Genomic DNA, 456402 nt, shown 5'->3' on the forward strand with positions numbered 1-456402 from the left:
GGCGTCCGGTCGCGTGATGCGACAGATATCGAAGCCCTTGTCCGCCGCCTCGCTCTTCAAAAACGCGGTCAGCGTGCTGCGCTTCCTGCCCTGGTTCTCCGCTCTTACGGCGTCGCCAGGCATTGCATTGTCCTCAGAAGTCGAGGTCCGCATAGTGCGAGACCGGTGTGACGCCGCGCACGCGCTCGCCGAGCAGCGGCCGGAAAGACGGACGGGATTTCAATCGCTGGTACCACTCTTTCGCCGTCGGCGCTTCGGACCAGTCGATCTCGCCGAGATAGTCGAGCACTGAGATTGCGGCGGCCGCGGCGAGATCGGCGTAGGAGATGCGGTCGCCCGCAAGCCACGGGCGCGAGCCGGCGAGCCAGGAGAGATATTTCATGTGCTGGCGGATATTGGCGCGCGACGTACGCAGGATTTTCGAATCCGGCGCGCCACCGCCCTGGTCGGGGGTCATCTGCAGCTTGAAGATGCGCTCGCGCACCAGCGGGCGCGTCACATCGGCTTCCATCTTCTGCAGGAACCATTCGGTGAGCCGGCGAATCTCCGCCCGCTGGAACGGATCCTCGGCAAGCAACCGGCGATCGCGCTTCAGAATGCCGTTCGTTTCGTCCAGATATTCCGAAATGATCGTCGCGCCGCAGAGCGCCCGCATGCTGTCGTCGACATAGACGGGCAGCGTGCCCGCCGGATTGAGGGCCAGAAAGTCCCGCCGGTTCTCCCACGGCTGCTCCTCGCTGAGCTCGGTCTGGTAGCCGTATTCCGAAAGAATGAGGCGTACGAACCGGGAAGCGGAGGACATGGGGTGATGATAGAGTGTCGGCATCGAGGGTCGGCTTCGTGGGTCTGTTTTTCCGGGAGCACTACGGCGCCGCGCGTCCTATCAGACGCGCAAAGGACGCTGTGGCACTTTGAATGGCTGCATGTTTCCTTAAATCGGCTACGATTTCAGGAAACATGCATCAGCATCGCGGCACATGTGGCCACGGCTTGTCATAACGAGCTATAGGTAGTTCAGGTGGCAAACACAAGCGAATCGACCTTCTCCTCCCAAATCCCCAACATGTCAGGAACATCTTATTTATGGCGGATCAATCGATCATCAGCGCGCTCGTCCTCGGGCTTGTCGAGGGACTGACCGAGTTCATCCCTGTGTCGTCGACGGCGCATGTCCTTCTTGCCGGCCACTTCCTCGGCTTCAGGTCACCCGGAAATACCTTCGCCGTTCTCATACAGCTCGGCGCGATCCTGGCGATCCTGCTGGTCTATTTCCAGCGGCTGCTCAAGATCGCGCTCGCCTTGCCGTCGAGCGCCCTCGCACGTCGCTTCGTACTCTCGGTGCTCATCGCCTTTCTTCCGGCGGCCGTCATTGGTGCGGCGGCCCATGGCTTCATCAAGTCGGTGCTTTTTGAAACCCCGATGCTGATCTGTATCGTCTTGATCGTCGGCGGCGTCATCCTCTACGCGATCGACCATCTGCCGCTTAAACCCCGCTACACCGATGTGATGGACTATCCGCCGTCGCTCGCCTTCAAGATCGGCCTCTTTCAGTGCCTTGCGATGATACCAGGCACGTCGCGTTCGGGCGCCACGATTGCCGGTGCTTTGCTGATGGGAACCGACAAGCGTTCTGCAGCGGAGTTTTCCTTCTTTCTCGCCATGCCGACCATGGTCGGGGCCTTCGCCCTCGACCTCTACAAGAACCGCGATGCGCTGTCCTTCGATGACATGACGCTGATTGCGATCGGGTTCATCGCCGCGTTTGTGGCCGCGGTGTTTGTCGTGCGCTCGCTGCTCGATTTCGTCTCGTACCGCGGCTTCACGCCCTTCGCGATCTGGCGGATCCTCATCGGGGTCGCGGGACTCATCGGTCTGTGGCTACTTGGCTAGAGCAATTCCAGCAAAAGTGTGTAACGGCTTTCCGTCAGGAATTGTGCCAAATCAAGAAGCTTGATCGTTTCACCGATTCAATGAAACGGTGAAACGATCAAGCCAAAAAAATAAAGCCGCATGCGCTCTTTCGAAACGCATGCGGCTCCCTGGCCCCCGCCAAAACTGAAATATCACTGCCGCAGTGCCGTCCGAGAGGACTGGTGCACTTCTGCGACAGGTGCCGGCTTACTCGCCGGAAAACTCGATCGACGCCGTCGTGCAGGGATCGACGCCATAGGCGGGCGCGCATCCCTTGCTGCTGCTTGCCACGGTGCTCGGAGCCATGAATGAGCCAGCCAGAATGATCAGTGCCGCAGACGCAAAAAAGATTGCGATCGACTTGCCCATGGGACGTTATGCCTTTCGAGTGTGATGTTGGCACCGACTGCGCTCGCCGAGCGATGTGGCGCGAGGGGGTGTTTATTCGCTGGACATGTCATGATCAATATCAGGGCATGCTGAATCCGCGGTAAACGCTATTCGTGTTTGGCAGCTGCGGCAGAACTGCAACGGTGTTGCATCGTTGCCACAAACAAGAACCGCCGGCGGAACCGGCGGTCACAATGCGAAGATCAAACGGAATGAGGCGTCAGGCCGCCCGTCCGCCGCGCTGATACTGCCCATGCGGGCGATAGCGCACCAGGTAGCTCGGCAGGACCGATTCGAGCATCGTCGCTTCGATGCCCATTCCGGCGAGCGTCCGCCCCTCGGTTTCGGCCTGTGCGGAGACGATATTGTCGGATTTGAGCAACACTACCTGGTCCGCGGTGAGCGGCGGCGTGATGAACGGCACCATCGAAGCGACGCCGCCGATGAGGGAAGCGACGCCGAACGGCAGCGGCACGAGACGGCGCTTGCGGTCGATCGTCTTCAGCATGAGCTCGAGACATTCGCGGAACGACAGGACCTGTGGCCCGCCGAGCTCGTAGATCTTGCCTTTCTCGACCTTGCCGTCGACCGCGCGGGCGACCGCTTCGGCAACGTCGGTCACATAGACCGGCTGGAATTTCGTGCGACCGCCGCCTACGAGCGGCAGGAATGGCGAAAACCGGGACATTTCGGCGAACTTGTTGAAGAAGCCGTCCTCGGGTCCGAAAATGATCGAAGGCCGCAGGATGATCGCTTCGGGAAGCGTTTCGAGGATCGCTGCCTCGGCGCGGCCCTTGGTGCGTGCATAGCTCGACTCGGACTTGGTGTCGGCGCCGATCGCCGAGATATGGGTCAGTGTCGCCCCGGCGGCGCGCGCCGCTTCGGCGACTGCCCGCGCTCCGAAGTCCTGAACCGCGTCGAAGGTGTTGCGGCCGCTCTGGAACAGGATGCCGACGCAGTTGATCACATGGTCAGCGCCTTCGACCGCGCGGTCGATCGATTTGCGATAGCGCAGATTCGCCTGGACGAAGGAAATCTGACCGACATTCCCGAGCGGCTGGAGATGGCCGGCGAGGTCCGGACGACGGACCGCGACACGAATGCGATAGCCGCGCTTGGCGAGCGCGCGCACCACATGACGGCCGACAAATCCGGATCCGCCGAAAATCGTCACCAGCGGCGGAAGGTTGGACAAGGTCATGGGAAACGCACTCCTGATATCATTGGGAAGAATTGCTTGCTACATAGCCCAAGCGGCGGGCGAGGTGAAGGCCAATCCACCATCGCCGCATGAGCACTTCGCGCCGCTCTCTGCGGGCTTCAGACGCCTTCCACCACCACCATTTCGGCGTCGGCCACTTCCTGCCGGATCGCCGCGGCAATCTGGTATTCGGGCGAGTTGTAACAGTCGACCGCGGCCTGAAGGGAGGGAAACTCGATGACGACGTTGCGGGCGCGAACCGCGCCTTCCAGCCGGTGGAAATTGCCGCCGCGGGCGAGGAAATTGGCGCCGTATTTCTCGAAGGCCGGCTTTGCCGCCGCCACATAGTCCTTGTAGCGTTCAGGGTCCCGTATATCGACCCGAGCGATCCAATATCCCTTGGCCATGATAAGCTCCTCGTCTTTCGGTAGAATACACAGACGGGATCGTTACTTCCGGCAATTTGGCGCCAACGTCAAGCGTAGCTTCTTGCCAACGGGGGGAAGCCTGCAAAATAGCCGGAGGGCCCTTCGGCGCCAGCGGGTCAACCGGAAAGCGCGCTCTCCATTTCGGCCAGTATCGCACGGGCAGCAGTCAACGGCTCTGCAGCCTGGACGACCGGCCGCGCGACCACGAGATGGCTCGATCCCGCGCGAAGCGCGTCAGCCGGCGTCATCACACGCTTCTGGTCACCCTTGTCGGCGCCGGCAGGCCGGATGCCGGGCGTGACGAGCGCCATGTCCGTTCCGATGATCTTGCGCACGGCAGCAGCCTCTTCGGCGGAGCAGACGATGCCGCCCATTCCCGCAGCACGCGCCTGTTCCGCGCGGCGCAGCACCAGCGTGTGCGGATCGTATTCGTAACCGGCATCGATGACGTCCTGCTCGTCCATCGAGGTGAGGACCGTGACGCCGAGCAGGCAGAGGCCGGACCCGCGCGCCGCCTCGACGGCCGCCTTCATCGCCTTGGGATAGGCGTGCAGCGTCAGCATCGACACGCCCATCTTCGCTATGTTCTCGACGCCCTTCGCCACCGTGTTGTCGATGTCGAGCAGCTTCATGTCGAGGAACACCTTCCTGCCGCTGGCGGCAAGGTCGCGTGCGAATTCGAGCCCGCCGGCGAAAGCCAGCTGGTAGCCGATCTTGTAGAAGTCGACGCTGTCACCAAGCGTCGAGACGATCTTTTCCGCCTCGGCGACCGTCGGAAGATCAAGACCGACGATCAGCCGGTCGCGCGCGCTCATGGTCATGTCGAGATCACCCCTGCCAGAATTCCATCGGCGTCCAGTCGCACGTGACGGCGCGATCCGCAAGGCGAAAAGCAAAGAGGTTGCCGCCCCCCGCCGGCTGGTCCGCGTCGCGCGCGATTGCCGCGCCGGTCATGCGACATTTGAGCAGCGTCCCGACGCCGCCATGACCGATGAAGGCGATCGGAACCGCGGGGTCATGGCGATCGAGAATATAGGAAACGGCGTTCCAGATGCGCGTCTGGGCGTCGATCGCCCGCTCCCAGCCTTTGAAGCTTTCGTTCGGATGGGCGAAAAACCAGTCGGCGGCCTCCTCGAACGCCGGTGGCGGCAGGAACCCTGTCGCGGAGCGGTCGTTCTCGCCCATCTCTTCGTCGGTCTCGACCGGGATGCCTGCCGCACGCGCCAGCATGGCCGCGGTCTCCAGGGCTTTCGTCTCATGGCTGGATATGATGCGGCCGAGGGACCGGACCCATGGGTTCGAAGCCGCTGCGCGGGCGCGGTCCCTGCCGAGCTCGGACAATCCCCATTTCGGCACGGCGATTGCCGGGTCGATCGTAACCTGCGGATGGGTCAGATAGACGCCGAACACGCGACGCCTCAGTGCGCCTTGCGATAGACCCAGAGCTGAGCGGGCGGAATGTTGCGCACGACGAAGTCGAGATGCTGGATGCTGTAACGATCGGGCATGGCGACGACCGGCGAGAGCGCCCCATAGGAAATCTGCACGACGGGCCGTCCGACCGGGATGCGCGAAAGCAGGTCTTCGATGAGTTCTACCCGGCGGTGCATTGGAAAATTCAACAGCGGCACCGCGGACACGACACTGTCGAACTGCCGGTCCTTCAGCGATCCGAGGGTGTGTTCGAGGTCGAACGCGTCGCCGTTGATGAACTGCACGCCGGCGAACCGGGCCTTCAGTTGGTTGAAGAAATCGGTCGAATATTCGACGGAGACCAGTTTTGCCGGCGCGATGCCGCGCTCCAGGATCGCCTTGGTGATCACGCCGGTCCCGGGGCCGAGTTCGAGCACCGGAAGGCCCGAGTGCGGATTGACCACGCTCGCCATCCGTCGCGCCGTGATCGAGGACGTTGGCAGGATCGCTCCAACGGCACGGGTGTTGTTCATCCAACCCTTGAAGAAGCGGATCTCCTCGTCGAACTTCCGACCGAACCTTTCCTTCACCTTCAAGCGCAAACTCATCGAACCCCCTCGAAAAATCTTTCTCATTTCGGTTGCGCGCGGCCCCGGCCGCGTTCTGATTCGGCCGGACCGCGCAAACACACGGAGCATAATGTGCTCCCATCTGCGGCAAAAACAAGTCTGTCCGCGTCTAAAAGCGACAGCTTATCAACAAGACGCGACCGCAGGTTTCATGAAAAACCCGCCGTCCAGTGGCGGCGGGTCAGCTTGTTCATGCCACTGTCGAAGCGAACCCTTACACGCGCATCGGCATGAGGACATAGAGCGCGTCCTCGGCGGCAAGGTCACGCACCAGCGTCGGCGAGCCGGGATCGGCAAGCATGAAGACCGCATCGTTCCCGGTGAGCTGGGATGTGATATCGAGCAGGTATTTGGCATTGAAGCCGATTTCCAGAGGATCGTTTTCATAGCCGACCGGCAGCTCTTCCGTAGCGCTGCCTGAATCCGGATTGTTGACGGTCAGCGTCATCTGTCCTTCGGTGAGCGCGAGTTTCACCGCGCGGCCGCGCTCGGAGGAAATGGTCGAGACGCGATCGACGGCCTGGGCAAAGGACTGGCAATCGACGCGCAGTTCCTTCTCGTTATTGGCCGGGATCACCCGCTGGTAGTCAGGGAAGGTGCCATCGATCAGTTTCGAGGTCATGATGATCGAGCCGATCGTCAAGCGGATCTTGGCGTCCGAGACCTCGACCGTGACGACGATGTCGGGATTGTCGAGCAGCTTCTGCAACTCGCTGACGGTCTTGCGCGGAATGATGATGCCCGGCATGCCTTCGGAACCCGCCGGAGCCTCGACATCGGCGCGGGCAAGGCGATGGCCGTCGGTCGCAACTGCGCGCAGCTTCAGCTGTCCCTTGTTCTCGACCGTGTGCATGAAAATGCCGTTGAGATAGTAGCGGGTCTCCTCCGTCGAGATCGCGAACTGCGTCCGGTCGATCAGCATCTTGAGGTCCGTCGCCTTCAGCCGGAAGGAATGCGAGAAGCTTCCGGCCGTCAGATCCGGGAAATCCGATTGCGGCAGGCACTGCAGCGAAAACTTCGAGCGGCCGGAGGCAACCGTCATCGCCGTGCCCTCGGCATTGGTCGCAAGCAGCACTTCCGCCCCGTCCGGGAGCTTGCGGACGATATCGTAGAGGAGATGCGCCGGAACGGTGGTGGCGCCCGCCTGTTCCACCTGCGCCGGCGTCGCCTCGGTGATCTCGAGATCGAGGTCGGTTGCCTTCATCTCGAGGCTCGCTCCATCGGAGCGCAGCAGCACGTTCGAGAGGATCGGGATCGTGTTTCGCCGTTCGACCACGCGGTGAACATGGTTCAGCGATTTCAGGAGATTGGACCGCTCGAGAGTAATGCGCATGGGATGCTACCGCTTTCAACCATTGCCCGGCGGGCGAACCCGCCGCGGCGTCAACTGCGAGTGTCCCGGCCGATCGGCCGGAAGGATGTGGACGGGCAAAATGGCAGAAAGAGAGCCGCAAAAGCAAGGGGTTTCGCCGGGAGTTTCCCCAATTGCACAAGGGGACGGCCGCGACCCGTCCTTGCCTCACGCCATCAGCTCGCTCATAAAGGCTGAAGCCGGCATGACGGATATAGGCGGCGGGAAGATAAGCAATTGGAAAAGCACGAAATGGCCGCAGCGGCGGATAGGGAGAAACAGCGCGGCTACCGGCTGCACAATGCGACCATACCGGCCCGCCCGCTGGAGCCGGCGCTCTATCTCGTCGCAACGCCGATCGGCAATCTCGCCGATATCACTCTCAGGGCCCTGGAGACGCTCGCAGGCGCCGACGTTCTCGCCTGCGAGGACACGCGTGTCACCCGCGTGCTGCTCGATCGCTACGGCATCGTCAATCGTCCCTTCGCCTATCACGAACACAATGCCGACGAGGCCGGCCCGCGGCTGCTTTCGGCGCTCGCCGAGGGCAAGTCGGTGGCGCTCGTTTCCGATGCCGGCACGCCGCTTGTCTCCGATCCCGGCTATCGCCTGGCGCAGCACGCGATTGAGGCCGGCCACCGCGTCGTGCCGATCCCCGGTCCTTCCGCGCCGCTTGCGGCCCTTGTCGGCTCGGGGCTTCCGAGCGATGCTTTCCTTTTTGCCGGCTTCCTGCCGGTGAAGGACAAGGCGAAGCGTGATCGCATCAGCGAGCTTGCCGCCGTGCCCGCGACGCTGCTCTTCTTCGAGTCGCCGCACCGGATCGCGGCAACGGTTGCCGCTGCTGCCGACGTGCTCGGCTCGGAAAGAAAAGCGGCCGTCTGCCGCGAGCTGACTAAGACCTTCGAGGAGTTCCGCCGCGGCACCCTCGGCGAACTCCGCGCCTTCTACGCCGATGGCGCGAACGTCAAGGGCGAAATCGTTCTTGTCGTCGGTCCGCCGGATGCGAAGCCGGTTCCAAAGGAGACGGATGTGGACGCTCTCTTGAGCGCGCTTGCGCAGGACATGCCGATGGGCAAGGCGGCGACCGAAGCTGCCCGGCGCACCGGCCTGCCCCGCAAGGCACTCTATGACCGGCTTCTCGCTCGCAAGGAACGCGATGAAGGTTGAGCCGCCGGACCGTCGCAGGCTGAAGGCGTTGAAGCGCGGTCACGTCGCCGAATACCGCGCGGCGCTCTGCCTGATCCTCAAAGGCTATCGCATTGTGGCAATGCGTTACCGCACCAGGCTCGGCGAGATCGACATCATCGCCCGTCGAGGTGATCTCGTCGCCTGCGTCGAGGTGAAGGCTCGCCGCGGCTTTGACGAGGCGGTCTTCGCCGTCTCCGATACGGCGCAACGGCGGATCAGGGCCGCGAGCGATATCTGGCTGGCGCGCCAGGCGGATTTCCACCGTCTCTCCGTTCGCTACGATATTGTTGCCGTTACCCCTTGGCATTGGCCGCGACATCTGCCGGATGCATTTTGACTGCCGCGCATTTTGACCAAACGGGCAAATTTGTAATCGTTCCGACACAAAAGCGTTACCTGCCTGTCATCGAAGCTCACTAGTCCACTGCCATTCCTAACGAAGGTGGAGAGGGCAATCGACCATGATCAGGAACTTCATCACTGCCGGTTTCATGCTGGCGCTTTCGGCATCCTCCTCGCTCGCAGCGACCGAAATCACTTGGTGGCATGCCATGGGCGCCGAGCTCGGGCAGAAGCTCGAGTCGATCGCTACGAAGTTCAATGAAAGCCAGACCGACTATGTTGTGAAGCCGGTCTACAAAGGGACTTATCCCGAGACGCTGACGGCGACGATCGCCGCCTTCCGCGCCGGCCAGCAACCGGCCATCGTGCAGGTCTTCGAAGTCGGCACGGGAACGATGATGGCTGCCAATGGTGCGGTCTATCCGGTCTACAAGCTGATGGCCGATCAGGGCGAGACCTTCGATCCCAAATCCTTCATCGCACCGGTCGTCGGTTATTATACCGATACCGAGGGCAACATCCTTTCGATGCCGTTCAACTCCTCGACGCCGATCCTTTACTACAACAAGGACGTGTTCAAGAAGGCCGGTCTCGACCCCGAAGTCGCCCCGAAGACCTGGGCCGAAGTCGAGGATTTCTCCCGCAAGATCGTCACCTCCGGCGCGGCGAAATGCGGCTTCACCAGCGCCTGGATCACCTGGATCCAGACAGAAAACCTCTCCGCCATCCACGACCAGCCGTTCGGCACGCTGGAAAACGGGTTCGGCGGCACCGGGACGGAATTCACCTTCAACGGCCCGGTCCAGGTCAAGCATTGGGGCAACCTGAAGAAATGGGCGGACGAAGGCCTCTTCCAGTACGGCGGCCCGGGCGGCGGTGATGATGCCGCCACGAAGTTCTACGCGCAGGAATGCGCCATGACGATGAATTCCTCGGCCGGCCGCGCCGGCGTCATCAAGAACGCCAAGGACTTCACGCCCGGTTTCGCGCCGCTTCCCTACTACGACGACGTGACGAAGGAGCCGAAGAATTCAATCATCGGCGGCGCGACGCTCTGGGTTCTGAACGGTCAGAGCGACGACGTCTACAAGGGGGTCGCGAAGTTCTTCACCTATCTGTCGCAGCCGGAGCTCCAGGCCGATTGGCATCAGTTCACGGGCTATCTGCCGATCACCAATGCAGCTTACGAGCTCGGCGAGAAGCAGGGCTACTACGAGAAGAACCCGGGGTCGGACATCGCGATCCAGCAGATCACCCGCGGCACGCCGTCGGTAAACTCGAAGGGCGTACGCTTCGGTAACCTCACGCAGGCACGCGCCATCCTCGACGAGGAGTTCCAGGCGCTGCTCGCCGGCACCAAGACCGCCCAGCAGGCGCTCGATTCCGCCGTCCAGCGCGGCAACGAACTTCTGCGCGAGTTCGAAGCGGCCAACTAAGGTTGCGCTTGCCAAGGGAAAGCCGACGATACCGCCGGCTTTTCGCCTTTTGGCGGGACGAAGCGAAAGACTACGATGGACACGAAACGCACGATCTTTCCAAACCCGGTGCTGCCCTATCTGCTTCTGGCGCCTCAGCTCGTCATTACGCTCTTGTTCTTCATCTGGCCTGCGGGGCAGGCGGTGAAATCCTCGTTCGAGCGGGAGGATCCCTTCGGGTTATCGGCGAGCTTCGTCGGCTTTCAGCATTATGTGCGGCTTCTCAACGATCCACTCTATCTCGACTCGCTCGCGCGGACGGCCGTCTTCGCCGTCGCCGTGACCGCGCTTTCGATGGCCTTCGGTCTCGCCCTCGCGGTGGCAGTCAATCGCCTGGTGAGAAGTGGACGCGTCTATACGACGCTTCTCGTCTGGCCCTATGCGGTGGCGCCGGTGATTGCCGGCCTGCTATGGTGGTTCCTGTTCAATTCGACGACCGGCGTGCTTGCCTATTTCCTCGGCCAGCTCGGCATCCGGTGGGATCACAATCTGAACGGCACGCATGCGATGATCCTGATCATCATCGCCGCCGCCTGGAAGCAGGTTTCCTACAATTTCCTCTTCTTCCTCGCCGGTCTTCAATCCGTGCCGCATTCGCTGATCGAGGCTGCCGCGATCGATGGCTCCGGCCCGGTCAAGCGGTTCTTCACCATCGTCCTGCCGCTCCTGTCGCCGACCACCTTTTTTCTCTTCATCGTCAACGTCAACTACACGATGTTCGATACGTTCGGCATCGTCGACGCCACGACGGCGGGCGGCCCGGCCCAGGCGACCAATATCCTCGTCTACAAGGTCTATAACGACGGATATCTCGGCCTCAATCTCGGCTCGTCCTCGGCGCAGTCGGTGCTTCTGATGTTGATCGTCGTGGTGCTCACCGTCATCCAGTTCCGCTATGTCGAGCGGCGCGTGCAATATTGAGGCGATGGCGATGGTCGAAAACCGCCCGTTTCTCACCTTCCTGACGCATCTGGTCCTGATCGCCGGCGTCGTGATCGTTGCCTTTCCTGTCTATGTCGCCTTCATCGCGTCCACCCGCACACGCGAGGTGCTGGTAGGCGGCATGATTCCGCTCCTGCCGGGTGGCCACCTGATCGAAAACTACACGGAAGTGCTGAGCGCAAGCTCGGCCGCCAACGGCCTGCCGTCCTACACGCTGATGGCGCTGAATTCGCTTTGCATGGCGCTGATCATCACCTGTGGCAAGATCGCGATTTCAATCCTCTCGGCCTTTGCCATCGTCTATTTCCGCTTCCGTTTCCGGCTGCTCGCCTTCTGGATCATCTTCATCACGTTGATGCTTCCAGTCGAGGTACGCATCATCCCGACCTACAAGGTGGTTGCAGACCTCGGCATGCTGAATTCCTATCCCGGCCTCACGGTGCCGCTGATCGCTTCGGCGACCGCCACCTTCCTGTTCCGGCAATTCTTCATGACGGTGCCGGACGAACTCATGGAGGCCGCGCGCGTCGATGGGTCGGGCCCGCTCAAGTTCTTCCGCGATATCCTGCTGCCCCTGAGCCGGACCAATATCGCCGCCCTCTGCGTCATCCTCTTCATCTACGGCTGGATCCAGTATCTCTGGCCGCTGCTGGTCACCACCGATCCCGGCTACTACACGCTGATGATGGGGCTGAAGCGCATGGTCGCCGTCCAGGACGGCGAGGTCCAGTGGCACCTGGTCATGGCCGGCGCCATCCTTGCGATGCTGCCGCCCGTTCTCGTCGTCATCCTCATGCAGCGCCTCTTCATCCGGGGCCTCACCGAAACGGAGAAGTGACATGGCCGCTATCGAAATCAGCGACGTCCGCAAGATCTATGCTGGCGGCGTCGAGGCGGTGAAATCCGTCTCGATCAATATCGCCGACGGCGAGTTCATCGTGCTGGTCGGCCCGTCTGGCTGCGGCAAGTCCACGCTGTTGCGCATGGTCGCGGGACTGGAGACGATCAGCGCCGGCACCGTGTCGATCGGCGGCCGCGTCGTGAATGCAATAGAGCCGGCCGAGCGCGATATCGCCATGGTCTTCCAGAACTACGCGCTCTATCCGCACATGACGGTCTACGAAAACCTCGCCTATGGCCTGAAGAACCGCAAGACGCCGAAGGCCGAGATCGAGGCGCGTGTCGCCGAGGCGGCGCGCATGCTTGAGATCGAGCCTTATCTCGACCGCAAGCCGCGGGCGCTTTCCGGCGGTCAACGCCAGCGCGTCGCCATGGGACGGGCGATCGTCCGCAAGCCCGCCGCCTTCCTCTTTGACGAACCGCTGTCGAACCTCGATGCAAAGCTCCGGGTGTCCATGCGCGGCGAGATCAAGCGGCTGCAGAAGCGCCTCGGGACCACCTCGCTCTATGTTACGCACGACCAGCTCGAGGCGATGACGCTTGCCGATCGCCTCGTCGTCTTGAACGGTGGCCGGATCGAACAGATCGGCCGCCCGCTCGATGTCTATCACACACCGGCCTCGACCTTCGTCGCGAGCTTCATCGGCTCGCCGGCGATGAACCTCGTCAAGGGCGTTCTCGACGGCGGCCGGCTCCAGATCGGCGCGCAGTCGATCGACCTCGGTGATCGGGCGCCGTCGAGCGGATCGGTAACCGTTGGCTTGCGCGCGGAGGACCTGCGTCTCGCAAGCGTCGGCGAGCAGGCTCTTCTCTTCCGGGTCGACTACGTCGAGGAACTGGGAGCGCAACGCCTCGTTCACGGCGCAATCGACGATCATATTGTCACCGTCGCGCTTGCGCCGGAGACACCACTTTCGGCCAGTCTCGCCATTACCATCGCGCCCGAGCGCTTGCATTTCTTCGCGCCGGACGACGGCAGGAGGCTCGGCGAACCGAAATCGGCAACGGGCAACGCGTCGACCACGGCGCGAACCATAAGCCTGGAACCAGTACTGTGATTGAATCGACCGCGGCAAGGCTTGCCGTACCTTCGCAGGAGGCGCGGACGGGTTTTGCCCGGACCGAGCGCACAGTTGCCGCCCACGACGCCATCATGGGTAGGCTCGAGACAATGAATACGATCGAGATCGGCGGCGCGCCGCCCGTGCGAGGGCCGCTTGCCTTTCCGCTCTGCGTCGCGGCATGGAATCTTGAACGCTGTCTGTTCGCCAGGGAGAGCGCCGCCCGTCTTCGCGCCACCGGCGCCTCGCTTGTTCTGCTTTCGGAGATGGACAACGGCATGGCGCGCACCGGCCAGCGGCATCCGACCGCTGAGATCGCCGCCGCGCTCTCCATGCAATATGCTTACGGGGTCGAATTCATCGAACTCGGACTGGGCTCCGACGAGGAGCGCGAATTCTGCAAGGACGACTTCAACGAGAAGGGCTTCCACGGCAATGCGTTGTTGTCGGCGACGTTGCTTGCCCGCCCGTTCATGCTACGGCTCTGGGGCGAGAGGCCGTGGTTCACGAACGGCGGCGACCAGCCGCGTATTGGCGAGCGCCTTGCCATCGGTGCCATGATCGAGACCCCAGCGGGCCCTTTCGTCGCGGTTTCGACCCATCTCGAAAGCGCCGCTAAGCCCGCCTACCGCGAGCGGCAGGCCAAGGAACTGATCGAGGCGCTGGATGTGGCATTTCCGGGGCTCCCGATCCTGATCGGCGGCGATCTCAATACCGGCAATCACGCCGGCGGCGACTTCGAGGCCGAGGGGCTGTTTGCGATGAGCGCCGCGCGCGGCTTTACGCGGCACGGCGGTCCGATCGGTGGCATGACGACGCGCCCGAGCCTCATCACCCGCCGGCCGAAGCGGGCCATGAAATACGACTGGTTTCTCTCGCGCGGCTTGAGGATCGGTGAGAGCCGGATCATTCATTCCCTCGATCCTTCGGGCCGGCCGCTGTCCGACCACGACCTCATCACCTGTGTCGTTGAGGGCTTCGAATAGCGTCCAGAACGCGTGTGACGATGACGCATCGAGGTGGAGCGTGTCTCGCGCTTTCTTGGAGGCCCCGCCACGCATTTGTTCTATTATTGTTCTTGTTTTTGAGCGCAGTCCGTGCAAGATTTGATGCTGCAACCGGCGGCGGTTGTGGCGGCGCAAATGCGGCCGCCGTGACTAGGGGGCGTTATGGTCGCGCGTGTCAGCACGGTTGCATTCCAGGGGATTGAAGGTGTTCCGGTCGATGTGCAGGTGATGGTTGCACCCGGCAAGGTCGGCATGCAGATCGTCGGCCTGCCGGACAAGGCGGTCGCTGAAAGCCGCGAGCGCGTCCAGGCGGCGCTGCACGCCTCGGGACTGGCGCTGCCGGCCAAGCGGGTCACAGTCAATCTGGCGCCGGCCGACCTGCCAAAGGAAGGTAGCCATTTCGACCTCGCCATCGCCCTCGGGCTGATGGCGGCGCTCGGTGCCGTTCCGGCGGATGCGCTCACCGGCTACGTCGTCATCGGTGAACTCAATCTGGACGGCACCATTGCCGCCGTCGCTGGCGCGTTGCCTGCTGCCATCGGCGCCAACGCGCTCGGCAAGGGCCTGATCTGCCCGGCGGAAAGCGGCCCAGAAGCCGCCTGGGCCGGATCGGAAATCGACATCCTCGCGCCGCGCAGTCTGATCGCCATCGCCAACCATTTTCGCGGCACGCAGGTGCTCTCCCGCCCCGAGCCCGCCATACGGGCTGCCGCTGCCAACCTGCCCGATCTCGCCGACATCAAGGGCCAGGAGAGTGCCAAGCGGGCGCTGGAGGTGGCCGCTGCTGGCAACCATAATCTATTGATGGTCGGTCCTCCCGGCTCCGGCAAGTCGATGCTTGCCGCACGCCTGCCGTCGATCCTGCCACCGCTTTCGCCGGCGGAATTGCTCGAAGTCTCGATGGTCCATTCGATCGCGGGTCAGTTGCCGGGCGGCAAGCTTTCCGACCGGAGGCCGTTTCGCGCGCCGCACCATTCGGCCACCATGGCCGCCCTGATCGGGGGCGGGCTCAGGGCGAAGCCCGGTGAGGCATCGCTCGCCCACCACGGCGTGCTCTTTCTCGACGAGTTTCCGGAGTTTTCGCCGCAGGTCCTCGACGCGCTGCGCCAACCGCTCGAAACCGCCGAATGCATCATCGCGCGTGCCAATCACCGTGTCAGCTATCCGGCGGCGATCCAGCTCGTCGCGGCGATGAACCCCTGCCGTTGCGGCATGGCGGGTGAGCCCGGGCGCACATGCGCCCGCGGTCCGCGCTGCATGACCGATTATCAGGCGCGGATTTCCGGACCGCTGATGGACCGCATCGATATCCGCATCGACGTCCCGGCCGTCAGTGCTGCGGACCTCCTCCGCCCGATGGCGGCCGAACCGAGTGCAGCCGTCGCCAAGCGCGTCGCCCGCGCCCGCGCGCTGCAGGCGGACCGCTTCGCCGCGCTCGGCCATCCGGAGCTCACGAACAATGCCCGCGCATCTACGACGATGATCGAGAAGATCGCCGAGCCAGACGCCACCGGCCTGCAGCTCCTACGCGACGCTGCGGAGAAGATGAAGTTCTCGGCGCGCGGCTACCACCGGGTGCTGAAGGTGGCCCGCACGCTTGCCGACCTCGACGAGGCGCCGACCGTTGGCCGCATCCATCTTGCCGAAGCGATTTCCTACCGTGTTGCCGGTGAGCGATTGCCGGTGGCGGCGTAGCGTCATCAAGTGCGAAACAAAACGGAGCGCGCCGGGGCAAACCGAAGCGCAGGCCTGATCGCGTAGCCGGGACCGCTTACCGCACACCCAAGCGTCGATTCGTTCGACGACTCGCCCTATACCGGTCACAAGCTCTCCTGGATCAGCGTTTTCGCCGCCCTGATTCGCGCCTCGTCACGTTTGTAGAAGACCCATTGCTTGATCCGCTTCGCGCGCACAAGCCCGGCCTGAGACAGAACACGCATGTGCTCGCTCAGCGTCGCCGGGGAAATGGCGAGCTTGTCCGCTATCAACACGGCGCAGACGCCGTCCTCGATGAGATCTCCGTCCACCTGCGGCGGGAAATGGGCCAGCGGCTCTTTGAGCCAGGCGAGAATCTGAAGCCGCCGTTCGTTGGCGAGCGCTTTCATGATATCAATCTCTTGCATTTCGTTAGTTTGCTAAGTTACGAATTAAAGTCAATGGTGAAGCGGGATTGGATAAAGTTTGCGCGATGCTCCGCCCGCATGGTCGGTTTGACACAGAAATATCGCGTTGGGAGCTTTCCATGATGATTGATACCTCCGTTTCACAGACACGCATCCGGGAGGCGGAAGCTCTGATCCGTCCCTACATTCGGCGCACGCCCATTCTCCGCGTCGACATGGCGGATTTCGGCCGAGCGCCCCTGTCTGTCGGACTCAAGCTCGAATGTTTACAGCATTCCGGATCGTTCAAGGCGCGGGGCGCCTTCACCAATCTGGTCGGACGAGCCGTGCCGCCGGCCGGTGTTGTCGCCGCGTCGGGTGGCAATCATGGTGCCGCGGTCGCCTATGCGGCAAGCCGCTTGGGCGTTCCCGCGACAATTTTCGTGCCAGATGTGACGTCACCCGCCAAAGCGGCCCGGATCCGAAGCTATGGTGCAAAGCTGGTTGTCGGGGGCGAGCGCTATGCGGATGCCCTTTCGGCAAGCGAAATGTTCGTGAAAGAGGCAGGCGTGCGTGCTATCCACGCCTACGACCAGACTGAGACTTTGATCGGCCAGGGAACCATCGGCCTGGAGATAGAACAGGACCTGCCGGACATTGACACTTTGCTGGTTGCCGTCGGCGGAGGCGGATTGATTGGCGGCATAGCAGCCTGGTTTGCCGGACGGACGCGAGTCATCGCGGTGGAGCCCGAAGGCTCGCCGACGCTGCACATGGCGCTCGACGCCGGCCGGCCGGTTGATGCTCCCGCCGAGGGAATTGCCGCCGATTCCCTAGCGCCGAAGCGGGTCGGCGCACTGATGTTCCCCATCGCCCAAGCTTACGTCGAGCGCTCGATCCTTGTCGGTGACGACGAAATCAAACAGGCGCAGGCAGCACTGTGGGACACGATACGGATCGTCGCGGAACCGGGCGGTGCAGCGGCCTTTGCCGCCCTATTGAGCGGAAAATATACGCCGGAGCCAGGCGAGAAAGTCTGCGTCCTTATATGCGGCGCAAATACAACAGCGGTCCATTTCGACTGATATTTGCAGGGATTCAAAGGGCCACGGACCATTGCCGTCCAAAAGAGGGGGCAAGAAGCGGCCCTTTGAATCCAGCGTGAGATTACGCCCCCAGGCCCTCGAACAGTGCTGTCGATAGATAGCGCTCCGCAAACGAGGGAATGATCACGACAATGTTCTTGCCTGCGTTCTCTTCGCGCTGACCCACCTCGATTGCGGCCTGGAGCGCAGCGCCTGCTGAAATGCCGACCGGCACGCCCTCGAGTCTCGCGACGAGGCGGGCGGCTTCCACCGCTTCGCCCGCATTCACGGTGATCACCTCGTCGTAGATGCTCGTATCGAGGATCGCCGGCGCGAAGCCGGCGCCGATCCCCTGGATCTTGTGCGGACCGGGTTCGCCGCCGGAAAGTACGGGAGACTCTTCAGGCTCCACCGCAATGACCTTGACCGAAGGCTTGCGCGCCTTCAGGACCTGGCCGGCGCCGGTGATCGTGCCGCCTGTGCCTATGCCCGAGACCAGAATATCGACGCCGCCTTCGGTGTCGTTCCAGATTTCCTCGGCCGTCGTCTTGCGGTGGATTTCCGGATTGGCCGGATTTTCGAACTGCTGCGGAATGATGGCGTCGGGAAGCGTCTCGGTGAGCTCCTGCGCCTTGGCGATCGCGCCCTTCATGCCCTTGGCGCCTTCCGTCAGAACGAGCTCCGCGCCAAGCAGGTAAAGCATCTTGCGCCTTTCGACCGACATTGTCTCCGGCATGGTGAGGATCAGTTTATAGCCTTTGGCGGCTGCAACGAAGGCGAGCGCGATGCCCGTATTGCCCGATGTCGGCTCGATGAGGGTCGTGCGGCCGGGCCCGATCTTGCCCTGAGCCTCGAGCGACTCGATCATGGAGACGCCGATGCGGTCCTTCACCGAGGCGATCGGATTGAAGAATTCAAGCTTGGCGAGGAGATTCGCCTTTACGCCCTTCTCTTTTGCGAGCTTGTCCAGCCGCACGATGGGAGTGTCGCCGATCGTCTCGGTGATCGAGGAAAAGACGCGGCCGCGGCCGGGCTTGCGCGTTTCGGACATGTGTTTCTCCCTTAATTGAAATCGTTGCGGCGAGAATACGGGGAATAACAAGCCCGTTCCAGGGTGAGACGGGCCTCGGAGCGTGCCAGCCGGAGGAAAAAAGCGTCTACACGACAGCCCGCGGCGAAATCTTTTTTCAGCTCGCGCGAGTGGCGATGTAGGCCGCCGTTCCGGCAAGAATGCCGGCGGCTGCGCGGTTCAATGCCTTGAGCGCCTTCGGCTGCTTCAGGAGCGAACGGGCGCGGGCCGCGAGCAGCATGTAAGGCACCAGCACCGTAAGAAGGACGAGGAAGGTTGCCGCCAATAGCAGGCTGTAATCCTCGGGGCCGATCGCTGCGAGATCGATGAGCGTCGGCACGAGCGCAACATAGAACAGCATCGTCTTGGGGTTGCCGAGCGTCACCATGAGCCCCGACAGGAAAGACATCGCCGCGCTCGCCGATTTTTTCGCCTGTATGTCCTGCGACAACAGGCCGGCGGTCCAAAGCTTCCAGGCGATGTAACCGAGATAGAGCGCACCGGCGATCTTCACGATCAGAAAGGCCGCGGTGAAGGTCTGGGCGACGAAGGCGAGTCCGAGCACCACGGCCGTCAGATAGGTCATGTCGCCAAGAATCAGTCCGAGGCCCATGAAAAAGGTTTCACGAAAGCCGGAGCCGAGTGCCCGCGCAACCAGCGCCGTTATCCCGGGGCCGGGAATGGCTGCGGCGATGAAGAGGGCGCCGCTATAGGCGAGAAGGGCCGCGAGTGTCACGATGTGTTTCCTCCTGGACGATGATCTGTTTAGCGCAAAGCGTGGCGAAGGAGAACCTGCGTTGACCCTATCGCGACGCTTCTCGTGAGAAAATTGATCGGGTGACAAGAACGCCGTTGCTCGGCTCCGAAGAGCCGTTCACCTTCCGGAAAAATTGCGGAGGGTCATGCTTCATGCCCGAAATCCAGAACCTTGTCGGCTTTGCCCTGATTGCGCTCGGCATGGTGCTGACGCCCGGCCCGAACATGATCTACCTGATCTCGCGTTCCATCTGCCAGGGACCGGCGGCGGGCCTCATCTCACTCGGAGGCGTGGCGTTCGGTTTCGTCTTCTACATGGTCTTTGCCGCGCTTGGCATCACCGCATTGCTGCTGGCGGTTCCTTTCGCCTACGACGCCTTGCGTTTTGCCGGAGCGGTTTACCTGCTTTATCTCGCCTGGCAGGCAGTCCGGCCCGGCGGCCGCTCGCCCTTCCAGGTGCGCGACCTGCCGAAGGACGGGCCGCGCAAGCTCTTTCTGATGGGGCTTGTCACCAACCTGCTCAACCCGAAGGTGGCAGTCCTCTACCTTTCGCTGCTGCCGCAATTTATCCGCCCCGAACAGGGCGACATCCTTCTCCAGTCGCTCGTCTTTGGCGGCCTGCAGATCATGATCAGCGTCACCGTTAACGCCTTGATCGCGGTGACGGCGGGCTCGATCGCCGCCTTCCTTGCCGGCCGCCCGCTCTTCATGCTGGTGCAGCGGTGGTTGATGAGCACCGTGCTTGCGAGCCTTGCCGTCAGCATGGCGGCGGAGGCGCGCAGATAAAGCGGGACGTGCGGGGCCAACAACCTGCTTCCGGGTGGCTGGTGCGCGATCCTTCCACGGCGCCGCGCGTCTTTCAGAGGCACAAAATCGCTGTAGCGCTTTGAATCGCTGCGTGTTTTTATCCTTCAATCGGGGTACGATTTGAGAAAGCGTGCGTGGCGGAGATGATGACGACACCCGGCAAACCAAGACCGCTCAGCTTGACCCCGGCCCACGTCGCAAAGGTTGACCGGGCGATTGCCGACGGCGGCCCGGGGCCGGGCGCTGTACTCCACAGCGATGCGGACTACGACGAATGGGTGGCGCGGATGATAAGGAGCCATCCGGCTCCGGGGTCGCCAACGATGCTCTTCGCCTATGGATCGTTGATCTGGAGGCCGGAGATCGAACATGTCGGCGAAACGGTCGGTGTTGCCCGGGGCTGGCATCGCTCCTTCTGTTTCCGCATGATCCGCTTCCGGGGAACGCCCGAACAGCCGGGCCTCATGATGGCGCTCGATCGCGGGGGACAATGCCGAGGCGTGCTCTACGAATTGCCGGACGATGACCTCGAGGGGCAATTCGGAAAACTCTTCCGGCGCGAATTCACCTATAAGCCGCCCAACAGCATGCCGCGCTGGATCAAGGTCGAGACGGCCTCCGGGCCGGTGCCGGCCCTGGCCTTCGTCATGAACCGCGCTTCGCCGCTCTATGCCGGACGTCTCTCTCTCGAAGCCGTTGCCGAGGTCTTGGCTTGCGCCTGCGGTCATGTCGGCTCGGGGGCGGAGTATCTGCTCAACACCGTGGCGCATCTCGAGGCCAGGGGCATCCGGGACCGCAATCTATGGCGCCTGCAAGCGCTCGTCGCAGAGTGCATCGAGCGCAACAATGGAACGGCGCATGCGAACGAGACCGCCGAGCGCCTGATGATCAGGCGCCCGGTCTGATTGCGCGCTTGAAAAGCGGGACCGACCGAAGGCTCCAGCCGAGATTCATGCCGGCCGCGGCCAAGAGGATCGCCACCGAGCCGGCGATCTGTACCGCCTGCAATTCGTGACCGAAAGCCACCCGATCGACGAGGATCGCGGCGATCGGATAGATGAAGGAGAGCGCGCCGGTCATATGGGTCGGCAGCCGCTGGATCGCTCCGTAGAGCAGGATATACATGATGCCGGTATGGACGACGCCGACAGCGACGAGCAAGGTCCATTGCCACGCGCCCTCCGGCAGCGGCGCGGAGAGAGTGAAGGGCGCCAGCATGATCGCCCCGGTGAAGACCTGGATGAGCGCGATCAGATGCGGCGGCGTGCCGGTGAGAAGCTTGGTGACGAGCGCGGCGACGGCGTAGAAGAAGGCCGCGCCGATCGCAAGCGCGATGCCGGACAGATAATGGTCGGGATCGAAGCCGCCGCCGGGTTTGGCGGAGACGATCGCCATCATTCCCGCGAATGAGACCGAAAGCCAGAAAAGCTTGGTAACGGTGATCCGTTCGCCCAGAAACAGGGCGCCGAGACCGAGCAGCATGAAGGGCTGCGTGTTGTAGACCATCGTGGCGATCGAGATCGATGCGCGCGAGTAGGCGGCAAAAAGCAGGAGCCAGTTGACGACGATGGCCACGCCGCCAAGCGTGGAAAGGAAGACGACGCGCGGCTTTAGCTGGCGGAAGTCGATGAGCCCGAGCATTGCCGCGAGCGCGATCAGCGTCAGCGCACCGAAGACGCAGCGCCAGAATACCACACCTGTGACCGGCTGGCCGGACATCAGCACGAACCAGCCGATGGTCCCCGAAATCAGCATTGCCGTCGTCATCTCAACACTTCCGCGCTTCAGTTCGCTATCCATCGCTGGTCTCCTTTTCCGATTGCATAACAATAATCGGCCGTTGGGCGATTTTACATGGATTCAGGAAGGCAGGTGGATTATGATGCCTAATTATGAGAGGCGAAGTGGCTGGTTTATCTTATCGCGGGTGACTTGATGCTGGATGATGTCGATTGCCGCATTCTCGAGATTCTCGCGGCCAACGCCCGCGTGTCGCTGAAGGAGCTTGCGCAGGAGGCAGGCCTTTCCTCGCCGAGCGCGGCCGAAAGGCTGCGCAAGCTTGAGGAACGCGGCGTCATCAACGGCTTCACCGTCTCCATCGATCCGGCGCGACTCGGCTATCCGTTGCAGGCGGTCGTGCGCGTCAAGCCGATGCCCGGCATGCTGCACATCGTCGAAAAGCTCATTCACGAAACGCCGGAGATTGTCGAATGTGACAAGATCACCGGCGACGACTGCTTCATCGCCAAGATGCTGGTGCGGGATATGGAGGAATTGGACACGATCCTCGACCGGATCGCCGAACGGGCACAGACCAACACTTCGATCGTCAAGTCGACGCCGGTCAAGCGTCGGCTGCCGCCGCTTTAGATTCTCGTTTTATGCTGCGGTTAGCCCAAAACCTCTTCACGCTTTTGGACCACATTCATTACTTGGATCCGGTAGAACCGAAGCCGCCGGCGCCGCGTGCAGTCGTGCTCGCCCCGTCGGCCTCGCGGATCGCCACCTGCGTCACGGGTGCGATCACCATTTGGGCGATGCGCATGCCGCGCTCGATGACGAAATCGTCCTCGCCGAGATTGATGAGCAGCACCTTAACCTCGCCGCGATAGTCGCTGTCGATCGTTCCCGGCGTGTTAAGGCAGGTGATGCCGTGCTTGAAGGCAAGGCCCGAGCGCGGCCTGACCTGGCCTTCGTAGCCGAGAGGAATCTCGAAGATGAAACCGGTCGGCACCAAGGCGCGTCCCCCCGGCTTGATCGCCATCGGCCCGCCAGCGGGAACGGCTGCGCGCAAGTCCATGCCTGCGGCCCCGGCCGTCTCATATGCGGGCAGGTCGAGATCCTGCCCATGCGGGAGGCGGACGAGCGAGAGGGCAGGGCGGTTTTCAAGCGGATGCATGGTCATTCCGTCATAAGCGCCAGCGGTCTTGTCGCAGTCAATTGCATATTGGTCTGCGAGCCTGTAAAGACCGCGCAACTCACAGGATACTCAGACTATGGCCGAAAGCATTGCCGAGGCGGTTTCCCGCCGCCGCACATTTGCGATCATTTCGCACCCGGACGCCGGTAAAACGACGCTCACCGAAAAGCTCCTCCTCTTCGGCGGTGCGATCCAGCTCGCCGGTGAGGTCAAGGCCAAGAAGGACCGCATCCAGACCCGCTCGGACTGGATGAAGATCGAGCGCGAGCGCGGCATTTCGGTCGTCACCTCGGTGATGACCTTCGAATATAGCGACACCGTCTTCAACCTGCTCGACACGCCCGGCCACGAGGACTTCGCCGACGATACCTATCGCACGCTGACGGCGGTGGACGCGGCCGTCATGGTGATCGACGCCGCCAAGGGCATCGAGCCGCGCACGCTGAAGCTCTTTGAAGTTTGCCGCCTGCGCGACATTCCGATCATCACCTTCGTCAACAAGATGGACCGCGAGAGCCGCGATCCCTTCGAGATCCTCGATGAGGTCGAACACAAGCTGGCGCTCGACTGCGCGCCGGTCACCTGGCCGATCGGCCGCTCGAAGACCTTCTGCGGCACCTATCACCTCGCCACCAACGAGGTGCGCGGCGCCGACACGCAGGAACGCCTGACCAAGGTCAACGATCCGGAAATGGCTTCGCACCGCCTGCCGGAAAACGAGCGTGACGCCTTCATCGAGGAAACGACGCTGGCGATCGAGGCCTGCAAGCCGTTCGATCACAAGGCCTTCCTTGAAGGCCATCTGACGCCGGTCTTCTTCGGCTCGGCGCTCAGGAATTTTGGCGTGCGTGACCTCATCAATGCGTTGAGCGAGTTCGCGCCGGCGCCGCGCGCGCAGGTCGCCGATATTCGCACCGTCGAGGCGACGGACGAGAAGATGACGGCATTCGTCTTCAAGATTCAGGCGAATATGGATCCGAACCATCGTGACCGCATCGCCTTCGTCCGTGTCTGCTCCGGCAAGCTCGAGCGCGGCATGAAGGCGCGGCTCTCGCGCACCGGCAAGCAGATGGGCCTGTCGGCACCGCAGTTCTTCTTCGCCTCGCAGCGCCAGCTCGCCGACACCGCCTTTGCCGGCGACGTCGTCGGCATCCCCAATCATGGCACGCTCCGCATCGGCGATACGCTCACCGAAGGTGAGCCGCTCGTCTTCCAGGGCGTTCCGAACTTCGCCCCGGAAATTCTCCGCCGCGTCCGGCTTGAGGACGCGATGAAGGCAAAGAAGCTCAAGGAAGCGCTGCAGCAGATGGCGGAAGAGGGCGTCGTGCAGCTCTTTTCGCCGGAGGACGGCTCGCCGGCAATCGTCGGCGTCGTCGGCGCGCTGCAACTCGACGTTCTGAAGGAGCGGCTGCAGGCGGAATATGGCCTGCCAGTCTCCTTCGAGATGTCGCGCTTCTCTGTCTGCCGCTGGATTTCCGCCGATCATCCGGGTGAGCTCGACAAGTTCATCACGGCCCGCCGCGGCGACATCGCGCGCGATCTCGACGGCGATCCGGTGTTCATGGCGCAGGACAGCTTCTCGTTGCGCTACGAGGCGGAACGCTATCCGGCGATCAGGATGGTGGCGATCAAGGAATATCACGTCGCCAAGGCGGCGTGACGAATTTGCCCCTCACCCTAGCCCTCTCCCCGCTTGCGGGGAGAGGGGACAGGCGGGTGGGCGCGGCGTGCGTCCTTCTCCCTGTCGTAACGGGGAGAAGGTGCCGGCAGGCGGATGAGGGCTATTGCACGACAGCCGGTAAGAGGCGTCCGCGAGATCAAAAATCGAAGCGTGGGAACGAGCCGTTCAGGATCGCGCTCCTGGGATCGACGGACCAGATCGCGCGGATAGCCGTTTCGAGTTGTTCAACCAGCCGCCTTACACCGACCTCGCCGCCTGGATGCAGCGCTTCGGCGACGATCAGCACGGCCGTCGTCTCACTGCCGACCGCCGAATAGCCGCTTTGCCGGTTGGTCCAGCGCCGCGCATGCGCTCGCCCTTCTTCGTCCGCGAAGATCACTTCATGCTGCTCGGGATGTTCGGTTTCGCCGGAAAACGTCGTGTAGATCTCGCTGCCGGAGGCGTAACGAACCTGGAGATGATCGGCCACTTTGGAGAGATCGAAAACGGCGATCGGAATGGCGAAGGCAAGCGATGCGGCATTGCAAAGGTCGATCACCGGATGGATCCGTGGCAGAGATCCATCGTTGCGGAACCGCCGGAGCAGCGCTTCGGAGGCCGAACGGTATTGCGTCGGCTTCAATCCCAGGCGCGAGAAGGCGCGTCGCCAGGCCTGGATTTCCGGAAATTCGGCCTCCGAGCTTGCCGCGAGCCGTGCCTTCGCCGCGGCCTCGAAAGCAGCGACATGCGCATCGACAGACACGTCTCGGTGAATGCCTTCGGCGTGAAGAATACCCGCGGAAAGTGCGGGAAAATCCCTCCAGATGTCGCTTGCATGGCGGAAATGCATTGTTACTGCCTCTCTGGTGTGAACAGCGATTGCCGTGGCAATTGCGCTCGGGAATACAGGATGCCTCATCCGGCCTCCGAACGCCTTCGCTGAGCGCTCGGCAACCGTAAACCCAGGCTGAGGAGGGCGGCGAGCACGCAAGCAATGCCGATCAGCTGATTGGCGGAAATCGGCTCTCCAAGCATGGCAAAGGCAAGGAGAACGGCTGAGACAGGGGCGATCGCCGTGAACACCGAGGCCTCCGTGCCGCTCACTCTTGCCAGTCCTGCGTACCAGAGCAGGAAGCCACCGACTGTCGGGACAAGAGCGTAGTAGGCGACCGCGATGATCGATTGCGTGGTTACCGCAGCTGCCTGCGGAAATTCGAGGAGGGCAATCGGTGCCGAGACAGCGACGCCCAGGCCGGCCATCAGCGTCGACAGGGCGAGGGGCGAAGTAGCGGTTGTCAGGCGCTTGTTGATGAGGATGAAGAGACCTTCGCAGATGACGGCGCCGAAGACCAGGGTGTTGCCGAGGAGCGAATGCGCGCCGCCGGCGCTTGCCCGGAAGACGATCGAAAGGACGCCCCCAGCGGCGAGGGTGATCGCCAGCAGGATGGAACGATCCGGCCGTTCGCCGAGAACGACGATGGCAATCGCCGCCGAAACGATGGGGAGGGTGCCGATGATGACCCCTGCGTCGGCGGCTGACGTCAGCCGCAGACCGGAAATCAGGAGCGTCGTATATCCGACGCTGCCGGCGCCCGCCTGGATGAACAGGATGAGCCAGTCGCGTCGTTGCAGCTTCGGCCATGCCGTCCGGGTCGCGCGCATCAGCACGAGGAAGAGCGGAAAGGCAAGCGCGAAGCGCAAGGCCGTGGCAGTGAACGGCGGCAGTCCGGACGCGATGACCTTGCTCGCGATAACCGTGCTGCCGACCAGTGCCATCGCGAGCGACAGATAGATATAACCCTGAAATTGCCTCGACATGACCGCCAATCCTCTTGTGAGGGCTGCAGAAAACCCGATCGACGATTGGCGGTCTTGAACGGAATTGCAGGTATCAGATCGCGAGAGCGGAATGCTCTAGCCCAAGGCTGCGACATAGGCGCCCGGTGAAACGCCGAAAGTGCGCACGAAGACGCGCGTCATATGACTCTGGTCGGCGAAGCCACCGGCGATCGCCGCTTCAGCGAGTGGGGTGCCTTCGGCAATCAGGCGTCGGACGATGTCGATCCGCCGCTGAACCAGATAAGCGTGGGGCGTGAGGCCGGTTGCCTTCGCAAATCCCCGCACCAGCTGGAATCGACTGAGGCTGCTTTCGCGCGCCAGATCAGCCAGAGTGATGGCAGCCAGCGGATCGTCATCGATCAGGCCGCGCGCCGTGGCGATCGATTTCGGCACCTTGCGTGCGTCGCGTGGGATGACCTGCATTGCCTCGGCAAAAAGCATCAGTACGAGTTCGTCCCAGCGAACGGTCGCGTCGCTGCCCTCCGAGGTCGTCGCGATTGCGAAAAGTTCGCGGAAGCGTGCAGCAAGTGCGGCATTCCGGATGACCGGGTCGGCGAACTCGCAGATTCGTCGTCCGCCCTCGCTGATATCGCTGATGGCGGTTTGGACGATAGCCGGATCGAGATAGAGCATACGCCAGGAGCGACCGGCATCGCCGATCGGCGTGCCGTCGTGGACCTCGCCGGGGTTGACGGTGATCACGTCGCCGCGCTCTGCCTCCACCAGCCCGCGCCCGCTCAGGGACTTTTGCGCCCCTTGGTGGACAAGGCCGATTCCGAACTGGTCATGCGTGTGGCGTGGAAAGCTGTGACGCGTGGCCGCTTCGACCGCATCGACGCCGGCGATCCGGCGAGGCAGCATTCTGAACTGGCGCTTCGCCATGCCTCTAGTCCCGCGGCTTGCCAGGCAGCTTGCCAACGTCCCCGATCCAGGGCAGGGCGGACGAGCACCAGATCTGCGACCGTGGCGCAAGCGCGCGCCGCTGGTTGATCGTGCCGAGGCGGATGCCGACCTCCTCGGCGTCTTCGTCCGTACCCGTCGTGTAGATCGGCGAGCCGCATTCCGGACAAAAGAACTGCAGGCGCTTTCGCCCGTTCTCGGCGATCTTGACGTAAAGTTTTGGCTCCGCACCCGTCAGACGGAAGGACGCCCGCGGCGTGCTCGCGGTGACCCGATAGGCAGAGCCGGTCAGTTGCTGGCAATCCGTGCAATGGCAGATCGACACGTCGTCCGGATCGATCTCCGCCTCGTAGGTGACATGGCCGCAGTGGCATTGACCATCGATCCGCATTGGCCGCTCCTCGCACGTTTTTCGCTACTGCATGGTTCCTTGGACCGTCGTCGATTGAAAAAGAACATGCAGCATTCAAAGCGCGACAGCGTCCTTTGCGTCTGATAAGGCGAGCGTCGCTGTAGACGGCTACGATAGACCAGCCGGGGCAAACGTCCAGAGAGTCTCGTCAGATGCCGGTGAACAGCCACTCATGTTCCTTGGCGTTGTGGAACTTCCAGATCCGCTTGGGGCCCGCCATGACGTTCAAATAATAAACGTCGTAGCCGTGGACGGCGGCAACCGGGTGGTAGCCCTTCGGAACGAGGGTCACATCGCCGTCCTCCACCGCCATGGTTTCGTCGAGCGAGCGATCATCCGTGTAAACGCGCTGCATCGCAAAGCCCTGCGGCGGGTTGAGGCGGTGGTAATAGGTTTCCTCGAGATAGCTTTCGGCCGGCAGGTCGTCCTGATCGTGCTTGTGCGGCGGGTAGGACGAGGTGTGCCCGCCCGGGGTGATCACCTCGACGACGAGCAGCGACTGTGCCGATCCGTCGTCCTCCGGCATGATGTTGGTGACGTAACGGGTGTTGGTGCCCTTGCCGCGCGTCATCTGCGGGTGCGTGCCGGGGCGGATGACCTTGGCCTTGAAGCCTTCGCCACCGGGTGCCGAGCAGACGGCAAGGTCGAGATCGGTCGTCGCTTCAGCCTGCCACTGGCTCCCCTTCGGCACATAGACGGCATAGGGCTGGCCCTCGAAGGGCGTCATGCGTTCGCCGAGCTCGCCGAGGTCTTCGCCGTCGACGGAAATCTTCGCCTTCCCGCTGACGAGAACGAGGCAGAGCTCCTTGTCACCGGCTTCGCCCGCCGTCCTTTCGCCGGGCTTCAATCGGTTGAGCGCGAAACCGACATAGGTCCAGCCGGCGCTCTCGGGCGTGATCTCCTGCATCAGCCCGGATCGTGCCTTCGGTTTGACGAGCAGTTTGGACATTTCGACGGTCTCCTGAAATCGATGAGTAGAGGCTGCCCCTCACCCTAACCCTCTCCCCGCTCGCGGGGAGAGGGGATTCTGGAACTTGCCGTTGCACCTTCTCGCCTTCGCTCAGGGAGGCGGATCTGGGGCCGGCATATCCCTTCTCCCCGTCCTTACGGGGAGAAGGTGGCGGCAGCCGGATGAGGGGCGAGCTATACCCGGTCCAGCCCCGCTTCCTTCGCGAAAACCTTCAGCGACTTCAGCCCCAGCGACTGGTATTCGAACGGATTGCGTACAGCTGAATCCTGTTCCGCCTCGATCACCAACCAACCATCATACCCGTGTTGGGCGGCGATTTTCAGGACGGGCAGGAAGTCGACGCCTCCTTCCTTGTCGCCCGGAACGGTGAAGACGCCGCGCCGCACGCCCTCGAGGAAGGAGAGGCCCTGGCTTTCCACTTCCTTGCGGATCGTGGGACGGACGTTCTTGCAATGGATATGGCGGACGCGGTGCATGTATTTCTTCGCGACCTCCGCCGGATCGGAGCCGCCGAACCAGGCGTGACCGGTGTCGAGCAAGAGCTTCGTCGCCGGGCCTGTGTTCTGCATCAGCAGATCGATCTCCTCACCGGTCTGGACGATCGTGCCCATGTGATGATGATAGACGACATCGATGCCCTGGTCGGCGCAATACTGAGCGATCGCTTCGAGATCGGCGCCGAATTTCTTCCATCGATCTGCCGGCAGCACCGGCTTGTCGTTGGCGACGGATTTCGAATCGTCGCCGTGAATGGCATTCGAGGTCTCGCAGACGATCGCCACCTTGCAGCCATTGTGCTTCAGGAGGTCGAGATGCGGCTGAATTGCCTTCTTCTCGGCTTCGACGTCATGCGTCAGCAGATTGGTGGAATGCCATCCGGAAACGAAGACGAGGTCGTAAGACGCGAGCTTCTGCTTCAGCGCCTCCGGATCGGACGGCATCTTGTGGCCCTTCTCGATGCCGTCGAAGCCGATCTTCTGGCAATCGGAAAGGCAGTCCTCGAGCGTCAGATGCGCGCCGATCGAATGATCGTCGTCATTGCTCCAGGCAATCGGGTTGGTTCCGTAGCGGATCATGTCTTTCACTTTCTGTTCGTCGTCTGCTTGAAGCGGATGCTTCGTTATCGGTTTGGCACGCACGCCCCTCATCCGGCTGCCGCCACCTTCTCCCGTGAGGACGGGAGAAGGGACTCGCGGCGCCGACTTCGTCCCCTCTCCCCGCCAGCGGAGAGAGGGCTAGGGTGAGGGGTCATTAGATGAACCTGCGCCAGTGGTCGTTGACTTCACCCCAAACGCTGCGACTGGAGCGCCTTCTCGTAGCCTTCGCGGGCCGTTTTCACCTGCGCGCGTTCCGATACTTCCGGAACTGCGACATCCCACCAGTGTCCGCCGGCTTCCGTGGTGATCAGCGGGTCCGTGTCGATGACGATGACGGTCGTGCGCTGTTCTTCCGCCGTTTCGGCGAGCGCTGCCTCAAGCTCCGGGATCGAGGCGACCTTGCGCGTGACCGCACCCATGGCGCCGGCATGGGCGGCAAAATCGATGCCCGGCAAGGTCACGTGATGCGTGTCCTTCAGGAGGTTGTTGAAGTTGGCGCCGCCCGTTCCCATCTGCAGCCGGTTGATGCAGCCGTAGCCGGCATTGTCGAGAAGGACGACCGTGATCTTGGCGCCGAGCATGATCGAAGAGGCGATCTCCGAATTCAGCATCATGTAGCTGCCGTCGCCGACCATGACGACCACGTCGCAGTCGGGCTTGGCGAGCTTGACCCCGAGGCCGCCGGCCACTTCATAGCCCATGGTCGAGAAGCCATATTCCATGTGGTAGCCGCCGGGCTCTTCCGCCTGCCACAGCTTGTGCAATTCGCCCGGAAGACCTCCGGCGGCGCAGACGAGCGTCGTCTTCTTGCCGCCGCGGGCGCGCTGGACCGCGCCGATCACCTGGGCATCGGAGGGAAGCGCCGCATTGGTCGTGGCGGTCGCCTTGTCGGCCGCGGCCAGCCACTCGGCCTTGCCCACCTTCGCCTTCTCGGTCCAGGCGCTGTCGGCCTTGTGGCCGCCGAGCCCGCCGGAGATCCGGTTGAGACCGGCCCGCGCATCGGAAATCAGCGGCAGGCCATCGTGCTTGCCGGCATCGAAGGGCTGAACGTTGAGGCCGATGATCTTCAACGCATCGTTCTTGAAGAGTGCCCAGGAGCCGGTGGTGAAATCCTGGAGCCGCGAGCCGACGGCGAGGACAACATCGGCCTCCTCCGCAAGCGCGTTGGAAGCGGAGGTGCCCGTCACGCCGACCGAGCCCATGTTGAGCGGGTGCGAATGCGGCAGCGCGGACTTGCCGGCCTGCGTCTCGACGACCGGAATGCCGTGCTTTTCGGCAAAGTCCGCGAGCTCCACGCTTGCTTCCGAATAAAGCACGCCGCCGCCGGCGATAATGATCGGCTTCTTCGCCGACTTGAGCAACGCGATCGCCGTCGCCAATTCATCGAGATCGGGTTCGACGCGGCGCGGCACCCACACCTTTTCTTCGAAGAAGCATTCCGGATAGTCGTAGGCTTCCGCCTGCACGTCCTGGCAAAGCGAGAGCGTCACCGGGCCGCAATCGGCCGGATCGGTCAGAACCTGCATGGCGCGACGCAGCGCCGGGATGATCTGCTCCGGCCGGGTGATGCGGTCGAAGTAGCGCGAGACCGGGCGGAAGCAGTCGTTTGCCGAGATCGTGCCGTCGCCGAAACCTTCCACCTGCTGCAGCACCGGATCGGGCCGGCGGTTGGCGAAGACGTCGCCGGGCAAGAGCAGGACCGGCAGGCGGTTGACATGGGCGAGCGCCGCCGAGGTGACCATGTTGAGTGCGCCGGGGCCGATCGAGGTCGTGCAGGCCATGAAGCGGCGGCGGAAGCTCGCCTTGGCGAAGGCGATCGCGGCATTCGCCATGCCCTGTTCGTTCTGCCCGCGGTAGGTCGGCAGTGTTTCCCGCACGGCGTAAAGCGCCTCGCCGACGCCGGCGACGTTGCCGTGACCGAAAATGGCGAAGACGCCGCCGAAGATCGGCACGCGCTCGCCGTCGATGATCGTCATCTGCTTGGTCAGGAACCGCGCCACGGCCTGGGCCATGGTGAGGCGCACGGTCTTCTGGCTCATTTTCTGTTTCCTCCTCGCGAGCGAAGTCCTTGCTTCGCCCTTTCCGCTGCATCCTCGCCCGCGCGATTTATGCAGCCTTTGTTTCACCCAGTTGCAGCCAGAGATCCACCAGCGCCTTGAACCTTGCCGCCATGTCGGCGATCGCCTGCTCGTCGGTGATGGTGCCGGCGAGCCAGGCCTTGCTGGCGTCGGCGAAGATCGTCCGGCCGACGGCAAAACCCTTGACCGTCTTCGACGTCCGGGCGGCGGCAAAGCCCTCCTTCAACACCTCGTAGGGCGCCTCGAGGCCAAGCAGGACGACGCCGCGGCAGAGCGGGTCGCGCGTTGCGATCACGGCGTCGATCGCCGCCCAGGCACCGCGGCTCGCCTGTGGCTCCAGTTTCCACCAATCGGGCTTCAAACCGGCATCGTAAAGTTCGGTAAGCGCCCGCGGAACGGTCAGATCGTCAAGCGTGCCGTGTTTGCCGGCAATGACCTCGATCAGGATCTCGCGGCCGACCTTGCGCGCCGCTTCGAAGGCGGCGCGAAGCTTCGCGATCTGCGCGGCCTTGAGCTCGGCCGGATCGTCGGGATGGAAGAAGGAAAGCACCTTGATGCAGTGATCGACCGGCCAGTCGATGAGGCGGCTGCCGAGGTCCTGGCTGAACTCGAGCTGCAACGGACGCGAGCCCGGAAGTTCGATCGGTTTGCCGATCCAGAAATCGCGATAGGCGCCGGCGGCATAAAGCGCGTCGCGGCCATATTTGTCGTCGATCAGCATGCCGAAGCCCGGTCTGCCGGCGGCGACCTGGGCGGCCGCCTTGACCGCAAGCACCTTGAAAGCGGGGATGCGGGCCAGGAGTTCCGCCTTGCCGTCCGCAATATCTTCCAGCTGGCTGCGGTGATCGATGGCAAGCGCCATCAGGAGCGGAATATCGCGGCGGCGGGTCGTCGCCCAGTGAACGTGGTTGATCGCCTCGTCCTTGCGGAGCGCCTTTTCCTTGCTGCCGTTTTCGAGGAAGAAATTGAGTTCGGTCCAGGTGGGGATTTCCGGCGCGCAGAGCAGGCGCGACACCGCGAAGGCGCCGCAGGCATTGGCCCAGGTGGCAGACGTCGCATGCGGTTCGCCGGTAAGCCAGCCGCGCAGGAAACCGGACATGAAGGCATCGCCCGCACCGAGCACGTTGTAGACCTCGATCGGAAAACCCTTGCCGACGATGCCGTCCTCGAGATTTTCGGAGATCGTGCCGTCATAAACGATGCAGCCCATCGGCCCGCGCTTCAAGACGATCGTGGCTTTGGACAGCGAGCGGATGGTCTTCAGTGCCTTCAGCAGATCGCTCTCGCCGGACGCGATCAGAACCTCTTCCTCCGTGCCGACGATGAGATCGCAGTCGCCGAGAACGGTCTTCAGGTGGGCGGATACGCGGTCGGAGGCGATGTAGCGGCTTTCGCCGGCGTCGTGGCCGGCAAGGCCCCAGAGATTGGGGCGATAATCGATGTCGAAGACGACCTTCGCGCCCGCTTCCTTGGCGATGCGTATCGCCTTGCGCTGTGCAGCATCGGTATTCGGCTTGGAAAAATGCGTCCCCGAAACGAGGACTGCGCGCGCGGACCGGATGAAGTCTTCCGCGACATCGTCCTCGCAAAGCGCGTTGTCGGCGCAATTGTCGCGATAGAAGAGCAGCGGGAAGGACTTGTCGTTTTCGACGGAAAGGATCGCGAGCGCCGTCAGCCGCTCCGGATCGGTGGCGATGCCGCGGGTTTCGACACCCTCGCGTTGAAGCTGTTCGCGGATGAAGCGGCCCATCTGCTCGTCGCCGACGCGTGTCAGCAGTGCCGATTTCAGCCCGAGGCGCGCGGTGCCGACGGAGATGTTGCAGGGGCAGCCGCCGACGGATTTGGCAAAGCTTGCCACGTCTTCAAGCCGTGTGCCGATCTGCTGGCCGTAGAGATCGACCGAGGCCCGGCCGATCGTGATGAGGTCGAGGGGCTTGGCTCCCATTGCCGACGGGCTTTGGGCCGACGTGCTTTGGGCCGATGGACTCTGGCTCACTGCTTCCTCCCCGCGGACGCCGCGCCGGCGCCGACAATCATGATTATGTCATGGGCGATGAGGTTATGAAACATAAATTCCGTCGTTTCGTCAATATGGAATTTTCATTCTATTGTCCGTCCGCCAGGCGCTGCCGCTTCTCGGCGATCGCCACCGTCAGCGCCATCGCAAAGGCCATGCTTGCGGAAAGGGAACGAAAACCGGCGTGGTCGGCCTCGACCAGTTCGAACCAGACCTTCGATGACTCGGCTAGCGGCGAGAAAGCCGAATCGGTAAGCGACACGACCGGCACCTTGCGGCTGGCGAGCAGGCGCGCCTGGCTGGCGCTTTCCGAGGCGTAGGGCGAAAAGCTGACGGCGAAGGCCGCATCCTGCTTCGTCGCCATCGCCAGCATGTCGTCGTCGATCCCTGCTGCCGTCCCGACATGCTGATACTTCACTTTCAGCTTGCCGAAGGCGTAGGCCATGTAACTGGAAATAGGGTAGGAGCGGCGCTTGGCGATGAGATAGATCGTGTCGGCCTTGGCGAGGATGTCGACGGCACGCTCGAAGGCCTCCGGCTCGACGGATGTGGCGACGTTGTCCAGCGATCGATGGGCTGCGGCGACGAAGCCGTTGAAGATCGAGCCGCTCTCGAGTTTGCTGTGTTCGTTCTGGCTCAGGGCTTTCAGCCGCTCTTCGTATCCGGGCGTGCGTTCCCTGAGCCGCGCTCGAAAAATCTGCTGCAGGCTCGAAAAACCCTCGAAACCGAAATGTTGCGCGAAGCGCACGAGCGTCGACGGCTGGACGTCGGCGGATGTCGCAATGCTCGCCGCCGTACCGAAGGCGATCTCGTCCGGATTGTCGAGCGAGTAGGCCGCGACCTGTTTCAGCCGCTTCGGCAGTTGCGCCTTGCGCTCGAGGATGACGGCCTTCAGCGCCTCGAAATCCTGAGGGACGTCCATGGTCGTCTCCGGCGTTGGCATCGTTCAGAATCTCCGGCCTCTTGTTTCACTGCCTCATTCTAATCGATTGATGACGGTCAGGGTAGAATGGATGTTCCATTTTCCGTCATGTCCGCCCCTCATCCGGCCTGCCGGCCACCTTCTCCCCGCAAGCGGGGAGAAGGACACCCGCGGCGCTCGCTTCAGTCCCCTCTCCCGGCTTGCGGGAGAGGGTTAGGGTGAGGGGCAAAAAATGTACAGACCGGATACCCGGCCGAATGCGGTCAGCCGATTTCGACCCATTCGTTCGTCCGGGCCGACTGGTAGGTCGCCGACAGCACCTTCTGGACCTCGTAGCCCTCGCGGAAATCGGTTGAGGGCTTGCCGCCCTTGGCGATCGCGTCGAGAAATTCGTGGACCTCGATCGCCTTCAGATCGTTGAAGCCGATCTGGTGGCCCGGCGCCACGCAGAAGGCGCCGTAGGGCGGGTGCTCCGGTCCGGCCCAGATCGTGCGGAAGCCACGACTGCGGACGTCGTCGCCGGCATAATAGATCCTGATTTCGTTCAGCCGTTCCTGGGTGAAGACAATGCTGCCCTTCGACCCGTAGATTTCGAAGTCATGCTGCATCTTGCGGCCGGTGGAGATCCAGCTTGCCTCAAAGCTGCCGGTCGCGCCGTTCTCGAAGCGTACAAAAGCACGGGTGATGTCGTCGACTTCGACGGTCCGCGTCTCGGCGGCGCCGCGCGAGACCGGGCGCTCCGCGATTTGGATGACCGTTTCCGCGAGTACCGACCTGATCGGACCGACGAGGTGGCGCATGGAGGCGATGATGTGGCTGCCGATGTCGGCAAGCGCGCCGCCGCCGCTCCGCGGATCGAGCCGCCAGCCCCAGGGAACGTTGGCATCGGCCATGAAGTCCTCGGCGTGAATCCCGCGCATCGAGCGAATTTCGCCGATCTCGCCGCTTTCTATGATGTCCTTGGCGAGGAAGATCAGCGGATTCTTGAGATAGTTGAAGCCGACCTGGGTGACGATGCCGGCCTTCTCGGCCGCGGCGACCATTTCCGCGCAGTCGGCGACGGTCGGCGCCAAGGGCTTCTCGCAATAGACGTGCTTGCCGTGGGCGATGGCCGCAAGCGCCATCTCCTTGTGCAGAAGGTTCGGCGTGGTGATATCGATGATCTCGATGTCGGGATCGGTCAAGAGATCCCGCCAGTCCGCCGTTGCCTTGCGGAACCCAAGACGCTGGCGCGCGCCTTCGGCGCTTCCTTCGCTTACGTCAGCGACGGAAACCAGGTCCAACTCGAAGGGAAGATCGAATACCCGCGCAGCAGTCGTAAAGCCAAGAGCGTGGGCCTTGCCCATGAAACCCGTGCCGATCAGGCCGACGCCCAGTTTGCGTTTGCCGCTCATGTCATTCCTCCCGGGCACAGCCCCTTACGCTTCGGGGAAAGTGAAATGAAAGGTGCGAATGTTGTCAATATGGAATATTTGTTCGAAATGTCCCTGGCGGCAATGTGCCGCGAGAAACAGCGCCGGAACGGCAAATCCGCTAGGAGTGACGGGCAGGGGGTGAATTTGTTAACGCATTTTTACCATGTTTCATGGAACATCGCCGGTAACGATGGTTAACGAATCGCCTCGAGAAGCCGGAGTGAAGAAAGCATGTGCCGTTGGGCAGCCTATCGCGGAGAGCCGCTTTATCTCGAGGAACTCGTAACTTCTCCGGCGCACTCGCTGATCGAACAGTCCCATTGTGCAACGCGCGCGAAAACCGCGACGAACGGCGACGGCTTCGGTATTGCCTGGTACGGCGATCGTCCGGAGCCTGGCCGCTACCGCGACATCCTTCCCGCCTGGTCCGATTGCAATCTCAGGAGCATCGCCCGGCAGATCCGTTCACCGTTGTTCCTTGCCCACGTCCGCGCAGCGACCGGCGGCGGTACGCGCCGCGACAATTGCCACCCCTTCGTCTTCGGGCGCTGGTCCTTCATGCATAACGGCCAGATCAGTGATTTCGAGCATCTGCGCCGGCCAATGGAGAGCATGCTCGACAATGATCTCTACGCGGCGCGCACCGGGACGACGGACTCGGAGTTGCTCTTTCTCCTGGCCCTGCAGTTCGGCCTCGATCGCGATCCGCTCGGCGCGATTGCCGAGACGCTTGCGTTCGTCGAGCGCCTTGCCGATCGTCTCGGTGGCCAGCCGCTCGTCCGCTTCACGGCCGCCTTGTCCGATGGCCGCAATCTCTATGCGATACGTTATGCCACCGACTGGAAGGCGCCGACGCTCTATGCGGCGCCGATGGGGCAGAGCGGCGGCTACTGTCTGGTCTCCGAACCGCTCAACGACGACGACAATGCCTGGGTCGAGATCCCGGACGGTGCAGCGGTCATCGTCGGCGAGAACGGCGTCGACGTGCGCCTTTTCGGTACCGCCGAGGTCGAGGCACGGGAATGCCCGTTGGCGGACACGCCACGCGCCGAACTGAGCGCGTGAGCGCGGCAGGACATTTGATCTCTCGAGTGGCTAGAGCAATTCCAGGAAAAGTGTGTAACGGTTTTCCGTCCGGAATTGCGTAGTTTCAAAGAGTTAGAACATTTCAGTGTTTCAATGAAACACTGAAATGTTCTAAAGCGTGTCGCGGCTTTTGAGATTCAGGATTCTCAAATCAGTGGAGATGTGATTCCCTTTGATTGACAGAGGGAGGAGCGCCGTGGGCAAATCACATCCGATCGCGTTGCGTGTGCGTGTTGTTGCGTTTGTCGAGGAAGGCCATAGCCATCGAGAGGCGGCTCGGCACTTCCGCGTGTCGCCGCGTTTTGTGAACAATCTGATGATCCTGAAACGCGCGACCGGATCGCTTGCGCCCCGGCGGCAAGGTCATCTGGGTGGCGGCAAGTTGAATGCCCATGATGCATGGATGCGCGAGCGCCTGGCGGAGAATGGCGAGTTGACGCTGGACGAGCTGTGCGTGGAACTGGCTGGCCGCGGCGTCCTCGTGCACCGCTCCAATGTCGGCCGTTTTCTCCATCGGCTCGGGCTGAGCCACAAAAAAAAGCCTGCGGGCAAGCGAGCATCGACGCCCGGAGATCGCGCGAGCCCGTGAGTTGTGGATCAGGCGGCGCCGGCGTTTCTTCAACAAGGCACTGGCGCGGCTGATTTTTATCGATGAAACATCGACCAACACAAAGCTGACCAAGCGCTCAGGATGGTCACCGAGAGGGCGGCGCTACCGCAGTCACGCGCCATTCGGTTCGTGGAAAACACAGACCTTCATCGCCGGCCTGCGCTCGCATGGAATGGTTGCGCCCTGGATCGTCAATGCGCCGATGAACCGGCGCATCTTCGACACCTGGGTCGAAACGCAACTCGCCCCGACCCTGTCACCGGGTGACGTCGTCATTCTCGACAATGTCGGCTTCCATAGGAGCGAACGGGCCGAGGACCTGGTCAAAGCGCGCGGCGCTTGGCTGTTGTTCCTGCCGCCCTATTCGCCCGATCTCAACCCGATCGAGATGGCCTTCTCCAAACTCAAGACACTCTTGCGAAAACGCGCCGCCCGCAGCTTTGACGCCATCGCACAGGCGCTCGGCGACATCTGCAACCTCTTCTCCGTCACAGAATGCCGCAACTACTTCAAGGCTGCCGGATATGAGGCCGATTAAACGCGATACGCTTTAGTGGGAAAGTGCGTCGGCAATGCGCGCGGCGAGTTTTGCCGCCACGTCTTCCTTGTCCATGTCCGGCCAGTCTTCGACGCCGTTGCGGCCGATCAGCTTCACCCGGTTGCGATCGCCGCCCATGATACCGGTCGCGGGCGAGACGTCGTTCGCGAGAATGTAATCGGCGCCTTTTCGTTCCAGCTTGGCGCGGCCGTTTTCGGCGACGTTTTCCGTCTCGGCGGCAAAGCCGATCACCAGCTTTGGCCGCGAGGGGTGGTGGCCGATCGTCTTCAGAATATCGGGGTTTTCCGCAAGCTGGAGCGGAGGAGGGGCCTCCCCCGGTTTCTTCTTGATCTTGCTGCCGGCAGCGGAGGCGACGCGCCAGTCCGCGACCGCGGCCACCATGACGGCCACGTCCGCCGGAAGCGCCGCAAGCACCGCATCGCGCATTTCCTCGGCGCGCTCGACATGGACGATGCGAACGCCCGCGGGATCGGGAATCGTCACCGGACCGGAAACAAGCGTGACCTTCGCGCCAAGTTTCGCGAGCGCCGCGGCGATCGCGTGGCCCTGCTTGCCGGAGGAACGATTGGCGATATAGCGCACCGGGTCGATCGGCTCGTGCGTCGGTCCCGAGGTGACGATCGCCTTTCGCCCCGCCAAGGGTTTCTGTCCACCATTCAAGAGTTCCTCGACGGCGGCGACGATCTCGAGCGGCTCGGCCATCCTGCCTTCGCCGGCTTCACCGCTTTCGGCCATTTCGCCCGCGGTCGGCCCGACGAAACGAACGCCGTCGCCGGTTAGCGTTTTGCGGTTTCGGCGTGTCGACGGATGCGCCCACATTTTCGGGTTCATCGCCGGAGCGAGCAACACGGGCCGGTCGGTCGCAAGCAGGATGGTCGAGGCGAGGTCGCTGGCATGGCCGTTCGCCATCTTGGCCATCAGGTCGGCGGTTGCCGGCGCCACGACGACGAGATCGCATTCGCGCGCCAGCCGGATATGGCCGACATCCTGCTCGTCCTCGCGCGAGAAAAGGTCGGTGAAGACATGGGAGGCGGAAAGGGCGCCGACGGCAAGCGGCGTTACGAATTCCTGCGCAGCCGCCGTCATCACCGGCCGGACTTCGGCGCCGCGCTCGCGCAGGCGGCGAATGAGGTCGAGGCTCTTGTAGGCGGCGATTCCGCCCGAAATGATGAGAAGTATGCGCTTGCCGGAGAGTGTCATTCCGCTTCGGCTCTTGGCCGCTCCTGGTTCTTTGACGGGGACCCTACCCGACGGGCCTGCCGCACGCAATTGGAGCCGGTGCAGCGGCTAACTTGTCCTTTGCAGCTTCTCCCACGCGGCGTAAAGCGGCGCCTCCTCTTGCGCATCCACAGCGCCGCGCGTCCTATCGGACGCGCCAAGGTCGCTGTAGGAATCGTGCAGTAGCGGCACATGGCGAAACCGCATGGCCTGTTCCGTGATCGGCTTGGCCAGTTCCGCGTAGATCGCCGACCTCGAAAGTCCGTAAGGCTCCGCTTGCGCATTTGAATGTGCATAGGCGATCTCGTTGATGCCGGCCATGCGCATCGCGGCAAGGCACATCGGGCATGGCTGACCGCTGGCGTAGACGGCGCAGCCCTCGAGCCGCAGCGACCGAAGAGTCTTGGCCGCGTCACGCAGCGCGTTGAGTTCGGCATGCGAGGTCGGATCCCCCGTCCGGGCCATCTCGTTGACGCCAGTCGCGACCACCACGCCATCCTTGACCACGACGGCGCCGAAGGGGCGACCGCCGTTTTCCATATTGCCGCGCGCGAGCGACACGGCCTCGCACAGAAAGCGTTGTTCCTCATCCATATTGCTGCTCCTACCACAGTGCTCACTGCGCGGCCGCGAGAGCGCTCACAGCATCGACCGGCTGAGACCGCCGTCCACCGGCAGCGCGATACCCGTGACATAGGCCGCCTGGCGGCTCGCAAGGAAAGCGGCTGCCGCGCCGAATTCCGCGGGCGTGCCGTAGCGGCCGATCGGAATTTCGGACTGGCTGCGTGCCGCGACGGTTTCGATGCTGACGCCTTCGCTTTCCGCATCCATGCGGTCGAAGGAAAGCGTGCGATCGGTCGCCAGCCGCCCCGGCAGCAGCATGTTGACCGTGACGCCGTCAGGCGCGACCTCGCCCGCGAGCGTCTTCATCCAGCCGGCAAGCGCGCTGCGCAAGGCGTTGGAGGCGCTGAGGCCCGGTATCGGCTCGCGGATGCTGGTCGAGGCAACCGCGATGATGCGGCCGAAGCGACGCTCGCGCATGGCCGGCAGCAGGCGATGGGTGATGCGCATGCCTGCCAGCACCATCGCCTCGAACTGTGTCCGCCAGAACTCGGGATCGATGTCGGCCGCACGCGTCGGCGGCGGTCCGCCGCCATTCAGCACCAGAATATCGACCAAGCCGAATTCGGCGGTCAGTCGATCCAGAAAAGCGTCGATCGTTTCGGGTTTCGCAAGGTCGAGCGAAAGTCCCATAGCGGCGGGACCGATCTCGGCGGCGATCTTGCCGGCTGCCTGCGCGTTCCGGCCGGTCAGCGCAACCGCAACACCTTCGGCGGCAAGCGCTTCCGCGATACCGCGCCCAAGTCCCTTGCTCCCGCCGAGTACGAGCGCCCGTTTTCCTTCGATTCCGAGATCCATGATCCAGTCCTCTTATCCATTGCTCGTGCTGTTGGAGCGCGCCTGAGCGATGTGGTCAATAGGGCGAATGTTGCGTCGGCTTGGCGGGCATTTCCACCATTAAATCGAGAACAAGAGCCCAGGCGCATCCACCGCAGCCGCTACGCGCGAAGGCGCGCCATGGCCAGCACATCGGCAAGCGCGCCGTCCCGTAGCGCGTAGGACTTCAGCACGCCTTCGGTGACGAACCCGGCCTGGCGGTAGAGACCGATTGCCGCTTCGTTGTCGGTGAAGACTGTCAGTTCGACTCGGGAGATGCCGAGCCAGCGGTCGGCGGCATCGATCAGCGCGTTCAGCAGCGCCCTGCCGATGCCGCGCCGCCGGTAATCGTCATGCACGCTCATGCCGAGATCCGCCGCATGCTGCCGCCGACCCTTGTGACGATGCAGTCCGGCCAGCCCGACGATCAGCCCTTCGAGTTCGGCGACGATGACCATGTCGGTTTCGGTGATGCTTTCGAGCCACTTCCGCGTCTGTTCCGGCGGTGCGAATGGCAGCCGCAAGGTGCCGGCGCGAACGCCGGGCAAGTCTCTAAGGGCGGCGAGCGCCTCCCAGTCGGTGGCGGACGCGGCGCGGATTTGGAGTTCGGGTGAAGCGGCGGTCATCGTTTCCTCTCTCGTTGGGGAACCGAGGAAACAGAGCCGAACCCTGCTCGCCTCGGCAGGGTTTGCTGGAAGACGGTCCGCTTAGCGCAACGGGTCCCCCGCACACCCTGAGGTCTGCGTGGTCATCACCATCACGAGCGTAAAACGGCTGTCCATGCGCGGATGCTATTCCAGGATGCGCAGAATCGGAAGAGGCTTTTGGCGGAGGTCATAGTAGCCCCTCATCCGCCTCGCAGGCTGCCACTCAGCTAAGCTGCCAGGCGATGTAGACGAGCGTCGCGGCGATGATCCAAAGCGCAACGCGGCCTGAGCGCGTGTGGCGCGCCTCGGCCTTTCCGATCGCCTGCGCCGTCTCCGGATCGAAGCGCAGACCGTTTTCGCTCATCGCCATGATTTCCGCCGAGAAGCGCTCGGTTCGGGCCGCGATCTCCGGGACCGCCTCGGCAACCCTCAGCGCTGCATGCAGGCCGTCGCGCAGATCGGCGACAATGCGTTTCGGTCCGAGATTGTCGCGGATCCACTTGCCGACGACCGGCTCCGAGGCTTTCCACATGTTGAAACGCGGGTTGAGAGTACGGGCAACGCCTTCGACGACGACCATGGTCTTCTGCAGCATGACGAGTTCCGGCCGCGTCTGCATGTCGAAAAGCTCGGTGACCTCGAACAAGAGTGTCAGCAGTTTTGCCATCGAGATGGTCTCGGCCGGCTGACCATGGATCGGCTCGCCGATCGCCCGGATCGCCTGGGCAAAGCTCGCGGCATCGTGATGCGAGGGCACGTAGCCAGCCTCGAAATGGACGTCCGCCACGCGCTGGTAGTCGCGGGTGATGAAGCCGAAAAGGATCTCGGCGAGGAAGCGGCGTTCCTTCTTGCCGAGCCGCCCGACGATGCCCATGTCGACGGCGACGATGTGGCCGGCGTCATCGACGAACAGATTGCCCTGGTGCATGTCGGCGTGGAAGAAACCGTCACGCAGCGTATGGCGCAGGAAGGACTGGATCAGCGTTTCTGCGAGCCGGTTGAGATCGTGGCCGGCCCGCTTCAGTCCTTCGATGTCCGACATCTTCACGCCGTCGATCCATTCCATGGTGACGACGTCACGGCCGGTGCGCTCCCAGTCGACCTTGGGCACGCGGAAACCGGAATCTTCCTTGGTGTTCTCGCCGAGTTCGGAAAGCGCTGCCGCTTCGAGCCTCAGGTCCATTTCGACCTTGGTCGTCTGCTCCAGCGTCTTTGTCACCTCGACCGGCCTCAACCGCCGCGTATAGGGTAGAAACCGCTCCTGCATGCGCGAAACCAGGTACATGGCTTCGATGTCGGCGGCAAAGCGCTGGCGCACGCCCGGGCGGATGACCTTGACGGCCACCCTTTCGCGCTTGCCGTCGCGCAGGACGATGGCGGGGTGGACCTGGGCGATCGAGGCGGCCGCCATCGGCTCGGAAAATTCGGCAAAAAGCGCGTCGACCGGCCGTCCGAGCGAGCCTTCGATCGCGGCCCTGGCGTCGCTTTCCGGGAACGTCGCCATCCGGTCCTGCAAGAGCGACAGATCGGCAGCGAGTTCGGCTCCCACGACATCCGGGCGCGTTGCCAGAAATTGGCCGATCTTGACATAGGAGGGACCAAGCCGTTCGACGGCGCGGGCAAGCCGGCCGCTGCGCGCTTCAAGTCGGGCCCGGCGGCGGGCGAGCAAGCCGGCGAGCCTCTGCACGAAACGCGCAAGCGGAGGAAGGTGCTCCGACGGGACGGCAGAAAAGGCGTCCTCGCGCGCGAGGACCCAGCCGATCCGCACGAGGCGGAAGTATGCTCCAGGCGTGCTCATTGTGGTCAGATTTTCCAGCCGGAATGAAGTGCCGCGATACCGCCGGTGTAATTGGTGAAGCTTACGCGTGAAAAGCCGGCATCCTTGATCATCGCGGCGAAATCCCGCTGGTTCGGGAACTTCCGGATCGATTCGACCAGATACTGGTAGGGCGCATCGTCACCCGTGATCAGTTTGCCGAACTTCGGAATCGCATTGAACGACCAGGCATCGTAGAAACGATCGAGCAGCGGCATCTCCACCTCGGAAAACTCGAGCACCAGCAGCCGTCCGCCGCGCTTCAACACGCGATAGGCTTCCTTGAGTGCCACGTCGATGCGCGGCACGTTGCGGATGCCGAAGGCAATCGTATAGGCATCGAAGGAATTCGGAGCGAAAGGCAGGTCCTCGGCATTGGCCTCGACGAAGTCGAGATTGGCCGAAAGCTTCCTCTTGCTTGCCCGTTCGGCTCCGACGGCGAGCATCGAGCCGTTGATATCGAGCACCGTCGCATGTGCCTTGCGATCGGAGGCCTCGACGATGCGAAACGCGATGTCGCCGGTACCTCCGGCCACATCGAGCACCCGATAATCCTCCCGCCGCGGCGGATTGAGCGCGGCGATCATCGCATCCTTCCAGACACGGTGAAGCCCGGCCGACATCACGTCGTTCATGATGTCGTAGCGCTTGGCGACCTTGTGGAAGACATCGTTGACGAGCGGTTGCTTTTCGGCCGCGCCGACCTCGCGGAAACCGAAGGAGGTCTCCATGCCGCCATTGGCCGATACGCGCTCATCCGTCATTACGAAAACTCCACTTCAACCAATTTTGCCGGCACCATAGCGAAATCGCCCCGTCCGCGCTATCTCAGCGGTGAGGATGGGTTGCGGCCTACAGCGCCGTGCGTCTGTCGGACGCATGAGGGTCGCTGTAACACCTTGGAATCGCCGCATCCCTATAGGACATCAACGCCGTGAAGGGAATGCCGCGCACGACCGCTGCGCGAGCGCAAGAAGGAAAACGAACAATGCCGGAATTGCCCGAGGTCGAGACGGTGAGGCGGGGACTGGCGCCGACCATGGAGGGGGCGCTTCTCGTGCGGGCCGAGTTGCGCAGACCGGACCTGCGTTTTCCCTTCCCCGACAATTTTTCTGCGTCCGTCTCCGGGCGTCGCATCGTTTCCCTGTCGCGCCGTGCCAAATATCTGATGATCGATCTCGAAGGCGGCGATGTGATCATCGCCCATCTCGGCATGTCCGGTTCTTTCCGGATCGAGGCTGGCGATCCCGCCGCACCGGGCAAGTTCCATCATCCGCGAGGCAAGGACGAGAAGCACGATCACGTGATCTTTCACCTCAACGGCCAGGCCGGACCCGCGCGCGTGATCTACAACGACCCGCGCCGCTTCGGCTTCATGGATCTCGCCCGGCGCGACGCGATCGGCGATCACATGTTCTTCCGCGACCTGGGCCAGGAGCCGACGGGCAACGCGCTCGATGCCGCCTATCTTGCTCGGCGCTTTGCCGGCAAGGCGCAGCCGCTCAAGGCGGCGCTTCTGGATCAGAAGATCGTTGCCGGCCTTGGTAATATCTACGTTTGCGAAGCGCTGTGGCGGTCGGACCTGTCGCCCTCCCGTCCGGCCGGCTCGCTGGTGGACAAGCGCGGGCACGCGAAACAAGGCCTGGTGACGTTGACGGATGCGATCCGCGCGGTGATCGCGGACGCGATCGCCGCCGGCGGGTCGTCCTTGAAGGACTACATCCAGGCGGACGGCTCGCTCGGCTACTTCCAGCATTCCTTCTCGGTCTACGATCGTGAAGGCGAGGCTTGCCGCAAGCCGGGCTGCGGCGGTACCGTCGCCCGCATCGTTCATGCCGGGCGTTCGACCTTCTACTGCCCGCGCTGCCAGAAATAGCGCGCTCGATCGGGCGCATCCGAATGGAGGAGATCAAGAATGAGTTACGAGACGTTGCTGGTCGAGACACGTGGACGCGTGGGCCTGATCACGCTCAATCGCCCCCAGGCGCTGAACGCGCTGAATTCGACCGTGATGCGGGAGCTCGATGCAGCGTTTAAGGCATACGACGCCGACAAGGAGATCGGCGCGATCGTGCTGACCGGTTCGGAGCGCGCGTTCGCGGCCGGCGCCGACATCAAGGAGATGCAGGCGCTCGATTTTGTCGATTCCTATCTTGGCGATTTTCTCGGCGGCTGGGAGCGGGTGGCCGGCGCCCGCAAGCCGGTGATTGCCGCCGTTTCCGGCTTTGCGCTCGGCGGCGGCTGCGAGCTCGCGATGATGTGCGACATCATCATTGCGTCGGAGACGGCGAAGTTCGGCCAGCCGGAGATTACCCTCGGCGTCATTCCGGGCATGGGCGGATCGCAGCGCCTCACCCGCGCCGTCGGCAAGGCGAAGGCCATGGATCTGGTGCTGACCGGCCGGATGATGGATGCGGCGGAAGCCGAGCGGTCGGGACTCGTTTCGCGTGTGGTGGCACCTGAAAAGCTGATGGACGAGGCGCTCGCTGCCGCCGAAAAGATCGCCTCCTTCTCGCTGCCGGCGGTGATGATGGCCAAGGAGGCGGTCAACCGCTCGCTGGAGGTTACCCTGGCCGAAGGTTTGCGCTTCGAGCGGCGGCTTTTCCAGTCGCTCTTTGCGACCGAGGATCAGAAGGAGGGGATGGCCGCCTTCGTCGGAAAGCGCAAAGCTGAATTCAGGCATAAGTGACGCGCAAAGCGCGCAGTTTTCTCAAATTTGCGCGTTGACGAGAGGGCGGTTTCCAGCTATACGCCGCCCTCAGTTTGGAACGCCGCTTTCTGAGGCTTTCCGATAATGCTCCCGAATTGCTTTGATGACAGGTCGCAGTGACCCGGCACGGCGAAGGCGGAGTTCATGTCAGTTTTCGAAGAGAGGCATCCATGGCCAATACAACTTCGGCGAAAAAGGCGACCCGCAAGATCGCACGCCGCACCGCAGTGAACAAGGCCCGTCGTTCGCGCGTCCGCAACTTCATCCGTAAGGTCGAAGAAGCCATCGCTTCCGGCGATCAGGCAGTCGCCGCCGCGGCCCTCAAGGCAGCGCAGCCGGAACTGATGCGCGCCGCCACCAAGGGCGTGCTGCATGCCAATACGGCATCGCGCAAGGTTTCCCGCCTTGCACAGCGCGTGAAGGGCCTTTCGGCCTAATCCGGCTAAGTAAAAAATTTGTTGATGAAAGGCCCGGCCCTTGCGCCGGGCTTTTCGGATTCATACTTCTGTCATGGCGGCGGACAAATAGCCGGCTTCGACGTGTGTCACTGCGATGACAATTTTTTCTAAGTAATTTCAACGGGTTACGCGAGGTCTTTGCGCGAGTGTCATCGAGCGTCGGGGACGAGCGGGGTCCGAAGCGAGTCAAGCGAATTTTTATTTTTTTTCTTTTTCGCCAGCTAAGCAAGCGCCAGGAAATCAAAACCCTTGATTCAAAAGCGATTCTTGATGGACTCAGAATGCGGCAAGCAAAAGGCGCCGAGAGAGTCAACCGGCGGCGTTTAACGGTCGGTAAAATTCGCGATTGATCTTGCAGAACGATCCTGCCTAAATGCCTCGCACAGGGGACACGGATCATATCTGTAAAGGGAAGAACAGGGCCATTTCGCTGAAGTGGCTTCGGGCTTTCTGTTCCCTGTGGCGGGGTCATTCCACGTCGTTCAATCAAACAAGTCGCGATAGAGAAACCGGACCGAAGCTTCGTTCCGGAACGAGGATCTTTCGTCTTGTGGTTGCGCGGGGTGAGTGGGTGGCTGGGCAATGGGAGGACGCCGGGAGGCGCTCCGGGAAAGAAGGAGGAAGGCGGCTGTCCGCTTCGTACGAGGGTGCGGCGCAGCCGGTGAGAAATTTGACCTCACGTGGCTTGAAAGCAGCCGGGTGGAGTCGGTAAAGGCGAGGCGCGAGGGGACATTCGCTCGCGAAAGCGAGCGGATGAGCGCAGCGCGCACCGGGAACGGGATATGAGGAGCCCGGTTTCGGTGCGACAGGAGCGTCCGTCGGACGCGGCATGGCTTTGAAGGCGGCCGTGGCAGACGGGCATAAGAGATGACGCCGGCAGCAATGACGGCATCGGAGCATGAATTTGGAAGGCGGCAACATGCAGATGAATTTGGCGACGGCACCTGACGCGCGTCAGGCCGGAAGCAATCAGTCTCAGGCGGCGGGGGAAAAACAGGACATGCGGCATGACGCACTTTTTGAGCGGGTAAGTGCGCGTTTGAAAGCTCAAGTCGGTCCGGATGTCTTCGCAAGCTGGTTTGGACGTCTCAAGCTCCATTCGATTTCCAAGAGCGTTGTACGTCTTTCGGTGCCCACGACGTTTCTGAAGTCCTGGATCAACAACCGGTATCTCGATCTCATCACCAGCCTGTTCCAGCAGGAAGACGGCGAAATCCTGAAGGTGGAAATCCTCGTCCGCACCGCGACGCGCGGTGCACGACCGGTTGCCCACGAAGAAGCGATGCCGGTGGCGGCAGAAACGGCTCCGGCGGCCCCGGCGCGCCGTCCGGCCGCGGCCCAGCCGATTGCCTCGGTCGCCGCGTCGGCGGTGGCAGCGGTCCAGAAGCCGGCCCAGGCACCGCTTTTCGGTTCGCCGCTTGACCAGCGCTACAACTTCGACAGTTTTGTCGAAGGTTCGTCGAACCGGGTGGCGCTCGCCGCCGCCCGCACGATCGCCGAGGCCGGTGCCGGCGCGGTGCGTTTCAATCCGCTCTTCATCCATTCGAGCGTCGGGCTCGGCAAGACGCATCTCCTGCAGGCGATCGCGATTGCAGCGCTCCAGAGCGCGCGGGCGCCACGCGTCGTCTACCTGACGGCCGAATACTTCATGTGGCGCTTCGCGACAGCGATCCGCGACAATGATGCCCTGTCTCTCAAGGAATCGCTGCGCAACATCGACCTTCTGGTGATCGATGACATGCAGTTCCTGCAGGGCAAGTCGATCCAGCACGAGTTCTGCCATCTACTGAACATGCTGCTCGACTCGGCCAAGCAAGTCGTCGTCGCTGCTGACCGCGCACCGTGGGAGCTGGAGTCCCTCGACAGCCGCGTTCGCTCGCGGCTGCAGGGCGGCGTCGCGATCGAGATGGAAGGTCCGGACTACGAGATGCGTCTGGAAATGCTGAAGCGGCGGCTCGAAGCCGCGCGCCAGGATGACGCATCGCTCGATATTCCGACCGATATCCTGTGTCATGTCGCGCGTAACGTCACGGCCAGCGGCCGCGAACTGGAGGGCGCCTTCAACCAGCTGCTCTTCCGCCGCTCCTTCGAGCCTCAGCTCTCGATCGAGCGCGTCGACGAACTGCTCGGTCACCTGGTCAACGCCGGTGAACCGCGGCGCGTGCGCATCGAAGACATCCAGCGCGTCGTCGCCAAGCACTACAACGTCTCGCGCCAGGAACTGGTTTCGAACCGCCGCACGCGCGTCATCGTCAAGCCGCGCCAGATCGCCATGTATCTGTCGAAGACCCTGACGCCGCGCTCCTTCCCGGAGATCGGCCGACGCTTCGGCGGTCGCGATCACACGACTGTCCTGCACGCGGTGCGCAAGATCGAGGAGATGATCGCGGCGGATACGAAGCTCAGCCATGAGATCGAACTCTTGAAGCGGCTGATCAACGAATAGCCATCCATGGATGGATAGGCTGTAGCTTACGAATTGGCCCGGTTTCGCCGGGCCTTTTTGTTGCGCGCATGCGGAGCGTAGGCTTTCTTGTCGCGCTGAAGCCGGATGCGGGCGCAAGGCCACGCGCATTTCCTCATTCGCCGGCGGGCCTATTTCGCAAACGACGGGACTTTTTTTCCGCCTCGCTTGTCGGCTATCACTTACTCCATCCGTCTTCAGATCAGCCGAGGAGTTTTCAATGCTTTATGCGGTGCTTTGCTACAATGATGAAAGTGTCACGAGTGCCTGGAGCAAGGAGGAGGACGACAAGGTCATGCGCGATCTTACCGCCGTCCAGCGCAAGTATGTCGAAGCCGGCAAGCTCGGGCCGGTCGCGCGCCTCTTGCCGACGACGGCGGCGACCACGCTGCGCCACGCCACGGGCGAGACAATCGTCATTGACGGCCCCTTCGCCGAAACCAAGGAGCAGCTGCTCGGTTTCTACCTGATCGATTGCGGATCGCTCGACGAGGTCCTCGACTTCGCTCGCGAGCTGAGTTCCGCCAATCCGAGCTCGGGCTCCTACGAGATCCGCCCCCTCGCTCTCTTTAAGCCCGGTGAGCTTCCCTCATGACAGACACTGCCTGGATCGACCTCGCTCTCGTTTCCGCCCGGCCACAGGCGATGGGCGCGCTTCTGCGCTATTTTCGCAATCTCGACCTGGCCGAGGAAGCCTTCCAGGAGGCCTGCCTCCGGGCACTGAAAACCTGGCCGAAGAGCGGCCCGCCGCGGGATCCCGCGGCCTGGCTGATATTCGTCGGCCGCAACAGCGGCATCGACAAGGTGCGGCGCCAAGCGCGCGAGACGGCGCTACCGCCCGAGGAAATACTTTCCGACCTCGAAGACCGGGAGAGCGAGCTCGCCGACCGCCTCGACGGCTCGCATTACCGCGACGACATTCTGCGGCTGCTGTTCGTCTGCAGCAATCCGACCCTGCCGGCGACGCAGCAGATCGCATTGGCGCTCCGGATCGTCTCCGGCCTCTCCGTCAGGCAGATCGCGCGCGCCTTTCTTGTCAGCGAAGCGGCGATGGAGCAGCGCATTACCCGGGCCAAGGCGCGCGTCGCGGCGGCGGGCATTCCCTTCGAAACGCCCGATGCCGCCGATCGCGCCGAACGGCTCGCGGCCGTCGCGACGATGATCTACCTCGTCTTCAACGAAGGCTATTCGGCGATGAATGGCCCCGAGGGCGTATCGGCAGATCTCTGCGACGAAGCGATCCGGCTCTCCCGGCTGCTTCTCAGGTTGTTTCCGGCCGAACCCGAAATCATGGGACTGGCCGCGCTGCTGTTGCTTCAGCATTCGCGTGCCAGGGCGCGCTTCGATGCTCACGGCGCCATCGTTCTGCTCGAAGATCAGGACCGGCGGCTATGGAACAAGGGAATGATCACCGAGGCGCTCGCGATGATCGACAAGGCCATGCGCCACCGCCGCCCCGGCCCCTATCAGGTCCAGGCGGCCATTGCGGCGCTTCATGCCCGCGCCGAGCGTCCCGAGTTGACGGACTGGGAGGAAATCGACCTGCTCTATCAGGCGCTCGAACGCCTGCAACCGTCGCCCGTCGTCACTCTCAATCGCGCCGTCGCAGTGTCGAAGCGCGAGGGACCGGAAGCGGCCTTGGCATTGGTCGAGCCGCTTGGCGAAAGGCTCTCGGGCTATTTCTACTATCACGGCCTGCGCGGGGCCCTGCTCAAGCAGACGGGACGCGTCGGCGAGGCGCGCATCGCGTTCGACCGCGCCATTGCACTTGCGACCAACGCGGCGGAGGCCGCCTATATCCGCATGCAGCTCGATCATCTTGCGGCAGAACCCGGTCGCCCCGACCTCGTCGCCGAAAAACAATAAAATTATCGGCTGTCGCTGTAGGAATGCGATTTTCCCGTTCGTCCTTGGACTGACACCACCACGGAGGAATAGCAAATGACTGCAGCGACCGACATCAAGCCCGCCGACGAGCGCGAACTGGTACTCACCCGTCTCATCGATGCGCCACGCGCAAAGGTTTACCGCGCCTTCACGGAGGCGGAACTCCTGAAGCAATGGTTTGCGCCCTTGCCGTGGACGATCACGGAAGCGGAGCTCGATGTGAGGTCAGGCGGTACCAACCGCTTCGTCATGCGCTCCCCGGAGGGCGAGCTCTATCCCAACCAGGGCGTCTATCTGGAGGTTGTTCCGAACGAGAAGCTGGTTCTGACCGATGCATATACCGAAGCCTGGAAGCCTTCGGAGAAACCCTTCATGACCGCGATCCTGACTTTCGAGGACGAGGGCGGCAAGACCCGCTACACGGCCCGCGCCCGCCACTGGAGCACGGCGGACCGGGAGGCCCACGAAAAGATGGGCTTTCATGAGGGCTGGGGCCAATGCGCCGACCAACTCGCCGCGCTTGTCGCAAAGCTCTGACACAAGCGGCGGTGGCCTACAGCGCCGTGCGTCTTTCAGACGCATAAAGGTCGCTGTAGAACTTTGAATTTACTGCATGTTTTGTCCTTGAATCGGCTCCGATTCAAGGAAACATGCCGCCGCCTTCCGCCCCGACATTGATCAAGGAGGTGAACCATGTCCGACATCGAGAAGAGAACCGACTCCATCGCGCAGATACGCGCAGTGATCGACGATTGGGTTGGGGCGATGCGCGAGAAGGATGCCCCTCGCGTGCTTGCCCACGGCACGGAAAATTGTCTCGTCTATTCACTGGCGCCGCCTCTCAAGGAGACAGCGGCGGGTGCTGAGGGCCTCGAGCAGTGGTTCTCGACCTGGAAGGGCTCGCTGGGCTATAGGCTTCAGGAGCTGGAAATCGCCGCAGACGGCGACGTCGCCTTCGCGACGGCGCTCACCCATCTCTCCGGCGAAAAGCTCGACGGCGAAAAGCCGGCGCTCTGGTTCCGCCAGACGCTGGGTTTGAGGCACACGGAGGAGGGGTGGAAGATCGCCCATCAGCACGAATCCGTGCCCTTCTACATGGACGGCAGCTTCAAGGCGGCGATCGATCTCGATCCAAGGTCAGAGATCGATTGGCAGGCGGCCTCGCGCCCGCCGATGGCCGGCGTCATCGCTTATCTCAACGTCCGGGATGCGAATGCCACGGCGGAATTCTACAGCCTTGCCTTCGGCGCCAAGGAAGTGGAGCGCAGATATGCCGAGGACGGCAAACGCCTCATCCACTGTCACCTGACGATCAATGGCGGTGCGCTGATGTTGAACGATCCGTTCCCGGAATTTGGTTACGCTTGGAAGCCGCAGGAGGGCGTCGTTCTGCATCTCGTCGTCGATGACGCGGATCTCTGGTGGAAGCGCGCCGTCGCCGCGGGTGCGGAGGTGACGATGCCGTTGGAAGTCGCCTTCTGGGGCGATTATTACGGGCAGCTTCGCGATCCCTTCGGCATCAGTTGGGCCATCGTCGCGCCGGTGAAAAAGGATTGAACTTACCGGGCTTGATGATTCCGGCCGACCAGTAGGCAACGTGCGAGACAGGGATCACCTTGTCCCGCACGAAACAAACTTGCAAAGCGAGCGCCGCAAGAGAGCGCAATTTTCGCCACTTATACACTACTCTCGCGGGCAACTTTACGATCCCTGCCGTGCGAGGCAATATGATCCTTTATTACCAAACCCATTCGCCCTTTGCCCGCAAGGCACTCGTTTTCGCCCACGAAGCCGGGCTTGCGAGCTGCCTTGAGGTCGTTCATCACGAAACGAGCCCGACACAACGTAACGAGCGGGTCTATGCCGAAAACCCACTTGGGAAGGTTCCTGTTTTGCTTCGCGCGGACGGGCCGGCAATCTTCGATTCCGATGTGATATGCGCCTACCTCGACACGCTTCACGACGGCAGGAAACTCATTCCTGAAAGCGGCGACGCGCGCTGGCACGCCTTGGTTCTGCAATCCGTCGCGCAAGGGCTGGCGCAAACGGGCATCAATCTCCGTTGGGAGACCGCGCGACGGCCGGAACGGCTGCGCTACGCTCCACTTCGCGACGGTTTCATCGAAAAAATCGAAGCCACCTATGACTGGCTGGAGGTCACGCTGGACCTGACGGCGCCGCTTCATGTTGGCCATATCGCTCTCGCGACGACCCTCTCCTGGATAGAGTTCCGCGACTTGCCGTCGTTTCGCGCTCGACCGACGCTAACGCGATGGTTCAATGAATTCGACCAAAGGCCTTCGATGCTGGCGACGCCGCTCTTCGGCGAGACACATGATTGACCTGTTGCATCCCGTCTCGTGTCAGCAGGCGAGGTCTGCCACGACCGCATCCAGGATCAGCATGCCGGCCGGCGTGCAGCGCAGCCGTGAATTGCCGAGCCGCTCGATGAAGCCGTGATCGATCAGGAACTGTTCGCGGTCCGGATCGGGGTCGCGGCCGGAAAGGCTTTGCCAGCGGGCCAGATCGACACCTTCCTTGAGCCGAAGACCCATCAGCAGGAGTTCGTCGGCCTGGGCTTCAGCGTCCAGCAGTTCGCGCTCGATCATGCCATGGCCATGTTCTTCGACGAGGCGCAACCATTCTTCGGGCTTGCGTTCCGTCGCTGTCGCCACTTTGGCGCCGCCGATCGTCAGCCGCCCATGGGCGCCGGGGCCGATGCCTGCATAGTCGCCATAGCGCCAATAGGTGAGATTGTGCCGGCTTTCCGCACCCGGCCGCGCATGATTGGACACTTCATAGGCCGGCATGCCGATCGCCGCGGTGATCTCCTGCGTCGCCTCATAGAGCGTCGCCGACTGTTCGCCATCCGGGACGACGAGCTTGCCGGCCTTGTGCAGCCCGTAGAAGGGCGTGCCTTCCTCGATCGTCAGTTGATAGAGCGAGAGATGGTCGACCGCATAGGAGACCGCCTCCTTCAGTTCTCGCTCCCAGTCCTCGACGGTCTGGTTCGGGCGGGCATAGATCAGGTCGAACGACATGCGCGGAAAAATTTCCCGCGCCAGCCGGACGGCCTTCAGCGCGTCCTCGACATTGTGCAGACGCCCCAGGAATTTCAGGTCGCGATCGTTCAGCGCCTGGACGCCGAGCGAGACGCGGTTGACGCCGGCGGCGCGGTAACCGCGGAAGCGCGTCGCCTCGACGCTCGACGGGTTGGCCTCCATGGTGATCTCGATGCCGTCAGGCACGTGCCAGTGAGCGGCGATGCCGTTAAGGATCGCATCGACGGTCGCCGGATCCATCAGCGAAGGCGTGCCGCCGCCCATGAAAATGCTGGTGACCGTCCGCGGACCGGAGAGTTCGCGGGCTTCCGCCATTTCCCGCAGGAAGGCCGTGACGAAGCGCGGCTGGTCGACAGGCTGATGGCGGACATGGCTGTTGAAATCGCAATAGGGGCACTTCGCCGCGCAAAACGGCCAGTGCACATAGACCCCGAAGCCGGGGTCCATGCCGTCACCGATCACCGAGAACGCGGTCACATGCATCGTCTTTATCTTTCAGGCGCCGAGGCAGGTTTCGGCGAACAGCTTGAAGGCGCGGGCGCGGTGCGAAAGGGCTTGGCTGTCGCCCGGCTTCCAGCCGTGCTTCTCTTCCGCGGTCATCTCGCCAAAGGTGGTGTCGTAGCCTTTCGGTTGAAAGACGGGGTCATAGCCGAAACCGCTCGTTCCGCGCGGCGGCCAGACGACCTGGCCTTCGACCTCGCCGCGGAAGAGCTCGACATGGCCATCCGGCCACGCGAGGCAGAGCACGGAGACGAAGCGTGCGGTTCGGCTCTCGGGCGTCATCGCGCCCTTCTCGTTGAGCGCCCTTTCCACCTTTTCCATCGCCATGGCAAAGTCGCGGCTACCGTCTTCGCGCTCGGCCCAGTTGGCCGTGTAGACGCCCGGCGCGCCATCGAGGGCATCGATCGCGAGACCGGAATCGTCCGAAAGCGCCGGCAGACCGGAGGCCCTTGCGGAGGCGAGCGCCTTGATTGTCGCGTTTGCCTCGAACGTCGTGCCGGTTTCCTCCGGCTCGACGAAATTGAGATCGGCGGCCGATTTCGCCTCGAAGCCGAGCGGACCGATCAGGTCGCGGATTTCGCGGATCTTGCCGGCATTGTGGCTCGCGACGACGAGCGCCTTGTCATCCAGTTTGCGCATTCTTTCTGTTCCATTCCGGCGGCTGCAGCCGCATTCAATCAATCGCCCAAAGGCCCGGCTCCGCGCATTCCAGGCTGTTGCCGGCCGGATCGCGGAAGTAGAAGGAGCGGGCACCGTTGGGCCAGCGGATATCCGCTTCGATCGCAACCCCGGCGGCTTCGAGCTTCTCCTTCCACGCGTCGAGCGCCTGTGCTGCGACCCGGAAGCACATGTGTCCCTTGCCCGTCGTCCCGTGCGGCGGCACCGGGAGCCCTCCCGCCGCAGGCGGCTTGACCGTCTCGGCGGGATTGAAGATCAGGAGTATGCCTGCGCCGCAGCGGAAGAACACGTGCCGATTGCCGGCGCGGGTGACCCGCTGCAAGCCGAGCACGGTGCCATAGAAGGCCTCGGCGCGGTCGAGATCCTCCGCGTAGAGCGCAGTTTCGAGAATACCTTCCAGCGCCGGGGTCAAATCTCGTCCTTTCGATCAGCCAGCGATTGCCTGCTTCTGCAGCGCAATGAGCTCGGCGATGCCGTTCTTGGCGAGTGACATCAGGCTTGCGAATTCCTCTTCGCTGAAAGGCTTGCCCTCGGCCGTTCCCTGGATCTCGACGAGGCCACCGCTGCCGGTCATGACGAAATTGGCATCCGTCTCGGCGGCGGAGTCTTCGAGATAGTCGAGGTCGATCACCGCCTGGTTGGCGAAGATGCCGCAGGAAATGGCAGCGACGTGGTCCTTGAGCACCCGCTCGACCTTGACCATGTTGCGCGCCTCCATCCACTTCAGACAGTCGTGGAGCGCGATCCAGGCCCCGGTAATCGAGGCCGTGCGCGTGCCGCCATCCGCCTGGATGACATCGCAATCGACCGAAATCTGGCGTTCGCCGAGCGCCGGCAGATCGACGACGGCTCTCAGCGACCGTCCGATCAGCCGCTGGATCTCCTGCGTGCGGCCGCTCTGCTTTCCGCTTGCCGCCTCGCGTTTCATCCGCTCGCCGGTCGCACGCGGCAGCATGCCGTATTCGGCCGTGACCCATCCCTTGCCGCCGTTGCGCAGCCATGCGGGGACCTTCTCCTCGAGGCTCGCGGTGCACAGCACATGCGTGTCGCCGAAGCGCACGAGGCAGGAACCTTCCGCATGCTTGGAAAAATTGCGCTCGAAGGAAACCTTGCGCATTTGGTCGGTTTTTCTGCCGGATGGCCGCATCGTCAACTCCTATTTTCTCTGCTGAGCCTTCTAGAGCATGGCGAACGCAAAGGGAACCGGCAGATATCGGCTGGGGGGATCGATTTTTCCCTTTTGCCATTGCCTGCGCGGGCCACTATATTTCCGCTGGATAGGAAAGACTGCTGCACGGAGTGACATGGTACTGCGCAATTCTGAAGCGAAGGAGATCGCGGCGGCGCTGGATGAGCGTTCCGGTGAAATCTTTCGCCGCATTGTGGAGACCTACCTGGAGAGCGGCGAGCCGCTCGGGTCTCGCAACCTTTCGAGGCTGCTGCCGATGTCGCTTTCGCCGGCTTCCGTGCGCAACGTGATGAGCGACCTCGAGCATCTCGGTCTCATCTATTCGCCCCATGTCAGCGCCGGCCGCCTTCCGACTCAAACGGGTCTGCGTTTCTTCGTCGACGCTTTCATGCAGGTCGGCAATCTTTCCGCGGAGGAGCGCGCCTCGATCGAACGCCAGGTCCGCCGGGGCGACCGGGACCAGCCGGTCGAGAGTCTGCTCACGGAGGCGAGCCAGATGCTTTCGGGCATGTCGCGCGGCGCTGGCCTCGTCATCACCACCAAGAGCGATCCGGTGCTGAAGCACGTCGAATTCATCCGGCTGGCGCCGACCAAGGCGTTGGCCGTTCTCGTCGGCGAACATGACCAGGTCGAAAACCGCATCATCGAGCTGCCGGCGGGCGTCACAAGCGCGCAACTGACCGAGGCCGCCAATTTCTTGAATGCCCATCTTGGCGGGCAAACCATCGCCGAGGTGCGCGCGCAACTGCAAAAGGTCAAGGCGACCGTACGCGGCGAACTCGATCTCCTGTCGCAGGACCTCGTCGAGCGAGGGCTTGCGATCTGGTCCGGCAGCGAGGGCGACGAAAAGCCGACGCGCCTTATCGTTCGCGGCCGTGCCAACCTGCTCGAGGGGCTGGAAGGGGCCGAGGATATCGACCGCGTTCGGATGCTTTTCGACGACCTCGAAAAGAAGGACAGCCTGATCGAACTGCTCGACCTCGCCGAGAGCGGCCCAGGGGTGCGCATCTTCATCGGATCGGAAAACAAGCTCTTTTCGCTCTCCGGCTCGTCGTTGATCGTCGCGCCTTATCGCGACAGCGATGACCGCATCGTCGGTGCCGTCGGCGTCATCGGCCCGACCCGGCTCAACTATTCGCGCATCGTCCCCATGGTCGATTACACCGCGCAGCTCATGTCGCGCCTGTCACGCTGAAGCGGCAATTACCGAGTAGCGGCATTCCGCCCTTGATTTTTCGCCCCCAAACCTCGATATCGGCTTCAAATCCAGACACCACCAGATCGAGCAACGCGACTTGCGCTTGCTTGGCGATGTCGAAGACAAAGTGAGATATTGCGGAGAACGTCATGACCGACGACACGAACAAACACGGACCTGAGGCGACTGCGGCAGAAGAACCTACAAACACCGCTGCGCCGGAGGCTGGGGAAGCGGTTGAGACTCCCGCGCACGCACCGGATCCGCTGGAGCTCGCCAAGGCGGAGAATGCGGACCTGCGCGACAAGTACCTGCGCCTGGCCGCCGAGATGGACAATCTGCGCCGTCGCACCGAGCGTGACGTCAAGGATGCCAAGGCCTATTCCGTCGCCGGTTTCGCGCGCGACATGCTGGCCGTGTCCGACAACCTGCGCCGCGCCCTCGATGCCATCCCGGCCGAAGCGAAGGAAGCCGGTGAAGCGGGTCTCAATGCCCTGATCGAAGGCGTGGAAATGACCGAGCGCTCGATGCTCGCGGCACTGGAGCGTCATGGTGTGAAGAAGCTCGAGCCGGTCGGTCAGAAATTCGACCCGAATTTCCATCAGGCAATGTTTGAAGTTCCGAACGCTGAGGTTCCGAACAACACGGTCGTCCAGGTCATCCAGGCGGGCTACGTCATCGGCGAGCGCGTGCTGCGCCCGGCCATGGTCGGCGTTTCCAAGGGTGGCCCGAAGGCTGCCGCGACTGAAAACGGGACGCCGTCGGCCTGACGCTGCCAACACGGCAAAGGGAAATTGAAACGCCACGCCTCTCTTCGGAGGCGTGGCGTTTCCTCATTTGGCCGACCCGCCAGAGCGGGATGAGGTAAAGTGTGGGCGGTTTTCCGCCCGCATCCCGCTCGACCTTATCAGAATCGACAAGCTCTAGGCAAAGAGCTGCCGGAGATGATCGTTGAGGAAGCGGCCTTCGGGATCGACCCGGGCGCGCAGCGCGCGAAAATCGCCGGCGCGCGGATAGAGCGCCGTTACGTCCTCGGCACCAAGGAAGTGCATTTTGCCCCAATGCGGTCGGGAGCCGTACTGGCGCAGGTTCGTGTCGACGTCCTTCAGGTACTCCCAGTAGTCGGTGCCGGGCTCGCCCGAGACCGACAGCGTGATCGAATCCTGCTGATAGAACGGGCTGATCCAGCCGGAATCGCCTGCCGTGAAGCGATATTCGATCGGATAGATGCAGGTCGGATGCTTTTCGAGCATTAGCTTTCGCACCGCCCGGACGGCATCCTTGCCGTGGGCGACCGGGACCGCGTATTCGAGTTCGTGGAAGTTGGGTATGTATTCGATCGGGTAGATTTCGGAGGAATAGGCGATTTTTTCGAACGTCTGCTCCATTGGCGGCCGGTCGGTGATGTCGATCACCTTCATCTCGCAGACATCGGAAGTCTTGCTGGTGGTCGAGACCGATGACGTGTCCGGCAGGCAATAGCAATGCCGGCTTTCGGGCACCGGGCACCAGAAGAAGCCGAAATGGCGGTGCTTGGCGGCAAGCTCGTCGTGCTGCTCCATGCACTCGTCGAAGTCGCAGCGCCAGAGTTTTTCATGCAGGTTGTAGGCGTCCATCGTCTGGAGGGTGATTTCGGAGATCACCCCGAGCATGCCGACGGAGACACGCGCGGCTTCCAGCAGGTCGGGCGTCGTCTCGTCGACGACGAGAACGCTGCCGTCGGGCTGGACGAGCCGCATGCCGACGATCTGCGATGCCATGTTGCCGAGTTTGGCGCCGGTGCCGTGCGTGCCTGTCGTCAGCGCGCCGGCAAGGGCCTGGCTGTCGATGTCGCCCTGGTTGATGAGTGAAAGCCCGCTCGATTTCAACACTTTGCCAAGCTGGTTGATCGTCGTCCCCGCCCTGACGGAGACCCGCTTGCCTGCCTGGTCGATGTTGACCACGCCTTGCATGCCGGAAAGGGTGAGCAGGAGCCCGCTCGTTGCGACCACAGGGGTGAACGAGTGGCCGGAACCGGCGCAGCGCACATTGAGCCCCTGGGCGGTTGCCTCCCGGACCATTTCAGCGAGCGCTGCTTCGCTCTCCGGCGCGCCCTTGTGGCGCACGATGCATGATTGGTTTCCGACCCAGTTGCGCCAGTGGCCGCCCGCCTGCAGCATTCCCGTCTCTCCCTCTTTCAGACTGCCGTGAAGCAATTGTCGACGAACAGATGCGTACCATTAACGAAGCTCGCCTCGTCGCTCGCGAGGAACAGCGCGGCGTTTGCAACCTCCATCGGGTCGCACATCCGCCCCTGTTGGGCGGCGATCGCCGCCTCGGACACGTCGACGCCGTATTTGCTCAGGCCCGCAATCTCGCGCTTGCCGTGGTCGGTCGCGATGAAGCCGGGGCAGACGGCATTGCAGCGGATGCCCCGGTCGCGGAATTCGACGGCGATCGCACGGGCGAACATGTGGCACGCGCCCTTGGTGGTGTCATAGAGCACCTCCATCGGCGTGGCCGCGACGGCGGAGATCGACGAGGTGCAGACGATGCTGCCGCCGCCCGCCTTGAGCATGCCGGGGAGAACCGCCTTGGTCATCAGGAACATGCTCTTGACGTTCACCGCCATCAACCGGTCCCACTCCTCCTCTTCCGTTTCGAGAAACGGGCCGACCGCAAGAATGCCGGCATGGTTGAAGAGCACGGTGATCGGACCAAAGGCGCTCTCGACGGCATCGACCGCGGCGGTGACCTCCGCGGACACGGATACATCGGCGGCGGCGAAGACGGCTTCGCCGCCCTCGGCACGAATGGCTGCCGCCACTTCTTGGCCCTTGCTCTTCGGCAGGTCGACGATGCCGACCTTGGCGCCTTCGCGGGCAAAGAGTTGTGACGCGGCCAGCCCGCATCCGCCGGCGCCACCGCTGATAAGGGCAATCTTGCCAGAAAGCCTGCCTGTCATCACGCCTCCCCTTTTCCGCCCGCCCGAGCCCGGCGCTGCAGGCGGGCCCATCATCGCATGTTTCGGGAATTATTGTTGACGAAGCGGGGGCTGTCGATATCCCATGGGGGATACGGGCGAGGGGGAACGCTTAGAGCGATGCTGGCAAGGGAATCGGCTGACATCTCCGCAATGATCAGGTTTATCGGAACGCCCGATTTCGGCGTGGCGCTTGACACCATGCTGCGCGCGGTCGCCGCTTTCGACCTGTCGGTCGTTTTCGCCTTTCCCTACGACGCGCGCCCAATCCTGCTGCACGACGGCTACACGCATGGGGTCTCGCCGCAAGCGTTACAGGCCTATCTTGGCGGCGCCTATCTGCTCGATCCGTTCTACGTCGCCTGCAACAACGGCCAGCCGGCAGGTCTGTGGCGGATGCGAGAGCTTGCGCCCGACCGGTTCTTCCGGTCGAACTTTTCGTCGTCGAGCGAGGTGCATCCCTGCGTGTCCATGGAGTCCGGATCATTGATCGAGGAGGTGGGCTTCGTCGTCCCGCTCGAAGACGGGATGCAGGCGACCTATTCGCTGATGCGCTGCCGCGATGGAGCGCCATTCAGTGATCAGGAACTGGAGCGGCTGAGGCTCTACGAGCCGATCGTGCGAGAAGCGATCCGGTCGAACTGGCGTCAAAGGGGCATGGCGATCGCAAGCGCGACAGGAGCCGGCTCCGACGCCATGGAGGGGGCCTTCGAGAGTCTTTGCGCCGACCGGCTCACCAGGCAGCAGCGTACGATCGTCCGGCTGATCCTGCGTGGCCACAGCAATGTCTCGATCGGGAAGACGATGAACATCGCCGAAGGCACGGTGCGGATCCACCGCAAGAACATCTATCGCCGCCTCGGCATTTCCGGCCAAGGCGCTTTGTTCCGGATTTTCATCGATCATTTGAACCGCCGTCAGCTGTATTGACGGCGGCCGTTCATGCCGCGTGCGAGGTCGTGTCGTCGTTGAGCAGCGTGTAGATCGCGCTGGCGGAATCACTCGCCCTGATCTTCGCGACCATGTCGTGATCGCGAAGCACGCGGGCAATGCGCGACAACGCCTTCAGGTGGTCGGCGCCGGCGCCCTCGGGCGCGAGCAGCAGAAAGACGAGGTCGACCGGCTGGTCGTCCAGCGCCTCGAAGTCGACGGGCGCGTCGAGCCGCGCGAAGATGCCGACGATCGAGGGAAGGTTGTTGAGCTTTCCGTGCGGAATGGCGATGCCGTTGCCGACGCCGGTGGAACCGAGCCGTTCCCGCTGCAGAATGACGTCGAAGATGTCACGCTCCGGAAGTCCGGTAAGTTTGGATGCTTTTGCCGCCAATTCCTGTAGGAGTTGTTTTTTCGAGTTGGCCCTCATGGCCGGGATAATTGCATTTTGATGCAGCAAACCTGCCAATGCCATTCTTTTGTCCTCGTTCGCCGGTTAGAGCCTGACAACATCATCACAAATGTGTCTTGGTGGCTCCAACCATCTTTATATCGGCGGTCACCATGCACAGAAAAGTCGGGCTTTTCCGGCTGTCCGCGTATCTGAGCGGCGGGGAATGCCGGCTTCCCCGACATTCCCCTGTCCTACTCATGCCTTGATATTGGCGGCGTCAATCCAGCCAATGTTTCCATCGTTACGCCGATAGACGATGTTGAGGTCGTCCTTGCCCGGGCTGCGGAACATCAGCACCGGTTCGTCCGTCATGTCGAGTGCCATGACGGCGCTCGCGACAGTCATTGTCCTCAACTGTTTCGTGCTTTCGGCAACGATGGTTGGTGCATAATCCTCCGGGACCTCTTCGTCCTCGTAGGGCACCGAGTCCATCACCGTGTAGGCCACTTCGGCGGCATTCGTCCCGTTGCCGTTGTGGTGGTCCTTGAGCTTACGCTTGTAGCGCCGGAGCCGCTTCTCGATCCGGTCCGAGGCCGCATCAAAGGCCGCCTGCGGCTCATTCGCCTGGCCATTCGCCTGCAAGACCACGCCCGTGTCGAGATGAAGTTTGCAGTCGGCGCTGAAACGCGATCCAGACTTTTCCACAGTGACCTGGCTTGAATATCCTCCATCGAAATATTTGGTAACCGCTTGGTCGATCTGCTCCCCGATGCGGGCGCGGAACGAATCGCCGATTTCCATCTGTTTGCCGGATACACGCACACTCATGGAGTTTCCTCTCTCGTTCGTGATTTGCGCGTCCAGTCTATTCCAAGCGCCTTCGTCATCCAAGCTTTTCACGCAACAGCGACGCATCCGCGCCGCGGTTCGGCCGCTCGGGAACCGCCGAAGTGGAGTAGGTCCTCGGCAATTGCGGCGCGCTCATATCGCTTGTGTCGCAGGGAGTCAATTGCGGGTCGCAAAAAATCCGCATTTGCGGTCAGAACGCGCGCCTGGGGCATCCCGCTTTCAAGTGGATCACCGAAAGCCGATGAGATGCTTTAGCATCAGGGTGCTAGAGCGTCCTTTGTGCGCTCATTTGAACGCACCGCGCTCTAGCTCTAGAAGCCGCCCGCCTTGGCAAGCGCTCGCTTTTCGCGGCGCCGCTGGACCGAGGAGGGGATATTCATCGCCTCGCGATATTTGGCCACGGTGCGTCGGGCTATGTCGACGCCTGCCTGCTTGAGAAGATCGACGATGTCGTCGTCGGAGAGCACCGCAGCTGCGCTTTCCTGCTGGATCATGGTGCGGATGCGGTGACGGACGGATTCCGCCGAGTGGGCGTCGCCGTTCTCGGCCGAGCCGATCGAGACGGTGAAGAAGTATTTCAGTTCGAAAAGCCCGCGCGGTGTCAGCATGTACTTGTTCGAGGTGACGCGGCTGACCGTCGATTCATGCATCTTGATCGCGTCAGCCACCATTCTGAGATTGAGCGGGCGGAGATGATCGACGCCGTTGACGAGGAAGCCATCCTGCTGGCGGACGATCTCGCTCGCCACCTTCATGATCGTGCGGGCCCGCTGGTCGAGACTGCGCGTCAGCCAGTTGGCGTTTTGCAGGCAATCACTGAGGAAGGCCTGGTCGGCGCTGTTCTTCCGGGTCCCGCGCGAAATCTCGGCAAAATAATCGTGGTTGACGAGAACCCGGGGCAGGGCGTCGGGATTGAGCTCGACCAGCCAGCTGCCATCGGATCCGGCACGCACGATAACGTCCGGAACGATCGCCTCCGTGACGCTCGTTTCGAAGCTGGTGCCGGGCTTCGGATCGAGCTTGCGGATTTCGGCGAGCATGTCGACGAGATCTTCCTCGTCGACACCGCAAATCTTCTTGAGGCTTGCGAAGTCGCGGCGTGCCAGGAGTTCGAGATTGTCGATCAACGCCTCCATCGCCGGATCGAGACGATCGCGTGCGCGCAACTGGATGGCAAGGCATTCGCTGAGCGTGCGTGCAAAGACGCCCGGGGGGTCGAATTGCTGCAGGCTGAGAAGCACGCGCATCACATCTTCGCCGGTCGCGCCGAGCCTGGCCGCCGTATCGGCGAGGTCTGCGTGCAGGTACCCCGCCTCGTCGAGCTGGTCGATGAGGTGCTGTGCGATAAGCCGGTCACCGGGGGCGGTCAATGCGAACGGGAGTTGTTCCAGGAGCGCGTCCCGCAAGGTTTTGCGGCTGGCGACGAAATCGTCGAGGTCGTATTCCTCGCTGCCGCCACCTTCGCCGCCGCCGGGCATCGACTTCCATTGACCAAGCAGCTCCGGTGCATCGGGGCGTTGCGGTGGCGTGTCGTCCGGGAAGACATTGGCGAAATCGGCGTCGAGCTGTTCACTGAGCCTCTCGCCCGGGCTTGATGTCGCACTGTCGTAAAGGTCACCCGGGCCGACAACCTCATCCGCCGCGCCAGAAGTGGGCGCCGGATCCTCTTGCGTGGAGCGGTCCTGGGTCGTGATCGCCTCGTCGCCTGTTTGAAATTCGAGCAGCGGGTTTTTTTCGACTTCCTGGGCTATGAACTGATTGAGTTCCAGATGCGTCATCTGAAGCAGCTGGATCGACTGCATCAGCTGCGGCGTCATCACCAGCGACTGAGACTGGCGCAGATATAGGCTGGCGGACAAAGCCATGCTGACGCGTAACCCCCGTCACGATCTCCGAAGGCCGTGTCCGCAGGTGGTCCTCGACAGGCCTTTCATTGCTGCATGGTTGCTTAAATCCTAGCCGATTTAAGGACAAAACCATGCAGCACCTCAAAGTGCGACAGCGTCGTTTGCGCGTCTGATAAGACGCGCGGCGCTGTAGTTGGCCCAAAAATTGCTTATCAAGGAGTTTTGGTCAAGCGCAGTTGCGGGCGGAAGCAGCGGATTCGCCCGCAATGTTGCCTACAGGCTGAAATTATCGCCGAGATAGAGGCGGCGGACATCCGGATTGGTGACGATGTCGTTGGCGCGGCCGTGCGTCAGAACCTCTCCGGCATGGATGATATAGGCCCGGTCAATGAGACCGAGGGTTTCGCGGACATTGTGGTCGGTAATGAGCACGCCAATGCCGCGCGAGGTCAGGTGTCGCACGAGTGCCTGGATGTCGGCGACCGAGATCGGATCGACGCCTGCGAAGGGCTCGTCGAGCAGCATGAAGGTCGGATCGGTGGCAAGCGCCCGTGCGATTTCCAGGCGTCGACGCTCGCCGCCCGACAGCGCGATGGCTGGCGATTTGCGTAGGTGCGTGATCGAAAATTCGCCGAGCAGATCGTTGAGCTTGCTTTCGCGTCGGTCGAAGTTCTTGTCGTGGATCTCCAGCACTGCGCGGATGTTCTCCTCGACGGTCAGGCCGCGGAAGATCGAGGCTTCCTGCGGCAGATAGCCGACGCCGAGACGGGCTCGGCGGTACATCGGCATCGTCGTGACGTCGTTGCCGTTGATCTCGATCGAGCCCTCGTCGACCGGCACCAGGCCGGTAATCATGTAGAAGCAGGTGGTCTTGCCGGCGCCGTTCGGACCGAGCAGTCCGACGGCCTCGCCGCGGCGCACGACGAGCGAGACCCCGTTGACGACGCAGCGCGACCGATAGGATTTCGTCAAGCCGCGGGCGATCAGCGTGCCGTCGTAGCGTGCCTTGTCGACCGCATGAACGGCGCTGAGGCCCGCCGACGGCTTTTTGACCCGTTTGCGTTTGTGAAGAAAAGGAATCTGCACGAGCGGTCTACGTCAGTTCTGCTTGCGGGACTGCGGGTCAAGTTGAATCTGCACGCGGCCGCCGCAGGCCTCGAGCTGGGCTTGCCCGGTGTCCATCTGGACGTTGAGCTGGCAGCCGACGAAAACGTTCTTGCCTTCGGAAAGCACGACCTTATCGCCCTTGAGGACGAGCGTCTGCTCAGTAAGGTTGAACGAGCCGCTGTCGGCGGTCGCCTGCTGGGTTCCGGAATTGAGGAACACGCGGTTGCTGACTTCGATCCGGTCGATATCGGCGTTGCCGCTCGACACCGTGGCGCCCTCGGTCGTCTTGTAAAAGACGGTCATGCTGCCCGCTTGCAGCGTGGTCGTGCCTTGGACGACCTTCACGTTGCCGGTGAAGATCGCCTTGCTCTCGGGATCCTTGATCTCAAGCTTGTCGCTCTCGATCTGGATCGGTTTGTCGTTCGAAAGCTGAAGGCCTCTCATCCGGCTGGAGGTGGCCTGTGCCGAAGCGCTGGTAACAATCATCAACGCACCGAGCCCGACAACCGCGAGACTGGTTGAAATTCTAAAAAAAACAGCAGGTTTGACCGACATGGGTGCACCAGGTCCTATTTTGCGTTCTTGCGGATGGCGCTCGGGTCGACATTGACCTTCACCATGCCCTCAAATGTTACAATACGTCCCTTATCTGTCATTCGCAGCGTCTGCGCAATGATCGAACCGCCGTTCATACTGATCGCGATCGGGCGCTTCGTTTCCATCTCGCCGGCATTGATGTCCAGATAGGCCGACTGAAAATCGGCGTTGACGCCATTATTCATGGAAATGGTGAACGGTGCGTTCATATCGAGCGTGTTGGCGCCGCGATCGTAAATGCCGCTTGCCGCATCCACCGTGGCGATCAACGTGTCGTTCACCGGCATCTCGGCGTGAATGGTTTCGAGCGTGATGAGGTCCGGGTTGGCGATGTCCTGCAACGCACGCTGCGCTTTCATGGAATAGCTGATGTCCTGCTTGTTGCGACCGGAAATCGCAGGATTCTGCATGACGATCTTGCCGTTCTCGATCGTTGCCGTCTCGAGTTGCAGCTCTTCCGGCAGGAAGGCGCGCACGAAGGAGACGGCCACGAAGATCATGGCGATCACGCTGGCGACAAGCGGTAATATGACCTTGAGGCGTCTCACCCGCGCGGAGTGCCGCGCCGCCGAAGCGTAGGCATCGGAGGAACTCGCGCCAGAATCGGCAAAGATTCCGGGGAAGCGTGCTTCGTTCAGCATGGAGAGGCCTGTCAGTTCCCTTGAGTCTCGGCGGATCAGGAGCATCCGCATTTACATACAACGGTGTAAGTCACGGCGAATATGGTTATTTTCTTGCCGTCCGACAATGGAGCGACAAAAACTTTGAAAGGCTGCGAAAAAAACGGTTGCGGCTTTTAACGGCCATCAACCGCCGCTATCTAATTTGCCGCGGCTCGCGCAGATAGCATGTTCCGTCGGAAACTGACAGAACCTCGAGCCAGGAAAACTCGAGCCAAGAAAACGGGAGAGACCCATGGACGAACTTGCCATAGCCGATCGTCGCAGCCTGCGTCGCAAGCTGAGCTTCTGGCGTTGGGCCGCTGCCGTAATCCTCGTGGGCGTGGGCCTCGTGCTGTATGCCTTCTCGGGCTGGAGCGAGGTGACCGGGCGCGCGCGCCACCACGTTGCGCGCGTTGCCGTCTCTGGCCTGATCCAGGACGACCGGGAGCTGGTCGAGCGGCTGGAACGCATCGCCGACAACGATTCAGTCAAGGCGCTCATCGTGACCATCTCGTCGCCGGGCGGCACGACCTATGGCGGCGAGGTCATCTACAAGGCGATCCGCAAGGTCGCCGCGAAGAAACCGGTCGTCTCGGATGTCCGCACGCTCGCCGCTTCGGCCGGATACATGATCGCGCTTGCCGGTGACCACATCGTCGCCGGAGAGACGTCCATCACCGGCTCGATCGGTGTGATCTTCCAGTACCCGCAGGTCAAGGCCCTGATGGACAAGCTCGGTGTGTCGCTCGAGTCGATAAAATCGCGACCTCTCAAGGCCGAACCTTCTCCCTTCCACCCGCCGAGCGACGAGGCGAGGGCGATGATCCAGGCGATGATCGACGACAGCTACGGCTGGTTCGTCGACCTGGTGGCCGAGCGACGCAAGATCCCGCGGCCGGACGCGCTCGCCCTTGCCGATGGCCGCATCTTCACCGGGCGGCAGGCGCTGAAGGACAGGCTCGTCGACACACTCGGCGGCGACGACGAGATCAGGGCCTTCCTCGCCAGCCGCAACGTCCCGAAGGGCCTACCGGTGGTGGACTGGGAGGGGCCGCGCGGAACATTGCCTTTCGGCCTCGGCGGCGCCGTCTCCGAGTGGATCAAGGCTTTGGGATATGACGCTTTTCCGGCGATGAAGGGACTCGAAAAAATCGGCGGCGAGAAGTTGTTTCTTGACGGTCTTCTTTCGGTTTGGCAGGTTGAGGGACAATAGGGAGACGGCGCCATATGTTGTCCTGAGCCGGAGGCTCGTTTGGCTCAGAGCGAGCGTTGTGGCGCCTGTTGAAGCCACGAAACAGACAGAAAAAGCAAAAAACCAAGGGGGCGACAGTGATCAAATCAGAACTGGTGCAGATTGTGGCCGCACGCAATCCGCATCTCTACCACCGCGACGTCGAAAATATCGTCAATGCGGTTCTTGATGAGATCACGGATGCACTGGCGGCAGGAAATCGTGTCGAGTTGCGCGGCTTCGGCGCATTCTCGGTCAAGAACAGGCCGTCGCGCTCGGGTCGCAATCCGCGCACGGGCGACTCCGTCTTCGTCGAGGAGAAATGGGTGCCCTTCTTCAAGACCGGCAAGGAACTGCGCGAGCGGCTCAATCCCGGCATGAACGGCAACGACGACGACTAGATCGTCTCGCTTTCAAATGAAAGCGCTGGAGTGTTCTTTGCGTTCACAGAACGCACCGTGCTCTAGAGCGATCCGCTTTCAAGTGGACTCACTGAAAGCGGATAAGATGCTCTAGAATCAAAGTGCTAGAGCGTCCTGTGCGTTCACTTGAACGCACGGCGCTCTAGATCGCGATAATTTCGGATCGATGGAGCGGGTGTAGTCTTTCCGGCGCACGAGAAAGGCTCCAAATCCTTGAACGTGGGCGTCGTGCCTTGCGAAAATCATCGCGGGTTTCGGGCCGATGCAACAGCCGGAGCGAATGCATGCTCAAGAAACTGATCAATATCGTTGTGCTCGTGCCCCTGGGGATCATCCTTATCGTACTGAGCGTTGCCAATCGTCAGGCGGTGACCCTGGCGTTCAATCCTTTCAATCCGGCCGACAGCGTGCTTTCCGTTTCGGCTCCATTTTTTGTGTTCCTGTTTCTCGCCGTCATCGTCGGGCTGATTCTCGGAGCCGGGGTGACCTGGCTCAGCCAGGGAAAATACCGTCGCCGTGCCCGCAACGAGGCGAGCGAGGCACTGAAGTGGCATCGTGAGGCGGAAAAGCACCGCAGCCAGGCCGAAAAGCTGGCATCGCAGACAACACTGCCTGCGCCGCAGAACTGATCCATCGTGTTTCGTATTGCGCGTGGCCGGCTTGTCTAGCTTGCCGCTTCCGCCGACCCGCTGACTGCCAGGTTGAAATCCGCAAAGAATTGTTGCGCCAGCTTCTTCGATGTCGAATCGATCAGGCGCGACCCGAGCTGGGCGATTTTGCCGCCGACCTCGGCCTTGACGTCATAGCGCAGCACCGTCTCATCGCCCTCCTCGACAAGCGTGACATCTGCGCCACCCTTGGCAAAACCGGCGATGCCGCCCTTGCCTTCGCCCGATATCGTATAGCTCTGAGGCGGATTGAGGTTGGAAAGCACGACGGTGCCATTGAAGGTCGCAGAAACGGGTCCGATCTTCACCTTGACCACGGCCGTCAGCTCCGTTGGCGATTTCATTTCGAGCGACTGGCAGCCCGGAATGCATCGCTTCAGGATTTCCGGATCATTCAAGTATTGCCAAACGGCGTCGCGCCGCGCCGCGATGCGTTCTTCGCCCGTCATGTCCATGCCTGTTCCTCCCGTCCTGCTCCAGCCTTCGATCTTGGCAAATCGGAAACGGCTTTGCCAAGAGCATCGGCAGTGCTATTTGCACGGTTTAAACGTGTCGTCCTCCCGAAGGAGGGTGTGAAGGGCCGGCTGGCTGCGGCCTCGGTTCACGAGTGGATACGCCGAATGGTTTGATTGAAGTCCAAGGATCAGCGCGTGAAAGAAAAAGATCGGCGGTCGAAGAACGCCTCGGTCACGGCGGCGAAAGGCCGGGGCGCTGAGGCGCGGGGCGGCCGCCACGAGCAAAAGCATCCGCCCCTGAAGGGGGCCGGCTTCAAGGGCAGGAGCGGTGGACCGCCCGCAAAAGCTGCGCCGGAGAAAGGCGAGCGGCAGCGATCCGCCCAGGAGGCGCTCCCGACCCATCCCGTCCGGCAAAGAACTGGCGACAAGCCGGGCGAGACCGTGCCGCTCATCCTCGAGACGGCGGCGACCGCAGGCTACCATCTGATCGACAGCGGCGACGGCGAGAAGCTCGAACAATACGGCCCCTATCGCATCGTCCGCCCTGAAGCGCAGGCGCTTTGGCCGAAGGCACTGCCGGCCACGATCTGGGAGAAGGCCGATGCCGTGTTTACGGGCGATACCGACGAAGACGGTATGGGGCGCTGGCGTTTCCCGCGGGAGGTGCTGGGCGAAACCTGGCCGATGCAGCTCCTCGATACGGATTTTCTCGGCCGCTTTACCTCGTTTCGCCATGTCGGCGTTTTCCCGGAGCAGCTTGCGCATTGGTCCTGGGTGAAGGACCAGGTTGCGACGGCCGGGCGGCCGCTCAAGGTTCTCAATCTCTTCGGTTACACCGGCGTCGCCTCTCTGATTGCCGCCAAGGCGGGCGCCGAGGTGACGCATGTCGACGCATCCAAGAAGGCGATCGGCTGGGCGCGCGAAAACCAGACGCTGGCGCGCGCCGAAAAACTGCCGATCCGCTGGATCTGCGACGATGCGATGAAATTCATCCAGCGCGAAGAACGGCGCGGCAGCCGCTATGACATCATCCTGACCGATCCGCCCAAGTTCGGCCGTGGCCCGAACGGCCAGGTTTGGCAGCTCTTCGACCATCTGGCGGCAATGCTGGACATCTGCCGCGAAATCCTGTCGCCCGAGGCGCGCGGGCTCGTCCTGACGGCCTATTCCATCCGCGCGAGCTTCTATTCGATCCACGAGCTGATGCGCGAAACGATGCGCGGACGGGGCGGTCGGGTCGAATCCGGAGAGCTCATCATCCGCGAGGGCGGTCTCGACGGCAAGGAGCCGGGGCGGGCGCTTTCCACTTCCCTCTTCAGCCGCTGGGTACCCAAATGAACACTGACAGAAGCGATCACGGCACGCCGCGCGTCGGCCATGTGAAGGAGATCACCAGCCTCACCAATCCGATCATCAAGGACATCCGCTCGCTTGCGCAGAAGAAGCATCGCGACGAGACGCGTTCCTTCATGGCGGAGGGTCTGAAGCTGGTGATCGATGCGCTCGATCTCGGCTGGAGGATCAAGACCCTCGTCTATGCCAAGGCGGCAAAGGGCAAGCCGCAGGTCGAACAGGTGGCGGCCAAGACGGTCGCCAAGGGAGGTCTGGTGCTTGAGGTCAGCGAGAAGGTGCTCTCGACGATCACCCGGCGCGATAATCCGCAGATGGTGGTCGGCATCTTCGAACAGCGTTATCGCGCGCTGAAGGACATTCGACCCGAGGAGGGCGAGACCTATGTGGCGCTCGACCGCGTTCGCGATCCCGGCAATCTCGGCACGATCATCCGGACGGCTGATGCGGCCGGCGCCTCCGGCATCATCCTTGTCGGCGAGACCACCGATCCCTTCTCGCTCGAGACGGTCAGGGCAACGATGGGCTCCGTCTTTGCCATGCCCGTCGCGCGTGCCAGCGCGGAAGAATTCGTCAAGTGGCAAAAGGCGGCCGGCGTCCGGGTCGTGGCAACGCATCTGGCAGGCGCGGTCGACTACCGGACCATCGACTACAAGTCGAAGCCGGTCGTGCTCCTGATGGGCAACGAACAGGCGGGCCTGCCCGAGGAGCTTGCCCGCGAAGCGGGGGCGCTTGCCCGCATCCCGCAGACGGGCCGGGCGGATTCGCTCAATCTCGCGATCGCCACCGGGATCATGCTATTCGAAGCGCGCCGCCACCTTTTGTCGCTGGATGCCGGCGCATGAGCGAGCGGCAGGTTCTGTTTTCGAGGCCGCTGCCGATCACGGTCTTCATTCTGCTGGCGCTCGTCGCCGACCAGATCATCAAATATCTGGTCGAGGCATTCCTGCCCTTTCAGCAGGCGGTCGCCGTCATCCCCATGCTCGCCCTCTACCGGACCTACAACTACGGCGTGGCCTTCTCCATGCTTTCGGGGATGGAAGACTGGTTCATCGTCGGCATGCGTCTGGCCGTCGTCGGCTTCGTGCTCTGGCTCTGGCGCCGCACGCCGAAAGACCGGTTCTTCGCTCACTTCGGCTATGCGATGATCATCGCCGGTGCGCTCGGCAACCTCGTCGACCGGCTGCTCTTCGGCTACGTCATCGACTATATCCTGTTTCACACGGCCAATTGGTCCTTCGCGGTTTTCAACCTCGCGGACAGCTTCATCACGGTCGGCGCAGGTGCGATCATCCTCGACGAACTGCTGCTGGCGAAAAGGCGCGATCGCTAAAACTTTAAAAACCGCCTGAAGGCATTCGGAAGGCTTCTCATGCTACGTCGGTGGCATGAGCGAAGCGTCACGACTGCAGCGGCGGATCGAGCCCGGTTTCGGCACGGGAGCCCGTGCCGGCCGGGCCGCACCGTTGGCGGCTGCCGCCGGAGGCTATTGGCCGGCGCGTGCCGCCTTAGCCGTCGCAGGCATCGCCGCCGCAGTGATCCTCTTTGCGGCGGGCGCGGCGAACGGCCTTCCCCTGATTTCCGCAATTATCGCTGCGGGCGGCCTTGCCGGGGCCTTCCTGCTTCTCGCCGACGGCATCGAGACGGGCGGCGGGCGAAGGGGAACGCTACGTGAAACCGCCTCTGACGAAGACTGGCAGTGGTTTGAAACCTCGGCCCTGCTTTCGACCATTCATGACGGACTTGGCGATCTTGCCGTCGTGCGCACCATGGACGGTCAGATCGTCTACGCCAACACCGTTCTTCACGAAGTCTGTGCCCGCGTCGACGTGTGCGGACTGACCTGCGCCGCGATAGGCCTGAGCTTCGAACCGAAGCCCGAGCCAAACCACTATCTCGCGCGGATCTCAACGCCGAGGGGAATCCGCCTTTACGACTGGCATGACGTGATCGCCCGCGAGCCGGCGACCGGCAGGCTGATGCGTCACAGCATCGCCCGCGACGTGACCGAGGAGGCGCGGGCCGCGCGCGAACGGGAGGAAGCCCGCCGCCGCGCCGAGGAGGCAAGCCGAGCGAAGTCGCGCCTTCTTGCTACCGTCAGCCATGAGGTCCGCACGCCACTCTCCGGTATTCTCGGCATGAGTCACCTGCTCGGCCAGACCCGGCTGTCGGCCGAGCAGAAAAACTACCTCGCCGGCATGCAGCAGTCCGGCCACGCATTGGTTCAACTGGTCGAAGACTTGATCGACTTTTCCTCGCTTTCGGCCGGGCGGTTTCAGTTGCGTCCCTCGCAGCAGGACCTGCGCCTCGTCATCGAGAGCGTGGTGGAGATGCTCGCGCACCGCGCGCACGAGAAAGGCATCGAGATAGCCGCCACCGTTGCAGCCGACGTGCCGGCGGGGATGGTGTTCGATGCTGCACGTCTCAGGCAGGTGCTCTTCAACGTGATTGGCAATGCCGTGAAATTCACGGAGACCGGTGGCGTCCTCGTTGCCGCCGACATTGCCGATGGCGGCGTCAGAATCCGGATCGACGACACCGGCCCCGGTATGTCGGGCGATGAACTCGGACGCGTCTTCGAGGAATTCGAGCAGGCCGGGGACGATAGTCAGCGCGCCAAGGGTACCGGCCTGGGCCTGGCGATTTCACGCAGGATCATGGAGGCCTTCGGCGGCAACCTGACCGCTTCAAGCGCCTCCGGTCATGGAAGCCGGTTCGAGGTCCGCTTTCCGTTGATCGGGAGCCCTTCGGCCTCGGCACGAGATGGCGTGCTATCTGGCGCACATGTGCTGGCGTTGGGTCCCGATGGGCCGGTCTCGAACGCGCTCGCCGCGACCATTACGTCCCTTGGCGGCGTCTGTCATCGCGCACCGACGCTCGCCGCCGCCGACGCGATCATCGCCGCCGTTCTTTCGAACGACTTGCCGCTGACCGACGTCATCGTCGATCATCGCCATTCGGAGCAGTTCCGCCGCCTCCTTGCGCTACGACCGGAAATCGCCAGCCTCAAACTGCGCCGGACCTACCTTATCAACCCGGAGGAGCGCACCGCTCATCCGGTGAACCAGATCGACGGCTATGAGGCATGGCTTATCCGCCCCTTGCGCGAAAGGTCGCTGGTGGCGGTTCTGCTCGGGCGGCTGAAGGGCATCGAGAAGCGGGACGCGTTCAACGACAACCGCCCGATCCTCCGGGAGGCGTTGCCGCCGGGTGAGGCGGGCGAACAGGACGATCACGATATTCTCCTTGCCGAGGACGATCCGGTCAATGCGCTGATCTTGCGGACGATTCTTCGGCGGGCAGGCTTTCGGGTCCGCCACGTTGGCGATTTCACCAGCCTGGATCGCGCGTTGCACGATCCTGACGAAGCCTTGCGCAAGAGGCCACGCCTGATCCTCACCGATCTCAACATGCCAGGTGGCGATGGCCTGGCGATGCTGAAGCGCCTGCGCGAGCAGGAAGCGACCGGAAACCGCCGCCGCTTGCCCGTTATTGTCTTGACGTCGGATACTCGCGGCGACCTGCATGAGCTGCTGCGCGCAGCAGGCGCGGACTCGGTGTTGGCGAAGCCGCCGGAACCCGGGCGCCTCACGGCAGAAATTGCACGCCTTCTCGAAGCCTGAAGAGCGACTGCATGTGTCGTTAAATCGCAGCCGATTTAGGGATCAAAACATGTCGCAATTCAAAATGCTACAGTCCCCTTTGCGCAGCTGATAAGGTGCGTGGTGCTGTAGGATCCGGCGCGCCGACTATCCCCGCGATGGTTGGGGTTGTAAGCGGCCTTGGTGTCACTATGTTGTAGCACAAACGTGGTTTAAGCCCGGCAGGCACACAGGCGATTCGGGATAACACGGATGACGATCGAACTTCTGGATTCGACGAACGTGATTGACACCTCACATGCGATCCGCAAGACGATTGCGACCCCGGCAACCGAGGTTCTCGGGCGGATCGCCAATCTCGAGACGCGGCTTGCCCGCTCCGCCGCCGAGGTCGATGCTGCACAGGCGGTACGCTACAAGGTCTTCGTCGAGGAGATGAAGGCGCAGGTGGGGCCGGATGCCGAGCGGCGCAAGCGCGACGTCGACAGCTGGGATTCGATTTGCGATCATCTGCTGGTTCTCGACACGTCGATTGAAGGCGACCCGGAAGACCAGATCGTCGGCACATATAGGCTGTTGCGGCAGGATGTGGCAGAGCGGGCCGGCGGCTTCTACTCGGCTTCGGAATTTGCGATCGCCGAACTGCTTGCCCGCCATCCGGGCAAGCGCTTCATGGAACTCGGCCGCTCCTGCGTGCTGCCGGACTATCGGACGAAGCGAACCGTCGAACTGCTCTGGCAGGGAAATTGGGCCTACGCGCTGAAACATGGCGTCGACGCGATGTTCGGATGCGGCTCGTTCCCGGGCGTCGTGCCGGAAGAGCACGCATTGGCCCTCTCCTTCCTGCACCACAATGTTCTTGCCCAGGGTGAGTGGGCGGTTTCCGCCCGGCCGGAGCTTCATCGGACCATGGACCTGATGCCCTCGGAAGCGATCAACCCCAAGAAGGCGCTTTCTGCTCTTCCGCCGCTGATCAAGGGCTACATGCGGCTCGGCGCGATGGTCGGCGATGGCGCTGTCGTCGATCATGTTTTCTGCACGACCGACGTGCTGATCGTATTGCCGATCAGCAATATTTCCGGTCGCTACCTCAACTACTACGGCGCGGACGCCGGACGGTTTTCTTCGGCCGTCTCCTGATCGGCAGGCTGCAGTATTAACCAGTTGTTAAGGATGTGTTTGACTTTCATTATTGGAAGATCAAAGTGTATTTCCATGGTCGATCTGGATTTCATGACGAAGGAATGTAAAAAATAAAGGGAAAGATTTGCAGTGCGTCTGGGGGCGCGTATATTGCAGTCAATTTCCTCTCATTTTTATAACCTAAGAGATGGATCTGCCATAACGTATTGAGCCCACTTCCTTTGCCGGAGAAGTGGGCTCTTGTTTTATTAGGACTCTGTGTGCCATTGCTGCACGGTCCGCCAAGCAATGTTTGCGGGTGAAACAGCAACTGTCTCGAAATGATGCACTGTCTATCGCGCGTCAGGTCCCGGCATTGTAGGCGGCGATTGCAGCCATGTTGACGATATCCGAATCCTTTGCCGACATGGATGCGATCTGCACCGACTTGTCGAGGCCGACGAGCAGCGGGCCGATGACGGTCGAACCGCCGAGTTCCTGGAGCATCTTGGTCGAGATCGAGGCGGAGTGGAACGCCGGCATGACCAAGACGTTGGCGGTGCCGGAAAGCCGGCAGAACGGATACTGCTCCATGACCCGGGCATTGAGCGCCACGTCGGCCGCCATTTCGCCGTCGTATTCGAAATCGACGCGGCGCTTGTCGAGGATCTTTACCGCCTCGCGCACCCGCTCGGAGCGTTCGCCCGAGGGATGGCCGAAGGTCGAATAGGCGAGCATCGCGACGCGCGGCACATAGCCAAGGCGCTTGGCAAGACCGGCGGCCTCCTCGGCGATGTCGGCCAGTTCCTCGGCCGTCGGCATGTCATGGACCGCGGTGTCGGCGACGAGGACCGTGCGGCCGCGGCAGAGCGCGATCGACACGCCGATGACCCGGTGGCCGGGCTTGGCGTCGATGCAGCGGCGCACGTCGTCGAGCGCCGTCGAATAATTGCGCGTCAGGCCCGTCACCATGCCGTCGGCGTCGCCGAGCGCCACCATGCAGGCGGCGAAGTGGTTGCGGTCGTTGTTGATCAGCCGCTGCACGTCGCGGAAAAGGTAACCCTTGCGCTGGAGCCGGGCGTAGAGGAAATCGGTATACGCGCCGACGCGCTTGGACAGGCGTGCGTTGACGATCTGGATGCCGGCGCGGTTGAGGTCGATGCCTTCTCGCTCGGCGGTTTCGCGCATCTGCTCCTCGCGCCCGAGCAGGATGGCCGTGCCGAGCGCCTGGTTGGCATAGGCGATCGCGGAGCGCATCATCTGCACTTCCTCGCCTTCGGCAAAGACGATGCGCTTCGGCTGGCGGCGGACGCGCTCGAAGATGCGCTGCAGCGTCGAGGCGATCGGGTCGCGCCGCGCCGAGAGCTGCTGCCCATAGGCGCTAAGATCCTCGATCGGCTTGCGCGCGACGCCCGTTTCCATCGCGGCCTTGGCGACCGCAATCGGGATCGCCGAGATGAGGCGCGGATCGAAGGGAACCGGGATGATGTATTGCGGTCCGAAGCGCGGCCGGTTGCCCTGATAGGCGGCGGCGACGTCGTCCGGCACGTCCTCCTTCGCAAGGCTCGCAAGGGCTTCCGCAGCGGCTATCTTCATGGCGTCGTTGATTGTCGAGGCGCGCACGTCGAGGGCGCCGCGGAAGATATAGGGAAAGCCGAGAACGTTGTTGACCTGGTTCGGGTAGTCGGAGCGGCCGGTCGCGACGATCGCATCGTCGCGGATGCGGGCGACTTCCTCGGGCGTGATTTCGGGATCCGGATTGGCCATGGCGAAGATGATCGGTTTCGGCGCCATGGAGAGCACCATTTCCGTCGAAAGCGCGCCCTTCGCCGACAGTCCGAAGAACACGTCAGCGCCCTCCAGCGCCTCGGCGAGCGTCCGGCGGTCGGTATCGACCGCGTGGGCCGATTTCCACTGGTTCATCCCGTCCGTGCGGCCCGTGTGGATCACGCCCTTGGTATCGCAGAGAATGACGTTTTCCCCGTTGAAACCCATCGCCTTGATGAGCTCGATGCAGGCGATGGCCGCGGCGCCCGCGCCGTTGCAGACGAGCCTGGTCGTCTTGAAGTCACGCCCGGTGAGCGCCAGTGCGTTGATGAGCCCGGCAGCGGCGATGATCGCGGTGCCATGCTGGTCGTCATGGAATACGGGAATGTCCATGACCTCGCGCAGCCGCTGCTCGATGATGAAACAGTCCGGCGCCTTGATGTCCTCGAGGTTGATGCCCCCGAAAGACGGGCCGAGAAAGCGCACGCAGTTGACGAATTCGTCGACATTCTCGGTGTCGACTTCGAGGTCGATCGAATCGACATCGGCAAACCGCTTGAACAGGACGGATTTGCCCTCCATGACCGGCTTCGAGGCAAGCGCACCGAGATTGCCGAGGCCGAGGATCGCCGTGCCATTGGAAATCACTGCAACCATGTTGCCGCGCGTCGTGTAGTCATAGGCGGTTGCCGGGTCTTCGGCGATAGCCTTCACGGGCACGGCGACGCCGGGCGAGTAGGCGAGCGACAGGTCGCGCTGGGTCGCCATCGCCTTTGTCGGGGCAATTTCCAGCTTTCCGGGTCGACCCTGTGAGTGAAAATCGAGCGCTTCCTGGGCGGTGACGCTCGTCATCGTACGGTCGGTCTTGTCGATGCCCGGCATATTCCCTCAACCTCCTGTGGGCGACCGTCGAGGTCAGCCTCTTTGTTATTGTCGTCTATAAATGCTTGCGGATAGTGTGACATCTCTTTTTTTGGAACAATCATGAATTTCGTGACCGACCCATCGAGCCGCACGGGCGATGTCCTTTCCGTGTCCGATCTGGCAAGCGAGGAGAGCCGCTCGACCGCGACTCCGATGATGGAGCAGTACATCGAGATCAAGGCGAACAATCCGGATTCGCTGTTGTTCTACCGGATGGGCGACTTCTATGAGCTGTTCTTCCAGGATGCGGTCGAAGCCTCGCGCGCGCTCGGGATCACGCTGACGAAGCGCGGCCAGCACCTGGGCCAGGAGATCCCGATGTGCGGCGTGCCGGTTCACGCGGCAGACGACTATCTGCAGAAGCTGATCGCCCTCGGTTTCCGGGTCGCCGTCTGCGAGCAGGTTGAGGATCCGGCCGAAGCGAAGAAGCGCGGCAGCAAGTCGGTCGTGCGCCGGGACGTTGTCCGGCTGGTGACGCCGGGAACGATCACCGAGGACAAGCTGCTTTCGCCGGCAGAATCGAACTACCTGATGGCGCTTGCTCGTATCCGCAGCGGCTCGGAACCGGCCTATGCGCTCGCCTGGATCGACATATCGACGGGCATCTTCCGCCTTGCCGAAACGGCCGAGGGCCGCTTGCTTGCCGATATTCTGCGCATCGAGCCGCGGGAGCTGATCCTGCCGGATACCGTCTTTCACGATCCGGAACTCCGGCCGGTTTTCGACGTGCTCGGCCGGGTCGCTGTGCCGCAGCCGGCGGTGCTCTTCGACAGTGCGACGGCCGAAGGCCGTATATCGCGCTATTACGGCGTGAAGACGCTCGACGGCTTCGGCAGCTTTTCGCGCGCCGAGCTCGCGGCGGCCTCGGCGGCGATCTCCTATGTGGAGAAGACCCAGCTTGCCGAGCGCCCGGCGCTGGGGATTCCGGAGCGGGAAAGCGTCGCTTCGACGCTCTTCATCGATCCGGCGACCCGCGCCAACCTCGAACTGGTCAAGACGCTCTCCGGTGCCCGCGAGGGAACGTTGCTGAGAGCCCTCGACCGAACGGTGACGAGCGGCGGCGCACGGCTTCTCGCGGAGCGGCTGATGTCGCCGCTGACCGATCCCGATCGGATCAACGCCCGGCTCGATTCGATCGAGGTTCTTGCCGACCAGCCGAGTTTTGCGACGGACCTGCGCGACGCCTTGCGACGAGCGCCGGACATGCCGCGCGCGTTGTCTCGGTTGGCGCTCGGCCGCGGCGGCCCACGTGATCTCGGTGCAATCCAGGCCGGGCTTCGGGCGGCAGCAGCGATATCGGCGCTGTTGTCGCGCGGCAGCCTGTCGACGGAACTGACCGAGGCGCATGCCGCGATCAAGGCGTTGCCGGAGGCCTTGCTGGCGAGACTCGAGTCGATGCTCGCCGAAGAACTCCCGCTGTTGAAGCGCGACGGCGGCTTCGTGCGCGAGGGAGCGCATGGCGAACTTGACGAGATGCGAGCACTGCGTGACCAGTCGCGTCGGGTGATCGCCGGCCTGCAACTGCAATATTGCGAAGAGACCGGGATCAAATCGCTGAAGATCAAGCACAACAATGTGCTTGGTTATTTCATCGAGGTGACGGCGGGAAATGCCGGCGCGATGACCGACACGGACGCCGGGCGCGCGCGCTTCATTCACCGCCAGACGATGGCGAATGCCATGCGGTTCACGACGACCGAACTCGCCGACCTCGAAACCAAGATAGCCAATGCGGCCGACCGCGCCCTTGCGATCGAACTCGAAGCGTTCGAGGCGATGGCGGGCGAGGTCGTTGCCGATGCCGATGCGATCAAGGCGGCGGCGCTGGCGCTCGCGACGCTCGATGTGTCGACTGGCCTGGCCGTCCTTGCCGAAGAGCAGAACTATGCACGCCCAGCGGTCGATCGCTCGCGGATGTTTACGATCGACGGCGGGCGCCATCCTGTCGTCGAGCAGGCGCTCCGACGTCAGGCAGCCAACGCCTTCGTTGCCAACGGCTGCGACCTGTCGCCACCGGACGGTCACGACGGCGGGGCGATCTGGCTGCTGACGGGCCCCAATATGGGCGGTAAATCGACCTTCCTGCGGCAGAACGCGCTGATCGCGATCATGGCGCAGATGGGGTCGTTCGTGCCGGCGGCGGCAGCGCATATCGGCATCGTCGACCGGCTCTTTTCCCGCGTCGGCGCGTCCGACGATCTTGCGCGCGGCCGTTCGACTTTCATGGTCGAGATGGTCGAAACCGCAGCGATCCTCAACCAGGCGACGGACCGCTCGCTGGTGATCCTCGACGAGATCGGCCGCGGCACCGCGACCTTCGACGGCCTGTCGATTGCCTGGGCTGCGGTCGAGCACCTGCACGAGGTCAATCGATGCCGCGGGCTATTCGCCACCCATTTCCACGAGCTGACGGTGCTTTCCGAAAAGCTCGGCCGTCTCTCGAACGCGACGATGCGGGTCAAGGAATGGGACGGTGACGTGATCTTTCTGCACGAGGTCGGTCCCGGTGCCGCCGACCGCTCCTACGGGATCCAGGTCGCACGGCTTGCCGGCCTGCCGGCGTCGGTCGTCGCGCGGGCGAAGGACGTGCTTGCCAAGCTCGAGGACGCCGATCGCAAAAACCCGGCGAGCCAGCTGATCGACGACCTGCCGCTTTTCCAGGTGGCGATACGGCGCGAGGAAGCGGCAACGAGGGTCGGCCCTTCGAAGGTCGAGGAGGCGCTGAAGGCGCTCAATCCTGACGACATGACGCCGCGCGACGCCCTCGACGCACTCTATTCGCTGAAGAAACAGCTGGGCGCCCGCTGACCTTCCCTTGAAGCGGCATCGATCGGCTCTTGCATGCCAAGCGGATTTTTCCTGTCATTTGCCAGATAGAAAGGCTATACAGCGCCGCGTGTCTTTCGAGGCGCACAGGCACAAAGGACGTGGCATTTTGAAATGCTGCATGTTTCCGGCCGGTCCACGGCGACATGCAGGAGCGCTGGCAGATGCAGCGGAATACCCAACCAGTCGGACAGGACGCCCCTCGGCACTTCATGGCCAGACACGAACCTTCCTTTCCCGAGATTCTAGATGTTGCGGCGCTGCGCGCGAAATTGAGCTTCATAGCCTCTGCTCATGCGGAGCAGCGAGAGCCGATGCGCCAGGCGCTGCTCGCAGCGTTCAAGCAGGCCAATCTTGCGGGTCGCGCCAAGGCGCGCGAGTTGCTGGCCGTCGACGGGGCCGGGATCAAATGCGCCGAACGCATCTCCTGGCTCCAGGACCAGCTGATCACCCTTCTGCATGATTTCGTGCTGAACGAGGTTTTCGACGCGGCGAAGGCGCCGGAGGCGTCTCGCATAGCGGTGACGGCCGTCGGCGGCTACGGCCGCGGAACGCTTGCGCCGGGGTCGGACATCGACCTCCTGTTCCTGTTGCCAGCGAAGAAAGCGGTCTGGGCCGAGCCGGCGATCGAGTTCATGCTCTATATCCTCTGGGACTTGGGCTTCAAGGTCGGTCATGCGACGCGCACGATCGAGGAATGCATCCGGCTGTCACGTGCCGACATGACAATTCGCACGGCGATCCTCGAATGCCGCTACATCTGCGGCTCCGAGGTGCTGGCGAACGAACTCGAAACGCGGTTCGACCACGAGATCGTCCGCAATACCGGCCCCGATTTCATCGCCGCCAAGCTTGCCGAGCGCGATCAGCGCCATCGCAAGGCGGGCGACACACGCTATCTTGTCGAGCCGAATATCAAGGAGGGCAAGGGCGGGCTTCGCGATCTGCACACGCTGTTCTGGATCGCCAAGTATTTCTACCGGGTCAAGGACTCGGCCGATCTCGTCAAGCACGGCGTTCTGTCGCGACAGGAATACAAGCTTTTCCAGAAATCGGCGGATTTCCTTTGGGCCGTGCGTTGCCACATGCATTTCCTGACGGGCAAGGCAGAAGAACGGCTGTCCTTCGACATACAGCGCGAAATCGCCGAGGCGCTTGGCTATCACGATCATCCCGGCCTCTCGGCGGTCGAGCGCTTCATGAAGCACTATTTCCTCGTCGCCAAGGACGTGGGTGATCTGACGCGCATCTTCTGCGCCGCGCTCGAGGACCAGCAGGCGAAGGACGCACCGGGGATTTCCGGGGTGATCAGTCGCTTCAAGCATCGCACCCGCAAGATCGCCGGCACGCTTGATTTCGTCGACGACGGCGGACGCATCACGCTGTCGAGCCCCGATGTCTTCAAGCGCGATCCGGTAAACCTTCTGCGGCTCTTTCACGTCGCCGACATCAACGACCTCGAGTTCCATCCGGCCGCGCTGAAGCAGGTAACCCGCTCGCTGAGCCTGATCACGCCGCAACTGCGTGAAGACGAAGAAGCCAACAGGCTGTTCCTGTCGATCCTGACATCGCGGCGCAATCCGGAACTGATCCTGAGGCGCATGAACGAGTCCGGCGTCCTCGGGCGCTTCATCCCGGATTTCGGCAAGATCGTGTCGATGATGCAGTTCAACATGTATCATCACTATACGGTGGATGAGCATCTGCTGCGCACGGTCGATATTCTCTCGCGAGTCGAGCGCGGCATCGAGGAGGAGGCGCATCCGCTCTCGGCCACGCTGATGCCAGGCATCGAGGATCGCGAGGCCCTCTATGTCGCCGTGCTGCTGCACGACATTGCCAAGGGCCGACCGGAGGACCACTCGGTCGCCGGCGCCAAGGTGGCCCGCAAGCTCTGCCCGCGTTTAGGGCTTTCGCCGAAACAGACCGAAACGGTTGTCTGGCTGGTCGAGGAGCATCTCACCATGTCGCTGGTGGCACAAACCCGCGACCTCAACGATCGCAAGACCATCGTCGATTTCGCCGAACGCGTGCAGTCGCTCGATCGCCTGAAAATGCTGCTCATCCTGACTGTCTGTGACATCCGCGCGGTGGGGCCGGGTGTGTGGAACGGCTGGAAGGGGCAATTGCTGCGCACGCTCTACTACGAGACCGAGCTTCTGCTCTCCGGCGGCTTCTCGGAATTGTCGCGAAAGGAGCGGGCAAAACATGCGGCCCACATGCTGGGGGAGGCGCTGACCGATTGGTCCGAAGCGGACCGCGAGGCCTATGTGCGGCTGCATTATCAGCCCTATCTTCTTTCGGTGGCGCTCGAGGATCAGGTTCGGCACGCGGAGTTCATTCGCGATGCGGACCGGGCCGGCAAGACACTTGCGACCATGGTGCGCACGCACCAGTTCCATGCCATCACCGAAATCACCGTGCTTTCCCCGGACCATCCGCGCCTGCTGACGGTCATTGCGGGGGCCTGCGCTGCGGCGGGCGCCAACATCGTCGACGCCCAGATCTTCACGACGTCCGATGGACGGGCGCTGGACACGATTCTCGTCAATCGGGAATTTCCGGTCGACGAGGACGAGATGCGCCGGGCGGCGAGCATCGGCAAGCTGATCGAGGATGTGCTGTCCGGCCGCAAGCGGCTGCCCGAAGTTATCGCCAGCCGCACGCGGGTGAAGAAGCGCAGCAAGGCCTTCACGGTCACGCCGGAAGTGACGATCAGCAACACGCTGTCGAACAAGTTCACCGTGATCGAGGTCGAGGGCCTCGACCGGCCCGGCCTCCTCTCCGAGGTGACGGCGGTGCTTTCCGACCTCTCGCTCGATATCGCCTCGGCCCATATCACCACGTTCGGCGAGAAGGTGATCGACACCTTCTACGTGACCGATCTGGTCGGGTCGAAGATCACCAGCGAGAACCGGCAGACACACATCGCGGCGCGCCTCAAGGCTGTGCTGGCGGGCGAGGTCGACGAAGTCCGTGACCGCATGCCCTCCGGCATCATCGCGCCGGCCCCCGCGCCGCGTGCCTCGCACGCCTCCAAAACGACAAAAGCCGAAACATGAGTCTGGTCAAGAAATTTGCAACCGTCGGCGGCGCGACGCTCGGAAGCCGCATCTTCGGCTTCATCCGCGAAACCTTCATGGCGGCGGCGCTCGGCACCGGGCCGGTCGCCGACGCCTTCAACACCGCCTTCCGCCTGCCCAATACCTTCCGCCGGCTTTTTGCCGAGGGCGCTTTCAACTCCGCCTTCGTGCCACTCTTTGCCAGGGAGATCGAAGCCCGCGGCATGGACGGCGCGCGTCGCTTTTCGGAAGAGGTTTTCGGTGTGCTCTTCACCGTCCTCCTGTTTCTGACGATCGCCATGGAACTGGCGATGCCGTTCATCGTGCGGGAGCTGATAGCCCCGGGCTTTGCCAATGATCCGGCGAAGTTCGCAAGCACTGTCACCTTCGCGACGATCATGTTCCCCTATCTCGCCTGCATGTCACTGGCGGCGATGATGGCCGGCATGCTGAACTCGCTGCACCGCTACTTCGCCGCGGCGATCGCGCCGGTGTTTCTGAACGTCATCCTGATCGGCGTTCTTGCCTATGCCTGGTATGACCGCCAGGACGCGATTGCGGTCGGCTACGGCCTTTCCTGGGGCGTCCTGGCTGCCGGGCTCGTACAGCTCGCGATCGTCTGGTTCGCCGTGCGCAGTGCTGGAATCCGGATAGGGCTTCGCCGCCCGCGGCTGACGGCGAATGTCAGGCGGCTCCTGGTGCTGGCGTTGCCGGCGGCGATCACCGGCGGCATCACCCAGATCAACCTCCTTATCAACACCAATATCGCCTCGGCAAAGTCGGGTGCCGTGTCGTCGCTCGTCTATGCCGACCGTATCTACCAACTTCCGCTCGGTGTCGTCGGTATCGCGGTTGCGACCGTGCTGCTGCCTGAACTGGCACGGGCGTTGCGCGCCGGAAATCTCAACGAAGCGTCGAACCTGCAGAACCGCTCCGTCGAATTCACGCTGTTCCTGACGCTGCCGGCCGCCGCCGCGCTGCTGGTCATGTCGGAACCGATCGTCCGGCTGCTCTTCGAGCGCGGCAAGTTTTCACCGGAATCGACCGTCGTGGTCGGCCATATCCTGGCGATCTACGGCCTTGGCCTGCCGGCTTTCGTGCTGATCAAGGCCTTCATTCCGGGGTTCTTCGCACGGGAGGACACGCGCACGCCGATGATCTTCGCCGCCATTTCCGTGGTGGTGAACGTGTCGCTGGCCTTGACGCTGTTTCCGACGCTTGCCGCGAGCGGCATTGCAACGGCGGAGATCGTCGCCGGTTGGGTGAATGCCATACTGCTGTTCGCAACCCTCGTCTGGCGTGGCCATTGGGGCCGCGACATCCCGCTGTTGACCCGTATTCCACGCCTGATCGCTGCGGCGGCGATTATGGCGGCCGTGCTGCATTTTGCGATCCAGTGGCTGGCGTTCCCGCTCTCCTCCGCCGCGCCGCTCTTGACCCGGGCAGTAACGCTATGCGGGTTGGTGGCGGCAGCGATGGTGATCTATTTCGCCTTCGCCTTCGGCCTCGGCGGCGCGAGCCTCGGCATGATCCGCCGCAACCTGAAGCGCAAGGCCGCGGGCGCTCCGGCCGAAGCCGCAGCCAGCCAGGAGCCTGACGCGTCATGAAGCAGACGGTCGCGCGCGTCACCATCGTCGTGCCGAATTACGACGACGGCATCGCCTTCTATTGCGGCAAGCTCGGTTTCGATCTGATCGAGGACACGGACCTCGGCAGCGGCAAGCGCTGGGTGCTCGTTCGGCCGAAAGGTGCCACGGAGACGGCCTTGCTTGTCGCCAAGGCCGAGGGTGAACGGCAGCGGGACGCGATCGGCAACCAGACCGGCGGCCGGGTCGGTTTCTTCCTGTTCACCGACGACTTTGCCCGTGATCACGCCGCGATGCTGGCCGCCGGCGTCGAGTTCCGTGAGGCGCCCCGTCACGAGGCCTACGGTTCCGTTGCGGTGTTTGCTGACCCGTTCGGCAACCTTTGGGATCTGTTGCAACCGGCGTCGTGATCCATTGCATGCCCGCACCCCCTTGATTGCACTTTGCCTGCCGTGCATAAGCGCGGCGGATATCAACTGGAGACGGGCCCTCCACAAGCCCGATTGAGGACGACATGAACGAATTCAAGCCGCTCGTATTTTCCGGCGTACAACCGACCGGCAACCTGCATCTCGGCAACTACCTCGGCGCGATCCGCAAGTTCGTCGCCCTGCAGGAAAACAACGACTGTATATATTGCGTGGTCGACCTGCACTCGATCACCGCGCAGCTGGTGCACGAAGATCTGCCGGGCCAGATCCGTTCGATCGCGGCCGCCTTCATCGCTTCCGGCATCGATCCCGAAAAGCATATCGTCTTCAACCAGTCGGCCGTGCCGCAGCACGCTGAGCTTGCCTGGATCTTCAACTGCGTCGCCCGCATCGGCTGGATGAACCGGATGACCCAGTTCAAGGACAAGGCCGGCAAGGATCGCGAAAACGCTTCGCTCGGCCTGCTCGCCTATCCGAGCCTGATGGCGGCTGACATCCTCGTCTACCGCGCCACGCATGTCCCGGTCGGCGACGACCAGAAGCAGCACCTGGAATTGACGCGCGACATTGCCCAGAAGTTCAACATCGACTTCATGGAGCATATCCGGGCGCGCGGCTACGGCGTCGACATCGTCGTCGGCGAAGAGCCGATCCATGCCTACTTCCCGCCGGTGGAACCGTTGATCGGCGGACCTGCGCCGCGCGTCATGTCGCTGCGTGACGGCACGAAGAAAATGTCCAAGTCCGATCCTTCCGATCTGTCGCGCATCAACTTGATGGATGATGCCGAGACGATCTCGAAGAAGATCCGCAAGGCCAAGACCGACCCCGACGCGCTTCCGAGCGAAGTCGACGGCCTCGCCGGCCGTCCGGAGGCGGAAAACCTCGTCGGCATCTATGCGGCGCTTTCCGACAAGACGAAGGATGAGGTTCTCGCCGAGTTCGGCGGCCAGCAGTTCTCGGTCTTCAAGCCGGCTCTGGTCGACCTCGCCGTCAATGTGCTGTCGCCGATCACCGGCGAGATGCGTCGCCTGATGGATGATACCGCGCACATCGACGCAATCCTGAGGCGTGGTGGCGAGCGGGCGCGGGCCCGGGCCGAAAAGACGATGCGCGAGGTTCGCGAAATCATCGGGTTTTTGCAGTAGCGCGCAAAAATGAGGCCTTGCGGGCAGCCAACGGCGATGTAATGTTCGCGTCATGGTATCAACCCGACTCTCACGACTGGAAGGTCACCGCCGCAAGTTCATGGCGGTGATCGACGATACGCCCGAATGTGGCCGCGCCGTGCATTATGCCGGGATGCGCGCGAAGAACTCGAATGGCGGCCTGGTGCTGCTCTACGTGATCGCCGATGGCGACTTCCAGCAATGGCTGGGGGTCGAGGAGATCATGCGGGCGGAGGCACGCGAAGAGGCCGAAGCGACGCTGGCGAAGGTGGCCCAGACGGTGCGCGAAAGCATCGGCATCGAACCGGAAATCGTCATTCGCGAAGGGATCGCCACGGAGCAGATCCACGCCGTGATCGAGGACGACCGCGACATCGCCATTCTTGTGCTTGCAGCGGGATCGGCAAAGGAAGGGCCGGGGCCCTTGGTGTCGTCCATCGCCGGAAAGGCCGCCGCCTTTCCGATCCCCGTGACCGTCATTCCCGATATGCTGACGGACGAGGAAATAGACGCACTGAGTTAAAGCAATTCCATGCAGGGCGCGACGGATTCCATCCGCAATTGCGCCGTTTCCAAGCCGGGAAGAAGCGGTCTTGTGCACGCTTCCCGGGTCCCGATCATCACGGTTGAGGTGCGACGGCATGCGCCCTTGCGAGGGCGGCGCGAAGCACCTATATTTTTGAACAATTCTAAAGAGCCGGTCGGGAAGCGCTTCCGGCGAAACGGAGAGAGAGATGTTCATCCAGACGGAAGCCACGCCAAATCCGGCCACGCTCAAGTTCCTGCCGGGCAAGGTGGTGATGGAGAACGGTACAGCCGAATTCCGGAGCGAAGAAGAAGCCCGTGCAGAGTCGCCCTTGGCAGCCCGGCTCTTCTCGATCCCGGGCGTTACCGGTGTCTATTTCGGTTACGACTTCATCACGGTCAGCAAGGAAGGGCAGGACTGGCAACACCTGAAACCCGCCATCCTGGGCTCGATCATGGAACATTTCATGTCCGGCCAGCCGGTCATGTCGGGCGCCGGCCGTGCCGAGGAGACGGACCAGGAAGGCGAGTTCTTCGACGAGGGCGACGAAGCGATCGTTGCCACGATCAAGGAATTGCTTGAAACGCGCGTTCGTCCGGCTGTTGCCCAGGATGGTGGCGACATCACGTTCCGCGGCTTCAAGGATGGCACCGTGTTCCTGAACATGAAGGGCGCATGCTCTGGCTGCCCGTCCTCGACCGCGACGTTGAGGCACGGTGTGCAGAACCTGCTGCGCCACTTCGTTCCGGAAGTCGAAGCAGTCGAATCCGTCTGATCCGGGGCGCCCTGTCCCGTCGTCGTTCGTCACGCGCAAGAGCGGGTGCCAGAACGGCGGGAAGGGCACTTCGCGCCGGATCTGCGCGCGAAGCAATGGAGGGAGGCCATTGCGGCTGACATGTTAGTGCTTGCCATCGATACATCCGGCAGCGGTTGCTCCGCTGCGGTTTATGACAGCGCGTCCGCCAAGGTTCTGGCACGCGCGGGCGCAAACATTGGACGCGGCCACGCCGAGCGCCTGATGAAGTTCGTCGACGAGGCGCTGCTCGCGGCCGACAGGAAGCTTGCAGATATTGACCGTATCGCAGTCACAATCGGCCCCGGCTCCTTTACCGGAATTCGTGTCGGCGTCGCGGCCGCGCGTGGCCTTGCACTCGCCCTTGGCAAGCCGGCGGTGGGCATCACCACGCTTGAGGTCGCCGCAGAAAGCGCCAGGCTGGCGACGTCCGGCAAGGCGGTTCTCGTCGTCATCGACGCGAAACGGGACGAAGTCTATGCCCAGGTTTTCGACGCCTCGGGTGGAGCAAGGGGCGAGCCTGAAATTCTATCGGTCACGGCGGCGCGCGAGCGGTTTTCCGGCTTCGAAGGCATCGTTTGCGGCTCTGGCGCTTCCCTCGTTGACCATGTGCAGCCAGGTGGAATGCCGGACGATATCGACATTGCCGTCGTTGGCCGGCTGGGTGCCGGCGCCGATCCAGCTTCAGCCAAGCCGAAACCTTTATACTTGCGTGGACCGGATGCGAAGCCACAGGCAGGTTTCGCCGTAACCCGAGCCTAGACCACGATGAGTTTGACCGATTATTTCACCCGTCGGACGGAGTTCGATATTTTCCCGCTCGAGGAGGGCGACCTCGTTGCCGCCGCGGCGCTGCATAGCCAGCGCTTCGCATCTCCCTGGAGCGACGGTGAAATTCACGCATTGCTGTCGCAGGATACCGTTTTTGGCTTCGTGGCGCGCCAGACGAAGGGCGCCTTTCGTCCTGCGGTCGGCGGTTTCGTGCTCTCGCGCGCCGTGGCCGGTGAAGCCGAAATCCTGACGATCGGGGTCGACCCGCGTTTCACCCGGTCTGGCCTCGGCTGGCGTCTGATGCAGGCGGCGATGCGTGAGGCGCTCGTCAAAGGGTCCGAGGCGCTCTTCCTCGAAGTCGATGAAACGAACCAGGCCGCACTCGGTCTCTATCAGAAGCTCGGCTTCCTTAAGGTTGGCGAACGCCGGGCCTACTACCAGGGATCGACCGGAGCGCGCACGGCGGCGCTTGTCATGCGACTCGATCTTCGCTAGTCCGATTCACCATATGGTCCGGCTTTCGAAAGTGGCGGGGGCGCTGCCATGCGGGGGCCGACGGTGAAGGAAAGATGAGCGGCTTGGAAAGCCTTCGCGGATGATCAATTGGATCCGGGTTGCCCTGTGCGGCGCGCTGCTGGTGCTGGTCTCGCTGGTGCTGATGCCCGTGCAGATCTTTTGCCTGTGGCTGGATTTGAAGCCCCGGCGGTGGCTGCCGCGGTTCTGGCACCGGGTGGCTTGCCTGTTGCTCGGCCTTCATGTTCGCGTTCATGGCGAGCCGGAACGCCGGCGTCCATTGCTGCTCAGCGCCAATCACGTGTCCTGGAAGGATATTCTGGTGCTGTCCTCCGTGACCGACGTCGTCTTCGTCGCCAAATCCGAGGTGAAGACCTGGCCTGTCTTTGGGCTCCTCGCCCGACTGCAGGCTTCCGTTTTCATCGAGCGCGACCAGAAGCGCACGACCGGCCATCAGGTGAGCGAGATCGGACGAAGGCTCGCTGATGGAGAGATCGTCGTGCTCTTCCCGGAAGGCACCACCTCCGACGGCAACCGGTTGCTGGACATCAAGACCTCGCTGTTCGGCGCCGCTGCCTCTGCCGTTCCGCACTCGCCCACGGGCGTGGTCCATGTCCAGCCGCTCGCCATTTCCTATACCGGCATCCATGGCATGCCCATGGGGCGCTACAACAGGCCGATCGCCGCGTGGCCGGGCGACATCGGGCTGCTGCCGCACCTTCTTGGCGTGCTGCGCGAAGGTGCGCTTGAGGTGGATGTCGATTTCGGCGAGGCGGTGGACTATGACCGCCATGCCAACCGGAAAGACGTAAGCCGCACGATCGAGCAGCGCATTCGCAGCATGCTGTCGGATCGCCTGAGGGGGCGACCGCGGCTGGATCGGGGCGTCGCGCGCGCCGAACGATAGCAGCCTGCCAAAAATGCTTCAACTTTGGGCCGCCATGCACTAAAGAACGCCGCATGACCCAGGAAACAGCTCTTCTGTCGAAAACGCCGGTGCCGGGCGAGGAACACGCATCCTCGCGCAAGGTCTTCGTGAAGACCTATGGCTGCCAGATGAACGTCTATGATTCCGACCGCATGTCGGATGCGCTTTCGCGCGACGGCTACGTTTCGACCGACGTTCTGGAGGAAGCCGACTTCGTTCTGCTCAACACCTGCCATATCCGCGAGAAGGCGGCTGAAAAGGTCTATTCCGAGCTTGGCCGGTTGCGCGAGCTGAAGAAGGAGAAGGCGCGCGAAGGCCGCGAAATGGTCATCGGCGTCGCCGGCTGTGTCGCGCAGGCCGAGGGCGACGAAATCCTTCGCCGCGCGCCGGCAGTCGACCTCGTCATCGGCCCGCAGACCTATCACCGCCTTCCCGAGGCGCTGAAGCGTGCGCGGGGTGGCGAGCGTGTCGTCGAAACCGATTATGCGATCGAGGACAAGTTTGAGCACCTGCCTGCGCCGGACAGGGCGAAGACACGCGCCCGCGGCGTGACCGCCTTTCTGACGGTGCAGGAGGGATGCGACAAGTTCTGCACTTTCTGTGTCGTGCCCTATACCCGCGGCTCGGAAGTGTCGCGACCAGTGGCCCAGATTGTCGCCGAGGCCGAAAAGCTGGTCGAAGGCGGGGTGCGCGAAATCACCCTGCTCGGGCAGAACGTCAATGCCTGGCATGGCACCGGCCCGGATGGCCGCGATTGGGGCTTGGGCGATCTTCTCGTCCGCCTTGCCGAAATCGAGGGCCTCAAGCGTCTGCGTTATACGACCAGCCATCCGCGCGACATGGATGACAGCCTGATCGAGGCGCATCGGTCGATGGCGAAGCTGATGCCCTATCTGCATCTGCCGGTCCAATCAGGATCCGACCGCATCCTGAAGGCGATGAACCGGCGTCATACGGCGGCCGAGTACCTCGCGCTGATAGATCGCATTCGCGCGGCTCAGCCCGACCTTGCCCTATCCGGCGATTTCATCGTAGGCTTTCCGGGTGAAACCGACGAGGACTTCGAAGATACAATGCGTCTCGTCGAGGCGGTGGGTTATGCACAGGCATTTTCCTTCAAGTATTCGACCCGTCCCGGCACGCCGGGGGCCGAACTCAAGGATCAGGTTCCCGAGGACGTGAAAGCCAAGCGTTTGGAAAGATTGCAGACTTTGCTCATCAAGCAGCAGCGGGACTTCGCAGAGGCTTGTGTCGGGCGCGAGATCGATCTGCTTCTGGAGAAACCCGGCCGCATGCCCGGCCAGCTTGTCGGTCGTTCACCATGGCTGCAGCCGGTGAATGTTGATGCAAAAACATCGCAAATCGGTGACATTATCAAAGTACGAATCATCAAGGCGGGCTCCAACAGCCTCTTTGCCGAGATGATCGGATAGCGCTGTAAAGCGAGAGCGAGGAGCCTAACCGCTTGGACGGACACGAATTGATTTCTTCATCACCGCGCCAGTCAAAAACATCTGCGACAGACGTCAATCACTTCGTGCTCACTTTCGAGAACAACCGCTTTGCCAGCGAACTTTTCGGCCAATTCGACCAGAATCTGAAGTTGCTCGAAGAGCGCCTGCGCATCGATGCGAGACCACGCGGAAATTCCGTTGCCATCTCGGGCGATGTGGTGGCGACAAACCAAGCGCGGCGCGCTCTCGACTATCTCTACGGAAGATTGCAGAGTGGCGGATCGATCGATACGTCCGATGTCGAGGGAGCGATCCGTATGGCGGTCGCTGCCGACGACCAGCTGCAGTTGCCGACCATGGAACGCAAAGCCAAATTGACGATGGCGCAGATCTCGACGCGCAAGAAGACCATCGCTGCGCGCACGCCCATGCAGGATGCTTATATCCGCGCGATGGAGCGGGCGGAACTCGTGTTCGGCATCGGTCCGGCCGGTACCGGCAAGACCTATCTTGCCGTTGCTCATGCCGCTCAGCTTCTCGAGCGCGGCGCGGTCGACCGCATCGTCTTGTCGCGGCCGGCGGTCGAAGCCGGTGAGCGCCTGGGCTTCCTGCCTGGCGACATGAAGGAAAAGGTCGATCCCTATCTGAGGCCGCTCTACGACGCGCTCTACGACATGATGCCCGGCGACAAGGTCGAGCGGGCGATCACCGCGGGCGTGATCGAGATCGCGCCGCTGGCTTTCATGCGTGGGCGCACGCTCGCCAATGCCGCCGTAATCCTCGACGAGGCGCAGAACACGACATCGATGCAGATGAAGATGTTCCTGACTCGTCTTGGCGAAAACGGACGGATGATCGTCACCGGCGATCCCAGCCAGATCGACCTGCCGCGTGGCGTCAAGTCGGGCCTCGTGGAGGCGCTGCAGATCCTCAATGGCGTGGAGGGCGTTTCGGTAATCCGCTTCAAGGATGTCGATGTCGTCCGCCATCCAATGGTGGCGAGGATCGTCAGGGCCTATGAAGCCCACACTGCGGTTCACGACGAGAGCGAGCAGAGCGATCGCTAGTCCTTATCTATCGCGTGATTTGCCCGAAAACCGGTTTCCACTTTTCGGATCACGCTCCAGCGGCGGTTCGTTGCGAACATGACGGTTTTGGATATTCAGATCAGCGTCGAAGAAGGCGATTGGCCATCGGAAGATGAGCTGCAATCCTTCTCGGCACGCATTCTCGAGGCGGCGGCCGATTTCCTCCTTCGCGAGGAAAAGCAGCCTTTTCCGCCGGACGTGTCGGAAGTCTCTCTGGTCTTCACCGACGATGCGTCGATGCGGGCGATCAACGCGGAATGGCGAAACCAGGACAAGCCAACCAATGTGCTGTCTTTTCCGGCCTTTCCTGTGACGCCGGGCAAGATGCCGGGGCCGATGCTCGGCGATATCATCGTTGCTTACGAAACCCTGAACCGCGAGGCGGCCGAGATGGCGAAGCCGTTTGAAGCGCATTTGACGCATCTTCTCGTGCATGGATTCCTCCATCTTTTCGGGTATGATCACCTGCAAGACGACGAGGCGGAAAGAATGGAAGGCCTGGAGACTCGCATTTTGGCGCGTCTTGGCCTATCTGATCCCTACGGGGACCGGTCCCCGGATTAACAGTTTGGAACGATGAGCGACACCAACACACAGCCGGCTGCCGTTGCGGCCGAGGAAGCAGAAGCTTCCGGAGAGGCCGAGGCGGGCAGTAGTAGCACCGCCACTCCCCGACAGGAGGGCAGCAAATCCACAACCTCGTTCTGGAGCCGTGCGGCGCGTCTGCTGCGGGGGGCAAGTCCGTCGAGCCTGCGTGAAGATCTCGCCGACGCTCTGATGACGGATGCGGACAGCAACGCCGCGTTCTCGCCCGAAGAGCGGGCAATGCTCAATAACATCCTGCGTTTTCGCGAGGTTCGCGTCGAGGACGTGATGGTGCCGCGCGCCGATATCGAGGCCGTGGACCAGAGCATCACGATCGGTGAGCTCATGGTCATTTTCGAGGAGTCGGGACGCTCGCGCATGCCGGTCTACAACGAGGGCCTGGATGACCCCCGCGGCATGATCCATATCCGCGACCTGCTCGCCTATGTCACAAAACAGGCCCGCAACCGGCGCCGCAACGGCAAGGCACAGCCGACGCCCCTCACCGGCGCGGAAAAGACACCTCGACAGCAAAGGGCGGGCTTTGACCTCTCGCGCGTCGATCTCGGCAAGACGGTCGAAGAGGCCGGCATCGTCCGCCAGGTCCTGTTCGTGCCGCCGTCGATGCTGGCCTCGGATCTCATGCAGCGCATGCAGGCCGCGCGTATCCAGATGGCCCTCGTCATCGATGAATATGGCGGCACCGACGGTCTCGTATCGCTCGAGGACATCGTTGAGATGGTCGTCGGCGACATCGAGGACGAGCACGACGACGAGGAGGTGATGTTCGCCCGCTCGTCGGACGACGTTTTCGTCGCCGATGCCCGCGTCGAACTCGAGGAGATCGCCGAAGCGATCGGTCCGGATTTCGATGTGCGCGAGCAGCTCGAGGATGTCGACACGCTCGGCGGACTGGTTTTCGCCTCGCTCGGACGCATTCCGGTTCGCGGCGAGGTGGTTCAGGCGATTCCCGGTTTTGAGTTTCAGATCCTTGATGCCGATCCGCGGCGCGTCAAACGGGTGCGCATCATGCGCAAGCGCCCGCTGGCCCGTCGTCGCGTGGTGAAGACGGAGCGGGAGACGTCGTCTGAAACGCCGCCCGCCGGTCGCGACACCGAGGCCGGTGCCGGATCACAGCCGGCGTCGGAACAATAGCCGGTCCATCGGCGCCGCCTTCCCAATTTTAAGAGTTAGATCGTTTCACGGTTTAGGCGAAACCGTGAGACGATGAAAATTCTCATAAGACGCGCGGCGCCATAGGTGTCTCTTCCGATTTCCGGCGCGACGCCGGGCTGTGCAACGTATGGGATCGGGACAAGCAGCCGCTTTTTTGGAAGACTGCCGCTGAATGATTCGGTCGTTTTCCTGCGCGGGTCGACATGTGATGCCGCGTCTATTTGGAGGCTGTATGGCAGGGCTGGCAGGCAGGATTATGCTCCTCTCCGGGGCGTCGCGGGTATTTATCGCCTTCCTCGCGGGGCTCTTGACGGTTCTCGCCCAACCGCCGTTCGGCATCTTTGCGGCAGCCTTCGTCTCGTGTCCCGTCCTTGTCTGGCTGATCGATGGCGCACCGGGCGATCCTGAAAAAGGCCGGCTCGCAAGGCTTTGGCCGGCCTTGTCGGTCGGCTGGAGCTTCGGTTTCGGCTATTTCCTTGGCGGCCTCTGGTGGCTTGGCAATGCCTTGCTGATCGAGGCGGATCTTTTTGCCTGGGCGCTGCCGCTAGCCGTTGTCGGCCTGCCTGCCTTTCTCGCGCTCTTTTACGCCCTCGCAGTCGCGCTGGCGCGCTGTCTCTGGTCCGATGGCCTGGGCAGGATCGCCGCCCTTGCATTCGGGTTCGGCATCGCGGAGTGGCTCCGCGGGTTTTTGTTCACGGGCTTTCCCTGGAATGCCATCGGCTATGCCTTGATGCCGATGCCCCTGATGATGCAGTCGGCGAGCGTCTTGAACCTTGCGACGATCAACATGCTCGCGGTCTTCGTGTTTGCGGCACCCGCGCTCATCGCCACCGGGAAGGGCGCGCGTACGGGCCTCGCGATCGCCGTCGTGCTCTTTGGCGCGCATCTGGCCTTCGGCTTCTATCGCCTTGCTCAGCCGGCGCCCCAACCGTTGTCGCCCCCGTTGACCGTGCGCCTGGTTCAGCCGGTGGTCGACCAGGCGAAAAAGCTCGATGACCGCGAACGCTCATCGGTCTTCGAGGAACATCTCGCTCTGACGACCGCGCCGGTGGAGAACGGTGGCAAACGGCCGGACATCATTGTTTGGCCGGAAACGTCGATCCCGTTCATACTCACCGACAACCCGGACGCGCTGGCCCGCATCGCAGAGGTGTTGGACGACGGGCAGGTCCTCGTTGCCGGTGCCGTGCGCGTCGAGGATGCGGGAACCGGCCTGCCGCGGCGCTTTTACAACTCGATCTATGTTATCGACGATCGCGGCCAGATCGTCGGGGCCGCGGACAAGGTTCACCTTGTCCCCTTCGGCGAATATCTGCCGTTCGAGGATGTTCTTGCCTCCTGGGGGCTGAGCGCTGTCGCCGCCTCGATGCCTGGCGGCTTTTCGCCTGCCCAAAGCCGCGCGCTTCTCACTCTGCCGGGCGGCAGGACGGCTTACCCGCTTATCTGCTACGAAGCGATCTTCCCCGACGAGATCGATGATAACGCGCCTCTTGCCGATTTCCTGCTGAACATCACCAACGACGCCTGGTTCGGCGACACGCCGGGTCCGCGCCAGCATTTTCACCAGGCGCAGTTGCGCGCAGTCGAGACCGGACGGCCAATGATCCGGGCAGCCAATAATGGTATATCAGCAATTGTTGATGCACGTGGCGTTTTAGTGGTAGGATTGGGATACAATTACAAGGGGGTTACAGACACAATTCTGCCGGGAAAAATGCTTAGCGTAACCGATACCGCCACGCGCGGCCGAATCTTCTGGTCGATAGCCGGAATAATCTTTTTAGTTGCAGTATTTTCGCGCGTTGGTTTTAATATTAGGAAGAATTGACCTAAAACCCCTAAAATTGCATAGTGACCGAATCCATCAACCTTCACCTGAGGGTGGAGCCCTTGTTTGTCGGTAAGGTTGCGACATAGCGCTCTACTCGATGCCAGGTTGCGGGTAACCGAAACAGCGTGTTTAGGAACGCGGACATGATTGAAAACAAGAAAAAGCCGAACCCGATTGACATCCATGTCGGGAGCCGGATTCGCCTCCGCCGGACGATGCTGGGCATGAGCCAGGAAAAGCTCGGTGAGGCCCTGGGGATCACCTTCCAGCAGATCCAGAAATACGAGAAGGGAACGAACCGCGTCGGCGCCAGCCGGTTGCAGAACATTTCTGCAATTCTCAACGTCCCGGTGTCGTTCTTCTTCGAGGATGCTCCGGGGGAAGGTCCTGGCGGCGCATCCGGTATGGCCGAAGCCTCGAGCTCCAACTATGTGGTTGATTTCCTGTCGTCCTCCGAAGGGCTTCAGCTCAACCGTGCCTTCGTCAAGATTTCCGACCCGAAGGTACGCCGGAAACTGGTGGATCTGGTAAAGGCATTGGCCGCCGAGGCGGAAAGCGAATAAGGGCGGTCCACCGACCACAAAAACAAAGCGGCCTGAGTGCCGCTTTTTTTGCGCGCCTCCCCGGAGCGCCGCGCGTCTTGCCAGGCGCGCTAAGGGCGCTGCCGCGCCTTGCATCGCCGCAGGAGGAATCCAGCTAGCAATATCGATATAAAGATATATTTATGTCGTTGTTCGCTTGTTTTTCGGTGGCAAAACCACTAACACGTTCGCACCGCTTCTTTCATTGAGGGGACTTCCCGCATGCGCGCAAACTACCTGTTCACGAGTGAATCCGTAGCCGAAGGTCATCCGGACAAAGTGTGTGACCGTATTTCCGACGAGATCGTCGATCTGGTCTACCGCGAAGCGGCGAAGACGGGTGTTGACCCTTGGGGTGTGCGCATTGCCTGTGAGACGCTGGCAACGACGAACCGCGTCGTGATCGCCGGTGAAGTCCGTCTGCCACCGAGCCTTCTGAAGAAGGACAAGAATGGCAACGAAGTCATCAACCCGTCGAAGTTCAAGTCGGCTGCCCGCAAGGCGATCCGCGACATCGGCTACGAGCAGGACGGTTTCCACTGGAAGACGGCGAAGATCGACGTGCTGCTGCACTTCCAGTCCGCTCACATCGCACAGGGCGTCGACAGCGCTTCGGACAAGCAGGGCGAGGAAGGTGCCGGCGACCAGGGCATCATGTTCGGCTATGCCTGCCGCGAAACGTCCGAACTGATGCCGGCGCCGCTCTACTACTCGCACCGCATCCTGCAGACGCTCGCTGCTGCCCGCAAGAAGGGCGAAGGCGAAGTCGCCAAGCTCGGCCCCGACGCCAAGAGCCAGGTGACCGTGCGCTATGTCGATGGCAAGCCGTCCGAAGTCACCTCGATCGTGCTTTCGACGCAGCACCTCGATGACACCTGGGACTCCGCGAAGGTCCGCTCCGTCGTCGAACCCTATATCCGTGAAGCACTCGCCGATCTGAAGATTTCCGACGATTGCACCTGGTATATCAACCCGACCGGCAAGTTCGTCATCGGCGGACCGGACGGCGACGCCGGCCTGACCGGCCGCAAGATCATCGTCGACACCTATGGTGGCGCGGCCCCGCATGGCGGCGGCGCCTTCTCGGGCAAGGACACGACCAAGGTCGACCGCTCGGCTGCCTACGCCGCGCGCTATCTGGCGAAGAACGTCGTTGCCGCCGGCCTTTCCGACCGCTGCACGATCCAGCTCTCCTATGCGATCGGTGTCGCCCAGCCGCTGTCGATCTACGTCGATCTGCACGGCACCGGCAAGGTCACGGAAGATCAGGTCGAAAACGCCATCCGCAAGACGATGGATCTTTCGCCGACAGGCATCCGCCGTCACCTCGACCTCAACAAGCCGATCTATGCCAAGACTGCCGCCTACGGCCATTTCGGTCGCAAGGCCGGCCGCGATGGTTCGTTCTCCTGGGAGAAGCTCGATCTCGTCAAGCCGCTGAAGGAAGCGATCGAGCTTGACGCGGCTGCCTACTCCGAACCGAGAGCATCCGGCCGCGCTGCCTGACGCCGCTGTAGCACGTTGAATTGCTGCCTGTTTTATCCTTAACTCGGCTACGATTTAAGGAAACATGCAGCAGCGCAGCCACGAGCGTTGAAAAATATTGCAATGGCCCGGTGCGCTGCTATTCAGGCGCACCACATTGCGGGATCAAGAGCGGATGCTCCCGGTGGAGCGTCCGCTTTGTTGTTTGAAGGAAGATCGTGATGACTGAACCGCGCCGCGCCAGAGCCACGGAGGCCTTCTTTGGCCGCCGCAAGGGCAAGCCCTTGCGCGAACGCCAGGCTGCCCATCTCGAGCATTTGCTGCCCGCGCTCCGGCTCGATCTTGCCGAGCCGGCGCCGGCCGACCTGACGACGCTTTTCCCGCAGCCGGTGAGCCGCATTCGCCTGGAAATCGGGTTCGGTGGCGGGGAGCATCTGGTTCATCGCGCCGCGGGGGATCCGGCAACCGGCTTCGTCGGCGTCGAGCCCTTCGTCAACTCGATGGCGAAGTTGCTCGGACAGATCGAGGCGCGAAAGCTCGCCAATGTCCGGCTCTATGACGACGACGCGACGCAGGTGCTGGACTGGCTGCCGGAGGCGTCCGTCGACCAGATCGATCTGCTCTATCCCGATCCCTGGCCGAAGCGGAAACACTGGAAGCGGCGTTTCGTTTCCAGGGTCAACCTGGATCGGTTTGCGCGCATCCTGAAGCCCGGTGGGCTCTTCTGCTTCGCCTCGGATATCGACACCTATGTCAATTGGACGCTGCTTCACTGCCGCGACCACGCGGCCTTCGAATGGACCGCGGAGAAATCAGCCGACTGGCTTACCCCATTCGCAGGGTGGCCGAGCACGCGCTACGAAGCCAAGGCGCGCCGGGAAGGGCGGAGCTCCGCCTACCTCACCTTTCGCCGTGCTTGAGATAGCTGCGGCCCCAACGCCGTGAGCGGACGCCAAAAGTGGCATTGCCCTGCCGGGCGTTGAGGAAATAACCGTAGGCGCTGCCGTTCGGCGGCGATGTCATGATGCGGGCGCAGCGAGGCGCCCGCATGCGTCCCTTGCCTTCAATGAAGGCTGACGGTGCGAAGATCGTCCTCGGCCGCCTTGAAGAAGGTGCTGGACCGATTGTCGGTCAAGAGGATCGGCGTGCCGTCGGCGCCGAACAGGGCCCACAGGTCGATTCCGGGGCCCATTTCAGGCGCTTCCGGGAAACAACGGGAGACCTCCTCCGAACGCATCTTGCGGATATAGCCGACTTCGCCCTCGCCGAGATGCGCGAGGTCGTTCTTCGACAGCGATGTGTTGATGGCTTTCAGTCCCATGGTGACACTCCGTGGTCGCCGGACAGGGGTGAATCCCGCCGGTTATCCTACTCTGGGACGGAAATGTTAATTTTCTTTACCATGCGGACCGGTTCGGGCCGCACGAGGTCGACGGAAAGGAGACCGTTGCGCAGCTCGGCACCGAGAACCTTCATGCCGTCGGCGAGAACAAAGGTGCGCTGGAACTGCCGGGCGGCAATGCCGCGGTGCAGGTACTCCCGCTCGCCCATATCGACCTGGCGGCCACGAATGACCAACTGGTTTTCTTCGGTCGTGACGTCCAGGTCCTCCTCGGAGAAGCCGGCGACCGCGAGTGTTATCCGCAGCCGCTCCGGCGCGTCCGAAGATGCGTCGCCGCGAATGCGCTCGATATTGTAGGGTGGATATCCGTCATTGCCCTTGGCGATGCGCTCAAGGGTCTTTTCCATCGTGTCAAAGCCCAGCAGAAGCGGGCTGGTAAAGGGCGTGATCCTGCTCATGTCCCAAGTCCTTGCAGCTCAAGCGACCATGTCTTGCGGACCTGCCAAGCAGCATCCACGCCGCAATATGGTAGCTGTGAGCAACGAGTGCAAGCCGCTTGCCTCGGCGGCGCACGCAAATCATAGTTCGCTGCGATAAAATCGGAGCAGGGTGAGGAAAGAGGGAACCGCGAAGCGGTTTCCAGCCGAATGCTGCGTCAATATCTCAGGATCGGTCACGGTCGTGTTCGGATCGAGAGCCGCGACCCTGGTGACCAAGGAGGATCGAGAAAGTGTCAAACGCGAGAAAGATAATCATCGACACCGATCCCGGGCAGGACGACGCAGCCGCCATCATGCTTGCCTTCGGTAGTCCGGAGGAGATCGACCTTTTGGGCATCACCACCGTCGCCGGCAACGTCCCGCTTTCGCTGACAGCCCGCAACGCCCGCATCATTTGCGAGCTTTGCAACAGGACGGATGTGAAGGTCTTCGCGGGGGCGGAGCGGCCGGTCGCGCGCCCGCTGGTCACGGCCGAGCATGTCCATGGCAAGACGGGACTCGACGGGCCGGCACTGGCGGAGCCGACGATGCCGCTGCAGGAGCAGGGCGCCGTCGATTTCATCATCGAGACGCTGCTCGCCGAAAAAGAGGGGACTGTTACGCTCTGCACGCTCGGCCCCCTGACCAATATCGCGCTTGCCCTGACGAAGGCGCCGGAAATCGCACCGCGGGTACGCGAGCTCGTGATGATGGGCGGCGGGTTCTTCGAGGGCGGCAACATCACACCGGCGGCGGAATTCAATGTTTACGTCGATCCGGAAGCCGCCGAAATCGTTTTCCGCTCCGGCATCCCGATCGTGATGATGCCGCTCGACGTGACGCATCGCGTCCTGACCCACAAGGCCCGCGTCCAGAAGATCCGCGAGATCGGCAGCCCCGCGGCAATAGCCATGGCCGAAATGCTGGAGTTCTTCGAGCGCTTCGACATCGAAAAATACGGCACGGACGGCGGGCCGCTGCATGACCCGACGGTGATCGCCTACCTGCTGCGGCCGGAACTGTTCACCGGGCGCGACTGCAACGTCGAGATCGAGACGACGTCCGCCTTGACGGCGGGCATGACCGTCGTCGACTGGTGGCAGGTGACCGGCCGCAAGCACAATGCCAAGGTTATGCGCCACATCGACGACGAGGGCTTCTTCGATCTCCTGACGGAGCGTCTGGCGCGCATCTGACCGGCGCCGTCACGAACAGCTAAATCCTTGAAATGAAGACGGCGCCTCTTGGGGCGCCGTCTCGCTGTTCGTTTCTATCGCAGGCTCAGAACTCTTCCCAATTGTCCTGAGCGAGCGCATTGGCACCGGATGTCTGGCCAAGTACGCGCTGCGTCGATGCCGAATAGCCGCCGCTGCGTGCCGTTGCCGGGCGGCTGTCCTTGGCGGCAGGCGGAGCAGAGGCGGGACGTTCCGCCGCGCGCATCCGCTCGGCTGCACCGCGCAGCATCTCGGACGACGACTGGGCCGGCGTCTGCTGCGCGACACGGAAACGGGAAACCAGCGTGCTCAATGCGCCGGCTTCGTCATTCAGCGCCATGCTGGCGGCCGTCGTTTCTTCGACCATCGCCGCGTTCTGCTGCGTCACCTGATCCATCTGGTTGACAGCGGAGTTGATCTCCTTGAGGCCGACCGCCTGTTCCGACGCGGAACTTGAGATCTGGCGGATCAGGCTGTTGATCTGGACCACCTGCTCGGCGATCTTCTCGAGTGCGCTACCCGCCTTGCCGACGAGATCCACGCCCTCCCGGACCTGGCCCGCGGAGGTGTTGATCAGCGTCTTGATCTCTTTCGCAGCGTTTGCCGAGCGCTGTGCAAGCTCGCGTACCTCCTGCGCGACGACGGCGAAGCCCTTGCCGGCGTCTCCGGCGCGTGCCGCCTCGACGCCCGCGTTGAGCGCCAGCAGGTTCGTCTGGAAGGCGATCTCATCGATGACGCCGATGATCCGGCTGACCTCGTGGGAGGATTGCTCGATACCCTGCATGGCCGCGATGGCCTTCTGCACGACCTCGCCGGATTGCTCGGCGTCGCTGCTCGCCACCTCGACCGATTTCGCCGCAACCTTGGCATTCTCGGCGCTGGCGTTCACCTGCGAGGTAAGCTGGTCGAGGGCGGCCGCTGTTTCCTCGAGGCTCGCTGCCTGCTGTTCCGTCCGGTGCGAGAGGTCGTTCGCGGCATTGCTGATCTCGGAGGTGCCACTGCCGATGTTGACGACCGAGTGATTGACGGTCCGGATGGTCTCTTCGAGGCTCTCCATCGTCGCGTTGAAATCACGCTTCAGTTGCGCGTATTCGCCCGGGAATTCGTCGGTGATGCGGAAGGCGAGGTCACCGGCCGACAAATGCGACAGGCCCTTGCCGAGGCGGGCGACGATATCGCGCTGCAGGGCATTGCTTTCGGCGCGCTCTGTTTCCGATTGGTTGCGCTGCATCTCTGCCTGTTCACGCTGGTGGCGGGCTTCTCCCTCGAGGCGCTTGGTGTCGGCGAGCTGATGGCGGAAACCTTCCAGCGCCTTGGCAACGGAGCCGGTTTCGTCCGAGCGATCCTGGCCGGCGATCGGCTTGGTATAGTCGCCGTCGCTAAGCGTCTGAACGTCGCTGACAAGCCCGGCAAGCGGTTTCTGCACGAAGCGGCGAACTGCGAAGTAAAGGCCGGCGAGCACGGCAGCGAGGACCACAAGACCGCCGACGATCATCATATAGGTCTGATCGCGGACCGGCGCATTGATTACCGCACGCGGCACGTCCACGAGCACGACCCAGTTGGCGTTGACGTTCGGCAGCTTGAAGGGATAGACGACGCGATCGAAGGGCTCGTTTCCGTCGTAGGTTAGATTCTTGATCGTGCCGGACGTCGCCGACGACAGGGCGTTCTTGACGATGTCGGCGCCTTCGCCGTCATAATCTTTCATCAACAGATCCGGGATCGGCGCCACGAGCCACTTGCCGCTCTGCGACAGCAGGTAGACCCGGCCCGAGCCGAAAGGCCTGACCTTTGCGAGGTCGTCGGCGAGCGAGGCGAGCGAAATGTCGACGCCGGAGACGCCGATCAGCTTGCCGTCGGACATCACCGGATAGGCGATCGAGCTCATCGTGGTGGGGACGTCGGTGCCTTCGGCAAGGTACGGCTGGGTGATCGCCCCCTTGCCGCTCTTGGCCGCGAGGGCGTACCATTCAGCTGCATAGTCGGCCTTGAAGGTCGAGAGCTGCGCTTCGCCGTTGCGGTTCTTCGACCAGTAGGGCGTGAATGCGCCGTCTGCGTTACCGCCAAGCTCCGTATTGTTGACGACATCCTTCCCATCGAAGGCCTTCGGTTCCTCGGCGAACCAGCTTCCGAAGGCGAACTTGTGCTGCTCCAGGTTAGCCTTCAAGAGATTGACGGCGCCGGTGCGATCGATGGACTGCCCGGCGTGGCCCCGACCGAGAACGCCCGACATGGTGCGCGCGGCTGCCGCGAGTTCACCGACGCTGCCCGCGATCTCGGAAGCGATGGCGTGTGCTTCGCTGTCAGCGTCGTCGAGGACAAGCGTCTCGACGCGATTCTGTGTCTGGGAGATGAGAACGAAATTCGAGGCGAGCAGCACGAGTGCGATCGTACCGCCTGTCACAGCGATCAGCTTGGTCGCCAATGATTTGGCTTGGAACTTGAACATGAAATCCTCACATACTGAGAGGTCCGCGGGCTTGTCGCCCACGGCGTGACGCATTCCGAATTGTGGGGTGAAACTCCGTCATGGAGCGCCATGATGCCAACCGGCACGAAGGAGGCGGCCAAACCTTACTGCATGTTTCCTTAAATCGTAGCCGATTTAAGGATAAAACATGCAGCACTTCAAAGTGCTACAGCGTCCCTTGCGCGTCTGATGAGACGCGCGGCGCTGTAGGACGTTCGACCTTCTCATGCGTCTGAATAGAGGATCAAATCTTAAGATCCAGCCAACGCCGAGGCTAAATCAAGGTCGCGACACGCAAGTCTTGCCCGCCGAGTTTAATCGACGCGACATATGCTGTCGGGTTTGCGAAATGGGCCGAAATGGGAGGCAAAACGCGGCGCTGTCGCTTACAGACAGGCGGCAACCTCGGACGCCAGCGGTATGGCCGGTTGCGCACCGGGCTTGAGGCATGCAAGCGATCCGGCGACCGCCGCTTGCCGCAGCGCGTCGGGAAGGGGGAGGCCGGCGTCGAGGCCCGCGGCCAGATAGCCGCAGAACGTATCGCCGGCGCCGACGGTGTCGACCGGTTCGATGGTCAGGCCCTTGGCGCGATGAACGGCACCGTCATGAATGGCGATCACGCCCTCGGCGCCAAGCGTCACGATCACGGTCCGGCCGGTTTCGTCGTGGAGCCGTTTCATCGCCGCCTCGCGCTCAGCACCGTCGATGCCGCTCTTGCCGGCCAGCAGTTCGAATTCGGTTTCGTTGGCTATCACGATATCGGCCATTCGGCCGAGACGGGCGGCCTCGGGCGTCAGTGGGGCGATGTTGACGATCGAACGAATACCGCGGCGTTTGGCTTCCCCAAGCGCCTTTTCGACGGAGGCGGCCGGGATTTCGAGCTGCAGCATCAGCGTGTCGCCAGGCGACATTGCATCGAGCGCCGCCGTTGCGTCGCTCTCGCTCACCGTTGCATTGGCGCTGGCGACGACAACGATGACGTTTTCGCCGTCGCCACCGACGATGATATGTGCCGTACCGGTAGGCTCATCCACCGTCTTGATAAGGCCAAGATCGGCTCCCCCTTCTTTGAGCAGCGCCAGCGCACCCTCCGCAAAACTATCCCACCCGACGGCGCCGGCCATGCGCACTGACGCGCCGGCGCGGCGGGCAGCCAGCGCCTGGTTTGCGCCCTTGCCGCCGGCGGCGGTCGAAAAGCCTGTTCCGGCAACGGTTTCGCCGGGCTTCGGCAGGCGCGCGGTCGTAGCGATCAGGTCCATGTTGATGGACCCAAGGACAGTGATCATGTGGAGATGCCCTCGTCGGATTATTGATTTTCGCGAAGAGTGCCCGACCGCGTCAGTCCTCGTCAACCACCCGCAGCTTCAATTGCCCCATCCGGTTGTCCAGCGGCCGTCCGCTGCTGTCGCCCTCTGCGGGCGCGGCTTCGGCCGCGAGTTCCAGGGCCTCGATCTTGGCGCCGCGCCGGGTCAACTTGTCCGACGAGATGAGGATGTCCTCGACGTCCTTCTGCGTCATGGCGAAATGGCCCTGGAGCTTGCGCACACGCTCGTCGAGCCGTGAAAGGTCGTCCATCAGCCGCGCGACTTCGCCCTGAATCAGGTGTGCCTGCTCGCGCATGCGCGCATCCTTGAGGATCGCCTGGATCACCTGGATCGACAAAAGCAGCAGCGACGGCGAGACGATGACGATGCGCTGGCGATGCGCCTTTTGCACGACCGCCTCGAAGTGCTCGTGGATTTCGGCGAAGATCGACTCGGAAGGCACAAAGAGGAAGGCCGTCTCCTGTGTTTCTCCCGGCAAGAGATACTTGCTGGCGATATCGCGGATATGCACCTCCATGTCACGGCGGAACGTCTGTGCCGCCTGCTGCCGCCGTTCGGCCGTCGCCGCGTCGCGCATCGCGTTCCATCCTTCGAGCGGAAACTTCGCGTCGATGACGAGCGGCGGCTGGCCGTTCGGCATGCGGATCGTGCAATCCGGGCGGGCGCCGTTCGAAAGCGTTGTCTGGAAGGCGAAAGCGCCCATTGGCAACCCGTCGGCAACGATCGCTTCCATGCGCGACTGGCCGAAGGCCCCGCGGGTCTGCTTGTTCGCCAGGATGGTCTGCAGTCCGGCCATGTCCTTGGCCAACGACTGAATGTTGTTCTGCGCGCTGTCGATCACGGCAAGCCGCTCCTGCAGACGGCGAAGGTTTTCGTGGGTCGCTTTCGTCTGCTCGCTGATCGAGGCGCCAATGCGGTGCGTCATGCCGTCGATTCGCTGGCTGATAGACTGGTTGAGTTCCGCCTGACGGGTGCCGAAAACGTCCGCCATGGCGGCGATGCGGCCCTGCAATTCCGTCTGCGCAGCGAGAAGCGTCGCCATCTGCTCGTCACGCTCGCCGGCGCGGGCAAATCTTGCCCGGCGCGCAAGCATGAGGCTCGCGAGCGTCATGAGAAGTGCGGCGGCCGTGGCGAGATGACCGGCCGTGACGGGCAGGGCGCCGAGCAGGAACAAGGGATGGTCGAAGGAAAAGGCGATGGGCTCCATGGCTGCAGCCTAACAGATTCGTGCCCAAAAACCAGATCAAAACAAGAACAAACCTATTCCGGTCGTTGCGGACAACAAGCGCGGCGTGTCCGATCTTCGCCGGAGGCAATGTTCTTGCGCGCAAGCGGAAAGATCGGCTATGGGATCAGCATGACGATCAAGCCGCTAATCATCCTTCCCGATCCGGTTCTGCGCCAGGTGTCCAAGCCGGTGGAGACCATTGATGACGACATCCGCCGCCTCGCCGACGACATGCTGGAAACCATGTACGACGCGCCGGGCATCGGCCTTGCGGCGATCCAGATCGGCGTGCCGAAGCGCCTCCTGGTTCTCGACGTGTCGAAGGAAGGCGAGGAGAAGACCCCGCTCGTCTTCATCAATCCGAAAATCGTCAGATCCGCCGATGAGCGCTCGGTCTACGAGGAAGGCTGCCTGTCGATCCCGGACTACTACGCCGAAGTGGAGCGCCCGGCGGCGATTACCGTCGAATATCTCGATCGCCACGGCAAGGAGCATACGCTCGAGGCGGATGGCCTGCTTGCCACCTGCCTGCAGCACGAGATCGATCATCTGAACGGCGTCCTGTTCATCGATCATATCTCCAAGCTCAAGCGGGATATCGTGATCCGCAAGTTCACCAAGGCAGCCAAGACACGCGGCGCCAAAGCGATTTGAGATCGCGAGCGGGGTGAGACGAGCATCCCGCTCCAACTCTTTATCGAGAGCGCCGCGCACCGGTGCCGGAAATCGCAGGCGCAGCCTGATTTCAAGAGACGGAGTTTGCCGCCTTGTCGCTTCGCATCATTTTCATGGGAACGCCGGAATTCTCTGTGCCGACGCTTGTCGCACTCGCCGAGGCTGGCCATGAGATCGCCGCGGTCTACACGCAGCCCCCGCGTCCTGGCGGGCGACGTGGTCTCGACCTGCAGAAGTCTCCGGTTCATCAGGCAGCCGAACTTCTCGGCATCCCCGTTCTGACCCCGCCGAACTTTAAGGATGCTTCTGATCGCGCGACCTTCGCCAAGTTCAACGCCGACGTCGCCGTCGTCGTCGCCTACGGCTTGCTGCTGCCCGAGGCGATCCTCCAGGGAACGAGGCATGGCTGCTACAACGGACACGCCTCGCTGCTGCCGCGCTGGCGCGGGGCAGCGCCGATCCAGCGCGCAATCATGGCCGGCGACCACGAGACCGGCATGATGGTGATGAAGATGGACAAGGGGCTCGATACCGGCCCGGTCGCGCTCGCCAAGGCCGTTGCGATCGGCGAGACGATGACGGCTGGCGAGCTGCACGACAAGCTGATGCAGGTCGGCGCGGCCCTGATGAAGGAGGCGATGGCGAAGCTCGAACTGGGTGAGCTGCCGCTGACGCCGCAACCGGAGGGGGGGGCCGTCTACGCTGCCAAGATCAGCAAGGCGGAGACCCGGATCGATTTCACCAGGCCGGCGGGCGAGGTTCACAACCACATTCGTGGCCTTTCGCCTTTTCCCGGAGCCTGGTTCGAACTGACGATTGCTGGAAAGCCGGAACGCATAAAAGTGCTGAATTCCGAGAAAGCCGCCGGAGCCGACGCGGCTGGCACCGTCCTGGACGAGGCACTAACCATTGCCTGCGGCGACGGCGCGGTGCGGCCGACCCGGTTGCAGAAGGCCGGCGGCAAGCCGCTCGCCGTCGCCGAGTTCCTGCGCGGAACACCCCTCGCTCGCGGCACGAGGATCGCCTGATGCCGCGCTATCGCCTGATCGTCGAATACGACGGCTCCGGCTATGTCGGCTGGCAGCGTCAGGAAAACGGTCCGTCCGTCCAGGGTGCGATCGAGAAGGCGATCCTGTCGCTGACCGGAGAGACGGTGTCCGTCCGCGGGGCGGGACGCACCGATTCCGGCGTCCATGCCATGGGCCAGGTGGCGCATGCGGACCTCACGCGCGAATGGAAGACGCACACCTTGCGCAACGCGCTCAATGCGCATCTCGCGCTTGCCGGCGAACGTGTCTCTATTCTCGACGCACTCGAAGCGCCGGCTGATTTCGACGCGCGTTTCTCGGCAGTCCGCCGCCACTATCTTTACCGCATCATCTCCCGTCGTTCGCCGCTGGCGCTTGAAGCAAGGCGCGCCTGGTGGGTGCCGAAAACGCTCGACCATGAGGCCATGCATGAGGCCGCACAACGCCTGGTCGGCCACCACGATTTCACCACCTTCCGCTCCGCCCACTGCCAGGCGACGAGCCCGCTGCGTACGCTTGATCGGCTCGACGTGACGCGGGCGGGGGACCTCATCGAGATCCGTGCCACAGCCCAGAGCTTTCTGCACAACCAGATTCGCTCCTTCGCCGGTTCGCTGAAGCTGGTGGGCGAGGGCAAGTGGACGCCAGACGAGTTGCAGGCGGCGCTCGAAGCGCGCGATCGAAAGGCCTGCGGGCCGGTGGCGCCTCCTGACGGCCTCTACTTCATGCAGGTGGATTACTGACCTTCGCGACAGCGCCGCGCGCAGCAGGCGCAGCGCCTCGCTAGAGCGCCGTGCGTTCAAATGAACGCGCAAAGGACGCTCGAGCACTTTGATTCTAGAGCACCTTGTCCGCTTTCAGCGATTCCACTTGAATGCGGGATGCTCTAGCCCGGAACGAGACCAAAGAAACGCTGCAGAACCTCGCCGATCATCATCGACGGCAGCAGGAAGAGTGCCGTCAATGCGGCCGCCAGCAAGGTCTGGTTGCCGGTGACCGTGCGCAGAAGCCGGAAGAGCAGCCCAACGCTGACGACCAGCAGCAAGAGCCAGATCAGGCTTGTCAGGCCCTGACTGCCCGGGATCAGCAGACGGATCGCAGCGGGCAGCGCCATGGCATAGGAGAGCGGCACCGAGAGCCAGTTGGTGGTAACGATCACCGGCACCACAAAAATCGTAAAACCGAGCGGCCGGGACAGGATGACGATCAGGACGATAGGCAGCAGCCAGCTGGCGAGGTCGACGGCAAGCAGCTTCAGGATGAAGCTGAAGCCGATCGTCGTGCCGGCCGGCATGGCCGAAAGATAAAAGAGCCGCCAGGACGCCCAGGTCACGGCGATCGCCGGCAGGGACCAGAGCATTGCCGCAAACGAACGCCATAGGCCGCTTTCGCTGATGTCCAGCCAGCGGAAGCCCTCGCGGTTGCCCTGGATGAGCAGCCATAACCCCTTGACGTAGGTGAGGACCTCCTCAAGCAGCGGCATGACCGAACCAGCGGGCTATGAAGGTCTCGTAGATTCCCGTCAAGGTTTCGAGATCGGCGACGGCAACGCGCTCGTCCACCATATGCATCGTCTGCCCGACGAGGCCGAATTCGACGACGGGGCAATAATCCTTGATGAAGCGCGCATCCGAGGTGCCGCCGGTAGTCGAAAGCTTCGGCTGGCGCCCGACGACGGCCTCGACCGCGCCGGAAAGCGAATCGATGAGGGCGTTGTTGCGCGTGAGGAACACGTGGCTAGGACGCTCGTTCCAGACGATGTCGTAGCGGACCGGTGCGCGGCCGGACCTAAGCTTGTCGCTCGCTGCGGCGCGATCGAGCCTGGCGCCAATCTCCGCCATGAGGCTTTCGGCGGTCCAATTGTCGTTGAAGCGAACGTTGAAGCTGGCGCTCGCTTTCGCCGGAATGACGTTGACGGCCGGATTGCCGACATCGATGGTCGTGACCTCGAGGTTCGATGGCTGGAAGCTCTCGGTACCGTTGTCGAAGCGCGGGTCCATCAGGGCCTCGGTCAGCTGCAGGATGCCGCGCACGGGATTGTCGGCGAGGTGCGGATAGGCCGCATGCCCCTGGATGCCGTGAACCGTGATCCGGCCCGAGAGCGAGCCGCGCCGGCCGATCTTTATCATGTCGCCGAGCTGATCGGGATTGGTCGGTTCGCCGACGAGACAGGCATCCCAGCGTTCGCCTTTCGCCGCCGCCCACTGAAGAAGTTTTGTCGTGCCGTTGATGGCCGGGCCTTCCTCGTCGCCGGTAATCAGGAACGAGATCGAACCTTTCGGCGCGCCATGCTTCTCGATGTGGCGGGCAACGGCCGCCACGAAGCAGGCGATGCCGCCCTTCATGTCGACGGCGCCGCGGCCATACATTTCGCCTCCGGCGATCGCTGCGGAGAAGGGTGGGTGGGTCCAGGCGGCTTCATCCCCGACCGGCACGACGTCGGTATGCCCGGCGAACATCAGGTGCGGGCCATCGCTTCCAAGGCGCGCGTAGAGATTTTCGATGTCCGGGGTGCCGGCTTCCTTTGCCACCACGCGGTCCACGGTGAAGCCAAGCGGCTTTAGCATCGCTTCGAGAGCGGCAAGCGCGCCGCCTTCGGCGGGTGTGACGGAGGGGCAGCGAATCAGGGTGGAAAGATTGGTAATCGGATTGGTGGACGTCATCTATCGGAATGCCATCTGCGGAGGGCACGCAGGCCTGTGAGGTCGGAGGTTGCTGGTTTATCCGATCGAGTGTCGGCTGTCACGCGTGATGGTGAGGCTACAGCGCCACGCGTCCAATCGGACGCGCGGCGCTGTAGCATTTTGAAATGCAGTAGGCGCCCTCGGTGAAGGCAAGCGGGCCGGACGAATTATCGTCCGGCCCGCAGGGAGCGCAGGGGGCAGGGGAGGAGGACCTCACTCGCCGGGGGCGAGATGAGGTGCTTCGATGTGCGCTCCGGCGTGCTTCAGCGGCCGCTCTCCGGAGAGCTTGCGGATCAGCACGTAGAAGACCGGCGTCATGAAGATGCCGAAGGCGGTAACGCCGATCATGCCGGCAAAGACCGCGACGCCCATGGCCGAGCGCATTTCCGCACCGGCACCGGTGGAGGTGACAAGCGGCACGACGCCCATGATGAAGGCCATCGAGGTCATCAGGATCGGCCTCAGACGCAGCCGGCTCGCCTCGATCGCGGCAGCGACTGGGCTGCTGCCGGAAAGTTCGAGTTCGCGAGCGAACTCGACGATCAGGATCGCGTTCTTGGCGGACAGGCCGACGAGCACGATCAAGCCGATCTGGGTGAAGACGTTGTTGTCTCCGCCGGTCAGCCAGACGCCGGTGAGCGCCGCCATGATGCCCATCGGCACGATCAGCACGATCGCGATCGGCAGCAACAGGCTTTCATACTGGGCCGCCAACACGAGATAGACGAGCAGCAGCGCCAGCGGAAAGACCAGGAGTCCCGAGTTGCCGGCGAGGATCTGCTGATAGGTCAGGTCCGTCCACTCGAAGCTGATGCCGGGCGGTAGCGTCTCGGAGGCGATCTTTTCGATCGCAGCCTGCGCCTGGCCGGACGAATAGCCCGGTGCCGGGCCGCCGTTGATATCGGCGGACAGGAAGCCGTTGTACCGGATCGCCCGTTCCGCGCCGACGGTCTGCTCGACCTTCAACAGCGCCGAAAGCGGAATCATTTCGCCCGACTGCGAGCGGACCTTCAGCCGGCCGATGTCGTCGGCATGGCTGCGGTAGCTCGCATCGGCCTGCACGCGTACGCTGTAGGTTCGGCCGAAGGCGTTGAAGTCGTTGACGTAGAGCGAGCCCAGATAGATCTGCAGGGTTTCGAACACGTCGGTCACCGCCACGCCGAGCTGGCGCGCCTTGACGCGGTCGAGGTCGGCGTAGAGCTGCGGCACATTGATCTGATAGCTCGAATAGAGCCCCGCGAGTTCCGGTGTTGCCATCGCTTTCGCAAGGAACGCCTTGGCCGCATCGTCGAGCGCCCGGTAGCCGAGTCCGTTCTTGTCCTCGATCTGCAGCTTGAAGCCGCCGGTCGTGCCGAGGCCCTGAACGGGCGGCGGCGGGAACATGGCGATGAAGGCATCCTGGATCGCGCCGAACTCCTGGTTCAGTTGCATGGCGATCGCCCCGCCGGAGAGTTCCGGCGTTGTGCGTTCCTCGAACGGTTTCAGCGACACGAAGACGATGCCCGAGTTCGACGAGTTGGTGAAGCCGTTGATCGACAGACCCGGGAAGGCGATGGCATGTTCGACGCCCGGATGCTTGAGCGCGATCTCGCTCATGCGCCGGATGACGTCTTCCGAGCGGTCAAGCGTCGCCGCATCCGGCAATTGCGCGAACCCGATCAGATATTGCTTGTCCTGGGCCGGCACGAAGCCGCCGGGAACGGCGCGGAACAGGGTGAAGGTGACGCCGATAAGGATCACGTAGACGCCCATGATCAGCGACTTGCGTGTGAGAATGCCGCCGACGCCGCGGCCGTAGGCTTCCGAGCTCTTGCCGAAGAAGCGGTTGAAGCCGCGGAAGAACCAGCCGAAGAGCCTGTCCATCACGCGCGTCAGCAGGTCCTTCGGCGCGTGGTGATCCTTCAGGAGAAGGGCGGCGAGCGCCGGAGAAAGCGTCAGCGAATTGAAGGCGGAGATCACAGTCGAGATCGCGATCGTCAGCGCGAATTGGCGGTAGAACTGTCCCGTCAGGCCGGTGATGAAGGCGAGCGGCACGAAGACCGCGACCAGCACCAGCGCGATCGCGATGATCGGGCCGGAAACCTCCGACATGGCGCGATAGGTCGCCTGCACCGGCGAAAGCCCCTGCGCGATGTTGCGCTCGACGTTCTCGACGACGACGATGGCGTCATCGACGACGATGCCGATCGCCAGCACCAGGCCGAAGAGGCTCAGCGCATTGATCGAAAATCCGAAGACGTACATCACCGCGAAGGTGCCGACGATCGAGACCGGCACGGCGACCAGCGGGATGATCGAGGCGCGCCAGGTCTGCAGGAAGACGATCACGACGAGCACCACCAGTGCGATCGCTTCGAGCAGTGTATGAACGACCGACTCGATCGAGGCTCTGACGAACTGCGTCGTGTCGTAGACGATCTCGTAGTCGACGCCTTCCGGCATGGTCTGCTTCAGCTCGGCCATCGCCTTGTGCACGTTTTCCGAGATCTGGATGGCGTTGGAGCCCGGTGCCTGGAAGACGCCCATGCCGACGGCAGCCTTGTTGTCGAGGAGGGAGCGCAGCGAGTAGTCGGCTGCGCCCATTTCGACGCGCGCGACGTCGCCAAGGCGCGTGATCTCGCCATCGGCGCCGGATTTGACCACGATGTCGGCAAAGTCTTCCGGTGTCCTCAGCCGCCCCTGGGCATTAACGGAGAGTTGCAGGTCGAGCCCGGCAACCGAGGGAGACGCGCCGATGACGCCGGCGGCGGCTTGGACGTTCTGTCCGCGAATGGCATTGGCGATGTCGCTGGCAGCAAGCCCGCGCTCGGCTGCCTTTTCAGGGTCGATCCAGACACGCATCGAGTAGTCGCCGCCGCCGAAGATCTGCACCTGGCCGACGCCCTCTACACGCGCAAGCCGATCCTTCACGTTCAAGACGCCGTAGTTGCGCAGGTAGTTAATGTCGTATTGACCGTTCGGCGAGATGAGGTGCACCACGAGCGTCAGGTCGGGCGAGCTCTTGACCGTCGTAACGCCGAGACGCCGCACCTCTTCCGGCAGGCGGGGTTCTGCCTGCGAGACGCGGTTCTGAACCAGCTGCTGGGCCTGGTCCGGATCGGTGCCGAGCTCGAAGGTGACGGTCAGCGTCATCAGGCCGTCGGCCGTCGCCTGGCTCTGCATGTAGAGCATGCCCTCGACGCCGTTGATCTGTTCTTCAAGCGGGGTTGCAACGGTCTCGGCGATCACCGAGGGATTGGCGCCTGGGTACTGGGCGCGCACGACGATCTGCGGCGGCACGACTTCCGGATACTCCGAGATCGGCAGGCCGGTCATGCCGATAAGGCCCGCGACGAATATGAGTACCGACAGAACGCCCGCGAAGACCGGGCGGTCAACGAAAAAGCGTGAGAAATTCATAACGATCCCCCTTGGGACAAAAAACCATGCATCCGCGACGAGGATGTTCGCCGCGAGCGTCTAAGCATGCAGTTAGGTGTTCGGTCGGCGCCGCCTCGCGTCCTCTCCGAGGAAGGCGAGGCGCCGCGTTCAACTATTTTTTGGCGATTGAGGCCGTGGCCCCTTCGGCCGGCTGCGGGGCAACGAGGACGCCGGGCCGGACGCGCTGCAGCCCGTTGACGACGATGCTCTCTCCCGGCTTCAGCCCGGCATCGACGATCCTGAGGCCATCGGCCGTCGGTCCGAGGGTCACCTGGCGGTACTCGACCTTGTTGTCGGCGCCGACCACCAGCACGAATTTCTTGTCCTGGTCCGAACCGATGGCACGATCGCTGACCACCAGCTTTTCCGTTGGAGCCGGGTCGCCGATGCGGATGCGGACGAACTGACCGGGGATCAGCCGGCCGTCAGCGTTGTTGAGCGCTGCCCGGACGCGGACCGTACCGGTGGTGGCGTCCACCTCGTTGTTGATGAGCTGGATATGGCCGGTGATCGGTGTGCCCTCGTCGGCGGCGGTGCCGATCTCGACGGGAATGCGCTCGATTGCGTTGCTGCCGGCGGAGGCGGAAAGCTTGGCCAGGGCCGCGGCGACCACCTCCTCGTTGACGTTGAAACTCGCATAGATCGGATCGATCGAGACGAGCGTCGTCAGGACCGGCGAGGCGGAGCCGGCGGCCACGAGATTGCCCGCAGTCACCTCCAGCCTGCCAACGCGGCCGGAAATCGGCGCACGCACCTCAGTATATTGAAGGTCCAGCCGGGCCGAACGCAGCGCCGCCTTTGCCGAGCGGACATTCGCCTGCGCTTCGTCGTAGACGCTCAGGCGCTGATCGACTCCGCTTTGCGGGATCGCGCTGGTGGTGACCAGCTTGCGGCCGCGTTCAAGCTCGGTTTTCGCAAGTGCGACGCGCGCTTCGGCGGCCGCAACCTGGGCCTCGGCGCGCTCGACGGCGGCGGCATAGGGCTCGGGATCGATGGTGACGAGGAGGTCGCCCTTCTCAACCAGGGCGCCCTCGCGGAAATGCGCTTCGAGAACGGCGCCGCCGACGCGGGGCCGCACCTCGACGCGCTCGATCGCCTCGAGTCGCCCGGAGAAATTCTCCCAGGTCGTAATCCGGCGCGATTCTGCCTTGGCCACCGAAACGGGAACGGCCGGCGGCGGCGCGGCCGCGTCGGTCGCGGCATCAGCCGTGAACCGAGAGGGCAGGCCGAAGAAAACGGCGGTTCCCCCGGCAACGGACAATAGGATACTCAGGCCGGCGCCCCAAAGGACCCGGCGGGTTACGGTCGATGTCATATTTTTCTCCTTGCCGGTTGGGAGCCCGGCCTAGTTCGTCTTCATCTGCTAATTCGGCTTCGCCCCCGCCTCCTGGAAAAAGCGGGAGAAAATGCCGGAAATCATCTGTTCCTGCACAGGCCAGTTTTCCTGCGACGAGGTGTTGGCGGGGAGCCAGGCGGCGCCCCCCGAAAGCACGTGCGTTTCTACCGGGACCCCGGCCTTGCGAAGCCGCTCCGCGTAGGCCTCGGCTTCGTCGCGCATCGGACACTGCTCGCTGGTGATGACGAGGGCGGGAACGAGCCCGCCCAGTCGCGTGCAATGTCCGGGCGCCGCATAAGGGTGCGTCAGTCCGCTGCGTTCGCCGAGGTAGCGTTGCCAGCCATCAGCGATCAACTGCACCGACGTCTGCGGACAGTACTTCCGGAACGATGCGGTCGCCATGCAGGGATCGAGCAGGGGCGACAGGAGGATCTGGCCCTTCAGATCCGAGAGGAACTGGTCGCGCGCCATCAGCGCCAGGCCGGCTGCGAGGTTTCCGCCCGCTTCCTCGCCGGCAACGAACAGCATCGACTTCTTGTGCGCGAACTGCGGGCAGCGGTTGCGCATGGACGACAGCATGGCGTACGAGACTTCAAGCGCCGCCGGGAACGGGCTCAGGCAGGCCGAAGGGTATTCCGGCGAAATGACCACGGCGCCTGCGGCGGCAAGCGCGCTCGCCACTTTCTCGCCGGCCGCAACCGATTCCCCGACGAAGGACCCGCCGTGAAAATGAAGCACGACCGGAGGCGGGGTCAGCAACGTGGCGCCGCGGTAGACGCGCGCGCGGCACGCCCCGTGACCCGTCTGCATCGTCTCTTCGGTAAAATGCGCGTTCATCTCTCTTGTCTCAGCCATGGGGCAATCCCTAGATGAGGGACAGCCCGCGATGTTTGCAGCATAACATTGTCTTTCGTCTGGAATAGTCAGCGGGTCCTGATTACACTATTCGCTATTTCGAACAATTCGGTTATTGAAAATGGACCAGCTCACGGCCATGCGCGCCTTTCTCCGTGTGGTGGAGACCGGCAATTTCACCCGGGCATCCGCCTCCCTCAACATGCCGAAAGCAACGGTGACCAACCTCATCCAGGGGCTGGAGGCGCACCTGAGCACCAAGTTGCTCAATCGCACGACGCGGCGCGTTCTGGTGACGCCGGACGGCGCACTCTACTACGAGCGTGCCGCACGCCTGCTCTCTGATCTCGATGAACTGGACGGCAGCCTCTCGACTGCCCAGAGCCTGCCGAAGGGCAGACTGCGCGTCGAAACAGCGAGCGCCTTTGCCAACCTGATCATCATTCCGGCATTGCCCGAATTCCATAAGAAATACCCGGACATACAGATCGACCTCGGCGTATCGGATCGCACGATCGACTATCTTGCCGAAAATGTCGATTGCGCCATCCGCGCTGGCAATTTGACGGACCAATCGCTGATCGCCCGGCGCATTACGGAGATGAAATTCATCACCTGCGCCTCGCGGGACTTCCTCGAGCGGCATCCGGTGCCGCGACACCCATCGGACCTCGAGAAGAATTGTTATGCCGTCGGCTACTTCCTGCCGAAGTCAGGACAGCAGATGCCCTTCCATTTCCGGCGGGGAAACGAAGAGATCGAGGTCAATAGCCGCTATACCGTGGCCGCAAACGAGGCGACGACCTATATCGCCGCCGCGCGGGCGGGAATGGGTGTCATCCAAGCGCCGTTCTTCATGGTTCGCGACGATCTTCGCGCCGGCACCATGGTCCCGGTACTGCCCGATTGGCAGGTCGATTCGATGCCGATCTATCTGGTCTATCCGCCGAACCGGCACTTGAGCAGCCGGCTGCGCGTCTTTGCAGACTGGGTCGTGAAGGTCATGGCGCAGTCGCAGATGGACCTGGATTGACTGAGCGGGCGAAAAAATAGCCCGCGCATGAAGTGCCGTTCATGGGCGGATATTCCGATGCCACTACGAGTCGCCGCCGCATGTATCCCTAAACCGGATCTGATTTAGGGACACAAACATGCAGCAATTCAAAGTGCTACAGCGTCTACTGCGCGTCTGAGAACCACGGCGCTCCAGCCTTACGCGGTCGGCTGCTTCGTCTTGCGGAGATAGGGCAGGATCGTATCGAAGGAGCCGAAGCGCTGGATCGCATCCTCGTTGGATACGGCCGCGGTAATGATGACGTCCTCGCCCTGCTGCCAGTTCGCCGGTGTCGCGACCTGGTGCTTGGCGGTCAGCTGGATCGAATCGATCGCACGCAGGATCTCGTTGAAATTGCGGCCCGTCGTCATCGGGTAGGTGAGGATCAGCTTGATCTTCTTGTCCGGGCCGATGACGTAGACCGAACGCACGGTGGCGTTGTCGGCCGGTGTGCGGCCCTCCGAAGTCTCGCCGGCATCGGCCGGCAGCATGTCGTAGAGCTTGGCCACCTTGAGGTCCTTGTCGCCGATCAGCGGATATTCGACGTCGAAACCGGTCGCGACCTTGATGTCGTTCTTCCACTTGCTGTGGCTTTCGACCGGATCGACGGAGATGCCGATGATCTTGACGCCGCGCTTGCGGAATTCGTTCTCGATCCCGGCCATGGCGCCGAGTTCGGTGGTGCAGACGGGCGTGAAATTCTTCGGATGCGAGAAGAGGACGGCCCAGCCGTCGCCGATCCATTGGTGGAAATTGATCGAGCCTTGGGTGGTCTCGGCGGTGAAGTCGGGCGCTGTTTGGTTGATACGGAGGCTCATGGTCTGCTCCTTTATGGCTGGCGATTAGGTTTGCGCAGGATAGCGCAAACCTGGCGCTTTTCGAGGAGGAAACGTGCTTGAACGATCCGCAAAAAGGATGTCAGCAGCGTGATATACCGCTTTTGGAGAAAAAAATCGCTCGGGCACACGCAGTGCTAGAATTCATCGAAATGTGCTCGAATAAAGGAGATGTTTCAGTACTGCGCGAGGCGCCTGGCCGCCTCGCTCCAAGGCGTCTCGCCGAGCCGGGCGCGCTCCTGCCGAGGGCAGCAGCAGGCGAACGCGATACGCATCAGCCCCCGTCGAGCGGAGGGGCTTTCCGCCCGCATCTACGTTTCAACGCATCAGGATGACGTTTGTGATTTTGGGCCGATCCGGCCCAAAATCGTTGTGATCTAGTATTGCCTGTTCTTGGCGTTGGCGCGTTTCGCTTTGGGTTTGAAGCCGCCGGCGTCCTTTTGCGCTCCCGGCTTGCCCTTCTTGCTCCGAGATTTGTCGTCCCGTTTATCAGCACGTGCGTCCTCGGCCATAGCCGGCTTCTTTTCGAACTTGCGCTTCGGTTCGAAATCTTCGCGTGCTGGGTCGGCGGTCCGCTTCTTCGCGAAACCGGGTTTTTCCTGTCGCGGCGGTGAGAGATCCGGAGTGCCCGCGAGCGCCTTGACGCGGATGCCCTTTTCCAGGGTCAGGTTCGGACCGATCGCCGAGAGGAAGCGTTCGGCGCCCTCGGCCGTCAGTTCGACATAGGTCTCTTCCGGCTGCATCCGGATCGCACCGATGTCGCGCTTGGAGAGCTTGCCGTGGCGGCACAGCATCGGGATCAGCCAGCGCGGCTCGGCATTCTGCTTGCGGCCGACCGAGAGCGAAAACCAGCTGCCGTCGGTGAAGTCGGCGCGCGGTGCGCTGAAGTCGTCGCGCGAGGTTGCGGCAGCATCGCGCCGTTCTTTCCTGCGGTCGTTGGTGAGCGAAACATCGGCGAGATCCTCCGGCGCCGAGCGACCGGAACGGAACTGCCGCACGAAGGCCGCCGCCAGCTTCTCAGCGCCGTGACGGTCGATCAGAGCCCGCACGATCGCCTGCTCGTCCGCGCGCAGCGGTTCATCGAACGCTGGGTCAGCGACGATGCGCTCGTCGTCGCGGCTCGCTACCTCGTCCGCGGACGGCGGTTTTGCCCAGGTCGCGGTGATACGCGCATTTTCCAGGAGCCTTTCGGCCTTGCGGCGCGCATTGATGGGGACGATCAGCGCGCTGACGCCCTTCTGGCCCGCGCGACCCGTGCGTCCACTCCGATGCAGCAAGGTCTCAGGATTGGTCGGCAGATCGGCGTGTATCACGAGTTCCAGTCCGGGCAGGTCGATGCCGCGAGCTGCAACATCGGTCGCGATGCAGACGCGGGCGCGGCCGTCGCGCATCGCCTGCAGCGCGTGGGTGCGTTCGTTCTGGCTGAGTTCCCCGGAGAGCGCCACGACAGAGAAGCCGCGATTGTTGAAGCGGGCGGTCAGGTGATTGACCGCGGCACGGGTGGAACAGAAGACGATGGCGTTTCGCGCCTCGTAGTAGCGAAGCACGTTGATGATCGCGTTCTCGCGGTCGCTCGGGGCGACAACGAGCGAACGATATTCGATATCGCCATGCTGCTTCTCTGCGGATGCGGTGCTGATGCGTATGGCATCCCGCTGGTAGTTCTTGGCAAGCGTCGCGATCGAGCGCGGCACCGTCGCCGAAAACATCAGCGTGCGCCGGTCGGCCGGCGCCGCCTCGAGGATGAACTCCAGATCCTCACGGAAGCCGAGGTCCAGCATTTCGTCCGCTTCGTCCAGCACGATAGCGCGGAGTGCCGAGATGTCGAGCGAATCCCGGCGAATGTGGTCGCAGAGCCGCCCCGGTGTGCCGACGACGATGTGGGCACCGCGTTCGAGCGCGCGCCGCTCGTTGCGCATGTCCATGCCGCCGACGCAGGAGGCGATGGTGGCGCCCGCCACCTCGTAGAGCCATTCGAGTTCGCGCTTGACCTGGAGCGCCAGTTCGCGCGTTGGCGCAATGACAAGCGCGAGCGGTGCGCCAGCCGCGCCAAAACGCTCCGTGCCGGCGAGCAGCGTCGGCGCAAGCGCCAGGCCGAAGGCCACGGTCTTGCCGGACCCGGTCTGGGCCGAAACCAGCGCGTCGGCGCCATCGAGCGCCGGATCGAGCATCGCCTTTTGTACCGGCGTCAGCTCGTTGTAACCGCGTCTTGCCAACGCCTCGGCGATCGCGGGCGCGATCCCATCGAACTCAGTCATAGCTTGTCTTTCGGATTTCGGTCTTCACGCCGACGAACGAGCGGATTTGGATCAGGTCGTCGTCATCAGGCGTCGATTGCCGCGGCCAACACGTCGCGGGCCTGTTCATGGCGCGCTACATACGCGGCAGCAACGCCAATGTACAGGCGGAATCTTTACGGCGGGATGAGGAAAAGTGCGCGCGGTCTTCCGCCCGCATCCCACTCTAAGCTCTATCGATCACGACGATTTCGGGTCGGTTCGACCCAAAATCATTGTGATCTGGTGCCGGGGCCGTCATTGGGACTGCCGAATTCGTTCTCGCCCTTCACGCTGGGCCACAGGCAGAGGGCGATGAACACGATCGGGCTCAGCACAGGAATGAAAAGGCAGAGCGCCAGCGGGCCGGGATAGCCGATGTCATGCAGGCGCTTAATCGCCAGCATCGCGATGGAAACGGTCGAAAGGATGCCTGAAGCGACGAGCGCCAGTGTCCAGAACGCCAATGCGGTGTCTTCGTTTTCGTTCTTCAGCATCTGCATCAGGAAGACGGAGCCGACGAGGAACCAGAAAAGCCAGGAAAGGAAAAAGGGCAGGCGGCCGATGCGGCCGGAGGGGCTGAAGAACAGCCAGGTCATGCTCGGCTGTCGCCCCTCCTCCGCCATCGCATCAATCTCTGAGCAGTTCGTTGATACCGGTCTTGGCGCGCGTCTTCTCGTCGACGCGCTTGACGATGACCGCGCAATAGAGGTTCGGTGCAGGCTGGCCGTTTGCCATGGTCGAGCCGGACGGCATCGAGCCTGCCACGACGACGGAATAGGGCGGCACTTCGCCGTACGTCACTTCGCCCGTCGCGCGATCGACGATCTTGGTCGACTTGCCGATGAAGACGCCCATGCCGAGAACCGAGCCTTCGCGCACGATACAGCCTTCGACGACCTCCGAGCGGGCGCCGATGAAGCAATTGTCCTCGATGATCGTCGGGCCTGCCTGCATCGGCTCCAGCACGCCGCCGATGCCGACGCCGCCGGAAAGGTGCACGTTCCTGCCGATCTGCGCGCAGGAGCCGACGGTTGCCCAGGTATCGACCATCGTACCCTCGCCGACATAGGCGCCGAGATTGACGAAGGAGGGCATCAGGATCGCGTTCGGCGCGATATAGGCCGAGCGGCGGACGACGCAGTTCGGAACGGCGCGGAAGCCGGCCTTCTCGAACTCGTTGACGCTCCAGCCATCGAACTTGGAGGGAACCTTGTCCCACCAGACCGACTCGCCGGGGCCGCCCTTGACGAGCTCCATCGGGTTCAGACGGAAGGACAGAAGAACGGCCTTCTTCAGCCACTGATTGACGGTCCAGGTGCCATCCGCACCGCGTTCGGCGACGCGGGCCTTGCCGCTGTCCAGCAGGTTCAGCGCCGCTTCGACCGCTTCGCGGACCGCGCCGCGGGTGCTGGTGTTGACGGCTTCGCGATCGTCGAAGGCGGTCTCGATGGTCTGCGACAGGGAGGCAAGGTCGTGGGTCGTCATCGGAATTCCTTGTGTTCGGCGTTGTCGTGCAAGCTCTACTGCATAATTCCTTAAATCGGAACCGATTTGAGGACAAAGGTATGCAGCAATTCAAAGTGCTACAGCGACCTCGCGCGTCTCGATGACGCAGTGTGCTGTAGAGGCATAAATCTGAAAAGTTGAAGCGCTTTTGGCTCCGACATCTCAGCAGGACTTGGCAAACTTCCGTGTTTCCGGCAGTAGGGACGGCTCTATGACCGAGGAAACACGACAGGGCGCGTCCGGACGAGATGCCGTCTGTTCGAAACGCGACGGGAAGATGAAATATGGCACGTATGAAGAAGCGCAATCTGCGCCGCAAGGATGGGGTCTGGGATCCGCTGGCCGACAGCTCGCAGAGCAGGCTGCGCGCCTCGACCGTGCCGCTGACGCCGCAGTCGGCCTCGCCGACCTATCGTCTCGCCTATGTCGACGATGATTTTCTCTGCCGCGAAGAGTTGAGGCCGGTACGCCTGCAGCTCGAACTCCTGAAGACGGAGATGATGCTCGAGGAGCGGGGCATCAATTCGACCGTGGTGATGTTCGGCGGCGCACGCATCCCTGAGCCCAGCGGCGAGGCCTGGGCGGCGAAGAACGATACGCAGCGCAAGAACCTCGAAGCGGCATCGATCTACTACGACGAAGCACGCAAGTTCGCGCGGATCTGCTCGGAGCAGTCCGCCAAGCTCGGCCACAAGGAATATGTCATCGTCACCGGCGGCGGCCCGGGGGTGATGGAGGCGGGAAACCGTGGCGCGGCCGACGCCGGCGCTCCTTCGATCGGGCTCAACATCGTGCTACCGCACGAGCAGGCGCCAAACCGCTTCGTGACGCCGGAGCTGTCGTTCAATTTCCACTATTTCGCCATTCGCAAGATGCATTTCCTGCTGCGCGCCAAGGCCGTCACCGTGTTTCCCGGCGGCTTCGGCACGCTCGACGAATTGTTCGAAACGCTGACGCTGATGCAGACCGGCCGTCTAGCCCTGGTGCCGCTCATCCTGTTCGGCGAGAAGTTCTGGCGCACCATCGTCAACTTCGAGGCACTGGCCGAGTTCGGCACGATCGCGCCGAACGACGTCGATCTGGTGCATTTCGTCGAGACCGCGGAAGAGGCCTGGGAGATCATCGCCCGGTTCTACGAGAGCATCGATCCGCGGTCGATGCCGATGGCATCCGGCCGGCGCTAGAGCGTTTCAGGTTTTGACGGAAGCATATCCGGCGTTGGCGAAGTAGTTGCTGCATTCGTCGGGTTGAACTGAGGAGACGAGGCTGCCGAGGTGTTGCCATGTCTCCTCGACGGTTCGCTTCTGCGCCGCCCGCATCCAGTGTTTGATTTTGGCGAAGGCTTGCTCGATCGGGTTTAGATCGGGCGAGTATGGCGGTAGATACCAGAGCCTTGCGCCGGCGGCTCGGATCATCTGCCGGACGGCGGTCGACTTATGGGAGCCGAGATTGTCCATGATGACGATGTCGCCGGGTTCGAGCACGGGCACGAGCTGTTGCGCAACATAGGCGCGGAAACACTGACCATTGATTGGTCCGTCGAAGACGCAAGGCGCTGCCAGCCGGTCGTGGCGCAAAGCGCCGACAAAGGTCGGCGTGCGCCAGTGGCCGTGCGGGGCAAAGCCGCGCAGGCGCTTGCCTCGCGGGCCCCAGCCATAGAGCGGCGCCATGTTGGTCTTGATCCAGGTTTCGTCAATGAACACCAGCCGCCTCGGATCGAGACCGGACTGCCAGGCGCGCCAGCGTTGCCGCCGGCGGGCAATATCGGCACGGGCCTGCTCAAGGGCGATCAGTGTTTTTTTTGAACCGCAGCCCCTCGCGGCGCAGGAACCGCCACACCGTATCGTGCGAAACCTTCACCCCACGCGCCGCCAGCTCTTCCTTCAGCCTATGCAGCGACAAATGCGGCGTCTGGTTGATCCGCTCCGCGATGAACGCACGGTGCGGCTCCAGCACATGCCTGCGGTGGCCGCCCATCTTGCCGGGCGCCACAGACCCGCTCGATCGATAGCGCTGAGACCACTTCACCGCCGACGATACGGCAATGCCGAAACGAGCCGCCACCGATCGGCAGCTTTCGCCGGCCTCAACCGCGCCAACAACACGTTCACGAAGATCGTTCGAAAGAGGTCGCGTCATCAGATGCTGGCCTCCGCTCCAGCCAACATCTTGAATCACAAAATTGACTAAAACGGAATCCCCTCCGATTCAGTCAAAGCCGGAACCGCTCCAGGGTTAAAACTCAATCAGCCTATTGATGGCGTTTGATTTTCATGATTCTATTCCGAAATAGCGGAGGTGAGGCATGGGAAGCGAATTCTGGCTAAGTGATCAGCAATGGTCCGTGATCGAACCGCTGCTGCCGAAGAACCGGCCCGGTGCGCGCCGGGTCGATGACCGCCGCGTCATCAGCGGCATTGTCCATGTGTTGCGTGTCGGCTGCCGTTGGCAGGATTGCCCGGCCGTCTATGGCCCGCCAACCACGATTTACAACCGCTTTCATCGCTGGGCCGGCCGCGGCCTGTGGCAGAAGCTGTTTTCGGCCCTGGTCGCGGCCAGTCCATGCGATATGCAGATGATCGACAGTACCACCGCGAAGGTCCATCGCTCCGCCGCTGGTGGAAAAGGGGGGCGCAGACGCAGGCGATTGGTCGCTCCCGCGGCGGCCGGACGACGAAAATCCACGCCGTCGTAGACGGGCGCGGCCGGCCGCTCGGCCTGCAGATCTCGCCGGGGCAGATGGGCGATGTGCGCGCCGCCGTGCCGTTACTCCAGCACCTGCCACCCGCCTATTTCCTCGCCGCCGACACCGCTTACGACAGCGATGCCCTGCGCCAGTATCTGACCGCACGCGGCACCATTCCGGTCATTCCCAACAACCCGACCAGAAAGCGCCGCCATCCCTTCGATGCAACGGCCTATCGCCAGCGCAACGTCATCGAGCGGATGTTCTGCCGTCTCAAGGATTGGCGGCGGATCGCCACCCGCTACGACAAGCTCGCCACAAACTTCCAGGCCGCCGTCCACATCGCCGCTATCGTCATCTGGTGGATCAATTGAGTCTGGAGCCTAGAGCTACCGGCGGTAGAGCTATGGACGTCTCGCCCTCTTCGAGACAAAGAGGGCGAGACGGGTCGCATCAGACCTTTCTGGTAAAGTCGGCGGCGTCGATCATTCCGTCGCCATTGCGGTCGCGGCGCTTGAACATCCTTTCGGTGGCTGCCGCCACTTCGGCTGTACTGAGGGCGCCGTTGCCATCGGCATCGATGCGAGCGAAGGCACGCGGCCGCATCCCGGGCAGCATAGAGGGGCGCGCCTCCCGAAGCTTGGCCATCGCCTGTTCGCGCTCCGCGCCGGTCTTCGCTCGGGCGTCGCGCCATGCTTTGCGCGCCTCGCGGAATGCCTGGCGCTTTGCCTGGATCTCTTCGCGGCTGATCTCGCCATTGCCGTTGGCGTCGAAGCTCTTGAAACTGGTCGAGACTCGCGCCTGAAACTCCTGAAGGGAGACCTTGGAGTCGCCGCTCGTGTCGAGGCGCTTGATCATGCGCTCCGCACGCTGTTCGGGCGTAGGTTTGCTTTTGGCTGCAAATGAAGGTGCAGAAAGGTCGGTCAATGCCACGGCGAGAACGGTGGCGCCGAGAATGAAAGTCCTGTTGCGCATCATGCTTTCCCTTTGCTCAATCATCCTGAGCAAAGGATAGGCAAGCGCCGCCTCGGCACCAGTTAAACTTTGGTAATTTAAGCCTCTACAGCGCCGCGCGTCGTATTAGACGCGCAAAGGACGCTGTAGTACTTCGATTGCTGCATGTTTTTATCCTTAAACCCTATGCTTTAAGGAAGCATGCAGTGGCGGGAAAGCGGTCTTTCCGTGGTTGAATCGTGTTGCTTCAGGCCTGTGCCACGATCCGCCGCAGGAACCCGGTGAGGTTCTCGGTGACGTAGTCGATCTGCTCGTCCGCGTCGCTCGACGTTTCCCACGCCTCGACGAATTCGTATTCGAGATTGTGTGGTACGAGCAGCACGGTCTTCATGCCGAGCGCCTTCGGCACCAGGAGATTGCGCGGCAGATCCTCGAACATGACCGCATGGCGGGTGTCGACGCGATGAAGGCTCATGAACTTGTCATAGGTATCGCCTGCAGGCTTCGGCACGAAATTGGCGGCGACGATGTCGAAGATGTCGTCAAAGTGGTCGAGAATGCCGAGTGCGCGGGCGGTCATCTGCGCATGGGCGACGCTGCCATTGGTGAAGATGAATTTGCGTCCCGGCAACGCCTTGATCGCCTCGCCGAGCGCGGGGTCGGCCGGCACCACGCTGTAGTCGATCGCGTGCGCCCTCTGTAGGAAGTCGTTCGGGTCGACTCCATGATGGATCATCAGTCCTTGCAGCGTCGTGCCGTGATCGCGGTAATATTCCTTCTGCAACTTCTTCGCTTCCGCCGGCTCGAGCGACAGGAGTTCGGCGACATAGGCCGTCATGTTGCGATCGATCTGCGCGAAGAGGTTGACGTGGTGCGGATAGAGCGTGTTGTCGAGATCGAAGACCCAGTCTGTGACATGGGCGAACTCGGCATGGGTCGGAAGGCGGTCGAGCTTTTTCATGGCCGGGTTATGACATGGCAGGCTTACGAAGGAAAATGGATTTATTTTATCTCGAGCCGCGCGCACCAATGGATTGTCCGTCGTGCGCGTGCTAGCTCGCGAAAATGGAAACCTGGGTTCTTATCACCGTCGCCGCGGCCTTCCTTCAGAATGTCCGCTCCGCCATGCAGAAACACCTGAAGGGCGTCATGGGCACCACCGGCGCGACCTTCGTGCGCTTCGGCTTCGGCCTGCCTTTCGCACTCTTCTACCTCGTCGTCCTTTGGCGTGGTGCCGGGCACCCCCTGCCGGTCCCGAATGGCACGTTCTTTCTCTGGGCAGTCATCGGCGGACTGGCGCAGATCGCTGCGACCTTCCTGCTCGTCCATCTCTTCTCGTTTCGCAACTTCGCCGTCGGCACGGCCTATTCTCGAACCGAACCGGCGCAGGCAGCGCTCTTCGGCCTGATCTTCCTGGGCGAGAAAGCGAGCCAGGGCACGCTGGTGGCGATCGCCATCTCGGTGGTCGGCGTCATGCTCATCTCCGTCGCCCGCACCACGCTCAGCCCGCGCTCTCTGCTAACCTCGGTTTTCAGTCGCACCGCCGGCATAGGCCTTGCGTCCGGCACGTTCTTCGGTCTCTCGGCGGTTTCCTACCGGTCCGCCTCGCTGGCGCTGGCTCCGAGCCTGCCGGCAACGGACTATGTGATGCAGGCGAGCTTCACCCTCGGCTTCGTCATCCTGCTGCAGACCGTCGTGATGCTTGCCTGGATCCTGGCCCGCCAGCCGGAGGAACTGCAACGCATAGGCGCTGCATGGCGGCCGGCGTTCGTCGTCGGCTTTGTCGGCGCCTCGGCATCCTTCGGCTGGTTCATGGCGATGACCTTGCAGCAGGCCGCGATCGTCAAGGTCGTGGCGCAGGTCGAGATGCTGTTCACCTTCGCCTCGTCCTTCTTTGTCTTTCGCGAATGGATCAACCGCCTCGAATTGCTCGGCTGCCTGCTGATCGTCACCGGCGTCGTGATGCTCATCGTTCTTTAGAGCGCCCGAAATAGACGCCCGAATTTCGGCGGACGAGTCGCCCGTCGAGTGTTACAACAGCGGCATGCTTTTCGATTTGCCGAACGACGACATCCTTTACGACGCACTTCTAGCCCGAAGCGTCGATTACGAAGGCCAGGCCTTCGTCTGCGTCAAGAGCACCGGGGTGTTCTGCCGCCTCTCCTGTCCTGCCCGCAAGCCGAAGCGGGAGAACACGCTGTTTTTCGACAACATCGCCGCCTGCATCGACTCCGGCTTCCGGCCTTGCGAGCGATGCCGCCCGCTCAACCAGCCGTCCGACAAGGAGCCGCTGGTCAACGACCTCCTGAAGCTCCTTGACCGCGCGCCGGACCGTCGCTGGACCGAGGACGATCTTGTCCGGCGCGGCTTCGATCCGTCGACCGTGCGTCGCGCCTTCAAACGGGCGCTTGGCATCACCTTTCTCGACCTCGCCCGCCAGCGGCGGATGGGCGAGGCCGCCCGTCACCTTTCGGCCGGCGCCAGCGTGATCGAGGCGCAGATGGATGCCGGTTATGACTCGCCGAGCGGTTTTCGCGCCGCCTTCGCGAAGCTGATCGGGGAGGCGCCCGCCATGTCGCAGGGCCGCCAATTGCTCTTTGCCGACACGATCGAAACGCCGCTCGGGCCAATGATTGCCGTCGCCGACAAGACGCATCTTCATTTGCTCGAATTCCACGACCGAAAAGCCCTGCCGACCGAAATGGAAAGCCTGAAGCGCAAGACGCGATCCGCCGTCGCGCCGGGCAGGACACCGCCGATCGACCAGATCGAGGACGAACTGAACGCTTACTTTGCCGGCGAATCGAGCGAATTCCTCACGCCCCTGGCGCTCGACGGCACCGCCTTCGAACGGCAGATCTGGGCGAAGCTTTTGAAAATACCGGTGGGCGAGACGCGGTCTTACAGCGATATTGCGCGGGAGGTCGCCACGCTGCAGGCGGTGCGTGCCGTAGCCAGGGCGAACGGCGCAAACCGTGTCGCAATCGTTATCCCTTGTCACCGTTGCGTCGGCTCGGACGGATCGCTGACTGGCTATGGCGGCGGTCTCTGGCGAAAGCAATGGCTGCTGCGCCACGAGGGCAAGATGAAACCCGTTGGATTGTTTGCGGAGGATGTCGGATGAATCAGCAGGAAAAGGCGCTTGCCTTTGGGGCCTTGCATCGCAAGGGCGACCCGGTCGTTCTGTACAATATCTGGGATGCCGGCAGCGCCCGCTGCGTGGCCGAGGCCGGCGCGAAGGCGCTTGCCACCGGAAGCTGGTCGGTGGCCGCCGCGCAGGGTTTTGGCGATGGGCAAAAGATACCGCTCGCGCTCCTGCTAGAAATTGTCCGGCTGATCGTCGGCGCCACGGACCTTCCGCTCTCAGTCGATTTCGAGGGCGCCTATTCCGAGGATGCGGCTCAGGGCGCGGCGAATGTTGCGCAACTGCTCGATGCCGGGGCTGTCGGCATCAATTTCGAGGACCAGGTAGTGGGCAAGGGCGGTCTCCATGCCGTCGACAAGCAGGTGTCGCGCATCCGGGCGATCCGCGAAATGGCGGAGCGTCGCGGCATAGCGCTCTTTATCAACGCCCGCACCGACCTCTTCCTCCAGGAAAGCGACACAACGCGCCACGCAGCTTTGCTCGATGAGGCGATTGCGCGCGCCAAGGCCTATGCGGAAGCCGGTGCCAGCGGCTTTTTCGCGCCGGGACTTGCGGATGCGGAGCTGGTAGGCAGGCTTTGCGCGGCGTCGCACTTGCCGGTGAACGTCATGATGAAGCCGGGCGCACCGGATCTCGCGACGCTCGCCGCGGCTGGTGTCGGCCGGGTCAGCTACGGGCCGTTTCCCTATCGCGCCATGATCGAGCGCCTGCGCAGCGAGGCGCAGAAAGTCTACGAGAGCGCCGCCACGTAACACGCGGCGCTCTCGCGCCAAATCACGGTACGATCAGCGTGCCGGCGCCGCGTTCGGTAAAGATCTCGAGCAGGACCGAATGGGCGGTCTTGCCGTTCAGAATGACCACGCCCTGCACACCGGCCTTGATGGCGTCGATGCAGGTCTCGACCTTCGGGATCATGCCGCCGGAAATCGTCCCGTCGGCGATCAGCGCGCGTGCCTGCGCCACCGACAGTTCCTTGATCAGCTCGCCCTGCTTGTTGAGTACGCCCGGCACGTCGGTCAGGAAGAGCAGGCGGGTGGCGTTCAGCGCACCGGCGATGGCGCCCGCAAAGGTATCGGCATTGATATTGTAGGTATGACCATCGCGCCCGGGCGCCACCGGCGCGATCACCGGAATCATTTCCGAGCGCGCCAGCAGATCGAGCAGGGTGCGGTCCACCTCGACCACGTCGCCGACGAAACCGAGATCGAGAACCCGCTCGATGTTGGAGTCCGGATCGCGAATGGTCTTCTTGGCCTTTTCGGCAAACACCATGTTGCCGTCCTTGCCGCAAAGGCCGATCGCCCACTCGCCGGTCTGGTTGATGAGAGCGACGATTTCCTTGTTGATCGAGCCGGCGAGCACCATCTCGACGATCTCGACGGTCTTCTCGTCGGTGACGCGCAACCCGCCTTCGAATTTCGATTCGATGCCCATCTTGGAGAGCATCGCGCCGATCTGCGGTCCGCCGCCGTGCACGACGATCGGGTTGACGCCGGACTGTTTCAGGAGTGCGATGTCGCTGGCGAACGCTCGCCCCAGTTCCGGATTGCCCATGGCATGGCCGCCATATTTGACGACGATCGTTTTGTTCTCGTAGCGCTGCATGTAGGGCAGTGCTTGGGTGAGCAGGCGTGCCTGGATTTCACTTTCTGATGCGGACATGACGGACCCTCGAAAAATATCGGCTGCTGTTTAGCGCAAGTTCCCAAAGGATGGAATGATCGGTGCGCAACATAAAGCCGTAATGACACTGCTGGTTCTGGCGGTCTCTCTATCCTATGGTGATGCTGTGGAGCCTTGAGCGGGATCAGGACAAGTGTGCGCGGTTTTCCGCCCACATCCCGCTCCCAACTTGATCCAAGAGGCGCAATCGCCATGGCCGATGAGGAGATCTCCGCGCTGCTCGGCCGCGTGGTCCTGAGAGACCGCGATGCCTTCGCGGCGCTCTATCGCCAGACGAGCCCGAAACTCTTCGGTGTCTGTCTCCGTATACTCAAGGATCGCAGCGAAGCGGAAGAGGCGCTACAGGAAATTTACGTCAAGGTCTGGCAGCGCGCCGACCGTTTCGCGACAGGCCAGGCAAGCCCCATCTCCTGGCTGACGGCAATCGCACGCAACCATGCAATCGATCTCATCCGGGCGCGAAAACCCGTCGCAAACGCGATTGACGAGGCCTATGATTTGGCTGATCCTGCTCCAGATCCGGAACGATCGGCAGCAGTCCGGTCGGAAGGCAGGCGGATCGACGCCTGCATGGAGGAGCTCGAGAAGGATCGCGCCGAGGCGGTGCGCCGAGCCTATGTCGACGGATTGAGCTACCAGGAACTGGCCGAGATGTTCGCGGTACCGCTCAATACGATGCGGACCTGGTTGAGACGCAGCCTCCTGAAACTGAGAGAGTGCATGGAGCGATGACAACGCAGAATCCCGAAAGCGGAGATTATCGGCGCGACGAGGTGATCGCCGGCGAATACGTGCTCGGCGTTCTGTCGGCGGAGGACCGCCTCAAGGTCGAGGCGCGCATGGCGTCGGACCGGAACTTCGCTGCCATGGTCGATCGCTGGCAGCACAATCTCGCCTCTTTCGACGATGCCTATGAAGCGGTTCGGCCGCCGGCCCACGTGTTTGCCGCTGTCGAGCGCAGCATCCTTCCGCCGTCGCCGGCGGCCGGGCCCCGGGTCGGATTCTGGAACTCGCTTCTTCTCTGGCGCAGCCTGACCGTCGCATCGCTCGCTGCCGCCGCAATCATGGGTGCGTCCATGGCTGGCCTCTTCAGCGAGCCGCAAGGCCAGCCGCTGGTGGCGGAACTCTCGGGCGAAGGCAATGCCATCAGTCTTGTGGCCCGCTTCGATAGAACGTCAGGGAGCCTGAAGCTGACGCCGGTGGCGGCGCGGCAGCCGGAGGAAAAATCTCTGGAACTCTGGCTGATCGAGGGCGACAATCCGGCAGTCTCGTTGGGCGTACTGCCACAGTCCGGCGAAGGTGAAATCCTGCTGCCGCCCGAGATGCGGACGAGATTCCGCGAGGGTTCGATCCTTGCTGTCAGTGTCGAGCCGCTCGGTGGTTCGCCGACCGGCGCACCGACCGGCGCGGTTGTTGCGCAGGGCACGACCCGCCATCTCTAAGGCCGGAACTCGCAACGATCCCAGAAAAGAAGACATCTTTTCAAATGGATAGGTGAAAGTAACATTGCCTGAAACTCTTTTTCCGCGCCTCCCGTTGCTTGTCATGTTCCTACTGCATGTTTCTTTAAATCGTCGCCGATTTAAGGGCAAAAACATGCAGCACTTCAAAGTGTTGCAGCGTTCTTTGTGCGTCTCATAAGACGCGCGGCGCTGTAGGTGGAACAGCAATCGCCCGAGCGGACACTTTCAAGGGTGGTCTCACTGGGCAAACGCAACAGGAAGGAAGAGAGATGTTCAAGTTTGTGATCCGTTCGGCTCTTGTCGCCTCCATGTTTACGACAGGTGCAGTCGTCGCCTACGCCGAGAACCCGATGGTCGGCGGCGCGCCGATGTATGCCGAGAAGAATATCATCGAAAATGCTATCAACTCGAAGGACCATACGACGCTGGTTGCGGCCGTGAAGGCTGCCGGTCTTGTCGAGACCCTTGAGGGCAAGGGGCCGTTCACCGTCTTCGCTCCGACGAACGAAGCCTTCGCGGCCCTGCCGGCAGGCACCGTCGACAAGCTCTTGAAGCCCGAAAACAAGGACAAGCTCACGACGGTGCTGACCTGCCATGTCGTAGCCGCCAATGCGATGTCGTCGGCGATCACCGAGATGATCAAGGATGACGGCGGCCAACATGACGTCAAGACGGTCGGCGGTTGCATCCTCAAGGCCAAGGCCGATGGCGGCAAGATCAGCCTGACCGACGAAACCGGCGGCACGGCCTGGGTGACCATCGCCGACGTGAAACAGTCGAACGGCGTCATCCATGTCATCAACAAGGTGCTGCTGCCGAAGGGATGATCCCTACAGCACCGTGCGTTCCTTCGGACTCACAGAGGTCGTTGTAACACTTTGAATCGCTGTATGTTTCATCTCAAAACGCCTCCGATTTTAAGGAAACATGCAGGCGGGCGGCGGGCATCGATCCGCCGCTCAAGCCGTTTGGTTTGCTGCTCTCACGGCGGTTTGATGGACTTTGTTTTGTCTCGATTCCATCGGACCGCTAATCTTCCAACAGCAATGGCAAAGGCTCTTGCCGGGGAGGTTCCCATGAAGAACCGTCGCAATTTCCTGATGGCGGGCGCCGCGCTCGCCGCATGGACGGTGGCCCGTGGCTTTGCGCCTCCCGCGCGTGCGGCCGGGGGCGAAACTTTCGAGATCGTGAAGACGGACGAGGAGTGGCGTGCGACCCTGACTGCGGAGCAATACGGCATTCTGCGGCAGGAGGATACGGAACAGCCCTTCACGAGCGCGCTCAACAACGAGAAGCGCAAGGGGATCTTCCGCTGTGCGGGGTGCGACCTGGCCCTCTATTCCTCCGAGGCGAAATATGACAGCGGCACCGGCTGGCCGAGCTTCTGGCAATCGCTTCCGAACGCAGTCGGCACACGCGAGGACAATTCCCTGTTCATGACAAGGATCGAATGCCACTGCCGCCGCTGCGGCGGGCATCTCGGCCACATTTTCGACGACGGACCCCCGCCGACCGGGAAGCGGCACTGCATCAACGGGCTGGCGCTGACATTTGCGCCGGCCGCCGCATGAGGGCCGGGTTTTGCCCCTGACCTTGACACTCCTCCCCGCACGTGGCGAGTCGGAGCCGGCGCAGCACATTCCTTCTCCCCATCGAAATGGGGAGAAGGTGGCCGGCCGGTTGAGGACCAGCCTACAGCGCCGCGCGTCTTTTCAGACGCGCAAAGGACGCTGTAGCACTTTGAATTGCTGCATGTCTTTGTCCTTTAATCGGCTACGATTAAAGGCGACATGCAGTAGAGCAATTCCAGGAAAAGGGTGTAACGGTTTTCCGTCCGGAATTGCGTAGTTTCAACGAGTTAGATCATTTCAGCGTTTCAATGAAACAATGAAAGGATCTACGACGCGGTGGCCTGCGGCGGAGATTGCACATCGGAGAGCGCAGCCTGCAGCCTCTGCTCCTGCTCGGGCGAGAGCGACGTTTTCAGCACGCGGCCGCGCAGCCCCGAAAACTCTGCGAGTACCCTTTCCGGTTGCACCTTGCGCACAAGAACAAAGAGTGCAGAGGAATTGTTCGGGATCGTATTGCCGAGCGACTTGATGAATTCGTCGTCGATACCGTAGTCGGCAAGCGATCCGGAGAGCGCCCCGGCGCCCGCGCCGAGTGCGCCGCCGATCGCGAAGCCCGCAAGTGGATTGAGGAAGAGCAGGCCGACGAGGCCGCCCCAGAGCGAACCCGAAAGAAGCCCTGAGGTCGCGCCGACGGCGGTGAGATTGAGGCTCTGCTTCAGGTGCACCTTGCCCTCGCCGTCGCGAACGACCACGACAGCGTCTTCAAGGTCGATCAGATATTCCTTCTTAAGGCTGTTCAGCTTCAAGAGAACCTTGTCGGCCTCTTCCGTCGAATCGAACCCTACGACAATCAAATCGGACATGTCTCTCTCCTGCATCTTGGCCCGCCGCAAAGAATGCGGCCGCTCGCAGAAATAGAGCACTTTGCGTGTCAGGGTAGTGACGAAGATCAAAGACTTTTGTCTTGAAGGATTCGTCTCAGCGGGCGACGGCGAGATCGATCGCTGCTCGCAGTTCTTCGATGCCGGCGCCCTTTTCCGAGGAGGTCGACAGCACCTCGGGAAAGGCGGCCGGGCGCTTCTTGATCTTCTCGATCGTTTCGGCGATCAACCGCGGCACGCCCGCCGCTTTGATCTTGTCCGTCTTGGTAAGCACGATCTGATAGGAAACGGCGGCCTTGTCGAGCAGCGCAAGGACCTCTTCGTCATTCTTCTTGATGCCGTGGCGGGCGTCGATCAGCACGTAGACGCGCTTCAGCGTGGAGCGGCCGCGCAGATAGTCGAAGACGAGCTTTGTCCACGCGTCGACGTGTTCCTTGGGCGCCTGCGCATAGCCGTAGCCCGGCATGTCGACGAGCGCCATCGGTGGCAGGTCGCCCGCCTCGCCGGAATAGCCATCCGGCACGAAATAGTTGAGCTCCTGGGTGCGACCCGGCGTGTTCGACGTGCGCGCGAGGCCTTTCTGTCCGACAAGGGCATTGATCAGCGACGACTTGCCGACATTCGAACGACCGGCAAAGGCGATCTCCAGCGGACCCTCCGGCGGCAGGAACTTCATGGCCGGAACGCCGCGGATGAAGATCCACGGGCGGCCGAAGGCGGAGGAATCGTTCTGGTTTTGCTTTTTCCCGGTCATCGCTCGATTTTTCCCGTTGCCCGGCCGGCTTCAAGGTTTTGCGCCGTCTTGTCAAGCGCGACCCGGATTTGCGCGAGCTTCGATGCGCAGCCGGCGTTGGCGCCAGAGTTCGACAGCGAGATAGGCAAAGAGGGCAAAGAGCACGATCGACCCGCCGATGATGGTATTGGTGCGGGGGATCTCGCCGTGAATGACCGCAACCCAAAGGGGCGCAAGAACGGTTTCCGCCGTCCCCAGCAAGGCCGCCAGCGCCGAGGGCAGAAGCCGCACGCCGGTGACGAAGAGCGCTAGACCGAGGCCAAAATTGAATGCCCCGAAGACGACCAGAATGCCGAGCTCGGAGGAGGTGACGGCAAAGTCCGAAGCCTGAGTTGCGGCGACCGTTGCGGCAATGAGCGTTCCGAGGCAGACAGCCGGCGTCATGCGGACATGGGCATAGCCGCGGGTGATGACCGTTGCGCAAGCGAGGGAGAGCGCAATCAGCAGGGCGAGCGCATCCCCGACCGGGGAGACGGCGCCGGTAATCGAATCCGAAACCATCACCAGCAGGCCGGCGATAACTGCGGCGATTGCCAGCCAGGTAAGTGGGGAGACGCCTTCGCGGAATACGACCCAGCCGATCAGGGCCGCGAGGAGCGGCACGCCCGCTTGAATGAGCATGATGTTGGCCACCGTCGTGTAGGCAAGTGCGAGCACGAAACTCATCGATGCTGTCGCGAAGCAGCAGCCGACGGCCACGCCGGGCCAGCCCATGTCGCGGAAGAGCCGCGTCATGTTCGAAGCGCCGTCACGAACCAGCATGAAGGCGAGGAGGAAAAGTGCGGCGAAGATCGACCGCCAGAAGACGATGACCCAACTGTCGGCGATGTCGAGGAAACGCACCAGTGTGCCGCCGAAGCTCCAGACGACCGCCGAGCCGACAACGAGCGCGATGCCGGCGGCACGGCCTTGTGCTGGCATGAAGGACTTCGGCAGGACGGTCGGCTGCGACATCATCGGAACCCGGATTGAAACCGGCAGACAATAGAGCGCTTGCCGGTTGCAGGCGCCGGTGTTCGCGACAGGCGGTTGTCGCAAAAGAAAAAGCCCCGGACCGATTGGTCCGAGGCTTTTGACGTGGACGACAACCGGCGGCTATTCCGCCGGTTTGGGTTTCTTCGCGAACAGCGATTTGAGGTTGTCGAAGAGCTCAATCTTCACACCCTGGCGCTTCATGATGATCGACTGCTGGATGATCGACAGCGTGTTGTTCCAGGCCCAGTAGATGACGAGGCCGGCCGGGAAGGACGCCAGCATGAAGGTGAAGACTACCGGCATCCAGGTGAACAGCATCGCCTGGGTCGGATCCGGCGGCGTCGGGTTCATCCGCATCTGCAGGAACATCGTGACGCCCATGACGAGCGGCCAGACGCCGAGGTGCAGGAAGGACGGAGCATCGAACGGAAGCAGGCCAAAGAGGTTGACGATCGTCGTCGGATCGGGAGCGGAGAGGTCCTGGATCCAGCCGAAGAACGGCGCATGGCGCATCTCGATGGTGATGTAGATCACCTTGTAGAGCGCGAAGAACACCGGGATCTGGATGAGAATCGGCCAGCAGCCCGCCAGCGGGTTGATCTTCTCGTCCTTGTAGAGTTGCATCATCGCCTGCTGCAGACCCATGCGGTCGTCGCCGAACTTCTTCTTCAGTTCCTCCATCTTCGGCTGGACCTTCTTCATGTTCGCCATCGACGCATATTGCTTGTTGGCGAGCGGGAAGAAGAGAAGCTTGACAACGATCGTGGTGATCAGGATCGCGATGCCGAAATTGCCGAACAGACGGAAGAAGAAATCCATCATTTTGAACATCGGCTTGGTGATGAAATAGAACCAGCCCCAGTCGATCAGCTTGTCAAAATTCGGGATCGAGTAGGCGACTTCGTAGTTGTCGACGACCGGAACTTCCTTCGCGCCGGCGAAAACCAGGTTCTTGACTTCCGCAGACTGGCCCGGTGCGATGGTGATCGCATCGCCCTTGTAGTCGCTCTGAAAGCGTGCACGACCGTCGGTGAAATGCGAGAAGCGCATTTCGAATGGGGTCGCCTGCGGCGGAACGATCGTCGCGGCCCAGTACTTGTCGGTGATGCCCAGCCAGCCGCCAGTCGCTTTGCCCGGTTCGACGGGCTGGTCGTCTTCGACCTTCGAGTAGCCGACTTCCTGCAGGCCTTCGTCGCCGGCCACGCCGATGAAGCCCTCATGCAGCACGTAGACGCTCGGCGTCGTCGGCTTGTTGAAGCGAGTGACGCGGCCGTAGGAAGACAGGGAGATCGGCGCCGACGTTTCGTTCTTGATGCTGTCGACGACCTGGAACATGTAACGATCGTCGACGGAGATCGTCCGGACGAAGGTGATGCCCTTGTCGTTGGTGTAGCTGAGGGTGACTGGCGTCGATGGCGTCAGCTTTTCGCCGCTTGAAAGTGTCCAGACGGTCTGCGGACCCGGTGCCGAACCGGTCGCATCGTTACCGATATAGCCGACCTCGGTGAAATAGCCGTCTGCCGTTTCCGCGGGGCTGAAGAGGGTGATGACGGCACTCTTCGGATCGACCGTCTCGTGGTACCCCTTGAGCCTCAAGTCGTCAAAGCGCGCGCCGGTCAGGTTGATGGATCCCGAAAGCGCCGGCGTATCGATCGCAACACGTGCAGACTTGGCGATCGCTTGGTCGCGGTTTTCGCCACCCGGAATGGCACCGCCGGCGGGCGCCTGGCCCGGCGTCGCCTGCGGCGTACCGCTCTGGGGCTGAGCCTGTTGCGTCTGCTGGGCCTGTTCCGTAGCGACGCGGTCCTTCTCGATCCTCGGGTTGACATAGAAGAATTGCCAAGCGACGAGGATCAGCACGGACAGTGCAATCGCGACGAAATAATTGCGGTTGTTTTCCATCATGGTTTCCTGGAACCGGCCGAGGGCCGCTTCGGTTTCGGCTTGTTTTCGATGCGATCGCAGAGCGCCCGGGTCAATGCGTCAAAGGGGGCATGCAGCAGATCGCGTCGGGCGACAATCACATAGTCGTGTCCGGGTTTCATTGCAAACCCGGCTGAAAGCCGCACTGCTTCTTTGAGGCGTCGGCGCATTCGGTTGCGCTCTACGGCATTGCCGTGCTTCTTGGTGACTGTGAAGCCGACGCGGGCATCACCTTCCAGATCCTTGCGGTCGAGCACTTCGAGCAGAAATAGTGGGCCTTTGCGGCTTTCTCCAGCTCTGACGGCCAAAAACTGCGGACGGCTTTTCAGCCGCCCGACAGTCGTCTTGTCTTTATCTGACGTCATATGCCCGGACATAGGTTTCGGGCAGGCTCGGCTTAGGCCGAGAGACGCTTGCGGCCACGAGCCCGGCGGGCTGCAAGGACCTTCTGGCCACCCTTGGTGGACATGCGTGCACGGAAGCCGTGACGGCGCTTGCGAACAAGCTTGGACGGTTGGTAGGTACGCTTCATTTATTTAAATACCGCGGTGTGCGGCCCTTCTTGAGTTTGCAAATTGCAAGAGCGTTTCACGTAACCGGGCACAGCTCCGCCTTGCGGGCAGGGTGGCTTGACCGGACGTGCGCGGCTTATAAGGACAAATGTCCGGCAAAGTCAATTCCCGACGGGCTTTGCGCTGCGCAGGTGGCGCGGATGGCCAGGCTCAGCCGCGCTCCTTCGAGATCGTGCATCCGGATCTGCAACGTCTTGATGCCGTGCCCCGCAACAACTCGACGGCCGGGCCGACAGCGCTTCATCAAACGGGCGGCGCGTAGGGCAGATCGGTGAACAAATGCCTAATCCGGCCTCCCTAGAAGTGGGTCGGAGCGGTGATGGTTTTCGTTAACCACGCGTAATTAAGCATTCCCTTTGTGGTGTGCAGCACACACCGTCTAGCGAGGGGACGGCGCCGGCGGCGTCGGGGGACAGGAATGAAAATTCGCGGAAAAATATATCTGATCGTCGGCATCATGAGTCTGCTTGCGATCGCCATCACCGGCATGTCGCTGCTGATCGTGTCGCAGTACAACGACAAGCTTCACCAATTCCAGAACGCATCCGACCGGGCGTTCAAGGGCGAGCGGCTCAACCGCCTGGTGACCGGCGTCGTCATGGAAGCGCGCGGCATTTACGCAGCCCCGACGATCGAAAAGGCAAAACCCTTCGCCGAAGGTCTCCTCAAGAACCTCGAAAAGATCGACGCACTGCTCGAAGAATGGCGCCCGCTGGTTCCCGCCGACAAACTCTCGTCCTTCGATGCGCTGGTGAAGCGCGCGGAAGAATTCAAGACCTTCCGCACCGAGACGGCCCGTCTCGGCCAACAGGTTTCGCCGCAGGCTGCCAACGAGCAGGGCAATAATGACGCCAATCGCGCCAATCGCAAGGCTTTCCAGGCCGAGATAGACGGGGTCGTGGACGCCAATCTCGAGTCGCTTGAGGCGACTACCGCTGAGATCGCAGCCTTTGAGCGCTCGATCATTCTCGTCGTGCTCGGCATTGCCGGCCTCGGCCTCGTCGCCGGAATTGGTACTGCCTTCTACATCGGTACCAACCAGCTCAGCCGCCCGATCCTCGACTTGACCGACGCCATGAAACAGCTTGCCGCAGGTGATCTCTCGGTCGAGGTGCCCTTCGCCGGCCGCAAGGACGAGATCGGCGATATGGCTGCCGCCGTCGGCATCTTCAAGCAGAACGGACTTGCGGTGCGTGAACTCAACGCTCAGGAAGCGGCGCTCAGGGAAAAGAGTGCGGATCTCCAGTCGAGCATCGGCATCGTCGTTTCGGCGGCCGCCGCGGGCGATTTCACCAGGCGCATCAGCAAGGACTATGGCAACGATGACCTCAACCGCTTTGCCGCGAGCGTCAACGAACTCGTCGGCAGCGTCGACAGCGGGATTTCCGAAACGCGGCGGGTCATCGCAAGCCTTGCCGCCGGCGACCTGACGCAAAGCATGAACGGCCAGTTCCAGGGTGCCTTCGCGGAGCTGCAGAAGAACGTCAACGACACGCTCACGACCCTGCAGAAAACCCTGCGCGAGGTGCGCACGACGACGGACTCGATCAACGGCAACGCATCCGAATTGCGCTCGGCAGCGGACGACCTGTCGAAGCGCACGGAGCAGCAGGCCGCTTCGCTCGAGGAAACCTCGGCCGCGCTCGATGAGATCACCGCCGCCGTCCGCAGCTCGACCGAGAGAGCGCAGGAAGCATCGGTCATGGTCACCGAGGCAAAGGAAAGCGCAACCGAGTCGGCTTCCGTGGTCCGTAACGCGGTCGAAGCGATGGGCCGCATCGAGCAGGCCTCGAACGAGATCGGCCAGATCACCAACGTGATCGATGAGATCGCCTTCCAGACCAATCTTCTGGCCCTGAATGCGGGTGTCGAGGCGGCGCGCGCGGGTGACGCCGGCAAGGGGTTCGCAGTGGTGGCCCAGGAGGTGCGCGAACTCGCTCAGCGCGCAGCCAGTGCCGCCAAGGATATCAAGGCGCTGATTTCGAAGTCGGGCGGCGAAGTCGCGACCGGCGTCAAGCTCGTCCAGGCGACCGGATCCGCGCTCGGCGAGATCGAAACGCGCGTCCTGAAGATCAACGACCATATCCATTCGATCGCGACGGCCGCGCGCGAGCAGTCGACAGGGCTTGCCGAGGTCAGCACGGCCGTCAATCAGATGGACCAGGTCACCCAGCGCAATGCCGCAATGGTCGAGGAGGCGAACGCCGCGACCCACAAACTGTCGGGCGAAACTGGGAACCTTGCCAACCTGATCGCCTACTTCAAGGTCGACCGCGATGCCGTCGGGGCAGTCGCGCCGGCAAGGGAAACAAGCCGTCCCGTTGCTTCGCCCGCCCGGCGTATGATGGGCAGCGTCGCTCGAGCCTTCGGCGGCAGTGCCGCCGCCGCGCGGGACGATTGGGAGGAATTCTGAGCCTAGCGCGTCTCGTCAAGGACGCCGACGTCACGAACTTTTCTCGCGGATGGTCTTAACGCTCTCCGCGAGAAAAAGTCTTTGGTGTATTTTGCTCCCGTCGCACCAGGGACGATGGTTCTTCTTTTCACAGCAACGTGAGTTGTCACGGCGAACCGTTCACGTTGACGTTTGACGGCGCGACCATTCGTTATTGGTTCCGGGTCCGGATTCCCTCTAACTCAGGGGTAGATCTCGCCGAAAGCAAGCCGCATGAACAATGGTGTCAGAAACGGGGTAGAAGGAGCAGCCCTGAACTCTTCGTCCGGGCGCAGTGACACAGAACGTGCGCCACGCCGTCCGTGGTGGCGGTTCGTGCCATTTGCTCTTCTCGTTGCCGGTGGGGCCGCCTGTTATGCGTTTGGCCTGCCGCACTATCTTTCGCTGACGGCACTTGTCCATCACCGCGAGGTCCTCAGCGCCTATGTCGATTCCTATCCGCTCCGAGCCGGTTCCGCATTCTTTGCGGTCTATGTTGCGGTGGTTGTCTTTTCGATCCCGGCTGCGTCGGTGCTGACCATATTTTCCGGGTTCCTGTTCGGCTGTCTTACGGGTGGAATTATCGCGATCGCCGCGGCGACACTGGGATCCTGCCTTCTGTTCCTTGCCGCGCGCGGGGTTCTCGGCGACCTCCTGCGCCCGCGTGCCGGGCACTTCCTTGAGCGACTGGCGGAAGGCTTCCGGCGCAATGCGTTCCTTTACCTTCTGATCTTGCGGCTGGCGCCGATCTTTCCCTTCTTCGTCGTCAATATCGCACCCGCTTTCTTCGACGTGCGGCTACGCACGTTTGCCATCGCAACGCTGATCGGCATCGTGCCGGGCACGCTCGCCTATGCCTGGGTCGGCCGCAGCCTCGACAACGTGATCGCTCGCTCGGCTGCGGCTGGCGGCGAGCTCACGATTTCGGATTTTGCGACGAGGGACATTTCGCTGGGGCTCGCGGCGCTGACGCTCATCGCGGCATTGCCTCTGGCGTTCAAGCTAATACAGTCGCGCCGCAAGACGGTCTGACGGAACGGAAGGCGGCGTGGCGAAGGTCCTCAATCCGGATATCTGTGTAATCGGTGGGGGTGCGGCCGGTCTGTCGGTGGCCGCCGGCGCTGCGGCCTTCGGCGTGCCGGTTGTCCTGGTCGAACGCGCCCGAATGGGTGGGGATTGCCTGAACTTTGGTTGCGTACCGTCAAAGACGTTGATCGCGGCTTCCAAACACGCGCAGGCGATCCGCGCTGCCGAGGAATTCGGCATCACCGCAGGCGAGCCGATCGTCGACTATGAACGGTTGCAGGCACGGGTTCATGCGGTCATCGGCGCCATCGCGCCGCACGATTCCGCCGAGCGCTTCGAGAGTCTTGGCGTGAAAGTCATCGCGGATACGGCACGGTTCGTCGACGACAGGACCGTTGCGGCCGGCGATCATCTTATCCGGGCGCGGCGCTTCGTGATCGCCACCGGCTCGTCGCCGGCTGTACCCGCAATTCCCGGGCTCGCCGAGACGCCGTATCTCACCAATGAGACGCTCTTCGATTTGAAGCGGCTGCCCGAACACCTCGTCATCGTCGGTGCCGGGCCTGTCGGGCTGGAAATGGCCCAGGCTCATCGCCGGCTCGGCGCGCGCGTTACGGTGATTGACAGCGGCAAAGCGCTTTCGAGCGGCGATCCGGAACTGGTGGCGATCGTTCTAGACGCGATCCGTGCCGAGGGTACCGTTCTTCACGAGGAAACCGCCATCCAGTCCGTGGAGCGGCACGCGGGCGGCGTGCGGCTGCATTGCAAAAACACGCAAGGACGTTTTTTTCTTGATGGCAGCGACCTGCTGCTGGCCGCCGGCCGTGCTCCCAATCACGTTTCTCTCGATCTTGATGCAGCAGGGATTCGGCACGACGTGAAGGGGATCGCCATTGGCACGGACCTTCGGACAAGCAATCGCCGCGTCTATGCAATCGGTGATGCCGCAGGTGGCCTGCAGTTCACCCATGTCGCGAATTATCATGCGCGCCTCGCGCTGCAACAGATCCTGTTTCGCCTGCCGGCGCGCGAAGACCGCGACATCATACCGCGGGTCACGTTTACCGATCCGGAATTGGCAGAGGTCGGTCTCGGCCAGGCGGACGCGCGGGAAAAGTTTGGGCGGGTCGACGTCGTCTGCTGGGACTTTTCCGCCAACGACCGCGCCCGCACCGACGGGCTCGGGCAGGGCCTCATCAAGATCACGGTCGGTCGGCGGGGACGGATCCTCGGTGCTGCGATTGCCGGCGCCGGTGCCGGAGAGATGATCAACGGCTTTGCTTTGGCCGTCGCCAATCGGCTGACGCTCAAACATTTCCGCGGCTATGTGGCGCCCTATCCGACCTTGTCCGAGATTGGAAAACAGGCATCGATCTCCTATTATGCCCCTGTGGCGCGAAATCCGCTCGTTCGGTCAGTAATCGGAATGCTGCGGTATTTCGGCTAGGTCACGATGAATTTTGGCTAACTCGGCCCAAATTCATAAACGTGATCGATTCTAATAGGTTAGAGCGGGATGTGGGCGGAGAACCGTGCACACTTTTCCTCATCCCGCTATACTGCATGATTCCTTAAATCGGAATCGATTTAAGGGCAAAATCATGCAGCAGTTCAAAGTGTTACAGCGACCTTAGCGCGTCCGATTGGACGCGCGGCGCTGTAAGTTGCAGGGAATGTTCTAGAGTTATGGTGGAAAAGGCGCGTTCGGCCAATGCGAGTGCGGTGCCCCGAGCGGCCGTGGGGTTTTTCCGCGGGCTCTCCGGCAAGCTGCTGCTTTTGACCGTGGCATTCATCATGCTGGCGGAAGTGCTGATCTTCGTGCCGTCGGTTGCCAATATGCGGATCCGCTGGCTTCAGGATCGGCTGAACACGGTGGCCGCAGCAGCCGTTGTGGTGGACGGACTGCAGAATGTCGAGCTTCCGCGGGCGGTGCAGCGCGACACGTTGATGGCGACCGGAACCAAGGCCATCGTCATTCGCCGCAAGGATGCGTCGCGGATGATCGCCACCGTCGACATGCCGCCGGCAATCGATGGTGAATACGATATCGCCAACTTTACCCCCGTCGGTGCGATACGCGACGCGTTCGACACGCTGCTTTTTGGCGGCAGCCGGATCGTGCGCGTCTATGGCCCGCTCGGCGAAACGGACGCGACCATCGAGCTGGTGATGAAGGATGCCGGCTTGCGCAAGGCGATGCTCGTCTATTCGCGCAATGTTTTCCTTCTGTCGATCGCGATTTCGTTAATCACGGGCGCGCTGATCTTCCTCGCAATCAATCGCATGCTGATCGTGCCGATCAGGCGGATGACGACGAGCATGCAGGAGTTTTCCAACGAGCCCTCCGACCCGGAGCGACTCCTCGTTCCGCCGGAAGGCAAGGATGAACTGGCGGTGGCCGGTCAACACCTTGCGAGCATGCAGCGCGACCTGCAGAAAACCTTGAAGCAACAGAAAAGCCTCGCCGAACTCGGCCTCGCGGTTTCGAAGATCAACCACGACATGCGCAACATTCTCTCGTCCGCGCAACTCATCTCCGATCGGCTTGCCGATGTCGATGATCCGGTGGTCAAACGCTTCGCGCCGACTTTGCTGCGGACGATAGACCGCGCCGTCGGCTATACGCAGGAGGTTCTCTCCTATGGGCGCACGGCCGAGGCAGCGCCGCACCGCCGCTTTGTTGCGCTGCGTCCGCTCGTCGAGGATGTCGCCGAACTCCTCGCTATCGATCGCCAGAGCGGCATCGATTTCGAAATCCAGGTACGAGACGACGTCGTGGTCGACGCCGACAGCGAGCAGCTTTTCCGTGTCGTCCACAACATCTGCCGCAACGCCGTCCAGGCGTTGACGAATCACGAGCCGGAGGACGGCCGCGCCAGGTCGATCGCCGTTTCGGCTATGCGAACCGGAAGCGTGGTTACGATTTCCATCGACGACACGGGGCCCGGCATGCCGGCCAAGGCGCGCGAAAACCTGTTTACTGCCTTCCGAGGTTCGGCGCGCTCCGGCGGCACCGGCCTCGGGCTCGCCATCGCCCGCGAACTTGTGCTCGCTCATGGCGGGACGATCGCCCTCGTTGAAAAGCCGACGCCTGGCACGCTCTTCCGCATCGAACTGCCGGATCGCCCGGTGCCGCTGGACGCTTTCCGCTCGAAGGCGCGGCCCTGATATCCATCCTCGAGCCACCGCCGTTCTTATCGCCGGGCTTCGGATTGCTCTCTGCGGAGCCTTATCCACCTGTCGTCGCAAAAATGAAATTTTTTGCCGAAAGGCGCTTGCAATCGCTGAAAGGACCCAGTAGAGGATCGCCACGCAAGCGGTTCTCACCGCTTCAGGCAAGCACCCGTAGCTCAGCTGGATAGAGCACCAGACTACGAATCTGGGGGTCAGGAGTTCGAATCTCTTCGGGTGCGCCATTTTCCCTGGATTGTCGGTTTGTAGTTGTTTCCCTGGCGTGAGTGCAGAGCTGGAAACAGTGATTCCCTTGCGAATGACATGCAGGATCAAGAGCCATGATCACCCTTGATGAATGTCTTCACAGTTGAGCCTGCCAACCAGCAGAGGGTCGTCGACCTGATTGTTCGCGCGACAGACGAATTCGTGAGCAAGGCGCCGGGGTTCATCTCCTCAACGCTCCACCGCAGCTTCGATGGCACGAAGGTGGCGATGTATGCACAGTGGGAAAGCGCGGAGCACTATGAGGCGATGGGGCGCGATCCCGGGCCACTGCCTCTGTTCGGGGAGGTGCTCACCTTGGCCAAGTTTGAACCCGGCATGTACGAGATCGTCCGGACGTTCCCGCCTGCGACCGAATAGCCCGCAGCGTTGGCCGGATATCCGTCCTGCGGCGGGAAACTTCATCGTTTCTCGCCGATGACGATCAAATATTCCCGCCTGATGTGGAGTCCGGCCTCGACCTGATAGTGCGCGTGATAGGCATCGACATCGCGCTTCAGCGCGGCGCGTTCATCTTCATTCAAGCCTTCGTAAAGCGTCCGCAACGGCCCGAAGCCGCGCAAGTACCAGTTCCAGATCGCGTCGACGCTTTCGTGGTAGGCGTTGTTGGTGCCGTGCTCGAACGTGAGTTTGAATTCCCGCCCGAGCAGGTCTTCGAGATGGGCCGGATCGCCCCACGATAGCGATGATTCCTTCGGCGGCGGCGCCTTCGTGTGAGCGCTGATTACAGCGAAGAGGCGGGCAACGGCGCCCGTCGGGGCCCAAGTGGACATGCAGAGCCGTCCGCCTTTGCCGCAGATCCGCGCCAGTTCGCCGGCGGCGCGGCGGTGGTTCCCGGCGAAGATCACCCCGAAGGTCGAAAGTATCTTGTCGAAGCTTTCGTCCGGGAAGGGTAGGTTCTCGGCATCGGCGACGCGGTAATTGATCGGCGGCTCGACGCCGGTCGAAAGCCGGCGGGCAGCGTCGATCAGATCGGCCGATATGTCGATCGCCGTGACGTTTGCGCCGAAACGCGCGGCATTGCGTGCGCTCCAGCCGGTGCCGGTCGCGACGTCGAGCACTTTGTCGCCGGGCTTTGGGCTCAATCGCTGGGCGGCGTGCGCCAGCGCGTCCGAGATGGCGAAGCTGACAAGGTCGTAGTGTCTGCCGCCTGCTCCCCAGATGGCTGCCTGATCGCGGTTGTGTTCCTGGATTCCGTCGCTGAGATGTTCCGACATGAAACCCTCCCTCGGCTCTTGAGAGCGCCATTTCACCACTTGGAAGGCCTGGTGGCTACTTCACAATCTGTAGTGGGATCGCGATGCTGCCGGGTGTAAACTGCGCGCCGAAAGGAAGTGATCGCGATGAGGAGCTACAATCAGTTCTGCCCGATCGCCAAGGCCGCCGAGATCTTTTGCGAGCGATGGACGGCTTTGATCCTGCGAGACCTCGCGTTTGGCGCCACCCGCTTTTCCGATCTGCAGCGCGGCGTGCCCCTGGCTTCGCCGACGCTTCTGTCGTCGCGGCTGAAGAAACTTGAGGCGGAGGGCATCATCGTCCGGTCCGTATCCGACGACGGGCGCGGCCCGACCTATCGGCTGACGCATGCCGGCCAGGAGTTCGTCCCGATCATCATGGCGCTCGGACAATGGGGCCAGCGATGGTCGCGCAGGACCTTGGCGGAGCACGAGATCGATCTCGGCCTGCTGCTCTGGGCGCTTCAAAAGGGCGCGCACCCTGAACTGTTCGGCACCGAACGCGTCGTCATACAATTCGAGCTCACGGACCAGGTCGAGAAGAAGCGCCACTGGTGGTTCCTCAATCAAGACGGCACCTGCGAACTCTGCCTGAAGCCGCCCGACCGCGACGCGCAGCTCTACGTCATCGTCTCTCTATTGGACCTGACACGAATTTGGCGTGGTGACCTGCCGTTTGCTTCGGCGCTCCACCACGGGGCGATAGAGGTGGACGGCAGCGGGCGGCTTCGCAAGCTGTTTCCGCTATGGCTCGGCGTCAGCCCGCTGGCGCATATCCGGTCGGAACGCCGGGAGCGCGTCGGCTAGAGCGCCGTGCGTTCAAATGAACGCACAAAGGACGCCCTAGCACTTTGATTCTAGAGCATCTTATCCGCCTTCAGTGATGCCACTTGAAAGCGGGATGCTCTGGATCACGATGATTGGAGCGGCGATGCGGAAAGCCGTGGGCGGCAACGCATCTTACTGGGCGTCGAGCTCCACGTCTCCGTCGAAATCGAAAACCGCTCGAACGCTGAAGACGTGAGCGGTTTGCTCGTCGGCATCGCGTGCAAAGGTGTAAGCGGCGGCGAGCTTCCACCCCGACCGATCGAATGGCATGCCTTCGCCATGCTCATCATCGGGCTCGTAGATGACCTCAAGATCAGCCAGATGCTCGTGTGTGTCCGGCCCGCCGTCGACGAGGTTCAACTGCCGGGTATAGCTCGCGACGTAAGTCAGCGGCTCCAGCTCAAGCGCAGCGGAGCCCGTGAGGACCAGTGCGTCGTCCGGACGGCTGTTGAAATGCCGTAGGTAGGCCGCTTCCCCGAGCAGTCTCAGCGTCATCTCGTTCAGCTGCAGGCTTGCCGTCGAGGATGCCAGGTAGGCCACTTCGTCTCCTGGTGTGAGCCCGTCTTCCAGGTCCTCGCCGCTGGGTTCTCCGGCCTTCTGGTACCGGAAAGCCAGCCTGTAGCCGAAATCGCCGTCCATATAGCAATCGACCGGCTCCGCCCCTCTGCAGCCGTCAAGGACAAGCGAGAGCGAGGACAGGCCATCGGTGTTACCGGCGCCGCCATCCGAAAGTCGCGTCCGCCCCCGTGTGGTAAACAGGGAATCGCTGAAGATCGATCGGTCGGTCGTGAACGCCGTTGCGGCCAGGGCCTGGTCCATCCCGAGACCGTCGAAGTCGAATACGACCTGGGCGCCGACGCGCTCGTCCGCGTCGAAATCCGAGACAAGGTCCGTGGCGTTGATTCCGGGCGCGACTTCGCTGGCAAGGCTGAAGATTGTATCGAACTTTCCCGCCCTGATGGTCGCCGGGCCCGCTTCGATGCCGGTGTAGAGTTCGGCCAGATAGGTCCCGATCCCTTCAAAAGTCGCGTTTTCGCCCGGCTGTGGCTCGACAACCGGCTCGGTGATGATGGACGTGGCGAACCGCAGATAGTCGGTCGGCGCGAAGAACAGGTCGACTGTAAGTGTCGGCTGCAATTCGTCGGATCTCAAAAGCGAGGGGTCGGCGGCAAGTAACCAGTCGTTCTGGAGCTCCGCAGAAACTTCGTACCCCGCACAGGGCGCGGTGCAACCTTCGACGAGCCCCGGCACGGCGTCCTCGGCCAATGCTGTGATTGGGAGCGCCAACAACAGCGCGCCTGCGCGAGCGAAGGCGAGAAGGCGCATACCGACCCCTGTCAGCACGGCGCGCCGAGCGCATCCCGGGCAGGGGCGGGATCAGGGCGGCGGCCAACGGACCTGCTGTCGCACCCTGCCGAAGACTTGGAAATCCGCATGGCCGTTATCCTGTTCACGCCGGGAAACGACCATAGCCGATGATTTGACTGCTACCAAGGATGAACCGGTTCCTTGAGGCGCGGCGAGCCGGTCGGCGGCATTGCAGGCGGCAGGCGGCTGCAGCCCAGGATCGGCGACCCATCTCACATCCGTGAGATGGGTCGTTCAGCTCGTTGAACAGTCAAGGCTTTTTCCACGCTACGCCTGCCGGATTCCCGTGTGGCGGTCGCCATTGCATGCTCGGCTCGCGGAGCCGCAGGCTGGGGCGCGGCCGCGATCACCTCGGAGGATATGCTATGGCCATTTTACCCGATTTCGGTGCGGCGAGCTTCATTCCCGGAGCGCCGATCGACAACCCCTACCTCCCGCTAATCCCCGGTCACGTCTTGAGTTACAGCGGCGATGAGACCGATCCCGATACCGGAGAGGTCACGACGGAGCGCAACGACGTCTTTACTACCTCTGCGACATTCGATGTCCGTGGAGTCAGCACGTCGGTGATCCGCGACACAGTCTACGAGGACGACGTGATTCTTGAGGACACCTTCGATTGGTATGCCCAGGATACTGCCGGCAATGTCTGGTACTTCGGCGAGACCGTCGTCAATTACGAGTACGACGACGACGGCAGTTTCATCGGCGTCAATCATGACGGCCAGTGGTCGGCCGATGATCCCGGCAACCAGCCGGGCTGGGCCATGAAGGCGACCCCGGAATTCGGTACGGCCTATTATCAAGAATTCGCGCCGGGCATCGCGGAGGACGAAAGTATCCTCGCGGAGATCGGGCTCAGCATGAAGACGCTCTTGGGGAAATTCGAGGACGTGATCAAAACGATCGACAGTTCCGCCCTGTCCACCGGCGCCGAGTTCAAATATTACGCACCCGGCGTGGGCGAAATCGCCGAGCTTGAGTTGGCGCCCGACGGCAGTATCACGTCGAAAGCCGATCTTTACCGACAAGGCGTGGTCGGCGTCCCGGATGACGATACGGACGACGTCACGCCTGCTTTGGCTTCGCTTCACGAAGGAAAGGAGGTAAAGGATCTCCCCGACGTACGTGACCTTGATTTGGCGAACTTCACCGGGACCGGGACGACGAAGCAGGTGACGGTGCTCGGCGGCTCCACCGACAGCGCAGATGCGCTCGGCGCCTATTTCGTCGACGCGGCGACCGGAGCCACAAGCGAAGCGAGCATACTCGTGGCGGATCTATCGAGTGCCTCAAACGGTGACTCGGTGGCTGTCGACGTTCCGGAAGGCCAGACCCTGTGCCTGTTCCTGGTGCGCGGCGTCGACGAGACCGGCGTCGATGTGGAGCAGTATGCCGATGGCGGGCTGCATCTTCAAAACCTGCTGACCGGCGCGCCGGCGAGCATCAGGGACCTCTTTGCCCCCACCGTCATGGACGATGCCGGCAACATCCTGCCGATCCAGCCCTTGAGCGCGCTCGGGGCCGATGACGGTACAAATCTGCTGAACCCTGCCGGCAGCATGCAGGCGATCGGGCTCTCCTCGAAGGTACCGGGCACGGCCGGGATCGACATCATCGGCTTCGAAGACCGATTGAACACCAGTCCCGACTATGACGGCGATTTCAACGACGCGATCGTCGCGGTCAGCGACGCGCCGATCGCGTCCGAGACGCTCGGCCAGCTCATTCGCGAAGCCGGAGGCGCAAAGCCCGGAGCAGCAGGCGGCGCTCAATCGGTCAGCGCTAGCACAAATGACCTCCCAGCCGGCGATCAGGCTACGGATCAGGCTGGAGACCAGGTCGGAGATTGGCTGACCGGTGACACTTTCCAGTTCGCCGACACGGCACCGTATGAGAAGCGGACCGCCGATTCCGACTTCGGATGGGGGCATTTGGTCGTGGCCGGGGATTGGGCCTTTTCTTGCGGAGAACGCGTCCACGATGATTGGCTCGGCGATTGGGTCGTCGCGGGCGACGTCGATGCCGCAGCTCCCGGCGCCGCCTCGCTGAGTGCCGATGGTTTCTTCTTTGCCTGAGCGGCATTTTGCGCCCGTCTGTTGCGGAACCCGGCTCGCGGGCGCAAAATCTCGATGGCACAGCAAGTTTGCGGGATGCCGCCGTAATGTGAGCTGGGGAGACGAACCATGGATTGGACCAGGGGACGTGGCCGGCAGATCCTTATCGCAGGTGCGGTATCGGCATTCGCACTGTTGCTCGGCCTTGAGTTCGTGAAAGAGGAGGAGGAACTAACAATCGCAGAACTGCTGACGGAGGCGGTGAGCATCGCGCTTCTCGTCGGATGCTCTGCCTGCGTGGCACTGCTTTCTTCGCGCCTTCGCGAACAGGAAGCAGGCAACCTCGATCTGCGCGACAAGGTCGCGCGTATACGTGAAAGCAACGCCCAATGGCGCGCCGACCTGGCCGACCATTTTCAGGAACTCGGCGCCGCCATCCAGCGCCAGTTCGCCGCCTGGGGCTGCACCCAGGCGGAGCAGGAGGTCGGCTTGCTGCTGCTCAAGGGCTTCAGCCACAAGGAGATCGCGCGGATCCGGGGCGCAAGCGAAGCGACAATTCGCCAGCAGGCGACCTCGGTTTACCACAAGGCCGAGCTCTCGGGCCGCGCCGCGCTCTCCGCCTATTTCCTGGAGGAGTTGCTGATGCCACCGGGGCCGACATCTGCGTCTCCCGCCCATGGCGACGGCTTTGCTCGTCCGGAAATTTCGAATGCCGCTGGCCGCACCAGCCCGGGCTGAACGCGGCACCGCGCGCCCTCGCGGCGGTCTCATGATGATCGGCTACCGTAGTCCCTCAGCGCTCGGGCTCTCGATGGCGTTCATCGCCCCATCAACGCCGGTATCGATTTGCAATCGCCTCGCAATTTCAATGGTCTACCAGACAAAGGGAATCAGGCGATGGCGAACGCGCGCCGCATAGGCGTCATATCCGGCAAGGCCAGTCCGCAGCGCCTTTTCCTCAATGCCGATGCGAACAGCGAGCAGCAGTGCGAACAGAACCACCGCCACGAGCCCCCACCATGAGCCGAGGAGCAGCGACGTTCCCGCAAGGTAGAGGAGGCCGCCGGCATAGAGGGGATGGCGAACGTAGCGGTAGGGCCCGGCGGTGACCACCCTTTGTCCCCGTTCCCTCTGGACCTTGACGACCGGCGCCGCGAAGCTGTTTTCCCGGAATGTCCAATAATTCAGCCAGATGGAAAGCAGGAGGATCAACGCGCCGACGCCCTGTACCCATTGCGGCACCGACGACCAGCCGAACCGCACCGCATCGAGCGCCATGAACGCGAAGGAGCCGAACAGGAACAGAAAGATGATCGTGAGCAGCACTTTGTCCGCGAAAGGTTGGCCTTTCTGAATCGGCGCCGACAGCCGTTCCTTGAGAAGTGCCGGATCATGCCGCGCGAGCGATAGTCCGGCGATCAGGGAGACCGCCAGCATCAACGCGACGTAAACCCACCCGGCCGGCCAGGCGACGGTTCCGGCGGATGCAAAGAGCACAGCTCCGATGATTGCCAACCAGATGACGGTTTGCACGATCAGTCTGACGATCATGGGCACGCTCCAGGTGGTCGGGGACGCCCACAGCGCCGCGCGTCCAACCAGACGCGCTAAGCTCGCTGCGGCAGCGTTTCAGGTAGCGCAGCCGCTCGCAACCGCAACCCTCCATTGTGCGACCTGCACAGTGGAGGGACTTTTCCATCGACACTCGTTCTCGACAAGTTCGAAATCTGCCATGCGACGGGCCCAAACGCGGCCGCGATGGCAGCTCGCCCTCACGCTGTCGTGTGCAGTCGCTCCTTAACAACCCTTTGCTCGATCCCCATATAGATTGGAGTGCTTCCCGACACCCATCCGCCGGGAAGGAGGGTTTTATGTATCGCTACATGATGAAGGAACTCATGGTCGTCATCGTCGGGCTGGCTGTCTTCTCGACGTTGATCCTGCTTTTCCTTCTGTAGATATGGTGAAGACCCCGGCGTCAGCCTTTGCCGAGCTTTTCAAGCGTTCTCGGATCCCTTTCCCCGTCGAAATAGCGGTCGAGCGCCCTTGCGAAGACGCCGACCGTCGGCGCGGCCCTTTCGAACAGCGTCATGGATGAGCGAAACTTGAGGTCGTCCGGCCGCCCGAAAATCTCGAGCGCGGATCGGCCCTGAACGGCATTGACCGCCGCCGTGCATTCGAGAATGCGGTGGCCAAGGAGCGGATGTCGCAGATAGGCACGCGTCTCGTCCAGGTTCGCAAGCGCATAATATTGTGCCGTCGGTGAATGGCCGAGGCCCTCGATCTGCGGAAAGATGAACCACATCCAATGGGTTCGCTTGGCGCCGGCGGTGAGTTCCGCGAGCGCGGCGCGATACGTGCTTTCCTGCGCTTTTACGAAGCGCTCAAGATCGAAGGCCTCTTGCATCGCTGCCTTCCTTCCGACACCCCCGCGAAGCGCCGGTCACCCTACCATCTGTGATGAACATGAACCTTGATCAGCCGCTCGTAAAGCGCGGCGATCGCGGCCATGGTCGTATCGTCCAGTGCCGGGAGCGCGCTTGCTGCGGCGTTCGACTGCGCCTGCGCCTCGTTGCGGGCGCCCGGGATCACGACCGAAACGGCCGCCTGCTCCAGGATCCAGCGAAGCGCGAACTGGGCCATCGGCACGTTGGACGGCACCAGCGCGCGCAACTTTTCCACCGCTTCGAGCGCCACGTCGAAAGGCACGCCGGCGAAGGTTTCACCGACATCGAAGGCTTCGCCGTGGCGGTTGAAATTGCGGTGGTCGTCAGCCGCGAAAACCGTATCCTTGCCGATCTTGCCCGTAAGCAGGCCGGAGGCGAGGGGAACGCGCACGATGACACCGACATTTTTCTTCCGTGCCTCGGTGAAGAACAATTCCTGCGGGCGCTGGCGGAAGATGTTGTAGATGATCTGAACCGTCGCGACGCACGGATATTCAATCGCCTTCAGCGCCTCCTCGACCTTTTCGACCGAGACACCGTAGTGGCGGATCTTGCCCTTGGCGACCAGCCGATCGAGCGCCTCGAAGACATCCGGATGATAATAGACCTCCGTCGGCGGGCAGTGGAGCTGCACCAGATCGAGCGCATCGACGCCGAGATTCTTCAGGCTGCGGTCAATGAATGCCTCGATATTGGCGGCCGTATAGCCGTGGGCGACATGCGGATTGAGCCGTCGGCCGGCCTTGGTGGCAACGAACGGCTTTTGTCCGCCGCGTTCCTTCAGCACTGCCGCAATGATCTTTTCCGAACGCCCGTCGCCATAGACGTCTGCCGTGTCGATGAAGGTGACGCCGCTGTCGAGCGCGGCGTGAAGCGCGCGCTTGCCGTCCTCTTCGCTGACGTCGCCCCAAGCGCCGCCGATCTGCCAGGCGCCAAAGCCGATTTCCGAAATCGCTGCGCCCGTTCGTCCCAAAACTCTCGTTTTCATTTCGATGTCCTCGTCCTGTTCTGCGTCGGCGTGATTTCTATGATGATTGCGGCGCGTTCGGAAGCTCAGTCTTCGAGCGAGGCGAACGCCTTGCCGCGACTGAGATCGGTAACGAGGACGAGGATCTCCGCCGCGATGTCCTTGCGCATCTCGGCCGTCAGGACCGCCCCTGTATCCGTGAATGTTTCTCCCACGACGGCTACGCCACGGGCCGCCAGCCGCGCCTTGATCAGGGCAAGATCGGCAAAGTCGCAGGCGATCGTGGCGCGCTGCGTGTCGACGAGTTCCACCTTTTCGGCTGCCCTCAGGCAGAGTGCCGCAGTGCCGCCATAGGCGCGGATCAGCCCGCCGCTTCCAAGCAGGACGCCGCCGAACCACCGGGTGACGACGACCGCGACGCGATCGAGCGATTGGCCGTCGATCGCCGCAAGGATAGGCTTGCCCGCCGTGCCGCTGGGCTCCCCATCGTCGCTGAACCGATAGGTCTGGCCGATGCGCCAGGCCCAGCAATTGTGATTGGCGGTCGAGTCGGAATGCGCTGCCAGAAAGGCCTTTGCCGATTGCTCGTCCTCGATCGCGCCGGCGATCGCCAGGAACCGGCTTTTCTTGATTTCCTGTGTCGAGGTCTCGATGCGCTGGAGCGTGAACATCCGCTGCTTCCGTTTTTCAGGCGGTGATAGCGGATTGGTAATGCTTCGTCATCTGTCATGGCCCCTCATCCGCCTGCCGGCACCTTCTCCTCGCAGGCGGGGAGAAGGGGCTTGCGGCACCGCCTCGTTCCTCACAAAGGGCTTGCGGCACCGCCTCGTTCCTCACAAAGGTGGTACGAATGATGCGTCGGCGTGAGGCACGTTCCCTCTCCCCGCGAGCGGGGAGAGGGCTAGGGTGAGGGGCAAATCGATGCTCCTTAGCCGATCGCCATCAGGCTGGCGTTGCCGCCGGCGGCGGCAGTGTTGATGGAGGTCGAAACCTCTTCCAGGAGCCAGTTGAGGCAATAGGCGTCGGGGTTGCGAGCGATCTCTTCTTTCGAAGCAGCCTGGACGAGCACCAGCGGACCGGGCAGCGCCGCGATCGCCTTGTTGACGACGCGGATGCGTTCGGCGTCGCCCTCGACGAGGGCGCCGGCGAAGGGGCCGTCCGCGGCCCAGTCCTTCGACCAGGAGACGCGCAACGCGACGCCATGCGGAAGGTCCTTGAGCGAAGGCTGCAAGCCGGAGGCGGCGTCGATGACGACGCTGTTGCCGGTCGCCAGCGCTGCGGCGAGCTGGTGGTAGAGACCCGTCTCGGTCTGCGGCACGAGCAGGACCCGGCCGCGCGGGTGGAGTGCGTAAAGATTGCGCTCACCGACCGGACCCGGCAGCTCCAGCGCGAGCCCGAGTGCCGAGGTGCTGCCGGCGTTGCGCGCTGCGTCCGCTTCGGTCTTTGCGTCACGGCCATCGAGCCACTTGGCGAAGTCGAGGAGGGCAGGGTCCGTATGAATGGAGCTGTGCTGTGGCGGCACTGGCGCGGTCGTTACCAGCCGGCCGAGATAGAGCGGGCCGCCCGCCTTCGGACCGGTGCCGGAAAGGCCGCGTCCGCCGAAGGGTTGCACACCGACGACGGCGCCGATGATATTGCGGTTGACGTAGAGATTGCCGGCCTTCACGCGGCTCGTCACATGCGCGATCGTTTCGTCGAGGCGCGTGTGGAGGCCGAAGGTCAGGCCATAGCCGGTGGCGTTGATGTCATCGACCAGCCGGTCGAGATCCTCGCGGCGGTACCGGATGACGTGCAGCACCGGCCCGAATACCTCACGCTTGAGATCGGAGAGTTTCTGAAGCTCGATGATCGTCGGCGGCACGAAGGTGCCCTGATCCGTCTCGGCGGCAAGACCGATCTGCTCCACCTTGCGGCCGAGCCCGCGCATCGCGTCGATGTGCTTTTCGATGATGCCTTTCGCCTCGGCGGTGATGACCGGACCGACATCGACGGAAAGCCGGTCGGTGCGGCCGATGTTGAGTTCGTGCAGCGCACCCTTCAGCATGGCAAGCGTGCGATCGGCGACGTCCTCCTGCAGGCAGAGCACGCGCAGTGCCGAGCAGCGCTGGCCGGCGCTGTCGAAGGCCGATGCGATCACGTCGCCGACCACCTGTTCGGCAAGCGCCGAGGAATCGACGATCAACGCGTTCTGCCCGCCGGTCTCGGCGATCAGCGGGATCGGTCGTCCGGCAGGCGAAAGCCGGTCGGAAAGTTGCGCCTGAATGAGCCGCGCGACCTCCGTCGAGCCGGTGAACATCACTCCGGCGATCTCCGAGGCGGCGACCAGCACCGCGCCGACGCGGCCGTCGCCGGGCAGGAGCTGCAGCACGTTGGCCGGAATGCCCGCCTCGTGCAGGAGGCGCACGCCTTCGGCCGCGATCAGCGGCGTTTCCTCAGCGGGCTTGGCAAGCACCGGATTGCCCGCGACGAGCGCAGCGGCGATCTGGCCGGTGAAGATTGCCAGCGGGAAGTTCCAGGGGCTGATGCAGACGATCGGGCCGAGAGGCCTGTGGGCCGGGCCGAGCGTGCGGCGCGTCTGTTCGGCGTAGTAGCGCAGGAAGTCGATTGCCTCGCGCACTTCGGCGATCGCGTTCGGCAGCGACTTGCCGGCCTCGCGGGCGATAAGTCCGAGCAGCGTCGGCATGCGCGCCTGCATCAGGTCGGCCGCGCGGTCGAGGCAGGCGGCCCGTTCCGCTGGAGCAACGGCGGCCCACGCTTCGGCAGCCTCGAGCGCAAGGCGGGCCGCGCGCTTGGCGTCCTCGTCCGACGTTTCCGTCACCGAGCCGACGATATCACGGTGGTCGCCGGGATTGACGACCGGGCGGGTTTCGCCCGAGGCCGCGCCGGTCGCAAGCTGCGGAACGGAGGTCCAGGCAGTCGCGGCGCTTGCCTTCAATGCTTCCGTCAGCAATGCGAGACTGTCTTCATTCGAGAGATCGAGGCCGGCGGAATTGGTGCGGGCCTCGCCAAAGAGCTTGGCCGGAAAGGCGATCTGATCGTGCTTCGCGCCGACCACCGGCATGGAGCGGACGATGTCGACCGGATCGGCGGTGAGCTCGTCGACGGAGACCTTCGGGTCGGCGATACGGTTGACGAAGGAGGAGTTCGCGCCGTTTTCGAGCAGGCGGCGGACGAGGTAGGCGAGCAGCGTCTCATGCGTGCCGACCGGCGCATAGATGCGGCATGGACGGTCGAGATTGTTGCGGCCGACGACCTCGTCGTAAAGCGGCTCGCCCATGCCGTGCAGGCACTGGAACTCGTATTTGCCGACCTGAAAATCCTTGCCGGCCATATGGTAGATGGTGGCAAGCGTCTGCGCGTTGTGGGTGGCAAACTGCGGGAAGATAACGTCCGTCGCCGAAAGCAGCTTGCGGGCGCAGGCGACATAGGAAACGTCGGTATAGATCTTGCGGGTAAAGACAGGGAAATCCTCAAGCCCGTCGAGCTGGGCGCGCTTGATCTCGGCATCCCAATAGGCGCCCTTGACGAGGCGCACCATGATGCGCCGGCCCGACCGGCGCGCGAGATCGATGATGAAATCCAGAACGAACGGGCAGCGCTTGCCGTAGGCCTGCACGACGAAGCCCATGCCGTTCCAGCCGGACAGATCCGCATCAAGGCAAAGGTCTTCGAGAAGATCGAGCGACAGCTCCAGCCGGTCGGCTTCCTCGGCGTCGATGTTGAGACCGATGTCGTATTTCTTGGCGATGAGCGCGAGCGCCTTCACCTTCGGCAGCAATTCGCCCATGACGCGGGAGGCCTGCGCGCGCGAATAGCGCGGATGGAGGGCAGAGAGCTTGATCGAGATGCCGGGACCTTCGTAGATACCGCGCCCGGCCGAAGCCTTGCCGATCGCATGGATCGCGGCTTCGTAGTCCTTGTAATAGCGCTCCGCATCGGCCGCCGTGGTCGCCGCTTCGCCGAGCATGTCGTAAGAGTAGCGGAAGCCCTTCTGTTCGAGCGCCCGCGAGCGGCGCAGCGCCTCGTCGATCGTCTCGCCGGTGACGAACTGCTCGCCCATCATCCGCATCGCCATGTCGACGCCCCGGCGGATCACCGGTTCGCCGCAACGGGCGATCAGCCGCGTGAGTGCCGCCGCCAGGCTGCGGTCGTTGACGGTTGAGGTCAGCTTGCCGGTGACGACGAGGCCCCAGGTCGCGGCGTTGACGAACAGCGAGCGGCCCCCGCCGAGATGCGACTTCCAGTCGCCGTCGGAGATCTTGTCGCGGATCAGCGCGTCGCGGGTCGCCGTATCGGGAACGCGCAGCAGCGCTTCCGCAAGGCACATCAGCGCGACGCCTTCCTGACTGGATAGCGAATATTCGTGCACCAGTCCCTCGACGCCTGACCCCTTATGCTTGGCACGGAGCGCCTCGATCAGCCTGCGGGCGGTTTTAGCGGCGGCATCGCGGGTTTCCCTGGGCAGGGTCGCGGCCTCGATGAGCGCCGGCAGGCATTCCGTTTCCGGGCGGCGATAGGCGGCCGTGATGGCCCGGCGGAGCGTGGTTTGCGGCCGGATCGGCGGCGCGAAGTCGGCGAAGGGCGCCGGCGCTGCGTTCATGGCTGAGGGGGATTTTTGAAGCTTGGTCTGGCTCATCGAACGCGGTCCTCCACGGAGCGGTAACAGGCGTCTGGCGCCTCTGATTTCGTGGGCCGAAAATACGCTTGACGCCGCCGAACATCCATCCGGCAAATCTCGGCACTATCGGAATATTTCGCTGCCGATCTGCCAGCAAACGGCGGAACATGCGGAGTGTCGCGGTGAGCGCCGGATGATCGAGTGTCACGCGGCAGCGCCGAAATGGCGTGCGCGCGCAATCAGACACTCGTCGTCACCGGGCATGCACGTCCGGCACACGATCGGTCGCACCGCATAAATCTTGCAGGCGACGAAGCGGCCAAGCGTGCCGTCGAGCGCCGTGCATCGATCGTTCTCGCAACGCATGCCACCAAGATCGGCAGCGACGTATTCTGCCGGAATGCGATCGAGTTCCTCGTCTGTCTCCAGCGAGAAGCGCGGCCAGTCGGCCGAATAGGCACAACAGGCGCCGCAGCTTTGACAGTCGAAATCCTGGCTGGCGAAATCCTGGCTGGCGAAATCCTGGCTGGATGAAACGGAATGGGTCATGGCCCAACCTAACACGAAGGCGGTGGCGTCGAAACGGTCGTTATGCCAGTGCCGCGTCGCGCCGGGCGATTTCGTAGTCTTCGGTATGGACGAGCACGCCGTCATCGGTAACCAGGATGATGCCATAGGCCGCCGGTTCGTCGACTGAGAGCGAGGCGTCCGGCGTATCGAAGGGCATCGGCTGTTGATGGACCGGGCTCTTGAAAATCGAGAACGGAATACCGCGACTGGAACCGCTGATCGTGCGATGAACATGACCGGCGAAGATGTGGCGCACATTGCCGTGGCGTTTCACGAGCGCGTAGAATTCCTGACCGTTGATCAGACGGATCATGTCGATGCTCGTGAAGCCGGTCACATGCGGAGGATGGTGCATGAAGATCAGCACCGGCCGGGCGCCGGCCTCGGCGAGTTGCCGATCGAGCCAGGCAAGACGCTTTTGGCAAAGATGCCCGGCGTGGCTCACGGGATAGTCGTAGGGCGGCGCAAACAGGGTGTCGAGCAACACGGCGCGACAGTCGGCAAAATCGATCGCCTGCTGGACGAAACCGTTCTCGTCGGTCGCCGCACCGGAAAAAACCTGGAGGAAAACCTCGCGCCTGTCGTGGTTGCCGATCATCATCGCCGCCGGTGGAACGAGTTCACCAAGGATCGCCTTCAGGCGTTCATAGGACGGGCGGTCGGCCCCGTGCGTGAGATCTCCGGCAAAGATCACCCGATGCGCATCGGCGTGATGGCGATTGACGTGAGCAATCCCGTTGGCGAGCCGCCGATAGGGATCAAGCCCGATGATTGTTAGACCTTCGGGAACCATATGCAGGTCGGTGAAGATGATGAACTTCGTCATGCTCGTTCCGGTGATATGCCGCGCTTTCACGCTCCCGCGCCGGGGCACGACCGTCAAGCGGCATCTTTGGGCGAATGGACCGCAGGTGATGTTTGGATGCACTTGTCGAGACCGTTCCGTTGCCCATCTTGCAGCGGGCTGGTGAACGCTGTATGCATCACCGCGTTGTCTGATATATCAGGTGAGGAGCCGTGCCGGTCGAGATCGGTGAACGGCCGAAAGATGCGATATCCGGAGATAGGTCATGAGATGGAAGCGCACGATCCAGTTGCTGGATGTTCATTGCGAGGGCGAAATCGGCAAGGTGGCGATCGGCGGCGTGCCGAAGATCCCGGGCAACTCGATCGCCGAGCAGTTGAACCACATCAACACGGTCGACGACAGCCTGCGCCGGTTCCTCTGCCTTGAGCCGCGTTCCGGATCGATCGGCTCGGTCAACCTGCTCGTGCCGCCGAAGCGGCCGGAGGCCGATGCCGGCTTCATCATCCTGCAGGCGGACCAAGCCCACGCGATGTCTGGCTCCAATTCGATCTGCGTGACGACGGCGCTGCTCGAATCCGGCATGATCGAGATGAAGGAGCCGGAGACGGTGGTGATGCTCGACACGGCGGCCGGCCTCGTCAAGGCGACGGCTACCTGCCGCGACGGGCGGTGCGAAAGGGTGAAGCTCACCATGGTGCCGTCCTTCGTGCAGGAGTTGGACGTTGAGGTCGATACCCCGGAATGGGGCCGCATCAAGCTCGATCTCTGCTTCGGCGGTATTTTCTACGCGCTGGTCGATGTCCGCCAGATCGGCACGACGATCGAAAAGGCGAATGCGCGGCGGATTGTCGAGGCGGGCATGCTGCTCAAGGATCTCGTCAACCGCACGATCCCGGTCGTCCATCCGGAGATCCCCGAAATCAGCGGCGTCGCCTATGTGATGTTCCGCGACACCGAGGCGGATGGCACGGTTCGCACCTGCACGACGATGTGGCCGGGCCGCGTCGATCGTTCGCCTTGCGGCACCGGTAGCTCGGCGAACCTGGCAACGCTTCACGCGCGAGGCCGGGTGAAGCCCGGCGATATCCTCAAATCCCGGTCGATCATCGGCTCCGAGTTTGAGGTGGGGCTCGAAGGCGTGACGACAGTCGCCGGCAGGGAGGCAATTATTCCGACCATCTCCGGTCGGGGCTGGACGTTCGGCCTGCACCAGGTGGCGCTCGATCCGTTCGATCCGCTCGCCGAAGGATTTGCGCTGACCGATACCTGGGGGCCGCAGGCGGGCGAGATCCGCTGAGGCCCGATCGCGCGGCGGGCACTATCCCGCCGCGCACAGATGGCGTCTTCATTTGGACCGGTCCATCTTGGCCAGCATGGCGGTGCGCAAGATGCTGCCGGTGGCGATCGGGTCGAGCTTTTGCTGGCCAAGCGGATCGCCTTGGTAGGCTGCCTGCCTGAACAGTTCCTGTGCGGCGACAGGATTGCGCCGCACGCCTTCACCGCTTTCGAACATCAGGCCGAGGTTGATCATCGCGTCCACATTGCCGCGTTCGGCCGCGAGACCGTAGAATTTTGCGGCCTCGAGATTGTCTTCCGGCACCGCCTTGCCCTCGTCCAGCATCACCGCCAGGTTGAATGCTGCGACGTCGTCGCCGGCGATCGATGCCCGCTCGAACCAGCGGATTGCGAGCGCGCCGTCAGTGGCAGTGCCGACACCGTCGCGATAGGCGACGCCGAGATTGTAGGCGGCGAGAATGTTTCCGGCTGCCGCGGCGCGCTCATAGAGCCCGAACGCCGTTTCGGCCTCGCCCGCCGCGGCAAGCTGTGCGCCGTAGTTCACCATGGCCAGCGCATGACCGTTGCGCGCGGCTTCCTCGAGGATGCGGCGCGACTGTATTTTCTGCCCGGCCTTGTCGAGGACACGCGCGAGCTGGAATTGTGTGCGTGCATCGCCATTCTGGTTGTAGGCTTCGCGGCAGGCGGAGAGCGCAATGCCGATACGGATGTCTTCCGTCGAAACGCTCGGGAACGACCGGTTCCGCTCCGAGTCGAATTCGCTGCCCGCTTCGCGGTCGCATTGTTCCGCGGCGGTCAGATCGCCGGCACGCGCCGCGGGCAGGGCGATGGCAGCAAACGAAAGGAGCATGATAGCCGCTAGTAGCAGAATGTTGGCGATGCGAATGCGCTGGTTGATCCGGTTGTCCATGACGGTTTCCCTCTTTGCGGCTCGATCCTAGAGCGGTTGCAGCACTGCACCTGTTCCTGGGGAAACAGCGGCACATCGGATCGGGCGGCGAAGTTGTGGGTGAGAGCGCCTGCGTCCTGCCAGGCGAGGTGCGTCTTGCTTCGCCTGTGTGTGCGGTTATCCTCTGAGGCGCCGGAGGCTCGAACAGGGAGCGTTGCGAGAGGCAGCGAGCAAAGCCGATGCGGCAGATATATGTGAAAAGGCGAATCTTCGTCGGCGGCCTGATGTTGACGGCCGTGGTGGGCCGCTCGGCGAACGCGGCGCCCAATTCCGTGGTCGGCAAGGCCGAGAAGATACGTGGCAACGTACGCCGCCGGCAGGGAGAGGACGAGGCCCAGCTTGCCGTCGGCGGCGACGTTCTCGACAACGACTATGTCTCGACGAGCACCAACAGCTTTGCCGATCTGGCGCTGAGCGACACGCGCATCCTGCTCGGCCCGCAAACGGAACTCTTGATCGACAGGTTCATCGCCGGTCAGGGCGGCACGCTCGAGCTCGGCCTCGGCCGGATGGTCTTCGACCGGCCGGAAGGGCTTTCGAAGGTTGACGTGGCGGTGCGCACGGCTTTCGGGATGATCGGCGTGCGCGGCACGAAATTCTTCTGCGGCCCGAGCCGGGCAGCTTTCGCCGTCTTCGTGGAGCGTGGAGCGGTCTCGGTCCAGGGCGGCGGTGTGATGCGCACGGTTGCAGCCGGCCAGGGCGTCGACTTCGACCGGCCGGGCGCGGCGCCATCGGAACTCACAAACTGGGGGCAGGCCCGCATTAGGGAAGCCTATGCGAGCGTCGGCTTGCTGTAACGCGCGTCCTCACGCCGGCAATGGCGGGTCAGCGACTGTGAAGAGCTCCATCGGTCCGAACCCACGGATATCATGGCGCCCCAGTGCCCGGAGAGGTGCATCCGATTGCGCCGCTGCCGCTGGCCCGATGCAGATTGCCGTTCCGAGGAATTTGTTCGCGTCCTGAAGCCGCGCCGCGAGGTTCACCGCGTCGCCATGAGCGGTGTAGTCGAGCTTGCCGCCCGCGCCTACCTCGCCGAGCACGGCAAGCCCGGTTTCGACGCCGATCCGGGTTCGGCCGAAACTGTTTTCGGCAAATTGTGGCCGCCGCCGCATTTCTTCGGTCAGGGCGTGGATCGCCATGGCGCATTCGATCGCCTTGTTGACGTGATCGTCGAGATCCTCCGGCGCGTTGAAGAGCGCGTGCACGGCGTCGCCGACCACCTTGTCGACCATGCCGCCATGGCGGGCGACGAGCGCGTTCACTTCCGCGAAATAGATGTCGAGGAGCGCCACGAGCTCACGAGCGCCGAGCTTGCGGGCGAGAGTCGAGAATCCCTCGATATCGGTGAAAAGCGCGGTGACCACGCGTTCCTCGCCGGCCACGCGTCCGGCATTCGGCTGGTCGATGTAGCGCGCGACGACGGACTGCGGCAGGTATTGCGAAAATTTCTGCCGCGCGATCGCCTCGGCGCGCCGCACGTGGGCGAGTTGCAGCGCACTTGTCACGACGAGTACAGCGGCGAGCGCCGCACCGATGCCGACTGCATCGACGAGCCAGCCCGTCGCGGCATAAATGCCGCCGGCGCCGGCGATGACGAAGAGCAGCGCGAGGAGGCCGAGGGCGAGGGTCGTGAGTGGTCGAAGCCGCGTCGCGCCAACGGCCGCAAGCGTGCCGGCCGCAAAAGCGAACAAGGCTTCCAGGACTAAGAGTCCACCATACCGATAGGGAACGAAGCCGGTGATGATCGCATTGGCGATATCGGCGTGGATCTGCACCGAAGGCTCGAGTGGCATCGAGGCGCTCGGTCTCAGCCCGCCGAAGCTCGGCATGCTGCTGCCGACGAAGACCAGTTTGCCCGCAAGGCGGCTCCGATCGACCGTGTCTGCCATGACGTCGGCAGCCGAGAGCGTGCGCGCGGCGATCGCCTCTTCCGAACTTGCGACGAAGCGCAGGTTTCCCGCCTCGTCGAGGGGGATGACGGCATGATCGAGCCTGAGCCAGGCAGGCTCGCCGCCGAGCACCGGCGTGCTGCTCCCGGTTGTGAGACGTCCCGCTTCGATCGCGAGCGCCGGGTAGGCGTCGTTGCCGAGAATCGCAAAAGCCTGCGCCCGCCGCACGCGCGCGTCCTCGTCGCCGACGAGAAAGCCGGCGCTCGCCGCCTTGGATCGGTCCATGAACGCCGGGCAGGATGTTTCCGCCCCGGCAATGAACCACGGCTCCGGCACCGCAAGCGGACGTCTGAGCGCGAGCGGAGGAATGGGACGCGGATGCTCCAGGGCACGGTCAGCCGCGAGAAAGCCCAGAACGACAGGTGCCTCCGCGATAGCGGAAGCAAGCGCAACATTGCCTGCGGCGTCGGCCTCGCATTCGGAGCTGAAAACGAAATCGACCGCAATCACCTTCGGTCCGGCGGCGGCCAGCCGCGATATCAGCGCCGCCGTTTCGGCCCGGTCCCAGTTTCCGGAGCCAAGCGCCTCATGCGCCTTGCGATCGACGTCGACGACGGTGATGTCCGGTGACCGGGGCGAGGTCACCCATTGCGTGAGGTTGTCGAAGAAAAGTTCACGCGGGGTTTTAAAGACCGTTTCGCCATAGAGATAAAGGAGCAGCGCCGCCGCCAGGCTTGCGACGATCCCGCCGAAGAGCGGGGTGACGCGACGGTGGAGGCGGTGCTTCGCACGCAATCGAGCTAGGCCTCCTCGGGATCGGCGACACTCAGCAGGCGATCGACGTTGCAGCAAATGATGCCTTCCGTGCGCTTCAGCGCACCGCATTCCTCAAGCGACAGAATGGCGCGATTCACCTTTGGCCGGCTCGCGCCAAGAATGGCGGCGATGTCGGTCTGGCTCAAGGTCAGGCGCAGATTGGCGCTGCTCGGAAGCTCGTGGCCGTGGATCTGTTTGAGCGTTGCCAGAAAGAAACGGGCGACGCGGGCGTTGAGGTCGTAGAGCGCGATCGTTTCCAGCCGCTCGGTGGTGTCGCGAAGCTGCGCGCATAGAAAACGGATCACAGCTTCGGCGATCTGTGGCCTATGGATGATGAGATCGAGGAAGGGCTTCTTGCCGATCACGTAGCCTTCGGATGCGATGACCGCTGTCGCGTCGGCCGACCGCGGCTGGCCGTCGAGCAGGGCCATTTCACCGAAGAGTGCGCCCCCCTCATGCTGGCGCAGCATCAGTTCGCGGCCCTGCGGTGTGAACAGCGAGAGCTTGATGCGGCCGGAAACCACGACAACCATGTAGTTGCCTTCGTCGCCGCGCTGGAAGATGACCGTACCTGCCGGCCATTTCCGGTACGTGGCGATGCCGGCGAGCTCCGTCAGCGTCTCCTTGTCGAACTCCTCGAAAATCGGAAAGGATCGCCAGAAGGCGGGACTTCTGTTGACTTCAGCCATGACATCTCCCCTGCGTTCCCTGCAACGCGTTGAAATTCTTCGCCCAGTCCTTCCGTCGTTGCAATAGAAAAGAGCTGTTCGGACCCGGGGGTGGTTGACGATAGCTCGTGTCTGTCTCCTATTTGTGAACGATGTGTTATCGGTAGTGCAGCTAGATGTTTTTGAAAATGTTGATATTTCTACTGCCAACACGTTTCCAACAGGAGCCTCGCGCATGTCTCAGAATGTCATCGTCCTTGTCGGGCGAATCCTCCTTTCGATCATGTTCATCATGTCCGGCTTCGGCAAGGTGACCGACCCGACGGCCACTGCCGGCATGATCGCCGGCGCAGGGTGGCCGGCTGCAACGGCACTCGCCTACCTCGCCGGTCTGTTTGAACTCGTTGCCGGTCTTGCGGTCCTCGTCGGCTTCCAGACGCGCATTGCGGCCTATCTGCTGGCCGCCTTCTGCCTTGTCACCGGTCTCGTCTTCCACAGCGGCGCCATCAACGTTCCGGACTTTCCGGCAGCTGCCAACGGCCTGCTGACCGTCTTCAACCAGATCATGCTGATGAAGAACATCACCATCGCCGGTGCTTTCCTGGTGCTGGCTGCCTTCGGTCCGGGCGCGCTTTCGGTCGATGCCCGCACTGGAAGGGCCCTCGCCACCGCCTAAGGCGCGACGAAAGTTTCCGACCAGAACAAAGAACCCGCCGGCTGTCCCGGCGGGTTCTTGCATTGTTACGTGATGTCAGGGGTAGATGACACCCTTCCGCAGAATGACGTTGCCATAAAGGCGTGGTTCGCTGGTCTGCACCACTGTATGGGCGGCCTTCACGCGCGGATAGAAGTCGGCGCCGAGGAGCGGCACGACCTCCCGCGATGGCTCATGCTTGCCGCAGCATTCGATGATTTCCCGATGTACGGGGTCGAGCGCCTGCTTGTCCTGCTTGACGGTGGCGCGGAAGATCGCCTCTGGCACGAAATCGTCGATCGGGAGGACGCTCAAGATCGCGTCGAGCACGGGGATGAGCCTGTGTCCGTCGAGGCGGACGAGGCGACGCGCATGTTCCTCGCCCGGATAGTTGCCGTCGACCAGCGCGATCTCGTCGCCGTGACCCATTGCCCTCAGTGCCGCGAGAAGTTCCGGGCCGAGCAGCGGGTTTATTCCTTTCAGCATCAACTAAGCTCCTTGAAGAGGACATTGGTGTCCAGCAGATAGCGCGAAAACAGCGGAAGGCTGGCGCCGCCGATCGCCCGGGCGTGGCTTCCGACAGCGCCTTCGACGAGATCCGGGACCGTCACGCCCTGGAGGTCGAGCGTCTGCAGCGCGCGGCGCGTCGCCGCAAGGATGCGCGCCCGCACCCAGGCGGGAAAACCGCCATCGATGACGGCCGCCGAGAAATCGATGATCGAGGCGGAGGAGACGACGGCCTGTGCGAGCGCATAGGCGGTGTCCTGGATCCAGATCTCGAGCGGTTCGCCGAAGTCGATCCAGTCGTCGGCCGAGTACCAGAGCGGCTGCGGATCGATGCCACGCTCGCGCAAGAGGTTTTCAAGCACGAAGACCGAAGCGATCTTCAGCAGTTGCGTCGACTTGCCGTCCTTGCCGGAGACCGGCAGCGGGCCGACCGCCCCTGCGGTTCCGGTCCGTCCGGAAAACAGGGCGGAGTTGAGGACGATGCCGCCGCCGATGAAAGAGCCGATATAGAAATAGACGAAGTCGGGGTAGCTTGAGCCGACACCGAAGGCGAGTTCCGCTCCACAGGCGCTCGTTCCGTCGTTCTGCAGAAAGACCGGGTGGCGTGTCTGTGCGGCCACGGCCGCCTGCAGGTTGGCGTCACGCCAGCGGTCCATTTCTTCCCGCGGCGCGCCGACTTCCTCGGCCCAGTTCCAGAGTTCGAAGGGCGTCGCGATACCGACGCCGGCGATCCGCGCCCGCTGCTCGGGCGCAAGTTGCTGCTCGAGTTTTTCAATGCCGCCGACGATGAAGGTGACGAGGTCCTCGGGTAGCGGGTAGGTGTGGATCTGATGCAGATGCAGCCGGATATTGCCGACAAAATCCATCAAGACCAGGTCGGCGCTGCGGCGGCCGATCTTGACGCCGAAGGAGTAGACCGCATCCGGATTGAGGCGCATCGGGATCGACGGCTGCCCGACACGACCGCGCACCGGGGCGCCACGGATCAACAGACCGTCACGTTCCAGGGCGCGCATGATGACCGAGACGGTTTGAGCGGAGAGGCCGGAGCGACGGGCGATGTCCGCTTTCGACAGGCTGCCGTGGCGGCGAACCAGCGACATGACCAGGCGCTCGTTATAGGCGCGCACGCGGGTCTGGTTCGCCCCGCCGCTTGGGTCTATCACGTCCGGTTGTGTCGATCCCCCGCGGGAATCGCCTGTCAGTGACATGCCACCGTCTCCTCCCGTTGGCACCACTGCATGATTCCTTGAACCAATGTAAGGACAAAATCATGCAGCAATTTCAAAGTGCTACGGCGACTCTTGCGCGTCCTGTCGGACGTGCGGCGCTGTAGATGCTCGCTTGGCGCGAGTCTGTTGTTTCCACTTCAGGTGGATCTGTCAATTTGCCGGGGACGGTCGGGGTTCCTCCAAGCTCGTTCGAGCCTCAGAATGCCATAACTGAATAATAATTCAATTTGATTTATTTATTGACACCCAAAAACTTTGGTGTTTGACTTACCTTCGGAAGCGCCGTCCGCAGGAAGGAGAATGCTGCGGCGGCGATGCCTGTGCCGGTCCGCCGGCGTTTTCATCCTTGGGAGGGTTTTATGAAGAAAACAGTTCTTTCTGCCGCATTCGGCGCGCTCGCGCTTGGCGTGGCCTTCGCTTCGCCGTCGCAGGCGGCCGATGTCTCCGCCTGCCTCATCACCAAGACCGACACCAATCCCTTCTTCGTGAAGATGAAGGAAGGTGCCACCGCCAAGGCGCAGGAACTCGGCATGACGCTGAAGTCCTATGCCGGCAAGATCGACGGCGATTCCGAAAGCCAGGTTGCGGCGATCGAAACCTGCATCGCCGATGGCGCCAAGGGCATCCTGATCACCGCGTCCGATACCAAGGGCATCGTGCCCCAGGTGCAGAAGGCGCGTGACGCCGGCATCCTGGTCATCGCGCTCGACACCCCCCTCGAGCCGCTCGATGCCGCTGACGCCACTTTCGCGACAGACAACCTGCTTGCCGGCAAGCTGATCGGCCAATGGGCGGCCGCGACGCTCGGTGACGCGGCCAAGGAAGCCAAGGTCGCCTTCCTCGACCTGACGCCGTCGCAGCCGACCGTCGACGTCCTGCGCGACCAGGGCTTCATGATCGGCTTCGGCATCGACCCGAAGGACCCGAACAAGATCGGTGACGAGGACGACGCACGCATCGTTGGCCACGACGTCACCAACGGCAACGAAGAAGGCGGACGCACGGCAATGGAGAACCTTCTCCAGAAGGATCCGACCATCAACGTCGTGCACACCATCAACGAACCGGCGGCCGCCGGTGCCTACGAGGCGCTGAAGGCCGTCGGCCGTGAAAAGGACGTGCTGATCGTTTCCGTCGACGGTGGTTGCCCGGGCGTCAAGAACGTCGCCGACGGCGTCATCGGCGCGACGTCGCAGCAATACCCGCTGATGATGGCCGCGCTCGGCATCGAGGCGATCAAGAAGTTCGCCGACAGCGGCGAAAAGCCGAAGCCGACCGAAGGCAAGGACTTCGTCGATACCGGCGTCTCGCTCGTCACCGACAAGCCGGTCTCGGGTGTCGAGTCGATCGACACCAAGGTCGGCACGGACAAGTGCTGGGGCTGATCGGCTCCTGATCGAGACAGATCATGTGACAGGGAAGGGCGGCCCCGGCCGCCCTTCGTGTAAGCGCCACAGCCTTTGACAAGGCGCGGAAAACCTGCACAATTTTTAGTAATTGCTGAAACTCGCCGCGATCACAGGCGGGCCGCATCCGGCAGCAATGCAACCCCCCTTGGGAGTGGGGTTCACGGGAGGAGTCTCCATGGCCGAACCAAATACAGCCGCACAGCCATCCCAGGAATTCGAAAAGGTCCTGGCCAACAGCTCGACGGACGTGGCGTCCTTCGACACGCATGACAAGACGCCGCTACAGAAGCTCCAGCATTTCCTTCATTCGAGCCCGGCCGCCGTTCCTCTGATCGTGCTGGTCCTGTCGCTGGCGACCTTCGGCGCCATCCTCGGCGGCAAGTTCTTTTCCGCCTTCACGCTGACGCTGATCCTGCAGCAGGTGGCGATCGTCGGCATCGTCGGTGCTGCGCAGACGCTTGTCATCCTCACGGCTGGCATCGATCTCTCGGTCGGCGCCATGATGGTGCTGTCGTCGGTGATCATGGGGCAGTTCACCTTCCGCTACGGCCTGCCGCCGGCCTTGTCCGTCCTCTGCGGTCTTGGCGTCGGCGCACTCTGCGGCTTCATCAACGGCACGCTCGTTGCGCGCATGAAGCTGCCGCCCTTCATCGTCACGCTGGGCATGTGGCAGATCGTGCTCGCCACCAATTTTCTTTATTCGGCCAACGAGACGATCCGCGCCCAAGATATCTCCGCCAACGCGCCGATCCTGCAGTTTTTCGGCCAGAACTTCCGTATCGGCAGCGCTGTCTTCACCTATGGCGTAATCGCCATGGTGCTTCTCGTGGCCTTGCTCTGGTATGTGCTCAACCGCACGGCTTGGGGCCGCTATGTTTACGCGGTCGGCGACGATCCGGAGGCGGCCAAGCTCGCCGGCGTCAATGTCAAGGGCATGCTCGTTACCATCTACACTCTGTCGGGCCTCATCTGCGCGCTCGCCGGCTGGGCCCTGATTGGCCGTATCGGCTCCGTTTCACCGACGGCCGGCCAGTTCGCGAACATTGAATCGATCACCGCCGTGGTGATCGGCGGCATCTCGCTGTTCGGTGGCCGCGGCTCCATCCTCGGCATGCTCTTCGGGGCGTTGATCGTCGGCGTCTTCTCGCTCGGACTTCGCCTCATGGGCACGGACCCGCAATGGACCTATCTCCTGATCGGCTTGCTGATCATCATCGCCGTCGCAATCGACCAGTGGATCAGAAAGGTAGCAGCCTGATGGCACAACAACCCATCCTCACCGCTCGCGGTCTCGTCAAGCGCTACGGTCGCGTGACCGCTCTCGACCACGCCGATTTCGATCTCTATCCGGGTGAGATCCTGGCCGTGATCGGCGACAATGGCGCTGGCAAATCCTCGATGATCAAGGCGATCTCTGGTGCCATCAACCCGGACGAGGGTGAGATCCAGCTCGAAGGCCAGACGGTGAATTTCCGCTCGCCGATGGAAGCCAGAAAGGCCGGCATCGAAACCGTCTATCAGAACCTCGCCTTGTCGCCGGCGCTGTCGATCGCCGATAACATGTTCCTCGGCCGCGAGATCCGCAAACCGGGCATCATGGGCAAGTGGTTCCGCTCGCTGGACCGCGCGGCCATGGAAAAACAGGCGCGGGCAAAGCTCTCCGAACTCGGCCTAATGACGATCCAGAACATCAATCAGGCGGTGGAAACGCTGTCGGGCGGTCAGCGTCAGGGTGTTGCCGTCGCGCGCGCCGCGGCGTTCGGTTCCAAGGTCGTCATCATGGATGAGCCGACGGCCGCTCTCGGGGTCAAGGAAAGCCGGCGCGTGCTCGAACTGATCCTCGATGTCCGCCGTCGCGGCCTGCCGATCGTGTTGATCTCGCACAATATGCCGCACGTCTTCGAGGTCGCGGACCGGATCCATATCCACCGTCTCGGCCGGCGGCTCTGCGTCATCAATCCGAAGGAATACACGATGTCGGATGCGGTCGCCTTCATGACCGGTGCCAAGGCGCCGCCCGGCGAGGTGCTGGCCGCATGAATCTGCAGGCCTTGACGGACGAGATCCTGAAACGGGCGGCCGGCGCTGCCCGTTTCATCGTTGCGATCGCCGGCCCTCCGGGCGCCGGCAAATCGACGCTCTCCGAAGCGCTCGCAGAGGCCCTCGTCGCAGCCGGGGAGAAGGCGGCCGTGCTGCCGATGGACGGCTTCCATATGGACAATGCCGTCCTTGAAGAGAAGGGACTGCTTGCCCGCAAGGGCGCGCCCGAAACCTTCGACTTCCGATCGTTTCTCTCGACGGTCGTCGCCGTTCGGGCCAATGACGGCGAGGTCCTCGTGCCAATCTTTGACCGATCGCGCGAACTCGCAATTGCGTCCGCGCGGGTGGTCGCACCGGAAACGCACATCGTCCTGGTCGAAGGCAACTATCTCATGCTCGACGAAGCGCCGTGGAACAGGCTTGATGGCGCCTTCGATTTTTCGATCTTCATCGATCCCGGTCTTGAGGTGATCGAGCGGCGATTGCTGAAGCGCTGGTTCGATCACGGCTACGACGACGAGACAGCGAGGACGAAGGCATTCGGCAACGACATCCCGAATGCGCGGCGCGTCCTCGACAGCCGTCGGCCAGCCGACCGTGTCATCCGGGATTTCTGAGAGATGGCTCGGAGCGGGATGAGGAAAAGTGTGCGCGGTTTTCCGCCCGCATCCCGCTCTCAGATTTTCGAATCGCCATTGTGTTTTGCGGCGCAATGATGATATCGAGGCGCGGTTTCACCACATGAAGTCCCGCCCATCGAGCGCACCGACCGGCCCGAACGCCGCTCGCGCCGATCGGACGCGAGCATCGGGAGAACGCTGACCATGCAAGACCTCGTTATCCGCCGCCCGGATGATTGGCACCTTCACCTGCGCGATGGCGGCATGCTGCGCGGCGTAATCGCCGACACGAGCCGCCACTTCGCCCGTGCCATCATCATGCCCAATCTGGTGCCGCCGGTCGTGACCACCGCCGATGCGGCCGCCTATCGCGAGCGCATCCTCGCGGCCGTCCCCGCGCAGGATCGGTTCGAGCCGTTGATGACGCTCTATCTGACCGAAGGCACGGATCCGGACGATGTCGAGGCCGGATACCGGCGCGGCCTCGTCAAGGCCGTCAAGCTCTATCCGGCAGGGGCAACGACCAACTCTAGCAGCGGCGTTCGCGACATCGAAAAGGCGATGCCGGTGCTGGAACGCATGGCGGAGATCGGCGTGCCGCTCTGCGTCCACGGCGAGGTGACGACCGCGGACGTCGACATCTTCGATCGCGAGGCGGTGTTCATCGAAACCGTACTCGATCCGCTCCGCCGGCGCCTGCCCGAGCTCCGCATCACGATGGAGCATGTGACGACCAAGGATGGCATCGATTACATCACGGCGTCGAAGGCCAATCTCGCCGGTTCGATCACGACTCATCATCTGATCATCAACCGCAACGCCATTCTCGTCGGCGGTATCAAGCCGCATTACTATTGCCTGCCGGTCGCCAAGCGTGAGACGCATCGCCTGGCGCTGCGCGCGGCCGCGACGTCTGGAGACACCCGCTTCTTCCTCGGCACCGATTCCGCGCCGCATGTCGATCCGCTGAAGGAATGCGCCTGCGGCTGCGCCGGCATTTACACCTCGATCAACACCTTGAGCTGCCTCGCCCATGTCTTCGAGGAAGAGGGGGCGCTCGACCGCCTCGAGGCCTTCGTGTCGTTGAATGGACCCGCCTGGTATGGCCTGCCGGTGAACGAGGAGACGATCACCCTGCGCAAGAGCGAAGAGCCGGTCCGTTACCCCGCCAAGGTCGAGACGGAAGCAGGCCCAGTCACGGTTTTCGATCCGATGTTCCCGCTCCACTGGGCGGTTGTCTGATTAACGAGGTTTGTTTTGTCGCGTGACGGAAGCCGGAAACTGGTCCCACTTTTCGGGTCGCGCTAGAAGGAGAGTTTCATGTTTTCCAATGCGTTCACCGACAAGGCGGTGATGGCCGAGCTGGTCGCGAAAATGCTCTGGGAGATCAAGGCGGTGCATTTCCGCGCCGACGAGCCCTACAAGCTTTCCTCCGGCATGGCGAGCCCGGTCTATATCGACTGCCGCAAGCTCATCTCCTATCCGCGCATCCGTTCGGCGGTGATGGATTTCGCCGCCGCGACGATCCTTCGCGAGGCGGGCTTCGAGCAGTTCGACGTCGTCGCCGGCGGCGAGACGGCCGGCATTCCCTTCGCAGCCATGCTTGCGGAGCGTCTTGGCCTGCCGATGATCTACGTGCGCAAGGCCCCGAAGGGCCATGGCCGCAACGCCCAGATCGAAGGCCATATGCCGGAAGGCGCGCGTGTGCTGGTCATCGAGGACCTGACGACCGCCGGCGGCTCGATGTTCAAGTTCATCGACGCGATCCGCGCGGCTGGCGGCATCGTCGATCATGGCATCGCGCTCTTCTACTACGACATCTTCCCGGAAGCGCGGGCGGAAATGAAATCGAAGGGCGTAGATCTGCATTTCATCGCCACGTGGCGCAACGTGCTGGCGGTTGCCCGCGAGCAGGCGCTCTTTGACGAGAAGACGCTGAACGAGGTCGAGGCATTCCTCAACGCCCCGCTCGCCTGGTCCGGCCGCAATGGCGGCGTCAGCGCGCTCGCAGCCCAGTAGACTTTCCCGCTGGCTTTGGCGGGAAATCTGATTTAAATCGATTGAATAATCGATGAGATAATCGACGGAATAACCGGTAAGGGAGGAATGCCGATGATCGTTTGCTGCGGGGAAGCCCTGATTGACATGCTGCCGCGCGACACGGCAGCCGGGGAGAGCGCCTTCGCGCCTTATGCCGGCGGCGCGATCTTCAACACCGCGATCGCGCTGGGGCGGCTCGGCATTCCGACCGGCTTCTTCACCGGCCTCTCCGATGACATGTTCGGCGATATCCTGCGCGCGACGCTGAAAGCCGCGAATGTCGATCTCGGTCCTTGCGCGACCCTCCCGCTGCACACGACGCTTGCCTTCGTGAAGCTCGCTAACGGACACGCGAGCTATGCCTTCTTCGACGAGAACACGGCCGGCCGGATGATCACCAAGGAGCATCTCCCCGCGCTCGGCGATTCTTGTGAAGCGCTGCATTTCGGTGCGATCAGCCTCATTCCCGAACCGTGTGGCTCGACTTACGAAGCCTTGATGGTGCGCGAACACGAAAAACGGGTGATCTCCTTCGACCCGAACATCCGCCCCGGCTTCATCAAGGATCGCGAGGCGCATCTCGGCCGCATGAACCGCATGGCCGCGATGTCCGACATTATCAAGTTCTCGGACGAGGACCTTGCCTGGTTCGGCATGGCAGGCAGCCATGACGAGCTTGCCGCGGAATGGCTGAAACGCGGCCCCAAGCTGGTGCTGATCACCAAGGGCGCGGATGGCGCGGTGGGCTATACGAGGAACCACAAGGTGGAAGTCGGCGGCGAACGGGTAACCGTTGTCGATACGGTCGGCGCCGGCGACACGTTCGATGCCGGCGTGCTCGCTTCATTGAAGCTAGACAACCTGCTGACCAAGGATGCGGTGGCAAATCTCAGTGATGCGGCGGTCCGTCAGGCCCTGGCGCTTGGCGCGAAGGCGGCGGCTGTTACAGTCTCGCGCGCCGGCGCAAATCCGCCGTGGCAATACGAAATCGGACTCTGAGTTTTTCGAACGCCCACGGCGGGGCGCACCGAAGGCTGAAGGGCGCCATTGCTAGCGCCCTTTTTTCTGCTCAGCGCGCAGCCTTCAGCAACGCCGCAACAAGGCCGGCGGTCGAGGAATCGTGGTCCTCGGCGCTTTCCTTGCCTTCGACGACCGGCAGTAGCCCCGTGGCCAGTTCCTTGCCCAGCTCGACGCCCCATTGGTCGAAGGAATTGATGTTGAAGAGCGCACCCTCGACGAAGACGCGGTGCTCGTAAAGCGCGATCAGCCGACCGAGGGCAAAGGGATCGAGCTGATCGTAAACGATGGTGAGAGACGGCCGGTTGCCGGTGAAGACTCGATGCGGTGCGATCTTGTCGGCCTTCGCGTCATCCATGCCCTTCGAGGTGAGCTGCGCCTTGGCTTCCGCAAGGGTGCGGCCCTTCATCAGCGCTTCAGATTGTGCCAGGCAGTTCGCCATCAGCAGCTGGTGCTGGTGGCGCAGGTCCTTTTCATGACCCTTCGCGGCGATCATGAACTCGGCCGGGATGACGTCGGTGCCCTGATGGATGAGCTGGTAGAAGGCGTGCTGGCCGTTGGTGCCCGGTTCGCCCCAGACAACCGGCCCGGTCGAGAATTCGACCGGCGTGCTGTCCATGGTGACGCCCTTGCCGTTCGATTCCATGTCGAGCTGCTGCAGATAGGCCGGAAAGCGTGCAAGGCGCTGGTCATAAGGCAGGATCGCCCGCGACGGATAGCCGAGCACGTTGCGGTGATAGAAACCGATGAGACCCAGCAGCATCGGAATGTTCTGGCGCAGCGGCGCGTCGCGGAAATGTTCGTCGATCGCGTGGCCACCATCGAGGAAGCGGCCGAAATTCTCAGTTCCGATCGCAATCATCAGCGGCAGGCCAATCGCCGACCAGATCGAATAGCGTCCGCCGACCCAGTCCCAGAAGCCGAAGACGCGCTTCTGATCGATGCCGAAGGCAGCGACCTTGTCGAGTGCGGTGGAGACGGCCGCAAAGTGGTGGCCGACTGCCGCCTCGCCGAGCTTGCCGGCGATGAAGGCGCGGGCCGTGGCGGCATTGGTCATCGTCTCGATCGTCGTGAAGGTCTTCGAAGCGACGACGAAGAGCGCGGTTTCCGGATCGATGAGTCTTAGTGTGTCAGCGATATGCGCGCCGTCGATATTGGAAACGAAATGCAGCCGCGGGCCGTCGTGGAAGGGAGCGAGCGCCAGCGTCGCCATCACCGGACCGAGGTCGGAGCCGCCGATGCCGATGTTGATGACATCGGTGATCTTCTTGCCGGTGGCGCCCTTCAACGCACCCGAACGGATGCCATCGGCAAAGGCGCCCATCGCGTCGAGCACGGCGTTGACATCGGGCATCACGTCCTTGCCTTCGACGAGGATCTGCCGGTTGCTCCGGTTCCTGAGCGCCGTGTGCAGCACGGCTCGGCCCTCGGTGATGTTGATGATGTCGCCGCGGAACATGGCATTCCGCTTCTCTTCGACCTTCGCCGCCTCGGCGAGCGCTTCGAGCCCATCGAGAATCCGGTCGTTCACCGCGCATTTCGAATAGTCGAAGAGGAGGTCGCCAAGCGTCGTGCTGAAGCGGGAGAAGCGGTTCCGGTCGGCCGCGAAGGCGGCGCGAATGTCGGTTGCGTTGGTCTCGCGTGCAGTGGCTTTGAGGTTTTCGACAAGCGCTTTCATCGCAGGCTCCTTGCATCGGAAATTGGCTGCGATAGCTAGTCGGTTTGTTTGCGGTAAATCAAGGGCATGTGTGCACTGCAGCGAAAAAAGGCCCACTGGCGTTGCGCCGCCTTCGCCGCATCAGCCTTGAAGCGTCACCCGGTTTCGAGCGTGGATTGCCCCTCACCCTAGCCTTCTCCCCGCAGGGGGGGGGAGGGGACTAAGGCGGCGCCGCGAGTCCCTTCGCCCCGCCTGCGGGGAGAAGGTGCCGGCAGGCGGATGAGGGGCTTTCCCGGACCTCAGCTGCGGCTACCCGCGCAAATCCTTGCGCAGAATCTTGCCGACATTCGACTTCGGCAACTCGGTGCGGAATTCCACGTGTCGCGGCCGCTTGTAGTTGGTGAGGTTGGCGGCGCAGTGGCGCTTGACGTCCTCTTCTGTGAGGTCCGGATCCTTGCGCACGACGAAAAGCTTCACAGCCTCGCCGGAATGCGGATCGGCAATCCCGATAGCGGCGCATTCGAGGATACCCGGGTGCGTTACCGCGATCTCTTCGATCTCGTTCGGGAAGACGTTGAAGCCGGACACGAGGATCATGTCCTTCTTGCGGTCGACGATTTTCGTCAGCCCCTCGGCGTTCATGAAGCCAATGTCGCCGGTGCGGAAGAAGCCGTCCGGCGAGATCGCCTTGTCCGTTTCGTCCGGCCGCTGCCAGTAGCCGGCCATGACCTGCGGACCGCGGATGCAGATTTCGCCAATTTCGCCGACCGGCAGCGTGTTGCCTCCATCATCGCGAATCTCGACCTCGGTGGAGGGGAGCGGCATGCCGATCGTGCCGGTGAAATCGCCCGTGTCGAGCCGGTTGGCGGTCGCGACCGGAGAGGTTTCGGAAAGCCCGTAGCCTTCATGGATCGGGCAGCCGGTCACCGCCAGCCAACGCTCGGCCACCGGCCGCTGCACGGCCATGCCGCCGCCGAAGGTCAGCACGAGCGAGGAAAAGTCGAGCTTCTTGAATTCGGCATTGTTCATCAGTGCGTTGAACAATGTGTTGAGCCCGGGGAAGATGTTCGTCCGGTACTTGCCGAGCTCCTTGACGAAAGCGGGAATGTCGCGCGGATTGGGGATCAAGATGTTGTTGCCGCCCGTCGAGAGGCCCATCAGCGAATTCACCGTAAGCGCGAAAATATGATAGAGCGGCAGCGCGCACATGAAGGTCAGGTTTTCCGGGCGCGCCTTGCGCCGGAAGGCGGTTTCCAGCCACAGCTCCATCTGCGCCATGTTGGAAAGCAGGTTGGAATGGGTGAGGGTGGCGCCCTTGGAGACGCCTGTGGTGCCGCCGGTATACTGCAGGAAAGCGACATCCGACGGCGCCACATGAGGCTTCGTGAGGGTCAGTTTCGTGCCCTTGGCAAGCGCGGCCCTGAAGGAAAAATGTCCGGGGATCGACCAAGCCGGCACGAGCTTCTTGACGCGCCGCACGACGAGATTGACGACCGCTCCCTTGGCGCCGAGCATGTCACCCATGCTGGCGACCACCACATGTTTGACCGATGTGCGGGCGAGGACCTGCTCGACCGTGTGGGCGAAGTTCTCGAGCACGAAGATCGCCTTGGCGCCCGCATCGACGAGCTGATGCTCGAGCTCGCGCGGCGTGTAGAGCGGGTTGATGTTGACCACCGTCAGCCCGGCACGCAGGACGCCGTAGACGATTACCGGGTTCTGCAGGATGTTCGGCATCATCACCGCAACGCGATCGCCCTTCTTGAGGCCGAGCGATTGCAGCCAAGCGCCGATTGCGGCCGAATGGGTATTGAGAGCCGCGAAACTCAGCGATTTGCCCATGCAAGTGAACGCCGGGCGCCAGGAATATTGCGCGACCGCGTGGTCGAAGAACTCACCGATGGAGCGATAGGGCAGGGGGCCGATTTCGGCCGGCACGCCGGGCGGATAGGATTTCAGCCAGATCTTTCCCGCGTTGGAACCCGCCTGCTGCGTGCTTGCTTCCGCCATGACCTCTCTCCCTCTGGTCGCCATTGACCGGCCGTGCTCACGGCGAAGAAAGATCCCTCCCGATCTTCCTCTCCGTCGAAGATGAAGCTTTTGCAGCCTCTCTTCAAGCCGGGAATCCGATTATATGACTTTGACGTAAACGTCAACAATCGGCGCTATGCGATGCATCGGCAGAATGTACGAGATTTCGATGTGCGCTCTAGCATAACTCCTTGCGATAGCTGGCGAACAATCTATAGTGCAGCGCAGCATAATTCCTCTCGGCATCGTTCGTGCTACGCCGTCCACGGCATTTCCACATCTCGCTTTTGAGCAGCGGCTGAAGTGCCGCAGCAAGGCTGTTCCATGTCCGACGAAGTCCTGCCCATTGTCGCGCCCCGCAGCCGCGTTTCCGCCGCCGAGGTTGCCCTCGCCGTCGGCGGGTTCGGTATTGGCACGGGTGAATTTGCAATCATGGGGCTCTTGCCCCAGGTCGCTGAAGACGTCGCCGTCTCTGTGCCGAAGGCCGGCGCCGTGATCAGCGCTTATGCCTTGGGTGTGGTGGTGGGTGCGCCCTTGATTGCGGTCCTCGCCGCCCGCTTTCATGCTCTTCTCGTCCTGATGGCGCTGTTCGCCCTCGGCAATTTTGCAAGCGCGGTAGCCCCGGATTTCTACATGCTGGTCGCTGCGCGTTTCCTCGCCGGGCTGCCGCACGGGGCCTACTTCGGCGTTGCGGCGCTTGTCGCGGCCGGCCTCGCCGCGCCAAACCAGCGGGCGCGGGCGATCGGCCGGGTGATGATGGGCCTGACGATTGCCACGCTCTTCGGCACGCCGCTCGCCGCGTGGTTTGGCCAGGCGCTCGGTTGGCGGACTGCCTTTGCGATCGTCGGCGGCATCAGCCTGCTGACAGTGGTCCTTGTCTGGATCCACGTTCCGCGAGACAAGGGCGATCCGCAGGCAACCCCGCTGCGCGAACTCGGCGCGCTCGGAAAGGTACAGGTCTGGCTGATGCTCGGCATTTGCGCTATCGGCTGCGGCGGCATGTTCGCGGTCTTCAGCTATATCACGCCGGCGCTGACCGAAGTGGCGGGCGTCTCGCTTACCAATGTGCCGATCATGCTGTCCGTCTTCGGCGCCGGGATGATACTCGGCAACATCGTCGGCTCGAGGCTCGCCGACTGGTCGTTGCTGCCGGCGATCGGCATTGCGATCGCCTTCAACATCTTTGCTTACGTGCTGTTCTATTTCACCATGAGCAACCCGCGGATAGCGATCATCAACGTGCTCTTCATCGGCGGCGGCTTTGCCGTCGTGCCCGGCGTGCAGGCGCGTCTGATGGACGTTGCGGGCAAGGCGCAGACGCTTGCCGCCGCCCTCAGCCACTCCGCCTTCAACCTCGCCAATGCGCTCGGCGCCTGGCTCGGCGGCTTGTCGATCGCCGCCGGTTACGGTTGGACCTCCACCGGGCTCGTCGGCGCCATTCTCGGCCTTGCCGGCTTCGCGATCTTCTTCGTCTCGGTCCTCGTCGATCGCAAAACGCGGCGGGCACATCAGCTTGCGAGAACCAATCGGCCCAAATTTGCGAAACAATCTTGAGTCCGCCTAAATTTCCCTGTCATGTCCCGCCGCTAACGTCCGCGGCGGTCGGCGTCTCATCGGAAACTGAGTGTCAACGCCGCAGATGGGCTGGCAAGGTCTCGGCTTTGTTGTAAAGTTTCTAAAAGACGGAGGATGACAGGTGCAATTGGGCAATCGTGAACGAGAAAACCTTCCTGCGGAGCCGCGGCTCTTCGGGCAGCCGGCCCATTCACGTTCTGCTCTCGTCCTGCCGATCTCGGCCGCTCGCTGGCTGCTCGTCCTCGTTCTGCTGGCGGGGGTCTATTTCTTCCACGGCTTCGTGGTGCCGGTGCTCGCCGCCGTCGTCATCGGGTTTGCCAGCTGGCCGATTTACAGACGGCTGCTTGACGCGGTGAGCGGCAACCGCACGCTGGCAGCTACGATCGCCATCATCTCCGTGATCGCTTTCATCGTCGTGCCGATCTCGCTGGCCGCGGCCTATGCGGTCGACGAAGTGCGCGACTGGCTGGTCTGGGCGGTCGAGACCAATGCCAATGGTGCATCGGTGCCCGCCTGGCTGACGACGATCCCGATTGCGGGCGCCTGGCTCGGCGAGCAATGGGTCAAATATATCGGCCATCCGGGGGCGCTCGGCGAGCTAGTGCAGCTCGTCAGCGGCTCCAATATCGGCAATATCTATCGCGGCGTGCTGGTGGTCGGCGCATCCGCCTTCCAGTCCTTCCTGACGCTGCTCTTCATGCTGATCACGCTGTTCTTCGTCTATCGCGACGGCCAGTCCTTCTCGAAGCAGCTCGACCATCTCGGCGAGCGGATCTTCCCGATGCGCTGGGAACGTCTGTCCCGCGTCGTGCCGCTGACCATCAGCTCGACGGTGACCGGCATGGGCATCATCGCCATCGGCGAAGGCATCGTTCTCGGCGTGGCCTACTGGCTGGCCGGCGTGCCGTCACCGGTGACCCTCGGCATTATCACCGGTATCATGGCGCTGGTACCCGGCGGCGCACCGCTCTGCTTTACCCTGGTGTCGATCTATCTGGTTGCAAGCGGCTCGCCGGTGCAGGGCGTCGCACTCTTCGCCTGGGGCACGACCGAGCTTTTCATTGTTGACAAGACGCTGAGGCCCAAGCTCGTCGGCGGACCGATCAAGCTGCCTTTCCTGCCGACCTTCTTCGGCCTGATCGGTGGTGTGAAGACGATGGGCTTCCTCGGCCTGTTCGTAGGACCGGTGCTGATGGCGCTGCTCGTCGCCATCTGGCGGGAATGGCTGCACGAGGTGACCGCGCAGCCCGAGCAGCCGACCGTCAATCACATCTCGCGGGCAGACATATCCGTAAAGTGATCCTTTAAAACGAATTGCCCATTTGCTTAGCGCTATAGCCTGTACGGCGCCGGCTCGTTCTTTCGAGCCGATTTCCTACATGGGCAGTTCGGAAATTCTTCCCACCCGCCTGTTCATCGCCAACTCGGTGGCCAAGCCGTTACGTCGTTCGATCTGCATGTGGTGCTCTCCCTGCAGACACAAGCAGCGATTCAATGCGGGCGAAGTCGAATAAGTACTAGCTGTCGGCGCCGACGCTCCGAAGCCTGCCAGGAATACTTATAAGATTTTTATGTCTTCGCTTTCCCTTACCAATCGAAAACATATGCCGACGTCGATACGTTCAATTGCCCAGTGGGCTTCCGCGGACGCCAGAGCTCTTGTCCGCAATTTTGGCGACTGCTTTGGCAGGCCCGAAGGACCGATGGGCAGGTGAAAGGAAGGAGCGGCAGGAATGGGTCCTCGTCTCGACATGCAGAAAAAACATCGCAGCGGCTTGCACGGCCAAGAACGTCAACACGTTAGTGTGCGGGTCGCGTCCTCCTCTGATGAGTTGGCGATGTTTCTGCGGCTCACGGCGGTGGTCGGCGGAGCTGTCGCAGCCGTCGCCCTTGTGTTGGCGATGGCAAACTGAGGTGGACTACGACAGAAGCCGGCGGGTATCGAACCTGCAGTGGCAGAAGAACGAAAGGGCCGCGCTCTTGATGGATTCGCTGGCGAGGGCGGCGGCGAGCTTCATTCCGGTTGCAATGGTTATGTTCGCCTTCATGGGAACGATGCTGCTGCTTGCAACCGTCGTCCGCTAGGTCCGGGCGGCGAGCTGCGGGATTGGCTGCAAGCTTGCCTGAACCAGACCCCTCCGTCTTACGCTCTGCGTCACCTCTTGATGGGCCAGGAGTCCCGGCCTGCTCGGTACACCGTCCCCGAAATGAGCAATCAGGGCGGGGAAGGTTCTGGCGGCGCGCCTGCTGTTCCGTTTGCCGTGTAAAGCGCCGAGCGGGGGATGCAGCCGGTGCGCAGCGGGCAAACCCACGCAAAGAGCCAGTCTATCTATATAAGTTTTTTATTTCTTTGCTCTTCTGCCTCTCTCGAACATTTATGCGGTTGGCGCGATGATGCGTTTCAGTCGCTACAAGAAATAGGAGTGATGCGAATGGATTTCGTCGTCCTGTCGATAGGGGTTTTGTTCTTCGCGTTGTCTTTTGCCTACGCCAACGCCTGCGATAAACTTTAGAAGTGTGAACACAACATGTTCTTCGACTACATTCTTGGTGGCGCCGTAACGGTGTTTCTTTTCACCTACTTGATCTACGCGCTCCTTCGTCCCGAGCGGTTTTGATCGCACAACACCCGGAAAGCCACGTCCATGACTCTCAACGGATGGATACAGATTCTCCTCTTCTGCGGAATCGTCATTTTGCTCGTGAAACCGCTTGGCGGTTACATGACGCGCGTCTTCAACGGCGAGCGGACCGTTCTTTCGCTTATCTTAGGGCCGATCGAACGCGGGCTCTTTCGGATTGCCGGGACCAACGAACGGGAGGAGCAGCACTGGACGGCCTATGCCGCTGCGCTGTTGTTCTTCAACCTCGCCGGCTTCCTGCTCCTCTATTTCCTCCAGCGCCTTCAGGGTGCATTGCCATTCAATCCGGCCGGCATGAGCGCCGTGCCGCCGGAACTCGCCTTCAACACAGCGGCGAGCTTCATGACCAACACCAATTGGCAAAACTACGGCGGCGAAAGCACGATGTCCTATCTCGTGCAGATGGCTGGCCTGACGGTGCAGAATTTCGTCTCGGCCGCAACCGGCATGGCCATCGCGGTCGCCTTGATCCGCGGCTTCGCCAGGGCATCGGTAAAATCGGTTGGCAATTTCTGGGTCGATATGACCCGAAGCACGCTTTACGTGCTGCTGCCGATCTGCGTCGTGCTGACGCTCGTCTACGTCTATCTCGGCATGCCGCAGACCCTCGGTGCCTACGTCCACGCCACGACGCTTGAAGGCGCGCAGCAGACGATAGCTGTCGGGCCCGTCGCCTCGCAGATCGCTATCAAGATGCTGGGCACCAATGGTGGCGGGTTCTTCAACGCCAATGCGGCGCATCCCTTTGAGAATCCGGACGCGATCTCGAACTTGATCCAGATGGTGTCGATCTTCGCGATCGGCGCGGCCATGACCAACGTCTTCGGCCGCATGGTCGGCAACCAGCGGCAGGGCTGGGCCATCCTTGCGACCATGGTCCTTCTGTTCCTCGCGGGCGTGGTCGTCTGCTATTGGGCGGAAGCTGCGGGCAACCCGCTCGTCCATGCGCTTGGCCTTGAAGGTGGCAACATGGAAGGCAAGGAGGTCCGCTTCGGAATTTCCATGTCGGCGCTTTTTGCCGTCGTCACGACGGCCGCCTCCTGCGGCGCGGTCAACGCCATGCATGGCAGCTTCACGGCACTCGGCGGCCTCATTCCGCTCATCAATATGGAACTGGGCGAGATCATCGTCGGCGGCGTCGGCGCCGGCTTCTACGGCATCCTGCTGTTCGTCGTCCTTGCAATCTTCGTCGCCGGGCTGATGGTCGGGCGTACGCCGGAATATCTCGGCAAGAAAATCGAGGCGAAGGAAGTCAAGATGGCCGTCCTCGGCGTTCTCTGCCTGCCGGCAGCGATGCTGATCTTTACCGCGATTGCCGCGGTCCTGCCTACGGGCGTCGCCTCGATCGGAAATCCGGGCCCGCACGGCTTCTCGGAGATCCTCTACGCCTATACGTCGGGTGCGGCGAACAACGGCTCTGCCTTCGGCGGTTTGACCGGGAATACGCCCTGGTACAACATCACCATCGGTCTTGCGATGCTGATCGGACGCTTCCTGATCATCATCCCGGCGCTCGCGATCGCCGGCTCGCTCGTAACCAAGAAGACCGTGCCCGCCTCCGCCGGCACGTTCCCCACCGACGGCGCACTGTTTGTCGGCCTCCTGGGCGGCGTCATCCTGATCGTTGGCGGGTTGACCTTCTTCCCGGCCCTCGCCGTCGGCCCGATCGTCGAGCATCTCGCAATGCTTCTCGGACAGACCTTTTGAAGGTGATGTCATGGAACAACGGTTCCACCACTCACGCAAACACTTCGATCCCCGCGCCAGCCAGATTGCGCGGAGATCGGTCGAGCCTCCGCGCATATCGAGCATCCTTCTCCTGATGATGGGCGTCATGGTGCTGATCGTGCTCCTCGTCGAGGCGCTCATTCCGTTGTTCGCTGCGACCTGACAGACGCTGTAACACTTTGAATTATCGCACGTTTCCTTGAATCGGTGCGACCCAACAAGACATGCAGTAGAACTTCAAGCTGGAGTCTCCTATGAGCCAGTCCAAATCCGCGAGCATCATGGACGCTCGCATCCTCGTGCCCGCCATTGGCGACGCATTCCGCAAGCTCAATCCCAGGGGTCTTGCCAAAAACCCGGTGATATTTGTTGTTGCCGTGGTCTCCGCACTCACGACGATCCTTCTGTTCAGGGATCTCGCGACCGGCGGCGACAATATCGGTTTCTCGTTCCAGATCGTTCTCTGGCTCTGGTTCACCGTGCTTTTCGCCAATTTCGCAGAAGCTGTTGCCGAGGGCCGCGGCAAGGCCCAAGCCGAGTCTCTGAGGCGCACGCGCACGGAAACACAGGCCAAGCTGCTGACGGGCGGCGATCGCATGAACTACAAACTCGTGCCTGGCACCAGTTTGAAAGTCGGCGACCTCGTCCTCGTCGAGGCCGGCGACATCATCCCGTCCGACGGCGAGGTGATCGAAGGCGTGGCCTCGGTCAACGAGGCAGCGATCACCGGTGAATCCGCCCCCGTCATCCGTGAGTCCGGCGGCGACCGGTCGGCGGTCACCGGCGGCACCCAGGTCCTTTCGGACTGGATCCGCGTGCGGATTACGGCTGCGGCGGGCTCGACCTTTATCGACCGCATGATCTCCCTCGTCGAAGGTGCGGAACGCCAGAAGACGCCGAACGAGATCGCCCTCAACATCCTGCTTGCCGGAATGACGTTGATCTTCCTGCTTGCGACGGTGACCATTCCGAGCTTCGCCACCTATGCCGGCGGCTATATCCCGGTTCTGGTGCTTGTGGCACTCTTCGTCACGCTGATCCCGACAACGATCGGTGCATTGCTTTCAGCGATCGGCATTGCGGGCATGGACCGCCTCGTGCGCTTCAACGTGCTTGCCATGTCGGGCCGTGCGGTCGAGGCGGCGGGCGATGTCGACACGCTGCTGCTCGACAAGACCGGCACGATCACGCTCGGCAATCGTCAGGCGACCGAGTTCAAGCCGGTCACAGGTGTCACGGCCGAGGAACTTGCCAATGCCGCTCAGCTCGCCTCACTTGCCGACGAGACGCCGGAAGGCCGCTCCATCGTGGTGCTTGCCAAGGAGAGATATGGCATCCGCGCCCGCGAGATGGGCAGCCTGCATGCCAGCTTCGTGCCCTTCACCGCGCAGAGCCGGATGAGCGGCGTTGACTTCGATGGTTCCACCATCCGCAAGGGCGCTGTCGATGCGGTTCTTCAGCACGTCGAGCACGCCGTCGCGGCGGCCGCGAACGGGACGGGCGGTGTCGTGGCGCTACGTGAACCGCAAGCGATTCGCGAAATCCAGGCAATCGCGGATGAAATCGCCAAATCCGGCGGCACACCGCTCGCCGTCGTCAAGAACGGCCGGTTGCTGGGCGTCGTTCACCTGAAAGACATCGTCAAGGGCGGCATCCGCGAACGCTTTGCCGAATTGCGCCGCATGGGCATTCGGACCGTCATGATCACCGGCGATAATCCGATGACCGCCGCCGCGATCGCTGCGGAAGCCGGCGTCGACGATTTCCTTGCGCAAGCCACGCCCGAAAACAAGCTCAGCCTCATCCGCGAGGAACAGGCCAAGGGCAAGCTGGTGGCGATGTGCGGTGACGGCACCAACGACGCACCCGCTCTCGCCCAGGCCGACGTCGGCGTCGCGATGAACACCGGCACGGTCGCGGCGCGCGAAGCCGGCAACATGGTCGATCTCGATTCCGATCCGACCAAGCTCATCGAGATCGTCGAGATCGGCAAGCAGCTGCTGATGACGCGCGGCGCCTTGACCACCTTCTCGATCGCCAATGACGTGGCGAAGTACTTCGCGATCATCCCGGCAATGTTCCTGGCTTTCTACCCGCAGCTCGGCGCGCTCAACATCATGGGGCTCGCCACGCCGCAAAGCGCAATCCTGTCGGCGATCATCTTCAATGCGATGATCATCGTCGCGTTGATCCCACTCTCGCTGAAGGGCGTGAAATACAGGGCTGTCGGCGCCGGCGCGCTGCTGTCGCGAAACCTGCTGGTTTACGGCCTCGGCGGCATCATCGTGCCCTTTGTCGGCATCAAGGCGATCGACGTCGTCATCACCGCGCTCGGCCTCGTATAAGGATTATCTCCATGTTGAAACAACTCAGACCCGCGTTCGTCATGATCATCGCACTGACCGTCATAACCGGGCTGGTCTATCCACTCGGAATGACCGGGATCGCTCAGGCCCTTTTCCCGCATCAGGCCAATGGCAGCCTGATCGAGAAGGACGGCAAGGTGATCGGCTCCCAACTGATCGGCCAGGCCTTCAGTGGTGAAGGCTACTTCCATGGCCGTCCTTCTGCCGCCGGTGACGGTTACAACGCTGCCGGATCCAGCGGCTCCAACCTAGGGCCGACCAGCGCGAAGCTCATCGACCGCGTCAAGGCCGATACCGAGGTGCTCAAGGCGGAGAACCCCTCGGCCCCGGTGCCGATGGACATCGTCACCACTTCCGGCAGCGGCCTCGATCCGCATATTTCCCCGGAAGCCGCCTATTTCCAGGTGCCGCGCGTCGCCAGGGCCCGCGGCATGGACGAAGCAACGGTCAGGGCAATGGTCGATGGTCATATCGAAGCGCGCGAGCTCGGCTTCATGGGAGAGCCGCGGGTGAATGTGTTGGCCCTCAACCTTGCGCTCGATGGCGCAGGCGCGCAATAAGACGAAGGCGTCGAAGCCCGTTTGAACGACGGGCTTCGGTGTCGTCAGCGAGGAAAGATGAATGGTTGACGAGAGACACGGTAATGATGCCCGACCGTCGCCGGACGCTCTTCTTGAAAATGCCGAACGCGAAACGCGCGGCCGCCTGAAGATCTTCCTCGGTGCCGCGCCCGGCGTCGGCAAGACCTATGAAATGCTGGCCTCGGGCAGGGCGCGCAAGGCCGAGGGCGTGGATGTCGTCATCGGCGTCGTCGAGACCCATGGTCGAAAGGAGACCCAAGCGCTTGCCGAAGGGTTCGAGGTCGTCCCACGCAAGAGAGTCGACTACAAGGGCCACCTCCTCGATGAGATGGACATAGACGCCATCCTTGCGCGCCGCCCGGAATTGGTTCTCGTCGACGAGCTTGCCCACACGAATGTCGACGGCAGCCGCCATGCCAAGCGCTATCTCGACGTTGAGGAAATCCTCGCCCGGGGCGTCGACGTCTACACCACGCTGAATGTCCAGCATGTCGAAAGCCTCAACGACGTGGTCGCTCAGATTACGCGCATCCGGGTGCGCGAGACCGTGCCGGACTCGATCATCGATCGGGCCGACGACATCGAGATTATCGATCTCACTCCCGATGACCTGATCAAGCGCCTGCATGAGGGCAAGGTATACCTGCCGAACACAGCGAAACGGGCGATCCAGAACTACTTTTCACCCGGCAACCTGACGGCCCTGCGCGAACTCGCCTTGCGACGCACGGCGCAGCGTGTCGACGAACAGCTCGTCAGCCACATGCAGGCGCATGCCATACCAGGCCCGTGGGCGGCGGGAGATCGGGTGCTCGTCTGCATCGACGAGCGGCCGCGCGGAGCATCGCTTGTCCGCTACGCCAAGCGTCAGGCCGATCGATTGCGCGCACCCTGGGCGGCGCTTCACGTCGAGACATCACGCTCGGTCAGCCTCTCCGACGCCGACAAGGACCGGCTTGCGGAACATCTGCGGCTTGCCGAGCAACTGGGCGGAGAGGCAACAACCGTTCCCGGGCAGAACGTGGCGGGCGAAATCCTTCGCCACGCGGCGGCGAACAATTTTACGCAAGTGATCGTCGGCAAACCCAGCAAGTCCCGATGGCGCGAGCGCGTCGAAGGGTCGGTGTCCCATGACCTGATCCGGCATGCGGGCGACCTCAGCGTACACGTGGTTTCGGGCGCAACGGCGACGCCGGCCGAGCAGCGCGGCATCAAGACCGCGCCCCCTCCGACACAGGTCAAGCTCCGGCCCTATCTCTTGAGCACGGTCTATATCGCCGTCGCACTCGCCCTCGGCGCTCTGCTGGATCAGATTCTGGACGTCCAGAACATCGCGCTCGTCTTCCTGATGGCTGTGCTGACTTCGGCGCTAACCGCCGGACTGTGGCCGGCGCTCTATGCCTGCGTCGCGAGCGCTTTTGCTTTCAACTTCTTCTTTCTCGATCCGCGCTACACCCTGACGATCGAAGACCCGGAAAGCGTCCTGGCGCTCGTCTTCTTTCTCGTGGTCGCGGTGATCGCGAGCAATCTGACGGCGCGCGTGCAGCGGCAGGCGATCGCCGCGCGGCAGCGGGCAAGGACGACCGAAGACCTCTATCTCTTCTCGAAGAAGCTCGCGAGCACCGGCACATTGGATGACGTGCTGTGGGCTACGGCCTACCAGATCGCCTCCATGCTGAGGGTGCGTGTCGTCATTCTCCTACCAGAGGAAGATACGATCGAGGTCAAGGCGGGCTATCCACCGGACGACACGCTGGTCGATGCCGATATCGCCGCCGCCCGCTGGGCATGGGAACATGATCGGCCAGCGGGGCGGGGAGCCGACACGCTACCGGGCGCAAAACGCCTCTATCTTCCCCTGAAGACCGGCCGCACGGCGATCGGCGTGGTGGGACTCGACAATGACAAGCAGGGACCGCTGCTGACACCGGAGCAACAGCGGCTTTTCGATGCCCTGGCCGATCAGGCGGCGCTTGCCATCGAGCGCATCCAGCTTGTCGCCGACGTCGATCGGGCGAGACTGGCAGCGGAGGCGGACAGGCTTCGCTCGGCGCTGTTGACATCGATTTCCCATGATCTCAAGACACCGCTTGCGGCGATCATGGGAGCGGCGGACACCTTGCGTGATTATTCGGCCTCCATGCCGGAGGACGATCGCGTGGACCTTCTTTCGACCGTCGTCGATGAATCCGAGCGTCTCAACCGGTTCATCACCAACCTCCTCGACATGACCAGGATCGAATCGGGAGCGACGCAACCGAACGCTTCCTCGCATTACGTCGGCGACATCGTCGGCACCGCATTGCGCCGGGCGAACAAGATCCTGGCTTGCCACAGGACACTGATCGACATTCCGCCGGATCTACCGATGCTGAGGCTCGACCCCGTCCTGTTCGAGCAGGTGCTGTTCAACCTTCTCGACAATGCTGCCAAATATGCCGCGCCGAACTCGACGATCCAGATCCGCGGCTGGGCAGACGGCAGCGTCGTTCTGTTGCAGGTCATGGACGAGGGGCCGGGAATTCCGAGCGGCGACCTCGAGCGTGTGTTCGATTCCTTCTATCGCGTCGAAAAGCGCGATCATGTCCGGGCCGGCACTGGGCTCGGCCTTTCCATCTGCAGGGGATTTGTCGAGGCGATGGGCGGCACGATCTCCGCCGGAAACAGGACGGACCGATCGGGAGCGATCTTTACCATCAGGATGCCCATCCCGGCGGAAAACCCAAATCTGGAAAATCTGACATGACGATCTCTGCTGTGAAAATACTGGTCGTGGACGACGAACCGGCGATCCGGAAGCTGCTTCGCGTGGGCCTGACGACGGAAGGCTATCAGGTGATGGAAGCGATCAATGCCAAGGACGCGATCGCCCAGGTGGGTGCGGATCAGCCGGACCTGATCCTGCTCGATCTCGGTCTGCCCGACATGCCCGGCCACGACCTCCTTGCCAAATGGCGAAATGAAGACGCTCTGGATTTGCCGATCGTCATTCTCTCCAGCCGCACCGACGAGACCGGTATCGTCCGGGCGCTGGAGATCGGGGCTGACGACTATGTCGCCAAGCCGTTCGGCATGAAGGAACTCGCGGCGCGCATCCGGGTCGCGCTTCGGCACAGGTTGCAGCAGCAGGGAGAGCGGCCGGTCTTCAAAACCGGTGAACTTTCGGTCGATCTCGTCAAGCGCATCGTGAAGATCGGCGACAAGGAGATCAAGCTGTCGCCGAAGGAGTACGATATTCTGCGCGTACTCGTGCAGCATGCGGGCAAGGTCATCACGCACCAGTATCTGTTGAACCACGTTTGGGGCGGGTCGACTGACGTCCAGTATCTTCGCGTCTATGTCCGCCAGCTTCGCCAGAAGATCGAGCGCAGCCCGGACCAGCCCCAATACATCACGACCGAGACCGGCGTCGGCTATCGCCTGCGCGAGGTCGATTAAGTGCCACGGGACAGCATCGCTTCTGGACGGGTAAACAGCGAAACGGCATCATGAAAATCTCGGAAATCATCAGTCCGGAGAGTGTGAGACTTGATCTGACCTCTCCATCGAAGACGAGCCTTCTTCAGACGATTTCGGAAATCGCCGCAACGGCGCTTGGCATTGCAGCGTCGGAAATATTCCTTGCCTTGACCAACCGGGAAAAGCTCGGCTCGACCGGGATCGGTCAAGGCATCGCCATTCCGCACGCGCCCGTGCCGGCTGTGGGGAGTCCCTTCTTCCTGATCGTACGGCTGAAGCAACCGATTGATTTCGAAGCGGTCGACGATGCTCCGGTCGATATTGTTTGCCTGTTGCTGACGCCGGTTCCGGGAAGCCAACTAAACGTACTGGCCCACCTGGCCAGAAAGCTGCGGTCACCGGAAATCGTCGAGGCGGTCCGTTCCGCATCGACGCCCGAGGGAGTGTATTCGCTGCTGGCGGATGACGGCGAGCCCTAGATTTGAAGACGCAGGCAGCTCAAACCGTACCGCTGCGAGCCTCGTCGAGAAGCCTTGTGACCTCTTCGTCCGATGTCTGGTCGAAGTCGCTATAGTGGACGCCGACCGCCCGGAATGGCTCCGGGGTTTGCAGGCAGATGACGTCGTCAGCTTCCGATTTCAGTTGCTCGAGCGCGTCGCTCGCTGCGACCGGAATGGCAAGGATGATCTTGCCCGTTCCCGCTTTGCGCAACGCCTTCACAGCAACCTTGACAGTGCCGCCGGTTGCGACGCCGTCGTCCACGACGATCACCGTGCGCCCCTCGGTTGGCGTAGGAGCCTGGGCTCCCTGATAGACTTCGCGTCGCCGCTCGATTTCCGCGAGCTGGTGCCGGGTTTCGGCCTCGACGTAAGCAGCATTCGGATTGACGAGGCGCATTGCCTCCTCGTTGTATACGAGCTGCGGATCACTGCCGTCCACCACAGCGCCGATGCCATATTCGGGATGTCCCGGCGCGCGGATCTTGCGCACCAGAACCAGTTCGAGCGGTGCGTGCAAGGCCTTCGCTATTTCGGATGCCACGGGCACGCCGCCACGCGGCAATGCCAAGACCAGGGGGTCCGACCGGGCATATTTCGCCAGAACGCCTGCGAGCTGCCGTCCGGCGTCCTGTCGATCTGCAAATTTCTGTTGTGGAGATGTCATGGTCATATCCCTCTTTGAGTGTTGCCGAGATGGATCAAGAACCAATCTGTCGCATGCCGGATCACCTGATCCATCGTGCCGGGCTCCTCGAACAGGTGGCCCGCACCATCGATAATGATGAGCCGCTTCTCGCAGGCCAGCGCGTCGAAGGCGCGTTGGTTCATGTCGATCACCGGCCCGTCGAGACTTCCGACGAGAAGGAGGGTTGGGGCGCGAACGCCCGGTAGCATCTGGATGGCAAGGTCAGGGCGTCCGCCGCGTGATACCACGGCGGCTACATCCGGTTCGGCGTAAGCCGCCTGCAGCGCCGCGCCGGCACCTGTGCTCGCGCCGAAGTAGCCGACCGCCAAGTGCACGGTCTCGGGAGCTTCGGCGACCCAACGCTTGGCCGCCACGAGCCGTTCGGCAAGGAGATCGACGTCGAAGACGTTTCGGCGGTCCTGTTCCTCTTCGGGTCTCAGGAGATCGACGAGAAGTGTCGCCAATCCTGCTTCCCTCAGTGCGGCCGCAACCCGATTGTTGCGAGGGCTGAAGCGCCCGCTTCCACTGCCATGGGCAAAGATCACCAGGCCGCTCGCACCGGAAGGAACGCCGAGAAAGGCCTCGATACCCGCTCGGTCGATTCTTACGGACTGTACATCTTCAGGTGCCGAAAAGGCCATGTGCTTGCCCTCTCAGTCGCGGCGCAGGCGCCCGCGGTATCGTCGCAGGGAGCTTCGGCTTCGCCCCGATCCGACTTCCCACCAGAAACAAGTTCAGCGTGGTACTGGATGGAGCGTTCCGCCGACTTCATGTGATTCAATCCCCGCAAGCGCCGATTGTTCCCCGCTCCACAGAGCGATCGGCTGGAACCCTTTTCCCGAGCAGATGTTTGGTGGTGAGAGCAGAGCGCTGCGGCGCCCTGGATCCAATCGTTCGAACCAAGGCAAAGGTGCAAATCATGGACCCGAGAACCGAGATAAAGCTGCACACCGGCAACAGGATACCGGTCATGGGCGTCGGGACTTGGCAGTTGACGAGCGACACCGCGGACACGATCGCGACCGCCCTCAATCTCGGCTATCGAATGATCGACACCTCCGGAGACTACGGAACCCAGCCAGGCATCGCCGACGGAATCCGCAGGAGCGGCGTCGAGCGCGCGGGCTTCTATCTGGTAACGAAAGTGGAGGAGGTCGGGGACGCCTATCACGCGACGCGAAAAAATCTCGACGAACTGCAGCTGGACTATGCCGATCTCATGCTAATACACCGTCCGCCGCGAACGGGTGCGGGAGACGATCTTTGGCGAAGTCTTATCCGGGCGAAAGAGGATGGCCTTACGAAAGACATCGGCGTCAGCAATTACTCGATCGAGTTGATCGACACGTTGATAGATGCGACCGGCGAAGTCCCGACGGTCAATCAGATCGAGTGGAGTCCGTTCGGACACAGCAATGACATGCTGCGTTATGCGCGGGAAAAGCAGATCGTCATCCAGGCATACAGCCCCCTCACGCGTACGAAGCGGCTTCGGGATGCGACGCTTGCAAAGATTGCCGCCAAATACGGCAAATCGCCGGCGCAGGTGCTGATCCGATGGAACCTTGAGCGTGGCACGGTCCCCGTTCCCAAGGCCAATCAGCCGCAACATTTGGAAGAGAACATCGACGTGTTTGACTTCGATATCAATGGCGACGACCTGGAAGCCCTCGATGGCCTGAACGAACGGTACTCGTCGCTTGGGACCCTTCCATATGTTTGAGCATCAAGTTCCGGCTCCGCTGCGCCCCAAATTTCCACGATTCGTCGCCCAGGCATCTGGACCGAAACCCAGCCTCACACCGTGTTCCGCTTCATACCCATCGGATGCCGTGTGATTTTGCGCGCGCGACGAATCCTGATGTATTGGCGAAAGAGGAGGGGCCGGATCCCGGCGCTCGTTTTCAATCAGTCTTCTTCGCTCAGAGTGGCAAGGAAGGCCTGTAGCGCGTGGACTTCTCTGTCATTCAGCTTCAGTGGCTCAAGCTCCGAATGTCCGGCCGGCGCCGGAGGCGCCTTGTTGTAGTGACGAACGACTTCGTCAAGCGACCTGAATTGTCCGGCATGCATGTAAGGTGGCCTCAGCGCCACGTTGCGGAGCGACGGCGGTTTGTAGGCGCGCAACAACTCATCGCCCTCGCTGACCATAAAATTCAGTTCCGTGCAGTCGGATGGCGCAGCGTCGCTGTAGCGGCCGCGACAATTGAACGGATCATTCTTCACCTGCAAGGCTCCGAGCGCCCGGCCGGTGTCCTCGGGCAGTCCTTCGACGGCCGGAACGCCCGTATTGTGAAAGTGATTGTCTGTCAGCAGCGGCCCGTTGTGGCAATTGATGCAGTTTCCCTTTCCGATGAAGAGGGCCAATCCCGCGATCTCGGGTTCGCTCAGCTGATCATTGGGCGCCGTTCCCGCCTGAAGACTGCGGGCATAGCGGTCGAAGCGTGTTTCGCGCGGCTTAATGGTCCGCTCGAAGGCGGCGATGGCCTTGCCGATATTGGCAAACACACGGTTGATTGCCTCGCGCTCTCCCTCCGTCATCTTCGACCAGGCAGCCTTGGCTGCCGCATTGCCCTCCGGCGATGCGTGATCCGGCAGGCCTGTGAACTCGGGCAACGGGCCAAAAAGCCGCTCATAGTCGCGGCGGTAGTCAACCGCGAGCCGTCGTGCGAGAGCGGTTCGGTCGCTGCCGTGCTCGACGGCGCTTTCGAGCGGCCCGAGGGCCTGTGCCCACTGACTGTCCTTGCGCCCATCCCAGAACAGGAAGGGTGCATGGGCCGTGCCGCTGATCGGCATTGTCCGTCGGTTCGTCTGGCCGACGCCGTGACCGAGGGGCGTACCGTCCTGGAATTGCCGGTCGCGCAAGTGGCAGGTCGCGCAGGCGACCTTGGCGTTTGCGCTCAGACGCTTGTCGTTGAACAGCGCCTGGCCGAGCTCCGCCGCTCTGGGGTCGTTCGCGACCCGGTTGGACGGATCGGCGGGCAGGGCGGGCAGGGCATCGAGCAACAGTGAGGCAATCAGGCTTTTCTGCTCCTCGGACCAGTTCTGGTTGGCGAAAATCCGTTCCTTGTATGAAAAACCGGCCAGCACAACGAGCGCGATGATGCCGGCGGCGGCGTAGAAAATGCCGGACCGTTTCATGGGGCTCGCCTCAGAGTTTCAGATTGAAGGTGGTTTCGTCGCCGCCCGCGCCGCTTGTCGCGTGCACGGTTACGGTCCACCAGCCGGGCATGTTGAATTTGATGCCCTCGACGCGATAGCGGCCGCCACCCAGATCGGCGGTCACGCGCGGCGTGGTCGGCAGACCATGGCCGTGCTGCGGCATGCCGCCATCGATCGTCAATGCGGCTTTTTCCACCGGCCTTCCGTCGCGCGTCCTCAGGGTGACGATGAAAGCGTGCATAGCCCCGATCGAGACAGGGTTCATGTCTGTGTCGAGACGGGTTTGATAGAGGCCCGCGTCCGAGTAACGGGTGAGTGAGAGATCGAGGTTTTCGGGAAGTGGCGACCTCATTTTTGCTGCGGCGCCGAGGCCGACCATTGTGATCAGGGCGAGCGGTGCGGCCCATAGAAGTCTTGATTTCAGAATCTGACGCCTTGTCATGGCAGCTCCATTTCGAACAGGTTTGCGATGGCCTGCTTTACGGACTGCTCGGCGGAGAGAATTGAACGAAAGGGCTACTGCGCGATTTCTGCATCGGACGCAATTTTAGGTCTGACCCGGCGCGCGCCGTTGAAACGGGTCAGACCGGTATTTTTTGTTCCGCAGCGGTGATGTCGATCCGCAGTGATGTCGGCACAAGGCCGAGCATCCGGCGACAGGTGCGGATAAGATGCGCCTGATCGGAAAAATTCGCTGCGTGGGCCGCCTCGGTCCAGGTTGTCCCGCCGAAGCCGAGCTCCAAAGCCCTGTTGAGCCTTGTCCAGAGGATATAGGGGCGGAAGGCGATCCCCGTTTCGGCAACGAACAGATGCCTAAAACGCCCTTCGCTCAGCCCCGCGACGGCGGCAACATCGGCAAGACGCAAAGGCCCGTCGAGATGGTGCGAAATCCGGTCGATACTCTTCAGAATACGGGGATCCGCCCTGTGGCGAGCCGAAGCCGTGCCGGCCAATCGGTTGAGCAATGCCTGCGCATGAGAGGCGAGATCATCGTCACCGGCACCGGCTGCCCAGGCCGTTTTCAAACCAGCTGAAACGTCTGCCGCGAGGCCGTCCGGAATGCGCGCGATGGAGTCGTTGCTGTAACGCTCGAGCAAGGCCTGCCCGATCGGCGTTTCCGGCGCGAACAGAATATTGCCGACCTGACGGCCGGGGGCGCGAAATTCATGGGCAAGATCCGGGGCGATCAGCGCACCGCCATAGGAGATCCAGGGAGCATCTGTCCGCCCGCGAAATTGGATCGGGCCATCGAAGCCGATGCAGACCTGTATCGCATGATGCCTATGCAGTTGCGCCGGGGCGATGGCCTGTCCGATCCACAGGCTCCCGCCACCCCAGAAGATGACCCGTCCAATGCCGCTGACCTTCATCGCGATGTAGCTGTATCGCCCCCTCGCGATCCGGGCAAGGCTGCTACGACCACGCCTACTCAATCCTGTGACGTCTCAATCGTTGGAAAGCTCTTCGGCTGTGGCCGCGATAGGTGCGTTCCCCAAGGAATTATCGGCATATTTGAAGGCCAGTATGCTGATCACTGAGGCGACTACAGCTATTATCACAAGACGCATGCAGTTTTCCGGGCTCGTTGTCACGCCTACAGCCGCGCATCTCGTCGGACGCACAAAGGTCGCTGTAGCACTTTGAATCGCTGCGTGTCCCTGTCCTTAAATCGAGGTCGATTTAAGGACAGGGACACGCAGCAGCAACTCGCCAGGAGCCGTTGTTGTTCCCGCGCGGATAGTCGCTTCATTGAAGAGGAACGAAGTTGGTGGGAACTATTGCCGGCTTATTCGGCGGCATTTCTATCGCTGTTTGATCGACCGCCAGTATGCTCATCACGATAGAGATGAGGACGAGTATAAGAGCCAGAAACGCGATGCCTGCCTTATCCATCGCCCATCATGGTCGGGTGAATGCGAGCAAAGCGGGGCGGCCATCGTCGAAGACTCCACCGATGTCCGTTATGGTTAAATTTTGATTAAATCAATGCAAATTATCCCGCAGGCAGGGCAACTGGTGGCCGCGTGGAGCTGGCGCGCGTTAAGTGGGTAACGAACTCTGAAAGGCGCTGCCCCCTAGCTGAGCGCATATCGCAAATCTACGCCCGGGAAGGAATGGTGCCGCTTACGTGACTCGAACACGTGACCCCATCATTACGAATGATGTGCTCTACCGACTGAGCTAAAGCGGCCCTCAACGGTCTCGCGGAAAGCCGCGGAACGAAGTGTGAGGCGCTGATAAACGCAAAGCGGCAAGATTTCAAGCCATCAGTTTCGAGAAGTTGAAAATTCCTTGGACGGCTGGACATGGCGGTGGGCGCCAAGCCCGAGCCTTGCTCGCGCCGCGTCGTATTCCCGTTCCAGCCGGTTGACGAGTTGCGCCACCGTGCCGATCTCGCGGATGGCTCCGATGCCCTGGCCGCAGCCCCAGATGTCCTTCCAGGCCTTTGCCCCTTCGCCGGCGCTGCCGAAGTCCATCTTGGAGGGATCCGCCTCCGGCAGCCTGTCCGGATCCATGCCCGCCGCGCTGATCGAGGGCTTCAGGTAGTTGCCGTGAATGCCGGTGAAATAATTGGAATAGACGATGTCGGCGGCGCTGCTGTCGACGATCATCTGTTTGTAGGCGTCGCTGGCGCGCGCTTCTTCGGTGGCGATGAAGGGGGAGCCGATATAGGCCATGTCCGCGCCCATCGCCTCCGCCGCGAGGATGGCGCCGCCGGTGGCGATGGCGCCCGAAAGCAGAAGTGGCCCGTCGAACCACGCCCGGATCTCCTGGACAAGCGCGAACGGCGAAAGCGTTCCGGCGTGGCCGCCGGCCCCGGCCGCAACCGCGATTAGGCCGTCCGCGCCCTTGCGGATCGCCGAATTGGCGTGCCGATTGTTGATGACGTCGTGGAGCACGATGCCGCCGTAGGAATGGATGGCGGCATTCACTTCCGGGACGGCGCCAAGCGACGATATGACGATCGGCACCTTGTATTTGATGCAGAGCATCAGGTCCTGCTCGAGCCTGGCGTTCGACTTGTGGACGATCTGGTTGACCGCGAATGGCGCCGCAGGCCGGTCGGGATGCCTGGCATCGTGGTCGGCGAGCGTTTCGGTGATTTCCGCAAGCCACTCATCCAGTTGCGATTGCGGGCGCGCATTGAGGGCGGGAAAGGAGCCGATGACGCCCGCCTTGCACTGGGCGATCGTCAGCCGGGGATGCGAGACGATGAAGAGCGGCGCGCCGACCACCGGCAGTCTCGTTGTTCCGGAAAGGATTGGCGGCAAGGACATCAGTTTCTCCATCCCACACTGTTTTGACGTTTGCGTAAACGTCAAAACAGATAACAGCAACCAATGAACTTGCAAAGCGACACTTTCTACAGCGCCGTCCGTCTCAGACACAAAGGGGGCTGTAGCACTTTGGGTTTCTGCATGTGTCCTTAAATTGGAGTCGATTTAAGGACACATGCAGTCATCGATCGGCACCCACCTGGTTTTTCCCCGTAGAAGTCCCGGTGGTTTTGCACCCGGACTTGCGAATTCCGAAAGCAACGGTTACCCAATCGTTAATAAAACCAACGGCGTGGATCGGGAAGGGGACTGTTCTCTCCTGAAAGGATGGAAACACCCGCTCGGGCCGCGGCGCGCCGCTGCAGCGCCGCGCGTCTTGTCAGGCGCGCAAAGGTCGCTGTACTGCTTTGAATTGCTGCATGTTTCTTTAAATCAGCACGATCTGAGGAAACCTGCAGCAGGCTTCGTTGCACAGAAGGACTTGATGTGAGCGGACTCGAAACTGCGATCAGAAATGCACTGGAACGCTCCGACAGGACCAATGCGGAAATCCGTGCACGCATCTATCAGTCGGCCCGCCAGGCGCTGGAAAACGGACTGAAGAAGCAGCAAATCGAAGACCCCGATGTGATCGCGAAACAGCGTCACCGGCTCGAAGCGGTCATTCACGCGATCGAGACGGAAGAACGCGCGGCCTTGCGGGGGCGTTCCGCTGCGGTACCTGCAGCACCGGTCGTCGGCCAGGGCGGAGCGGGCGAGCGGGCGGCGCCAAGCCCGGCGGCTGCGGATCTTTCCGTTTCCCCCCGGCGCGAGCCGACTGCCGATGGACAAGGCCGCGCGGGAGAGGGCGGGAGCGACCTGGGTGCCCTGCGCGCCGATCGTGAGGACTCGTTGGCCTCGGGGCGGACAGTCCCCGCACCGCAATCCACAGCTGCGGGCGACAAGGCCGCGTCGGCTGCGCCCGACGTCGGCGCCGCGGAAAAGCGGCCGCGCAAGCGTCGGCGAGGCCGCCTGCTCTCCTTTGCCATGGTCGTGGCAACGCTCGCGGCGGCGGCCGGCGCCGCGGTGTGGTGGATCCAGACGAACGATTTGCTGAAATCCCCGGCCGATACCGGCGTCGCCAATCCGCCTGCCACCGTGGAATCGGAAGATTTCGATGGGGCGGCGGGACTTCAGAACCTCGCCGCGCAGGAGGGCTTCTCGGGCGAGTGGATCGAGGTATTCACGCCGGCGAAGGTCGCGGCGATCAAGCCGAGCGCGCGCTCCACCGTCGAGCCTTTGAACGACGCAGGCGGCGAGCGCGTGCGCGTGACCTCGGCAGTCGGCGGCAAGGAAGGCGATCTCGTCTTCGAAATTCCCGCCGATATACTGGCACAGCTCTCGGGCAAATCATCGACATTGGCGCTCACCGTCCAGGCGATGCCCGGCAAGACGGCGGAATTTTCCGTCGAATGCAACTTCTCTTCGCTCGGTGCCTGTGGCCGCCACCGATTCACCGTGCATGACGAACGGCTGGATATGCTTTTCAAGATCTCGTTCGATCGGAGTATCGCGCCAAGCGGTCCCGGCAGGCTCGTACTGAACAGCGACGTCAGCGGCGCGGGCAATAGCCTGGATATTTTCGCGATTCGCGTGCTGCCGGGGCAATAGAGCAGTTCCAGGAAAAGTGTGTAAACGGTTTTCCGTCCGGAATTGCGTAGTTTCAAAGAGTTAGATCATTTCACTGTTTCAATGAAACAATGAAATGATCTAACGCGCGTCCCGCGCTTCAGGTCATTTCAGGAACCCCGGCCCGGAGCCGACGATCTTGTCGTCGACCTCGCCGATGGCCGCCTTGTCCTTGCCGTCATAGTCCAGATGCTTGAGCAGGTGGCGGATCAGATTGATCCGGGCGCGGCGCTTGTCGTTACCGCGAATGACCGTCCAGGGGGCATGGTCGGTGTGCGTTTCCTTCAGCATCCGATCGCGCTTCGCGGTGTAGTCGTCCCACTTGTTCAGCGCGGCGATATCCATCGGCGACAGCTTCCAGATCTTCAAGGGATCATGCCGGCGATCATGGAAACGCTTCAACTGCATCTCCCGGCCGATATTGAGCCAGAACTTGAAGAGCTGGATGCCCTCGTGGACGATCATTTTCTCGAAGCGGGGAGCCTGCTTGAGAAAATGCTCATATTGCTCGGGTGTGCAGAACCCCATAACCGGTTCCACACCGGCGCGGTTGTACCAGGAGCGATCGAAGAGAACGAATTCCCCAGCCGTCGGAAAGGTCGCCACGTAACGCTGGAAATACCATTGGCCGTGCTCGGTCTCGGTCGGTTTGGTGAGCGCGACAATGCGGGCGGAACGAGGGTTCATGTAGGCCATTGTCGCGTGGATGGCGCCGCCCTTGCCGGCTGCGTCGCGGCCCTCGAAAAGCGCCATCACCCGCTTGCCGGTCGCCTGCATCCAGAACTGCACCTTGACGAGTTCGATCTGCAGTTTCGTCAACGTTTTTTCGTATTCGTCTTCTTCCAGCTTCTTCTTGTAGGGATAATCATCGGACGAGAAGGCGTCGTCATCGATCCATTTCGGCAATTCCGGGTTATCGACATCGAAGATGCGGGACTTGCCGCCGATCCGCAATTCGACCGCCCGGCTCTCCGGTTTGGCCCCGGCTGCCGCTGTTTCTGCTGCCATTTGCTTTGCCTCCCGCTGACGCTCGATTTCCACGAAGGAGGCCATAATTGCATTGCGGATTCAAGCATGTCGTGAAAATCATGTCATGAAGCAGCGCTATCTCTCTGCTTTCGCGGCATCGTGATCAGGGGGAACTGCAAATTGAGTCATGAGGATGTTGTGTTGGATGACGCAAAGGTGTTCTGGCGAACGCTGTTGCCGAAGCTGAAGGCGGAACGATGGGTTCTCGGCCTCTCGATCCTGATCGCCGTTCTCGCCACGCTCGCCGGTATTCACATCCTCGCCGTGCTGCCGTTCTGGATCGTGCTTGCCGCGGCCCTGCTCAATCGCAGCGTCCCGTCGGTGCAGCCGGCGCCGGTTAGCGTCGTTGTCTCCGAGCAGGGAAGCGACCCGCTGGTTCCGGCGTTTAACGCGCTCGATATGCCCGTGCTCGTCGTCGGCGCGGACGAGACAGTGCTGTTCCAGAACGTTGCTGCCGAAAAGGCCTTCGGCATGATTCCCCCGAACAGCGATCTTTCCGCCCGCGTCCGTTCCCCGGGCATCCTCGATATGGTTCGTGAGACAATCGCCACCGGCAAAATCAATCAGATCGAACACACGGAGAGATTGCCGTCGGATGCCGTCTATGTCGTGAGGGTGGCGCCTGCCGAGATTGGAACCGATGCTTCGAGCCGGCGTATCTTCCTGCTGACCTACCGCGACATCTCGCAGGCGCGCCGTATCGACCGGATGCGCTCCGATTTCGTCGCCAATGCCAGCCACGAACTGCGTACGCCGCTGGCCTCGCTTCGCGGCTTCATCGAGACGCTGCAGGGGCCGGCGCGCAACGACCCGAAGGCGCAGGAGAAATTTTTCGTCATCATGCACGAGCAGGTGACCCGCATGAGCCGACTCGTCGACGATCTCCTGTCGCTCTCCCGCCTCGAGCTGAAATCGCATCTTGCCCCGGAAGACATGGTCGATCTGGCGCCGCTGCTCGGGCACGTGCGCGACAGCCTGCTGCCGCTTGCGACCGAGCTCGACGTGGCGATATCGCTCGACGTTCCCGATGCACCGGTTTTGGTCCCGGGCGACCGCGATGAATTGATCGAGGTTTTCGAGAATCTGATCGAGAACGCCTGCAAATACGGGCAGGAGGGGAAGAAGGTCGAGGTGCGTCTCACAGGCGGCGAGAGCGAGCAGGCCGAGGTGACGGTCACCGACCACGGCCCGGGCATTCCGGCCGAGCACGTACCGAGAATTACCGAACGTTTCTACCGGGTTAACGTGGAGGCGAGCCGTTCGAAAAAGGGAACCGGCCTCGGGCTTGCCATCGTCAAGCATATTCTCACGCGCCACCGCGCCCGCCTCCTTGTCCATTCGGAGGTCGGCAAAGGTACGATTTTCACGGTCCGCTTCTGACACAAAACGTCGCCGCCGCCTCGTGAGATTCGGAATCACGCTGCTTCTTCAATGACATAGGCTGTCATAAATGTTTCACCGAACTGACATAAAAGGTGTGACCATCGGCGGCTAACTAGGGGCAGCCGATCACACGGCGAAGAGAGCGCTGGATCCTTAGCGCACCAACCACAAGCCCATTCCGGGAGAACATCAATGAAAGCTCTTAAACTCACTGTAGCGGCGCTGGTCGCATCCGCCGCCTTCGCGGGCGTCGCAGCAGCTCGCGACCAGATCCAGGTCGCCGGCTCCTCGACCGTTCTTCCCTACGCAAAGATCGTCGCCGAAAGCTTCGGCGAAGCCTTCCCGGACTTCAAGACTCCGGTCGTCGAATCCGGCGGCTCTGGCGCAGGCCTGAAGGAATTCTGCAAGGGCGTCGGCGAAGACACGATCGATATCGCCAACTCCTCGCGCAAGATCAAGGACAGCGAAGTCGAGGCCTGCAAGGCAGCCGGCGTAACCGAAATCCAGGAAGTCAAGATCGGCTATGACGGCATCGTCTTCGCAACCGATGCCGGCAACGCCGACCTCGCCCTGAAGCCGGAGCACCTCTACAAGGCTCTGGCCGCTGAAGTCGTCGTCGACGGCAAGCTCGTCGCCAACCCCTACAAGAAGTGGTCGGAAATCGACGCCTCGCTTCCGGAAGCCGAAATCGCCGCCTTCATCCCGGGCCAGAAGCACGGCACGCGCGAAGTCTTCGAAGAGAAGATCCTCACTGAAGGCTGCAAGGAATCGGGCGCGCAGGACGTCATCAAGGCTGCCGTCAGCGATGCCAAGGAACAAGTCGCCAAGTGCATCGCTGTGCGTAAGGACGGCATGGCTGTCGACATCGATGGCGACTACACCGAAACGCTCGCCCGCATCGCTTCCAACAAGGCCGGCATTGGCGTATTTGGCCTTTCGTTCTACGAAAACAATGCCGACAAGCTGAAGGTTGCGACCGTCAACGGCATCGTTCCTTCGACCGAAACGATCGCTTCGGGCGAATACCCGGTTTCCCGCCCGCTGTTCTTCTACGTCAAGAAAGCGCATCTGGGCGTCGTTCCGGGCCTCAAGGAATATGTCGAGTTCTTCATTGACGATCAGATGATCGGCCCTGACAGCCCGCTCGCTGAATACGGCCTGGTCACTGCTCCGGATGCCGAGCGTGAAGAAATCCGCAAGGCTTTCGAAGCTGGTAACCTGCTCTAATTAAAGACATGCCCGGGCGCGGCCTTGCGTTGCGCCCGGGTTTGCGTTCATTCGATTTGCCGGTGGCCGCGACGGTCGTTGCCGGGGAGACGTGCCGATGAGTACTTCGCTCCTTCTTTTGATCATTGTTTTGATTGGTTTCATTGCCTATTTCGCCGGTCGCGCGCGTTCGCTTGCGCAGTCGGGCGGTAAACTCGCAAATCTGCACTCCTTGCCCGGCTATCACGGCAGCTATGTTGCGATATGGGCGATGCTCCCGGCGGCGCTTGTGCTCGCCGCCTGGCTGATCGCATCGCCGCTGTACATCGATTCCAGCGTTCGCTCGTCGCTTCCCGAGTCCGTACTGAGCCAGGGTGAAGCGACGACGCAGCTTGCGCTCGGCCAGGTCAAGTCTGTCGCCGTTGGTCTCGCCCGCTTGAACGCGGACGAAACCGCCGCGCTTGAAAGCGGCTCCGCCAACCTGCGCGAAACGCTCGCCGCCAAGGGCGTGGCTCTTGCCGGCGAAGGCGAGCCGTACATGATCAAGGCCGCCCAGCAGTTCAATGAAATGCGAACGACGAGTCGCTGGCTGATGAGCGCTGTCGTGCTGCTCGTCGCCGTTGCGGGCTGCATCTACGCGATCCGCAACATCAGTGCCCGTTTTCGCGCCCGCAACCAGGTGGAGCGCGTCATGCTCGCTTCGCTGATTGTAGCCTCGTCGATCGCCATCCTCACGACGATCGGTATCGTCACGTCGATGCTGTCGGAAGCGGCGCGCTTCTTCACCATGGTATCGCCTGTCGAGTTCTTCTTCGGCACGGTTTGGGACCCCCGCTTCGCGGCAGCCGGCAGCAGCGGCACATCGGGCCAGTTCGGTCTCCTGCCGCTTCTCGGCGGCACGCTCTATATCGCCTTCGTCGCGATGCTGTTCGCGGTGCCCATCGGGCTCTTTGCGGCCATATACATGGCTGAATACGCAAGCCCGCGGCTGCGTTCGACGGCGAAGCCGCTGCTCGAGGTGCTCGCCGGCATCCCGACGATCGTCTACGGCTTCTTTGCGCTCGTGACGGTTGGCCCGTTCCTGCGCGATATTTCGGCGCAATTGAGCGGTCTCATCACCGGCAACTACCAGAATTTCATTCAGGCGCAGAGCGTCATCACGGCCGGGATCGTCATGGGCATCATGCTCATTCCGTTCGTGTCCTCGTTGTCCGACGACATCATCACCCAGGTGCCGCGGGCGCTGCGCGATGGCTCCCTTGGCCTTGGTGCCACGCGTTCGGAGACGGTTAAGAGGGTCATCCTGCCGGCCGCACTGCCCGGCATCGTCGGCGCGTTGTTGCTGACGGCCTCGCGCGCGGTCGGTGAAACCATGATCGTCGTGCTTGCCGCCGGTGTCGCGGCGCGCATGCAATTGAGCCCCTTCGAGCCGATGACGACGGTTACGGTCAAGATCGTCCATCAGTTGACGGGCGACCTGGAGTTCACGTCGCCGCAGACGCTGGTCGCCTTTGCGCTCGGCATCACGCTGTTCGTCATCACGCTCTGCCTCAACATCTACGCGCTCTACATCGTGCGCAAATATCGGGAACAGTACGAATGACCGAGCTTGCCTCCCCCACGGTAAAGGTCTCCACCCGTCCTGCCGAAACCCGCCGCGATATTGGCATCAAGCGCCGTTATGCGGCAGAGCGGCGCTTTCGCGCCTACGGCATCACGGCCATCACCCTTGGCCTCTTGTTTCTGGCGATCCTCATCTCGACGGTGGTCTCCAACGGTTACACCGCCTTCCTGCAGACGACGATCACGCTGCCGATCGAGTTCACCGAGAAGGTGATCGATCCGAAGAACGAACGCGCCACAGATCCCAAAACTTTGATGACCGCAAACTATCCGGTGCTCGTCCGCAATGCTCTGGTTAAGCAGCTCGGCCTTGATCCGACGAAGCGGCCGCTGCTCAAGCAGGCGACGGATATGATTTCGCCCAGCGCGCGCATGCAGCTGCGTAACATGGTCGTTGCCGATCCATCGTTGATCGGCCAGACCGTACCGGTCACAATGCTCGCCGAGGCGAATATCGACTCCGCTTTCAAGGGGCAGATCGACCTTTCGGTGGACGAGGGCAGGCGCAGGGTCAAGGACCAGCAGGTCGCCTGGATGAACCAGCTTGCCGATGCCGGCGTGCTCAAGAAGAGCTTCAACACCGGCATCTTCACCTTCGGCGCGTCGAGCCGCCCGGAAGCGGCGGGCGTGGGCGTCGCGCTCGTCGGATCGCTTTACATGATGCTGATCGTGCTGGTGCTGGCGCTGCCGATCGGTGTCGCCGCCTCGATCTATCTCGAGGAGTTCGCGCCGAAGAACCGGCTCACTGATCTGATTGAAGTCAACATCAACAATCTCGCGGCCGTACCGTCGATCGTTTACGGTCTTCTCGGCCTTGCTGTCTTCATCAACTTCGCCGGCATGCCGCGTTCGGCGGCCCTCGTGGGCGGCTTCGTGCTGACGCTGATGACGCTGCCGACGATTATCATCGCCACGCGCGCGGCGCTCAAGGCCGTGCCGCCGTCGATCCGTTCGGCGGCACTCGGTCTCGGCGCGTCGAGGATGCAGACGATCTTCCACCATGTTTTGCCGCTTGCCATGCCGGGCATTCTGACCGGCACGATTATCGGCCTTGCGCACGCACTCGGCGAAACCGCGCCGCTGCTCCTGATCGGCATGGTGGCCTTCGTCGTCGATTTTCCGGGGTCGCCGCTGGAACCCTCCACGGCACTGCCGGTGCAGATCTACATGTGGGCGAACGAGCCGGAACGCGCCTTCGTGGAGCGGACCTCGGGAGCGATCATCATTCTCCTGATCTTCCTCGTCTTCATGAACCTGGGCGCAATTCTCTTGCGGCGTCGCTTTGAGCGCCGCTGGTAGTGGGGTAAGGACTATGAACATGATGTCGGAAGCTGCAGTGGAAAAAGCTCTGGATCTGAAAATGAATACTGTGCCCTACAAGATGATCGGCAAGGATGTGTCGGTCTATTACGGCGAGAAGCGCGCGCTCTTCGACGTCAACCTCAATATCCGTGAAAACACCGTGACAGCCTTGATCGGTCCGTCGGGCTGCGGCAAGTCGACGTTTCTGCGCACCTTGAACCGCATGAACGACACGATCGAGAACTGCCGCGTGACCGGCAAGATCACGCTCGACGAGGACGACGTCTACGACCCGTCGATCGACGTCGTGGAACTGCGGGCCCGTGTCGGCATGGTGTTCCAGAAGCCGAACCCGTTCCCGAAGTCGATCTACGAGAACGTCGCCTATGGTCCTCGTATTCATGGCCTCGCCCGTACCAAGGCGGAGTTCGACGAGGTCGTCGAAACCAGCCTGCAGAAGGCCGGTCTTTTCAATGAGGTCAAGGATCGGCTGCACGAGCCGGGTACCGGCCTTTCCGGCGGCCAGCAGCAGCGTCTCTGCATTGCGCGCGCCGTAGCTGTCAGCCCCGAAGTAATCCTGATGGATGAGCCCTGTTCTGCGCTCGATCCGATCGCCACCGCCAAGGTGGAGGAACTCATTCACGAGCTGCGCGCCAACTTCACGATCGTCATCGTGACCCACTCGATGCAGCAGGCCGCGCGCGTCTCGCAGCGCACCGCCATGTTCCACCTCGGCAATCTCGTCGAGGAGAACGATACCGACAAGATGTTTACCAATCCGGATGACCAGCGCACGCAGGACTACATTATGGGTCGGTTTGGCTAAGCCAGGCGACAGAGCAATTCCAGGGAGAGTGTGAAACGGTTTTCCGTCCGGAATTGTGTAAGTTCAAAGAGTTAGATCATTTCAATGTTTCAACGAAACAAGGAAGTGATCTGGTCAACCGGTTTGCGAGTTCGAGGAACGAAACATGTCATCTACACACATCACGTCGGCTTTTGACGACGAGCTCAAATATCTGACGCGCCGCGTCTCGGAAATGGGAGGCCTTGCCGAGCAGATGGTGGCCGATTCCGTCCGGGCGCTGGTGAATTCCGACCTGGCGTTGGCGCAGAAGGTGATTTCCGACGACGCGATGCTGGACGATGCCGAGCGCCAGATCGGTGACAAGGCGATCGTCACCATCGCCAAGCGTCAGCCAATGGCCTCGGATCTTCGCGAGATCATGGGGTCGATCCGTATCGCCGCCGATTTGGAACGCGTGGGCGATCTCGGCAAGAACACTGCCAAGCGCGTGATCGCGGTCGCCGGATCCGGCATCCCCCGCAAGCTTGCGCGGGGCCTGGAGCATCTGGCGGAGCTGGCCCTGGTCCAGCTCAAGGAGGTGCTCGACGTCTACGCTTCTCGCTCGCCGGAAAAGGCGAACAGCATCCGCGAGCGCGACGAGGAGATCGACGCGATCTATACGTCGCTTTTCCGCGAACTGCTGACCTATATGATGGAAGATCCGCGCAACATCACGCCGTGCACGCATCTTCTGTTCTGCGCCAAGAACATCGAGCGTATCGGCGACCACGCGACCAACATTGCCGAAACGATCTATTACATGGCGACGGGCGCCCAGCCGCAGGGCGAACGGCCGAAGGACGATAATACGTCGACGCTGGGCTCAGTGACGGACTAGAGCATCCCGCTTTCAAAAGGAATCGTTGAAAGCGGATAAGATGCTCTGGAAATCAAAGTGCTAGAGCGCCCGATAGCCGCATGCCCTGGTGCATGCGTTGATCTTGTCCCGGTCGCGATTTTTCGCGGCCACAGAGTGTCGCGGTGGCGTGATGGCACCCGCGCGTGGGAAGGAGCATGACCGAATGTTGCCGAAGATAGCCGTTGTCGAGGACGAGGAGGCGCTGAGCGTTCTCCTACGCTACAATCTCGAGGCCGAAGGTTTCGACGTCGATACGATCTTGCGTGGAGACGAGGCTGAAATCCGGCTTCAGGAGCGGTTGCCCGATCTCCTGATCCTCGACTGGATGCTGCCCGGGGTCTCCGGCATCGAACTCTGCCGCCGGCTGCGGCAGAGGCCGGAAACGGAGCGTCTGCCGATCATCATGCTGACCGCGCGTGGCGAGGAAAGCGAGCGGGTTCGTGGTCTCGCTACCGGCGCGGACGACTATGTCGTCAAGCCGTTTTCGACGCCGGAACTGATGGCGAGGGTGAAGGCAATGCTCAGGCGTGCCAAGCCCGAGGTGCTTTCGACGCTGTTGCGTTGCGGCGACATCGAGCTCGATCGCGAGACGCACCGCGTCCACAGGCGTAGCCGCGAAGTCCGGCTCGGACCGACGGAGTTCCGGCTGCTGGAGTTCCTGATGTCCTCGCCGGGGCGCGTTTTCTCCCGTTCGCAGCTTCTCGACGGCGTTTGGGGACATGATATCTATGTCGACGAGCGCACCGTGGATGTGCATGTCGGCCGTCTGCGCAAGGCGCTGAATTTCTCGAACATGCCCGATGTCATTCGCACCGTGCGCGGTGCCGGCTATTCGCTTGAAAGCTGAAAGCCGGCGGCCTCCTCGGCAGGCATCAAAAAAAGGGGCGTCACCGCCCCTTTTTCAATTGCGTTCGCTTGAGGCCGGTCAGCGCATACGGCGGCGCTCGGCGGAAGGCTGATAGGCGAGCCGCGTGTGATAGCTGCAATAGGGCGACGATTCCGGCGAGTCGTTGCCGCAGAAATGGAACTCCTCCTTCAGGGGGTCGCCGATCGGCCACTTGCAGGTGCGCTCCGTGAGCTCCGTCAGGCCGAGGCGCCGGGACATCGGGACGACGACGTTCGGTGCGAGTTCGAGGGTCTGATCGGCGACGAGATCGACTTCGATCTCTTCCTTGAGGACGGTAGCGCCGGCGGTGCGGGTGACGGTGCGGGTGGCGACGCGCGCGGCATAGTTCGGCGCCCGGGGGGCGGACGTGGTGCGCTTCGGGCGTGCGGCAGTGGTCGCGCCGCCCGCCTTGGCCCGGCCCGGCAGGCTCAGCCGGTGAACTTTGCCGATCACGGCGTTACGGCTGACGCCGCCCAGTTGAGCCGCGATCTGGCTGGCGCTCAGGCCCTCGGACCACAGCTTCTTCAGTTTCTCCACCCGCTCGTCAGTCCAGTTCATTTCTGCACTCCCCGTTCTCGGCGTTGGATGGCAGAATCCATCACCAAGCTCCGGAAAAACTCCGGAGCTGCAACGCGATAACTCTTTTGGTGACTAGGTCCGCCGCATGCGTCTAGTAATTGAATATTAACCTACTGGCAGGGTGACTCCGTGGCAAGAGTCGCGGGAATCGCGCCGAATCGATTTCGGAGTTTTCCCCAACTTGCTGGCTGGCCGTTGCATTTTTGCAAGCCCCCGCGGCATGTTTTTTCGCGCGTCGGAATCCGCGCGTTCAAGCTCGCGGCAAGCCTTGGTTTTGTTGACATTGCGGTGCGAAATGGGAATAGTGCCTGCGCCGCCGAAAGGCGGCATTTTTGATTTTTATCGGACGCGATCGCCCGATACCGATGCCAACAGGACGCAAGGAGAAGTTCGCCATGGCCGCAACAACGCCGCTCTACGACACCTATATGCGCGCGCCGTTGCGTTTCGAGCGAGGCGAGGGCGCCTGGCTCATTGCCGAGGACGGCTCGCGCTATCTCGATTTTGCCGCCGGCGTTGCCGTGAATTCGCTTGGCCATGCCCACCCACACCTCGTCGAGGCGCTGAAGGCGCAGGCGGACAAGGTCTGGCATCTTTCCAACCTCTATGAAATTCCGGGCCAGGAAAGCCTGGCGCGCCGGCTGACGGCGGTGACCTTCGCCGACCGCGTGTTTTTCACAAATTCGGGTGCGGAAGCACTGGAATGCGCCATCAAGACTGCGCGCCGCTATCATTTCGCCAAGGGGAATCCGGAGAAATTTCACGTCATCACCTTTGAAGGCGCCTTCCACGGCCGCACGATCGCGACGATCGCGGCCGGTGGCCAACAGAAGTACATCGAGGGGTTCGGACCAAAGGCACCAGGCTTCTACCAGGTTCCTTTCGGCGACATTGCCGCGGTCAAGGATGCGATCAACGACGAGACGGCGGCGATCTTGATCGAGCCGATCCAGGGCGAGGGCGGTATCCGCCCGGCCAGCAAGGAGTTTCTGCAGGAGCTGCGTGCGCTTTGCGACGAATTCGGCCTGCTTCTGATCCTCGACGAGGTTCAGACCGGCATTGGCCGGACCGGCAAGCTCTTCGCCTATGAATGGGCCGGCATCCGCCCGGATATCATGGCGGTCGCCAAGGGCATCGGCGGCGGCTTTCCGCTGGGCGCCTGCCTGGCGACCGAAGAGGCGGCAGCCGGCATGGTCACGGGCACGCACGGTTCGACTTATGGCGGCAATCCGCTGGCAATGGCGGTCGGAAACGCGGTTCTCGACATCGTTCTCGCCGACGGCTTCCTGGAGCAGGTGCGCGAAGTGGCGCTTGTCTTCCGGCAGGGGCTCGCGTCGCTCAAGGACCGTTTCCCGGACGTGATCGAGGAAATCCGCGGCGACGGGCTGTTGCTCGGCATCAAGGCAAAAGTGCCCTCGGCCGACCTGTTGAAAGCGATCCGTGCCGAGAAGCTGCTTGCGGTTCCGGCCGGCGAAAACGTGCTGCGCCTGCTGCCGCCGTTGATCACCACCGCGGCCGAGGCCCGAGAAGGGCTCGCAAGGATCGAGCGCGCCGCTGAAGCGGTCAGGAGCAACAACGGCAACGCCGCGGCCTGATCGGCCGGACTTTTACGACAGGAATTCTTGAGCATGACAGGTACCAGACATTTTCTCGACATCTCGGCGATGGCGGCTGGCGACTTGAGGACCATCATCGACGACGCACGCGTTCGCAAGACGGCGACCAAGGACGGCACCGCTGAACGCCCGCTCGCCGGCAAGATGCTCGCGATGATTTTCGAGAAGCCCTCCACCCGCACGCGTGTCTCCTTTGACGTCGGCATGCGCCAGCTCGGCGGCGAGACCTTGTTCCTCTCCGGAACTGAAATGCAGCTCGGCCGGGCCGAGACGATCGGCGACACCGCCAAGGTGCTTTCGCGCTATGTGGACGCGATCATGATCCGCACGACCGACCATCGGCGGCTGCTGGAGCTCGCCGAACACGCGACGGTGCCGGTCATCAACGGCCTGACCGACGATACGCATCCCTGTCAGATCATGGCCGACATCTTGACGTTCGAGGAGCACCGCGGACCGGTCAAGGGCAAGACGATCGCCTGGACCGGCGACGGCAACAACGTCCTTCATTCGCTGATCGAAGGCTCCGCGCGTTTCGGATATCGCATGAACATGGCGGTGCCGCTCGGTTCCGAGCCGCAGGACAAATTCCTCAACTGGGCGCGCAACAATGGCGGCGATGTCCTGCTTTGCCATGAGCCGGAGCAGGCCGTTGCCGGCGCCCATTGCGTCGTCACCGACACCTGGGTATCGATGAACCAGGAGCACCGTGCGCGCGGCCACAATGTTTTCCAGCCTTATCAGGTCAACGAGGCCCTGATGAAGCACGCTCACCCGGACGCGCTGTTCATGCACTGCCTGCCGGCGCACCGCGGGGAAGAGGTGACGGACGAGGTCATTGACGGCCCGCAATCGGTCGTTTTCGACGAGGCGGAAAATCGGCTGCACGCACAGAAATCGATCCTTGCCTGGTGCATGGGTATCGTCTGAGGAAGCAGCAGCGATCCTGGAAACCGAGACTGCTATTGAATTTACCGAGCTGAAACACAATTTAGGCGGCAAGCGGGCGGCTTCGGTTCTGTTGCCGGGTGGTGGCCGCCATCAGCCATTGTGCATTGCGGGCGCGTGCTGCGCACCGCCGGAATGCACATGCCTTCTGGACAAATTCGATCGCGACAAGATCAAATGAGATGGCGGGCAGGCTGCGCCGGGGATATCGATGTCCCCACGCAGCTTTCGCCTGCGATGCAAGGAGCAAGATATGACAGAAACAGCACGGGGGCTTGGCGAATTCGATTTTGCCGGTGACGACCATGTCGTGCCTTTCCACGTTGAGGGGCTCGATGTGCGCGGGCGCGCCGTGCAGCTCGGGCCGATGCTCGATGCCATTCTGGAGCGGCATAATTATCCGCTGCCGGTGGCGCGTCTGGTTGCAGAGACAGTGGTGCTGACGGTACTGCTCGGCACGTCGCTGAAGTTCGAGGGCAAGCTGATCGTTCAGACGCAGGGCGATGGCCCAGTCGATCTCGTGGTCGCGGACTTTTCGACCCCGGATCGGGTCCGCGCCTATGCTCGCTACAGCCAGGAAGCCCTGGCCACAGCCGAGCAGGATGGACGCACAGAGCCCCATGAACTCCTCGGCAAGGGGGTTCTTGCCTTCACCATCGACCAGGGCGCTCACATGCAGCGCTACCAGGGTATTGTCGAACTCGACGGTGCAACGCTCGAGGAAATCGCCGGCGCTTATTTCCGCCAGTCGGAGCAGATCCCGACCAAGGTGCGCCTTGGTGTCGCCGAGCTTCTCGATCGCGACGAGAACGGAAAGCCTCGGCACCGCTGGCGCGCTGGTGGCATGGTTGCCCAGTTCCTGCCGGATGCCCCGGAACGCATGCGCCAGCCAGACCTTCCGGGCGGCGATGGCGAGGAAGGCGAAGCTCTCGAGCTCTTCACGGAGGATGATCTCTGGTCGGAAGCCAAGGTGATGGTCGAGACGATCGACACCGACGAACTGACCGATCCGACCGTCGGAACGGAAAGGCTGCTCTACCGGCTGTTCCACGAGCGCGGGGTTCGTGTCTACCAGCCGCAAGCGGTCTACGATCGCTGCAGCTGTTCGCGCGAGAAGATCCGGGGCGTATTGGCCGGGCTCGACCGCGAAGATATCGAGAACAGCATCGAGGACGGGGTGATCAAGGTGACGTGCGAGTTCTGCTCCACCACCTATCGTTTTGAGGCGAGCGAAGTGCGCCCCCAGTGAGGCGGCTCGACTGATGCTTCCTGATCGATGCTGCTGCACGTCTCCTTAAATCGACTTACAGCGCCGTGCGTCCTCAGGACGCACGGCGCTGTAAGTCTTTGAATCTACGCATCGTGCTTTCCGAAAATCGATTCCGATTTTCGGGCCGTTGCGCTAAACTTAAGGACAAAGACATGCAGCAATTCAGAGTGCTGCAGCGGCCTTGGCGCGTCCGATAAAGGCGCGCGGCGCTGCAGGGCCGCACCCTCAGTTCAGGGTGCGGACCAGCCCGGGCGAATCGAGCGAGAAGGCGGGGATAGCGACATTGAAGGTCTCGCCGTCCTCGGCTTCCATGCTGTAGTGGCCGAACATGACGCCCGAGGGTGTATCCAGCGGGCAGCCGGAGGAATATTCGTAGGTGTCGCCGGGGTTGAGCAGAGGCTGCTCGCCGATCACGCCGGGACCACTCACTTCGTCCACCTGGCCGTTTTCGTCGGTGATGTGCCAGTAACGGGTCATCAGGCGAACCGTGATGCCGGAATGGTTCGATATGACGATGCGATAGCCCCAGACATAGCGGCTATCGTCCGGATCCGACTGTTCTTCCAGATAGTACGGTTCCACCGTGACTTCGATATCGCGAGTCAGGGCACGATACATGTGCAACACCCTATGCCAAATCTATTCAGCTATTCTACTGCAATATGGTTTCGGCAAGAATAACAGCAAGATTGCATGAGTCCCATTCAAATTAGACGGAGCCGAGATCCATGCTCGATGGTGCGGTGCGCAGGCGGCTTGATCCGCTTCTTGACCGGCTGGGCGTCGCTCTTGTCAGGCGCGGCGTAAAGGCTGACACCGTCACGATTTTCGGTCTTGGCCTCGGACTGGCGGCTGCCGGCCTCATCGCATATCGGCTCTTTCTCGCCGGCGCGGGCATGATCCTGCTCAGCCGGCTGTGCGACGGTCTCGACGGAGCCGTGGCGCGCGCCAGCCGCGGCACGGATTTCGGCGGGTTTCTCGATATCGTCCTCGACTTCGCCTTCTATGGCGCAATCCCGCTCGCCTTCATCATTTCTGATCCAGCTGCAAACGGCCTTGCCGGCGCCTTTCTGCTTTTCTCCTTTTATGTCAACGGATCGAGCTTTCTCGCCTATGCGATCATGGCCGAAAAGCGTGCGATGACGACCAGCGTGCGCGGAGCAAAGTCGCTCTATTTCACGACCGGGCTCGCCGAGGGGACCGAGACCATCGTAGTTTTCCTCGCCTTCTGCCTGTTTCCCGGGTGGTTCCCGCCTCTTGCGGCAGTGTTCGCGGTCGTCTGCCTCTACACAGCCATATCGCGGATCGTTCTTGCCCGCCTCAGCTTCCTTGAGCAGCAATAAAGAAACCGCCCGCGTATCCACGGGCGGCATCAGCTAGAGCAATTCCAGGAAAAGTGTGTAGCGGTTTTCCGTCCGGAATTGCGTAGTTTCCGCTAGAAGCAGCGGTTCGATCAGGCCTTCACGCTCTTCAACGCGCGGGCGAAATCCTCGACAAGATCCTCGCTGTCCTCGATGCCGGCGGAGAAGCGCACGGTGCCGGCGGAAATGCCGAGCTCGGCACGCGCTTCCTCCGTCAGGTTCTTGTGCGTTGTCGTCGCCGGATGGGTGATCAGGCTCTTGGAATCGCCGAGATTGTTGGAGATCCGGACGATTTCCAATGCGTTCTGAAGCGCGAACGCCGCCTCCTTGCCGCCCTTCAGTTCGAACGCCACCAGCGTCGAGCCACCACTCATCTGCTTGGCGATGATATCCGCCTGCGGATGGTCCTCGCGGCCGGGATAGATGACGCGGCCGACCTGCGGCTGCTCGGCGAGGAAGTCGGCGATCCGGCCGGCGCTTTCTGTCTGCTGCTTCACGCGCAAAGGAAGCGTCTCGACACCCTTGAGCAATGTCCAGGCGTTGAACGGCGACATGGCCGGGCCTGTATGGCGGAAATAATCGTGGAGGTTTTCGTCGATCCATTCCTTGCTGGAAAGCACGACGCCACCGAGGCAGCGGCCCTGGCCGTCGATGTGCTTGGTGGCGGAGTAGACGACGACATGGGCGCCGAGTTCGAGCGGCTTCTGGAAGAGGGGGGTTGCGAACACATTGTCGACGACCAGCTTGGCGCCGATCTGATCGGCGAGCTTGGCGACGCCTGCGATGTCGATCACTTCGAGCGTCGGATTGGTCGGGCTCTCCAGGAAGAAGACCTTGGTGTTCGGGCGAACCGCCTTCTCCCAGTTTGCGAGATCGCGGCCGTCGACGAGCGTGCATTCGACACCGTATTTCGGCGCAAGGGTCTCCACGACCCAGCGGCACGAACCGAAAAGCGCGCGGGCGGCGACGATGTGATCGCCCGCCTTAACCTGGCAGAGGATCGCCGAGGCAACGGCCGCCATGCCGGAGGCGGTGGCTCGGGCGTCTTCGGCCCCTTCGAGCATGCACATGCGCTTCTCGAACATGTCGTTGGTCGGACTGCCGTAGCGTGCATAGATGAAGCCGTCGGTCTCGCCCTTGAAGCGGGCTTCCGCCGCTTCGGACGTTTCATAGACGAAACCCTGTGTCAGAAAGATCGCTTCGGAGGTTTCGCCATATTGCGAACGGAGGGTACCACCGTGGACGAGTTGGGTTGCCGGGCGCCAGGTCTTGCTCATGCGACAATCACTTTCAAAACAAAAAAACCGGCCGCGAAAACGGGCCGGTTTGACACCCGGCCATTTTAGCTACTTGTTTAACGTGGCTGCAAGCCGACCGGCCAAATCACCACGGGATAAAGCTCCAATACTGCCTGGCCGTGCTTGCGTCAATTCCCGGAGTTTGGTTTTGTCTGGCAACTGGAATGGGGATCGGTATGGCTCGCGAGACAGGGATTTTGGCCGACCGCGCAATTGCCGCGCTGTTTGCCACGGGGCGCTTGAAAAGCGAGAGACCGCTGGATGAGAACCAGATCCAGCCGGCGAGCCTCGATCTGCGCCTCGGTGCCAAGGCGTTTCGCGTCCGGGCGAGCTTCATGCCCGGGCCCGCGCATCTTGTCGCCGACAAGCTCGATCGCCTGAAACTGCATGTCATTGATCTCACCGATGGCGCGGTGCTGGAGACCGGCTGCGTCTACGTCGTGCCGCTGATGGAGAGCCTGGCACTGCCGGAAAACATGTCGGCCTCCGCCAATCCGAAGAGCTCGACCGGCCGCCTCGATATATTCACGCGCGTCATCACCGACAGGGCGCAGGAGTTCGACAAGATCCCCGCCGGCTACAGTGGCCCGCTCTATCTGGAAATCAGCCCGCGCACTTTTCCGATCGTCGTCAGGCGCGGCTCGCGCCTGTCGCAGATCCGCTTCCGCGTCGGCCATTCCGTTCTCTCGGAACAGGAACTGCTGGCGCTGCACGAAAGCGATGTCCTCGTCGCCAGCGAGCGGCCCAACGTCACCGGCGGCGGCATTGCGCTCTCGATCGACCTCAAGGGCACCGGTCCGGACGGCCTGATCGGTTACCGCGGAAAGCACCACACCTCGGTGGTCGATGTCGACAAGAAGGCGGAGCACCCGGTCTTCGACTTCTGGGAGCCGCTTTACAGCCGGGGCCGCGATGATCTGATCCTCGATCCGGACGAGTTCTATATCCTCGTCTCGCGCGAGGCGGTGCATGTTCCGCCGCTCTACGCGGCCGAAATGACGCCCTTCGATCCTCTGGTTGGCGAGTTCCGCGTTCACTATGCCGGCTTTTTTGATCCGGGCTTCGGGCACGCGTCGGCCGGGGGCAGCGGCAGCCGGGCGGTGCTGGAGGTCCGCAGCCACGAAGTGCCGTTCATCCTGGAGCACGGCCAGATCGTCGGCCGCCTGGTCTACGAGCACATGATGGAGCGGCCGGAGGGGCTCTACGGACTCGATCTTGGCTCGAACTATCAGGCGCAAGGCCTGAAGCTTTCCAAGCATTTTCGTGCCGAGTAAGCCCAGTTGCAGTGACCTTTTGTGCGTTTCATGGGACGCAATACGCTGTAGACGCTTGACAGATCGCGGCCGTTGATGAAATTTCCGCTTCTGTCGCGGGTGTAGTTCAGTGGTAGAACGCCAGCTTCCCAAGCTTGATGTCGTCGGTTCGATCCCGATCACCCGCTCCACTTTTCCTGTGCCTTCCAACGATATGATGGAAATTCCGAGGAGGCTCGTCTCGTTGAGGTTCCTGTAGCCAGTCGGGCAACATCTCGATAATCTTTGGAAAACCAAACCGAATCCGCGTGTTGGCCGCGGCTCCAAGTATCGGATCGTAATGACGCGTGCTCTCAGTCTACGTATTTGCGGGATCCTCGCGCTCTGCGCCTTCCTCATCGCCGAACCGGCGCTTGCGCAACCGCGGGATCTGCCCCTCCTTTTCGACGCCCGCGAACGCATCGCCCGACCGGACCTGACCGGACTTGCACGGCTTCGCTTTTTGACGACGGTCGATTTTCCTCCGTTCAATTTCATCGACCAATCGGGCAAGCTTTCGGGTTTCCATGTCGACCTCGCGCGCGAAATCTGCCGCGAGCTTGAGATCGAGGACAAATGCCAGATTCAGGCGGTGACCTACGCCGAACTGATCCCGGCGCTCGAACAAGGCCAGGGCGAGGCCGTCGTCGCGGGCATTGCGGTTCGCCCCGAGCTGCGCCAGCGTTTTGCCTTCTCCAGGGCCTTCATGCAGATGCCGGCTCGTTTCGCTGTCAACACGAAGGCCGAAGATCCGGTGGCAAACGTGGCTGGGCTCGAAGGCAAGCCCGTGGGCGTCCTGTCCGGCACCACCCACGAGGCCATGCTCAAAGCCTTTTTTCCGAAGGTCGAGCCCAAGACCTTTCCAGACCGGGATGCAATGCTCTCAGCTTTGCGACAGGGCTCGGTTGCGGCCGTCTTCTCTGATGGCATGCAACTCTCTTTCTGGGTTTCGGCGAGCGTCGCTGGAGGATGTTGTGCCTTGCTCGATGGGGCCTATTTCTCGCAGCATTTTCTGGGGGAAGGTTTGACGATCATGAACCGCAAGGCCGAGCCGGCATTGACCCAGGCGATCGATCACGCCTTGCTGGCGCTGTCGCGCAGCGGCAGGCTCGACGAGATCTATCTTCGCTATTTCCCAAACGGTATCTATTGACCGAAGTCGAGCCGTGTCCGGCTCACGCTATCCACGCCGGAAGGGCAGCATCAGCGACCAGACGAGTTTGGTCGGCGCCTCACGCCCATAAGCCTTGAGGCCCGTCTCGATAGCATCGTCGCCGCTTGCCGATTGTGCCACATAGGTGGAGAACAGCCGGTCCCAGATGGAAAGGTTGAAGCCGTAGTTGGAATCCGTCTCGACCCTCTCGACGGAGTGGTGGATGCGGTGCATGTCCGGCGTGACGATGAAGCGCCGCAGCCGCCGCTCGATCTTGGGCCGCAGCCGCAGATTGGCGTGGTTGAACATGGCGCCGGCGTTGAGCACGATTTCGAAGAGCAGCACGGACAGCCCGGGGGCGCCAAGCGCGACAATGATCGCCGCCTTCCACACCATCGACAGCAGAATCTCTAAGGGGTGGAAGCGGAGCGCGGTCGTCAGGTCGACGCCAGGATCGGCATGGTGGACGCGATGGATGCGCCAGAGGATCGGCAGCTTGTGGGAGATGACGTGCTCCAACCAGACGGCAAAGTCCAGTGCGACGAAGGCGATGAGGCCGGAAAGCAGCGCTGGGACGCCCAATGCGGGCAGTGCCCCGTATCCGCGTGCGTCGGCCCAGAGCGCAACGCCCGTGGCTGCGGCCGGAAAGACGATGCGCAGGAACAGCGAAGAGAGAAGGAGGATCGAAAGGTTCGTCGCCCAACGACGGGCCTTCAACGCTTTCATGAGCTCCGGTCGCTCCAGACGCGGATGAGAGAGTTCGAGAAGCGCGAGGAGGGCGAAGGCAGTCCCGAAGGCGATGAGGCGCCAGAGCGGTTCCGCAACACCGTAAAACAGCATTCGTTCAGACCTTGTTGACGCGCCCGGCGATTCCGTAAGAGAACTTACTTCCGGAAGCGTGCGATCGCGCCGCGTTCGATGCCCGCGCAGGTCAGTTTGTCGAGGCCCAGCCGGTCGCGCAGCAATTGCAGGAGCCGGATCTCCTCGTTGCGAATACGCTGATCAGCAGCAGCAAGCTCCACGGCGAGCGCATACGCGGTGTCATAAAGCCGTTGCGGCAGCGCTTCGCGGATCATTTCAAGGACGATGTCGAGGCCCTCCGGCGCGGCGAGCTGGGCCGAGCACTCGCGACCAATGTCGATCAGCCGGTTCTCATCGAAACCCTCGAAGGCGGGCAGAAACTTTACGAGCTCGCCGATGCGGGCAAATTCGTCGTCGGTCATGTGCCGATCGACAGCGGACATCATCACCATGACATAGATGAAGGCTTCGTGCTGGCTGAGGCTTGTAGGCATTTGTCCGGTCTCCTCTGACGGAGGGCAGTTAGGAATTTCGCGTGGGGCTTACAAGTCCGGTGTCGGTATTGTCGCCACCGGTGGTTCATCGATCGTGAGCGGCGCGCGGCTCAGGTCGCGCGGGTCGTTGCCGTAGAAGCCGAGCTTTGCGCTTCGGGCGGCTTCGGCTTTGACCTCAAGCGAGGTGCCGGGCAGCGGTGTCGCCCAACCGTTGCTGACCAGCCATTCCGCCGGGTTCTCGTTTCCGACCTTGCAGGCCGTCGTCACGGTTTTCTCGGAATTCTCTTCGGGCTGATCGCAGACGAGCGCCCGCGCCCTCAGGAAGTTACGAAAGGCGGTGCGCGCGACCATGCCGCAGGGCCAACTGCGGCCGTTGCCCTCGCAGGTTTTCTCGGCATCTTCCGGTTCGATATCCTTGAGCTGAACGGTCGTGTCGCCCGAGCGGATCAATCCGGCGGCAAGCGCGACCGGGCGCCGGAAGATCATCGTGGCCGTAGCCGGCTTTTCCTTCGGTTCGGAGAGCGGCGGTCGCGGTGCAATGCGCTCGAGCGGTTGTGCGAGCCCGTCCTGCGGCACGGCAAAAAGCTGCGGTTCGATCGTCCGTGCCGGCAGTCGGTCGACCTTTCCGGCGCCCGCCTTCTGCTCAGGTACTGCTTGCGACTTGGATACTGCTTGCGGCGGTGGGGCGGCGGGCATCTCCGCCGGCGGGTCCGGGGCTTCGATCGTTGCCACATCCGGCGTTTCGAGGGGAAAATCCGCTCCGCCACTTTCCTGGCCGCGGATTGCGACGACACCGGCCCAGAGAATACCGGCGTAAAGCAGCAGGGCGACAAGCCCGCCAGCGATTGTGAACGACTGCTGCCGCATCAGGAAAGATATCCTACTGGCTGGCCCAGATGATCCGGGCGATCCACTCCACGTCTGACATTTCGAAATTGCGGTTCGGGTGATCCGGGTTGAGCGACAACAGTTCGATGCCGCTTGACGTTTGCCGTGACAATACTTTCGCCATCACCTCGCCCTCGCAGGTCTTGACAACGACACGGTCACCGCGCCGCGCCTGTGCGGTCGGATCGACAATCAGAATATCACCGTCGCGATAGAGCGGCAGCATGCTATCGCCCTGGATTTCCAGAGCGTAGATGCCAGAGCGGCGCTCAAGCACTGCAGGAAAGTCGACGACGTCCCAGCCTTGACCGGCGGGGAAGCCGCCGTCATCGAAGAAGCCGCCGGCGCCGGCCTGCGCGAAGCCAATGAGCGGGATGTCGGCCGATTGCTCCCGCTCGTCCGCCGGCGCGCCCTTTCCCGCTGCAGGGCGCATGAGGGCCATGAACTGGTCGAGGGAGGAACCGGTTGCCTCTAGGATTTTCGAGATCGATTCCGTCGAGGGCCAGCGGTCGCGACCGTCGGCGGATTGGCGCTTCGACTTGTTGAAGGACGTCGGATCGAGGCCGGCGCGGCGCGCCAGGCCGGACGGCGACAGCCGATGGCGCTCGGCCAGCGCGTCAATGGCGCGCCAGATGCTGTCGTGTGAAAGCATTCGATCCACTCCGGAACGGCGGACGCCATTCCTTCTGCCTGTCGTTTCAGATTAGCGAAGCAGGCAGTGGCCGTAAAGAATGCGAAGGAAAATAGTCCTTTGTCGGCTACAGCGCCGCGCGTCTTATCAGACGCTGTGGGACTTTAATTGCTGCGGTCAGGCGAGCTCCCGCTCCTTTGCCTTCCTTTCCATGACCTGCTCATAGGCCACCTGCAGCGTCTGCCGCACCGTGGGGCGATCCGCGACGGCGGGCGGGGCGCCGAGATGTTCGACCCGCAGTTCGTCCATGAACCGCTCCCAGAGTTCCGGCCCGCCTTCCTCCATCAGCTGCGCGCGGATGCTCAGCTCTTCGCTGACCGGCAGATAACGCCGGCCCCAGGCTCCGAGATGTGCCATGATAGGCACCAATGCGATCGTCATCTCGGTGAGGCTGTAGATCGCCTTCTGCTTGTGGCTGGGATCGTCCCTCTTCGTCAGCATGCCCATTTCCACCAGCGTCTTCAGCCGATCGGCGAGAATGTTGGAGGAAATGCCCTCCTGCGAGCGCAGGAGTTCGCGGAAATGCCGTTTGCCGCCGAAAATCATGTCCCGGATGATCAGCAGACTCCATTTGTCACCGAAGACTTCGAGCGAGAGATTGATCGGGCAACCGGAGCGATGGTCGTCTGTCATGCTGGCCCCTGTAGATCACAATTTAGATCACGATGATTTTGCGACTGTTACCCAAGATCATGAACGTGAACGATTCGGGCAAGGTGAGATGCGGGATGCCGGCCGGGCCGCTTGCACCTTTCCACATCGGACTGACCGCTTGCAGTATCGCATCAGTGGAGTTAATCTGCAACTGCTTTCAATTTGGTATCAGAATATCGCCGGCAAGGCGGCCGAGGTCTGACATCGCGGCGCGATTTGTCGAATAGCCTCACAGCATCGAAGCAAGTGCACTCCCGGCCATGCCGAAGGAGAACACAACGAGGCAGGCGGCAGCGATGCGGCGGGGCAGCCGCGGACCGATCGGCTGTCCTGGCAACCGTGCGAGGAAGGTGCCGGCGATGATCCAGAGCGAGCCGGCACTCACAACCAGCGCTGCGAAAGCGGCAAGCCAGGGCAGCATCGCTATCAGCCTCACCTGCGGCATGATCGCCAGCGCGATGATCAGCCCCTTTGGATTGAGCACGGTGGTGATGAACACCTGCCCGAGTGTGATCGGCCGCGCCGCAGTTTCGCGCATCGGAGTCCAGAGCGCATAGGCCATGAAAAGGATCCAGCAGGCGGCGGCGAGCTTGACGACAAGGCCGATCTCCGGGTGGGCGGACATGAACGGCGCGGCGAGGGCGGCGACCGGTACGACCACCGTCAGATAGCCGCCGAGCTCGCCAAGAAGCAGCGAAGCCGAACGCCGCACGCCGGCCGCCGCACCGGATAGCCACAGCAGCGTGTTGGTCGGCCCCGGCGTTGCCAGGAGCAGGAGGATCGCGAGTACGAACTGGAGTGGCTGCATGGACGGTCTTCTGCCTTGTTGTGTCGCTCCGTATCCCCGTAGCGCATCCGCTAACCCGCGAACTTGATCTTGGTCAATCGCCCGCAGCAAGGATTTCGCAGGTAGGTCGAGCTACCGTCTCGGTGGGTCAAGCCCGAGCCTCGATGTACCTTGCTGCCAGCAGGTCTTCGCAACCACCTTCCATGAGCGCCGCGTCCAGCGCCTTCTCGTAATCCGGCTGCGCCCTTTCGAGGCGATCACGCCCCTTTTCGGTAAGAACCGTGTAGACACCGCGCTTGTCGTCCGGGCAGAGATCGCGAATGGTGAGCCCCCCGCGCTCCAGACGCTCAACCATTCGTGAAACCGAGCTTTGGTTGAGGTGTAAATATGCCGCCAGTTCCTGCATGCGAAGCTCGCAATCCGGCGAACGCGCCAGAACCTCCAGAGCGCGATACTCTGAAAGTCCGAGCCCATGCCCCGCTTGAAGAAACTTGCCGAGCTCGGTTTCGACGTTGGCGACAGCCTGAATCAATTTGAGCCATGCATCGCTTTTCTTGGACATGGTAGGCAGGCTCCTCTTGAGCAATGCGCGGAACAGGCATCAATATGTATGTCCACGCAAATGCAAACTCAAGGAGCGCACCCGCTCCCTAACGCGCACCCTGGGCGGCGCGAAAATCGAGAAACGGACGCAAGCCGTCCGGCACGATAAGCTTCCTCGCGGGCGGCAACTGCCAGTTCCGAGGATCATCGGCGAACAGTGCGTATGTGCCCCGATAGTCGAACCCATGCGCTGCCGCCTCGTCTCGATCAACAGCAAAGAGCACCTGTGAGATGCCCGCGCATAGCGCGCTCATGTAACACATCGCGCAGGGCTCTCCCGAGGCCAGAAGCGTCGTCCCGTGAAGATGGGAAGTTCCATGTGCTCGGCACGCATCGCGGATCGCCTCCACCTCCGCATGCGCGGTCAGGTCGTGGTGTTCTTGGACGCGGTTGACGCCGCGTCCAAGAATGTTCCCGTCGGCGTCGACCACGAAAGCCGTGAATGGTGTGCCTCCGCCATGGACGTGCTCCACGGAGAAGGCGACCGCCTCCTCCATGAGTTGGATCACGCGGGTGGAAGGATCTCTGGACATTCAGATTTCTCCACACAGATTGCGAGAACTAGCGTAGCTCTGCCCGGAGCTTGGCGCTGTCGGCGAGTTTCAGCCAGACGACACCGCCGATGATGACGGCCAGCCAGAACGCCTGGATCAGAGTGAGCGGCTGGTTGAGCAGGACGCTGCCAAGGACCGCCGCCCCCACGGCGCCGATGCCTGCCCAGACCGCATAGCCAATGCCGACGTCGATCGTTCGCAGGGCTGCGCTCAGAAAATACAGGGTGAGCAGGAAGAAGACGATGGCGGCGATCGACCAGCTCAACACGGTGAAGGCCTCGCTGCCTCCTACACTGAGGGCATAGCCGATCTCGAAGACTCCGGCGAGCAGCAGCATAGTCCATGCTCGCCCGCTGTTTTCGTTCTTTTGGACTGGTGTCATGGTGTTCGATTCCTTTCAGGTGGGGTGAGCTTGAATGCATCCCGCGCGCGTCGGTTCATGCCGCGCCGCTGAGCCGCAGTCCGACGACGCCTCCGATCACAAGCACGATTCCAAGGATCTTCTTCCAGTCCAGGCGTTGTCCGAAGAACAGTGCGCCCAGAATGACGATTCCGACGCCTGCGATGGATGTCCACATGGCGTAACCGACGCCAACATCGAAAGTCAGGAGGGCAAGACTGAGGAAGAACGTAGCGATCACGCCGCTGACGAGCGTAGCGCCAGTCCACCAGGGTTGGGTGAAACCCTTTGCATTCCCTGCAGAAATCGCGACGGCAATCTCAAAGATCACGGCGACTGCCAGATACAACCAGTGCATGATTATCCTCCAGTGATGGTGTGATATTGGCCAGAGATGTTGTTGGCGGCGAAAGCTCGCCAGCTATTGCGGATATCCCGATGCTGGTCACGTCCGACAGCGCCTGCCTCGCAAGCAGGCAGTAGGAACGCGCAAGGTCGGATAGACGGTTATCGCAGGCATCCGATTTCCAAATTAATGTATGTGCATGCATATTGATCGACTGTCAGGTGGGAGTCAAGGTATTTGCATGCGCAAGCAAACACAAAACGGTGAACGCGCGACCGGCGACGCTCGGGGCTAGTTACCGGGCTGCGAACGGAGCTGTGCGGCGATAGCAGCAACCCCTTGCGACCCCAACGCCGCAAGTCTGATCCGCCGCGCATCCGAAAAGCGGCCGAGGCCGGTAAGCACTTGGGGGAGGGGCCGATAAGGATGAAGAAAGGGGCCGCACCTTGTCGGCACGGCCCCTGGGTTCTTGCTTGGGAAGGACAGGTGGCTTACGCCGCCTTCTTCGCTTCTCCATAAGGATCGAAGCGCCCGTAGAAAGTCTCGCCCTTTTCCGCCATCTCCCTGAGCAGCGGCGTCGGCTTGAAATGGTCGCCATAGTTCTTGGCAAGCTTATCGCACAGCTTGACGAAGGTTTTCACGCCCATGCCGTCGATGTAGGAAAGCGTACCACCGGTATAGGGCGCGAAGCCGAAGCCGAGGATGGAGCCGACATCGGCTTCGCGCGGATCGATGACGATGCCTTCCTCGATCGTGCGGGCGGCTTCCAGCGCGATGGTTGCGAGGAAGCGCTGCTTCAGCACCTCGACGTCGATCTTATCGGCCGGCTGCTGCGGATAGAGCGTCTTCAGTTCCGGCCAGAGATACTTCTTGGCGGGCTTCGCCGGATATTCGTAGAAGCCCTTGCCATTCTTGCGGCCGCGGCGGTCGAGTTCGTCGACCATCTTGTCGATCAGCGCCATATGTCGCGGATCGACGGCCTTTTCGCCGAGATCGGCAACGGTCGCCTTCAGGATCTTCTGGCTGAGATCGATCGCCACCTCGTCGTTGAGCGACAGCGGACCGACGGGCATGCCGGCCATCTTGGCGGCGTTCTCGATCATTGCTGGCGGCACGCCTTCGATCAGCATGTCGTAGGCTTCATGGATATAGCGAAAGACGCAGCGGTTGACGTAGAAGCCGCGGGTGTCGTTGACCACGATCGGCGTCTTCTTGATCGCCGCGACATAATCGAGCGCGGTCGCGAGCGCGCGGTCGCCGGTCCCCTTGCCGAGGATCACTTCCGTCAGCATCATCTTCTCGACCGGCGAGAAGAAATGGATGCCGATGAATTGGTCCGGCCGCTTTGAATTCTTGGCAAGACCGGTGATCGGCAGCGTCGAGGTGTTGGAGGCGAAGATCGCATCCTCGGCAATCACCGCTTCGATCTTCTCGATGACCTCCTTTTTGACCTGCCGGTCCTCGAACACCGCCTCGACGACGAGGCCGGCATCCTTGAGGTCGCCGTAGTCAGCAGACGGCGTGATGCGGGCAAGCAGAGCTTCGCCTTCTTCCTTGGTCAGCCGTCCCTTACCGATCGAATCCTTCACCAGCCCTTCCGAATGCGTCTTGCCCTTTGCGGCCGTCTCCATGTCGCGGTCGATGAGAGTCACCGGGATACCGGCAGCAGCGGTGACATAGGCGATCGAGGCACCCATGAAGCCCGCACCGACGACGCCGACCTTTTTGAATTCCGACTTCGGCATGCCGGCCGGGCGGCGCGCGCCCTTGCCAAGCTCCTGCATCGAGACGAACAGCGAGCGGATCATCGAAAAAGCTTCGGTGGTCTGCAGGATCTCGGTGAAGTAGCGCTGCTCGATCTTGAGACCGGTGTCAAAAGGCACCTGCAGGCCTTCATAGACGCATTTCAGGATGGCGATTGCACCGGGGTAGTTGCCATAGGTCTCGCGGCGAAGAATGCCCGAGGCAGCGGGCCAGAGCTGGGCCGACGCCGGCGTCCAGATGCCTCCGCCCGGCACCTTGAAGCCCTTTTCGTCCCACGGCTGAACCGGCTTCAGACCATTCTTGATCATTGCCTTGGCGGCGTCGATCAGCTTGTCCGGATCGACCACCTCGTGCACGAGCCCCATCGCCTTGGCACGCGCCGCGGTCAACGACGAGCCGGTTGTCATCATCTGCAGCGCGTCCTGCGCATTGGTGAGGCGCGGCACGCGCTGGGTGCCGCCGGCGCCGGGAAAGATGCCGACCTTGACTTCCGGCAGAGCGATCTTCACCGCCTTGGAATTGGAGGCGACGCGGCCGTGGCAGGCGAGCGACAGCTCGAAGGCCCCGCCCATGCAGGTGCCGTTGATCGCCGAGACCCAGGGCTTGCCTGAGGTTTCCAGCTTGCGGAAGAGGCCTGTCATGCGACCGACGAGGTCGAAGAGTTTTTGCGCGGCGTTGGCCGGATCTTTCTTCTTTTCCTCCGCCTGGAAGGTGAACATCGACTTGATCATCGAGAGATCGGCGCCGCCGGAGAAGGACGACTTGCCCGAGGTGAAGACGACGCCCTTGACGGCCGCGTCGGCGGTCGTCTGGTCGACAATCGCGTTCAGTTCCTCCATCGCCTCCTGGGTAAAGACGTTCATCGATTTTTCGGGCATGTCCCAGGTGACGAGCGCGATGCCGTCAGCGTCGGTTTCGATCTTGAAGTTCGTGTAAGACATTTTCTCTCTCCCGGATCGGATCAGACGCGTTCGATGATGGTGGCGGTGCCCATGCCGGCGCCGATGCAGAGCGTGACGAGTGCGGTGTTGAGGTCGCGACGCTCCAGTTCGTCCAGAACGGTGCCGAGGATCATTGCGCCCGTGGCGCCGAGTGGGTGTCCCATGGCGATCGCACCGCCATTGACGTTGATCTGGTCGTGCGGGATATCGAAAGCCTGCATGTAGCGCAGGACGACGGCGGCAAAAGCCTCGTTGAGCTCGAAGAGGTCGATGTCGGAGAGCTTCATGTCGGCGCGCTTCAGCAGTTTCTCCGTCACGTCGACCGGACCTGTCAGCATCAGCGCCGGGTCGGAGCCGATATTGGCGAAGGCGCGGATGCGCGCTCGCGGCTTCAGCCCCATGGATTCGCCGCCGGCCTTGGAGCCGAGGAGCACGACGGCCGCGCCGTCGACGATGCCGGAGGAGTTGCCGGCGTGGTGGACGTAGTTGATCCGCTCGATCTCCGGATGCGCCTGGATCGCGACAGCCTCGAAACCACCCATTTCGCCGGGCATCTGGAAGGACGGGTTCAGGGAGGCGAGTGCTTGCATGTCGGTCGTCGGGCGCATGTGCTCGTCCCGATCGAGAATGGTCAGCCCGTTCTGGTCCTTGACCGGCACCACCGAGTTTTTGAAGTGGCCCTTCTCCCAGGCACTGGCGGCACGCTTCTGGCTTTCGACCGCGTAGGCGTCGACGTCGTCGCGCGAGAAGCCGTATTTGGTCGCGATCAGGTCCGCAGATACGCCCTGCGGCATGAAATAGGCGGGCAGGTTGACGGAGGGGTCCATGAACCACGAGCCGCCCGACATGCCGAGGCCGACGCGCGACATGGATTCGACGCCGCCGGCAATCACGATGTCGTCCGCGCCTTGGGCGATCTTGGCGGCGCCGAAATTGATGGCGTCGAGACCGGATGCGCAGAAGCGGGAGATCTGCATGCCCGGCGCGCGCGTCGAGTAGCCGGCCTCGAAAGCAGCCCCCTTGGGGATGACCGAACCTGCATCCATCACCGGATCGACGCAGCCCATGATGATGTCGTCGACGGTCGACGTGTCGAGACCATTGCGGTCGCGCACCGCTTCCAGCATCTTGGCGGCGAGGCGGACGGAAGGCACCTCGTGCAGCGATCCGTCCTTCTTGCCACGGCCGCGCGGTGTGCGCACGTGGTCGTAAACGAAGACTTTCGTCATCTCCTGATCTCCCTTTCGGCGGCGCCTTCAGGCCCGCATATTATTTGATTTGGAGCTGGATGCGCGCGGAAAACCGCTTCGCAACTTTCCCAATCCAGCTCCGGCCTGAAATCAGAACGCCGCTGCGTCCAGCGCCATCAGCGTGTCGGCGCCAGCTTCGATGCGGGCCTTCCGCAGCGCCGTTTCGGGCATGATACGCTCCATGAAGAACCTGGCCGTGATCAGCTTGCTCCTCAAATAGTCCGCGCGCTCGGTTTCTCCAGCGGTGAGCTTCTCCTCCGCGGTCTTGGCGATCCTGGCCCACATGTAGCCAAGCACGACAAGCCCGAAGAGGTGCATGTAGTCGGTCGAGCCGGCGCCGGCATTGTCGGGCTTCGCCATGGCGTTCTGCATGAACCACATGGTCGCCGCCTGCAGGTCATTCAGCCCCTTCTTTAGCGCCTTGGTGTAGCCAGACAGCTTCTCGTCGTTGCGGTTTTCCTCGCAGAAGTCGCCGATTTCCTTGAACAGCGCCATCACGGCGCGGCCGCCATTCATCGCGAGTTTGCGGCCGACGAGATCGAGCGCCTGGATGCCGTTGGCACCCTCGTAGATCATGGCGATACGGGCATCGCGCACGTACTGGCTCATGCCGTGCTCTTCGATATAGCCGTGACCGCCGAAGATCTGCTGCGCCATGACGGTATGGTCGAATCCCTTGTCGGTCAAAACGCCCTTGAGGATCGGGGTCATCAGGCCGAGAATGTCGTCGGCCGCCTGGCGATCCTCTTCGCCGTCGGAGCGGTGGGCGATATCGGATTGCAACGCCGTCCAGAGTGTGAAGGCGCGGCCACCCTCGTTGAAGGCCTTGATCGTCATCAGCGTACGGCGCACGTCCGGATGGACGATGATCGGATCCGCCTGCTTGTCCGGGGCCTTCGGGCCGGAAAGCGAGCGGCCCTGAATGCGCTCGCGGGCGTAGTTGGCGGCATTCTGATAGGCGATCTCCGCGATCGCCAGCCCCTGCATGCCGACGGCCAGACGGGCCTCGTTCATCATCACGAACATGGCGCTGAGACCTTTATTCTCCGCGCCGATAAGGTAGCCGGTCGCCTCGTCATAATTCATGACGCAGGTGGCGTTGCCGTGAATGCCCATCTTGTGCTCGATCGCGCCGCAGGAGACGCCGTTGCGCTCTCCGGGTTCGCCGCTGTCGTTGAGCTTGTGCTTCGGCACGATGAAGAGCGAGATGCCCTTCACACCTTCCGGGGCCCCCTCGATGCGGGCGAGCACCAGATGAATGATGTTCTCGGCCATGTCGTGTTCGCCGGCGGAGATGAAGATCTTCTGGCCGGATATCCTGTAGGAGCCGTCGCCGTTCGGCACGGCCTTGGTGCGAAGCAGGCCGAGGTCGGTGCCGCAATGCGGCTCGGTCAGGTTCATCGTACCGGTCCAGGTGCCGTCGACCAGTTTCGGCAAATAGGTCCGCTTCTGTTCCTCGGAACCATGGACGAGGATGGCGGCGATCGCCCCCTGCGTCAGGCCCGGATACATCATCAGCGACATGTTTGCGGCAGACAAGAATTCGCCGACGGCCGTGTGCAGCGTGTACGGCAGGCCCTGGCCGCCGAATTCTTCCGGCGCCGCCAAGCCGAGCCAGCCGCCCTCGCGATAGAGGTCAAACGCCTGCTTGAAGCCCTTCGGCACGGTAACGGAACCGTCGTCGTGGCGCGTGCAGCCCTCCTGGTCGCCGGAGAGATTGATCGGAAAGAGAGCCTCTTCCGCAAGTTTGGCAGCCTCCCCGACGATTGCCGCAACCGTATCGGGGGTCGCATCGGCAAAGCCCGGCAGGTTGTTGTACCGCTCGATGCCGAGCACGTCGTTGAGGATGAACAGGGTGTCGTCGACCGGGGCCTTGTAGATGGGCATTCGTTCCTCGCCTTTATCTCCCTTCGGGCACGCGCCGGGTGCGGTTGCCCGATTCTCAATGCTTTGAGCGTACACCGCTGGGCGCGGTCTCGCATCGCCGGCAGGATGCTACAAAATTTTGACGTTTGCGTAAACGTCAAAATTGCCAAAATCTTTCGCACGCGCATCCTCGCGAGGGGAGCGCCGCGCCTGAGCGCGCGCAACGGTCGTGATCCTGACAAAACGTTAAAAAATTGAGGCCGATTAACTGCTTATTTACCACGTTTAATGAATTGTGGGTGGTGAGATAGTCAAAGCTGCAACCGGTCCCGTCTACGCGTTGTTGCTGCTTTGACGGCATCGATCGCACCGCGGCCTCGGAGCTTGGCTCTTCTGGTCCGGCTTTCGATAACGGTCAACGACAGGGGCGAAGAGACAATGAACGGATCGCGATCCAATCCTCAGCGCGCAAGTATCCCGTCCTATGGCGACAGGCCGTCGCTTGATGCCCTGAACCGCACGATCGAGGGCCTCGAGGCGCGCATCGAGGGCTTGATGAGCGGAGCGGGGCGCGAGGCTCAGCACCGCCAACCCGAGCGCTCGACGACCAGCGACGCTGTGTCCGAAATTCTACAGCGCCAGCGCGCTTTGAGCGCCAGCCGCGAGCGAACGTCGCTGCGCGAACGCGTTGCGGCGAGAGAGGCCGACCGTTTTGCTTCCGGCCGCCTCCACGAGGACGCGCGGCCGCCGGTCGCACCGGCGCGACCGACCTCGGCTGCGGCCGACATAGCCGAAGCTCTGGTCGGCCTGAGACAGGAACTGAAGCGCGACATCAGCGACGGGCTCGGTCGCGAACTGAGTGCTCTCAGATCGGAAATCCGCGGCATCAAGGCCGAGGCGCAGGATCATCTTTTCGCCGAGGATCTTCGGGCAGATATGCAGCGCCTGGCGGACAGCATCCATCAGCTCGCCCGGCAGGCGTCGCCGGCTCAGGCGGACGCGCTCAGCGTCGAATTCGATGGCCTCAGGGCGCTGATCGACGGCCTGGCGCGCGAAGACGGCATCCGCCGTCTGGAAGACCGCTGGGGCGGCGTCGAGGAACGCCTGAACGCCTTCGACCGGAACCGTGACGACGAACTGGTGGCACTCGCCTACAGGCTGGATGACATCAAGTCGCAAATCGGCGCACTGAATAACGGAGCGGCCTTCGACATACTGGAGGAAAAGCTGCTCGCGATCGCCGACGCGATCGAACTCTTAGGGCGACAGATACAGCCGGATGACGGCCGCCTCGCTTCGCAGCTTGCCGATTTCGATGCACGGTTCGATGAGATCAGCCGGGCAATCGCCGTCAGCAGCCGCAGTGCGGCGGACTTCGACGATGCTTTCGTCAGCCGGCTCGAAGGTCGGCTTGGCGATCTCTCGCGCCAGATCGACGAAGTCGCTCGTCCCGTCGAGACCGGACTCGGCACGCGCATCGAAGCGCTGACGGCGCGCATCGAAGAACTGTCGAGCGAGAAGGCGGCCGCGCGGCTTGAGGAGCGCCTTGACGAACTCTCGATGCTGCTCGAAAGCAACCAGAAAAATGCGCAAGCGGAACTGGCCGACTATCTCGCCGACATTTCCCAGCGAATCGAGGCTCTGGACCAGGGCAGCATCAACGCAGCTCTGGCGGAGCGGCTCGATTATCTCGCGCGCCGCATCGACGATCTGGGCATGCACGGGGAGCAACCCGTGACGGACCACCGCTTCTCGCGTCTGGAAGACCGCCTCGCCGATATCGCGCAACGCCTGGAAGAGACGCATGCCGCTCCTTTCGACGACCGCGAAGCGCTGCGCAACCTTGAGTCCCAGATCGCCAACCTGTCGACGTTGATCAGCCAGCCGCGCGTCGAGGCCGGTGCGGCTCCGGCGGATTTCGAGAGCCGGATGAGCGCGCTTGAAGACTATCTGGCAACCAGCGACGAATACATTATCGAAGCAGCCCGCCAGGCGGCCGAAGCCGTCATGGAGGCCTTTACCAAGAGCGGCCCGATGCATGCCGGCGGCGACATGGCGGCAATCTCGGCGCTCGCCGAGGATCTGAGGACGCTCGAGGACCTCAGCCATTCGACCAACGAACGTACGGCGCAGACCTTCGAAGCGCTGCATGAAACCCTTGTTCAGATTGCCGAGAAGCTGGAACTGCTCGAAGACCGCGCGCCTGTCGTGACCACGGTGCGGCCCGATGCAGCGATAACGCGCGACATCCCGGCGATGCCGAGGGCCGCGCAGCCGGAATTCGGTACCCCATTCGGTCGTGCCGATCTCGACGAGCGCGACGACGACATTGACCGGAACGTCCGCGTGCTGCAGGCGGAAGACGAGATGGCTGCCGCCGCGCCAGCCTCCGCCACGGGCGATGATCTCGTGGTCGCCGAGGTGGCTTCGACGGTCGAAAAGGACGAGGTCCGGGAGCCGGCGCCCGCCGCCCGGACGGGATTGCTCGCCGGGCTGACCGGTCGCTTCACCAGGAAACGAACCGCGGCGATGCCCGAGCGTGTGCGGCAGTTGGTCGAACCGGCTCCATCGATCGATCCGTCCGAGATGCTCGCCCCCGAAGATGCCAACCAGTTGCTCGAGCCGGGCTCCGGCGCGCCGGACGTCAAGAAAATCCTTGAGCGCGTCCGCGCCGGTCAGATGAGCCGCGGCGGCCAGTCAGCCTTCGAGGGCGACAAGGCCGATTTCATCGCTGCCGCGCGCCGCGCAGCGCAATTGGCGGTCGAGGAAGCCGATACGCTGAACGGGGTGAAGGACGGCAGCGGTTCGTCCGGTGCGAGCGCCTTCGCCCGTCATCGCCGTCCGATCCTGATGGCAGTCGGCGCGGTGCTCCTGGCGATCATGTCCTATCCGCTCGTCAGCACCGTCCTCAAGGGCAAGGACATGCCCGAAATCCAGCCGATCGCGGTGATCGAGCAGAAGGCGGTTCCTGAAGCCGCAGAAGCGAAGGCCGTGGACGACCATCTGACGGAAACGGCCTCTGCCACTGTCGTAAAGACACCGGCAGAGACGCCGGCGGCAAACGCGGCGCCTGCCGCCATGGCAGCCGCCACGAATACGGCTCCGGCGGCGAAGGCGGCGGCTGAGCCTGCCACTGCCGGCAGCAGCCACGCGCCCTTGCTGCATCCGGCAAGCGAACCGGCACAGGCGAGCGCAACGACGTTTCAGGTCGCTCCTGCCGTGACCGCCAAAGCGGGGACATTCGAGCCGATCGCCAAGGCCGGCGACATAGTCCTGCCCGAAGGCTTTGGTCCGCCAGCTCTTGTCACGGCCGCCAAGGGTGGCGATCCCCTGGCTTTCTACGAGATCGGCACACGCTTCACCGAAGGCCGAGGCGTCAAGGAAGATCCCGCGGAAGCTTTAAAATGGTATCAGCGCGCGGCGGATGCCGGCGTGATCCCGGCCGAGTACCGGCTCGCCAATCTTTATGAGAAAGGCTCAGGCGTCACGCGCGACCCGGTCAAGGCGAAGACGCTTTATCTCAAGGCTGCCGCCGCAGGCAACGCCAGCGCGACCCACAACCTCGCGGTCATGCTCGCCAGCGGCCGCGACGGCGCCCCGGATTTCGCCGAAGCCGCCAAATGGTTCGAAAAGGCGGCGAGCCTCGGCGTTCGCGACAGTCAGTTCAACCTCGCGGTGCTTTATGCTCGCGGCAATGGCGTCAAGCAGGACCTGGAAGAATCCTACAAATGGTTTTCGATTGCCGCTCGCGACGGCGACAAGGACGCCGGCGAAAAGCGCGACGAGATTGCCAAGGCGATGAAGCCTGAACAACTGGCGAGCGCTATGGCCAAGGCCGATGCATGGAAAGCCGAGCCGGCCGACGCCAAGGCGAACACCGTGGATGTTCCCGACGCGTGGGTCGGTCCGCCGACCAAGACAGCCACGGTCGACATGACCAAGGCGGTGCGCAATATCCAGGCGATTCTCAACAACAATGGTTTCGACGCCGGCCAACCGGATGGGTATTTGGGCAAGAAAACCATTACCGCCATCAAGGCTTTCCAGAAATCCGTCGGCCAGGAACCGACCGGAGAGATCACCGACGCACTCGTGAAGGAACTCTTGAAGCGGAACTCCTAGGCAATTCCAGGAAAAGTGCGCAGCGGTTTTCCGTCCGGAATTGCGTCTCGTGAAAGACCCGGATCATTTCACTGTTTCAATAAAACAACGAAATGATCTACAGCGCCGCGCGAGCATGCTCTGCTTTCGGCCGCCGCCGCAATAAAGCCGCAGATCGGCGCAACAGGGTTCAGGGGCGAGGTCTGGAGGCCATGTGCCTGAAAAGGTTGACAACTCCGGCCCTGGGGCGCATGAGGAATTGCCGCTTGTTCCTCATGGCCGAGGGGCGGTCCGCCAAACATTCCCCCGCTCGTGGTAAATCGCTTGCCACTTTAGAAACGTCGCGCCGCGCGTCTCTCCGGATCCGTGCAGGAAGCGAATAATTTTAGGCATTGCACAATTCCTCAATCGATTCCGGTTAGGGATTGTGGAGTCGCAATTCCGCCCGCGTCGCGGGCCTTTGTCGTATCGAGGTTCGGCCGTGACGGTCTATCTGCCCATTGCAGAGTTGTCGGTGAACATACTCATCATTCTCGGCATGGGCGCGGCCGTCGGATTTCTGTCCGGCATGTTCGGCGTCGGCGGCGGTTTCCTGATCACGCCGCTCCTGATCTTCTACAACATTCCGCCGGTGGTAGCGGTGGCGACGGGCGCCAACCAGGTGGTTGCCTCGTCGATTTCCGGTGCGATTACGCATTTCCGCCGCGGCACGATCGATATCAAGCTCGGCACGGTGCTGCTCTGTGGCGGCCTCGTCGGCGCAACGCTGGGCGTCTGGCTTTTTTCGCTGCTGCGCCGCGTGGGGCAGCTCGACCTGGTGATCTCGCTGCTTTACGTCGTGCTGCTCGGCTCGGTCGGCGGCCTGATGCTCTGGGAGAGCATCGGCGCGATGCGCAAGGCGGCGAAGAACCAATCGACGCCACGCCGCCGGCCCGGGCAGCATAACTGGATTCACGGCCTGCCGCTCAAGATGCGCTTCAAGAAATCGAAGATCTATCTGAGCGTCATTCCGGTCGCCACGCTCGGCTTCGCCATCGGCATCCTGACCTCGATCATGGGCGTCGGCGGCGGCTTCATCATGGTGCCGGCGATGATCTACCTGTTGCGCATTCCGACGAGCGTCGTCGTCGGCACCTCGCTCTTCCAGATCGTCTTCGTCTCGGCTTACACCGTGATCGTCCAGGCATCGACAAACTACACCGTCGATATCGTGCTTGCCTTCGTGCTGATGATCGCCGGCGTCATCGGGGCGCAATACGGCGTTCGCGTCGGCCAGCGCTTGCGTGGCGAACAGTTGCGGGCGCTGCTTGCGCTGCTCGTGCTTGCCGTCGGCATCCGGTTGGCGATCGAGCTCATCATTCCGCCGAAGGATATCTATTCGGTCGTCTCCGCGGGGTTCGGCTTCTGATGTTTGATCTCGCCCGCCTGTGCCTCGTCTCCTTGGTCCTTGCGCTGGCGGCGCCGGCCGCTGCCCAGGTTCGGGAAGACGACCTCTCGGAGTTTTCGGAGAAGCTCGAGATCGGCATCTCGACGGATGAAATCTCCATCACCTCCGACTTTCGCGGCGCGGACCTGACGATCTTCGGGGCCATCGACGGCTTTGACGAGAAGCTGCTCGCCCAAGGTAAGTACAGCATCATCGTCACGCTCGAGGGCCCCAAGGAAAACGCGACGGTACGCAGGAAGGAGCGCGTCTTCGGCATCTGGGTAAATACCCGTTCGATGACCTTCGAGCTGGTGCCGGAGTCCTATTCGCTATCGAGCACGCGCGACATCGAGACGATCGCGCAGCCGGGCGAGTTGGGCAACATGGGAATCGGCGTCGACCACATGCGTCTCGTGCCGTTGGGCTTTGTCGGCGACGGCAGCAATCTCGGCGAGTTCCGCAACGCGTTCCGCCGGATCCGGGAGACGAGCGGTGTCTTCCAGCGCGACCCGGGCGGCGTGCGGTTCATCAGTTCCAGCCTGTTCAGGGCGTCGGTGCGCCTGCCTGCCAATGTGCCGAATGGCGTCCATGTCGTGCGGGCCTATCTCTTCCGCGACGGCCTTTTCGTCGCCGCGAAGGCGCTGCCGCTGACGGTGGTCAAGACCGGCCTCGAGCAGGCGATCACGCGCGCAGCACACGACCAGCCCCTGATCTATGGTCTCTTTGCCGTGCTTCTGGCGGTTATCACCGGCTGGGGAGCCAGCCTGCTCTTCCGCAAGGAGTAAGGCTTTTCCTATCGACATGGGTTCCCTTCGCGTTCCCTTTTGTGGGATAGCGGTCTAAGGAAGGGGAAGGTATTTTGACGTCGGGCGTGTCGAACACGGGCGCTCCGTGCAGCAGAGGAAGCTCCATGAAACCGATTTTTGTCCAGTTGCAATGCGCTCCCGGCAAGACCTACGAGGTGGCCGACGAGATCTACCGCAAGGAGATCGTCTCGGAGATGTATTCGACGAGCGGCGATTACGATCTGCTTCTGAAGATCTACATTCAGGAGGGCGACGATATCGGCAAGTTCATCAACGACAATATCGCATCGGTTCCGGGAATTTCCCGGTCGTTGACGACCTTGACCTTCAACGCCTTCTGAGATCGCTTCCGGCGCGGTTAGCGCGCGCGTCCTATCGGACTCGCAAAGGTCGATGTACTATTCTCGAGTTGCTGCATCTTTCCCTAGGTCGGCCACGATATAAGGAAACATGCAGTAGCCGACGCCTTCCTTCTTCGGGAGGCAGTCCTCCATACTCTCCAGACAATTGCGCTGCCAATCTCGCGCCTGCCGGGTCCCGCAACGGCGGCGAATGGGCCGAGGCGTTTCTCGAATCTACTGGTTGCAAATCGAAAGCGGTTTGTTATGATGAAACTGCTGCAGTTATGCAATCAGTTTCATGGAGGATGGAATCATGGGCAAGGTCATTGTCTGGAATCTGGTAACGCTCGACGGGTACTTCGAAGGGACGAAGAAATGGGACCTCGACTTTCATAACCGTGCCTGGGGGCCGGAACTGGAAGCACTCAGCCTGGAATTCGGGGACAAGGCACAGGCGATCGTCTTCGGTCGGGTCACCTATGAGGGTATGGCGGCCTATTGGCCGACGGCGGAAGGAGAGGGCCGGGTGAAGACCTATATGAATGCGCTTCCGAAGATTGTTGCCTCGCGCACGATGGAGAAGGCGGATTGGAACAACAGCCGCGTCGTTCGGGACGCCGCCGCCGAATTGCGGCGACTGAAGGGGGAGAGCGAGAAGAACCTCTATATCTTCGGAAGCGCCGACCTCGTCGCGTCGCTGTTGCCGGAGAACGTCGTCGACGAGATCATGCTTTGCCTCGTTCCTGTACAGCTCGGCGACGGGACGCCATTCTTCAAGAAGGCTACGGCCGCGACGCCGTTCGGTCTGCTCGAGGCACGACCGCTTTCCAACGGCAGCGTCATTCTGCGCTACGCCCCGGAAGCGGCCTGAACCTATGGGTGCGGGCCTTTGGGCCGTCTCAGCCGAGGAGATTGGCGAACCGCACCGAATAGATCCGATCCCGGCCGAGCATGTGGGCGACGAGTTGCTGGCGATCGAACAATCCGCTCATGGCGCGATGCCTGAGGTCGAGCCCACCGGTCGTAACGCCGAACGCCGGCATCACCAGGCGCTTTCCATCTGTTGCGAAGCAAGCGCGCCGGACCGACTTTTCCCGGCGCCTGACCGTCGCTGCCGGATGCAGGTGACCGGCAATTTCGCCGATAGTGTCGCCCTTGGACGGCTCATGGCGGAAGACCAGCCCGGTGTGGCGAAGTTCGTCCATGGAGGCTCCCGGCAGCCCGGAAGCGCCGTCAGGGTCGTGATTGCCGTTGATCCAGATCCATTCTCGTCCGTGGGCCATGGCAGCGACCATGTGGCGGAAAGTCTCCGGCATCGCCGCCGATCCTTTCCGGTCATGAAAATTGTCGCCGAGGCTGATAACCGTCGCGGGGTTGTGACGGGCGACCACCGCCTCCAGAATGCGCAGGGTCGCGAGCGTGTCATAGGGCGGCAGCATCATCCCGCGCCGGGCAAAGGCCGAGCCTTTTTCGAGGTGGAGGTCGGAAACGACGAGCGTTCGGCTTTCGGGCAGGTAGAGTCCGCCCAGCGGGTCGCAGATCGCGACAACGCCGTTGATGTCCGTGCGCGACTGGAAGAAGCCATCCGTGGCCTGGGGCGAGATCGCGTGAACGAGCCTATGCATCGTCACCTCGACATTCGAGCGCCTGGTTCGCCCCGACCGGCATACCGCTTGGAACACATCGGCTGAACGAGAGGCTTGCAATCTCTCTCATATCGCTCCTACTCATCGGCATCTTGGCTGCCGCCCATCGCTTCGTTGATCAGGTCGTCGGCCGCTTCCGAGAGCAGGAAGTCGTGCGCCTCTCCCTGGACCGCTTCCCTCCCGATCTCCAGCATCACGGGTATGGCGAGCGGTGAGATATGATCGAGCCGTCTGTGGGTGATGTGCCCCTTGATTCGGTTGAGCATAGACCCGAGCCGGCCGATGTCCAGAAGTCCCGTCGCGGCGTCGTTGCGCGTTGCCTCAAGCAGGATGTGGTCCGGCTCGTGCGCCCGCAATACGTCGTAAATGAGATCGGCCGAAACGGTAATCTGCCGCCCGGTCTTTTCCTTGCCCGGATGGCGCTGGTCGATCAATCCGGCGACGACGGCGCAGTTGCGGAAGGTGCGTTTCAAAAGGAAGGACTCGTTCAGCCAGGCCTCGAGGTCGTCGCCGAGCATGTCTTCGTCGAAGAGCTGCGCGAGCGACGGGCGACGGGCCCGGAAGGCGCTGCTGAGATCGTCGAGCCCCCAGACGGCGAGCGAGTAGTCGGTGGCGACGAAGCCGAGCGGTTTCAAGCCGGCGCGGTCGAGGCGGCGGGTCAAGAGCATGCCGAGCGTCTGGTGGGCGAGCCGCCCTTCGAAGGCGTAGATCACCATGTAATGACGACTGCCGCGCGGGAAGGTTTCGATCAGCAGCTCGTCCTCGCGCGGCAGCACCGAGACGTCCTTCTGCAGCGCCAGCCAGTCACGCACCTGGTCGGGTAACGAGGCGCGGCGCGCGGCATCGGCAAGCATCTTGCGAACTTGCGCCGCGAGGTATGTGGAAAGTGGAAATTTGCCGCCGGCATAGGTCGGCACCTTCGGGTCGAAGGAAAAGGCCTGAGAGACGAGGCACTCGTTCTCGCGGATTCCCTCGAAGCGGACCACCTTGCCGGAAAAGAGGAATGTGTCGCCCGGCGACAGCATTTCGAGGAAATATTCCTCCACCTTGCCGAGCGTCATGCCGCCGCGGCCAAGCGAGCGGCGCGCGTTGCGCTTGACCATGCGCACGTTCAGCATCGGGGATTCGACGATGGTTCCGACATTGAGGCGGTATTGCTGGGCGACCATCGGGTTCGATACCCGCCAGAGCCCGTCTTTAGTCTTGCGGATGCGGGCGTAGCGCTCGTAGGTGCGAAGCGCATAGCCGCCGGTGGCGACGAAATCGACGATGCGCTCGAAAGTCTCCCAGGAAAGGTCCGCGTAGGGTGCCGCGCTGGTGATTTCGCGATGAAGATCGAGGACATCGAAGGGCTTCGCGCAGGCAACTCCCAGGATATGTTGGGCGAGCACGTCGAGTGCGCCTCGGCCAACGGGCGGCGTATCCTGCGCGCCGACATAGTTGGCGTCGAGCGCCGCCTGGCATTCCATCACTTCGAAGCGGTTGGCAGGCACGAGGATCGCCCGGCTGGGCTCGTCCATGCGGTGATTGGCTCGGCCGATACGCTGGGCAAGGCGGCTCGCCCCCTTCGGTGCACCGACATGGACCACCAGATCGACATCGCCCCAGTCGATACCGAGATCGAGCGTCGAGGTGGCGACGACGGCGCGCAGCCGGTTTTCCGACATGGCCGCCTCCACCCTGCGGCGCTGCGCGACATCGAGCGAACCATGATGAAGCGCGATCGCCAGGTTGTCGTCGTTGATCTTCCAGAGCTCCTGGAACAGCATTTCCGCCTGGCTGCGGGTGTTGACGAAAAGCAGCGTCGTGCCGTGATCCTTGATCGTGGCATAGACGTCGGCGATCGCATAACGCGCCGAATGTCCGGCCCAGGGCACGTGCTCGTCGGTGCGCAGGATCGAAATTTCCGGCTTCGCGCCGCCGGAAACGGTAATCAGTCCGGCGTGGTTCTCCCGTTCTTCGCTCTGGGCCACGAGCCAGCGCTGCAGGTCCATTGGCTCGGCGACGGTTGCGGAAAGGCCGATCGTCTGAAGGTCGGGTGCGAGCCGGCGCAGTCGTGCAAGACCGAGCGAGAGCAGATGCCCGCGTTTTGAGGTCACCAGCGAGTGCAGCTCGTCGAGCACGACGTAGCGCAGATCCTTGAAGAAGCGCTCCGCTTCGCCATTGGCGATGAGGAGAGCCAGCTGCTCAGGCGTGGTCAGCAGGATATCGGGCGGATTGAGCCTCTGGCGCTGTCGCTTGCCCTGCGGCGTGTCGCCCGTCCGGTTCTCGATCCTGACCGACAGGCCCATCTCGGAGACGGGCTTCATCAGGTTGCGCTCGATGTCAACCGCGAGCGCCTTCAGCGGCGATATGTAGAGGGTGTGAATGCCGATGAAGGGTGAGCCTGGTGGGATCTTGCCGCGTCGGGTAAGCGCGACCAGCGACGGCAGAAATCCGGCAAGCGTCTTGCCCGCACCGGTCGGTGCGATCAGAAGCGTGCTTTCTCCCGCCTCCGCACGGGACAGCAGCTCGAGCTGGTGGGCGCGGGGTCGCCAGCCCTTCTCGGCGAACCACCGGAGAAACGGCGCCGGCAACGTCAGCGCGTCGCTTTCCGGCAATGGAGAATCGATCCTGTTCACGGGGAACAAAAGTAGATCATGTTCGGGAAAAGAGAAGCCTGCGCATGGGCATTGCCGGAGACAACCTGCCTCTGTGTCGGCTGCCGCGTGCCAAGACCCCTCAGTTAAAGCGCGATGTAACGATCGGCGCGGTGGTTGATGGCCACGAACAGGTTGAGGACGACCGCGCCGAGCACCGACCAGATGACGACGGACGGCGTCGTCACGGCAAAGGCGGTGGCGAGCACGACCATGTCGATCGCAAGCTGCACCAGCCCGGCGCGAATGCCGAAGCGCTCCTGCAGATAGATGCCCAATATGCCGACGCCGCCGAGGCTCGCGCGGTGTCGGTAGAGCGCCAGCAGCCCGTATCCAAGCAGCAGGCCGCCGAGGAGCGCGGCCCAGGCCGGATGGATTCCGCCAACCTGAAACAGGCGCGACTGCATGTCGGTCAGGAACGACGTCAACGCGATGGCGATGAATGTCTTGACGGTGAAGGCCGGCCCGAGCCGCTTTAGCGAGAGATAGAAGAACGGCAGGTTGAGAAGAAAGAAGGCAAGGCCAAAGTTCACGCCGATGGCGTAATGCAGCAGGAACGCGACGCCGGCGGTGCTGCCGGTCAGAAGTCCGGCACTCGCGAGGAAATAGAGCCCGAGCGCGGCGACGAGGCTGCCGGAAAAGATGCCCTGCACGTCCTCGACAGGCGTATGCCGGGTGGGGCTGGTATTCCAGAGACCGAAGACGCTGCTGATATGTGCCATGACGAAACCCCTATCGCGAGGCCATCAGCATTGCTGCAACGCACAAAAATATTCAAGAAAAATATGTAAGTAATGCTGACCTATTTTCGCGTGGCAGCTTTGCGCCCTATGCAGGCTTCCGCGCGAGAAAGAGAATTCCCGCGATCGGCTTTCCGGCATCCGTGCGAATGACCGTGCGCTCCGTTGCGATCAGCAAAAATCCGCGTTCGGCGCAGAGACCGACGATATAGGGTTCGGAATGCGCGTAGCGCAGCGACGGCCGGAGGGTGAAACCTTCATCCGTTGCAGCGTCCTCGACCGAAAAGGCGAAGAGACCGCCGTGCGCGAGCAGTCGGTCGGCAATCACGAAGACAGTTTCGAGATTGCCGAGATACATCAACACATCCGCCGCACTGACGAGATCGGACCTTTCAGGCGGCAAAGCGCCGAACGCGCCCGACTCCTCTGGCGCAAGCGACAGGTCCGCCTGCGCCAGACGGTCGTAGGTCGCCTTTGCCTCGGCCTTGGCCAGCATGTTGGCGGAGAGGTCGAAGCCTTCGAGATAGTCACAGCGATGGCGGATGCGCTCGCCGAAGAGGCCGGTGCCGCAGCCGAGGTCGGTGACGTGATGAAAACGGCGGCCGTTGGTCGCTCGGTCGATCAGCGCGGCGAGCTTTTCGGGCACGCTGTAGTCGAGCTTTTCAATGAGCGCCTTGTCGAAGCGCTCCGCATAGTCGTCGAAGAGGCGTTCGATATAGACGCTCGGCGGCTGCTCGGGCGTTTCGGCCGCGCCGAGAAGGGCGAGTTTCAGGCCAGCGCCGAAAATGTCCTCCGGAGTGAGCCGCAGCGTGTTGCGGAGTGCCTCGATCGCTGCCTCTTTTCGGCCAGATTTTTCCTCATAGTCCGCCAGCCGAAACCAGCCGGCTGCCCAGTCGGGCGCGCGTTCGAGAGCCTGGGCCATCAGTTCCGCCGCACTTTGCGGCTCACCGGCTTCGGCGAGCATTTTGGCATAGTCGGCGCGGCGATCGGCGATCAGGTCGCCGGAGGAGAGCTGGTTGAGGGTCATCGACATGACGGCGTGGTTGCGATGGACGCTTCTGACGTCGGCCACGATAAAATACAAGCGGAATCTGAAAGACGGGGCAACTCGCTTTCCGTTACGCCTTGCGACCTCGATGACGGCGGCTTATTTGAAGGGAAACAGGAGAATTTTCGCCGATGTCGGACGGCCTTAACAAGTTTCTAGGGGACACGCCGCTGCGCGTGCTGGTCAAGCTCGTCGTCGTGTCGATCCTGGTCGGTTTCGTCATGACCGTGTTCGACTGGTATCCGGTCGACATCTTTTTTGGGATTCGCAATTTCCTGCTCGACCTGTGGCGTACCGGGTTCGCGGCCCTCGGAAGGGTCGGCGACTATCTGTTGCTCGGGGCGGCAATCGTCATACCCGCCTTCCTCATTCTTCGTGTTTTGAGCTATCGACGGTAAGCATGCAGTATCAGCAGTTCTTCATCCGCAGGCGCGTCCTGTTGCGGGCTGGGGGTTTCCTCTCGCTCGGCATGCTCGCCGGCTGCACGACATCAAACCTCCTGTCTAGCGGCGAAGGCAGCGGAAGCGACCAGACGACAGCGACGCTCGGCTACGTCAACACGCTCCGGAAGGATCGCGGGCTGACGTCGCTCGTTCACGATCCCGTCGCGTCGGTCGCGGCATTGAGCCAGGCGGCGCGCATGGCGCGTGTCGGCAAGATGCAGCACAACATCGGCTGGCGCGACAGTTTCTACGATCGGATGAAGGAGCAGGGCGTCACACTTCCGGCCGCGGAAAATATCGCCATGGGCCAGGACGATGCGGAGAGTGCCTACGACGCCTGGTTCCATTCTCCGAAGCATCTCGAAAACATGCTCGGCAGCTACCGTGGCCTCGGTGTTGCGGTGGCGCAGAATTCCGCTTCCGGGAACCGCCCCTATTGGGCCATGGTGCTCTCCGGCTGACCTGATTCCCTGCTGCATGTTTCATTAAATCGTAGCCGATTTGAGGAAAAACATGCAGCAATTCAAAGTGCTACAGCGTCCTTTGCGCGTCAGACGCGCGGCGCTGTAGTGGGCGGTTCGGAAGCCACCCGTTAGGAATTCGACGATGGCTGCCACGGAAACCCCCGAACGCGACTCGCATGCTGGCGAAGCCGGCCCTTTCCACGTCACCAATCGGTTGATCTTCTCGATTGCCCTGCCGATGACGCTGGGGTTCGTGACGACGCCGCTGCTTGGTCTCGTCGACACCGCGGTAGTCGGCCGCCTTGGCCGGGCGGATCTGCTGGCCGGGCTCGCGATCGGCGCCGTGATGTTCGACCTGATCTTCACGACCTTCAACTTCCTCCGGGCGTCCACGACCGGCCTCGTGGCGCAGGCCTATGGCCGGGGCGACCGCCGCGAACAGCAGGCGGTCTTCTGGCGGTCACTGGTGATCGCGCTTGTCTCGGGCGTCGCCATCGTACTGCTCTCGCCTTTGCTGTTTGCTGCCGGTCTGTGGCTGATGGCACCCGGTGCCGAGGTCGCAGCGGTCACACGTACCTATTTCTTCTACCGGATCCTGTCCGGGCCGGCGGCGCTCGCCAATTATGCGATCCTCGGCTTCGTCCTCGGGCGCGGCGAGGGCTCCATCGGCCTGTTGCTGCAGACGCTCATCAACGGGATCAACATGGTGCTTGCCATCCTGCTCGGCCTCGTCCTCGGTTGGGGCGTGACTGGCGTCGCGCTGGCGACGGTGACGGGCGAAGTCATCGGCGCACTCGTCGGTTTCGCGATCGTCTATGGCCGATTCGACCGGCGCGATGCACCGGACTGGGCTGCGATCTTCGCCCGCGAGCGGCTGAAGCCGCTGTTCGGTCTCAACCGCGACATCATGATCCGCTCGTTCGTGCTGCTCGCCGCCTTCACGCTGATGACGCGGATCGGCACGGCCTTCGGGCCCGTGACGCTTGCTGCCAACGCCGTACTGATGACGATCTTCCTGGTGGCCGGATACTATCTCGACGGCCTTGCGAACGCGGCCGAGCAGCTTACCGGACGATCGATCGGTGCCGGATATCGTCCGGCCTTCGATCGCGCTCTGCGGATGACCGCGCTCTGGTCGCTGGGGCTTGCCGCACTGACGACGCTCGGCTTTCTCGTCTTCGGCGATGACCTAGTCGCCGTGCTGACGACCGCGCCGGATGTGCGTGCGCTGGCTTATGAGTATATGCCCTGGGCGGCGCTGACGGCGCTGACCGGCACGCTTGCCTTCCTGATGGATGGGGTCTTCATCGGCGCTACCTGGTCACGCGATATGCGCAACATGATGCTGGCGGCTTTCATCGGCTATGCAGTCGCGCTCGCTGTGCTGGTCCCGGTCTTCGGCAACCACGGGCTCTGGGCAGGGCTCAATCTGTTCCTGCTCATGCGCGGGGTTTTCCTGCTGATCCTGGTGCCGCGCCGTGCCGCTCAGGCGTTTCGCGCGGCCCAATAATCCAGGCGGCTATCGCGGATGTCGCGGATCGAGGCAAGCTGCTCGCGATCGCAGAGCTCTGACAGGCCCCGCACGATCCGGCCGGGCAAGCCCGGCCCTTCATAGACCATGCAGGAATAGAGCTGGACGAGATCGGCGCCGGCGCGGATCTTCTCCGCCGCGGTGTCCGCCGAGTGGACGCCGCCGACGCCGATGATCGGCAGGGCAGGGCCGACGCGCTTGCGCATCCGCGCGAGCACGGCCGTCGATTTTCCGAAAAGCGGCCTGCCGGAAAGTCCGCCGGTTTCCTTAGCCTGCCGCTGATCCTTCAATCCGTCGCGCGCAAGCGTGGTGTTGGAGACGATAAGCCCGTCGAGATCGTGTGCCAGCACTTCTGCCGCGATATCGTCCATCCCTTCTTCGGTGAGATCGGGGGCGATCTTCAGGAAGACGGGGACTCGTTTGGCGTTTTTCCTTGCTTCCTCGTCGCGGGCCTCAAGCACGGCTGCAAGCAGCGCTGCCAGGCTTTCGCGCGCCTGGAGGTCGCGAAGGCCGGGCGTGTTCGGCGACGATATGTTGGCCGTGAAATAGCGCGCGACCGGATAGAAGGTGCGGATCCCCGCGACATAGTCGCCGATGCGGTCGGCGCTATCCTTGTTGGCGCCGATATTGACGCCGATCAGCGCCTGACGCGAGCAGCCTTGAAGGCGGGCAAGCGCGGCTCCATGGCCTTCATTGTTGAAGCCGAGCCGGTTGATGACCGCCTGGTCTTCCACCAGACGGAAGATGCGGGGCTTGTCGTTGCCCGGCTGCGGCCGCGGCGTGACCGTGCCGATTTCCGTGAAGCCGAAGCCGATCTTCAGGAGTGCTTCCGGCACTTCCGCATTCTTGTCGTACCCGGCCGCCATGCCGATGGGATTAGGGAAAGTGAGGCCTGCGATTTCTTGGCTGAGGCGCGGATCGCCAGGCGCCGCGCAACTCGGCACGAGCCCGCTCTTGAGCGCCTTGACCGACATACCATGCGCTGTTTCCGGATCGAGAAGAAACAGGCCACTGCGCGACAAAAGTTTCAAGGCATCGATCATGGTAGGAGCTCGGGAAAGACGTGAAGGCCGTCGGCACTCAACGGCAAGGGCTTCTCCCAGATCACCGCATCGAGCGGGAGCGGCCCGTAGAGATGGGGAAACAGCGCGCCGCCGCGCGAAGGTTCGTAGACGAGCTTGTCGCCGAGGGCGGCGCCGTCGATGGCGATGAGCAGCAGTCCGTCCTGGCCCTCGAAGTGCCTTGCGGCCGTTTCAGCGACCTGGTCGCCGGTCGAGAAATGGATGAAGCCATCGGCCAGGTCGACTGGTGCCCCGGTGAATTGTCCTGCCCGCCGCGCCTCCTGCCATAGAAGTGCCGGAACGATTTTGTATATAGTAGCGTTCATGTGCCCGCTTGTCCGTCGTGAAACCCAATCGTGGCCTTGCCGCAAATATTGGCGCTTGTCCACCACGGAAGGCGGATTTCCGCAGCATCCAATGGAGTGGCTGTCATGAGGAAGGTGGTTGCGGCACTGGCGATGGGGCTGACGCTCGGCTGGGTCGCGTTGGCGCACACGCAGGAAGTGCCTCCGGGGCGCTACAGCATGCAGAAGTCGGACACCGGCATCGCGCGGCTCGATACTGAGACGGGCGAGGTTACCCTGTGCCGGGAAAAGGACGGCGAGCTCGTCTGCAGGATGGCGGCCGATGAGCGGGCGGCCTTCGAGCGGGAGATCGATCTCCTGACCAAACGCGTCGAGGCACTGGAAAAGGCGGTCAAAAGCGGTGAAACTGCGATGAAACCGGCTCTTCCGAGCGATGAAGAGATTGACCGGACGATGAGCATCATGGAAAGAATGATGCGCAAGTTCATGGAGATCGTGAAGGATCTGGAAGGGAGCGGCGACGGTTCTACCGATCGTACAGAAGTGCCGCAAAAGACCTGACGGCCCCGGCACGAACCATTGAGATGCGACCCGGTGCGTTGGAGGATGCGCGGGGTCCGGGGCCGACGCTCTTGGGAGGAGCATCCAATGCCGGAAATGACCATCATCATCGCCGATGACCACCCGCTTTTTCGTGGTGCAATGCGCCAGGCGTTGAGCGGCATGGCCGATGCTCCGGGTATTGTCGAAGCCGGTGATTTCGCAGCCGCCCGCAAGGCTGCGGCGGATTATCCGGATGCCGACCTGATGCTGCTGGACCTGACCATGCCTGGCGTCAGCGGTCTTTCGGGCCTGATTGCATTGCGCGCGGAGTTTCCGAGTCTCCCGGTGATGATTGTCTCGGCCCATGACGATCCGGCGACCATTCATCGTGCGATCGATCTTGGTGCCGCCGGTTTCCTCTCCAAGTCTGCTGGCATCGACGAAATTCGCGACGGCATCTCCAAGGTGATCGCCGGCGAAGTTTTTGTGCCGGCGGGTTACGACCAGAATCAGGAATATGAGCCCGAAGTGGCCGACCTCCTGCATCGGCTGCAGACGCTGACGCCGCAGCAGTCGCGCGTGCTCAGCATGCTTGCCGAGGGCCTGCTCAACAAGCAGATCGCCTATGAGCTCGGCGTCTCCGAGGCGACGATCAAGGCCCATGTTTCAGCGATCCTGCTGAAGCTCAACGTCGACAGTCGCACACAGGCCGTCATTCAATTGTCGAAGATAGGCACGGTCGCGGCGGCTTGATTTGGCGATCTGCTGGCTCCTTCTTTGAAACTGCTTTGCTATTCCGCGGCCGCCTTCCCAGCAACGGAGAGCTGGGTCAACCATGCGCGCATGGCCGCCGGACGGACGGGCTTGTTTTGTAGGGCGACCCCGTCGCGTTCGGCGGCGCCGCGCACCTCCGGCGAGCGGTCGGCCGTCACCAGCAGGGCCGGGATGCTTTCCTCCCAAAGCGCGCGGATGCGGGCAATCGCTTCGATGCCGGTGCCGTCACCGAGGTGATAGTCGGCGATGATCGCATCCGGTCTTTTCGCCTGATGGCCGCGCCCCATTTCCGAACAGCCGGCAAGCGATTCCACCGTGGTCACGCTGCAGCCCCACCCCCCAAGCAGTACCGCCATGCCGTCGAGAATCTTCGGCTCATTGTCGATGCAGATGACGCTCAAGCCGGTCAGGGCGTCATGCGCCTTCGCGGTCGCGACATCTCGCGGTTTGGCGCGTTCGCTGACGCTTGCTTCGAGCGGCACCGTGACCTTGAAGCCCGTGCCTTTGCCATGCTTCGACTGAAGGCTGACCGGGTGGTTGAGGACGCGCGAGATGCGGTCGACGATTGAGAGGCCGAGGCCGAGCCCGGAGGCCGTCCGCGCGCCCTCGTCAAGGCGTGCGAACTCCTTGAAGACGGTGCGGAATTTCGAGGGCGGTATGCCGATACCGGAATCGAGCACCTCGATCGTCGCGGCCCGGCCGCGTCGGCGCACCCCGACCAGCACCTTGCCCTTCAGCGTGTATTTGATGGCGTTCGAGACGAGGTTCTGGACCACCCGCCGCAGGAGGTTCGGATCGCTGCGCACGACGAGTGATGTCGGCATGACCACGAGTTCGAGACCCTGTGCCCGCGCCATTGGGGCGAAATCCGTCTCGACACGTCGGAGCAGTTCATTGAGCGGCACCGATTGCAGGCGAGGCTTCATTGCCCCGGTGTCGAGCCGGGAGATATCGAGCACCGCCCCGAGAATGGCCTCCACCGATTCCAATGAGGAATCGATATTCTGGACGAGCGTGCTGTCATCGGAATCGCCGAGGCGCTCGACGAGCGATGAGGAATAAAGGCGGGCGGCGTTCAACGGCTGCAGGATGTCATGTCCGGCGGCGGCGAAGAAGCGTGTCTTGCCGATGTTGGCTTCCTCGGCTGCCGCACGCGCTTCGGCGAGCTCCCGGTTGACCCGTGTCAGTTCGCGCGTCCGTTCTGTGACGCGCAGTTCCAGCGTCTCGTTGGCTTGTTTCAGCGCCATGTCGGCGGCGACGCGCTGCGTGATGTCGGTATAGGTGGTGACGATGCCCTTGTCCGGCATCGCATTGGTTCTGACTTCTATGATGCGCTCACCATTGGCGAGCTCGAGCAGGAAGGGCTTGTCTAGCGTCAGGAAGTTGGCGACCAGCGCCTTCTCCTGGTCCTTGCGGATATCGCCGCGTCTCGTCAGGATCTCGACGATATCGGCGAGCGGGAACCCGACCTGGCCCGCGGCCTCGGGCAGATCGAGCAGTTGCCTGAAGCGGCGATTCCAGATGATCAGGTTGTTGGCATTGTCGAAGACGGCGATGCCCTGATCCATTTGCGAGAGCGCCGTTTGCAGCATGTCCTGATTGTATTGCAGGGCCTCGCTCGCCTGATCGAGCAGCCAGGCCGTATCCGACGAGGCATCATCCATCCGCTGCAGGACGAGCGAAAGCACGAGGCGGGCCGAGGATGAGCCGATGGCGCTACCGAGCAACTGTTCCGAGAAATGAATGAGCGCCGTGTCGGCGGAGGCATTCTCGTCCAGCCAGCGGCCCGATTGTTGCTCATAAGTGTGGAACGAGCGCTGCATGCGTTCCTCGCCCATGTAGCGGGCGATCGTGGTCTTGAGGTCGCGCACGGTCACCTTGGTCTTGCGTCCGCGGAACGTTCTTTCCGTGCGCGAACGGCGGGTGATGAACACGCCGGCCTGGAAGCGCTCCAAGGGTTTTGGGGTCCGGGTCAGCGATGCAAGCACGTAAGTCGTCATGTTGACGAAAAGGCTTAGCGCTGTGGCGTTGACCAGAGGATCGGCGTCCGGTCCCGAAAAGAGATCCGTGAACGGCAGAAGAAAACTGAGGATGGTCGTCGCCACGTGCGAATTGTCAGGCCCGCCGAGGCTTGGCAGGAACAGGAGATAGGCCCAGACGAGAAAGCCGCAGACCATTCCGGTGATTGCGCCGCGGGCATTCGCCTGCCGCCACACGAGGCCGCCGAGAAGCGCGGGCGCCATCTGCGATACGGCGACGAAGGACAGCAGCCCGAGCGACGCGAGGCCTGCGCTGATATCGGCCGAGCGATAATAGGCATAGCCGAGCAGAAGGACGACGAAGATCGCGGTCCGGCGAATGTTGAGCAGCGTCCCCGCCATGTCCTCCTGCAGTGCGCCACGCGAGCCGAGCCGCCGGCGCAGGAACACCGGCATGACGATGTCGTTGGAAATCATGATCGACAGCGCCACCGATGCGACGATGACCATGGCTGTTGCGGCTGAAAAGCCGCCGATGAAAGTCGTCAGCGACAGCAGGGGGACTTCACCGGCAAGCGGCAGCTTCAGCAAGTAGAGGTCTGCGTCGCCGGAGCCCGAGAAGGTCAGAATGCCTGCGATGGCGATCGGCAGTACGAAGAGGTTGATTGCGATCAGATAAAGCGGAAAGAGAACGCCCGCGGTGCGCAGTTCGGTTTCGGTGCGGTTCTCGACCACCGTCACATGGAATTGCCGCGGCAGCATGATGACCGCGAAGGCCGAGAGCACGATGAGTAGGATCCACCGCGCCGGCGGCGTGCGGTATTCGAGGGCGGCGAGGACCGCAGGACTTTGCTGGGCTTGCGCCCACAGGTTCGCGGGGCCATCGAACAGGACAAAGACGACATAGGCGCCGATCGTCAGCATCGCCACGAGCTTCACGACCGATTCCATGGAGATCGCGAGGATCAGACCGTCCTGATGCTCGGTCGCATCCGTATGGCGCGTCCCGAAGACAATTGCGAAGCAGGCAAGGAAAAGTGTCACGAGCAGTGGCAGATCGATGAAAGTCTGTCCGGCACCGATGCCATAGTCGCTCGTATTGATCATCGCGGCGACCGAGCTCGAGACCGCCTTGAGCTGGAGGGCGATGTAGGGAATGGCACCGACCAGTGAGATCAACGCAACGATTGCGGCGACGGCCGGGTTCTTGCCGTAGCGTGCCGCCATGAAATCGGCGACCGACGTCAGCTTTTCGGTCTTGGCGAGCTGGATGATGCGGCGGACCAGCGGCATGCCGAGCGTGAACATCAGGATCGGCCCGATATAGATGCCGGTGAACTCGAGTCCGCGTTCGGCCGCCAGTCCCACGCCGCCGAAATACGTCCAGGACGTGCAGTAGATCGCGAGGCTGAGCGCATAGACCAACGGCCTGCCTCTGCTGGCAGCGCTGTTTCTCCTGGCTCGCCGGTCGCCATAGCTTGCGACTGCGAAGAGCAGCAGCAGATAGGCGAAGGCAGAGGCGAAAATTACAGAACCCGAAAGCATGCCTCGCTCCTCCGCAAAGCAGCATAGGACAAGTGCAGCGGGTTGAGAATTGCCCGGCCTATGCGTCTTAAGTCCAAGAAAGCAACGAGCATTCCGTTTGGCGGTGAAGGCGCAACTCTCAGGGCCGCCGTTAGCTGGATAGCACTTGATCAAATGCAAAGAACGGTTCCCCCTGCGCGACCTTTGGTCTAGATTCCAAACCAGCGGTTGCCACTACTGCATGCTTCCTTGACTGCAGCCGGTTAAGGGCAAAACATGCAGCAGATCAAAGTGCTACAGTGATCCTCTGCGCGCCTGACAAGACGCGGGGCGCTGTAGGACGGATGCGGTTGCCGCTCTCAAACGGGGACTTTACGGAGAGACGCATGCTGAACGAATTCAAGGAGTTTATTGCCCGCGGCAACGTAATGGATCTTGCGGTCGGCGTGATCATTGGCGCCGCCTTCAGTAAGATCGTCGACTCGGTCGTCAACGACCTCGTGATGCCGATCGTCGGCGCCATCACCGGCGGCGGCTTCGACTTCTCCAATTTTTTCATCCCGCTTTCGGCAAACGTCACCGCGCCCTCGCTTGCGGCCGCTCGCCAGCAAGGCGCCGTGTTCGCCTACGGCAACTTCATCACCGTGCTCATCAATTTCCTGATTCTTGCCTGGATCATTTTCCTGCTGATCAAGCTGGTGAACCGGGCCCGTGCTTCGCTCGAAACGAAAAAGGAAGCGGCGCCCGCAGCTCCGCCGCCGCAGGATATCGTGCTACTTTCCGAGATTCGCGATCTGTTGAAACAGCGCGCCTGATTCCCTCAAGGGCGTCGATTGCGGCTTCCGGTCACTCGGAAGCCGCGAAACATCACAAAAATCGATAAACCGGTCAGATAATGTCGCGTGATCGGCTGCGCAAAAGCGTCTAGAAGCGGTGGGCGGTTTACAGCGCCGGGGCGTCTTATCAGACGGGAAAAGGACGCTGTAGCATTTTGAATTCCTGCATGTTTTCGTCCTTAAATCGGCTCCGATTTAAGGAAACATGCAGTAGGAGCCCACCATGCCGATCATGACCAGTCTCAGCCCCCGTTCTCTTTCGGCCCCCGAAAGCGGCATCGTCGAGGTTGTGAACTACGCGCGCGGCCGGGAAGGTGTGATCCCGCTCTGGGTGGGCGAGGGAGATCTTGCCACGCCCGACTTCATCAGCCGAGCTGCCGCGGCGGCGCTCGTTGCGGGTGAGACGTTCTACACCTGGCAGCGTGGCATCCCGCCGCTGCGCGAAGCGCTGGTGCGCTACTATCAGCGCCGGTTCCAGAAGACGCTGTCTCCGGAAAATTTTTACGTCACTGGCTCGGGCATGCAGGCGATCAAGCTTGCCATCGAGGCGGTGACGTCGCCCGGCGACGAAGTGGTGCTGCTGACGCCCGCCTGGCCGAATTTTGCTGCTGCTGCCGAGATTTCAGGAGCGCGGCCGGTTTCCGTGCCCCTGCGTTTCGAACACGGCAAATGGCAGCTCGACCTCGATCGGCTCGAAGCCACCATCGGCGAGAAGACGCGGGCCTTGTTCATCAACACGCCGTCTAATCCGACCGGCTGGACCGCGACGCGGGATGATCTCAAAGCCATCCTGGCGCTCGCCCGCAAGTACGGTCTCTGGATCATCGCCGATGAGATCTATGCCCTGTACCACTATGCCGGCGGACGGGCGCCGTCGTTCCTGGACATCATGGACGATGACGACCGAATCCTCTTCGTCAATTCCTTCTCCAAGAACTGGTCGATGACCGGCTGGCGCGTCGGCTGGATCGTTGCGCCGCCGGCGATGGGACAGGTGCTGGAAAATCTGATCCAGTATTCGACATCCGGCGTTGCCCAGTTCATGCAGCGCGGCGCGGTTGTGGCCCTCGATGAGGGAGACACCTTTGTCGACGAGAACATCGCCAAGGCGGAACTGAGTCGCGACCTGCTCTGCGACGCGCTGATCGCGACCAATCGCGTCGAGACCCTGAAGCCGGACGGTGCGCTCTATGCATTCCTGAAGATCGACGGGGTGACCGATTCACGGCAGGCGGCGATCGACATCGTCGACAAGACCGGTGTCGGATTGGCGCCGGGAACCGCCTTCGGCGAAGGCGGCTCGCTCTTCATGCGTGCTTGCTTTCTGCGCGATCCGGCGCAGGTGGCGGAGGCGGCGGCGCGCCTCAGCCGCTATATACTTAGCCGGTAGCGTTGCTCTCCCCACTCGATCGAAGCAAGCTCAAATCGTCCCGCCGGAGCCGCATCCCAATCTAGCGTACGAGCCGGATTGCGCCCGGATAGTAGATGCCCTTGGCGGCAAGCTCCGCCGTGCAATCCATCTTGAATTTGCTGTTGCCGGTCAGGGTGATTTCCTGAGCGATCAGCCGGATGCACTCGCCGCTCGTTGCGCCATTGCCCGAATATTGCAGTTCTGCAGCGTCGGGGAGGTAGACGATACCGGTCAAGGACGACCGGCTGTTTCCGTTGATGATCGCGGTTTCCACATTGCCATGCTCGGCGACGATCGAGAAGCCGGCCCAATCACCTTCGAGCGACGGCGAGATATCGAACGTCGCAGAACCGTTGATGTTGAGCACGGCGCCATTCATGAGGAAGAAAGTGACGCCTTTCCCGGTCACGTTGGCCTGGCTGCCGAATTCCAGGCGTCCGCCGTCGATGATGTAGTAGCCGGGCAGGAGATTTACGGCGCGCTTGATGTCCAGGCTTTGATAGGTTCCGGGCTTCAGTGTGACGACGTAGCCCTCATTGTTGTTCTTGGGCGTCTTGCCGGTGCCGTTGCAATCACCATTGCCACCGCCGCCGTTGATGAAATCTTGCCCGCAGCCGGATATATTGACCCACGCCGATGTCTTCGGCAGGGCTTTTCTCTTGAACGGGTCGGGCACGCGCGACGCGCTTTCCATCGCCTTGTCGCAAGCAAGTTCGACCGATTGCGGCGCAGTGTAAATGGCGCCGGCGGCGTAGAGACACTCCGCCTTGAGCTTGCCTGTGCCGCCGACATAGATCGATTGCTCGTCGTTGGAGTCCGAGATGACGGTGCATCCGGTCAGATCGACGGCTGCGCTGCCGCTGACTTCGAATGCCCGGTCCGCCGTGTTATGCAGGGCCAGAATGCAGGCTTCCGCGCTGGCCGCGCGCGCAGCAACGGCTTGGCGCCGGATTTCGAGAGGCAGGCGCTCCAGGAATATCGGTTTGTAGTCGAAGCTGAATTCCGCTGCGGCGACGTCTTCGATGGTGCTGCGCGTGAACGCGACGGACAATGCGCCTTGCGTCGGTGTGCCCGCGAGATTGGCTCCCTCGACGACGTTCTCCTGTGGCAGCGCATAGTTGCTCCAGAAGAACTTCCCCGCCGCCTCGGAGGCTTCGCTCTCATCCGCGCCTTCGCCGTAGGCTCGCACGGAACCGAGCGCGGCGGCGTCCAGTGCGGCCTGAATTTTCTCGGCTTCGAGATAGGCGCCGACGAAGTCGAGCGTGAGCCCGACGGCGGCGATGATGGGGACGATCGCGATTGCTCCAAGGACGGCGAAATTGCCGTTTTTGTCGCGGGCCAGTCGTCTCAGCTGGGCATGGAGCTTCGCACGTCTCATTCGTGGTTCCCCCTGGAAGGCCAATATCTCGAAAGGCTAATGCATGCGTTCTTCCGAAAGCGTTATTAAGCGCCCGTGTATTTTAGTAAAATTTAATAGATCGGAGGTTCCAGCCGAGAAGAGCGTCTGTAACTGCCTGGCATGCCCGGTTATGCGGACGGCGGAGTATGCATTCGGCACAGATGCGGCGTGATCCATAAAATTCTCGATAATCGGCAGATCGGCGCTTAACTACAGCCACGAGAATATCGGGCCAAGTCCGCCGGGCGCGCCTCGAATTTACCAATTCAGAAAGCTCAACTCGTCTTTCCTGTCTCCATGTTTGAGGGGATGGAAACCGGGCAATGGCGATATTGGTAACGGGTGGAGCGGGCTACATCGGCAGCCACATGGTGTGGTCACTGCTCGACGCGGGCGAGTCTGTCGTCGTGGTGGACAGGTTGTCCACAGGTTTCCGCTGGGCGATCGCGCCGGAAGCAAAGTTCTATTTCGGCGACGTCGGCAACCGGACGCTTCTCGGCAGGATCTTTGCGGAGAACGAGGTCGATGCGGTCATCCATTTCGCCGGATCGGCGGTCGTGCCGCAATCCGTCGCCGATCCGCTTACCTATTATGAAAACAACACGGCGAACACGCGCACGCTGATTGCCGCGACGATCGCGGCCGGTATTCGCCACTTCGTCTTCTCGTCGACCGCGGCAGTTTATGGCACGCAGGATACCGCCGATCCGGTCAAGGAAACGGCCACGTTGCGTCCCGAGAGCCCCTATGGCCGCTCGAAGCTGATGTCGGAAATCATGCTGCAGGATGCCGCGGCCGCTCACGATTTCCGCTATGTGGTGCTGCGCTATTTCAATGTCGCCGGAGCGGATCCGCTCGGTCGCGCCGGGCAATCGACGGCGGGTGCCACTCATCTGATCAAGGTAGCGTGCGAAGCCGCCCTCGGCACACGCCGCAAGGTCCATGTCTACGGAACCGACTATCCAACCGCCGACGGCACCGGCATCCGGGACTATATTCACGTTGCCGATTTGGTAGCGGCTCACAAGGACGCGCTCGGCTATCTGAAAGGTGGCGGCGAACCGCTGACGAGCAATTGCGGTTATGGCAAAGGCTTTTCGGTGCTGCAGGTTCTCGACACGGTGCGGCGGGTCTCGGGGTGTGATTTCCGTATAGGCCATGCACCGAGGCGTCCGGGCGACGCTGCGCAGGTCGTCGCGGACTCCTCGCTTGCGCGGCTGAAACTCGACTGGGTGCCGACCCACGCAAGCCTCGAAGATATCGTCCAGAGCGCCTTCGACTGGGAGGTGTATCTCAGCCGCAAGAACAGCTATGACAAGGCGGTCTGACGAATAGGCTGTGTCGGAGGCGTCGGGAGCAATGCCAGTGCCCCTGCCAAACAAGCCACGCTATTGGTTGGCCTCGCCGAGCAGGCTGCGCTCGTGCGCAATGGCATGATCGATCAACTGGGCCCAGATGCCCTCATAGAAATCGGGATCGAGGCCGAGTTCGCTGGCGTGCCTGCGCGCATTCTCCCGCACTTCGGCCACGCGCGCCGGGATGTCGGCTTTCAATTTAAGCGGGCGCTTTATTTCGGCCGCGCGATCGATGTAGCCCCAGCGCTCCGCGAGCAACGTCATCAGGGCGCGGTCGAGCCGATCAATCTCGACACGCACATCCGCCATTGTCGTGCATTCTGCGGGGTTCTTCTGCATCGCTCGTCCAGCTCCTGCGGGCGGAAGCCGCCCTGCTGCATGTTTCCTTAAATCGTAGCCGCCCTAAGGATAAAACATCCAGAGATTCAAAGTGCTACAGCGCCCTCTGCGCGTCTGATAAGACGCGCGGCGCTCTAGGGTTCGTCGCGGCCGAACTGCTAGCAAAGGGAAGCGTGGCTGAGAAGAGGCAAAACGGCCGCAGCGGCTTGGCGGGATGAGGAAAAGTGTGCGCGGTTTTCGCCCGCATCCGGCTCTAACCTACAGAACGATCACGATCCGTAGCTTCTGGAGTGGTCACCTCGGCGGGTGATCGCCGGAGAGGAGGGTGCGGTCCTGTCTCCGCCGCCGATCGCCCGCCGATGTGTGTGAAGACATTAGGCCCTCAAACTGGCGCGAGGCTTTTTCGCTTCTAATGTCAGAGCGGGATGCGGGCGAAAACCGCGCACACTTCTCATCCCGCACTACAGCGCCGTGCGTCTTTTGGGGACGCACGAAGGACGCTGTAACTCTTTGAATCCATGCATCGTGCTTTCCGAAGATCGGGTCCGATTCTCGGGCCGATGCGCTAGGTGTCCAGCACCAGTTTGATCGCGAGGCCGACGATGCCGACCGCAGCCACGCCTGCAAGCCAGAGCGCGACAAACCAGAGCAGTTTCCGGCCTGTGCCGCCCGCCCGCATCAATGGTAGCCCTCCTCCGGATCGACCTTGCCGCGGAAGACCCAATAGGCATAGCCGGTATAGGCGAGAATGATCGGGACGAGCACGAGGGCGCCGGCAAGCAGGAAGGCAAGGCTTTCCTCCGGCGCGGCCGCTTCCCAGATGGTGAGCGACGGCGGCACCATATAGGGATAGAAACTGATGCCGATACCGATATAGCCGAGGACGAAGAGGCCGAGTGCCGCCACGAACGGCTGCGCGTCGTACCGCTCGCGAATACCCTTGATGAGGAGATAAAGGCAACCAAGGACGAGCAAGGGAACGATGATGCTGAAAATTGCCGTCGGCCAGCCGAACCAGCGTTGCAGATAGACCGGCTCGAGAAATGGCGTCCAAAGGCTGACGACACCCATCGCCCCGATGGTCGCAAAGCAGCACTTGAGCGCAATTGCGCGTGCCCGGTCGGCGAGATCGCCGCGCGTCTTCATGACGAGCCAGGTGGCGCCGAGCAAGGCATAGCCGACGACAATCGCGATGCCGGTCACGATGGAAAAGGGCGTTAGCCAGTCCCACCAGCTGCCGGCATAGGCGCGGTTTTCGACCGGTATGCCCTGGACCAATGCACCGAGTGCGATCCCTTGCGCGAAGGCGGCCAGCATCGAGCCGCCGGCAAAGGCCCAGTTCCACAGAAATTCGGCGCGCTTCGTACGCCAGCGATATTCGAATGCGACACCCCGGAAGATGAGGCCGATCAGCATTGCGATGATCGGCGCATAGAGCGCCGGCAGGATCGTCGCATAGGCAAGCGGGAAAACGGCCATCAGGCCGCCGCCGCCGAGCACGAGCCAGGTCTCGTTGCCGTCCCACACGGGGGCAACCGAGTTCATCATCACGTCGCGATCATGCTTCTCGGGGAAGAGCGGGAAAAGGATACCGACGCCGAGGTCGAAGCCGTCGAGAACGACATAGGCCAGAACGGCAAAGGCAATGATGGCGGCCCAGATCAGTGGAAGATCAAAGTTCATGATGCTCTCCATGAGATTTGGCGCTCGCCGGGCCGTGCGCGACACCGGCCGCGCGGATCGGGCCCTCGTCGAGTTCCGGCATCGTGTCGCGCGGGAGCCGCGCCATCAGCCGCAGGATGTAGAAGGTTCCCGCGCCAAAGACGAAGAAGTAGACGATGATGAATGCCAGAAGCGAGGCGGAAACGGCAGGAGCTTCGATCGGCGCGACAGAGTTGGCCGTCATCAGGTGGCCGTAGACCGTGTAAGGCTGGCGGCCCACTTCCGTGGTTACCCATCCCGCCAGAACCGCGACGAAGCCGGCAGGACCCATTAGCACCGCGGCGCGGTGGAGCCAGGGATCGCTGTCGAGCGTACCGCGGTAGCGACACCAGAGCGACCACAGCCCGATGCCGAGCATGGCCAGCCCGATGCCGACCATGACGCGGAACGACCAGAAAATCACAGCGACCGGCGGATGCAATTCGTCGGGGATCGTGTCCAGGCCTGCAAGCGGCGCATCGAGATCGTGCTTCAGGATCAAGCTCCCCAATTTCGGCACCTCGATCGCGTAGTCGATGCGTTTCTCGGCCGTGTTGGGGATGCCGAAGAGCACGAGCGGAGCGCCGTCGGGGTGGCTTTCGAAGTGGCCTTCCATCCCCATGACCTTGGCCGGCTGGTGCTCGAGCGTGTTGAGCCCGTGCTGGTCGCCGGCGAAGATCTGGATCGGCGCGACAATGGCCGCCATCCACATCGCCATCGAGAACATCGTGCGGGCGCGCCGTGGTGCCGTCTTGCGCAAGAGATGCCAGGCGCCGCAGGCCCCGACGACGAAAGCCGTCGTCAGATAGGCGGCAAGCACCATGTGGACGAGACGAAATGGGAAGGACGGGTTGAAGACGATCGCCCACCAGTCGACCGGCATGAACTGACCGGCTTCGTTCATGGCAAAACCCGTGGGGGTCTGCATCCAGGAGTTCGCGGACAGGATCCAGGTTGCCGAGATCAGCGTGCCGATCGCCACCATGGCGGTTGCGAAGAAATGGAGTTTCGGACCCACACGGTTCAGGCCAAACAGCATGACGCCGAGAAAGCCGGCTTCCAGGAAGAACGCGGTGAGCACCTCGTATCCCATTAGCGGGCCGATGATCGGGCCGGCCTTGTCGGCGAACACGCTCCAGTTGGTGCCGAACTGGTAGGACATGACGATGCCTGAGACGACGCCCATGCCAAAGGTGACCGCGAAGATCGTCTTCCAGAAGTTGAAGAGCTCCAGGTAGACGTCGTCCTTCTTCCACAGCCAGAGGGCTTCAAGAACGGCGAGGTAGCTGGCAAGGCCGATGGAGAAGGCTGGAAAGATGATGTGGAACGAGACGGTAAAGGCAAACTGCATGCGGGCGAGCATGGTTGCGTCGAAGGATTCAAACACGACGTGATCCTCTTGGGGCACTACCGGAAAGCAAGGCGTCCGCCTGTCAGTTGGAGCCGGTCATTTCATCGCGTGATTGAATTTGAAGCAAAACTGGCAAACGTCAATGACAGGCGGATCGCCACGTTGTCACACTGCGGCAATGTTTCGCTTGCGGCATTTCGCGTGCCCGCCGGGATCCTGCGGCGTCACCTATCGTTGAGCAGAGAGCACGACCACCCTTTTGCCGCGATAGGGATAGTTTATCACCGTCTGGTAGCCGGCGACGTCCTTGCTGTCCCGGGATACGACGATCGCGCGCCCATCCGGATGGTCGGCAAACCATTGTGCGAGCCGACGCGGAGGGACATCGTCAACCGGTTTTTGAAGGCGCGCCAGGAAGCCGAGCTCCGCGTGATAGTTGGTGACGAAAGCCCAGTCCTTGTCGCGATTTGCACGCATGTAGGTGGCGACCGGCTCCAGATCGTAGCGCTTCAGGATCGTCGCCGACGCGATGGCCTGGCCGGCGACGATGGCGACGACCATGATCGCCAGGCCCTGCGCCAGCTGCCGGGTCGGGACCTCCTTCAAGCAAAGAACCATAGCAAGGACGACGGCCGGCAACAGCGGCAACAGGTAATGCGGTTGCTTCTCGCTGATGACGGAGAACAACAACAAGTTGGGAACGACCCAGCAAATGAGGAACCGGCTTCCCTCCGCCTCCCACAAGCCTTCGCGCAGCACCGCAACGCCCTTCCAGAATCGGGGAAGGAAGACCCACGGGATAAGCGCCGCGGGCAGGAAAGGCAGATAGAAATAGAAGGGTTGAACGTGGGCGTCGAGCTTTCCGGTCGCCCGCCCGACGGTCTGCACCCAGAGCAGCGCGTAAGCGAACTTGCCGTCTGCCTGCCGCAGCACCGGGATGAGCCAGCAGAGAACGATGACGGTGGCCACGCCCAAAGCTGCAAGAATTCCGAGGTACCACCTTATCGGCTGCCTTAAATCGCTGGCCCAGAGCGGCGCCAGCAAAATCGGGAACAGTATGTGGAGGAATGCCACAGGTCCCCTGGCGAGAATCCCCAGCCCCAGGGACACGCCGATGAGGACCACGGAACGCCAATCCCGCTCGCGCGCATAGACGACCGTGCCGATGAGGGACAGCAAGACGAAGACGGTCAACGTGAGGTCGAAGTAAATAAGGGTGCTGTAGGCGAGAAACGGCACACTCGCGACCATGATTATCGCCGCACGATCACCCTGGTTGTGAAAGGCGGGAAACAGCACGCGGCCGAGAGCGACCGTAAGGTATACGCATGCCAGGGAGGAAAGCACGACCGGAAGCGTTGCCGCCCAGCGAGAGACCCCGAAAATTGCCCATGAGGCATTGATGAGCCAGAAGAGGAGGGGGAGCTTGTGGTGATAGGGCGCGAAGTTCATCGTCAGCGGCTTGAGCCAGTCCTGGCTGAGATACATCTCCCAGGCGACGCTGGTGTAGCGCGTCTCGTCGATGGGCAGGAGCGGCCTGAAGGAAATCGCAGCCAGGAAGAGGATGAAAACGACGAGGGGGAGCCAAACGAGCCTGGTCCACGCAGGAAGGGCCATATGCACGCAGTGTGATTCCGCTGATGTTGCTGCTCTCAACACCATGATCAGAGAACCTGTCTGGTTGCTGTCAAACACTCAAAACAGGGCATCCCGCATTGATCCGTTACATGCACGCGTGTTAGGTCACGCTGATCTTAGGCCGAATCGACCCAAAAATCATAAAGGTGATCGATCCTAATAAGCCGAGACGCGGGATTCGGGCGGAGAACCGCTTGTACTGTTGCTCATCCGGCAAGATAGGTCTCGGCGAGTTCGGTCCAGAAGGCGGCGCCGATCGGCAGCAGATCGTCATTGAAGTTGTAGCCGGGATGATGGAGCGGCTTTTCCTCGCCCGTCGCTTTGGTTCCGAGGAAGAAATAGCTGCCGGGCCGCTCTTTCAGCATGTAGGCGAAGTCTTCGCTGCCCATGAAAGGGCGCGCAAGATCAATGACCTTGTCGGTGCCGGCGAAGCGGATCGCGAGGTCGCGCACGAAATCGGTCTCGGCCTTGTGGTTGATTGTCGCGTCGTAACTCCGCTCGTAATCGACGGTGGCACGCATACCGAAGCTTGCCGCCTGCGCTTCCGCGATCATGCGGATGCGGCGCTCCAGCTCGTCGCGGACGGCGGGGTCGAAGGAGCGAATGCCGACGACGATCTCGGCCCGTTCCGGAATGATGTTGCTTGCGGAGCCGGCGTGAAAGGCGCCGACTGTGACGACGGTCGGATCCATGGGGTGGATGTTGCGCGACACGACAGACTGCAGTGCCATGACGATGCTGGCGCCGCAGACGATCGGATCGGCGGCCTCCTGCGGTTCGGCACCGTGACCGCCGCGGCCATGAATGGTGATCCGCGCCTCGTCCACGGCCGCCATGATCGGGCCTTCGCGCAAGGCGAACTGGCCGAAGGGGAGGTTCGGTTCGTTGTGAAGCGCGAACACGGCGTCGCACGGAAACCTGTCGAACAGGCCGTCATCGATCATGATTTTCGCGCCGCCGAAATTCTCCTCGGCCGGCTGGAAGATGAGATGGATCGTGCCGTCGAAATTCCTCCGTTCGGCGAGCGCACGGGCGGCGCCGAGCAGCATCGCCGTGTGGCCGTCGTGCCCGCAGGCATGCATCAACCCCGGCGTCCTGCTGGCATAGTCGAGCCCGGTTTCCTCGTGGATAGGCAAGGCATCGATGTCGGCGCGGATGCCGATCGAGCGTGAACCGGTGCCGTTCCTGAGCGTGCCGACGACACCGGTCTTCGCAAGTCCGGTTGTTACCGTGTAGCCAAGTGCATCGAGGTGCCGGGCAATGAAGGCGGAGGTCCGCGTTTCCTCGAGACCCAATTCCGGGTGCGCATGCAGGTCGCGGCGGATCGAGACCAGCTGCGGCATGGCGTTGTCGAAGGCGGCGGCGAGCTTCATGTCAGGCACCACGGGTCGGTATGCGGTTTTCGAAATAGCGGAAGGCGACCACCAGAATGCCCGTAAGGCACAGGTAGATCAGAGCAAGCAGCAGCAGCGGTTCGTAGGTGAGATAGGTTTCCTGCCGCACCTTCGAGATGACCGCATAGACATCGACGACGGTGATCGTGGCGACCAGCGGCGTCGACTTGAGCTGCAACACGGTCTCGCCATTGAGCGTCGGAAGCGCGCGGTGGATCGCACGCGGCAGCCAGATCCGCCGGAACATCGTCCAGCGGCTCATGCCATAGGCCCGCGCCGCCTCCAACTCGCCGGCTGGCACGCCGGCAAAGGCGCCGCGCATCACTTCGCCCTCGTAGGCGGCAAAGGAAATGGTGAGCGCCGCAACGCCATAAGGCCAGGCTTCGCGCAGATACGGCCAGAGAAACGAGTGGCGGATTGCCGGAAATTGCGGAAACAGCGAGCCGAGCCCGTAATAAAGCAGCCACAACTGCAGGAGCAGCGGCGTCCCGCGGATGATCGTGCAGAAGATCTTGGCAAGGCCCTTGAGATACCAGGGCCCGGTGACCTGGACGAGACCCAGCGGCACGGCAAAAAGGAAGCCAAGGATCGAGGTGCTGAACAGCATCGCGATGCTGACAAGGATGCCCCAGCCGAGCCTCGGCAGGTAGCGCGGCAGCCAGTCCCAGCGCATCAGGAGGGCGACGGCGACGATCAGTGCGGCGGCGACGAGAATGAGAACGACACGGTGAGGCTTGAGGAAGTTCTCGCCTTTCGGCAGGTCTTCGGGGGTGAAGGCCAGAGCGGGATGAGGAAAAGTGTGAAGCGGTTTTCCGCCCGCATCCCGCTCCAACTCATTAGAATCGACCACATTTGTGATTTTGGATTGTTTCAATCCAAAATCAGCGTGATCGAGAGCGTGGGTCGTTTCGTCGGTCATCGCTGCTCCACGAAACCACGCCGGGCATGCCTCTCCAAGGCGCCGATGAAGACGTTGGAAACGAGCGTCAGCGCAAGATAGAGCGCGCCGGCAGCGCAGAAGAAAAGCAGATAGGCCTTGGTTGCGCCGGCCGCCTGGCGGGTTACCAGCGTCAGCTCGCTGAAGCCGACGACGGCAAGCAGGGCGGTATCCTTGGTGGCGATCAGCCAGAGATTGGCGAGGCCGGGGATGGCATAGGGCAGCATCGCGGGGAGGGTGACACGCCGCAGGACCTTTCCGGGCGACATGCCGTAGGCGCGCGCCGCCTCGATCTGCCCGGCGGGCACGGCCTTGATCGCGCCGCGCAACACTTCCGTCGAATAGGCCCCCTGGACGACGCCAATGACGAAGATACCGGCCATCAGGCCGCTGATGTCGACCGTCCCGAAGCCGACGGCGCCGAGCAGCTGGTTCAAGAGGTCGGTGCCGGCATAGTAGAGGAGGAGGATGAGGACGAGTTCGGGCACGGCCCGGACGATGGTGGTGTAGCATTCGAGAAGATCGCGCGTGACCGGCCCGCCATAGAGCTTGCCGAAGGCGCCGCCGACGCCGAGCAGGAGGCCGAGCGCGTAGCCGCCGACCGCGATCTGGATCGAATGGAGAAAGCCTTGCAGCAATACGCCGCCCCAGCCGGGCGCCGAAAGCGAGAGCAGGCTCCAGTTGATGATGGAATCCGCGGCCATGGCGACTTCATGCTCCTTCTGCATCTTCCCAGCTCGAAACGGAGTTGTGAAGATGCAGCAATTCAAGTGTTACAGCGACCATGCGCCCGGATAGGCGCATAGCGCGCTGCAAAGCGTCGGCCGGAAGCGCTTAGCCGCCATAGATGTCGAAGTCGAAATACTTCTTCGAGAAGGTGTCGTAAGTGCCGTTCTCGCGGATCGCCTTGATCGCCGCGTTGATCTTGTCCTTGAGCTCGGCCTCGCCCTTGCGCAGGCCGACGCCGACACCGGGGCCGAGGATGGCGAGATCCTGGGCGACATCGCCCTTGTAGTCGCAGCATTCCTTGCCCTGGTCGCTCTTCAGGAAGGCATCGAGCGCTATCGCATCCGCCTGCACTGCGTCGAGACGGCCGGCGGCCAGGTCCTGGTTTGCCTCGTCCTGCGTCTGGTATTCCTTGACCTCCACGCCGGCCGGGGCGAAGTGCGCGGTCGCGTAGGCCTGATGCACGGTCGAAACCTGCACGCCAAGCGTCTTGCCCGACAGGCCTTCCGGCGTCGGCTTGATGTCCTCGCCCTTGGTGCCGATGACGCCGGTCGGCGTGTTGTAGTACTTGTCGGAAAAGTCGATCGTCTTCAGGCGCTCTTCCGTGATCGACATCGAGCCGATGATCATGTCGATCTTCTTGGAAGTCAGCGCCGGAATGATGCCGTCCCAGGCGACGGGCGTGATCACGCAGTCGAGCTTCGCCTCGGCGCAGATCGCCTTCATGAACTCGACTTCCCAGCCTTCCCAATTGCCGTTGGCGTCAGGCGAGGTGAAGGGCGGATAAGGCTCGGCGGCAAAGCCGACCTTGACCGGCTCAGCCTGCGCGGCGACGGCGCCCGCGATCGACAAAGCGGCCGCGACCGCTAGGAGTTTCAATGTCTTCTTCATGCTGTTCCCTTTTTTGGTTGTTGAGCATTGCGGAATTCAGTGAATGGAGCTGATGAACTTCTTGAGCCTCTCAGATCTCGGCGCACCGAAGATCGCCTCGGGTGACCCCTGCTCTTCGATGACGCCGTTGTGCAGGAAGACGATGTGATTGGCGACGTCGCGGGCAAACTTCATCTCGTGGGTGACGAGGATCATCGTGCGCTTCTCACGCGCAAGATCGCCGATGACGGAGAGCACCTCGCCGACAAGCTCCGGATCGAGAGCCGAGGTCGGTTCGTCAAAGAGCATCACCAGCGGCTGGATCGCCAGCGCCCGGGCGATCGCCGCGCGTTGCTGCTGGCCGCCGGAAAGGAAGGCCGGATAGGCGTCGCGTTTCTCGTAAAGGCCGACCCGGCGTAGCAGTGTCTCGGCCGTCTCGATCGCCTCGGCCTTGGATTTGCCGAGCACATGCACCGGCACCTCGATCACGTTTTGAAGAATGGTCATGTGCTGCCAGAGATTGAAGCTCTGGAAGACCATGCCGAGTTGAGTGCGAATTCGCTGCACTTGCTTGCGATCGGCGGGCACTAGCCCGCCATGGCCGTCGGGCTTCATGCGGATTTCCTCGCCGTGAACGCTGACGCGTCCGGCCGACGGCAGTTCCAGCATGTTGATACAGCGAAGAAAAGTGGATTTGCCCGAGCCGCTGCCGCCGATGATCGCGATCACGTCGCCCTGTCGGGCTGTGAGCGACACACCTTTCAGCACTTCCAATGGCCCGAAACGCTTGTGCAGGTCAGTGACCGCGATTGCCTGGGCCGTACCCGTCATCGACGCGCCACTCCCGTGGCTCGCAGAGCTTTCGTTGAAAGCATGAAAACAGTTCCCCTGGTCGTTCTCTCGTGCAGCATCTTCGGCTTGTCACGCTGTTTCATTGGGGGGAATGTTGCACTTGTGCCGATATTATTCAAGCGTATAATAATTTCATCGCGGTTTTTTTGGCCGCGCCGTCTGAACGAGTATCACCGCAGGAGCGATGCATGAGCCCATCCGGTTCGCTAACCCTGACGATCTGGTTGCGACGTCCTGCGCGCTGGAGATTGCAGTGAATCGCCGCACATTTCACCGCGCTCCCGAAGGCGAGCGGCGTCAGGAGCTGATCGAGGCGACGCTTGATTGCATCGCGGAATTCGGCTTGAAAGGCGCGACCGTCCGTCAGATCGCGATCCGCGCCGGCGTGACCGCAGGGCTGGTCCGCCATTATTTCGACTCCAAGGACCAGATGGTCGCGGAGGCCTACCGCGCCGTCATCGCTTCTCTCACCGAGAAGGCGCAGAACGTCGAAGGCGATCCTGCGACGCGGCTCAGGGAATTCATTGCGGTCAACTTCACCGAACCGGTTGCCGACAGCCGCAGCGTCTCGCTTTGGGCGGCCTTCATCAGCCAGGTGCGGGTCGATCCGGTTCTCGCCGAGATCCACCGCGAAGGCTATCTCGCCTTCCGCAACACGCTGCAGGAACTGCTGAGCGAATTCCTTGCCGCCAAGGGCCGGCCCGCGAGCGAGGAAGAGTGCCGCCGCCATGCGATTGCGATCAACGGCCTGGTGGACGGGCTCTGGGTCGAAGGCTGCCTTGCCGGCGACCTCTTTCGCGACGGCGAACTGGTCAGCATTGCCATGGCCTCGGTCGAGGCCGTGCTCGGCCTACCAATCAAAAACTGATGCGTGTCGCCCAAAACGTGCAGCGGTTTTGGGATAGCGACGTGCTTAAAACAAAGAACCAAAAAGGGAGCAAACATTTGCGCTACGCGTCGATCACCTCACGTCTTGCTGATCTCGGTTCCGGTAAATGGACGTTGCACATCCGCGCGCGCCAACTGAAGGCAGAAGGGGCCGATATCATCGAGCTGACGATCGGTGAGCCGGATCTGCCGCCGGACCGCTCCCTGCTTGACGAATGCCAGCGTGCCATGAACGCCGGGCGGTACCGCTACTCGAACGGGCGCGGCGAACCGGCCGTGGTCGCTGCTCTTGCGGAAAAATACCGGCGGCGCCGCGCCGATGCGACTGCCGAAAACGTCCTGTGTTTTCCAGGCACGCAGACGGCGCTCTTCGCCGTCATGCTGGGCCTCGTCGAGGCTGGCGACGCCGTGCTCGTCGGCGATCCGCTCTATGCGACCTACGAAGGCGTCATCTGTTCGACTGGCGCCCACCATGTGCTCGTCCCACTGAAACCCGAATTCGGTTTCCATATGCGGGCGGAGGACTTGGAAAAGGCGATCACGCCGGAATGCCGTGTGCTGCTTCTCAACACACCGCACAATCCGACCGGTGCGGTGCTGACTGCCGCCGAGATTGCCGCCATCGGCGAAGTCGCACGCCGCCACGACCTCTGGATCGTCTGCGACGAAGTCTATGAGGAACTGGTCTTCGATGCCGCGTTCGCGTCGCCCTTCGACAACCCCGATCTGGCCGAGCGCACTGTCGTCGTCTCGTCGATCTCCAAGTCGCACGCTGCACCCGGCTTCCGCAGTGGCTGGGCGATCGGCCCTGCCGAATTCACAAACCGCCTCCTGCCGATCTCCGAAACCATGTTTTTCGGCGTGCAGCCGTTCATCGCCGACATGACGGCTTACGCGCTGACCCACGAGATCGACACGGCGAAAAAAATGCGCGCGGCCTACAAGCGGCGCGCCGGGCGCATCGTTGATGGCCTTGCCGATGCGCCGGGTGTCTTTGTCCTGCCGCCGGAAGCGGGCATGTTCACGCTGATCGACGTCGCCGGTACCGGTCTTTCCGGCGAGGCCTTCGCATGGGCGCTTCTCGAAGAGGAAGGCGTGGCGGTGATGCCGGGTTCCTCCTTCGGCGAGGAAGCGCAGAATTTCCTGCGCGTGAGCCTCACCGTTCCCGATTGCGATATCGATGAAGCATGCCGGCGTATCGGCTCCCTGGCGGAGCGCCTGACCGCCCGCAGGGAGCGCCGCGCATGACTGCCGGAATGAAAACCGTAGGCGAGGTCCTCGTCGATCTCCTCGAGGCAAACGGTGTCGAAGTTGTGTTCGGTATACCCGGCGTGCACACGGTCGAACTCTATCGCGGTCTTGCCTCATCGAAGATCCGCCATGTCACGCCGAGGCACGAGCAGGGCGCGGGCTTCATGGCCGATGGATATGCGCGCGTCAGCGGCAAACCAGGTGTTGCGCTCGTCATCACCGGCCCCGGCCTCACCAACACCATCACGGCGATGGCGCAGGCTCGCCAGGATTCGATCCCGATGCTTGTCATTTCCGGCGTCAACCGTCGCGATTCGCTCGGCCATGGCCGCGGCCTGCTGCACGAATTGCCCGACCAGCACGGGATGATGAAGACGCTGGCGCTTTATTCCCACACGCTGCTCAACCCCACCGATTTGCCGCTTGTGGTGGACCGGGCCTTTGCGGTCCTGCTTTCCGGGCGGCCCGGGCCAGTGCACATCGAGATTCCGACCGACGTGATGGCTCTGCCGATCGAGAGCAAGGCGGCGAGACCCGCCGCCGCAACCCGGCCGCGGTCCGACGGCGAAACCTTGCAGAAGGCGGCGATCCTGTGCGCCGAGGCCGCCCAGCCGGTGATCATATGCGGCGGCGGCGCGCTGACGGCGGAAGCGGAAGTGCGGCAGCTTGCGGAACTGATCGGCGCGCCGGTGGTGACGACCGTCAACGCGCGCGGCATGCTTGCCGGCCACCCCCTGAGGGTGCCGGCGAGCCCGAGCTTGAAGGCGGTGCGCGCCCTGCTGCGGGCCGCGGATCTTGTCTTGGCGCTCGGCACGGAGATGGGCCAAACGGACTACGATCTTTATGCCGATGGCGGCTTTCCGGAGCTGCGCAATCTCATCCGCACCGACATCGATGCCGCGCAGCTCGCCCGCGGGCCGCAGGCAGCACTTTCGATCCTGTCGGGCGCGAAGATGGCGACGGCCGGCATCCTGGGCTTTCTGCCCGGCCATATGGCTGCAAAAGACGGCGCAGAGCGTGCGGAATTTGCTCGCAAGGCGGCGCTCAAGGAATTGTCCGCCAAGATGCGCGCGGAAGTCGCCGTCATCGACATGATCTACGGGGCGCTTCCCGATTGCGTGATCGTCGGGGACTCCACGCAAGCCGTCTACGCCGGCAACCTCTATTGCGATGCGCCCCGACAACGGAGCTGGTTCAATTCCGCGACCGGTTACGGGGCGCTCGGTTATGCGCCGCCGGCGGCAGTCGGCGCGGCCGTGGCGGATCGCGGCAAGCCTGTCGTCTGTCTCGTCGGCGACGGCGGCTTTCAATTCTCGCTGGCCGAGATCGGCTCGGCCGTCGACGCCGCGGCGAGGGTGATCTTCCTCGTCTGGAACAATGACGGGTACCAGGAAATCGAGTCCTACATGGTCGATTCCGGTATCACCCCGGAAGGTGTGAAGCCCTCCGCTCCAGACTTTCTGATGACTGCCAGGGCATATGGCGTTCCGGCGGAACGGCTGGCCGATGTCCGCGATCTGCCGCGCGCGCTCACTGTGGCCGCTGCGCGACCCGGACCTTCGCTGATCGAAATCCATGAGGCAAAGACCGTCGGTGTTACCGCCTGACCGAGCAATGAACTGAGCCGGATTTGACTTTTCTGCCCCGGAATGGTGTTAAGAGGCCGCACGCTCGAATCCGGCCATGTTCTTTCGATAGGCTGCAGCAGTCGGGTTGAATTTCGTCTCGCCGGTGTCCCGGTCAAGGGCCCGTCGAGAAAAAGGGATAGTGTCCTCGATGGACCTCTTGGGTGGTGGCAGCAAGAGCATGCAGGCCAGCCGGCTCCTTGCCGTGCTGTGGCTGTTCTGTGCCTCCTTTGCCATGCAGGTCATTGCCGTTGGGCAGAGTGTTTCGAGCCGCACCTCTGGCGCGCCTGCCGGCAATGTCGCTGTGCCGGACACCGGCTCCTCCGATCGTCCGGCGGTACGGCAGGGTTCGAGGGCAGTTACCTTGCCCGATCTCCGTTTCGTCGGCGAGCGAGCGGATGGAAAATCGACGACCGGAGGCGATCTCCCACCGGTTCTTCCCTTCGATTTCGTCAACTTGCCTGCCCTTGAAAACGCTCGGCCGCCGTTGTTTCCGCGAGCGGACATCGTGGCAGGAGCGCAGCTCTTTAGCGAACGCATTCGCGCTCCACCTGAGGCATAAAGCATCGTTCAGTGTTGGTGGGCCGGCGATCTCCGGTCCGCCTGAGTTTTGATGAAAACCTGGCCCGGACGCCGCTGGTTGAGCGCGTTCAGGCATTCATGGAATTTCCACATGCATACATCCAGATGGGCGGTCCTCGCCTATGTCGCGATCATTATTTTCGGATGCCTCGCGGCGGTGCCGAGCGTTCTGCCGCAAGGCATGAGAGAGCAATTCACGTCGATCCTGCCCTTCAAGCCGGTCACTCTCGGCCTCGATTTGAGGGGCGGCTCGCACCTCGTTCTCGAGGTCGACGGCGCCGGCCTGCAGAAGGCGCGGCTCAATACGCTTCTTGATGATACCCGCCGGGTTCTCCGCGGCGAGCGCGTTTCCGCCTCGTCGGCGCGCATCAGCGGTAACGCCGTAACGGTCAGCATCGCGGATGCGGCCGATCGCGAAAAGGTGTTGCCGAAGCTGCAGGAACTCGCAACCCCCGTCAGCACGATCGGCTTCGGCGGCGCGGCGCCTGAGGTCGAGGTAACGACGAACGCCGACGTGGTGACACTCGCGATCACCGAGGCAGGACTTGCCGACCGCATGACCAAGGCGGTCGAGCAGAGCCTGGAGATTATCCGCAACCGCGTCGACCAGGTCGGCGTCGCCGAGCCGCTGATCCAGCGTATCGGCTCGAACCGCATCCTCGTACAGCTCCCCGGCCTGCAGGATCCGACCCGTCTTCGCGAACTCCTGGGCTCCACGGCGCAGATGAGCTTCCACATGCTCGATCAGACCGCGGACGTCACACAGCCGCCGCCACGCGGCGTCGACATCCTTCCCGGCGCCAATGACGGCAACAAATACCCGGTCGAAAGCCGCGTTGCCATTTCCGGCGAGCGGCTCGATGACGCCAAGGTCGGCTTCGACCAGCGCACGAACCAGCCGGTCGTGGACTTCACCTTCGATTCGCTTGGCGCCCGCCAGTTCGCCGAAATCACGCGTGAAAATGTCGGCCGCCCGTTCGCAATCGTCCTCGACGGCAAGGTGCTGACCGCACCGGTAATCAACGAGCCGATCCTCGGCGGCCGTGGCCAAATCAGCGGTCATTTCACCGCTCAGGAGGCAACGGTTCTCTCCGCGCTCCTCCGCTCGGGCGCCCTGCCGGCGCCGCTCACGATCATCGAAGAGCGTTCGGTCGGCCCGAACCTCGGCAGCGACTCGATCCGCATGGGCCTCTACACCGGTCTTGCCGGCTTCGCCCTCGTCGTCGTCCTCATGGTCGTCCTCTATGGCGCCTGGGGCATGATCGCCAATGTCGGCCTGGTGCTGCACACGGCCTTGACGATCGGTGTTCTCGGCATGATCGGCTCGACGCTCACCCTGCCCGGCATTGCCGGCATCATTCTCGGCATCGGCATGGCCGTCGACGCCAACATCCTCATCAACGCACGTATCCGCGAAGAGACGGAAGGGGGCGCCGGCGCGATGAAGGCGCTAGATGTCGGCTTCAACAAGGCTTACGCGACGATCCTCGACTCCAACGTCACGACGCTCTCCGGCACAATCCTCCTGTTCTGGCTCGGCAGCGGCCCGGTTCGCGGCTTTGCCGTCACCATGATGCTCGGCATCGTCATCTCGATGTTCACGTCCATCACGGTCGTGCGTCTGCTGATGCGCGAGGTCGTCGTCCGCCGCAAGATGAAGAAGCTGGAGATCCCGTCGCTCTTCGGCGGCGTGCCGCATCTGCCGACCATCTCCTTCATGAAGCGCCGCTTCCAGGCAATCGGCTTCTCTGCCTTCCTGTCGATCAGCTCGGTGGTGCTGTTCTTCACACCGGGCCTCAACTACGGCATTGATTTCGTCGGCGGTATCCAGGTCGAGGCGGTATCGAAGGACAAGATCGATCTGGCGACGCTGCGTCACGGGCTCGAGGCGCTCAATCTCGGCGAGGTGGCGCTGCAGGACTTCGGCAACGGTCAGTCGGTGCTGATCCGCGTCCAGCGCCAGCCGGGCGGCGAGCAGGAGCAGACCGCGGCGCTGAACCGCGTCAAGGATGCGGTGACGACCGCCGTCCCGGGGGCGACCCTGGAGCGGACCGAGGTCGTCGGTCCGACGGTCAGCGGCGAGCTGCAGCGCTCCGGCTTCCTCGCCGTCGGTCTCGCTATGGTGGCGATCCTGCTCTACATCTGGTTCCGCTTCGAATGGCACTTCGCCGTCGGCGCGATCGCGGTGCTCTTGCTCGACATCACCAAGACGGTGGGCTTCTTCGCGCTTACCGGCGTGGACTTCAACCTGACGGCAATCGCCGCACTGCTGACGATGATCGGCTATTCGGTGAACGACAAGGTGGTCGTGTACGACCGCATGCGTGAAAACCTGCGCAAGTACAAGTCGATGCCCTTCTCGGATCTCATCGACATGAGCATCAACCAGGTGATTGCGCGATGCATCTTCACCTCCATGGCGACGGCCCTTTCCCTTGTGCCGATGGCGATCTGGGGCGGCGAAACGGTGCGCAGCTTCGCCTGGCCGATGATCTTCGGCGTCATCGTCGCCACGACCTCATCGATCTATATCGGTGGTCCGATCCTCCTGTTCCTGAGCCGGTGGTGGAAGGATCGCGAGGCGAGTCGCACCACGGCGCAGCAGCCGGGAACGCCAGCGGCGTGATCCGATCACAAATGACAAAACAGGAAGGGGCGGCCGTCGGCTGCCCCTTTTTCGTCTGAAAGTGCTGTCTTTATACGTCGTCCCTTGCAGATTGATTCGTCGCTACCTAGATAGCGTTCGAGTCCTCAGCGGGGACCACAAAAATAGAATTGTTGCCATGACGGTCAAAAACGGGAGAGCAGAGAATTATTTTTCTCCTCTTTGTTTTCGGAATTGACTAATTTGGTAGATTATTCTAGTTTGCGAAGCGTGATGCGGAGGAGTCCGCCTCACATTGTTCATGAACCGCCGCGGCGCGATGCGCCGGGCCCAGCCAAAGGAGAGTGACATGTCCGGAATCGTCTCGACCGCCGCTTTCTGCGGCTCGCGTTCCTATTGTCGTGCAACAGTGAAACGTCACCTTCGCGCACTTCGCCGAATGTGACCGTCCGAACTTCCCGAATTTCATCTTTTGCCGAGAATCGAATGATCCGCGCCGCGGGGCGTGGAGGAGCGTTACATGAGCAAGCAAGTTATCGAATATGGCGGTGAAGCCGTCGGCGTTGTTGTCCCCGACGAGGACCGGTTGAAGTTCTTGGCCGTGAAGTACTACGTCTGGGACCTGGACGCTCAACGTTTCCGCTCTGCCGATGAAGCGCGCGCGGCGATCCGCCGCCTGCTCGCCGGCCAAGGCGCCCGAAACCATCAGGTTGGCATTGCGGCGGCGTGATCTCCTGCATGTTTCCTTAAATCGTAGCCGATATGAAGGCATGCAAGCAATGCAAGTGCTACAGCGTCTTTTGCGCGTCCGATAAGACGCATGGCGCTGTAGCGTCCGCCGCCATGCGGCAATAAACCCATCAAATTTGAGGTTCATCCTCCCGAATTGTCGACCAAAATTGTGTATTGGCGACGCGTTTCTTGTGCTATGCGAAGACAGGATTGTGTCGTTGCCAACGATCCCGGGTCTTGGGACCGGGAGGGGAATTTCTGGGAATGCTGACGAAGAAGGGAAAATACGGGCTCAAGGCCCTCGTCGATCTGGCGCGCCTCGAACCGGGCGAGACTGCCTTCATCAATGAAATTGCCCAGCGCAACAACATTCCGAAAAAATTCCTCGACACGATTCTGCTCGAATTGCGCAATGCCGGCATGCTGCGTTCCAAGAAGGGGCCAGGCGGCGGCTATTCGCTTTCTCGGCCGGCGTCGGAGATTCGTATCGGCCACGTCATACGCACGCTTGACGGTCCCCTCGCACCGATCCGCTGCGCCAGCCGCACGGCCTATGAGGTCTGCGAAGACTGCAGCGATCCCGAGACCTGTCGTGTGCGGATATCGATGACGACGGTCCGTGACGCGATGGCCTCCATTCTCGACTCGATGACGCTTGCGGAATTTGCGGGTGATGGCGATCTGCCGCACGAGGTTATCGAAGAAAAACGTGCGGGCTGACGGTCAGGAACGGCCGGTTTCAGTGCAAACAGGCGCAAATAGACTTGGTTTGCCAAGAAAAAGCGCTTATCAGCCTCCTATATGCTGCGGCTGCCGCTGAAACGGCGGGCGTTCGGACAATTTCGTCGCGGAAACTAGGGTCAACGATGGGCTTGAGACAAGTGAAAGCGGATGGGCAATCCCGTTCCGCCATGCTGGATTCGATCGGCAGGACGCTGACGACCGCAACCAACGGGATCAAGGCTCTCGCCGATCACCTGACGACGGATGAAGTCTTTGCGCGCAGCCTTGTCGATGCGATCGAATTGATCGGCGACAGCGAGGGCCGGGTCGTCGTGTCAGGCGTCGGCAAGAGCGGGCATATCGGCCGCAAGATCGCTGCGACCATGGCGTCCACCGGCACGTCCGCCTATTTCGTCCATCCGACCGAGGCGAGCCATGGCGATCTCGGCATGGTCACGTCGCAGGATGTCCTGATCCTGCTTTCCTGGTCGGGAGAGACGGCCGAGCTTGGCAACATGCTCACCTACGCCAAGCGCTTCAAGGTACCGGTTGTCTCGATCTGCGCCAATCGCGACAGCATCCTTGCGCGCAACTCCGATGTTGCCCTGGTGCTGCCGAAGGTGCCGGAAGCCTGCCCGCACGGGCTTGCTCCCACGACCTCGGCGATGCTGCAGCTTGCGGTCGGAGATGCCTTGGCAATCGCGCTCCTGGAGCGTCGCGGTTTCTCGGCTGAAGATTTCAAGACATTCCATCCCGGTGGCAAGCTCGGCGCGCAGCTGCGCCTCGTGCATGAACTCGCGCATGTGGCGGAACAGGTGCCGCTGCTGCCGGTCGGTCGTCCGATGAGCGAAGCGGTCATCGAGATGTCGTCGAAGGGATTTGGCGTAGTCGGCATCGTCGACGAAGGCGGCGCGCTGATCGGCGTGATTACCGACGGCGACCTGCGCCGTCACATGGCGGGCGATCTGCTGCTTCAGCCGGTCGAGGACGTGATGTCGCGCAATCCGAGGGTCATCAAAGGCGACGTGCTTGCCAGCGCCGCCATGGAGTTCATGCAGGAGCACAAGGTGACCGTGCTTTTCCTGGTCGACGACGCCGGACTCCCGGCCGGCATCCTGCATATCCACGATCTTCTGCGCGCCGGCGTCGCGTGACCGCCCCGCGACGGCGGACGATGACGTCAGCGGCCGCCAAGTGCCGCAAAGGGAGCGCTCTTTTCCGGCTTTCGCCGGGGCGGAGGGTCTACGAAAGCCCCGGGCTCGTTGACGACGCCCTGATGCAGACGCTCCGCGATCGCGTTTGCGCCGGCACTCGTGCCTGCGCTTGAATAGAGGTTGCCACGGACCTGGATGGCCGCGGCCATCAATCTGAACAAGGCCGCGCTCAAGTCTGGATCAGGCGCCTGCGGCGCTCGCCAGAACGTGTCGAGCGGCTGCTGATCGGTAAGCCCCGCAATGTCGAAAAGGGCACTGCCGAGGACTTTCACGGGTTTGCCCTGTTTCAACGCATGCAGGCCGGCGGTCGAGTTGACGGTAACGACGCCCGCGCTCCCGAGCACCAAAGCGTCCAGATTACCGCCGTCAAGATAGACGATGCGGTCTCCGATTCCGGTTTTGCCTGCCTCTTCGGCAACGATCTTGCGCCAGCGGATGAGGCCGTTGTCGAGGGGATGGGTCTTGATCGCCAGTTTGCTGCCCGCGGGTGCGTGGCGCGCGAAGGAAGCAAGGATCGCGCGGATCGCTTCCTTCTGACTGTTGAACGGCGAGTGCGCACGCAGTTGATAGTCGGTCTCCAACTGCAGCGGATAGACGAAATAATCGCGGCCCTCCGCGGCTAGCGAGCGGATGAGGGCATCGGCTGCACGTTGTTCCCGCCCCTGCGTGCTGAGGCGCAACAGCCACCCCGCATATTCCGCGAGGGGATGAAAGATCCCGTGTCGGCGATAGCCCGGAAAAAGAAACCAAAGGAAGACGTTCGGAAGATTGTAGAGCAGATCGCAGGCTGCTTCGGTGAAGAAGGATTGCTCGTAACGCCGCCGCCAGTCCGGTTCCGGCAGGCCGGCTGCAGCGCGCAGGATTTGGTCCGGTTCGGATGGAAAATGCGAGTTGGACGACATGCCGCCACGTTCCAGCGTCAGCCAGTCGGGGCGCAGATATCCCATCTCCACGATGAAGACAGCCACGCCTTCCTGGCGGGCAGCGGCGATCGCGGCCTGATGGTAGGGGCGCTCTTCGCCAAGCAGCACGAGGTCGCTGACGGCGTGGCGACGGATAAAGGCTTCAACATAGGTCGGCCAAGCCGACATGGAGCCGCGATAGTTGAAGGCCCCGCGGCGTCGCCAGAAAATCTGGTCGCCGACGTTGAGATTGATGCGCAGACACGTGTGGCCCAATGCCTCGAGCCGGCTGGCAATCTTGGCAAAGATCGGCGACGAGGGGCCCTGCAGAAACAGGAATGTCCGTAGTGTCGAGCGATTGATCGTCGTGTCCGCTGTCATTGCCAGTCGCCGCCGCTATTGCAGCGCATCCTTTTGCAGGTTCGCATGTCTGAGCAGCGACCGTATCAGGTTCCACGGGTCCTCGTCCTGGGGCGCTTTCGCACTGGATTGGGCCGGGCGGGCCTTTGCCAGCGGCACGATGAAATAGTCCGTGCGGGGATCCGGGAACGGGTCCGCGAAGGATTTCAAGAGAGGCGCATGGTCGCCGTAAAAGACGAGCCAGACGGGACGCTCGAGCTTGTTGAGACGGTTGACCAACTGCTTGAGGGCGGCATCCGACTGCTGCAGGATTGCCATATAGATATCGACCGGATTCGCCAGCGTGCCCACTCGGCCAGGCTCCCACGGGCCGTGATTGGCCATGGACGCGACGAAGAAAAAGCCGCTTTCGTCTTCCGGCAGCTTCTCGACTTCGGCGATCACTCGTTCTGTCAGCGTCGCGTCGGAGACATAGAGCCCGTCGCGCTCGGGTTTGTGGTCGAACGCGTCCAACATGGTGAGCTTCTCGAAGCCAAGCTGCGGCATCGCCTTGTGCCGGAGGAAGAAGGTGCGGTCGTAGGGGTGGATGAAGTGTGTATGCCAGCCGGCCCGCTTCAATTTCCCCGGCCAAACGACGTCGGCATAATGCGCGGCGCGCAGATAGGGATAACTCGCATCGACATGGAGGTCGTCCGGCAACAGTCCGCTCAGCACGGCGAACTCGGTGCGCAAGGTATAGCCGCCCTCGAACACATTGCCGAGGCGGCCCCATTGTATCGCCTGCTTGCGCAGCCGGTCGATCGTCGGCAGCTTGATCGTGTCGACGCCGAAGTGGCGCATGTCGATGAAGGATTCCGATTGCCAGACAACGATCAGCGGGGCTTCCTCGTGTCCGATCAGATCCAGCACGACGGCGCGAAGCCGTTCAGAAAGCTCGGCGACGATTTTTTCGCGTTTCACGCCCAGCCAAATAATGAAATGGAAGACGACGGAGGCAAACGTCCCGAAGCGCACCGTATTCATCTTGACGTTAACGGCCCTTACGAGTTTTTGCACAAGCGCCGCTGTCGGCCGGTTCACCGGCCCGTAGAACAAAAGGCCCCAAGGCGCGCTGGCGGCGAAGATCATCAGCAGAATCCAGAACAACTTGGCTTGCGCGGGCAAGATGCTTGGCTCGAAATACATGTAGAGGGCGGAGACGCCGAACACGTAAAGGCAAGCGACGATCCAGAACAGGATATTCAGCGAAGTCGCGTAGAAGATCGTCTTGTATTTGAAGACATCCGCGACGAGCGCGATGTCCGAGAAAACCAGCGGCTCGCGGATGAACTTGAACTTCGCGCGCGATATGCCGGTGAAGATGATGAAGAAGCTCATGACTCCGGCAGCGGCATAGAGCGGGCGCCAGGAAATCGCGAAAAAACCAGCAAAGACGAGCGCTATGACCGGCAGGCGCGCGAGGATGTCGATTCTGTCCTGATTGCGCCCGTAGGGGGGCCTGTTCCTCCTGCGCTCACGCGCCGGCAGGGCAAAGCGATCCGTGAAGAAAATCACGGCGCAGGACAGCAGATAGCAAAAGAGGGTCAGCGCCGCCGGATAATCATGGAGATGAAAGGAAAGCTGCGGCAAACGGTTACCTTCAGGCCATTCGGTCGCGCCGCGTCCCCCTACAGCGCCGCGCGTCTAATCGGACGCGCTAAGGTCGCTGCAGCGCTTTAAAGTGCCGATGATTTTCCCCATAAATCGATTCCGATTTATGGAATCATGCAGCAGGCAGCACGGCAATCGTCTGACACTTAAATCCTATCTCCGATCCGCACAAGCGCGGCTAGGGATATCGGCTATCACCGTCCACTGCCGCGTGCGATCGCCCGGTCGAACCACCAGTCGAGGAGCGGTCTGACCGCTGGTCCGAAGCGGCCGAGCAGGAACAGGGTGGTGCCGAAGTAAACCTCGAAACGTCCCCTGTCGATGCCTTTGGCGATTCTTTGAGCGACGGCATCCGCCGGCCATGGCCGGACAGTTCCCATCACAGCGTTCGCCTCGCGCGGGCGCAAGGAGAGTTCGCGCTCGAACTGCGGGGTTTCCGTATCCGGCGGGAAGCTCACCGATATCTGCACATCGTGTCTTCGCGCCTCGCTGCGCAGCGCCTGGGCAAAGCCGTGAAGCGCGAATTTCGACGCGCAATAGGCGGAATAGCCATAGATGCCGATGAGGCCGGCGCCCGACGAGATCATCATGATCTTGCCTCCATGCCGTCGCTTCATGTCCGCATAGACGGAGCGTACCGCGTGCACGGTGCCCGAAAAGTTCGTTTCCATCTGCCGGCGGAAGGCTGCGCTTTGCTGTTCCTCGAAAGGCGCCGGTTCGACGATGCCGGCCGAGGTCACGAGAATGTCGCACGGGCCGAAGGTTTCGATGCAGCGTCGAATGGCCGTTTCGATTTCTTCCTCCCGGGCAACGTCGGCTGCCTCCACCTGGACATCTCCGGCCTTTGCACCGTGCTCCGCCAGGAGCTTCTGCCTGGCCTGTTCCAGAAGGTCGCCTGAACGCGCGATGAGCGAGAGCCGCGCGCCGCGGCCCGCGTAGATGGATGCAAGTGCCAGGCCTATGCCGCTGGAGCCACCGGTGATGATCACATGGGTCATGCTGAGGTTCCGCCTGCGGCTTGGCGCATCGGCCCAAAAATCGGCATCGATTTTCGGAAAGCACGATGCGTAGGTTCAAAGAGTTACAGCGTCCTTTGTGCGTCCTGAAGGACGCACGGCGCTGTAGGAGCAGAGGTTTGCGTAAGGAATGATCCTACCGCGCCGAAAGCGCCTTCAACATCTGTTCGATATCGACACCGCCAAGGCCGAAATTCCGTTCAGTCAGATCCTTGAGGCGTTCCGCGGTGAGCGCGACGGTACGGCGGATCTGGTCCTCGGTGTGATCGCTGGTGATGAAGAAGCGCAGCCGCGCCAACCCTTCCGGTACGGCCGGATGGATGATCGGCAGAACATTGACTCCGGCCGCGAGCAGATCGTTGGAAAGCTGTACCGCGCGGAGCGAATCGCCGACGATGACCGGAACAACCGAAAAGCCGCCGCTCAAGCCGGTATCGAGGCCGGCTTCCTTGGCAAGCTTGAGGAACAGGCCGCCGTTGCGCCTGAGTGCCGCGGTGCGTTCCGGTTCGCGTTCAAGGATATCGAGGCTGGCGACCGCCGATGCGCCAAGCACCGGTGCCAGGCCGACGCTGTAGACGAAGCCACCGGCCGATGCCTTGAGCACCGCCGCCAACGCTTCGCTGCCGGCAATATAGCCGCCGCAGCTCGACGTCGTTTTCGACAGCGTTCCCATCCAAATGTCGATCTCGTGGGGATCGACGCCGAAGTGTTCGGCCAGACCCTTGCCCTGCCGCCCGAGAACACCGAGAGAATGGGCCTCGTCGACCATCAGCCAGAAGCCATATTCGGCCTTGAGCTTCAACAGCGCGGGAAGGTTTGCGACATCGCCGTCCATCGAATAGATGCCTTCGACGATGACCATGATGTGACGGTATTCGCCGGAAACGGTGCGCAGCACATGCTCGAGATCGGTCGCGTCGTTGTGCTTGAAGAGACGGCGCGTGGCGCCGGAAAGCTTGATACCGGCAAGTGCGCTGTTGTGGATGAACTCGTCATGGATAACGAGATCCTTGGGGCCCATCAGGCAGCTGATGGCGGCAACATTGGTGAGATAGCCGCTGACGAAACAGACTGCCGCGTCGACGCCGTAGAAGCGCGCAATTTTCTCCTCGAGCTCGACATGCACCGGTCGCTCCCCGGCCACAAGCCTGCTCGCGGAGGCGGAAATCCCGAAGTTCCCGATCGTGTCGCGCGCTCTGTCGAGCACGTGGGCGTGGCGGTTCAGCCCAAGGTAATCGTAGGAGGCGAAATTGATCATCGTGCGACCGTCGATCACGGTCGTCGCACCGGCTGCCGTCTGGTGTGCCCGATAGAAGGGATTGGCGATACCCAACTGCTCGCTCGCGAATTTTTGCGTGAGCACCTGCTTATATTCAGGAAGGTCCTCGAAACGCGACTGGCGCCGACGGGGAGGTGCCGGCAACTCCCGTTCCGAGCGCGCCATCCGGTTGCGCTCGGACGATTGGTGCGTGTTCCTCATCCTGTCCAGAAGGTTCTCCTTGAGGCTGCTGTTCATCTTGGAGAAGGTCTGGCCGTTTCCGTCGTTGCTCATTGGCTCAGTGCTTTTTCCCTGTCCGCCCCGGCGTGGCGCTGTGCAAGTTCGCTCACAAGCCGGTCATCGGCCGCCTCGCCATCGTCGCCCTGGTCCCGCTTGCTTACTTTCTCATAGAGTTTGCGCGCAACATCGCCCACCGTCGTATTGTCGGCGACGCCGCTCAACGGCATGTCGAAGCCGGTGTTTTGCTGGAAGCTCATGCCGAGTTCCACCGCCATCAGGCTATCCAGGCCGATTTCCTTCAGGATCTTGCCACGGGTCACCGTATCTTTCGACACGCGAAGGATTGCGGCGATTTCGCCTGCCACCAGGTCGAACAGGATGTCTTCGGCTTCCTGCGACGATTTCCCCTCGATCATCGCGACGAGGTCCATCTTTGTTCCCTCGGCACCGGAAGAATGCTGATCCGCGCTGCGCAGAATCACCTCGAAGAGCGCGTTCCGGGCGACCGGCAGGTTGCGTGCCGCCGTCCAGTCGATCTCCGAAATCATCACGACCGCCGCATCGACGGTGCCGGGATCCGAGGCGATGTGGCTTTCGACCATGTCGAGCGCCACCTGAGCCCTCAAGGTGATCTTGCCGATGCGCTTGGCCAGAAGCTCGTTCACGTCGGTGTTCTGCGCAAGATAACCGGCGTCGGCGATCGCGCCGAAGCCGACCGCGAGACCCGCGAAGCCCCCCGCGCGGCGGGCGCGGGCAAGGCCTTCGAGATAGCCGTTGGCTGCGACGTAGTTGGCCTGTCCGGGGTTGCCGACCAGAGTCGTTGCCGAGGAGAACAGGATAAAGTTGTCGAGTTGGTCGTCGCGCGTCAGCCGGTCGAGGATCGCAGCACCCTTGGCCTTCGTGTCGATCACCGGTCGGTTACGCTCGCGGCTGAGATTGCTGATCAGGGCGTCGTCCAGCACCATCGCCGCATGAACGACGGAACGCAGCGGCGCCTCGGCACGAAGCGTCGCAAGAAGTCCATCGACCGCGGCAGCGTCGGTGATATCGCAGGCATGGAGTGAGGCAGACACGCCCGTCTTCTGCCAGCGCGCGAGCATCGCGCTCGTCCCGGCGTCCGCCTGACCGCGGCGCGAGCACAGTGCGATCCTGCGTGCACCTTTCTCGACCAGCCAGTTGGCGGCTGCGAGACCGAAACCGCCGATGCCGCCGACGACGAGATGAACGCCGTTCGGATCCACTTTGACGCCCCTATGCGGCTTCGCGGCGATCTCGTGCGTGCCGGCGACCGGCGGCAGGACCACGATCTTGCCGATGTGCCCGGCATTCTGCATCAGGCGGAAAGCGTTGCCGATTTCGTCGAAATCGAAGGCGCGGTAGGGCAGCGGCGTAAGCTTCCCTTCTTCGAAAAGCGCCCCGATTTCCATGAAGATTCGTTTGGTGAGCGCAGGCGCATTGACCAGAAGCTGGTCCGCATCGATGCCGAAATAGCTGACATTGCGTCGGAACGGCCGCAATCCGATCTTGCTGTCCGCGTAATAGTCGCGCTTGCCGAGTTCCAGGAACCGGCCGAAAGGCTTCACGAGCGCGAGGCTTTGTTCCATCGCCTCGGCGAACAGCGAGTTGAGCACGAGGTCGACGCCCTCTCCGCCGGTGGCGGCGCGCACGTCGTTGACGAAGCCGAGGGAGCGCGAATCGAAGACATGGTCGGCACCGAGCATCGTCAAGAAGCGTCGTTTTTCACGCGTTCCAGCCGTCGCTATGACCTTGGCGCCCTTTAGTTTGGCAACCTGGAGCGCGGCCAGACCGACGCCGCCGGCAGCGCCATGGATGAGGATAGTCTCTCCGGCCTGGATGCGGCCGAGCTCGATCATCGCGTAATAGGCCGTGAGGAAAGCGACCGGCACAGTGGCGGCGGCTACCGGGCTGATGGTTCGCGGCAGTTTTGCAACGCCGGCGCGGGAAACGACCGCGTGCGTCGAGAATGCCGAAGATGCGATCGCCATGACCGCGTCGCCGACGGCAAGGTCGTCGACCCCTTCGCCGACCGCGACCACATGGCCCGAAAGCTCCATGCCGATCGTCGCGCCGGCAAAGCCGTCTTCGAGCGCTTCCTCGGGAAGAAGGCCCATCGCCCACATGACGTCGCGGAAGTTCAGGCCCGTCGCCGCAACGGCGACGACGATCTCGCCCCGTCCGGCCCGTGGCACATCAGCTTCCTCCCAGGCGATGCTCGCAACCTGCGAGCTCACGCGCTGGCGGATGGTCGCCGCCGTGAAGGAGCTTGTCTTTCCTTCCGTTCGGGCGGCGGGGCCGGGAACGGCGCGGATTTCCGAGAGCAACCCGGTGGCCTGGTCCAGCAACCATTCACGATTTGAACCGGATGCGGTCAACAGCGGCAATGCCGACCTGATGCCAGCATCCAAGCTCGCCTTCTCGTGACCGCCAAGGTCGAGCGAATGGACGTCGAGGAATTCGTATTCATTCTGAAGAACGCGAGCGAACGCCCAAAGGCCGGAATTCACGCCGGAACTGATCGAAATGCCACTTTTGCCCGAAGTAACCGGCGCGCCGCCCGGAACAACTAGCACCAGGCGAGGGCGGTCGTCGACTGACGCGTCAGCGTCTGCGAGATGCTGCCTCAGTGCTTCGGCGAAGGCGCTCAGCGCAAGCACATAGGTCTGCAGCGAGGCGGAATCGGTGTCGCTCGCATGACCCGTCGCGGGCGAAACGAGTACCGCGCGAACAGGGTTCTGGCCCAACATGCCGAGCGCGGTCTGCAGTGCTGCAACGTCCACGGCCATGTCGCCCACGAGCGAGACTGGTACGGCGTGGCCAGGCATCGACGCGGTGTCGCGGGCGGAACCTTCCACCTGGATGACAAGATAGGGGCCGGCAACGGCCTCGTTCGCCTGCATCGGCTCGCCGGATGTTGCCGCCGCAATCGTGCCGCGGGCCTCGAGCAGGATGATGTTGCCGTGTGCGCACTCATGGTCCGCGACGTTGATGTCGCGCAGTCCGAGATCCGAAAGACATTTCTGCCAATGCGGTACGGCAGCAAGGTTGCCGATTGGGAACTCCGCCGTCTGACTGCGGGCGAACCAGCCGTCGGACAATCCGAGAGCGAAGTCGCCGAAGATCGAGGGAGCACTGACAGCTGCAGCAAGGACGCCGCCTTCACGCAGCATCGCTCGCAATGCAGTGCGCAGCGCGACCTCATCCTCGATCAGATGGTAAAGCCTGTCAGAGGCGCTGACAGCGAGGTCGAAGGGCGCGATCGCCGCGAATTCACCTTTCTTGAGAATGCGCACATGGGCATCGTTCTCGAATGCGATCTCAAGGTTGCGCTGCGCGTTCTCGCGCGGTTCGGCGACGATCAGGCTCGCGCCATGACGCGCCGCCAGGTCAGCGAGCCGCCGCGTAAAGCCCGTCGAAACGCTTCCGAATTCGACGATGCGCAAGGGGACGCCGGTGTTTTGCGCAGTCAGTGCCCGTTCAGCCGCCCCGAGCACCCGCTCCATGCGCTGCCGGCTCGCAACGGAATGCACAGCCTGATGGTCGAGCGTCGCGTCGCTGATGAAGCCCGCGAAGGACGGAGAGTGGTCGCCATCCGGCCCCGCAGTGAAGAGCGCGTCGAGCCGGCTCAAGGCCTCAGTGTAGGCATTGTTGATAAGCACGGCTTCGACCGCGCGATCGGGGCGCTCGCCATAGAGTTCGCCGAGGATTTCGGCCACGGCCGGAAGGCTGAACTCGCGCGCAACCGTCCAGACACCATTTTGATGTCCGCTCAGTCCCGCGTCCTCCAACACGTAGAGGCAGCTTGTCAGGAAACACTGGAAGGCGAAGTCGCCGGGCAGGGCATCGCCGCGGATCGTGGCGCCTCCCCTTGCAAGTTTCAGCGCGATTTCCTGGCAGGCGCGGTAGATCGCAGCGTTGAACAGCAAGGTCGCGTTGTCCACGCTGTCGTCGCCACCGGCGGGCGGCGTCAGCAAGGACGGCATGGGTGCGGCCGGCTTGGCGCCGGGCAGTGTCGTCTCGGAGAGCACGGTCTCGTAGTGGAAGGAAAGCCCATCCAGCGTCTTGTGCTTGCGCAAATAGGTGCGGCGGAAACGACAATCGTCGAAATGTGCAATCGCTTCGCCCGATTTGTCGAAGAATTGGAACCTCGCCTTGATCGAATTGGCACTGACGCGCTCGATCTCGATGATGGCGCGAGCGATCGGCCGTCCGGCGTTGACGACGTGCACGGAACCGAAGCGCACCGGAATGTAGGGTGCGCCGCCCTTGTCACCCGTAAAGCGATCGAAGAGCGCAACGAGGCCATGGAAGGTGGCATCGACGGAGATTGGGTGAAGAGAGTAGCTGACGAGCGGGTGTCCCGCCGCATTCGGCGCCTTCAGTTCGACATCGATGATCCGGTCGCCGTACGCGACGGCCTTTGAAAGCAGTTGGAAGCTCGGACCGTAGTCGAGCCCGAATTGCTTCGCCGTATCGTAGGCTTTCGAAGGATCGACGCTCGCCGTTTTCGCCATTTTGGCGAAGGACGGAGAGGCATTGTTCTTTCCGGGCACGGGCTTGCGGCTTCGCGCGACGGCATGCACGGCCCAGTCGTCCTCCGAGAGGCGCTCGCGCGAGCGGATCTCGATGTCCCCCGTCTCTGGCGACAGGATGGTCGACAGCTCCATGATGCGGCTGTCATTGAGCTCCAGCGGGCGAACGATCTCCAGGTTGGTGATCTCCACCTCGTCACTGCCGTAATACTGCTGTGCGGCGGAAACCGCCACTTCGATGAAGCCGCTGCCCGGCAAAATAGCTTTGCCGTCGACGACATGCTCCGCCAGATCCGGGAAGAGATGTGCGTCGACGTGGTTCTTCCAGCTTCCGCTGTTCGGATCGCTACGCCAGCCCGTCAGACGATAAGGCCGGGCGGAACGGCCGAAGAGGTCGGTGGAATCGGTCGTGGCCGCGGGCCGCAATTCGACCGGCTCGAAGGGCAGCGCCGGCAATTCGACGAAAGCGTTGCGCTTGCCGTAGACGCGGGGGCGGTCGACCGCCGCACCGTGCGCGACGGCACGCGCCATCGATGCCGAAATCGGATCGTGACCGCTCTGGCCGACGTCCCGAAGCAACGTCGGCACGACCGCCGCCGGGAAGGCCGCCTGCTTGATCGTTTCCTTGACATAGGATGCCAGGATCGGGCGCGGGGAAATTTCGATGAAAAGCCGGCAGCCGAGTTCGAGCGCCGCCTCCGCGGCGGCTTGGAAGCGGACCGGTTCGCGGACGTTTTTCCACCAATAGTCCGGATCGAGCTCGGTACCCTCGAGTGCCGCGCCGGTTACGGTCGAGAGATAGGTCAGTTCCGTCCGCCGCGGGGCAATGTCCGGAATGTCGGAAAGGAAGGCCTGCTTTGCCTGGTCGATGACCGGATGGTGGAACGGGTAGTTGATGTCGAGGATCTGGACCGGGATCTTGGCCTTGCGCGCGGCGTCGCGGAAAGCGGAGATTTCGTGCGCCGGACCCGACATCGTGACCGAATTGTGCGCATTGACGGCTGCGACGCAGAGCTCGTTGAGACCGCGCGCCTGCGCAAAGGCCCGGGCCGCTTCCTCGCCAAGCATCGCGGCCGCCATCGTTCCCTGGCCTGCCAGCAGATCCTGATGCAGCGACCGCTTGGCAACGATCGACACCGCATCAACGAGCGACAGTGCGCCGGCCGCATAGGCGGCGGCGATCTCGCCGACCGAGTGACCGAAGACCGCAGTCGGTTTGATGCCCATCGCCACCAGAGAATCTGAGAGAGCAGCCTGCACGGCGAAAAGCAGCGGCTGCGCGATCTTCGTGTCCGAGAGCTTCTTGTCGAGTTCCGGATCCGTCAGCAGGTCGGTCAAGACGATGTCGGAATGGAACTTGAAGAGCGCGCTGACGGATGTGAAGGACTGGCGGAAGTGCAGGTTCTCGCGGAAGGCTTCGACGCCCATCCCGGCCCATTGAGAGCCGTTGCCCGAGAAGACGAACGCGACTTTTGCATCCTTCACCGGGGCTTCGCCCACTTCGCCAATGTCGGAGCCGGGCTTTTCCAGATGGCTGGCGATCGCGCGCACGATATCTTCGGGGTGATCGCTGCGCGCTGCGAAGCGATGGCGCATATGGGTGCGGTTGGCGCCGGAGGCGGCGATCATCGCGCGCGTCTCTTCCTTTGAGGCAGTCGCAAAGCTCGCCTTGTACTCCTTCAACAGGGTCTCGAGGCTCGACGCCGTGTGGGCGCTCGCCATGAACACGTGACCGGCCGGCGAAAGAGCGGCTTTCTCTTCGTGTAACGTCTCCGGATCGCTGATGACCACGTGCGCGTTGGCGCCGCCGAAGCCGAACGAGTTGATGCCGGCGAGGCGTGCACGCTTGCCTTTGAGCAGTTCGATCGGGTTGGCAGTGACGCGAACGTTCAGTCCGTCGAAATCGATATGTTCGTTCGGCGTGTCGAAGTGCAGCGACGCCGGCAGGTAGTTGTGCTCAAGCGCCAGGATGGCTTTCATCATGCCGAACAGACCGGAGGCCGGCTCGGTGTGCCCGATATTGGACTTGATGGAACCGATCGGCACCGGCGCCCTGCGTTTCGCGCCAATTACGGTGCCGATGGACCATACTTCCGCCGGGTCGCCGACCTTTGTTCCGGTGCCGTGGCCCTCGACAAAGGCGACCTGGTTGGCGTCGATGCCGTTGCCTTCATAGATGGCCCTGAGCAGATTGGCCTGCGCCTCACGCGAAGGAAGCGAAATGCCATTGGTCCGGCCGGCGGAGTTGACTCCGGTTGCTACGATCCTGGCGTAGCTGCGGTCGCGTTCGCGGCGCGCCCGGTCCGAGCGACGAAGGATGAAGACGACGCCGCCCTCGGCGCGCACGTAGCCGGCGCCATCGTTGTCATAGGCCCGGCAGAGGCCCTCCGGCGACAACATCCGCGCTTGGGCGAAGCCGACGAAGGGAAGGGGATGGGCAAGAATGTTGACGCCGCCGACGATCGCAGTGTCGATCTCGCCGGCGTTGAGAGCCCGCATCGCCTGATCGAGCGCCACCAGCGACGAGGAACAGGCGGTATCCACCGTCATGCTCGGTCCGCTCAACCCGAAGATGTGGGAAATGCGGTTTGAGACGATCGACAGCGTGTTGCCGGTCATGAAATAGGGACCGGCGGCGGCCGGATCTTCCACGGTCAGATTGGCGTGGTCGAGGCTCGACGCGCCGACATAGACGCCGACATTTTCGCCGTGGAGGGATGCGATGGAAATATTGGCGTCTTCAAGCGCGCGCCAGGCGAGCTGCAACAGCACGCGCTGCTGCGGGTCCATGTACATGGCCTCCCGCTGGGACATGCCAAAGACGGCCGGATCGAAATCATAGATTTGATCGAGCACGCCAGCCGCAAAGGAATAGGTCTTCCCCTGCACGCCCATGACCGGATGCCAAAAGCGTGCCAAATCCCAGCGGTCCGAAGGAACACTGGATACGGTGCATTTGCCTTGACGAAGAATCTTGAACAGCGCCTCAGGCGATTTCGCTCCAGGGGCAAGGCATGCACGCCCTATGATTTCAACAGTCATGTATGATCGAACGCTCTAAACTGCCGTTAAAATTGTCCTAGCCAATTGCCGTGCCAAACGTAAATTGCAATTGGGTAGATTACCGATTTGTTATTTTCCCCGATTTTCTTCGTCTAGCCGTCCCCGCTGTATTAGTGAGCTTTTAACTCAAAGTACCTAGCTTTCAACCCCAAAGGCTCAGATACACAGGTCGCAGGGCCCCATCCAGACAATTACCGCGACGGATCGTAATCAATGTCGAGAGGGTATGACCGGAAAGGCGCAGTGCCGAATATTTTGGTTGCCTGGTGGTGAGGTGGCTTGTTGTGGCACGGCGATTGTGCTTTGCAGTGACCGGCGGATTCCCTGCCGGGAAAACATACGGCGCAGATCTGTAAGCAGTATCATCGCTGTGCCGAATACGGAGTATCGTAGTGAAACGAGTGACTGCCCTTCTGCTTTGCACCGCGCTTGCGGGATGTCAGGCCGTGCCGGGAGAAGGCCCTCTCACAACCGATATCGTCGCGGATGCCGGCCAGTCCGGGGCGCAGATCGGCAGAAAGAATGCGACCGTCTTTGACATTGTCGACGTTGATGGCCAATCGGCACGGTTGGTCTCGGACTACGTTTCCACGACGCTCAGCCGGCGCTTCGGCATTGGCGGCGGTGTCGGTCAGGTGGTCATCGGCGTCGGTGATCAGCTGAAAATATCGATCTTCGAGGCAGGCAGCGACGGGCTGTTTTCCACAACGGAATCGAAGCAGACCAACATCGATCTTGTTGTTCAGCCTGACGGCAAGGCGGCCATTCCCTATGTCGGTCCGGTTCGCTTTGCCGGCCTGACGCTGGAACAGGCGCGCCAGGCAATTCTCGAAGCACTGAAGCAGAAGGCCGTGGAGCCCGATGTCATCGTGACGAGCACGTCCACGGCATCGCGCATCGTCACCGTCTCCGGCGCAGTCGGCCGTCCATCCGTCGTGCCGTTGAACCTCGTCAGCGAGTCGATCAACGAAGTCATCGCCAAGGCCGGCGGTCCGTCGGCGCAGCCTTACGAGACCTATGTCACGCTTGTGCGCGGCAAGAAGACCGGAACGGTCCTGCTGAAATCGATCATCGAAAACCCGTCGGAAAACATTCATGTCAAGCCGGGCGACCAGGTCTTCGTGACCCGGGATCCGCGCACGTTCACGATCCTTGGCCAGGTCAGGGCGAACCAGCGCGTCGAGTTCGGTGCCAATGACCTGAACCTGCTCGAAGCCGTGGCGCTCGCGGGCGGCGGCTCGGACCGCACTGTCGATGCCAAGGGCTATTTCATCTTCCGCTACGAAGAGCCGGATATCGTCATGAGCCTGCTAGGACGGGAACGGTTCAACACGATGCTGAGCAAGGGCATGAAGCCCGACAGCGTCGGGCGCTATCCGATCGTCTATCGTTTCAACATGACCAACCCGGATAGCCTGATCGTCGGCCAAACCTTCCCGATCAAGAATCGCGATGTGATCTATGCATCGCGTCATCCCTCCGTCGATATTTCGAAGTTCCTCGACTTCGTCGCGCGGCCGATCGGCATAGCCAATACGGGCGTCAACATCGCGGACAACCTCGACGATCTGCAGAACTGACGGAGTTCGGCGGCAAGCCAACCTGCTTGCTGCCAAGCAAATTCTGTGATTGATCTTCGGTTTAAATCGATTTTGTCGATGGCCGGTGCGGTCCGGCTGGATCGCGAGGAGGTCCCATGGCCAAGGAAGCCTTGATCGTCATCGATGTGCAGAACGATTTCTGCCCCGGCGGTGCCCTTGCCGTTGCCGGCGGCGATGAAATCGTGCCCATCGTCAATCGCCTCATCCAGCAGTCGGCCCATGTCATCCTCACGCAGGACTGGCACCCGGCCGGCCATTCCAGTTTCGCATCGAGCCATCCGGGCAGGGCGCCCTTTGCCACGGTCACGATGCCCTACGGCGAGCAAACGCTCTGGCCCGATCACTGCGTTCAGGGCAGCCCGGGCGCTGAATTCCATCCGGATCTCGAATGGACGACGGCAGAGCTGGTGGTCCGCAAAGGATTCCGCGCCGAGATCGACAGCTATTCCGCCTTTTTCGAGAACGATCACCGGACCCCCACCGGCCTGGCCGGCTACCTGCGCGAGCGTGACATCTCCAAGGTCTCGCTCTGTGGTCTTGCGACCGATTTCTGCGTCGCCTTTTCGGCGCTCGATGCGGTCGCTCAGGGCTTTTTGACCTCCGTTGTGCTCGGAGCCTGCCGCGGCATCGATCTGAACGGATCGCTTGCCGCGATGACGGAGCGCATGCGCGATGCGGGTGTTAAGCTGATCTAGGGGCAAGGCTTCGTCCCCGGCTGTGGCCCGTCAATTCGATTGCAGAGTTCCCTTATTGTCCCGCAGCATCGGATACGCTCGATCGGAACGTTCTGCCCGCATTCATCATTGAAGCTCTACAATCGCGCGTCATAACGACAGGAGCTTCGAGATGGCACGTATACGGGTCAGGCTTTTTCTCGCGACCGCGATAGTCGCCACGTCGATGGCACCGACGGTCGGTTTTCCCCAAGACTTCGAACTTTATATCGGTCCGGACGGCCAAGGTTACTACGACGACTATCGCCCGCGATACTATGACGAGTATCGACCGCGGCGATATTATCGCGAGCGCTATCGTGAGGGATATCAATGCACCAAACGCGAGGCGCTCTATCTGTCTCGGCAATATCTTCGGAGCCCCAGGGTAGGGCGAACGACGAGATACGCCATCGAGGTGAGGGGGACAGGGCGTAGGGGAGAGCGCAATCGCGTAACTTTTGCAAACGAGCCCGGCTGCCCGCGGATAGACTAAAATCCGCACGAGCAGCCAAAACGGTCGCCAGGCCGCCGCCATCTGCAGAAAGCGGCAGCGTCCTTGCCGCCTTGGAAATGAGGGAACAGCTGCCAGTTCCTGCACCCGGTGCTGGCCCGCTGGTGCGGACGATATGGGCCTTGTCAGAAACACGAGTGACGCCATCAATTCGTTTGACTAGGCGCCGAAGCGCGATCGTTCCGAACGGTCAATCGATCGCAATGGCCTCCTCAGCCGAGCCAACGACAGCGCCAAGTGTCTTGCAGACGCACAAAGCTCGCTGTAGCACTTTGAATTGCTGCATGTTTTTCCGTGGATCGGCTTCGATTTAAGGAAACATGCAGCGGTGATCCAGAAGGAGCGTAGTCGCAGATGCCAAAGACCGATATCGCGCGGCGGGTCTATAACCATACCTGGAAGCTCGATCCGATCATCCGCAGCCTTTTGGACACGGATTTCTACAAGCTCCTGATGCTGCAGATGATCTGGCAGCTCTATCCGGACGTCGACGCGACCTTTTCGCTGATCAATCGCACCAAGACCGTGCGCCTTGCCGAGGAGATCGACGAACAGGAGCTGCGCGACCAGCTCGATCACGCGCGCACCCTGCGCTTCAGCAAGAAGGAGATGATCTGGCTCGCCGGTAACACGTTCTACGGGCGCAAACAGATCTTCTTGCCGGAATTCCTCGCCTGGCTCGCCAAGTTCCGGCTGCCCGAATATGACTTGTCGCGCCGCGACGGCCAGTTCGAACTGACCTTTCGCGGCCGCTGGGTCGAAACGACGATGTGGGAGATTCCGGCGCTGGCGATCATCAATGAGCTGCGCTCGCGCGCCGCGATGAAAGGCCTCGGCCCCTTCACGCTAGACGTGCTCTATGCGCGCGCCAAGGCCAAGATGTGGTCGAAGGTCGAGCAGCTGCGGCAATATCCCGACCTGCGCATTTCCGATTTCGGCACGCGCCGCCGGCACAGCTTTCTTTGGCAGCGATGGTGCGTCGAGGCACTGAAGGAGGGGATCGGCGGCTCGTTTTCTGGTTCCAGCAACATCCTGCTTGCGATGGATACCGATCTCGAGGCGCTCGGCACCAATGCGCATGAACTGCCGATGGTGGCGGCGGCGCTTGCGCGTAACGACAAGGAGCTCGCCGCAGCGCCCTACAAGGTCCTGCAGGACTGGAACCAGCTCTATGGCGGCAATTTGCTGATCGTGCTGCCGGACTCCTTCGGGACCGCGGCATTCCTGCGCGACGCGCCGGAATGGGTGGCGGACTGGACCGGTTTTCGACCGGATAGCGCACCGCCGATCGAAGGCGGCGAGAAGATCATCGCCTGGTGGAAGAAGATGGGCCGCGACCCGCGAGAAAAGCTGCTGATCTTTTCCGACGGGCTCGACGTCGATACGATCATCAAGACCTATCGCCACTTCGAGGGTCGCGTGCGCATGAGTTTCGGCTGGGGAACCAACCTCACCAACGATTTCGCCGGCTGCGCGCCGACCGAAATCAGCGGCCTCAATCCGATATCGATCGTCTGCAAGGTGAGCGAGGCGAATGGCCGGCCCGCGGTCAAGCTTTCGGACAATCCGCGCAAGGCGACCGGAGATCCGAAGGAAGTGCAGCGCTATCTGAAGTTCTTCGGGACCGAGGATTTCGTCGAGCAGACCGTCAAGGTCTGAACCCATCCCAAAAAAAGAAACCGGCAAGCGCCGGTTTCAAGAAGGGGATTGCGATTGTCCATCATCGCATTGTCAGATCTAGCAATAGAATCTTAAGCTTGCGTTAAGGTCGTCGTGGCGGCCATCACGCGCGCCGGCGGAGGAATTCGGTGCCGGTAGCGTAACCGATCTCAATGGGCTGGTCGAAGGCGATGCGGAACTGCGCGACGAGTTCCGAGAGGCCGGACGCCTCGTTCGAGAGCCGATGCGTCATCGCCGTGCTTTCTTCGACCATCGCGTTGTTTTGCTGTGTCATCCGGTCGAGTTCGCGCACGGTCTCGTTGACGTCCTGAAGGCCGCTAACCTGGGCGCGCGCATCGGCGGCGATCTCCGATATCTGGTCGTTGATTGCGTGGATTTGTCCGGAGATGCGGCCAAGCGCGTCGCCTGCCGCCCGCACGAGCGAAACGCCATTCGCCACCTCGTTTGCGGAGGCGGTGATGATGGTTTTGATTTCACGGGCCGCGACGGCGGATTTCTGGGCAAGCTCGCGCACTTCGTGGGCGACGACCGCGAAGCCCTTGCCTGCCTCGCCGGCGCGCGCGGCCTCGACGCCGGCATTCAGCGCCAAGAGATTGGTCTGGAATGCGATATCGTTGATCGCGCCGATGATCTGCGAAATCGAATGCGAGCCGGCTTCGATCCTGCCCATGGCGTCAACCGCATCGTTCACGACATCGCTGGACTGATCGGAACTCTCCTTCGCGGCGGCTGCGATCTCAGTCGCGGAGGTGGCATGTTCGGCGGTTCGTCGCACGGTAAGCGTGATTGTTCCGAGCGCCGCGGCGGCTTGCTCCAGAGACAAAGCCTGATGCTCCGTTCGCTTTGCAAGCTGGTCCACTGCGTCGCGCATTTCACCGGCGTCGCCGTGGATGTGGGCGATTCTTGCCTTTACATCGCGGAGCGTCAGCGCGAGACGGTCGAGATACGTGTTGTAATCCAGGCGCAGGCGATCGAGTCCTTCGACGAATGGCTGGTCGATGCAGGTGCTGAGGTCGCCAAGCGAAAGTCGTTCGAGCCCTGTCGCCAGCTCGTCGACTGCTTCGCCGATGTGGCGGGCTTCGTCCATGCGAGCGACTTCGTGTGCCCGTCGCTCGTCCTCGATCGATGCCCGCGTCTCTTCCGCCTCCATCTCGAGGCGCACCCGGTCAATCGCCGCATCGCGGAAGACGACGACGGAGCGGGCCATGTCGCCGATTTCGTCCCTGCGCTCCTGGCCCGTGCAAGCGATCGCCGTATCGCTTTCGGCGAGCTGATTCATATCCTTCACCAGAGCCGAGATCGGATCTGTCAGCCGGCGTGAGAACCAGATTGCGGTGACGATTGCAGCAATCAGAACCATGAGCGCGGACAGCAATGTCCAGTTGCGTAGCACCGTCACCGCCGCGAAAGCCTCGCGGGAGGTCATGACGGCTGCGACAGTCCACCGGGTGCCGAAGGCATCGAGAGCGGTCGCCGCCATTCGCGCTTCTTCGCCGCGGAATTCCGGCAGCGCGCTGCTCGCGATCCCATCGCTTTCGGTGACTGCGGGTTGGTCCACCCGCGCTCGCAACATGTCGTTTTCAGTCGTCCTGCTGCTGTCCGTCAGGAAGAAACCGTGATCGTCGAGGAGGATCGTCTCGCCGGCTTCGCCGAGACCTGTCGTGTTTCCGACGATTTGGCCGATCATTGCGTCGGGCATTTCGAGCACGCGTGAACCGATCTTGCCGTCGAGGGAGGCGATCGGAATGGCAATGAAGGCGGATGGTCTTTCGCCAAGCGGGCCGTAGCTCTCGTAGGAGGCGAAGGCAAGGCTGTTCTTGTCGGTGCCTTCCGCCGTTGCCTTGAAGATCCGGCCAAGGCCCGCGTCCTTCCACGGCGCCTGCGAGAGATTGACCGCGAAATTGCCTTTCTTGTTCAGCGTATAGACCACGTCGCCGTTGAGATTGACGAGCAGCACATCCCTGTAACCGTGTTCTTCGGCGAACCGTCGGAAGAACGGATGGTAGCGGCCGTGCAGCTCGTCATATTTGTCCTTTCCGGCGGAGCTGAGCAGTGCCCGCTTGTCCTCGGCGTTGGGGTTGGCCGTCACATAGCGCCGCGCAAGTTCGGCTTGAGCATCGTTGCCGATCCCGGCCATTGCACTGCCGAGATCGCTCAATGCCTTCGCGACCGTCTTTTGCGCCTGCAGATTGCGCAAGTCGTTTTCGATCGTCGTCAGGTAATGGCGCAATTCGTTGCGCCGGGCATCCGCCAGGGCTTCGAGTTTCTCGACTGCCGCTTGAGAGGAAATGCTGCCGCTGACCGTGAGGCTGGCGAAGCTGGTAGCGGCGATGGAAAGGACGGCCAGACCCGCCGCTGCGAGCGGAAGCTTCACGGATAAACGCATGACAACACCGTATCTTGGAAGAAGATCAAATGCCGAAGAGGCAAGTCGTGACGCGTCATGCATCCGGCGGGTTTGCCGCGGGGGCGAGTTATACGGATTTGTTTTACGATTTGATGACGGCGTGGCACGCATGGCGCAAATGCGCATTTTTCGGATCTTCGAAGGTGCGCTGCGCGGGTCTTGGTAGGGCCCGCCAGGTGCTGACCAAGGGCCGACCAAGTGCCGAAAAGGCATCGGCAGCCCGCAATCGTATGACTTATTGGGGTACCTCAGTATTTTCTTGAATTTGCCCCAAAATGTCCCATGATGCCGCTAATGAATGTGTTGAGGTACACACCTTGGGAGGGGTTCGTGCGTCAAGCCTATTCACCGGATGATGTCGATGTCATGCGCGGGGCCCTGGATGTCTGGTGCGCTCTGCATAACGTCGGAAGGGATGGTGTGGAGGCCAATGAGGCTGCCCGCCGCATCCTCGATCTGATGGGCAGGAAGAAATTCACCTGCGACCAGCTTCTGGCACAGCTCGCCGATTTCAGGCCGGCCCCTCGTCACCGGATTTCCTGATCAGGCCGGAAACAGTATCCCGGAGTTTCAACAGCGGCAGATATTCGTTCGCCAGATGGATATCGAGGTGCGCCAGCCGCTCACCGTTCAGCTCCGCCACCTGCCCGGTTTCCTTGTCGATTACCGTCCAGGAGCCGTCCGGTTCCTCTTTCAGATCGTATCTCTGAGCGTCCATAAGAAGAAGCTTAAGCGACGTGCGGCGCGTTTGGTAGAGGTTTCTGCGGTTGACCGGTGCCCGAGTAGCAATTGGCAGGCTCTTCGCGCCGCGTTGCTCATCTGGAGAACCCGTGTGCCTGACCTCTTCAGGAAGCCATTGCGTCGCCCTACCGTAAAATTCTGTTTGTCATCAGCCATTTCGCCGAGCGGGGCCACGCATGGTTCGCGCCCATGCGAAGATTGGTAAAACCCGCTGAAACCTGCTTTCCGGTTTCGGCGTCAAGGATGCGAATGAACATCGTGTGTTCTGTTCGGTTCACGCGTGTTACGACACCCAGCAACGCAAGGGACGCGCCGTGCGCTTTGGCAATCGGGGCCTCACAGCCCCCGCAATTCCTCAGTCCATGCGGCGCAGCCGCCTGTTCATTCTCCGCTCGCACGTCAACTATTAAAAAACGCCCGGACTTTGAGAGCATGTCCTTCGCAACTTTTGCCGATTCCACCAGATAGCGCCTGTCGTAGTCATCCGGGGCGATTATTCCTGCCCCAGCGCTCTTGTCCTCCAATTCGAAAGGAAACACCTCGATCGACATTGGCCCTTTTTGCTGAGCCTGCGCAAATGGGCAGGTGCCGGCAATCAGCGCCACAAGGGCAGTCAATATGCGAATGCGCATGGTCGGTCCTCCCACGAACGGGACGGCCATTGTACACGGCCTGAACACCCAGATCACGATTGACGCAGCGGAAATCCGACGCTTGGACCACGGCCCTGATACTTCGCGCAGCCTTGGTCGATGCTGGCAACGCGTCAATCGGCGCGGCAAACGTTGCCGACAAAAGATCCCAGTTCGCGTGACAGCGGCGCCTGGCCGTGGCATAGGGGCCCCCGCAACCCCCACCAGGCCGTCTTCCCCATGATCCGTATCGATAATATTAGCAAGTCCAACAGCCACCGCATCCTCTACATCGAAGCCTCGGCAGCGTTGAACCGCGGCGAGAAGATCGGTCTCGTCGGCCCGAACGGGGCGGGAAAGACGACGCTCTTTCGGATGATCACCGGCGAGGAACTGCCCGACGAGGGACAGGTCTCGGTCGAGAAGGGCATGACGATCGGCTATTTCGATCAAGACGTCGGCGAGATGGCGGGACGGTCGGCCGTCGCCGAGGTGATGGAAGGGGCAGGACCGGTTAGCGCGGTGGCGGCGGAGCTGCGCGAGCTCGAGGCGGCGATGTCGGATCCGGACCGCCTGGATGAAATGGATGCGATCATCGAACGCTATGGCGAGGTCCAGGCGCGCTACGAGGAGCTTGATGGCTACGCTCTGGAGGGGCGTGCCCGCGAGGTTCTGGCGGGACTGAGCTTCAGCCAGGAGATGATGGACGGCGATGTCGCCACGCTGTCGGGCGGCTGGAAGATGCGCGTGGCGCTCGCCCGCATCCTGCTGATGCGCCCGGACATCATGCTGCTCGACGAACCGAGCAACCACCTCGATCTCGAAAGCCTGATCTGGCTGGAGGATTTCCTGAAGGGCTATGACGGCGCGCTGCTGATGACGTCCCACGACCGCGAGTTCATGAACCGGATCGTCACCAAGATTATCGAGATCGACGGGGGCTCGCTCACGAGCTATTCGGGCGATTATGGCTTCTACGAGGAGCAGCGGGCGCTGAACGAACGGCAACAGCAGGCCCAGTTCGAACGCCAACAGGCCATGCTAGCCAAGGAGATCAAGTTCATCGAGCGCTTCAAGGCCCGCGCCTCGCACGCCTCGCAGGTTCAGAGCCGGGTGAAGAAGCTTGAAAAGATCGACCGCGTCGAGCCGCCGCGCCGCCGCCAGACGGTCGCCTTCGAATTCATGCCGGCGCCGCGCTCGGGCGAAGACGTCGTCAACCTCAAGAATGTCCACAAGGCCTACGGCAGCCGGACGATCTATGGCGGCCTTGACTTCATGGTGCGCCGGCGCGAACGCTGGTGCATCATGGGCATCAACGGCGCCGGCAAGTCGACGCTGCTGAAGCTCGTCACCGGCACCGCCACGCCGGACAAGGGCAGCGTGTCGCTCGGCGCAAGCGTCAAGCTCGGCTATTTCGCCCAGCACTCCATGGATTTGCTCGACGGCGACAGCACCATACTGCAATGGCTGGAGGAACGCTTTCCCAAGGCAGGGCAGGCGCCGCTCCGGGCGCTGGCCGGCTGTTTCGGCTTTTCCGGCGATGACGTCGAGAAGCGGTGCCGGGTGCTCTCCGGCGGCGAGAAGGCGCGGTTGGTGATGGCGGCGATGCTGTTCGACCCGCCGAACTTCCTGGTCCTCGACGAGCCGACCAACCATCTCGACCTCGACACGAAGGAGATGCTGATCAAGGCGCTCTCGGCCTACGAGGGCACCATGCTGTTCGTCTCACACGACCGCCGCTTCCTGTCGGCACTCTCCAACCGGGTGCTGGAGTTGACGCCGGACGGGATCCATCAATATGGCGGTGGTTACATCGAATACGTGGAGCGCACTGGACAGGAAGCGCCGGGGCTGCGCGGGTGATGAGCGGCGCCTCCGTGATCTCCACCGAGGCTGATAAACGCCTGGGTGAATATTGTGACCGGCGCAAATTGTTCGTAGCGGAAGAAACCGGCATCTGTCAGCGCGAAGCGCCTCCCGAAGTTCGGTCTCGTTATCGCGGAAGGGCGGAGCACTTTCGGGATAACGAGCGAACAGAAAGCCTTATAAATGCAAGGTCTTCAGGGATTTCAAGGGGATAGCTGGTGCTGCTAGAGAGATTTGAACTCTCGGCCTCTCCCTTACCAAGGGAGTGCTCTACCCCTGAGCTATAGCAGCATTCCGGCGGCCGGTTTGTGACAAGCCGCATCAAGCGAGGCGCCTATTGCCATAGCTTTGGGGCGAGCGCAAGCCGCATTTCGAAGTTTTTGACCTGATCCATCAGAAATCGCCCTCATGCTTTCGAAGGTCCTGATTTTGCGCTAATGCATGACCATGCAGGACGATGACGACAAGCAGCAGGGGCAGCAGGGGCCGAAGGCGGCAAAGGGTGCCGGGCGCAGCGTGGAGGCGGACGCCAAGCGGTTGCGGCTCGCAAGGAACTTGCGCGACAATCTCCAGCGCCGCAAGCAGCAGATGCGCGCGCGCCGCGCCGGCGCTGCCGACGAGGCATCCGGATTGCCTGCCGCAAAAACGGACGAATCGGACGATTAGACAGAGATGAGGACGATTGTCGTGAATTCTTCCGGGATTCCCGGTTGTCGCCCGCAGGCCCGCATTTCAGGGCACTTCTAATTTCATGGCATCTCCAATAAGAGACGCCTTCAAACAACACTGAATTTATGGAAAGGCGGGCTCGAGCCCGTTCAAGAGGCCTCATGGATCGCATCAGGATTGTAGGCGGCAACGAACTCCACGGGGTCATTCCCATTTCCGGCGCCAAGAATGCGGCCCTGCCGCTGATGATCGCGTCGCTGCTCACCGATGATACGCTGACACTGGAAAACGTTCCGCATCTTGCCGACGTCGAGCAACTGATCCGCATCCTCGGAAACCATGGCGCCGATATTTCCGTCAACGGCCGGCGTGAGCGCCAGGGCGAGAGCTACGCCCGCACGATCCATTTCACGAGCCGCAACATCGTCGACACCACCGCCCCCTATGAACTCGTATCGAAGATGCGTGCCAGCTTCTGGGTCATCGGGCCGCTGCTCGCCCGTGAAGGCAAGGCGCGCGTGTCGCTGCCGGGCGGCTGCGCCATCGGCACGAGACCGGTCGATCTCTTCATCGAGGGGTTGACTGCGCTCGGCGCCAATATCGAGATCGACGGCGGCTACGTCAACGCGACGGCGCCAGCGGGCGGGCTCATCGGCGGGCGCTACGTGTTCCCGAAGGTTTCGGTCGGCGCCACGCATGTGCTGATGATGGCTGCGACGCTCGCCAACGGCACGACGGTGCTCGGCAATGCCGCTCGCGAGCCCGAGGTCGTCGATCTCGCCAAGTGCCTCAACGCCATGGGCGCGAAGATCGCCGGCCAAGGCACGAGCACGATCACCATCGAGGGCGTACGCTCCCTTTCCGGTGCGCGCCATCGCGTGCTGCCAGACCGTATCGAGACCGGCACCTACGCCATGGCCGTTGCGATGACTGGCGGTGACGTCATTCTCGAAGATACTGATGCCGCGCTTCTCGATACGGCGCTCGAAGCGATCCGGCGGGCGGGGGCCGAGATCAGCCAGACTAACAGCGGCATTCGCATCGTTCGCAACGGCGCCGGCATCAAGCCCGTCGATATCGTCACCGATCCTTTCCCGGGCTTCCCGACCGACCTGCAGGCCCAGTTCATGGGGTTGATGACCAAGTCGAGCGGTGTTTCCCACATCACGGAAACGATCTTCGAAAACCGTTTCATGCATGTACAGGAGCTGGCGCGGCTCGGCGCGAAGATCTCGCTGTCCGGCCAGACTGCGAAGATCGAAGGGGTGAGCCGGTTGAAGGGCGCGCCGGTGATGGCGACCGATCTGCGCGCCTCCGTCTCGCTCGTCATTGCCGGGCTCGCGGCCGAGGGCGAAACCATGGTTTCACGCGTCTACCATCTCGATCGCGGCTTCGAGCGCCTGGAAGAGAAACTTACCCGCTGCGGTGCGCATGTGGAGCGTGTCAGCGATTAAGTTCCCGGAGGAACGGGCTTATCCAGATTGCAAGATGGGCCGTTGCGAGGAAAACAGAAGCGGATGCGCGCGGAAAACCACTTCCCGCGCGTTTTCGTCGCGTCAGCTTTTGAAACGGCGCAAGTCCGGACGGAAAACGGCTACACACTTTTCGTGGACTTGCTGTAATGCGCGTGGAACCGTTGCGGTTTCGGGCGCGACGCCTTATGTCCATTGCTATTGCGGCGCAAAAATACGGGCGCCTGATAACGGGATGGATCGCATGGATGCTCTGAAGCTGCTGGCACTCGACGAGGAAGACCTTGGCGTCGTTTCCGCGCATGTGCAGGACGCAGTCTTCAAGGTGGCGGGCATTTCCTATGACGCCCGCCGTGGTCAGCTTTCCGTGGTCGTCAACCGGTTCGTCTGGGAAAATGCCGAAGGCAAGCGCCGCGGTTTCGAGCGGCGTCGGGCCGTGCTTTCGTTCAAGCGTGTGGTCGCCGTACGTTCGCTCGGTTTCGACCGTGGGGACGCGGACGCGGTTCTCGACCTCCTGGCTCTGCGCTTCTCGGTCAAGGACGAAGGACCGGAAGGTACGGTCGAACTGGTGCTCGCCGGCGAGGCATCGATCATGCTCGATGTAGAATGTATCGAGGTACAGCTTGCCGATACGGGCGGGGCGTGGGAAACCGCCTTCAGACCCCGGCATCCCGAAGGCGCCTGAGCAGCGGACCGGTCATCACCAGAAGGAAATCTCGCATTGGCAATCAGGCTGAACTATCTCGACAGCGGCTTCGAACAGGCATTTGCCGCGTTTTTGACAACCAAGCGGGAAGTTTCGGAAGACGTCAATGCCGCCGTGCGCGCCATCATCGACGATGTACGCGTGCGCGGCGATGCGGCGTTGGCCGACTATTCGGCTCGCTTTGACGGCATTGACTTCGCCAAGACCGCGATGGCTGTCAGCGCGGCCGAGATCGATGCGGCGATCGACGCGGTCGCGCCCGAAGTTCTCGGCGCCTTGAAGGTTGCTGCAACCCGGATCGAGGCGCATCACCGCCGGCAGTTGCCGAAGGACGATATCTACGAAGACGCGATGGGCGTCGGGCTCGGCTCGCGCTGGACTGCGATCGACGCGGTCGGGCTCTACGTGCCGGGCGGCACGGCAAGTTATCCGAGTTCGGTTCTCATGAATGCGCTGCCTGCCAAGGTTGCCGGCGTTCCGCGTATCGTCATGGTCGTGCCCGCAAGCGGCGGCGCGATCAACCCCGCAGTTCTTGCGGCGGCGCGTCTCGCCGGTGTCGAGGAAATCTACCGCGTCGGCGGCGCCCAGGCGGTCGCCGCACTCGCCTATGGCACCGCGACGATCGCGCCGGTGGCCAAGATCGTCGGCCCGGGCAACGCCTACGTCGCGGCCGCCAAGCGACAGGTTTTCGGAACCGTCGGCATCGACATGATCGCCGGTCCGTCGGAGGTGCTGGTGATCGCAGACGGCGGAAACGATGCCGACTGGATCGCCGCCGACCTTCTGGCGCAGGCCGAGCATGACGCCGGCGCGCAGGCGATCCTCATCACCGATGATGCAGCCTTCGGGGACGCGGTGGAAGCAGCGGTCGAACGGCAGTTGAAAACGTTGCCGCGTGCCGAAACGGCAGCCGCAAGCTGGCGCGATTTCGGCGCCATCATCCATGTTCCGGATCTCGAAAAGGCGGTGCCGCTCGCCAACCGCATCGCCGCCGAGCACCTGGAACTGGCGATGGCGGATGCGGATGCGATGGTTCCGAAGATCCGCAATGCCGGTGCCATCTTCATTGGCCGCCACACGCCGGAGGTTATCGGCGACTATGTCGGCGGCTCCAACCATGTGCTGCCCACGGCGCGCTCGGCACGCTTCTCGTCCGGCCTCGGCGTGCTCGATTACATGAAGCGGACCTCGATCCTGCGTCTCGGTGCGGATCAGCTGCGCGCGCTCGGTCCCGCCGCCATCGCGCTCGCACGGTCCGAAGGCCTTGAGGCCCATGCCCGCTCCGTCGCCATTCGCCTCAATCTCGGGGACGAGGGATGAAGGCCGATCGCAATCTGCGCCTCTGCGATGTCGTGCTGGACGAAACGATCGGCCGCTCGACCCCGGATGTGGAGCACGAACGCGCGGTTGCGATCTTCGACCTGCTCGAGGAAAATCTCTTCGAGCCCGTGGGGCACCCCGGTGGCCCCTATCGGCTGAACCTGTCGCTGGTTGACTCGAAGCTCGTCTTCGCGATTTCGACGGATAGCGGAGAGGATGTCGCCACGCACATCCTTTCGCTGACGCCCTTCCGGCGGATCGTGAAGGATTATTTCATGATCTGCGAAAGCTATTACGCCGCGATCCGATCGGCGACGCCGAGCCAGATCGAGGCGATCGACATGGGCCGCCGCGGTATTCACAACGAGGGCTCGCAGACGCTGATGGATCGCCTGTCCGGCAAGATCAGGCTGGACTTCGACACAGCGCGGCGGCTCTTCACGCTGGTCTGTGTGCTCTATTGGCGTGGTTGACGGGGGCGATATGACCGGTACCGCCTTACCGCAATTGAAGACGCCCCGTTCGGTTCTCTTCATGTGCGGCATGAATGCGATCCGCTCGCCGATGGCCGAAGCGCTCGCCAAGGCAACCCTGCCGAAGGGGACTTACGTCGCATCCGCCGGCGTGCGGCATGGCGAGCGGGATCCCTTCGTCGATGTGGTTCTCGCCGAGATCGGGCTGACGATCGACCGCCATCAGCCGCGTACGCTCGATGAGCTCGAGGACGATTACTTCGACATCATCGTGACGCTCGCGCCGGAGGCTCATCACGTGGCGCTTGAATTGACCCGGTCCATGGCCGTCGATGTCGTCTATTGGCCGACACCGGATCCGACGGTTGCGACGGGGACGCGGGAGCAGATCGTCGCGGCCTATCGCTCCGTCCGCGATCATTTGGCGACGCTGATCCGCAGCCGGTTGGCTGTCGAGCACGCGCGCCGCAAGGAGGCCTGATCCTCAAAAAAGCAGTGCCGTTCCGTGCAAGGGCAAACGGCATTGATATCGATCGAGCAGGCATGGCGTACAATTGCTGAAAAAGCCGGATCAAAGCGGTTCACAAATCCTCCCCGATTGTGTAGTTTCCGGCAACTTTTTCTGGGATGCGTGGCGCATCCCGGAATGAACACGAGAAAGAACAATCCTGCATGGCGAAAGAAGAAGTCCTCGAATTTCCGGGCGTGGTCACCGAATTGCTTCCCAACGCGACCTTCCGCGTGAAGCTTGAAAACGAGCATGAGATTATCGCTCATACGGCCGGCCGTATGCGCAAGAATCGCATCCGCGTTCTCGCCGGCGACAAGGTGCTCGTCGAGATGACCCCCTACGATCTGACGAAGGGCCGCATCACCTACCGCTTCAAGTAGGTCCCGGCGACGGCAGCGCTTACCAACCGGGAAACAACGGCTCGCTTCGATGGCAGTGAACCAAAAACTGATACTGGCGTCCGGGTCGCCGCGTCGTGTGGAGCTTCTGGCGCAGGCGGGCATCGAACCTGCGCGCCTGCTGCCGATGGATCTCGACGAGACTCCCAAGCGTGCGGAGCATCCCCGCTCTCTGGCACGGCGCCTGTCGGCCGAGAAGGCGAAAGCGGCGCTGGCCGCGATCAAGGGAGAGCCGGGCTGGGACGGCAGCTACATTCTCGCAGCCGATACCGTCGTCTGCGTCGGCCGCCGTATTCTGCCGAAGCCGGAACTGGTGAGCGAGGCGTCGAGCGCGTTGCACCTTCTGTCCGGCCGTAGCCATCGCGTCTACACCGGCATTTGCCTCGTCACCCCGGACCGCACCATCCGTCAGAAGGTCATCGACACCAAGGTGCGGTTCAAGCGCCTTTCCGGCCACGACATCGAAAGCTACCTGGCCTCGGGCCAGTGGCGCGGCAAGGCGGGTGGCTATGCCATCCAGGGCATTGCCGGGAGTTTTGTCGTCAAGCTCGTCGGTTCCTACACCAATGTGGTAGGCTTGCCGCTCTACGAAACCGTCAATCTTCTCATCGGTGAAGGATATGACGTGCACAATCGTTGGCTGGAAGGCTGAAGAAAATTGAGCAGCGAAAGCAAGAAGAGCGGTTCGAATGTCGAACCCCTGCGCGCGACGCGGCCCTGCCCGGAATGTGGCCGCCCGTCCGCGCGCGAGCATTATCCATTCTGTTCCGCGCGCTGCCGCAACGTCGACCTCAATCGCTGGCTCTCCGGATCTTATGCCATTCCGGTAGCCGACGACGAGTCGAAGGCGGACGACGAGGATCGTTGACGCCTCTCGAGGAGTCCCGCTGGGGCTTCGTTCTCCGCCGCATCTCCCCTGTTCCCGTGCAGTGGCCGGCCGCCGTCGATTTCGGCCCGGGACGCCCGAAATCGTTGCCATCCCGGCGCGATCCTGCTGAATAGCCTTGACTTTTTCGCCTTTTCCACCGCGCACTAAATTCCTTTCAAAAAAGAGTCATTTGGTGCTGGACACGGCCGAACAAGATGTTATAACCCCGCTCGCTTCCGGGGCGAACGAGACCGCTCCGATGGCTCTGAAGAGAGCCGTTGCCGTCAAAGGCAGATGCCCGGATAGCTCAGTTGGTAGAGCAGCGGATTGAAAATCCGCGTGTCGGTGGTTCAAATCCGCCTCCGGGCACCATTACTATCCTCAAACGGTTGGACCTTGGTTCGCGACTTGCTCTCGTGCGGTCGCCCGGCACTTCTTGCCAAGCAGCTCGATCGCCAGCGTCGCCTTCGTCGCGCCGGCATGAGGTAGCATCTGAGGAATTGGCTGAGACGGCGAGCGCTATTACGAGGTGCTCGCGAGCGGGCGCGGCGCGGTCGTTTTGATCCGGGACTCATGCGAGCCGATCGACATTCTGTTGCCGCGCCAATCGGCGCTGCCCGCCAGCCAGCCTCGAACCCATATTATCGGGAGCAAGAGATCGCGCGTGAACATCGCGATGAGCGACCATCGGGAAATATGCCAGTTCTTCCGGTAGGCGAGGGCGAGTTCCGGCAAGTAGCTGGCACCGACGATAAAGCCGGTGATGGCCAATAGGCTGCGACCTGCAACGAAAGCGGCGATCAGCGCCAGCAGAAGTGGCGGCATCACGCCGAGCAGGATTTCCGGCGAGAAGAACTGAGGAAAGGTGACGCGTCGCAACCTCGCCCAACGGCACTGCCGCGCCCAGACCTCGCGAAACGTCCTGGTACCCAGTGGCTGTTCGAACGGCGAGGAAACCAGGCGCACTTTCAAGCCGAGGCTTCTCACAAGTTTCGTTGCTGCCGCATCCTCGGCGATCTGCGAGGCCAGCGCCTGAATGCCGCCGTTGGCATCCAGCATGCCTTTGCGCCAGAGCATGCTCTTGCCCTGCGCAAACCCGAATCCAAGCGCTTCGCCGGCGTATTGCCAGCGCGCCTGGTGGGCGTTGAGGAAAGCACATTCAACCTCCGCCCAAAACCCATGCGGACGTGAGCCAAGCGGGGTCGAGCATACAAGCCCGGTATCCAGCCTCCACGCAGCCATCAGGCGAATGAGGTAGTCGGCCGGCATGAGAACATTCGAGTCGGCGAGAACCACCCATTCATGCGAGGCCGCTTTCCAGCCTTTCACGCAGTTATTGAGCTTGGGATTGGCGCTGATCAGGTCGTCACCAACAAGAATTGTTGCGGGAATGGCCGGGTGGCGCTCACGTGCTTCCTCGACCAATGGGATCACCGCGTCCTCCGCGTCGGCGATGCAGAAGATGACCTCGTAGTCGGGCCAATCCAGGCGAAACGCGCTATTGAGCGTTTCCCGGGAAAATTCCTCGACGCCGCAAAGCGGGATCACGACAGAGACAGGAGGTCGATGCTGCGTCCCGGGCTGAGGGGCCAGACGCGGCCAGATGCGCCGGCCCGCGATCATCAGGGTCAGCACATTGACGGCCAGGAATGCACCGGCGGCGGCGAACAAGTTCAGCATCATCTATCCAGCGACGAGTCGCGGCGCCATTCCGACGGACTCAGGCAGCGGATAAACATCACCGTTAGATGACATGCCTATGACAGCCGATGCCTGGGACCCAGGGGGCGGTTGCCTTGCGGCTTGGCTTTCGGACAGCGATCCGTCGGGCAAGTTTCCGCGCCGTGGAACCAAACCCCGCTACCGGCGTTCTTTCGACGATATCCGGGAGGCGAAGGATGACACATGCTGATATCAGAACGCTCGACCAGTCTCGGGCCAAGCATGTTTGGGACGTGGAGGAATATTGCAGGCGGACGGGCATACATAAAGCCGAGGAAAAGCGCCTAATCAAAGTGCTCGGCAGATATGCATCGAGCCATGAACTGCAGATGAACATCGTTCGGCCTCAAAGTCGTATCCGCTGACCGGTAAAGTCTGAGGCGCATGGGAGCGAGGTTGCGTCTCTGACGAGGCGCGCGGTGCTTTCGCGTAACGACGAACGCTGGAGGAGGCGCGCGTGTGGACAGTTCTGGCTGGCGTGTTTCTCTTTGTCTGCGGCATGCTCTTCATGGCGTGGGAGGCGCTCGGCCGTCGACAGTTGAGCAACCCGTCGACGCCGCCTTCGCACGACGGACGTGGGCGGGACGGACCTGGCCGGGACGGAACCGGACCGACGCTCGAGCCGGAACAGCAGGGCTTGGGCTTTCTCGGCTTCGGGCGGAATTGGCCCGGATTGGCCCTCATGGCAATCGGTGCGGCCTTGTTGCTCTTCGGCTAGAGCCGTCCGAAATGTCCTTCAAAAGCGGTCAAGCAATCAGCGGCTGGAAGCCGGGCGCCGTGCTGCCGCAAGTTGCTTGCGCGCTGCACCGGGGGTTAGCGAAAACGCCTCCCTGAACTTCCGGATGAAGTGAGAGACGTTCTCGAAGCCGGTTTCTAGCGCAATGTCGATCAATGGCTTCTCGGTTGATGCAACGAGCCGCATCGCCGCGTCGAGGCGAAGTTTCAGATAGACCGAAACCGGGGTGGCGCCGAGTTCATTCTGGAACAGGCGTTCGAGTTGCCTGCGCGATATGCCAAGTGCGTTCGCCACGTCATCGATGCCGATGATGTCCTCAAGATGCTGCTCCATCACCATGAGCGCGAGACTGATCCGCTTGTCCTGCACGATGACTGTGCCGAGCGGATTGCGCGTCTGCATTTCGGTGGCGTCTCTGCGGCGTGTGATCTGCATGATTTCGAGCGCGTTGCGCTCGGCTTCCTCGCCGACATGCTTGCGGATCAGGTAGGTGGCGAGGTCGGCGACGCTGCTGCCGCCGGCGCAGGTGATCACATTGCCATCCTCGACAAAGATGCGCTTTGACGTCACCTCGATTGCGGGGAAGCGCGATCGAAATTCATTGTGATGCAGCCAGCTGACGCAGGCGGCACGTCCGTCCAGCACTCCCGCTTCGGCCAGAATGAAGCTTCCCGTGCAGACACCGATGATCGGCACGCCCTCTCGTGCCGCCCGATGGAGATAGTTGATCGTTTCACGGTCGATCGGTTCTTCGACGTTGAGCCGCCCGCCAACGACGGCGATGTAGCTGAACTCGGTCGGTGGGCGAAGCGAGGCCGTAGGCGCCACCTGTATGCCGCAGCTGGACATGACGAAGTTCCTCGTGCTGCCGAGCACCTCCCAATCGCAGTTCACCCGGCCCGACTTGTCCTCGACATCGCTGCCAAGCCTCAAGGCGTCGGCAAACAGGGAAAAGGCGCTGAGCGTGAAGCTCCGCGCGAGAATGAAGCCGACGCGCAGCACCCCGTGCGCGGCGAGATGCCTGTTCGCGGCCGCCTTTTTTCCTATCAGAGTCGTTTCCAATGCGGTGCAATCCATTCCTGCTGGGCGGCAAGCGTCCGTGCGCGGCCCATGAGGAACGCATGATACCAAGCGCAAGACGCTATAGGTAGGCCGCTCGTGCCCCGCAGCCGGCCGAGGCAAGGTGGGCTGTTCCCGAGATGTTGTCGTCTGTGCCGATCTGCACCCTAAGCGGGCTAATCCCCATGTATATGATGATTTATTAACTGATTTGTCAGAAAATTGTCATTGTCCGGCAGGTGCGCCGGCTCGGCTCATCGGACGCATCGTCTCGCCGGTCTGGTTGTTAGGTTCGTTCATCGGGGAATGAGGCTGGGATGTACGAAATGACGGAACACATGATGAAAGTGCTCATGAGCATCATGGCCGCGCTTTCGCTCGGCTCGCTGATGTTCCTTATCGTCGTGCTCTAGGATTTTGAACCTGGAGGTCTTTTCTGCTTTCAATCCACGTGGAAGCAGAACGCTCTAGCCGTGTGGGCAGCAGGACCGGTTCGCGGTCTTGTTTCAGGTGCGATTGTCAGGGGTAAAGAAAGAGCTGGTCCCAGCGTTCCCGCGGCACGAGTTCCCCGATCTTGTATTCAAACGACAGCACGTCGAGATGTTCCGCATTGGTGCGGCACTTGAAGGCGAGCTTGTACCATTCGCCCCCACTTCGAAAGACTGCGCCCGGCGCCTTCATCTTGTCACCTTTGAAGATTGGATCGGCGAAGGTGTAGGCGATGACCTTGTCCGGGCTGTACGACGTCTTGTCCGCGCTGATCCGTTCCATCGCCTCGGTATCGCACCGCTGCTCCAGGCGCGTTTGCGGGTCGAGCTTTTCGAACTGTCGCACCAGAGATTGATCCATCGCGGCTGCCGGATCTGTCATCGACAGGCCGAGGGCGAACGCGCAGGCAAGTGCTTTCATTCTCGGTGTTCTCCTCCGAAAAATGCGGCTCATTTATTCAAGTCGAAGCGCAAGGGTATGCGGGGGACCGGGCGAATCGCTCTCCGCTCGGCGTCCGAGGTTTTCAATTAAGCTCTATGGCTATTCCAAGGCAGAAAACATCACGTTGCCGAAACATCGACCCATTCCGCTCCGGTCAATTCCGCGATGCGCGCCGGGCTGATGTGGACGGCGGCGTTGGTCGCGCCAGCTGCGGGAACGACGACGTCGTAGGCCTTCAAGGACTCGTCGCAATAGACGCTGTGCGGCTTGGCGAGACCGAAAGGGCAGACCCCGCCGACCGGATGGCCCGTTTCCGCCTCTACCTCGTCGAAGCCGAGCATGCGGGCCTTCGTGCCGAAGCGGGCCTTGTACTTCTTGTTGTCGAGCCGGGCGTCACCACGCGTGACGATCAGGATGACGTCGTCTCCGACTTTGAGCGCCAACGTCTTGGCAATTTGCGCCGGCTCGACACCGTGCCCTTTGGCTGCGAGTTCCACGGTGGCGGTGCTTTGTGCAAGTTCGATGACATCGATGTCGGGAGCGTGTTCGGAGAAGAACTGTTTGACGGAAGCAAGGCTCATCGGGGGCGATCTATGCGGAAAACAGGGTTGTCGGGAAAGAATACGAATATGTAGCGGCAAGCCGGGATCGCGGTCGCTGCAGGCGGCGTCAGTGTTTCAATCGTCGTTCGACGCGTCAAGATCTTCAGGGCGCCGGCCTTCCTGTTGCGGCGGGAGATAGCCGTGGCTTGCGAACCAGTTCTCGAGGATTGTCGAAATCGCCTGTTCGCGCGTCAGCGTGCCCCGATGATCGGTGATGAAGGTTTTGAGGGCCGTCTCGATATTTGCGGCGTAGAGTTCGCTCATGGTTGCCTCCGCTTACGGCGCCGCTCGTCCCATCGGACGCGCAAGGTCGCTGTAGCACTTTGAATCGCTGCATATTTTATCCTCAAATCCGCTCCGATTTAAGGAAACATGCCGTAGCTCTTGCAAGAGGCGGTCCGCACTTTCGCGCGGATCGCAATGTTCCTCGACAGACTTACGCTTGTTTGACGATGCGGATCAGCACCAGGAGGATGATCGCGCCGATCGTCGAGTGAATGATCGCGGAAAGGATGCCAGTTCCGAGGCTTATGCCGATTGCCGGAAAGAGGTAGCCGGCGATGAAAGCGCCGACGATGCCGACGACGATGTTGCCGATCAGACCGAAACCGAAGCCGCTGACGATCAGACCGGCAAGCCAGCCGGCAACAGCGCCGACGATCAGGAATACCAGGATGCTTTCAATACCCATGAATCGCTCCTACCCGTTGGATCCATAGGAAAGGATAGATCAGGATTTAAAATCAGATAGAGGGCAATTTTATCGTGCGGCGATTTTGCACCGATTTCCGGCTGCCGCTACCACGCCTCCGGGCGGTCCCCGATGTGGAGCCAGAAGTGACCGCCCTTGGCCGCCAGCGCCGTGCGCCTTTCAGACGCACGAACGTCGCTGTAGGACTTTGAGTTGCTGCATGTTCCGCTGAAACGGTCCCAATTTAAGGGGACATGCAGTTGACTGCTCAGACGATGCCGCCGCCACCGCCGGCGACGGCGGGCCGCTCGCCCGCCACCTTGGCGCGGTAGCCGCTCGCGCGGTAGGTCGCGACCGGCGCGATCGCGCCGTCCCGGTCGAGGCGCGCCATCGCCAGGATCGGTTCGACGTCCGTTCGGAAAGCGGCTTTCAGCGTTTCCGACGCCATCAGCGCATCGTTGCCCTGCTGATAGCCGTTGAGCGCCTTGCGATCGACGAGAAGGGCCTGGGCATATGCGCGGCAGACTTCCATCGCGCTGGTCATCAGGCTCTCGATGGGATCCGTCACGTTGTGACTCTGGTCGAGCATATGCGCGGGATTGAAACCTTCCGCACCGCGCACCTCGGCGTCTACCAGTTCGTTGAACACCAGGAACAGCCGATAGGGATCGATCGATCCGGTATCGAGATCGTCGTCGCCGTATTTGGAGTCGTTGAAATGGAAGCCACCGAGCTTCCTGAACTGGATCAGCCGCGCGACGATCATCTCGATGTTGACGTTCGGTGCGTGATGGCCAAGGTCGACGAGGCAGAAGGCCTTGGGGCCCAGTTCCTGCGCGATCAGGTAGTTCGTTCCCCAGTCCTGCACGACGGTCGAATAGAAGGCGGGCTCGTACATCTTGTGTTCGGTGAAGACGCGCCAGTCGTCCGGAAGTGCGGCATAGATTGCCTTCATCGCATCGAGATAGCGCTCAAACGACTTGGTGAAATTGCTCTGCCCCGGAAAGTTGGAGCCGTCGCCGATCCACACTGTCAGGGCCCTCGACCCCAGCGCCTTGCCGATCTCGATGCATTCGAGATTGTGCTCGACAGCCTGGCGCCGCGTCGCCGCATCGCTATGGGAGAGCGACCCGAACTTGTACGAGTGGGCCTGCCCGGGCGCGTCCGAGAAGGTGTTGGAATTCATCGCATCGAAGCCCAAGCCGAGCGCGCCGCCCTTCTCCTTCAACGCCTGGAGATCGGAAACCTTGTCCCACGGGATATGCAGCGAAACGGTCGGCGTCGCCCGCGTCAACTGATGGATGACGCCGCAGTCTTCGAGCTTGTCGAAGATGTTGCGCGGTTCGCCCAGGCCGGAGAAGCGGGCAAAACGCGTGCCGCCCGTGCCGACCCCCCAGGAGGGAACGGCAACGCCATAGGAGCCGACCTTTTTCTTGATCGCATCGATCTCGATGCCGCGACGGGCAAGCCTTTCGCCGAGGCTGTCGTAGTCTCGGCTGAGCGCGTCCCGGCGGCCTGCATTCTCGGCCTCGACAACGGCCTTGCTGATCATCTCGGTCATGGCAGCCTCCGGATCAGCGCGTGAACGACTGGGCATTGCCCGCGTCGACATTGACGATGTTGCCGGTCGATTTTGCCGACATATCGGAAGCGAGGAAGTAGATGGCTTCGGCAATATCTTCCGGGAAGACGCTGAGCTTCAGCATCGAACGCTCGCGATAGTGCGCCTCCAGGTCGTCGACGTCCATCTTGTAGGCGGCTGCGCGCTGCTCCTTCCATTCGCCGGTCCAGATCTTGGAACCGCGTAGCACCGCGTCCGGATTGACGACATTGACGCGGATCTGCGCTGACGCCCCTTCGAGCGCGAGGCAGCGGGCAAGATGGATCTCCGCCGCTTTCGCCGTGCAATAGGCGGACGCGCCCGGGGAGGCGGCAAGGCCGTTCTTCGAGGCGACGAACACGACATTGCCGCCGGCCTTCTGGTTGCGGAAGATGCGGAAGGCCTCACGCGAGACGAGGAAATAGCCGGTCGTGAGAATGTCGATGTTCTTATTCCAGAGCGCCAGCGTCGTATCCTCGATCGCCGCCGACGAGGCGAGCCCGGCATTGGAGACGAGAATGTCGAGACCGCCAAAGGCGAGGAGCGCATCGCCGAAGCCTGATTCGACCGCCGCCTCGCTGGTCACGTTCATGTTGACGGAGCGGACGAAATCCTTGCCGTATCGTCCGGCAAGCTCGGTCTGCGCGGCCTCGAGCGCCGTTTCGTCGATATCGGCGAGAACGACGCAGGCGCCTTCCTGCATCAGCCGGTTGGCCGTCGCCTTGCCGATGCCGCCGGCGCCGCCGGTGACCAGCGCGATGCGGCCGGCGAGACTCTTCGGCTTCGGCATGCGCTGCAGCTTGGCTTCCTCCAGGAGCCAGTATTCGATGTCGAAGGCTTCCTGCTCTGGCAGGCCCACATAGGTCGACACGCCGGAGGCGCCGCGCATGACATTTATTGCGTTGATGTAGAATTCGCCGGAGATCCGCGCCGTCGCCTTGTCCTTGGCAAAGGTGATCATGCCGACGCCGGGGACAAGATAGACGACGGCGTTCGGGTCGCGCATCGCCGGGCTGTCGGGGCGCTTGCAGCGCTCGTAGTAGGCGGCATAGTCGGCGCGATAGGCGGCAATCGCCTCGGAAAGCCCGGCGAGCGTCTTGTCAATATCGGGATTGGCCGGATCGAATTCGACGACGAGCGGGCGGATCTTCGTCCGCAGGAAATGGTCAGGGCAGCTTGTACCAAGTGCCGCCAGCGGCTCGAGATTTTTGGATGCCACGAAATCGAGTACGGCCTGGCTGTCGTCGAAGTGCCCGACCTTTTTCTCGTCCGCGCTGATCAGCCCGCGGATGACGGGCATCAGTCGCTTGGCGATCGCGGCGCGTTCGGCGCTATCCAGCGTCGGCTTCACCGACCCGCCGAAGGCCGGTGCCGTGGTTTCTTCCTCGAACCAGGCAATCGCGCGGTTGATGATTTCGATCGTCGTCTCATAGGCTTCCTTGGCCGTATCGCCCCAGGTGAAGAGGCCGTGGCTTTCCAGGACCACACCGCGTGCCTTCGGGTTTTCGAGGCAGAACTTTTCGAGCCACAGGCCGAGCTCATAGCCCGGCCGCTTCCAGGGCAGCCAGCCGATCTCTTCGCCGAAGATTTTCTGCGTCAGTTCCTTGCTGTTGCTGGAAGCGGCGATCGCGATGATCGCATCCGGATGCATATGGTCGACATGCGCCTTCGGCACATAGGCATGCAGCGGCGTGTCGATCGAGGCCGCGCGCGGATTGAGGTTGAAGGTGCAATGCGGCAGGTAGCCGACCATCTCGTCTTCGAATTTGACGCCCCGGTAGATCCCCTTCAGGGCATTGAGCTTGTCCATGTACAGGGTGGCGAAGCCGTCGAGCTTGATGGTGCCGACGTCACCGCCCGACCCCTTGACCCAGAGAACCTCCGCCATCTCGCCCGTCAGCGGGTCCTTTTCCTGAACCTTGGCCGAGGTATTGCCGCCACCGTAATTGGTGATGCGCTTGTCCGATCCGAGAAGGTTCGATCGGTAGAGAAGCTTCTCCGGCTCGGTCATTCCTGCCGCCTTGCCCTCGTCCCAGAGGTTGGCCAGGCGTGCGCCTTGTTGCTTGTCGAGCATGTTGAATTCCTCCCGGTAAGCTATCCGGCGGCAGTAGGACCGCGGCGACATGATTGGCATCAGATCACACGGTCGGTGCGCGAATGTCAATCAAAAACGATCAAATCCGTTCATATTGCGCTGCACAATGAAAAAACATGATTGATACTGATTGACAATGCTCGGGACTGATGGAAGCATGCGGGGCATTCGGAGGAGCGAATGCACGAGAAAGAAAGACATAGGGTCATCCTGTCTGCGGTTCAGGAGAAACCGGTCGTGACGGTGCCCGAACTCGTCGAGCTCACCGACAGTTCGGAGGCGACGATCCGGCGCGATATCGCCGCTCTTCACGTGCAAAAACGCCTGCGCCGGGTCCGCGGCGGCGCCGAGGCGATCAATCCGCCACAATTCGTCGGTCTCGCCGGCCGGCCCTTCAGCGTCAACGAGGGCCTGCATGCCCGCGAGAAGCAGGCGATCGCAAAGGAGGCGGTGGCGCTGTGCGCCGACGGCGAACCGATAATCATCAACGGCGGCACCACGACCTTCCAGATGGTGCACTTTCTCGCAAACCGCCGGATGCAGGTCTTCACCAATTCCTTCCCGATCGCCGAGCACCTGCTGAAGCACTCGAAGAACACCGTGATGCTTTCGGGAGGCACGATCTACCGTGAGCAGAACATCATATTGAGCCCCTTCGACAACGACGTGACGCGCAATTTCTATGCGCGCCGCATGTTCATGGGGGCACAGGGGCTCGGGCCCCTCGGGTTGATGGAGGCGGATCCGCTTCTGATCCAGGCCGAACAAAAACTGATCGATCAGGCCGACGAATTGGTCGTGCTGGTCGATTCCTCGAAATTTCACAGGCGCTCGAGCCTCATACTTTGCGGGCTCAAGCGTATCGCCACTGTGATCACGGATTCGGGCATCGAGGACAGGCATGCCGCAATGCTCGAAGGCGCCGGCGTCAATCTGGTCATCGCCAAGGCGAAGCCCGCCGTTGACGCGGAAAGTGCTTCATCGTCCGCCTGACGCGGGCGGAGGAGAGGGGAGTGGGACGTTGCGGCGCCCGGGCATGTCCGGGTCGGCCGCAGATAGGGGGCCGGACCGATGCATTTATACCGAATGCGCGCGGCTCAAAGGGAGGAGAAAGTCATGAAGATTATGAAATCATTGATGATCACGGCTGCAGTCGCGATGGCACTCATGGCCAATGCCGCGCATGCGGAAAACAAGAAGATCGCGCTCGTCGTCAAGGCGCTCGGCATCGGCTTCTTCGAGGCTGCCAACAAGGGTGCGCAGGAAGCCGCCAAGGAGCTCGGTGACGTCGAGGTCATCTATACCGGACCGACGTCGACGACCGCCGAGGGCCAGATCGAGGTGATCAACTCGCTGATCGCTCAGAAGGTCGATGCGATCGCCGTTTCCGCCAACGACACCGATGCGTTGGTGCCGGCTCTGAAGAAGGCGATGGATCGCGGCATCAAGGTCATTTCGTGGGATTCGGGTGTCGCCAAGGAAGGCCGGCTGATGCACCTTAATCCGTCCTCGAGCCCGCTCATCGGCAACATGATCATCAAGCTTGCCGCCGACAACCTGCCCGAAGGCGGCGACGTCGCGGTGCTCTCGGCCTCGGCGACGGCGACCAACCAGAACACCTGGATCGCGGAAATGAAGAAGGTCCAGGGCAACTACAAGGGCATCAACGTCGTGGCTACAGTCTATGGTGACGACCTTGCCGACAAGTCCTACCGTGAGACCCAAGGCCTTATTCAGTCCTATCCGAACCTGAAGGCGATCATCGCGCCGACCTCCGTCGGCATCGTCGCGGCCGCGCAGGCGGTTACGGACGCCGGCAAGATCGGCCAGATCAACGTCACCGGCCTTGGTCTGCCTTCCGAAATGGCGGGCCACGTGAAGTCCGGCGCATCGAAGTCCTTCGCGATCTGGAACCCGATCGACCTTGGCTACTCGGCAACGATGATCGCCTATGGCCTCGTCAACGGCGCCGAAGCCAAACCCGGCGCGGAACTGAAGATGGGCCGCATGGGAACAGTCAAGCTCGACGACAACAATGAAGGCGCCATGGCCGATCCGTTCGTCTATGATGCCTCGAACGTCGAAGAGTTCGCGAAGATCTTCTGATCCGCGGAGGATATTGCCCCTCATCCGGCCTGTCGGCCACCTTCTCCCCGTGAGACGGGGAGAAGGGAACAAGCGGCGCCGCCTCACGAACGTTGAGGTGTCGCCTCTCCCCGCCAGCGGGGAGAGGTTAGGGTGAGGGGCAACCTCACTGCCGAGGCGTCACGGCGAAGGCGCTTGAACGAACGACCGCGGCCCAATTGAAACGACTGAACTGGTGGACCCTCTCTTGTTGCAGGACACAACCACATCGCGGATGAAGCCCGCTGTCGCACTCGAGGGCATATCGAAGTCCTTTCCCGGCGTGCGCGCTCTCTCCGATGTTTCACTCGCGCTCTATCCCGGATCGGTGACGGCGCTCGTCGGCGAAAACGGCGCGGGCAAGTCGACCCTCGTCAAGATCCTCACGGGCATCTATCAGCCGGATGCCGGCGTCATCCGTGTGGCCGATGAGGAAGCGACGTTTCCGACCGCCCTTGCTGCGGCCCGTGCCGGCGTCACCGCGATCCATCAGGAGACGGTGCTTTTCGACGAACTCTCCGTTGCCGAAAACATCTTCCTCGGCCATGCGCCGCGCAATCGCTTCGGCTTCATCGACTGGAAGAAGCTCAATGCCGATGCGACGGCCCTGCTGCATCGTGCAGGGGCCGATTTCGACCCGACGATCCAGCTCCGCGATCTCGGCATCGCCCGGAAACATCTGGTGGCGATCGCCCGGGCGCTGTCGGTCGATGCGCGCGTCGTCATCATGGACGAGCCGACGGCGGCCCTGTCGCACAAGGAAATCCATGAACTCTATGCCCTGATCGAGCGGCTGAAGGCCGATGGCAAGGCGATCCTCTTCATCAGCCACAAGTTCGACGAGATCTTCCGGATCGCCGACCGCTACACGGTCTTCCGCGACGGGACGATGGTCGGCGAGGGCCTGATCGCCGACGTGAGCCAGGACGATCTCGTCCGCATGATGGTTGGTCGCGCCGTCGGCTCCGTCTATCCGAAGAAGGAGGTCGCGATCGGCGAGCCGGTGCTCACCGTCTCCGGCTATCGCCACCCGACCGAATTCGAGGACATCAATTTTGAGCTGAGGCGCGGCGAAATCCTCGGCTTCTACGGTCTCGTCGGCGCTGGCCGCTCGGAATTCATGCAGTCGCTGATCGGCATCACCCGGCCGTCGGCCGGCGCGGTCAAGCTGGACGGGCAGGTGCTGGTGATCCGAAGCCCCGCCGAGGCGATCCGCGCCGGCATCGTCTACGTGCCGGAGGAACGCGGCCGGCAGGGCGCGATCATCGGCATGCCGATCTTCCAGAATGTCACGCTGCCCTCCCTGTCGCACACGTCGCGCTCAGGCTTCTTGAAGCTCGCCAACGAATTCGCGCTCGCACGTGAATACACTTCCCGGCTCGACCTCCGTGCCGCCTCTCTCGACCAGGACGTCGGCACACTTTCCGGCGGCAATCAGCAGAAGGTCGTGATCGCCAAGTGGCTCGCGACCCGGCCGAAGGTCATCATCCTCGACGAGCCGACCAAGGGCATCGATATCGGCTCCAAGGCCGCCGTCCATGCCTTCATGAGCGAACTTGCCGCCGCGGGCCTGAGCGTCATCATGGTGTCTTCGGAAATTCCCGAGATCATGGGCATGTCGGATCGCGTCATCGTCATGCGTGAGGGGCGGATCGCCGGGCGCTTCGAGCGAGCCGAACTGACCGCCGAAAAGTTGGTGCGCGCGGCTGCCGGCATCGAAACGCAATCGAACGGTAGGGCCGCATGATGGCGAAGCTTCTGAAGAATCGCGAAATCCTGCTCGTCGTCGCCATCGTCGCGCTGGTCGGCCTGATTGCACTGCGCTTCCCCGCGTTCGTAACTCCGGCAAGCTTTGCCCGCGTCTACAACGACACCTCTATTCTGATCATTCTGGCGCTCGGGCAGATGGCGGTGATCCTCACCCGCTGTATCGATCTGTCGATGGCCGCCAACCTTGCGTTGAGCGGCATGGTCGCGGCGATGTTGAACACCGCCTTTCCCGGACTGCCGATTCCCCTGGTCATTCTTGTCGCGATGGCGCTCGGCGGCCTGCTCGGCATGGTCAACGGAACGCTCGTCTGGAAACTCGGCATCCCGCCGATCGTCGTCACTCTTGGAACGCTGACGATCTATCGCGGCCTGATCTTCCTCCTGACGGATGGCAAGTGGATCAACGCGCACGAGATGAGTGATGCCTTCAAGGGCCTGCCGCGTCTTGAGATCGCCGGGATGCCGGTGCTCTCCTGGCTCTCGCTTCTGATGATTGCGCTGATGTTCCTGGTGATGGGCCGCACGCCGCTCGGGCGCGCGTTCTATGCCGTCGGCGGCAATCCGCATGCTGCCGTCTATACGGGTATCGATGTCGGCCGCACGCGCTTCTTCGCCTATTGCCTCTCGGGCACGCTCGCCGGCCTCTCCGGTTATCTGTGGGTGTCGCGCTATGCGGTCGCCTATGTCGACATCGCCGCGGGCTTCGAACTCGATATCATCGCGGCCTGCGTCATCGGCGGCATTTCGATTGCCGGGGGCATCGGCTCGGTGGCAGGCGCGGTGCTCGGCGCGCTGTTCCTCGGCGTGATCAAGAACGCCTTGCCGGTCATCAACATCTCGCCCTTCGCGCAAATGGCGATTTCCGGAACGGTCATCATCATCGCGGTCGCCGTCAACGCCCGTGCCGAAAAGCGCAAGGGCCGGGTCATTCTTAGAAAAGCGGAGGCGGTCTGATGACGGACGCTCACCTTTCTCCCCGCCACATTCCGGACCGGCTGCAGAGCCGCGGTGCGCGCATCCTGAAGAGCTGGGAAAGCCTGCTGCTTGTCGTCGCGATTGCGATCTTTCTCGGCAATTCGCTGGCATCGCCCTATTTCCTCGATCCCTGGAACCTCTCCGACGCCACTTTCAATTTCACCGAGAAGGCGATGATCGCCTTTGCCATGGCGCTCGTCATCATCTCCGGCGAGATCGATCTGTCGGTCGCCTCGATCATCGCGCTGGCTTCGACCGCCATGGGCTATGCCGTGCAATTGGGCGTGGACACACCGGCGCTCGTCGCGATCGGACTTGGCGTCGGGCTCATCTGCGGCATGGTCAATGGGCTGCTGATCACCGGCCTGGGCTTGCCGTCGATCGTGGTGACGATCGGCACGATGAGCCTGTTTCGCGGGCTCTCCTTCATCGTCCTCGGCGACCAGGCCTTTACCGGTTATCCCGAAAGCTTCGCCTGGTTCGGGCAGGGCTATGTCTGGTGGGTCTTCTCGTTCGAGTTCACGCTCTTCGTGCTGCTCGCCGTTGTTTATGGCGTGCTCCTGCACAAGACGAATTTCGGCCGCGCTGTCTATGCCATCGGCAACAACCAGACCGCAGCGCTGTTTTCGGGCGTGCGCGTCGCGCGGGTGAAGTTCATCCTCTTCCTGCTCACCGGGCTGATGGCGGGCCTCGCCTCGATCTGCCTCACCTCCCGCCTCGGCTCGACGCGTCCCTCGATCGCACTCGGCTGGGAGCTGGAGGTGGTAACGATGGTCGTCCTCGGCGGCGTCAACATTCTCGGGGGCTCGGGCACCATTCCCGGTGTCGTGCTGGCGGCGCTGATCATGGGCATGGTGACATTCGGCTTCGGCCTCTTGAATGTGCCCGGCATCGTCATGTCGATTTTCATCGGCCTGCTGCTGATCTCGGTCATTGCGCTGCCGATCCTTTGGCAGCGCGCCCGCCGTCGTCTTGCGCATTGAGGTGTCTCCCATGGAAAAATACGCCTTCCGCATGCGGCTCAATCCAGGAATGGCCGACGAATACAAGGCACGCCATGATGCGATCTGGCCCGAACTGGTTGTCCTGCTCAAGGAAGCGGGAATTTCCGACTATTCGATCCACCTCGACGAAGAGAGCAACCTGCTTTTCGGCGTGCTCTGGCGGACCGATACGCACGGGATGGCGGAGCTTCCTTCGCATCCGGTAATGCAGAAATGGTGGGCTTATATGGCGGACATCATGGAGACCCGCGCCGACAACGAGCCGGTGGCGGTGCCGTTGAAGACCGTTTTCCATCTGAGCTGACGATGAAGACGGTCGCTGTCATCGACATAGGCAAGACGAACGCCAAGGTCGCGCTGGTCGATCTCGCGCGGTTCGAGGAAATTGCCGTGCGCAAGACGGGCAACGGCGTGGTCAATAGCGGCCTTTACCCACACTTCGATATCGAGCGTCTTTGGCGCTTCATTCTCGACAGCCTCGCCGCACTTCATCGCGAGCACAGGGTGGACGCCATATCGGTTACCACCCACGGGGCCACCGCAGTCCTGCTCGACGATGCCGGCGACCTTGCGCTGCCCGTTCTCGATTACGAGTTCGCAGGGCCGGACGCGCTCGCGGCGGACTACGACCGGGTTCGCCCCCTGTTCTTCGAGACCGGTTCGGCGCGCCTGCCGATGGGCCTGAATGTCGGCGCACAGCTCTTCTGGCAGGAGCGTATGTTCCCGGAGCACTTCGCGAAGGTCGCGACGATCCTGACCTATGCGCAGTACTGGTCCTACCGGCTGACAGGCGTCAGAGCGAACGAATTGACTTCGCTCGGCTGCCACACCGACCTCTGGAATCCGAAGGCCGCAGGTTTTTCTTCGATGGTCGACGCACTCGGCTGGCGCAAACTCTTCGCACCCGTGCGCAAGGCGAGCGACGTGCTTGGCGGGCTGCTGCAACATTTGGCGGATGAAACGGGCTTGCCGCGAAATCTGCCGGTCTATTGCGGGATTCACGACTCCAATGCCTCGTTGCTACCGCATCTGCTGACGCGCAATGCACCCTTCTCGGTCGTTTCGACCGGGACCTGGGTTGTCATCCTGTCGGTCGGCGGCGACCGGGTGGAACTCGACGAGAAACGCGACACGCTGATCAACGTCAACGCGCTCGGCGATCCGGTGCCCTCGGCCCGGTTCATGGGCGGCCGCGCCTTCTCGACGCTTATGGGCGAGAACCCGCCCGCCGGTTCGCTGGAGGCGGAAAGCAAGGTTCTGGCTGCGGGCCACATGCTGCTGCCGTCGGTGCCGGTCGGCTCCGGCCCTTTCCCTTCGACCAGCGCGCGCTGGACGGTCGACGAAAGGGCGCTTGCTCCGGCCGAGCGGCTTGCCGTCGCTTCCTTTCATCTTGCACTGATGACGGCGACATGCCTTGATCTCATCGGAGCAAGGGGCGAGATCGTCGTCGAAGGGCCTTTTGCCGCCAACGCCGCCTATTTGCGGATGCTTGCCGCGGCCACCGGGAGACAGGTCCTTGCCGACAGCCACAGCGCCACCGGAACCAGCCTTGGTGCGGCCTGCCTCGTGACCGGCGTTCGCGTCCACACGGGGGCAGAACGTTTCAAGGGTAGCGTCTCGGATGATTATGCGAGATACGCCGAGGAATGGCGCGCACTCACTGCGGCGCACGTAGAGCACGCAGTCGACGCCTAAAGTCTACCCGATGTAATGTAATGTATACGCGAAGTAGAGCATTCGCGTTGCGTAAATCAATCAGAAAACCGCGTTCCGGTTTAGCGACCGATTATGTTCCAGATTGATGACGATCGAAATTGCTGCCATTGTCAGAATTGCAGTGATGGCGGCGCCTATTCCAAGAACAATCATTGTTCATTTCCCGTCGGCGCACCGTCATGATGTCGCCCAGCCCGTGTGAAGGTTACTGCAGGCGGTCTGCGCCTTTTTCACTGTCGCTTTCGATACGAGATCGCAAGTAGAAGCACAACTATAAACTCTTGTGATTGAAAACCTGTTGTTGTTCGCATCGAATAGTGCAGTTTCGCTGCAGTGCAAAATCGAACGAGCCGGAAGTCCTGTGAATTTTAGCCATTCCAATTAGGGGCCAGGAATCGTTAACTTTCAAGCAACGAATTAACCATAAACATGGTCGCACACGTCGGAATAGGAAAGTCTCAGCTACTCCTCAAGGCATGACGCCGCCCCGCCGTACCGGTTCCGGTCCGGGATCTATTCTTCACCGAAATTACTTGCGGGATGGACGGTGGCAGACGCTGCGGCGCGCTGATCGCATCGATCGGGCGTAACCACCGCTGGCTTGCTGGCTGGCCCTCCCCAGGCGAGTTTCGATTGCGCAACAGGCCGGGGATTGGTGTGAAGCAGGACGCGTCGTCAGAACAGGCAAGGAGGGGCCAAGCAGGAAGCTTGCTTGAGCGCTTGCGTTTTGCCGGGCTCGACGAAGACGGCTGCGCGCTTGTGCGCCACCACCGCCAGGCCCTTTCGCCGCGCATCGAGCTTGCGCTACGGGATCTCTTTCAACGGTTTCAAACCTATCCGGAGGCCGCCCGCCACTTCGAAAGTGACCGCCAGCTTGATCGTCTGCACGATCTGCAATCGTCGCATTGGAATGTGCTGACCGATGCCCGTTTCGACGGGCTTTATGCGGAGCGCGTGAAAGTGCTTGCCGATACGGAAGGTCGCATGGGGCTCGACCCCCGCTGGCAGGTCGCAAGTCACGCGGTGGTACTGGAGCATTTGCTAACCGGCCTCGTCGAGGACGCGTGGCCCAGCTCGCTGCTTCCCTTCGGCAAGGCGCGCAAGAAGGAACTCTGCAATCTCGTCGCCGCGCTCGTGCGCACCGCCTTCGTCGATACGGAGATCGCGGTATCGCTGCGTTTCAACGCCTTGCGCCAGCAGCATCAACGGCAAATGGCCGAGCAGCGCAGGGACGACGAGACGGCGGTCAGCGACCTTTTCTCAAGCTTTCTGGAGGCTCTCGGTGACGGCGATCTTGCTGCCCGGCTGCCGGAAGACGCTTCGGATGCCTATCAACCGATCGTCGCACGCCTCAATGCGTCCCTGGATCAGATTCAGGCGACGCTGAAATCCGCTGACGAGCGCAGCACAGCGGCAGAAGCGATGGTCTCGCAGCTGCACGCCCGTGTGGCGGAATTTTCCGGCAGGGCCGGAGGCGAAGCGGAGGCACTTTCGCGTCAGGCGGCAACACTCGGCGGCGTAACAGAACGCATGCAAATCGGATCGGCGCGCATCGGTGAAACCGAGACGAAAGCGAACGAGACGCGCATTGCCGTCGAGCGGAGCGGTGAGATTGCCGGTCAGGCGATTTCGGCGATGGCCGACATCGAGGCGTCTGCCGAGAAGATCGGTCAGATCATCGGCGTGATCGACGAAATCGCCTTCCAGACCAATCTTCTGGCTCTCAACGCCGGCATCGAGGCGGCACGCGCCGGCGAGAGCGGCCGCGGCTTCGCGGTGGTCGCCCAGGAGGTTCGCGCACTTGCCCAGCGCTCCGGCGAGGCGGCGCGCGAGATCAAGCAGCTTGTTACCGGAACCAAGGCCCAGGTCGAGGCTGGCGTCGAGATGGTCGGCCGAACGCAGGATGCGATCAGCAGCATCGTCGAGCAGGTGATTTCCATTAACGCGGCGGTCTCGGGCATCGCCCGTGACGCCGAAGACCATGTGAGCGATCTTCGTACCGCCACCACCGAAATCGGGGGCATCTCGCAAGCAATGCAGCAAAGCGCGGCGCTGGCGGAAAACGCCGCGAGATCGTCGGGCGACCTTAGTGCGGTCATCGAGGAACTGGGCCGGACGGTCCGCAGCTTCCGTCTCGAACAGCATCAGGCGGGGCGGGCAGCGGCGATCCGCAGCCCGGCGCTCTCGCCCGCATCGCAGCGCGCGCCGGGGCAGGCTAGCGACGACGACGCGATCGCTCTGTTCGACGACGGCGCTGTCACGGGGCGACATGTTGCGGCACGGCACCACTAGTCTTGGGCAAGAGATTTAACGCAGGCAGGCGAGGAACCCGAAATGGCCAGCAAGAAGACCGCTCAGAAGACGCTCAGGCTCGCTCCTGTGCTCGATCTGAACGAGGCGACGGCGCTGCATGAAAAGCTGCTGGCGCTGAAAGGCAGCGCAGTCGCCATCGATGCCTCCGCTGTCGAGCGGATCGGTGCGCTCTGCGTTCAGGTGCTGATCGCCGGCGCAAGAAATTGGGAAGAACAGCAGCTGTCTTTCACCTTTGCAAAGGTGTCGGACGCCTTCGTTAAAACGACACAGCTCATCGGCGTGGACATCGATCCCCTGATGGCAAAGGAGATTTGAGAAATGAAGAAGAGAGTTCTGACTGTCGACGACTCCCGGACGATCCGGAACATGCTTCTCGTCACGCTCAACAACGCCGGGTTCGAAACGATCCAGGCGGAGGACGGCGTCGAAGGTCTCGAGGTCCTCGAAGAGGCCAATCCCGACGTCATCGTCACGGACATCAACATGCCGCGCCTCGACGGCTTCGGCTTCATCGAGGGCGTGCGCAAGAACGACCGCTACCGCGCCGTGCCGATCCTCGTGCTGACCACGGAGAGCGATGCTGAAAAGAAGAACCGCGCACGGCAGGCAGGTGCCACCGGCTGGATCGTCAAACCGTTCGACCCGACCAAGCTGATCGACGCAATCGAGCGCGTAACGGCCTGAAATCCGAGGACAGCCTCCAATGGATATGAACGAAATCAAAGAGATTTTCTTCCAGGAATGCGAGGAGCAACTCGCGGAACTGGAGTCGGGTCTCCTGAAGCTCAACGACGGTGATCGTGATCCGGAAACGGTCAACGCCGTCTTTCGCGCGGTCCACTCCATCAAGGGGGGCGCCGGCGCGTTCGGGCTGGATGATCTCGTGTCGTTCGCACATGTGTTCGAGACGACGCTCGACTGCGTTCGATCCAACAGGCTGGAGCCCAATCAGGACGTCCTGAAGGTCATGCTGAAGTCGGCGGACGTGCTCGCTGACCTCACCAATGCTGCGCGCGATGGCGGCAGCGTCGATCAGGCCCGCAGCCGTCAACTGATCAAGGAACTCGAGGCGCTGGCGAATGGCGAGCTGCCGCAGGCGTCCCCTGCCGAGCCGGCGCCCAGGGGTGCAGCCCCAACTCCTGCGCCTGTTGTCGCGCCGCCTGTGAACGAGGAAGGCTTCCAGCCCGTTGCCTTTTCCTTCGAAGACTTCGAGGCGGACGAACCGGCCCTGATCGAGGGGACGTGCTACGAGATCGTCTTCAGGCCGAAATCCGAGCTCTATGCCAAGGGCAATGATGCGACGCTACTTCTGCGCGACCTGTCGCGCCTCGGCGAGATGAGCATTCACTGCGATACGGATGGCCTACCGCCGCTCGACCGGATGAATCCGGAAGAGGCCTACTTCTCGTGGAAGATTTCGCTGAAGACGGACAAGGGCGAAGACGCGGTCCGCTCTGTATTCGAATTCGCCGAATGGGATTGCGACCTCGACATAGCGCTGGCCTGCGGCGGCGCGGTCGACGCGAGCGAGGAGCTGCCGATGCAGCCCGTTCCCTTCGATCTCTCGTTGCTGGACGAGGCAGCGGCCGGCTCGGCCGAAGAGGAAGAGCAAATCGCGACCCGCGACCGCGATGCGGCTGTTTCGGCGGCCGAGACGGCGAGCAATGTTTTGCAGATGGCCCAGTCTTCAAACCGGGCGCCGGTGGAGGCTCAGAGGAACGCGGCGGCCGCCCAGCAGGCCGCCTCCGCAGCGACCCCGACCATCCGCGTTGACCTCGATCGCGTCGATCGCCTGATCAACCTCGTCGGCGAACTGGTGATCAACCAGGCGATGCTGTCGCAGAGCGTGATCGAGAACGACACGAACGGCACGTCGTCGATCAACATGGGCCTCGAGGAGCTGCAACAGCTCACCCGCGAGATCCAGGACAGCGTCATGGCGATCCGCGCCCAGCCGGTGAAGCCCGTCTTCCAGCGCATGTCGCGCATCGTCCGCGAAATCGCCGACATGACCGGCAAGTCCGTTCGTCTTGTCACCGAAGGCGAGAATACGGAAGTGGACAAGACGGTCATCGACAAGCTGGCCGAACCGCTGACGCATATGATCCGCAACGCCGTCGACCACGGCCTAGAAACGCCGGAAAAACGACTTGCCGCCGGCAAGAGCGCCGAAGGCACCGTGCGCCTGACGGCCAAGCACCGTTCGGGCCGCATCGTCATCGAGCTTGCCGACGACGGCGCCGGCATCAACCGCGAGAAGGTGCGCCAGAAGGCGATCGACAACGATCTCATCGCCGCCGACGCCAACCTCTCGGACGAGGAAATCGATAACCTGATTTTCCACGCGGGCTTCTCGACTGCCGACAAGATCTCCGACATTTCCGGCCGCGGCGTCGGCATGGATGTCGTCAAGCGCTCGATCCAGGCGCTCGGCGGGCGCATCAACATCTCATCGAAGCCCGGGCAGGGTTCGGTCTTCACGATGAGCCTGCCGCTGACGCTCGCCGTCCTTGACGGCATGGTGGTGACGGTCGCCAATCAGACGCTGGTCGTGCCGCTGACCGCGATCGTCGAAACGCTTCAGCCCGAGGCATCCGCGATCCACAGCTTCGGCGCCAGCCAGCGCCTGATCTCGATCCGCAACTCATTCTGCCCGCTGGTCGATGTCGGCCGTATCCTGAATTTCCGCGCGACGCAGGCCAATCCGGTCGAGGGCGTGGCGCTGCTCGTCGAGTCTGAGGGTGGCGGTCAGCGCGCCCTTATGGTGGATGCGATCCAGGGGCAGCGGCAGGTGGTAATCAAGAGCCTGGAGGCAAATTATACCCATGTTCCAGGGATCGCAGCGGCGACCATCCTCGGCGACGGCCGCGTGGCGCTCATCCTCGACGTCGACGCCATCGTAGCCGCATCGCGCGGACAGTCTCTGAAACCTGAAATGTCGCTTGCTGCAGCCGGATAACAGTCATGACCTATGCTGCAAAAAATCTGACGACTGGCGGCCGGGAGCTCATCGCTTTCCGCGTCGGAGATCAGGAATTCTGCGTGAACATTATGGCCGTCCGCGAAATTCGCGGCTGGACCCCGGCGACCCCGATGCCGCATGCGCCATCCTATGTGCTCGGCGTGATCAATCTGCGCGGCGCAGTGCTGCCGATCGTCGATCTGTCAGCGCGTCTCGGCATGAAGGCCGCGGAGCCGACCGTTCGGCATGTGATCATCGTCGCCCAGGTGAAGAGCCAGATGGTCGGACTCCTGGTCGATGCCGTATCCGACATCCTGACCGTCAGGGACGATGAGATCCAGCCGACGCCGGACATTTCGTCGGAATTCGAGAAGAGCTTTGCCCGAGGCGTATTGGCCATCGAAGGCCGGATGATCTGCCTGATCGAACTCGAAGCGGTCTTCCCCCGGGAAGAAAGGGAGGCGGCATGAGAGCCCAGGCCATTCTCGAACCGAGGCTGTCGCCGGACGAATGTCTTGCAAGCGGTGAGTATCCGCTGACACGCCGCGATCTCAGTGAAATCGCTGCGATGATTTATGCGGACGCCGGCATTTACCTCAACGAATCCAAGGCATCGCTCGTCTATTCGCGGCTTTCGAAGCACATCCGCAATCTCGGGCTCAGGGGTTTTCGCGACTATTGCCAGCTCGTCGCCTCGCCGGCCGGCGCGGCGGCGCGGCGCGACATGCTCTCGCACCTGACGACGAACTTCACCCGCTTCTTCCGCGAAAACCACCACTTCGAACACCTGAAGACGGAGGTCTTGCCCGACCTCATCGCCCGCGCGAGGAATGGTGGGCGCGTTCGCATCTGGTCGGCTGCATGCTCGGATGGTCAGGAGCCCTATTCGATCGCGCTCACGGTTCTGTCGCTGCTGCCGAACGCGGCGGACTATGACTTCCGCATTCTCGCGACGGACATCGACCCGAAGATCCTGGCACTTGCGCGGGCCGGTGCCTATGACGCCACGGCGCTGGAAACGATCGACACCGCGATGCGCAAGCAGTGGTTCAGCGAGGTCAATGTCGGTGGCCGCTTCAAGTGGCAGATCGACGATCGCGTCAAGCGGCTGATCACCTTCAACGAACTGAACCTCATGGCACAATGGCCCGTGAAGGGGCCCTTCGACGTGATCTTCTGCCGCAACGTGGTGATCTATTTCGACGAGCCGACGCAGATGAAGATCTGGTCGCGCTTTGCCGGCGTGCTGAACACCAACGGGCATCTTTATATCGGCCATTCGGAGCGCGTGTCGGGAGACGCCAAGTCGCTGTTCGACAATATCGGCATCACGACCTATCGCCATACCGGCAAGTTTCATGGAGTTCGGGCATGAGTGTTCCCGCACGCGTTCTCGTTGTCGATGACTCGGCCACCATGCGCGGTCTGATCACCGCAGTGCTCAATGCGGATCCGGAGGTCACGGTCGTCGGTCAGGCGGCCGATGCGATCGAGGCGCGCCAGGCGATCAAGCAACTCGATCCCGACGTCGTCACCCTCGACATCGAGATGCCGAACATGAACGGGCTCGAGTTCCTCGACAAGATCATGCGGCTGCGCCCGATGCCGGTCATCATGGTCTCGACCTTGACCCACAAGGGCGCGGAAGCGTCGATCGCTGCGCTCGAGATCGGCGCCTTCGACTGTGTCGGCAAACCGCATCCGGGCGACCCCCATCCCTTCGGCGATCTGGTCGACAAGGTGAAGGCGGCTGCCCGGTCACAGCGAAAACTCATCATCACCGGCAACAAGGCCGCAGCACCCGCCGCGGCAAATGCCAATGCCGCTTCCGAATACAGGGCGGGCCGCAAGATCATCGCCATCGGAGCGTCGACCGGCGGGGTCGAAGCGCTGATCACGGTGTTGCAGAAGTTTCCGCCCAATTGCCCGCCGACGGTGATCACCCAGCATATGCCGCACACTTTCACCAGGAGCTTTGCGGAGCGGCTCAATCGCCTTTGCGCGCCGACGGTGCAGGAGGCGACCGATGGCGCCCGCCTCGAGATCGGCAAGATCTACCTGGCACCGGGCGGCGAACGCCACCTTCAGGTGGCCAATGCCGCCGCGCCTTGCTGCCGGCTGGTCGAACGCGCCCCTGTCAACGGCCATCGCCCCTCGGTCGATATGTTGTTCGATTCGGTTGCCGAGCTCGCAGGCCGCAATGCGATCGGTGTCATCCTGACCGGAATGGGCCGCGACGGCGCGTCCGGTCTCCTCAAGATGCGCCATGCCGGAGCACGCACCTTCGGACAAAACGAAAAGACTTGTGTCGTCTACGGCATGCCTAGAGTTGCCTATGAATTGGGTGCTGTCGAAACGCAGCTCCCCCTCGGATCGATCGGGGAGGAGATCCTGAAGACCGCAGCAGCCCGAAAAGAAGGAAGCGAATAATGTCCATCGCCGAAAAAATAAAAGTTCTGATCGTCGACGATCAGGTCACCAGTCGCCTGCTCCTCGGCGACGCCCTGCAGCAGCTCGGTTTCAAGCAGATCACTGCAGCCGGCGACGGGGAGCAGGGCATGAAGATCATGGCCCAGAACCCGCACCATCTGGTTATCTCGGATTTCAACATGCCGAAGATGGACGGACTGGGGCTGTTGCAGGCCGTCCGGTCGAACCCGGCGACGAAAAAGGCGGCCTTCATTATCCTGACCGCCCAGGGCGATCGCGCGCTGGTGCAGAAGGCAGCAGCCCTCGGTGCCAACAACGTGCTTGCCAAGCCTTTCACGATTGAAAAGATGAAGGCTGCAATCGAGGCAGTGTTCGGGGCACTGAAATGACGACCGCGGCTGCTGCCGGCAGGCGCGTTCACGTCATCCAGGGCGAGTTCAAGGTCGTCAACGATCCGAATATCGTTCTTTCGACCATCCTCGGTTCCTGCGTGGCCGCTTGCCTGCGCGATCCGGTGATCGGTGTCGGCGGCATGAATCATTTCCTCTTGCCCGGCTCCGCGACAAACTCCGGCAGCGATGCCACGCGCTATGGCGTGCACCTGATGGAACTCCTGATCAACGGCCTGTTGAAGCAGGGAGCCCGTCGCGACCGCTTGGAAGCGAAGATCTTCGGCGGCGCCAAGACGATTGCAAGGTTCTCCAATGTCGGTGAGCAGAATGCCGCGTTTGCGCGCCAGTTCCTGCTGGACGAAGGGATCCGCATCGTCGGAGAGAGCACGGGAGGGGAACACGGTCGCAAGCTGGAATATTGGCCATCGTCCGGGCGTGCCCGCCAATATGCTTTGACGGGCGTCGAAGCGCAGCAGGCGATCCAGTTGGATCAGCGGCCCATGCCCGTGCCGAAGCCGGTGGAAAGCTCGATCGAATTCTTTTGATCGTGCTTGCCCTCGGGCCGGCAGAGAGAAACGCACTTCCGAATTCGCAGACGACGTGAGAACTGACTATGCAGATTGACCATCAGAGCCATACGCCTCACGCCGAAGAATCGTTGCCCGGTGTGCTGACGCGCATCGTCACCGAGCTCCATGACGTCGCCTATCTCATCGAGCGCATCGAGCCGCAGCTTTACGGCAATTGCGGCGTGGGCGCGGCGGACGAGTCCGAGCAAATGATGGTGCTTCAGGGGCTTGATCTCGCCGTACAGAAGACGCGGGGGCTGGCCGAGTTTATCGATACGATCACGGCATCCATCCCCGACACCTGGCTGGTCGACGTTACGACTGCGGTCAACCTGATCAAGCTTGCCGATATGAAGAAGGCATTGAGCAATGGCATGCTGCGCTATGGCCACTCGCAGCCGTTGACGAAAGCCTCCGGCGACTTCGAGGCATTCTGACCCGTAGCCGGCAGTTTCCGCTACATGCCTGAGAAACAACCACGAGGTTGTTTTAGCCGACGCAACGTGGCCTGACCAAGTTCGCGCAAGTTTCGCTGCCTAGCTTCGCATCCGGGGCTGGTAGATTCGCGCGTATTGGACATCGGCTGAGCGCAAGCCGATACCCAGCGAACCCGAATGTTGGATCTGCGCATGGCGTGGGCCGGATGACCGGCTGACCGTCTTGCGATACTGGGTGCGGAAACAGAATGAATCTGTTCGATCAATTCTCGACGTTCACGAAAAACCTCGGCAGTCTGGGGCAAAGCAAACTGATCGCGCTCGCCGTGGCCGGTATCGTTGCGGTCGGCTTCGTCCTTGCCGCCGGCATTTACGTCAACAGGCCTTCTTATGAGACGCTCTATGTAGGCCTTGAGCGCAGCGATGTGACCCAGATCAGCATTGCGCTCGCCGAGGCGAATATCGATTTCGATGTCGGGTCCGATGGCGGTAGCATCCAGGTTCCGGTCGGCATGACCGGTAAGGCCCGCCTGTTGCTTGCCGAACGCGGGCTTCCCAGCAGCGCCAATGCCGGCTACGAACTCTTCGACAATGTCGGCTCGCTTGGCCTCACGTCTTTCATGCAGGAAGTCACGCGCGTTCGTGCGCTTGAAGGCGAAATTGCCCGCACCATCCAGCAGATTTCTGGCATTGCCGCCGCACGCGTGCATATTGTGATGCCGGAGCGCGGAAGCTTCCGCAAGGCCGACCAGACGCCGACGGCATCGGTCATGATCCGCGCGAGCGCCACCGTTGGCCGCAGTGCGGCAGCCTCGATCCGCCATCTCGTCGCATCCTCCGTGCCGGGACTTGATGTTGACGACGTTACCATTCTGGACTCCACCGGACAGCTTCTCGCCTCCGGGGATGACCCGGCCAACAGCGCGCTGAACCAGTCGCTCGGCGTCGTCCAGAATGTCCAGACCGATCTTGAAAAGAAGATCGACAATGCGCTTGCGCCGTTCCTCGGCATGGACAATTTCCGCACGAGCGTGACGGCGGCGCTCAACACCGATGCGCAGCAGATCCAGGAAACCGTCTTCGACCCCGAGTCGCGTGTCGAGCGCTCGACCCGCGTGACCAAGGAAGAGCAGAAGTCCAGCCAGCAACAGCCGGACAATGCCGCAACCGTGCAGCAGAATGTGCCCCAGGCCGCACCGCGCGGCGGCGCCGGTCCGCAGTCCAGCGACGAGGCGGCAAAGAAGGAAGAACAGACCAACTACGAGATCAACAGCAAGACGATCGCCACCGTCAAGAACAGCTATTCGATCGAGCGGCTGTCGATCGCCGTCGTCGTCAACCGCGGTCGTCTCGCGGCAATGGTGGGAGAACCGGCTGATCAGGCGAAGATCGACGCCTATCTGCAGGAGATGCAGAAGATCGTCTCGTCCGCCGCGGGCGTCGACGCCAACCGCGGTGACGTCGTCACGCTGAACGCGATGGATTTCGTCGAGACGCAGCTGTTGGACCAGCCGGTGTCCGGCCCGGGCGTCATGGAAATGCTGACGCGCAATCTCGGCGGCATCATCAACTCGCTTGCCTTCGTCGCGGTCGCCTTCCTGGTTGTCTGGATGGGGATGCGGCCGCTCGCCCGCCAGATGGGTTTCGGCGGCAAGGCGGGCCAGCTGGAAGGCGAGGCGGCCGGTCTCGAACTGCCCGACTTCTCGCCGGTCGGCGCCGGTGCCGGGGGTGCGCTTATGGAAGGCTTCGGCGCGGACTTCGGTTTCGACAGCACCGACGACCTGCTCAACCTCGGCGAGGAGGGCAACTTCAACCGGCGCGTCAAGGAAGGACCGGAACGGCGACTCGCCCGCATGGTGGAGATCAGCGAGGAGCGCGCCGCGAAGATCCTGCGCAAATGGGCCCTCGACCGCGCCGCCTGACGAACATTCGGCAAGGCAGCAGACACTTTGCAGAAAGGTCCCGCCCGAGTGGCGGGATTTTTTAGTGCGGCCGGATCAGTTCGGCTTGCGCGACGCCCCAGAAATCCTGAACGCGAATCGAGGCTATCGTTGAAATATTGGTTGAGTCCGGCGTGTATTGGCGACCGGGTCGGGACTCGACATCAAGAATCCGCCGCCGCCCTCGGAGTCTCGGCCGCAATGTCCGGTATGAAAATTAACAATAAAGCAACCTTTGTAGATTCGGAGCCGCGATCCATGCCTCGCCTGGCGGTGCATCTACTGATCAGTTCTATGTCCGGTGCTAAGTTTCGGCAAATATAGTTTGAAATATTCCAAATAAAATCGAAAAGAGGCTGACTTTTATTCATGAAGCTCCTACGCGCAGACTGTGTCGGAATTGGTGCATTTTGGCAACAGGGGCTGCGGTAAAGTAAATTTCGCTTTTATTTCGTTGGCAGCGTATAGTTAAAAAAGCGGGCATGAGCGCGGCAAAAATCGCGCTCATGCGCAAGTTCAGACGCGCTCTCGTTATGTGTCGAGGAAACGAAATTGCGTAGAAAAATGTTGGATATCAATGCGGTATATTTAATGAGGCTTTTCGGTTCGCCTCTTGCCTGATCGGTCGCGGACCAGGTAATCGCAAATGATTTCATCGATCATCGCTGAAGTAAACGGCCAGAGGACGCCAGTGGTTTTTCCGCAGACGCGATGTACAGTTTAGGAACTGATTCGCGTCCTGATTTGCGGATGGCGGTGAATATCGGTTCCGGCCGGGCTGTCGGCGGCGATAACAAGCGCATGTTCAGGGCGTCGAATTCGGCACGGGGGCTGAGGCTATGGACATTTCGCAGGCAGGGGTCGTTTGGCCTTTGCAGACGGCTGCGCCGCATAAAAGCGGGCGCGAGATTTCAAGGGAACAATTGATCCGGCGACTCGCTGAAACCGCCGAGCGCGGGGGTTTTGCAAACGCACTTGCGGCACTGACCGATTACGTTGGTGCCACCCACTATCTGCTTGCACGCCACGAGCTTTCCCAGGACGGCGGGCTTGATAGCGTCGTCTGCTCCGATTGGCCGTTCGATGTCGTGCGGCGGTTGGCGGGAATCGTTGTCGACCTCAACGCCAAGACGACCGAACTGGAGAAGTGCCTCGCGGTCCTGCAGCCGTGCTTTCACACGATGCCGGATGACATAGACCTGCCTCGCGGGGTGAGCCGGGAATATTGCGCCGTTGTTTTCAACGTCGGACGAACGCGGTTCTCGCTGATGCTCCTGTTCCCGGCGGACGTGATCCTGTCGCAGGCGGGGCTGCGTGATATCGCGTTGCTTGCCGCCTATGTCGCAAGCCTCAAGACCAGCGTAGATGCACGGCACGAGCGCGAATGCGACTTGACCGAACGCGAAATCGAATGCCTGTTCTGGATCGCCGAAGGCAAGACGAGCGAGGAGATCGCCGTCATTCTCGGCATATCCCGCAATACCATCAATAATTACATCACCAGCGTGATGCGAAAGACTGCGACGCGAACGAGGTCGGAAGCGATCGCCCACGCCGTTCGCAACAATCTGGTTTAAGGGAGGCACCGATGGTTCATTTCGTCACAGGCGGTCGTCCCGACGACGATGGCCGACTGGGCAGGAATGGGCGGGCTGCGCGCGCGGCAACCCTGGTGACACGGCTGCAGGCGATGCAGCGGCGGATCAATGCGAAGAATTTCGCTGTTCTGCGCGTCAACGGCAGAGGCACGCCTGCGGCGCGCAAGCTAACCTGCGTCCTTCACAACTGGGGTGCCGCGTGCGAGGCGAACGCCCGCGATCTCATAGGCGTCTATGGCGAGGAGTTGCTTGCACATCTCGATCGCTCCCTGCTGCCGGTCCTGTGGGATGGCCTGGGCGAGCATCAGGCCGCCGAAGTCGCCGATTTCCGTCCGTTCGCGCAGCGGCTGGCGGGACGAAAACTCGCCTATTCCGGGATCGCCTTCCCGGTCCGACTCGGCGCTCAGGGCAACGGCTATGTCGTCTTCACCGGCAGCTATATCGATGCGTCCAGCGAGCAGGTCGTCGATCTGCATGCGCAGAGCTGCCACATCATGACGGATATGCTCGCCGCAGACGAAAGGCGACTGTTTCAGGCGGAGGCGCTCAGCGATCGCGAGATCGCTTGCCTGCAGATGGCCGGCGACGGGCACATCAGCGAGGAAATCGCCGAGAAGATGGGTCTCTCCGTGCACACGGTCAATGCCTATCTCGGGGCGGCAACGACGAAGCTAGACTCCGTCAATCGCATCCAGGCGATCGCTAAGGCGATACGCCTCGGCTATATCAGTTGACGACTTTTGTCGCGGTGGCCCCTCGGTCCTAGCTCGCGAGTGGAAGGGCGTAGGATTTGACGAATTTCGCCTCTTCCAGGCTTTTCGCGAGGAAGGCGGTGTTTTCGTCCGGATCCGCGGACGGGTGCTGGAAGCTGATATGGCTGATCTCGACCCCGGCGGTGTCGTTGCCGAGAGTCAGCCGCGCATAGACCGTAATGCCACGCGGCTTCAGTTCTAGGTCGAGAACGATCTCGGGGTTGCTGTCCCAATCCAGATTATAGTTGCCGCCGAGACCGAAATTCACCGTGCCCGGCAGGAAGTAGAGCTCGGCGGCAGACTCCACGAGGTCGGCGAGGCTCGCATGTGACTCGAACCGTAAGAGCGCGATGAAGTCCGCAGCGTCGACCAGACGCAGTTCCGTCGCCACCGGACGGATTGCTTCCGCCACTATCTGCTCGCGTTTTTCGGAGAATTCGCACTTTTTCATCGAGATCACGTCACCCGTTTTTGTTGCGGCTGAGCTGCGTAAACCCGGTGAATGAGTTCGGCGACTGCCTTGTAAAACACCGGTGGAATCACACTATCCACCGAGACTTGTGCAAACATGGAGCGCGCGAGCGGCGGATCCTCGAAGACCGGAATGCCGTTTTTCTCGGCAAGTTCGCGGATCTTGAGCGCGACCAGGTCCTGGCCCATGGCGACCACGACCGGCGCATCGTTCTCTTCACGAACGTAGCGCAGGGCGACGGCATAGTGCGTCGGGTTGGCGATCACCAGCGTGGCGCGCGGCACCGAGGAAATCATGCGCTTGCGCGCCCGGTCGCGCTGGATCGAGCGCAACCGCGACTTGACGATCGGATCGCCTTGGGACTGCTTGAGTTCCTCCTTTACCTCCTGCTTCGTCATCATGAGTTCCGTGTACCAGTGATGCCGCGTCCAGAAGAGGTCGCCGATGGCAAGCACGGCCGTCGCCAGCAGGACGACGATCATGATCTGCTTGAGGTCGGACGTCATCGCCGTGAAAATCGTCACCGGATCGGAGAACATCAGATCGAGCGTGGCGAAATAGTCGTTCCACAAAACAAGGACGACGACGGTCGAAACGACGACGATCTTGAACAGGGACTTGCCGAATTCGACCAGCCCTTGCACGCCGTAGATGCGCTTGAAGCCGGCTGCTGGCGATATGCGGTTCATCTTCGGCTGAATGCGGTCGAGGACCGGACGGGGGAGATTCTGGAAGATCGACGATCCGACACCGAAGATGATGAGCAGCACGAAGATCGGGACGAGCAGCGCCCCGGATTTCATGACGATGTGCGAGATCAGCGCGACGACGTCGGTCGAGGTGTCCAGCCGCCAGGCTTCCGGCTGCTCGAAAATGTCCTTGAGAGCCTCGGCGACACTGGCCGCACCGTCCGACAGAAAGAAGACGACGAAGATGTAGATCGCGAGCGTCGAGGCGAACACCGTCACCTCGCGGGAAAATGGGACATTACCCTTGTCGGCGGCATCGGAGAGCTTCTTCTCCGATGGCGCCTCGGTCTTGCTGTCTTTGTCCTGATCTTCCGACATGAAACAGGAAGCTCCCGGCGATTGCCCGATCGAACGTCATCCGATCAGGCAAGCCTGCGGCAACGCTCTCCCGCTGTCGTGAACCTGGAATTTCTGACGCGCAAGGGTCTGGCGCAGCCGGCAGGGCCGGGTCAACAGGAATTATGGAGTCGCGGCGGGCCTCAGGCGGCCGCCGCTTCCTTGTCCTTGAGCTCCAGCTGTCCGCCGGCGGCAAGGCGGATCGCTTCCTGGGTGATCGACCGTCTGGCGATCGCGATGTCGCGGGGGTTGATGCCGGCGTCGCCGACCGCCAGATCCGATTCGATCATGCGGCGCTGGCGGGCGCCGATCGACGCGAGAACCGATTCGCGCAGGTCCGGCGCCGAGCCGCGAAGCGCCATCGTGATGATGTCGGTGGACACGTCGTTGAACAACTGCACGCGGCTTCGCTGCGGCATGAAGAGGATGTCGTCGAAGAGGAAGATCTTCGGCCGGACCTTTTTGGCCGAGTCGGTGTTGATCGTCTCGAGCGACGCGAGCAGCGTGTCCACCTGTCCCTTTTCGAGTTCGTTCATGACCTCGGCGATCTTGGCCGGTCCGGGCGAGTTGCGCTCGGCTTCCATCTCGTCGATCATTTCCATCACGCGCGCCTCGATGATGGCGGCCGCCTTCGGGCTGACATTCTTTATGTTGACGGCGCGGTTGAGGATATCAGGCCGTTGTGTTTCCGAAAGCTGCAACAGCACCTTGGCGCCGAAGCTTGAGGGCATCATCGACAGGACGTACGCGATCGTCTGCGGGTGTTCCTTGGCAAGCGCCTGGGCAACGAGGACCGGATCGCATTCCTGCAAACGATCCCAGATATTTGCTTCGTAGGACTGGAAGGTGGCGCGGCGGCCGAGCAGGCCGTCGACCTCGTCGGGGGTCAGCCCTTCTTCGAGGATGCTTTCGATCGCCCGGGCATTGTCCATCAGGCCCGCACCTTCGGTGAAGAGATCCTCGAACTCGTTGACGAGCGCTTCGAGTTCGTGGGGCGGGATGGCGCGCAGTGATTGCGCCGCGGCGATGATCGCCTGGAGCTCGCTCTGGGTGAAGAACTTCAAGAGCTTCCCGGCCACGGACTTGCCCATGGCAAGCAACACGGCGGCCGCCTTGTCTGTCTGGCTCAGCGGATGTGCCGGCGTTTGTGCCCCGAAACTTTCGAAATCCATCATGGATTTATCCCTCGCCCATTCATTGGGCCTATGTGTTCTTGCTGCCCTTGATCTCGATGAGCTTGACGCCGAAACGGGTTACGTCGCCCTCGAGTACGGTAATTTCGCCGCGGCCGATCACCCGGCCATTGACCATGATCTCGACCGGCTCCCCGATCTTGCGGTCGAGCGCGATCGTTGCGCCTTCGGCCAGGCCCATGAGCCCGGAAACCTGCATCCGGCTGGTGCCGAGCACGATCTGAACATCGATCGGAATGTCCATGATCAGATCGAGATTGGCCGTCATGCCGCTACCCGGCGCGGATTCGATTGCCGGCTCGGCAGCATCGAAGCTGCCGCCGCCGAAAGCGCTGCCGGCGTCGAAGGCGCCGTTCAATCCAGCGTCGGCGAAATCGCCACCGAAGCTGTCCGCCCCGAAGTCGCCACCGAATGCGCCACCGAATGCGCTTGAGCTGTCGGTCGTGCCACCAAAGTCGCCGCCGAATTCTGTTGCCATGTCCAGCGCGCCGGTGGAGGCGAAGTCGGCGCCAAATTCCGCCGCCTGGTCGCCATCCTTCTTGAGAACGCCGCGCAGGTCGTCGATCGCCTGGTCGAGCTCCGTGTCTTCGACGGCGAAGGCGGCCTGTTCTTGGATGGGTGCTGCTTTCTTGGGTGCCATGTGCGAATTATTCCAGTTGAAGCTTGCCTCAGGCATTCTACCGAGGCGGGCTGTTAGCTCATGATGTGGCGAAGAATGTCCTGTTCGGAGCCGTGCGTATCCTTGACCCGGACCGTGTATTTCGCGCCCGACCGCCCGAACTCGCAGACATAGAGCTCGCGTCCGTTGGCGTTTACGTCGACGCGAACGTCCTGGCCGTCATGAAACGGGATCACGGCCCCCGGCTGCAGGCGGCTGATCGTGTCGAGTGTCAGGCTTTCCAGCCGGATGCGTGCCTCGAGCGTTACGGCCGAACGGCGAACCTGTTCCTCGAGCTGCTCCGTCCATTCCGTCTTGCCCTTATCAGCGCCGCCGGCACCCTTGGGTGGGACGATCTGTGTCTTGATGAGAACGCTTTGGGGAACGATCACCGAAAAGGTCGAGAGCACCGGGCCAAGGCCGATCGTCATATCGATGGAGGCGGCGTAAACGTCCTCCATTGCCGGATCGGGTTTGGGGCGTGTTTGGCTGTTGTACGGACGGCCCACGACAGGCTCGAAGCCATCCGGCGCGTTCACCGCTCCGCGCAGCACATCGGCGATCTTGTCGAAGATCGGCACCGCGACGTCGATCTCGATCTGCGACATCGACCGGGGCTGCGGTTCTCCGATGCTCGTAGGCTCGGCGCCGAGCAGGGCTTCGACGAGGGTGATGAGGACCGGGCTGTCACATCCGATCTGGAAATCTTGGCACCAGTTGCGCAGCGAAGCGTCGGTTAGCAGCACGCCGTCTCCAAGGCCGGCAATGAGCTCGTTCCGGAGACCGGTCTTGAAACCGGCATAGCCGATTGCAATGTCGTGACCGGTCTCGGCCCTATAAATGCCCGGAAGCATTTCGCCGAAGACCTGGCCGAGTTCGAGCGCGGTCCGGCCGATGGTCTTGTCGTCGCCGAGCGCGCCGATCATGCGCGCAAGCAGCCTCTTGTCGAATGCGTAGACGTTCGATGCCGTGCTCGGATTCATGTTATGCCGCCTTGCTTTCGCTGCCGCCGCCCGGGTTCATCATCTCCTGCTCGACCGCGTCGATGGACGGCCGTTCGTAGGCGGAGATCGTCTTGCGGCCATATTCGAGCGCGACCTGCGGGACCGAGCCGTTCATGTAGGCTAGCAGCGTTTGCTTGACGATGACGTAGAGGCGGTTCTGCTTCTCGCGCACGGCCTTGATGTTGGCGACGAGCGGACCGACGATCGAATAGGAGAGGAAGACGCCGAGCAGGGTTCCGACGAGCGCGGCGGCGATCTTGGCCCCAAGCACTTCCGGGGCCTCGTTGATGGCGCCCATCGCCTTGATGACGCCGAGAACCGCCGCGACGATACCGATCGCCGGCAGTGCATCGCCCATGATCGTCAGCGAGTGATAGCACTTCATCTTGTCATGGGTGATCGTCTGGATTTCCTCGTCCATCAGCGCTTCGATCTCATGCGAGCGGGCATTGCCGATGATGATCAGTCGCACATAGTCACAGATGAAGGCGGTCAGTTCCTTATTCTGCAGGACGGTCGGCGCGGACTGGAAGATCGACGATTCCTCCGGGTTGTCGATGTGACTCTCGATCTCGTTGCGGGACTTGGTCCTGAGATCGCGCATCAGGCTGTAGAGGACGCCGAGCGTGTCGAGGTAGTGGCGCTCCTTGGGCACCTTGTGCCGGAAGGCTTCGCCGAGCGCCTTGCCCGTGTCTTTCACGACCTTCATCGAGTTGGCCATGATGAAGCCGCCGATTCCGGCTCCGCCGATGATCATCAGCTCGAAAGGCTGGTTCAGCACTTCCAGGTGTCCGCCCATCGCGAGGTATCCGCCGAGGATACAGCCGAAGGTCACAAGAAGCCCGATGATGATGTTCATTGTCGATACCTGTCGCGATCGTGATTTTCCGTTGACGGAATAGGGCTTCATCCTTGCGTGAGGCTGTTCGTAGAGCCCTCTTGAAACCCGCGCGCGGAACAGGTTCGCGCAAGCCAGTCAGGTCAGGATTTGCGAGGTCGGGCGAAGTCGCGCCCGGCTTCATTCCGGACAGGGCGAAGCGATCGTGACCACGACCCATACGAGCTACAAGCTGATCACCGCCGATCTGACGAAATCGCTTGAGCGCGTCTCGGAACAGCCGGACGTTGCTCGCGAGACGGAATATTATCTGGCGACGATCGGCAGCATCAAAACCATCGACGATTTCTTCGCCGACAGCCGGCTCTACAACTACGCGATGAAGGCGCATGGCCTCGAAGACATGGCCTATGCGAAGGCCTTCATGCGCAAGGTGCTTTCCGAGGGCATCGACAGCGATGACGCCTTTGCCAACAAGCTGACGGATGGCCGTTACAAGGCGCTGGTCGAATCCCTGAATTTTGCCCGCAACGGCGAGGCGGCGACCTCATTCGATCGCGCGCAAAAGGGCGTTGCCGACAAATACGCCCGCCAGACACTCGAACAGAATGCCGGCGAGGAAAATGCCGGCGTGCGGCTGGCGCTCTATTTCTCGCGCATGGCGCCGACGATCACCAGCGGCTACGCCATCATCGCCGACGAGGCCTTGGCACAGGTCGTGCGAACTGCCCTGCAGCTGCCCGACGAGTTCGCGGCGGCCGATGTCGATCGCCAGGCCGAGGCCTATGAGGCGGCGATCGATCTCAGGGACTTCCAGGATCCCGAGAAGCTGGCGGCGTTTCTCGACCGCTTCACCGCGCTTTGGGAAGTCAATAATTCCACGGACAGCTACGATCCGCTTGCGGTCTTCGGTTCATCGAGCGGCTACGGCATTTCCTCCGATCTGCTCCTGTCCATCAACAGCCTGAAACTCGGGGGACGCTGACGTGCAGACCGGTCTCTATGTGGCGATCTCGTCGCAGATGGCGCTCGAAAAGCGCCTGAACACAATCGCCGACAACATCGCAAACTCCGGCACCGTCGGCTTTCGCGGTGCTGAAGTAAAGTTCAACCAGATGCTCGGCGACACCAAGCCGACCAAGGTTTCCTACGTGTCGGAAGGCGAGGAATATCTCAACACCAATACCGGGTCGCTTGCCCGCACCGGCGCCTCGCTCGACTTTGCGATCAAGGGCGACGCCTGGTTTTCGATCGACACGCCCGGAGGGCCGGCCCTGACTCGCGACGGTCGGTTCACGCTGACGGAGACCGGCGAGCTCGTCACCATCAAGGGGTATCCGGTGCTCGACGCCGGCGGCGCGCCGATCCAGCTGAACGGCGGAGCAGGCGAGATCACCGTCGGTGCCGACGGCGCCATCCACCAGAACGGCAATCAGGTCGCTCTGCTTGGTCTCTTCGAGGCGGACTTCAGCAACGGCTTCATGCGCTACGACAACAGCGCCGTCATGCCGGCAATTCAGCCGGAGCCGGTCGTCGACCGTTTCGACGTCGGCGTGATGCAGGGCTTCCTCGAAGAGTCGAACGTCAACGCCATCCAGGAAATGTCGCAGCTCATCATGGTCACCCGCGCCTTCGACAACATCACCGCCTTGATGCGCGACAGCGAGGGATCGCTGGAAGAAGCAATCAAGACGCTGGGCGGCAGCTGATAAATGACGGAAACCATGGAACGCGAGGGCCCCGAGACCCTTGCCGCATCAATATCGCTGGCGGCGCTTGCCGGGTTGGTCGAGCGTTATTCGAAGCCGGAGTTTTCGATCGCGCCGGGCGGTCACGTGCAGACGATCGCGCCCGGTCACTACACCGTTACCGGTCTTTCGCGCCACGTTCGGCTCGGCGACTTCGTCGCGCACAAGAGTGCGACCGGCACCCATCTTGGCGAAGTCGTCCGTGTCGAGCCGGAGCAGGTTGTTGTCTGCCCGATCGAACCCGGCGATCCGATCGGCATTCATGATACGGTCATTCGCAAAGGCGCTTTCCGGATAGCACCCACCGACAACTGGTGCGGTCGAACGATCAACGCGCTGGCGGAGCCGATCGACGGCCTCGGCCCCCTGTTGCAAGGCGACGTTCGCCGCTCGATCTCCAACACCGCGCCGCCCTCCATGACGCGCAAGCGCGTCGAGCACGGTTTCAAGACCGGCGTGCGTGCCATCGACATTTTCTCGCCGCTCTGCCTCGGCCAACGCCTTGGTATCTTTGCAGGCTCCGGCGTCGGCAAATCGACGCTGCTTTCGATGCTGGCGCGTGCGGACGCCTTCGACAAGGTCGTCATCGCGCTTGTCGGCGAACGCGGCCGCGAAGTGCGTGAATTCATCGAGGACACGCTTGGCGACAATCTTTCCAAATCGGTCGCCGTCGTCGCTACCAGCGACGAAAGTCCCATGCTCAGGAAGATGGCGCCGCTGACGGCCGTCACGATTGCCGAGCATTATCGGGACAAGGGAGATAACGTGCTCCTTATCGTCGACAGCGTGACACGCTTCGCCCATGCAATCCGTGAGGTGGCGACGGCCGCGGGTGAGCCTCCGATCGCGCGCGGTTATCCGGCTTCCGTCTTCACCGAGCTTCCGCGCCTGCTCGAGCGCGCCGGCCCCGGCGTCGAAGGGACCGGGACGGTCACGGCGATCATCTCGATCCTGGTGGACGGCGACAACCACAACGATCCGATCGCCGACTCGACGCGCGGCATTCTGGACGGGCATATCGTCCTGGAGCGCAGCCTGGCGGAGGAGGGGCGCTATCCGCCGATCAATCCGCTCGCCTCGATCTCGCGCCTGGCGCGGAAGGCGTGGACTCCGGACCAGGAAAAGTTGGTGGCGCGCCTGAAGGCACTGATCCATCGCTTCGAGGAAACGCGCGATCTTCGCCTGATCGGCGGTTACCGGCCAGGCGGCGACGCCGACCTGGACATGGCGATCAAGCAGGTGCCGGTCATCTATGAGGTGCTCAAGCAGACACCCGGCGAGCGGGCCGCGTTCGACGCCTTCAGCGATCTTGCCAATGCGTTGAAGGCGGCCGCGATGGGAAATCAGCCGGGCGCCGCCGGCATGCGACCGAGGGGGTAGGGGTGACCGACTACGACGCAGACGAGATCGTTCGGCAGCGCCGTCGCGAGGCAAAGATGCCGCTGATCGACAAGTTTTTGGCTGCCATCGGACTGACCATGGCGGCCTTCGCGACCTTCTTTCCATGGTACGCCTTCGTCCATCAAGGCGAGTTCTCGATGCCGCGTCTGTGGCAGGGAACGGCGCGCGACTTGCCGGAACGCCCGAGCCGCGATGTGCTGTCCGTTTCGCCCCAGGCGATGAAGGATATGGACAGCGACACGGCGGCCGCCGTGGATCGTCTGACGACAGCAACCGTGCCTGGACTTGGCGATGTGCCCGGTCATGGCCGGCCGGATACGGCAGCAGGAATGGAACAGCCGTTCCCGGGGCCGTCGGGCTTCAGGCTGATGCATGTCATCAACGGCCGCGCCCTGATCGAGGACGCAAGCGGCATGTATATCGTCCGCGTAGGGTCGATCCTGCCCGACAACAGTCGCCTTGCGACCTTTCAGGAGCGCAATGGCCGTTGGGTGATGATCACCTCGAGGGGCGAGATCTACGAAGAGCAGTAGACCTGCGATCAGGAGGATGCAGCGGAAAGCGGTAGCGCGCCGGCGCTTAAGCTGTCGGCAGCTCCGTTACTGTCCGTGCTCGATAATGAGCCGTTCTTGCATCCTTCCTTGAATTCAAGCCGTTGTGGGAGCCGGATCGCCCGGCCGTCCGGAAATACGCGATCCCGACAAGTCCCACGCAAGATTACCTGCCTAGGTTCGCCACCATCAGGCAGGAGCTTTTGATGGAACCGATTCAGCTTTTCGAACTTGCGTCGCGCCAGGCCCAATGGCTGACGGTTCGTCAGAACGTGGTGGCGGGCAACATCGCCAACGCCAATACGCCGCACTACCGGGCGAAAGACGTCGAGCCCTTTGAAAGCGTGCTGCAGAACACCGGCATCCAGATGGCGGCGACGCATCGCGCGCACTTCACCGAAAGTCCGGATGCCGCCCAGGTCACCGACGTCAGCATGATCGACGACGTGCAGGTGCAGCAGTCCGGCAACACAGTCGCGATCGAACAGGAAATGATGAAGACCGGTGAAATCAAGCGCGACTACGAGCTCAATGCCGGGCTCGTGAAAGCCTTTCACCGGATGATGCTCATGACGGTACGGAAATAAGAATCATGGATCCTTTGACTTCGGCCCTCAAGGTTTCAGCCTCCGGCCTGCAGGCAGAATCGACCCGCCTGCGCATCGTTTCGGAAAACATCGCCAACGCCCGCTCGACCGGCGACACGCCCGGTGCCGAGCCCTATCGCCGCAAGACCATCAGCTTTGCGGCGGAGGTCGACCGGGCGAGCGGCGCATCGCTCGTCGAGATCCAGCGTCTTGGCACGGACGACTCGAATTTCAACATCGAGTTCGATCCCGGCAATCCGGCAGCGGACGAAAAGGGCATGGTCAAGATGCCGAACGTAAACGTCCTGATCGAAATGGCCGACATGCGCGAGGCTAACCGCGCCTATGAGGCCAACCTGCAGACCATCAAGCAGTCTCGCGATCTTATCTCCCAGACAATCGACCTGTTGAGGGCTTCGCAATAATGATCGATGCAATCCAGTCCGTCGGCGCGTTTTCGGCCATGAAGGAGACGGAAGGCACGAGCCTTGCCGCTTCCAGCTCGCTTATCGCGCCGAGCGCCGGCGCTTCCGTTCCGCAGTCGCAGAGCTTTGCCGAGGTCCTCGGCAACATGACGACCGATGCCATCCGTTCGATGAAGTCCGCCGAAGGGGCGTCGCTCCAGGCCGTCCGTGGCGAAGCCAACACCCGTGAAGTCATCGACGCAGTGATGAATGCGGAACAGTCGCTGCAGACCGCACTCGCCATTCGCGACAAGGTGGTGAGCGCCTATCTCGAAATCGCGCGCATGCAGATCTGAAGGAACGAGACATGAAGGCCCTTTCCATCGCCGCCACGGGCATGAACGCCCAACAGCTGAACCTGGAAGTCATCGCGAACAACATCGCGAACATCAACACGACGGGCTACAAGCGGGCGCGCGCCGAGTTTTCCGATCTGCTCTATCAGACCGAGCGCGCCCAAGGCGTGCCCAACCGCGCCAATCAGGCAATCGTCCCGGAAGGCGCGATCATCGGCCTCGGCGTGCAGACCTCGGCCGTGCGCAACCTTCATATCCAGGGCAGCCTCGTCAATACCGGAAACGGCTACGATCTGGCGCTCGTCGGCCGCGGCTGGTTCCAGATCGAGACGCCGGACGGAGAGACGGCCTATACCCGGTCGGGCGCCTTCAACACCAATGCCACGGGTCAGCTCGTCACGATTGACGGCTATACCGTCGTTCCCGGTGTCACCGTTCCGCAGGATGCGAGCGAAATCACCTTCACCTCGTCGGGGCAGGTCCTCGTGCGCATCGGCAACAACACGGAACTGCAGGAAATCGGCCAGCTGACGATCGCGAACTTCATCAACGAGGCAGGGCTCGAGCCGCAGGGCGAGAACCTCTTCAAGCAGACGCCGGCTTCTGGGGAGCCGATCATAGGAACGCCGGCTGATCCCGGCTTTGCCCAGATCAAGCAGAACTATCTCGAGGCCTCGAACGTCGATCCGGTCAAGGAAATCACCGACCTGATCTCGGCCCAGCGCGCCTATGAGATGAATTCGAAGATCATCCAGGCCGCAGACGAGATGGCGGCGACGGTCAGCAAGAACCTCAGGTAACGTGAAACAGGGGCAAACATGATGTTTCGCCGATCCGCCGCAAACAAATCGCTAAATGGTTCCCCGTTTCGGGTGCGCACCGCGGCATTCGTCGCGGCTGTCGCGGCCCTTCTGGCGCCGGCTGCTGTTTTCGCGGAACGGCCGACCGCCGTCATCCCCAAGCAGACGATCTATCCCGGCGAGACCCTCGACGAGACCCTCGTCGAGGTCGTCGACGTGACCAATCCCGACCTCGCGGACGGTTATGTCCGCTCCATCGAGGAGATCGAGGGCAAGGTCACGAAACGGACGCTGCTTCCCGGGCGGGTGATCCTCGCCTCGGCATTGCGCGACCATTACGCCGTCGAGCGCGGTTCGACGGTTCGACTCGTTTTCAACAATGGTGGCCTGACGATCACGGCGGCTGGTTCGCCGTTGCAGGATGCCGCGGTCGGCGAGCTGATCCGTGCGCGCAACATCGATACCGGCGTCATCATTTCCGGCACCGTCATGGCTGACGGCACTATCCATGTGGTGGCGAAATGAAGCGGCATATCTGTAAGTTTTTCCTGACGCTCGTCGCGGTCTTCGCCGCGACGCTGACGTTTGCCCACGGCGCCTCCCGCATAAAGGACGTGGCATCGCTGCAGGCCGGGCGGGACAACCAGCTGATCGGCTATGGTCTCGTCGTCGGCCTGCAGGGAACCGGCGACAGCCTGCGCTCCTCACCCTTCACCGATCAGTCGATCCGCGCCATGTTGGAGAATCTCGGAATCTCCACGCAGGGTGGACAATCGCGCACCCGCAACGTCGCGGCGGTGCTGGTTACGGCAACGCTGCCGCCCTTCGCGAGCCCAGGCAGCCGCGTCGACGTGACGGTCGGCTCCCTGGGCGATGCCACGTCGCTGCGCGGCGGCACGCTGGTCATGACCTCGCTTTCCGGCGCCGATGGCCAGATCTACGCGGTGGCGCAAGGTTCGGTCGTCGTGACCGGCTTCAATGCGCAAGGCGATGCCGCCACCCTCAATCAGGGCGTGACCACGGCCGGACGCGTGCCGAATGGTGCCATTATCGAGCGCGAACTGCCGGCGCGATTCAAGGACGGCGTCAATCTCGTGCTGCAACTGCGCAACCCGGATTTCTCCACGGCTGTCGGCATGGCCGCGGCGATCAACAAATATGCCGCCGCACAGTTTGGCGGTCGCATCGCCGAAGCCAAGGATTCGCAATCGGTGCTGGTCGAAAAGCCCAAGATGGCCGATCTCGCGCGCCTGATGGCCGACGTCGAAAACCTGGTGATTGAAACCGACGTGCCTGCGCGCGTCGTCATCAACGAAAGGACCGGCACGATCGTCATCGGCCAGGACGTGCGCGTCGCCGAGGTCGCAGTCAGCTACGGCACCCTCACCGTGCAGGTGACCGAGACGCCGACGGTCGTGCAGCCGGCGCCGTTCTCGCGCGGGGAGACCGCGGTGGAACCGAACACCACGATCGAGGCGCAAGCGGATGGCGGTACGGTCGCGATCCTGAATGGTTCGAGCCTCCGTTCCCTGGTCGCCGGTCTCAACAGCATTGGCGTCAAGCCGGATGGCATCATCGCCATCCTGCAGAGCATCAAAACGGCGGGAGCCCTTCAGGCGGAGCTTGTTCTGCAATGACCGGACACTTGGACGAACTTCTCGGAAAATCGTCGCGCATGCTCGTGATTTCGGTCGCTGGCGCATTGATGCTGGCGCTGCCGGGGGCTTTCGCGCAGGACGTAACGGCGCCGCCGGCCGAAAGTGCGAGCGCCAACGAGATCCAGCAGTTCTGCACCAACATCGCCGATGCAGCGCGTGATCAGCGCTACCTTCTGCAACGCAAGGAACTGGAAACGCTTCAGGCGAATGTCGACGAGCGCATCTCGACGCTCGAGAAGCGGCGCGCGGAATATGAGGACTGGCTGAAGCGCCGCAACGATTTCCTCAAGCAGGCGGAACTCGGGCTCGTTGATATCTATAAGACGATGAAACCGGACGCCGCCGCCGGCAAGCTCGAGATGGTGCGCCCGGAAATCGCTGCGGCGATCGTCATGAAGCTGCCACCGCGCCAATCCTCGCTGATCCTCAGCGAGATGAGCGACGACAAGGCAGCGCTGCTGACCAACATCATTTCGAGCGCGAGCGATCCCAACACCTCGAAGGAGCCATCATGAGAAAGCATTTTACGGCCGTCTTGGCCGCGGGCCTCCTTGCGGGATGTCAGAACCAGGCGTTCAGGGAGATCGGACAGGCCCCGTCCATGAGCCCGATCGGCAGCGGCTTGCAATACACGCAGACGCCGCAGCTCGCTGCGTATCCAAAGCAGCCGCACCAGATTACGAATGGATATTCGCTCTGGAACGATCAGCAGGCCGCCCTCTTCAAGGACGCGCGTGCGATCAATGTTGGCGATATCCTGACAGTTGACATCAGGATCGACGACAAGGCGACCTTCGACAACAAGACGGATCGCAGCCGCAAGAATTCGAGCGGTTTCAACATCGGGGCCAGCGGGGCGTCGCAGACCAGCGACTTCGAATGGTCGGGCGACCTCAAATACGGCTCCAACACCAAGACCGAGGGCGATGGCACGACCGAGCGGTCCGAAAAGCTGCGCCTGCTCGTCGCCGCCGTCGTGACCGGGGTGCTCGAGAACGGCAACCTCTTGATCAGCGGTTCGCAGGAGGTTCGCGTCAACCATGAACTGCGCATCCTCAACGTCGCAGGCATCGTCCGGCCGCGGGATGTCGACGCCGACAACATCATCTCCTACGACCGCATCGCCGAGGCCCGCATCTCCTATGGCGGCCGCGGTCGCCTGACCGAGGTGCAGCAGCCGCCTTGGGGGCAGCAAGTCGTAGACCTGCTCTCGCCGATCTGATCGGGGCAGATTGCAAATCAAAGCGCCGCGACATCACCTGTCTTCTCGACAAGGTGTCGTGGCCAACCGGCATGGAATGGCACGATGGAAGAGATCGATAGCGCTCAGTCCTCCAAATCCAAGGTGATGACGATTGCGGCCCTCGCCATCCTGACCGTCGTCGCCGGCGGCGGCGGGTGGCTCGTCGGCCAGTTTCTGGCGCCGCCGCCCGCAACGGAGAAGGCCGAGGCCGTTGCCGAAGTCGCGCCGAACGCCACCGGTGCCGAGGGGGTTCCGAAAATCGCCACCGAGGCCAATGGCGTCGTGCAGCTGGAACCGATCACGACGAACCTCGCTTACCCTTCCGAAAACTGGGTCCGCCTGGAAGTCGCGCTGCAGTTCAACGGCATCCCGGACGTTGCCTTGGCCGAGCAGATACACCAGGATATTGCAGCCTATCTCAAGACTGTGTCGCTGCAGCAGATCCAGGGGCCCCGTGGCTTTCAATATCTCCGGGATGACATTCAGGAGCGGGTTGACCTGCGCTCCGACGGACGCGTAACGAATGTGATGTTCCGAACCTTCGTCATCCAATGATTCGGTAGCGTCGGGACCTATTCATTCATCCATTCTGTTCAGGCCCCCTCGATGCTCCGGATTGCTGCCTTCATAGTCGCCATGACGGCGACGTCGGGAATTGCCGGGGCGCAAGGCTTTCCCGCCGACATTTTGAACACGCCGGTCGATGGCTCCGTCGCATCGTGGATCATCCGCACCTTCGGTCTCATCACCGTTCTGTCGGTAGCGCCCGGCATTTTGATCATGGTGACGAGCTTCCCGCGCTTCGTCATCGCCTTCGCGATTCTGCGGTCGGGCATGGGACTGGCAACCACGCCGTCCAACATGATCATGGTGTCGCTCGCCCTGTTCATGACCTTCTATGTGATGGCGCCGACCTTCGATCGCGCCTGGCGCGAAGGTATCGACCCGCTCCTCAAGAATGAAATCTCGGAAACCGAGGCCATGCCGCGCGTGGCGGAGCCATTCCGTGAATTCATGCTCGCCAATACGCGCGACAAGGACCTGCAGCTCTTCATCGATATCGCCAAGGAAAAGGGCCAGACGGTCGTGGTCGACGACAAGGTCGACCTCAGGGCGGTCGTGCCGGCCTTCATGATCTCGGAGATCCGCCGCGGCTTCGAAATCGGCTTCCTGATCATGCTGCCGTTCCTGGTGATCGACCTGATCGTCGCGACCATCACCATGGCGATGGGCATGATGATGCTGCCGCCAACGGCGATCTCGCTGCCGTTCAAGATCCTATTCTTCGTGCTGATCGACGGCTGGAATCTGCTCGTCGGCAGCCTGGTGCGGTCCTTCACCTGACCTGCGCTCGGCGGCAATCGAGCAAGACCGGCCCGCCGCGGCGTGCCGGACGCGCGCAAGTTCTTACGAACTGCAGGCCGCTGACTGCTATGGCCGTTGTTGAATAGAAAGAGACAGTGGAACCACTGCCTCTTTCTAATGGCCGTTTTCTGTAGTGTCGATCTATTGCTCGAAGGAACCATCGCGCGGCGGGAGCGCCGGCACGTCGATGTGATCCGGCGGCAGCTTCTGCTTGGCGCGATCCACCATCATCTCGTAGCCGCGCTCGAGGTGGCGGCAGAAGCGCTCCGCATCGAAGAGTGGCATCCGGAAGCGGTTTTCCTCAAGCACCTTCCTGTATTCGGCGATTTTCTCGCGGTTCTCATAGAGTGCGACCGCTTCGTCCACATAGGCTTCGGGACCGGCGGTCACGAGCTCCGGCACCCCGATCGCGTTGAGCAGGCTTTCGCTGACGCGCGAGGCGAAGTTGGTACCCTTGAAGGTGAGCACCGGCAGCCCCGCCCAGAGCTGTTCCGAAGTGGTCGTGTGGCCGTTGTAGGGATAGGTGTCGAGGCCGAGATCTGCGGCGGGAAGGCGGTTGATGTGTTCCGTATAGGCCGTCTTGCTGCACAGGATGATGCGTTTCGAGGCAATACCGCCGCTCTGGAGCTTGCGCAGAATGTTGGCCTGCGCGTCCCTCTTGCACATGAGCCACAAGACGCTGTCCGGTGTTCGGCGAAGGATCTCAATCCAGAGATTGATGGTCTGCAAAGAAATCTTTCTGCTGGCGTTGAATGACGCGAAGACGAACGTGTCTTCCGGAAGGCCGAGGTCCTTTCGCGCGATGCCGTAAGGGCGAGGACGGTAATAGGGGTCGTTCGGCTGGTAGGTTTCCGGCAGCCGGCAGAACTTCTCATAGTAGTGCTTCTGGCTTCCCTCAGGGAGTACATGCGGGTCGCCGATGACATAATCGACATCGATATTTGTCGTGGTTCCCGGAAAGCCGAGCCAGGAGACCTGAACCGGTGCGGCCTGATGGTTAAGGATCTTCAGGCGGTTGTCGAGCGTGTGGCCCTTCAGGTCGATCAGGATATCGATGCCTTCTGTGCGAATGACACTGGCTGCCGCCTCATCGGACAAGTCGTTGATGCGGATAATTCGTCCCCAATTGCCGCGATTACCCCGGTCGCGGGCCAGATTACTCTCCTTCGTATGGCAGAAGAGCGTGACCTCGAATTTTTCCGGGTCGTGCTGCTCCAGCACCGCTTGCAGGAGTTTCATCGTTGCATGCTGATCCCAGAAGTCCGCTGAAAGATAGCCGATGCGGATCTTCTTTGCCCATTGATGCGGCATGTTGCGCCGCGCCTCGGTAATTGCGGGAGCAAAGGGTTGGCTCCTTGCGCCGGCCCAACGGTTAAGCTTTTCATCGCCGCACCACGTAACGTGGTAATAGGGGGATTCGGCGGCCAAGATCTCGTACTTTCCCGCATCCAGCGCTTTTTGGACGTCCGGATAGTACTTTTCGATCTCGGCGTAGTCGTTGGCCTCTCGGGCGAAGACGAGATAGGCCGCCCGGAGCACCGTGCTCTTCGGATTTTTCCGAAAGAGATTCACGACTGCATCGCGATCCTGCGCATCATCGATATCGGCCGTCAGAAGCTTGAAGGCGAGGGACTGGTGATGGATGTTTGCGCTGGTGGAAAGCGGCGCCTTGAAGAGGCCGAGAATTTCCTTCTGGTCACGCTTCAGGAAAATGGATGCGATGATGAAGGCGATGTCCGGATCGGTCTTCGCCGTTTCGAGTAGGGGGAGGCCGATGCTCAGCGCCTCGTCCTCGTTGCCGCACGCAAAATGCAGCTTCATCGCTTCGGTCAAATAGTGCTCCGAACGTGAACCCTTTTCCTCTCCCGCCAGTTGATAGGCGCGTGCCGCGTCCGTCTTGAAGCCGAGTTTCAGCAGAACCTTTGCCAAGAGGACGTATGTCTTCGCCTCCGGGCTGATGTTCATCAGGTGGTTAAGCTGATTGAGGGCCTCCGTGTATTGGCCTTTTTGATATTGCCGGGAGGCGGTCGTGAAGAGGGCATGCGCGTTCAAGTGCTGCTCCGTCGCATAGGTCGGATCGCGGGCCGGCATTCTGCCGCTCCGGTCCTGATTCGATCGACATGTTTCACGCAGCATTGTCGTCCTTGGACCTTGCCTCAGGCGTGACTCCAAGACTGTTTGGCCGACACCTCCGCCTGCAGCCGCCGAGACCTGTGCGTGGACAAAAATTACATGAGGTCAATCATTTAATCGGATGTTAAGCATGAATGGAGCCATCCGGAACCAGCGCCTGCATTTAATGAATTCGCAAGCATTGGCCCCGATATTCGTCTCCACATGACGGGTTTGGTTTCTTCCAAGGATGTTTGTTGGAACCGAGAGGCATGAAGCCGGTCCGTCATCACCGGTAGTGTACGCAGTCCGGTATGTCCCCCAACCGTATTCAGTAAAAAAGGGACAACTCAAATGACCAGCATCATGACGAACTCTTCGGCAATGGCCGCAATCGCGACCCTGCGCTCGATCAATTCCTCTATGGAAACGACCCAGGACCGGATTTCCTCCGGCTATCGCGTTGGTTCGGCCTCTGACAACGCCGCTTACTGGTCGATCGCGACCACGATGCGTTCGGACAACAAGGCGCTTTCGACCGTTCAGGACGCTCTCGGCCTCGGCGCCGCCAAGACCGACGTCGCCTATACGGCGATGAAGTCCTCGATCGACGTCGTCGACGAAATCAAGGCAAAGCTCGTTGCTGCCTCTGAGCCGGGCGTCGACAAGGGTAAGATCCAGAAGGAAATCAAGGAACTGCAGAACCAGCTCGTCAGCATCGCGAAGTCCGCTTCGTTCTCCGGCGAAAACTGGGTCTACAACGACAACAACAACGCTGCCGGTACCAAGTCGATCGTCGGTTCGTTCAACCGTGACGCCAACGGCAATGTCAGCCTGACGACGCTTCAGTTCGACACGACGAAGAGCTCGCTCATCGAGGTCGACTCGGCTGGCGACTATGTCACCAACGGCTCGGGCCTGCTGTCGAGCGATCTCGAATATACCGACACCGACGGCACCACGACGGTCACCTTGAGCTACAACCTGCTCGAGATGGACATCAGCAGCATGACCGAGGGTGATTTGGCCGAGGCCATCTCCGGCGTCGATGCCGCCCTGCAGACGATGACCGATGCTGCGTCCGATCTCGGTGCCCTCAACAGCCGCGTCGACATGCAGAAGGACTTCGTCGCCGATCTGATGGACTCGATCGAGCAGGGTGTCGGCAAGCTCGTCGATGCCGACATGAACGAGGAATCGACGCGCCTCAAGGCCCTACAGACGCAGCAGCAGCTCGGCATCCAGTCGCTGTCGATCGCCAACAGCAACTCCCAGAACATCCTGTCGCTGTTCCGCTAAGCGAGTTTCCCTAGGCGGCTAATCACCGCCAAGGCCGCAGTCAATCGAGGCCGCGTTTCGCAGGAAACGCGGCCTTCTCTTTTCGGGCCAATGCGCTTCTCAAAGATTTCTGATGGAATCGGGAATTCGCTTCAGGCTTCGTTAACTATGTTGGTGTTTGCTGTGGCCATCGAGACGGCGGGTTAACCAACAAGATTAACGCGTTAGCAGGCATGAAGCTGACCGCCGTTTCCCGGTAATCCCGGAATGTCCCTTTTTCTTTCAACTGTCACCAAGGGGCACTCAGCCAATGACAAGCATCATGACGAACACCGCCGCAATGACGGCGCTCGCAACCCTGCGCTCGATCAATTCCTCGATGGAAACGACCCAGGACCGGGTCTCCTCCGGCTACCGCGTTGGCGCTGCTGCCGACAACGCCGCTTACTGGTCGATCGCGACCACGATGCGTTCGGACAACAAGGCGCTTTCGACCGTTCAGGATGCCCTCGGCCTCGGTGCCGCCAAGACCGACGTCGCCTACACCGCGATGGAATCCTCGATCGACGTCGTCGACGAAATCAAGGCGAAGCTCGTTGCTGCCTCTGAGCCGGGCGTCGACAAGGGCAAGATCCAGAAGGAAATCACCGAGCTTCAGAACCAGCTGATCAGCATCGCGAAGTCCGCTTCCTTCTCCGGCGAAAACTGGGTCTACAACGACCCGAACAATGCCGCCGGCACCAAGTCGATCGTCGGCTCGTTCAACCGCGATGCCAATGGCAATGTCAGCCTGACCACGCTCCAGTTCGACACGACGAAGAGCTCGCTCATCGAAGTCGATGCGTCTGGCGATTATGTCACCAACGGCTCTGGCCTGCTCTCGAGCGATCTCGAATACACCGACACGGACGGCACGACGACCGTCACGCTGAGCTACAACCTGCTCGAGATGGACATCACCAGCATGACTGTTGGCGATCTGGCGGAAGCCATCTCCGGCGTCGACGCAGCGCTGCTGACCATGACCGATGCCGCTTCGGACCTCGGCGCACTCAACAGCCGCGTCACCATGCAGAACGACTTCGTTGCCGATCTGATGGACTCGATCGAGAAGGGTGTAGGACGCCTGGTCGATGCCGACATGAACGAGGAATCGACGCGCCTGAAGGCCCTGCAGACGCAGCAGCAGCTCGGCATCCAGTCGCTGTCGATCGCCAACACCAACTCGCAGAACATCCTGTCGCTGTTCCGTTAATCGGATCCGATTACAGCTTAAACCGACAGGAAAGCCGCGCTGCTCGTCGAGCAGCGCGGCTTTCGGTTTTCTTACCTGCCAGGTGTTTGGTTAAGGTCTTGTCCATCTTGGTTTACTTTTGTTTATTTTTATTACTTACTCGTAAAGTGCGTTAACGCTTTGTTAACCATCAAATCGTTACATCTTCGTTAAGAGCGAGGGGCCGCCTCTTCAGGGCAAATTAGGGGCGGTTCGCATGACGCTGGTCCCGTCGCCGCCGGTGCACTCCGGAATGTCTTTGCAAAATCATTCAGGGCAAACGATCTATGACCAGCATCATGACCAATGCCGCCGCGATGGCGGCGCTCCAGACATTGCGCTCGATCAACAGCAACATGGCCGAGGTGCAGAACCGGATTTCCTCCGGCTACCGCGTGCAGACCGCCGGCGACAACGCCGCCTACTGGTCGATCGCAACGACGATGCGGTCCGACAATGCGGCCCTTTCCACCGTCCAGGACGCACTTGGCCTCGGCGCCGCGAAGGTCGACACGGCCTATGCCGCGATGGAGACCTCGATCGACGTTATCAGCGAGATCAAGGCGAAGCTCGTTGCTGCGCGCGAGCCGGGCGTCGACAAGCTGAAGATCGACAAGGAAATCACCGAGCTCAAGAACCAGCTCCTGTCCGCAGCACAGTCTGCATCGTTCTCCGGCGAGAACTGGCTTTACAATTCCAACGCCGCGGCGGTCGGAACCAAATCGATCGTTGCCTCCTTCAACCGCAGCGGCAACGGCAATGTCTCCGTGACGACGCTCGACTTCGACACCGCGCAATCGATGCTGATCGACACGGCCGATGCCACGCGCGGCCTGCTGACCAACAGCTACGACGCCGATCAATTGCAGGCGACGCCGTCGGGCACGCCGCGACTTTATCACCTCATCGTCGCACCCCCGGCCACGCCCGTCGCCGGCAGCACAGAGGTCAAGCTGACGGGAGTGACGACGAGCGCGCAGCTGGACGACATGATCAGCGTTGTCGACAAAATGTTGAGCAAGCTCACGGACTCGGCGTCCACGCTCGGGGCGATCACAACCCGCATCGACATGCAGGAGAGCTTTGTCGCGAACCTCATGGACGTGATCGACAAGGGCGTCGGACGGCTGGTGGACGCGGACATGAACGAGGAATCGACGCGGCTCAAGGCTCTGCAGACGCAACAGCAGCTCGGCATCCAGGCGCTGTCGATCGCCAACACCAACTCCGAGAACATCCTGCGCCTCTTCCAGCAGTAAGCGCTGGTGTGCTCCCTGCATGGTCCTTAAATCGGAACCGATTTAAGGACAAAAATATGCAGCAATTCAAAGTGCTACAGCGACCTTTGTGCGTCTGAAAGACGCCCGGCGCTGTAGAGCGACGGCCAATTGCCCTCGTCCCGGAGCATCCTGCTTTCAAGTGGAATCCCTGGAAGCAGAAAAGATGCTCTGGATTCAAAACCTAGAGCGCTCTTGGCGCGTTCATTTGAACGCGCGACGCTCCAGTCCGCTTGCACGACAGCCAGCGGTGTCGCCTTCCGCCGTGCCGCCGGTCATCGGCATCGGCGGAAACCGTTGGACCGCGCTACTTGCCCTGGCGCGGTCCAACCATTTTCGCGCAAGTTTGACCGAATAGCCTCCCATCGCAGTCTAGAGCATCCCGCTTCATGTGGAATCATTGAAAGCGGATAAGGTGCTCTAGGATCAAAGTGCTAGAGCGTCCTTTGTGCGTTCATTTGAACCCACGGCGCTCTAGACGGACTGCCGGCCAAGATGAGTTTTGCGCCGCCGCTTGCATCGGCTTTGCCAGCTCCGCTTTCGCAAGGAGCCGTTGCGCATCGAGAATGTTGGGTCCTGTCGCTGTCTCGGGCGGTCGGGACCGAGGGAGACATTGTAAACGTGTCAGGCTCTTTGCATTTCCGGGCCGTGGGGCAGCGTGCGAGGGACGGACGGAACAGGCCGACGTCCGCCACGCGACCATGGGAGGCGCGCCAATGAGCGCGCAGCTTGCCCGGTACCTCAAGGATTTCAGCGCACCGAAGATCGAGTTGTCGAGGATGCCGCCGAAATATTTCCCGGACATCGACGCCGACTTTCCGGCCGTGGATCGTCCCGGTGCGAGGCCCCCCATGCCGGAGATTGATGTCGATGCCGAGCGGCTCGATGCCTTCGCCCTGGGTCGCGCCGAGGCCAGTGCCGAACTCGTCTTCGAGCATGAAAGAGAGATTGCCGAACTCAAGGCGCGCCACGCCGAGGAAATGGAAGCGTTGACGCTGCGCCTCGAAGAGGAAGTTGCAGGCAGACTGGCAAGCAAGATCACGGAAATGACCGAGCGGCTTGCCCTCGGCCTTGGTGACCAGACGGCGCGCGTGCTTGCGCCGGTCATGGAGGAGGCGCTGCTGAAGCGCGCCATCGAAGATCTGGCGCATATGGTCCGACAGGGGCTCGCTGCAGGCGAGGGTTGCGTGATCACGGTCAAGGGGCCGCTCACTCTTTTTGAGGCGCTGAAGCGGCACATGCCGGATGACGCGGCGCTTTTCCGCCATATCGAAACCAACGACATCGATCTCGCGGTCGAAATGGGTGACGCCGTGCTGGTGACCAGAATGGCCGCCTGGTCCGATACCGTCCGGAAAGTTCTGGCATGAGTGACGAAAGCCATCATAACGGCAAGAACGAAATCATCATCGTCAAGCGTTCGTCGGACGGCCACGGCGATCATCACGGCGGTTCGTGGAAGATCGCCTATGCCGACTTCATGACGGCGATGATGGCTTTCTTTCTGGTGATGTGGCTGATCAACGCCGCCAACGAAGAGACGAAGGCGGCCATCGCATCCTACTTCAACCCGGTGCAGCTTACCGACCAGAAGCCCTCGGAGAAGGGGCTCAAGGATCCGGCCAAGGACGCCCAGGGTGAGCAGACGCAGCAGCGGTCGAAGACTGACGGCGAACAATCGAAGTCCGGCGGCACCGCCAAGAAGGGCGATCAGCTGACGGCAACCTCCGGCGAGGAAACCAAGTATTCCGATGCCGATTTCTTCGAGAACCCCTATTCGGTGCTTTCCGAGATCGCCAAGGAAGTCGGCCAGCAGGCGAATATCAGCGTCAAGGGCGATGGCGGCGCGGCGCAGTCGGGTCCGGCGACGGGTGCCGAGGGCGGTGAAGCCTACCGCGATCCTTTCGATCCGGATTTCTGGACCAAGCAGGTCGAGATCAAGGAGGCCGGCAATGCTGCGACAAGCGACGTAGCAGCCGCGACGAACCCCGGGCAGCTCGGAACTGCCGAGCAAAAGCCGGCGGCCGACGGCCAGATGCCGGCCAAGATCGAAAACCAAGCGGGCGCGAGCGCGGACGCATCCAAGCCTGAACTCGACGGAAAAGATCAGCAGAAAGAGGCAGAGGCGCTTAAAGCCGAAATCAAGAAGGAACTCGGCGAAAATGTCGGGCGGCTCATTGAGGGGCTCATGGTGACCCCTGCAGAGGGCGGCCTTCTGGTGACCATCAGCGAGCAGACGGACGCGCCGATGTTCGCGGTCGGCTCCGCCGTGCCGCAGAAGGAACTCGTGCTCGCCATGGAAAAGATCGGCCGGCTGCTCGCAGCGCGCAAAGGTGCCGTGGCAATTCGCGGCCACACGGATGGCCGCCCGTTCAAGGACGGAACCTACGACAACTGGCGACTCTCGGCGGCGCGCGCGCAGAGCGCCTATTACATGCTCGTTCGTGGCGGGCTGACGGAAGACCGTGTGAGCCAGATCAGTGGCTTTGCGGATCGGCGCCTTCAGGTCCCGGGCGATCCCTACGCGCCCGGCAACCGGCGCATCGAAATCCTGTTGCAGTCGGGACAGGGCTGATCGGATGCTGAAGCGGCTGCACGCCATTCTCCTGATGTCGGTTCTGGCCCTCCCGCTTGTCGTCGGGCTTGCCCGGGCGGGCGAGGCGGAAGAGCTCGCGCCCTTCAAGATGATAAGGTCGCTGCAATTCGTTCAGGATTCGGTCGTGCTCGGCGATCATTCCGCGATCGAGATGCAGCGCTTCATGCTGGCGGCGATCGACAAGCGGCTGAGGGCCGTAGAGCAATCGGCCTTCCGCGATCCGCGCAACGTCGATGCGGCGCTGGTCTATGTCATGAGCGGCGGCAACCCCGACACGCTCGACTATCTGGCCGATCGCGACATCGAGGGAAATTTCGATAGCAGGGTAACGGAGGCGCTGCGACAGTATCTGGGGGGCAAGGGCGCGCTGATCGTCGAAGCCCTTTCCAGGGCCGTGCCGGAATACAAGAACGCCCGCATCGGCCCCTATCTTTTCCTGATCCTCGGCAACGCGACCTCGCAGCAGGACCCCCTGGCTGCGATGAAATATTACGATTGGGCCCGTCTGGCTGCGCCGGGCACGATCATCGAGGAGGCGGCGCTGCGGCGCTCCGTCTTTCTGGCCGCAAAGGCGAACGAACCGGATAAGGGGTTTCGCTACGCCTTGAGCTATGCGCGGCGCTACCTGACGTCGCCTTATGCAAGCCAGTTCGCGGACGTGTTCGTCGAACTCGCGGTTGCGCATTTCGATGAAGCGGCCGAGCAGAGGGTTTCCGAAGTCCTGGCTTTCATGGATCAACCGCGCCAGCGCGAGGTCTATCTTCGTGTTGCCCGGCGTGCGGCGATCGGCGGCAACGAGACCCTCGCGCGGCTTGCCTCGGAACGGGCCGAAGGCCTCGCTGACGGCAGCACTTCGCAGTCGCAGGTACTGGCGAGCTTTTATGAGGGGCTCGCCGCGGTGCCCTCTGCGGACGTGTTCGCGGCCGCCGAAACCATCAGTGCAATTCCCGACGAAAAACTGTCCCCGCGCGATCGGGCGCTCCGCGATGCGGCCAAGGCGATTGCGGACGCTGTTGTGCAACTACCGCAGGATGAAAGCTCCACGCAAGCATCAGCGCCTACACCGGACGGAATCGCCGCAGAAGAGGGCCAGGCCGTATCCGAGGAGACAGGAAGCGGGATGAGCCCATTCGGCGGGACGGTTGAGGCATCGGGCGGGTCGCGCGACGGTGACAAGACCGGTGCCGGAGCGGCCCCGCCTGCGGACCCTGCACTTGACGGGTTCCTCACCAGCGGTCGCTCGAAGATCGCCGAGATCGATGCGCTCCTGAAGGACGAAGGACTATGAGACCTCTTGAAGAGAGTTTGCGCGGCCCGACTCCGGCGCCGACAGGCAAGGCGGCGTCCAGGCACGGCGCAAGGGAAGAGATCGGGCAAGCGCCCGGCGGCTTCGAAGACGCGATTGCCGACGCCGGCCGCCAGAAAGCACCGGGGCGGGGCCCGGCCACTGGCGATGCCAAACAGCAAACGGACAATCGATCCGCGAACGGCTCGCAGGATCCGACCGACAACGCCACGGCAGCCGACGGTCGCAAAATACGGGCCTCGATCGGACGCAACGGACTGGAAGGCAGCTGGGACGCGGAAACATTGCACGACCTCGGCAATGGCGGTGCGGAAGATAAGAACGCAGCCGCCAATCGATCGACATCGGATGCGCGTTCCGTCCGCGAGCAGGCGATGAAGCGTCTCCAGCGCATGGGCCTCGCGAACAAGGAACGTACGCTCTCGGGCAGAGATCCTGGCGGCGAGCCAGACATGAATGCGCTGGTGCAGAAGATGGCTGCCCTCGCGCGCGGGCAGGCAAGGGCAGGCGCCGCGGCAACGGCCGAACCGCCGGCGGGCGCCGAGCAAGAGGATGCTTTCGGCACGGCCGAGCCGGCAAAGGGGACCGTCGACGATCTGCTTACGATGCTCGGCGCGGCGGCCGTGATAACCGCGGCCCTGCAGCAGCCGGAAAGCGAGGGCCGCTTGTCGGGCGATCGCACCGTGCCGGGTAACGCGGCCCGAATCAAAGCCGGCGAAGGTTTGGCCGACTTGACGCCAGACGACGGTTTGCACGGCGAGAGCGACGTGTCCGATTCTGATCAACTGTTCCGCTTTGCCCGTGCAGACGGTAAGGGCCAGGCCGTGTCGATGGCCATTTCGAGAGATGGGGAGAAGGCTGTCGTCGATAATGCCAAGCCGGCCACCACGGCCAAGGCGGAAAACGTCACTGTTCTGGAAGCGCGCCGTTATCTCGGCTTGGCCATGAACCCCAACGCCACGTCGGTGACCGGCGCGATTGCGGGGGACAGTGGATGGGCGCAGTTGATGCAATCGAGCACAGCTTTGGCGCAAGCCGACGCCTCGAGCCAAGTGGGCAAGACGCTCAACACGCTCAAGATCCAGATGCATCCGATCGAGCTCGGCGTGGTGACGGCGACCTTGCGGTTGAAGGATGACGAATTGCAAGTCGACCTGAAGGTGGAGTCCGGCGAGGCGTTCCGCCAGTTGCGTGACGACCAGGGCGAGATGGTGAAAGCCTTGCGCGCCCAAGGCTTCGCGGTCGACCAGGTGAACATCGTGTTCAATGCCGGCGGCGACGCTTCATCCGGCGGCAATGCGCAGCAACAGGCGCAAACAGCCCACGGCCAGCAGGGGCGCGAACACGCCGGCGAGGGGAGCGGACAGGAGCGCCAGAGACAGGATGGCGCGCAAGCGGCGGCAGCAGAAAGGCGGACGGGCAATGATGGACTGGGTGATGCGCCGGCTGACGCTGAGCGCACTCGTGCTGGCTACGTCTACATGTAGCGCCTGGGCAAGCGCCGGCATCTGCGAGCGCGAGATCCTTTCTGCCGCTTCAAAATACGGCATTCCGACGGGTATTCTCTATTCCGTGGGCCTGACCGAGACCGGCCGCAAAGGATCCCTCCAGCCTTACGCGATGAACATCGAAGGCAAGGCTTATTTCGGCACCAGTGTTGAGGACGTCTTGGCACGCTTCGGCACGGCGCGGGCGCAAGGGGCGAAGCTCATCGATCTCGGCTGCATGCAGATCAACTATTACTTCCACGGCGAGAATTTCCGTTCGCCGGAGGAAATGCTTGATCCGCGCAAGAATGTCGAATATGCCGCGCGCTTCCTGTCCAATCTGCGCGCCAGGCACGAGAGTTGGACGATGGCCGTCGCGCGTTATCATGCCGGTCCGAACAACGATCCGGCACAGAAAAAATACGTCTGCCGGGTGATCGCGAATCTCGTCGCGACAGGCTACGGCAAGTGGACGCCGAACGCCACGCAGTTCTGTCAATAATCAACCTAAGATTGCTCTGGCGGGGCCGCGGCCGCATTATGGCGACAATGCGGACGGATTGTGATGGCAAGCGGATTTGTTGCAGTTCGTTAACTTTTCCACACGATTTTAGTGTCATGATTAACAAACGCCTACTAGATATAGATCAAATCGGCACGTAGTCCTTAATCAACTATTAAAAGCTCCCATTAACTTCCTCTAGTTGTTCGTGAATCCCTCGATTCGTACCTCTTTATCAACGAGGCACCCATATTGATTCGGAGGCGGACGAATGATCGTGGTGGTTGATGATAGAGAGCTCGTAAAGGATGGCTACACGTCCTTGTTCGGGCGCGAAGGTATTCCCTCGACGGGCTTTGATCCGAGGGAATTCGGCGAGTGGGTAAACACGGCTGCGGACTCGGATATCGATGCGGTCGAGGCGTTCCTGATCGGGCAGGGCGATAGCGCATTCAGCCTGCCGCGCGCGATCCGTGACCGCTCGATGGCGCCGGTCATCGCGATGAGCGACACACCTTCGCTGGAAAACACCCTGGCGCTATTCGACTGCGGGGTCGACGACGTCGTGCGCAAGCCGGTTCACCCGCGGGAGATACTCGCTCGGGTTGCCGCGATCCGCCGGCGCCTCAAGGCAATCACCAACTATACCGATATCGGACCGATCCGCGTTTTCGCCGACGGCCGCGATCCGGAAATCAATGGCGAGGTCTTCGCCCTGCCGCGGCGCGAGCGGCGCATTCTCGAGTACTTGGTCGGCAACCGCGGCCGCCGCGTATCGAAGTCCCAGATCTTCAACGCGATCTACGGCATCTTCGACGAGGACGTCGAGGAGAACGTGGTCGAAAGCCACATCAGCAAGCTGCGCAAGAAACTGCGCAAGAAGCTTGGTTTCGACCCGATCGATTCCAAGCGTTTCCTTGGCTACTGCATCGACTGGAATTGAGTGCCCGGCGGCGATCCGGGCGCCTCAAGACAGGTTCACGCAAGGCCCGGCTCCTAGTGTCGCCGCAACGAGGAATTGAGGATCCGATATGAGTCTCTACGGTACCATGAGAACCGGCGTTTCAGGCATGAACGCCCAATCGAACCGGCTCAGCACGGTCGCTGATAATATCGCGAACGCCAATACGACCGGCTACAAGCGCGCATCGACGGAATTCTCATCGATGATCCTGCCGTCGAGCAATGGTGCCTACAACTCTGGCGGCGTGGAAACGCAGGTCCGCTACAGCATCTCCGAGCAGGGAGCACCGGTCTATACGACGTCCGGCAGCGATCTCGCCATCGATGGCGGCGGCTTCTTCATTGTTCAGGCTGCCAATGGTCAGGAATACCTGACACGTGCCGGCGCCTTCGTACAGGACAAGGAAGGCAATCTCGTCAACGGCGGCTTTACGCTGATGGGTTACGAATACCAGGCCGGTGTCGATCCGACGGTTGTCGTCAATGGCTTCGACGGTTTGACCAAGGTGAACCTCAGCTCCGAAGGCCTGATCGCCAAAGGCTCGACCAAGGGCGACATGGGCGGCAATCTTCCATCGGGAGCTGCCGTAGGCGATGCGCATCCCACGTCGCTTGTTGTGTACGATAGTCAGGGCAACACCCGCATCCTCGACTTCATCTACACCAAAACCGCAGCAAACAACTGGTCGCTCGAAATCCGCGATCGCGCCACCTATACGGCCGGTCCGCCCGCCACCGGCGTGCTCGGCACCGCGGCCCTGACCTTTGATGCAAGTGGTGCGCTGACGACTTCTCCGGCAACGGTCACGACCACGGCAATGACGGGCCTACCCGGGACCGGCGCAAATCTCGCCGCGCTCACAATCGACCTGACCAAAACCACGCAGCTCGGTTACGACTTCAACTCCGACGGTGGTCACATTGACGGCAACAAGCCGAGCAAGGTCGCCGGCTTCCAGATCGATGCCGATGGCATTGTCTACGTCAAATACGAGAACGGCGACCTCGACCCCCGCTATCGCATCGCGCTCGCCAATGTGCAGAGCCCGGACAAGCTGCTGCCGGAGTCCGGCAACGTCTACTCGCAGGGCGTTGATTCCGGCGTCATCGTCACCGGCTTCGCTGGCGGCGGCAACTTCGGCAACATTCTTTCCGGCGCGCTCGAAAGCTCGAACGTCGATATCGCCGAAGAATTGACGGCGATGATCGAATCCCAGCGCAACTACACGGCCAACTCCAAGGTCTTCCAGACCGGCTCTGAATTGCTCGACGTACTGGTCAACCTGAAACGGTAATCGAAAGAGAGACGGTCCGCGTTATGTCGCTGTCCACCGCAATCACAATCGCGCAATCCGCTTTCAACACCACGGCGGCCCAAACGGCCATCGTGTCGAAGAACATCGCGAATGCGGGCAACGCGGACTATTCGCGTCGGATGGCGCTGCTGGGCACGACGCCATACGGAGCGCAGGTCGTCTCGATCTATCGGGCGCAGAACGAGGCGCTGCTCAAGCAGAGTATCGCCAGCATCGGGCAGGCTTCGGGCCAGGGCCGCCTCCTCTCGGGTCTGGAGCTTCTGAAATCGTCGCTCGGCGGCAACGACTACGAAACGTCGCCGGCGAAATTCCTGGCGGCGTTCCGCGACAGCCTGCAGACATTCGCTTCGACGCCCGGAAACCCTTCGATGGCCGCTTCAGCGGTATCGGATGCCGGCGATCTGGCCAACTCTATCAGCACGACCGCAAGGGCTGTTCAGAGCCTGCGCGCCGATGCCGACAAGGAGATCGCGATCGAGGTCGAGAAGCTGAACAGCCTGCTCGCCGATTTCGAAAAGGCGAACAATGCCGTCAAGTCGGCCACCGCCCAGGGGCTGGATGCTAGCGAAGCCCTCGACCAACGCGACAAGATCCTGAAGCAGGTGTCGGAGATCATCGGCATCTCGACGGTGACGAGGGCCAATAACGACACGGTGATCTACACGGCGGATGGCACGGTACTCTTCGAGACCATGCCCCGAGCTGTCACCTTTGCCCCAAAAGCAGCCTATGACGCGACGATCACCGGCAACAAGATCTATGTCGACGGTGTGCCGGTTGCTGCGGGTTCCGGAGCCAACACGACGGCCGAAGGCAAGCTGGCGGGCTTGCTTCAATTGCGCGACGACGTGGCGCCTACGTTTCAGTCGCAGCTCGACGAAATCGCCCGCGGTCTGGTGACACTCTTCCAGGAGGGCAATCCGTCCGGCGTGCCGCCGATCCCCTATGCGCCAGGACTTTTCACCTGGGCAGGTGGTACGGTTCCGCCAGCGGGCACGTTCGTACCCGGCCTTGCAGCGACGCTTGCCGTCAATCCCTTGGCAAAAGCCAATCCGATGCTGCTGCGTGACGGGGGTTTCAACGGTGTCGTGTCCAATCCGGGCGGAGCGGCAACACCCGACGCGGGCTACACCGCGCTGCTCGAAGGCTTTATCGACGCCATGGGTGAGGACATGGCTTTCGACCCGGCAACGGGCCTCGACGGAAGCAGCTCGATCCTCGATTTCGCAACATCGTCGGTCGGTTGGCTGGAGCAACTGCGCAGCACCGCCTCGACCGCCAGCGACAACAAATTTGCGCTTCTCGCTCGCACGCAGGAAGCGCTGAGCAAGGAAACCGGCGTCAGCATCGACGAGGAATTGTCCCTGCTGCTCGACCTGGAGCAATCCTACAAAGCATCGGCCAAACTGGTCAGTACGGTGGACGCCATGATGGCGGCCCTTCTCGAAGCCGTGAGGTAATTATGAAGACGTCCTTCGTTTCGAATCTGGCGGTACAGAACGCCATGCGGCTGACGATTCAGCAGCAGCAGGCGGAGATGCTTAATCTTCAAAAGGAACTGACGACCGGCCGCCACGCCGATGTCGGCCTCACGCTCGGAGCGACGACCTCGCGCTCGCTCAACCTGCAACGCGAGCTCGCGCGAATGAACTCGCTGACGAGCACGAACTCGATCGTCAACCAGCGGCTCTCTGCCTCCCAGGAGGCACTTGAGACCATGGCGAGCGCTGCGCAAAAGGTCCGCGACACACTCGTGACCTTCAAGGGCAACGATTCCGCCGACAAGCTGGCGATCCAGAAGACGGAAATCGACAGCGCTCTTTCGCTTTTCACGTCAGCGGCGAATACCTCGTTCAACGGCGAGTTCCTGTTCTCGGGAATCAATTCGGACGTGAAGCCGCTCGCGGACTATAACTCCGCGGCAACCTCGACTGCCAAGGCTGCGTTCAACACGGCGCTCTCGACATACATGGCCGCTCAGGTTCCGCCGCTGACGTCGATGGACCAGTTCTCCGTCGCGCAGATGCAGGACTTCATCACCACGGTCGTGGAACCGATGTATACCGGCGCGCAATGGGATGCCAATTGGTCCGATGCATCGAACCAGAACATGACGAGCCGCATCAGCACGTCCGAGGTCGTCGAAAGCTCGACGAACGTCAACACGACCGGGGTGCGGATGTTCGCGCTCGCGAGTGTGATCGCCTCGGAACTGATGGACAAGGGCGTCACTTCGGAAGTCCGCAACGCGATCGGAGAAGCAGCCATCGATTACGTCGAGCAGGGTATTACCGGCATCGACGCCGAACGCAGCAAACTCGGCGTCGCCGAGGCTCGCGTAAAGAAGGCAAACGACTCCCTGGCGGCACAGATCAAACTCGTCACCACGCATATCGGCGACATCGAAGGCATCGACGAGGAGGCGGCGTCGACGCGCATAAACCTTCTGAAAACGCAGCTTGAGACATCCTACACGCTCACATCGCGGATTCAGCAGTTGAGCTTGCTCAATTTCCTCTGATCGAGAGGAACCGGACAAACATGAAGGATGTCTGAATGTATCAATTTTCGTATGCCGAGATCATGGAGGACGGCGTCGCCGATTCCAAGGATCGCGAACGGCAGGTACTCGATCGCTCGATCGCGCTCTTGGAGGCGGCGAAACAGCAGAGCGGGTATTCGAGGGAGGCTATCGAGGCGATCTATTTTACCCGGCGCGTCTGGATCCGCTTCATCGAGGATTTGCGCACGCCGGATAACCAGCTCAACGAAGAGCTGCGCGCCAATCTGATTTCGATCGCCATCTGGATCTTGAACGAGACGGAGAAGATCCGCAAACGCGAATCTTCCAACTTCCAAGGCATCATAGACATTACCACCATCATCAGGGATGGACTGAAATGAAGAGCACACTGCGTATCTCGCTGAAGTCGGGCGAAAGGATTTTTGTAAACGGCGCGGTGCTTCGCGTTGACCGCAAGGTCGCGGTCGAGTTCCTGAACGACGTCACCTTCCTCCTGGAAAATCACGTGCTGCAGCCGGAAGACGCGACGACCCCGCTGAAGCAGCTCTACTTCATTGCCCAGATGATCCTGATCAATCCGGAAGGCGCCGAACAGTCGACGGCCATGTTCCGCAAATCGATCGTCATGCTGCTCAACTGCTTCAAGAACGAAGAGGTTCTGGCCGAGCTGAAACGGATCGACGGTCTCGTCACGCAAGGGCGTGCCTTCGAGGCGCTGAAGGCCATACGGGCGCTTTATCCGATCGAGGACCGTATTCTCAACGCGCAGGAAATCACGCCGGCAACGGTCGAGCAGATTCGCAAGGAGATCGCACCATGGCGGTAAGTGGCGTCAACTCGACTTCGACAAGCTATACGCCGACGGTTTCGGCCACGGAATCGACGGACGACGCGAGCGCCGCGACGCTGAACTACGAGAGTTTCCTGAAGCTGCTCGTGGCGCAGATGAAGAACCAGGATCCGACCAGCCCGATGGACGCGACGCAGCAGATCGCCCAGCTCGCGACCTTCTCGCAGGTAGAGCAGACCATCAAGACCAACAAGAACCTCGAAAGCCTGCTGCAACGGACGTCGCTCAGCGAAGCGGACGCGGTTATCGGCAAGACGGTGACGAGCGCTGACGGCAAGACGACTGGTGTTGTCAAGGAAGTGAAACTATACTCAGACGGAATCATCGCCGTACTGGATACGGGCAAGGAGCTCGTTATCGGACCCGGCGTCAAAGTGAAGTGATCTCCGCATGAACGAGGCTGACGCCCTTGATATTGTGCAGGCTGCAATCTGGACCGTGATCGTGGCCTCGGGGCCTGCGGTTCTCGCCGCGATGGTGGTCGGCGTCGTCATTGCTTTTATCCAGGCCCTGACCCAGGTCCAGGAAATGACGCTGACCTTCGTGCCGAAGATCCTGGCGGTCATGATCACGGTCGCCGTTTCCGCACCCTTCGTCGGTGCGCAGATCTCCATCTTTACCGACATCATCTTCTCCCGGATCCAGTCCGGATTCTGATTATCTCCGCCTGCTACATGTTTCCTAAATCCTATTCGATTCAGGCAAAAAACATGCAGCGATTCAAAGCGCTACAGCGACCTTGTGCGTCTAAAAAGACGCACGGCGCTGTAGTACCACCTTCGCGCAAGCTTGAGGCTTTAGGCCTTTGCCATAGCTTGGGCAGCTTTCGCGGACTGCTGCCCGCCTCTCATGAAGAGACGGAAGAGACATGGCACAACAGGCAGCGCTGACCATCCCGAAACTCGCACCCAAGAGCAGGGACATCGGCTTTGCGCTCGGGATCGTGATGATCCTGTCGATCCTGTTCCTGCCGATTCCGCCGTTCCTGATTGATCTGGGGCTGGCGTTCTCGATCGCTTTCTCGGTGCTGATCCTGATGGTCGCGCTGTGGATCCAGCGGCCGCTGGAGTTCTCGTCCTTTCCGACCATCCTCTTGATTTCCACGATGACGCGCCTGTCGCTGAATATCGCGACGACGCGCGTCATCCTTTCGCACGGGCATGAAGGCCACGGTGCTGCGGGCGGGGTCATTTCCGGTTTCGCCAGCCTCGTGATGTCCGGCGATTTCGTCATCGGTCTGATCGTCTTCCTGATCCTAATTACGGTGAACTTCATCGTCATCACCAAGGGTGCGACGCGTATCGCCGAGGTCGGCGCCCGCTTCACCCTCGACGCGATTCCCGGCAAGCAGATGTCGATCGACGCCGATCTTTCGGCCGGTCTGATCGACGAGAAAGAGGCGCAGCGCCGCCGCCGCGAGCTGGAAGAGGAAAGCTCCTTCTACGGGGCGATGGACGGCGCGTCGAAATTCGTCCGCGGCGACGCAATCGCCGGCCTGATCATTACCGCGATCAACATCTTCGGCGGCATCATCATCGGCTATCTCCGCCACGACATGCCGATCGGCGAGGCGGCTGACGTTTTCGTCAAGCTCTCCGTTGGCGACGGCCTCGTCTCGCAAATCCCGGCACTGATCGTCTCGCTCGCCGCCGGCCTGCTCGTCTCGCGCGGCGGCACCGCCGGCTCCACCGACCAGGCAGTCGTCGGCCAGCTCAGCGGCTATCCGCGGGCACTGACGGTCGCCGCCGGCCTGATCATCCTGCTTTCGGTCATGCCGGGGCTGCCTTTCCTGCCGTTCGCCGCTCTCGGCGGGGGCATGGCCTTCCTCGGCTGGCTCATTCCGAAGCAGCTTGAGGCCGCCGATGCTGAGAAGCGGGCGCAGGAGGCGATGAAGGCGCAGGAGACCAAGGAGAGCGACAAGGATTCGGTCAAGTCGGTGCTGAAGACGGCGGAGATCGAACTTCTGCTCGGCAAGCAGGTGTCGACGCGGCTGCTCGGCGCGCATCAGGAACTCGCTTTCCGCGTCGGCAAGATGCGCCGCAAATTTGCCGGCCAGTACGGCCTCGTCGTTCCGGAAATCAAGGTCTCCGACGATATCTCGATCCCGGACAAGGCCTACCACATTCGCATTCACGGCACGACGATCGCGTCCAACACGGTGCGGGTCGGCGAAGTGCTGGTCGTGACTGGCGGAGGTCGCCGGCCGAGCGTGCCCGGCGACGAGATCAGGGAGCCAGCCTTCGGCATGCCGGCCGTCTCGATCCTGGAGACCTTCACGGAAGACCTGAAGCGCGAGGGGTTCCACCCGATCGACAACGTCTCGGTGGTGCTGACCCATCTGAGCGAGGTCATCCGCAATAATCTTCCGCAGCTCCTCTCCTACAAAGACGTGAAGGTGCTGATCGAGCGGCTCGACCCGGAATACCGAAAGCTTGCAGACGAGATCTGCACGTCGCACATGTCCTATTCGGGTCTGCAGGCGGTCCTGAAGCTGCTGCTTGCAGAGCGGGTATCGATCCGCAACCTGCACCTCATCCTCGAAGCCGTGGCCGAGCTTGCACCGCATGTGCGCAAGACCGAGCAGATCGTCGAGCACGTGCGCGTGCGTATGTCGCAACAGCTCTGCGGCGACCTCGCCGACAACGGCGTTCTCCGCGTTCTCCGGCTCGGCAACAAATGGGACATGGTCTTCCATCAGGCGCTCAAACGCGATGCCAAGGGAGAAATCGTCGAATTCGACATCGATCCCCGTCACCTGGAAGAATTCAGCGAACAGGCGACCAAAGTTATCCGTGAACATCTCGATCGCGGCATGCCCTTCGTGCTGGTAAGTTCGCCCGAATCCCGTTCTTATGTTCGCATGATCATCGAACGCCTCTTCGCCACGCTGCCCGTGCTCTCCCATGTCGAGCTCGCCAAAGGCCTTGAGATCAAGATCATCGGCTCGATTTCATGATCACCGACCCGGAGGGCACGGTACTGGCGCTGTTTGCGGCCTTTTGCCGGATCGGCGCCTGCATCATGATCATGCCGGGATTTTCAGCCGCGCGCGTTCCCGTCCAGGTCCGGCTGTTCATCGCCGTTGCGATATCGATGGCCATCTTGCCGATCATGTGGAACGACATCTACCCGCAGGTCACAGGAAAGGGCCACACCTACATCTACCTCATCGCCACCGAGACGATCGTCGGTGCCGTCATCGGTCTCGTCGCGCGTTACTATGTGCTTGGCCTGCAGTTCGCCGGCACGGCCGCGACCATGCTGATGGGTTTCAGCCCGCCGCCGACGGCGGACGTGCTTGAAGATACGGCCGAAAACCAGCTCACCAGCTTGATCAGCTTCGCCGGCCTGATGATCCTGTTCATGCTGGATTTCCACCATGTGATGATCGAGGCGGTCGCCCAATCCTACCGTGTGATGCCGATCGGCAGCGGCTTTGATCCGCAAGGCGTGCTGATCACGCTCGCAAACTCGCTGGGGCAGACCTTCATGATCATGCTCAGGCTCGCGAGCCCGTTCCTGATTTATGGCCTGCTTTTCAACGTCGCGATTGGCATGGTGAACAAGCTCGCTCCGCAGATTCCGGTCTATTTCATCTCCCAGCCCTACCTCATCATGGGCGGCATGTTCCTCCTCTATCTCGGGATCGCCGCAATGCTGCGGCTCTTCGCCGACGGCTTCGCGCCGGTAATGCAGGGAGGCTAGGGATGAAGACGCGGTCGGAAAAACTGAAGCGCCTGGTCGCCGTCCAGCGACACCTCGAGCGCATGGCGGAAAGCGAATTCACCGAGACCGCGCGCCAACGCGCGGTTCTCGCCGAAACGATCGACGTGGTCGTCGACGCAATGGGTTCGGCTCACCCGATGCATCGCATCTTCTCGGGTCATTACGCCTCCCACCTCGGGCGCCTGGTACAGAAGGATCAGATGCTGCTCGGCATTCAGCAGGTTCACGAGGCGCGCATGCTGAGGGAGCGCGCGAAAGGCGACCGGTTCGAGGAGCATATGAAGGATGCCCGCCTTGCGGAGGATCGGGAGGCGGCCGACAGCTCGATCCTCGATCTGATCGATCAGCACCTCTCTACAGCGCCGCGCGTCTGATCAGACGCGCAAAGGGCCGCTGTAGAACTTTGAGTTTCTGCATGATTTTGGCCTTAACTCGATTCCGATTTAAGGAATTATGCAGGAGCGGTCCGCCAGCTTCCGGTAAGGTTGAAGGACGATAGTGCGTCATCGGGGCTGCCCTTCGAGTGATGGGCAGGCCCGGTTCGGGACATTTGCGGCCGCGCAGGATTGCGGGCGCTTCGGTTCGAGAGGATCTGACATGGCTATTTCTCCGCCCAGCGACCTTGTGATGGACGTTGTCCGTGCGGCCGATCCGGCGGAAATCCAGGAGGCTCAGGCAAGGCTCAAGGCCAACCGAGCCGCCTTCCAGGCAACGAGCCTCGCGGAAAACGGCAACGGCTTTGCCGCGGCCGTTTCCGTTCTCGACCCCTCCGAGGGATCGACGGGACTGGGCGACATCAACAACCGGGTCGAGCAGAAGAAGATTCCCGAGACCTATCGGAAATTCGAGGCGATGGTGCTGCAGAATTTCGTGAAATCCATGCTGCCGAGCGAAAGTGAAAACGTCTATGGCAAGGGCACAGCCGGCGACGTCTGGAAGAGCATGATGGCCGAGCAGATCGGCGATGTTCTTGCCGCAGGCGGCGGTATCGGTATTGCCGATCAGTTGGTCGGAGACAATGCAACCGGTCGGGTGAATGCATCCGTCGACGGCAACAGCCACAACCTTGCGACGAGCATGGTCCAGGAATATGAGCGCAAGGCTCTCTCCGGCTTTTTGACCAACGATGAAAAGAAGAAGCAAGCCTAGAGCTTTCACTGTTTTTCACTGAAACAGCGAAATGCTCTAATCCTTCGAAACTACGCAATTCCACACGGAAAACCGCTACGCACCTTTCTTGGAATTGCTCTAGAGCGGGCGAGCATATCCGGCGGTTTCCGCCTGCATCGCGCCTTGGAATTTATTTTGGGAGTTTATTTTTATGGAAGCTGTGGCATCGAACGACGTACGGATTCGCAATGTTCTCGGCCGGCTGGAAATGATCATCGACAACGAGAACAGCCGCATCGGCGTGGACCCTGATTTCGATATCAAGACGTCAAACGCACACAAGAGCCGCTGCCTCTACGAACTGACGATGCTCCACCGGGATGCCATTCCCGGCGCAATCTCGCCGGCCTTCGTTTCGCAGACGCGCCATTTGCGCAACAAGCTGCAGGTCAACTCCCAGAAGGTCGAGGCGCATCTGGAGGCGGTGCGTTCCGTGGTCGATCTTCTCAAGACGGCTGCCCAGGATGCCGACGCGGATGGCATCTACACCGAAGCGCAGTTCCGCTATAGCGATTTCTGATGCTGAAGCTCGTTCTCACCGGGGTCTGGGTCTGCGCCGTCACGCTCGGATCCGTCTATTTCTCGATGCAATATGCTTCCGCGCCTGTCGTGTCGGAGGCCGACGCGGACAGACGCGCATCCGAGGAATACATACCGGGCGAGATCATCACGGTCCCGGTCATCAAGGAAGGGGCAGTGCAGGGATATTTCCTTGCGAAGCTGTCCTTTTCGGCCACCAAGGAAGGCATTGCGAAGCTGCACGCGCCGCTTCGGCAGCTCGTGACGGACGAGCTTTACGACATGCTCGTCGGCTCGAAGTACGTCGACCTCGCCGACACCGGATCGTTCGATCTGCCGACCTTCAAGGTCGCGGTGAAGGATGGGCTGAACAAGAAGCTCGGCAATGAAGTGATTACCGAGGTTCTGGTGGAACAGCTCGAATATCTCACCAAGGATGATGTTGAGCGCGTCGCCAACAGCCAGAACAGGCCATATCAGAAACCCGTTCCTGTCGTGGACAAGAATGGCAACATCGCCGCGGACAAGATCCCCGAAGGGGCGGTGAAGGCGAACAGCAGCGCCCATTGACCGGTCCTACAGCGCCGCGCGTCCAATCGGACGCGCTAAGTTCGCTTTAGCACTTTGTTCGCGAGCCGGCCTTAGAGCAATTCCAGGAAAAGTGTGTAACGGTTTTCCGTCCGGAATTGTGTTGTTTCAAAAAGTTAGATCGTTTCACTGCTTCAATGAAACAATGAAATGATCTAGGTGACGTTGCGCGTCCGGTCTTGCGCCTCGGCGGAGCCGATCTTCGCCGTCAGCCGGCCAACCGCGACGTGGAGCGGATAGAGGCTTGCAGCGGCAAGCCCGGTCTCCGCCCAAAGTTTGAGGCCGACCGGAAGAGAGGTGGCGATGAGCGCAAGGGATTTACCGAGCGTTCTCAACCGACCGGAGAATGTCGGATCGCGCTGGTGCTCCAGGAGTGCCGAGATCGCACCGTTCTCGAGACTGCGGGCGCGGATCCACGACCTCGTGGTGTGAAAAACTGGGACCGTTTCCGCGACCCAGGCTTCCGTTGCCCAGGCGAGCGTGAACCCCTTCGCCTTGCACCGGTCGAAGAAATCCGCGTCGCCGACGCCGACGACATTGAGTGCCGGATCCAGAAACGGCCGCGCCATCCCGTCGAGCACCGCCCGGGTTATGAGGACGTTGCCTGCCGAATAGAGGATCGGTACCGGTCCGCTCTCTTTGTAAGGCGGCGTGAAAACGGGGTGCCGCTTCCACTTCTGCTCGCGCGGATCCTCGAAGACGGGTAGTTGTGGCCCGCCGACGATATCGGCCCCATGGGTTTCCTGGACCGCAACGAGGCAATCGAGCCATTCCGGAGCGGCAACTTCATCGTCATAGATGACGGCGAGCGCGCGGAGGTTGGGATAGAGATCGAGTGCCGCCGCCCATCCGGCATTGCACGCATGGGCGTGTCCGCGCCGGCGAACGACGACAACGGCGGAATCGGACGGATGCCCGAGAAAGAAGCCTTTCGCCACCTCCGCGCCGGCAAGGCCATCGGCGTCACTCTCCACCACAATCGTGGCGGAGGGAACGTCAGGCCGTTGCGAAACAATGGTTTTCAGCGTTTTGACGATATGATCGGGCCGGCGGAAGGTCGGTACGACGACCACAAGTTCGATATCCGCCGCATCTTCCCGCTTGGTCTGGAAATAGACGGTGATGTCCTGACCGTTCGGCGTCATCTTGAGACCCGTGCGCGCAGATAGCCGGCAAGCACTACAGCAAAACTTCCTAAACAGATGTTGAATCCGGAAAACGGCTTTTGAATGAGAGCCTTAAACGCCGTTTCATGGCAAGCGGCTAAAATGAAAAAAATAGTCTCTCATCCCGTGTGGCAACATGTTTCCAATACCGGTTTCTTCTATCGCGGCGACGGCAAAGCCCGCCTCAGCCTCCGATACCGCGCGAAGCACTTGGCAATGGCCTGTCGCCAATTCGCTCGGCAGGACCGGGGGTGGGTCATGATGAACGCCCTCTCGCGCATTGCCGCTATGACATCCGGGCGAATAGCTTCCAGCGCGCCACCTCGCGATTTCGGTTGGGCCGATGCCCTGGCCTTCGCCGACACGGTCGTCTCCCGGCCCAAGTGGCATGCGGTGGTGACCGACCGCATGTTTCCGTCAAGTCGGGATGCGATGGCTTTCGTACCCGCGCTGCTGACCTATATCGAAAAGCCGATGCGTGTCGCGGTGATCGGGTCGGGCCGTCATGTTGCGGAGCGCACCGCCGAAAATTTTCGCAGCCACGCGCCCTGGCACCAATTCATCGCGCTCGGTGGCTTTTCCGGTGAGGCGAACGCCCTCGGGGAAGTACGCGCGCTCCGGCCCGATATTCTTCTCGTGGCGATCGAGAACTCGAAACAGGAGAAATGGGTCGATCGAAATATCGCTCCCGAGCACGGCCGGCTCGTCATCACCGTCAGCGAATATCTACCTCGGGAATTTTCCCGCACGCCCGCTCTCCTTCGCTGGCTCGAACGGCTTTATCGGCTCATGGCCGAGGTTGGGCGGCGGCGCACCTATCACGCCTTTCGGTGGAGGCCGATAGAGCGCGATCTCGCCAACGCTGCCGGACAGAACCATTTCGAACTGTCATCGGGGCGTATCGCGGCAGTCGCCGTATCTCGCGCAAATGAAACCGTTGCCGGATAAATCGTCGTTGACCGACGTCGAAACGGTTCTTGCCGGTGCGGCGGATCCTTCACGACGGGGCAGGCGGAGCCCATCCCGATCTTTCAGCGATGCAAGGAAATGCGGCGGTCGTTCGTCGGATTGCTGTTCCGGCCTCGTCGGCTCTTGCATTTATGCGTTTGGAACAGCATAGGGCGCATGCAGGCAATCGCTTGATGCCGTGCGAACTAGAGTGTGCCGCGTGAAGGACAAACCGGGAGATACGCCGTGACGACTGTGATTGATGGCAAGGCCGTTGCCGCTTCGGTCATCGAAAACGTGAAATCCGCCACAAAGACGCTGCAGGCGGAAACCGGGGTACGCGCCGGGCTCGCGGTGGTGATCGTCGGAGACGATCCGGCAAGCCACACCTATGTATCGGCGAAGAGCAAGATGGCCAAGGAATGCGGTTTCCTTTCGGTCCAGCACACGCTGCCGCAGGAAACATCGCAGGAGGAACTGGCGGCGCTTGTGGCCGAACTCAACGCGGACGCCTCCATCCACGGCATTCTCGTGCAGTTGCCTCTCCCGAAGCATCTTCGTTCGGAGCCGATCATCCAATCCATTCTCCCTGAGAAGGATGTCGACGGCTTGCATGTCGTCAATGCCGGCAAGGTCGCGACCGGAGATCTCGAAGGCGGGCTCGTGTCGTGCACGCCAGCCGGGGCTATGGTGTTCGTGCGCCGCACGCATGGCGAGGATCTTTCCGGATTGAACGCCGTCGTCATCGGCCGTTCGAACCTCTTCGGCAAGCCGATGGCGGCGCTGCTTCTTGCCGCCAATGCGACGGTCACGACGGCGCATTCGCGCACGAAGGATCTGCCTGCTGTTTGCCGCAACGCCGATATTCTGGTTGCCGCCGTGGGCCGCCCGGAAATGGTCAAGGCCGATTGGGTGAAGCCCGGTGCGACGGTGATCGATGTCGGCATCAATCGCGTCCCGGCGCCGGAACGTGGTGAAGGCAAGACAAAGCTCGTCGGCGACGTCGCCTTTGAGGAATGCGCCAAGGTCGCGAGCGTGATCACGCCCGTCCCCGGCGGTGTCGGCCCGATGACTATCGCCATGCTGATGGCGAACACGATCATTGCCGCCTGCCGCAAGGCCGGTCGCAAGCCGCCGAAGTTCTGAGGCGATATCGGTGGGGCGGCTCTCTGCCGCCCACACTTCGATTCCTATTTGCCCGGTGCCGGCCCCGTCGAGGCGCGAACGATCAGTTCTGGGTGCCAAAGCTCCTGATCGGGGTAGGTGCCGCGTTCCAGGATGCCGCCAATCAGCCGGCAGGCGACGCGTGCGCCGGCGGCCCTCAAGGACGAGCGCGTCGTCGTCAGCGGTACGCTGAAATTTTCCGGCTTCAGCATCGGCAAAACATCGTCGTGAGCGATGATCGAGATGTCCGTACCGACGATGAGGCCGGCTTGATTGATCGCGCGCACGGCGCCAAGTGCCAGAGCGGTACTAGAGCAGAGAACGGCGGTCGGCGGATTCGGCTGCATCAGGAAGCGCTCCATGCTGCGATAGCCATATCCATCGGTCATGACCGAGTGGTGCACCAATGTCTCGTCGAGATCGAGACCCCACTCCTTGAGCGCGCGCGTGACACCCTTTTTCCGGCGAATCGCGAAGGCCAGGTGCTCCTGCCCGTTGATGAGCGCGATCCGCCGATGGCCGAGCTGAATGAGAAGCCTCGTCGCCTCGTAGAAGGCGGCGGTGTTGTCGATGTCGAGGAACGGATAGTCTTTCGAGCCGCCGATCGATCGGCCATGCACGATAAAAGGGATGGACAGCGACTTCAGCATGGCGATGCGCGGGTCATTGGCGCGCATATGGGCGAGAAAGAGGCCGTCGACATTGCCGCTGGCCGCCAGCCGTCGGAACGTCGACTCCTCATCCTCGGGCGCGCTCGGGTTCAGCACGAAATGAAAATCATGCTTGACGGCCTCTTCGGCGAGACCGGCGAGAAATTCGCCGAAATGAATGTCCGATCCGATACCGGATGCGATCGGCATCACGAGGCCAATGGAGTAGGCCTTGCCGGTCGCGAGCCGCTGCGCGGCACGGTTGGGCCTGTAGCCCGTCTCGCGGACCGCTTTCAGGACTCGCTGACGCGTCTTGGCGTTGACTTCCGGGTAGCCATTGAGCGCTCGGCTGACCGTCGTCTGCGACAGGCCGAGCAGCTCCGCTAGCTGCTTAAGTTTGACCGGCATGGCCTTCTCCCAAAGCGCTTTGGATGCCCCTTTCATTTAGGATATTCCGGTCAGCGCCGCCAATGTCCTCTACCACCCGTTCCGTGCCGGAAAAAGCGGAAAACCGCGTTTTCGCGGCGCAAAATGTTGATGCATAGCAATATCCACGTTGCATCGAGGCGAGCCGAAGGAAAGCGCTTGACTCTTCGTCCGCGGCGATGATTTCTTAGCAAACTCAAAGCGCTTTGAATTGCGCGTAGATGATCCACCCGCGGCGCAACGTCGGGGTTCATGTTGGGAGGACGATAACGTGAAGAGATCATTCCTGATGGGCGTGGCTGCGCTCGCCCTGGTAGTGGAGGTTGCCGATGCTGCCGAGCTGAAATTCAAGCCCGGCGAGGACTCCAAGTTCAACTGGGCGAGCTTCGAGGATTTCAAGAAGGGTCACGACCTCAAGGGGCAGACGCTGACGATCTTCGGGCCCTGGCGTGGCGAGGACGAGGCGCTCTTCAAGAGCGTCTATGCTTACTTCGTCGAGGCGACCGGCGTTGATCTCAAGTATTCGTCCTCCGAGAACTACGAGCAGCAGATCGTCATCGACACGCAAGCTGGCAGCCCGCCGGACGTCGCAATCCTGCCGCAGCCGGGCCTCATCGCCGACCTTGCCTCGAAGGGCTATCTGACGCCACTCGGCGACGAAACCAAGCAATGGTTGCTCGATAACTATGCCGCCGGTCAATCCTGGGTCGACCTCTCCACCTACAACGGCAAGGACGGCAAAGCGGCGCTTTATGCATTCCCCTACAAGATCGACGTGAAGTCGCTGGTCTGGTACGTGCCGGAAAACTTCGAAGACGCAGGCTACGAAGTGCCGAAGACCATGGAAGAGTTGAAGGCGCTGACCGAAAAGATCGCCGCCGACGGTCAAAAGCCATGGTGCATCGGTTTGGGTTCGGGCGGTGCGACCGGCTGGCCGGCGACCGACTGGGTCGAGGACCTGATGCTGCGCACGCAGCCGGCCGATGTCTACGACAAGTGGGTCAAAAACGAGATTCCGTTCACCGATCCGGCCGTCACCGGCGCATTGGACGAGTTCGGCTGGTTCGCGCGTAACGACAAGTTCGTGGACGGTGGCGCCGCGGCCGTTGCCTCTGCTGACTTCCGTGACAGCCCGAAGGGCCTCTTCGCCTCGCCGCCGAAGTGCTACCTGCACCATCAGGCTTCGTTCATTCCGTCCTTCTTCCCGGAAGGCACGGTGATCGGCGAGGACGCCGATTTCTTCTACATGCCTCCCTATGAAAGCAAGAAGGACCTCGGCAATCCGGTGCTCGGCGCCGGCACGCTTGCGATGATCACCAAGGACACCCCGGCCGCACGCGCCTTCATCGAGTTCCTGAAGACGCCGATCGCGCACGAGGTCTGGATGGCCCAGACGAGTTTCCTGACGCCCTACAAGAGTGTCAACGTGGAGACTTACGGCAACCCGCCGCTGAAGAAGCAGGGCGAGATCCTGCTCAACGCGACGACCTTCCGTTTCGACGGGTCCGACCTGATGCCGGGCAAGATCGGTGCGGGCGCCTTCTGGACGGGCATGGTCGATTACGTAGGCGGCAAATCGTCTGCCGACGTCGCAGCCGGCGTGCAGAAGGCGTGGGACGCCATCAAGTAAGATCAAATAAGACGGCGGACGATGCTTATCTCGTCCGCCGCTCCTTCATTTCCGGGTTGCCTCAGCAATCGGGTAATCCCAATCACGAGCGGTAGCCGCCATCATGCGATGCGCCGGGAGCATCCTGCTCCGGGGCGCGTTTAAGGGGAGGGATGTGCCATGCAGCAGCTACTCGCTGCCATTCTGACGATGATTGCCGGTGTCTTGGCTTGCGCAGCCTATTTCTGGGGCACCAATTTCATTCTCGACCGAATTTTCCCATCGAAGGGCCTCTCCGGCAAGGCCGCCTCCCGCAACCTGCGCATCACCAATGCCATCCGGCCCTGGTTGTTTCTGGCGCCCGCACTGTTTGCGCTGACGATCTATCTCATCTACCCCGTCTACATGTCCGTCGTTTTCAGTTTCCATGATCGAGGGGGAGTGAACTTCGTCGGCTTCAGTAACTACTTCTGGATGGTCAATGACGGTGAATTCCGTCAGTCGATCTTCAACAATTTCCTCTGGCTGCTGGTCGTTCCGGCACTCTCGACCTTCTTCGGGCTCATTATCGCGGCGCTGACGGACCGCATCTGGTGGGGCAATATCGCCAAGACGCTGATCTTCATGCCGATGGCCATTTCCTTCGTCGGCGCGGCCGTCATCTGGAAGTTCATCTACGACTACCGTGCGGAGGGGGCCGAGCAGATCGGGCTCTTGAATGCCATCGTCGTCGCCTTCGGCGGCGCGCCGCAAGCCTGGATCACGCTGCCCTTCTGGAACAATTTCTTCCTCATGGTCATTCTCATCTGGATCCAGACCGGATTTGCGATGGTCATCCTCTCCGCGGCGCTGCGCGGGATACCGGAGGAGACCATCGAGGCCGCGGTGATCGACGGCGCCAATGGCCGGCAGATCTTCTTCAAGATCATGGTGCCGCAGATCTGGGGCACGATCGCTGTCGTCTGGACCACCATCACGATCCTGGTGCTAAAGGTTTTCGATATCGTTCTGGCGATGACGAACGGGCAATGGCAGAGCCAGGTGCTTGCCAACCTCATGTTCGACTGGATGTTCCGGGGCGGCGGGGACTTCGGCCGTGGCGCATCGATCGCCGTGGTGATCATGGTTCTCGTCATTCCGATCATGATCTGGAACATCCGCAACGCGGCCAAGGAAATGAGGAGCCACTGAGATGAACCCAGCCACGCGCTCCCCGCTGATGTGGGCGGTCCATCTCTCGGTGCTTCTCATCGTCGCTCTCTGGACGATGCCGACCGCCGGCCTCCTGATTTCGTCCCTGCGCGACAAGGATCAACTCGCCGTTTCCGGATGGTGGACGGCTCTTGCCACGTCCTCGCGCAATGACGTCGCGCGCGCTCCGTCGCCCGAAAGCCAGGTCGAACGGGACGGCAAGTTCGTCATCTCCGGTAACGTTCTCGACGGTCAGGCCGGGCAGATCTCGGCCTTCGGCTTCTCCAGCCGCGAACCGGCGGCGTTCAAGGCCGGCGAGACTGCGGACTTGAACGGCGGCGAGAAGCTGACGGTGCAGGCGGACGGCAGCTTCGAAATCGTCTCCGATACGAGGATGGAAGGCTCGCGCGGCCAGCGCATCTTCTTCACCGCCGCGGCACCACCGCGTTTCACCCTCGACAACTACAAAGAGGTGCTGAGTGCGGAGGGCATCGGTGCGTCCTTCATCAACTCGCTGACGGTTGCCGTTCCATCGACGGTCATCCCGATTCTGATCGCTGCCTTTGCAGCCTATGCCCTGGCATGGATGCCGTTTCCGGGACGCGCGATCCTGATCGCCGTGGTCGTCGGGCTGCTGGTCGTGCCGCTCCAGATGTCGCTCATCCCGCTCCTGAAGCTCTACAACGGCGTTGGCGCATTCTTCGGTGTCCCGGCCAAGACCTACATGGGCATCTGGCTTGCCCATACCGGCTTCGGGCTGCCGCTGGCGATCTATCTCTTGCGCAATTATATGGCCGGCCTGCCGCGCGAGATCATGGAATCCGCGCGCGTCGACGGCGCCAGCGATTTCGACATCTTCGTCAAGATAATCCTGCCATTGTCTTTCCCGGCGCTCGCCTCCTTTGCGATCTTCCAGTTCCTCTGGACTTGGAACGATCTCCTTGTCGCGATCGTCTTCCTCGGTACCGGCCAGGATCAGCTTGTGCTGACGGGGCGGCTGGTCAACCTGCTCGGCTCTCGCGGCGGCAACTGGGAAATCCTGACCGCTTCCGCCTTCATTACCATCGTCGTTCCTCTGATCGTCTTCTTCGCTTTGCAGCGCTATCTCGTGCGCGGTCTGCTCGCGGGATCCGTCAAGGGCGGCTGACAGATTTCAGGACAAGGACCTTTTACACGAATGAACATGACAGAAACGACCGGCTCCATCCTCAAGCCCGACAGGGACTGGTGGCGTGGAGCGGTGATCTACCAGATCTACCCGCGCTCCTTTCAGGACACCAACGGCGATGGCATCGGCGACCTGAACGGCATCACCGCCCGGCTGCCGCATGTCGCGGCGCTCGGCGTCGATGCGATCTGGATTTCGCCCTTCTTCACCTCGCCAATGAGGGACTTCGGTTATGACGTTTCCAACTACAGGGATGTCGATCCGATCTTCGGCAAGCTCGAGGACTTCGACGCGCTGATCGCCGAGGCGCATCGGCTCGGCCTTCGGGTCATGATCGATCTCGTCCTGTCGCACACGTCCGATCGGCATCCCTGGTTCGTCGAAAGCCGGTCAAGCCGCAACAACGGCAAAGCCGACTGGTACGTCTGGGCCGATTCCAAGCCCGACGGAACCCCGCCCAACAATTGGCTGTCGATTTTCGGCGGCTCGGCCTGGGCCTGGGATCCGACGCGGCTGCAATATTACCTGCACAACTTTCTGACCTCGCAGCCGGACCTCAACCTGCACAATCCGGAGGTGCAGGAGGCCCTGCTTGCCGTCGAACGCTTCTGGCTCGAGCGCGGCGTCGACGGCTTCCGGCTCGACACCATCAACTTCTTTTTCCACGACAAGAAATTGCGCGACAATCCGGCATTGGTGCCGGAGCGACGCAATGCCTCGACGGCACCGGCGGTCAATCCGTACAATTATCAGGAACACCTCTACGACAAGAACCAGCCGGAAAACCTCGAATTCCTCAAGCGCTTCCGGGCGGTGATGGACGAATTTCCGGCGATCGCCGCCGTCGGCGAAGTTGGCGACAGCCAGCGCGGGCTTGAGATCGCCGGCGAATACACCTCCGGCGGCGACAAGATGCATATGTGCTATGCCTTCGAGTTTCTGGCACCCGATCCCTTGACGCCGCGCCGTGTGGCCGAGGTGCTGCTTGATTTCCAGAAGGCGGCGCCCGAAGGGTGGGCCTGCTGGGCGTTCTCCAATCATGATGTCGTCCGGCACGCCAGTCGCTGGGCCGACGGCGTCAGCGATTACGGCGCCCACGCCAAGCTGCTCGCAAGCCTGTTGATGTCGCTGCGGGGTTCGGTTTGCATCTATCAGGGCGAGGAACTCGCGCTGCCAGAAGCGGAGCTTGCCTATGAGGACCTTCAGGATCCTTACGGCATCCAGTTCTGGCCCGACTTCAAGGGACGCGACGGCTGCCGCACGCCCATGATATGGGAGAGCATGCCGGACGGCGGGTTCAGCGACGCCAAGCCGTGGCTGCCGGTTCCCGAGAACCACCTCGCCCAGGCCGTCGCCGTTCAGGAGGCCGATCCGGCCTCGGTCATGCAGCATTACCGCCGCTTCCTCAACTTCAGGAAGGCGTATCCGGCCTTTGCAAAGGGCGCGATCGAGTTTTTCGAGACTGAGGCGCCGCTTCTTGGTTTCCTGCGTACCCATGGTAATGAGAAACTGCTCTGCCTGTTCAACATGAGCGAAGGGCTCGCGACGGCGAACGTGCCGACCGAACCGCTGGAACCGCTCGAAGGACATGGGTTCGTTTCGGAGATGAGGGATAACACGATCAATCTTCCGGCCTGGGGCGCGTTCTTCGCGCGTTTGGCCTAAGCATCTTCAAGCGAGGCGGACGCCGGTCGCATGAAGAAGATGCATTCTGAAGAAACAGCGAGGGGAGGATGCGATGACGGGCCTGCTGCTTAAAGATATCCACAAGTCCTATGGGGCCGTTGATGTCATTCACGGCATCAACCTCGACATCAAGCAGGGCGAGTTCATCGTCTTCGTCGGGCCGTCGGGCTGCGGGAAATCGACGCTGCTGAGAATGATCGCCGGCCTGGAGGAGATAACCGGCGGCGACATGTTCATCGACGGCGACCGCGTCAACGATGTGCCGCCATCGAAGCGCGGCATCGCCATGGTATTCCAGTCCTATGCGCTCTATCCGCACATGACGGTCTACGACAACATGGCTTTCGGCATGCGGATCGCCAAGGAGTCGAAGGAGGAGATCGACCGCCGCGTGCGCTCGGCGGCGGAAATCCTCCAGCTCACGAACTATCTCGACCGTTTGCCAAAGGCGCTCTCCGGCGGCCAGCGTCAGCGCGTCGCGATCGGACGGGCGATTTGCCGAGATCCCAAGGTCTTCCTTTTCGACGAGCCGCTGTCGAACCTCGACGCTGCTCTGCGCGTCGCCACGCGGATCGAGATCGCCAAGCTCAACGAGCAGATGGCCGACACCACAATGATCTATGTTACCCATGACCAGGTGGAGGCGATGACGCTTGCCGATCGCATCGTCGTGCTTTCTGCAGGCCACATCGAGCAGGTCGGCGCGCCGCTCGAACTTTATGAGCGCCCGGCGAACCTTTTTGTCGCCCGCTTCATCGGCTCGCCGGCGATGAACATCATCCCCTCGACGATCTCGGCCACCGGCGAGCAGACGACTGTGACCCTCGCAGGCGGCAAGTCGGTGACGCTCGACATAGCCACGAACGCTTCCGAGAAAGGAAAGAAGGCGAGCTTCGGCGTGCGGCCGGAAGACCTCCAGGCCGCGCAGTCCGAAGATTTCCTGTTCGAAGGAACGGTTTCGATCGTCGAGGCGCTCGGTGAAGTAACTCTGCTCTATATCGAGGGACTGGTCGAAAACGAACCGCTCATCGCGAAGATCCCCGGCATCCCGCAGGTCAACCGGGGAGACAAGGTGCGCTTCACAGCAGACAAGGCGAAGCTTCACCTCTTCGATGCCGAAGGACGGAGCTATCGCGCCTAGAGCATCCCGCTTTCAAGTGAAATCACTGAAAGCGGATAAGATGCTCTGGAATCAAAGTGCTAAAGCGTCCTGTGCGTTCACCTGAACGCACGGCGCTCTGGTCATCCCACCGGTGGACGGTGCAATCGGAGAACGAGCGCGGGCGTTCTGCTCCGTCTTCAGTTAGATAGATTTAACCATATCTCACCCGTCCGGCGCTGCCGGGCGGGTTTTCCACATGTGACTGGCAAGCCAAACTCTCTGTTAAATTTCATGGGTTAGCGTGACCGCAGATTGAAATGCGAAAGGCGAATTCGATGAGCGGCGCGGCCCAGCACTTCCTCAACAAGGAAGAGTCCTTCATGTACGATCGGGAAGCGAATTTCCCAATGGAGGACACTCGCAACGAGGCGCGCATCGAATTCACCGAGAAGGGTATGCAGCACCTCTCGTCTCGCCGCTGCGAGATCATCAAGCTTTCCAAAAGTAGCGCACTCATAGGCATCACGACGCAGTTCCAACTGCCGCGGAACTTCTATCTCGATATCCCGAGTGCACGCCTTCCCTTGATCGGCTGCCTGCTCAAGCGCGTCCACGGCAACAATATTATCGAAGCGCGCTTCCTGCGGCTTTTGACAGATCGCGATCTGAACCGGATTTTCGTCTACAGCACACATCCGAACCACCGCAACCGCACCCTCGATATCTATCGCTGACAGGAAAAAAGTGCGCCGCGTCTGGCGCTCGTGTCTTGCATTTCGTTCCGTCTTGACCGGATTACCTGCGTCTCCGAGACTCTACCCGTGACTTCTTTGAGATCGACTGCGATTCAGGCTGGAGAACCGCCATGCAGCGACCCTATCGCCTTTCCTGTCATTGCGGCGACATCTGTGTCGAGGTCGACGCTGAGCTATCGCGATTGCTCGAGTGCAATTGCTCGACGTGCCGGCGTTCCGGTTTCCTGCATTGGAAGGTGGATGCCGCCGCTGTCAGGCTGATTACCGAAAAGCGCCGCCTGTCGACCTACATCTGGCGCGGTGTAAGCGAAGGCCATCACTTCTGCCCGACATGTGGGACTGCGATCCTGCGAAGCGGCTATCCGGGCGACCGCGTCTCGCTCAACGCTCGCTGCATCGAGGGCGTCGATGTATTCACGCTCGAAATCGAACGGTACGACGGCCGAAACGACATGCCTCCCGGGCCGCTCCCGTAGCTGAACGACAGCAGATGTCCGACGCCGCTCTAGAGCAATTCCAGGAAAAGTGTGTAACGGTTTTCCGTCCGGAATTGCGTAGTTTCAACGAGTTAGATCATTTTCACTGTTTCAATGAAACAATGAAATGATCTAGAATAGGACGCTCGCCCCATGATCGGCCGCGCCGGCGATCCGGCGGAACGGCGCGAAGAGTTCGCGGCCCATGCCGAATTCGTTGTCGGAGAGGTCGATATGGGCTGGCACGCGCGTTTTCAGCGCAATGTCTTCGATCAATACCTCGACCGTTCCGGCAAGCGCGTCGATGCGGATGATGTCACCTTCCTGGATGCGCGCGATCGGCCCGCCGTCCTTGGCTTCCGGCGTGACATGGATGGCTGCCGGGACCTTGCCGGACGCGCCCGACATGCGGCCGTCGGTCAGGATGGCCACCTTCTGGCCGCGGTCCTGCAGGATGCCGAGCACGGTCGTCAGCTTGTGCAGTTCCGGCATGCCATTGGCCTTCGGACCCTGGAAGCGGACCACGGCAACGAAATCGCCCTCCAGCTTGCCCGCCTTGAACGCCGCGTTGAGCTCGGCCTGGTCGTGAAAGATCTTCGCCGGCGCTTCGATGATATGACGATCCGGCTTGACGGCCGAAATCTTGATGACCGCCTTGCCGAGATTGCCGGCGAGCATCTTTAGCCCGCCGGTGTGCTGGAACGGTTGATCGATCGTCGCCAGCACCTTCGGATCGGCGCTCTCTTGCGGCGCCGGCTCGCGGTGTACGCCACCATTGGCGCCGAGCTTGACGTCGATCGCATAGGCGTCGAGGCCCCGGCCGAACACCGTCCGGACGTCGTCGTGCAGCAATCCATTCTTGAGCAGTTGGCCGATCAGGAAGCCCATGCCGCCGGCGGCGTGGAAATGGTTCACGTCCGCGAGCCCGTTCGGATAGACGCGAGCCAGAAGCGGCACGATGTCGGAAAGTTCGGAGATGTCCTGCCAGGTGAGCAGGATGCCCGCGGCGCGCGCCATGGCGACGAGATGCATGGTGTGGTTGGTCGAGCCGCCCGTTGCATGCAGGCCGACGACGCCGTTGACGATCGATCGTTCGTCGATCATCTCGCCGGCGGGGGTGAACTCGTTGCCCATGGCGGTGATGGCAAGCGCTCTTTTCGCTGCTTCCTTCGTCAGCGCGTCGCGCAGCGGCGTGCCAGGATTGATGAAGGAGGCGCCGGGCAGGTGGAAGCCCATGATCTCCATCAGCATCTGATTGGAGTTGGCGGTGCCGTAGAAGGTGCAGGTGCCGGGGCCGTGATAGGACTTGGACTCCGCCTCGAGCAGTTCGTCGCGACCGACCTTGCCCTCGGCAAAGAGCTGGCGGACGCGCGCCTTTTCGTCATTCGGCAGCCCCGTCGTCATCGGCCCGGCGGGAACGAAGATCGCGGGCAAATGACCGAAGGTCAGAGCTGCGATGACAAGGCCGGGCACGATCTTGTCGCAGACGCCGAGATAGACGGCCGCATCGAACATGTTGTGCGACAGGCCGACGCCGGCGGACATCGCGATCAGGTCGCGCGAAAAGAGCGATAGCTCCATGCCGGGCTGGCCCTGGGTGACGCCGTCGCACATCGCCGGCACGCCACCGGCAACTTGCGCCACGCCGCCCGCCTCGCGTGCCGCCTCCCGGATTAGCGCCGGGTAGGTCTCGAAGGGCTGGTGCGCCGAGAGCATGTCGTTGTAGGAGGTGATAATACCGAGATTGGGGACGCGGTCACCCGCGAGCGCCGCCTTCTCCGCGGGGGAACAGACGGCAAACCCGTGTGCGAGGTTGCCGCAGCCAAGCACGCTGCGATGCGGCCCATTTGCGGCGGCGCTACGGACACGATCGAGATAGGCTTCGCGCTGGGGTTTCGAACGCTCGACGATGCGGGCGGTGATGGCGGCAACGCGGGAATCGGCGGACATGATACATCCTGTTCCGGAGCCTTTGAAGGCCCCTGTCTTCATCCTGTCATCGGTCTACAGCGGCCGTGCGGCACCGCATCGGCGGCTGTAACAGTTTGAATTGCTGAGGAATCTGGCCTCAGTTCGATCGCGAAATGAGGATAGATCACTCAACACGACCTGCGCACTCGGGAGAACGCGCAAGGAAAGCTCTGGTTCGGGCCGTTATCTGCCTCGGCGGGCGTTCCCCGAAGGGGGCCGCCTCGTTACGGTGCCCAATAGATCTGCAGCGGCGAGGTCGCGCGCCGCAACATGGCGCGGATCGGCATCTCCGCCTCATCACCGGACGCCTCCGCTCGGGCAAGAACCTCCTTCTTGCCGTCGCCCTCGATATGCAGGACGAGCAGCCCGGCGTCCTCAAGGCTGGAAAACGTAAATGTCAACCGCGGTTCGCCCGCGCCGTCCGCCTCCATCGTGATCACGCCGCGTGGCGTCGCCGGATCGATCGCCTCCTTAAGGCGCGTCCCTCCCGGGAAGAACGAGGCGGTGTGTCCGTCCGTTCCCATCCCGAGAACAACGACATCGAAGGGCGCGCCGACTGCGGCCGCCGACCGGCTTGCCTTCACTGCGGCATCCTCGGCCGTGGCTGCAGCGTGGTAGAGCGGCAGGAACTTTGCCGCCGTCGCCTTGTTCTGCAGCAGATTGGCGGCGACCAGCCCGTGGTTGGAGCGTTCGTTTTCCGGCGGCACGAACCGTTCGTCGACAAGGGTGACGGTCACTTTCGTCCAATCGAGTTCGCGCCGCGACAGGGCTTGGAAGAAGGCTTTCGGCGTCGATCCGCCGGAGACCGCGATACTCGCAGCGCCGCGAGCTTCGATCGCCGCGGCGAGCTTGGCGCTGACCGCATCCGCCAGTCCCTCCGCCAATGCGGTTCCATTCTCGAATGTGTGCAGGGTGGTGCTCATGAGCCGGTCCTAGATCGTGTCGTTCCAGGTGCGGCCGTCGCGCTCGATGAGCGCGATCGACTGGCTCGGCCCCCAGGTGCCGGCGGTATAGCCCTGCACCTGCTGTCCGGTCGTTTCCCACGCCTTGAGGATGGGGTCGATCCATTGCCACGCGGCTTCCACTTCGTCGCGGCGCACGAACAGCGTCTGGTTATTGCGGATGACATCGAGCAACAGCCGTTCATAGGCATCGGCGTTGCGCACGGCGAAGGCTTCCGCGAAGCTCATGTCGAGCGGGACGTTCCGCAGGCGCATGCCCCCCGGTCCCGGGTCCTTGATCATAAGCGATTGCTTGACGCCTTCGTTCGGCTGGAGGCGGATCATCAACTGGTTCGCCGAAATGCGTCCGGCACTGTGATCGAAGATCGAGTGAGGGATCTGCTTGAAGGTGATGACGATCTCCGACATGCGGCCCGCCATGCGCTTGCCGGTGCGAATATAGAAAGGCACGCCGGCCCAGCGCCAGTTGCTGACCTCGGCCTTGATCGCGACAAAGGTCTCCGTGTTGGAAACGCCGCCTTCGAGCTCCTCGAGATAGCCCTTTACCGGACCGCCGGCGGATGCGCCGGCACGATACTGGCCGCGAACCGTCACCTGCTCGACATTGGTCGCGGTGATCGGCTTCAGCGCGCGAAGCACCTTGAGCTTTTCGTCGCGCACGGCCTCCGCGTCCATCGAGGTCGGCGCTTCCATGGCGACGAAACAGACGAGCTGCAGGATGTGGTTCTGCACCATGTCGCGGAGCGCGCCCGCCTTGTCGTAGTAGCCGGCGCGGTTTTCGAGTCCGACGGACTCCGAAACGGTGATCTGCACGTGGTCGATATGCGCCGAGTTCCACAGCGGCTCATAAAGCGCATTGGCAAAGCGCAGCGCCATGAGGTTCTGCACCGTCTCCTTGCCGAGGTAGTGATCGATGCGGAAGATCTGCTCTTCGCGGAACACCTTGCCGATCGTGTCGTTGAGTTCCGTCGCCGTGGCGAGGTCGCGTCCGATCGGTTTTTCGACGACGATCCGGGTGTTCTTGGTGATGAGCTTGTGGTCGCGAATCTTCTCCGAAATATCTCCGAAGATCGCCGGTCCGACGGCGAGATAGAAGGCGCGGATACGATCCTTTCCCTCTTCGAGGATTTTCTTCAGCTCGTCCCAGCCCTGATCGGATTTGGCGTCGACCGAGACGTAGTAGAGCCGGGCCGTGAACTTTGCCACTTCCGCTTCGTTGAATTCGCCCTGCTTCAGATGCTCCTTCAAGGCGTCGGTCGCGAACGTGCGGTATTCCTCGTGGGTCAGTGCCGCGCGTGATGCGCCTATGATTCGCGTCGGCTCGCTGAATTGACCTTCGATCTGCCGGTGATAGAGCGCCGGCAGAAGCTTGCGCTCCGCAAGATCGCCGGTGCCCCCGAACACCACATAGTCAAACGGGTCGACGGGAATGATCTGGCTGCTCATGGGATATCTCGATCTCTTTCAGGTCAGGGGAGGTATAATCTAATCGATTTAAAAAGGCTAGGGTGCGACGCAACAAAATGCGCGCGCACGCGGCTTTTTAGAACCGGTCGCGCAAGGCATACCAGCTGAGCGCGAGAAACAGCAGCGCCGAGCGGAATCGCATTCCGCCCGGGAAAGCGGGTATTTTCAAGGCCTTGAGGAGATCCAGCTCCGTCTGTTTGCCCAGGACGAGGTCAGCATAGAGCTTGCCGCAATAGTTGGACAGCATGACGCCGTGCCCGGAATAGCCGCCGATGCTCGTGACCCCCGGCATGACCTCCCGGCAGAAGGGCTGGCGCGGCATGGTGATGCCGACCGAACCGCCCCAGGCGTGGGTAATCTCGACGTTGGCGAGTGCCGGATAGATCTCGCTGATCTGACGGCGGATATGGCTGGAAATGTCGCGTGGATTGTCGGCGGTATAGGCTTCGCGCCCGCCGAAGAGCAGCCGTCCGTCTTTCGATTTGCGGAAATAGCGCACGACGAAACGGGAATCGTCGACCGATTCCCCGCCGGGCAGCACATCCGGATGGTCGGACAGGACCTTTGTAGCGCCAATGAACGAGCGGATAGGCATGACGTGGCTGGCGGTCACGGGCTCCAGGTTGCCGATATAGGCATTGCAGGCGAGCAGCGCCCGATCGGCGGTGATCGCGCCGCGATCGGTGTCGATGACGACCGCGGCCCCCTTTTTCTCGATCTTCAGCGCCTTTGTCTGCTCGTGGAGGCTGGCGCCGGCACGGGCCGCCTGCGTTGCGAGGCCGACGAGCAGTTTCATCGGATGGATGTGCCCGGTGCCGGTGTCGCGGATGCCGAAGTGATAATGGTGCGATCCGAGCCGGCTTGCGGTCTCTTCGCGTTCCATCAAGGAGAGGTGCGGATATCCGAAACGCTCCGTCATCGCCTCGACATGGCGGCGGTAGTCGTTCTCGAGGCTTTTCTTGTGGCCGACGGAAAGCTGCCCCGGCACGAATTCGATGTCGATTCCGTGTTCGCCGGCGAAGCCCAGGAGATAGCGCTTGGCGTTCTCCGCCATCTCGAACAGCAGCTTGGCGCGCTCGTGGCCGAGCGTCTCTTCCGTATCCTCCGCCCATGCGCGCTGGCCGGTGCCGAATTGGCCGCCGTTGCGACCCGAGGCGCCGTCGCCGAAACGGCAGGCGTCGATCAACGTGACGTCAGCTCCGTTTTTCGCGAGATTGTAGGCGGCTTGAAGACCTGTGTAGCCGCCGCCGACGATGGCGACGCCGGTTTTCCGCGACCCCGCCAGCGCTGGATAGACCGGACGCTCAGGGATCGTCGCCTCATACCAGGAAATTCCGGGCGAGATCGGGCTTTGCCAGGGCATGAGGCCGCCTTTCGGTCAGACGTTCAGAAGCAGGAATTCGCGTTCCCACGGACTGATGACCTGCATGAAGGTCTCGAATTCGCCACGCTTCACGCCGGCATAGATGGCGATGAATTCGGGCGTGAAGACATCGGCGAGCGAAGGTGCGGATTCAAGCAGCGACACGGCCTCGAGCAAGCCGCGCGGCAGATCGATTTCGCCTTCGTTGGCGGTGTCCTCGGTCGGCGGCGTGGGTTGCAGACCCCCGATGATGCCGAGATAGCCGCAGCCGAGCGAGGCGGCGAGCGCCAGGTAGGGATTGGCGTCCGAACTCGGCAGGCGGTTTTCGATGCGTCGCGCCGCCGCATCCGATACGGGGATGCGGAACGCCGTCGTCCGGTTATCGTAACCCCAGGCGGTGTTCACCGGCGCCGACATGTCGGGCGTCAGCCGCCGGTAGGAGTTCACGTAGGGCGCCATCATCGCCAACGTCCGCGGCACATAATGCTGCATGCCGCCGATAAAGGAGAAGAACTCCTTCGATGGTGACCCGTTCACATTCGAGAAGAGGTTGCGACCGGTGTTGATCTCGACCACCGACTGGTGAATGTGCATCGCCGAGCCGGGCTGGCCCTGCATCGGCTTCGCCATGAAGGTCGCGTAGATGCCGTGCTTCAGTGCCGCTTCACGAATTGTCCGCTTGAACAGGAAAACCTGGTCGGCAAGCTCGATCGGGTCGCCGTGCCTGAGGTTGATTTCGAGTTGCGCCGGTCCCTCTTCGTGAATGAGGGTATCGATCTCGAGGCCCTGCTTCTCGGAGAAGTGGTAGATGTCGTCAATCAGTTCGTCGAATTCGTTGATGCCGGCGATCGAATAGCCCTGGCCGCCGAGAATCGAGCGGCCGGAGCGGCCCTTCGGCGGACGCAGCGGATAGTCCGGATCGTCGTTCTGGGCGACGAGATAGAATTCGATCTCGGGCGCGACGACCGGCTTCCATCCCTTCTGGCGATAGAGGTCGACCACGCGTTTCAATACGTTGCGCGGCGTATAGTTGATCTGCTCGCCCTGCGAGCCGACAATGTCGCAGATCACCTGCGCCGTCGGGTCGGACTCCCAGGGAACAATAGACAGGGTCGAAAGGTCCGGCACCAGCTTGATGTCGCTGTCGCGCGAATCGTAACGGAACTGGCCGGTCTCCTCGGGATATTCGCCGGAAATGGTGTGACGGTAGATCGCCGACGGCAGGGCGAGCGAGGTGTTGGAGGTGAATTTTGAGGTCGGCATCATCTTGCCGCGCGGTACGCCGGCAAGGTCGGGCGTGATGCACTCGATGTCTTCAATGCCGCGGATCCTGAGCCAGTCGACCGCTTCCTTCCAGGTCTTCACGCCTCGCGGCGAATGCAGGGCGGCGGGTATTTTCGAAGTCTTGCTGATCTTTGCTGCTTGCTGGGCGACACTTCTCTTGGAGGGCATAAATCACCGGTTTTGGCTTCGGATTGCGCATCATACCCGGAGTTTGACGATTGGCTAGAGTAGCGCGACGGATCACGATTGACTTTTGGTTCCGCCATCGGAAAGGAAGGCTGAAACGCGAAAAGGGTCTTCCGTGGCAGAAAAACACGACGTGGTGATCATTGGCGCCGGTGCCGCCGGCATGATGTGCGCGATCGAGGCGGGAAAACGCGGACGCCGCGTGCTCGTGCTCGATCACGCCAAGGCACCTGGGGAGAAGATCCGCATTTCCGGCGGCGGCCGCTGCAACTTCACCAATATTCACGCCGGACCGAAGAACTTCCTCTCCGAGAATCCGCATTTCTGCAAGTCGGCGCTGGCGCGCTACCGGCCGCAGGATTTTGTTGCACTGGTCGAGAGGCACGGCATTGCATGGCACGAGAAGACGCTTGGCCAGCTCTTCTGCGATCATTCGGCGAAGGACATCATCCGCATGCTGCTTGCCGAGGTGCAGGAGGCGGGCGTGGCTCTCCGGCTTGCAACGGCGGTCTCGGCGGTCGAGAGAGTCGCGTCCGGCTTCCGGGTGACGACGGATGATGCTGCCGTCGAGGCTGCGTCGCTGGTGGTGGCGAGCGGCGGCAAGTCGATTCCGAAAATGGGTGCCACGGGTTTTGCCTACAGGATCGCCGAACAGTTCGGCTTGCCGATCGTTGAAACGCGGCCTGCACTGGTTCCGTTGACCCTCGATCCGGCGCAACTGGAAAAGATCGGCGAACTGGCCGGCGTTGCCGCCGATGCCGAGGCGCGCTGCGGCAAGGCCGCCTTCCGCGAAGCGGTGCTGCTCACCCACCGCGGCTTGAGTGGACCCGCCATCCTGCAGATCTCCTCCTATTGGCGAGAGGGCGCGGAGATCGTTCTGCGGCTGATGCCGGATATCGATATCGCGTCCATCCTCAAGGGGATGCGCCGAACGAACGGGCGGCAGGCCGCACAGACCGCCCTGGCCGACATCCTGCCGCGACGGCTGGCGCAGTTCTTTGCGGAAGAAGCCAAGCTCGCGGGGCGGATGCTCGCCGACCTTTCCGACAAGGCCATCGACGCGCTGTCGGCTTCCGTCCAGAACTGGACGCTGAGGCCCGCCGGGTCGGAGGGCTACAGGACCGCCGAAGTTACGCTCGGCGGGGTCGATACCCGTGCGCTCGATTCCCGAACGATGCAGGCGAGGGAAGTTCCGGGGCTTTATTTCATCGGCGAATGCGTCGATGTCACCGGATGGCTCGGCGGCTACAATTTCCAATGGGCCTGGGCCTCCGGTTTCGCCGCCGGTCAAGAGGTGTGACCATGCGGAAGAATTGGTGATTTGCCTTTTCAGCCATTGTTAACGGAAATGGCTGAACCTGAATTCATGGCTGCACGGCCTGCACAGGACTGGGGCGGTCCCTAAAAGGAAACCACACTGTTTCCATTTCATGGACTTTCCCTGGCCGCAGGATGAAGGCAGCATGATGTGCATGGTCGCCGGGTTGGCTGCCAGCAATTCAAGGTTGCAGCGTCCTTTGCGCGTCGGAAAACGCGCGGCGCTGCAGGACAAGGACAGGATGCCATGACCCACTCACGCCGCCGTCCCCGCGCTGTTGCGATTGCCCGCACCGAGCAGAGCCACTTCCACCATGAGCTCATTGCCTTCGGTGCTGTTATCGCTTTGTTTCTCGTTGTAACCTTCGCGACGTTCGCCGCGTTCTGAATGCAAAGTCAGGAAGGCGGAAGCGTCTTCCAGGTGAAGCGCGTTCACCTGATCCAAATTGCGGCGCCTGTGATCCGGCCGAAACGGCATGGCCGTTGTCGCAATATCGTCCCGGCCCCATCACCGCGTCAAAACTGACGGCCGCTTATACAAATCTTAATCGTTCAAATCGACTATGGCGCCCGAGTGAGTCCCGTCAGGGCCTCGCCGCCCTACAGCGCCGCGCGTCTGTCAGACGCGCAAGGAAACATGCAGTAAGAGGCAGCGTGGCTCCGCAATGATTGCCGGCGGACTAGCGGCGTGCGCCGCATGATTTCCCGAAAAACATCAGCCTGTTTGCGCATCGGGTGGCTGTTCCTCCGCAAGCAATCGCTTGGGGCGGTACGTCGGGCCATCGGGGGAAGCGAAACGCGAGCTGCGAGCCAAGGTGTTTTCAATGTTCATTGATAGAGTTCTTGCCCGGTTCAAGATTCAGACGAAGGTTCTGTTCTTCATTCTGCCGTTTGTCGTCAGCATCTCGGCTGTCGGCATCACCGGCCTCTACGCATCGGGCCTGCTGCAGGGTCGCATGGAGATTTCAAACAGCGTCCTGCAAACGCTGAGCGGCTTCAAGGACGTCTACGCCGGGATGAATAACTTCCTGTACAAGACGACCGAGGAAAGCCGCGATGCGGTTCGTGCGACGATCGCTGCGCAGAAGGATATCCTCGCTGATACCGCCGCACAGGTCGCCGGCCAAAACGGACAGGACGAGCTGACCGCTGCAATCGCCGCGACCAGCGATATCGAGGCGCGTATCGAGGGTCTTTGGACGTTGCATGTCGGCGAGCAGGAGCTGCGCGCGGCCACGACGGCCAATCTCGAGCGCCTGGTGGCCGAGCAATCGAAGATCAATGACGAGACGAACCGGCTGCAATATGCCGTGCGCAAGGACGAGAACGCGGCGAAGACGATGCTCCGGAACGCCGAAAAGCTCCTTCGCGCCGGCCGCTTCTTCGCGGAGTTCGGCACGGAGGTCGCCAAAGCGACCACGGTCGAAGAGAAGCTGAAGCAGGTCAAGGATCGCTTCCCGATGGTCGGCCGCACGCAGCGCGAGATCTTCACCTTGCTGCCGAAGGGCGAAAAGTCCCTCGCCGACACCGTGAATTCAGCCTCGAGCGAGATCGGCTCCCTGATCAAGGCCCCGGTCGGACCCGAAACACTCGGCAGCATTTCGAAATATGTCGATCGCTTCCGCACCGCGAGCTTCCGCCTCGAAGCCGCCTCCGTCGGCAAGATGCGCGACGCCACCCAGATCTTCAGCGAGCTCGACGAAAAGATTGCGAGCACCGAGTCCGTGCTGACCGCAACACGCCGGCTCTCCACGTCGATCACCGATGTCCAGATCGCCGCGGCGGCCTTCCTCGGCAGCTCGACTGAGGAAAATCGCAAGAGGCTCCTGGACAAGTTCCTCGCCGTTCAGGCCAATTTGACAACCTTGCGCGGCGTCGCCATCGGAATGAGTTTCTTCGATACGACGTCGGATGCCCTTCTGTCGATCCTCGACGTAATGAAGAAGGATAGTGTTGCGCTGGTAGCGAGTTCCGACAAGCGCAGTTCCGAGTTCAATGCTGCCGGTGAATCGATCAATGAGATCTGGGGTGATCTGACCGAGTTCGCCGAGCAGCAGAAAGTCGCGGCCGGTACCGAACGAGACGAAGCGAACCAGATCTCCGTTGCTGCAACCGTCGGCGGCGTCATCATCGCATTGCTCGCCGGCATCGCGCTTACGCTGACGCTGAAGAAACCGATCGGACAGATCACCGCCGCCATGCGCCGCCTTGCCGACGGCGTGCTCGATACGGCGATCGACGGCGACGCGCGGCGCGACGAGATCGGCGACATGGCGCGCGCCCTCGGCGTGTTCAAGGAAAACGCCCTTTCCAAGGTGCGCATCGAGGCGGAAAGCGAAGACCAGCGCGCTCGTGCCGAAGCGGAACGCAGCCGCAACGACGCCGAGAAGCGCGAGCTGGACCGGCAGATCGATCTTGCGGTCAGCGAACTCGCCGCCGGCCTCGGACGTCTGGCGCAAGGCGATCTCTCGCACCAGATCGAAGTGCCCTTCCACGGCCGGCTCGAGCAACTGCGCACCGATTTCAACGGATCGCTCATCCGCCTTCAGGATACGCTCGCCCAGATCCGGACGAACGCCCAGGCGATCCAGCAGAGCGGTGCGGACATGCATCATTCGGCCGACTCGCTCTCCAAACGCACCGAAGCCCAAGCGGCTTCGCTCGAGGAGACCGCGGCCGCGGTCGACCAGATCACGGCGACCGTGCGTTCCTCGGCAGAGCGTGCACATGAGGCGAACCTCGCCGTTTCGCAGACCAAGAAGAGCGCCGACAGCTCCGCGACGGTGGTCACCAATGCCATCGCCGCGATGGGCCGCATCGAAGAGGCTTCACGCCAGATCGAGCAGATCATCGAGGTCATCGACGACATCGCCTTCCAGACCAACCTGCTGGCCCTCAACGCCGGCATCGAGGCGGCACGCGCCGGAGAGGCGGGCAAGGGCTTTGCCGTCGTCGCGCAGGAGGTCCGGGAACTGGCGCAACGGTCCGCCGAGGCGGCGCGGGAAATCAAGGGGCTGATCAACAAGTCGACCGAAGAGGTCAATTCCGGCTCTCATCTCGTCAAGGAGACCGGCGCGGTGCTTGCCTCGATCAGCGCCCAGATCGTCTCCGTCAGCCAGCATGTGGAAATGATCGCGACGGCAAGCCGCGACCAGGCGGCGGCTCTGAACGAGGTCAACGGCTCCGTCAACCAGATGGATCAGATGACCCAGCAGAATGCCTCGATGGTCGAGGAAGCGACGGCCACCAGCCGAGCACTCGCAAACCAGGCGGATACGCTGATGATGCTCGTCGAGCAATTCCGGCTGGAGCCCGAAGTGGCGACCGGCCAAACTTATCGCGCTGCCTGAGCGGTAGCGACCAGCCGCGACGGGCTTGCTCGCTTGCGGCAATGTACGGACCGAACGCCGTGCGCTCGACCGGGCGCACGGCGTTGTCAATTGGGGTCGCCCGCGGTGCAAAGCTCTCAAACCGGGCCGCAGTCTGTGCGGCATTTTTCCGGCGGCGACTTCTGGGTGATTGCGGAAAACAGGCGGCCCATGAGGGCCTTGCGCTGCGGTCGGCGCGGCCTGAACGTGTCGTCCCAGCGGCGGTTCTTGGAAAGCATGTCGAATAAAAAGGCCATTGCCATCAGGTCCATGGTGATGCTCCTCGTTTTGGGCATCTCCTTTTTTATGCATTCAAAACTGTTTTACATACAGCTCAGTTCCCCATATGTTTTTCACCCATGAAAAACATGGACTGGGACATCTACCGCTGTTTCATGACTGTGGCGCGCGCCGGCGGCCTGACCGGTGCGGCGCAGGTGACCGGCTTGAGTCCGGCAACCATCGGCCGCCGGATGCTGGAGATCGAGGAGCGTACCGGGCGCTCGCTCTTCGTGCGCAGCCAGACCGGCTACGTGCTGACCGCCGACGGACGCCTCCTGTTCGAGCAATTGCGGGAAATGGAGGCGGCGGCGCGCAAGATTGAGAGCTGGCAAAAGGAAGGCGAGGGGATGCCGGTCGTGCGGATCGCGGCCGGAACGTGGAACGCGTGGCTGATCGCGGAAAATTTTCCCGCGATCTGCACTGAGCGCGACGTCTTTGCCATATCGCTTTCGATCGGGGAGGCGCGCGCCAATCTTGCCTATCGGGAGAGCGATATCGGCATTCGCGCCTTCGAGCCGCAAGAGACATATCTGGCGTCGCGCTTGATCGGCGAAGTGGCCTACGCCGCCTACCGGCAGAAAAATGCGCCCGGCGGCGGGCCCGAGCGCTGGGTCGCGGTTGCGGAGGAAGAGGCGATCTCGGCCTATCTGCGCTGGCCGCATGACCAGGCGGCTGGCCGCATCGTTGCGACGGTAGGTCGCCCCCGGTCCTTGCTCGATCTCGCGCGTGCCGGGGCGGGAAGGGCGGTTTTGCCCTGCTTTGTCGGCGATCTCGATCCGCTGCTCGAGCGCGCGAGCGAGGAAATAGAGCCGCTCAGACATCGGCAGTGGATTGTCATGAACAACGAGGACCGACACCGGCGGGAAATCCGCACCGTCGTCGACCGGATGACGCGACTATTACGCAGCCACGTGGACCTGTTTGCCGGCAAGCGCCCGCGGCGAACCGCATCAGTGTAGCACCGCAACGAGCACCGGCCGACTTTGCAGCCGGCCGGTGCTCTGGTCTCTTAACGGGAGCGGCTACGCGGCCAGCTTCGAGCGCGAAAGCCCGCTACGGGAATCCGCTGCCTGAGGGACAGCGCGCCATGCCAGTAGATGCCCGAAAGCATGAGGACGAGCGCGAGAGCCGCTGTTTCAAACATCACGACCGTCCTTGTGTGACGATGACCGGAATGAGCAGGTCGCCCCAGTTGCCTTCGCCACCATGATGGCGTGCCGAGCGCACGAGCTCGACCGAAACGCCGGCGTCGACGGCCTTCATGACCGACTGATTGAGCCGATGCAGGTCGTTCGCGACCATGCGGATCGCCGCCTGCTGGTCAGGGGTCATGGCCGACGACTGTTCCTCGGCCCGTTCCTTGACGCGTGTCTGTACTGTCATTGGCGTTGCTCCTTCGGAGGTTAAAGCCGGATGCGGGGCACTCCGTCCCGCTTTCGGTTCGAGGTTCTGTTTTTTCCGGGGCGCGCGACGGGCAGGGATGCCGCGCGCCCCGGCTTTCATTCTGCGTCTTTCATTCCGCTGCCGGGCGGAACTGGTCGTGCTCAGTCGATTCCTTCATGGCGGTGGTCGAGGACTGGCCGCCGGTGATCGCCAGCGATACGGCATCGAAGTAGCCGGTGCCGACCTCGCGCTGGTGTTTGGTTGCGGTGTAGCCGTTGGCCTCGGCTGCGAATTCCGCTTCCTGCAGCTCCGAATAGGCGGCCATCTGGCGGTCCTTGTAGCCGCGCGCAAGCTCGAACATGCCGTAGTTCAACTGATGGAAGCCGGCGAGCGTGATGAACTGGAACTTGTAGCCCATTGCTCCAAGCTCGCGCTGGAACTTGGCGATCGTCGCGTCGTCGAGGTTCTTCTTCCAGTTGAACGATGGCGAACAATTATAGGCGAGCAGCTTGCCCGGATGCGCCCTGTGTACGCCTTCGGCGAATTTGCGCGCCTGCTCCAGATCCGGCTTCGAGGTTTCGCACCAGATGAGGTCGCAATGCGGCGCGTAGGCGACGGCGCGGGCGATGCAGGGCTCGATGCCGTTCCTTACCTGATAGAACCCCTCAACCGTGCGGCCGGCATCGTAGTCGACGAAGGGCCGGTCGCGTTCGTCGATGTCCGAGGTGAGCAGCTTCGCCGCTTCCGCATCGGTACGGGCGATGACGAGCGTTGGCGTTCCCATGACGTCGGCGGCAAGCCGCGCGGCGTTCAGGTTGCGGATATGCGCGGCGGTCGGGATCAGCACCTTGCCGCCGAGATGGCCGCATTTCTTTTCCGACGCAAGCTGATCTTCGTAGTGGACACCTGCCGCACCAGCTTCGATGAAGGCCTTCATGATCTCGAAGGCGTTCAACGGTCCGCCGAAGCCCGCTTCGGCGTCGGCGACGATCGGCGCGAACCAGGTCTCGACAGAAAGCCCATTGTCTTCGGCGGTCTCGATCTGGTCGGCGCGCTGCAGCGTGCGGTTGATGCGCTTCGCCAATTCCGGTGCGGCGTTGGCCGGATAGAGCGACTGGTCCGGATACATCGCCGAGGCCGTGTTGGCGTCGGCGGCGACCTGCCAGCCGGAGAGATAGATCGCCTTCAAGCCGGCGCGAACCATCTGCATGGCCTGGTTGCCGGAGAGCGCGCCGAGCGCATTGACGAAATCCTCGTCGTGGATGAGCTTCCAGAGGCGGTTGGCACCCATCTCGGCAATAGAATAACGGATTTCCACCGACCCCCGCAGCCGCTTTACATCTTCGGCGGTATAGGGGCGCTGGATACCGTCGAAACGTCCCTGCGGCGCGCTGGGAACCAGTTTGTAAAAATCAGTCATTCTTACCTCCTCGTAAAAACAGATAGCTCTTCCACTTTGGTCTTACGCCAGTCTTGGTCATACGATCATGTGACTTTTTTTACATTGCAGTGCACGAGAACGCCACGGAAAACGCAGATATGCCGGATTCAAAAGGGTTACCTTGTCTTGTGTTTGACAGTGGAAATCAGTAAAATTGTAAAAAGTGTCAAAGCGGTTACAGCGCCGGATTTGTAAAGGGAGTTACAAATGGCCGAAAACAAGATCTTCGCCGGGCCGCGCGTCAGACGTATCCGCAATGGTCTTCAGTTGACGCAGACGGCGATGGCGGAGGCGCTCGGCATCTCACCCTCCTACCTGAATCTCATCGAGCGCAATCAGCGGCCGCTGACGGTGCAGCTTCTTCTCAAGCTCTCCTCAGTCTACAAGGTGGACCTCGACGAGTTGCAGGGCGAAAGCGGTGGCGGTCTTGCGCAGTTGCGCGAGGTATTCGCCGATCCGCTCCTGGCCGGCGAACTGCCTGGTGATCAGGAACTGATCGAAATCGCCGAAGCGGCGCCCAACGCCTCCGGAGGCATTGTCAAGCTTTATCGTGCCTATCGCGAGCAGGCGTCACGCCTGAAAGATCTCGCCGATCTCCTGGCGGGACAGGGGCACATGGCGGCGCTTTCGGGCACTCGGCTGCCGATCGATGAGATGCGCGAGGCGTTCGAGTCGCGGCCCAATCATTTCGCGCGGATCGAGGAGGCGATGGAGGCGTTTCACGCCGCGCTTTCGCCCGGAGACGATCTCACCGGAGCGCTGAAGGCCTGGCTCAAGAAGGAGCATGGTCTCGTCGTCAGAACGCTGCCGGTGCACGCCATGCCGAACCTGCGCCGCCGCTTCGACCGGCACTCGATGCGGCTCTTTATTTCCGAACGCCTGTCACCTTTCGACCAGACGCGGGAAATCGCCATGGAAGTGGCGTCGATCGCCTGCCACCAGGCGATCGACGCCGAGCTGGAGCACTTCCGCTTCTCGACCGCCGAGGCGCGCCGCATCGGTCGCTTCGAACTCGCGCGCTATGCCGCCCACGCCTTGATGATGCCCTATCAAGCGTTTCTAGCCGCGGCGCAGCGCGCGAAATACGACATCGATATCTTGCGATCGCGCTTTCAGGTGTCCTTCGAACAGGCGGCCAATCGACTGACGATGTTGCAGCGCCCCGGCGCCGCGGGCATCCCGTTCTTCCTTATGGAGATCGACAATGCCGGCCACCGGTTGCGCCGCGCGGGCGCGCTCGGCTTTCCTGGTGCGCGCTTCGGCGGCGCCTGTCCCAAGCTCAACATCCATGCAGCCTTCGCCGTGCCGGGCCAGGTTCTCGTCGATCGCGTCGAAATGCCCGAGGGCAGCGAGTACCTTGTCGTTTCGCGGACGCTCGACGGACCGCGAGCGGGCTTTCAGGAGAGGGTGAGACGCACCGCACTGCTCATCGGCTGTGATGCCGGCTTTTCGGAGGAAGTCGTCTACGGCGCTTCGCGGATGCCGCCTATACCCGTCGGTGCAGCCTGCCGCCTCTGCGAGCGGCAAGGCTGTCTGGCGCGCGCCGAACCACCTGTCACCCGCCCGCTCGGCCTCGACGAGATGGCGACGGGCCTCAGCGTTTTCGATTTTCAGTAGCCGGTCAGTAGCTGGCCGGGTGCTGATTGGGCAACAGCGGCGCCTCGGGCGCGAAGCATTCCGCCGCGAGTCCGGTGGTGTAGCCGCGGGTGATGTGGGCCTTCTCCGCATAGGCCTTGTTTCGCATCAGGATCGCGTGCAGTTCCGGCAGGTTGTAGTAGGGCACGCCGGGATAGAGGTGGTGCTCGAGGTGGTAGTTGATGTTGTGGGGAGCGAAGAAGAGCTTCTCCCAGGCGTACGGATAGACAGTGCGCGAGCTCGTCAGCTCGTCGCCGTAGTCCATGTTGCCGAAGTGCTCGGCGACGCTGCGCACATACAGAAACAGGCAGAAGAAGGTGAAGAAGGGCACAAGCCAGTAGAGCACGAATTCGCGCCAGATGCCGAGGGCCGTGAAAACGACAGCGGCCGAAAGGTAGAACCCAAGCCGTAGCGCCTTGTAGGCCGGCGTCGAGCGATCCGTCTTCGAGATCCTCTTGGCCATGTGAATGAAGTCGCGGACCGAATTCACCGCGACGAGATAGCCGAGCAGTTGCGCAATACCGCGTGCCAGCTTCTGCGGGAAGGTAAATTGTGCCAGGTCGCGCTTTGCGACCCAGTCCGGGTCGGCATCGGTATTGGCGTGCTGGTGGTGGGCGAGGTGGTTCTGGCGATAACCGTCAACAGTTGCCAGCACCGGCCAGGCCAGCAGAATGTCGCTCATCCAGTCGCTGAGCTTGCGATCGCGGATGATGCGGTAGTGGGCGGCCTCGTGCACCATGCAGCCGAAGGCGTGCATTCGCCCAGCGATCACGGCGATGGCGATCACGTAGACGAGGATATTGCCGGCATATTCGCTGACAGCGATCGCCGCCGTGATGATGGTCCAGTCCGTGGCGATTGCCGTTAGTGTTTTTCTCGGCTGCAGAACCGAGAGGCGTTTCAATTCCCTCGGATCGATCCTGCGGTTTCGCTCGCTCATGACGTGGTCCGGACGCTGATACACAACCGCCGGCAAATTTGCACTTCCACTACGGTTAATCAATCGTAAACGCGGCCCGTGAGTCGGCATGTTTGCACGATGGTTAACGCGCAGGTCGTCTCTGCTTGGCACAGGGTGTCCAACTGCATGTTTCCTTAAATCGCAGCCGATTTGAGGATAAAAACATGCAGCATTCAAAGTGGTACAGCGTCCCTGACGCGTCTGGTAAGACGCGCGGCGCTGTAGGCGTACCGCCATAAGTGCCCGTTTTTGCTTGCGCTTGCCAAAATGCATTAGACACGGGATCGTGCCTGAATCCCGAGCGAAAGCGCTTGAGGTTGGCGAGAAAGATGCCTAACCTCGGCTCCGGACCGCTCAAGATTGCGCTGTACCAAACGGCTCAGCGGCTCTTGTCGAGAACCGATAATAATGAGGGAACGAATGTCCAAAATCGTGATCGCAACACTGGCCGCCGCCGCGCTGGCGGGATCGACGATGCTCGCTTCTGCGCAGGAGCGGGTCGTCAACGTCTATAACTGGTCGGACTATATCGACAGCAGCATTCTCGAGGACTTCACCAAAGAGACCGGCATCAAGGTCGTCTATGACGTCTTCGATTCCAACGAAATCCTGGAGACGAAACTGCTGGCCGGCGGCTCCGGCTACGACGTCGTGGTGCCGACGGCGTACTTCCTGCAGCGCCAGATCGCGGCCGGCGTCTTCCAGAAGCTCGACAAGTCGAAGCTCCCGAACCTGTCGAACATGTGGAACGTCATCATGGAGCGTACGGCGAAGTACGATCCCGGCAACGAATATGCCGTCGACTACATGTGGGGCACCACTGGCATCGGCTACAATGTCGACAAGATGAAGGAAATCCTGGGCACGGATGAGAAGCCGAACTGGGACGTCATCTTCAAGCCCGAAGTGGCCGCAAAATTCAAGGATTGCGGCATCCATATCCTCGACTCCCCGACCGATGTCGTTCCCTCGGCGCTTGCCTATCTTGGACTCGACCCCGACAGCCACGAAACGGCCGAACTCGAAAAGGCCGCGGAACTGCTGACAAGCATCCGGCCCTACGTCCGCAAGTTCCACTCGTCCGAATACATCAATGCGCTCGCGAACGGCGACATCTGCCTGGCCGTCGGGTTCTCCGGCGATATCTTCCAGGCGCGGGACCGTGCGGCGGAAGCGAAAGCCGGCGTGACGGTCGATTATTCGATCCCGGCGCAGGGCGCGCAGATGTGGTTCGACATGCTGGCGATTCCCGCCGACGCGCCGCATGTTGCCGAAGCGCATGAGTTCATCAATTACATGATGAAACCGGAGGTCATTGCCAAGGCCTCGAACTATGTCTTCTACGCCAATGGCAACAAGGCTTCTCAGCAGTTCCTGGACAAGGAAGTCTTGGAAGACACGGCTATCTATCCGTCGGACGAGGTGATGCAGAAGCTGTTCACCATCACACCATTCGAGCCCAAGGAGCAGCGGGTGTTGACCCGGCTCTGGACCAAGGTCGTCACCGGCCAGTAAGACCAGAAGCGAATTGCCCGGCCCCAAGATCCGGGCAATTTTTTTGGGCGGGAGGGGGAAAGACGAGTCGTTGTTTTTCGCCCGTCTTCCGCCCGGCGTAAGATTGCAATGGGCGCCTGCCGCATGTTGCCTTAAAGCGTAGCCGATTTAAGGATAAAACATGCAGCAATTCAAAGTGCTGCAGCGTCCTTTGCGCGTCTGATAAGACGCGCGTCGCTGTAGCTCATGACTGTGCGCCCATCGGCGGGGTCATTCGGGGATAGATGATGAAGTCTCTTGGCAGTATCCGGCGGTCCTTCGCCCCATGGGCGGATCCGGCCTCCAAACCATTCATTTCCTTCAAGAACGTAACCAAGAAGTTCGGAGACTTCACCGCCGTCGACGACCTTTCGCTGAACATCTACACCCGGGAGTTCTTCGCTCTTCTGGGTGCCTCGGGCTGCGGAAAATCGACGTTGCTGCGCATGCTTGCCGGCTTCGAGCAGCCGACGTCGGGCGAGATCATTCTCGATGGCCAGAATCTCGCGGGCATTCCGCCATATCGGCGACCCGTCAACATGATGTTCCAGTCCTACGCGCTGTTTCCGCATATGACAGTCGAAAGCAACATCGCCTTCGGCCTGAAGCAGGACGGCATGCCGAAGTCGGACATTGCCGAGCGCGTTGCGCAGATGCTGAAGCTCGTCAAGCTGGAGAAATTCGCCAAGCGCAAGCCGCACCAGCTTTCCGGCGGTCAGCGCCAGCGCGTGGCGCTCGCTCGCTCGATTGCCAAGCGCCCGAAGGTGCTGTTGCTCGACGAGCCGCTGGGTGCCCTCGACAAGAAGCTGCGCGAGGAAACCCAGTTCGAGCTGATGGACCTCCAGCAGGAATTAGGCCTGACCTTCGTCATTGTCACCCATGACCAGGAAGAGGCGATGACCATGGCCGACCGCATCGCCGTCATGAGTCACGGCAACGTCATTCAGGTGGCGACGCCGGCGGAAATCTATGAGGCGCCGAATTCGCGCTTCGTCGCGGACTTCATCGGCGACGTGAACATTTTCGACGGCACCGTTGCTGCTGCGGAGGATGGCAGGGTTCGGGTCGAGACGGCGGGAGGGGTTCCTATCCGGATGGCCTCGTCGGAGAAGCTGTCGACGGGAGCGAAGGCTGCCGTTGCCATTCGGCCGGAAAAGATCCGGGTCACCCGGCAGGCGCCTGCTCACGCGCCGCTCAACGCAGCCGAAGGCGAGATCTGGGATATCGGCTACCTGGGCGACATGACCGTCTTCCACATTCGCCTGAAGGACGGCAAGGTCATCAAGGCATCGTCGCTGAATGCCGTGCGTGCCGTCGAGGATCCGCTTGGCTATGACCAGCAGGTGTGGGTCTCGTTCAGCGAAGACGCGGGCGTGGTGTTGAAGGATTGAAGCCATGGCAAAAATAGCGTCAGCCTTCGTCAGCCGCCTGGTCATCATCATTCCCTATGCCTGGCTGCTCTTTTTCTTTCTCATTCCCTTTTTCATCGTCTTCCGCATCTCGCTTTCGCAGACGGCGGTTGCCATGCCGCCCTATACGCCGGTTTTCGATCTGGCCGGCGGCCTTTCGGGCATCCTCGAGGGAATGCGCGAGTTTTCCCTCGACAACTATATCTGGCTGACCGAGGACGTTCTCTATTTCAACGCCTATGTTTCGAGCCTCGTCATCGCCGCGATTTCCACTTTCCTCACGCTTTTGATCGGCTATCCGATCGCCTACGGCATGGCGCAGGCGCCGCGTTCCATCCGCCCGACACTGTTGATGCTGGTGATCCTGCCCTTCTGGACGAGCTTCCTGATCCGGGTCTACGCCTGGATCGCGATCCTGAAACCGGAAGGCCTGCTCAATCAGTTCCTGATTACCATTGGCGTCATCGATCAGCCGCTCATCATCCTCAACACCAACTGGGCGATCTACATCGGCATCGTCTATTCCTATCTCCCCTTCATGGTGCTGCCGATCTATTCGGCACTCGAGAAGATGGATCAGACGCTGACGGAGGCGGCGCAGGACCTCGGCTGCACGCCGATCACCGCCTTCTGGCGGGTAACGTTCCCGCTGTCGCTTGCGGGCGTCGTGGCCGGCTGCCTACTGGTCTTCATTCCGGCGGTTGGCGAGTTCGTCATCCCGGACCTGCTCGGCGGATCCGAGACCCTCATGATCGGCAAGACGCTGTGGAACGAATTCAATGCCAACCGCGACTGGCCGGTTTCCTCAGCGGTCGCCACGATCCTGCTGCTCATCCTGGTGCTCCCCATCGTCTATTTCCAGAATGTGCAGGCGAAGGCCGACAGCGAGGGGAAATAGAAGATGACAAAATGGTCGCGCTTCAACATCGTCTCGGTCGTCCTCGGCTTCGGCTTCCTCTACCTGCCGATCGTGCTTCTGGTGATCTTTTCGTTCAACGAGTCGAAACTCGTCACCGTCTGGGCCGGCTTTTCGACGCGATGGTACGCACAGCTCTGGCACAACCAGGCCCTGCTTGATGCAGCTTGGGTCACCATTCGCGTCGGGCTGCTGTCGGCGACCTGCGCGACGGTGCTTGGAACGCTGGCGGCGCTCGCGCTGGTGCGCTACACGCGCTTTCGCGGCCGGATGCTGTTCTCCGGCATGGTCTACGCGCCGCTGGTAATGCCGGAGGTGATCACCGGCCTGTCACTGCTGCTGCTGTTCGTTGCCATTGGGTTCGATCGTGGCTTCTGGACGATCACGCTCGCCCACATCACCTTCACCATGTGCTTCGTCGCCGTGGTGGTTCAGTCGCGTCTCTTGAGCTTCGACCAGTCGATCGAGGAGGCGGCGCTTGATCTCGGCGCGACGCCGGTGAGGACGTTTTTCGCAATCACGCTGCCGGTGATTTCGCCGGCGGTTTTTTCGGGCTGGGTGCTTGCCTTCACCCTGTCGCTCGACGACCTGGTGATTTCGAGCTTCACGACCGGGCCTGGTGCCACCACTCTGCCGATGAAGATCTATAGCCAGGTGCGCCTCGGGGTGACGCCGGAAATCAACGCGATCTGCACGATCCTGATCGGCGTCGTCGCACTCGGCGTGCTCGTCGCCTCGATCGTGACGAAGCGTCGAGAGGTGCAGCGGGAGAGGGACGAGCGCGCCGCATTTGCGATGGTCGGCTGATCGCCTGCAGCACCGTGCGTCTTTCATTGAAATGCCGCATGGGCAGTGGTCTTGACGCTTGCGGCCTATTGCGGCTCAACGAGGACGGAGAGCGGCGAGATAACCGCATTCGGCCACGATCCACCGACGAAGAAGCGCAGCGGTTGGTTGGTCGTCTCCGTGTTTTCCAGCATTCCGGCAAGCGCGAGACTTCCCGTGCGGTTGGGAATGACGCCCGTAACCGACAGGCTGCCGGACGGTCCGGCAAAATTCGCTCGGTTCAGCCGGGCCACCCCGCCGCCGAAGGTGGCGTCAATCTCGGCCGCCTGGAAGTCGAACACCCCGGCACTTGCCTGTGAGAGAGAAAAGAACTCCCCCCTGCGGATGAGATCGATGAAAGCATGCGCATCGAATCCGGCAAGGCTGCCATTTGCCAGCGAGAAAGTGAGGTTGCCCGAGAGATCGGCCGCGCTGGTCTTCCAGACGGCTTGGTCCGTCCCAAGGTCGAGGGTGAGCGTGCCCCTGCCGCTCGGGGTCGGGCCTTTCAGGCCGAAACTCTCAAGTACGGCCGCAAAGTCGGCATCCTTGAGGCTCATCTGGAGCCTGCCGCCATGTTCCAGCCCCTTGTCCGAGATCACCAGGCGACCGCTGAGAACACCGTTTGCGTAGGTACTGTCGCCGATGTCGAGCGATGCCCGGTTGCCATTGACGATGACACCGGCCGCTACGTCGGTGAGGTGTAGCGGCCCGACGAGCACTTCCTGCGAAGAAAGCCGCACATCTGCGCGCCAGGCGCCGGTCAGGTTTTCCGCCATCCGCCATTGAGGGGCGCCTTCGTCCGCGGGCTTCACAGTCGGGAAGCTGAGGCCGTTGAGATCGATGCTGTCGAAGGCGAGCGTTCCTTCGACACGCGGCGTGTCGCCGATCGGAAACGCTACGTCCAGGACGCCAGTTGCGGTGGCGCCACCCACCGCAAGTTGCAGCTCATCGAGTTTGAGCGTTTTCTCGCCGGTCGCCACCATGGCGTCGATGCTGAAAGCGCCTGCAGGAAGCTTTGCCGATGAACCGCCCCGATACCAGGCAAGAAGCGCTGACAGCGAGGGGGCGGATGCCTGCAGATGGCCGGAGGCAAAGGGATACATCGAAAGATTAGCGATACCTTCGAAGGAGAAGGTCAACGGGGCGGAGGTCAGCGAGGTCCTGAGCGACGCATTGCCGCCGGCAAAGAGGGCCAGCGGTTGGTCGCAGATCAGCGCCCAGTCGATCGCTTCGCCGCCGATGGTCGTCGAAAGCTGTGCGCTGATGCGCTCGGCAAAGGAGGGCCATTTGACAGTTCCGGAAATGGCCGGAATGTCGATGTCCAGGCCTCCTTCGGCCATTTGGTCGAGGATCCGTAGCCGCCCGTTTTCGATCGTTATGTCGCCGAAAGGTGTATCTTGCTCGGTCGTCGTTTTGGTGAGATTGAGCCAGTGCGGCCGTTTCCAGTTGACCGTTCCGTCGGCGGCGCGCTCGATGGTGACGACCGGATCGACGAAGCGGATATCGTCCAGTTCCTGCTCGCCACGAAGGGCTGCTAGCAGGCTGAAGGATGCGGTGATGCGGCCAATATGTGCAAGCCGGCGCGGGTTTGGCTCGTTCGATTCGATCGTTGCCGAGGGCAGAGTGAGTTCAGGCTCCGGCCAGAACCGGATTTCGGGTTCGCCATCAATTCTGCTTTTGCCGCCTGACCAGGCATCGAGCATCCGTTCCATCGTCGCGCGGGCATCGGTCGTCGAAATGACGAGCGGCAGCGCGGCGTTATACCCGACGGCGAGGGCGACACCGATCGCTGCGGACCAGACGAGGTGGCGGCGGCCGATCCGCGACCAGAGGCCGGAACTGCGCAATATCTGCAGGATTTGTCTCGTCATTTCGGTCGGATTGCCGTTGCCTCTCGGGTTACGCCGTCTGGATAGGCCTTCGGCTTGGAGAAAGCAAATGAGGCTGGCATGGAAATGTCGTCATCACGATGCCGAACCCGGTCCCGTCCTGTTTATTTTGCGTTGCAGCATGGTATAGAAACACGCAGAGGAGTGGAGGAGAGCATGCAAGCAGATCGACCTTTGTGGGCTCCTGGCGCCGAGATTCTCGAGCGAAGCCCGATGGCGCAGTTCATGGCGTGGTGCGCGCAACGTTTCGGCCGGAATTTTGCTGATTACGACGCTTTTCATGACTGGTCCGTGGCCGAGCGAGGTGACTTCTGGATCGCGGTCTGGGACTATTGCGGAGTCGTTGGCGACCGCGGGGAGAGGGCGCTCATCAATGGTGAGCGGATGCTTGATGCCCGCTTCTTTCCCGACGCAACGCTGAATTTCGCCGAGAACCTGCTGCGCAAGAGCGGGGATGGCGACGCGCTGGTCTTTCGGGGTGAGGACAAGGCCGGCTATCGCCTTTCTTGGGACGATCTTCGCGCCCTCGTGTCGCGCCTGCAGCAGGCAATGAAGGCCAAGGGCATCGGCAAGGGTGACCGCGTCGCCGCGATGATGCCGAACATGCCCGAGACGATCGCACTGATGCTGGCGACCGCTTCGATCGGCGCCATCTGGTCGTCCTGTTCGCCCGATTTCGGCGAGCAGGGTGTTCTCGACCGGTTCGGCCAGATCGGCCCGAAACTGTTCATCGCCTGCGACGGATACTGGTACAACGGCAAGCGGCAGGACGTCGCCGGCAAGGTGCGCGCCGTCGCCGCCACGCTGGGCGCGCCGACCGTGATTGTTCCTTATGCGGGTGATAGCGCCTCGGTGGCAGCGACCGCCGAAGGCGGCGTCACGCTGGCAGATTTCATCGCCCCCTTCGAGGTGAAGCCGCTGGCGTTCGAGCGGCTGCCCTTCAGCCATCCGCTCTACATTCTGTTTTCCTCAGGTACCACCGGCGTGCCGAAATGCATCGTGCATTCTGCAGGCGGAACATTGCTGCAGCACCTCAAGGAACACCGTTTCCACTGCGGCTTGAAGGAAGGCGAGAGGCTCTTCTACTTCACCACCTGCGGCTGGATGATGTGGAACTGGCTGGCATCAGGTTTGGCAGCAGGAGCCACGCTCTGCCTCTTCGACGGCTCGCCCTTCTATCCGGACGGCAATGTGCTCTTCGACTATGCGGCAGAGGAACGGTTCGCGATTTTCGGGACGTCGGCGAAATACATCGACGCCGTGCGCAAGGGCGGCTTCACGCCGGTAAGCACGCATGACCTGTCGACGCTCCGCCTGTTGACGTCCACCGGTTCGCCGCTTTCCCCGGAGGGCTTTTCGTTCGTCTACGAGGGCATCAAGTCAGACGTCCAACTCGCCTCGATCTCCGGCGGCACCGACATTGTATCCTGCTTCGTGCTCGGCAATCCCCTGAAGCCGGTCTGGCGCGGCGAAATCCAGGGGCCCGGCCTGGGGCTTGCCATGGACGTCTGGAACGACGAGGGCCAATCCGTGCGCGGCGAGAAAGGGGAACTCGTTTGCACCAAGGCCTTTCCGTCGATGCCGATCATGTTCTGGAACGACCCGGAGGGTACCAAGTACCGCGCAGCTTATTTCGAGCGCTTCGACAACGTCTGGTGCCATGGCGATTTTGCCGAATGGACTGCCCACGGCGGCATCATCATTCACGGCCGTTCCGATGCGACGCTCAATCCGGGCGGCGTGCGGATCGGCACGGCGGAGATCTATAACCAGGTCGAGCAGATGGAAGAGGTCGCCGAGGCGCTGTGCATCGGCCAGGATTGGGAGGATGACGTCCGGGTCGTCCTTTTCGTCCGGCTGGCGCCGGGTGTCGAACTGACCGACGAACTGACGAAGGCCATTAAGAGCCGCATCCGCACCGGCGCTTCGCCGCGTCACGTGCCTGCGAAGATCATTGCCGTAGCCGATATTCCGCGGACGAAATCGGGCAAGATCGTCGAGCTTGCCGTTCGCGACGTCGTGCATGGCCGGCCGGTCAAGAACAAGGAGGCGCTTGCGAACCCGGAGGCGCTCGATCTCTTTGCCGGGCTCGATGCATTGAAAAGCTGACGATTCGAGCGAGACGGCGGCTTCTGCGCCTTCCCGCCTTCCATGCTCTCCAATGGGCCGGTCATGCGGTCGCGCGTTAACCGGTTGGCCTCCCGCGCATTAACCAAAACGTCGGAGTTGTGTGCGGCTGCGTAAGATTGTTGGATCGAAAAGTAAGATCTTGTTTACATTTGGGGGTGCATGGTCGAACCAACTTGAGGCCGACCAGTCAAGGGCCGGTGCCGCAGCAGCGATGTTGCCGCAGACATGATGTCACCTTTTCTCGAGCATTTGTTGGTTAGCATTGACTTCAGAGGCGGCTTTCGGCTGCCTCTTTTTTTATCTGCCTTGCTTGCAGGCGACCGCCTTCAGAGTGACTGTTAGAACATTGCTCTAGGGGCGGCGTTCCAGCGATCTCGACACCAGGATCACCGGGACCATGCCGGCGATGACAATGATCATCGCCGCGACGGAGGCATCTTCCACCTTGGCGCGCGAGGCGTCCTCGTAGACCAGAGTGGCGAGCGTATTGAAGTTGAAGGGTCTCAGCATGATCGTTGCCGAGAGTTCCTTCATTGTCTCGATGAAAACGAGCAGGGCCGCCGTCAGCACGGCCGGGCGCATCATCGGCAGGAGCACTGTCCGCAGCGTCTGGCCACTCGTACGTCCGAGCGCGCGCGCAGCCATGTCGAGATGCGGCGACAGTTTCTGGAAACCGGCTTCGAGCGTGCCTTCCGCCATTGTTAGGAAGCGGACCGTACAGGCGTAGATGATGGCAAAGCCGGTGCCGCTCATCAGGAGGCCGGTCGAAAATCCGAACCTGTCTCTCATTTGCGCATCGACGGCGTTGTCGAGTGCTGCGAGCGGAAAGAGCACGCCGATCGCGAGAACCGTACCGGGCACGCCATAGCCAAAGGACGCCAAACGGCCGGCTGCTTCCGTGGTCCGCGAACGCCCGGTGCGGGCGGCATAGGCAAGCACAAATCCCAGAAGCACCGCGACGAGTGCTGTCAGTGCGGAAACCAGGATACTGTGCAGGAGCGCGTTCAGGAGGCGCGGGGCCAAAAACTGATCCAGGCGTTTCAGCGCGTAATTCCCGAGAATGAAGAAGGGCACGCCGAAGCCGGAGAGCACCGGCAGCAGGCAGGCGATCGTTGCCGCCCATTTTTTCCAGCCCGACAGGGTAAGCCTGGCAAGATCGTGGACTGCGGCCGTTGTCTTCTGGCTGGAGAAGCGCTGCCTGCGACGGGCGGCGCGCTCGACCATCATCAGGGCGACAACGAAGAGCAGCATGATACAGGCAATCTGTGCGGCGCCGGCCAGGCTGCCGCGGTTAAGCCATGTATCGAAAATCGAGAAGGTCAGCGTCTGGACGCCCAGGAACTCGACCGCTCCGATGTCGTTCAGCGTTTCCATGGCGACGAGCGTCAGGCCGATCATGATGGCAGGCCGCGCCATGGGGATCTGGATCCGAAAGAACACCTTGAGCGGGCCGGCGCCGAGCGTGCGCGCAACATCTGCGGCCGCGCGCCCCTGCATCAGGAACATCGAGCGGCAGGCGAGATAGATATAAGGATAGAGCACCGAACTCAGCACGAGCACGGCGCCGCCAAGCGAGCGCACGTCCGGAAACCAGTAGTCCCGGCTCGTCTGGAATCCGAAGACGAGCCGGATCAGCCCCTGGACCGGACCGGTGAAGGTGAGAAGTTCGCCAAAGGCATAGGCCGCAAGGTAGGCGGGTATAGCAAGCGGCAGCACGAGGGCGGCAGAAAGGAAGCGGCGCAGCGGAAATTCGCAGCTCGCCACCAGCCATGCGGTCAGGATGCCGATAAAAGCTGTTGCCGTGCCGGTGAGCGCGACGAGCAGCAGCGTTCGCCCCGTCGCGCGCGGGATGACGTTCGCGACAAGATGCGGCCAATCGGCGCTGCCGCCGGAAACGGCAAGCCAGCCGATCGCGAGCATCGGCATCAGCACGATCACCGAGGCGAGCACGGCCCAAATCGCGAGCAACGGATGAGCGAGGCCCGTTCCGGAACGGGCATAGCGTCTTCTGAGGCTCTTGGATGTGGACTGCAAGCGATCTGTTCCGAGGCGAAGCGGCAAGGTGACGGCTGGCCGGAACCGGCAAACTGGCTCCCGCGAGTCAACATTTCCTTACAGCATTCGTCCTCAGTTCGCCAAGACGCGTTGCGATGGGAAGGAAATTTCGACGAGCGTGCCCTCGTTCGGGGTCGAGTTGATCGAGAACTGCGCGCGGTTCGCCTCGGTCATGGCCTTGGTCAGCGGCAGGCCGAGGCCGGTACCGTCGCCGCGCTTGCGCCCGCCGGTCGTTACCTGGCGGAAAGGCTTCATCGCCTGATCGAGCTCGCTGCGCGTCATGCCGAACCCGGTGTCGCGGATCCGCAGGATGACGCTTCCGTTCGCCTCGTAGGACGTCGACACGACGATCTGGCCACCGGACGGGGTAAAGCGGATGGCGTTCGCCAGGATGTTGAGAGCGATCTGCTTGATGGATCGACCGTCCGCGACGACCGCCGGAACAGACGCCGAGAGCGAGGTGCGGATGATCACGCGCTGGCTGTTGGCCTGCGGCTGCACCAGCGACACGGCCTCGGAAACCGCATCGTTGATATCCACGGCACTGAAATCGAGGTCCATCTCGCCGGCTTCGATTTTCGAGATGTCGAGCAGATCGTTGACGATGTCGAGTACGTGCCTGCCGGAGCGGCCGATGTCCCCGGCATACTCGATGTAGCGGGGATGCCCGACCGGGCCGAAATGCTCGCTCGCCATCATGTCGGAAAAGCCGATGATGGCGTTCAGCGGCGTGCGGATCTCGTGGCTTACCCTGGCCAGGAACTCCGTCTTGTGCGCGTTGGCCGTTTCGGCGGCGCGCTTGGCGTTGCGCAGTTCCTCCTCGGTCCGCTTCCACTGCGTGATGTCCCGGATGACGGCACAGTAACCGTTGGACGAAGACAGTCGCCCGATGGTCATGAACAACGGAATGAAGCCACCATTCGCCTCGCGGCCGATGACTTCGCGGCCGTCGTTGAGCACGCTCGCGACGCCATGGCCGGCAAGACCCTGCAGATAGTCGAGCACCGCCTTCTGGCTCTCATGGGCGAAGAGTGCCGCGAAAGGCTTCCCGCGGAGTTCGGCTTCGTCGTAGTTGAAGAGCGCGCTTGCCGAGCCGTTCATGGTCCGCACGTCGCCTTCATGCCCGAGGATGACGACGCCATCGGTCGCCGTCTCCAGAATGGAGCGGAGCTCGTCGATTTCCATCCGCAGGCGGCTTGCTTCGTCCGCCGTTCCGTCGTCGTCACGTGTCGTTTGTGCACTGTCATTCCCGCCCGCCGGGGCGAGTGCCAGCATGAGCGCGCTCTTCCCCTCCCATCGGATCGAATGAAGATGCGCATTCACCGATGCAAGCTGGCCGTTCTGGCGGATGAGCGTCATCGTGCCGTCCGGCTCGTCGACGATGTCGTCGCCGTGGGCGAAGAGCGCGTCAAGGCCGCCTTCCCGCGAGAGGCTCTCAAGATCACGATATCCCGTCAGCCGCAGAAATTCCGGATTGGCATGCAGCAACTCGTCGCCGTAGTGGACGAGAAGACCGACAGGTAGGCGGTCGAGGATCTCGCTGCTCATGCCGACGGCCGGGCGCCACGCAGGGAGCGCTTCATCGTCGGCTGAAGGCGCCTCTTTACCCTGCTCGACGGTCGCTTCCGCTTCGTCTGCCTCCTCGGCGTCGGATACGGCGCTCGAGGGCGGCTCCTTTGTCGGCGCCCATGCGGGGACCGGCTCCTCGATGTCCTCGTTCTCCGCGGGTGTTCCGAAATGTTCGCCGAGCTGTCGCGCAATTTCGCGAAAGGCGGCTTGTTCGCCTCGCGTCAGCGTCCCGGCCGTTCCCGGCCTGCGCTCGTCGAGGTCCACGACCTTGCCGGATGATGGGCGCTCGGGCGTGTCCGCGACGCGCAGTGCCGGACGCTCGCCGCGGAACGGATCCTCCGGCATGGCCGAATCCGTTGCGGGGTCAAACTCCACCCATTTTCCATCGCGGTCGGGCACGTCGCCGTCGGCCGCGACGTCGGAACCAGGTTCTGCTTCGGGCTCCGTCCGCTCTTCGCGAGCGGTGATCTCGTCCTCGCTCTTCGGGGGCAGGGCAGCCGGCCGAGGCTCGGCGGTGCCACCGAGTTCCATCCCGCTGGCCTTTGCGTCGATGACCGCATCTGCGACGCGCACGATCCCGAAGCCGCGGAAGCCGTCGAATTCCCGAGACCGCGAATAGGTGGGAAGTGCGGCGAGATCGACCGGCACCTTCAGGCTCGTTCGCTCGACCGGCCAGAGAATCGTCTTGCCCGACCAGGTGTCCCGCCGGCGCAGGAGTTCGCTGATCCGATTGTCGGGATCGAGGTCATAGCGCTGAGCGAGATCGGTAAATGTCTCGCCGATCACATCGGCAGCCTTGGGGCCGACGGCTGAGGAAAACTCCTCCGAGATCTCGCTGAAACGTCCCTCCGCGTCTATTTTCCATACGAAGCGGACGGCGCGGCCGCCGGGCGTGAAGGCAAAGCCGGGAGCATCCGTCTCACCCGCATCGTCGCGCTTTGTGGCGGGTTCGGTCGCTGCGGCAGGCTCATCGGGAGTTGCAGGCTCCGCGAGGGCCGATGTCGTTTCGTCGGCCCCAAGCGCCAATTCACCTTGATAGTCCGGCGCGCCTATACCGTCGGTCGCATCCAGCTCCGCATTCGCCAGCACTGTCGCTGTGTCCGGGAGTTCCGGCCGAGGCTCCTCCTCCATCGCCGGCAGGTCGCCTGCGGCAGATTGATCGACGCTTTCGGTCGACGACGGCAGAACGTTGTCTGCTCCTTCTGGTGCCGTTTCGGCATCGAGATCCTCAAAGACGGCTTCCACCGCAAACAGCAGGTGCAGGGCCGGGTGGTCGGATATTTTGGCGATGGCAGCGGGTAGCTCACCCTTCCCGGTCAGGACCGGACGCTTGATCAGCCGGTCTCTATCGCGCGCGACGTCCAAGACGAGTGTGCAGCGAACCTCCTCTGACAGACCCAGCTCATCGAAACCGGAAGACTGCGCAAGGATCGCGCCGTCGCCGTCGAGCACGGCCATATGCGTGTCCGGCCCGTCGAGGCCTGCGATCATCCGGGCGGCCCTCTCCTCGGTCGTCAATGCCTTCCCGTTGTGCGGCGTGGTGAAGAGCACCGCATCTTCACCGGGGCGGATGCGGATCAGTTCCACGGACGCATTTAGGGGCAAGCGCCGGAAACCGGAGGATATCCGAACCAGCAGTTGCCGGCGGTCGCCGACCGCTGAGAGCTGCGTTGCTGCTGCACGCAACTGGCGAAGCGAAAGATCGTTAGGATCGAGAGCTGCATCGATGAAATCGTAGACGGATGCGATGCCGAACAGGCTCGCGCCCTGGTCGTTGGCCCAGAGGACGCGGCCGAGATCCCTCGAAAAAAGGACAGACGCATCGCCCTTGGCAAAATGATCGCGCACCCGTGCATGCACGGCAATGTCGATAAAGGGATACTGTCTCTCGGGCATGGGCAGGCCTATTGACGGATCGCTTGCGCGTTAACAGTCTATTAATACCCGGCCCATCCGCGAGGGTCCAGCAAAGGCGCGGCGTCGGCAACGCCTTTTACCGCGCAAGGTTAATAGGCCTCGGAATTGTGCACTGCACAATTTGTGTTGCAATGCACAAAGAAATCGCTTATATAATCGGCATCACCAATCGGCGCCTCTGAAGAGGGCCACACCAAGGAGCGCATATCATGGCTACCAAGAAGACCGACGACGTATTTTCCCTTTCCTCCTTCGATCCGGCCAAGTTTGCCGACAGCTTCCGCGAGTTCGCCGAAAAGGGCGCCGCGCAGTCGAAGGACGCTTACGCCAAGATGAAGACCGCTGCCGAAGAAGCAACCAAGACCGTGGAAGCGACGGTTGAGAGCGCTCAGACCGGTACCATCGAACTCGGTCTCAAGGCCCTCGATGCACTGCGCACCAATGCCGAGAACTCCCTTTCGCACATGGAAGCGCTGCTCGGCGTGAAGTCGCTCTCGGAGCTGGTCGAACTCCAGACGATCTTCATCCGCAAGCAGGCCGAACTTGCGGTCGAGCAGGCGAAGACCATGCAGGAAGCGACGAAGAAGGTCGCCGAGAACGTTGCCAAGCCGGGCAAGGACGCCGCCGAAAAGGCAATATCGAACTTCAAGAAGGCCTGATCAGCCACTGTATGATTCCTCAAATCGGAAGCGATTTAAGGACAAAATCATGCAGCACTTCAAAGTGCCGCAGCGAGCTTTGCGCGTCCGATTGGACGCGCGGCGCTGTAGATCACGGAGCCTCACATCATCGGAAAGACCGGGTGGCTTGCCATCCGGTCTTTTTGCAGGATAATCACAAGTTAAGGCTTGCAAATCAGCGGCAGTGCCCGTATGTGAGCCGCCAAGCGACGCATGTCGCATGCCAAGTGCGGTTGTAGCTCAGTTGGTTAGAGCGCAGGTTTGTGGCACCTGAGGTCGGTGGTTCGAGACCACCCAACCGTACCATTTTTTCTTCAATTCCACGTGTCGCCTTCAAAAGTCGCTCCGCATTATGCGGACCTTGGCGCATCGCACCTGTGCAGTCCCGGAACGTCTCGCTTGCGAACACGTGGGCGATAGAATTCCTCAGAATTTCTTGATTTAGCAACGGGCGCAGAGAGACCGTGCCCGCCGTGATCTCAGATGATGAAAAAATCGGCTGCAGTGAGCGCGAGACTCGTTCCGATCGTCGCAAAATGAACGGGTCCACCGGCGGCATTGCCGTTGCTGTCGTAGAGCAGCCTTCCGGTATCGCTCTCATAGATGATCCGGTCGTTGGCGTCGGCGGCAAGACCCGTTGTATTCGCGACGAACTGGACCGCCGTCAGTGCGCCTGTACCGACAATCGCTGTGAAAATTGCGTTTTCCAGCCGGATGGTGTCGTCCGCCACGGTGAACCCATTGATCGTGTCAACGTTCGTCAAGGCATTGAGCGCGGTGTTGAAGAAAAACGTGTCCAGACCGGTAGAACCGGTCAGGACATCGTTGCCGAGCCCGCCGTTAATCAGGTCGTTGCCGGCGCCGCCATTAAGACTGTTGTTGCCGGTGTTCCCGGTCAACGCATTGTTCAAGCCATTCCCGGCGCCGCCGATGTTGCCGGTTCCAAGCAGGGCGAGATTTTCGACGCTGCCCCTGATGACGGCGGTGTTACCGAGGTTAAAAGATATAGATGAGCGAACGGTGTCCGCGCCGGCACCGTTGTCGGCGTTCTCGTCGATGATGTCGCCGGTGCTATCTACCACGTAGGTGTCGTTTCCTTGGCCACCGCGCATTTCATCGGCACCGCCGGCACCATTGAGGGAATCGTTGCCTGCCTGGCCTCGGAGAAAGTTTGAAACGGAATTGCCAACGATCGTATCGGCGAAATCGGTCCCGCGCACGTTCTCGATGTTGGTCAAGGTATCCTGCGTGCCGAAACCATCCTTGGCTACGCCGGTGGTGAGATTCACGTTGACGCCGAGGTTGCCGCCTCTGTTGGTGTCCCTGTGATATCGGACTGTGTCGATACCGCCGCCGCCGTTGATCGTGTCCCTTCCCCCAAGCCCCATGAACTCTTCGCCTAGCGCGGACCCGACAAACGTATCGGCGAATTGCGTGCCGCGAAACTCCTCGAAATTGCTGAACGTCTCGGAGAAGCCGTAAGGGTCGATTACCGTTCCGGTGGATGCGTTCAAACTGACACCGCGAACAGCTGCGGGCGTGAAGTAGGCGTCGTCGAAACTGAGGACATCAAAGCCAAGGCCGCCGTTGTACGTGTCATCGCCCTCGCCCCCGCATATGAAATCATTGCCGTTATTGCCGTTTAAGATGTCATTGCCGCCGCGGCCCTGCATCGAGTCGTCTCCGGCAGAGCCGTTGACCGTGTCAGCTTTGTTCAGAAGCCACCCTTCCAGTCCCCATCTGTCAAATCCTGTGGCAGCGTTTTGGAACAGTTCGAGCGACACACTCAGGCCGCTGACTGTCTGGACGAGCGTCGTTCCGTTATTTTGCAGCAACTGGATGGAAGAGACCGTTCCGCCAATCGGATATCCGGTGGCATCGAAGGCGAAACCTGTGCCAACAAGCTTTAATTTCAGGCCATTGCCCAGTCCGAAAAGCACCTGTGTGCTGCTTGCGCTGATGCGCAAGGCCGTGTGCATGTCGACCAATTCGCCGAAGGAACCGTTGTAATCGAATTCCGCGATCGGAGGGTTGTATTGGTTGGGATATATTCCGCCTGGGAAGGAGTAGGTAACCGTGGCCATGTTTCCCCCATGCCGGGGGTATCCCCGGCTTAACGTTGTGTTTGCGGGTTAAGGATGGAATTTCTCATCTAAGGCCTGGCAATTTTAGGTTGTTCTAAATAGCAGATTGGCTCTGCCCTGTCACATCGTCCTTTTGGGTAACGTTTCGGATGTCGCCGTACCCGGCCCCTGCAACGCATGCCGAGGCATGGACTCAACGGCTCCGCGCCTAGACGAAAAACTGATGCTCCGCGGCTACCAGCTCCTGGAGAAACGAAACGACGGTGCGCACGCGCACGAGATCGCGCGCGCTTTCGTGATAGGTCGTCCAATAGGCGCGCCGGATGGTCGTTTCCGGCAGGATGCGTTTGAGCTCGGGGACTTGGCGGGCAATGTAGTTGTGCAGGATGCCGATCCCGGCGCTGGAACGGACGGCTTCCGTCTGTCCCGTTGCGCTGGAAACCTCGAATGAAGCGTCCCAACTGCGCATGATTTCGGCGGAAAAATTGAGCGAAGGTGTGAAGATCAGATCTTCGACATAGCCGATGCGGCGATGGCCCTTGAGATCGTCGATCGTTCGAGGCGTGCCATGGCGGGCAAGATAATCTGCCGATGCGTAAAGCCCCAGTGTATAATCGGTCAGCTTGGACGAAACGAGACGTCCCTGTTCCGGCCGCTCAATGGTGATCGCGATGTCGGCTTCGCGCTGTGAAAGCGAGAAGGAGCGCGGCACCGGAACGAGCTGGAGTTTCAGTTCCGGGTAGCGCGCCGTAAGCGCCCCAAGACGCGGCGCAAGAAAGGAGACGCCGAAACCGTCGGGCGCGCCGATGCGCACGGTGCCGGCGATCGCCGTGTCGATCCGGCCGATCAGCGATTGCGCCGCGAGCATTTCGGTTTCCATACGCTCGGCTGCGGCCAGGAAGACTTCGCCTTCGGCCGTCAGCTCGCAGCCGTTCGGACGCCGGACCAGGAGTCTGGTCTTCAGTGTCTCCTCGAGCGCCGTCACCCGGCGGCTGAGGGTGGCGTGATTGATGCCGAGCCGCTTCGAGGCGGCGAGAATTTGCCCCGTTCGCGCCACGGCGAGAAATACTCTGACATCGTCCCAGTCCATGCTGCTGTCCCTATGGGCTTCAATTTTTGCACAACGGTTCCTGAATTTCGGAAATTGAATTGTTGAAATCGTAGTGCGATCATATGCCCACAATCAAGACCAGGAGGAGCATCCAATGTACGAAATCGGACATTTCATTAACGGCGAGCGCGTCGCCGGCAAAAGCGGCCGTACCAGCAACATCTTCAACCCTGCGACCGGTGAGGTTCAGGGAACCGTGGCGCTTGCAAGCGACGCGGAGCTCGCCGCAGCGGTCGAAAGCGCGAAGGCGGCCCAGCCGAAGTGGGCTGCCACAAATCCGCAGCGCCGCGCCCGCGTTTTCATGAAATTCGTCCAGCTTCTCAACGAAAACATGAACGAGCTGGCCGAAATCCTTTCGCGCGAGCACGGCAAGACGATCGAAGATGCCAAGGGCGACATCGTTCGCGGCCTTGAGGTTTGCGAATTCGTCATCGGGGTTCCGCATCTCCAGAAGAGCGAGTTCACCGAGGGCGCCGGTCCGGGCATCGACATGTACTCGATCCGCCAGGCCGTCGGCATCGGCGCCGGCATTACCCCGTTCAACTTCCCGGCCATGATCCCGATGTGGATGTTCGCGCCGGCGATCGCCTGCGGCAATGCCTTCATCCTGAAGCCGTCGGAGCGTGACCCGTCCGTCCCGATCCGGCTCGCCGAACTGATGATCGAGGCCGGTCTGCCCGCCGGTGTGCTCAACGTGGTCAACGGCGACAAGGGCGCGGTCGATGCGATCTTGACGCATCCGGATATTTCCGCTGTTTCCTTCGTCGGCTCGACGCCGATCGCGCGCTATGTCTATGGCACCGCAGCGATGAACGGCAAGCGCGCCCAGTGCTTCGGCGGCGCCAAGAACCACATGGTCATCATGCCGGATGCCGACCTCGACCAAGCTGCCAATGCGCTGATCGGTGCCGGCTACGGTTCCGCCGGCGAGCGCTGCATGGCGATCTCGGTCGCAGTTCCGGTGGGTGAGGAAACCGCAAACCGGCTGATCGACAAGCTGGTGCCGATGGTCGAGAGCCTGCGTATCGGTCCCTATACCGACGAGAAGGCCGACATGGGCCCGGTCGTCACCAAGGAGGCCGAGCAGCGCATCAGGAGCCTGATCGACAGCGGCATCGAGCAGGGCGCGAAGCTCGTCGTCGACGGTCGCGACTTCAAGCTGCAGGGCTATGAGAACGGCCATTTCATCGGCGGCTGCCTGTTCGACCAAGTGACCCCGGACATGGACATCTACAAGACGGAGATCTTCGGACCGGTTCTCTCGGTCGTGCGGGCGAAGAACTACGAGGAAGCGCTGTCACTGCCGATGAAGCACGAGTATGGCAACGGTGTCGCGATCTACACCCGCGACGGCGATGCAGCGCGCGATTTCGCCTCCCGCATCAACATCGGCATGGTCGGCGTTAACGTTCCGATCCCGGTTCCGCTCGCCTACCACTCCTTCGGTGGCTGGAAGTCCTCATCCTTCGGCGATCTCAACCAGCATGGGACGGACTCGTTCAAGTTCTGGACCAAGACGAAGACCATCACCTCGCGTTGGCCGTCCGGCATCAAGGACGGCGCCGAGTTCTCCATCCCGACGATGAGGTAGAGGAACACTGAAGCGCGTCGCGTTCAATCCAACTCATGCGACGCGCTTTAGTTCATTGCTTTCATGCATGTCGTTGTCCCAAAACCGAGGCACACTTTTGGGCGACATGCATCAAGATCGTCCAATCTGGGATCCTCCCATCTGGGCCTCCTTCGGGAGGTCCTTTTTTGTTGCATCGGGTGTGGCGATACAACTAACGTCGCTGCATCGATCGGAGATTCGCGATATCGGGGGATAGTGGCGGTTTCCGCATTTCTGCATTTCGAGCGCACCGGGCGGACATCTCATCGCCGGGCGTTTCTAACTCAGAGCGAGGGGGAAATCATGGCTTTGAGCGAGCCAGCAGCGATGCCGGCATATCTTGATCGTCGTAACAATTTCGGGCGCTCGCCAGCAGGCGGCTTCCAGCGCTTGTCCTTTGCCGGCAGCGCCAGCGAATATTTCGGGATCTGGATCGTCAATATCCTGCTGACGATTGTCACGCTCGGCATTTATTCGGCATGGGCGAAAGTTCGCCGCAACCGCTACTTCTACGGCAACACCGTGCTGCTCGGCCGCGGCTTCGAGTATCACGCCAAGGGGGGCCAGATCCTCATCGGTCGCTTGATCGTCTTCGCCTATCTGATCTTCTACAACGTCGTGCTCACCGTCATGCCGCTTGCCGGCTTGGTAATCGGCCTGCTGTTCTTCCTCTTCGTGCCATGGCTCCTTACCCGTGGTTTGCGTTTCAGCGCCCGGGTCACAAGCTACCGCAACGTGCGCTTCGACTTTGTCGGGCGGACCGGTGGGGCGTTCGTGGCGTTTATCGTCGGTCCGGTGCTTGCAGCGCTGACGCTCGGCATCCTTGCGCCACTGGCCAGTCGTTGGTCCTACCGCTACATCGGCAACAATCTCCGCTACGGGCGGAAGCCCTTTGCAACCGATCCAGGCCTTGGCGCGATCTACAAGACCTGGCTGCCGTCAGCGGCGATGATCCTTCTTGGGTTTCTGATCATCGGAGTTATCATCGCGATCAATATTACTGCAATGGCGCCATTGATCGACGACCCCGACGCAATTTCGGACGAGCTTCAGGCCTCGATTGGGGCGCTGACGGTGCTCATCTATGTTCTGATGTTCGCCGTCTTCGGGACAGCATCACTGTTTTACCGTGCGGGGGTGCGCAATGTCGCCTGGTCCGCCACGATCTTCGACGGCAAGCATCGCTTGTTGAGTGATCTCTCGCGGTTTCGCTACACTTGGATTGCCGTGTCGAACTTCGTCGTCACACTGGTCACCCTCGGCCTGATGCGGCCATGGGCGGCGGTTCGAATGGCCACCTACGTCAACGAGCACACGGCCGTCCGTTTCGAGGGCGAAGTTGGGGAGATCTTCTCGGCCATCGAGCAGGAGGGGTCTGCCGTCGGGGCGGAGTTCATGGATATTGAAGGCTTCGACTTTGGCTTCTGACAATCCGATCATTGCGCTTGGCGAGTGGCATCCGGCCGGTTCGAGTCGCTCGGTGCCCTCGAGCCTCGCCGAGGCCGGAGAGCGCCTGACGGTCCACGATGATGCAGGCGCCGAACTCAGCAGCGGCAAGCTTTCGGCCGTCGAGATTTCGCCGCGGGTCGGCGCTGTCGCGCGGCGGATTACCTTCCCCGACGGATCACTCTTCGGGACAAGCGACAACGATGCGATCGATGGGTTCCTTGCGCGCAAGGGCCGGGGCAGGGAAGGGATCATCCACCGGATGGAGCGCTTTCATCCGCGCCTCATCGCCTTTGTCGCAGCTGCCATCCTCTTTGGCGCGTTGATCTATCGCTTCGCCTTGCCCGCCCTCGTCGAAGTCGCCGTTGCCGTGACACCACCCATCGTGCCGCGCGTCATGTCGTCGAGCACGCTCGAGGCCCTGGATCGGACAGTGCTCGACCAATCCGAGCTTGACGAGGCGCGGCGCGGCAAGATTCTCGATGGCTTCGGGGATATCGCAGCCTTGTCGGGCGTGGGAGGGGAGCGCTACACGCTTAACTTCCGCAAGGGCGGCGCCATCGGTCCCAACGCCTTTGCATTGCCGGACGGCACCCTGATCCTCACCGATGAACTGGTTGAACTGGCCGGCGACGACACGGAGATGATCGTCGGCGTGCTCGCGCATGAAATAGGGCATGTAGAGCTGAAGCACAGTCTCCGGCAGATCTATCGCGCCGCCGGCGTTGCCGCGCTGATCATGGTGATCGCCGGCGATATCGGCTCGGGCGCCGAGGACGTGCTCGTCCAGGGCGGCGGCCTGCTATCGCTTTCCTACTCGCGCTCTGCCGAAGCGGCAGCCGACCGGCATTCAGTCGAGCTGATGGTGAAGTCCGGTCGCGATCCGGCGGCGATCGCGCGTTTCTTCCAGCTTATCGAGACGAAGCTCGAAGATCGCTCCGAGACCAGCATATTTTCAACGCATCCGGGGACGCCCGAGCGGCGCAAAGCGATCCTGGATCTGATAACCGAGCTACAGGCGCGGCCGCGATAATCATGCAAATGAAAACAGCGGGCGTTCGGGCCCGCTGCTTTTGCTGTCGCTGCGTGATTCCTTAGAGCGGAATCGCTTTAAGGACGAAATCATGTACTGCAGCGTCCTTTGCGCGTCTGGTAAGATGCGCGGCGCTGCAGTAATTTCTCCGCTCAATCCTGCGGGCCGTCGTTGAAACCGACCTTGTCGACCAGTTCCGACGCCTTCTTGCGGTTGGCCGCGATGTCGGCAAGCGGCAGCGTATCCGGCTTGATCGCGCCGAAGGACTTGACGATTTCGGAAGGCTCGGCGCCCGCGAGCACCGGGTATTCGAAGACCTGCTCCGCATAGATCTTCTGCGCTTCGCCTTCGGACAGGAATTCCATCAGCTTGAGGGCGTTATCCTTGTTCGGTGCGTTCTTGGCGAGCGCCATGCCGGAGATGTTGACATGGGTGCCGCGATCCTTGCTGTTCGGGAACAGGACCTTGATGGCGGCCGCCCATTCCTTCTGTTCGGGCTCCCTTTCGTTGGTCATCATGAGGCCGACGTAATAGGTGTTGCCAAGGGCGAGGTCGCATTCGCCGGCAAGAATGGCCTTGGCCTGGTCACGATCGCCGCCATCTGGCTTCTTGGCGAGGTTGTTTCTGAGACCGGTCAGCCACTTCTCCGTTTCGGCTTCGCCGTGATGGGCAACCATCGAGGCGAAGAGACCGATATTGTAGGAGTGCTGGCCGTCACGCGTGCAGATCTTGCCCTTCCACTTCGGATCGGCGAGCTCTTCGTAGGTGATGTCGTTCTCGGCCACGCGTTCCTTCGAGGCGTAGACGACACGACCGCGCGTCGTCAGGCCGAACCAGTTGCCGTCGGGGTCGCGGAAATGCGCCGGAATATCCTTGTTGATCGTCTCGTTGACGACCGGCTGCGTGACACCGGCGTCCTTCGCTTCGGTGAGGCGGCTGATATCGACGGTCAGGATAACGTCGGCAGGAGAGTTTGCGCCTTCCGCCTGAATGCGCTCGACAAGGCCCTTGTCGAGGAAGAGCACATTGGTGGTGATGCCGGTCTCCTTGGTAAAGGCGTCCAGCAGAGGCTGGATCAGATCCGGCTGGCGATAGGAATAGATGTTGACTTCGCCATCAGCCCAGACGGGCGCGGTCGAAGCGAACAGCGTCGCCGTTACCGACAGTGCCCCGATCATCGCTCTTGACATGCGCATGGTGCTCTCCGTTTTCGTTTTGCATGTAACTTAACAAAATTGGTCATCTTTTTGACGCCGCGCGCACGGACAGTCAACTGCGAAAAGGTAGCCGTCAATCAGAAGTGATTTTTGCTGTTTTTGGAATTGTTCCAAACTGCGATCCGTCCTATATGATGAAAAGATGAATTTCTCGATCCCGGAGTGAATTATGCGTCTGACGAAGCAAACGAACTACGCGGTTCGCATGCTGATGTACTGTGCTGCGAACGGCGAGAAGCTCAGCCGCATCCCTGAGATCGCCAAGGCCTACGGTGTCTCCGAGTTGTTCCTGTTCAAGATTTTGCAGCCGCTGACCAAAGCGGGCCTGGTGGAAACCGTGCGCGGCCGCAATGGCGGTGTACGACTGCCGAAGCCGGCATCCGAAATCAGCCTCTTCGACGTCGTGAAGGTCACCGAGGACAGCTTTGCCATGGCGGAATGCTTCGAGGCCGGTGAGATCGACTGCCCGCTGGTGGATAGCTGCGGTCTCAACGCGGCCCTGCGCAAGGCGCTGAATGCCTTCTTCGAGGTGCTGGATGGCTATTCGATCGACGATCTGGTCAAGGCCCGACCGCAGATCAACTTCCTGCTTGGCCTTGACGAAAAGGCACAGGTGCGCACGTCGGCGGCTTGATTTCGACCCTCATGGCGGCCGTACTGCCTCGGCCGCCCTCACTCTTCCGGCAGATATTCCCTCAGGATGAATTCGATCGCCGTCGGATCGATTTCCGATTTGTCGATGCGAAAATCCGCACCGTATTCTTCCAGGCTTTGGAAGTAAGGGTCGCCCGGCGAGGACGATATGACGCCGATCGGGCCAATGAAGCCCTGATGTCTCAGCGTGGGAACGGTCTCGCGAAAATCACCGCGAGGGTGCACGAGATTGTCCAGCAGAACCATCGAGACCGGTTTGCCGGAAAGAAGGAAAGCGATCGCGCTGTCCATGGTTCGGCAGTAGTGCAATTCGATGTCGATGCTGTCCACTTTCCTGATCAGCGCACTGAGGATCAGGTTTTCCGCCGGGTTGTCGTCAACGAGCAAGATGTGGGCTTTTCGTATCATGACCGTTCACATCCCTGATTGATCGGCGGCCCTGCGGAAAGCATGCCGCTCGCGTAGTTCTGCCGGTCCCGCCGACAACTTCACTGGATAATCTGTTCTCGTATCGCTTTCGCGACCATTTGCGTCCGGTTGACCACATCGAGCTTCTTGAGGATCGTTGCGGTATGGGAATTCACGGTGTGCTCCGAGACCGAGACAATCAGGGCAATCTCGCTGGCCGTCTTTCCGTGCGAAATCCACTTGAGTATTTCGGTTTCCCTCGGCGTCAGACCCATGCCGGCCTTGTTGGCGAGCGTCGCCCGATAGAAATAGTCGAAGGCAGATGCGGCGCTGTAGCACAGTTCGTAGTGCTCAGCCTGCTCGATGTCCTCGCCATCGCCGAGGAAGAGCACGGCATAGCGCGCTCCCGTCGTCGCCGCGTTGACCGGCACGCAAAGCAACAGCTCGAAACCGAGTTGGGAAAGGAGACCCTGGCCTGATCCCAGCGTCGAATCCTCCGCGCGCCACACCGACGAAATATTCGAGACGTGCAAGGCCCTGTAGACGAAGGAATCACCGAAACGGTGACGCTTGTCGTATTCCTCGGTGAGACCGGAGGGGAGGTCGTGGAGGACCAGTCGACTGGAAAGCATGCAGGCGTCATTCTCGTTGCCGAGCTGCAGGATGCCGAAATGCCCAAAGCCGAAGCGCAGTGCCAATGTGTGGAAAATGCGGAAGAAATCCACACGGTTGAGCGCCTTTTCAAGCTCCTCATGAAGGTCGTACCGCCTGTGATTTTCCTGCAAGACTGCCACGCGCCGGCTATCTCCCCATAGCCGCGCGGCAGCTTGACGGCCAGCCTGACATGGACCTTAGCGCCACGTCGCCGGCCAAATCCTCTACCTGGACATTACCCACGCCGAATGTTCCCCCGAAATCCGTATGCATTCTATTGCACGACAGGCTTCGCGTTTCTACTGCACTATTTTGGGGTTTAACGGGCCCGGCCAAGCGACATTCGAGCTCCTGCAACGCGCTTTGCTCGCGTGGTTGGCCCACCCGTATGGTGCGTCTTTCTGGCGCGCCGGGTGCGAAAACGCTGTCATTTTTTTGTCCGGACGGTAAACGTGCCCTTGAACGCGGCGATCTGCCGAAGCGGATGCAACGGGCTCGTGTTGGAAATCGTGGACAGTCGCGCAAGCTCTACTTAAGGAAGAATTTTTCGCATAGACAAATTTCTGCAGTGACTTATTGCATTGCGACGCCAAATGTCGTTCCATCCGCCCTTGACCGGGTGTAAATGTCCGCGTCAGGCAAATACGAGAACAAAAAACAAATCTGGGAAGCAAGCTCATGAAAAAGCTCACTACTCTCTTCGCAGCGACGGCGCTTGCCACGCTGATGGCCGGCTCCGCCTGGTCGAAGACCCTGGTCTATTGCTCCGAAGGCTCGCCCGAGGGGTTCGACCCGGGTCTCTACACGGCCGGCACGACCTTCGATGCGTCTTCGCGTACGGTGTACAACCGCCTCGTCGAATTCAAGCACGGCAGCACCGAGATCGAGCCGGGCCTCGCCGAAAGCTGGGAGATTTCCGCCGATGGCACTGAATATACGTTCAAGCTGCGTCCGGGCGTAAAGTTCCAGACCACCGAGTTTTTCACCCCGACCCGCGATCTCAACGCAGATGACGTCATCTACTCGTTCGAGCGCCAGTACAAGACCGACAACCCGTGGAACAAGTATGTCGCCGGTGCGTCATGGGAATATCTGGCCGGCATGGGCTTCCCCGACCTTTTGAAGTCGATCGAGAAAGTCGACGATCTGACGGTCAAGTTCGTTCTCAATAAACCGGAAGCGCCGTTCATGGCCGACCTGGCGATGGATTTCGCGTCGATCCTGTCGAAGGAATATGCCGATAAGCTTCAGGCCGACGGCAAGATGGAACTGATGAACCAGCAGCCGCTCGGTACCGGTCCGTTCAGCTTCGTCGCCTACCAGACGGATGCTGCGATCCGCTACAAGGCAAACCCGGACTATTGGGCGGGCAAGCAGCCGATCGACGATCTGGTCTTCGCCATCACGCCTGATGCAGCCGTGCGCGCTCAGAAGCTGAAGGCCGGCGAATGCCACATCATGCCGTATCCGAACGCGGCCGATGTCGAGGGGCTCAAGGCTGATTCAAACCTCAACGTCTCGGAACAGGAAGGCCTGAACGTCGCCTACGTCGCCTATAACACCCTGGTCGCTCCGTTCGACAAGCCCGAAGTGCGCAAGGCCCTGAACATGGCCGTCAATAAGGACGCGATCGTCGAGTCGGTCTTCCAGGAAGCGGCAACGGTTGCCAAGAACCCGATCCCGCCGACGATGTGGTCCTACAACAAGGCTGTCGAGGACGACAAATACGATCCGGAAGGCGCCAAGAAGATGCTCGAGGCTGCCGGCGTTTCCGGTCTCAAGATGAAGCTCTGGGCGATGCCCGTTGCTCGTCCCTACATGCTGAACGCGCGCCGCGCCGCCGAACTCATTCAGGCGGACCTGGCCAAGATCGGCGTTGACGTCGAGATCGTGTCCTACGAATGGGCCGAATATCTCAAGCTCTCGTCCGACAAGGCTCGTGACGGTGCCGTCATCCTCGGCTGGACCGGCGACAACGGCGACCCGGACAACTTCCTGCACACCCTGCTCGGTTGCGCTGCTGTTGGCGGCAACAACCGCGCTCAGTGGTGCAACAAGGAGTTCGACGACCTCGTCAACAAGGCAAAGGTAACCTCCGACGTCGCCGAGCGTACGAAGCTCTACGAAGAGGCTCAGGTGGTCTTCAAGCGTGAAGCTCCCTGGAACACGCTCGACCACTCGCTCGTCGCAATTCCGATGAGCAAGAAGGTAACCGGCTTCGTGCACGATCCGCTCGGTTACCACCGCTTTGACGGCGTGGATATCGCCGAGTAATTTTAGAACAATCGAATGCATGCCGCCAACGCGGCTGCGATTTGCCGGCGGCTCGAAGAGATTCGGGCCGCCGGTTTCAAAATTGGACTAATCGCCCATGTTGCGCTTCATCTTTGGACGCCTCGCGGTGCTGATCCCCACCTTCATCGGGGTATCGATCATCGCCTTCTCCTTCATCCGCCTGTTGCCCGGCGATCCCGTCATGTTGATGTCCGGTGAACGGGTCATGTCACCGGAGCGGCATACCGAGCTCATGCATCAGCTTGGCCTCGACCGACCGATCGTCGTCCAGTATCTGGACTATCTCGGCGGCCTCGTTACCGGTGATTTCGGCAGTTCGATCGTGACAAAGAGGCCGGTGATCGACGACTTCCTCAATCTCTTCCCGGCAACGCTCGAGCTTTCTCTCTGTGCCATCATTGTTGCCGTCTGTCTGGGCATACCGGCGGGCGTGCTTGCTGCGGTCAAGCGCGGTACCTGGCTCGATCAAAGCATTATGGGCGTGGCGCTCGTCGGCTATTCCATGCCGATCTTCTGGTGGGGCCTGCTGCTCATCATCTTCTTCTCCGGCTATCTCGGCTGGACGCCGGTCTCGGGCCGTATTTCGCTGATGTATTTCTTCCCGTCGGTCACCGGCTTCATGCTGATCGACAGCTTGCTTTCCGGTGAGTCCGGGGCTTTCAAGTCGGCGCTCACCTATCTCATCCTGCCGACGATCGTGCTCGCGACGATTCCGCTCGCCGTGATCGCGCGACAGACCCGTTCGGCGATGCTCGAGGTTCTCGGTGAGGATTTCGTGCGCACCGCCCGTTCGAAGGGGCTCTCGCCGTTCCGCATCATCGGTATCCACGCGCTCCGCAACGCCATGATCCCGGTTATCACCACGATCGGTCTCCAGGTCGGTGTTCTCCTTGCCGGAGCAATTCTGACCGAGACCATTTTCTCCTGGCCGGGCATCGGCAAGTGGATGGTGGATTCGGTCTTCAAGCGCGATTACGCCGTCGTCCAGGGCGGGCTGATGCTGATCGCCGGTGTCATCATGATCGTCAATCTGATTGTTGACCTGCTCTACGGGCTCGTCAATCCGCGTATCCGGCGATAGGAGGCGGGCCATGGCTGCTATCGAAACAAAATCCGCCGTCGAGGTAAAAACGTCTGCGCCGCCTTCCGGCCTTTCCGAGTTCTGGTTCTACTTCTCGCGCAACAAGGGTGCCGTCATCGGCCTGATGATCTTCCTGATCATCCTTTTCCTGGCCGTGTTCGCGCCGTTCGTGGCACCGCACAATCCGAGCATCCAGAACCGCGAACTGCTGCTCCTGCCGCCGGTCTGGCAGGAGGGCGGAACAGCCGGCCACCTCCTCGGAACCGACGCGGTGGGGCGAGACATTCTTTCCCGCCTGATCTATGGCGCGCGCTTCTCGCTGTTCATCGGTCTCGTCGTCGTTACCCTGTCGGTGATCTCGGGCGTTCTCATCGGCCTTGTTGCAGGTTATTTCCGCGGCAGGGTCGACACGTTCATCATGCGCATCATGGACATCATCCTGGCCTTTCCGTCGCTGCTGCTGGCGCTCGTGCTGGTGGCTGTTCTCGGTCCAGGCCTGTTGAACGCGATGATCGCGATTTCGCTCGTCAACCAACCGCATTTCGTGCGCCTGACGCGGGCATCGGTGATGACCGAACGCACCAAGGAATATGTGATCGGCTCGCAGGTCGCCGGCGCTGGCACGCTGCGGCTGATGTTCCTGACGATCTTGCCGAACTGTCTGGCGCCGCTTATCGTGCAGGCGACGCTTGCCTTTTCGGCGGCGATCCTCGACGCCGCCGCGCTCGGCTTCCTCGGCATGGGTGCCCAGCCGCCGACGCCGGAATGGGGTACGATGCTCGCCGAAGCACGCGAATTCATTCAGCGCGCCTGGTGGGTCGTGACCTTCCCCGGCCTCGCCATTCTCATCACCGTGCTTGCCATCAATCTGATGGGCGACGGTCTGCGCGATGCGCTTGATCCCAAACTGAAGAGGTCATGATGCCCCTTCTCGATATTCAGAACCTCACCGTCGAGTTCGAAACCTCGTCCGGCCTGTTCCGCGCCGTCGATCGCGTTTCGCTGACCTGCGACAAGGGAGAAATCCTATCGATCGTCGGCGAGTCCGGCTCCGGCAAATCGGTCTCCATGCTGGCCATGATGGGCCTGTTGCCGTGGACGGCGAAGATCACCGCCGATCGGCTGGTGTTTGATGGACGCGACCTGTTGTCACTGACGCCCAAGCAGCGGCGCAAGATTATCGGCAAGGACATCGCCATGATCTTCCAGGAGCCGATGTCGAGCCTCAATCCGTGCTTCACCGTCGGCTTTCAGCTCGGCGAGACGCTGCGCATCCATATGGGGCTCAACCGGGCGGAACGCCGCAAGCGTTCCATCGAGCTCCTGAAACTCGTCGGCATCCCGGCGCCCGAGGAGCGGCTGTCGAATTTCCCGCATCAGATGTCGGGCGGCATGAGCCAGCGCGTGATGATCGCCATGGCGCTTGCCTGCAATCCGAAGCTCCTGATTGCCGACGAACCGACGACGGCGCTCGACGTGACCATCCAGGCCCAGATCCTCGATCTGCTCGTACGCCTGCAAAAGGAAAACGACATGGCGCTCGTGCTGATCACCCATGACATGGGTGTCGTGGCCGAAACGGCCGAGCGGGTGCAGGTACAGTATGCCGGACAGAAGGTCGAGGAGCAGCCTGTCGCGGACCTCTTCCGCGATCCGCACCACCCCTATACGGCAGCGCTGCTGTCATCGCTGCCCGAACGCGCGACGATCGGCGGCCGCCTGCCGTCGATCCCGGGCGTCGTTCCGGGCCAGCATGACCGGCCGGCGGGCTGTCTTTTCTCGCCGCGCTGTTCCTACGCCACCGAACTTTGTTCGCGCACCGTCGAACGGCATGGCCCCGAGCTCGGCAGCGTGCTCTGCAACTACCCGCTCTTCAATGGCGTGCCGCGTGGCCATCCTGTGAAATCCAACGAACATGCAGGGGAGGCAGCGCGATGAGCGAACCGGTCTTGCAGGGAAACGATCTCTCCCGTTTTTATTCCGTGTCTCGCGGCGCCTTCAAACCGTCCGCGACCGTGCGCGCCCTGAACGGCGTGACCTTCAGCCTGCATTCCGGCAAGACGCTTGCCGTCGTGGGCGAATCCGGCTGCGGCAAGTCCACGCTCGCGCGCCTCGTGACGATGATCGAGGACCCGAGCGGGGGCGAACTGCTGATCGACGGCAAGCCGGCCCGTGTCGGCGACCGGTCGTTGCGCAGCCTCGTGCAGATTGTCTTCCAGAACCCTTACGGTTCGCTCAATCCGCGGCAGAAGGTCGGTGCGATCCTGGAAGAGCCGCTGAAGATCAACACCTCCGACGATGCCAAGACCCGGCGCCGCAAGGTTGAGGAGATGATGACGAAGGTGGGCCTCCGGCCCGAGCATTACGATCGCTATCCGCACATGTTCTCAGGCGGCCAGCGCCAGCGCATCGCCATCGCACGCGCGCTGATGCTCAGGCCGAAGGTGCTGGTCCTCGACGAGCCGGTCTCCGCTCTCGACCTCTCCATCCAGGCTCAGGTGCTCAACCTGCTGATGGATCTTCAGCGGGAAATGGGGCTCGCCTACCTTTTCATCTCGCACGGCCTCTCCGTCGTACGCCACATCGCCGACGAGGTGATGGTGATGTATCTCGGCCGTCCGGTCGAGACGGGAAGCGCCGAGGAGGTCTTCGCCAATCCCAAGCATCCCTACACGGCCGCCCTTCTTTCGGCTACGCCGGTCGCCAATCCGGAAGGCAAGCGTCAGCGCATCCAGTTGCAGGGCGAGCTTCCTTCGCCGCTGAAGCCTCCGTCCGGCTGTCATTTCAATCCGCGTTGCTGGCGCGCGACGGAAAAATGCCGCTCGGAGACCCCGGAGCTTGGCCCCGAGGCTCATCGCTTCGCCTGCTTCCATCCCTTGGATTGAGCCTGACGCGGCCGCTGACCATGCGTTCGCGGCCGCGTCCTTTTCATCGGGTATAGTCCGCCGACACGGTTTCCCTTCGGAGAAATCTGGGATAGATCCTCACTCCCGCAAATCTTTTCAGGATGACGACAATGGAAATCAAGCGCTTTGAAACCGGCCCGCGGATGAGCCAGGCTGTGGTCTACAACAACACGGTTTACCTGGCCGGCCAGGTCGGCAACGCCGGTGACGACGTCGTCACCCAGACGAAGCAGGCACTTGCCGAAGTCGATCGTCTTCTCGCCCTCGCGGGCACGGACAAGACGCGCATCCTTTCGGCAACGATCTGGCTCGCAGACATGGCCGACTTCGCCAAGATGAATTCGGTTTGGGATGCCTGGGCCCCGCAGGGCCACACGCCCGCCCGTGCCACTGGCGAAGCCAAGCTCGCAACGCCCGAATACCTCGTCGAAGTCATCGTCACTGCTGCGGCATAATTCTTCCGTTTTTGAGATTTTGGCTGAATTGAAGCGCGCCGTCGTGCCCTGAGGTATGGCGGCGTCTTGCTTCAGCCCCGAGCACTCTTCGCCCCTGCAGCGCCGTGGATCTTTTCGGACGGGCAAGGGACGCTGTAGCGCTTTGAATTTCTGCGCCTTTTTTATCCTTAGATCGGCTGCGATTAAAGGACGCATGCAGTAGGAACCAAGCACTCGTTCGGACGTTTATCGGTCGTTCCGTAATGGAAGGAATGACCAATGCTCTACTGGCTGCCACGGTTTTTCGTCTTGGCGCTGGCCGGGATCGTGATCGGTTTCGGCCTCATGCCGGAGACCACGGATGAAGTAGCGCGCACGCTGCTATTGATCGTTCTGGGATTGGGCCTGCTCTCCCTGACGCTCCACATATTTCCGCCCGAACAGCACTGAGCGACGCCTTGGGCGAAAGGCGGATGCGCGGGCGTGGGGCGAGGGCGGATCGTTCCGGATTCGCGGTCTGATCTATGGCATTGCCGACGTTGTGAACCGCAGCAGAAAAGAAGGACGCCGATGGAAACAGCGAGGCATATCGCCGAGCGCAAACGGAAGCGCCGCGTGGACAAGGAAATCGCCCTGGCTTCATCATCGACAGGCGCTATCCCAAAGCGCAACGGCATTGAGCCTGCGGTCGCGCTAAGCACGGTCGGCCTCTTCATCATCGCCTCTTCGGCGGCAGTCTATTCCATGGAAGCGATCCTGATGCCGATCACGCTGGCGATTGTCGTTGGCATCGTGCTGGGCAGGGCGGCCGACGAATTGGAGAGATTCGGCCTGCCTCCGATCTTCGGCGGGCTTCTGCTAGCGTTTCTCTTCGTGTTCGGGCTGTCGTCGTTGGTGAATGCACTTCTCGGCCCGATCACCGATGTGGCGCGTGAGGCGCCTCGGCTGGCCGAGGGCGTCATGGATCGCATATTGCCGTTCATCGAGCGGTTCACTTGGTTAAGAATGGCGCTGATACGCAATGCCGACCAGAACGCACTTGCCGACACCCTCGTAAAAAACGCTGGTCCGGTGCTCGGAACCGTTGCAGCAGGCTTGACGCCGGCACTCGTCCAGACACTGATTTTTCTGGCCGCCCTTATCCTTTTCCTTCTAGGCCGCCTTCAGCTACGTTGCACCATCATCCTTGCCTTTGCGAGAAGAGAGCATCGCTTGAACGCGATCCGGATCATGAACGCGACCGAGGATGCACTCGCCCAGTATTTTTCGACGGCGAGCCTCATCTATCTGGCGCTCGGCGTGATGACGATGGTGATCGCGCTTGTCGGCGGATTGACCATGGCACCGTTGTGGGGGCTGTTTGCCTTCGTGTCGAGTTTCATTCCCTATCTGGGCGTGACCTTCATGACGCTATCGCTGCTCGTTGGCGGATTGATGACGCATGACACGCTGCTTCTGGGGATTGCGCCCGCTGTCGCCTTCTTTCTCGTGCATCTGCTCATGGAAAATCTCGTCGTGCCGGCGATCCTCGGGCACCGCTTCGAGGTCAATCCGTTTCTGATCTTCGTCGCGATCATTTTCTGGACCTGGATGTGGGGTGCCGTCGGCGCGCTCCTGGCGCTACCCCTGTCGCTGATCGCCATGACCATATTCGACCAGGTGCGCGAGGCGCCTCCGGACCGGCAGTTGCCGGAGTGACGTCGGACCCGATACCGATAGCTGGCGGTGCATACCGCTGCAGCACGGCGCGTCTTTCCGACGTTCAAAGATCGCTGTAGCGCTTTGAATTGCCGGATGTTTACCCTCAAATCGGCTGCGATTTAAGGAAACATGCAGTAGTTTACGGGCGCCCGGTGCGCGCCTGTTCGTCGAAGAACAGGGCCTGGCTGATCAGTGCTTTCACCATTTCCGGATTGAAGGGCTTCGTTACAAGAAAAGCCGGCTCCGGCTTCTTGCCCGTCAGGAGCCGCTCGGGGAAGGCCGTGATGAAGATCACCGGCACGGTGGTTTCCGCCAGGATATCGTTGACGGCGTCAATACCGGAACTGCCGTCGGCGAGGTGGATATCGGCAAGCACCATCTTCGGCGATGTCGTCCGATAGAGTTCGAGCGCCTCGCGATAGGTTCGTGCGATCCCGGTGACGCGATGGCCGAGGCTTGTCACCATGTCCTCGATATCCATTGCGATCAGCGGTTCGTCTTCGATAATCATGACCTCCGTCGCCACCTGACGCGAAATCTCCTGTGACGCCCCGGCGAGAAGAGTGGCGAATGCACCTGGTTCGAGATTCATAATTTCGGCCGCCTCGCTCGTCGAAAAGCCTTCGACGGCGATCAGCAGGAACGCCTGGCGCGGCGCCGGTGCGATCAGCGACAGATTGGCCGCGGCCTTGCGCTCCCAGGCGAAGGGGGACGCCAATTGCGTGCGATCGATTTCCAGCGTGTCGAACAGGGTGCAGAACAGCTTATAGAGGCTGATTCGATCGTTGGGGGTGGTTGGAAAGAGGCTGATATCCTCGATCAGCGCCTCGAGAACAGCAGCAACATAGGCGTCGCCCGCAGCTTGCGAGCCTGTGACGGCGCGAGCAAACCGTCGCAGATAGGGAAGGTGTGGCGCAATCCTGGTGGAAAGTGACATTTAGGTTTTCCTAAACTATTGTGCCGGTATGGTCCCGGTCTTGCGGACAATGGGCGTGCAGCAAGATACGACAATGTTTTGAGCACGTCTTTCGGATTATGGAAAGCCTAGAGTAAGCGGATGACGGGCATATGGGACAGGAACGGCCGGAGCAGGGGACCAGGCCTTTGGCGCGCGGAAGCGGAAAATGAATGAGCCTTCCGGCCGGCGCAAGGCGCAGCGCGCTGCCGCCAGGCGTCCTTTGATGGCGGATCCGAGCACGCAGATCGCCTCGAAATTGAGGGCGCTTTACCAAGCCTTGGAAAACGAACCGATTCCGCATCAGTTCATTGAGTTGCTCGAGCGTCTTGACGCGGCCGAGAGCGCACAGTTGCCGCGCTGATCTCCGCCGTTCCGTTGGGGCTTCGCACGGCACATCACGACAGGCGCGGCTTGTGGTGGCGACCCGGCGGCAATTGCTCCATGGGCGGCCGGGTCTCGCGCCTTATCAGAGGCACAAGCGACGCCGTAACACTTTGAATTGCTGCATGTCTTTATTCTTGAATCGGCTGCGGTTCAGGAAACATGCAGAGGCCTATCCCAATCAGCAACGCGCGGTATAGCGGCGGCCGTAGCGGTCGCGATAGTAACAATAACCGGGCTCGTTCGCACGGCCAATGAGGGCGCCGGCAACACCGCCGACGGCGGCGCCGACAGCGGCTCCCCGAACATCATTCGTTATGGCGCCACCGATGATACCGCCGGATGCTGCGCCGATTGCAGTACCTTTCTCCGTTGCCGTGCAGGCAGCAAGGGGAAGGATCAGGCTTGCGACGAGAAGGATCTTCTTCATGGTGCGTTCCTATCCAAGGTTGGTTACTGAACTGCGGGAATAGCAAGCCGTGTCGTACGACCGGACACAGCGACCGTCGTGGAAGACGTCATGAGTAGGGCTCTCGTCCTGACCTTTCGCGATGCCGGCGATCACCGAGCGTTTCCGCTGTCTTGGGGCTGGTCGCACCCAGCGCTGTCGGCCCTCTCATTCCTGTCTCCGTGAATATCGCCGCTGCTGCGACGCTCGTCAATGTTGCGCAAACGCGGATTGCCGCCTTTTTGTTCCGCAGTTCCGGTGCTGACGCGCGTGATGGTTGCTGCGTCTTCGACATTGATGCCGAGCAAGAAGCCCCGGCGGAGCCATGGAACCTGCAACGGGCTTTTGCCGTTTGTTCTGCGTGTCGGCGTCCAAGGAGCGCGGAAATGGAACATGTTGCCGCCATCATGGTTCTCGTTGGCTGCATGCAGGAAACAACGGCGTGCCGGGAGGTGCCATCGCCGGTGGTCGCCTTCGAAACCGTCGAGGAATGCCACGCCCTGCTTCCTCCCGCGATGGAGGAGATCGGCAAGGTTTTCAGGACAGCATATGGCAAGTGCGCCGAGGTCGATCCTGCGCTCATCGTCGAGAGTGCAGTAATCGAGTGGACGATCACACCCGCGAGGAAACTTGAGGTGACCGTGACGCCCGAGGAAGAGCCTTTACGGTTGCGGGCCGTGTCCGTCCTTCGTCCGACGAGTGACTTTCCGCATCGAAGATCGAAAGGAGCGTATTCATGAACTGGGACATCATCGAAGGCCGGTGGACCGAATTCAAGGGCAAAGCCCAGGGGCAATGGGGAAAGCTCACCAACGACGATCTCGACGTCATCAACGGCAATCGGAAGGAACTCGCCGGGCGCATTCAGGCGCGTTACGGAATTGCCAAGGAAGAGGCCGAGCGTCAGATCGACGAGTGGGCATCGCGCCATTGACGGGCTGCCGTTGACGGGTTGACGAAATCTCCCGGCGGAGGTGACGCGCATCTTGCGATGACGCGTCACTCATTCATCCGTGGCTATTGCGTTCTGCTTTTTCCAGTGCGTCAAGAAGAGCCTGGAGACGCTTGTTGCTTTTCTCTTCCGTATGGATGTGAAGATCGCGCATCGTCCTGCCGATATGCAAATTATGGCTGCGCACCGCTGCATTGTGCCGGGCGACCTCGGTCACGGATTTCCATATATGTCGCGACGGAATCTTCATTGCGTTCCCAAGAGCTTTCGTTACCGGGACAACGCCAAGGCCTATCGAAGGTTCCTGGCGAATTTTGTTGCCATTTGCCGTTTTTGAACCATTTCTCGTTCCTTGGTTAACGAAAGGTTTTCGTTTCCGCCAAAAGCTTTTCGGCGTTGCCTCGATAGAAGACATGGAATCCGGAACAAAGGCGAACAGCTATGCGTTTCAAAATGACTAACGCAGACATGGAGATAATAGATGCTCTACTATGCTCTCGTCTTTCTGATTGTAGCCATCATCGCCGGCATTCTCGGCTTTGGTGGTATTGCCGGCGCTTCGGCAGGCATTGCTCAGGTCTTGTTCTTCCTGTTCCTCGTATTCTTGGTGATTTCGCTCATTGCCGGGCTGATGCGTAGAACCTGATGCGACAAATCCGAGGAGCTGAATGGTGAAAAAGGGTGAAGCAACATGCTTCGCCCTTTCCATTGTGAGCAATCTTCTGTTCCCTTGCCCTGGCCAATGCGCTTGGCTATTCATGCGGGTACCCGCCCATTGGTAGGAACAGAACAATCTCATGAAGTCCTTGGAACTCATCGTCGAGCGCATAATCCTTTCGAGCCGATGGCTACTGGTCGTCTTTTATCTCGGGCTGGTTGCAGCTCTTGCCCTCTACGGCATTTCCTTCATCTACAAGTTCCTGAAGGTTGCAGGTCTGGTCTTCGTCTACGACGATGCCCAGATGATATTGGCAATGCTTGGGTTGATCGACGCCGCGCTCGTCGCGAGCCTGATCGTCATGGTGATGATTTCCGGATACGAAAATTTCGTCAGCCGCTTCGACGAGGGTGAGGGCGAGGTCTCCTTCCTGGGCAAGCTCGATTCCGGCAGCCTGAAGATCAAGGTCGCCTCCTCAATCGTGGCGATCTCGTCGATCCATCTTTTGCAGATCTTCCTCAATGCCCAGCAGTTCACGAGCGAGAAGCTGATGTGGGCGACGATCATGCATCTGGCTTTTGTCGTTTCGGCCGTGCTCCTCGGTTCCCTGGAGCAGATCATGAGCAAGTTGAAAAAGTAGCGGCGCGACTGCTGCAGCCAGCCTCAGGCGCCTGCGGCGGATTTCTGGGCGAGTAAGCGGGGCACTGGCATGAAGACTGACGTAGTGGTTCTGGGCGCCGGCATTGTCGGCATTTCCGCCGCCATCCACCTGGCACGACGCGGGAAATCGGTGGTGCTTCTCGATCGGCGCGGTCCCGGAGAAGAGACCTCCTATGGTAACGCCGGCCTTATCCAGCGCGAAGGCGTCTTTCCCTACGGCTTTCCGCATGATTTCGGTGCGCTCTTCCGCTATGCGCTGAACAACACCATCGACGCTAGCTATCATTTTCGCGCGCTGCCGGGGCTGGTGCCCTTTCTGGCGCGCTATTGGTGGCACTCCGGCTTCACCCAACACCAGAGGATCGCGCATCTCTATGCGCCGCTGATCGAAAACTCGATCGCCGAGCACCAGGACCTGATCGAGGCCTCCGGTGCCGGGGACCTCATCCGCAAGGACGGTTGGATGAAGGTGTTTCGCACGGAAAAGGAGCGCGACGCCGCCTACAAGGACGCGGAAAAACTCTCCGCCGGTTTTGGCGTCAACCACCAGAAGCTGTCGACAAGCGAACTCAAGACCATCGAACCATCCATCCGCGTCGAGCTCGCCGGCGGGCTGCGCTGGACCGACCCCTGGTCGATCCGCGATCCGCACAGCCTCAACAAGGCCTATCTTACCTATTTCCAATCGCTCGGCGGCCGGCTCGTCTCGGGCGACGCCGCGACGTTGGAGCACATTCTGGAGGGCGCCGGCTGGCGGGTCGCGACACCGGAAGGTCCGCTCGAAACCCGCGAGGTGGTGGTGGCGCTCGGTCCTTGGGCGGATACGGTGACGCGTAAGCTCGGCTATCATTTTCCGCTCGCGGTCAAACGCGGCTACCATATGCATTATGGCGCCCAGGAAGGGGCAACGCTCAATAACTGGGTGCTCGACGCCGAAAAGGGCTACTTCCTGGCGCCGATGCTGCGCGGGATCCGCTTGACGACGGGCGCAGAATTCGCCCTGCGCGACGCGCCGAAAACGCCCGTGCAGTTGACCAGGGCCGAAAGGGTCGCGCGCGAGTTCTTCCCGCTGGCCGAACGGCGCGACGAGGAGCCCTGGATGGGGGCGCGGCCCTGCACGCCCGATATGATGCCGATCATAGGCAAGGCACCGCGGCACGAGGGCCTCTGGTTCGCCTTCGGCCATGCGCACCACGGCATGACGCTCGGCCCGGTCACCGGCCGGGCGCTGGCCGAAGCGATGACCGGCGAAAAGACCGTGATCGACATCGCTCCCTATCGCCCCGAGCGCTTTCTCGCCTAAAGCGCATCGCATTCAAACGGCCTCATGCGACGCGCGTTAGGTCTTTGAGGCATGTCGTTGTCCAAAAACCTCTGCGCACTTTTTGGGCGACATCCATTAGGCTCCAGACTCAATTGGTCCACCAGATGATGATAGCGGCGATGTGGACGGCAGCCTGGAAGTTTGTGGCGAGCTTGTCGTAGCGGGTGGCGATCCGCCGCCAATCCTTGAGACGGCAGAACATCCGCTCGATGACGTTGCGCTGGCGATAGGCCGTTGCATCGAAGGGATGGCGGCGCTTTCTGGTCGGGTTGTTGGGAATGACCGGAATGGTGCCGCGTGCGGTCAGATACTGGCGCAGGGCATCGCTGTCGTAAGCGGTGTCGGCGGCGAGGAAATAGGCGGGTGGCAGGTGCTGGAGTAACGGCACGGCGGCGCGCACATCGCCCATCTGCCCCGGCGAGATCTGCAGGCCGAGCGGCCGGCCGCGCCCGTCTACGACGGCGTGGATTTTCGTCGTCCGGCCGCCGCGGGAGCGACCAATCGCCTGCGTCTGCGCCCCCCTTTTCCACCAGCGGCGGAGCGATGGACCTTCGCGGTGGTACTGTCGATCATCTGCATATCGCATGGACTGGCCGCGACCAGGGCCGAAAACAGCTTCTGCCACAGGCCGCGGCCGGCCCAGCGATGAAAGCGGTTGTAAATCGTGGTTGGCGGGCCATAGACGGCCGGGCAATCCTGCCAACGGCAGCCGACACGCAACACATGGACAATGCCGCTGATGACGCGGCGGTCATCGACCCGGCGCGCACCGGGCCGGTTCTTCGGCAGCAGCGGTTCGATCACGGACCATTGCTGATCACTTAGCCAGAATTCGCTTCCCATGCCTCACCTCCGCTATTTCGGAATAGAATCATGAAAATCAAACGCCATCAATAGGCTGATTGAGTTTTAACCCTAGGGCGATGAATTCCCCCCGGCGGCGTCGCGCTGCCGTTTGTTGTCGCGCTGTGGAACCAAACGGCCGCTCAGATGTTTCGCGGGTGGCTGAAGGCGAGGGTTCGGTTCGCTGGTGGCCGCCCAGCGAAAATTGCCCGGCGCTCCGCGAGCCGTCGGGAAGGAGTTTCACACCTATGAGCAAGCAGACGATAGAATTCGCCGGCGAGGCGGTCGGCGCACTGATACCTGACAACGGACAATTGCGTTTTGTCGCTGTCAAATACAGTGTGTGGCCGCTGGACGGCCAAGTATTCCAAACGCCCGAAGATGCCCGCCGGGCGGTCGCCATGCTGCAGACACATCGACAGAGGGGGCCTGCCATACGGAAGAATCCGCGTGCGGGCCAAGCCGCCATTCGAGGCCGTTCCGATCCGGAAGTTCCATCTGCTTTTCCCGGCCGTTAGAGCAATTCCAGGAAGAGTTTGCCATGGGTTCTCGTCAGAGGCCCAAAAGGGTTGTCTCAACCATTACAGCGCCGTGCGTCCTTCAGGACGCACAAAGGACGCTGTAAGTCTTTGAATCTATGCATCGTGCTTTCCGAAAATCGATTCCGATTTTCGGAAAGCACGATGCGCTAGGGTCCGTCGCGTTCATGATCCGAGCAATTCCAGGAAAAGTGTGTAACGGTTTTCCGTCCGGAATTGCGTAGTTTCAAAGGGTCAGATCATTTCACTATTTCAATGAAACAATGAAATGATCTAGCGTTCCTTCGAAACGGCGGCGGCGTCCCGAGGGGCGGCGGCGCGTTCGTCCGCCCCACCTTCGGACGATTCCGGCGGCTTCCAATGGAGAGCGACCTCCAGCCGCCAGAGGATGAAAAGCACCGCGAGGCTTGCACAGGCGGCGAACGCGGCGATAAGCCAGAAGCCAAAGCCGACGGACAGCCCCACCGCGCCAGCGAGCCACATCCCGGCTCCTGTGGTTAACCCTTTGACCTCGCCCCTTGAAAAAACGATCAAGCCGGCCGCGAGAAAGGCCACGCCAGCGGTGACGGCCTCCACGACCCTGATCGGATCAATCCGCACCGCTGGTCCCGAAAGGCTCGTCATATGCACGCTTTCCACCGCGATCACGGCGAAAATCGAGGAGGCGAGGCTGACGAGAATGTGTGTCCGGAGACCGGCCGGCCGCTGCCGTTGTTCCCGCTCGATGCCGATCAAGGCCCCGAAGAGGATAGCGCCGCAGAAGCGCGCGAATATGACCGGATAGGGAATCTGCGTTGGAGCAAGGATATCGGCGAGGATCTGTTCCATGAGCAGCGAAGCCTACTGCATGTTTCCTTAAATCGTGGCCGATCAAGGACAAACATGTAGCAAAATCCTACAGCGTCCTTTGCACGTCTGGTAAATGCGCGGCGCTGCAATCGAAATTTTCGTTCATCGTCCAATTCGATAGCCGGAACGGGGAGAACTGGTGCTCCCCGTTTTTTACAGTTCTTGGCCGAGGCTTATTGCGCCGGTTGTGCCGGCTGTGCCGGTGTAGTCTGCGGCTGTGGTGCCGGGCTTGCCGGCGGCGTCGACTGGTCCGAGGTTGCCGGCGGCGGCGTCGCCTCGTCTGTGTTCCTGCTCAATTCTGCGGGTAGCCAGGCGATCAGCGCCAGCACCAACCCCGCCAACAGAATGATCAGCAAGGGCCAACTGCTGCGGCCCGACAATTTGCCGCGCATCTCGGGATCCCGGGTCGTCGGCTGACCCGTCACAGGATCAATGAGCGGCTTGTCCTTCAATTCTTCATGCTGATTCATCGTATTCACGTCCTTTCTGGATCGGCGGCCGCTCGCCAAGCAACTACCGGCACGTGGCTCCCTAAATCGACGACGCCTTAAAGAGTGACTCCTCACCATCGCAAGTATAGTCGCGACATCGCCACGGCCGGTTAGAGCCACGGTAAAATATTGAAACGTTCCAGATCTTGCTAGGTTCCGTTGCAGGCGGCGCCAGCTACAATTTGCCTTGCAAACGTGCTTTAAAGATACGTGCTTTAACTGCGAAAAGCTCACACCGCCGCGCGGGCGCTGCATGCAAAGGCGGTGTCGACGGTGCGCGTTTTCTCGATCTCCATGACGCCAGGAGATCATGTCCGCTCCGCTCCGCGAAAACATTCGCCATATTGTCGAAGGCACCGGGCCGCTTGCGTCAGGGTACAGTTAAGCGCAATCTCGAACCGGCTGAATTACCGGTTCGTTCGAGGTGGGTTGGAAATGAGAGTCGTTGCCGTGTGGGTTCTGGCGGGCGCATTCCTCGCCACCGCGACAGGTGCGTCGTGGGCGGAGCCCTTGCAGACCGTCGAGGATGTGGGCGACGCTCTCGGCAAATGCTGGGCCCCGCCGCCAGAATTCAAGGACTCCTTCGTCACCTTGAAATTCGGCTTCAAGGGCAACGGAACGCTGATGGGCCCCCCGCAACCGACCGCGATCCGTGTCACCGGAGATGAAACGCAGCGCAAAGCCTTCGTGGCGGCGGCGACCGATGCGCTGCAGGGCTGCATGCCGCTGGAATTTTCGAAAGCACTCGCCGACGAGATCGCCGGGAATGTGTTTACGCTGCAGTTCAGGTCGGCGGAGTAGCTGCGCTGTCACGAAATGCCGCAAGCTGCGTTGTAAGTTGCAGATTGTCGCTAAACGGTGATCTTGGAGATTGGCTGGGGAACCTGGATTCGAACCAGGACTAACGGAGTCAGAGTCCGCTGGTCTACCGTTAACCTATTCCCCAAGGCTCGCTGGCGGAGCGTCGCCGCCGCGTCGGTGTGGCGGGCTTATAAACAAAAGAACGCCCGATGCAAATACCTTTTGGCAAAAAAATGCGACTGGCCTGTGGCCAGCCACTCTTTTCCACGCGCAAGGGCCGGGCAGGGCGCGGAAGGCCGGGAACCTGGTGGTGACCTGTACCCCGCAAGACTCGGAGCGGGCTCGGTTTGCGGCCGACAGGGGCGCACGTCTTATCACGCGTTCAAGGACGCTGTAGCGCGCGGAGTCGCTGCGGCTTTTTCTGCTTAAATCGATTTCGGTTTAACAAAACACCCGGCAGCCGCGACGTCAAAAAAAGTTTGGCGAAAAGAGGCGGCGCTGGTACAGTCGCGCCAACGCAAAATCGAGAGAGCGCCTTGAGCGGCCGTCAGGCTTCGCGCGGCGCCATGGTTGAGACACGTGAAAGACCCCGATCACGGCGAAAAGCCGTCTGAATCCGGGGCGTCGGCAGCAGGTCGTGGCGAGGCGCGCAAGGTCGTGCCGCGCGGCGGAAAGGGCAAGCGGAGGCGGCGCAGGCCGTCCGGCTCGCCGTCTGCAGTTGCCAGCCAATCCGGCCAGGCCGGAGAGGCAGGGCGCCCCGCAGGAATGGATGTGGCGGAGCCTGCGCGAAAGCGCAAACGGCGCCGGCGCTCGAAAGCAGCGAAACCGCAGGGCCAGGTTGCAGCCGCCGTTTCCGGCGGAAGCGTCGAGCTTTTCGATGCGGCGATCACCGACAAGAAGGGTCATAAGCGCGGCAAGAAGGAGCGGCATCGCCGTGGGCTGCAGGGGCGGCCACTTGCGTCGAACGGCAAACCGCATGCGAGCGAGCGGTCGGGCGATCCACGCCGTGCCGAGGTCGCCTCGGCTTCGCAGTCGATACAGGCGCCGCGGTCGGAAAATCTGCGCGCACCCTTTGTTGCGGCGGGCGAACCGCCGGCACCGCTTTACGCGGCCCTTGACCTCGGCACCAACAATTGCCGCCTTCTCGTCGCACAGCCGACCCGGCCGGGCCAGTTCCGGGTGGTCGATGCGTTCTCGCGCATCGTCCGGCTCGGCGAGGGGTTGGGAGCGAGCGGGCGCCTTTCGGACGACGCGATGGAGCGCTCCGTCGAGGCACTCAAGATCTGTGCCGCGAAACTCAATGCCCGTTCGATCCGCCGCCGCCGGCTGATCGCCACGGAGGCGGCGCGGTCGGCCGCCAATGGCGAAACCTTTCTGAGGCGCGTGGCGGAGGAAACCGGGCTCGAGCTCGAGATCATCGATCGCGAGACAGAGGCGCGGCTGGCGGTTTCCGGCTGCTCGTCGCTGGTCGATCGCGAGACGCGGTCCGTCGTTCTCTTCGATATCGGCGGCGGCTCGTCCGAGATCGCCATCATCCGCATTGGCGACAACCGCTCGAGCCGGCTGGCCAACCATATCACCCATTGGACGTCTCTCCCTGTCGGGGTCGTCACCCTTTCGGAACGCCATGGCGGCGAGCATGTGACGCCGCAGAGCTTCGAGGCGATGGTGCGCGAGGTCGAGGGCATGCTCGCCCGCTTCGATAGCCCCCCGGTCGAGGCTCTGGCGAACGGCGGCGATGGCTTTCATCTGATCGGAACATCGGGAACGGTAACGACGCTCGCCGGTGTCCATCTCGATCTGCCGCGTTATGACCGGCGCAAGGTCGATGGGCTGTGGCTGTCCGACGACGAGGTTTCGGCGATGCAATCCCGCCTGCTTTCCTGGGATTTCGCCGCTCGCGCCGCAAATCCCTGCATCGGGCCGGATCGTGCCGATCTGGTGCTTGCCGGCTGCGCGATCCTCGAGGCGATCCGCCGCCGCTGGCCGTCGACGCGCATGCGCGTGGCCGATCGCGGTCTGCGCGAAGGCCTGTTGACCGATATGATGGCTGACGACGGCGCCTGGCGCCGCGCCCGCCCGCGCCGGCACCAGCGCAGCTTCAATGGCGGATCGGCGAACCACGAGGGAAGCAAGGCCCACGAAGGGAACAGGACCCACGAGGGGAACAAAGCCCATGAGGGGAACAAGGCATGACGAAATCGCCGATCGGCGGCAACCGCAGCGGCCGTAAGCTCGGCCAGAAGGTGAAGAAGGGCAAGCTCAAGGCCTCCTCGCGCCGCTGGCTGGAACGCCATATCAACGATCCCTACGTCCAGCGGGCACAGCTCGAGGGCTATCGCGCCCGGGCGGCCTTCAAGCTTCTTGAAATCGACGAGAAGCACAAGATCCTTGCCGGCGCCAGGCGCATCATCGACCTTGGTGCCGCGCCCGGAAGCTGGTCGCAGATCGCCGCCAAGGTGACGAATTCGACCGATGCCGACCCGCGTGTGGCCGCGATCGACTTTCTTGAAATGGACCCGATCCCCGGTGTCCGCTTCCTGCAGATGGACTTTCTCGACCCCGAGGCGCCCGACAGGCTAAAAGAGGCGATCGGTGGAACGCCCGACCTGGTGATCTCCGACATGGCGGCGCCGACGACCGGCCATCGCCAGACTGATCACCTGCGCACGATGCACCTTTGCGAGGTCGCAGCTCATTTTGCCGTCGATGTGCTCGCCGAAGGCGGCCACTTCCTGGCAAAGACTTTCCAGGGCGGCACGGAGCGTGAGCTCCTGAACATGCTGAAGCAGAATTTCCGGCAGGTCATCCATGTCAAGCCGGCCTCGTCTCGCGCCGAGTCGGTCGAGATGTTCCTGCTCGCCAAGGGCTTCAAGGGACGGCGGGCGACGGAGACCGAGGAGCCGGCGGAAGACGCTGCAACGGAGTAGAACATGCTGCTTTACGTGACGCTCGGCACGAACGACCTCGACCGCGCCGGCGCCTTTTACGACAAGACGCTCGCGACGCTTGGTCTTGAACGGCGGAAGCAGGACGAAGTCGAGATCGGCTATGGCGCCGAAAGCGATGTCCGCTGCCGCCTCTGGGTGGTGACGCCGTTCAACCGCATGGCGGCGACGATCGGCAACGGTTCCATGGTTGCGCTCGAGGCGGAAAGCCGCGCCGCGGTCGATGCCTTCTACGCCGCTGCACTCGCCAATGGCGGAACGGACGAGGGCGCACCCGGCCTGAGGCCCTTCCATCCGAATTTCTATGCGGCTTACGTCCGCGATCCGGACGGCAACAAGCTGTCGGCCGTGTGCGAGCGGCCGGAATAGAGCGGCACCACAGGGCCTTCCTTATTTGCCGGCCGTCGTTTCGGCTTCGCGCATCTGCAGGCGGTGACCGGAAACGGAAGCGCCGGCGTTCTTCGCCATCGTCAGGAACGGGATGGCGCCCAGCAGATTGGCGCCGGCGATGATCATGAACGCGATATGGAAGTCCTCCAGACCCAGGGGGCCGCCGCTGATCGACGTTTGGACTTCAAGGATCGCACCGGCGACGGCAACCCCAAGCGCAAGGCTGATCTGCTGCAGCACGGCGCTCATCGAGGTCGCCTTGCTGGCGTCGGCGTCGTCGATATCGGCGAAGGAAAGAGCGTTGATGCTGGTGAAGAAGAACGACCGGGCGAAGCCCGCAAGCAGCAGGATCGAGATCATTACCAGATAGGGCGTCGCCGGCGTGAAGAAGCCGTTGGCGAAGGTCAGCAACCCGCCGACGACGGCCGCCACGATCAGCGTGGTGCGGAAACCGGCAAAGGCGAGAACGCGGCGCGCGAGGAATTTGGTGGTGATGGCGCCAATCGCGCCGACGAAGGTGATGAGGCCGGACTCGAACGGATTGAGGCCGAAGCCGATCTGCAGCATCAGCGGCATCAGGAACGGGATTGCGCCGACCGAGATGCGGAAGATCGTGCCGCCGATCGTGGCCGCGCGGAAGGCGCTGTTCCTGAACAGCTTCAAATCGAGCACCGGCGCCGGATGCCGGCGGGCATGGACGATATAGAGGAGTGTGGCGGCGATGCCGGCCGACACGGATGCAAAGCCGACCGATGTCGGCAGCGCTGGCAGGCTGATGACCGACAGGCCGAAGACGATGCCCGAGGCGGCGATGCCGCCAAGCAGGAAGCCGAGAATGTCGACCGGCGGCGGGTTTCGCCGTTCCATCGCGGGCAGATAGATGCCGGAAAGCACGTAGCCGGCAATGCCGACCGGCACGTTGATCAGGAAGATCCAGTGCCAGGAAAAATAGGTGGTGATGAAGCCGCCAAGCGGTGGGCCGGCGAGCGGTCCGACGAGTGCCGGAATGGTCAGCAACGCCATGGCCGAGACGAGCTCGCTGCGCGGGGCGCCTCGGACGAGAACGAGGCGAGCGACGGGCGTCATCATTGCGCCGCCCATACCCTGCAGGAAACGCGAGAGGACGAAAGCAATGAGGCTGTTCGAGATGGCGCAAAGCACCGAGCCGACGATGAAGACGAGGATAGCCGTACGAAAAATGCGTTTGGCGCCAAAGCGGTCGGCCATCCAGCCGCTCAACGGTATGAAGATAGCGAGCGCCACCATGTAGGATGTCAGCGCCAGTTTCAGGGTGATCGGGCCGACGCCGATGTCGTGGGCGATGGCGGGCAGTGAAGTCGAAATAACCGTGGAATCCATCTGCTCCATGAAGAGAGCTATGGCAAGGATCAACGGAACGATACGATTCATGCTGAAATGCCCTGGGCGTGAGTGGCGCGGGCGGCGCGACGGTGATGGCCTATAGCATAGTTCGCAAAAAAGCGGAGTCGATTTCAGGAATCACGTGTCGGCTAAACGCTACCGCAATCTTTTCGGCGTCTAAAAACACGAAAGCCGTCGAAGCGCAAACCAAACCTGCGATTGCAGATCAAAAGCCTGTGATCCCGCCTGTCCTTTTCCTTTAGGGCCCTAATTCCCGGTTGTCATGGCTTGCCGTGATAACGGCTTGCTTGCAGTGGAGGAGGGACGAAAATGGCATTTTCGCTGACGCGCCGGACTCTGTTCGGAACGGGAGCAGCGGGCGCGCTGGCGGCTCCGGCTTTGTTGACGGGGTTCGCCAGCGCTCAAGACGCGACGGAACCACACGGAATGACGAACGGCACGACTTTCAAAACGCTCAAACTCGGCACCGCCAAGATCACGGTGATCAGCGACGGCACGCGCATGATGGGAAAACCGCACGAGATCTACGGGCTCAATCAGCCGGCCGATGCGGTTTCGAAGCTGCTGACGGATAACTTCCTGCCCGCCGATGGCTTCGTGAACGGGTTCTCACCGGCGGTGGTCGACACCGGAACCGATGTCGTGCTTTTCGATACCGGCTTTGGCGAGGCCGGCCGGGAAATGGGAACCGGTAGACTTGTCGATGGGCTGAAAGCCGCCGGCTACACGCCCGACCAGGTCTCGGTGGTGGTGATCACCCACATGCATGGCGATCATATCGGTGGTCTCATGACCGGCGGCAAGCCGACGTTTTCGAATGCGCGCTACATCACCGGGCAGGTCGAGTACGACTTCTGGAAGGACGAGGCGCGTGTCGGCACGCCGGCCGAAAACGGCCACAAGACCGTGCTCGAGAAGGTCGTTCCGCTTGCGGAAAAGACCACTTTCATCGGCGATGGTGCAGACGTTGTGCCGGGCATCACGGCGCTCGCCGCTTTCGGCCATTCTCCGGGGCACATGGTGTTCCGGCTCGATTCCGACAACAAGGCCCTGATGCTGACGGCGGACACGGCCAACCATTATGTCCTGTCGCTGCAGCGCCCCGATTGGGAGGTTCGCTTCGACATGGACAAGGCGCAAGCAATCGCTGCGCGCCGCAGGGTCTTCGACATGATCGCCACGGATCGCCTGCCCTTCATTGGCTATCACATGCCGTTCCCGGCGGTCGGTTTCGTCGAACGGAACGACCTTGGCTACCGCTTCGTGCCGGCGACCTACCAGTTCGATATCTGAGCGGCGGAGGAATGTTGCTCTGCAACAACAATTTTCAGGGCCCGGGAGATTTCCGGGCCTTGACTATTCCCATTCCGACATATCCGTGTTACGAGCCCTCGCCAACTTCCAAGACAAGCTTTGAAGTCACCCGGTGGACAAATCGCTAACGGTCCCCGGGGATTTTCGTTTATTGAAGAGGAACTGGCCATGGCGCGTATCATCGAAACGGCAACCGGTCTGGAGGCTTTGACCTTCGACGACGTTCTGCTTCAGCCGGGACATTCCGAGGTCATGCCGGGCCAGACGAATATCTCGACCCGCATCGCGCAGGATATAGATCTCAACCTCCCCATTCTGTCCTCCGCAATGGATACGGTCACCGAAGGCCGCCTGGCGATCGCCATGGCCCAGGCCGG

426 protein-coding genes, 7 tRNA genes, 3 pseudogenes and 1 riboswitch (2 of these 437 cut by a window edge) are annotated in these 456402 nt (G+C 61.9%); of the genes and pseudogenes, 258 read left to right on the forward strand and 178 right to left on the reverse strand.

What is annotated here, in order from left to right:
• A protein-coding gene (gene queG / locus FKV68_RS01975) for a tRNA epoxyqueuosine(34) reductase QueG (protein WP_180939884.1) crosses the window boundary here: on the reverse strand, nt 1-123 show its 5' portion. The gene continues 1050 nt to the left of window position 1, outside the view; the window shows 123 of its 1173 coding nt (coding positions 1-123); its start codon is at nt 121-123; its stop codon lies off the left edge, out of view.
• 10 nt (nt 124-133) lie between these two features.
• On the reverse strand, nt 134-826 hold the full coding sequence (locus FKV68_RS01980; RefSeq protein ID WP_173511519.1) for a glutathione S-transferase family protein: 693 nt from the start codon (nt 824-826) through the stop codon (nt 134-136).
• Between the two features lie 257 nt (nt 827-1083).
• On the opposite strand from FKV68_RS01980, the gene FKV68_RS01985 reads away from it, so the two are divergent.
• The gene (locus tag FKV68_RS01985) at nt 1084-1890 is read left to right on the forward strand and encodes an undecaprenyl-diphosphate phosphatase (protein ID WP_180939885.1); all 807 of its coding nucleotides are present in this window, start codon (nt 1084-1086) and stop codon (nt 1888-1890) included.
• A gap of 228 nt (nt 1891-2118) precedes the next feature.
• Here the strand turns inward: FKV68_RS01985 and FKV68_RS01990 are convergent, their stop codons facing one another.
• The 7 genes from FKV68_RS01990 to dnaN form a co-directional block, all read right to left on the reverse strand.
• Complete coding sequence (locus FKV68_RS01990; protein WP_136506661.1) at nt 2119-2280, reverse strand: hypothetical protein; 162 nt, start codon at nt 2278-2280, stop codon at nt 2119-2121.
• 241 nt (nt 2281-2521) lie between these two features.
• On the reverse strand, nt 2522-3502 hold the full coding sequence (locus FKV68_RS01995; RefSeq protein WP_180939886.1) for a complex I NDUFA9 subunit family protein: 981 nt from the start codon (nt 3500-3502) through the stop codon (nt 2522-2524).
• A gap of 119 nt (nt 3503-3621) precedes the next feature.
• Nucleotides 3622-3909 carry a DUF1330 domain-containing protein gene (locus FKV68_RS02000; protein ID WP_180939887.1) on the reverse strand — a complete coding sequence of 96 codons (288 nt, stop codon included), beginning with the start codon at nt 3907-3909 and terminating at the stop codon, nt 3622-3624.
• Nucleotides 3910-4046: 137 nt separating this feature from the next.
• Entirely contained in the window at nt 4047-4751 is a 705-nt protein-coding gene (pyrF, locus tag FKV68_RS02005; protein WP_180939888.1) for an orotidine-5'-phosphate decarboxylase, read from the reverse strand.
• Between the two features lie 7 nt (nt 4752-4758).
• The gene (locus tag FKV68_RS02010) at nt 4759-5340 is read right to left on the reverse strand and encodes a histidine phosphatase family protein (protein WP_180939889.1); all 582 of its coding nucleotides are present in this window, start codon (nt 5338-5340) and stop codon (nt 4759-4761) included.
• 8 nt (nt 5341-5348) lie between these two features.
• Nucleotides 5349-5951, reverse strand: a complete 603-nt coding sequence (gene pmtA / locus FKV68_RS02015; RefSeq protein ID WP_180939890.1) for a phospholipid N-methyltransferase PmtA — start codon at nt 5949-5951, stop codon at nt 5349-5351.
• Nucleotides 5952-6186: 235 nt separating this feature from the next.
• Nucleotides 6187-7305 (reverse strand): DNA polymerase III subunit beta, encoded by a 1119-nt coding sequence (gene dnaN / locus FKV68_RS02020; protein WP_180939891.1) that lies wholly within the window; start codon nt 7303-7305, stop codon nt 6187-6189.
• 270 nt (nt 7306-7575) lie between these two features.
• Between dnaN and rsmI the strand changes: the two genes are divergently transcribed.
• The 8 genes from rsmI (at nt 7576) to FKV68_RS02060 (ending at nt 15933) form a co-directional block, all read left to right on the forward strand.
• Complete coding sequence (gene rsmI, locus FKV68_RS02025) at nt 7576-8490, forward strand: 16S rRNA (cytidine(1402)-2'-O)-methyltransferase (RefSeq protein WP_180941379.1); 915 nt, start codon at nt 7576-7578, stop codon at nt 8488-8490.
• Nucleotides 8480-8848 carry a YraN family protein gene (locus FKV68_RS02030; RefSeq protein ID WP_180939892.1) on the forward strand — a complete coding sequence of 123 codons (369 nt, stop codon included), beginning with the start codon at nt 8480-8482 and terminating at the stop codon, nt 8846-8848. Before rsmI ends, FKV68_RS02030 begins: the two co-directional genes overlap by 11 nt.
• A 124-nt stretch (nt 8849-8972) precedes the next feature.
• The gene (gene ugpB / locus FKV68_RS02035) at nt 8973-10289 is read left to right on the forward strand and encodes a sn-glycerol-3-phosphate ABC transporter substrate-binding protein UgpB (protein WP_180939893.1); all 1317 of its coding nucleotides are present in this window, start codon (nt 8973-8975) and stop codon (nt 10287-10289) included.
• 75 nt (nt 10290-10364) lie between these two features.
• Complete coding sequence (gene ugpA / locus FKV68_RS02040) at nt 10365-11249, forward strand: sn-glycerol-3-phosphate ABC transporter permease UgpA (protein WP_180939894.1); 885 nt, start codon at nt 10365-10367, stop codon at nt 11247-11249.
• Nucleotides 11250-11259: 10 nt separating this feature from the next.
• Nucleotides 11260-12108, forward strand: a complete 849-nt coding sequence (gene ugpE, locus FKV68_RS02045) for a sn-glycerol-3-phosphate ABC transporter permease UgpE (protein WP_180939895.1) — start codon at nt 11260-11262, stop codon at nt 12106-12108.
• Nucleotide 12109: 1 nt separating this feature from the next.
• Entirely contained in the window at nt 12110-13228 is a 1119-nt protein-coding gene (locus FKV68_RS02050; protein WP_180939896.1) for a sn-glycerol-3-phosphate import ATP-binding protein UgpC, read from the forward strand.
• Nucleotides 13225-14217 carry an endonuclease/exonuclease/phosphatase family protein gene (locus tag FKV68_RS02055; protein ID WP_180939897.1) on the forward strand — a complete coding sequence of 331 codons (993 nt, stop codon included), beginning with the start codon at nt 13225-13227 and terminating at the stop codon, nt 14215-14217. Before FKV68_RS02050 ends, FKV68_RS02055 begins: the two co-directional genes overlap by 4 nt.
• 183 nt (nt 14218-14400) lie before the next feature.
• Nucleotides 14401-15933, forward strand: coding sequence for a YifB family Mg chelatase-like AAA ATPase (locus tag FKV68_RS02060; RefSeq protein ID WP_180939898.1), 1533 nt, complete (start codon nt 14401-14403; stop codon nt 15931-15933).
• Between the two features lie 125 nt (nt 15934-16058).
• Here the strand turns inward: FKV68_RS02060 and FKV68_RS02065 are convergent, their stop codons facing one another.
• Nucleotides 16059-16361 (reverse strand): ArsR/SmtB family transcription factor, encoded by a 303-nt coding sequence (locus FKV68_RS02065; protein ID WP_180939899.1) that lies wholly within the window; start codon nt 16359-16361, stop codon nt 16059-16061.
• A gap of 119 nt (nt 16362-16480) precedes the next feature.
• Between FKV68_RS02065 and FKV68_RS02070 the strand changes: the two genes are divergently transcribed.
• The gene (locus tag FKV68_RS02070) at nt 16481-17425 is read left to right on the forward strand and encodes a threonine/serine dehydratase (protein WP_180939900.1); all 945 of its coding nucleotides are present in this window, start codon (nt 16481-16483) and stop codon (nt 17423-17425) included.
• An 82-nt stretch (nt 17426-17507) separates the two neighbouring features.
• Here FKV68_RS02070 and cysK read toward each other — a convergent pair whose 3' ends face one another.
• Nucleotides 17508-18476 carry a cysteine synthase A gene (gene cysK, locus FKV68_RS02075; RefSeq protein WP_180939901.1) on the reverse strand — a complete coding sequence of 323 codons (969 nt, stop codon included), beginning with the start codon at nt 18474-18476 and terminating at the stop codon, nt 17508-17510.
• Between the two features lie 136 nt (nt 18477-18612).
• The gene (locus FKV68_RS02080) at nt 18613-19230 is read right to left on the reverse strand and encodes a LysE family translocator (RefSeq protein WP_180939902.1); all 618 of its coding nucleotides are present in this window, start codon (nt 19228-19230) and stop codon (nt 18613-18615) included.
• A 173-nt stretch (nt 19231-19403) separates the two neighbouring features.
• Between FKV68_RS02080 and FKV68_RS02085 the strand changes: the two genes are divergently transcribed.
• Nucleotides 19404-20036: a LysE family translocator gene (locus FKV68_RS02085; protein WP_180939903.1), complete on the forward strand. Its 633-nt coding sequence runs from the start codon at nt 19404-19406 to the stop codon at nt 20034-20036.
• Between the two features lie 164 nt (nt 20037-20200).
• Nucleotides 20201-20962 (forward strand): gamma-glutamylcyclotransferase, encoded by a 762-nt coding sequence (locus FKV68_RS02090; RefSeq protein WP_180941380.1) that lies wholly within the window; start codon nt 20201-20203, stop codon nt 20960-20962.
• Here the strand turns inward: FKV68_RS02090 and FKV68_RS02095 are convergent.
• Nucleotides 20946-21857, reverse strand: coding sequence for a DMT family transporter (locus tag FKV68_RS02095; RefSeq protein WP_180939904.1), 912 nt, complete (start codon nt 21855-21857; stop codon nt 20946-20948). The two genes, FKV68_RS02090 and FKV68_RS02095, sit on opposite strands and share 17 nt — an antisense overlap.
• A gap of 135 nt (nt 21858-21992) precedes the next feature.
• Between FKV68_RS02095 and FKV68_RS02100 the strand changes: the two genes are divergently transcribed.
• Complete coding sequence (locus FKV68_RS02100) at nt 21993-22427, forward strand: Lrp/AsnC family transcriptional regulator (protein ID WP_180939905.1); 435 nt, start codon at nt 21993-21995, stop codon at nt 22425-22427.
• 58 nt (nt 22428-22485) lie between these two features.
• Here FKV68_RS02100 and dut read toward each other — a convergent pair whose 3' ends face one another.
• On the reverse strand, nt 22486-22956 hold the full coding sequence (gene dut, locus FKV68_RS02105) for a dUTP diphosphatase (RefSeq protein ID WP_180939906.1): 471 nt from the start codon (nt 22954-22956) through the stop codon (nt 22486-22488).
• A gap of 97 nt (nt 22957-23053) precedes the next feature.
• Between dut and FKV68_RS02110 the strand changes: the two genes are divergently transcribed.
• On the forward strand, nt 23054-24637 hold the full coding sequence (locus FKV68_RS02110; protein WP_180939907.1) for a peptide chain release factor 3: 1584 nt from the start codon (nt 23054-23056) through the stop codon (nt 24635-24637).
• Between the two features lie 157 nt (nt 24638-24794).
• Here the strand turns inward: FKV68_RS02110 and FKV68_RS02115 are convergent, their stop codons facing one another.
• The 10 genes from FKV68_RS02115 to FKV68_RS02160 form a co-directional block, all read right to left on the reverse strand.
• Nucleotides 24795-25487 (reverse strand): B3/B4 domain-containing protein, encoded by a 693-nt coding sequence (locus tag FKV68_RS02115; protein WP_180941381.1) that lies wholly within the window; start codon nt 25485-25487, stop codon nt 24795-24797.
• 65 nt (nt 25488-25552) lie between these two features.
• Nucleotides 25553-26455, reverse strand: coding sequence for a DMT family transporter (locus FKV68_RS02120; protein ID WP_180939908.1), 903 nt, complete (start codon nt 26453-26455; stop codon nt 25553-25555).
• Between the two features lie 96 nt (nt 26456-26551).
• On the reverse strand, nt 26552-27358 hold the full coding sequence (locus FKV68_RS02125) for an AraC family transcriptional regulator (RefSeq protein WP_180939909.1): 807 nt from the start codon (nt 27356-27358) through the stop codon (nt 26552-26554).
• Between the two features lie 4 nt (nt 27359-27362).
• Nucleotides 27363-27767 (reverse strand): GFA family protein, encoded by a 405-nt coding sequence (locus tag FKV68_RS02130; RefSeq protein ID WP_180939910.1) that lies wholly within the window; start codon nt 27765-27767, stop codon nt 27363-27365.
• Between the two features lie 169 nt (nt 27768-27936).
• Nucleotides 27937-28737, reverse strand: coding sequence for a 5-deoxy-glucuronate isomerase (iolB, locus tag FKV68_RS02135; RefSeq protein WP_180939911.1), 801 nt, complete (start codon nt 28735-28737; stop codon nt 27937-27939).
• Between the two features lie 194 nt (nt 28738-28931).
• Nucleotides 28932-29834, reverse strand: a complete 903-nt coding sequence (gene iolE, locus FKV68_RS02140; RefSeq protein WP_180941382.1) for a myo-inosose-2 dehydratase — start codon at nt 29832-29834, stop codon at nt 28932-28934.
• A 206-nt stretch (nt 29835-30040) separates the two neighbouring features.
• Nucleotides 30041-31894 carry a 3D-(3,5/4)-trihydroxycyclohexane-1,2-dione acylhydrolase (decyclizing) gene (iolD, locus tag FKV68_RS02145; RefSeq protein ID WP_180939912.1) on the reverse strand — a complete coding sequence of 618 codons (1854 nt, stop codon included), beginning with the start codon at nt 31892-31894 and terminating at the stop codon, nt 30041-30043.
• 67 nt (nt 31895-31961) lie between these two features.
• Entirely contained in the window at nt 31962-33878 is a 1917-nt protein-coding gene (locus tag FKV68_RS02150; RefSeq protein ID WP_180941383.1) for a bifunctional 5-dehydro-2-deoxygluconokinase/5-dehydro-2-deoxyphosphogluconate aldolase, read from the reverse strand.
• A 160-nt stretch (nt 33879-34038) separates the two neighbouring features.
• Nucleotides 34039-34893 carry a MurR/RpiR family transcriptional regulator gene (locus tag FKV68_RS02155; RefSeq protein ID WP_180939913.1) on the reverse strand — a complete coding sequence of 285 codons (855 nt, stop codon included), beginning with the start codon at nt 34891-34893 and terminating at the stop codon, nt 34039-34041.
• 242 nt (nt 34894-35135) lie between these two features.
• Complete coding sequence (locus FKV68_RS02160; RefSeq protein WP_180939914.1) at nt 35136-36266, reverse strand: Gfo/Idh/MocA family protein; 1131 nt, start codon at nt 36264-36266, stop codon at nt 35136-35138.
• A 252-nt stretch (nt 36267-36518) separates the two neighbouring features.
• On the opposite strand from FKV68_RS02160, the gene FKV68_RS02165 reads away from it, so the two are divergent.
• The 3 genes from FKV68_RS02165 (at nt 36519) to FKV68_RS32970 (ending at nt 38521) form a co-directional block, all read left to right on the forward strand.
• Nucleotides 36519-37352: a class II glutamine amidotransferase gene (locus tag FKV68_RS02165; RefSeq protein WP_180939915.1), complete on the forward strand. Its 834-nt coding sequence runs from the start codon at nt 36519-36521 to the stop codon at nt 37350-37352.
• Between the two features lie 217 nt (nt 37353-37569).
• Complete coding sequence (locus tag FKV68_RS32965) at nt 37570-37962, forward strand: helix-turn-helix domain-containing protein (protein ID WP_246452504.1); 393 nt, start codon at nt 37570-37572, stop codon at nt 37960-37962.
• Nucleotide 37963: 1 nt separating this feature from the next.
• Nucleotides 37964-38521 carry an IS630 family transposase gene (locus tag FKV68_RS32970; protein WP_245182071.1) on the forward strand — a complete coding sequence of 186 codons (558 nt, stop codon included), beginning with the start codon at nt 37964-37966 and terminating at the stop codon, nt 38519-38521.
• 12 nt (nt 38522-38533) lie between these two features.
• Here the strand turns inward: FKV68_RS32970 and coaBC are convergent, their stop codons facing one another.
• The 6 genes from coaBC to ubiE all read right to left on the reverse strand — a co-directional run bounded on the left by coaBC (nt 38534) and on the right by ubiE (nt 44424).
• A complete protein-coding gene (coaBC, locus tag FKV68_RS02175; RefSeq protein WP_180939916.1) occupies nt 38534-39742 on the reverse strand; it encodes a bifunctional phosphopantothenoylcysteine decarboxylase/phosphopantothenate--cysteine ligase CoaBC in 1209 nt (402 codons plus the stop codon).
• 87 nt (nt 39743-39829) lie between these two features.
• Nucleotides 39830-40354, reverse strand: coding sequence for a nucleoside deaminase (locus tag FKV68_RS02180; RefSeq protein ID WP_180939917.1), 525 nt, complete (start codon nt 40352-40354; stop codon nt 39830-39832).
• Nucleotides 40355-40399: 45 nt separating this feature from the next.
• Nucleotides 40400-41179, reverse strand: coding sequence for an SDR family oxidoreductase (locus FKV68_RS02185; RefSeq protein ID WP_180939918.1), 780 nt, complete (start codon nt 41177-41179; stop codon nt 40400-40402).
• Nucleotides 41180-41319: 140 nt separating this feature from the next.
• Nucleotides 41320-41823, reverse strand: coding sequence for a GNAT family N-acetyltransferase (locus FKV68_RS02190; protein WP_180939919.1), 504 nt, complete (start codon nt 41821-41823; stop codon nt 41320-41322).
• A gap of 244 nt (nt 41824-42067) precedes the next feature.
• Nucleotides 42068-43642, reverse strand: a complete 1575-nt coding sequence (gene ubiB / locus FKV68_RS02195; protein WP_180939920.1) for a 2-polyprenylphenol 6-hydroxylase — start codon at nt 43640-43642, stop codon at nt 42068-42070.
• 5 nt (nt 43643-43647) lie between these two features.
• A complete protein-coding gene (ubiE, locus tag FKV68_RS02200; RefSeq protein WP_180939921.1) occupies nt 43648-44424 on the reverse strand; it encodes a bifunctional demethylmenaquinone methyltransferase/2-methoxy-6-polyprenyl-1,4-benzoquinol methylase UbiE in 777 nt (258 codons plus the stop codon).
• Nucleotides 44425-44648: 224 nt separating this feature from the next.
• On the opposite strand from ubiE, the gene mutM reads away from it, so the two are divergent.
• The 9 genes from mutM (at nt 44649) to FKV68_RS02245 (ending at nt 53521) form a co-directional block, all read left to right on the forward strand.
• The gene (gene mutM / locus FKV68_RS02205; RefSeq protein WP_180939922.1) at nt 44649-45536 is read left to right on the forward strand and encodes a bifunctional DNA-formamidopyrimidine glycosylase/DNA-(apurinic or apyrimidinic site) lyase; all 888 of its coding nucleotides are present in this window, start codon (nt 44649-44651) and stop codon (nt 45534-45536) included.
• Nucleotides 45537-45575: 39 nt separating this feature from the next.
• Nucleotides 45576-46349 carry an enoyl-CoA hydratase gene (locus FKV68_RS02210; RefSeq protein WP_180939923.1) on the forward strand — a complete coding sequence of 258 codons (774 nt, stop codon included), beginning with the start codon at nt 45576-45578 and terminating at the stop codon, nt 46347-46349.
• 191 nt (nt 46350-46540) lie between these two features.
• The gene (gene rpsT, locus FKV68_RS02215; protein ID WP_180939924.1) at nt 46541-46807 is read left to right on the forward strand and encodes a 30S ribosomal protein S20; all 267 of its coding nucleotides are present in this window, start codon (nt 46541-46543) and stop codon (nt 46805-46807) included.
• A 1021-nt stretch (nt 46808-47828) separates the two neighbouring features.
• Nucleotides 47829-49274 (forward strand): chromosomal replication initiator protein DnaA, encoded by a 1446-nt coding sequence (gene dnaA, locus FKV68_RS02220; RefSeq protein ID WP_245181969.1) that lies wholly within the window; start codon nt 47829-47831, stop codon nt 49272-49274.
• Nucleotides 49275-49512: 238 nt separating this feature from the next.
• Nucleotides 49513-49887 carry a YciI family protein gene (locus tag FKV68_RS02225; protein WP_180939925.1) on the forward strand — a complete coding sequence of 125 codons (375 nt, stop codon included), beginning with the start codon at nt 49513-49515 and terminating at the stop codon, nt 49885-49887.
• Nucleotides 49884-51158: an RNA polymerase sigma factor gene (locus FKV68_RS02230; protein ID WP_180939926.1), complete on the forward strand. Its 1275-nt coding sequence runs from the start codon at nt 49884-49886 to the stop codon at nt 51156-51158. Before FKV68_RS02225 ends, FKV68_RS02230 begins: the two co-directional genes overlap by 4 nt.
• A gap of 75 nt (nt 51159-51233) precedes the next feature.
• Nucleotides 51234-51716: an SRPBCC family protein gene (locus tag FKV68_RS02235; RefSeq protein ID WP_180939927.1), complete on the forward strand. Its 483-nt coding sequence runs from the start codon at nt 51234-51236 to the stop codon at nt 51714-51716.
• 156 nt (nt 51717-51872) lie between these two features.
• A complete protein-coding gene (locus FKV68_RS02240) occupies nt 51873-52736 on the forward strand; it encodes a nuclear transport factor 2 family protein (protein ID WP_180939928.1) in 864 nt (287 codons plus the stop codon).
• Between the two features lie 170 nt (nt 52737-52906).
• On the forward strand, nt 52907-53521 hold the full coding sequence (locus tag FKV68_RS02245; protein ID WP_180939929.1) for a glutathione S-transferase: 615 nt from the start codon (nt 52907-52909) through the stop codon (nt 53519-53521).
• Between the two features lie 21 nt (nt 53522-53542).
• Here the strand turns inward: FKV68_RS02245 and hemW are convergent, their stop codons facing one another.
• Genes hemW through rph form a run of 4 tightly spaced genes read right to left on the reverse strand, consistent with a single transcriptional unit; the run spans nt 53543 to nt 56567 of the window.
• The gene (gene hemW / locus FKV68_RS02250; RefSeq protein ID WP_245181959.1) at nt 53543-54724 is read right to left on the reverse strand and encodes a radical SAM family heme chaperone HemW; all 1182 of its coding nucleotides are present in this window, start codon (nt 54722-54724) and stop codon (nt 53543-53545) included.
• Nucleotides 54725-54736: 12 nt separating this feature from the next.
• Nucleotides 54737-55381 carry an RdgB/HAM1 family non-canonical purine NTP pyrophosphatase gene (gene rdgB / locus FKV68_RS02255; protein WP_180939930.1) on the reverse strand — a complete coding sequence of 215 codons (645 nt, stop codon included), beginning with the start codon at nt 55379-55381 and terminating at the stop codon, nt 54737-54739.
• Between the two features lie 34 nt (nt 55382-55415).
• Nucleotides 55416-55832: a VOC family protein gene (locus tag FKV68_RS02260; RefSeq protein WP_180939931.1), complete on the reverse strand. Its 417-nt coding sequence runs from the start codon at nt 55830-55832 to the stop codon at nt 55416-55418.
• A gap of 15 nt (nt 55833-55847) precedes the next feature.
• Nucleotides 55848-56567, reverse strand: a complete 720-nt coding sequence (rph, locus tag FKV68_RS02265; RefSeq protein ID WP_180939932.1) for a ribonuclease PH — start codon at nt 56565-56567, stop codon at nt 55848-55850.
• Between the two features lie 157 nt (nt 56568-56724).
• Between rph and hrcA the strand changes: the two genes are divergently transcribed.
• A complete protein-coding gene (gene hrcA / locus FKV68_RS02270) occupies nt 56725-57804 on the forward strand; it encodes a heat-inducible transcriptional repressor HrcA (RefSeq protein WP_180939933.1) in 1080 nt (359 codons plus the stop codon).
• Here hrcA and FKV68_RS02275 read toward each other — a convergent pair.
• On the reverse strand, nt 57782-57958 hold the full coding sequence (locus tag FKV68_RS02275; protein ID WP_180939934.1) for a hypothetical protein: 177 nt from the start codon (nt 57956-57958) through the stop codon (nt 57782-57784). The genes hrcA and FKV68_RS02275 overlap by 23 nt on opposite strands.
• On the opposite strand from FKV68_RS02275, the gene grpE reads away from it, so the two are divergent.
• The gene (grpE, locus tag FKV68_RS02280; RefSeq protein WP_180939935.1) at nt 57957-58577 is read left to right on the forward strand and encodes a nucleotide exchange factor GrpE; all 621 of its coding nucleotides are present in this window, start codon (nt 57957-57959) and stop codon (nt 58575-58577) included. The genes FKV68_RS02275 and grpE overlap by 2 nt on opposite strands.
• A gap of 153 nt (nt 58578-58730) precedes the next feature.
• Here grpE and FKV68_RS02285 read toward each other — a convergent pair whose 3' ends face one another.
• A complete protein-coding gene (locus FKV68_RS02285; RefSeq protein ID WP_180939936.1) occupies nt 58731-59966 on the reverse strand; it encodes a D-arabinono-1,4-lactone oxidase in 1236 nt (411 codons plus the stop codon).
• 17 nt (nt 59967-59983) lie between these two features.
• Nucleotides 59984-60751 (reverse strand): SDR family NAD(P)-dependent oxidoreductase, encoded by a 768-nt coding sequence (locus FKV68_RS02290; RefSeq protein ID WP_180939937.1) that lies wholly within the window; start codon nt 60749-60751, stop codon nt 59984-59986.
• A gap of 171 nt (nt 60752-60922) precedes the next feature.
• Between FKV68_RS02290 and FKV68_RS02295 the strand changes: the two genes are divergently transcribed.
• Nucleotides 60923-61699, forward strand: a complete 777-nt coding sequence (locus FKV68_RS02295; protein ID WP_245181961.1) for a helix-turn-helix domain-containing protein — start codon at nt 60923-60925, stop codon at nt 61697-61699.
• Nucleotides 61700-61709: 10 nt separating this feature from the next.
• Here the strand turns inward: FKV68_RS02295 and ptsN are convergent, their stop codons facing one another.
• The 6 genes from ptsN to lptC form a co-directional block, all read right to left on the reverse strand.
• A complete protein-coding gene (ptsN, locus tag FKV68_RS02300) occupies nt 61710-62174 on the reverse strand; it encodes a PTS IIA-like nitrogen regulatory protein PtsN (protein ID WP_180939938.1) in 465 nt (154 codons plus the stop codon).
• Between the two features lie 174 nt (nt 62175-62348).
• Nucleotides 62349-62921, reverse strand: a complete 573-nt coding sequence (gene hpf, locus FKV68_RS02305; protein WP_180939939.1) for a ribosome hibernation-promoting factor, HPF/YfiA family — start codon at nt 62919-62921, stop codon at nt 62349-62351.
• A 332-nt stretch (nt 62922-63253) separates the two neighbouring features.
• Complete coding sequence (gene rpoN / locus FKV68_RS02310) at nt 63254-64807, reverse strand: RNA polymerase factor sigma-54 (protein ID WP_180939940.1); 1554 nt, start codon at nt 64805-64807, stop codon at nt 63254-63256.
• 255 nt (nt 64808-65062) lie between these two features.
• Nucleotides 65063-65875, reverse strand: coding sequence for an LPS export ABC transporter ATP-binding protein (gene lptB, locus FKV68_RS02315; RefSeq protein ID WP_180939941.1), 813 nt, complete (start codon nt 65873-65875; stop codon nt 65063-65065).
• Between the two features lie 12 nt (nt 65876-65887).
• Nucleotides 65888-66451, reverse strand: coding sequence for an LptA/OstA family protein (locus FKV68_RS02320; RefSeq protein ID WP_180939942.1), 564 nt, complete (start codon nt 66449-66451; stop codon nt 65888-65890).
• A gap of 14 nt (nt 66452-66465) precedes the next feature.
• Complete coding sequence (lptC, locus tag FKV68_RS02325) at nt 66466-67134, reverse strand: LPS export ABC transporter periplasmic protein LptC (RefSeq protein WP_180939943.1); 669 nt, start codon at nt 67132-67134, stop codon at nt 66466-66468.
• A 274-nt stretch (nt 67135-67408) separates the two neighbouring features.
• Between lptC and sppA the strand changes: the two genes are divergently transcribed.
• The 3 genes from sppA (at nt 67409) to FKV68_RS02340 (ending at nt 69437) form a co-directional block, all read left to right on the forward strand.
• Nucleotides 67409-68368: a signal peptide peptidase SppA gene (gene sppA / locus FKV68_RS02330; RefSeq protein WP_180939944.1), complete on the forward strand. Its 960-nt coding sequence runs from the start codon at nt 67409-67411 to the stop codon at nt 68366-68368.
• A gap of 116 nt (nt 68369-68484) precedes the next feature.
• Entirely contained in the window at nt 68485-68787 is a 303-nt protein-coding gene (locus FKV68_RS02335) for an integration host factor subunit beta (protein ID WP_136506735.1), read from the forward strand.
• A gap of 305 nt (nt 68788-69092) precedes the next feature.
• Entirely contained in the window at nt 69093-69437 is a 345-nt protein-coding gene (locus FKV68_RS02340; protein WP_180939945.1) for a DUF1049 domain-containing protein, read from the forward strand.
• A 35-nt stretch (nt 69438-69472) separates the two neighbouring features.
• Here the strand turns inward: FKV68_RS02340 and FKV68_RS02345 are convergent, their stop codons facing one another.
• Nucleotides 69473-69931, reverse strand: a complete 459-nt coding sequence (locus tag FKV68_RS02345) for an SRPBCC family protein (protein ID WP_180939946.1) — start codon at nt 69929-69931, stop codon at nt 69473-69475.
• A gap of 195 nt (nt 69932-70126) precedes the next feature.
• On the opposite strand from FKV68_RS02345, the gene FKV68_RS02350 reads away from it, so the two are divergent.
• The 5 genes from FKV68_RS02350 to olsB all read left to right on the forward strand — a co-directional run bounded on the left by FKV68_RS02350 (nt 70127) and on the right by olsB (nt 76023).
• Nucleotides 70127-71269, forward strand: coding sequence for a class I SAM-dependent methyltransferase (locus FKV68_RS02350; protein ID WP_180939947.1), 1143 nt, complete (start codon nt 70127-70129; stop codon nt 71267-71269).
• Nucleotides 71266-72126 carry a TrmH family RNA methyltransferase gene (locus tag FKV68_RS02355; RefSeq protein WP_180939948.1) on the forward strand — a complete coding sequence of 287 codons (861 nt, stop codon included), beginning with the start codon at nt 71266-71268 and terminating at the stop codon, nt 72124-72126. The genes FKV68_RS02350 and FKV68_RS02355 overlap by 4 nt, the downstream gene beginning before the upstream one ends.
• Nucleotides 72123-72614 carry a signal peptidase II gene (gene lspA / locus FKV68_RS02360; protein ID WP_180939949.1) on the forward strand — a complete coding sequence of 164 codons (492 nt, stop codon included), beginning with the start codon at nt 72123-72125 and terminating at the stop codon, nt 72612-72614. Before FKV68_RS02355 ends, lspA begins: the two co-directional genes overlap by 4 nt.
• A gap of 55 nt (nt 72615-72669) precedes the next feature.
• Nucleotides 72670-74904, forward strand: a complete 2235-nt coding sequence (locus FKV68_RS02365) for a hybrid sensor histidine kinase/response regulator (RefSeq protein WP_180939950.1) — start codon at nt 72670-72672, stop codon at nt 74902-74904.
• A gap of 231 nt (nt 74905-75135) precedes the next feature.
• Nucleotides 75136-76023 (forward strand): l-ornithine N(alpha)-acyltransferase, encoded by an 888-nt coding sequence (gene olsB / locus FKV68_RS02370; RefSeq protein ID WP_180939951.1) that lies wholly within the window; start codon nt 75136-75138, stop codon nt 76021-76023.
• 345 nt (nt 76024-76368) lie between these two features.
• Here olsB and FKV68_RS02375 read toward each other — a convergent pair whose 3' ends face one another.
• Nucleotides 76369-78654 carry an NADP-dependent malic enzyme gene (locus FKV68_RS02375; RefSeq protein WP_180939952.1) on the reverse strand — a complete coding sequence of 762 codons (2286 nt, stop codon included), beginning with the start codon at nt 78652-78654 and terminating at the stop codon, nt 76369-76371.
• A 102-nt stretch (nt 78655-78756) separates the two neighbouring features.
• On the opposite strand from FKV68_RS02375, the gene mutS reads away from it, so the two are divergent.
• The 18 genes from mutS to trmB all read left to right on the forward strand — a co-directional run bounded on the left by mutS (nt 78757) and on the right by trmB (nt 100421).
• Nucleotides 78757-81504: a DNA mismatch repair protein MutS gene (gene mutS, locus FKV68_RS02380; protein WP_180939953.1), complete on the forward strand. Its 2748-nt coding sequence runs from the start codon at nt 78757-78759 to the stop codon at nt 81502-81504.
• A 230-nt stretch (nt 81505-81734) separates the two neighbouring features.
• Complete coding sequence (locus FKV68_RS02385) at nt 81735-84584, forward strand: [protein-PII] uridylyltransferase (protein WP_180939954.1); 2850 nt, start codon at nt 81735-81737, stop codon at nt 84582-84584.
• Nucleotides 84581-86191 carry a murein biosynthesis integral membrane protein MurJ gene (murJ, locus tag FKV68_RS02390; protein ID WP_180939955.1) on the forward strand — a complete coding sequence of 537 codons (1611 nt, stop codon included), beginning with the start codon at nt 84581-84583 and terminating at the stop codon, nt 86189-86191. Before FKV68_RS02385 ends, murJ begins: the two co-directional genes overlap by 4 nt.
• Nucleotides 86188-86580, forward strand: a complete 393-nt coding sequence (locus tag FKV68_RS02395; protein ID WP_180939956.1) for a VOC family protein — start codon at nt 86188-86190, stop codon at nt 86578-86580. Before murJ ends, FKV68_RS02395 begins: the two co-directional genes overlap by 4 nt.
• 104 nt (nt 86581-86684) lie before the next feature.
• Nucleotides 86685-87749 (forward strand): tryptophan--tRNA ligase, encoded by a 1065-nt coding sequence (trpS, locus tag FKV68_RS02400; RefSeq protein ID WP_153438838.1) that lies wholly within the window; start codon nt 86685-86687, stop codon nt 87747-87749.
• A 52-nt stretch (nt 87750-87801) separates the two neighbouring features.
• On the forward strand, nt 87802-88293 hold the full coding sequence (locus tag FKV68_RS02405; protein ID WP_180939957.1) for a universal stress protein: 492 nt from the start codon (nt 87802-87804) through the stop codon (nt 88291-88293).
• Nucleotides 88294-88504: 211 nt separating this feature from the next.
• Nucleotides 88505-89071, forward strand: a complete 567-nt coding sequence (locus FKV68_RS02410; protein WP_180939958.1) for a NifU family protein — start codon at nt 88505-88507, stop codon at nt 89069-89071.
• 120 nt (nt 89072-89191) lie between these two features.
• A complete protein-coding gene (gene tsaB, locus FKV68_RS02415) occupies nt 89192-89851 on the forward strand; it encodes a tRNA (adenosine(37)-N6)-threonylcarbamoyltransferase complex dimerization subunit type 1 TsaB (protein ID WP_180939959.1) in 660 nt (219 codons plus the stop codon).
• A 6-nt stretch (nt 89852-89857) separates the two neighbouring features.
• On the forward strand, nt 89858-90355 hold the full coding sequence (locus tag FKV68_RS02420) for a GNAT family N-acetyltransferase (RefSeq protein ID WP_180939960.1): 498 nt from the start codon (nt 89858-89860) through the stop codon (nt 90353-90355).
• A 100-nt stretch (nt 90356-90455) separates the two neighbouring features.
• Nucleotides 90456-91280 (forward strand): lyso-ornithine lipid O-acyltransferase, encoded by an 825-nt coding sequence (gene olsA, locus FKV68_RS02425; protein WP_180939961.1) that lies wholly within the window; start codon nt 90456-90458, stop codon nt 91278-91280.
• Nucleotides 91281-91333: 53 nt separating this feature from the next.
• Nucleotides 91334-92734: a tRNA (N6-isopentenyl adenosine(37)-C2)-methylthiotransferase MiaB gene (miaB, locus tag FKV68_RS02430; RefSeq protein ID WP_180939962.1), complete on the forward strand. Its 1401-nt coding sequence runs from the start codon at nt 91334-91336 to the stop codon at nt 92732-92734.
• A gap of 32 nt (nt 92735-92766) precedes the next feature.
• Nucleotides 92767-93822 carry a PhoH family protein gene (locus FKV68_RS02435; protein WP_180939963.1) on the forward strand — a complete coding sequence of 352 codons (1056 nt, stop codon included), beginning with the start codon at nt 92767-92769 and terminating at the stop codon, nt 93820-93822.
• A 78-nt stretch (nt 93823-93900) separates the two neighbouring features.
• The gene (ybeY, locus tag FKV68_RS02440) at nt 93901-94407 is read left to right on the forward strand and encodes an rRNA maturation RNase YbeY (protein WP_180939964.1); all 507 of its coding nucleotides are present in this window, start codon (nt 93901-93903) and stop codon (nt 94405-94407) included.
• Between the two features lie 12 nt (nt 94408-94419).
• A complete protein-coding gene (locus tag FKV68_RS02445) occupies nt 94420-95583 on the forward strand; it encodes a hemolysin family protein (RefSeq protein WP_180939965.1) in 1164 nt (387 codons plus the stop codon).
• Nucleotides 95584-95836: 253 nt separating this feature from the next.
• Nucleotides 95837-97432 (forward strand): apolipoprotein N-acyltransferase, encoded by a 1596-nt coding sequence (lnt, locus tag FKV68_RS02450; RefSeq protein WP_180939966.1) that lies wholly within the window; start codon nt 95837-95839, stop codon nt 97430-97432.
• A gap of 146 nt (nt 97433-97578) precedes the next feature.
• Nucleotides 97579-97998 carry a helix-turn-helix domain-containing protein gene (locus FKV68_RS02455; protein ID WP_180939967.1) on the forward strand — a complete coding sequence of 140 codons (420 nt, stop codon included), beginning with the start codon at nt 97579-97581 and terminating at the stop codon, nt 97996-97998.
• A 240-nt stretch (nt 97999-98238) separates the two neighbouring features.
• On the forward strand, nt 98239-99522 hold the full coding sequence (gene metK / locus FKV68_RS02460; RefSeq protein WP_180939968.1) for a methionine adenosyltransferase: 1284 nt from the start codon (nt 98239-98241) through the stop codon (nt 99520-99522).
• A gap of 200 nt (nt 99523-99722) precedes the next feature.
• Complete coding sequence (gene trmB, locus FKV68_RS02465; RefSeq protein WP_180939969.1) at nt 99723-100421, forward strand: tRNA (guanine(46)-N(7))-methyltransferase TrmB; 699 nt, start codon at nt 99723-99725, stop codon at nt 100419-100421.
• A gap of 143 nt (nt 100422-100564) precedes the next feature.
• On the opposite strand, the gene FKV68_RS02470 is transcribed toward trmB, so the two are convergent.
• On the reverse strand, nt 100565-100822 hold the full coding sequence (locus tag FKV68_RS02470; protein WP_136506763.1) for a BQ00720 family protein: 258 nt from the start codon (nt 100820-100822) through the stop codon (nt 100565-100567).
• 47 nt (nt 100823-100869) lie between these two features.
• The gene (locus tag FKV68_RS02475; RefSeq protein ID WP_180939970.1) at nt 100870-101301 is read right to left on the reverse strand and encodes an Hsp20 family protein; all 432 of its coding nucleotides are present in this window, start codon (nt 101299-101301) and stop codon (nt 100870-100872) included.
• A 272-nt stretch (nt 101302-101573) separates the two neighbouring features.
• Between FKV68_RS02475 and FKV68_RS02480 the strand changes: the two genes are divergently transcribed.
• Nucleotides 101574-102518, forward strand: a complete 945-nt coding sequence (locus FKV68_RS02480) for a nucleoside hydrolase (RefSeq protein ID WP_180939971.1) — start codon at nt 101574-101576, stop codon at nt 102516-102518.
• Between the two features lie 85 nt (nt 102519-102603).
• Here FKV68_RS02480 and FKV68_RS02485 read toward each other — a convergent pair whose 3' ends face one another.
• The 3 genes from FKV68_RS02485 to FKV68_RS02495 all read right to left on the reverse strand — a co-directional run bounded on the left by FKV68_RS02485 (nt 102604) and on the right by FKV68_RS02495 (nt 107541).
• Entirely contained in the window at nt 102604-104988 is a 2385-nt protein-coding gene (locus FKV68_RS02485; RefSeq protein ID WP_180939972.1) for a methyl-accepting chemotaxis protein, read from the reverse strand.
• Nucleotides 104989-105395: 407 nt separating this feature from the next.
• Nucleotides 105396-106295, reverse strand: a complete 900-nt coding sequence (locus FKV68_RS02490; RefSeq protein ID WP_180939973.1) for a ribokinase — start codon at nt 106293-106295, stop codon at nt 105396-105398.
• Nucleotides 106296-106347: 52 nt separating this feature from the next.
• Nucleotides 106348-107541 (reverse strand): DNA recombination protein RmuC, encoded by a 1194-nt coding sequence (locus tag FKV68_RS02495; protein ID WP_180939974.1) that lies wholly within the window; start codon nt 107539-107541, stop codon nt 106348-106350.
• A gap of 150 nt (nt 107542-107691) precedes the next feature.
• Here FKV68_RS02495 and def point away from each other — a divergent pair, with 150 nt between their 5' ends.
• The 3 genes from def to truA all read left to right on the forward strand — a co-directional run bounded on the left by def (nt 107692) and on the right by truA (nt 110008).
• Complete coding sequence (def, locus tag FKV68_RS02500; protein ID WP_180941387.1) at nt 107692-108216, forward strand: peptide deformylase; 525 nt, start codon at nt 107692-107694, stop codon at nt 108214-108216.
• A gap of 113 nt (nt 108217-108329) precedes the next feature.
• Nucleotides 108330-109265, forward strand: a complete 936-nt coding sequence (gene fmt / locus FKV68_RS02505; protein WP_180939975.1) for a methionyl-tRNA formyltransferase — start codon at nt 108330-108332, stop codon at nt 109263-109265.
• On the forward strand, nt 109265-110008 hold the full coding sequence (gene truA, locus FKV68_RS02510) for a tRNA pseudouridine(38-40) synthase TruA (protein ID WP_180939976.1): 744 nt from the start codon (nt 109265-109267) through the stop codon (nt 110006-110008). The genes fmt and truA overlap by 1 nt, the downstream gene beginning before the upstream one ends.
• 143 nt (nt 110009-110151) lie before the next feature.
• Here the strand turns inward: truA and FKV68_RS02515 are convergent, their stop codons facing one another.
• From FKV68_RS02515 to FKV68_RS02535, 5 genes are all read right to left on the reverse strand, one after another.
• On the reverse strand, nt 110152-110748 hold the full coding sequence (locus FKV68_RS02515) for a hypothetical protein (RefSeq protein ID WP_180939977.1): 597 nt from the start codon (nt 110746-110748) through the stop codon (nt 110152-110154).
• The gene (gene dapE, locus FKV68_RS02520; protein ID WP_180939978.1) at nt 110735-111928 is read right to left on the reverse strand and encodes a succinyl-diaminopimelate desuccinylase; all 1194 of its coding nucleotides are present in this window, start codon (nt 111926-111928) and stop codon (nt 110735-110737) included. Before dapE ends, FKV68_RS02515 begins: the two co-directional genes overlap by 14 nt.
• A gap of 234 nt (nt 111929-112162) precedes the next feature.
• Nucleotides 112163-115348 carry an efflux RND transporter permease subunit gene (locus FKV68_RS02525; RefSeq protein ID WP_180939979.1) on the reverse strand — a complete coding sequence of 1062 codons (3186 nt, stop codon included), beginning with the start codon at nt 115346-115348 and terminating at the stop codon, nt 112163-112165.
• A gap of 133 nt (nt 115349-115481) precedes the next feature.
• Entirely contained in the window at nt 115482-116684 is a 1203-nt protein-coding gene (locus FKV68_RS02530) for an efflux RND transporter periplasmic adaptor subunit (protein WP_180939980.1), read from the reverse strand.
• A 48-nt stretch (nt 116685-116732) separates the two neighbouring features.
• Nucleotides 116733-117542 (reverse strand): alpha/beta hydrolase, encoded by an 810-nt coding sequence (locus FKV68_RS02535; RefSeq protein ID WP_180941388.1) that lies wholly within the window; start codon nt 117540-117542, stop codon nt 116733-116735.
• Between the two features lie 139 nt (nt 117543-117681).
• Here FKV68_RS02535 and FKV68_RS02540 point away from each other — a divergent pair, with 139 nt between their 5' ends.
• On the forward strand, nt 117682-118593 hold the full coding sequence (locus FKV68_RS02540) for a LysR family transcriptional regulator (RefSeq protein ID WP_180939981.1): 912 nt from the start codon (nt 117682-117684) through the stop codon (nt 118591-118593).
• Between the two features lie 179 nt (nt 118594-118772).
• On the opposite strand, the gene FKV68_RS02545 is transcribed toward FKV68_RS02540, so the two are convergent.
• The 4 genes from FKV68_RS02545 to dapD form a co-directional block, all read right to left on the reverse strand.
• Nucleotides 118773-119432, reverse strand: a complete 660-nt coding sequence (locus tag FKV68_RS02545) for a peroxiredoxin (RefSeq protein WP_180939982.1) — start codon at nt 119430-119432, stop codon at nt 118773-118775.
• A gap of 395 nt (nt 119433-119827) precedes the next feature.
• A complete protein-coding gene (locus FKV68_RS02550; protein ID WP_180939983.1) occupies nt 119828-121708 on the reverse strand; it encodes a DEAD/DEAH box helicase in 1881 nt (626 codons plus the stop codon).
• Nucleotides 121709-121959: 251 nt separating this feature from the next.
• Nucleotides 121960-122352, reverse strand: a complete 393-nt coding sequence (locus FKV68_RS02555; protein WP_180939984.1) for a DUF805 domain-containing protein — start codon at nt 122350-122352, stop codon at nt 121960-121962.
• A 4-nt stretch (nt 122353-122356) separates the two neighbouring features.
• Nucleotides 122357-123214, reverse strand: coding sequence for a 2,3,4,5-tetrahydropyridine-2,6-dicarboxylate N-succinyltransferase (gene dapD / locus FKV68_RS02560; RefSeq protein WP_180939985.1), 858 nt, complete (start codon nt 123212-123214; stop codon nt 122357-122359).
• 305 nt (nt 123215-123519) lie between these two features.
• Here dapD and FKV68_RS02565 point away from each other — a divergent pair, with 305 nt between their 5' ends.
• The gene (locus FKV68_RS02565; RefSeq protein ID WP_180939986.1) at nt 123520-124419 is read left to right on the forward strand and encodes an LOG family protein; all 900 of its coding nucleotides are present in this window, start codon (nt 123520-123522) and stop codon (nt 124417-124419) included.
• A gap of 6 nt (nt 124420-124425) precedes the next feature.
• On the opposite strand, the gene FKV68_RS02570 is transcribed toward FKV68_RS02565, so the two are convergent.
• Nucleotides 124426-125374 (reverse strand): IS630 family transposase gene (locus tag FKV68_RS02570; RefSeq protein ID WP_180939987.1). Its coding sequence is split into 2 segments (ribosomal slippage): nt 124426-125037 and nt 125039-125374, totalling 948 coding nucleotides; the frame shifts between segments, so codons are not numbered across the junction.
• Between the two features lie 166 nt (nt 125375-125540).
• Between FKV68_RS02570 and FKV68_RS02575 the strand changes: the two genes are divergently transcribed.
• Nucleotides 125541-126295, forward strand: a protein-coding gene (locus FKV68_RS02575; protein ID WP_427915989.1) for an IS5 family transposase whose coding sequence is annotated in 2 segments (ribosomal slippage) — nt 125541-125868 and nt 125868-126295 — 756 coding nt in all. Because the reading frame shifts where the segments join, the coding sequence is not laid out codon by codon here.
• A gap of 79 nt (nt 126296-126374) precedes the next feature.
• Here the strand turns inward: FKV68_RS02575 and FKV68_RS02580 are convergent.
• Both FKV68_RS02580 and FKV68_RS02585 read right to left on the reverse strand, forming a co-directional pair.
• On the reverse strand, nt 126375-126896 hold the full coding sequence (locus tag FKV68_RS02580; RefSeq protein WP_180939989.1) for an EF-hand domain-containing protein: 522 nt from the start codon (nt 126894-126896) through the stop codon (nt 126375-126377).
• Nucleotides 126897-127122: 226 nt separating this feature from the next.
• Nucleotides 127123-127836 carry a pyrimidine 5'-nucleotidase gene (locus FKV68_RS02585; RefSeq protein ID WP_245181694.1) on the reverse strand — a complete coding sequence of 238 codons (714 nt, stop codon included), beginning with the start codon at nt 127834-127836 and terminating at the stop codon, nt 127123-127125.
• 104 nt (nt 127837-127940) lie between these two features.
• Here FKV68_RS02585 and FKV68_RS02590 point away from each other — a divergent pair, with 104 nt between their 5' ends.
• The 4 genes and pseudogenes from FKV68_RS02590 to FKV68_RS33935 form a co-directional block, all read left to right on the forward strand.
• Complete coding sequence (locus tag FKV68_RS02590; RefSeq protein ID WP_180939991.1) at nt 127941-128855, forward strand: DMT family transporter; 915 nt, start codon at nt 127941-127943, stop codon at nt 128853-128855.
• 64 nt (nt 128856-128919) lie between these two features.
• A complete protein-coding gene (locus FKV68_RS02595) occupies nt 128920-129999 on the forward strand; it encodes a bifunctional transcriptional activator/DNA repair enzyme AdaA (RefSeq protein WP_180939992.1) in 1080 nt (359 codons plus the stop codon).
• A complete protein-coding gene (locus tag FKV68_RS02600) occupies nt 129996-130772 on the forward strand; it encodes an isocitrate lyase/PEP mutase family protein (RefSeq protein WP_180939993.1) in 777 nt (258 codons plus the stop codon). Before FKV68_RS02595 ends, FKV68_RS02600 begins: the two co-directional genes overlap by 4 nt.
• Nucleotides 130773-130810: 38 nt before the next feature.
• Nucleotides 130811-130909: pseudogene (locus FKV68_RS33935) on the forward strand (hypothetical protein); the annotation flags it as partial.
• On the opposite strand, the pseudogene argB reads toward FKV68_RS33935, so the two are convergent.
• Nucleotides 130879-131682, reverse strand: a pseudogene (argB, locus tag FKV68_RS02605) (acetylglutamate kinase); the annotation flags it as partial. The pseudogenes FKV68_RS33935 and argB overlap by 31 nt on opposite strands.
• Before the next feature lie 213 nt (nt 131683-131895).
• On the opposite strand from argB, the gene FKV68_RS02610 reads away from it, so the two are divergent.
• The 4 genes from FKV68_RS02610 (at nt 131896) to msrB (ending at nt 134737) form a co-directional block, all read left to right on the forward strand.
• Nucleotides 131896-132435 carry a sigma-70 family RNA polymerase sigma factor gene (locus FKV68_RS02610; RefSeq protein WP_180939994.1) on the forward strand — a complete coding sequence of 180 codons (540 nt, stop codon included), beginning with the start codon at nt 131896-131898 and terminating at the stop codon, nt 132433-132435.
• A complete protein-coding gene (locus FKV68_RS02615) occupies nt 132432-133145 on the forward strand; it encodes an anti-sigma factor (RefSeq protein ID WP_180939995.1) in 714 nt (237 codons plus the stop codon). The genes FKV68_RS02610 and FKV68_RS02615 overlap by 4 nt, the downstream gene beginning before the upstream one ends.
• Nucleotides 133146-133435: 290 nt before the next feature.
• A complete protein-coding gene (locus FKV68_RS02620; RefSeq protein WP_180939996.1) occupies nt 133436-133993 on the forward strand; it encodes a fasciclin domain-containing protein in 558 nt (185 codons plus the stop codon).
• 249 nt (nt 133994-134242) lie between these two features.
• Nucleotides 134243-134737, forward strand: coding sequence for a peptide-methionine (R)-S-oxide reductase MsrB (gene msrB, locus FKV68_RS02625; protein WP_180939997.1), 495 nt, complete (start codon nt 134243-134245; stop codon nt 134735-134737).
• 326 nt (nt 134738-135063) lie between these two features.
• Here msrB and FKV68_RS02630 read toward each other — a convergent pair whose 3' ends face one another.
• The 6 genes from FKV68_RS02630 to rpmH all read right to left on the reverse strand — a co-directional run bounded on the left by FKV68_RS02630 (nt 135064) and on the right by rpmH (nt 139841).
• A complete protein-coding gene (locus FKV68_RS02630) occupies nt 135064-135600 on the reverse strand; it encodes a DUF1269 domain-containing protein (protein ID WP_180939998.1) in 537 nt (178 codons plus the stop codon).
• A 115-nt stretch (nt 135601-135715) separates the two neighbouring features.
• The gene (gene yihA, locus FKV68_RS02635; protein ID WP_180939999.1) at nt 135716-136372 is read right to left on the reverse strand and encodes a ribosome biogenesis GTP-binding protein YihA/YsxC; all 657 of its coding nucleotides are present in this window, start codon (nt 136370-136372) and stop codon (nt 135716-135718) included.
• Nucleotides 136373-136423: 51 nt separating this feature from the next.
• On the reverse strand, nt 136424-137365 hold the full coding sequence (locus FKV68_RS02640) for a DMT family transporter (RefSeq protein ID WP_180940000.1): 942 nt from the start codon (nt 137363-137365) through the stop codon (nt 136424-136426).
• A 141-nt stretch (nt 137366-137506) separates the two neighbouring features.
• The gene (gene yidC, locus FKV68_RS02645; RefSeq protein ID WP_180940001.1) at nt 137507-139288 is read right to left on the reverse strand and encodes a membrane protein insertase YidC; all 1782 of its coding nucleotides are present in this window, start codon (nt 139286-139288) and stop codon (nt 137507-137509) included.
• Nucleotides 139288-139686, reverse strand: a complete 399-nt coding sequence (gene rnpA, locus FKV68_RS02650; protein WP_180940002.1) for a ribonuclease P protein component — start codon at nt 139684-139686, stop codon at nt 139288-139290. Before rnpA ends, yidC begins: the two co-directional genes overlap by 1 nt.
• A gap of 20 nt (nt 139687-139706) precedes the next feature.
• Complete coding sequence (gene rpmH / locus FKV68_RS02655) at nt 139707-139841, reverse strand: 50S ribosomal protein L34 (protein ID WP_012706673.1); 135 nt, start codon at nt 139839-139841, stop codon at nt 139707-139709.
• 458 nt (nt 139842-140299) lie between these two features.
• On the opposite strand from rpmH, the gene FKV68_RS02660 reads away from it, so the two are divergent.
• The 6 genes from FKV68_RS02660 (at nt 140300) to FKV68_RS02685 (ending at nt 147154) form a co-directional block, all read left to right on the forward strand.
• Nucleotides 140300-142294 (forward strand): methyl-accepting chemotaxis protein, encoded by a 1995-nt coding sequence (locus tag FKV68_RS02660; protein ID WP_180940003.1) that lies wholly within the window; start codon nt 140300-140302, stop codon nt 142292-142294.
• 252 nt (nt 142295-142546) lie between these two features.
• Nucleotides 142547-143344 (forward strand): TVP38/TMEM64 family protein, encoded by a 798-nt coding sequence (locus FKV68_RS02665; RefSeq protein ID WP_180940004.1) that lies wholly within the window; start codon nt 142547-142549, stop codon nt 143342-143344.
• 16 nt (nt 143345-143360) lie between these two features.
• Nucleotides 143361-144785: a dihydrolipoyl dehydrogenase family protein gene (locus tag FKV68_RS02670; protein WP_180940005.1), complete on the forward strand. Its 1425-nt coding sequence runs from the start codon at nt 143361-143363 to the stop codon at nt 144783-144785.
• Between the two features lie 239 nt (nt 144786-145024).
• On the forward strand, nt 145025-146506 hold the full coding sequence (locus tag FKV68_RS02675) for a sensor histidine kinase (RefSeq protein WP_180940006.1): 1482 nt from the start codon (nt 145025-145027) through the stop codon (nt 146504-146506).
• Nucleotides 146507-146677: 171 nt separating this feature from the next.
• Nucleotides 146678-146754, forward strand: a tRNA-Arg gene (locus FKV68_RS02680).
• A gap of 109 nt (nt 146755-146863) precedes the next feature.
• Nucleotides 146864-147154, forward strand: a complete 291-nt coding sequence (locus tag FKV68_RS02685; RefSeq protein ID WP_180940007.1) for an antibiotic biosynthesis monooxygenase family protein — start codon at nt 146864-146866, stop codon at nt 147152-147154.
• 41 nt (nt 147155-147195) lie between these two features.
• Here the strand turns inward: FKV68_RS02685 and FKV68_RS02690 are convergent, their stop codons facing one another.
• Nucleotides 147196-148011, reverse strand: a complete 816-nt coding sequence (locus FKV68_RS02690; protein ID WP_180940008.1) for a class I SAM-dependent methyltransferase — start codon at nt 148009-148011, stop codon at nt 147196-147198.
• Nucleotides 148012-148137: 126 nt separating this feature from the next.
• On the opposite strand from FKV68_RS02690, the gene FKV68_RS02695 reads away from it, so the two are divergent.
• The gene (locus tag FKV68_RS02695) at nt 148138-148836 is read left to right on the forward strand and encodes a winged helix-turn-helix transcriptional regulator (protein WP_180940009.1); all 699 of its coding nucleotides are present in this window, start codon (nt 148138-148140) and stop codon (nt 148834-148836) included.
• Between the two features lie 153 nt (nt 148837-148989).
• On the opposite strand, the gene FKV68_RS02700 is transcribed toward FKV68_RS02695, so the two are convergent.
• Nucleotides 148990-150183 carry a hypothetical protein gene (locus FKV68_RS02700; RefSeq protein WP_245181695.1) on the reverse strand — a complete coding sequence of 398 codons (1194 nt, stop codon included), beginning with the start codon at nt 150181-150183 and terminating at the stop codon, nt 148990-148992.
• A gap of 407 nt (nt 150184-150590) precedes the next feature.
• On the opposite strand from FKV68_RS02700, the gene FKV68_RS02705 reads away from it, so the two are divergent.
• The gene (locus FKV68_RS02705) at nt 150591-152303 is read left to right on the forward strand and encodes a hypothetical protein (protein ID WP_245181696.1); all 1713 of its coding nucleotides are present in this window, start codon (nt 150591-150593) and stop codon (nt 152301-152303) included.
• 108 nt (nt 152304-152411) lie between these two features.
• Complete coding sequence (locus FKV68_RS02710; protein ID WP_180940010.1) at nt 152412-153020, forward strand: helix-turn-helix transcriptional regulator; 609 nt, start codon at nt 152412-152414, stop codon at nt 153018-153020.
• Between the two features lie 135 nt (nt 153021-153155).
• Here the strand turns inward: FKV68_RS02710 and FKV68_RS02715 are convergent, their stop codons facing one another.
• The 7 genes from FKV68_RS02715 to spdA all read right to left on the reverse strand — a co-directional run bounded on the left by FKV68_RS02715 (nt 153156) and on the right by spdA (nt 161710).
• A complete protein-coding gene (locus FKV68_RS02715; protein ID WP_180940011.1) occupies nt 153156-153833 on the reverse strand; it encodes a methyltransferase family protein in 678 nt (225 codons plus the stop codon).
• A 427-nt stretch (nt 153834-154260) separates the two neighbouring features.
• Complete coding sequence (locus tag FKV68_RS02720; protein ID WP_180940012.1) at nt 154261-154689, reverse strand: DUF1810 domain-containing protein; 429 nt, start codon at nt 154687-154689, stop codon at nt 154261-154263.
• A gap of 41 nt (nt 154690-154730) precedes the next feature.
• Entirely contained in the window at nt 154731-155717 is a 987-nt protein-coding gene (locus tag FKV68_RS02725) for an aldo/keto reductase (protein WP_180940013.1), read from the reverse strand.
• Between the two features lie 65 nt (nt 155718-155782).
• Entirely contained in the window at nt 155783-156367 is a 585-nt protein-coding gene (locus FKV68_RS02730; RefSeq protein WP_180940014.1) for an IMPACT family protein, read from the reverse strand.
• Nucleotides 156368-156624: 257 nt separating this feature from the next.
• Nucleotides 156625-160332: a trifunctional transcriptional regulator/proline dehydrogenase/L-glutamate gamma-semialdehyde dehydrogenase gene (gene putA, locus FKV68_RS02735; RefSeq protein WP_180940015.1), complete on the reverse strand. Its 3708-nt coding sequence runs from the start codon at nt 160330-160332 to the stop codon at nt 156625-156627.
• 186 nt (nt 160333-160518) lie between these two features.
• On the reverse strand, nt 160519-160863 hold the full coding sequence (locus tag FKV68_RS02740; RefSeq protein ID WP_180940016.1) for a YkgJ family cysteine cluster protein: 345 nt from the start codon (nt 160861-160863) through the stop codon (nt 160519-160521).
• A 40-nt stretch (nt 160864-160903) separates the two neighbouring features.
• The gene (gene spdA / locus FKV68_RS02745) at nt 160904-161710 is read right to left on the reverse strand and encodes a 2', 3'cyclic nucleotide phosphodiesterase SpdA (protein ID WP_180940017.1); all 807 of its coding nucleotides are present in this window, start codon (nt 161708-161710) and stop codon (nt 160904-160906) included.
• A gap of 244 nt (nt 161711-161954) precedes the next feature.
• Here spdA and FKV68_RS02750 point away from each other — a divergent pair, with 244 nt between their 5' ends.
• Nucleotides 161955-162989, forward strand: coding sequence for a proline racemase family protein (locus FKV68_RS02750; protein WP_180940018.1), 1035 nt, complete (start codon nt 161955-161957; stop codon nt 162987-162989).
• Nucleotides 162990-163037: 48 nt separating this feature from the next.
• Here FKV68_RS02750 and FKV68_RS33705 read toward each other — a convergent pair whose 3' ends face one another.
• Nucleotides 163038-163898 carry a tetratricopeptide repeat protein gene (locus FKV68_RS33705; RefSeq protein WP_180940019.1) on the reverse strand — a complete coding sequence of 287 codons (861 nt, stop codon included), beginning with the start codon at nt 163896-163898 and terminating at the stop codon, nt 163038-163040.
• Nucleotides 163899-164116: 218 nt separating this feature from the next.
• On the opposite strand from FKV68_RS33705, the gene FKV68_RS02760 reads away from it, so the two are divergent.
• Entirely contained in the window at nt 164117-164734 is a 618-nt protein-coding gene (locus FKV68_RS02760) for a FecR family protein (protein ID WP_180940020.1), read from the forward strand.
• A gap of 9 nt (nt 164735-164743) precedes the next feature.
• Here the strand turns inward: FKV68_RS02760 and FKV68_RS02765 are convergent, their stop codons facing one another.
• Nucleotides 164744-166621 (reverse strand): CHASE2 domain-containing protein, encoded by a 1878-nt coding sequence (locus FKV68_RS02765; protein ID WP_245181698.1) that lies wholly within the window; start codon nt 166619-166621, stop codon nt 164744-164746.
• A gap of 5 nt (nt 166622-166626) precedes the next feature.
• Nucleotides 166627-167331, reverse strand: coding sequence for a Crp/Fnr family transcriptional regulator (locus tag FKV68_RS02770; RefSeq protein WP_180940022.1), 705 nt, complete (start codon nt 167329-167331; stop codon nt 166627-166629).
• Nucleotides 167332-167545: 214 nt separating this feature from the next.
• On the opposite strand from FKV68_RS02770, the gene FKV68_RS02775 reads away from it, so the two are divergent.
• Nucleotides 167546-167986, forward strand: a complete 441-nt coding sequence (locus FKV68_RS02775; protein ID WP_180940023.1) for a DoxX family protein — start codon at nt 167546-167548, stop codon at nt 167984-167986.
• A gap of 75 nt (nt 167987-168061) precedes the next feature.
• Here the strand turns inward: FKV68_RS02775 and FKV68_RS02780 are convergent, their stop codons facing one another.
• Together FKV68_RS02780 and FKV68_RS02785 are read right to left on the reverse strand one after the other, a co-directional pair.
• Nucleotides 168062-168490, reverse strand: coding sequence for an RbsD/FucU family protein (locus FKV68_RS02780; protein ID WP_180940024.1), 429 nt, complete (start codon nt 168488-168490; stop codon nt 168062-168064).
• The gene (locus FKV68_RS02785) at nt 168490-169722 is read right to left on the reverse strand and encodes an ROK family transcriptional regulator (RefSeq protein WP_180940025.1); all 1233 of its coding nucleotides are present in this window, start codon (nt 169720-169722) and stop codon (nt 168490-168492) included. Before FKV68_RS02785 ends, FKV68_RS02780 begins: the two co-directional genes overlap by 1 nt.
• A gap of 380 nt (nt 169723-170102) precedes the next feature.
• Between FKV68_RS02785 and FKV68_RS02790 the strand changes: the two genes are divergently transcribed.
• The 7 genes from FKV68_RS02790 (at nt 170103) to FKV68_RS02820 (ending at nt 176851) form a co-directional block, all read left to right on the forward strand.
• Entirely contained in the window at nt 170103-171128 is a 1026-nt protein-coding gene (locus tag FKV68_RS02790) for a sugar ABC transporter substrate-binding protein (RefSeq protein ID WP_180940026.1), read from the forward strand.
• Nucleotides 171129-171327: 199 nt separating this feature from the next.
• Complete coding sequence (locus FKV68_RS02795; RefSeq protein ID WP_180940027.1) at nt 171328-172410, forward strand: ABC transporter permease; 1083 nt, start codon at nt 171328-171330, stop codon at nt 172408-172410.
• Nucleotides 172410-173192: an ATP-binding cassette domain-containing protein gene (locus FKV68_RS02800; RefSeq protein WP_180940028.1), complete on the forward strand. Its 783-nt coding sequence runs from the start codon at nt 172410-172412 to the stop codon at nt 173190-173192. The genes FKV68_RS02795 and FKV68_RS02800 overlap by 1 nt, the downstream gene beginning before the upstream one ends.
• The gene (locus tag FKV68_RS02805) at nt 173189-173809 is read left to right on the forward strand and encodes a nucleoside triphosphate hydrolase (RefSeq protein WP_180940029.1); all 621 of its coding nucleotides are present in this window, start codon (nt 173189-173191) and stop codon (nt 173807-173809) included. The genes FKV68_RS02800 and FKV68_RS02805 overlap by 4 nt, the downstream gene beginning before the upstream one ends.
• A gap of 207 nt (nt 173810-174016) precedes the next feature.
• Nucleotides 174017-175054 carry a dihydroorotase gene (pyrC, locus tag FKV68_RS02810; RefSeq protein ID WP_180940030.1) on the forward strand — a complete coding sequence of 346 codons (1038 nt, stop codon included), beginning with the start codon at nt 174017-174019 and terminating at the stop codon, nt 175052-175054.
• Between the two features lie 78 nt (nt 175055-175132).
• Complete coding sequence (locus FKV68_RS02815; protein ID WP_180940031.1) at nt 175133-175831, forward strand: orotate phosphoribosyltransferase; 699 nt, start codon at nt 175133-175135, stop codon at nt 175829-175831.
• A gap of 93 nt (nt 175832-175924) precedes the next feature.
• On the forward strand, nt 175925-176851 hold the full coding sequence (locus FKV68_RS02820; RefSeq protein ID WP_180941390.1) for a carbohydrate kinase family protein: 927 nt from the start codon (nt 175925-175927) through the stop codon (nt 176849-176851).
• Nucleotides 176852-176921: 70 nt separating this feature from the next.
• Here FKV68_RS02820 and pgi read toward each other — a convergent pair whose 3' ends face one another.
• Both pgi and FKV68_RS02830 read right to left on the reverse strand, forming a co-directional pair.
• Nucleotides 176922-178547, reverse strand: coding sequence for a glucose-6-phosphate isomerase (gene pgi / locus FKV68_RS02825; protein ID WP_180940032.1), 1626 nt, complete (start codon nt 178545-178547; stop codon nt 176922-176924).
• 288 nt (nt 178548-178835) lie between these two features.
• Nucleotides 178836-180536: a long-chain fatty acid--CoA ligase gene (locus tag FKV68_RS02830; protein WP_180940033.1), complete on the reverse strand. Its 1701-nt coding sequence runs from the start codon at nt 180534-180536 to the stop codon at nt 178836-178838.
• Between the two features lie 345 nt (nt 180537-180881).
• Here FKV68_RS02830 and FKV68_RS02835 point away from each other — a divergent pair, with 345 nt between their 5' ends.
• The 11 genes from FKV68_RS02835 (at nt 180882) to FKV68_RS02885 (ending at nt 193387) form a co-directional block, all read left to right on the forward strand.
• A complete protein-coding gene (locus FKV68_RS02835) occupies nt 180882-182111 on the forward strand; it encodes an MFS transporter (RefSeq protein WP_180940034.1) in 1230 nt (409 codons plus the stop codon).
• A gap of 142 nt (nt 182112-182253) precedes the next feature.
• Nucleotides 182254-183432, forward strand: a complete 1179-nt coding sequence (locus FKV68_RS02840) for an AI-2E family transporter (RefSeq protein WP_180940035.1) — start codon at nt 182254-182256, stop codon at nt 183430-183432.
• A gap of 614 nt (nt 183433-184046) precedes the next feature.
• Nucleotides 184047-184217 carry a hypothetical protein gene (locus FKV68_RS02845; protein WP_180940036.1) on the forward strand — a complete coding sequence of 57 codons (171 nt, stop codon included), beginning with the start codon at nt 184047-184049 and terminating at the stop codon, nt 184215-184217.
• Between the two features lie 443 nt (nt 184218-184660).
• Nucleotides 184661-184750 carry a K(+)-transporting ATPase subunit F gene (gene kdpF, locus FKV68_RS33710; protein ID WP_180940037.1) on the forward strand — a complete coding sequence of 30 codons (90 nt, stop codon included), beginning with the start codon at nt 184661-184663 and terminating at the stop codon, nt 184748-184750.
• A gap of 27 nt (nt 184751-184777) precedes the next feature.
• Nucleotides 184778-186481 (forward strand): potassium-transporting ATPase subunit KdpA, encoded by a 1704-nt coding sequence (kdpA, locus tag FKV68_RS02855; protein WP_180940038.1) that lies wholly within the window; start codon nt 184778-184780, stop codon nt 186479-186481.
• Nucleotides 186482-186491: 10 nt separating this feature from the next.
• Nucleotides 186492-186665 carry a hypothetical protein gene (locus FKV68_RS02860; protein ID WP_180940039.1) on the forward strand — a complete coding sequence of 58 codons (174 nt, stop codon included), beginning with the start codon at nt 186492-186494 and terminating at the stop codon, nt 186663-186665.
• 91 nt (nt 186666-186756) lie between these two features.
• Nucleotides 186757-188847 (forward strand): potassium-transporting ATPase subunit KdpB, encoded by a 2091-nt coding sequence (gene kdpB / locus FKV68_RS02865; protein WP_180940040.1) that lies wholly within the window; start codon nt 186757-186759, stop codon nt 188845-188847.
• An 11-nt stretch (nt 188848-188858) separates the two neighbouring features.
• Complete coding sequence (gene kdpC / locus FKV68_RS02870) at nt 188859-189428, forward strand: potassium-transporting ATPase subunit KdpC (RefSeq protein ID WP_180940041.1); 570 nt, start codon at nt 188859-188861, stop codon at nt 189426-189428.
• 61 nt (nt 189429-189489) lie between these two features.
• Entirely contained in the window at nt 189490-192195 is a 2706-nt protein-coding gene (locus FKV68_RS02875; RefSeq protein ID WP_180940042.1) for a sensor histidine kinase, read from the forward strand.
• On the forward strand, nt 192192-192887 hold the full coding sequence (locus FKV68_RS02880) for a response regulator (RefSeq protein ID WP_180940043.1): 696 nt from the start codon (nt 192192-192194) through the stop codon (nt 192885-192887). The genes FKV68_RS02875 and FKV68_RS02880 overlap by 4 nt, the downstream gene beginning before the upstream one ends.
• Before the next feature lie 50 nt (nt 192888-192937).
• Nucleotides 192938-193387, forward strand: coding sequence for a PTS sugar transporter subunit IIA (locus tag FKV68_RS02885; RefSeq protein WP_180940044.1), 450 nt, complete (start codon nt 192938-192940; stop codon nt 193385-193387).
• A gap of 19 nt (nt 193388-193406) precedes the next feature.
• Here FKV68_RS02885 and FKV68_RS02890 read toward each other — a convergent pair whose 3' ends face one another.
• Nucleotides 193407-194072, reverse strand: coding sequence for a phosphoribosyltransferase (locus FKV68_RS02890; protein WP_180940045.1), 666 nt, complete (start codon nt 194070-194072; stop codon nt 193407-193409).
• 2 nt (nt 194073-194074) lie between these two features.
• Entirely contained in the window at nt 194075-194734 is a 660-nt protein-coding gene (locus FKV68_RS02895) for a dienelactone hydrolase family protein (RefSeq protein ID WP_180940046.1), read from the reverse strand.
• 278 nt (nt 194735-195012) lie between these two features.
• Here FKV68_RS02895 and FKV68_RS02900 point away from each other — a divergent pair, with 278 nt between their 5' ends.
• A complete protein-coding gene (locus tag FKV68_RS02900; protein ID WP_180940047.1) occupies nt 195013-195816 on the forward strand; it encodes an aldo/keto reductase in 804 nt (267 codons plus the stop codon).
• Nucleotides 195817-196001: 185 nt separating this feature from the next.
• Here the strand turns inward: FKV68_RS02900 and FKV68_RS02905 are convergent, their stop codons facing one another.
• The 5 genes from FKV68_RS02905 to FKV68_RS02925 all read right to left on the reverse strand — a co-directional run bounded on the left by FKV68_RS02905 (nt 196002) and on the right by FKV68_RS02925 (nt 200530).
• A complete protein-coding gene (locus FKV68_RS02905; RefSeq protein ID WP_180940048.1) occupies nt 196002-197231 on the reverse strand; it encodes a cytochrome-c peroxidase in 1230 nt (409 codons plus the stop codon).
• 10 nt (nt 197232-197241) lie between these two features.
• Nucleotides 197242-197694, reverse strand: a complete 453-nt coding sequence (locus FKV68_RS02910) for a FixH family protein (RefSeq protein ID WP_180940049.1) — start codon at nt 197692-197694, stop codon at nt 197242-197244.
• Nucleotides 197695-197833: 139 nt separating this feature from the next.
• Nucleotides 197834-198685, reverse strand: coding sequence for a helix-turn-helix transcriptional regulator (locus FKV68_RS02915; protein ID WP_180940050.1), 852 nt, complete (start codon nt 198683-198685; stop codon nt 197834-197836).
• Between the two features lie 682 nt (nt 198686-199367).
• Nucleotides 199368-199443: transfer RNA gene (locus FKV68_RS02920), tRNA-Thr, on the reverse strand.
• A gap of 76 nt (nt 199444-199519) precedes the next feature.
• Nucleotides 199520-200530, reverse strand: coding sequence for an NAD(P)H-dependent flavin oxidoreductase (locus FKV68_RS02925; protein WP_180940051.1), 1011 nt, complete (start codon nt 200528-200530; stop codon nt 199520-199522).
• A 175-nt stretch (nt 200531-200705) separates the two neighbouring features.
• On the opposite strand from FKV68_RS02925, the gene FKV68_RS02930 reads away from it, so the two are divergent.
• Both FKV68_RS02930 and FKV68_RS02935 read left to right on the forward strand, forming a co-directional pair.
• On the forward strand, nt 200706-201020 hold the full coding sequence (locus tag FKV68_RS02930) for a hypothetical protein (protein ID WP_180940052.1): 315 nt from the start codon (nt 200706-200708) through the stop codon (nt 201018-201020).
• Nucleotides 201017-202180, forward strand: coding sequence for a biotin transporter BioY (locus FKV68_RS02935; RefSeq protein WP_180940053.1), 1164 nt, complete (start codon nt 201017-201019; stop codon nt 202178-202180). Before FKV68_RS02930 ends, FKV68_RS02935 begins: the two co-directional genes overlap by 4 nt.
• A gap of 123 nt (nt 202181-202303) precedes the next feature.
• Here FKV68_RS02935 and ppk2 read toward each other — a convergent pair whose 3' ends face one another.
• On the reverse strand, nt 202304-203206 hold the full coding sequence (gene ppk2 / locus FKV68_RS02940) for a polyphosphate kinase 2 (RefSeq protein WP_180940054.1): 903 nt from the start codon (nt 203204-203206) through the stop codon (nt 202304-202306).
• A gap of 141 nt (nt 203207-203347) precedes the next feature.
• Here ppk2 and phoR point away from each other — a divergent pair, with 141 nt between their 5' ends.
• The 7 genes from phoR to phoB all read left to right on the forward strand — a co-directional run bounded on the left by phoR (nt 203348) and on the right by phoB (nt 211294).
• Nucleotides 203348-204607: a phosphate regulon sensor histidine kinase PhoR gene (gene phoR, locus FKV68_RS02945; protein WP_180940055.1), complete on the forward strand. Its 1260-nt coding sequence runs from the start codon at nt 203348-203350 to the stop codon at nt 204605-204607.
• Nucleotides 204608-204802: 195 nt separating this feature from the next.
• Nucleotides 204803-205837 (forward strand): substrate-binding domain-containing protein, encoded by a 1035-nt coding sequence (locus FKV68_RS02950; RefSeq protein ID WP_180940056.1) that lies wholly within the window; start codon nt 204803-204805, stop codon nt 205835-205837.
• 97 nt (nt 205838-205934) lie between these two features.
• Complete coding sequence (gene pstC, locus FKV68_RS02955; protein WP_180940057.1) at nt 205935-207419, forward strand: phosphate ABC transporter permease subunit PstC; 1485 nt, start codon at nt 205935-205937, stop codon at nt 207417-207419.
• A complete protein-coding gene (gene pstA, locus FKV68_RS02960; protein ID WP_180940058.1) occupies nt 207416-208738 on the forward strand; it encodes a phosphate ABC transporter permease PstA in 1323 nt (440 codons plus the stop codon). Before pstC ends, pstA begins: the two co-directional genes overlap by 4 nt.
• A 13-nt stretch (nt 208739-208751) precedes the next feature.
• Nucleotides 208752-209567 carry a phosphate ABC transporter ATP-binding protein PstB gene (pstB, locus tag FKV68_RS02965; RefSeq protein ID WP_180940059.1) on the forward strand — a complete coding sequence of 272 codons (816 nt, stop codon included), beginning with the start codon at nt 208752-208754 and terminating at the stop codon, nt 209565-209567.
• Between the two features lie 145 nt (nt 209568-209712).
• On the forward strand, nt 209713-210426 hold the full coding sequence (phoU, locus tag FKV68_RS02970; protein WP_180940060.1) for a phosphate signaling complex protein PhoU: 714 nt from the start codon (nt 209713-209715) through the stop codon (nt 210424-210426).
• Between the two features lie 184 nt (nt 210427-210610).
• Nucleotides 210611-211294, forward strand: a complete 684-nt coding sequence (gene phoB / locus FKV68_RS02975; protein WP_034797168.1) for a phosphate regulon transcriptional regulator PhoB — start codon at nt 210611-210613, stop codon at nt 211292-211294.
• A 78-nt stretch (nt 211295-211372) separates the two neighbouring features.
• On the opposite strand, the gene FKV68_RS02980 is transcribed toward phoB, so the two are convergent.
• Complete coding sequence (locus tag FKV68_RS02980) at nt 211373-211891, reverse strand: GcrA family cell cycle regulator (protein WP_180940061.1); 519 nt, start codon at nt 211889-211891, stop codon at nt 211373-211375.
• A 416-nt stretch (nt 211892-212307) separates the two neighbouring features.
• Here FKV68_RS02980 and FKV68_RS02985 point away from each other — a divergent pair, with 416 nt between their 5' ends.
• From FKV68_RS02985 to FKV68_RS02995, 3 genes are all read left to right on the forward strand, one after another.
• A complete protein-coding gene (locus FKV68_RS02985; RefSeq protein ID WP_180940062.1) occupies nt 212308-213507 on the forward strand; it encodes an aspartate aminotransferase family protein in 1200 nt (399 codons plus the stop codon).
• 33 nt (nt 213508-213540) lie between these two features.
• On the forward strand, nt 213541-214458 hold the full coding sequence (argF, locus tag FKV68_RS02990) for an ornithine carbamoyltransferase (protein ID WP_180940063.1): 918 nt from the start codon (nt 213541-213543) through the stop codon (nt 214456-214458).
• 271 nt (nt 214459-214729) lie between these two features.
• A complete protein-coding gene (locus FKV68_RS02995) occupies nt 214730-215725 on the forward strand; it encodes an Hsp33 family molecular chaperone (RefSeq protein ID WP_180940064.1) in 996 nt (331 codons plus the stop codon).
• A 246-nt stretch (nt 215726-215971) separates the two neighbouring features.
• On the opposite strand, the gene apaG is transcribed toward FKV68_RS02995, so the two are convergent.
• The gene (apaG, locus tag FKV68_RS03000) at nt 215972-216364 is read right to left on the reverse strand and encodes a Co2+/Mg2+ efflux protein ApaG (protein ID WP_180940065.1); all 393 of its coding nucleotides are present in this window, start codon (nt 216362-216364) and stop codon (nt 215972-215974) included.
• A 110-nt stretch (nt 216365-216474) separates the two neighbouring features.
• On the opposite strand from apaG, the gene FKV68_RS03005 reads away from it, so the two are divergent.
• Entirely contained in the window at nt 216475-217089 is a 615-nt protein-coding gene (locus FKV68_RS03005; protein WP_180940066.1) for a CDP-alcohol phosphatidyltransferase family protein, read from the forward strand.
• Between the two features lie 110 nt (nt 217090-217199).
• On the opposite strand, the gene FKV68_RS03010 is transcribed toward FKV68_RS03005, so the two are convergent.
• A complete protein-coding gene (locus FKV68_RS03010) occupies nt 217200-218384 on the reverse strand; it encodes an O-succinylhomoserine sulfhydrylase (protein ID WP_180940067.1) in 1185 nt (394 codons plus the stop codon).
• Between the two features lie 44 nt (nt 218385-218428).
• A riboswitch (SAM riboswitch) is annotated at nt 218429-218507 on the reverse strand.
• 74 nt (nt 218508-218581) lie between these two features.
• Between FKV68_RS03010 and FKV68_RS03015 the strand changes: the two genes are divergently transcribed.
• The 3 genes from FKV68_RS03015 (at nt 218582) to FKV68_RS03025 (ending at nt 220850) form a co-directional block, all read left to right on the forward strand.
• Nucleotides 218582-219679, forward strand: coding sequence for a 2'-deoxycytidine 5'-triphosphate deaminase (locus FKV68_RS03015; protein ID WP_180940068.1), 1098 nt, complete (start codon nt 218582-218584; stop codon nt 219677-219679).
• Between the two features lie 95 nt (nt 219680-219774).
• A tRNA-Gly gene (locus FKV68_RS03020) sits at nt 219775-219849 on the forward strand.
• A 149-nt stretch (nt 219850-219998) separates the two neighbouring features.
• Entirely contained in the window at nt 219999-220850 is an 852-nt protein-coding gene (locus tag FKV68_RS03025) for a transporter substrate-binding domain-containing protein (RefSeq protein ID WP_180940069.1), read from the forward strand.
• A gap of 27 nt (nt 220851-220877) precedes the next feature.
• Here the strand turns inward: FKV68_RS03025 and FKV68_RS03030 are convergent, their stop codons facing one another.
• The 5 genes from FKV68_RS03030 to FKV68_RS03050 form a co-directional block, all read right to left on the reverse strand.
• A complete protein-coding gene (locus FKV68_RS03030) occupies nt 220878-221690 on the reverse strand; it encodes a sterol desaturase family protein (RefSeq protein WP_180940070.1) in 813 nt (270 codons plus the stop codon).
• A gap of 44 nt (nt 221691-221734) precedes the next feature.
• Nucleotides 221735-222145 (reverse strand): tellurite resistance TerB family protein, encoded by a 411-nt coding sequence (locus FKV68_RS03035; RefSeq protein ID WP_180940071.1) that lies wholly within the window; start codon nt 222143-222145, stop codon nt 221735-221737.
• Between the two features lie 48 nt (nt 222146-222193).
• The gene (locus tag FKV68_RS03040; RefSeq protein WP_180940072.1) at nt 222194-223012 is read right to left on the reverse strand and encodes a thermonuclease family protein; all 819 of its coding nucleotides are present in this window, start codon (nt 223010-223012) and stop codon (nt 222194-222196) included.
• A 13-nt stretch (nt 223013-223025) separates the two neighbouring features.
• Complete coding sequence (locus FKV68_RS03045) at nt 223026-223685, reverse strand: S24 family peptidase (RefSeq protein ID WP_180940073.1); 660 nt, start codon at nt 223683-223685, stop codon at nt 223026-223028.
• 156 nt (nt 223686-223841) lie between these two features.
• A complete protein-coding gene (locus FKV68_RS03050) occupies nt 223842-224357 on the reverse strand; it encodes a winged helix-turn-helix transcriptional regulator (protein ID WP_180940074.1) in 516 nt (171 codons plus the stop codon).
• On the opposite strand from FKV68_RS03050, the gene FKV68_RS03055 reads away from it, so the two are divergent.
• Nucleotides 224356-224580 carry a hypothetical protein gene (locus tag FKV68_RS03055; protein ID WP_180940075.1) on the forward strand — a complete coding sequence of 75 codons (225 nt, stop codon included), beginning with the start codon at nt 224356-224358 and terminating at the stop codon, nt 224578-224580. The genes FKV68_RS03050 and FKV68_RS03055 overlap by 2 nt on opposite strands.
• A 27-nt stretch (nt 224581-224607) precedes the next feature.
• Here FKV68_RS03055 and FKV68_RS03060 read toward each other — a convergent pair whose 3' ends face one another.
• From FKV68_RS03060 to FKV68_RS03095, 8 genes are all read right to left on the reverse strand, one after another.
• Nucleotides 224608-225186, reverse strand: a complete 579-nt coding sequence (locus FKV68_RS03060) for a LysE family translocator (protein ID WP_180940076.1) — start codon at nt 225184-225186, stop codon at nt 224608-224610.
• A gap of 127 nt (nt 225187-225313) precedes the next feature.
• Nucleotides 225314-225727, reverse strand: coding sequence for a MarR family winged helix-turn-helix transcriptional regulator (locus tag FKV68_RS03065; protein WP_180940077.1), 414 nt, complete (start codon nt 225725-225727; stop codon nt 225314-225316).
• 88 nt (nt 225728-225815) lie between these two features.
• On the reverse strand, nt 225816-226301 hold the full coding sequence (locus FKV68_RS03070) for a nucleoside deaminase (protein WP_180940078.1): 486 nt from the start codon (nt 226299-226301) through the stop codon (nt 225816-225818).
• Between the two features lie 28 nt (nt 226302-226329).
• The gene (locus tag FKV68_RS03075) at nt 226330-226704 is read right to left on the reverse strand and encodes a DMT family transporter (protein ID WP_180940079.1); all 375 of its coding nucleotides are present in this window, start codon (nt 226702-226704) and stop codon (nt 226330-226332) included.
• 55 nt (nt 226705-226759) lie between these two features.
• On the reverse strand, nt 226760-227080 hold the full coding sequence (locus tag FKV68_RS03080) for a DMT family transporter (protein WP_180940080.1): 321 nt from the start codon (nt 227078-227080) through the stop codon (nt 226760-226762).
• Between the two features lie 479 nt (nt 227081-227559).
• Nucleotides 227560-229773 (reverse strand): 3-hydroxyacyl-CoA dehydrogenase NAD-binding domain-containing protein, encoded by a 2214-nt coding sequence (locus FKV68_RS03085; RefSeq protein WP_180940081.1) that lies wholly within the window; start codon nt 229771-229773, stop codon nt 227560-227562.
• Nucleotides 229774-229793: 20 nt separating this feature from the next.
• Nucleotides 229794-231002: an acetyl-CoA C-acetyltransferase gene (locus FKV68_RS03090; RefSeq protein WP_180940082.1), complete on the reverse strand. Its 1209-nt coding sequence runs from the start codon at nt 231000-231002 to the stop codon at nt 229794-229796.
• Nucleotides 231003-231113: 111 nt separating this feature from the next.
• Nucleotides 231114-232910, reverse strand: coding sequence for an acyl-CoA dehydrogenase C-terminal domain-containing protein (locus FKV68_RS03095; protein ID WP_180940083.1), 1797 nt, complete (start codon nt 232908-232910; stop codon nt 231114-231116).
• A gap of 417 nt (nt 232911-233327) precedes the next feature.
• On the opposite strand from FKV68_RS03095, the gene FKV68_RS03100 reads away from it, so the two are divergent.
• The 5 genes from FKV68_RS03100 to FKV68_RS03120 all read left to right on the forward strand — a co-directional run bounded on the left by FKV68_RS03100 (nt 233328) and on the right by FKV68_RS03120 (nt 240434).
• The gene (locus FKV68_RS03100; RefSeq protein WP_180940084.1) at nt 233328-237011 is read left to right on the forward strand and encodes a peptidoglycan-binding protein; all 3684 of its coding nucleotides are present in this window, start codon (nt 233328-233330) and stop codon (nt 237009-237011) included.
• 460 nt (nt 237012-237471) lie between these two features.
• Nucleotides 237472-238398, forward strand: coding sequence for a sulfite exporter TauE/SafE family protein (locus FKV68_RS03105; protein WP_180940085.1), 927 nt, complete (start codon nt 237472-237474; stop codon nt 238396-238398).
• Complete coding sequence (locus FKV68_RS03110) at nt 238398-239201, forward strand: TIGR02186 family protein (protein WP_180940086.1); 804 nt, start codon at nt 238398-238400, stop codon at nt 239199-239201. The genes FKV68_RS03105 and FKV68_RS03110 overlap by 1 nt, the downstream gene beginning before the upstream one ends.
• Before the next feature lie 125 nt (nt 239202-239326).
• The gene (locus FKV68_RS03115) at nt 239327-239563 is read left to right on the forward strand and encodes an Lrp/AsnC ligand binding domain-containing protein (protein ID WP_180940087.1); all 237 of its coding nucleotides are present in this window, start codon (nt 239327-239329) and stop codon (nt 239561-239563) included.
• Nucleotides 239564-239876: 313 nt separating this feature from the next.
• Nucleotides 239877-240434, forward strand: coding sequence for a dihydrofolate reductase family protein (locus tag FKV68_RS03120; protein WP_180940088.1), 558 nt, complete (start codon nt 239877-239879; stop codon nt 240432-240434).
• Between the two features lie 28 nt (nt 240435-240462).
• Here the strand turns inward: FKV68_RS03120 and pdeM are convergent, their stop codons facing one another.
• From pdeM to FKV68_RS03140, 4 genes are all read right to left on the reverse strand, one after another.
• Nucleotides 240463-241188 (reverse strand): ligase-associated DNA damage response endonuclease PdeM, encoded by a 726-nt coding sequence (gene pdeM / locus FKV68_RS03125; protein ID WP_180940089.1) that lies wholly within the window; start codon nt 241186-241188, stop codon nt 240463-240465.
• A gap of 98 nt (nt 241189-241286) precedes the next feature.
• A complete protein-coding gene (locus FKV68_RS03130) occupies nt 241287-243839 on the reverse strand; it encodes a ligase-associated DNA damage response DEXH box helicase (protein ID WP_180940090.1) in 2553 nt (850 codons plus the stop codon).
• 95 nt (nt 243840-243934) lie between these two features.
• Complete coding sequence (locus FKV68_RS03135) at nt 243935-244570, reverse strand: YitT family protein (RefSeq protein ID WP_180940091.1); 636 nt, start codon at nt 244568-244570, stop codon at nt 243935-243937.
• Between the two features lie 106 nt (nt 244571-244676).
• Complete coding sequence (locus FKV68_RS03140) at nt 244677-245615, reverse strand: class I SAM-dependent methyltransferase (protein ID WP_180941391.1); 939 nt, start codon at nt 245613-245615, stop codon at nt 244677-244679.
• Between the two features lie 152 nt (nt 245616-245767).
• On the opposite strand from FKV68_RS03140, the gene FKV68_RS03145 reads away from it, so the two are divergent.
• The 3 genes from FKV68_RS03145 (at nt 245768) to FKV68_RS03155 (ending at nt 248053) form a co-directional block, all read left to right on the forward strand.
• Nucleotides 245768-246034, forward strand: coding sequence for a DUF6460 domain-containing protein (locus FKV68_RS03145; RefSeq protein WP_180940092.1), 267 nt, complete (start codon nt 245768-245770; stop codon nt 246032-246034).
• A gap of 2 nt (nt 246035-246036) precedes the next feature.
• Nucleotides 246037-246540: a CAP domain-containing protein gene (locus FKV68_RS03150; RefSeq protein ID WP_180940093.1), complete on the forward strand. Its 504-nt coding sequence runs from the start codon at nt 246037-246039 to the stop codon at nt 246538-246540.
• Nucleotides 246541-246685: 145 nt separating this feature from the next.
• Nucleotides 246686-248053 (forward strand): MATE family efflux transporter, encoded by a 1368-nt coding sequence (locus FKV68_RS03155; RefSeq protein ID WP_180940094.1) that lies wholly within the window; start codon nt 246686-246688, stop codon nt 248051-248053.
• Here FKV68_RS03155 and FKV68_RS03160 read toward each other — a convergent pair.
• Both FKV68_RS03160 and FKV68_RS03165 read right to left on the reverse strand, forming a co-directional pair.
• Complete coding sequence (locus tag FKV68_RS03160) at nt 248029-249117, reverse strand: quinone-dependent dihydroorotate dehydrogenase (protein ID WP_180940095.1); 1089 nt, start codon at nt 249115-249117, stop codon at nt 248029-248031. The genes FKV68_RS03155 and FKV68_RS03160 overlap by 25 nt on opposite strands.
• Nucleotides 249114-249461 carry a DUF952 domain-containing protein gene (locus FKV68_RS03165; RefSeq protein WP_180940096.1) on the reverse strand — a complete coding sequence of 116 codons (348 nt, stop codon included), beginning with the start codon at nt 249459-249461 and terminating at the stop codon, nt 249114-249116. Before FKV68_RS03165 ends, FKV68_RS03160 begins: the two co-directional genes overlap by 4 nt.
• A gap of 105 nt (nt 249462-249566) precedes the next feature.
• Between FKV68_RS03165 and FKV68_RS03170 the strand changes: the two genes are divergently transcribed.
• Together FKV68_RS03170 and FKV68_RS03175 are read left to right on the forward strand one after the other, a co-directional pair.
• The gene (locus tag FKV68_RS03170; protein ID WP_180940097.1) at nt 249567-250001 is read left to right on the forward strand and encodes a hypothetical protein; all 435 of its coding nucleotides are present in this window, start codon (nt 249567-249569) and stop codon (nt 249999-250001) included.
• An 87-nt stretch (nt 250002-250088) separates the two neighbouring features.
• A complete protein-coding gene (locus FKV68_RS03175; protein WP_180940098.1) occupies nt 250089-250736 on the forward strand; it encodes a response regulator in 648 nt (215 codons plus the stop codon).
• 38 nt (nt 250737-250774) lie between these two features.
• Here the strand turns inward: FKV68_RS03175 and FKV68_RS03180 are convergent, their stop codons facing one another.
• Nucleotides 250775-254281 carry a PAS domain-containing hybrid sensor histidine kinase/response regulator gene (locus tag FKV68_RS03180; RefSeq protein ID WP_180940099.1) on the reverse strand — a complete coding sequence of 1169 codons (3507 nt, stop codon included), beginning with the start codon at nt 254279-254281 and terminating at the stop codon, nt 250775-250777.
• A 365-nt stretch (nt 254282-254646) separates the two neighbouring features.
• Between FKV68_RS03180 and mscL the strand changes: the two genes are divergently transcribed.
• Complete coding sequence (gene mscL, locus FKV68_RS03185) at nt 254647-255075, forward strand: large conductance mechanosensitive channel protein MscL (protein WP_180940100.1); 429 nt, start codon at nt 254647-254649, stop codon at nt 255073-255075.
• 244 nt (nt 255076-255319) lie between these two features.
• Nucleotides 255320-256486, forward strand: coding sequence for a pyridoxal phosphate-dependent aminotransferase (locus FKV68_RS03190; protein ID WP_180940101.1), 1167 nt, complete (start codon nt 255320-255322; stop codon nt 256484-256486).
• 61 nt (nt 256487-256547) lie between these two features.
• Here FKV68_RS03190 and FKV68_RS03195 read toward each other — a convergent pair whose 3' ends face one another.
• Nucleotides 256548-257885 (reverse strand): TadE/TadG family type IV pilus assembly protein, encoded by a 1338-nt coding sequence (locus FKV68_RS03195; RefSeq protein WP_180940102.1) that lies wholly within the window; start codon nt 257883-257885, stop codon nt 256548-256550.
• A gap of 344 nt (nt 257886-258229) precedes the next feature.
• On the opposite strand from FKV68_RS03195, the gene galE reads away from it, so the two are divergent.
• Nucleotides 258230-259234 (forward strand): UDP-glucose 4-epimerase GalE, encoded by a 1005-nt coding sequence (gene galE, locus FKV68_RS03200; RefSeq protein ID WP_180940103.1) that lies wholly within the window; start codon nt 258230-258232, stop codon nt 259232-259234.
• A gap of 60 nt (nt 259235-259294) precedes the next feature.
• Here the strand turns inward: galE and FKV68_RS03205 are convergent, their stop codons facing one another.
• The 9 genes from FKV68_RS03205 to FKV68_RS03245 all read right to left on the reverse strand — a co-directional run bounded on the left by FKV68_RS03205 (nt 259295) and on the right by FKV68_RS03245 (nt 269048).
• Nucleotides 259295-259600, reverse strand: a complete 306-nt coding sequence (locus FKV68_RS03205) for a chorismate mutase family protein (RefSeq protein WP_180940104.1) — start codon at nt 259598-259600, stop codon at nt 259295-259297.
• A 678-nt stretch (nt 259601-260278) separates the two neighbouring features.
• Complete coding sequence (gene cydB, locus FKV68_RS03210) at nt 260279-261283, reverse strand: cytochrome d ubiquinol oxidase subunit II (protein ID WP_180940105.1); 1005 nt, start codon at nt 261281-261283, stop codon at nt 260279-260281.
• Nucleotides 261273-262688 (reverse strand): cytochrome ubiquinol oxidase subunit I, encoded by a 1416-nt coding sequence (locus FKV68_RS03215; RefSeq protein ID WP_180940106.1) that lies wholly within the window; start codon nt 262686-262688, stop codon nt 261273-261275. The genes cydB and FKV68_RS03215 overlap by 11 nt, the downstream gene beginning before the upstream one ends.
• 192 nt (nt 262689-262880) lie before the next feature.
• A complete protein-coding gene (locus FKV68_RS03220) occupies nt 262881-264269 on the reverse strand; it encodes an ArnT family glycosyltransferase (RefSeq protein WP_180940107.1) in 1389 nt (462 codons plus the stop codon).
• Between the two features lie 227 nt (nt 264270-264496).
• Entirely contained in the window at nt 264497-265663 is a 1167-nt protein-coding gene (locus tag FKV68_RS03225; RefSeq protein ID WP_180940108.1) for a M20 aminoacylase family protein, read from the reverse strand.
• A gap of 1 nt (nt 265664) precedes the next feature.
• Complete coding sequence (locus FKV68_RS03230; RefSeq protein ID WP_180940109.1) at nt 265665-266603, reverse strand: ABC transporter permease; 939 nt, start codon at nt 266601-266603, stop codon at nt 265665-265667.
• Entirely contained in the window at nt 266600-267325 is a 726-nt protein-coding gene (locus FKV68_RS03235; RefSeq protein ID WP_180941392.1) for an ABC transporter permease, read from the reverse strand. The genes FKV68_RS03230 and FKV68_RS03235 overlap by 4 nt, the downstream gene beginning before the upstream one ends.
• A 130-nt stretch (nt 267326-267455) precedes the next feature.
• The gene (locus FKV68_RS03240; protein WP_180940110.1) at nt 267456-268238 is read right to left on the reverse strand and encodes a transporter substrate-binding domain-containing protein; all 783 of its coding nucleotides are present in this window, start codon (nt 268236-268238) and stop codon (nt 267456-267458) included.
• Between the two features lie 36 nt (nt 268239-268274).
• Entirely contained in the window at nt 268275-269048 is a 774-nt protein-coding gene (locus tag FKV68_RS03245; protein WP_180940111.1) for an ABC transporter ATP-binding protein, read from the reverse strand.
• Between the two features lie 274 nt (nt 269049-269322).
• Here FKV68_RS03245 and FKV68_RS03250 point away from each other — a divergent pair, with 274 nt between their 5' ends.
• The 8 genes from FKV68_RS03250 (at nt 269323) to FKV68_RS03285 (ending at nt 278629) form a co-directional block, all read left to right on the forward strand.
• Complete coding sequence (locus tag FKV68_RS03250; protein ID WP_180940112.1) at nt 269323-269937, forward strand: TetR family transcriptional regulator C-terminal domain-containing protein; 615 nt, start codon at nt 269323-269325, stop codon at nt 269935-269937.
• Nucleotides 269938-270014: 77 nt separating this feature from the next.
• A complete protein-coding gene (locus FKV68_RS03255) occupies nt 270015-271205 on the forward strand; it encodes a pyridoxal phosphate-dependent aminotransferase (protein WP_180940113.1) in 1191 nt (396 codons plus the stop codon).
• On the forward strand, nt 271202-272815 hold the full coding sequence (locus FKV68_RS03260) for a 5-guanidino-2-oxopentanoate decarboxylase (RefSeq protein WP_180940114.1): 1614 nt from the start codon (nt 271202-271204) through the stop codon (nt 272813-272815). Before FKV68_RS03255 ends, FKV68_RS03260 begins: the two co-directional genes overlap by 4 nt.
• Before the next feature lie 169 nt (nt 272816-272984).
• Nucleotides 272985-273395 carry a hypothetical protein gene (locus tag FKV68_RS03265; protein WP_180940115.1) on the forward strand — a complete coding sequence of 137 codons (411 nt, stop codon included), beginning with the start codon at nt 272985-272987 and terminating at the stop codon, nt 273393-273395.
• A 111-nt stretch (nt 273396-273506) separates the two neighbouring features.
• Complete coding sequence (secD, locus tag FKV68_RS03270; protein ID WP_180940116.1) at nt 273507-276041, forward strand: protein translocase subunit SecD; 2535 nt, start codon at nt 273507-273509, stop codon at nt 276039-276041.
• Between the two features lie 499 nt (nt 276042-276540).
• Nucleotides 276541-276750 carry a hypothetical protein gene (locus FKV68_RS03275; protein WP_180940117.1) on the forward strand — a complete coding sequence of 70 codons (210 nt, stop codon included), beginning with the start codon at nt 276541-276543 and terminating at the stop codon, nt 276748-276750.
• A gap of 266 nt (nt 276751-277016) precedes the next feature.
• Complete coding sequence (locus FKV68_RS03280; RefSeq protein WP_180940118.1) at nt 277017-277472, forward strand: RrF2 family transcriptional regulator; 456 nt, start codon at nt 277017-277019, stop codon at nt 277470-277472.
• Nucleotides 277473-277618: 146 nt separating this feature from the next.
• Nucleotides 277619-278629 (forward strand): KpsF/GutQ family sugar-phosphate isomerase, encoded by a 1011-nt coding sequence (locus FKV68_RS03285; RefSeq protein WP_180940119.1) that lies wholly within the window; start codon nt 277619-277621, stop codon nt 278627-278629.
• Nucleotides 278630-278655: 26 nt separating this feature from the next.
• On the opposite strand, the gene FKV68_RS03290 is transcribed toward FKV68_RS03285, so the two are convergent.
• From FKV68_RS03290 to FKV68_RS03310, 5 genes are all read right to left on the reverse strand, one after another.
• Entirely contained in the window at nt 278656-279972 is a 1317-nt protein-coding gene (locus FKV68_RS03290) for a capsule biosynthesis protein (RefSeq protein ID WP_180940120.1), read from the reverse strand.
• Nucleotides 279973-279987: 15 nt separating this feature from the next.
• Nucleotides 279988-281580: an LTA synthase family protein gene (locus FKV68_RS03295; RefSeq protein ID WP_180940121.1), complete on the reverse strand. Its 1593-nt coding sequence runs from the start codon at nt 281578-281580 to the stop codon at nt 279988-279990.
• Between the two features lie 215 nt (nt 281581-281795).
• Nucleotides 281796-282599 carry an SDR family oxidoreductase gene (locus FKV68_RS03300; protein ID WP_180940122.1) on the reverse strand — a complete coding sequence of 268 codons (804 nt, stop codon included), beginning with the start codon at nt 282597-282599 and terminating at the stop codon, nt 281796-281798.
• Between the two features lie 154 nt (nt 282600-282753).
• A complete protein-coding gene (locus FKV68_RS03305; protein ID WP_180940123.1) occupies nt 282754-284169 on the reverse strand; it encodes an aminotransferase class I/II-fold pyridoxal phosphate-dependent enzyme in 1416 nt (471 codons plus the stop codon).
• Nucleotides 284166-291707 (reverse strand): type I polyketide synthase, encoded by a 7542-nt coding sequence (locus tag FKV68_RS03310; RefSeq protein WP_180940124.1) that lies wholly within the window; start codon nt 291705-291707, stop codon nt 284166-284168. Before FKV68_RS03310 ends, FKV68_RS03305 begins: the two co-directional genes overlap by 4 nt.
• A 413-nt stretch (nt 291708-292120) precedes the next feature.
• On the opposite strand from FKV68_RS03310, the gene FKV68_RS03315 reads away from it, so the two are divergent.
• From FKV68_RS03315 to pncB, 4 genes are all read left to right on the forward strand, one after another.
• Nucleotides 292121-293308 (forward strand): polysaccharide biosynthesis/export family protein, encoded by a 1188-nt coding sequence (locus tag FKV68_RS03315; RefSeq protein WP_180940125.1) that lies wholly within the window; start codon nt 292121-292123, stop codon nt 293306-293308.
• 116 nt (nt 293309-293424) lie between these two features.
• Nucleotides 293425-294024 carry a bifunctional nicotinamidase/pyrazinamidase gene (pncA, locus tag FKV68_RS03320; protein WP_180940126.1) on the forward strand — a complete coding sequence of 200 codons (600 nt, stop codon included), beginning with the start codon at nt 293425-293427 and terminating at the stop codon, nt 294022-294024.
• A 151-nt stretch (nt 294025-294175) separates the two neighbouring features.
• Nucleotides 294176-294538 carry a hypothetical protein gene (locus tag FKV68_RS03325; RefSeq protein WP_180940127.1) on the forward strand — a complete coding sequence of 121 codons (363 nt, stop codon included), beginning with the start codon at nt 294176-294178 and terminating at the stop codon, nt 294536-294538.
• 372 nt (nt 294539-294910) lie between these two features.
• On the forward strand, nt 294911-296215 hold the full coding sequence (gene pncB, locus FKV68_RS03330) for a nicotinate phosphoribosyltransferase (RefSeq protein ID WP_180940128.1): 1305 nt from the start codon (nt 294911-294913) through the stop codon (nt 296213-296215).
• A 124-nt stretch (nt 296216-296339) separates the two neighbouring features.
• On the opposite strand, the gene FKV68_RS03335 is transcribed toward pncB, so the two are convergent.
• On the reverse strand, nt 296340-298622 hold the full coding sequence (locus tag FKV68_RS03335; protein ID WP_180940129.1) for a methyl-accepting chemotaxis protein: 2283 nt from the start codon (nt 298620-298622) through the stop codon (nt 296340-296342).
• Nucleotides 298623-298973: 351 nt separating this feature from the next.
• Between FKV68_RS03335 and FKV68_RS03340 the strand changes: the two genes are divergently transcribed.
• Nucleotides 298974-299186: a hypothetical protein gene (locus FKV68_RS03340; protein ID WP_180940130.1), complete on the forward strand. Its 213-nt coding sequence runs from the start codon at nt 298974-298976 to the stop codon at nt 299184-299186.
• On the opposite strand, the gene FKV68_RS03345 is transcribed toward FKV68_RS03340, so the two are convergent.
• Both FKV68_RS03345 and FKV68_RS03350 read right to left on the reverse strand, forming a co-directional pair.
• Nucleotides 299155-299361, reverse strand: a complete 207-nt coding sequence (locus FKV68_RS03345; RefSeq protein WP_180940131.1) for a hypothetical protein — start codon at nt 299359-299361, stop codon at nt 299155-299157. The genes FKV68_RS03340 and FKV68_RS03345 overlap by 32 nt on opposite strands.
• 148 nt (nt 299362-299509) lie before the next feature.
• Nucleotides 299510-300016: a DUF2380 domain-containing protein gene (locus FKV68_RS03350; RefSeq protein ID WP_180940132.1), complete on the reverse strand. Its 507-nt coding sequence runs from the start codon at nt 300014-300016 to the stop codon at nt 299510-299512.
• A gap of 240 nt (nt 300017-300256) precedes the next feature.
• On the opposite strand from FKV68_RS03350, the gene FKV68_RS03355 reads away from it, so the two are divergent.
• Entirely contained in the window at nt 300257-301879 is a 1623-nt protein-coding gene (locus FKV68_RS03355) for an ABC-F family ATP-binding cassette domain-containing protein (protein ID WP_180940133.1), read from the forward strand.
• 219 nt (nt 301880-302098) lie between these two features.
• On the opposite strand, the gene FKV68_RS03360 is transcribed toward FKV68_RS03355, so the two are convergent.
• Nucleotides 302099-302173 (reverse strand) — tRNA-Thr (locus FKV68_RS03360).
• A gap of 150 nt (nt 302174-302323) precedes the next feature.
• Here FKV68_RS03360 and FKV68_RS03365 point away from each other — a divergent pair.
• The 10 genes from FKV68_RS03365 to FKV68_RS03410 all read left to right on the forward strand — a co-directional run bounded on the left by FKV68_RS03365 (nt 302324) and on the right by FKV68_RS03410 (nt 308671).
• On the forward strand, nt 302324-302548 hold the full coding sequence (locus tag FKV68_RS03365; RefSeq protein ID WP_180940134.1) for a hypothetical protein: 225 nt from the start codon (nt 302324-302326) through the stop codon (nt 302546-302548).
• Between the two features lie 164 nt (nt 302549-302712).
• Nucleotides 302713-304005 (forward strand): UDP-N-acetylglucosamine 1-carboxyvinyltransferase, encoded by a 1293-nt coding sequence (gene murA, locus FKV68_RS03370; protein WP_180940135.1) that lies wholly within the window; start codon nt 302713-302715, stop codon nt 304003-304005.
• Nucleotides 304006-304267: 262 nt separating this feature from the next.
• The gene (locus FKV68_RS03375) at nt 304268-304708 is read left to right on the forward strand and encodes a DUF2948 family protein (protein WP_180940136.1); all 441 of its coding nucleotides are present in this window, start codon (nt 304268-304270) and stop codon (nt 304706-304708) included.
• A 36-nt stretch (nt 304709-304744) separates the two neighbouring features.
• Nucleotides 304745-306049 carry a histidinol dehydrogenase gene (gene hisD, locus FKV68_RS03380; protein WP_180940137.1) on the forward strand — a complete coding sequence of 435 codons (1305 nt, stop codon included), beginning with the start codon at nt 304745-304747 and terminating at the stop codon, nt 306047-306049.
• Nucleotides 306046-306522, forward strand: a complete 477-nt coding sequence (locus tag FKV68_RS03385) for a UPF0262 family protein (protein WP_180940138.1) — start codon at nt 306046-306048, stop codon at nt 306520-306522. The genes hisD and FKV68_RS03385 overlap by 4 nt, the downstream gene beginning before the upstream one ends.
• 10 nt (nt 306523-306532) lie before the next feature.
• Nucleotides 306533-307003: an arsenate-mycothiol transferase ArsC gene (locus FKV68_RS03390; protein ID WP_180940139.1), complete on the forward strand. Its 471-nt coding sequence runs from the start codon at nt 306533-306535 to the stop codon at nt 307001-307003.
• 191 nt (nt 307004-307194) lie between these two features.
• Nucleotides 307195-307413, forward strand: coding sequence for a translation initiation factor IF-1 (gene infA / locus FKV68_RS03395; RefSeq protein WP_004435948.1), 219 nt, complete (start codon nt 307195-307197; stop codon nt 307411-307413).
• A 49-nt stretch (nt 307414-307462) separates the two neighbouring features.
• A complete protein-coding gene (locus FKV68_RS03400; protein WP_153438502.1) occupies nt 307463-308083 on the forward strand; it encodes a Maf-like protein in 621 nt (206 codons plus the stop codon).
• Between the two features lie 6 nt (nt 308084-308089).
• Complete coding sequence (yacG, locus tag FKV68_RS03405) at nt 308090-308299, forward strand: DNA gyrase inhibitor YacG (RefSeq protein WP_180940140.1); 210 nt, start codon at nt 308090-308092, stop codon at nt 308297-308299.
• A gap of 296 nt (nt 308300-308595) precedes the next feature.
• Nucleotides 308596-308671 (forward strand) — tRNA-Phe (locus FKV68_RS03410).
• Nucleotides 308672-308821: 150 nt separating this feature from the next.
• On the opposite strand, the gene FKV68_RS03415 is transcribed toward FKV68_RS03410, so the two are convergent.
• Nucleotides 308822-309979, reverse strand: a complete 1158-nt coding sequence (locus FKV68_RS03415; protein ID WP_180940141.1) for a ceramide glucosyltransferase — start codon at nt 309977-309979, stop codon at nt 308822-308824.
• Nucleotides 309980-310197: 218 nt separating this feature from the next.
• On the opposite strand from FKV68_RS03415, the gene FKV68_RS33605 reads away from it, so the two are divergent.
• On the forward strand, nt 310198-310386 hold the full coding sequence (locus FKV68_RS33605; RefSeq protein WP_342454820.1) for a hypothetical protein: 189 nt from the start codon (nt 310198-310200) through the stop codon (nt 310384-310386).
• Between the two features lie 92 nt (nt 310387-310478).
• Nucleotides 310479-310739: a hypothetical protein gene (locus tag FKV68_RS03420; RefSeq protein WP_180940142.1), complete on the forward strand. Its 261-nt coding sequence runs from the start codon at nt 310479-310481 to the stop codon at nt 310737-310739.
• Between the two features lie 36 nt (nt 310740-310775).
• On the opposite strand, the gene FKV68_RS03425 is transcribed toward FKV68_RS03420, so the two are convergent.
• The 7 genes from FKV68_RS03425 to FKV68_RS03455 form a co-directional block, all read right to left on the reverse strand.
• On the reverse strand, nt 310776-311819 hold the full coding sequence (locus FKV68_RS03425; protein ID WP_245181700.1) for a GlxA family transcriptional regulator: 1044 nt from the start codon (nt 311817-311819) through the stop codon (nt 310776-310778).
• A gap of 516 nt (nt 311820-312335) precedes the next feature.
• Nucleotides 312336-312725: a DUF930 domain-containing protein gene (locus FKV68_RS03430; protein WP_180940143.1), complete on the reverse strand. Its 390-nt coding sequence runs from the start codon at nt 312723-312725 to the stop codon at nt 312336-312338.
• A gap of 140 nt (nt 312726-312865) precedes the next feature.
• Nucleotides 312866-313327: a YbaK/EbsC family protein gene (locus FKV68_RS03435; protein WP_180940144.1), complete on the reverse strand. Its 462-nt coding sequence runs from the start codon at nt 313325-313327 to the stop codon at nt 312866-312868.
• 96 nt (nt 313328-313423) lie between these two features.
• On the reverse strand, nt 313424-313612 hold the full coding sequence (locus FKV68_RS03440) for a hypothetical protein (protein ID WP_180940145.1): 189 nt from the start codon (nt 313610-313612) through the stop codon (nt 313424-313426).
• 172 nt (nt 313613-313784) lie between these two features.
• Entirely contained in the window at nt 313785-314039 is a 255-nt protein-coding gene (locus FKV68_RS03445; protein WP_153438481.1) for a GlsB/YeaQ/YmgE family stress response membrane protein, read from the reverse strand.
• A gap of 268 nt (nt 314040-314307) precedes the next feature.
• Nucleotides 314308-315600, reverse strand: coding sequence for an L-rhamnose catabolism isomerase (gene rhaI, locus FKV68_RS03450; RefSeq protein WP_180940146.1), 1293 nt, complete (start codon nt 315598-315600; stop codon nt 314308-314310).
• Nucleotides 315601-315613: 13 nt separating this feature from the next.
• A complete protein-coding gene (locus FKV68_RS03455) occupies nt 315614-317713 on the reverse strand; it encodes a bifunctional rhamnulose-1-phosphate aldolase/short-chain dehydrogenase (protein ID WP_180940147.1) in 2100 nt (699 codons plus the stop codon).
• A 201-nt stretch (nt 317714-317914) separates the two neighbouring features.
• On the opposite strand from FKV68_RS03455, the gene FKV68_RS03460 reads away from it, so the two are divergent.
• The 20 genes from FKV68_RS03460 (at nt 317915) to visR (ending at nt 338698) form a co-directional block, all read left to right on the forward strand.
• The gene (locus tag FKV68_RS03460; RefSeq protein WP_180940148.1) at nt 317915-318727 is read left to right on the forward strand and encodes a DeoR/GlpR family DNA-binding transcription regulator; all 813 of its coding nucleotides are present in this window, start codon (nt 317915-317917) and stop codon (nt 318725-318727) included.
• Nucleotides 318728-318850: 123 nt separating this feature from the next.
• Nucleotides 318851-319840, forward strand: a complete 990-nt coding sequence (gene rhaS, locus FKV68_RS03465) for a rhamnose ABC transporter substrate-binding protein (RefSeq protein WP_180940149.1) — start codon at nt 318851-318853, stop codon at nt 319838-319840.
• A 253-nt stretch (nt 319841-320093) separates the two neighbouring features.
• Nucleotides 320094-321605, forward strand: coding sequence for a sugar ABC transporter ATP-binding protein (locus tag FKV68_RS03470; protein ID WP_180940150.1), 1512 nt, complete (start codon nt 320094-320096; stop codon nt 321603-321605).
• Nucleotides 321602-322582 (forward strand): ABC transporter permease, encoded by a 981-nt coding sequence (locus FKV68_RS03475; RefSeq protein WP_180940151.1) that lies wholly within the window; start codon nt 321602-321604, stop codon nt 322580-322582. Before FKV68_RS03470 ends, FKV68_RS03475 begins: the two co-directional genes overlap by 4 nt.
• Nucleotides 322582-323586 carry an ABC transporter permease gene (locus tag FKV68_RS03480; RefSeq protein WP_180940152.1) on the forward strand — a complete coding sequence of 335 codons (1005 nt, stop codon included), beginning with the start codon at nt 322582-322584 and terminating at the stop codon, nt 323584-323586. The genes FKV68_RS03475 and FKV68_RS03480 overlap by 1 nt, the downstream gene beginning before the upstream one ends.
• A gap of 10 nt (nt 323587-323596) precedes the next feature.
• Nucleotides 323597-323911, forward strand: a complete 315-nt coding sequence (gene rhaM / locus FKV68_RS03485; protein WP_180940153.1) for an L-rhamnose mutarotase — start codon at nt 323597-323599, stop codon at nt 323909-323911.
• Nucleotides 323908-325302, forward strand: a complete 1395-nt coding sequence (locus FKV68_RS03490; RefSeq protein WP_180941394.1) for an FGGY-family carbohydrate kinase — start codon at nt 323908-323910, stop codon at nt 325300-325302. The genes rhaM and FKV68_RS03490 overlap by 4 nt, the downstream gene beginning before the upstream one ends.
• Before the next feature lie 678 nt (nt 325303-325980).
• Nucleotides 325981-327615, forward strand: coding sequence for a globin-coupled sensor protein (locus FKV68_RS03495; RefSeq protein WP_180940154.1), 1635 nt, complete (start codon nt 325981-325983; stop codon nt 327613-327615).
• A 42-nt stretch (nt 327616-327657) separates the two neighbouring features.
• Nucleotides 327658-327951: an STAS domain-containing protein gene (locus tag FKV68_RS03500; RefSeq protein WP_153438461.1), complete on the forward strand. Its 294-nt coding sequence runs from the start codon at nt 327658-327660 to the stop codon at nt 327949-327951.
• A 3-nt stretch (nt 327952-327954) separates the two neighbouring features.
• A complete protein-coding gene (locus FKV68_RS03505; protein WP_065784641.1) occupies nt 327955-328320 on the forward strand; it encodes a response regulator in 366 nt (121 codons plus the stop codon).
• A gap of 19 nt (nt 328321-328339) precedes the next feature.
• Nucleotides 328340-330595 carry a chemotaxis protein CheA gene (locus tag FKV68_RS03510; protein ID WP_180940155.1) on the forward strand — a complete coding sequence of 752 codons (2256 nt, stop codon included), beginning with the start codon at nt 328340-328342 and terminating at the stop codon, nt 330593-330595.
• Between the two features lie 5 nt (nt 330596-330600).
• Nucleotides 330601-331068 (forward strand): chemotaxis protein CheW, encoded by a 468-nt coding sequence (locus FKV68_RS03515; protein ID WP_180940156.1) that lies wholly within the window; start codon nt 330601-330603, stop codon nt 331066-331068.
• A complete protein-coding gene (locus FKV68_RS03520; RefSeq protein ID WP_180940157.1) occupies nt 331065-331973 on the forward strand; it encodes a protein-glutamate O-methyltransferase in 909 nt (302 codons plus the stop codon). Before FKV68_RS03515 ends, FKV68_RS03520 begins: the two co-directional genes overlap by 4 nt.
• Nucleotides 331970-333028: a protein-glutamate O-methylesterase CheB gene (gene cheB / locus FKV68_RS03525; protein WP_180940158.1), complete on the forward strand. Its 1059-nt coding sequence runs from the start codon at nt 331970-331972 to the stop codon at nt 333026-333028. The genes FKV68_RS03520 and cheB overlap by 4 nt, the downstream gene beginning before the upstream one ends.
• Nucleotides 333028-333417, forward strand: a complete 390-nt coding sequence (locus tag FKV68_RS03530; protein WP_025425902.1) for a response regulator — start codon at nt 333028-333030, stop codon at nt 333415-333417. The genes cheB and FKV68_RS03530 overlap by 1 nt, the downstream gene beginning before the upstream one ends.
• Nucleotides 333414-333965, forward strand: a complete 552-nt coding sequence (gene cheD, locus FKV68_RS03535) for a chemoreceptor glutamine deamidase CheD (RefSeq protein WP_180940159.1) — start codon at nt 333414-333416, stop codon at nt 333963-333965. The genes FKV68_RS03530 and cheD overlap by 4 nt, the downstream gene beginning before the upstream one ends.
• Nucleotides 333966-334033: 68 nt before the next feature.
• A complete protein-coding gene (gene cheT / locus FKV68_RS03540) occupies nt 334034-334426 on the forward strand; it encodes a chemotaxis protein CheT (RefSeq protein ID WP_180940160.1) in 393 nt (130 codons plus the stop codon).
• 248 nt (nt 334427-334674) lie between these two features.
• Entirely contained in the window at nt 334675-336348 is a 1674-nt protein-coding gene (fliF, locus tag FKV68_RS03545) for a flagellar basal-body MS-ring/collar protein FliF (RefSeq protein ID WP_180940161.1), read from the forward strand.
• Nucleotides 336349-337205: 857 nt separating this feature from the next.
• On the forward strand, nt 337206-337943 hold the full coding sequence (gene visN, locus FKV68_RS03550; protein WP_180940162.1) for a transcriptional regulator VisN: 738 nt from the start codon (nt 337206-337208) through the stop codon (nt 337941-337943).
• Between the two features lie 11 nt (nt 337944-337954).
• Nucleotides 337955-338698 carry a transcriptional regulator VisR gene (visR, locus tag FKV68_RS03555; RefSeq protein ID WP_180940163.1) on the forward strand — a complete coding sequence of 248 codons (744 nt, stop codon included), beginning with the start codon at nt 337955-337957 and terminating at the stop codon, nt 338696-338698.
• Between the two features lie 28 nt (nt 338699-338726).
• Here visR and FKV68_RS03560 read toward each other — a convergent pair whose 3' ends face one another.
• From FKV68_RS03560 to motA, 6 genes are all read right to left on the reverse strand, one after another.
• Nucleotides 338727-339173, reverse strand: a complete 447-nt coding sequence (locus FKV68_RS03560; protein WP_180941395.1) for a hypothetical protein — start codon at nt 339171-339173, stop codon at nt 338727-338729.
• Nucleotides 339173-340255 carry a flagellar biosynthesis protein FlhB gene (gene flhB, locus FKV68_RS03565; protein WP_180940164.1) on the reverse strand — a complete coding sequence of 361 codons (1083 nt, stop codon included), beginning with the start codon at nt 340253-340255 and terminating at the stop codon, nt 339173-339175. The genes FKV68_RS03560 and flhB overlap by 1 nt, the downstream gene beginning before the upstream one ends.
• Before the next feature lie 161 nt (nt 340256-340416).
• Nucleotides 340417-341448: a flagellar motor switch protein FliG gene (gene fliG, locus FKV68_RS03570; protein WP_180940165.1), complete on the reverse strand. Its 1032-nt coding sequence runs from the start codon at nt 341446-341448 to the stop codon at nt 340417-340419.
• A gap of 28 nt (nt 341449-341476) precedes the next feature.
• Nucleotides 341477-342106: a flagellar motor switch protein FliN gene (gene fliN / locus FKV68_RS03575; protein ID WP_180940166.1), complete on the reverse strand. Its 630-nt coding sequence runs from the start codon at nt 342104-342106 to the stop codon at nt 341477-341479.
• 53 nt (nt 342107-342159) lie between these two features.
• A complete protein-coding gene (locus tag FKV68_RS03580; RefSeq protein WP_180940167.1) occupies nt 342160-343107 on the reverse strand; it encodes a FliM/FliN family flagellar motor switch protein in 948 nt (315 codons plus the stop codon).
• Between the two features lies 1 nt (nt 343108).
• Nucleotides 343109-343987, reverse strand: coding sequence for a flagellar motor stator protein MotA (gene motA / locus FKV68_RS03585; protein WP_180940168.1), 879 nt, complete (start codon nt 343985-343987; stop codon nt 343109-343111).
• Between the two features lie 184 nt (nt 343988-344171).
• Between motA and FKV68_RS03590 the strand changes: the two genes are divergently transcribed.
• The 14 genes from FKV68_RS03590 (at nt 344172) to fliP (ending at nt 354058) form a co-directional block, all read left to right on the forward strand.
• The gene (locus tag FKV68_RS03590; RefSeq protein WP_180940169.1) at nt 344172-344951 is read left to right on the forward strand and encodes a DUF1217 domain-containing protein; all 780 of its coding nucleotides are present in this window, start codon (nt 344172-344174) and stop codon (nt 344949-344951) included.
• 1 nt (nt 344952) lies between these two features.
• Entirely contained in the window at nt 344953-345675 is a 723-nt protein-coding gene (gene flgF / locus FKV68_RS03595) for a flagellar basal-body rod protein FlgF (RefSeq protein WP_180940170.1), read from the forward strand.
• Nucleotides 345676-345690: 15 nt separating this feature from the next.
• The gene (gene fliI / locus FKV68_RS03600; RefSeq protein WP_180941396.1) at nt 345691-347094 is read left to right on the forward strand and encodes a flagellar protein export ATPase FliI; all 1404 of its coding nucleotides are present in this window, start codon (nt 345691-345693) and stop codon (nt 347092-347094) included.
• Between the two features lie 56 nt (nt 347095-347150).
• A complete protein-coding gene (locus FKV68_RS03605) occupies nt 347151-347648 on the forward strand; it encodes a flagellar protein (protein ID WP_180941397.1) in 498 nt (165 codons plus the stop codon).
• Nucleotides 347649-347872: 224 nt separating this feature from the next.
• Nucleotides 347873-348253 carry a flagellar basal body rod protein FlgB gene (gene flgB, locus FKV68_RS03610; protein ID WP_180940171.1) on the forward strand — a complete coding sequence of 127 codons (381 nt, stop codon included), beginning with the start codon at nt 347873-347875 and terminating at the stop codon, nt 348251-348253.
• 5 nt (nt 348254-348258) lie between these two features.
• The gene (gene flgC, locus FKV68_RS03615; protein WP_153438431.1) at nt 348259-348678 is read left to right on the forward strand and encodes a flagellar basal body rod protein FlgC; all 420 of its coding nucleotides are present in this window, start codon (nt 348259-348261) and stop codon (nt 348676-348678) included.
• Nucleotides 348678-349013, forward strand: coding sequence for a flagellar hook-basal body complex protein FliE (gene fliE / locus FKV68_RS03620; protein WP_180940172.1), 336 nt, complete (start codon nt 348678-348680; stop codon nt 349011-349013). Before flgC ends, fliE begins: the two co-directional genes overlap by 1 nt.
• A gap of 11 nt (nt 349014-349024) precedes the next feature.
• Nucleotides 349025-349813, forward strand: coding sequence for a flagellar basal-body rod protein FlgG (flgG, locus tag FKV68_RS03625; RefSeq protein ID WP_180940173.1), 789 nt, complete (start codon nt 349025-349027; stop codon nt 349811-349813).
• A 21-nt stretch (nt 349814-349834) separates the two neighbouring features.
• Entirely contained in the window at nt 349835-350338 is a 504-nt protein-coding gene (gene flgA / locus FKV68_RS03630) for a flagellar basal body P-ring formation chaperone FlgA (RefSeq protein ID WP_425347617.1), read from the forward strand.
• Nucleotides 350335-351450 (forward strand): flagellar basal body P-ring protein FlgI, encoded by a 1116-nt coding sequence (locus FKV68_RS03635; RefSeq protein ID WP_180940175.1) that lies wholly within the window; start codon nt 350335-350337, stop codon nt 351448-351450. Before flgA ends, FKV68_RS03635 begins: the two co-directional genes overlap by 4 nt.
• Nucleotides 351447-351986 (forward strand): MotE family protein, encoded by a 540-nt coding sequence (locus FKV68_RS03640; RefSeq protein WP_180940176.1) that lies wholly within the window; start codon nt 351447-351449, stop codon nt 351984-351986. Before FKV68_RS03635 ends, FKV68_RS03640 begins: the two co-directional genes overlap by 4 nt.
• Complete coding sequence (gene flgH / locus FKV68_RS03645) at nt 351983-352693, forward strand: flagellar basal body L-ring protein FlgH (RefSeq protein ID WP_180940177.1); 711 nt, start codon at nt 351983-351985, stop codon at nt 352691-352693. Before FKV68_RS03640 ends, flgH begins: the two co-directional genes overlap by 4 nt.
• Before the next feature lie 84 nt (nt 352694-352777).
• A complete protein-coding gene (locus FKV68_RS03650; RefSeq protein ID WP_180940178.1) occupies nt 352778-353269 on the forward strand; it encodes a flagellar basal body-associated FliL family protein in 492 nt (163 codons plus the stop codon).
• A 51-nt stretch (nt 353270-353320) separates the two neighbouring features.
• A complete protein-coding gene (gene fliP / locus FKV68_RS03655) occupies nt 353321-354058 on the forward strand; it encodes a flagellar type III secretion system pore protein FliP (RefSeq protein WP_180940179.1) in 738 nt (245 codons plus the stop codon).
• Between the two features lie 162 nt (nt 354059-354220).
• Here the strand turns inward: fliP and FKV68_RS03660 are convergent, their stop codons facing one another.
• Nucleotides 354221-356170 carry an O-linked N-acetylglucosamine transferase, SPINDLY family protein gene (locus tag FKV68_RS03660; RefSeq protein WP_180940180.1) on the reverse strand — a complete coding sequence of 650 codons (1950 nt, stop codon included), beginning with the start codon at nt 356168-356170 and terminating at the stop codon, nt 354221-354223.
• Nucleotides 356171-356545: 375 nt separating this feature from the next.
• Here FKV68_RS03660 and FKV68_RS03665 point away from each other — a divergent pair, with 375 nt between their 5' ends.
• The 22 genes from FKV68_RS03665 (at nt 356546) to FKV68_RS03770 (ending at nt 377548) form a co-directional block, all read left to right on the forward strand.
• On the forward strand, nt 356546-357490 hold the full coding sequence (locus FKV68_RS03665; protein WP_180940181.1) for a flagellin N-terminal helical domain-containing protein: 945 nt from the start codon (nt 356546-356548) through the stop codon (nt 357488-357490).
• Between the two features lie 289 nt (nt 357491-357779).
• A complete protein-coding gene (locus FKV68_RS03670; protein ID WP_180940182.1) occupies nt 357780-358724 on the forward strand; it encodes a flagellin N-terminal helical domain-containing protein in 945 nt (314 codons plus the stop codon).
• Nucleotides 358725-359029: 305 nt separating this feature from the next.
• Nucleotides 359030-360001, forward strand: a complete 972-nt coding sequence (locus tag FKV68_RS03675; protein ID WP_180940183.1) for a flagellin N-terminal helical domain-containing protein — start codon at nt 359030-359032, stop codon at nt 359999-360001.
• A gap of 734 nt (nt 360002-360735) precedes the next feature.
• Complete coding sequence (locus FKV68_RS03680) at nt 360736-361389, forward strand: hypothetical protein (RefSeq protein WP_180940184.1); 654 nt, start codon at nt 360736-360738, stop codon at nt 361387-361389.
• On the forward strand, nt 361386-362594 hold the full coding sequence (locus tag FKV68_RS03685; RefSeq protein WP_180940185.1) for a MotB family protein: 1209 nt from the start codon (nt 361386-361388) through the stop codon (nt 362592-362594). Before FKV68_RS03680 ends, FKV68_RS03685 begins: the two co-directional genes overlap by 4 nt.
• A 4-nt stretch (nt 362595-362598) precedes the next feature.
• The gene (motC, locus tag FKV68_RS03690) at nt 362599-363903 is read left to right on the forward strand and encodes a chemotaxis protein MotC (protein ID WP_180940186.1); all 1305 of its coding nucleotides are present in this window, start codon (nt 362599-362601) and stop codon (nt 363901-363903) included.
• Nucleotides 363900-365408: a flagellar hook-length control protein FliK gene (locus tag FKV68_RS03695; RefSeq protein ID WP_180940187.1), complete on the forward strand. Its 1509-nt coding sequence runs from the start codon at nt 363900-363902 to the stop codon at nt 365406-365408. The genes motC and FKV68_RS03695 overlap by 4 nt, the downstream gene beginning before the upstream one ends.
• The gene (locus tag FKV68_RS03700; protein WP_425347619.1) at nt 365347-365910 is read left to right on the forward strand and encodes a transglycosylase SLT domain-containing protein; all 564 of its coding nucleotides are present in this window, start codon (nt 365347-365349) and stop codon (nt 365908-365910) included. The genes FKV68_RS03695 and FKV68_RS03700 overlap by 62 nt, the downstream gene beginning before the upstream one ends.
• 271 nt (nt 365911-366181) lie before the next feature.
• Nucleotides 366182-366853, forward strand: coding sequence for a transcriptional activator Rem (gene rem, locus FKV68_RS03705; RefSeq protein WP_180940189.1), 672 nt, complete (start codon nt 366182-366184; stop codon nt 366851-366853).
• Between the two features lie 88 nt (nt 366854-366941).
• On the forward strand, nt 366942-368168 hold the full coding sequence (locus tag FKV68_RS03710; RefSeq protein WP_180940190.1) for a flagellar hook protein FlgE: 1227 nt from the start codon (nt 366942-366944) through the stop codon (nt 368166-368168).
• A gap of 23 nt (nt 368169-368191) precedes the next feature.
• Nucleotides 368192-369649, forward strand: coding sequence for a flagellar hook-associated protein FlgK (gene flgK / locus FKV68_RS03715; protein WP_180940191.1), 1458 nt, complete (start codon nt 368192-368194; stop codon nt 369647-369649).
• Nucleotides 369650-369651: 2 nt separating this feature from the next.
• Nucleotides 369652-370710 carry a flagellar hook-associated family protein gene (locus FKV68_RS03720; RefSeq protein ID WP_180940192.1) on the forward strand — a complete coding sequence of 353 codons (1059 nt, stop codon included), beginning with the start codon at nt 369652-369654 and terminating at the stop codon, nt 370708-370710.
• Between the two features lie 35 nt (nt 370711-370745).
• Nucleotides 370746-371093 carry a flagellar biosynthesis regulator FlaF gene (gene flaF, locus FKV68_RS03725; RefSeq protein WP_180940193.1) on the forward strand — a complete coding sequence of 116 codons (348 nt, stop codon included), beginning with the start codon at nt 370746-370748 and terminating at the stop codon, nt 371091-371093.
• Entirely contained in the window at nt 371090-371539 is a 450-nt protein-coding gene (gene flbT, locus FKV68_RS03730) for a flagellar biosynthesis repressor FlbT (RefSeq protein ID WP_153438395.1), read from the forward strand. The genes flaF and flbT overlap by 4 nt, the downstream gene beginning before the upstream one ends.
• Nucleotides 371530-371946 (forward strand): flagellar hook assembly protein FlgD, encoded by a 417-nt coding sequence (gene flgD, locus FKV68_RS03735; RefSeq protein ID WP_180940194.1) that lies wholly within the window; start codon nt 371530-371532, stop codon nt 371944-371946. The genes flbT and flgD overlap by 10 nt, the downstream gene beginning before the upstream one ends.
• A 7-nt stretch (nt 371947-371953) precedes the next feature.
• On the forward strand, nt 371954-372220 hold the full coding sequence (fliQ, locus tag FKV68_RS03740; protein WP_136506065.1) for a flagellar biosynthesis protein FliQ: 267 nt from the start codon (nt 371954-371956) through the stop codon (nt 372218-372220).
• A gap of 211 nt (nt 372221-372431) precedes the next feature.
• Complete coding sequence (flhA, locus tag FKV68_RS03745) at nt 372432-374519, forward strand: flagellar biosynthesis protein FlhA (RefSeq protein ID WP_180940195.1); 2088 nt, start codon at nt 372432-372434, stop codon at nt 374517-374519.
• Nucleotides 374516-375268, forward strand: coding sequence for a flagellar biosynthetic protein FliR (gene fliR / locus FKV68_RS03750; RefSeq protein ID WP_180940196.1), 753 nt, complete (start codon nt 374516-374518; stop codon nt 375266-375268). Before flhA ends, fliR begins: the two co-directional genes overlap by 4 nt.
• 2 nt (nt 375269-375270) lie before the next feature.
• Nucleotides 375271-375663, forward strand: a complete 393-nt coding sequence (locus FKV68_RS03755; protein ID WP_180940197.1) for a hypothetical protein — start codon at nt 375271-375273, stop codon at nt 375661-375663.
• A gap of 223 nt (nt 375664-375886) precedes the next feature.
• On the forward strand, nt 375887-376438 hold the full coding sequence (locus FKV68_RS03760) for a rod-binding protein (RefSeq protein ID WP_180940198.1): 552 nt from the start codon (nt 375887-375889) through the stop codon (nt 376436-376438).
• A 172-nt stretch (nt 376439-376610) separates the two neighbouring features.
• Nucleotides 376611-376979, forward strand: a complete 369-nt coding sequence (locus FKV68_RS03765) for a hypothetical protein (RefSeq protein ID WP_180940199.1) — start codon at nt 376611-376613, stop codon at nt 376977-376979.
• Nucleotides 376979-377548, forward strand: a complete 570-nt coding sequence (locus FKV68_RS03770; protein ID WP_180940200.1) for a hypothetical protein — start codon at nt 376979-376981, stop codon at nt 377546-377548. The genes FKV68_RS03765 and FKV68_RS03770 overlap by 1 nt, the downstream gene beginning before the upstream one ends.
• Nucleotides 377549-377721: 173 nt before the next feature.
• Here FKV68_RS03770 and FKV68_RS03775 read toward each other — a convergent pair whose 3' ends face one another.
• Nucleotides 377722-378711, reverse strand: coding sequence for a glycosyltransferase family 2 protein (locus tag FKV68_RS03775; protein ID WP_180940201.1), 990 nt, complete (start codon nt 378709-378711; stop codon nt 377722-377724).
• 279 nt (nt 378712-378990) lie between these two features.
• On the opposite strand from FKV68_RS03775, the gene FKV68_RS03780 reads away from it, so the two are divergent.
• Together FKV68_RS03780 and folD are read left to right on the forward strand one after the other, a co-directional pair.
• Nucleotides 378991-379680 (forward strand): WecB/TagA/CpsF family glycosyltransferase, encoded by a 690-nt coding sequence (locus FKV68_RS03780; protein WP_180940202.1) that lies wholly within the window; start codon nt 378991-378993, stop codon nt 379678-379680.
• 246 nt (nt 379681-379926) lie between these two features.
• Nucleotides 379927-380826, forward strand: a complete 900-nt coding sequence (gene folD, locus FKV68_RS03785; RefSeq protein WP_180940203.1) for a bifunctional methylenetetrahydrofolate dehydrogenase/methenyltetrahydrofolate cyclohydrolase FolD — start codon at nt 379927-379929, stop codon at nt 380824-380826.
• A 44-nt stretch (nt 380827-380870) separates the two neighbouring features.
• Here the strand turns inward: folD and FKV68_RS03790 are convergent, their stop codons facing one another.
• Nucleotides 380871-381902 carry a substrate-binding domain-containing protein gene (locus tag FKV68_RS03790; protein WP_180940204.1) on the reverse strand — a complete coding sequence of 344 codons (1032 nt, stop codon included), beginning with the start codon at nt 381900-381902 and terminating at the stop codon, nt 380871-380873.
• Nucleotides 381903-382191: 289 nt separating this feature from the next.
• On the opposite strand from FKV68_RS03790, the gene FKV68_RS03795 reads away from it, so the two are divergent.
• The 7 genes from FKV68_RS03795 to FKV68_RS03825 all read left to right on the forward strand — a co-directional run bounded on the left by FKV68_RS03795 (nt 382192) and on the right by FKV68_RS03825 (nt 389907).
• Nucleotides 382192-383550 (forward strand): ABC transporter substrate-binding protein, encoded by a 1359-nt coding sequence (locus FKV68_RS03795; RefSeq protein ID WP_180940205.1) that lies wholly within the window; start codon nt 382192-382194, stop codon nt 383548-383550.
• A gap of 159 nt (nt 383551-383709) precedes the next feature.
• On the forward strand, nt 383710-384720 hold the full coding sequence (locus FKV68_RS03800; RefSeq protein WP_180940206.1) for a carbohydrate ABC transporter permease: 1011 nt from the start codon (nt 383710-383712) through the stop codon (nt 384718-384720).
• Between the two features lies 1 nt (nt 384721).
• Nucleotides 384722-385867, forward strand: coding sequence for a carbohydrate ABC transporter permease (locus tag FKV68_RS03805; protein WP_180940207.1), 1146 nt, complete (start codon nt 384722-384724; stop codon nt 385865-385867).
• Nucleotides 385868-385897: 30 nt separating this feature from the next.
• On the forward strand, nt 385898-387553 hold the full coding sequence (bglA, locus tag FKV68_RS03810; protein ID WP_180940208.1) for a beta-galactosidase BglA: 1656 nt from the start codon (nt 385898-385900) through the stop codon (nt 387551-387553).
• A gap of 73 nt (nt 387554-387626) precedes the next feature.
• The gene (locus FKV68_RS03815) at nt 387627-388715 is read left to right on the forward strand and encodes an ABC transporter ATP-binding protein (RefSeq protein ID WP_180940209.1); all 1089 of its coding nucleotides are present in this window, start codon (nt 387627-387629) and stop codon (nt 388713-388715) included.
• Nucleotides 388716-389011: 296 nt separating this feature from the next.
• Nucleotides 389012-389410: a hypothetical protein gene (locus FKV68_RS03820; RefSeq protein ID WP_180940210.1), complete on the forward strand. Its 399-nt coding sequence runs from the start codon at nt 389012-389014 to the stop codon at nt 389408-389410.
• A 131-nt stretch (nt 389411-389541) separates the two neighbouring features.
• Complete coding sequence (locus FKV68_RS03825; protein WP_180940211.1) at nt 389542-389907, forward strand: GFA family protein; 366 nt, start codon at nt 389542-389544, stop codon at nt 389905-389907.
• Between the two features lie 132 nt (nt 389908-390039).
• On the opposite strand, the gene edd is transcribed toward FKV68_RS03825, so the two are convergent.
• The 5 genes from edd to FKV68_RS03850 all read right to left on the reverse strand — a co-directional run bounded on the left by edd (nt 390040) and on the right by FKV68_RS03850 (nt 397122).
• Complete coding sequence (gene edd / locus FKV68_RS03830; protein WP_180940212.1) at nt 390040-391857, reverse strand: phosphogluconate dehydratase; 1818 nt, start codon at nt 391855-391857, stop codon at nt 390040-390042.
• Nucleotides 391858-392102: 245 nt separating this feature from the next.
• A complete protein-coding gene (gene pgl, locus FKV68_RS03835; protein ID WP_180940213.1) occupies nt 392103-392801 on the reverse strand; it encodes a 6-phosphogluconolactonase in 699 nt (232 codons plus the stop codon).
• Nucleotides 392802-392810: 9 nt separating this feature from the next.
• Nucleotides 392811-394286: a glucose-6-phosphate dehydrogenase gene (zwf, locus tag FKV68_RS03840; RefSeq protein WP_180940214.1), complete on the reverse strand. Its 1476-nt coding sequence runs from the start codon at nt 394284-394286 to the stop codon at nt 392811-392813.
• A gap of 97 nt (nt 394287-394383) precedes the next feature.
• Entirely contained in the window at nt 394384-395670 is a 1287-nt protein-coding gene (locus FKV68_RS03845) for an NAD(P)/FAD-dependent oxidoreductase (RefSeq protein ID WP_180940215.1), read from the reverse strand.
• Nucleotides 395671-395685: 15 nt separating this feature from the next.
• The gene (locus FKV68_RS03850) at nt 395686-397122 is read right to left on the reverse strand and encodes a glutamine synthetase family protein (RefSeq protein WP_180940216.1); all 1437 of its coding nucleotides are present in this window, start codon (nt 397120-397122) and stop codon (nt 395686-395688) included.
• A gap of 133 nt (nt 397123-397255) precedes the next feature.
• On the opposite strand from FKV68_RS03850, the gene FKV68_RS03855 reads away from it, so the two are divergent.
• Nucleotides 397256-398440, forward strand: a complete 1185-nt coding sequence (locus tag FKV68_RS03855) for a BaiN/RdsA family NAD(P)/FAD-dependent oxidoreductase (protein WP_180940217.1) — start codon at nt 397256-397258, stop codon at nt 398438-398440.
• A 273-nt stretch (nt 398441-398713) separates the two neighbouring features.
• Here the strand turns inward: FKV68_RS03855 and FKV68_RS03860 are convergent, their stop codons facing one another.
• Entirely contained in the window at nt 398714-398902 is a 189-nt protein-coding gene (locus FKV68_RS03860) for a hypothetical protein (RefSeq protein WP_180940218.1), read from the reverse strand.
• 379 nt (nt 398903-399281) lie between these two features.
• Here FKV68_RS03860 and FKV68_RS03865 point away from each other — a divergent pair, with 379 nt between their 5' ends.
• Nucleotides 399282-401807 carry a methyl-accepting chemotaxis protein gene (locus FKV68_RS03865; protein WP_180940219.1) on the forward strand — a complete coding sequence of 842 codons (2526 nt, stop codon included), beginning with the start codon at nt 399282-399284 and terminating at the stop codon, nt 401805-401807.
• Between the two features lie 116 nt (nt 401808-401923).
• Here the strand turns inward: FKV68_RS03865 and FKV68_RS03870 are convergent, their stop codons facing one another.
• Nucleotides 401924-402097, reverse strand: a complete 174-nt coding sequence (locus FKV68_RS03870; protein ID WP_180940220.1) for a hypothetical protein — start codon at nt 402095-402097, stop codon at nt 401924-401926.
• 87 nt (nt 402098-402184) lie between these two features.
• Between FKV68_RS03870 and FKV68_RS03875 the strand changes: the two genes are divergently transcribed.
• Nucleotides 402185-403066, forward strand: coding sequence for a LysR family transcriptional regulator (locus FKV68_RS03875; protein WP_180940221.1), 882 nt, complete (start codon nt 402185-402187; stop codon nt 403064-403066).
• Between the two features lie 184 nt (nt 403067-403250).
• Here FKV68_RS03875 and FKV68_RS03880 read toward each other — a convergent pair whose 3' ends face one another.
• Complete coding sequence (locus FKV68_RS03880) at nt 403251-403490, reverse strand: SMc00767 family acetate metabolism repressor (protein WP_180940222.1); 240 nt, start codon at nt 403488-403490, stop codon at nt 403251-403253.
• A gap of 130 nt (nt 403491-403620) precedes the next feature.
• Nucleotides 403621-404910 (reverse strand): isocitrate lyase, encoded by a 1290-nt coding sequence (gene aceA / locus FKV68_RS03885; RefSeq protein WP_180940223.1) that lies wholly within the window; start codon nt 404908-404910, stop codon nt 403621-403623.
• A gap of 228 nt (nt 404911-405138) precedes the next feature.
• On the opposite strand from aceA, the gene FKV68_RS03890 reads away from it, so the two are divergent.
• On the forward strand, nt 405139-406548 hold the full coding sequence (locus tag FKV68_RS03890) for a helix-turn-helix domain-containing protein (protein WP_180940224.1): 1410 nt from the start codon (nt 405139-405141) through the stop codon (nt 406546-406548).
• Between the two features lie 4 nt (nt 406549-406552).
• On the opposite strand, the gene FKV68_RS03895 is transcribed toward FKV68_RS03890, so the two are convergent.
• Entirely contained in the window at nt 406553-407506 is a 954-nt protein-coding gene (locus FKV68_RS03895; protein ID WP_180940225.1) for a fatty acid desaturase family protein, read from the reverse strand.
• Nucleotides 407507-407947: 441 nt separating this feature from the next.
• Between FKV68_RS03895 and FKV68_RS03900 the strand changes: the two genes are divergently transcribed.
• The 4 genes from FKV68_RS03900 (at nt 407948) to FKV68_RS03915 (ending at nt 412192) form a co-directional block, all read left to right on the forward strand.
• On the forward strand, nt 407948-409042 hold the full coding sequence (locus FKV68_RS03900) for a polyamine ABC transporter substrate-binding protein (RefSeq protein ID WP_180940226.1): 1095 nt from the start codon (nt 407948-407950) through the stop codon (nt 409040-409042).
• 266 nt (nt 409043-409308) lie between these two features.
• On the forward strand, nt 409309-410451 hold the full coding sequence (locus FKV68_RS03905; protein ID WP_180940227.1) for an ABC transporter ATP-binding protein: 1143 nt from the start codon (nt 409309-409311) through the stop codon (nt 410449-410451).
• A gap of 4 nt (nt 410452-410455) precedes the next feature.
• Nucleotides 410456-411367 (forward strand): ABC transporter permease subunit, encoded by a 912-nt coding sequence (locus FKV68_RS03910; protein WP_180940228.1) that lies wholly within the window; start codon nt 410456-410458, stop codon nt 411365-411367.
• 3 nt (nt 411368-411370) lie between these two features.
• Nucleotides 411371-412192, forward strand: a complete 822-nt coding sequence (locus FKV68_RS03915; RefSeq protein WP_180940229.1) for an ABC transporter permease subunit — start codon at nt 411371-411373, stop codon at nt 412190-412192.
• A 65-nt stretch (nt 412193-412257) separates the two neighbouring features.
• On the opposite strand, the gene FKV68_RS03920 is transcribed toward FKV68_RS03915, so the two are convergent.
• A complete protein-coding gene (locus FKV68_RS03920; protein WP_180940230.1) occupies nt 412258-414081 on the reverse strand; it encodes an AsmA family protein in 1824 nt (607 codons plus the stop codon).
• 174 nt (nt 414082-414255) lie between these two features.
• Here FKV68_RS03920 and FKV68_RS03925 point away from each other — a divergent pair, with 174 nt between their 5' ends.
• A complete protein-coding gene (locus FKV68_RS03925) occupies nt 414256-416208 on the forward strand; it encodes an acetoacetate--CoA ligase (RefSeq protein ID WP_180940231.1) in 1953 nt (650 codons plus the stop codon).
• A gap of 372 nt (nt 416209-416580) precedes the next feature.
• Here FKV68_RS03925 and FKV68_RS03930 read toward each other — a convergent pair whose 3' ends face one another.
• A complete protein-coding gene (locus tag FKV68_RS03930) occupies nt 416581-418263 on the reverse strand; it encodes an ABC transporter permease (protein WP_180940232.1) in 1683 nt (560 codons plus the stop codon).
• Nucleotides 418264-418356: 93 nt separating this feature from the next.
• Nucleotides 418357-421749 carry a PAS domain S-box protein gene (locus tag FKV68_RS03935; protein WP_180940233.1) on the reverse strand — a complete coding sequence of 1131 codons (3393 nt, stop codon included), beginning with the start codon at nt 421747-421749 and terminating at the stop codon, nt 418357-418359.
• 230 nt (nt 421750-421979) lie between these two features.
• Here FKV68_RS03935 and FKV68_RS03940 point away from each other — a divergent pair, with 230 nt between their 5' ends.
• Together FKV68_RS03940 and FKV68_RS03945 are read left to right on the forward strand one after the other, a co-directional pair.
• Nucleotides 421980-422429 carry a phasin gene (locus tag FKV68_RS03940; RefSeq protein WP_180940234.1) on the forward strand — a complete coding sequence of 150 codons (450 nt, stop codon included), beginning with the start codon at nt 421980-421982 and terminating at the stop codon, nt 422427-422429.
• Nucleotides 422430-422679: 250 nt separating this feature from the next.
• Nucleotides 422680-422756, forward strand: a tRNA-His gene (locus FKV68_RS03945).
• 173 nt (nt 422757-422929) lie between these two features.
• Here the strand turns inward: FKV68_RS03945 and FKV68_RS03950 are convergent.
• Together FKV68_RS03950 and FKV68_RS03955 are read right to left on the reverse strand one after the other, a co-directional pair.
• Complete coding sequence (locus tag FKV68_RS03950; protein WP_180940235.1) at nt 422930-424534, reverse strand: calcium-binding protein; 1605 nt, start codon at nt 424532-424534, stop codon at nt 422930-422932.
• 208 nt (nt 424535-424742) lie between these two features.
• Nucleotides 424743-425624: a LysR family transcriptional regulator gene (locus FKV68_RS03955; protein WP_180940236.1), complete on the reverse strand. Its 882-nt coding sequence runs from the start codon at nt 425622-425624 to the stop codon at nt 424743-424745.
• A 115-nt stretch (nt 425625-425739) separates the two neighbouring features.
• On the opposite strand from FKV68_RS03955, the gene FKV68_RS03960 reads away from it, so the two are divergent.
• The 3 genes from FKV68_RS03960 (at nt 425740) to FKV68_RS03970 (ending at nt 429736) form a co-directional block, all read left to right on the forward strand.
• Complete coding sequence (locus tag FKV68_RS03960) at nt 425740-427236, forward strand: CoA-acylating methylmalonate-semialdehyde dehydrogenase (protein ID WP_180940237.1); 1497 nt, start codon at nt 425740-425742, stop codon at nt 427234-427236.
• A 348-nt stretch (nt 427237-427584) separates the two neighbouring features.
• On the forward strand, nt 427585-428685 hold the full coding sequence (locus FKV68_RS03965) for a YjgN family protein (RefSeq protein WP_425347620.1): 1101 nt from the start codon (nt 427585-427587) through the stop codon (nt 428683-428685).
• On the forward strand, nt 428675-429736 hold the full coding sequence (locus FKV68_RS03970; RefSeq protein ID WP_180940239.1) for a M48 family metallopeptidase: 1062 nt from the start codon (nt 428675-428677) through the stop codon (nt 429734-429736). The genes FKV68_RS03965 and FKV68_RS03970 overlap by 11 nt, the downstream gene beginning before the upstream one ends.
• A gap of 152 nt (nt 429737-429888) precedes the next feature.
• Here FKV68_RS03970 and FKV68_RS03975 read toward each other — a convergent pair whose 3' ends face one another.
• Complete coding sequence (locus tag FKV68_RS03975) at nt 429889-430932, reverse strand: Fe(3+) ABC transporter substrate-binding protein (protein ID WP_180940240.1); 1044 nt, start codon at nt 430930-430932, stop codon at nt 429889-429891.
• A gap of 190 nt (nt 430933-431122) precedes the next feature.
• Between FKV68_RS03975 and rirA the strand changes: the two genes are divergently transcribed.
• Nucleotides 431123-431587, forward strand: coding sequence for an iron-responsive transcriptional regulator RirA (rirA, locus tag FKV68_RS03980; protein WP_180940241.1), 465 nt, complete (start codon nt 431123-431125; stop codon nt 431585-431587).
• A gap of 38 nt (nt 431588-431625) precedes the next feature.
• Here the strand turns inward: rirA and FKV68_RS03985 are convergent, their stop codons facing one another.
• Both FKV68_RS03985 and FKV68_RS03990 read right to left on the reverse strand, forming a co-directional pair.
• Nucleotides 431626-432015: a response regulator gene (locus tag FKV68_RS03985; RefSeq protein ID WP_180940242.1), complete on the reverse strand. Its 390-nt coding sequence runs from the start codon at nt 432013-432015 to the stop codon at nt 431626-431628.
• An 80-nt stretch (nt 432016-432095) separates the two neighbouring features.
• Nucleotides 432096-432809 carry a helix-turn-helix transcriptional regulator gene (locus FKV68_RS03990; protein WP_180940243.1) on the reverse strand — a complete coding sequence of 238 codons (714 nt, stop codon included), beginning with the start codon at nt 432807-432809 and terminating at the stop codon, nt 432096-432098.
• Nucleotides 432810-433347: 538 nt separating this feature from the next.
• Between FKV68_RS03990 and FKV68_RS03995 the strand changes: the two genes are divergently transcribed.
• The 8 genes from FKV68_RS03995 (at nt 433348) to FKV68_RS04030 (ending at nt 441083) form a co-directional block, all read left to right on the forward strand.
• Nucleotides 433348-434943: an ABC transporter substrate-binding protein gene (locus FKV68_RS03995; protein ID WP_180940244.1), complete on the forward strand. Its 1596-nt coding sequence runs from the start codon at nt 433348-433350 to the stop codon at nt 434941-434943.
• 97 nt (nt 434944-435040) lie between these two features.
• Nucleotides 435041-436045 carry an ABC transporter permease subunit gene (locus FKV68_RS04000; protein ID WP_180940245.1) on the forward strand — a complete coding sequence of 335 codons (1005 nt, stop codon included), beginning with the start codon at nt 435041-435043 and terminating at the stop codon, nt 436043-436045.
• A 10-nt stretch (nt 436046-436055) separates the two neighbouring features.
• Nucleotides 436056-436967 (forward strand): ABC transporter permease subunit, encoded by a 912-nt coding sequence (locus FKV68_RS04005; protein ID WP_180940246.1) that lies wholly within the window; start codon nt 436056-436058, stop codon nt 436965-436967.
• Complete coding sequence (locus tag FKV68_RS04010; protein ID WP_180940247.1) at nt 436967-437983, forward strand: ABC transporter ATP-binding protein; 1017 nt, start codon at nt 436967-436969, stop codon at nt 437981-437983. Before FKV68_RS04005 ends, FKV68_RS04010 begins: the two co-directional genes overlap by 1 nt.
• Entirely contained in the window at nt 437980-438930 is a 951-nt protein-coding gene (locus FKV68_RS04015) for a peptide ABC transporter ATP-binding protein (RefSeq protein ID WP_180940248.1), read from the forward strand. Before FKV68_RS04010 ends, FKV68_RS04015 begins: the two co-directional genes overlap by 4 nt.
• 131 nt (nt 438931-439061) lie before the next feature.
• Nucleotides 439062-439406, forward strand: coding sequence for a RidA family protein (locus tag FKV68_RS04020; protein WP_180940249.1), 345 nt, complete (start codon nt 439062-439064; stop codon nt 439404-439406).
• Nucleotides 439407-439664: 258 nt separating this feature from the next.
• Nucleotides 439665-439835 (forward strand): hypothetical protein, encoded by a 171-nt coding sequence (locus FKV68_RS04025; RefSeq protein WP_180940250.1) that lies wholly within the window; start codon nt 439665-439667, stop codon nt 439833-439835.
• 120 nt (nt 439836-439955) lie between these two features.
• Entirely contained in the window at nt 439956-441083 is a 1128-nt protein-coding gene (locus FKV68_RS04030; RefSeq protein ID WP_180940251.1) for an AI-2E family transporter, read from the forward strand.
• Nucleotides 441084-441225: 142 nt separating this feature from the next.
• Here FKV68_RS04030 and FKV68_RS04035 read toward each other — a convergent pair whose 3' ends face one another.
• Nucleotides 441226-442023 carry a response regulator gene (locus tag FKV68_RS04035; protein ID WP_180940252.1) on the reverse strand — a complete coding sequence of 266 codons (798 nt, stop codon included), beginning with the start codon at nt 442021-442023 and terminating at the stop codon, nt 441226-441228.
• A 187-nt stretch (nt 442024-442210) separates the two neighbouring features.
• On the opposite strand from FKV68_RS04035, the gene FKV68_RS04040 reads away from it, so the two are divergent.
• Nucleotides 442211-442405, forward strand: coding sequence for a NepR family anti-sigma factor (locus tag FKV68_RS04040; protein WP_425347618.1), 195 nt, complete (start codon nt 442211-442213; stop codon nt 442403-442405).
• A gap of 201 nt (nt 442406-442606) precedes the next feature.
• Here FKV68_RS04040 and FKV68_RS04045 read toward each other — a convergent pair whose 3' ends face one another.
• A complete protein-coding gene (locus tag FKV68_RS04045; RefSeq protein WP_180940253.1) occupies nt 442607-442855 on the reverse strand; it encodes a glycine zipper domain-containing protein in 249 nt (82 codons plus the stop codon).
• 404 nt (nt 442856-443259) lie between these two features.
• Here FKV68_RS04045 and FKV68_RS04050 point away from each other — a divergent pair, with 404 nt between their 5' ends.
• A complete protein-coding gene (locus FKV68_RS04050; protein ID WP_180940254.1) occupies nt 443260-443613 on the forward strand; it encodes a hypothetical protein in 354 nt (117 codons plus the stop codon).
• Entirely contained in the window at nt 443610-443807 is a 198-nt protein-coding gene (locus tag FKV68_RS04055) for a CsbD family protein (protein ID WP_180940255.1), read from the forward strand. Before FKV68_RS04050 ends, FKV68_RS04055 begins: the two co-directional genes overlap by 4 nt.
• Nucleotides 443808-443880: 73 nt before the next feature.
• Here the strand turns inward: FKV68_RS04055 and FKV68_RS32975 are convergent, their stop codons facing one another.
• Nucleotides 443881-444240 (reverse strand): hypothetical protein, encoded by a 360-nt coding sequence (locus FKV68_RS32975; RefSeq protein WP_245181702.1) that lies wholly within the window; start codon nt 444238-444240, stop codon nt 443881-443883.
• A gap of 66 nt (nt 444241-444306) precedes the next feature.
• Here FKV68_RS32975 and FKV68_RS04065 point away from each other — a divergent pair, with 66 nt between their 5' ends.
• The 3 genes from FKV68_RS04065 to FKV68_RS04075 all read left to right on the forward strand — a co-directional run bounded on the left by FKV68_RS04065 (nt 444307) and on the right by FKV68_RS04075 (nt 446446).
• The gene (locus FKV68_RS04065; RefSeq protein WP_153438296.1) at nt 444307-444471 is read left to right on the forward strand and encodes a DUF1328 domain-containing protein; all 165 of its coding nucleotides are present in this window, start codon (nt 444307-444309) and stop codon (nt 444469-444471) included.
• 151 nt (nt 444472-444622) lie between these two features.
• Nucleotides 444623-445123 carry a TIGR00645 family protein gene (locus FKV68_RS04070; RefSeq protein WP_180940256.1) on the forward strand — a complete coding sequence of 167 codons (501 nt, stop codon included), beginning with the start codon at nt 444623-444625 and terminating at the stop codon, nt 445121-445123.
• Between the two features lie 69 nt (nt 445124-445192).
• Nucleotides 445193-446446, forward strand: a complete 1254-nt coding sequence (locus FKV68_RS04075) for an NAD(P)/FAD-dependent oxidoreductase (protein WP_180940257.1) — start codon at nt 445193-445195, stop codon at nt 446444-446446.
• Nucleotides 446447-446555: 109 nt separating this feature from the next.
• Here the strand turns inward: FKV68_RS04075 and FKV68_RS04080 are convergent.
• A pseudogene (locus tag FKV68_RS04080) lies at nt 446556-447310 on the reverse strand (IS5 family transposase).
• Between the two features lie 248 nt (nt 447311-447558).
• Between FKV68_RS04080 and FKV68_RS04085 the strand changes: the two are divergent.
• Entirely contained in the window at nt 447559-447828 is a 270-nt protein-coding gene (locus FKV68_RS04085; RefSeq protein WP_180941592.1) for a hypothetical protein, read from the forward strand.
• A gap of 294 nt (nt 447829-448122) precedes the next feature.
• Here the strand turns inward: FKV68_RS04085 and FKV68_RS04090 are convergent, their stop codons facing one another.
• Nucleotides 448123-448677, reverse strand: coding sequence for an MgtC/SapB family protein (locus FKV68_RS04090; RefSeq protein WP_180940258.1), 555 nt, complete (start codon nt 448675-448677; stop codon nt 448123-448125).
• A 194-nt stretch (nt 448678-448871) separates the two neighbouring features.
• Entirely contained in the window at nt 448872-449168 is a 297-nt protein-coding gene (locus tag FKV68_RS04095; protein WP_180940259.1) for a hypothetical protein, read from the reverse strand.
• 456 nt (nt 449169-449624) lie between these two features.
• Between FKV68_RS04095 and FKV68_RS04100 the strand changes: the two genes are divergently transcribed.
• A complete protein-coding gene (locus FKV68_RS04100) occupies nt 449625-449990 on the forward strand; it encodes a hypothetical protein (protein ID WP_245181267.1) in 366 nt (121 codons plus the stop codon).
• 71 nt (nt 449991-450061) lie between these two features.
• On the opposite strand, the gene FKV68_RS04105 is transcribed toward FKV68_RS04100, so the two are convergent.
• Nucleotides 450062-450135: transfer RNA gene (locus FKV68_RS04105), tRNA-Gln, on the reverse strand.
• 434 nt (nt 450136-450569) lie between these two features.
• Here FKV68_RS04105 and FKV68_RS04110 point away from each other — a divergent pair.
• The 3 genes from FKV68_RS04110 to FKV68_RS04120 are packed head-to-tail and all read left to right on the forward strand — an operon-like array spanning nt 450570 to nt 453307.
• Nucleotides 450570-452186 (forward strand): Ppx/GppA phosphatase family protein, encoded by a 1617-nt coding sequence (locus FKV68_RS04110; RefSeq protein ID WP_180940260.1) that lies wholly within the window; start codon nt 450570-450572, stop codon nt 452184-452186.
• Entirely contained in the window at nt 452183-452920 is a 738-nt protein-coding gene (locus FKV68_RS04115) for an RlmE family RNA methyltransferase (RefSeq protein ID WP_180940261.1), read from the forward strand. The genes FKV68_RS04110 and FKV68_RS04115 overlap by 4 nt, the downstream gene beginning before the upstream one ends.
• 3 nt (nt 452921-452923) lie before the next feature.
• Nucleotides 452924-453307 (forward strand): VOC family protein, encoded by a 384-nt coding sequence (locus tag FKV68_RS04120; protein WP_180940262.1) that lies wholly within the window; start codon nt 452924-452926, stop codon nt 453305-453307.
• Between the two features lie 21 nt (nt 453308-453328).
• Here the strand turns inward: FKV68_RS04120 and FKV68_RS04125 are convergent, their stop codons facing one another.
• Nucleotides 453329-454738, reverse strand: coding sequence for a DHA2 family efflux MFS transporter permease subunit (locus FKV68_RS04125; RefSeq protein WP_180940263.1), 1410 nt, complete (start codon nt 454736-454738; stop codon nt 453329-453331).
• A 282-nt stretch (nt 454739-455020) separates the two neighbouring features.
• Between FKV68_RS04125 and FKV68_RS04130 the strand changes: the two genes are divergently transcribed.
• Both FKV68_RS04130 and guaB read left to right on the forward strand, forming a co-directional pair.
• A complete protein-coding gene (locus tag FKV68_RS04130; protein WP_180940264.1) occupies nt 455021-456004 on the forward strand; it encodes an MBL fold metallo-hydrolase in 984 nt (327 codons plus the stop codon).
• Between the two features lie 189 nt (nt 456005-456193).
• Nucleotides 456194-456402, forward strand: the start of a protein-coding gene (guaB, locus tag FKV68_RS04135; protein ID WP_180940265.1) for an IMP dehydrogenase. Its footprint extends 1294 nt past the window's final position; 209 of the gene's 1503 nt are visible here — the first part of the coding sequence; its start codon is at nt 456194-456196; the stop codon falls past the right edge of the window.

Source organism: Sinorhizobium mexicanum, from assembly GCF_013488225.1.
GTDB lineage: Bacteria > Pseudomonadota > Alphaproteobacteria > Rhizobiales > Rhizobiaceae > Sinorhizobium > Sinorhizobium mexicanum.

Bases quoted from the DNA above. Each gene is read 5' to 3' on its own strand.
- pncA (WP_180940126.1), top strand. From the start codon at position 293,425: ATGGCCAAGGAAGCCTTGATCGTCATCGATGTGCAGAACGATTTCTGC.
- FKV68_RS02000 (WP_180939887.1), bottom strand. From the start codon at position 3,909: ATGGCCAAGGGATATTGGATCGCTCGGGTCGATATACGGGACCCTGAA.
- infA (WP_004435948.1), top strand. From the start codon at position 307,195: ATGGCGAAAGAAGAAGTCCTCGAATTTCCGGGCGTGGTCACCGAATTG.
- FKV68_RS03120 (WP_180940088.1), top strand. From the start codon at position 239,877: ATGGGCAAGGTCATTGTCTGGAATCTGGTAACGCTCGACGGGTACTTC.
- FKV68_RS02115 (WP_180941381.1), bottom strand. From the start codon at position 25,487: ATGCATTTCCGCCATGCAAGCGACATCTGGAGGGATTTTCCCGCACTT.
- FKV68_RS02535 (WP_180941388.1), bottom strand. From the start codon at position 117,542: ATGAACGCGCATTTTACCGAAGAGACGATGCAGACGGGTCACGGGGCG.
- FKV68_RS03115 (WP_180940087.1), top strand. From the start codon at position 239,327: ATGAAACCGATTTTTGTCCAGTTGCAATGCGCTCCCGGCAAGACCTAC.
- motC (WP_180940186.1), top strand. From the start codon at position 362,599: ATGCTGAAGCGGCTGCACGCCATTCTCCTGATGTCGGTTCTGGCCCTC.
- FKV68_RS03635 (WP_180940175.1), top strand. From the start codon at position 350,335: ATGAAGCGGCATATCTGTAAGTTTTTCCTGACGCTCGTCGCGGTCTTC.
- FKV68_RS03345 (WP_180940131.1), bottom strand. From the start codon at position 299,361: ATGGACGCTCAGAGATACGATCTGAAAGAGGAACCGGACGGCTCCTGG.
- FKV68_RS03895 (WP_180940225.1), bottom strand. From the start codon at position 407,506: ATGAGCGAGCGAAACCGCAGGATCGATCCGAGGGAATTGAAACGCCTC.
- FKV68_RS02120 (WP_180939908.1), bottom strand. From the start codon at position 26,455: ATGTCGAGGCAATTTCAGGGTTATATCTATCTGTCGCTCGCGATGGCA.
- FKV68_RS02545 (WP_180939982.1), bottom strand. From the start codon at position 119,432: ATGAGCCTCCGTATCAACCAAACAGCGCCCGACTTCACCGCCGAGACC.
- FKV68_RS03280 (WP_180940118.1), top strand. From the start codon at position 277,017: ATGCTGACGAAGAAGGGAAAATACGGGCTCAAGGCCCTCGTCGATCTG.
- FKV68_RS02245 (WP_180939929.1), top strand. From the start codon at position 52,907: ATGATCCTTTATTACCAAACCCATTCGCCCTTTGCCCGCAAGGCACTC.
- FKV68_RS03290 (WP_180940120.1), bottom strand. From the start codon at position 279,972: ATGACAGCGGACACGACGATCAATCGCTCGACACTACGGACATTCCTG.
- fliP (WP_180940179.1), top strand. From the start codon at position 353,321: ATGCTCCGGATTGCTGCCTTCATAGTCGCCATGACGGCGACGTCGGGA.
- lspA (WP_180939949.1), top strand. From the start codon at position 72,123: ATGAGCGAGCGGCAGGTTCTGTTTTCGAGGCCGCTGCCGATCACGGTC.
- pmtA (WP_180939890.1), bottom strand. From the start codon at position 5,951: ATGAGTTTGCGCTTGAAGGTGAAGGAAAGGTTCGGTCGGAAGTTCGAC.
- FKV68_RS03665 (WP_180940181.1), top strand. From the start codon at position 356,546: ATGACCAGCATCATGACGAACTCTTCGGCAATGGCCGCAATCGCGACC.
- FKV68_RS03040 (WP_180940072.1), bottom strand. From the start codon at position 223,012: ATGCGGCAGCAGTCGTTCACAATCGCTGGCGGGCTTGTCGCCCTGCTG.
- FKV68_RS02180 (WP_180939917.1), bottom strand. From the start codon at position 40,354: ATGGATGAGGAACAACGCTTTCTGTGCGAGGCCGTGTCGCTCGCGCGC.
- pdeM (WP_180940089.1), bottom strand. From the start codon at position 241,188: ATGCATAGGCTCGTTCACGCGATCTCGCCCCAGGCCACGGATGGCTTC.
- FKV68_RS03975 (WP_180940240.1), bottom strand. From the start codon at position 430,932: ATGCGCATGTCAAGAGCGATGATCGGGGCACTGTCGGTAACGGCGACG.
- flhB (WP_180940164.1), bottom strand. From the start codon at position 340,255: ATGTCGGAAGATCAGGACAAAGACAGCAAGACCGAGGCGCCATCGGAG.
- fliG (WP_180940165.1), bottom strand. From the start codon at position 341,448: ATGATGGATTTCGAAAGTTTCGGGGCACAAACGCCGGCACATCCGCTG.
- FKV68_RS02070 (WP_180939900.1), top strand. From the start codon at position 16,481: ATGATGATTGATACCTCCGTTTCACAGACACGCATCCGGGAGGCGGAA.
- FKV68_RS03025 (WP_180940069.1), top strand. From the start codon at position 219,999: ATGACGCGTGCTCTCAGTCTACGTATTTGCGGGATCCTCGCGCTCTGC.
- FKV68_RS03190 (WP_180940101.1), top strand. From the start codon at position 255,320: ATGCCGATCATGACCAGTCTCAGCCCCCGTTCTCTTTCGGCCCCCGAA.
- rhaM (WP_180940153.1), top strand. From the start codon at position 323,597: ATGGAAAAATACGCCTTCCGCATGCGGCTCAATCCAGGAATGGCCGAC.
- FKV68_RS02580 (WP_180939989.1), bottom strand. From the start codon at position 126,896: ATGCGCAACAGGACTTTCATTCTCGGCGCCACCGTTCTCGCCGTGGCA.
- FKV68_RS02770 (WP_180940022.1), bottom strand. From the start codon at position 167,331: ATGGCTGAAGTCAACAGAAGTCCCGCCTTCTGGCGATCCTTTCCGATT.
- FKV68_RS04115 (WP_180940261.1), top strand. From the start codon at position 452,183: ATGACGAAATCGCCGATCGGCGGCAACCGCAGCGGCCGTAAGCTCGGC.
- FKV68_RS03275 (WP_180940117.1), top strand. From the start codon at position 276,541: ATGAGCAAGCAAGTTATCGAATATGGCGGTGAAGCCGTCGGCGTTGTT.
- FKV68_RS03400 (WP_153438502.1), top strand. From the start codon at position 307,463: ATGGCAGTGAACCAAAAACTGATACTGGCGTCCGGGTCGCCGCGTCGT.
- FKV68_RS01990 (WP_136506661.1), bottom strand. From the start codon at position 2,280: ATGGGCAAGTCGATCGCAATCTTTTTTGCGTCTGCGGCACTGATCATT.
- ybeY (WP_180939964.1), top strand. From the start codon at position 93,901: ATGACGGTTTTGGATATTCAGATCAGCGTCGAAGAAGGCGATTGGCCA.
- fliN (WP_180940166.1), bottom strand. From the start codon at position 342,106: ATGGCACCCAAGAAAGCAGCACCCATCCAAGAACAGGCCGCCTTCGCC.
- FKV68_RS02725 (WP_180940013.1), bottom strand. From the start codon at position 155,717: ATGAAAACGAGAGTTTTGGGACGAACGGGCGCAGCGATTTCGGAAATC.
- FKV68_RS03195 (WP_180940102.1), bottom strand. From the start codon at position 257,885: ATGAGACGTGCGAAGCTCCATGCCCAGCTGAGACGACTGGCCCGCGAC.
- FKV68_RS02930 (WP_180940052.1), top strand. From the start codon at position 200,706: ATGCAGTCATCGATCGGCACCCACCTGGTTTTTCCCCGTAGAAGTCCC.
- dapD (WP_180939985.1), bottom strand. From the start codon at position 123,214: ATGACGACCCACGACCTTGCCTCCCTGTCGCAGACCATCGAGACCGCC.
- FKV68_RS03470 (WP_180940150.1), top strand. From the start codon at position 320,094: ATGAAGCCCGCTGTCGCACTCGAGGGCATATCGAAGTCCTTTCCCGGC.
- secD (WP_180940116.1), top strand. From the start codon at position 273,507: ATGCATACATCCAGATGGGCGGTCCTCGCCTATGTCGCGATCATTATT.
- FKV68_RS03910 (WP_180940228.1), top strand. From the start codon at position 410,456: ATGGCAAAAATAGCGTCAGCCTTCGTCAGCCGCCTGGTCATCATCATT.
- FKV68_RS02340 (WP_180939945.1), top strand. From the start codon at position 69,093: ATGCTCAAGAAACTGATCAATATCGTTGTGCTCGTGCCCCTGGGGATC.
- dnaA (WP_245181969.1), top strand. From the start codon at position 47,829: ATGCGGCATGACGCACTTTTTGAGCGGGTAAGTGCGCGTTTGAAAGCT.
- FKV68_RS03030 (WP_180940070.1), bottom strand. From the start codon at position 221,690: ATGCTGTTTTACGGTGTTGCGGAACCGCTCTGGCGCCTCATCGCCTTC.
- trmB (WP_180939969.1), top strand. From the start codon at position 99,723: ATGACTGAACCGCGCCGCGCCAGAGCCACGGAGGCCTTCTTTGGCCGC.
- rdgB (WP_180939930.1), bottom strand. From the start codon at position 55,381: ATGCGCAAACTGGATGACAAGGCGCTCGTCGTCGCGAGCCACAATGCC.
- FKV68_RS03070 (WP_180940078.1), bottom strand. From the start codon at position 226,301: ATGTCCAGAGATCCTTCCACCCGCGTGATCCAACTCATGGAGGAGGCG.
- ptsN (WP_180939938.1), bottom strand. From the start codon at position 62,174: ATGGCATTGGCAGGTTTGCTGCATCAAAATGCAATTATCCCGGCCATG.
- phoU (WP_180940060.1), top strand. From the start codon at position 209,713: ATGTCATCTACACACATCACGTCGGCTTTTGACGACGAGCTCAAATAT.
- FKV68_RS02485 (WP_180939972.1), bottom strand. From the start codon at position 104,988: ATGTTCAAGTTCCAAGCCAAATCATTGGCGACCAAGCTGATCGCTGTG.
- argF (WP_180940063.1), top strand. From the start codon at position 213,541: ATGACAGGTACCAGACATTTTCTCGACATCTCGGCGATGGCGGCTGGC.
- FKV68_RS02860 (WP_180940039.1), top strand. From the start codon at position 186,492: ATGGAACAACGGTTCCACCACTCACGCAAACACTTCGATCCCCGCGCC.
- FKV68_RS03965 (WP_425347620.1), top strand. From the start codon at position 427,585: ATGCCGGCATATCTTGATCGTCGTAACAATTTCGGGCGCTCGCCAGCA.
- FKV68_RS02630 (WP_180939998.1), bottom strand. From the start codon at position 135,600: ATGTCCGATTTGATTGTCGTAGGGTTCGATTCGACGGAAGAGGCCGAC.
- FKV68_RS03245 (WP_180940111.1), bottom strand. From the start codon at position 269,048: ATGACGGGTACGGCCCAGGCAATCGCGGTCACTGACCTGCACAAGCGT.
- FKV68_RS03605 (WP_180941397.1), top strand. From the start codon at position 347,151: ATGCCGCTGATCGACAAGTTTTTGGCTGCCATCGGACTGACCATGGCG.
- cheD (WP_180940159.1), top strand. From the start codon at position 333,414: ATGACGACCGCGGCTGCTGCCGGCAGGCGCGTTCACGTCATCCAGGGC.
- FKV68_RS02690 (WP_180940008.1), bottom strand. From the start codon at position 148,011: ATGTCGGAACATCTCAGCGACGGAATCCAGGAACACAACCGCGATCAG.
- FKV68_RS03300 (WP_180940122.1), bottom strand. From the start codon at position 282,599: ATGACCCATGTGATCATCACCGGTGGCTCCAGCGGCATAGGCCTGGCA.
- FKV68_RS02600 (WP_180939993.1), top strand. From the start codon at position 129,996: ATGAATCAGCAGGAAAAGGCGCTTGCCTTTGGGGCCTTGCATCGCAAG.
- FKV68_RS02190 (WP_180939919.1), bottom strand. From the start codon at position 41,823: ATGACCGCCGCTTCACCCGAACTCCAAATCCGCGCCGCGTCCGCCACC.
- flgH (WP_180940177.1), top strand. From the start codon at position 351,983: ATGAGAAAGCATTTTACGGCCGTCTTGGCCGCGGGCCTCCTTGCGGGA.
- FKV68_RS03145 (WP_180940092.1), top strand. From the start codon at position 245,768: ATGTCGGACGGCCTTAACAAGTTTCTAGGGGACACGCCGCTGCGCGTG.
- FKV68_RS02275 (WP_180939934.1), bottom strand. From the start codon at position 57,958: ATGACGTTCTCCGCAATATCTCACTTTGTCTTCGACATCGCCAAGCAA.
- FKV68_RS02715 (WP_180940011.1), bottom strand. From the start codon at position 153,833: ATGATCGTCAGACTGATCGTGCAAACCGTCATCTGGTTGGCAATCATC.
- visR (WP_180940163.1), top strand. From the start codon at position 337,955: ATGGTTCATTTCGTCACAGGCGGTCGTCCCGACGACGATGGCCGACTG.
- FKV68_RS03050 (WP_180940074.1), bottom strand. From the start codon at position 224,357: ATGACAGACGACCATCGCTCCGGTTGCCCGATCAATCTCTCGCTCGAA.
- flgK (WP_180940191.1), top strand. From the start codon at position 368,192: ATGTCGCTGTCCACCGCAATCACAATCGCGCAATCCGCTTTCAACACC.
- FKV68_RS03660 (WP_180940180.1), bottom strand. From the start codon at position 356,170: ATGCCGGCCCGCGATCCGACCTATGCGACGGAGCAGCACTTGAACGCG.
- FKV68_RS03175 (WP_180940098.1), top strand. From the start codon at position 250,089: ATGCCGGAAATGACCATCATCATCGCCGATGACCACCCGCTTTTTCGT.
- FKV68_RS33705 (WP_180940019.1), bottom strand. From the start codon at position 163,898: ATGGACAACCGGATCAACCAGCGCATTCGCATCGCCAACATTCTGCTA.
- FKV68_RS03780 (WP_180940202.1), top strand. From the start codon at position 378,991: ATGATGAACGCCCTCTCGCGCATTGCCGCTATGACATCCGGGCGAATA.
- FKV68_RS03015 (WP_180940068.1), top strand. From the start codon at position 218,582: ATGGCTCGCGAGACAGGGATTTTGGCCGACCGCGCAATTGCCGCGCTG.
- FKV68_RS04070 (WP_180940256.1), top strand. From the start codon at position 444,623: ATGAAGTCCTTGGAACTCATCGTCGAGCGCATAATCCTTTCGAGCCGA.
- FKV68_RS03865 (WP_180940219.1), top strand. From the start codon at position 399,282: ATGTTCATTGATAGAGTTCTTGCCCGGTTCAAGATTCAGACGAAGGTT.
- FKV68_RS02470 (WP_136506763.1), bottom strand. From the start codon at position 100,822: ATGGGACTGAAAGCCATCAACACATCGCTGTCGAAGAACGACCTCGCG.
- flgD (WP_180940194.1), top strand. From the start codon at position 371,530: ATGGCGGTAAGTGGCGTCAACTCGACTTCGACAAGCTATACGCCGACG.
- mutM (WP_180939922.1), top strand. From the start codon at position 44,649: ATGCCGGAATTGCCCGAGGTCGAGACGGTGAGGCGGGGACTGGCGCCG.
- rirA (WP_180940241.1), top strand. From the start codon at position 431,123: ATGCGTCTGACGAAGCAAACGAACTACGCGGTTCGCATGCTGATGTAC.
- FKV68_RS02695 (WP_180940009.1), top strand. From the start codon at position 148,138: ATGAGGAGCTACAATCAGTTCTGCCCGATCGCCAAGGCCGCCGAGATC.
- hemW (WP_245181959.1), bottom strand. From the start codon at position 54,724: ATGCATGTGACCGCGTTCTCGGTGATCGGTGACGGCATGGACCCCGGC.
- FKV68_RS03155 (WP_180940094.1), top strand. From the start codon at position 246,686: ATGGCTGCCACGGAAACCCCCGAACGCGACTCGCATGCTGGCGAAGCC.
- FKV68_RS03165 (WP_180940096.1), bottom strand. From the start codon at position 249,461: ATGAACGCTACTATATACAAAATCGTTCCGGCACTTCTATGGCAGGAG.
- FKV68_RS03680 (WP_180940184.1), top strand. From the start codon at position 360,736: ATGAGCGCGCAGCTTGCCCGGTACCTCAAGGATTTCAGCGCACCGAAG.
- FKV68_RS02445 (WP_180939965.1), top strand. From the start codon at position 94,420: ATGAGCGACACCAACACACAGCCGGCTGCCGTTGCGGCCGAGGAAGCA.
- FKV68_RS02385 (WP_180939954.1), top strand. From the start codon at position 81,735: ATGGCCAGACACGAACCTTCCTTTCCCGAGATTCTAGATGTTGCGGCG.
- ugpE (WP_180939895.1), top strand. From the start codon at position 11,260: ATGGTCGAAAACCGCCCGTTTCTCACCTTCCTGACGCATCTGGTCCTG.
- FKV68_RS03720 (WP_180940192.1), top strand. From the start codon at position 369,652: ATGAAGACGTCCTTCGTTTCGAATCTGGCGGTACAGAACGCCATGCGG.
- FKV68_RS02090 (WP_180941380.1), top strand. From the start codon at position 20,201: ATGATGACGACACCCGGCAAACCAAGACCGCTCAGCTTGACCCCGGCC.
- FKV68_RS04025 (WP_180940250.1), top strand. From the start codon at position 439,665: ATGCTCTACTGGCTGCCACGGTTTTTCGTCTTGGCGCTGGCCGGGATC.
- olsA (WP_180939961.1), top strand. From the start codon at position 90,456: ATGATCAATTGGATCCGGGTTGCCCTGTGCGGCGCGCTGCTGGTGCTG.
- FKV68_RS02900 (WP_180940047.1), top strand. From the start codon at position 195,013: ATGGACCCGAGAACCGAGATAAAGCTGCACACCGGCAACAGGATACCG.
- FKV68_RS03475 (WP_180940151.1), top strand. From the start codon at position 321,602: ATGATGGCGAAGCTTCTGAAGAATCGCGAAATCCTGCTCGTCGTCGCC.
- FKV68_RS02675 (WP_180940006.1), top strand. From the start codon at position 145,025: ATGGTGGAAAAGGCGCGTTCGGCCAATGCGAGTGCGGTGCCCCGAGCG.
- FKV68_RS03285 (WP_180940119.1), top strand. From the start codon at position 277,619: ATGGGCTTGAGACAAGTGAAAGCGGATGGGCAATCCCGTTCCGCCATG.
- FKV68_RS03950 (WP_180940235.1), bottom strand. From the start codon at position 424,534: ATGGCCACGGTTACCTACTCCTTCCCAGGCGGAATATATCCCAACCAA.
- FKV68_RS03065 (WP_180940077.1), bottom strand. From the start codon at position 225,727: ATGTCCAAGAAAAGCGATGCATGGCTCAAATTGATTCAGGCTGTCGCC.
- FKV68_RS02185 (WP_180939918.1), bottom strand. From the start codon at position 41,179: ATGGATCTCGGAATCGAAGGAAAACGGGCGCTCGTACTCGGCGGGAGC.
- lnt (WP_180939966.1), top strand. From the start codon at position 95,837: ATGGCAGGGCTGGCAGGCAGGATTATGCTCCTCTCCGGGGCGTCGCGG.
- flgB (WP_180940171.1), top strand. From the start codon at position 347,873: ATGGAACCGATTCAGCTTTTCGAACTTGCGTCGCGCCAGGCCCAATGG.
- FKV68_RS03670 (WP_180940182.1), top strand. From the start codon at position 357,780: ATGACAAGCATCATGACGAACACCGCCGCAATGACGGCGCTCGCAACC.
- FKV68_RS03755 (WP_180940197.1), top strand. From the start codon at position 375,271: ATGAAGACGCGGTCGGAAAAACTGAAGCGCCTGGTCGCCGTCCAGCGA.
- sppA (WP_180939944.1), top strand. From the start codon at position 67,409: ATGGACGAACTTGCCATAGCCGATCGTCGCAGCCTGCGTCGCAAGCTG.
- motA (WP_180940168.1), bottom strand. From the start codon at position 343,987: ATGAACATCATCATCGGGCTTCTTGTGACCTTCGGCTGTATCCTCGGC.
- FKV68_RS02925 (WP_180940051.1), bottom strand. From the start codon at position 200,530: ATGTCCTTGCCGCCAATCCTTTCCGGAACAACGAGACTGCCGGTGGTC.
- FKV68_RS04125 (WP_180940263.1), bottom strand. From the start codon at position 454,738: ATGAATCGTATCGTTCCGTTGATCCTTGCCATAGCTCTCTTCATGGAG.
- FKV68_RS02365 (WP_180939950.1), top strand. From the start codon at position 72,670: ATGAGCGAAGCGTCACGACTGCAGCGGCGGATCGAGCCCGGTTTCGGC.
- FKV68_RS02210 (WP_180939923.1), top strand. From the start codon at position 45,576: ATGAGTTACGAGACGTTGCTGGTCGAGACACGTGGACGCGTGGGCCTG.
- olsB (WP_180939951.1), top strand. From the start codon at position 75,136: ATGACGATCGAACTTCTGGATTCGACGAACGTGATTGACACCTCACAT.
- FKV68_RS03325 (WP_180940127.1), top strand. From the start codon at position 294,176: ATGGCACGTATACGGGTCAGGCTTTTTCTCGCGACCGCGATAGTCGCC.
- rph (WP_180939932.1), bottom strand. From the start codon at position 56,567: ATGCGGCCATCCGGCAGAAAAACCGACCAAATGCGCAAGGTTTCCTTC.
- FKV68_RS03205 (WP_180940104.1), bottom strand. From the start codon at position 259,600: ATGCAGAAGAACCCCGCAGAATGCACGACAATGGCGGATGTGCGTGTC.
- FKV68_RS03955 (WP_180940236.1), bottom strand. From the start codon at position 425,624: ATGGACTGGGACGATGTCAGAGTATTTCTCGCCGTGGCGCGAACGGGG.
- FKV68_RS03520 (WP_180940157.1), top strand. From the start codon at position 331,065: ATGAGAGCCCAGGCCATTCTCGAACCGAGGCTGTCGCCGGACGAATGT.
- FKV68_RS03480 (WP_180940152.1), top strand. From the start codon at position 322,582: ATGACGGACGCTCACCTTTCTCCCCGCCACATTCCGGACCGGCTGCAG.
- putA (WP_180940015.1), bottom strand. From the start codon at position 160,332: ATGAGCCAGACCAAGCTTCAAAAATCCCCCTCAGCCATGAACGCAGCG.
- FKV68_RS03455 (WP_180940147.1), bottom strand. From the start codon at position 317,713: ATGCTCGACAAGCAACAAGGCGCACGCCTGGCCAACCTCTGGGACGAG.
- kdpC (WP_180940041.1), top strand. From the start codon at position 188,859: ATGTTGAAACAACTCAGACCCGCGTTCGTCATGATCATCGCACTGACC.
- FKV68_RS01980 (WP_173511519.1), bottom strand. From the start codon at position 826: ATGCCGACACTCTATCATCACCCCATGTCCTCCGCTTCCCGGTTCGTA.
- FKV68_RS03150 (WP_180940093.1), top strand. From the start codon at position 246,037: ATGCAGTATCAGCAGTTCTTCATCCGCAGGCGCGTCCTGTTGCGGGCT.
- FKV68_RS04095 (WP_180940259.1), bottom strand. From the start codon at position 449,168: ATGAATCAGCATGAAGAATTGAAGGACAAGCCGCTCATTGATCCTGTG.
- FKV68_RS03940 (WP_180940234.1), top strand. From the start codon at position 421,980: ATGGCTACCAAGAAGACCGACGACGTATTTTCCCTTTCCTCCTTCGAT.
- FKV68_RS03510 (WP_180940155.1), top strand. From the start codon at position 328,340: ATGGATATGAACGAAATCAAAGAGATTTTCTTCCAGGAATGCGAGGAG.
- FKV68_RS02530 (WP_180939980.1), bottom strand. From the start codon at position 116,684: ATGACATCGACCGTAACCCGCCGGGTCCTTTGGGGCGCCGGCCTGAGT.
- cheB (WP_180940158.1), top strand. From the start codon at position 331,970: ATGAGTGTTCCCGCACGCGTTCTCGTTGTCGATGACTCGGCCACCATG.
- FKV68_RS02895 (WP_180940046.1), bottom strand. From the start codon at position 194,734: ATGGCCTTTTCGGCACCTGAAGATGTACAGTCCGTAAGAATCGACCGA.
- FKV68_RS02345 (WP_180939946.1), bottom strand. From the start codon at position 69,931: ATGGACATGACGGGCGAAGAACGCATCGCGGCGCGGCGCGACGCCGTT.
- pstA (WP_180940058.1), top strand. From the start codon at position 207,416: ATGACCGAGCTTGCCTCCCCCACGGTAAAGGTCTCCACCCGTCCTGCC.
- FKV68_RS03260 (WP_180940114.1), top strand. From the start codon at position 271,202: ATGACTGCCGGAATGAAAACCGTAGGCGAGGTCCTCGTCGATCTCCTC.
- FKV68_RS02615 (WP_180939995.1), top strand. From the start codon at position 132,432: ATGACAACGCAGAATCCCGAAAGCGGAGATTATCGGCGCGACGAGGTG.
- rpsT (WP_180939924.1), top strand. From the start codon at position 46,541: ATGGCCAATACAACTTCGGCGAAAAAGGCGACCCGCAAGATCGCACGC.
- FKV68_RS02760 (WP_180940020.1), top strand. From the start codon at position 164,117: ATGCGGCAGATATATGTGAAAAGGCGAATCTTCGTCGGCGGCCTGATG.
- FKV68_RS03160 (WP_180940095.1), bottom strand. From the start codon at position 249,117: ATGATCGATGCCTTGAAACTTTTGTCGCGCAGTGGCCTGTTTCTTCTC.
- FKV68_RS02890 (WP_180940045.1), bottom strand. From the start codon at position 194,072: ATGACATCTCCACAACAGAAATTTGCAGATCGACAGGACGCCGGACGG.
- FKV68_RS02875 (WP_180940042.1), top strand. From the start codon at position 189,490: ATGGTTGACGAGAGACACGGTAATGATGCCCGACCGTCGCCGGACGCT.
- bglA (WP_180940208.1), top strand. From the start codon at position 385,898: ATGAACATGACAGAAACGACCGGCTCCATCCTCAAGCCCGACAGGGAC.
- FKV68_RS02285 (WP_180939936.1), bottom strand. From the start codon at position 59,966: ATGCTGCAGGCGGGCGGCCACTGGCGCAACTGGGTCGGAAACCAATCA.
- FKV68_RS03460 (WP_180940148.1), top strand. From the start codon at position 317,915: ATGCACGAGAAAGAAAGACATAGGGTCATCCTGTCTGCGGTTCAGGAG.
- FKV68_RS02395 (WP_180939956.1), top strand. From the start codon at position 86,188: ATGAAGCAGACGGTCGCGCGCGTCACCATCGTCGTGCCGAATTACGAC.
- FKV68_RS03875 (WP_180940221.1), top strand. From the start codon at position 402,185: ATGAAAAACATGGACTGGGACATCTACCGCTGTTTCATGACTGTGGCG.
- FKV68_RS03805 (WP_180940207.1), top strand. From the start codon at position 384,722: ATGAACCCAGCCACGCGCTCCCCGCTGATGTGGGCGGTCCATCTCTCG.
- FKV68_RS02750 (WP_180940018.1), top strand. From the start codon at position 161,955: ATGAGATGGAAGCGCACGATCCAGTTGCTGGATGTTCATTGCGAGGGC.
- galE (WP_180940103.1), top strand. From the start codon at position 258,230: ATGGCGATATTGGTAACGGGTGGAGCGGGCTACATCGGCAGCCACATG.
- FKV68_RS02620 (WP_180939996.1), top strand. From the start codon at position 133,436: ATGTTCAAGTTTGTGATCCGTTCGGCTCTTGTCGCCTCCATGTTTACG.
- murJ (WP_180939955.1), top strand. From the start codon at position 84,581: ATGAGTCTGGTCAAGAAATTTGCAACCGTCGGCGGCGCGACGCTCGGA.
- iolE (WP_180941382.1), bottom strand. From the start codon at position 29,834: ATGATCCGCTACGGAACCAACCCGATTGCCTGGAGCAATGACGACGAT.
- FKV68_RS03005 (WP_180940066.1), top strand. From the start codon at position 216,475: ATGCTCGATGGTGCGGTGCGCAGGCGGCTTGATCCGCTTCTTGACCGG.
- FKV68_RS02880 (WP_180940043.1), top strand. From the start codon at position 192,192: ATGACGATCTCTGCTGTGAAAATACTGGTCGTGGACGACGAACCGGCG.
- FKV68_RS02065 (WP_180939899.1), bottom strand. From the start codon at position 16,361: ATGCAAGAGATTGATATCATGAAAGCGCTCGCCAACGAACGGCGGCTT.
- FKV68_RS32975 (WP_245181702.1), bottom strand. From the start codon at position 444,240: ATGTCTTCTATCGAGGCAACGCCGAAAAGCTTTTGGCGGAAACGAAAA.
- fliE (WP_180940172.1), top strand. From the start codon at position 348,678: ATGATCGATGCAATCCAGTCCGTCGGCGCGTTTTCGGCCATGAAGGAG.
- FKV68_RS03530 (WP_025425902.1), top strand. From the start codon at position 333,028: ATGTCCATCGCCGAAAAAATAAAAGTTCTGATCGTCGACGATCAGGTC.
- FKV68_RS03180 (WP_180940099.1), bottom strand. From the start codon at position 254,281: ATGCTTTCGGGTTCTGTAATTTTCGCCTCTGCCTTCGCCTATCTGCTG.
- FKV68_RS03010 (WP_180940067.1), bottom strand. From the start codon at position 218,384: ATGAGCAAGACCTGGCGCCCGGCAACCCAACTCGTCCACGGTGGTACC.
- FKV68_RS03685 (WP_180940185.1), top strand. From the start codon at position 361,386: ATGAGTGACGAAAGCCATCATAACGGCAAGAACGAAATCATCATCGTC.
- FKV68_RS33605 (WP_342454820.1), top strand. From the start codon at position 310,198: ATGACACATGCTGATATCAGAACGCTCGACCAGTCTCGGGCCAAGCAT.
- FKV68_RS03905 (WP_180940227.1), top strand. From the start codon at position 409,309: ATGAAGTCTCTTGGCAGTATCCGGCGGTCCTTCGCCCCATGGGCGGAT.
- FKV68_RS03095 (WP_180940083.1), bottom strand. From the start codon at position 232,910: ATGCCCATCTACAAGGCCCCGGTCGACGACACCCTGTTCATCCTCAAC.
- FKV68_RS02085 (WP_180939903.1), top strand. From the start codon at position 19,404: ATGCCCGAAATCCAGAACCTTGTCGGCTTTGCCCTGATTGCGCTCGGC.
- FKV68_RS02800 (WP_180940028.1), top strand. From the start codon at position 172,410: ATGGCACAACAACCCATCCTCACCGCTCGCGGTCTCGTCAAGCGCTAC.
- FKV68_RS03995 (WP_180940244.1), top strand. From the start codon at position 433,348: ATGAAAAAGCTCACTACTCTCTTCGCAGCGACGGCGCTTGCCACGCTG.
- FKV68_RS04130 (WP_180940264.1), top strand. From the start codon at position 455,021: ATGGCATTTTCGCTGACGCGCCGGACTCTGTTCGGAACGGGAGCAGCG.
- ppk2 (WP_180940054.1), bottom strand. From the start codon at position 203,206: ATGGCAGCAGAAACAGCGGCAGCCGGGGCCAAACCGGAGAGCCGGGCG.
- FKV68_RS03985 (WP_180940242.1), bottom strand. From the start codon at position 432,015: ATGATACGAAAAGCCCACATCTTGCTCGTTGACGACAACCCGGCGGAA.
- pgl (WP_180940213.1), bottom strand. From the start codon at position 392,801: ATGAGCACCACCCTGCACACATTCGAGAATGGAACCGCATTGGCGGAG.
- kdpA (WP_180940038.1), top strand. From the start codon at position 184,778: ATGACTCTCAACGGATGGATACAGATTCTCCTCTTCTGCGGAATCGTC.
- rem (WP_180940189.1), top strand. From the start codon at position 366,182: ATGATCGTGGTGGTTGATGATAGAGAGCTCGTAAAGGATGGCTACACG.
- FKV68_RS02950 (WP_180940056.1), top strand. From the start codon at position 204,803: ATGAAAGCTCTTAAACTCACTGTAGCGGCGCTGGTCGCATCCGCCGCC.
- FKV68_RS03170 (WP_180940097.1), top strand. From the start codon at position 249,567: ATGAGGAAGGTGGTTGCGGCACTGGCGATGGGGCTGACGCTCGGCTGG.
- FKV68_RS04020 (WP_180940249.1), top strand. From the start codon at position 439,062: ATGGAAATCAAGCGCTTTGAAACCGGCCCGCGGATGAGCCAGGCTGTG.
- FKV68_RS02585 (WP_245181694.1), bottom strand. From the start codon at position 127,836: ATGAAAAAGCTCGACCGCCTTCCGACCCATGCCGAGTTCGCCCATGTC.
- FKV68_RS02660 (WP_180940003.1), top strand. From the start codon at position 140,300: ATGAAAATTCGCGGAAAAATATATCTGATCGTCGGCATCATGAGTCTG.
- FKV68_RS03140 (WP_180941391.1), bottom strand. From the start codon at position 245,615: ATGACCCTCAACCAGCTCTCCTCCGGCGACCTGATCGCCGATCGCCGC.
- def (WP_180941387.1), top strand. From the start codon at position 107,692: ATGACGATCAAGCCGCTAATCATCCTTCCCGATCCGGTTCTGCGCCAG.
- FKV68_RS03135 (WP_180940091.1), bottom strand. From the start codon at position 244,570: ATGGCACATATCAGCAGCGTCTTCGGTCTCTGGAATACCAGCCCCACC.
- FKV68_RS03825 (WP_180940211.1), top strand. From the start codon at position 389,542: ATGCAGCGACCCTATCGCCTTTCCTGTCATTGCGGCGACATCTGTGTC.
- dnaN (WP_180939891.1), bottom strand. From the start codon at position 7,305: ATGCGCATTACTCTCGAGCGGTCCAATCTCCTGAAATCGCTGAACCAT.
- zwf (WP_180940214.1), bottom strand. From the start codon at position 394,286: ATGAGCAGCCAGATCATTCCCGTCGACCCGTTTGACTATGTGGTGTTC.
- FKV68_RS04085 (WP_180941592.1), top strand. From the start codon at position 447,559: ATGAGCAAGCAGACGATAGAATTCGCCGGCGAGGCGGTCGGCGCACTG.
- FKV68_RS02885 (WP_180940044.1), top strand. From the start codon at position 192,938: ATGAAAATCTCGGAAATCATCAGTCCGGAGAGTGTGAGACTTGATCTG.
- FKV68_RS02590 (WP_180939991.1), top strand. From the start codon at position 127,941: ATGGAAACCTGGGTTCTTATCACCGTCGCCGCGGCCTTCCTTCAGAAT.
- hrcA (WP_180939933.1), top strand. From the start codon at position 56,725: ATGGTACTGCGCAATTCTGAAGCGAAGGAGATCGCGGCGGCGCTGGAT.
- FKV68_RS02985 (WP_180940062.1), top strand. From the start codon at position 212,308: ATGGCCGCAACAACGCCGCTCTACGACACCTATATGCGCGCGCCGTTG.
- FKV68_RS03060 (WP_180940076.1), bottom strand. From the start codon at position 225,186: ATGCAGCCACTCCAGTTCGTACTCGCGATCCTCCTGCTCCTGGCAACG.
- FKV68_RS02420 (WP_180939960.1), top strand. From the start codon at position 89,858: ATGAGTTTGACCGATTATTTCACCCGTCGGACGGAGTTCGATATTTTC.
- FKV68_RS02475 (WP_180939970.1), bottom strand. From the start codon at position 101,301: ATGAGCAGGATCACGCCCTTTACCAGCCCGCTTCTGCTGGGCTTTGAC.
- FKV68_RS02705 (WP_245181696.1), top strand. From the start codon at position 150,591: ATGGCCATTTTACCCGATTTCGGTGCGGCGAGCTTCATTCCCGGAGCG.
- FKV68_RS03265 (WP_180940115.1), top strand. From the start codon at position 272,985: ATGGACCTCTTGGGTGGTGGCAGCAAGAGCATGCAGGCCAGCCGGCTC.
- iolD (WP_180939912.1), bottom strand. From the start codon at position 31,894: ATGAGCCAGAAGACCGTGCGCCTCACCATGGCCCAGGCCGTGGCGCGG.
- FKV68_RS04100 (WP_245181267.1), top strand. From the start codon at position 449,625: ATGAGAGTCGTTGCCGTGTGGGTTCTGGCGGGCGCATTCCTCGCCACC.
- murA (WP_180940135.1), top strand. From the start codon at position 302,713: ATGGATCGCATCAGGATTGTAGGCGGCAACGAACTCCACGGGGTCATT.
- FKV68_RS02780 (WP_180940024.1), bottom strand. From the start codon at position 168,490: ATGCTGAAAGGAATAAACCCGCTGCTCGGCCCGGAACTTCTCGCGGCA.
- FKV68_RS02290 (WP_180939937.1), bottom strand. From the start codon at position 60,751: ATGACAGGCAGGCTTTCTGGCAAGATTGCCCTTATCAGCGGTGGCGCC.
- FKV68_RS02905 (WP_180940048.1), bottom strand. From the start codon at position 197,231: ATGAAACGGTCCGGCATTTTCTACGCCGCCGCCGGCATCATCGCGCTC.
- FKV68_RS02410 (WP_180939958.1), top strand. From the start codon at position 88,505: ATGTTCATCCAGACGGAAGCCACGCCAAATCCGGCCACGCTCAAGTTC.
- FKV68_RS02455 (WP_180939967.1), top strand. From the start codon at position 97,579: ATGATTGAAAACAAGAAAAAGCCGAACCCGATTGACATCCATGTCGGG.
- FKV68_RS03080 (WP_180940080.1), bottom strand. From the start codon at position 227,080: ATGCACTGGTTGTATCTGGCAGTCGCCGTGATCTTTGAGATTGCCGTC.
- rpoN (WP_180939940.1), bottom strand. From the start codon at position 64,807: ATGGCTTTGTCCGCCAGCCTATATCTGCGCCAGTCTCAGTCGCTGGTG.
- flgC (WP_153438431.1), top strand. From the start codon at position 348,259: ATGGATCCTTTGACTTCGGCCCTCAAGGTTTCAGCCTCCGGCCTGCAG.
- FKV68_RS03765 (WP_180940199.1), top strand. From the start codon at position 376,611: ATGGAAGCTGTGGCATCGAACGACGTACGGATTCGCAATGTTCTCGGC.
- FKV68_RS04120 (WP_180940262.1), top strand. From the start codon at position 452,924: ATGCTGCTTTACGTGACGCTCGGCACGAACGACCTCGACCGCGCCGGC.
- FKV68_RS03640 (WP_180940176.1), top strand. From the start codon at position 351,447: ATGACCGGACACTTGGACGAACTTCTCGGAAAATCGTCGCGCATGCTC.
- FKV68_RS02495 (WP_180939974.1), bottom strand. From the start codon at position 107,541: ATGGAGCCCATCGCCTTTTCCTTCGACCATCCCTTGTTCCTGCTCGGC.
- FKV68_RS02550 (WP_180939983.1), bottom strand. From the start codon at position 121,708: ATGACTGAGTTCGATGGGATCGCGCCCGCGATCGCCGAGGCGTTGGCA.
- fliI (WP_180941396.1), top strand. From the start codon at position 345,691: ATGGAACGCGAGGGCCCCGAGACCCTTGCCGCATCAATATCGCTGGCG.
- FKV68_RS04055 (WP_180940255.1), top strand. From the start codon at position 443,610: ATGAACTGGGACATCATCGAAGGCCGGTGGACCGAATTCAAGGGCAAA.
- FKV68_RS03960 (WP_180940237.1), top strand. From the start codon at position 425,740: ATGTACGAAATCGGACATTTCATTAACGGCGAGCGCGTCGCCGGCAAA.
- FKV68_RS01995 (WP_180939886.1), bottom strand. From the start codon at position 3,502: ATGACCTTGTCCAACCTTCCGCCGCTGGTGACGATTTTCGGCGGATCC.
- FKV68_RS03695 (WP_180940187.1), top strand. From the start codon at position 363,900: ATGAGACCTCTTGAAGAGAGTTTGCGCGGCCCGACTCCGGCGCCGACA.
- FKV68_RS02805 (WP_180940029.1), top strand. From the start codon at position 173,189: ATGAATCTGCAGGCCTTGACGGACGAGATCCTGAAACGGGCGGCCGGC.
- FKV68_RS03775 (WP_180940201.1), bottom strand. From the start codon at position 378,711: ATGACGCCGAACGGTCAGGACATCACCGTCTATTTCCAGACCAAGCGG.
- FKV68_RS02740 (WP_180940016.1), bottom strand. From the start codon at position 160,863: ATGACCCATTCCGTTTCATCCAGCCAGGATTTCGCCAGCCAGGATTTC.
- FKV68_RS02060 (WP_180939898.1), top strand. From the start codon at position 14,401: ATGGTCGCGCGTGTCAGCACGGTTGCATTCCAGGGGATTGAAGGTGTT.
- pstC (WP_180940057.1), top strand. From the start codon at position 205,935: ATGAGTACTTCGCTCCTTCTTTTGATCATTGTTTTGATTGGTTTCATT.
- FKV68_RS04045 (WP_180940253.1), bottom strand. From the start codon at position 442,855: ATGAAGAAGATCCTTCTCGTCGCAAGCCTGATCCTTCCCCTTGCTGCC.
- cysK (WP_180939901.1), bottom strand. From the start codon at position 18,476: ATGTCCGAAACGCGCAAGCCCGGCCGCGGCCGCGTCTTTTCCTCGATC.
- FKV68_RS03700 (WP_425347619.1), top strand. From the start codon at position 365,347: ATGGACTGGGTGATGCGCCGGCTGACGCTGAGCGCACTCGTGCTGGCT.
- FKV68_RS03800 (WP_180940206.1), top strand. From the start codon at position 383,710: ATGCAGCAGCTACTCGCTGCCATTCTGACGATGATTGCCGGTGTCTTG.
- truA (WP_180939976.1), top strand. From the start codon at position 109,265: ATGCCGCGCTATCGCCTGATCGTCGAATACGACGGCTCCGGCTATGTC.
- FKV68_RS03235 (WP_180941392.1), bottom strand. From the start codon at position 267,325: ATGGCCGCGGATTCCATCATCAACTGGAGCCTGCTCTCGCTTTCGGCG.
- FKV68_RS02830 (WP_180940033.1), bottom strand. From the start codon at position 180,536: ATGGCGGAAGCAAGCACGCAGCAGGCGGGTTCCAACGCGGGAAAGATC.
- FKV68_RS03350 (WP_180940132.1), bottom strand. From the start codon at position 300,016: ATGCGCATTCGCATATTGACTGCCCTTGTGGCGCTGATTGCCGGCACC.
- FKV68_RS02815 (WP_180940031.1), top strand. From the start codon at position 175,133: ATGTTTTCCAATGCGTTCACCGACAAGGCGGTGATGGCCGAGCTGGTC.
- FKV68_RS02030 (WP_180939892.1), top strand. From the start codon at position 8,480: ATGAAGGTTGAGCCGCCGGACCGTCGCAGGCTGAAGGCGTTGAAGCGC.
- grpE (WP_180939935.1), top strand. From the start codon at position 57,957: ATGACCGACGACACGAACAAACACGGACCTGAGGCGACTGCGGCAGAA.
- FKV68_RS02710 (WP_180940010.1), top strand. From the start codon at position 152,412: ATGGATTGGACCAGGGGACGTGGCCGGCAGATCCTTATCGCAGGTGCG.
- FKV68_RS03820 (WP_180940210.1), top strand. From the start codon at position 389,012: ATGAGCGGCGCGGCCCAGCACTTCCTCAACAAGGAAGAGTCCTTCATG.
- FKV68_RS02980 (WP_180940061.1), bottom strand. From the start codon at position 211,891: ATGAACTGGACTGACGAGCGGGTGGAGAAACTGAAGAAGCTGTGGTCC.
- FKV68_RS03650 (WP_180940178.1), top strand. From the start codon at position 352,778: ATGGAAGAGATCGATAGCGCTCAGTCCTCCAAATCCAAGGTGATGACG.
- FKV68_RS04065 (WP_153438296.1), top strand. From the start codon at position 444,307: ATGCTCTACTATGCTCTCGTCTTTCTGATTGTAGCCATCATCGCCGGC.
- ugpA (WP_180939894.1), top strand. From the start codon at position 10,365: ATGGACACGAAACGCACGATCTTTCCAAACCCGGTGCTGCCCTATCTG.
- coaBC (WP_180939916.1), bottom strand. From the start codon at position 39,742: ATGACACTCTCCGGCAAGCGCATACTTCTCATCATTTCGGGCGGAATC.
- FKV68_RS03815 (WP_180940209.1), top strand. From the start codon at position 387,627: ATGACGGGCCTGCTGCTTAAAGATATCCACAAGTCCTATGGGGCCGTT.
- yidC (WP_180940001.1), bottom strand. From the start codon at position 139,288: ATGGAAAACAACCGCAATTATTTCGTCGCGATTGCACTGTCCGTGCTG.
- FKV68_RS02795 (WP_180940027.1), top strand. From the start codon at position 171,328: ATGGCCGAACCAAATACAGCCGCACAGCCATCCCAGGAATTCGAAAAG.
- FKV68_RS03355 (WP_180940133.1), top strand. From the start codon at position 300,257: ATGATCCGTATCGATAATATTAGCAAGTCCAACAGCCACCGCATCCTC.
- FKV68_RS03365 (WP_180940134.1), top strand. From the start codon at position 302,324: ATGACCATGCAGGACGATGACGACAAGCAGCAGGGGCAGCAGGGGCCG.
- FKV68_RS03430 (WP_180940143.1), bottom strand. From the start codon at position 312,725: ATGAAAGCACTTGCCTGCGCGTTCGCCCTCGGCCTGTCGATGACAGAT.
- FKV68_RS02150 (WP_180941383.1), bottom strand. From the start codon at position 33,878: ATGGGAGCCAAGCCCCTCGACCTCATCACGATCGGCCGGGCCTCGGTC.
- pstB (WP_180940059.1), top strand. From the start codon at position 208,752: ATGAACATGATGTCGGAAGCTGCAGTGGAAAAAGCTCTGGATCTGAAA.
- FKV68_RS03890 (WP_180940224.1), top strand. From the start codon at position 405,139: ATGGCCGAAAACAAGATCTTCGCCGGGCCGCGCGTCAGACGTATCCGC.
- FKV68_RS03880 (WP_180940222.1), bottom strand. From the start codon at position 403,490: ATGACAGTACAGACACGCGTCAAGGAACGGGCCGAGGAACAGTCGTCG.
- FKV68_RS03900 (WP_180940226.1), top strand. From the start codon at position 407,948: ATGTCCAAAATCGTGATCGCAACACTGGCCGCCGCCGCGCTGGCGGGA.
- FKV68_RS02240 (WP_180939928.1), top strand. From the start codon at position 51,873: ATGTCCGACATCGAGAAGAGAACCGACTCCATCGCGCAGATACGCGCA.
- apaG (WP_180940065.1), bottom strand. From the start codon at position 216,364: ATGTATCGTGCCCTGACTCGCGATATCGAAGTCACGGTGGAACCGTAC.
- FKV68_RS02490 (WP_180939973.1), bottom strand. From the start codon at position 106,295: ATGATCACTGTCCTTGGGTCCATCAACATGGACCTGATCGCTACGACC.
- pyrF (WP_180939888.1), bottom strand. From the start codon at position 4,751: ATGACCATGAGCGCGCGCGACCGGCTGATCGTCGGTCTTGATCTTCCG.
- FKV68_RS03055 (WP_180940075.1), top strand. From the start codon at position 224,356: ATGCTGGCCCCTGTAGATCACAATTTAGATCACGATGATTTTGCGACT.
- FKV68_RS03920 (WP_180940230.1), bottom strand. From the start codon at position 414,081: ATGACGAGACAAATCCTGCAGATATTGCGCAGTTCCGGCCTCTGGTCG.
- FKV68_RS03390 (WP_180940139.1), top strand. From the start codon at position 306,533: ATGACCGGTACCGCCTTACCGCAATTGAAGACGCCCCGTTCGGTTCTC.
- FKV68_RS02130 (WP_180939910.1), bottom strand. From the start codon at position 27,767: ATGCGGATCGATGGTCAATGCCACTGCGGCCATGTCACCTACGAGGCG.
- FKV68_RS02110 (WP_180939907.1), top strand. From the start codon at position 23,054: ATGGCCGAAAGCATTGCCGAGGCGGTTTCCCGCCGCCGCACATTTGCG.
- FKV68_RS02405 (WP_180939957.1), top strand. From the start codon at position 87,802: ATGGTATCAACCCGACTCTCACGACTGGAAGGTCACCGCCGCAAGTTC.
- FKV68_RS02610 (WP_180939994.1), top strand. From the start codon at position 131,896: ATGGCCGATGAGGAGATCTCCGCGCTGCTCGGCCGCGTGGTCCTGAGA.
- FKV68_RS02820 (WP_180941390.1), top strand. From the start codon at position 175,925: ATGATCGTTTGCTGCGGGGAAGCCCTGATTGACATGCTGCCGCGCGAC.
- FKV68_RS02125 (WP_180939909.1), bottom strand. From the start codon at position 27,358: ATGGCGAAGCGCCAGTTCAGAATGCTGCCTCGCCGGATCGCCGGCGTC.
- mutS (WP_180939953.1), top strand. From the start codon at position 78,757: ATGAATTTCGTGACCGACCCATCGAGCCGCACGGGCGATGTCCTTTCC.
- spdA (WP_180940017.1), bottom strand. From the start codon at position 161,710: ATGACGAAGTTCATCATCTTCACCGACCTGCATATGGTTCCCGAAGGT.
- FKV68_RS03850 (WP_180940216.1), bottom strand. From the start codon at position 397,122: ATGCCCTCCAAGAGAAGTGTCGCCCAGCAAGCAGCAAAGATCAGCAAG.
- rpmH (WP_012706673.1), bottom strand. From the start codon at position 139,841: ATGAAGCGTACCTACCAACCGTCCAAGCTTGTTCGCAAGCGCCGTCAC.
- flgA (WP_425347617.1), top strand. From the start codon at position 349,835: ATGTTTCGCCGATCCGCCGCAAACAAATCGCTAAATGGTTCCCCGTTT.
- FKV68_RS02995 (WP_180940064.1), top strand. From the start codon at position 214,730: ATGACAGAAACAGCACGGGGGCTTGGCGAATTCGATTTTGCCGGTGAC.
- hpf (WP_180939939.1), bottom strand. From the start codon at position 62,921: ATGAGTGTGCGTGTATCCGGCAAACAGATGGAAATCGGCGATTCGTTC.
- FKV68_RS02160 (WP_180939914.1), bottom strand. From the start codon at position 36,266: ATGAGCGGCAAACGCAAACTGGGCGTCGGCCTGATCGGCACGGGTTTC.
- FKV68_RS01985 (WP_180939885.1), top strand. From the start codon at position 1,084: ATGGCGGATCAATCGATCATCAGCGCGCTCGTCCTCGGGCTTGTCGAG.
- FKV68_RS03220 (WP_180940107.1), bottom strand. From the start codon at position 264,269: ATGGCCCTTCCTGCGTGGACCAGGCTCGTTTGGCTCCCCCTCGTCGTT.
- FKV68_RS02640 (WP_180940000.1), bottom strand. From the start codon at position 137,365: ATGTCGCAGCCGACCGTCCTGCCGAAGTCCTTCATGCCAGCACAAGGC.
- FKV68_RS02730 (WP_180940014.1), bottom strand. From the start codon at position 156,367: ATGTTCACGCTCCAGCGCATCGAGACCTCGACACAGGAAATCAAGAAA.
- FKV68_RS02720 (WP_180940012.1), bottom strand. From the start codon at position 154,689: ATGCAAGAGGCCTTCGATCTTGAGCGCTTCGTAAAAGCGCAGGAAAGC.
- FKV68_RS03440 (WP_180940145.1), bottom strand. From the start codon at position 313,612: ATGAGCGAACTCTACGCCGCAAATATCGAGACGGCCCTCAAAACCTTC.
- FKV68_RS04040 (WP_425347618.1), top strand. From the start codon at position 442,211: ATGAATGAGCCTTCCGGCCGGCGCAAGGCGCAGCGCGCTGCCGCCAGG.
- FKV68_RS02785 (WP_180940025.1), bottom strand. From the start codon at position 169,722: ATGTCACTGACAGGCGATTCCCGCGGGGGATCGACACAACCGGACGTG.
- FKV68_RS02295 (WP_245181961.1), top strand. From the start codon at position 60,923: ATGATCAGGTTTATCGGAACGCCCGATTTCGGCGTGGCGCTTGACACC.
- FKV68_RS03310 (WP_180940124.1), bottom strand. From the start codon at position 291,707: ATGACTGTTGAAATCATAGGGCGTGCATGCCTTGCCCCTGGAGCGAAA.
- FKV68_RS02155 (WP_180939913.1), bottom strand. From the start codon at position 34,893: ATGCCAACGCCGGAGACGACCATGGACGTCCCTCAGGATTTCGAGGCG.
- flbT (WP_153438395.1), top strand. From the start codon at position 371,090: ATGAAGAGCACACTGCGTATCTCGCTGAAGTCGGGCGAAAGGATTTTT.
- FKV68_RS03870 (WP_180940220.1), bottom strand. From the start codon at position 402,097: ATGGACCTGATGGCAATGGCCTTTTTATTCGACATGCTTTCCAAGAAC.
- FKV68_RS02050 (WP_180939896.1), top strand. From the start codon at position 12,110: ATGGCCGCTATCGAAATCAGCGACGTCCGCAAGATCTATGCTGGCGGC.
- cheT (WP_180940160.1), top strand. From the start codon at position 334,034: ATGCAGATTGACCATCAGAGCCATACGCCTCACGCCGAAGAATCGTTG.
- FKV68_RS04090 (WP_180940258.1), bottom strand. From the start codon at position 448,677: ATGGAACAGATCCTCGCCGATATCCTTGCTCCAACGCAGATTCCCTAT.
- flgG (WP_180940173.1), top strand. From the start codon at position 349,025: ATGAAGGCCCTTTCCATCGCCGCCACGGGCATGAACGCCCAACAGCTG.
- FKV68_RS04075 (WP_180940257.1), top strand. From the start codon at position 445,193: ATGAAGACTGACGTAGTGGTTCTGGGCGCCGGCATTGTCGGCATTTCC.
- FKV68_RS03845 (WP_180940215.1), bottom strand. From the start codon at position 395,670: ATGCCCTGGCAAAGCCCGATCTCGCCCGGAATTTCCTGGTATGAGGCG.
- FKV68_RS02595 (WP_180939992.1), top strand. From the start codon at position 128,920: ATGCTTTTCGATTTGCCGAACGACGACATCCTTTACGACGCACTTCTA.
- FKV68_RS03035 (WP_180940071.1), bottom strand. From the start codon at position 222,145: ATGCCTACAAGCCTCAGCCAGCACGAAGCCTTCATCTATGTCATGGTG.
- FKV68_RS02665 (WP_180940004.1), top strand. From the start codon at position 142,547: ATGAACAATGGTGTCAGAAACGGGGTAGAAGGAGCAGCCCTGAACTCT.
- FKV68_RS04050 (WP_180940254.1), top strand. From the start codon at position 443,260: ATGGAACATGTTGCCGCCATCATGGTTCTCGTTGGCTGCATGCAGGAA.
- FKV68_RS03240 (WP_180940110.1), bottom strand. From the start codon at position 268,238: ATGAAGAAGACATTGAAACTCCTAGCGGTCGCGGCCGCTTTGTCGATC.
- FKV68_RS02700 (WP_245181695.1), bottom strand. From the start codon at position 150,183: ATGCGCCTTCTCGCCTTCGCTCGCGCAGGCGCGCTGTTGTTGGCGCTC.
- FKV68_RS04035 (WP_180940252.1), bottom strand. From the start codon at position 442,023: ATGTCACTTTCCACCAGGATTGCGCCACACCTTCCCTATCTGCGACGG.
- FKV68_RS03110 (WP_180940086.1), top strand. From the start codon at position 238,398: ATGTTTGATCTCGCCCGCCTGTGCCTCGTCTCCTTGGTCCTTGCGCTG.
- FKV68_RS03790 (WP_180940204.1), bottom strand. From the start codon at position 381,902: ATGCCGGTCAAACTTAAGCAGCTAGCGGAGCTGCTCGGCCTGTCGCAG.
- FKV68_RS02515 (WP_180939977.1), bottom strand. From the start codon at position 110,748: ATGCCGCTGCTTGAGGAGGTCCTCACCTACGTCAAGGGGTTATGGCTG.
- FKV68_RS02375 (WP_180939952.1), bottom strand. From the start codon at position 78,654: ATGCCGGGCATCGACAAGACCGACCGTACGATGACGAGCGTCACCGCC.
- dut (WP_180939906.1), bottom strand. From the start codon at position 22,956: ATGCATCCGCTTGAAAACCGCCCTGCCCTCTCGCTCGTCCGCCTCCCG.
- ugpB (WP_180939893.1), top strand. From the start codon at position 8,973: ATGATCAGGAACTTCATCACTGCCGGTTTCATGCTGGCGCTTTCGGCA.
- FKV68_RS03445 (WP_153438481.1), bottom strand. From the start codon at position 314,039: ATGGGTATTGAAAGCATCCTGGTATTCCTGATCGTCGGCGCTGTTGCC.
- pncB (WP_180940128.1), top strand. From the start codon at position 294,911: ATGCCAAAGACCGATATCGCGCGGCGGGTCTATAACCATACCTGGAAG.
- FKV68_RS04005 (WP_180940246.1), top strand. From the start codon at position 436,056: ATGGCTGCTATCGAAACAAAATCCGCCGTCGAGGTAAAAACGTCTGCG.
- FKV68_RS02230 (WP_180939926.1), top strand. From the start codon at position 49,884: ATGACAGACACTGCCTGGATCGACCTCGCTCTCGTTTCCGCCCGGCCA.
- rhaS (WP_180940149.1), top strand. From the start codon at position 318,851: ATGAAGATTATGAAATCATTGATGATCACGGCTGCAGTCGCGATGGCA.
- cydB (WP_180940105.1), bottom strand. From the start codon at position 261,283: ATGAACTTTGATCTTCCACTGATCTGGGCCGCCATCATTGCCTTTGCC.
- kdpF (WP_180940037.1), top strand. From the start codon at position 184,661: ATGTTCTTCGACTACATTCTTGGTGGCGCCGTAACGGTGTTTCTTTTC.
- fliQ (WP_136506065.1), top strand. From the start codon at position 371,954: ATGAACGAGGCTGACGCCCTTGATATTGTGCAGGCTGCAATCTGGACC.
- rhaI (WP_180940146.1), bottom strand. From the start codon at position 315,600: ATGACCGAGATGATCAGCAAGGCCGTTGTCGAGGCCGAGAATGCAGGC.
- mscL (WP_180940100.1), top strand. From the start codon at position 254,647: ATGCTGAACGAATTCAAGGAGTTTATTGCCCGCGGCAACGTAATGGAT.
- fliR (WP_180940196.1), top strand. From the start codon at position 374,516: ATGATCACCGACCCGGAGGGCACGGTACTGGCGCTGTTTGCGGCCTTT.
- FKV68_RS04030 (WP_180940251.1), top strand. From the start codon at position 439,956: ATGGAAACAGCGAGGCATATCGCCGAGCGCAAACGGAAGCGCCGCGTG.
- FKV68_RS03225 (WP_180940108.1), bottom strand. From the start codon at position 265,663: ATGAAGCTCGCCGCCGCCTTCGACAACGCCATGCCGCAGCTGGTCTCG.
- FKV68_RS03045 (WP_180940073.1), bottom strand. From the start codon at position 223,685: ATGCTTTCACACGACAGCATCTGGCGCGCCATTGACGCGCTGGCCGAG.
- FKV68_RS03710 (WP_180940190.1), top strand. From the start codon at position 366,942: ATGAGTCTCTACGGTACCATGAGAACCGGCGTTTCAGGCATGAACGCC.
- FKV68_RS03675 (WP_180940183.1), top strand. From the start codon at position 359,030: ATGACCAGCATCATGACCAATGCCGCCGCGATGGCGGCGCTCCAGACA.
- FKV68_RS03935 (WP_180940233.1), bottom strand. From the start codon at position 421,749: ATGCCCGAGAGACAGTATCCCTTTATCGACATTGCCGTGCATGCACGG.
- dapE (WP_180939978.1), bottom strand. From the start codon at position 111,928: ATGACGTCCACCAATCCGATTACCAATCTTTCCACCCTGATTCGCTGC.
- FKV68_RS03385 (WP_180940138.1), top strand. From the start codon at position 306,046: ATGAAGGCCGATCGCAATCTGCGCCTCTGCGATGTCGTGCTGGACGAA.
- visN (WP_180940162.1), top strand. From the start codon at position 337,206: ATGGACATTTCGCAGGCAGGGGTCGTTTGGCCTTTGCAGACGGCTGCG.
- FKV68_RS02165 (WP_180939915.1), top strand. From the start codon at position 36,519: ATGTGCCGTTGGGCAGCCTATCGCGGAGAGCCGCTTTATCTCGAGGAA.
- FKV68_RS03770 (WP_180940200.1), top strand. From the start codon at position 376,979: ATGCTGAAGCTCGTTCTCACCGGGGTCTGGGTCTGCGCCGTCACGCTC.
- ubiE (WP_180939921.1), bottom strand. From the start codon at position 44,424: ATGACGGATGAGCGCGTATCGGCCAATGGCGGCATGGAGACCTCCTTC.
- FKV68_RS03085 (WP_180940081.1), bottom strand. From the start codon at position 229,773: ATGTCTTACACGAACTTCAAGATCGAAACCGACGCTGACGGCATCGCG.
- FKV68_RS03090 (WP_180940082.1), bottom strand. From the start codon at position 231,002: ATGACGAAAGTCTTCGTTTACGACCACGTGCGCACACCGCGCGGCCGT.
- rsmI (WP_180941379.1), top strand. From the start codon at position 7,576: ATGGCCGCAGCGGCGGATAGGGAGAAACAGCGCGGCTACCGGCTGCAC.
- FKV68_RS02565 (WP_180939986.1), top strand. From the start codon at position 123,520: ATGGCACGTATGAAGAAGCGCAATCTGCGCCGCAAGGATGGGGTCTGG.
- FKV68_RS02775 (WP_180940023.1), top strand. From the start codon at position 167,546: ATGTCTCAGAATGTCATCGTCCTTGTCGGGCGAATCCTCCTTTCGATC.
- FKV68_RS03760 (WP_180940198.1), top strand. From the start codon at position 375,887: ATGGCTATTTCTCCGCCCAGCGACCTTGTGATGGACGTTGTCCGTGCG.
- FKV68_RS02555 (WP_180939984.1), bottom strand. From the start codon at position 122,352: ATGGCGGAGGAGGGGCGACAGCCGAGCATGACCTGGCTGTTCTTCAGC.
- FKV68_RS02540 (WP_180939981.1), top strand. From the start codon at position 117,682: ATGGACCAGCTCACGGCCATGCGCGCCTTTCTCCGTGTGGTGGAGACC.
- FKV68_RS03230 (WP_180940109.1), bottom strand. From the start codon at position 266,603: ATGACCGACGAAACGACCCACGCTCTCGATCACGCTGATTTTGGATTG.
- FKV68_RS04010 (WP_180940247.1), top strand. From the start codon at position 436,967: ATGCCCCTTCTCGATATTCAGAACCTCACCGTCGAGTTCGAAACCTCG.
- edd (WP_180940212.1), bottom strand. From the start codon at position 391,857: ATGTCCGCCGATTCCCGCGTTGCCGCCATCACCGCCCGCATCGTCGAG.
- metK (WP_180939968.1), top strand. From the start codon at position 98,239: ATGCGCGCAAACTACCTGTTCACGAGTGAATCCGTAGCCGAAGGTCAT.
- tsaB (WP_180939959.1), top strand. From the start codon at position 89,192: ATGTTAGTGCTTGCCATCGATACATCCGGCAGCGGTTGCTCCGCTGCG.
- pyrC (WP_180940030.1), top strand. From the start codon at position 174,017: ATGCAAGACCTCGTTATCCGCCGCCCGGATGATTGGCACCTTCACCTG.
- FKV68_RS03925 (WP_180940231.1), top strand. From the start codon at position 414,256: ATGCAAGCAGATCGACCTTTGTGGGCTCCTGGCGCCGAGATTCTCGAG.
- FKV68_RS03305 (WP_180940123.1), bottom strand. From the start codon at position 284,169: ATGAGCAACGACGGAAACGGCCAGACCTTCTCCAAGATGAACAGCAGC.
- yihA (WP_180939999.1), bottom strand. From the start codon at position 136,372: ATGACCGGGAAAAAGCAAAACCAGAACGATTCCTCCGCCTTCGGCCGC.
- iolB (WP_180939911.1), bottom strand. From the start codon at position 28,737: ATGTCCAAACTGCTCGTCAAACCGAAGGCACGATCCGGGCTGATGCAG.
- kdpB (WP_180940040.1), top strand. From the start codon at position 186,757: ATGAGCCAGTCCAAATCCGCGAGCATCATGGACGCTCGCATCCTCGTG.
- FKV68_RS03375 (WP_180940136.1), top strand. From the start codon at position 304,268: ATGGATGCTCTGAAGCTGCTGGCACTCGACGAGGAAGACCTTGGCGTC.
- FKV68_RS02100 (WP_180939905.1), top strand. From the start codon at position 21,993: ATGCTGGATGATGTCGATTGCCGCATTCTCGAGATTCTCGCGGCCAAC.
- FKV68_RS03580 (WP_180940167.1), bottom strand. From the start codon at position 343,107: ATGAATCCGAGCACGGCATCGAACGTCTACGCATTCGACAAGAGGCTG.
- FKV68_RS03915 (WP_180940229.1), top strand. From the start codon at position 411,371: ATGACAAAATGGTCGCGCTTCAACATCGTCTCGGTCGTCCTCGGCTTC.
- FKV68_RS04015 (WP_180940248.1), top strand. From the start codon at position 437,980: ATGAGCGAACCGGTCTTGCAGGGAAACGATCTCTCCCGTTTTTATTCC.
- FKV68_RS02685 (WP_180940007.1), top strand. From the start codon at position 146,864: ATGAATGTCTTCACAGTTGAGCCTGCCAACCAGCAGAGGGTCGTCGAC.
- msrB (WP_180939997.1), top strand. From the start codon at position 134,243: ATGAAGAACCGTCGCAATTTCCTGATGGCGGGCGCCGCGCTCGCCGCA.
- FKV68_RS02225 (WP_180939925.1), top strand. From the start codon at position 49,513: ATGCTTTATGCGGTGCTTTGCTACAATGATGAAAGTGTCACGAGTGCC.
- FKV68_RS04000 (WP_180940245.1), top strand. From the start codon at position 435,041: ATGTTGCGCTTCATCTTTGGACGCCTCGCGGTGCTGATCCCCACCTTC.
- FKV68_RS03335 (WP_180940129.1), bottom strand. From the start codon at position 298,622: ATGCGTTTATCCGTGAAGCTTCCGCTCGCAGCGGCGGGTCTGGCCGTC.
- flaF (WP_180940193.1), top strand. From the start codon at position 370,746: ATGTATCAATTTTCGTATGCCGAGATCATGGAGGACGGCGTCGCCGAT.
- lptC (WP_180939943.1), bottom strand. From the start codon at position 67,134: ATGCTGAACGAAGCACGCTTCCCCGGAATCTTTGCCGATTCTGGCGCG.
- trpS (WP_153438838.1), top strand. From the start codon at position 86,685: ATGAACGAATTCAAGCCGCTCGTATTTTCCGGCGTACAACCGACCGGC.
- pgi (WP_180940032.1), bottom strand. From the start codon at position 178,547: ATGAAAGCGCTTGTCGAAAACCTCAAAGCCACTGCACGCGAGACCAAC.
- FKV68_RS02320 (WP_180939942.1), bottom strand. From the start codon at position 66,451: ATGTCGGTCAAACCTGCTGTTTTTTTTAGAATTTCAACCAGTCTCGCG.
- rnpA (WP_180940002.1), bottom strand. From the start codon at position 139,686: ATGTCCGGGCATATGACGTCAGATAAAGACAAGACGACTGTCGGGCGG.
- phoB (WP_034797168.1), top strand. From the start codon at position 210,611: ATGTTGCCGAAGATAGCCGTTGTCGAGGACGAGGAGGCGCTGAGCGTT.
- FKV68_RS03075 (WP_180940079.1), bottom strand. From the start codon at position 226,704: ATGACACCAGTCCAAAAGAACGAAAACAGCGGGCGAGCATGGACTATG.
- miaB (WP_180939962.1), top strand. From the start codon at position 91,334: ATGACCCAGGAAACAGCTCTTCTGTCGAAAACGCCGGTGCCGGGCGAG.
- FKV68_RS03500 (WP_153438461.1), top strand. From the start codon at position 327,658: ATGGCCAGCAAGAAGACCGCTCAGAAGACGCTCAGGCTCGCTCCTGTG.
- ubiB (WP_180939920.1), bottom strand. From the start codon at position 43,642: ATGAGCACGCCTGGAGCATACTTCCGCCTCGTGCGGATCGGCTGGGTC.
- aceA (WP_180940223.1), bottom strand. From the start codon at position 404,910: ATGACTGATTTTTACAAACTGGTTCCCAGCGCGCCGCAGGGACGTTTC.
- FKV68_RS03515 (WP_180940156.1), top strand. From the start codon at position 330,601: ATGACCTATGCTGCAAAAAATCTGACGACTGGCGGCCGGGAGCTCATC.
- FKV68_RS03505 (WP_065784641.1), top strand. From the start codon at position 327,955: ATGAAGAAGAGAGTTCTGACTGTCGACGACTCCCGGACGATCCGGAAC.
- FKV68_RS03100 (WP_180940084.1), top strand. From the start codon at position 233,328: ATGAACGGATCGCGATCCAATCCTCAGCGCGCAAGTATCCCGTCCTAT.
- fliF (WP_180940161.1), top strand. From the start codon at position 334,675: ATGAATCTGTTCGATCAATTCTCGACGTTCACGAAAAACCTCGGCAGT.
- flhA (WP_180940195.1), top strand. From the start codon at position 372,432: ATGGCACAACAGGCAGCGCTGACCATCCCGAAACTCGCACCCAAGAGC.
- FKV68_RS02790 (WP_180940026.1), top strand. From the start codon at position 170,103: ATGAAGAAAACAGTTCTTTCTGCCGCATTCGGCGCGCTCGCGCTTGGC.
- FKV68_RS02910 (WP_180940049.1), bottom strand. From the start codon at position 197,694: ATGACAAGGCGTCAGATTCTGAAATCAAGACTTCTATGGGCCGCACCG.
- FKV68_RS03435 (WP_180940144.1), bottom strand. From the start codon at position 313,327: ATGAGCCTTGCTTCCGTCAAACAGTTCTTCTCCGAACACGCTCCCGAC.
- FKV68_RS02095 (WP_180939904.1), bottom strand. From the start codon at position 21,857: ATGGATAGCGAACTGAAGCGCGGAAGTGTTGAGATGACGACGGCAATG.
- FKV68_RS02355 (WP_180939948.1), top strand. From the start codon at position 71,266: ATGAACACTGACAGAAGCGATCACGGCACGCCGCGCGTCGGCCATGTG.
- FKV68_RS03415 (WP_180940141.1), bottom strand. From the start codon at position 309,979: ATGCTGAACTTGTTCGCCGCCGCCGGTGCATTCCTGGCCGTCAATGTG.
- FKV68_RS02835 (WP_180940034.1), top strand. From the start codon at position 180,882: ATGTCCGACGAAGTCCTGCCCATTGTCGCGCCCCGCAGCCGCGTTTCC.
- FKV68_RS02235 (WP_180939927.1), top strand. From the start codon at position 51,234: ATGACTGCAGCGACCGACATCAAGCCCGCCGACGAGCGCGAACTGGTA.
- FKV68_RS02525 (WP_180939979.1), bottom strand. From the start codon at position 115,348: ATGAATTTCTCACGCTTTTTCGTTGACCGCCCGGTCTTCGCGGGCGTT.